Source organism: Actinocorallia herbida (genome assembly GCF_003751225.1).
Classification (GTDB): Bacteria; Actinomycetota; Actinomycetes; order Streptosporangiales; family Streptosporangiaceae; genus Actinocorallia; species Actinocorallia herbida.
The window spans coordinates 3,232,239-3,685,032 of record NZ_RJKE01000001.1 but is presented as its reverse complement, the minus strand read 5'-3'; the positions used below and the strand labels follow the sequence as shown (position 1 = coordinate 3,685,032).

Here is a 452,794-nt window from a genome sequence, read left to right as displayed (position 1 = left end):
GCCAGAGGACGGCGCCGACGTAGTCGGCCGGGGTGCCGTCGATGGGGAGCGGGGTGTTGCGGCTGAGCCAGGCGCGGCTGCGCTCGTTCTCGAAGAGATCCTCGGTGATCTCGCTGCGGAAGAAGCCGGGGGCGACGGTGTTGACGCGGACCCGGTGGCGGGCCCACTGGACGGCGAGTTCCGACGTCAGACCGGAGAGGCCGAGTTTGCTCGCCGCGTAGGAGGCCTGCGGGATGCCCGGGATGCCGACCCGCCCGCTGATCGAGGAGATGTGCACGATCGCGCCGCCGCCCGCGTCGCGCATGTGCGGGAAGACGTCCTGGGCCAGCCGGAACGGGGCGACCAGGTTCAGGTCGAGGGTGCGGCGGATGCCGTCCAGGGATTCGTCCTCGGCCTTGTCCGGGCTGAGCAGCGCGCCCGCGGCGTTCACCAGGATCGTCGGCGGGCCGAGCCCTTCGGCGACGGCCGGGACGACCCCGGCGACCTGGTCGGCGTCGCCCAGGTCGGCGCCGACGGCGAGCCCGCCGATCTGCTCGGCGAGCTTGCCGAGCCTGTCTCGGCGGCGCGCGACGACCGCGACCCGGGCCCCCGCCGAGGCGAGCCCCCGCGCGATCCCCTCGCCCAGGCCGGACGACGCCCCGGTGACGATCGCGACCCGCCCGTCGAGCCGAAAGGCCCGCAGGGCGTCCGGCGGCGATTCCGGTGAAGACTCCGACACGAGCGCGACCTCCTGGACGATGACCCGGACAATTTCAGCTAAACGATGACGGTCCGCACGCCCTCGGCCCGTGCGACGAGTTCGATGCCGTGCGCGATGTCGGCGAGCCCGATCCTGGTCGACACCATCGACCCGAGGTCGAGCCGCCCGGACTCGGCGAGCGCGATGAACCGGGGGAAGTCGCGCAGGATCTGCGCCCCGCCGAGCACCGACCCGGCGAGCCGCTTCCCGGAGAACACCGCCTGCACGGCCGGCAGCGTGAGCGCCGACCCGACCGGTGGCATCCCGACCAGGGTCACCGTCCCGTGCCCTCGCGCCATGGCGAACGCCTGGACCATCAGCTCGGTCCGTCCGACGGCCTCGAACGTGTAGTCCGCGCCCCGCCCCGACGTCAGCTCCCGGACCTGTACGACGGGATCACCCGCACCCGGATCCACCGCATGGGTGGCCCCGGCGGCGAGGGCCGCCGCACGGCGTCCCGGCACCGGGTCTACCGCGATGATCACCGCGGCCCCCGCGATCCGCGCGCCCTGCACCACCGACTGCCCGACGCCGCCGCAGCCGATGACCGCGACGCTCGCCCCCGGCGTGACCGCCGCGGTGTTGAGCACCGCGCCTAGTCCCGTGGTGACACCGCAGCCGAGCAGCGCGAGCTCCTCGTCGGCGAGGTCGGTGCGGACCGGCACCACGGACGCCTCGTGCACGACCATGGCCTCGGCGAACGTGCCGCAGCCGCAGACCGCGGCGGCCCGGCCGCCGCCCGGCAGGGTGAACCGCTCGGCCGCCTTCACCAGCGGGTTCAGCTCGCACTGGTTGGAGATGCCGTTGACGCAGTTCCAGCAGGTGCCGCAGGCGGGCGCGACCGAGGCCAGCACCCGGTCGCCCGGCTTCACCCGGCGCACCTCCGCGCCGACCTCCTCGACGGTTCCGCAGCCCTCGTGGCCGAGCGCGATCGGCAGTGGCAGCGCCGAAAGACCTTCGAGCACATTGAGGTCGGTGTGACAGATGCCGCTGGCGGCGATCCGCACGAGCACGTCGCGCGGCCCGACCGCCGGGACGGGCAGCTCCTCCAGCACGGGCGGTTCACCGGCTTCATAGGCGATCGCGACCTTCATGCCCTCACCCCGCCGCCGTGGCGCGGTCGCGCAGCCCCAGCAGGCCCGCGGTGTTGCCGCGCAGCACCCGCCGCGCGACGTCCGGCGGACACGCTTCGAGCCTCGGCACGTAGTCGCGTGGCTCCCGCAGCCCCTCGGGATGCGGATAGTCCGAGCCGAACAGGACGTGGTCCGGGCCGAGCGCCTCAAGGAGGTCGTGCACGTCGTCCTCGGGGAACGGGCAGACCCACAGGTGTTCGGTGAGATCCCGGCTCGGCCTGTCGGGGAGCGATCCGCCGATCATGGGCCCGCGCCGGCCGAGCGCGGCGGCCTTGTCGACGGTCTTGCACAGGGCGCGCAGCCAGCTCGACCCGTTCTCGATCGACAGGATCCTGACCTTCGGGTGCCTGCCGAAGAGATTGTGCAGGGCGAGCGCGGTGAGGGTGTCGACGAGCGGTCGCTCGGTGTTGCACAGCGCCCATTGCAGCGGCGACTGCCGGTGCGAGGGGTTGTCGGCGGCCTCCCCCCACATCGTCCCGTAGAAGTGCTGGTAGCCGCTGTTGGAGACATGGAAGACGACGGGCACGCCGGCCTCGGCGACGGTGTCCCAGAACGGGTCGAAGACCGGGTCCGCGGGTGAGCGGCCCCCGGTCGGCCCCGGACAGAGGTGGACGAGCCGGGCGCCGGCCGCCAGGACCCTGTGCAGTTCCCGCATCGCCTCGCCGGGATCGAGGAGGGAGAGCATCGGGACGGCGAAGATCCTGCCGTCGTCGCCGTAGCCCCAGTCGTCCTCCAGCCAGCGGTTGAAGGCGCGGAGGCTGGCATAGGTGAGGGCGACATCGTCGCGCATGTCGTTCTCGACGGCGACGCCCATCGTGGGCAGCAGGATCGTCGCCTCGACGCCCTGGGAATCCATGAGCGCGAGGCGGGCCCCGCGCTCGGTGAACTCCGGATGGTCCTTGGCGTTGATGACCTCGCGGTGGGTGAAGCCTTCGGCCACCTCTCCCGCGAACAACCCGGCCAGCGCGCCCGGCGCGGAGGCGTGATCGCCCGGCATGACGCTCATGAAGGTGCGGCGGTCGCGCAGGAAGATCCGGCCGAGCCCGTCCGTGCCGCGTGCGACCCGCACCGTCTCGTCCCGGTACTTCGCCTCGATGTGCCGGGTGAAGCAGTCGTCGGGCTCGTAGTAGTGGCCGTCTGCGTCGATCAGTCGGTAGTCCATCGCCGCGCTCCCAGTGAACCCGCGTAAGTAAGTGAACGCCCAGTTATTTATCCTCCCCGCCGCGCGGGAGGCTGTCAAGCCGGATGATCAGGCGTCGCCGAGGGTGCCCAGCAGTGCGTGGGTGTCCTGCTGGAAAACCCGGATCTCCCGGACGCGGCCCCCTTCGACGGTGAACAGCTCGACCACGTCGACGGTCCGGGCACGGCCCGTCTCCTTGGCCGTCCACGTCTGGGTGGTCACCTGGACCGCCTGCTCCGGGCCGCATCCGAGCACCCGGGGATCGGCGATGTCCCGGTCCCAGTGCCGCGCGAACAGCGCGCCCATCGCCGCCATCCCCTCCCGGCCCCGGTGCACACCGCCGTGCGGAAGGGACGCGGGCTGCTCGATCCGGAACTCCGGATGCAGCAGCGCGAACGCCCCCTCGACGTCGCCGGCCGTGAAGCGCTTCCCCATCTCGGCCACCACGTCGGCCGCCTCTGTGCTCACGTGTCCTCCTCGAGTTGCCGGGCGGTCCCGGCGGTCAGCAGTGCCGTGATGTCGGGTTCGGGGAGGCCGATCTCGGCCAGGACCTCGGCGGTGTGCTCGCCGACGCGCGGAAGGCTCAGCCGGACGGCGGCGGAGGGCGGTGCCTCGGAGGGGCCGTAGCGGAGGAGCGGACCTATCTGTTCGAATCCGCCCCAATCGGCCGTCTGATAGGTCACCGCACGTCCGGTCTGTCGGTTCACCGGATCGTCGAGGATCGCGCCGCGGAAGCCGTCCCGGTCGAGGGATTCGACCGGTTCCGCGGGCACGCCGAGGGCGCGCAGCCGGGCCGTCCACACGGCGGCGGACGCGCTCGCGAACGCGGCTTCAAGGATCGCCTCCGCCTTACGGGCCGCCTCGTCGGAGGCTCCTCCGCGCAGCGGCGCGTAGGAGGGCAGTCCGCCGACGGACTCTCCGAGCCGTGCCCAGACCTCGGGGCCGGGGACGACGACGGCCAGCCACGCCCCGTCGCCGCACTCGTAGATGCGGTAGCCGGGCCCGTATCCGGTCTGCGTCCCGTCGAGGGACGGACCGAGCACGAGCTCGCCGTCGCGCAGGTGGACGCCGCTGTGCGCGAGCATCCCCGCGCCGAGCAGGCTCGTCACGACGCGGCGGCCCCTGCCGTCGGCGGCGCGGCCGACCAGCCCGGCCAGGATGCCGCCCGCCGCGACCCAGCCGCCCGCCATGTCCACGGGGATCCAGGTCGCCGCGATCGGGTCGTTGCCCGCCCCGCCGATCGCCGTCTCGAACCCGGTGACCGCCTGCATGAGCGCGTCGTTGCCCGGGAACCTGGCGCGCGGTCCCACGTCGCCGAAAGCGCTCGCGTGGCAGTAGACCGCGCCCGGGTTGATCCGGGCGACGGTGTCCGCGCCGATCCCGAGCCGCTCCGCGACCCCCACCCGGAAGTTGTGCACGACGACGTCGGCCCACTCCAGCAGCCGTTCGACCGCGGGCCGGGCCTCGGCCGCCCCGATGTCGAGCGCCACGCTCCGCTTCCCCCGCTGGCAGGCGGCGACCGCGTAGGCGGCGGCCCGCATCGCCTCGCCTCCGGGCGGCTCGACCTTGACGACGTCGGCCCCCAGATCGGCGAGCACCTCGGCGGCGAGGGGCCCCGCCACGAAGGCCGAGAAGTCGGCGACCCGCAGTCCCGCGAGCAGGCCGGGGCCCTCGACCGCACTCGGCGGAGGCGAAATGGCTTCGGCGAGCGGAGAGACCGAGACCGGTGAGCCCGGCAGGACGTAGCGGTGGCCGTCCTCATCGCGGGTGAGGGCGAGGCCGATCTCGGCGAGGTGCGGTTCGGCCAGGACCTCGCCGGGGGCGAGGACCGGCTCACAGGCCACGCCCGCGCGGCGCAGGGCCTCGATCCACTCCGCGCGCGGGCGGCGGGAGAAGAGGGAGGACCAGCGCTGGGCGCGGACGCCCAGACGGCCGGTCATCTGGTCGGTGTAGTAGCCCTCCTCGCTGGGCTCGTCGCCCAGGACGTCGAGGAGGGACGCGTACATGCCCTTGCCGCCGAACCAGACCTGGATCAGTTCGCCGTCGGCGCAGCGGTAGAGGAAGTTCGGGAAGGTCGAGCCCTTCTCCCAGTAGGACTCGACCTCGGGGGGCGCGGCCTGCGAACGGCCGATCATGCAGCCGAGGGTGGCGAGCATGCCGTCGTACAGGGAGGTCTCGGCCCAGCCGCCCTCGCCGGTCAGCGCGCGGCGGCGCAGCAGTCCGAGCACCGAGACGCTCAGCAGGGAGGCGGTGCCGACGCCGGACGCCCTGACGTCGACGAACACCGGGCCGGAGCGGTGCCCGGCCAACTGGGTGCAGAGACCGGCAGACGCCTCCACGAGCAACCCGTAGTCGGCGGTCTCGCCCTTGCCCGTGCGGCTCGGACGGCACCGCGCGTACACGAGGGAAGGATCGGCCTCCGCGAGGTCGCGGTAACCGAGTCCCCGCCGTTCGACCACCTCCTCCGGCCCGTACACGAGCGCGACATCGGCCTCTCGCAGCAGCGCGAAGGCCGTCCCCGGGTCGTCGGTGGCGACGATCCGCTTGTCGCGGTGCCAGGCACGGCCCCATGGCACGTCCGCGTCGAGCGGGACGGGCACGGCGCCGACGATCCTGGTGACGTCCGCGCCGAGATCGGCGAGCAGCAGGCCGGGCACGCCCCCGGCGAGGCCGAGGCCGAGGTCGCTCACCCCGACGGCGAGTTCGACGACGCGCAGCCCCGCGCAGGGCGCCGCGCTCACGCCGACGCTCCGGGCACGGCGGCGGCCGGGACGGACAGCCGCGGCAGCACTTCCTCGGCGGCGAGCCGCACGATCCCCAGGGTGTCCTCCTTGGCCGCGGGCGAGATCACGATGTGCCGTGCCCCCGCGTCCACGTACGCCTGGACGCGCGCGGCGACCTCCTCGGGAGTCCCGGAAGGGGCTATGCGATCGAGCAGTTCCGGAGGCTTGTCGCCGTACGCGGACCCGAGGAACCCCGCCACGTCCGCGCGGGCCCGCTCCCGGTCGGCGCGCACCGAGCAGTACAGGTAGACCGTCCACTCGAATCCCGTGAGGTCACGGCCCACGGCGTCCGCCTCGTCCCTGATCGTCTGAACGGACCTGGCATAGGCCTCGGGCGACACCAGATAGGGCATCCACCCGTCGCCGCGCCGCGCGGCCCGCCGCATCGCGGGCTCCTTCCGGCCGGACACCACGAGGGGCGGGCCTCCCGGCCGCATCCCCGGGCCGGCACCGTGCCGGACCGGGCGGAGGTCGACGTCGTCGAAGGCGAAGAACCTGCCTCCGTGACTCACCGGGCCGCCTCGCCAGAGCTTGCGCAGCACGTCGATCGCCTCGTCGGCGCGCGCGCCGCGCTCCTTCACCGGGACGCCCATCGCGGCGAACTCCTGCGGGAACTCCCCGCCGATGCCCACCCCCGCGACGACCCGGCCACCGGACCTGCTGTCGAGGTCGGCGAGTTGCTTGGCCGCCAGGACCGGGTGGTAGAGCGGCAGCATCAGCACCGCCGTGCCCACTCTCACCCGTTCCGTCCAGGCGGTCATCAGGGCGAGCCTCGTGATGGCCTCGCCGGTGGCGCTCGGCGGCAGCACATGCCCGCCCTGCCAGACCGACGCGATGGGCAGCCGCTCCACGGCGGCCAGCCAGTCGCGGTCGGGTTCGGGAATCGCCGCCGCCCCGAGGACGACGCGGTCGTCTGCCACTGCTCCTCCCCTCGAACACCGCCGGAGGGACGGCGTTCGATCGGAAGATAGCAAATGCTCACTTTTTTATGTAGACAGTGGGGGCGGGCGAAAACGCCCCCGGAAGCACCTCGGAAGGAGACTGCTGAGTGGACGCCACAGTCGGGATCCCCCCGGCCGTCAGCGAGGAGACCGAGCCGTTCTGGACCGCCGCGAAGGAGGGCAGACTGCTGGTCGAGCAGTGTCCCGCGTGCGGTGCGGAGTCGTTCCCGCCGCGCGGGATCTGCCGGTCCTGCCACGCCAGGCCGACCCGGTTCGCCGAGGTCACCGGGCGGGGCGTCGTCTACAGCCTCACCGTCAACCACCAGCGGTGGATGCCGGATCTCGAGGTGCCTTACACCGTCGTCCTGGTGGAGTTCCCGGGACGGCCGGGTGTGCGCGTGACCGGGCGGCTGCGCGGCTGCCCGCCCGAGGACGCCGCCATCGGCATGGAGGTCGAGATCGGGTTCGAACCCGGTCCCGGCGGCTTCGCCATCCCCAGCTTCGTCGCCGCGCGCTAGGCGGCCCGTCCCCTTGGAGGGCCCCCGTGGGCACCGACTTCTTCGAACGCCGAGCCGTCATCTCCGGCGTCGGCCAGTCCGCCATCGGCCGCCGCCTCGACCGGTCGGGGTTCCAGCTCACCCTTGACGCGATCCTCGCGGCGGTCGAGGACGCGGGCCTGACCGTCGCCGACGTGGACGGGCTCGCCATGTTCCCGGGAGGCGGCGCCGCCAACCTGCCCGGATACGCCAACGGCAACCTCTACGAGGTCCAGGACGCGCTCGGCATCACGACCACCTGGCGGCAGGGCATCAACGAGGGGATGGCGCTGCCGTTCTACGGACCGGCGATGGCCGTGGCCACAGGGCAGGCCCGCCACGTCGTCGTATGGCGGACGGTCAAGGAGGGCAGCGCCGCGCGCAACGCAGGCGGACGCCCTGCTTACGGCTCCACCAAGCCCGTCGCAGAAGGCCCCTTGGCATGGCTGCTCCCGGTGGGGATGCTTTCGCCTGTCTGCCAGGTCGCCCCCTACGCGGCGCGTTACATGCACGAGTACAAGGCGACCAGGGAACAGCTCGCGTGGATCCCGGTGACGCAGCGGGCCCATGCCGCGCTCAATCCCGACGCCGTCTACCGCGGCCCGCTCAGCGTCGAGGACTACCTCGGCTCCCGGATGATCTCCACACCGATGTGCCTCTACGACTGCGACGTGCCCGCCGACGGAGCCACCGCGATCGTCGTCTCCGCCGCCGAGACCGTGCCCGACCTGCGGTCTCCCGTCCGGATCGAGGCGGCGGCCGGAGTCGTCGAGGGCAGGCCGTCGTGGGAGCAGTGGGAGGACATGGGCCGGGTCGGGCACGGGGCCGCGCGAGCGATGTGGGCCCGTACCGACCTCTCCCCCGGTGACGTGGACGTGGCGCAGCTCTACGACGGCTTCACCATCGAGGTCGTCTGGTGGCTGGAGGCCCTGGGGTTCTGCCGGGTGGGCGAGGCCGCGGCGTTCGTCGAGGGCGGCGCGCGCATCTCGCTCGACGGGGAACTGCCGCTCAACACCTGGGGCGGCCAGCTCTCGGGCGGCCGCCTGCACGCCGCGTTCGGCCACACCGCCGAGGCCGTGCGGCAGATCCGCGGCGAGGCGGGCGACCGGCAGGTACGCGGCGCGGAGGTCGCCGCGATCGGCAACGTCGGAGGGTTCGAGGCGGGCGCGGCACTGCTCGCCCGCTGGTAGCAGACATCTCGTATCACGACACAAGGAGAACGACAGTGGTGGAGCGTCCTGGACGGGTCGAAGGCAAAGTCGCGATCGTGACGGGGGCGGGCTCGACGCCCGGACCCGGCATCGGGACGGGGAAGGCCACGGCCGTCGTCCTCGCCCGGGAAGGGGCACGGGTCCTGCTCGTGGACCTGTATCCCGAGAGAGCCGAGGACACGCTGCGGCTCATCGAGAAGGAGGGCGGCGAGGCCTCGGTGTTCGCCGCCGACGTCACGCGGGCCGTCGACTGCGAGGAGATGGTCGCGACCGCCGTCGAGCGGTACGGGACCGTCGACATCCTGGTCAACAACATCGGCCGCGCCGCGCTCGGCACCGTCGTCGACACCTCCGAGGAGGACTGGGACCGGGCGATGGACATCAACCTGCGCACCGCGTTCCTGGCCTCGAAGTACGCGGTGCCGGTGATGGCCGGGCAGGGGTCGGGCTCGATCGTCAACGTCGCGTCGATCTCGGCGCTGCGCGGCGACGGCACCGCGGCCTATTCCGCGGCCAAGGGCGGCATGATCGCGCTGACCGTCGACATGGCCTACGCGCACGGCCGCCAGGGCATCAGGGTCAACGCGGTCGCCCCCGGCCACATCACGACACCGATGGTGATGTCGGTTTCGACTCCCGGGTCGCGCGCGGAGTTCATGAACACCATGCGCAGCGAGGCCGGCCTGCTCGGCACCCCCGGCGACGGCTGGGACGTCGCCTTCGCCGCGGCGTTCCTGGCCGGCGACGAAGCGCGCTGGATCACCGGCGTCACGCTGCCCGTGGAGTCGGGCGTGCTCAGCGTGACGCCGCTGATGATGGCGCCGCATCTCCGCGGCGTTCCCGCGCCGACCGATTGAGCGGTTGCGTGCCGAGGCCCCGCCCGCCTAATGTAAGTGAGTACCCACTCTCAAAGCGGAGGAGTTCACGCGCAATGGCTGACCAGGACGCGGCGGCGACCGCTCTCCGTGAGACCGCTCTGTGCGAGCGCTACGCGGTGGCCGACGTCGACTCCCACATCATCGAGCCCGCCGACCTGTGGACGTCGCGGATCTCCACCGCCAAGTGGGGAGACCTCGTACCGCACGTCCGCTTCCACGAACGCCGCCAGGAGGACGTCTGGTACATCGGCGACCGCAAGCTCTACGGCGTCGGCGCGTTCGCGCAGGCGGGCTGGGCCGAGTTCCCGCCCTCGCACCCCAAACGGCTGTCCGAGGCGCTGCCCGCCGCGATCGACGCCAAGGAACGCCTCGCCTACAACGACCGGGTGGGCGTCCACTACCAGGTGCTCTATCCGAACATCGTGGGCTTCCACAGCCACAGGTTCCTCAACCAGATGCCACGCGAGCTCGCCACCCTGTGCGTCCAGGCGTACAACGACTGGGTCGCGGAGTTCGCCTCGGCCGACCCGAGCCGGCTCATCCCCATGATGATGCTGCCGTTCTGGGACATCGACGAGTCCGTCGCGGAGATGCGCCGGGCGCACGAGATGGGCCACAAGGGCGTCCTGTTCGCGGCGCGCTACGACAAGGTCGGCCTCCCCCGCCTCATGGACGACTACTGGGAGCCCGTGCTCGGCCAGGCCCAGGAGATGGGCCTGTCGATGAACTTCCACGTCGGCTTCCTGGCCTCGGACGAGGATCTGAAGGGCGCCGTCGACCAGTCCAAGAAGATCGACTTCACCCGGGAGAGCTCCCTGGTCCTGCTCGGCAACGCCCAGAACATCGCCGAGGTCGTGCTCAGCGGCGTCTGCCACCGCTACCCCGACCTCAAGTTCGTCTCGGTCGAGAACGGCGCGGGCTGGCTGCCGTTCTTCTCCGAGACGATGGACTGGCAGTGGCTCAACGTCGGCGCCCACAAGGAGTACCCCGACCGCCTCCTGCCGAGCGAGTACATGAAGCGCCAGATCTACGGCATGTTCTGGTTCGAGCGCCAGTCCGTCCGCTCGGTCATCGACCAGCTCGGCGACAACCTCATGTTCGAGACCGACTTCCCGCACGCCACGAGCCTCTCCCCCGGCCCCGCGTCGGAGTCCCCCAGCCCCCGCGACGTCATGGAACTCGCCCTCACCGGCCTCCCCGAGGAGACCATCGGCAAGGTGCTCCAGCACACCGCCACGGAGCTGTACAATCTGGACCCGCCGGTCCGATAGCGCACTTCACCGATGGCCTAAGGCCGGTTCTGCAAACCAGAACCGGCCTTTCGCGCTGCCGGGAAACCGAGAGATCACCGCCGTAACCTTGCCGAAATTCGAGTGGCCTCCCGCCCTGCTGACCAGCGCACCAGCACACAAGGACCCTGCGGCATCGGCCCTGTCGAAAACTTCATCCACGGCCCGGATCAAGCCCGAACCGATCCACGTCGACCATTTCCACCGGTCCCGATCAGCCGCATTCACCGCACACGTTCAAAGACTCATCCGACCAGCCGCTTCAATTCGCGCGACTGGGTGGAATTCGACGATCGAACCCCTTCGAACCCGTCCTCATTCATGACGGTGAGCACCGGCGAAAAGGCGGATGGCCTGTTCCGAGTCGGTACGCGCGGCGAGGCCGCACAGCCGGAGCGGCTGTGCGGCCGTTGTACTGTCGATCCGGCGGATCAGACCGCGCGATCAGACCGCGCTGATGGTCGGGACGGGGCTGCTCGTGACGTTGAAGGTGCCGCTCAGGGTGGCCACGTCACCCTTCTTGATGGCACCGAAGCAGCCGATGCTCGCGCTGGCGATCGTGATGTTGCTGGAGCCGCTCGCAGTGATGACGCCGGCGCTGTAGCTGCCGTTGATCACACCGGTCTGGGAGTTGGCGCCGCCGGGGCCGTCGACCTGGACGACGCACAGGCCGCCCAGAGCGGTCCCCTTGACGGAGACGCCCCTGATCTGGCCCGGCGTGACGCCGCCGGAGGTCGGACCGGTGGCGTAGAGCTCCCACGCGCCGCCGGGCGTGTTCGGGGTCAGGGTGAAGCTGAGGGCGGGAGAGGTGCTGGCGCAGCCGCTCGTCGAGATGGACAGGCCGCTGACGACCGGGTCGGTCGGGCCGCCGGAGGCGTTCAGGGTGCCGCTGGCGGACCCGGAGGTGCAGTTGGCCGTGATGCCGGCGGTGACGTCCTGGAAGCTGATGTTGGTGGAGGAGGCGGTGACCGCGGAGGCGCCCGTCGCCGTCCACGAGGTGATGCCGTACGGCGCCGACGGGGGGAAGGTCCCGACCGCCATGGCGGGGTTGCTGACGAGGAGGGCTATGGCGCCCGCGCCGGCGGCGGAGATCGCGATCTTGCGCAGCATGGGGGGTGGCCTTTCATTCGGGGTGGAATGGTGAGCGACCAATTACAGAATGAATAACTGGCAGCTCATCAGGGGTAAACCGGTCACTCGTGGATGAGCTTAGGTACGGGATTCTGACTCGACAAGAGCTCGACGGATGCCAGACCACCACCCTTTGGAAGTCTGTCAACGGATGAGTAATACCCGCTCCCGTTTCATATCGCCAGTGACGATCCAGGACCCGATGCCTATTCGTGAGAAAGAGTTGACGAATCCGATCGACCGCACGGTTATCCTCCTTTCCAACGGGTACGTAGACATCCCCCAGGCCGACTCCAGTGCAGTTTCGGTAAGACCGAAATCCCTTTCTCCCCGACAGGCGGCGAACACCGCGCCGCCGGGCGAGATCGGTGGACGGCCGCCGACCCCGGCCGGGAGAGAAAGGACGGAGCGTGCGGCGAGAGCACGAGAATCCGCCGTCTCCGCAGCTCGCGGAGGCCTTGCGGGCAGGGCTGCCCGGACTCGCGAAAGAGATCTATGCCGAGATCGACGCGTCCGTCCCCGACTACGCGATCGCCGATCCCAGCCCGCCCGCGATAGCGGTCGTCGTGAACGAGGCGCTCGCGGTCTTCGTGGCCCGCGTCGCCGATCCGGCGGTTCCCCTGGACAGGCTCACCGAGCTGCTCCGAGCACTCGGCCGCAAGGAGTCGGACGGCGGGCGGAGCCTGGACTCCCTGCACACCGCGTTCCGCGTCGCCTTCCGCACGTCCTGGCACCGCATCGCCGAGGTGTGCACCCGGCACCGGTACTCCGGTGACGTGCTGGCCGAGCTCGCCGAGCACCACATGGCGTACATGGACGAGCTCATCGGCCCGGTCGTCCAGGGATACCTGGAGGCGGACCCCAAACCGCAGGAGGAGCGGGCGCAGCTCCGGCGGCGCCTGCTGCACCGGCTGGCCGAAGGGGGCGGGCGGTCCGGCGGTGTCGCCGAGCTGGCCGACCGGGCCGGCTGGCCCCTGCCCGCCGCGGCCACGCCCGTCGCCGTGCCGCCCGGCGCGGTCTGGCCGCGCGCCGCGGTGACCGCGGACGTGCTCCTCGATCTCGACGGCAGCGATCCGTGCCTGCTGTTCCCCGGCCCCTTCGACGGCGACCGGCGGACGACGCTGGAATCGGCCCTGCCCGGTATCCCGCTGTCGGTCGGGCTGACGGTGCCGCTGGAACAGATACCGGACTCGCTGCGGTGGGCCCGCCGGGTGTCGGCGCTCGCGGAGAACGGGGTGATCGGCGGAGCGCCCGTGCTGCTCAGCGAGGACCACCTGCTCGACCTCTGGCTGACCGCCGACCCCGCCCTGCTGGACGAGATCGTCGCGCGGTCACTGGGCGGACTCATGAACCTGCCCGCGGCCAAGGGCGCCGCGCTCACCGAGACGCTGCGGGTGTGGCTGGAGAGCTGGAGCACCGCGGCGGACGTGGGGCGGCGGCTGCACCTCCACCCACAGACGGTGCGCTACCGGCTGCACCAGATCAGGGAGCGGATCGGCGACCAGATGGACGATCCGGAGGCGCGGTTCAGGCTGGAGGCGGCGCTGCGCGCCCTGCGGCTGCGCGACCGCGGACGCGCCGCGTCCGGCCCGGGCGGGCGGCTGGTCTCCTGACCGTCGCCCTCACGGGCATTGCCGAGACGGGATCCGTCATCTAACGTCAACGTGGCGCGAATCACAGTGACGTAGTGGGCTTTCCTGGACGATTGGCGCGCAGAGCATGTACTCCGAGCTTCTCCCGAGCCTGACCAAGCTCGTCCCCGGACTCGTCGGCGAGATCGTCGACAGCGTCCGCGCCGCCATCCCCGACTACGACCGGCCGCAGGGCAGCCCCTACAACGAGGTGATCCGTTCCGGGGTGGAGCGCAACGTCCTCGGCTTCGTCGCGGGGCTCGCCGACCCGGCGCAGCCGCACGACCGCCGCAACGAGCTCTGCCGCAAGCTCGGCGCGTTCGAGGCGATGGAGGGGCGCCCGCTGGCGGTGCTCCAGTCCGCGTACCGGATCGGGGCACAGCTCGCCTGGTCCCGGATCCGGGACGTGCTGTCCGGGCAGGAGCTGTCGGCGGCGGCGGTGTCCGCGCTCGCCGCCTCCCTGTTCCGGTACATGGACGACGCGGCCGAGCTGTCCCGCGAGGGCTACGACCAGGTCAAGGGAGCCGAGCACGAGAAGCGGGAGGCGGCGCGGCGGCTCCTGCTGCGCGACCTGGTGCGCGGCCCGGACACGGACTGCGCCGCCGTTGCAACGCTCCACCCGGCCGCCGACTGGGCGGCCCCGGACCAGGTGACCCTGGTCGCCCTCCCGACGGGCGCGCCCGTCGTGCGCCCGTTGCTCGATCCCGACCTGCTGCTCGACCTTCACGACCCCGAGCCTTACCTGCTGGTGCCCGGCCCGCTGACGGAGCCGCGCAGAACGATGCTGGAGTCGGCGCTGGCCGACTCCCGGGCCGCGGTCGGCCTCACCGTGCCGCTCGCGCGTGCCGCGGACTCCCTGCGCTGGGCCAGGCAGGTGCTCGCGCTGGTCGCCGACGGCGTCCTCGACGACGGCACGCTGACCCTGTGCGAGGACCACCTGGTGAGCACGTGGCTGCTGGCGGACGGCCCGCTGATGGACCAGATCGCCCAGCGGCGGCTCGCCTTCCTGACGGGGGTGGAGGAGCGGCGGCGCCCATGGCTCACCGACACCCTCCGGGCCTGGCTGCGCACCCGCGGCCCGGCCGCCCGGATGAGCGACGACCTCGGCCTGCACGTGCAGACCGTCCGCTACCGGATGCGGGTCCTGGAAGGGATCCTGCGGGAGGACCTCACCGAGCCCGACAACCGCTTCGCGACCGAGACCGCCCTGCGCGCCCTCTGGCTGCGCGGCCGCGCCGGAGGACCGGGCGGCCCGTCCCCCGCCGGCCCGTGACCGCCCGGCGGCCGCGCGCCGGCCCCTGAAAGGGGCGGACCGGCAGGTTACGGTGGCGGTGCCCTCGGCGAGGGTCGCCTCCGCGCGGCAAGCCGGTCCCCGCCGTCCGGTCCTCGGGACGGCGGGGAGCGCGATCGTGCGGGGTGCTAGACGCGGGCGGGCAGGGACTCGAAGCCGCGGACGGTGGAGGTGGGGGCGAGCTTGGCGCCGGTCTCGATCTCCCAGGTGGGGTAGCGCTTGAGGATCTCCTCCAGCGCGATCTTGCCCTCGAGGCGGGCCAGGGCGGCGCCGAGGCAGAAGTGGGTGCCCCGGCCGAAGGTGAGCTGGGGGCCCACCGTGCGGTGGATGTCGAAGGCGTCGCCGTCGGTGTGGCGGTTCCCGTCGCGGTTGGCGGCGGCGACGAGGAACATCATGACGCTGCCCTCGGGAACGGTCCTGCCGTGCACCTCGACGTCGCGGGTGACGTACCGGGCCATGTGGTGGGCCGGAGGCTCGAAGCGGAGCAGTTCCTCGATCGCGTTCGGGATGAGCGCGTGGTTCGCGGCGAGTTCGGCGCGCTGGGCCGGATGGTCGGCGAGGACCTTGCCCGCCCAGCCGATGAGCCGGTTGGTGGTCTCGTTGCCCGCGCCAGCCACGATCGTCACGTAGGTGAGGATCTCCTCGCGGGTGAGCCTCCGGCGGGTGCCCGTCTCGTCCTCGAACTCGGCCTGGAGCAGGTCGGTCATGATGTCGTCGGACGGGTGGTCCGCCCGCCAGTCGATGTAGGCGCCGAACGCCTCGCCCGCGAGGAAATCGAGGTCGAGCTCCATCGGCTTGCCCTCCTCGGTGCGCAGGGAGTCGTCGACCTGGTCGCGGATGGCCTCCTGGTCGGCCTCGGGGATCCCCAGCAGCATGCCGATCGTCTGCATCGGCATCCGCGCGCCGAGGTCCGCGACGAAGTCGAACCTGCCCGTCCCGGCCGTCCGGTCGATGCTGCGGGCGCAGAAGTCGCGGATCTTCGGCTCCAGCGCGAGCACCTTGCGCGGGGTGAAGATGCCGGACAGCAGCCTGCGGTGGACGGTGTGGAGGGGCGGGTCCTCGAAGATGATCACGCCGGGCGGGAACTCGATGTTCGCCTTGATGAGCTCGAGGATCGCGCCGCGGCCGGAGATGAACGTCGCCGGGTCGCCCAGGCCCGCCTCGACGTCCTCGTACCGGCTGACGGCGTAGAAGTCGTGCTTGTCGTTGTAGTAGAGCGGCGCCTCTTCCCGCAGCCTCCGATAGACCGGATAGGGGTCGGCGTCGATCTCGACGTCGTAGGGGTCGTAGTACACGTCCGTCATTAGGCTCTCCTCACGGGGTGGCGGTAAGGCTAGGAGCGCAGGAGCCGGCCTGGAGCGACGCCGGGGAGGTCGACTCCCCCTGCGCGGACCGCGGTGCCGTTGACCCACAGGTGCGCCACGCCGGTGCTGCGCACGACGAGGCGGTCGGTGCCGCCCGGCTGGTCGTGCACCCGCTCCACGGGCGTGGTGCCGATCGTCGCGGGGTCGAAGGCGACGAGATCGGCGTGGAACCCCTCCTGGACCAGACCGCGCTCGCGGATGCGGAACGCGCGGTGGGGGTGGCCGGTGAGCCGCCAGACCGCGGTCTCCAGCGAGATCGCGCCGCGCTCGCGCACCCAGTGGCCGAGCAGGTGGGTGGAGTAGCAGGCGTCGCAGAGCTGGGTGGCGTGCGCGCCCGCGTCGGACAGGCCCAGCAGGGTCCGGTCGTCGGCGAGCAGTCGGCCGACCTCCTCGTCGCCGTCGTTGTCGAGGACGATCCGGAACCGCGTGGCCATGCCGTCGGAGAGCGCGAGGTCCAGCATCAGGTCGAACGGGGTCGTGCCGCGCTCCTCGGCGAGCCGGTCGAGCGGGACGCCCACCGCGTCGGCGTGCGCGTTCGTCTCCTCGACGCTGGTCTTCGGCCAGCGGTGCGCCCACGCCTTGAGGGTGTTCTCGCGGGCGCGATCGCGCCACGACCCGTCGCGGTAGAGGCCCTCCCGCTCGGCGCGGGGAAGGGCGAGGACGTCCTTCCACTCGTCGATCTCCGCGAGCGGCGTCGGGTCGGCCATGCCGATCTGCATGACGATCGGGCGGCAGGCGATCTGCGGGTAGACCTCGCCGGGCAGGGCCGCGCCCCGTTCGACCGTGCGCAGCGCGGCGCCCGGTTTGTCGGCGCGGGCCACCAGCGCGGTCCAGGTGACGGGGATGCCGTAGCGGGTGGCCATGTCGGAGAACTGGTCGACGAACAGGCCGGGGCCTATCGACACCTGAAGGACGCCCTTGCCGAGTTCGCCCAGCACCGCGGCGAGCGCGTGGACCTCGTCGGTCTCGGCGAAGCGGCTCGGCACGGGGCGGCCGAAGGCGCCCTGGTGGGCGGGCTGGCGCGAGGTGGAGAACCCGAGGGCGCCCGCCTCCAGCGCCTCGCGGACGACCTCGCGCATGGCGTCGAGTTCCGCGGGCGTCGCGGCCCGCTCCTCGCCGCCGGTGACGAACAGGCGCAGCGGCGTGTGCCCGAGGAACGCGCCGACGTTGAGGCGTTTGGGCCGCGCGTCGATCGCGGTGAGGTACTCGGGGAAGGTCTCGAAGCACCAGTCGATCCCGGCCTCCAGGGCCTCCATCGACATGCCCTCGACGTTCTCCAGCGTGCGCACGATGACGTCGCGGTGCTCCGGTCGGGTCGGCGCGACCCCGAAGCCGCAATTGCCCATGACGACGCTGGTGACCCCGTGCCAGCTCGACGGGGTCAGGTCGGGATCCCACAGGATCTGGGCGTCGTAGTGCGTGTGCACGTCGATGAAGCCGGGGGCGAGCGTGAGGCCGCCGAGGTCGACGGTCTCGGCGGCGTCGTCCGGGCTCAGGACGCCCGGGTCGCGCACGGCGACGACGCGTCCTCCCTCCACCCCGACGTCGGCGAGGCGCGCGGGGGCGCCCGTGCCGTCGATGAGTGAGGCACCGCGCAGCAGCAGATCCATGAACACCTCGCGAGGTCGGCACCGGCGGTCCGGGCTCCGCGCACTGACGCGGCCGGACCGTGACGAGCGATCGAGGCGAGCATTCGGGCTAACAAGTGAATGCTCACATACTTAGGTTAGGATAGCGGGCGTTCACTCCGGAGACTAGGCTCCGGGTTCCGATTACGGGAGGGCCCTCGTGGACGACCGGCTGATGTACCGGAGAGAGTTCTTCATCGGCGGCGCCTGGACCCGGCCGGCGGGCGACGCCAGGCTCCGCGTCGTCTCACCGTCCACCGAGGAAGCGGTCGGCGAGGTGCCGTCCGCCACCGGCGCGGACGTGGAGCACGCGGTCGCCGCCGCGCGCGGGGCGTTCGACGCGGGCCCATGGCCGCGCATGTCGCCCGAGGAGCGCGCCGACATCCTGGCGAAGGCCGCGGTCCTCCTGCGCGAGCGGGAACCGGATATCGCGGGCGTCACCGTCGACGAGATGGGCTGCGCGGTGAGCCAGGCGCGGCGGGCGCAGACCGGGTTGGTCGCGCCGCTCTTCGACTACTACGCCGACCTCGTCCGGACCCACCCGTTCGACCGAGAGGTGCGCGCCGGGGACCGGGCGGGGCTGGTCACCCATGAACCCGTCGGCGTCGCCTCGCTCATCGTGCCGTGGAACGCGCCCGTCACGCTCGCGGCGTGGAAGGCGGCCCCGGCGCTCGCCGCGGGATGCAGCGTCGTCCTCAAGCCGCCGCCGGAAGCGCCGCTGAGCGGCTACCTCCTCGCCGAGGCGCTGGCCGAGGCGGGCGTGCCGGACGGCGTCTTCAACCTGGTGCCGGGCGGGAGGGACGTCGGCGAGCTGCTGGTGCGCCACCCCGGCACGGACAAAGTGGCCTTCACCGGGTCGACGGCGGCGGGCAAGCGCATCATGAGCCTGTGCGGCGAGCAGGTGAAACGGGTGTCGCTGGAACTCGGCGGCAAGTCGGCCGCGGTCGTGCTCGACGACGCCGACCTGGGCTCGGTCGTGCCCGCGATCGTCTCCGGCGCGATGCATCTGTCGGGCCAGGTGTGCGGAGCGCACACGCGGATCCTGCTCCCCCGCGCCCGGTACGCCGAGGCCGTCGAGGCCGCCGCCGCCGCGGCGTCGGCGGTGCCCGTCGGCGATCCGCACGACCCGGCGACGGTCGTCGGCCCGCTCGTCGCCGAACGCCAGCGTGTCCGGGTCGAGCGGTACATCGCGATCGCCGTGGAGGCCGGCGCCCGGATCGCCGCGGGCGGCGGACGCCCCGCCGACCTACCGCGCGGCTGGTACGTCGAGCCGACGGTCCTCGCCGACGTCGCCAACACCATGCGCGTCGCCCGTGAGGAGATCTTCGGCCCCGTCGTCTGCCTCATTCCTTACGACACCGAAGACGAAGCCGTCGCCATGGCCAACGACTCCCCGTACGGCCTGTCCGGCGCCGTCTGGTCCGCCGACCCCCACCGCGCCTTGCGGACCGCCCGCCGCCTCCACACCGGCGGCGTGGCTCTCAACGGCGTCTACCCGCCCTACCCCCACGTCCCCTTCGGCGGCTTCAAGGAGTCCGGCCTGGGCCGTGAACTGGGCCCCGAGGGCCTGAACAGCTTCCTCGAGTCCCGCGCGATCGGCCTGCCGCCGGAACTCCGCACCTGAGCCGCGCCCCGGACCGCCCGCGACGCCGAGAACGCCACCACGCCGGACCCCGACCGCGTCGGCTCCCCTCACCGCCGGTCGGAGCCGCCCCCTGTCCTTGGACGGGCGCGGCTCCGCTCGAGTGTCCGGCGGGGTCAGCGCGCGAGGAGTTCGCGGAGGTGGTGGGCGACCTCCTTGGGAGCCTCTTCCGCCATGAAGTGGCCGGCGGTGGTGGTGCGGTGGACCAGGTCGTCGGTCCAGGGACGCCACAGGGCCACGGCGTCGTAGCCGAGGGCGGCGCCCCAGTCCTGCTGGACGACGGTCACGGGCATGCGGAGACGGGCGCCGCGGGCGCGGTCGGCGGTGTCGTGGACGACGTCGACGCCCGCGGAGGCGCGGTAGTCGGCGACGATCGAGGGGATCGCCTCGCGGCAGGCGGCGAGGTAGGCGGCGCGGAACTCGGCGGGGATCGCGGACGGGTCCTTCACCCAGTCGTCGAGGAAGGCGGCGAAGAACGCGTCGGGCACCGCGGCGATCATCTTCTCGGGCAGGCCGGGCGGCTGGGCCATGAGGTACAGGTGCCAGCCGACGGCCGCCGACACGCCGTGCATGACGTCCCACATGTCGAGCGTCGGCAGGACGTCCAGGCAGGCCAGGTGGGTGATCGTGGCGGGGTGGTCCAGGCCCGCCCGGAAGGCGACGAGGGCGCCTCGGTCGTGTCCGGCCAGCGCGAAGCGGTCGTGGCCCAGCGCGCGGGCGAGCGCGACGACGTCGGCGGCCATCGTGCGCTTGGAGTAGGTGTCCTGGCCGTTCTCGACGGGCTTGTCGCTGGCGCCATAGCCCCGCAGATCGGGGCAGATCACAGTGAAGTCAGCGGCGAGGTCGGCCGCGACGTGCCGCCACATCAGGTGGGTCTGCGGAAAGCCGTGCAGGAGCACGACGGCCGGGCCGGAACCCCCGACCGCGGCGTTGAGCGACACGCCGTCGGCGACGGGGACACGGTGGTAGGTGAAGTCCTGGATGACCGGTGACATGGTCTTCTCTCCTCGGAAGGCTCGGTGACGACCTGATGCCCTCAGGCTGCCGGGCGCCGATCAGCATCCGATCAGCGCTAGCGTGGGGTGTGCGGGGAACGGGGGGCGGGATGGGCGTTTTCCTAGGGGTTCTTGGACCTGTCGAGGCCTGGGACGGGGCGGGCGAGGTGATCTCCCTGAAGGGCCCGAGGCACCGGGAGGTGCTGGCCCGGCTCGTCGCCGCCCGGGGGCGCGTCGTGCCCGTGGATCTGCTGGCCGCCGACCTGTGGGAGGACCCGCCGGAGGGGGCGGTCGGCTCGATCCGCACCTTTGTGGGGGCGCTGCGCCGCGCCCTGGAGCCGGACCGGCCGCCCAGGACACCGCCCGCCTTGATCGTCACCGTCGGGACCGGGTACGCGCTGCGGGCCGACCCGGACGCCGTCGACGCCTGGCGGTTCGCCGGTGCCGTCGAGTCGGATGAGCCGCCCGCCCGCCTGCTCCCGGTGCTCGACACGGCCCTCGCGTTGTGGCGCGGACCGGCCTACGCCGATTTCCCCGAGGCGCCGTGGGCGCTGCCGGAGCGGTCCCGGCTGACCGAGATGCGGCTGCGCGCGGTGGAACGGCGGGCCGAGGCGCTGCTCACGCTCGGCCGTGCGGCCGAGGCGGTCCCCGATCTCGACGCGCACGCCCACGCGCACCCGTGGCGGGAGGAGGCGTGGCGGCTCCTCGCCCTCGCGCTCTACCGGACGGGACGCCAGGCCGACGCCCTCTCCGTGCTGCGCGCCGCCCGGACCGCGCTCGCCGAACAACTGGGCCTCGACCCCGGCCCGGGGCTGCGCGAGTTGGAGTCCGACATCCTCCGGCAGGAGGACAGGCTGGCCCGGCCCGACGCGGCGGCCCGGGTCTGGGCGAGCGCGACGGCGGCCCACGACCGCGCCGCGCCGGACGCCCGCCTGCGCCTCGAGGCCACGGTCGGGCTCATGCGCGGCCTCGCGGTGACCGGGGGCGGCGGCCTCCTCGCGGCCCGCGAGCACCGGGCGGCGGCGATCGAGGCCGCCGAGGAGATGGGCGACCCCGACCTCGCCGCGCGCGTCATCGGCGCCTACGACGTCCCGGCGAACTGGACCCGTGCCGACGATCCCGCGCAGGACTCCCGGGTGGTCGCGGCGGCCGAGCGCACCCTGGCCCGGCTCCCCGCCGGCACCCCGCCCGGCGCGCGGGCCCGGCTGCTCGCGACGATCGCGCTGGAGTCGCGCGGCACCGCCTCCCCCCGCGCCCGTGCCGCGGCCGAGGAGGCCGAGCGGATCGCCCGTTCGCTCGACGATCCGGCGCTGCTGGCCTTCGCCCTGAACGGCGTCTACATGCAGACGTTCGCGCGCACCGGCCTGTCCGGGGAACGGGACGCCGTCGGCGCCGAGATCGTCGCCCTGTCCGAACGCCATGACCTGCCCACCTACGAGGTGCTGGGCCACCTCATCAGGCTCCAGTCGGCCTGTGCCGTCGCCGACCTCCCGCGCGCCGACGCCCACGCCGCGCGCCTCGACCTGCTGGCCGCCCGCCACGACCGGCCGCTCACGGCGGTCTTCACCACCTGGTACCGCGCACTCCGCCTCGCCGAAGACGACACCGTGCCGTTCGCGGCCAAGGAAGCCGCTTACGTCGCCGCCGGGACCGCCCTGGAGACGGCCGGCATGCCCGGCCTCACCCAGGGGCTGCTCCCCCTCGCCCTCCTCTGCCTCCGCCTGCGCCACGGCCGCGCGCCCGGCCCGGACGACGACGCCTACGGCCCTTACGTCCCTTGGACCCGGCCCGTCCTGCTGTTGGCCGAAGGCCGCCCCGCACAGGCCGCCGAGGCCCTGCGCGGGGCCCCCGACCCTCCGCACGACCTGCTGGCCGAGGCCCTGTGGACCCTCCTCGCACACGCCGCGGTGTCCCTCGAGGACCGATCCGCCCAGCGCCGTGCCCGTGCCGCGCTGCTCCCGGCCGCCGCCGAACTGGCCGGAGCGGCGAGTGGCCTGCTCACCCTCGGCCCGGTCTCCGGGGTCCTCACGAACCTGGCGAACTCCCTCGGCACCTGATGCCCTCCGGCACGGCACGCGCCCGGAGGCGGGCGCCGCATGCGGGCGACGGGTCGTGCCGCGGCCCGTCCGAACCGTGCACGGGCGGGGCCCGCGGTCAGGGGAGGGTGAACAGGGTGTCGGTGCGGTCGTGCTGGAAGGCCGCCGAGCGGAACAGGTCCAGCGCGTCCAGGTCGGTCACCTCGACCGCAGTCGTGATCGCCTGCGCCCCCTGCCGCCACAGCCACGTGAGGGAGAGCCGGAGCAGGTCGTCCCGGTGGGTCCGGGTCGACGCCGTGAGCTCGCGGATCGTGCCGAGCGGGCCGTGCTCGCCGTCCTGGGACATCCCGACCGAGACCCGGCCGCGCACCCCGCCGTCCGGGCCGGTGACGACCAGCGCGGTCGGCTCCCCCGGTCCGCGGTCCAGCGCCGTCCAGGCCGACGGCGCGTCGGACGGATCCGGCTCCGACTCCCGGACGGTGACGCCCGGCGCCGCCGAGGCGAGCGCGAGCGGCGAACCCGCGTGGTCGAGCCGGGAGGGCAGCACGAGCCGGTGCCGTTCCCCGGTCGGCGCGACGCCGAAGCGGCGGGCGAGGCGGAGCGCCGCGGGGTGGGTCCCGTACGCGCAGGCCAGGACGGAGCCGAGGTCAGTGCCGAACCCGCGCGCGCCGGACAGGCCGGCGCCCAGCGTCTCGGCCACCGCGGTCGCCACGCCCATCGACCGGTACTCCGGCGCGACGACGAGGTCGGCCACGCCGAGCGAAGGCCGTGTCTCGGCGATCACCAGCACCGCCGCGAGCCCGGGTTCCGGCGAGGCCGCCACACCGCCCCGGCGCAACCGGGTGAACACCTCGACCGTGGTGGTCCGCGCCGCCGCGGCGCCGGCCGGCGCGGCGAACCCCATCTCCGCGTCGGCCCGGCGCGCCCGCGCCAGCAGCGAGCGCACCGCGGCGTCCGGCGGACGCGGGGACCGGCGCAGCTCGACCGGTCCCGCGCCGCCGGACAGGACCTCCGGCCCGTTCACTCCGCGGACCCTCCGTGCACCAGCCGTCGGATCTCGCGCCGGAACAGGTGGCTGGCGAGCTCGTTGCGGCCGAGGAGCATCGGCCCGGTGTCCTGGTTGAACATGGCGTTCTGGGAACCGGCGAGGATCGGGAAGTCCTCGTCGTGGATGATCGAGATCATGATGTGCCAGTTCTTCTCCCAACGCGCGCGCCACGCGTCCTCGTCCAGCCCGGTCTCCGCCTGAGTCGGCGCCATGATGCGCATCTCCATCGTCGACCTGCCCGGATCCGCGCCGTGCGGGCGGAAGGTCAGCAGTTCGACGTGCGTGGCGTGCTTGAGCAGCATGCTGTTCGGGGCGATGAAGCAGCTCTCGATGACGTGCTTGTCCATCGGAGCGTCCCCGGGGCTCTCGCCGAGGAACCTGTCGATGCTCTTGCGGGCCGCCAGGAACCAGAAGTGCCGTCCGAAGTCCTTGAGCGCGACGGCGTTGGTGTGCAGCACCTTGCCCGCCGTGTTCGGATGGGCGTACTTGACGTGGTAGTTGTCGAGGAAGCCGTCCTGCATGATCTTCCAGTTGGTCGGCCGGTCGAACGTGTGCGGGGTGACGCTCACCAGGTCCTCGATCCGGTAGCCCGCGAGGAGCGCGTCGGTCTCCGGCCCGAGCCACGCGGCGACGTCGATCTCGGCGCGCGCGTCGTCGATCAGCCAGACGAAACCGTGCCGCTCCTCCACGGGCAGCCGGACGAGCCCGAACTCGGCCCGGTCGAATTCGCCGAAGGTGCCGTCGAGGGTGACCGTCCGCAGGGATCCGTCGGGGTCGTAGGACCACCGGTGGTACGGGCAGGAGAAGAGCCGGCAGCGGCCGGAGGACTCCTCCACCAGCTGCGCGCCCCGGTGGCGGCAGGCGTTGACGAAGGCGCGCAGGCCCCCGTCCCGCTGTCGGACGATGATGACGTTGTTGCGCGGCAGCTGCACGGACACGAAGTCGAACGGCTCGGCGACCTCCGAACCGTGCGCGACGATGAACGGCACCGCCCCGAAGATCCTGTCGCGTTCCAGCTCGGCGAGGGCGGGGTCGCGGTAGTCGGCCGGGCTGAACCGCTCGATCGCCGCGAAGCCGTCGGTCGTCTCGTCCCGCAGGTGGCCGAGCAGCCGGTGCACGGCGTCGCCGCGCAGCTCGGCGGCGACCGGCAGGTCGTTGTCCACGCTCATGGGTGATTCCTCCTTATCCCTGGCCGTGCGGGTGCGGCGTGCGGCCGATCCGCTCGTGCCGTTCGGGGATGTCGGCGCCGGCCGCGCGCAGCGGGCGCTTGTCGATCTTCATGCTGGACGTCCGCGGCAGAGGCTCCTCGCGGAAGACGACGTACCGGGGCACCTTGTAGGCGGCCAGCTTGACCTTGCAGTGCTCGATGACGTCCTGGACGGTCAGCCCCTTCGCGGTCAGCAGGAGCGCGGGGGTCTCGCCGAACTCCGGGTCGGCCACGCCGATGACGGCGGCCTCCAGGACCTGGGGCAGCTCCAGGACCGCCCGTTCGATCTCGGCGGCGTAGATCGTCATGCCGCCGGACTTGATGAGGTCCTTGGTCCGGCCCACGATCCGCAGGGTGCCGTCCTCGTCCCGGACCCCGATGTCCCCGGTGCGCAGCCGGCCGCCGCCGAAGACGGCCTCGGTGAGCGCGTCGTCCCGCCAGTAGCCCGCGGCGACGCCGGGTCCGGAGATCCAGATCTCGCCGGGCGTCCCGGGAGGGCACGGCGTGCCGTCGACGTCGACGATCCGGACCTCGGTCAGCACGCCGCCGAGGCCCACCGATTCCGGCTTGCGCATCGCCAGCTCGGCCGTCGGGAAGGTCACCATCGACAGTGATTCGGTGAGGCCGTAGGCCTGCCGCAGGCCCACGCCCTTCTTCGCCCAGGCTTCGACCAGCGTCGGCGTGACCGGGTTCCCGCCCGTGAACACGACCGCGAGGGACGTCAGGTCGGCGTCGGCGAACCGCGGGAGTGCCGCCATCTGCTCGAAGAAGATCGTGGTGGCGGCGATGCACGTCACCTCGTGCTCCTCGATGAGCCCGAGCGCGTCGTCCGGGTTCCAGACCGGCATCATGACGACGCGGCCGCCGAGCACCAGCGGGGCGAGGAAGCCGTTGAGCAGGCCCGCCGCGAACGACATCGCGCTGATGTTGAGCGTGGTCGCCCGCATCAGCTCCGGTGCCTGGAGCGTCCACTCGAAGAACGCGCCGAGCAGGGACTCGTGGGTGTAGACGACCGCCTTGGGCAGGCCGGTGGAGCCCGAGGTGGGGATGACGCAGACGGGCGCCGAGGGGTCCGCGGCGAGCCCGGGGAGGTCGAACGCGGCGGGGGCGCCGTCCGCGAAGGACTCCATGGGAAGGCGCACCGATGCCTCCGCGGCCCGCTCGGCGGTCTCGCGGTGCGCCGCGCCGACGACGAGGACGGCCGGGGTGAGCTCGCGCAGCACGTCGGCGAGCTCGCTCGCGGGGTACCGCTCGTTCAGCGGGCAGAGGATCGCGCCGACGCGGATCGCGCCGAGCGCGGTCACCGCCCAGTCGAGGGACATGCCGCCGAGCAGGGCGACGCGGTCGCCGGGCTTGACGCCTTCAGCGAGCAGCCTGGCCGCGGCCCGGTCCGTCTCGCGCAGGAGCGCGGACCAGGTGAGCGCGTCTGCGCGGCAGCGCAGCGCGACGGCGTCGGGCGTGCGGACGCGCCAGGCGTCCAGGGCTCTCAGCACGGTGGTTTGACGCATTGCGCTCCTGTCAGAGGGGTGGAAAGACGGGTCACAGTGCAGCTGGGAATGCGGCGTCGGCCCTGGTCACAGAGGTCCCGGGCGGCGCCTGGCGCTAAACTTAATGGCTTTAAATAACGGGGTCAATGGTCCCGTCCCGGAGGAAACGAGAACGGGCCGGCCTCAGCCCTGGGCGGCGGCACCCTGGAGGAAGACCCGGACCGACTCGGCGAACAGCCGCTCGGGGGTCCGCCACCGGTTGGCCAGGACCGCCGCGACGAGCCTCGGCTCACGGACCGGATCGGCGTGCGCGAAGATCGCGCCCCGGGTCGGCTCGGGCCGCATCGCCTGGGTGAGCGCCGCCCCCAGGGTGAGGTTCTCCATGCCGTCGAGGATGAGCGCGTGCCGTTCCGCGGGCACGCCGGCCTCCGCCAGAACCTCGATCGCCTCGTCGTAGTGGGCCGTCAGGAGGTCGCGCGGGACGAACTCCAGCAGCAGCGGCGCCGCGTGGGGGTGCCGCAGCACGGCCCGGCGCAGATCGACGCACAGCGCCACGAGCCACTCGATCCAGTCGCCCGGCGCGCCGGGGCGCGGCGCCGGGATCTCCAGCACGACGCTCCGCGCCACCTCGGACATGATCTCGGCCCGGTCGGCGAAGTGGTGATAAAGGGCCGGCGCCTTCACCTCGAACTCCCTGGCCAGCCGCGGCAGACTGCACGCCGCGAGCCCCTCGGCGTCGATGATCTCCAGCGCCTTCGCGATCACACGATCCCGCTGGAGCAACGGATGACTGGGGCGCGGCACCCGCCCATTATCCCCTGCCCCATGCCCCTCGGACTCCAAGGACGAGCCGCAGCACCCGAACGGCCTCGGCGGCGCCCGGCGCGTCCACCGAGCCCCTCAGGCCGGGCGCAGGAATACCACCGACCCGCCGCGCCCGGACCGGCGGACGCGTCCTCCAGCGGACCCCAAAGGGCGCCGCAGCCAGAACTCCCGTCCGAATACCGCCCGAACCCGATGTGAAGGCCGGCCGACGTTCGCCGGACCTTGATCATCCGAAAGCGCCCCGCCCGGGGCGCTCGCCGGCGCCTAGCGCCCGAGGGCGGCCGCGCCCGCGCCGTCGGGGCCGAGCACGGCGGGCGCGGTGAGCACCAGGCTCCGCTCACCGTCCGGCTTCGTCGGCGCCCCGGCCGAGGTCGCCGAGACGAACAGGGCACCGAACGCCAGGGGCACTCCGAAGAGCACTCCCCACGCCACGGTACGAACCTCCCGAATCATTCCGTAACTAGACATATACTAATAGTAACCGCCCGGCGCCTCGGGGGCCAGACGACCCAGCACGCGCAGGCCCTTCCGACCGCCGGGCGGCCCCGGCCGACAGCGGCGCCCGTGGCGGCGAGTCTCTTCGCCTCTCTTCGGACGGCCTCTCCTGCCGACAGCGAGAGTTCCTCGATGGGGCTCGTGCGGTGTTCGGGGTCAGGCGGGGGTGGGGTCGTCGAGGAGGGCGGGGCGGATCTGTTTGCGGGAGGCGATGCCGAGTTTGACGAAGACCTTGCGGAGGTGCCATTCGACGGTGTGGGGGCTGATGAAGAGCTGGGCGCCTATTTCGAGATTGGTGAGGCCCTCGCCTGCCATGCGGGCTATGCGGGATTCCTGGGTGGTGAGGGAGGGGCCGCCGTCGGTGGGGCGTTTGCGAATGGTCTCGCCGGTGGCGCCGAGTTCGCGGCGGGCACGTTCGGCGAAGGCCGCGGCGCCCATCCGGGTGCACATCTCGTAGGCGGTGCCGAGGTGTTCGCGGGCGTCGACGCGGCGGTTCTCACGGCGCAGCCACTCGCCGTAGAGCAGGTGGGTGCGGGCGAGCAGGACCTTGACGTCGGTCCGGCCCAGCCGGTCGATCGCCTCACGGTAGAGGGCCTCGGCGGTGTCGCCGTCGCTCACCTGGGCGCGGGCGGCCGCCGAGGTGCCGAGGGCCCAGTCGGTGCCGCTCGCCCGGGCCCGCGCGTCGAGTCGGCGTGCCGCGTCGGCCGCGCGGGCGGGCCGTCCGCTTCGGACCGCGGCCTCGACGTACTCGACCAGCGACCACGTGGACAGCCCGTACTCCTCGGGGTGCTCGCAGCCCCGTTCGGCGGCGGCGTACGCCTCCTCGTAGCGGCCGAGTCCGTTGTAGAGCACGGCGCTCGCCCATTGGGTGGCGCTCAGCACCTTGCCCTCGCCCTGCAGGAGCAGGTCGCGGGTGACCACGTCGATCGCCTGCCGGGTCTCGGCCTCCCTGCCCTTCCACGGTTCGAGCACCAGGGCGCCGTAGCGGGCGAAGAAGCGGCTGCCGGTCACCTCGCCGATCGTCATCGACTCGGCGACCAGGGTCTCGGCGAAGGCGAGTTCCCCCGCGAAGACCCGGTTCGACAGGAGCAGCAGGAGGGCCGACGGCAGCACCGCGAGCGTGCCGGTCTCCCTGGCCAGGTCGACGAGCCGGGTCGAGAGCGCCGCGTAGCCGTCGAAGTCGAAGAGGTCGTGGGCCATGCGGCAGGCGAGCGGGAGCCAACCGAGGCCCTCTTCGCGGGAGACGCCCTCGGCCCGGAACGCGTCGACCGCCTGCCGCAGCAGAGGCACGCTCGCTTCGTAGCCCTCGGTGCTCCGCACGGCCAGCCCGTCGAGGAGCAGCTCGTTGCGTCCCGGCTCGGGCCCTGACGGCGCGGCGAGCGCCGCCGCCGCGACGTCCGCCACCTGGACGCCGCCGCTGGGCAGGCGTCCGGCGGTGAGGGCCGCGTGCAGGGCGTCCCGGTAGGTCTCGCGGGCCAGCCCGGGGTCCAGCCGCTCCAGCCGCTTGCCGGTCTTGAGCAGCAGGGGCAGGGCGGCGCTGGCACTCCGGGAGGCGAACACGATCTGGCCGCGCAGCAGGTTCGACTGGGCGAGCCGCCGTTCGTCGAGGGGGCCGAGCTCGGCGGAGTCCAGCAGTTCGAGCGCGGCGTCGTACCCTCCGGCCCGGTGTTTGGCGCGGGCCGCCGCCAGTGTGCGGACGCCGCGGCGCGCGGGGTCCGGGGTCAGCTCGGCGGCCCGCTCCAGGAAGGCGGCGGCCGCCGCGACGCCGCCGCGCGCCTGCGCCCGCTCGGCCGAGCGTTCCAGTTCCGCGGCCACCGACTCGTCGGGGCCGGCCGTGGCGTTGGCGAGGTGCCAGGCCCGGCGTTCCGGATCGGACGCGGGGTCCGTCGCGTCGGCGAGCGCGCGGTGCACGCTCTGCCGGTCCTCCGGCGCGGCCACACGGTACGCCGCCGAGCGCACGAGCGGGTGCCGGAACCGCACCCGGGTGCCGATGCTGATCAGCCCCGCCGCCTCGGCGGGCGCGGCGGCCGCCGCGTCGATCCCCAGCAGCTCGGCCGCCCGGGTCAGCAGGGTCACGTCGCCGACGGGTTCGGCCGCGGCGATCAGGAGGAGCCGCCGGGTCCCGGCGGGCAGCGCCTCGACCCGGCGCAGGAAGCTCTGCTCGATCTGGGTGATCAGCGGCCGGGCGTCGGGGCGGGCGAACCCTCCCGCGAGCTCCGCGGCGGTCAGTCCCCGGGGCAGTTCGAGGAGGGCCAGCGGGTTGCCGTGGGTCTCGGCGACGATCCGGTCCCTGACCCGACCGTCGAGCCGTCCGGGGGTCACGGAGTTCAGCAGGGCGCGGGCGTCGGCGTCGCCGAGCCGGCCGACCTCGAGCTGAGGCACCCCCGCGAGCTCGTGCTGGAGGCCGGGCTCGCGCACCGCGAGCACCAGCCCGATCGGCTCGGCGAGCAGGCGCCGCGCGACGAAGGCGAGGGCCTGCGCGGAGACCTGGTCGAGCCACTGGGCGTCGTCGACGAGGCAGAGCAGCGGCTCCTTCTCGGCGACGTCCGCGAGCAGGCTGAGCACCGCGAGGCCGACGAGGAAGCGGTCCGGCGGGGTTCCCGCGCTCAGGCCGAACGCCGTCTCCAGCGCGTCGCGCTGCGGGCCGGGCAGCCGGCCGATGTGGTCGAGGAAGGGGGCGCAGAGCTGGTGGAGGCCGCCGAAGGCGAGCTCCATCTCGGACTCGACGCCCGCGACCCGGGCGATCCGGCAGCCGGACGCGCTGCCGCGCACGTAGTCCAGCAGGACCGACTTGCCGATGCCCGCCTCGCCGCGGACGACCAGGACCGCGCTGCGGCCCTCCTGCACCGTGGCCACGAGCCGGTCGAGCCGTTCGCACTCGAGCTGCCGCCCGCGCAGCGGGCCTCTGGCACTTCCGCCGACCATCGGCGTGACCTCCGGTGACTCTGTGCCTATTGACGTGTGACCTCCGAATTATAGGGTTTCCGCACCCACGCGGCGTCGCGGCGCCGATCACCTCCACCGGTCGAGGAAGCCCCGGCACCAGGGCCCGCCTAGGGGGAGACCAGGGTACGGACCACGGGGTTCCCAGGGCGCGGCACCGGGGTCCGCCGGGAGACGGTGGGGGTGACGGCATCGCGGGGATGCCGCCCTTGAACGGAGCCGGGGCCCCCATGAACCTTTTGGAGTCGGAGAGAGACGACGCGGTACGGATCGGCGACCCGGAGGCGGCGGCCTCGGTGTTCACCTCCGTGCGGCCTCGGCTCCTGGCCATCGCCCATCGGCTCCTCAAGGACGCGGGCGAGGCCGAGGACGTCGTCCAGGAGACCTGGCTGCGGTGGGGGCGCGCCGACCACGCGGCGGTCGTCAGCCCGCCCGCGTTCCTCGCCAAGACCACGGTCCGGCTCGCGATCAACGCCTCCCTGGCTCCCCGGAGGAGGCGCGAGACGCCCGCGAGCGCCTGGCTCCCCGCGACGCTGGACCTGGGCCTCGGCCCCGAGAGCGCGGTCGAGCGGCACGCGGAGATCGACGACGCGCTCCGGCTGCTCGCGGAGCGGCTGACGCCCGCGGAACGCGCGGTGTACCTGCTCCGCCAGGCGTTCGCCTACCCCTACGAGCGGATCTCCGTGGTCCTCGGCCTGCGGGAGGACCACGCCAGGCAGCTCTCGCGCCGGGCCGGCGGCCACCTCGCCACCGGACGGCGACGGCCGGTCGACGCCGCCGCGCACCGCCGCCTCGTCCAGTCCTTCCTCGCCGCGGCGCAGACCGGTGATCTCGCCTCGCTGGAGGATCTTCTCGCCGCCGATCTCGCCCGCTGACCTGGGCCGGCGTGACGTGTCTCAGACGGATTTCGGCCAAGGTCTTGTAAGTAGACACTTATGCCAGTTCACTGGAAGCCACCCCGTGAACGAGGAGCGAGCCATGGCGATGCGCACCGAAGTCCCGCCTGCGGCCCCGGAACAGCCGGACATCCGGACGTTCGGGCCCGGATCCGTCCTCTGGGAGGAGTTCGGGCTGTGGACGTCGGCGTTCGCCGGCCAGAGCGCGTTCCTCCTCCAGGTGATGCACCCGTCGATCGGCACCGTGGTGGACCAGCTGTCGAGCTTCCGGCGCGATCCCGTCGGACGGGCCAGGCGCAGCTTCGCGTCGGTGCAGACCTGGATCTACGGCGGCGAGACCGCGATCGAGGAGGGCCGGCGCCTCCGCGAGATGCACAAGGACCTCAAGGCCGTCGACGAGCAGGGCACCACCCATCACGCCCTGTCCGGCGAGCCCTGGGCCTGGGTCCACCTCACCGGCTTCCAGGCGGCGGCCTCCGCGGCCCGGTACTTCGACCCCGGCAAGTGGACCGACGACTACGCCGACCAGGTCTACACCGAGTTCCTCGACCTCGGCCGGATCCTCCGCGTCCCCGAGCGGCTGCTTCCGCCGACCGTCGAGGACTACTGGACGTACTTCGACCACATGGTCGAGAACGTCCTCGTGGACCACCCGGTGGCCCACGACGTCCTGGACATGATGGACAAGGTCCCCCCGTCCGTCCCGCGCTCGCTCCGGCCTGTCCTGGCCCCCCTGCATCGCGGCGTCGGATCCCTGGGCCGTCTCGTCGCCACCGGCACCCTCCCGCCCGCCGCCCGCGACAAGCTGGGCCTCACGTGGACCAGGTCCGACGATCTCGCCCTCAAGGCGGTCGGCCGGGCCATCTCCCGGACCACCCCCCTGCTCCCCGAACGCGTTCGTTACATGCCGATCGCCTACCAGGCCCGGGAGGCCGCCCGGGCCAACGCCAGGCTGGCCAGGACCCTGGCCACCCGCCCCCTGTAGAACGGCCCGAGCCTCCGACGGCTTGTCGGGAGCCGTCGGAGGCCCGCGCGCCAGGTCAGGCGATGCCCGCGCGGGCCGCGGCGAGGGCCGCCGCGGCGGCGCGGTCGGCGGCCGCGTCGTCGAGGGCGGCGCCGGTGTTGAGGAGCGCGTAGTACAGGGGCGCCGAGACGTTGGCGATGACGCGATGGGCGTCGAGCCCCTCGGGGAGCTCGCCGCGCCCGACGGCGTCGGTGACGCAGCCTGCCCATTCGGAGATGCGCACCGCGTAGAAGCGGTGCAGGGCACGGGCCGCCTGCTCGTCGCACAGGGAGGCGGCGATGAGGGCCTTGAAGAGGCGGCCCTGCCGCGGGTCGGTGAGCGTCTTCACGACGAGCCGGGCGTTGGCGCGCAGGTCGTCGTCCACGCTGCCGGTGCGGGCGCGCGGCAGTGACTGCTCGGCCATGTCGTCCAGGAGGTCGGCGGCCAGCGCGCCCGCGGTGCCCCACCTGCGGTAGACGGTCGTCTTGCCGACCCCGGCGATCCGGGCGATCTCGGCGAGGTCGAGGGCGTCGAAGCCCTTCTCGGCCAGCACGTCCCCGGCCGCCTGGAAGACGGCTTCGCGGACTCGGGCGGTACGCCCCCCTGGACGCACGGTGCCTGGCTGCGGGGTCGCCTCCATGAACGGTCTCCTTACCTTCGCGGACCAACTATAGGAACTCTGGTTCCCTTAACGGCCTAACGGTGCTACGGTCCCCATTGTAAACGGAACTTCGGTACCGATTGTGGATCGCCCTCCCGTCTGCCTGAAAGGAACCTACCGACATGACCACCGCCCAGACCGCGCCGAGCGCCGGCGCCGCGACACGGCCCGCGCCGCAGCGGCTCACCGGCCGTCTCAAGGTCACCCTCGCCGTCCTCCTCGCCGCCCAGTTCATGCTGGCCGTCGACTTCTCCATCCTCAACGTGGCGCTGCCCGCGATCGGCGACGACCTCGGCTTCACCCTGTCCCACCTCCAGTGGATCGCCACCGCGTTCGCCCTGTCCGCCGCAGGGTTCACCCTCTTCTTCGGCCGCATCGGCGACCTCATCGGCCGCAAGCGGATCTTCCTCGGCAGCCTCGGCCTCCTCGGCGTCGCCTCCCTCGTCGGCGGCCTGGCCACGGACCCGACCGTGCTGATCATCGCCCGCGTCGCCCAGGGCCTCGCGACGGCCGCCGCCACCCCGGCCGGGCTGGCACTGCTCACCACCGCGTTTCCCGAAGGGCCGCTGCGGCGCAAGGCGCTCGGTCTCAACGGCGCGCTGATGTCCGCCGGGTTCACCACCGGGGCCGTCCTCGGCGGCGTCCTCACCGACCTGCTGTCCTGGCGGTGGGCGTTCTTCATCAATGTGCCCGTCGCGCTCGCCGTGCTGCTCGCCGCGCCGAGCGTCATCGCCGAATCCCGGCCTGAGCGGCGGCCCCGGGTCGACGTGCCCGGCGCCCTCAGCGTCACCCTCGGCCTGCTCGGCGTCGTCTACGGCCTGACCCTCGCGGGGGAACGCGGCTGGACCGACCCCGCCGCGCTCGGCGCCCTCGCCGTCGGCGCGGTCCTGCTCGCGGTGTTCGTCCTGGTCGAGCGCCGGGCCGCCGAACCCCTCGTGCCGCTGAACGTGCTGCGCAAGCGGACCGTGGCCTGGGGCAACGTGCTCGGGGTGCTCGCCTTCGTCACCGAGACCTCCCTGGTCTACCTGCTCACCCTCTACATGCAGAAGACGCTGGGCTTCTCGGCCCTGACCGCGGGCGTCTCCTTCGGTGTCCTCGGCCTCGGCACCGTCCTGGGCGGGCTGCTCGCGCCGAAGGCCGTCGGCCGCACCTCCACCCGGACCGTCCTGGTCTGGGGCGGACTGCTCCAGGCCGTCTTCACCGCGGTCCTGCTCCTGCTCGGCGACTCCCCCGCCGCGATGTGGCTGGTGCTGCCCGCGACGTTCCTCGGCGGCGTCGGCAACATGCTGGTGATCGTCGGGTTCATGCTCACCGCCACCACCGGGCTGCCCGACCGGGAGCAGGGCCTGGCGACGGGACTGGCCAGCATGTCCCAGCAGATCGGGATCACCCTGGGCACCCCGGTCATGTCCGCGGTCGTCACCGCGGCGAGCGCGGGGGCCGTCACCGCGGGGGCCGTCCACCACGGCGTCACCGTCGCGATCGGGGTCAACGCGGCCCTGGTGCTCCTCGGCGTCGTGATCGCCGCGGTGTTCCTGCGGCCCCGCTCCTGAGGCATCGCACGGCGGGCGGCCGCCCGGCCGCCCGCCCGACCCCGGAAAGGAGACCGAAGATGACCGCCTCATCCCTCGTCAGCGTTCCCGGGCCCGCCGGGGGCCCTGCCGTCCCCGTCCTCGCGCACGTGCCGGCGGACCCGCGCGGCTGGATCGTGTGGGCCCACGGCGGGAGCTGGCGGTTCGGCTCGGCGGTCGAGTGGCGGCGGGCCACCACTCGGCTCGCCGCGGCGTCCGGCTGGGCCGTGCTCAGCGCCGACTACCGGCTCGCGCCGCGGCACCGCCACCCGCGCGCGCTCCAGGACGTCCTGGCCGTCCTGACCTGGGCGGCCGATCGGGCGGCGGGGCTGCCGGTCGCGGTCGGCGGCGACAGCGCGGGCGGCACCCTCGCCGCGTGCGCCGCGCTCGCGGTGCGGGACCGGGGCGGCGCCCTGGCCGCGCAGTTCCTCGCCTACCCCCCGGTCGATCCGGAATGCTCGGCTCCGTCCTTCCAGGCCGACCCGCGACGGTTCCCCGATCCGGCGGCACTGCGGGAGGCGTGGCGGGCCTGGCGCGGAGACGGCGCCCCGGTCCACGACACCGACGGGACCCGCCTGCACTCGACGCCGCTGGACGCCTGCTCCCTCGCCGGTACCGCGCCCGCCGTCCTGGCCGTCGGCACGGACGACCCGGTGCGCGACGACGTCGAGAAGTACGCGCGCCGGCTCCGCGGCGACGGGGTCCCGGTCCGGCTGCTGCGGGTGGCCGGGGCCGAACACGGCGACGTCCTGCGCACCGGCAGCCGCGTCCTCGACACCCTCGCCGACGCGCTCCGCTTCCCCGTCCCGACCTCCTGAAAGGACCCCGTCATGACCTCGTCCACCCTTCGCCCGCCCGCCCCGCTCGAAGCACTCCTCCGGCACTTCGCCGACCTGCGCGACGGCACCCACGCAGGGCAGCGCAGCCGCGCAGGCAAGGAGGCGGCCTTCCGCGCCGCCGCAACCCTGCTCGACGCCCCCGCCCGCACCGTCCTCACCGAGGTCGACACCCACCTGCTCCGCGCCACCGGCGCCATCGAGGCGACCGGCGTGCGCCGCGATCCCCACGGCGGGCTCCTCGCCGCCTGGCACCTCACCTGGCCGGAACAGCGCGCCGCGGACCTCTCGCCGATCACCCTCACCGCGCACTACGGCGCGGGCTTCCACCACCCCCACCTGCACGGCGCCACCCTCGGCGAATGGCCGCTCAACGTCGCCACCCCCGCCCAGGCCGCCGAACTCCTCCCGACCCTCCGCGCCATCGCCACCGCCGACCTCCACAACCTGGTCTTCCAACGCGACTGGCGCATCGTGCCGGCCCTGCACGAAGCCTGAGCGCCGCTCGGCACCGCCGGCCGGGCCGCCGAGCCCCTCCCCGCGCTTGCGCGGCCTCGACGCCGACCGGCACGGCCCAGATCGTCCCCGCCTATCCCCCGAACGCCCACAGAAAAGGAGCCCGACATGTCCGTTCCGCTGCGCCTGTCCGTCCTCGACCAATCGCCGCTCACCGGGGACGCCGGACCCGCCGACGCGCTGGCCCGCTCCCTCGACCTCGCCCGCCAGGCCGACTCCCTCGGCTTCCACCGGGTCTGGTTCGCCGGACACCACCGATCCGGTTCGTTCGCCGGGACGTCGCCGGAGACGATGGCGGCGCCGGCGCTGGAGCGCACCTCCCGGATCCGCGCCGGGTCGGGTCGGGTCGGGTCGGGTCGGGTCGGGTCGGGCGGGATCCTCCTCCCCCGCCATCGGCCCGACAAGGTCGCCGAGACGATGGGGATCCTCGCGTTCGTCCATCCCGGAAGGGTCGACGTCGGCATCGGACGGGGCGGCGGTCCCGCGGCCGACTTCGACCGGAAGGTCTCCGACCTGCGCGGGCTGCTGCTCGACGCCGCCGCGGGCTCGGCCGACCCCGGCGAGCCCGCCGCGCACCTGTGGCTGCTGGGGGCGGGTGGATCCAGCGCGCCGCTCGCGGGAAGCCTCGGCGCGGGGTACGCGTTCGGCCACTTCTTCGCGCCCTCCCGCGGCAGGGCGGTCCTCGCCGGATATCGGGCGCACCTGCCGTCGGGCGCGGCGCGGGGCGGCCCGCTGCTCGCCGTCCGCGCGGTCGCCGCGGCCGACCCGGAGCGCGCCGCCGCGCTCGCCCGCGCGATGCTGCTCTGGCGGGCGCGCAAGGATCTGGGCACCGATGCCCCGGTCCCTTCCCTCGCGGCCCTGGACCGGCACGTGTGAACCGCCGACGAACGCCGCCTGGCCGCGCTCCGCTCCCCCGCAGTCCTGCACGGCACACCGGAGAGCCTCCACGAGCGGCTCACCGCCCTCGCCGAGGCCCACGGGGTCCGGGAGGCCATGGTCAACACGCTGACCGCAGACCCGGCCGACCGCACGACGTCCTACGCGCTCCCGGCCGACCGCTTCGGTCTCCGTCCCGCGGCCCCGCGTGCCGCCTGACCACGGCGGGGGCCGCGGGACGGGGTCAGTGGGAGCCCGCCAGATGGGAGACGAGGTGGGTGATGACCTCTCGGGCGTCGGGTTCGATGCCGTGCAGGAAGGTGGACTTGCGGCGGCGGAGGACCGGGAGGGCCAGGGCGTAGAGGCCGGGGGGTTCGAGGACTCCGCCTGTGTGGTGGAGGGCGCCCTTGGGGTCGAGGACGGGGACGTCCAGCCAGGGGTAGTCGGGGCGGAAGCCGGTGGCCCAGATGACGGAGCGGATCTCGCCGGAGCGCAGGTCGAGGCGGAGGCGGGACGGGGCGGGAAGCTCGGTGGGGGCGAAGCGTTCGGGCGGGGGCGCCTCGACGCCGGTCGAAGCGGCCCAGGCGTCGAAGGTGTCGAGGAGCCGGGCCATCTTGAGGTCGGCGAGGGAGCAGACGTTGCGGAGGCCGCCGGAGAAGAGGGCGTGGCCGTCGCGGATCGCGGCCAGGCGGCCGACGACCTCGACGCCCAGCGCGGTGAGCGCGTTGAGGTCGAGGGTGGCCCGTTCCGGGGTGCCGACGAGCTGCGGCGAGGGGAGGCGACGGGCGCGGGCGAGATCGTCGAGTTCGTCGTGGCGCTCGTCCCACACGCCGGAGGCGTCCATCCACCAGAGCACGTCGCGGCCGCGGTAGGTGCGCGGCAGCCTTACGTGCTCGCCGGTCGAAAGCGTCACGGGCCTGCCCGAACGCGCCACCTCCGCGGCCAATTGCACGCCCGTAGCCGACCCGCCGACCACCAGGACGCCGCCGTCGGGCAGCCCATCGGGGTCGCGGTAGTCGAACGGCGTGTACTGCGCGACGGCCTCCGGCACTCCCTCGGCGAGGCCGGGCACCACCGGACGGTTGCAGGCGCCGGTCGCGATGACGACGGCCCGGCACCGGAGCGGGCCCCGGCTCGTCGCCACCGCGTAGCCGTCGTCCGCGCGCCGGACCGACGTGACGGCCGTGCCGGTCCGGACCGGGGCGCCGGAGACCTTGGCGAAGCGCTCGACGAGGTCGGCGGTCTCTCCCGCGGTCAGGTAACCGTCCGGGTCGGGGCCGTCGTAAGGCAGGCCGGGCAGTCCGCTCAGCCGGTTGGGGGTGAGCAGCCGCAGTGACTCCCAGCGCTCCGACCGCCAGGAGTTCGCCACCTCACCGCGTTCGAGGACGACGTGGTCGACCGAGGCCGCGGTGAGGAAGTGGCTCGCGGCGAGGCCGGCGTGGCCCGCGCCGATGACGACGACGGTGACGTGCTCGATGGCCCTGCTCCTCAGGCGACGCTGACGGTGACGTCGGTCGGGTTGGTGAGCGCGTCGAACACCGCGGAGCGCTTCTGCGACTGGGCGACGAGCGCCTCGATCTCCTGCGGGGTGGCGTCGGCGTCGATGTGGAAGGTGACCTTGATGTCGTTGTAGCCGTTGCGAACGTCGGTGTCTCCGAGGATGCCGCGGATGTCGTGGTTGCCCTCGACGGACGCCTCGACCGAGCGGAGCTGGATGCCGCGGTTCTGCGCGACGGACGCGACGCCCGCGGTGAGGCAGCTCGCGAGGCCGACGAGGAGGTACTCGATCGGGGTGACGCCGTTGTCCTCGGCCGCGAAGACCGCGGGGTGGTCGGCGTCGAAGACCGTCTCGTTCTTGTGGCTCTGCTCCTGGCCGAGGCCGTAGAAGTTCTGGATGCGGGTGGTGCTGTGCACGCCGTTCTGCCAGGTGGACGTGGCCTTCCAGGTGAACTGGGCGGCTTCGGGCGCGTCCTTGAGCGCCTCCCGCGCGTCCAGCAGCGCCTGCACGTTCACTCCGTTGGAGATCGTGGTCATATCGCGCAATGCCCCTTTTGTCCTGTTTTTCGGTATTCCCTACCGGCTTACTTGACAATACACGGGGTGCGGCGGGCAACATAGCCCCTATGACGGACCCGGCACCCACCCGCAAGGCCGGATCGGTCGGCACCGTCACCACCCGGCACCTGGACCTCCCCGGGCCGCTTCCGCTCGACTGCGGCCGGGAGCTGCGCGGAGTGCGCGTCGCCTACGAGACCTATGGCGTGCTCGCGCCGGAACGCGACAACGTCGTCCTCGTCTGCCACGCCCTCAGCGGCGACGCCCACGCGGCAGGGTTCGCCGCGACCCCGCCCGCCGCGAGCACCCGTGACGGGTTCGCGGCCGAAGACCGCGACGGCGGCGCCGGCAAGGGGCTCGGCTGGTGGGACGGCATGATCGGGCCCGGCAAGGCGTTCGACACCGACCGGTACTTCGTCGTCGCGACGAACCTGCTCGGCGGCTGTGGCGGCACGACGGGGCCGTCGTCGCTCGATCCGGAGACCGGCGCACCGTACGGGCCGGACTTTCCCGTCGTGACCGTCGCCGACATGGTGCGCGCCGAGCGGGCGTTCCTCGCCGCACTCGGGATCGAGCGGCTCGCGGCGGTCGCGGGCGGCTCACTCGGCGGGATGCGCGCGCTGGAGTGGGCGATCGCCTACCCTGACCAGGTGGCCGCGATCGTCGTCATCGCCAGCACGCACGCGCTCCACCCCCAGGGCGTCGCCTGGAACGCGATCGCGCGGGAGGCGATCATGCGGGACCCGGCCTGGCAGGGCGGTCGCTACCAGGGCACAGGGCACAGACCGGACGCGGGCATGGGCGTCGCGCGGATGGTCGGCCACATCACCTACCTGTCGGCCCCCGCGCTGGACGCGAAGTTCGGGCGGCGGCTCCAGTTCGCCGACGACATCCGGCACACGCTCACCGAGCCGGAGTACGAGGTCGAGAACTACCTCCGGCACCAGGCCGAGGCGTTCGTGCGACGCTTCGACGCCAACAGCTACCTGTACATCTCGCGCGCGCTCACCTATTTCGACCTCGCGCGGCAGCACGGCGGCTCGCTCGCGGCGGCGTTCGCGGACCTCACCGCGCGGACCCTGCTGATCTCGTTCAGCTCCGACTGGCTCTACCCGCCCGCCGCGTCGGCCGAGATAGCCGAGGCGCTGAGCGCGCTGGGCAAGCCGGTGGAATCGCATGTGATCGACGCACCCTATGGGCATGACTGCTTCCTGCTGGAGGAAGCCCGGCAGACCCCCCTGATCCGCCGCTTCCTCGACCGGACCCCGACGAAAGAGACCGCATGACCGACACACCCCGCGCCGAGGAAGCCCGCGAGTTCGGGTTCGAGACGCGGCAGCTGCACGCCGGGCAGCGGCCCGACCCGAACACGGGCGCCCGCGCCGTGCCGATCTTCCAGACGACGAGCTACGTCTTCGAGGATCCGGAGTCGGCGGCCGCGTACTTCAACCTCCAGGAGTACGGGAACACCTACTCGCGCATCATGAACCCGACGGTCGCGGTGTTCGAGGAGCGGGTGGCGAACCTCGAAGGCGGGGTCGGGGCCGTCGCGTTCGCCAGCGGGATCGCGGCCCAGGCCGCCGCGCTGTTCACGCTGCTGGAGCCCGGGGACCACGTGGTGTCGTCCTCGGCGCTCTACGGCGGGACGGTGAACCAGCTCAAGCACCTGCTGCGCAAGCTGAGCGTCGAGCTGACGTGGGTCGACCCCGACGACCCGGACGCGTGGCGCAAGGCGGTCCGGCCGAACACCAAGGCGTTCTACGGGGAGACGATCGGGAACCCGTCGGGGAACGTGCTGGACGTCGCGGCCCTCGCGGAGGTGGCGCACGAGCACGGGGTTCCCCTGATCGTGGACAACACGTTCGCGACGCCTTACCTGTGTCGTCCGATCGAGTGGGGCGCGGACATCGTCGTCCATTCCGCCACCAAGTTCCTCGGCGGGCACGGGACGAGCATCGGCGGCATCGTGGTGGAGTCGGGTGAGTTCGACTGGTCCAACGGCCGCTTCCCGGTGATCGCCGACCCGTCGCCCGCCTACCACGGGCTGAAATTCCACGAGACGTTCGGTACCTACGGGTACCTCATGAAGCTCCGCGCCGAGACCCTCCGCGACCTCGGCGCGGCCCTCTCGCCCTTCAACGCGTTCCTGTTCCTCCAGGGCCTGGAGACGCTGTCGCTGCGGATGGACCGGCACGTGGCGAACGCCCTGGCCGTCGCGGAGTTCCTCGAAGGGCACCCGCTCGCCTCCAACGTGACGCATCCGGGCCTGCCTTCGAGCAGGTACCGGCCGCTCGTAGACAAGTACCTGCCTCTCGGGGCTGGCGCGGTGTTCTCCTTCGACTGCGCGGGCGGCCGGGAAGGCGGGCAGGACCTCATCCGGGGCGTCTCCCTCTGGTCCCACCTGGCCAACGTCGGCGACGCCAAAAGCCTGATCATCCATCCCGCGAGCACCACCCACCGCCAGCTCGGCGACGCCGAACTGCGCGCGGCAGGGGTCGGGCCCGGCACGGTCCGCCTCTCCGTCGGCACCGAATCCGTCGCCGACCTGATCTGGGACCTGGAACAGGGCTTCGCCCACGCCGCCGCCACGTCCGCCGAAGGGAAGGCGCAGCCGAGATGACCGACCTGACCCGCTACCAGGACCCGAAGACCATCCAGCGCGTCCTGCACACGGCCCGCACCATCGCCGTCGTCGGCCTCTCCGGCAACGAACTCCGCGCCAGCCATTTCGTCGGCTACTACCTCAAACGCCACGGCTACCGCGTCATCCCCGTGAACCCCCGCGAACCAGAGATCCTGGGCGAGCAGTCCTACCCCACCCTCCGCGACATCCCCGTCCCCGTCGACGTCGTCAACGTCTTCCGCGCCCCCGACGCCCTCCCCGCCATCGCCGAGGACACCGTCTCCATCGGCGCAGGCACCCTCTGGTGCCAGTTCGGCGTGATCAACGAAGCCGCCGCCCACCTGGCCGAAGACTCCGGCACCACCGTCATCATGGACCTCTGCCTCAAAATCGAGCACGCCCGCTACCTCGGCCGCATGCACTGGCTCGGTTTCAACACCCACCGCATCACCTCGATCCGCACCGGTCTCCAGTAGCCGGGAACATCGCCGAGGTGGAGCAGCGCGACGGCCGCGCCGCACTTCTCCGCTGCGCCGGTCACCGTCGTTCTCACGGCCCGGCGCCGCCGCCCCTTCCGCGGGCGGCGGCGCCGGGGAGCGGGGCGGGGTCAGTCTCCCTGGCCGCCGCGGCCGAAGGCGGCGAGGTCGGGGACCGGGTCCGTGGCGTTGACGAGCCAGTCACCGAGGATGCGGGCCTTGTAGACGCGGGGGTTGTGGGAGGCCAGGGTGCGGGCGTTGCGCCAGTGCCGGTCGAGCAGGAGCCTCTCGGAGACTCCGGAGGCGCCGAGGGCGTCGAAGACCGTGGTGGTCACCTGGAGTGCCGCCTCGATGATCGCGAGCTGGGCCTGGGCGGTGGCGACCTCGGCCCGCAGCACGCGGTCCTTGCGCGCGTCGGCGTCGCCCGCGGCGTGTGCCGCGGCGACGTGGTCGAGGGTGCGCGAGGATCTGCTGAGGGCGGCCTCGGCGGCGAACACGTGCACCGACACCTGCCCGACGACCTGGAGCAGCTGCGCGTCGGCGGCGGGCACCGGATCGAGCGCCTGCGGGTAGTTGCGACCGCGTGCCCTCAGCGCGGCGATCCCGTCGCGCTGGGCCGCGCGGGCGATGCCGACCAGGACCGACAGCATGGCGGTCTGGTAGAAGTGCCCCTGGTAGGCGAACCGCTCCCCGGCCGGGAAGACGTCGCCGTGTTCGGCCGGGACGTCGGTGTACTCGGCGGTGCCGCTCGCGGTCGCGCGCTGGCCGAAGCCCGTCCAGTCGTCGACGAGGCGGACGCCCGGGTCGGTGCGCCGGACGAGCGCGGTCAGCACGGTGTCGCCGTCGCCCTTGCCGAGCACGTCCAGCCAGTCGGCGTACAGGCTGCCCGTGGCGTAGAACTTGGCGCCGCTGACGAGCCAGCGGTCGCCGTCCGCGCGGACCGTGGTCTTGAGGTCGGCGAAGGTCCCGTTGTTCGCCTCGGTCCACCCGCCGCCGACGAACTCGCCGTCCAGGAACCGCCGGATCCACCGGTCGTTCGTCTCCGACGGCACGGCGTTCAGCCGGTCCTCGACGAACGCGAGGTGGTTCCGCCAGATGTGGGAGACGTTCGGGTCGGCCTCGGCCAGCGCGGCGAGCAGCGCGAACGTCTGCTCCAGCGAGGCGCCGAAGCCACCGAACTCGACGGGGATCCGCACCCGCCCGAAACCCGCCTCCTTGAGCCAGTCGACCTGTTCGTACGGGAGGATCCGTTCCTTCTCACGGGCGACGTTGCCCGCCGCGACGCGGTCGAACACCGGCTGGAACAAGGTGGCGAGCTCGTCGTCGGTGGCCGTGGCCGGGCGGAGGTAGGTCGTGTCGGCGGAGGCGTCGACGATGGTCATGGTCAGCCCTTCGTGCTGTCGGCGGTGAGGAGGGAGGGGGCGGCCGAAGGCAGCCCGGCGAAGGCGCCCCGGTAGCGCGCTCCGGGATGGTCGGCGGGGAGCAGCGGCGACGCGCCGAACAGGGACTCGCGCAGCGTCCGGCCCGGCACCTTGTCCCGGACTCGTCCGCGCTCGGCGAGGACGGGGGTCACGTGCTCGCCGAACGCCCGGTAGTCCTCGATCGCGACGGCGCCCGCGATGTTGAAGCCGTCCAGCCCCGATTCCGCGGCGAGCTCCTCCAGCCGGTCGGCGACGGTCGTGCCGCTCCCGACGATGGGCGCCCCGTAGCCTCCGACCGACTCCGCGGAGCCGAAGAGCTTCCGGAGGGTCCACGACCGGTCCGGCGCGTCCTTCGTGACGCTCGCGAGGATCGACCGGTTGCTGTCGGTCTCCAGGTACTCCAGGGGCGTGTCCAGGTCGTACTGCCCCCAGTCGATCCCGGTGATGGCCGAGAAGTGCGCGATCGCGCCCTCGACGCTCCGGTAGCGCTGGTAGTCGCGCAGCTTGGCCTCGGCCGCGGCGTCGGTCGCGTCCGCGATGACGGTCGCGAGCCCGAGGAACCGAATCGCGCCGGGGTCCCTGCCCTCCAGCCGCGCGAGCCGCCTGATGTCCTCGATGTTCCGGCGCAGCACCGGCGGCTCGACCCCCGCGACGAAGACCACCTCGGCGTTGCGGGCCGCGAAGGCGCGTCCCCGAGGGGAGGAGCCCGCCTGGAAGAGGACGGGCGTGCGCTGGGCCGACGGCTCGGACAGATGCGCGCTCGGCACGGAGAAGTACTCGCCCGCGTGGCCGATCGCGTGCACCTTCGCGGGATCGGCGTAGACCCCCCGTGCCCGGTCCTTGACGACCGCGCCGTCGTCCCACGAGCCCTCCCAGAGCTTGTAGACGACGTCGAGGAACTCCTGGCCGAGCTCGTAGCGCTGGTCGTGCGGGAGCTGCCGCGCCAGGCCGAGGTTGCGCGCGGCGCTGTCGAGCTGGGAGGTGACGATGTTCCAGCCGATCCGCCCCCGGGTGAGGTGGTCGAGCGTGCTGAACTTCCGGGCGAGCAGGTACGGGTGCTCGTAGGTCGTCGAGACCGTGACGCCGACGCCCAGGGTGCGGGTGGTCGCGGCGATCGCCGATACGACCAGCAGCGGGTCGTCCAGCGGGGTCTGGACGGCGTCGATGAGCGAACGGTCGGCCGAGCGCTCGTAGATGTCGAGCTGGCCGAGCGCGTCGGCGAGGAACAGGGCGTCGAAGCCGCTCCCCTCCAGCACCCGGCCGAGCTCGACCCAGTACTCGACGTCGGTGTACTCGCGTGCCGTCTCGGCGTGCCGCCGCCACAGGCCGAACGCGAGGTGGCCCGCGGTGTTCATCTCGACGGCGTTGAGGATCAGCGGGGTGGTCATGAGGTCTCCTTGGCTGCGAACGCGCCGACACCGACGGGCAGGACCGCGTCGAGCAGGGTGCGGGTGGCCGGATGGCGTTCGGGATGGAAGAGGTCGTCGGCCGGGAACGTCTCGACCAGCGAGCCGCCGCGCATGACGCCGACGCGGTCGCAGACGAACTCGATGATCGCGAGGTTGTGGCCGATGAACAGGTAGGTGAGGTCGAGTTCGTCCTTGAGGTCCAGGAGCAGGTTCAGGACGGTCGCCTGGGTCGAGACGTCGAGGGCGGAGGTGGGCTCGTCGAGGATCAGCAGGTCGGGTTCGAGGGCGATGGCCCGCGCGATGCCGACCCGCTGGCGCTGGCCACCGGAGAACTCGCGGGGGTAGCGGTCGGCGTATCCGGCGCTCAGGCCGACCAGGTCGAGTGCCCTGCCCGTCAGATCCTCGGCCGCCTTGCGGTTCGCGGCCTTGCCGAGCCGCAGGAGCGGCCGGGCGATCTGGTCGCCGACCTTGAGGCGGGGGTTGAGCGCGGTGGCCGCGTCCTGGAACACGTACTGGAAGCGGCGGCGCAGGTCACGCCTGCCCTCGGCGTCCGCGGCGGCGACGTCGGCGCCGTCGAACACGACCGATCCGGCCGTCAGCGGGATGAGCGCGCCCGCGAGCCGGGCGAGGGTGGACTTGCCCGAGCCGGACTCGCCGATGAGGCCGAAGGTCTCCCCGCGCCGCAGGCTCAAGGACACGCCGTCGACGGCCCGCACCGCCGACCTGTGCCGGCCGGTGCCGAGACCGCCGAGCACGAACTCCTTGGACACGTCGCGGAGTTCGAGGATCGGCCGGTCCTCCCTCCGCGCGGGGGTCTCCGGCGGCGGCGTCGCGCGCCGCTGCGTCAGGTGGACGCGCTGCGTGCGGGGCTCGCCGCCGAGCAGCCGGCGCGCCCCGCCCGGGTGGAGCCCGCGCTGCCCGATCTCGGGCACCGCGTCGATCAGCGTGCGCGTGTAGGCGTGCGACGGCGCGCGCAGCACCCGGTCGGTCTCCCCCGTCTCGACGATGACGCCCTCGCGCATCACCGCGACCCGCGTGCTGGTGTGCGCGACGACCCCGAAGTCATGCGTGATGAGCAGGACCGCGGTCTCCGTCTCGCCGGACAGGTCGAGCAGCAGGTCGAGGATCTGCTTCTGCACCGTGGCGTCGAGCGCGGTGGTCGGCTCGTCGGCGATGAGCACGGCGGGCTTCGACAGCCCGGCGAGCGCGATCATGACGCGCTGCCGCATGCCCCCGCTCAGCTCGTGCGGATACGCCTTGAGCACGCGGTCCGGGTCGTCGATCCGCACGCGTTCCAGCCACTCCCGCGCGACGCCCGTCGCCGCCCTGCGGGAGACGCCGAGGTGGAGCCGGGCGGTGTCGCCGAGCTGGCTGCCGATCGTGAACGACGGATCGAGCGAGGTGACCGGATTCTGGAAGATCATCCCGATGCCGGAGCCCCGGTGGACGTTGAGGCGCCGCTCGGGAAGGCCGACCAGGTCGTCGCCGCGGAAACGGATCGCCCCGGACGTCACGCGCGCCTCGCGCGGCAGCAGGCCGAGGATCGCCGCGGCCGTCACGCTCTTGCCCGATCCGGACTCGCCGACGAGCGCCAGCACCTCGCCGGGCCGGAGTTCGAGGTCGACGCCCCGGACCGCGTGGACCACGGCGCCGGGCAGCGTGAAGTCGACGCCGAGTCCGGCGACGCTGAGGATGGGTGTCGTCATGTCTGTCGCCTTCACGGGTTGAGGACGTCGCGCAGTCCGTCGCCGAGCCAGTTGAAGGCCAGGGCGACGAGCAGGATGGCGGCGGCGGGGAAGGTGGCGACGCCCGGGTTGCCCGTCACCAGGACCTTCGCGCCTTCGGAGATCATGCGGCCCCAGTCCGGGTCGGGCGGCTGGATGCCCAGGCCGAGCGCGCTGAGGCTCGCGGTGAACACGATGTTCACCCCGACGAGGCTGGTCCCGTAGATCACCACGGAGGAGACGAGGTTGGGCAGCACCTCGGTCCACACGACGGCGGACTCGGACGCGCCGAGGGAGCGGGCCGCCTCGACGTAGTCCTTCTCCCGCTCGACCTTCGCCTCGGCGAAGACGATGCGGGTGACGTAGGGCAGCGCGGCGAAGACGACCGTGCCGATCAGCACCCACGAGCCCGGCCGGAGCACCGCGGCGAGCGAGAGCGCCACGAGGATCACCGGGAACGCGAACATGAGGTCGACGACCCGCATCAGCACGCCGGAGACCCGCCGTCCCGCGAAGGCGGCGAACAGCCCGAGCGCGGTTCCCGCGACCAGGGCGACTGCCACGGCGGCGGTCGACACCATGAGGGCGCTCCGCCCGCCGTGGACGACCCGGCTGAGCACGTCCCTGCCCTGGTCGTCGGTCCCCAGCAGATGCCCGGCCGACCCGATCGGCGCGAGCACGTTCTCCGCGTCGCCCGCGTTCGGGTCGTGCGGGGCCAACCACGGGGCGAGCACCGAGACCAGCACGACGAGCGCGAGCACCAAGAGCCCGAGCACGGCCTCCCGGTTGCGGGCGAACCGTGCGAGGGCCGAGCGGCGCAGCCGCGGCGGGGTCTTGCGGACCTGGTCGTCCGCGAGGATCGCCGTCATGCGCCACCGTGCCTGAGCCGCGGGTTCAGCAGGTCCAGCGCGATGTCGGTGACCAGGTTGACGAGCACGAACGTCACCGCGACCAGCAGGATGCCCGACTGGATGACGGGGTAGTCCGACCCGGCTATCGCGTTGAGCAGGACGCTCCCGATCCCCGGCCAGGAGAAGATCGTCTCGACGAAGACCACCCCGGTGATCACCGAGCCGACCGTGAGGCCCGTGGTGTTGACGATCGGCGGCAGCACGTTGCGGCCGATGTGCCTGCCGACGATCGCGGCCCGGCCGAAGCCCTGGGAGCGGTAGGTGCGGATGTAGTCCGACTGCTCGCTCTCGATCACCGCCGCCCGGACGAACCTGGCGATGATGAGCATCGACACCAGCGACGCCGCGAAGGCCGGAGCGATCAGGTGCAGCAGCAGGTCGCCGAACCCGCCCTCGCCGCGCAGGTCGTGCATGCCGCCCGCGGGCAGCCACTGCCACCGGACCGCGGTGAGCCAGATGATGATCAGTCCGAACCAGTAGATCGGCAGGTTGCTCCCGATCTGCACGAACAGCATGGCGATCCGGTCGGTCGGCCTGCCGTGCCGCAGGCCGGAGGCGAACCCGATCGCCACGCCGAGCACGACGGTCAGCAGCGTGGCGGCAGCCCCCAGGATGAGGGTGTTGCGGAACGCCGGGTAGACGAGTTCGGACACGGGGCTCCGCACGCTGAGCGAGATGCCGCCGCCGTCGGTGACCATGTCCCCGAGCCAGCCCGCGTACTGCTGCCAGGCGGGCCGATCCAGGCCGTAGGCCTGCCGGATCTGCTCGATCTGCTCCGGCGACATCTTCTGGCTGAGCGCGCCCTTGACCGGGTCGGCGGGGCCGGCCTTGGAGATGAAGAACACCAGCAGGCTGATGATGAAGAGCATCGGGACCAGGCCCGTCAGCCGCCACAGGATTCGACGTGCCATGGTCAGTCCGCCACCCACACGCGGGACAGGTCGTAGTGGTCCTGCTGCGGCCACACGAACCCGCCGACGCGCGGGGAGACCGCGTAGTACCGGTTGAACGACAGGACCGGGATGACCGTCGCGTCCTTCGCCCAGGTCTGGGCGGCCTCCTGCCACAGGTCCTTCGCCTTGGCGGGGTCGCTGTTGTGCGCGGCCGCCTCGATCGCCTTGAGGGTGTCGCCACTGGTGTCGGAGTACTTGTCTCCGCCGGGCACCGCGACGTTGTAGTTGTGCGCGATCTGGACCCAGTTCGGGGCGACGTAGCCCCATTCGCCGAGGATCAGTCCGTCGGTCGGGGTGAGGTTCGCCGCGCGCGTCCCGAAGGTGATCCACTCGAAGGACTCGATCTGGGCGTCGACGCCGACGTTCTTGAGGCCCTGCTGGATGAACTCGGCGGTGGGCTGGCCGGTGGTGTCGCTGAGGATCGTGAACTTGATCTCGCCCGGCTCGTACCCGGCCTCGGCGATCAGCTTCTTCGCCGCCTCGGGGTCGTAGGGGTAGTCGACGGCCGCCGGGTCGTACGCCTCGTTTCCCTGGTTGATGATCGAGGTCGCCGCCTTGGCGTGGCCCTTGTAGATCTTCTCGGCGAGCTGCGCCCGGTCGATCGCGTGGATGATCGCCTGCCGGACGCGCCTGTCCTGGAGGTAGGTGTTCTTGAAGTTGTACTTGTAGTAGATGATCTGCGGGACGCCCTCGTTCTTCGGCACGTCGAAGCCGGCCTGCTCCAGCGTCTGCACGGAGTCCGGTGGGACCCGGCTGATGAAGTCGACCTCGCCGCTGCGCAAGGCGGCGACGCGGCTCTGGTCGTCGCCGATCGGCTTGAAGATCACCTTGTCCAGGTGGGGACGCGGACCCCAGTAGTCCGGGTTGCGCACGAGCGTGGTGTGGTCGCCGCGGACCCGCTCCTGGAACGTGAACGGGCCGGTGCCGACCGGGTCGAGGGCGAGGCCGTCCTGGCCGTTCTTCTTCAGCGCCTCCGGGCTGAAAATGCCCGACGCCGCGTTGCCGCTGTTGGGGATCTGGCGGAGGAAGTCGAGGAACGGGTGCTCGAAGGTGTACCTCACCGTGAACGCGTCGACGACCTCGAACTTCGCCAGGTCGGCGTAGACCAGCGACATGGTGGCGGCGCTGACCTTGTCGTAGTACTCGAACTCCGGGTCGGTGAACCGGCGCACGTTGAACCGGACCGCCTCGGCGTCGAACGGGGTGCCGTCGGAGAACTTCACACCCTGGCGGAGCTTGAAGGTGTAGGTCGTGGCGTCGTCGGACACCTCCCAGGACGTCGCCAGCTTGGGGATGATCTTCGGCACGCCCGTGGGCGAGGTCAGGTCCTCGTCCACGAGGGTCTCGTAGATGTTGCGGTCGATCCGCCACGTCTCCCAGGAGTACTGGCGGTTCGGGTCGAACTGCGTCACCTCCTGGTACTGGCCGACGATGAGGGTGCCGCCGTCGCGGGGCTGCGATCCCGCGGTCGTGGTGCCGCTCGTGCCGCCGCCGCAGGCGGCGACGAGTGCCGAGGCGGCGAGTCCGGCGGTCCAGCCGAGGAAGGCGCGTCTGCTCGTGGTCATGCGGGTTCCGCTCTTTCGTGGAAGGGGGTCTGCGGGACGTTCTGGGGCGCGGGCCTCACTCCGGACGGGGCGCGGAGGAGGTGGCGCGGCGGAAAGCGGTGCCGGGGTGATCGGCGGGGAGGGTCGGGCCGGTGCCGAACAGCGCGTCGCGGATCGGGCGGGGCGTGCCGCGCTCGCGGACGCGGCCGCGCTTCGCGAGTTCCGGGATCAGGTGCGCGGCGAGGTCGTCGAAGCTGCCCGGGGTGATGAGGTAGACGAAGTTGAAGCCGTCGACGCCGGTCGCCCCGGCGTACGCCTCGAGCTGGTCGGCGACGGTCGCCGGGCCGCCCACCAGGACCTCGCCGCCGAATCCGCTGAGTCCGTCGACGTGGTCGCGCAGGGTCAGCCGCTTGCGCTCGGCCGGGTCGGCGACGGCGGCGAGCACCGAGCGGCTGGCGTCGGTCTCGAACTCCTCGATCGGCCGGTCGAGATCGTGCGCGGACCAGTCGACGCCGCTCAGCGCCGACAGCAGGACGAGCCCGCCTCGGGTGTCGCGGAACCGCCGCAGGTCGGCGGCCTTGGCCGCGGCGGCCCGGTCCGTCTCGGCCACGACGACGGTCACCGAGGTGATGAACTTGAGGTGCTCCGGCCTGCGCCCGTGGCCGACGGCCCTGCGCCGGACATCGTCGATGTTCCGGCGCAGCGTCTCCGGACGGGGATCGGCGACGAAGACGAGTTCGGCGTTGCGGGCGGCGAACTCGCGGCCCGCGGTCGAGGTCCCGGCCTGGAGCAGCAGCGGCGAGCGCTGCGGCGACGGCTCGACCAGGTGCGCGCCGGGCACCGAGAAGTACCGTCCGGAGTGCTCGATGCCGTGCACCTTGTCCGGATCGGTGAAGATTCCGCGCACCGGGTCGCGGAGCACCGCGCCGTCCTCCCAGGAGCCTTCCCACAGCTTGAAGGCGACCTCGAGGAACTCCTGGGCGATGGCGTAGCGCTCGTCGTGCCCGATCTGCCGGTCGCGGGCGATGATGTTGCGCGCCGCGCTGTCCAGCAGGGACGTGACGATGTTCCAGCCGATCCGGCCGCCCGTCAGATGATCGAGCGTGCTGAACTTGCGGGCCAGCAGGTACGGGTACTCGTAGGTCGTGGAGACCGTGACGCCGAAGCCGAGGTGCTCGGTCGCGGCGGCCATCGCCGAGACCGCCAGGAGCGGATCGGTCACCGGCGTCTGAACGGCGCGGGCCAGCGCCTCGCGGGCGCTGCCTCCGTACACGTCGAGCTGCCCGACGGCGTCGGCGATGAACAGCAGGTCGAAGCCGCCCGCGTCGAGGCGGCGGGCGAGGTCGACCCAGTAGGACAGCTCCGGGTAGCGGGCGGTCCGGTCGTCCGGATGCCGCCAGAGGCCCGCGTTGCCGTGCGACGCGGTCGACATGGTGAACGCGGAGAGGATCAGGGGGTCGGGCCGGGGCATTCTGGGCCTTTCAGGGGGCGGTTCCGGCGAAGAGGCCGGCCGGGGACCGCGTCGGCCGGCGGTCGTGCCGCGCCGTCGTGCGCGGTGCGGCGCCGGCTGTTGCGGGCACGCTGAAGAGGACCGCTCGTCCCGGCGAGGGCGCGGGTGCGGCGGGCTTGTCCGTGGGGCTCAGCGAGGCGATGGGCGGACGGAGTCTTGGATACGCGGTCTCAGATTCGGACGTCTCAGCCTGGACACAGCGCGCTCGCCACGCGGCACAGGTCCACGTGGTAGCGGCTGGTCAGGGACTCCTTTACTCGCACAAATGGAGCATAAGCACCCGACCGTAAAGAAGTCAACTAAACAGGTAGGAATTACATACTGGTCGCCTGCGGCGGTGTGGCGCACTCCGTGTGGAGGGCCGGGCTTGGTTAAGATCGGACTATTCCCATCAAACTGATGTGAAATATCGGCCGGAGGCTGCCTTGCTGCGTCGTTTGACCGTTCTGCCCGTTCTTGCGGTGCTCGTCGCCGCGGCGGCCTGTGCCCCGGCCGACGACACGACCGCGGCGGCGCCGTCCGCGTCCGGCACCGCCGCGTGTGCGAAGGAGAGCTTGCCGCTCAAGACGGCGGGCACGCTCACCATCGGCACCGACAAGCCCGCGTACGAGCCGTGGTTCTCCGACGACGACCCGACGAACGGCAAGGGGTTCGAGTCGGCCGTCGCGTACGCGGTCGCCGAGAAGCTCGGGTTCGCCGAGACCGAGGTCAAGTGGGAGACGGTCGGGTTCGACTCCTCCTACGCGCCGGGCCCCAAGACGTTCGACTTCGACATCAATCAGGTGTCCATCAGCGAGGCGCGGGCCAAGGCCGTGACGTTCAGCGCCGGGTACTACGACGTCGCCCAGGCCGTCGTCGGGCTGGAGGACGGGAAGTTCGCCTCCGCCACCGGTGTCGCGGCGCTCAAGGACGCGAAGATCGGCGTCCAGGTCGGCACGACGTCGCTGACCGCGGTCCAGGACCAGATCAAGCCCGGTACGCAGCCGCAGGTGTTCAACAACCAGATCGACGCGGTGAACGCGCTGAAGAACAAGCAGGTCGACGCGATCGTGGTGGACCTGCCGACCGCGTTCTACGTCACCGCGGCCCAGATCGAGGGCTCCAAGATCATCGGCCAGCTCCCGGCAGCGGGCGGCACGCCCGAGCGGTTCGGGCTCGTGCTGGAGAAGGGCAGCGCCCTGGTCGGCTGCCTCGACCAGGCGCTCGGCGAGCTCAGGTCGTCCGGCGACCTCGCGAAGATCCAGGACCAGTGGCTCGCCGCGGCGGCGGGCGCACCGGTCCTCCGGTGAGCACGGCGACGACCTGGGCGAAGAGCGACCGGCAGCGCGAGCGCGAACGGCTCCGGCGACGGGACGCGCGGCGGTCGGGCGCGGTCGCCACCGCCTCGACCGTCGGGGTGTTCGGCCTGGCCGTCTGGGCCCTGGTGTCCTCGCCGGGGTGGCCGCGGGTCCGGGAGACGTTCTTCTCCTGGTCGGAGTTCGCCGGCTCGTTCGGCGATGTGCTGAGCGGTTTCTGGGTGAACGTCCAGATCTTTCTGATCGCCGAGCCGATCATCCTGGTCGTCGGGCTCGCGGTGGCGCTGGCCCGGGGCGTCCGGACTCCCGCGTTCTTCCCGCTCCGGGCCCTCGCCGTCGCCTACACCGACGTGTTCCGCGGCATCCCGACGATCCTGCTGGTCTACCTCGTCGGCTTCGGCGTCCCGGCGCTCAACCTGTCCGGCGCGCCTTCCAGTCCGCTGGCCCTCGGCGTCATCGCGCTCGTGCTCTCGTACGGCGCCTACGTGGCCGAGGTGTTCCGGGCCGGGATCGCGTCGGTCCACCCGAGCCAGCTCGCCGCGGCGCGCTCGCTCGGGCTCAGCCGGCCGCAGGCGCTGCGGTACGTGGTGCTGCCGCAGGCCATCCGGACCGTGGTACCGCCGCTGCTCAACGACTTCGCCTCGCTCCAGAAGGACACCGCGCTCGTCGCCGTCCTCGGCGTGATCGAGGCGCTGCGGCAGGCGCAGATCCACTCGGCGCTGACCTTCAACTACACGCCCTACCTCGCCGCGGCGCTACTGTTCGTCCTGCTCACCGTGCCGCTCGCCCGCTTCACCGACTGGCTCGCCGCCCGCGCCGAGCGCCGTCGCGCCCCCGGAGACCGCTGATGCCCCTGCTCACCATCGACGGACTGTGGAAGTGCTACGGGGGCGATCCCGTCCTGCGCGGCATCGACCTCGCCGTCGAGCCGCACGAGGTCGTCTGCCTGATCGGCGCGTCCGGCTCGGGCAAGTCGACGCTCCTGCGCTGCGTCAACCTCCTGGAGACCGTCGACGACGGCGTGATCCTCCTCGACGGCACCGACATCACCGCGGTGAACGCCGACGAGGACGCGGTCCGCCGGAGGATCGGCATGGTCTTCCAGTCCTTCAACCTGTTCCCCCACATGACGGTCCTGGAGAACATCACCCTCGCCCCCGTCAAGGTCCACAAGCAGCCCCGCAAGGCGGCCGTCGAAGAGGCCCGCGCCCTCTTGGCCCGCTTCGGCCTGGCCGACAAGGCGGCCGACTACCCCGACCGCCTCTCCGGCGGCCAGCAGCAGCGCGTGGCCGTCATCCGCGCCCTCGCCTGCCACCCCGACCTCCTCCTCCTGGACGAGGTCACCTCCGCCCTCGACCCCGCCCTCGTCACCGAGGTCCTCGCCCTCATCCGCGACCTCAAGCACCAGGGCATGACCATGGTCATCGCCACCCACGAGATGTCCTTCGCCCGCTCCATCGCCGACACCGTCTGCTTCCTCTCCGACGGCATCCTCCTGGAACAGGGCCCCCCGGACCGGCTCTTCACCGCGCCCGAGCAGCCGGAGACCCGCGCCTTCCTGCACCGCGCCCTTTCCGACGGCGTCCTCTGACGGGACGGACGGCTCAGAGTGAGGCCCCCGCCTCCGCCTCGGGGTGCGCGGCGCCGTCGAGGTCCACCGGGGTGAGGGGCTGCGTGGCGGGGCCGTGGAGTACCGACCCGTCGTGGGCGAAGCGGGATCCGTGGCAGGGGCAGTCCCAGGTCTGCTCGGCGTCGTTGTAGGCGACGAGGCAGCCTTGGTGGGGGCACACGGCGGAGACCGCGTAGGGATGGCCGGCCTGGTCGCGGGAGACCGCCACGGGGTGGCGGCCGAAGTGGGTGATTCGGCCTTCGCCGGGGCTGAGCGGGTCGGGGCCTTCGGTGGGGTGGAAGGCGGCGGGGTAGTCGAGGGCGTAGTGCTTGGCGGTGTGCAGGGCCAGGCCGACGAGGGCGGGGGCCGAGCGGCGGATCGTGGGCCGGCCGGGGTCGAACAGGTCGGCGAAGGGGGTTTCTGCGCCGGTGATGAGGTCGGTGAGCAGGTGGGCGGCGACGGTCCCGTTCGTCATGCCCCAGAAGCCGAAGCCCGCGGCGACCCAGAGGCGGTCGGCGAACGGGTGGTAGCGGCCGATGTAAGGGAGGCCGTCGAGGGTGGTGTTGTCCTGTGAGGCCCACTGGTAGGGGAACTCCTGGACGCCGAAGGTCTCCTCCCCCCAGGCGGCCAGGGCGTCGAACCTGCCCTGGACATGGTCGTCCTCGCCGGGCGGGTAGCTTTCGCCCCCGACCAGGAGCATCGCCCCGCCGTCCCGGGCCGGCGTCGCCCGGATGGTGTGCCCGCTGTCGGCGGAGATGTACATTCCGGGCGGTTCGTCGGCGGTGGCGAGGGGCGCGGCCATCAGGAGGGTGCGGCGCGGCTCCAGGCGGGCGAAGTAGAGGCCCCGGTCGAACGCCGGGGAGTGGGTCGTGACGACCACGTCACGGGCCCGGATCTCCCCCGCGGTCGTGCGGACCGTCGTGCCGGACAGCCCGGTGGCCCGCACCCCCTCGTGGATCGTGCCGCCCGCGGCGACGAGCCGGTCGGCCAGCGCGTGCAGCCAGCGGCGGGGGTGGAACTGCCCCTGTCCGCCGAACCGCACCGCGCCCTCGACGGCGAACGGCAGCCCGGTCGCGGTGACGTACTCGGCGGGCAGGCCCAGTGAGGCGGCCGCGTCGGCCTCTTCCCGCAGCTTCTCGGCGGAGGAGGCGGTCTCGGCGTAGACGTAGGCGTCGCGCCGCCGGAAGTCGCAGCCTGCCGCCCACTCCTCGACGCGCTCGGCGATCCACTCCACCGCGCCCTGCTGCGCCCGCGCGTACAGCTCGGCCTTCTCGGCGCCGAACCGCCGGATGAGGTCCGCGTAGATCACGTTGTGCTGCGCGGTGACCTTGGCGGTCGTGTGCCCGCTGACTCCTTCCGCGACCCGGGCCGCCTCCAGCACCGTCACCGAGCGGCCCGCCCGCGCCAGCAGATAGCCCGCCGTCAGCCCCGCGATCCCGGCCCCGAGCACGACGACGTCCGCCTTCGCGGGCGGACCGCCCTCCGCCCCGCCCCACGCGGGCTCGCTCTCCACCCAGTAGGACCGCTTGGGCACGCCCGTGCCGACCATGTTCGCCCCCGGATCTCGGCAACCTTCTCAGGTTCCGTTCCCGCGATCGGCCCGGAGACGCGTCTCCCGCCGCTCTTTCCGTGCGGGTGCGGCCGCAGCGCCCCCAGGCGGACCTGCGGTGATGCGCCACGACCCGGCACCGCGACCGAACCGGGTCGATATGCCATCCCGATTTGAGTTGACGTGTCACCCCGAATCGGCGCATCATGGCCGGTAGATCGTCCCCGGCCCGTCCGCGTTCAGGGGCGGCCCCGGGCTCAATTTCCGACTTTTCCTATCGATTGGAAAGACAATGCGGGTGCTCCCCGGCGGTCCGGTGCCCGCGCCGGCCTGGCCGGCGCCGGTCGGCGCGGCGGCGCTGCGCCCGGCGTGGTTCGCCGGGGCAGACCCGCTCGCGGTCAAGGTCGCGAAGTACGACCTGTTCTGGACCGAAGGTGCACGGCGTCGCGTTCACCGCCGACCCCGGTCTCGGCCGGCTGCGCAACGCCTGGCTTTCCTGACCGTCCCCGAGCGTCCGGAGGACCCATGAAGTTCCTGCTGCTGCCGCATGTGCCCAGCCAGGACAAATCTGACGAAATCCAACTGCTCGAGCTCGTGGAGAACGCCGTCCTGGCCGAGGAGCTGGGCTTCGACGGCTACGGCGTCGGCGAGCGGCACGACCGGCCCGCCGTGTCGTCCTCGCCGCCCGTGCTCCTCGCGCACATCGCGGCCCGGACGTCGGCGATCCGGCTGTTCACCGCGGTCACCACCCTCGGGATGCTCGATCCGCTGCGCGCGTTCGAGGACTACTCGACGCTGGACAACCTGTCCGGCGGCCGGCTCGACCTCATGATCGGCAAGGGCGGATACCCCCGGACGTCCCGGTTGTTCGACGTCACCGCCGACGACCAGTGGGCGCTCCTCCAGGAGAACTACGCGCTGTTCCGGCGCCTGTGGGAGAGCGGCGACGTCACCTGGAAAGGCGAGCTCGGCAGGTCGCTGGACGGGGCGGAGGCGCTGCCGCGGCCGCTCCAGCGGCGGCTGCGGGTCTGGCACGGCAGTGCGACGAGTCCGGAATCGGCGGACTTCGCAGCCCGGTGCGGCGACCCGATCTTCTCCTCCAACGGACGGGGCAGGCCCGAACCGTACGCCGAGCTGATCCGCCACTACCGGGACCGATGGGACCACTACGGACACGATCCCGCGGACGCCCTCGTCGGCATCGGCACCTCCGGATACTTCGGTGCGAAGACGTCCCAGGAGGCCGTCGCGAAGTACCGTGCGGTGTTCGAGGCCAGGCTCGCCGTCAACAGGAGGTACGACGGCGGCTCGATCCGGTACTCCGACGTCGATGAGTGGGTCGAGCAGAGTTCGGTGCTCGTCGGCAGCCCGCAGCAGATCATCGACAAGGTGCACGCCCAGCACGCGTTGTTCGGGCACGAGGCGCTGCACGTCCACGTCGACGCCGAGATCCTCGGCGCCGCCGAGCACCGCGCCACGCTCGAGCTGTTCTTCAGCGAGATCGCCCCGGTGCTGCGCCGGGAACTGCCGAGCCGCCCGCTGGCGGCGGGCCGGTAGCGGCGTGGCACGCCGCCTGCTGGGCCCTGGCCGACCAGTACACCGCCGCGCTGACCGGGCTGCTGCCCGGCGACCTGGGCCGTTCGGTGCAACAGCGCCGCCCCGTCGCGGCGCTGCTCGCCGAGGCCCTGCCGCCGACCGTGGCGCTCGCCGCGACCGCGCTGGCCCTCGGCGTCCTGCTGGGGGCGGCGCTGGCGCTGGGCGCGACCCCGGCCCGAGGCCGCCGGCCGCGCGAGGCGCTGCTCGCCCTGCCTCCGCTGGGTGTGGCGCTGCCGTCCGTCTGGGTGGGGCTGCTGCTGATCCGGCAGTCCTCCTTCCGATGGCCGCTGTTCCCCGCCGCGGGCGGCGACGGGCCGGGCGGCCCGGTACTGCCGGCGATCACCTTGGCCGTGCCGGTCGCCGCGCTCGTCGCCCAGCTGCTGGCGCGGGGCCTCGGCGAGGGCATGGCCGCCGGGTACGCCCGCACCGCGCGGGCCAAGGGACTCGGCCTCCGCGCGGTCGTCCTCCGGCACGGGCTGCGCCACGCGGTCCTGCCGACGCTGCGATGACGGGCGTCGTGGTCGGCGGGCCGCTGTCGGGGTCCGTCGTGGGGGCGACCGTCTTCTCCCGGCAGGGCCTCGGCCGGCTCGCGACCTCGGCGGTCGCCCAGCAGGACCTCGCGGTCCAGGGGATGGTCCTGCTCGGCGCCGCGGTGTACGCCCTGTCCGGCCTGCTCGTCGACCTGGAGGCGCCGCTGCCGGCCCCGCGGATCGCCGCCGCCCGACGCGGCCCCTCCCGTCCGACTGCGGCCGCCTTCCCCGACCCCGACTTGTAGGCTGCCCCCATGCACGACGCCCCCGGCGCATGGCTCAGCGCGGAGGAGGAACGCGCCTGGCGCACGTTCTTCGAGACCCAGATCCTCTTCTGGCGGAGGATGGCGCGCGAGCTCCAGCAGGACACCGGCCTGTCCGAGCCCGACTTCGCCCTCCTCGCCGCGCTCCTGGAGGCCCCGGGCGGATCGCTCCGCCCGTACGAGCTCAGCGAGGTCACCGACTTCGAGAAGAGCAGGCTGCACCACCACCTCACGCGGATGGTCGGCCGCGGCCTCATCACCCGTTCGGCCGATCCCGGCAACTCCCGGGCCGCGATCATCACCCTCACCCCCGAGGGACGCGCCGCGATCACCGCGGCGTTCCCGCATCGCGCCGCCCACATCCGCCGCTGGCTCCTGGAACCCCTCTCCCCCGCCCAGCGCGCGGCCCTCACCGAGATCTCCGACCGCATGGGCGGCCCCCTCCGCGGCGACCCCCAGGCCTCCTGACGGCGGGCCCGGCGTCAGCGGGGCCCGGCCAGGCCCCGATCGGTGGCGCGGCGGCGCCACGTGCCGGGGGTCTCGCCGTAGGCCTGGCGGAAGCGGCGGGTGAAGTACGGAGCGTTCGGGAAGCCCCAGGCGCGGGCGATGGCCTCGATGGTGCGGTGCGCGTGCTCGGGGGCGGCGAGGGCGCGGCGGACCTCGTCCAGCCGGCGCCGGATGATCCACTGTTCGAGGCTGAGGCCGCCGTCCTCGCACAGGCGGTAGAGGCTGCGCAGGGAGATGTTGTGGACGTGCGCGATGCGCCGCGCGGTGAGGTCGGGGTCGGCCAGGTTGGCCCGGGCATAGGCGAGGACACGGGTCAGGAGGGTCTCTTCCGCGACCCCCCGGCGGATCCGGTCGGGGGCCACCGAGGCGACGAGCGCGCGGGTCAGGTCCAGGACGGCCTGGCCGACGGACTCGGCGCCGGGCAGTTCCGCGAGCCGGTCCGCGTCGCGGTGCAGGTCCCGCAGATGCCCGAGGAGCAGCCCGGCGACGGGGCTGCCCGCGGCCGTCGGGATGGCCTCCCGGACGAGGTGTTCGGGCAGCCCTAGCCGGTCGGTGTCGGCCATGAACGCCACGGAGAGACCGGTTCCGGTGGAGCGGTACTCGTAGCCGCCCTGCCGGTGGACGAGGGCGAGCCCGGCGGGGCCGAACCGCCGCTGCCCGCCGCTCCACGCGTACCAGGCCTCGCCCTGCGGCTGGGTGATCACCGAGACGGTGTCGAGGGAGTCGGCGCGCGCCTGGCGGGCGGTGCGGACCATGCGCATGCCGTTCCCGTGCGTCGCGAACAGCGTGATCGGGCCGAAGCGCCACGTCTCGAGACGGATCCGCACGGCATCCTCGGGCGCCTCGATCTCGGTCGTGGAGCTCCCGCTCTCCCCCGCGGCAGCGAGGAGGTAGGCCTCCCTGCGTCGCCCGATCGGCACCTCGTCGGTGTCTATGATCAGCATGAAACCCCCGGACCGCCCCTTTCCAGGGCCATGTTCCGATGGCGCCCACCGCACGCGAATCCCCAACAACGTGTAGTCATGGGATGATCAGCGGTGTTTGCGGGCGGAGGGGCGGAGAGAGCATGCTGCTGACCGGACGTGCCGACGAGCGCCGCGCGCTGGAAGCGCTGGTCGAGCGCGCCAGGAACGGGCTCGCCGGTGTCGCGGTGCTGCTCGGTGAGGCGGGCATCGGCAAGACGGTCCTGCTGGACGACGCGGCCTCCGCCGAGGACGTCCGGGTGCTGCGGGTCACCGGGGTCGAGGCCGAGGCGCGCTTCCCCTACGCCGCACTGCACCGGCTGCTCGTGCCGGTGTTCTCCGACGCCGAATCCCTGCCGCCAAGGCTGCGGACCGCCCTGTTCGTCGCCATCGGCCTCGCCGAGGGGCCCGCCGATCCCGTCGCGGTCGGCCTCGCGGTGCTGTCGCTGCTCGACCGCATGGCGGACCGGGCACCGGTGCTCGCCTGCGTGGACGACGCCCAGTGGGTGGACATCGACTCGCTCGCCACGCTCGCGTTCGTCGCCCGGCGCGTGCACGCGGAACGGATCGTGCTGCTGTTCGCGAGCCGCGCGGAGGTTCCGGAGCTGGCCGGACTGCCGGTCACCGAGATCGCCGGACTGCCCGAGGCCGACGCGCTCGCCCTGCTCGGCGAGGTCGTCGCGGACCCCGTCGATCCCCAGGTCGCGACCCGGATCGTCGCGGCGACCGGCGGCAATCCGCTGGCCCTCACCGACCTCGGCCGGGAACTGTCCGCGGCCCAGCTGGCGGGGGGCCTGCTGACGCCCGACCCGCTTCCCATCGGCGGCCGCCTGGAACGCCACTACCGCGCGCAGGTCGACGCGCTGCCCGAGGCGTCCCGCGTCTGGCTGCTGCTCGCCGCGGCCGAGCCGTCCGGCGACCTCGGGTACGTCACCGCGGCCGCGACCGGGCTCGGCCTCGGCCCGGACGCCTCCGGACCCGCCGAAAGCGCCCGGCTGATCGACCTGCGCGACGGGCTCCGGTTCCGGCATCCGCTGGTCAGGTCGGCCGTGTACGGAGGGGCGACGAGCGTGGAACGCCGGGCCGCGCACACCGCGCTCGCCGGGGCCACCGACCGGCCCGACGACGCCGACCGGCTCGCCTGGCACCGGGCCGCCTCCGTCACCGGGCCCGACGAGGACGTCGCGGCCGGCCTCGAACGCTCCGCCGAGGCCGCCGCGCGGCGCGGCGGTGTCGCCGCGAGCGCCGCGTTCCTCGCCCGCGCGGCGGACGTGACCCCGGCCGGGCCGCGGCGCGCCCGGCGGCTGCTCGTCGCGGCCGAGTCCGCGCTGGTGGCGGGCACCCCCATCCGGGTCGAGACGCTGCTCGACGCGGTGGCGCCGACCGATCTGTCGCCCGTCGACCTGGCCCGGGTGGGCGCGGTGCGCGGCGCCGCCCGGCACGCGCGCGGGCTGGAGAACGCCTTCGCCGAGCGGGCCCGCCTCGAACTCGCCGCCGCGCGGGCCTACCGGACCGAGGAGCCGGAGCGGGCCCGTGACGCCCTGCTCGAAGCGTTCGAGAGCCTCACCTCGGCCGACCATCTGATGGCCGGGACGACCCCGAGGGAACTGGCGGCCGAAGCGCTCGGCCTGCTCGCCGAGACCGGCGTGCGCGGACCCGCCGACGTACTGCTCGAGGGGTTCGCCCGGTTCCTCACCGACGGGATCGAGCGGGCCGTCCCGTTCCTGCGGCGGGTCGGGGACGTGCTCCTGGACCCCGCGACGCCCGACGCGCTCGTCAGGTCCCGGTACACCTGCGGCGTGACGATCCACAACATGCTGTGGGAGGAGCGGATCCAGTCCGCGATCATCCGGCGGGCGATCGAGGCGAGCCGGGCCGCGGGGGCGCTGTGGGAGCTCAACTCCGCCCTGTTCTGCGAGCTCATGCACGAGACGAACCTCGGGGACCTCGCGAACGCCGACGCCGTGCGGCTGGAGAGCCACCAGGTCAGGGCCTCCATCCAGGCGACCGACGAGATGTGGGACCTCTACCTCGTACCCGAGCTGCTCGGCTGGCACGCCGACCTGCCCGACCTGGACCAGACCCTGGGCACCTCCCTGGCCTCCGCCACGTGGCTCGGCTCGGGGGCGATGGTGAGCAGTGCCCGGATCGGGACGGCCGTGCTGGCGCTGGGCCGCGGCGACCACGAGACCGCCTACACCGAGACCGCGGGCGTCATCGCCGACGACACCACCGGCATGCACACCCGGGTGCTTCCGCTGCTCGTGGAATCCGCGGTCCGCACGGGCCGGACCGAAGAGGCCGAGCGGGCCTTCGCGACCCAGGAGTCCCGCGCGAAGGCGGCCGGCAGCACGTGGGGTCTGGGCCTGCTGGCGCGCTCCCGGGCCCTGCTCACCCCCGATGACGCGGCGGAGGAGCACTACCGGGAGGCGCTCTCCGTGCTCGCCGGCACCCGGGCCGTCTCCGACCTCGCCCGCACCCACCTGCTGTACGGGCAGTGGCTGCGCCGTCGGCTGCGGCGCAGGGACGCCCGCGAGCACCTGAGCGCCGCGGTCGGGCTGTTCGAGGGCATGCGGGCGACCGCCTTCGCCGCGCGCGCCGCGCACGAGCTCGCCTCGACGGGCGGAAGGCGGACCGCACCGCGCGGCACGGGCGCGGCGTACCTGCTCACCCCGCAGGAGCTCGCGATCGCCGGCCTCGCCGCGGGCGGCGCCACCAACGCCGAGATCGGCGCGCGCCTGTTCCTCACCGCCCACACCGTCGCCTACCACCTGCGCAAGGTGTTCCAGAAGCTCGGCGTCTCCTCCCGGCGCAGGCTGGCCGAGTCCCTGGCCTCCCACGACTCCGAATCCTGACGGCACCGGCCGCGCGGCCCCGTCAGACGGTCACGGTGTGGGGGCTGCCGAGCGGCAGCCAGGTGTAGGGCCGGGCGAGGGCGGAGGGCGCTCCGTCGAGGGTGTCGGCGATCGTGTCGTGCCCTTCGCTGAAGTGCTGCCAGCCCTCGTAGTGGACGGGCAGGACGGTGGTGGGGGCGAGCCCGTCGAGGAGGGAGAGGGCGTCGGCGGCGGCCATCGTGTAGCGCAGCGGGCCGGTCTGCGGGAAGCGCACGGCGCCGAGGTGCAGGAGCACGGTCCCGGGCTGGAGGGCGCGGGCGGCGGTGCGCAGCGAGCCGTGGTTCACCGTGTCGCCGGTGATCCAGAGGGGACCGTTGGCCTGGCCGGGCCAGGTGAGGGCGAAGCCGATGACGTCGCCGCTGATGGGGCGGCTGAGCGGCGGACCGTGCCGGGCGGGCGTGGCGGTGACGGTGATGGCCGGCCGCCCCGGGACGGTCAGCTCGTGGGTGTCGCCGGGACGCAGCCCGATCGCGCCGCCGCCCAGCCGCCGGGCCCCCGACGCCGTGGTCAGGACGGTTCCGGCCGAGGGCAGCAGGGCGCGGCCCGCGTCGTCGAGGTTGTCGGCGTGGTGGTCGTGGGTGAGCAGGACCGCGTCGAGCGGCGGCAGGTCGGCGACGGCCAGGGCGGGGCCGGTCAGTTTCCGGGACGAGGTGCCCCAGCCGAACCGGTAGGTCCGGCCGGGCGGGTCGAAGGTCGGGTCGGTGAGCAGCCGTACTCCCGCGACCTCGATGAGGACGGTCGGGCCGCCGATATGGGTGAACTTGACGTCGGTCATCTCGCGCTCCGGGGGTTCAGGTGGGGTCGGTCGCCCAGGCGAGGGCGAAGTCGGCGACCTCGCGCCAGCCGTCCTGGACGGGCATGAGGTGCGAGCGGCCGGGAAAGGTGACGTGCTCGGTGACGGTACCGGGGGCCGTGTAGCGCCGGGCGTCGGCGGCATGGGCCTCCGGGGGCGTCAGCCCGTCCGTGCCGCCGGACAGGAACAGCAGCGGAGCCCGGCGCGGATTGCGGAAGTCGACGTCCTCGGCGGGCGCCGAGTTGAGGACGACCCCGCAGGCGCCGAAGCCGCGGTCCAGGAGGATCTGGACGAACGCCCCGCCCTCGGCGTGCCCGATGAGGATCGGCGCGGTGTCGAGGCCGCGCAGGAACCGCACGAACCCATCGAGGTCGAGGCCGGGGTGGGCGGGGGCGAGAGCCCGGAAGCCCTGCGCCTTGTAGTACGCGATCCAGCGCTCCCAGCCGAGGGGCGTCAACTGGGAGCCGTGGACGAGGACGATCGTGTCCGGGGCTGGGCCGGCGTGCATCGAGTGCTCCATCGGGTCGCGGCGGAGGGGGCGCGACGCGGGGCGCCGGGCGGGCCGCCCGGCGCCCGCGCGGTCAGGACGCGAGGAAGGCGAGCAGGTCGGTGGTGAACTCCCGCTCGAACGCGCCGACCAGGCCGTGCGGGGCGCCGGGGTAGACCTTCAGCTCGGCGTTCGGCACGATCTCGGCGGACCTCGACCCGGCGGCGACGATCGGCACGATCTGGTCGTCGTCGCCGTGTGCGATGAACGTGGGAACGTCGAACTTCTTGAGGTCGTCGTGGAAGTCCGATTCGGAGAAGGCGCGGATGCAGTCGAGGGCGCCCTTGATCCCGACCTGCATCGACTGGGCCCAGAAGGCGCGGGAGACTCCATCGGAGACCTCCGCGCCTTCTCGGTTGAACCCGTAGAAGGGGAAGGACAGGTCGTAGTAGAACTGCGACCGGTCGGCGGCGACCCCGGCGCGGATCGCGTCGAACGCCTCGATGGGCAGGCCGAGCGGGTTGGCGTCGGTCTTGAGCATCAGCGGGGGCACGGCTCCGAGCAGGACCACCTTGGCCACGCGCCCGGTGCCGTGCCTGCCGATGTAGCGGGTCACCTCGCCGCCGCCGGTCGAGTGGCCGACCAGGACGACCTCGCGCAGGTCGAGCGTCTCGATCAGCGTCGCTAGGTCGTCGGCGTAGGTGTCGATGTCATTGCCCTGCCAGGGCTGGGCGGAGCGGCCGTGGCCGCGCCGGTCGTGCGCGATCGCCCGGTACCCGGCCGACGCGACGGCGTGCGCCTGCGGATCCCACGCGTCGGCGTTCAGCGGCCAGCCGTGGCTGAACACGACGGGCTGACCCGTGCCCCAGTCCTTGTAGAAGATCTCGGTCCCGTCCTGAGTGGTGACGAACGGCATGGCGCTGGTCCTTTCTAGAGCGGCGGCCGCGGTGGTGCGGTGCCCGTGGTGCTCGAAACTAGATCGGGCGGCTGCGGGTGCCATCGGTCAGCTGACTGCACCTGCGGCGCTCAGGTGGCGTCGGTGACGGTGGCCAGGGCGTCCCGGAGCGCGGCCCGCGAGGTGATGCCGAGTTTGGGGAAGATCCGGTAGAGATGCGCCGAGACGGTGCGGGGCGAGAGATAGAGGCGTTCACCGATCTCCTTGTTCGTCAGGCCGGAGGCGGCGAGTTCGGCGACCTCGAGCTGCTGCGCCGTCAGGCCCGGCACTCCCGTCGCCGCGGCGGCGGGCGCCGGGCGGTGCTGGCGCGGCGCCACCGTGACGCCCGCGGCGCGCAGCTCCTGCTCGGCGCGCTGCTGCCAGGCCGTCGCGCCGATGCGGGCGAAGATGTCGGCCGCGCGGCGCAGCTCGGGTCGGGCGTCGCCGGGCTGGTGGTTGCGGCGGTGGTGCTCGCCGAACGCCAGCCGCACCCGGGCGTGGTCGAACGGCCACCGCTCGATCTGCGGCAGGGACAGCGCGGTTCTGAAGTGCGCGACGGCCTCGTCAGGTCCGTCGGCGGTCATCGCGTGCGCGGCGGCCAGATGGAGCCGCAGCCTCGCCGTGCGTTTCCCGGCACCGGCGTCTTCGGCCGCGCGCAGATGGGCCTTCGCCTCCGCGACGCGCCCCGTGTGCACGGCGGCGTCGACCAGGTCGAGGACGAGCCAGGGCGCGTAGGCGACGTCTCCGGGGAAGTCGCCAGGCGGGGTGACCTGGACGCAGTAGTGGTAGGCGGTCTCGTAGTCGGACGCGGACAGGGCCGCGAGGGCGAGGTTGCGGGCCGAGAGCGTAAGGTGCAGCCCGGCCTCACGGGGTCCGGCCCAGCGCTCGACCGTCCGGCTGTACTCGCGGGCCGTCTCCTCATCGCCCCGGCCCGCGGCGATCCAGCCCAGGGCGAGCCGCAGGTCGTGCGCGAGGAGTTCGAGGCCGTGCCTGATGGACAGGTCGAGGCCGCTGGTCGCGGCGGTCTCGGCCTCGTCCCACTGCCCGGCGAGGAACCGCTCGTGCGCGGCGAACCAGTAGCCGCTCGCGGCGTGCGTCACCGCGCCCCGCCCGCTCTCCTGGTCGATCAGGGCGTGCAGGTGCGCGCGGTGCTCGTGCAGCGTGTCCAGCCAGGTCGCGGCCCGGCACAGCTCGGCGACGTGCCCGGGCGGCGCCTGGTCGGACAGGGTCGCGAAGGCCCGGCGCAGCCGCTCGGCCTGCCCGGCGACGGGCGGGAGCACCGGGCGCAGGGCTTCGCTGGTGATCCGGACGAGATCGCCGTCATCCGGCTCCCGGGTGGCGAGGAACCTTTCCAGGTCGGCCCAGCAGTCGGGATCCTCCAGATAGGAGGCGGTGGTGACACGGGTGAGGAGGGCGCGGTCCAGGGCGCTTCCCCCGTCGTCGGGGAGACGGCCCAGGATCGTTCGGGCGGCGACCAGATCGCCGTCGCGCAGCAGGAGGATCCGGGCTCGGGTCGTCTGCCCCTGCAGCACATGTCCGGGATCGCTGCCGGTCTGCTTGGCCCGGTCGAGCAGACCGGCTGCGAGGTCCATCTGGCCGGATTCGCCCGCGTATTCGGCGGCGAGCTGGAGCCGTCGGGCGGTGTCGGCGGGATCGGGGGTCAGGTCGGCGGCCTTGCCGAGCGCCGCGACGGCGAGGCCGGAGCCGCCGCGGACGCCGATCGCGCGGGCGGCCGCCTCGATCTCGGCGGCGACCGTCTCGTCCGGCTCGACCGCGGCGGCGGCGAGATGCCAGATCCGCCGCTCGGGATCGGTCCGGTAGCGGTCGGCCAGCCGTGTGTGCGCGGTGCGCAGTTCGTCGGGCGAGGCGGTTCCGGTGATCGCCGAGCGGACCAGCGGGTGCCGGAAGCGGATGCCCGACGGGGTCGAGTCGCGGGTGACCAGGCCGAGCCGCTCGATCTCCAGGACGTCGGCGGCGGTCAGCGCGACGGGCCGCGCCGTGTTCTCCAGGCCGTCGCCGTCCAGCGCGGTGACGAGCAGGGCGGCGCGGACCTCGTCCGGCAGGGTGAGGGCGCGACCCGCGAAACCCTCCTCGAGACGGGTGCGGACCGAGGTCCCGGAAGGGAGCATCTCCATCGGGGTCGCGGCGTCCGTGCCGAGCGCGGCCGGCAGCTCCGCGAGCGCGAGGGGGTTGCCCGCCGCGTCGTCGAGCACCCGGCCCCGGACGGCGGGAGGCAGTCCGGGATGCAGGAGATCGAGCAGTTCCCCGGCCTCGGTGTCGGGCAGCGGCCCGACCTCGATCGTGTTGATGCCCGGTGTGACGCGCTCGCTCGCCGTCAGCGGCCTGCGCGCGAAGATGGCGCGCAGGTCCCAGCGAGACAGCCTCAGCAGGATGAACATCATCACCTCGCGGGTCGGTACATCGACCCAGTGCGCGTCCTCGACCGCGATCAGGACCGGCCCGTCCTCGGCCATCGCGGCCACGGCGGCCAGCGACGCCACCGAGATCGCCAGCCGGTCCGGGGCGGGCCCGTCGGCCAGGCCGAGCACCCGCCGCAGCACGTCCTGGTGGAACGGCTCGATCCGGTCGACGTACTCCATGATCGGCGCGAACAGCTGGTGCAGCCCGGCGAACGCGAGCTGCGCCTCGCTCTCGAACCCGCTCCCGCCGATCACCCGCATGCCCTGGCGCCGCGCGTAGGCGATGCCCTCGTTCAGCAGGACCGTCTTGCCCACCCCCGGGTCGCCGTGCAGCACCACGTTCGGCTGCGCCCCGGGCGCCCGGTCGATCGCACGCCGCAGCTGCGCCAGCTCACGCGCGCGGCCGACGATCAGCTGGTCGCTCATGTCTTCCTCCGTTGCAGTCATCTGACCGATGGCCGCCCCGCGCCGGATCACGGTGCCGATCCCCACGGGGCGGCCGCCCCCATGACACGAAATCGTCGCCCGCGCGTCCCTCGCGTTCTGCGCTCTGCGTGCCGGACCCTGCTCTCTGCGCGCCACATCGACCGGCGGTGCCGCCGCGCCGACCTCGGGCGATGCCGCGCGCGGCGCGGAGAACTAGGATCGGGGGGTGGAGATCACGATTCATACGACCGCGCTGCCCCATGTCGACCCGGACGCCTCGCTGGCGTTCTACCGTGACGCGCTCGGGTTCGAGGTGCGCAGCGACGTCGGGCAGGGCACGATGCGGTGGATCACGGTAGGGCCCGCCGGGCAGCCCGGGACGTCGATCCTGCTGGCGCCGCCCGCGGCCGACCCGGGGATCACCGAGGACGAGCGGCGCACCATCGCGGAGATGATGGCGAAGGGGACCTACGGGTGGCTCCTGCTGGCCACCCCGGATCTCGACGGGACCTTCGAGAAGGTGCAGTCTTATGACGTCGAGGTCGTCCAGGAGCCGACCGCGCAGCCCTACGGGGTGCGCGACTGCGCCTTCCGCGACCCGGCGGGCAACCTGATCCGGATCCAAGAGGTCAGCTGAAGGAGGCCGGCTCATGTGCCATCCCGGGTGGTCGCGGGCGCTGATCGCGGCGCAGCGGCTCAAGGACTTCGCGCGGCTGCGCCGGGTCCGCGACACGATCGACCGGGAGTACGCGCGGCCCCTGGACCTCGTGGAGCTCGCGCGCGCGGCGGGTATGCCCGCCGGGAGCCTGAGCCGAGAGTTCCGGGTCGCCTACGGGGTGGACCCCTACGGCTATCTGATGCGCCGTCGCGTGGCGCACGCGGCGGCGCTGCTGCGGCACTCCGAGCACAGCGCCGCCGAGGTCTGCTTCGCCGTCGGCTGCACCTCGCCGGCCCTGTTCGACGCCCTGTTCACCGAGCTCGTCGGCATGACGCCCGCGGCCTTCCGGCGCGCGGAGCGCGGACCGGTCAGGAATCGAGAAGCACCGGAAGGGGTGCCGAATCTAGCGTTGTCCGCATGAACTCCATCGCATCCGTGATCCTCGAAGTGGCCGACGTCGAGGCCGCCGACCGCTTCTACACCGCCTTCGGCGTGGCCGACCTGGTCGAACTGCGCGCCTCGGACGCGCCGACGTCCGGTTTCCGCGGCTTCTCCCTCTCCCTCACGGTGTCCCAGCCCGCGAACGCCGACGCGTTCCTCGACGCCGCGATCGCGGCCGGGGCCACCGTGCTGAAGCCCGCCGCGAAGTCCTTCTGGGGCTACGGCGGCGTCGTCCAGGCCCCCGACGGGACCGTCTGGAAGGTCGCCTCGTCGGCGAAGAAGAACACCGCCCCGGCCGCCCGCGAGTTCGACGACTTCGTCCTCCTGCTGGGTGTGGCCGACATGGTCGCGACCAAGCGCTTCTACACCGAGCGCGGCCTCACCGTCGCCAAGAGCTTCGGCCGCAAGTACGCCGAGTTCGCCACCGACTCCGGCGCCGTCAAGCTCGCCCTCTACGGCCGCCGCGCCCTCGCCAAGGACGTCGGCCTCCCCGACGACGGCACCGGCTCCCACCACCTGGTCCTCACCGGCCCCGCCGCCCCCACCAGCGACCCCGACGGCTTCGCCTGGGAGACCGCCTCCCTGACCTCCGCCCCCTAGCCCTCCCCTGTGCCCTCCCGGGCGGCCTCACAGCCGACCGGGAGGGGGCGCGTGCACAGCACGGAGACCTGGCCTGAGCAGCAGCGCGCCCCGTGCGGAACCGCCTTCGCCGCCCACGCCGAGGCCCTGCGCCCGCTCCTCGGCCTCCTCGACCCCGAGAGCGGAAGCGCGTTGTTCGCGTGGACGGCCGCGGGCCGAGGTCGCGACGGCGGGGCCGTGGCCGTGTCGTGGCGGCCCCGCCATCGGGTCGGGGGTCAGGGGGCGGAGATGTCCGCGGTGCGGACCGAGCCGTCGAGGCGGCTGACGCCGGGGACGGAGCAGCCGTAGGAGAGGGAGACGATGCCGGTGTCGGGGACCGCGGTCAGGTCGAGCCGGCCGCCTTTCATGAGGCCGTCGGCGATGGTCCCGTCGCTCAGGGAGAGTGCGCCGGTCTTGCCCTTCCAGGTCGCGGCGGAGAAGGTGGAGCGCTCACCCGTGTTCCAGGTGATGTCCCCGCGGCCGGTGCCGTCCTTGACGTAGACGTCGGCGTGCGTGATGTCGCAGGCCGCTTGGCCGGTCGCCTTGAGCGACATCCGGCCACTGGTGATCTTCGGGTGCTTCACGGACTCGCAGGCGTCCAGGTCGAACGTGCCCGTGAACGTGGTGTCGCGCTCCCCTGCCAGCACCACCGACTGGATCGCCGGACTGGCCGACATCCGGTACGTGCCGGTGCACGAGACGTCGCCCAGGCGCAGCCGCGCCCCCTCCCCTTCACCCGGCGCGGCGAGGACGGGCCCGCCCAGGACGGCGACGAGCGGCACGGCCGACAGCAGTCCGCCCCAGCGGCGTGAACGCGAAGACATCGAGCGGTTCTCCTTCATCTCGACTGATGGGAGTCCATGACTAACGCCGCCCGCGACCGTGCCGGAGTCCTTCGGGAATCCCCGGAGCCCCCCTTGCCCGAGACTTGAACGGCTCCCGCGCCGACCCGTCCCGCGCGTCCGAGCCGACGCCTTTACGCAGTAAGGTTCAGCCTCGCCCTCGCCCGCCCCCGGACGGGTGGTGGTGCGGGTGTGACGGGGGCGGAGGACGGGGAGGACGAGGGGGAATCGGACGATCACCGGGGGTGATGCCGGCCGGGTCGGAGCAACGGGGGTGGCGGGATGACTGCGCCGGAGGCGGAGCGGCGGCCCAGGGAGCCGTCGGTCATCCATGCGGTGATCCCGCTGGTGACGCTCGTCGTGCTGATCGCGGGGTCGCTCGCGCTGTTCGGACTCGACGCGCTGGACGGGCCGATCCAGGTGGCACTCGTGCTGTGCGCGCTCGTCGCGATGCTCGTGGCGCTGCGCCTCGGGCACTCGTGGCACGACGTCGAGGCGAGCGGGCAGCGGGCCCTGTCGTCCATCACCAGCGCCATCTTCATCCTGCTGGCGGTCGGCGCGCTCATCGGCACCTGGAACATGTCGGGGACCATCCCGACGCTCGTCCACTACGGCATCCAGGCGCTGTCCGCGAGCTGGTACTACGCGGCGTCCACCCTCATCTGCGGCATCGTCGCCATGTCCATCGGCTCGTCCTGGACGACGGCGGGGACGGTCGGCGTCGGGCTCGTCGGCATCGCGTCCATCCTCGGGGTCTCCTCGGCCATCACGGCCGGCGCGGTGATCTCGGGCGCCTACCTGGGCGACAAGTCCTCACCGCTGTCCGAGACGACCGTCCTCACCGCGCAGATGGTCAAGGCCGACGTCTACGAGCACATCAAGCGGCAGCTCTGGACGTCGATCCCCGCGTTCCTCATCGGATTCGTCCTGTTCCTCCTGATCGGCTTCGTGTGGGGCCCGGCGCCGACGCACAGCGCCGCCGAGACGACCACCGACCTCGACACGCTCGACGGCATCTTCTGGATCAGCCCGCTGAACCTGCTGCCGCTGGTCCTGCTCGTCGTGCTGTCCGTGCGCAAGACCCCGCCGACGCTGGCCCTCATGGCCGCCGCGCTGTTCGCCGGGGTCCTCGGCCTGTTCACCCAGTTCGACGTGGTCAGGGCGTTCGTCGCCGATCCCGGCCTCGGCCCCGTCGCGACCGGGATCAAGGGCGTCTGGCAGTCGATGGCCACCGGGTTCGAGATGAACTCGGGCGTCGCCGACGTCGACCGGCTGCTGACCCGCGGCGGCATGGACAGCATGCTGCCGACCGTCTGGCTCATCATCGGCGCGGTCACCTTCGGCACCCTGCTCGAGGAGTTCGGCCTGATCAACGTCCTCATCGACCCGATGGTCCGCGCCGCAAAGGGCACCGGCCGCCTCTTCCTGACGGTCTTCGCCTGCGCCTTCGGCCTCAACATCGTCGCCGGAGACCAGTACATCGCCCTGGTCCTGCCCACCCGCGTCTTCCGCGCCGAGTTCGCCCGCCGCGGCCTCGCCCGCACCAACCTGTCCCGCCTCGCCGCCGACAGCGGCACCGTCACCTCCCCCCTGGTCCCCTGGAACTCCTGCGGCGCCTTCATGAGCGCGGTCCTGGGCGTGTCGACCCTCTCCTATCTCCCCTTCTGCTTCTTCAACATCTTCAGCCCGATCCTCAGCGTCCTCTACGGCTTCACCGGCTTCAGAATCGAACGCGTCCCACCCGTCACCGACCCCGACACCCCACCCGCCTGACCCCGGCCGCGCCGGTTCCGGCAGGAGCGTCAGCTCGTCGGGAGCCGGGCTTCAGCCTTGCGCGGCCCGGCGGCCGGGCCACGGCATCGCCGCCAGGGAGGTGCCGTGCCCTGGAGTGGCATGGCACGAAGTCGGGCGTCGGCCGCCTTGACGGCGCCTTCCGGGCGCGGGACGAACCTGGGTATGCGGGGCGAGTGCCGGTCCGCCTCGCCTGCCGTCCGGAGACGGCGGGGGCAGAACGGTGGGGAGATCTTGGCCCTATGCTGGTGCGGCCCCCTGCCAGACGACGTCCGGAGTTGTCATCACCAGCCGTTTCCTCCGACCGGAGCGCGTCGGAATCCTGTGTTTCGCCGTTGGTACGGCGGTGGTCTATGCGGTCCTCGCCCTGGTGCGGTTCGAGACGGGGCGGACCCGGTCGTGGGATCTGGTGATCTTCGATCAGGCGGTGCGGGCGTACAGCGGGTTCGGGGCGCCCATCACGCCGATCAAGGGGGTGCGGGCAGGGTACGGGATCGACTACAACCTGCTGGCCGATCACGTGTCCCCGATCATCGCGGCGCTCGGCCCGCTCTACTGGATCCATGACGGGCCGGAGACGCTCCTCGTCGCGCAGGGGCTGCTGCTGGCCTTCGCCGTCATCCCGCTCTGGGTCGTCGCGCGCCGGATCCTCGGCACCGTCGGCGCGTGGTGCGCGGCCGTCGCCTACTCGATCGCCTGGCCCGTCGCCGAGGCGCTGTGGGTCGACTTCCACGAGACGGCCTTCGCGCCGCTCCTCTACTTCTGGATGTTCGAGCGGTGGCAGGCGGGCCGACGCCTCCAGGCGCTGGCGCTGTGCCTGCCGATCCTGCTCATCAAGGAGGACGCGGGCCTCCTCGTCGCCGGGTTCGGGCTCTACCTCCTCACCCGGCGCGGCGACCGCAGATGGGCGGCGGCCTTCATCGTCCCGGGCCTCGGCTGGGCGGTCTTCGCCTCCCGGGTCGTCGTCCCCCATTTCGGCGGAAATCCCGACTACTACTGGGGCTACGGAGGGCTCGCCGACTCCTTCTCCGGCCTGGCGCTGCGGGCCGTCACCCACCCGTGGGACATCGCCGCGACCCTCGTCACCCCGTCCACGAAGGTCTGGACGATCCTGCTCCTGCTGCTCCCGTTCCTGCTCGTCCCGCTGCGCTCACCGCACCTCCTGGCCGCCCTCCCGCTGCTGGCCGAGCGCATGCTGTCGGACCGCTGGCCGAACTGGTGGAGCACGGACTTCCACTACAACGTCTTCATCCTCGCACCGCTCTTCCTCGCCGCGATCGACGGCGCGAGCAGACTCCCCGCCCTGCGCGCCGAACGCTGGTGGCCGCCCGCCCTCGTCGCGGCCTCCCTGGCCTTCCTGCCCACCACCCCCTTCGCCCACCTGGTCTCCCCGTCCTTCTACCGGACGCCCCCGCACACGACCGCCGCGAAGCAGGCCGCCGCGCGGATCCCCGACGGCGCCACCGTCGACGCCGTCAGCTCCGTGGGCCCCTTCCTCTCTTCCCGCGCCCGCGTCCTCCTCTGGGACGGCGCCCCCCACTACGCCCCCTGGGCCATCATCGACACGAGCCGCCTCCAAACCCCCTTCCCCACCCTCCCCGACCAGCGGAAGGCCGCCGCCGACCTTCTCTCCCGGTGCACCCCCGTCTGGCAGCAGGACGGCTACCAGGTCCTCACCTGCCGCACCCCGCCGCCCGCCCCCAAGTGACCGACGGTTCCGCCCGGACGGCATCGGCGACATCGAGGGCAGCGAAGAGCCGTCCGTGCGGCCCCGGGCGTCAGCGGCTGAGGAGGCCCAGGTCAAGGGCCTTGACGACGGCATGGGTGCGGTCGGCGACGTCGAGTTCGACGAAGACCCTCAGGAGGTGGGACTTGACGGTGGCCTCGCCGATGGTGAGGCGCTGGGCGATTCCGGGGTGGACAGACCGTCCGCCACGGCCCGGAGGACGTCGATCTCGCGGGGGTGAGGGAGACCGGCGGCCGCCGGATGCGGGCGACGAGGCGCTCGGCGACGCGGGGCGCCAGGACGGTGCTGGTCGGGTCGGCGGACAGCAGCGCGACGACACCGGGGTCCTCGCTCCGCAGCCGCTCCACGCCCTTGCTGATGGACGGGCCGCCGGTCTCCTCGATCCGCAGCCCGGGGTGGGCGGCCCGGGCCTCGGCGGTCTGCGCGAGAAGGGGCGCAACGTGCTTCCTGCCCTCCGGCTCCGGCCCCTTGAGCGTGACGTCCGCTCGCAGGGCCGTCCCGTCCTTCGACGCTACGGGTTCCCCCACCGCCTCGACCTCCGGCGGCGGCGTCCTCCGCGCGACGTCCCGAACCGCCGCGTCGGCGGCGGTCGCGTCAAGGACGGTCCCTCCCGGCGCGGTGATCAGCACCCGCTCGGCCGCCCGCTGTTGGAGCCCGCCTTCCGCGGCCATCGCTTCGGCCCGCCCGGCCCCGCCGATCCGGAAGTCCTCGGCCGTGGCAGGACGGCCGCCCACCCCTATGCCGACGGCAAGGCGCACCGAGCCGAACAGCGCCCAGCCGACGATCGCCTTCCACGGGTTCCCGGCACTCCACCGGACCACCCTGAACACCTGGATCGTCATGCCCCCATGCTGGTTTCGGCGGGGTCCGGCCCGACACGTGCGACCGACGGAACCGCCGGTCCACCGACCGGTGGACCTGTCGGGCGCCGGGTCTTTCCGGGTCGGGCGCGGCGCTACGCGATGGGGTCGGTGGGGGTGCGGTGTTCGACGAGGACGACGTCGCGCCAGCGGCCGTGGTGGTGGCCCAGGCGTTCGCGGGTGCCTACGACGCGGAAGCCCGCGTGTTCGTGGAGGGTGAGGCTCGCGGTGTTCTCCGGGAAGATGCCGGATTGGACGGTCCAGATTCCGGCGGCTCCGGTGGACGCCAAGAGGGCGTTCAGGAGGGCCCGGCCTACTCCTCGGCCGCGGGCGTCGGGGCTGACGTAGACGGAGTGCTCGACCACTCCGGCGTAGGCGCAGCGGTCTGAGACGGGGCTGACGGCGGCCCAGCCCAGGACGCGGTCGTCGGGGGCGAGGGCGACGAGGCGGTGTTCGGGGAGCCTGGCGGCGTCGAACTCCGGCCAGGTGGGGGCGGCGGTCTCGAAGGTGGCGTCGCCCTCTTCGATGCCCACCTGATAGATGGCCAGGACTTCGGGGGCGTGCCCGCGGAGCATCGGGGCGATCCGGGGGACGCCGAGCCCGGTGAGCAGGGCGCGGACGCGGCGTTCTATCTCGTCGCGGATCGGCCGGACCGCCTCGACGCCCTGGCCTGCCGGGTCGTCCAGGGTCCAGTCGAGGTAGGTCTTGCCGGGGAAGACCGGGCAGGTGTCTCCGCAGCCCATGGTGACGCACACGTCGGAGGCCTGGACGGCGTCGTGGGTGAGGATCTTCGGGGACTCGGAAGAGAGGTCGATGCCCTTCTCGGCCATCGCCTCGACCACCGCCGGGTCGACGGTCGCGGCGGGCGCGGACCCCGCAGAGCGGACCTCGACGGCACCGCCGGACAGCCGCGCCAGGAACGCCGCCGCCATCTGGGAGCGACCCGCGTTGTGGACGCAGACGAACAGGACGCTGGGCCTACCGGACACCGGCGAGGCTCCCTTCGGGTCTGGTGAAGCGGCCCCGCCGGGCGAGGGCCACGTAGACGAGGCCGACCAGGACGGGCACCTCGATGAGCGGCCCGACGACGCCGGCGAGCGCCTGCCCGGAGGTGACCCCGAACGTGCCGATCGCGACGGCGATGGCGAGCTCGAAGTTGTTGCCCGCGGCGGTGAAGGCGAGCGTCGCGGTCCGGTCGTAAGGCAGGCCGAGCGCTTTGCCGAGCGCGAAAGTGCCGAACCACAGGACGGCGAAGTAGACCAGCAGAGGCAGGGCTATCCGGGCGACGTCCAGCGGCCGCGCAGTGATCGTGTCGCCTTGCAGGGCGAACAGGACCACGATGGTGAACAGCAGGCCGTACAACGCCCACGGGCCGATCCTCGGCAGGAACCGCGTCTCGTAGGCTTCCCGGCCGAGCCTCTTCTCGCCGAGCCGGCGGGTGAGGAAGCCCGCGACGAGCGGGATGCCGAGGAAGACCAGGACGTTCGCGGCGATCTTCCATGGCGAGATGTCGAGGGATTCGCCTTCGCCCAGGCCGAGCCGGCCGGGCAGCAGGTCGAGGTAGAACCAGCCGAGCAGCCCGAACGCGAGCACCTGGAACACCGAGTTCAGCGCGACGAGGACGGCGGCGGCCTCGCGGTCCCCGCAGGCCAGGTCGTTCCAGATGATCACCATGGCGATGCACCGGGCCAGCCCGACGATGATGAGTCCGGTCCGGTACTCGGGCTGGTCGGGCAGGAACAGCCAGGCGAGCGCGAACATGACGGCCGGGCCGACGAGCCAGTTCACCACGAGCGACGACACCATGAGCCGCCGGTCGCCGGTGACGGCGTCGAGCCGGTCGTAACGGACCTTCGCGAGCACCGGGTACATCATCACCAGCAGGCCGAAGGCGATCGGCAGGGAGATCCCGCCGATCTCGACCGCGGCCAGGACGTCGCCCAGGCCCGGGACCATCCGGCCGAGGCCGAGCCCGGCGGCCATCGCCGCGAGGATCCAGACCGCGAGGTACCGGTCGGTGAACGACAGCCGGACCGGGACCGCGGTCACGCCTCGGCCCCGGAGCGTCCGCCGGGCCGGGTGAGGATCGCGGCGAGCCGGTCGGTCGTCTCGGCGATGAGCCGGTAGTACACCCAGGTACCGCGCCGCTCCCCCTCGATCAGCCCCGCCTCGCGCAGCAGCTTCAGATGGTGCGAGATCGTCGGCTGGGACAGGTCGAAGGCCGGGGTCAGGTCGCAGACGCACACCTCGCCGCCCGCCCGGGAGGCGATCATCGACAGCAGTTGCAGCCGCACCGGATCGCCCAGCGCCTTGAACACCCGCGCGAGCTCCCCGGCCTCGTCGGCGGCCAGCGGGGCCGTCAGCAGGGCCGGGCCGCACCCGTCCGCGCCGTCCTGCCCGAGGACGTGCAGCTCTTGTTTCGGCATTCTTCTATATTGACGGACTTCGATTCACCGTGCAACTGAATAGACAGATATCGATACAAGCTCTTGTGGAGACCGTCATGTCCCGCCCCGTGCGCGCGCCTGGGCGCGTGCGAACCGCGCCATCGCGCCACCGGTGGCATGCGGCGTCGGCGCCGCGCCCGAGCGGGCGGCCGACCTGGACTCGCCCGCCGCCGGCGGAGCTCCGAAGTCGGCACGCTGCCGGTGTCGGCATCGACCTGCCTCAGGAGCCATGAGTCCTGGCGGGAGGGAGTGCTCAGGGTGATGGTGGGGTGGTTGGGCGGGGTGGGGTCGGCCTGGCCTGCGCGGTCGCGATGGGGGCCGCGCAGGCCAGGGCGAGGACGGCGAGGGCGAGGAGCATGGTCGGGTAGGTGAGCCAGGGGGTCAGGGTGGCCAGGAGCAGGGGGAGGAGGAATCCGGAGTAGGTGAGGGAGTAGTAGACGCCGGTGAGGCCGGCCAGTTCGTCGGGGGCGGCCATCCGTTGGACTTCCAGGAGTCCGGAGACCACGGCGATGCCGTAGGCACAACCCAGGAGCGGCGCGACCAGGAAGGCGGGCCAGGGGTTCTCGGTGACGGCCACCGGGACGGCGAGGATCATGCCCGCGACGACGAGGAGCATGGAGACGACGCTGGCGCGCGCGGTGGAGATGTCGTCCAATCTGCGGGCGAGCGGCTGGATCAGGACGCCCGCGGCGAGGGTGAGCACGGTCAGCGCGGTCGCCAGGAGGAGGCCGTGGCCGCCGGTGCGGGCTTCGACGAGCTGTGGCAGGACCACATAGGCGATGGAGACCGTGCCGAAGACCCAGGGTGCGAGGGGCAGCACCACACGCAGGAATCTGCGGCGGCCGGGACGCGGAGACGGCCGAACAGAGAGGGTGGGCCGTCGTCACGGGCGCGGGTCTCGACGGCGTGTGCGGCCACCGCGGCCAGGACCGGCAGGGTGAGCACGACGTGCACGGCGTAGGGCAGGACGCGTGGCCAGGGCGCCCATTGGGCGAGGAGCCCGGCGACGCCCGGACCGGTCGCGAGGCCGACGGTCATCGCCATGGCGGCACGGCGTGCTCCGGCGTCCGGTGAGGCCCCGGCCGAGAGCTCCTTGACCCAGGTGGTGCCCACGGCCATCGCGATGCCGATGCCGAGCCCGGACAGCAGCCTTCCCGCCGCAACGAACACCGGCCCGTACGGCCCCAGCGCGATCAGCGCGCTGCCCAGCACGGCCGCCGCTCCCCCGGCGAGCATCACCGGCTTCCGTCCGAGCATGTCGGACAGCGCCGACGCGATCAGCAGGCCGGGCACGAGTCCCGCCACGTAGGCGGCGAGCAGCGCGTCGACGCCGACCGCCGAGTAGCCGTGCTCCCGGTAGACCGCGAGCAGCGGGGTGAACTCGTTGCCGCCCCAGCCGACCATCGCCATCAGCGCGGCGACCACGACCCATTCCCCGCCGAATCCGGCGGTCTCCGGACGCGGCGCGGGCGCCGGGCCGGTGCGCAGCGCGCTCATGCCAGCCACTGCGCCGCGGCGCCGTGCGTGGCCATCAGGTGGGCGCGCAGCGCGACCTCGAATCCCGGGACGTCGTGGGCGCCGATGTGCCGGGCGAGGGTCTCGTGCTCGTCGGCGAGCGTGTGCATGCGGCCGGGATCCGGCATGATCGCCCAGACGTTCATCCGGCGCTGCCGGTCGGCGAGCGTGGCGTAGAAACGCTCGGCGAGCCCGTTCCCCGCGGCGGTCACGATCTCACGGTGCAGCCGCGCGTCGAGTTCGGCGAACCCGGCGACGTCCCGGCCGTCGGCCGTACGCCGCTGCTCGGCGACGAGCTCCGCCAGGAGCCGGAGCAGCGGTGCGGTGTCGTCCTGCCGTGCGGCCATCCGGCGCACCGCGGCGACCTCCAGCGCGGCGCGCGACTCCAGCACGTCGGCGGCCTCGGTGAGCGGCACCGGCGTCACCACCGCGCCCCGCTTGGGGATGAGTTCCAGCAGATCCTCGCTCTGCAACCGCACGAACGCCTCCCGCACGGGTGTACGGCTCACGTCCATCCGCACCGCGACGTCCCCCTCGGAGATCAGCCGGCCTGGCGGCATCCGCCCCGAGAGGATCAGCTCCTTGGTCTCGCGGTACACGCGCTCGGCTGCGGAATCGACGCTCATGTCGCCAAGCATACATCCTTGCATCCATGGTGAGACACAAGCAGACGGCAGCAGGGGATCATGGCTCGGCGGCGGTGCCCGAATCTCCCCGGCCGGGTCCTCCCGGTCGGTCGATCGGCCGGGTCACCAGGAGGCGAGGGCCTTCATCTCGCCGGGGGTCAGCGCTCGGCGGTAGACGGCGGCCTTGTCGAGCGCGCCCGGCCAGAATCCGCCTTCGAGACGGGCCCACAGATGCGCGCCCAGACGCAGGGGCTCGGCCGATCCCCAGGTGGCCGTGTGCCGGGCGGAATCCTGCAGTTCGCCGTCGACGTAGAGGCTGATCCGCCTGGTGGCGGGATCGTGCACGCCCGCGATGAAGTACCAGCGGCCCGGCTTGGGCGCGACGGCCGAGGCCGCGGTGTCCACCGGCGGCTCCATCCGGTCCGCGCGGGGCATGATGAACTGCCAGCCGTCGGCGCCCCAGGCGGCCTTGTACTGGAGAAGGAAGGCCGAGGTGTTCTCACCGGGGATGCTGGCGAGCGTGACGTCGCGCCGCTCGGTTCTCCCGAATCCGGAGAAACGGGCCCAGACGGCGACGGTGAAGGGCTTCGCGGGGTCCAGGGCGGGGATCCGCGCCGAGGCGACGCCGGAGAGGCCGTCCAAGGTGAGGACCCCGTCGTGTGCGGCGTCGTCCTTCAGCGTCGCGTTGCCCAGCAGCTCGGGCGCGGGGGCGTCGGTCGCGCTGAACTGCCACCAGGCCGCCGGGCCGGCGACGGGCGGCGGCGCGCTCGCCGCGGTGGTCGCCGGAGCGGTGGCGGGCGCCGCCGAGGGCACGGCGGGCGCCGAACCCGTGGCCGCCTCCGGTGACCGAGAGGTCTGCGGATCCGATGCGTCGGGGCGGAGCGCCACGGCGAGGGCGGCGACCGCGGCGAGGGTCACGGCGCCCGCGATGAGCGCCCGCCGCCCGCGCCCCGTGGGCTCGGGCGGCACCGCCCGGGGGCCGGGGATCGTGGTGGCGGCGGCCTGGTCTTCGGCCGCCCTCGCCATGGCCGCGGCGTCGGGCCAGCGGTCGGCGGGAGCCTTCGCCAGCGCGCGCTCGATCAGGGAGACCGCGGCCGTGGAGACGCCCGGGGGAAGCGGCGGCGGCTCTTCCGTGAGGTGCTTGGAGATGACGGCCATCGGCGTCGAGCCGTCGAAGGGAGGATGTCCGGTGAGGCATTCATAGGCGACGACGCCGAGGGCGTAGACGTCCGTGGCGGGCGTGATGGGACCGCCGTCGGCCTGCTCCGGCGCAAGATAGGACGGGGTGCCGACGAGCACGCCCGACTGGGTGAGCTTGGGGCCGCCCTGGGCCAGCGCGATCCCGAAGTCGACGAGGATGACGGTCCCGTCGGGGTTGAGCATGATGTTGGCGGGCTTCACGTCCCGGTGGACGATGCCTTCGGCGTGCACGGTGCTCAGGGCCCGGGCCATCGCGCCGACGAGGCCGAGGGTCTCCGGTTCGGTGAGCGGGCCGTCGGCGAGTCTCGTGGCGAGGGTCAGCCCGGCCACGTGGTCCATGACCATGAAGACCGTGCCGTCGCCCGAGGTCCCGAAATCGAGGATCCGGACCACGTCGGGGGATCGGACGGCGGCCAGGGTGCGGGCCTCGCGCAGGAAGCGGTCGGCGGCCCTTGGCGTCTCGACCTGCAACGTCTTCACCGCCACACGGCGGCCCAGGAGGGTGTCCAGGCCCAGCCAGACGGCCCCCATGCCGCCCCGTCCGAGCACGGAGTCCAGGCGGTACCGGTCGTTGAGAACCTGGCCGACGGCCACGCTTGCCTCCGCACCTTGGAAATCCCCGAAGGGCATGATCTCAGACGGAGGCCGCCGATCAGGTCAAGAGCGCGAAGGCTCCCCGTTTCGGCCGTCTGATGCCGCCTTGTGCCAGGCCGAGCGGCGGAGCAGGCGCAGCCCCGTTCAGCCCGACGATGACGGTGCGGCCCTCGTGCCCGAGGACACCGAGCGGAAGGGGGAGGTCACCGACATGGTCCCAGAGGACGGGGACGCCGATGGCGGTTCCGGCGATGGCGAGGTCGGCCGCGACGACGCGCCGGGCCCGCCGGGACAGGGCGATGACCGTCGGCAGCGTGGCCAGGTCGTCGCGGATGATGACGGCGTCGGCGTCGGCGTCGAGGGCGAGGGCGAGGTCGGCTCCGCGGCGGTGCCGGTGCCCCGCCCGCCGACGCGCGCCGACGCGACCGGCCGGTACCGCGCGGGAGTTCGGCCCCGCGATGCCGTCGACGCCCCGCCCGGCGAAGCGCTCTGATGGCGGAGGTCAGCGGCCGCGTAGGAGTCTGGACTTGCGGGGGGTGTAGGGCGGGCGGATGAGGGCGGCCAGGTCGGGGCCGCGGAGTTTGCGGAGGACGGCACGTTCGTGGCTGAAGGTGCGGACGGTGTGTTCGCCGTGGTAGGCGCCGGTGCCGCTGGGGCCCACGCCGCCGAAGGGGAGGGCGGGGACGCCGAGCTGGACCATGACGGCGCCGAAGGCGATGCCGCCGGAGGAGGTGCCGGTGAGGAGCGCTTCGCGGACTTCGGCGCGGTTCGTGAAGCCGTACAGGGCGAGGGGTTTCGGGCGGGCGTTGATGAACGCGACGGCCGCGCGGTGGTCGGGCACCGTGACGATCGGGAGGATCGGGCCGAAGATCTCCTCCCGCATGACGGGTGAGTCCGCTGGCACGTCGAGCAGGACGGTCGGGGCGACATAGCGCGCGGCGACGTCCGCGGTACCGCCGACGACGGCGCGGCCGGAGTCCAGCAGGTCGGCGAGCCGCTGGGCGTGCCGTTCGTTCACGATCCTGCCGAAATCCGGGGACTCGCGGGGATCACTCCCGTAATACTCCGCGACCGCCTCGCCGACCGCCGCCGCCAGAGCGGGCGCGAGCTCCGGGGTGGTCAGGACATAGTCGGGCGCGACGCAGGTCTGCCCGCAATTGGTGTACTTCCCCCACGCGATCGTCCGGGCCGCCCGTTCCAGGGGGTACGAGTCGTCCACCCAGACCGGCGATTTGCCGCCGAGTTCGAGGGTCACCGGGGTCAGGTGCCGGGCCGCGGCGGTCATCACGATCGCGCCGACGGTGCCGTTGCCGGTGTAGAAGATGTGGTCGAAGGGATGCTCCAGGAGCCGGGTCGTCTCCGCCACCCCGCCCTCGACGACCTGGACGGCCTCCGCGTCGAGGTACTTCGGGACGAGTTCGGCGATCAGCCGCGACGACTCCGGCGTCAGCTCGCTCGGTTTGAGGACGACGGCGTCGCCCGCCGCGAGCGCCCCGATCAGGGGCATGAGCAGCAGGTGGACGGGATAGTTCCACGGCCCGATGATGAGGACCGTGCCCAGCGGCTCGCGCCGGATCGACGCGCGGCTCGGCCCGAGGGCCCACGAGGTGCGCACACGCCGCTCCCCCGTCCATTTGCGCAGGTTCCGCAGGGTGTGCCGCGCCTCCATGTCGACGGCCTGGACCTCGGTGAAGTACGCCTCGACACCGCTCTTGCCGAGGTCGGCGTGCAGCGCCGCCTCGATCCGCGCCGACTCCTCCTTGAGCATCCGGAGCAGCCCCTCGAGCTGGGCGCGCCGCCACTCGAGCGGCCTGGTCCGCCCGTCGGAGAACGCCGCCTTGGCCGCCGCGACCTTCGCACCGGACGTCTCGACGGACGCCCGCGCCACTTCCACATCGGACATGTGATCTCCCCACCTCGGGCTCCCACCTCAGACCGCGTGGACCCGGACGTCAAGACCCAAAGGCCCGCCCGGCCGCCCGAACACGCGGATTCCGGCGGCCGGAGCCGAGCGTCAGAGGCCGCCGGTGCTGAGAAGGAGGTTCGGGGTGGGCGAGGTGTTGCCGCTGATCACGCCGGAGGTGGCGTGGGCGAGCAGCCAGGTGCGGATGGTCGAGTAGGAGGTGTCTCCGTACGTCGCCTTGTAGAGGGCCGCCACCCCTGCGGCCAGGGGGGCCGCGAAGGAGGTTCCGCTCGCCGCGGCGTGGCCGCCGCCGATCGTAGGCAGGTCGACGGCTACGCCGGGGGCATAGAGGTCCACGCAGGAGCCCCAGTTGGAGAAGGACGCCCTGGCGTCGGTCGCGTCGGAGGCCGCGACGGCGAAGGCGCCCGCGGCGTCGGCGGGCGGCGCCTGGCAGGCGTCGATGTTGTCGTTGCCGGCGGAAGCGGTGACGAAGACCCCGGAATCAGCGAGGCCGTTGGCGACCAGGCGCAGGTAGGAGCCCATCAGGTAGGCCATCGCGGGCGACCAGTTGGTGGAGATGTTGGCGACGGCGGGCTTCTGGTGGTGCGCGGCGACCCAGTCCAGCGCGCCGGTGTACTGGCCGAGGGTGAAGTCGTCGTTGCAGTCGCTGAAGCGGACGGAGAAGAGGTTCACGGCCTTGGCGACGCCGTATTGAGCGCCGCCCAGGGCGCCGGCGACCCTGGTGCCGTGGCCGTCGCAGTCCTGGCCGTTGTAGCCGTCGCCCACGTTGTCGTAGGCGACCGAGGCCCGTCCGCCGAAGTCGGGGTGGGCGGTGTCGATGCCCGTGTCGATCACGTAGGCGTTGACGCCCGCGCCGGTGGAGGCCGTGGTGAAAGAGCCGTCGAGCGGGAGCACGGCCTGGTCGATCCGGTCGAGCGCCCAGCCGGGATTCGGCTGCACGCCCGCCGAGGACGCGCCCGACATGCCCGACACGACCGCGTCCTCGACGATGTGCAGCACCCGTGCGTCGCGGCGCAGCCGGTCGAGTTGCCGGGCCGAGAGCGGCGCGGCGAACCCGTTGAGCGCGGCGCTCCATCGGGACGTCGTGCGGGTGACGCGGGCGCGCGCGAGGACCGAGTCCGGCGAGGCGCCGTCGGCGAGCGCGACGAGGTACTCGCCTGTGCGGGCGGCTTCGGCCGGTGCGTGCCGCACCTCGATCCTGGGCGCGGGTTCGGCGGACGCGGGGCCGGCGGTGGCGGCGATGAGCGCGAGCGCGAGCACGGGCAGTACAAAACGGGGCTTTCGCACCAGAATCCTCTCAGGGGTGGGCCGGAAACCGGCATGAGGACCAGCGCCGCGAGCGTCGCAGACGCCACGCGCGCCCGTCAAGTAGCCAAATACGTCTATTTGAAGACCGCAGATGCCGGAAGCTCCATCGCCGCGAGGCGCGCCGGATCACGGACCGACCCGCTCGCCCGCCGTTCACCCGGCCGACACGCCCGGCGTTGAGACTGCCACCATGGACCGCATGGACACAACGGACGACATGGACACGACCGGGTACGCGCGCTCCCTCCTGATGGCGGTCACCGTGCACCGGACCGCGGGGCTCGAGGTCCTGCGGTCCGCCGACGGCCGCGGCGAGGTGGCCGTGCCGGGCCCCGGGCCGCTGGCGAACGTCATCGACTCGATGCACTCCAGCGGCCTCATCACCCTGATCGACGCCGCGGGCCTCGCCGCGATCCTCTCGGTCGCGCGGACGCCCGCCGAGACCGAAGGGGTCCTCGCGCTGGGCCGCTCGGCCTCGCTGGAGTTCCTGGCCCCCGCCCGCGGCCGCCTCACCGCGGTCACCGAACTCGGCCCCGTCGAGCGCGCCGCGGTCCGCAGCGTCCTGTCCGGCACCGGACCGCGCACCCGGCTCACCACCTCCGCCGACATCACCGACGCCGAAGGCAAGGTCGTCTGCCGCGGTTCGTTCACCTGGTCGCTGCGCCGCAGCTGAGCGCGGCCGCTCAGCCGTCGAGCAGCATCCGGGCGGCGGTCGCGGCGCCGTCGGCACGGACCTCGGCGGCGACCTCCGCCGCCCGTTCCGCGGTCTCGGGGGCGAGGGCGATCTTGAGCGCGGCCGACAGGGACTCGAATGTCGGGACCGGGCCGTCGTGGTGCGCGCCGATGCCGAGGGCCGCGACGCGGGCGGCGAAGTGCGGCTGGTCGCCGAGCTGGGGGACCAGGACCTGGGGCGCGCCCGCGAACGCCGCCGTGGTCGTGGTGCCCGCGCCCCCGTGGTGGACCGCCGCGGCGACACGGCGGAACAGCGCCTGGTGGTTGGCCTCGCCGACGACGAAGCAGTCTTCGGCGCCGTCGACCGCGGCCAGATCGGCCCAGCCCCGGGCAAGGACCGCGCGACGGCCCTGCGCCCGAACCGCGGCGACGACCACCTGCGCGAGGCCCTGCGACGACCGCATCGCCGAACTCCCGAATCCCACATAGACCGGTGGATCCCCCGCGTCCAGGAACGCCTCGAGCCCCTCCGGAAGCCGACGTTCGTCCGGCACGATCCACGCGCCCGTCTGCACGACGGCACGGTCCGCGGACTCCGGCCAAGGGTCCAGGATCGGATCCGAGGCGAGCCACGGACGCCCGGTGAACCCGAGATCCCGGACGCTCTCCACCGGCGGCAGCCCGTGCGCCGCCCGATGGGTGTTCAGCCCCGCGCGGAAGAGCGCGTTCGCCGCCCTGTCGTCGAACTCCCACAGCGCCCGGTCGTCGGTGAGGTCTGCGGGCAGCGGATGCAGCGGCCGCTCCATCGGCCGGTGATGCGGCGACGGCAGGCTGATCGACTGGTAGCTCGCGTATACGTACCGGACACCCAGCAGTTCCGCGACGGAGGCCGCCCCCGCCACGGAAGGCAGGAGCCCCGTCCCCAGCACCACGTCGCACCCCTCGGCCTCCCCCGCGACGAGGTCCAGCTGCTCCGCGATCAGCGCCTCCCCCCGCCGCGGCACGTCCGCGGGCGACGGCGCGACGGTTCCCGTCATCAGCGCCCGGACCGAGAACCCGACCGGCGTGAACCGCACCCCGACCTCGGCCGACCGCGCCGCGAACTCCTCATCCGGCGGCGCGCAGACCCGCACCTCCGCCCCGGCCTTCCGCAGCACCGCGGCCAGCCCCACCAGCGGCTCCACTCCCCCGCGCGAGTCATAACCCGACAGCAGAACCCGCATGACAGGCCCCCATTCCTCGTTCGTCCTCCGCTCGGCCCCGCGATTCTGGCCCACCCCCGGGGCCTTGTGGCAAGCCCCCGTACCCGCTATACGTTGAGAGTGGAGAGGAGCGGACGCTCCCCCCGCCTCGCCGGGCCGTTCCCCCGCCCGCGCCCCTTCGGGAATCTCCGGTCCCTCACAACGAGCCGACGCGAACGCGCGCCGTCGAGAGCCGCTCGGGCCGTGCGCCCCCATCGGTTTCTTCCCGGGGCGGCGGCACCCGGTTCGAGCACCGCCCTGGGATAGCGGAAAGGTCACCCGATGTTTGCACGGGCGCGGCGCGGGGCCGACCGCGAGGTGCTCGCCGCGATGGAGCCGTTCAACGCGATCGTCGCCCTGCTCATCGGCCACGGGCAGCGGCGCGGTGTGTTCGGGCAACCACCTCGACCCCGGCATGCTGTCGCGGGTCCTGGAGAGCACGGCGAAGAGCCTTCCCTGGGACCTTGCACCGAACAGGGCGTCCGGGGGGTCTTCGTTCGGCTTCGCCTGCGGCCCGGGTCCGGTGGGCGCTCCCGTGCTCAGGGGGACGGGAAGGCGGCGGCGAGGGGGTGGCCCGCGTCGTCGGTCGGGAGGATCTGGCTGGTGAACTTGGAGACGAAGGCCTGGAAGGTGCCGTCGGGGTGGGCGGTGAGGACCGCGCCGTCCTGCCAGGTGCCGTTCTCGGACCACCACTGGCTGCCCCGGGGGTCGCCCTGGTTCTGGTGGATGTTGTGGACGCCGAGGCCCTCGTCGAAAGGCTCGCCGAAGACCAGGGTGCGGGCGCCGATCATGAGGACGGATTCCAGGGCCACGGACGCCTCCAGGTGGGAGCCGGTGCTCCACGGGTGCGCGAAGGCCGGGTGCCGGTGCAGGTCGACGGCCCCGCCGCTCAGCGAGCGGAGCACGCGGTGGAATCCGCCGGGGAGGCCCGCGACGCCGGGAAGCGCGTCGAACGGGATCGTCAGGGTCTTCCATTGCACGCCGGTCGTCGACTGGTGGCTGTCCACGTCCACGGCTCCGCGGTAGGTGCCCGCGGGCGCGGTCAGGGACAGCTTCACGTGGTACCAATGGCCCTGGTCGTCGGGCCGGTCGCGTTCGTGCGCGGTGAGCACGCCCGCCAGAACGCCGTAATCCGCGAATGCCACAACCCTCTCCTACCCCGCGCGCGGTCCGGTGACTCCACTTCCGAAGGTCAGCGGGTCTTCGCGGCGCGCAGAAAACGGACGACGTCGGCCCTCTCGGCGGCCAGGGCCTCCCCGGGCACGGTCACCGAGCCGAACAGGGCGAGTTCGATCTCGCCGGCCTTCGCGGACCAGGTCCCGACGGCCTGGCCGTCGGCGAGCACCGTCGCGCGGATCTGCCCGCCGCCCGGCCAGACCCGGTGCGCGTCCTCCGGGCGGACGGCGGCCTGGCGGGATCGGTAGCCGACGAGGTACCCGTCATAGGCGGGGAGCAGCCTTACGTCCGGCGAAGTCCCACCGGGGACGTCGAGTTCGGCGACGCGGTCGGCGGGCATGAGGCAGTCGTCGTCGAGGACCCGGCAGGGGAACGCCTCGCCGGAGGCCGCGAGGGCCTGCCAGGCCCGTCGGACGGGCGCGGCGGGCAGCCCCGACCAGGTGCCGAAGTCCCGGAGCGACGCCGGGGCGTGGCCGCGCAGGTAGCGCCGGGCCAGCTCCCCGACCGCGGCGTCCCCCTCGAACCAGCGGTCGCCGGGCGACGCCCCGGGCTCGGTCAGGAGGAACGCGGGCGCGCCGTCGCGATCCGGGCCGAAACGGATCCGGCCGCCGAGCGCGGCGCGCCGGATCAGATGGAACGGCGCCTGGCCGGAGGTGTCGACGCCCAGCCCGCCCAGCACCTCGGTCAGTTCGGCCCGAGTCGCCGTGCCCCGTGCGCCGAGGGTCCCCTCCATGGCGCGCTCGGCCCTCTCACAGAGCGGCTCGTCCAGGCCGAGTTCCCGGAGGCGACGGGCGCCCGCCTTGCGGAAGACGGGACCCAGCAGGGCGGTCAGCCATCGGTGGTCCGCCCCCGGCACGAGGTGCAGGGTACCGCGCATGAACCAGCCCCGGACGAGTTCGCGGCGCGCCACCGCCTCCTCGACGTCCGCCGCGGACAGGTCCTTGCCTCGCGCCCGCAGCCCCAGCGCCGCCGCTCCGGCGTCCTGCGCCTGGAGCGCGAAGACCCGCGCGACGATCCCGGCCGGGCCGTCCAGCCGAACGCCGCCGCCCACCGCCTGAGACCCCGCGCGGACGCGCCCCGCGTGCTCCCGGTCCAGCACTCGCATGATCCCCGCTTTCCCGACGCCCCACGGGCACCTGCCGTCCCGCCGCACCACCCTCGCACGGCGGAGGCCCTCTGCGGATGCGAGCGGCTCTCCCGGTTCCGGCCGCCATCCGCGCGGTGAGGAGGTGGATCCGAGGTGGATACGGCACGGACATCGGGGGGAAACAGGGCGGGGTTATTTCTGTCGCTTGACAGAAATGACGAGACGGGAGCCGCCGCCATGACCGCAACAGCGCCACCGCCGCCCGCCCCGGCCGGCGGGAAGGACGACGCCGCAGCCCTCGCAGGGTTCGGATACCGCCAGGAACTGCACCGCAGCATGGGGCGCTATGCCTCGTTCGCGGCGGGTTTCTCCTTCATCTCCGTCCTCACGACGGTCTTCCAGTTCTTCGCCTTCGGATACGCCTTCGGCGGCGGCGCGTTCTTCTGGACGTGGCCCGCCGTCCTCATCGGCCAGCTGCTCGTGGCCGCGTGCTTCGCCGAACTCGCCGCGCGCTACCCGCTCTCCGGAGCCATCTACCAGTGGTCGACCCGGCTGAGCAGCGAGGTCTTCGGCTGGTTCGCCGGCTGGATCATGGTGATCGGCCAGATGGTCGTGGTCGCCGCCGCCGCGCTCGCCCTCCAGGTGGTGCTGCCCGCGATCTGGAGCGGCTTCCAGCTCGTCGGCGGGGACCCCGCGCCGACGACCGCGACCGGGGCCGCGAACGCCGCGATCCTCGCCGTCGTCCTGCTCGTGCTCACCACGATCGTGAACGTGCTGGACAACCGGGTCCTGTCGACGGTCAACCGGATCGGCGTCACCGCGGAGATCATCGGCGCGGTGCTCATCATCGTCCTGCTGCTCACCCACTCCGAGCGGGGCGGGGGCGTCACCCTGCACACCGGCGGCGAGGGCGGCGCGCTCGGCGCGCTGCTGGTCGGCTCGTTCGCCGCGGCCTACGTGCTGATCGGCTTCGACAGCGCGGGCGAGATGAGCGAGGAGACCCGCAACCCGCGCCGGACCGCGCCGCGCACGATCCTCATCGCGCTGATCGCGGCGGGCGTCCTCGCGACCCTGATGGTGTTCGGCGGCCTGCTCGCCGCGCCCAGCCTGGACGACGGGCGCCTGGCCACCGAGGGCCTGTCCTACGTGCTGACCAGCAGCCTCGGCTCGGGCGTCGGCAAGGCGCTGCTCGTCGACGTGGCCGTGGCCGTCACCGTCGCGACCCTGGCGATCCAGACCTCGGCGACCCGGATGCTGTTCTCCATGGCCCGCGACGGCGTCCTCCCGGCCTCCGGCCCGCTGGCCAGGGTCTCCCCGCGGACCGGCATGCCCGCCGCGCCCGCGATCGTCGTCGGCGTGGTCGCGGCGGGGCTCTGCCTGCTCAACCTCGCCTCACCCGAGGCGTTCCTGGCCATCGGAACCACCTGTATCGCCATGCTGTACCTGGCGTACGCGATGGTCACCGGGCCGATGCTGGTGCGCAGGCTGCGCGGCGCGTGGGGCACCGAGACCGGGACCGACGAGACGGGCCGGCCACTGTTCTCCCTCGGCCGGTGGGGGCTCCCCATCAACGTCCTCGCCCTGGTCTACGGGCTGTTCATGACCGTCAACCTGGCGTGGCCGCGGGCCGCCGTGTACGACCCGGCGGGCGGGCACTGGTACTTCCAGTGGTTCACCGTGCTCTTCGTCGGCGCGACCGTCGTGATCGGGGCCGTGTACCGGACGCTGCGCCGCCGCGCCGTCGTCCCGGCCGCGGCCGTCGCCGACTAGGACCAGGCAGGGACCCGGAACCCCGTGCGGGCGTTCCGGGTCCTTCGCCGTTCCGGGTCCTCAGCCCTGGGCGAGCTTCGCCGCCCGGGCGCGGACCTCGGCGAGGTCCTCCTCGCGCGCCCCGGCCACCCTGAGGGCGGCATCGGCCGTGGCGGCGGCGAAGGCCTCGACGGGGCGGTCGGGGTCCGAGCGGTGGATGAGGATGACGCCCTCGATCAGCCCGAAGACGAGGTCGGTGCGGACCGCGACCTCGCCCGCGTCGAGCGCCGTGCAGCAGGCGGCGTCGGCGAGCAGCCGCCCGTACGCCTCCTTGAGCTCCCGGCGCATCCGGGCGAACCCGGCGAACCGCTCGGTGCGCACCTCGGGCAGCAGGTAGAGCGCGCCCAGGTTGTGCGGGCCGCCGCAGAGCAGCACCACATCGGAGCGGCACAGCTGCCACAGCCGGGCCTCGGCGGACCCTTCGGCGGCGAGCAGACCGCGGGCGAGGTCGAGCGACGGCCTGACCGTGCCCTCCAGCAGCACCGCGAGCAGATCCTCCTTGCCGCCGAAGTAGTGGTACATCGACGCCTGGCGCATCCCGGAGCGCTCGGCGACGGCCCGCGTGGACGTCGCGGCGTACCCCTGCACGGTGAACAGCTCGGCGGCGGCGGCCAGCAGTTCCTCCCGCGCGGACAGCCCGCTGTCGGGACGCCGCTCCGCGCGGGGCCTGCCCACCCGTCTGCCCGTGGTGCTCATGGCCCGATCGTGCCACATCGCCGCAGGGCGGGAGCCGGACGGCGATGCCGGTGAGGATCCAGCAATATCACCGTAACGAGGGAGCAATCGCCCGGAAGCTCCGCCCACCTAGTTTCTGTCGTGCGACAGAAATTGGCTTTGAGGAGGTCGAGCGATGGAGACGGCGACGACGTTCGGCGCACGGGACCACGCCCGTGCGCAGGAAGGGGCGCAGGCCGAGGCCATGCCGGTGGTCCCCGCCACCGCATGGCCCGACCCGCCCCGGGAGGCCGGTCCCCTGGTCTGGGCGGAGACCGTGGCGGGCGGCAACTACACGCACAGGGCCCTCGCCAGGGGCACCGAGCTGCGGCTCACCGACCTGCGCGGCGACGCCTGCGCGCATCTGCTCCTGTTCGTCGCCGACCGGCCGTGGGAGCGGCTGAACGTCGCCGACACCGTCAAGGTGCAGTGGAACGCCTACCTCGGCGAAGGCAAGCTGCTGCTCTCCGACCAGGGCCGGGTGCTCGCCTCCGTCGTGGCCGACTCCTCGGGCCGCCATGACGCGCTGTGCGGCACCTCCACGCTCGTCCGCAACACGGCGAGGTACGGCGACGGGACTCCGCAGTCCGCGAGCCCGGCCGGCCGCGAGCTGTTCAAGCTCGCCGCGCTCAAGAACGGGCTCGAGCCGCGCGACCTGCCACCGTCCCTGTCGTTCTTCCAGGGCGTGCGGGTCGGCGAGGACGGCGCGTTGGAGTTCACCGGATCCGCGGGCGCGGGGGCGTCGCTCACGCTGCGCGCCGAGCAGGATCTGACCGTCCTCATCGCCAACGTCCCGCACCCGGCCGATCCTCGCCCGGAGTACACCAGCACGCCGCTCGAAGTGCTCGCCTGGAAGGGCCGCGCCACCGCGCCCGGCGACCCGCTCTGGGAGGCGAGTCCCGAAGGCCGCCGCGCCTTCCTCAACACCGCGGACTTCCACACCGCCCGGGGGCTCGCATGACCGTTCCGACCGAGACCACCTCGACAGTTCCGGCCCGCGCCGCCTGGTCCGCGATCGTCCCGGCCGGGAACCTGCTCACCATCACCGACCTGCACGGCAACCAGGCCGTCGACTTCCTCGTCTACGACGCCCGGGACACCACCGTCCGGTACAGCGCGCCCGACACGATCCACGGCCAGGGCGGCATCTTCCTGACGACGGGTTCGGTGCTCCTGTCCAACGAGCACACGCCGCTGATGACGGTCGTCGCGGACACCTGCGGGCGGCACGACACCGTCGGCGGGGCCTGCTCCAAGGAGTCCAACACCCTCCGGTACGGGCACCACACCTGGTCGCAGCACGCCTGCGTCGACAACTTCCTCGCCGAGGGCGCCAAGTACGGGCTCGGCAAGCGCGACCTCGTGTCGAACATCAACTGGTACATGAACGTGCCCGTCGAGGCCGACGGGACGCTCGGGATCGTGGACGGCATCTCCTCCCCCGGGCTCCAGGTCGTCCTGCGCGCGGAGACCGACGTGCTCGTCCTGGTCTCCAACTGCCCGCAGATCAACAACCCGTGCAACGGCTTCGACCCGACTCCCGTCGAGATGACGATCACCGACGGGGCCACGGCATGAGCTTCGACACCCTGCTCGTCGCCAACCGGGGCGAGATCGCCGCCCGGATCATCCGCACCGCACGGCGTCTGGGAATCCGCACGGTCGCGGTGTTCTCCGACCCGGACCGGGACGCCGAGCACGTCAGGCTGGCGGACGAGGCGGTGCGGCTGGGGCCGGCGCCCGCCAAGGAGTCGTACCTGGACGTGGAGCTGGTGCTCAAGGCGGCGGCCGAGACCGGCGCCGGGGCGATCCACCCGGGATACGGATTCCTGTCGGAGGACGCGGAGTTCGCCCGGCGCTGTGCCGAGGCCGGGATCGTGTTCGTCGGGCCCACCCCGGACCAGCTCGAGCTGTTCGGGGCCAAGCACACCGCGCGGGCCGCGGCCGAGGCCGCGGGGGTGCCGCTCGCGCCCGGGACGGGGCTTCTGGCCGATCTGCCGGAGGCGCTGGAGGCCGCCGGGCGGATCGGATATCCCGTGATGCTCAAGGCGACCGGGGGCGGCGGCGGGATCGGGATGAGCGCCTGCCGCGGCGCGGCGGAGCTGGCCGACGCGTGGGAGCGGGTGCAGCGGGTCGCCGCGGCGTCGTTCTCCTCGGCCGGCGTCTTCCTCGAACGGCTCGTGGAGCAGGCCCGGCACGTCGAGGTGCAGGTGTTCGGCGACGGGGCGGGGCGGGTCGTCACGTTCGGGGACCGGGACTGCTCGCTTCAGCGGCGGAACCAGAAGGTCGTGGAGGAGGCGCCCGCACCGGGGCTGCCCGCGCACGTGCGGGCGGAGCTCGCGGAGGCGGCGCGGAGCCTTTGCGCGTCGGTCGGGTACCGGTCCGCCGGAACCGTCGAGTTCGTCTACGACGCGGCGCGGGAAGAGGCCTACTTCCTCGAGGTCAACACCCGGCTCCAGGTCGAGCACCCGGTGACCGAGGAGATCTACGGGGTCGACCTCGTGGAGTGGATGCTGCGGCTCGCGCAGGGCGACACCGGGGTCGTCCGGGAGCCGGGGGCTGCGCGGGGGCATGCCGTTGAGGCCCGCGTATACGCCGAGGACCCTTCGCGCGACCACCGGCCCAGTGCGGGCCGGCTGACGCGCGTGGCGTTCCCCGTCGGCGTCCGCGTCGACTCCTGGGTGCGGACGGGGACCGAGGTGACGACCTCCTACGATCCGATGCTCGCCAAGGTCATCGCGCACGGCGCGTCCCGGGAGGAGGCCCTCGCCGGGCTCGACGCGGCGCTCGCGGCGAGCCGGGTCGACGGCATCGAGACCAACCTCGGGCTCGTGCGCGCCGCGCTCGCCCACCCGGACGTCAAGGCCGCCTCCCACTCGACGGCGACGCTGGCCGAGGTCGCCGATCCGACCCCGCGCGTCGAGGTCGTCTCCGGCGGGACCCTCACGACCGTGCAGGACTGGCCGGGACGGACCGGGTACTGGCAGGTCGGCGTGCCGCCCTGCGGTCCGATGGACGATCTGTCGTTCCGGCTCGGCAACCGCGCGCTGGGCAACCCTGAGGGGGTGCCCGGCCTGGAGTGCACCCTTCAGGGGCCGTCCTTGCGCTTCACCCAAGCGACGACCGTGTGCGTGACGGGGGCTCCCGCGCCCGTCAGCGTCGACGGGTCGCCGGTGCCGCAGTGGGCGCCGGTCACCGTTCCGGCGGGAGCGACGCTCCGGATCGACGCGCCCGAAGAGCACGGACTGCGGACGTACGTCCTGTTCGCGGGCGGCGGGCTGGACGTGCCCGAGTTCCTGGGCAGCGCCTCGACCTTCACGCTCGGCCGGTTCGGTGGGCACGGCGGGCGGGCGCTGAGGACCGGCGACGTGCTGCGCGGCGGGACCGCCGACGACGCCGGGGCCTGCGTACCGGAAGCCGACCGGCCCGTCTTCGGGCGGGAGTGGGAGCTCGGCGCGGTCGAGGGGCCGCACGCCGCGCCCGAGTTCTTCACCGAGGACGACATCCGCGACTTCTACGCCGCGGACTGGAAGGTCCACTTCAACTCCGCGCGGACCGGGGTCCGGCTCGTCGGGCCCAAGCCCCGGTGGGCGCGCAAGGACGGCGGCGAGGCGGGGCTGCACCCGTCGAACATCCACGACACGCCTTACTCGGTCGGCGCCGTGGACTACACGGGCGACATGCCCGTGCTGCTCGGACCGGACGGGCCATCACTCGGCGGGTTCGTGTGCCCGGCGACGATCGCGTCGGGGCAGCGCTGGAAACTCGGGCAGCTCCGGCCCGGGGACACGCTGCGGTTCGTGCCGCTCACGGCGGCCGCCGCCGGCGCGCTGCGCCGGACGCCCCAGGCCCGGCCCGTCGCCGACCGGGCGGCGATCGCCGACGGCGGGGTGCTGGACCGTCGCGGCGACGTCACCTACCGGCGCAGCGGCGACGACAACCTCCTCGTGGAGTTCGGGGAGATGGAACTCGACCTCGCGCTGCGGATGCGGGTGCACGCGCTCCAAGAGGCGGTCGTCGCGGCGGGGATCGACGGCGTGCTCGACCTGACGCCCGGGATCCGCTCCCTCCAGATCAAGTTCGATCCGGACGCCGTCGCACCGGAGGCGCTGCTCGATCTGGCGCGGGAGATCGAGGCGGGGCTGCCGCCGAGCGATCAGCTCGTGGTGCCGTCGCGGACGGTCCACCTGCCATTGTCGTGGGACGACCCGGCGACGCGCGAGGCCATCGCGCGGTACATGGCCGGGGTGCGGGACGACGCGCCGTGGTGCCCGTGGAACATCGAGTTCATCCGGCGCGTCAACGGGCTGGAGTCCGTCGACGACGTGTTCCGGACGGTCTTCGACGCCGAATACCTCGTGCTCGGGCTCGGGGACGTCTACCTGGGCGCGCCCGTCGCGACCCCCCTGGACCCGCGGCACCGGCTCGTCACCACCAAGTACAACCCGGCACGCACCTGGACGGCGGAGAACTCCGTAGGCATCGGCGGCGCCTACCTGTGCGTTTACGGGATGGAAGGACCCGGTGGATACCAGTTCGTCGGGCGGACCACGCAGGTGTGGTCGAGCTGGCAGCCGGAGGGCGACCCCTGGCTGCTGCGGTTCTTCGACCGGATCAAATGGTACGAGGTCGGGCCCGAGGAGCTGCTGGAACTGCGCGCCGACATGGCGGCGGGCCGGTTCACCCCGCACATCGAGGAAGGCGTCTTCGCGCTCGCCGACCACGAGCGGTTCCTCGCCGGCAACGCCGGGTCCATCGCGGAGTTCCGGGCGCGGCAGGCCGCCGCGTTCGGCGCCGAGCGCGACGCGTGGGAGGCCGCGGGCGAGTTCGCCCGTGCCGAGGCCGCCTCCGCGCCGCCCCCGCCTCCCGCCGAGATCACCGTCCCCGAGGGCGGGCACCTGGTCGAGGCCGAGTTCGCCGCGTCGGTCTGGCAGGTCGCGGTCTCGCCCGGCGCCACCGTCAAGGCGGGCGACCCGCTCCTCGTGCTTGAGGCCATGAAGATGGAGGCCCCCGTCCACTCCCCCTGCGACGGCGTCGTCACCGAGGTCCTCGCCGCCCCCGGCGGCCAGGTCGAGGCGGGCACCCCCCTGATCGTCCTCGGCCCGCCCGTCTGAGCACCCCGCCCGCGATGGCGGCACATCCCAGCCGGGCGGGCCGCCCGCCCCGTCAGCGGGCGGCCCGCCCGGCCCGCACCACCGAAAGGGTCCATCGATGACCGAACGCATCCTCGCGCGCGTCCGCGCCGCCTACGACCGCATCGCCAAGGTCGACCGCCCGGAGATCTGGATAGACCTGCGCCCGCAGGCCGACGTGGAGGCCGAGGCGCTGGCGCTCGACCCCTCGCTCCCGCTGGCCGGGCGGCTCCTGGCGGTCAAGGGGAACATCGACGTGGGCGGGCTCCCGACCACGGCGGGCTGCCCGTCGTACGCCTACCTCCCCGACCGTGACGCCCCGGTCGTCGCCCGCCTCCGCGCGGCCGGCGCGCTCGTCATCGGCACCACGAACCTCGACCAGTTCGCGACGGGCCTCGTCGGCACCCGCTCGCCTTACGGCGCGGTCCGGAACTCCGTCGACCCGTCGCGCATCAGCGGCGGTTCCAGCTCCGGATCCGCGGTCGCCGTCGCGCTCGGCATCGCCGACCTCGCCCTCGGCACCGACACCGCGGGGTCCGGCCGCGTCCCGGCCGCCTTCAACGGCATCGTCGGGCTCAAGCCGACGCGCGGACTCGTCCCCACCGAAGGGGTCGTCCCGGCCTGCGCGAGCCTCGACTGCGTGACCGTCTTCGCCCGCACCCTCCCCGAGGCCGAACAGGCCCTCACCCACATGGTCGTCTCCGCGGGCGCGGCACCGGTCCGTGCCCCTGGCCCGTGGCGCGTCGCCGTCCCCGACCTCGCCCAGCTCGGCGAACTCGACGCCGGATGGACCGACGCCTTCCAGCGCGCGGCGGCCCGGCTGGAGGAATCCGGAGCGATCCTCCAGCCCATCGACCTCGTCCCCTTCACCGAGGCCGCCGCGATGCTCTACGAGGGCGCCTTCGTCGCCGAGCGCTACACCGCCGTCGGTGCCTTCATCGACGCCCAGGCCGAGAAGGGCGGCGACGGCCTGGATCCGACCGTCACCGGCATCGTCCAGCGCTCCCGCGACGTCCCGGCCCACCGCCTCTACAGCGACCGGGAACGCCTGGCGACCCTGCGCTCGCGCGCCATGGCGGCCCTCGCCGACGCCGACGCCCTGCTCCTCCCCACCGCGCCCGGCCACCCCACCCTCGCCGACGTCGCCGCCGACCCGCTCGGCGCCAACGCCCGCCTGGGCAGGTTCACCAACTCCACGAACCTCTTCGGCCTGGCCGCGGTGGCGGTCCCGGCGGGCGACGTCTCGGGCCTTCCCTTCGGCGTCATGCTGATCGGCCCCGCCCACACCGACGACCGGCTGGCCCGCGTCGCCGCCCTTCTCACCCCCTCCGCCCGGATCGCCGTAGTCGGCGCCCACCTGACCGGCCAGCCCTTGAACGGCCAGCTCCTCGCCCTGGGCGCCCGCTTCTCCCGGTCCGTCAGAACCGCCCCCGCCTACCGCCTCTACGCCCTGGCGACCGAGCCGCCCAAGCCCGGCCTGGTCCGGGTCCCCGAAGACGGCTCCGCCATCGAAGCCGAAGTGTGGGCCCTGCCTCCGGAGGGCCTGGGCGCCTTCCTGGCCGCCCTCCCCCGTCCCATGGCCCTCGGCAGCGTGGAACTCGCCGACGGCACGTCGGTCCCGGGCTTCCTCTGCGAGCCCTCCGCGCTCACCGACGCCGCCGACATCACCTCGTTCGGCGGCTGGCGCCCCTACCTGGCCTCACTGGTGTGACCCCGCCCGACCGGCCTGTCCGCGGGCCGGTCGGGACATCAAGATCCCCCCAAGAGGAATCTTTCTGGCATTCCCGGCAATAGGAAGAGGTAGCCACCGCCTGCCCCCGGAGCCGCCCCCGTGACCCGAGAACTCCCCGACGAGAAGGTCAACGAGACCCCGGCGGAACGCGCCGACCGCAATTTCGTGGAATTCCTCCAGGGCATCCGCGTCGCCGTCACCGGCGTCCAGGTCCTCTTCGCCTTCCTGCTGACCGTCCCCTTCTCCGCCGGCTTCAAGGACGTCTCCACAGGCGAACGCACCCTTTTCTACCTCGCCCTCGTCTCCGCCGCCCTGGCCTCCCTCTTCTTCATCGCCCCCGTGGCCCAGCACCGCATCCTCTTCCGCCAGGGCCTCAAAGAGGACCTGGTCCGCCGCGCCAACCTCTACGGCCTCATCGGCACCGCCGCCCTGGCCCTCTCCATGACCTCCGCCACCTGGCTCGTCACCGCCCACCTCTTCGAAGGCCCGCTCCCCTCCCTGACGGCTGCGGGCATCGTCCTCCTCGCCGGCTGGCTCTGGTTCGTCGAACCCGCCCTCCACCGCACCAACAACAACTGAGAAGACCGGCCCGCGACCTTCACCTTCGACGCCCCGGCGGGCGAAGCCGCAGCCGACGACCCCGAAACCGCCGACGAGCGAGTCCGGGACCAGGCCGAAGCCGCCCGGGGCGGGTCAGGCCGTGCTCCCGCCACCTCTTCGAGACCGCCAAAACGAACCCCTTGCCCCGCACGACCCGATCCTAGGAACCCCCCGCCGACATTCCGTGCCCTCCGCGGGCCGCTCGCCAGGGCGGGCGGCCCGCTCCACTCGAACTCAGTTCGGAGACGGGGCCGCTCCGGCGTCCATGGCCCGCAGCAGCGGTGTGCCGAAGGAGCGATCGCGGTCCGCGGCCTGCTCCGGCGGTCCGGCGGGCGCGGGACCCCCGTCGAGGACCTCGACGGCCGACGGCGTCCCCGCGCCCCAGGAATCCGGCCCCTCTGACGGGCGCCCGGCATCGGTGATGGTGATGTTCACGTGCATGGGGTTCTCCTAGTTCAGGACGGCGTACCGCGCCTCGAAGTCCGTCGGCGCGGACCCTAGGTTCTTGACGGTGAACCAGTAGGTCACCGACGTCGCCGACGCGCGCTCCACGTCGACCTCCCACTCGATCTGCGGGCCACCGGGCTGCGGGGTGGTCGGCATGAAGTTCCAGGTGACGTGCCAATCCTGGGGCCAGCTGTGGGTGAACCACTGGCCGGTCTGCCCGGGGCCGAGGGCCCCGGTGAACTGCGTGCCCACGCGCATGCTCTTCTCCCTTCACCAGCCGAGGACGTCGAAACGCGCCTCGAAGTCCACCGGCGCTCCGGTCTTGTTGGTCACGTCGATCCAGTAGGCCGCGAACCTGTCACTCGACCGCTCGGTCCTGACCCGCCACGTCAGCTGCGGCGCGCCCGGCTGCGGGCTCGTCGGCACGACCGTCCACACGACGTGCCAGTGCGCGGGCCAGCTGTGCGTGAACCAGCGGGCGGTCTGTCCGGCCGCGAGGGTGCCGTGGAACTGCACCCCGCCCCACTGCTGGGTCCGCAACGCCATCGGGATGAGGGCGCGCAGGTCCGGACGGTTGCCGATGCGCTGGGAGGCGGGCCGTCCTGGCGCGTCCTGCTGCGGCGCGCCCGTCGCGCGCAGTATCTCCCTGGCGCGCGCGGGGGACAGCGGAACCCGCCCCGCGGCCTTGAGGACACCCTGCACGCACGCCAGCGACCCGGTGACCATCGGCGACGCGCTCGACGTCCCACTGAAGCGGTCGGTGTACCAGAAGTCCGGGTTCATACCGCCCTGAAGATCCCCGTACCCGGTGGTGGTCACCTCCCGGCCCCACCCTTGGGCGTCCAGGCAGGCCCCGTGGTTGGAGAAGTCGAGCCGGGACCGGTCGGGTCCCCAGTCGCGGCCGTGGGTTCCGGGCGGCGGCGCGCCCGCGCCGACGAGCACCGCACCCGCGTCCAGCCCGTCACGCCGGAACGGATTCCGCCACCATGCGGGGAACCCCGCCGCCGGGGCGTCGTAGACCGTGTCGTCGAGGTTCTCGGCGCCGTTGCCGGCCGCCTCCACAACGATCACGCCCTTGTTCACGGCGTACCGGATCGCCAGATAGTCGTCGGGCCACCACTCGACCGCGATGAAGCCCTGCTGGCCTGAGCCCGTCGCGCGCGGCCCCGGCCGATGGATCTCCAGCAGCAGGATGTCCCCCGGAGACAGCCGGTCCGCCGCGGACTTGATCGCCGTCGCGGTCGGCTCGGAGAACGAGGACGCGCTGATCACCGCGTCCGGGGAGATTCCCGTGATCCCCATCGTGTTGGCGTCGCCGCTGATCTCGCCGAGGACCGCCGTGCCGTGGTTGCTGTCGCTGCTGTTCGTCCCGGCGATCACCCCGCCCTGGTTCTGCACCAGGTCCTCATGGCTGAAGCGCCAGCCCCACTCGCAGTCGATGATCCGCACCCCGGTGCCCCTGCCGCCCGGCCGCGTCCACGCGAAAGCCGCGTCCACTCCGGCCGGCGCCGCACCGAGGTAGCCCTGGTGCGACGTGAAGTCGGGTGTCACCGCGGGGGCCTCGCCGACGACCGGGAGCATCTCGTTGATCGCCTCGGTCGTCCGCTCGTCCTCCATGACGCGGGCCAGTTCGCTCCGCGGTTTGACGTAGGCGGCCTCTACGACCTCCAGCCGCATCAGCCGGTCGGCCAGTTCCGCGAAGCGGGACTCCGGCGCGTCCACGTGGTAGCAGCGCGCCATCCGGTCGAGGTTCTCGGTGGCGACGTCCACCTCACCGTTCGGGCTCGCCTCGGCCGACCGGCCACGCAGGCGTTCGGCGTCGGCCCCGAAGAGCGGGGTCATCACGACGTCCGGCGACGACGCCAGCTCGTGCAGGCCCTGGACGTTCTCCCCTCTCGGGGAGAACGCCTCCCGCGGGGTTATCCGCACATCCGAATCGGCTTTCGTCACACAGATCAGTTCGGCGCTTCCATAAGTCGTCCGTTCCGCGTGGCCTTCGTTTCCCTGCCCGGCCATTGACCTTTCCGCCATCGTGGCCCCCCGCTCGCTGTCACGGCGCGCTCGCCTGCGGTTTCACATATGCCGATGCCACATCTGCCTGGTCGAGCAGCCTTTCCACGACGGCGTCCGCGTCGGCCCTCTCGCTGAGGACGGCGTGGTACCACGTCGCCATCTCGGGGTCGGCCACGCCCGGGTACAGCGGCTCCAGCGCGACACCCAGGTTCTCGACCAGCCCTCGGACCGCTGATCCGGCCCTCATCCGGACGATGATCTCCGGAGGTCTCACGGGGTGTCCGGCATGCTCGCTCACCTCCATTCGGAAACCATGCCGAATGGTTGATACCCGAACGAGGGCACCCGCATATGAGAGGATCACAAAAATGCACGACGCCGCGCGGGCCGTCCCCCTGTCGATCAGGGGAGGGCCCGCGCGCGGACCGGTCAGACCGGGTCGGTGAGGGCGGGGGCGGCCACGGGGTCGAGGGCGGTGACCTTGACGCCGGTGGGCGTGGCGATCAGGAGGTGGCGGTCCGGGACGGTGACCCAGTGGGGCTCGTAGTCGTGGGGTTCGCTGGCCACGATGACGCCCTCGGGAGCCTCGCGGTAGCAGAGGGTCTCGCCCCAGGTGGTGGCGACGACCACGGAGCCGTCGGTCGCCAGGAGGTTGAGGCAGGCGTTGGAGTCGTTCGCGGCGATGTCGCGGACCAGGTCGGGGACCGCCGCCACCAGGGCCGTGCCCGCGTCCAGGCGCTGCCAGAGGAGCTGGGCCAGGAAGGCGGCGTCGCAGGTGGATTCCGGGACGTAGGACGGGTCGTGGAGGTGGGTGGCGAGGGCGACGTTCAGGTGGCCGTTCAAGGAGAGGAGCGCCTTGCCGTTGGTGAAGGGCGCGGTGGCGGCCTCCTCGATCGGCATGCCGGGGCTCGCGCCGCGCGCCGCGCCCACGACGCAGGTGCCGCGGACCTCGGCGGCGAAGGCCGGGAAGTCCGGGTCCGCCTCGAACGGGCCGGTGCGCCGGTAGGTGACGGCATGGCCGTCGGCGGCGAACCAGCCGATGCCGAAGCCGTCGCGGTTGATCAGGTCGATGTGCTGCCAGCGGGGCCTATCGGCCTGCCGGGGCAGCCCGTAGGCCGGCTTGAGGACGAGGTCCTCGACCGTGCGTTCGACTCCCAGCCAGACGAAATGACGGCACAATGCGGCCTCCCCCGAGACGTTGACGACTGCTTCCACACGCAGGATAGACCGCTAAATCCCATGCTTCTGTAGCCACAGCTCGAGCAGCGCGAGCTGCCACAACGCGTTCGCCCCGAGCGTGGTGCGGTGCTCGGTCGGCGCGGCCAGAAGCCGGGTGACATAGTCCTCATCGAACAGGCCGCGCGCCTTGGCGGCCGGGTCGGTCAGCGCCTCCCTGGCGAGATCCAGATAGGGACCGGAAAGGTGGCGGATCGCCGGGACGGGGAAGGAGCCCTTGGTCCGGTCGATCACCGCGTCCGGGACGACGCCCCGGGCCGCCCGCTTCACCACGCCCTTGCCGCCTTGGGCGAGTTTGAGAGCGGGCGGGCAGGCTCCGGCCAGTTCGACGACCTCGTGATCGAGGAACGGCGTGCGGGCCTCGAGCCCGAAGGCCATGGTCATGTTGTCGACGCGCTTCACGGGGTCTTCGACCAGCATGACCGTGCTGTCCAGCCGCAGGGCCGCGTCGACGGCCTCGGTGGCGCCCGGCTCGGCGAAACGGGCCCGCACGAAGGCGGTGCTGTGATCCTCGCCCAGGTACCGGGGGCTCAGCTGGCCGGCGAGATCGGCGTGCGGCCGGTCGAAGAAGACCTTGGCGTAGTCCTCGGCGGCCCGCCCTCGCGGGGTTCCGGCGAGCGGCGGATACCAGTCGTATCCGGCGAAGATCTCGTCCGCGCCCTGCCCGGACTGGACGACCTTGACGTGCTTCGACACCTCCTGCGACAGCAGGTAGAAGGCCACGCAGTCGTGGCTGACCATGGGCTCGCTCATCGCCCCGACGGCACCGTGCAGGGCGCCGAGCAGGCGGTCGTCGCCGATGTGGATCCGGTGGTGGTCGGTGCCGAACTCGCGGGCCACGAGATCGGAGTACTCGAACTCGTCGCCCGATTCCCCTCCCGCGGCCTGGAAGCCGATGCTGAAGGTGGCGAGCCCGTGCTGGCCCGCCTCGGCGAGCAGCGCGACGATCAGACTGGAGTCGATCCCACCGGAGAGGAGCACCCCGACGGGCACGTCGGCGACCATCCGGCGCGCCACGGCGGTCCGCAGGGACTCCAGGACGGCCCCGGGCCATTCCTCCTCGGGGAGGTCCACATGCCGGGTGAAGGAGGGCCGCCAGTAGACGTGGTCCTCGAACGAGCCGTCCGGCTGGACCGTCCGGACCGTCGCGGCGGGCAGCTTCTCGACCCCGGCCAGGATCGTCCGGGGCGCGGGGACGACCGAGTGGAACGTCATGTAGTGGTGCAGAGCCACAAGATCGAGGGAGGTGTCCACTCCCCCGCCCGCCAGCAGCGCCGGAAGGGTGGAGGCGAACCTCAGGCGGTCCGGCGACCGAGTGAGGTAAAGGGGTTTGATCCCGAGCCTGTCGCGGCCGAGGATCACCACGCCCGTGTCGCGCTCGCGCAGGGCGAAGGCGAACATGCCCTTCAGATGGGAGACGAAGTCGCGCCCCCACCGGTGGTAGCCCTTGAGCAGGACCTCGGTATCGGAGGTGGAGAAGAACCGGTAGCCGTCGGCCTGGAGCTCATCGCGCAGTTCCTTGTAGTTGTAGACGCAGCCGTTGAAGACGCCGGAGAGGCCGAGCTCGCTGTCGATCATCGGCTGGGCGGCCCGGTCGGACAGGTCGATGATCTTGAGCCGCCGATGTCCGAGCGCGAACCCGCCGGACGCCCAGACGCCGGAGCCGTCCGGACCGCGGGACTCCAGGCAGGTGTTCATCCGCGCCACGGCGTCCACGTCGGCGGGGTTGCCGTCGAATCGGATTTCACCACAAAAGCCACACATTTTACTTTTTGTCCTTTCGTCCTCAGGAGAGAAGCCAGGTGTCCTTCGAGCCGCCGCCGCGCGAGGAGTTGACGATCCGGCTGCCCGCCTCCGCGACCCGCGTCAAGGCGAGCGGCACCACCTCGGTCTCGGCGCCCATGCACACGAAGGCCCGCAGATCGACGGCCCGGGGTTCCAGCCGCCCGCCCGCGAAGGTCGGGTGGGTCGAGAGCTCGATCGTCTCCTGCGCGATCCAGGCCGCGGGATCCGCGGTGATCAGGGCCCGGACCTCGGCCAGCTCGGCGGGCGACGCGTCGGGGCCGATCACGACGCCCCTGCCGCCGTACCCGTCGACGGGCTTGACGACGAGTTCGGCGAGCCGGTCCAGCACCTCGGCGAGCCGGTCGGGCTCCCGGCACAGGAAGGTCGGCACGTTGTCCAGGATCGGCGTCTCGTCCAGGTAATAGGAGATGAAGTCGGGAACGTAGCTGTACAGGGCCTTGTCGTCGGCGAGTCCGTTGCCGGGCGCGTTGGCGAGGGTCAGCGTCCCCTCGGCGAGCGCGTCCCGGAGGCCGGGGACCGCCGCGAACAGGTCGGCCTCCTCGATCCGCCGGTACAGCACCTCGACGGGGACGTCGCCCGCGAAGACCCGGTGCCGCGCGTCCACCCGCAGGTCGCCCGGGACGACCAGCGGCACACCGAGCTCGGAGGCCAGCAGCCGGTGCTCGTAGAACGCCGCGTCCGCCGGGCCCTCGCTCACCAGCGCGAGCGCCCGCGACTGGTGCGTCAGCGCCTCCCGCAGAACGGCCACCGCCCGGCGCGGCGAGGACGTCGGCGCCGCCCTGACGAGTTCGGGCAGCACCCGCGCCGCGAGCCACCGGTTCGCCATCGCGTACCCGATGCCCGACGGGACCCGCAGGTTGTCCTCCAGCACGTACCAGCGGCCCGCGCTGGTACGGACGAGATCGGTGCCGGTCACCGCGCACCGGACCACCCCGGGCACGACCAGCCGCCCTTCCGGCCGCATCCCGGGCGAAGAGTCGATCAGTGCGGCGGACACCACGCCGTCCTTGACGATCTCACGATCGCCGTAGGCGTCGTCGAGGAAGGCCTCGAGGGCTCTGGCGCGCTGGGCGAGCCCGGTGGAGACCGCGCCCCAGTCCTGGCCCGCGACGATCCGGGGGAACAGGTCGAAGGGGAACAGCCGGTCTTCGGCGTCGCCGGTGCGGAAGAACATGCCGAGCCCGCGCTGGACCTCGTCGCGGCGGTCCTCCCGTGCGGCGACGCCCTCGGGACCGAGCCGGTCGAACGCGGTCAGGACGAGGCCATAGGGGCGGCGGGCCGTCCGGTCGAACACGATCGCCTCGTCGGCGGAGCTGTCGTAGCCCCGCAGCATCTCCATCACCCGGGTGCGCGGCTTCTCCGGCCCGCTCTCGGTGTGCATGCGCGTCTCGGCGACGAGCAGGTCGACGACCTCCTCCAGCCCGCCGGCCGCGAACGCGGCGCGCTGCCTGGCCGCCGAGCTGCCCCGCTCCAGCGACGCGTGGGCGAGCTCCGCGACCAGGTCCCAGTCCCCGTTCTCCTCCAGGACGGGCCTGAGCCGGTCCAGGAGCCGGTGCACGACCAGCGCCGCGGCGAACGGCCGCCCGCCGACCGGATCGACGAGTTCGCCTTCGAGTCCCTCGCGGGCGGCCCGCCAGGTCTGCGCGCGGACCAGCTCCGACCGCGACCGGATCGGCGGCCGCCCCTCCTCGAGATCCTGGAGCGCGGCGACGACCAGGGCCCGGAACAGCCCGGCGAGCAGGGTCACGTCCTCGACACGGGGGCACGAGTCCGGGATGCGCAGCTCGAGCGTCGGAAGGTGGGAGGACGGCCTCAGGTCGTAGTAGATCATCCCCGGATCGGTGATGACGCCCGTCCGGATGAGGTCGGCGATCAGGTCGTCGTACTCCTGCGCGCTCTCCACCCGCGGCGGCGGCCCCGTCGTCGGCCAGCGCGACCACAGCAGCGTCCGGGCGCTGGCGTAGCCGGAGTCCTCCCCCAGCCAGAACGGCGACGACGCCGACAGCGCCAGCAGCACCGGCGTCCACGGCGCGACCCGGTGCGCGACCCGCACCGCGAGGTCACGGTCCGGCACCTCGACGTGCACCTGCGTCCCGCAGATCAGCTGCTCGCGCGCGAGCAGCTGGTACTCCTCCAGCATGTTCTCGTAGCGCGGGTCGGGCGTGACGTCGAGCGCCTCCATGTCGACGATCGGGACGGTTCCCGCCGCCACCGCGCCCAGCCCGGCCCCTTCGGCCTGCTCCACGACCCCGCGCCGCAGCGCCGCGAGATCCTCCGCGAGGTCCGCGAGCGATACGAACGGCCTGGAGTTCGTCTCCACCACCGACCGCTGCAGCTCGGTGGAGAACCGCTCGGCCTGCAACCTCTCCAGCACCGCGTCCGCGCGCGGCACGAGCCGCCGCGTCCGCAGGTCCACCAGGTGGAACTCCTCCTCTACTCCGACGGCGACGGATTCCGGTCTCTCCTGCATCTCTCTCAACACCCAAAGTCGATATGCCGGACAAATGCCCACCAACTCCCCAACTCACGCCCCGAATCGCGTCAAGTGACCAAGCCCATACCCTTCGCACCGGCACAGGCGCGGCCTCGGGCACCCCCGCCGGGCAATGAGAACGGAACCCGTACGGTGACCCCTCGGCCACGACGGCGGGCCGTAGTGTGCGGGCATGGCGGTGACGAGCAGCGAGCAGAGGGCGCGGGACGAGACGCGCCTGGCGATCCTCAAGGCGATCAAAGGCCGGGCGGAGTACATCTCCCGCAAGCAGGCCGAATCGAGCACGGCCCAGCTCCGCGACCTCGCGGAGGCGTACGCCGTCATCACGGGCACGGCACAGGACCACGCCTAGCGCGGTCGCCCTCTGCGAACACGGGCCGCTCACCTGGGCACGCCCCGGTCCCTCACGGAGGGACACCACGCGGTCCGGCGCGCCCGTGGACGCTCCGGCCGGCGGCCGGCGGCCGACGACGCATTCTCGGGAAGCGCCGGCACCGGTGCGCGGGGCCCTCATCGGCGGGCGCCGGGCCGTCGAGGGTCCTCGGGCGGCCCGGCGCGGGTGGCGCCTCGCCTAGGGAGCGGGGGTCAGCTGCCAGTGGGTGGTGTCGGACTGGTGGCGCCAGAACCGGGCGAAGCGGCCGTTCGCGGCGAGGAGGGAGTCGACGGTGCCTTCCTCGATGACGCGACCGTCGTCGAGGAACAGGACGCGGTCGGCGTGGCGAATGCCGGACAGGCGGTGGGCGACGACCAGGCGGGTGCGGGCCTCGGGATCGGCGGTGAGCGCCTGGACGACGGCGGTCTCGTTCTCGGTGTCCAGGGCGCTGGTGGCCTCGTCGACCAGGAGGAGCGGAGCGGGCTTGAGGAGGGCCCGCGCGATGCCGACGCGCTGGCGCTCCCCTCCGGACAGGGCGGCTCCCGCCTCGCCGGCCGGGGTGTCGAGCCCGTCGGGGAGGCGCGCGACGAGGTCGTCGACGCGGGCGAGGGTGAGGGCGCGGGTGAACGCCCCTTCCTCCGCGTAGGGGTGGCCGCTGAGGACGTTCTCCAGGATCGAGCCGTCGAACAGGTACGGGTGCTGGAACACCACGCTCGCCAGCGACAGGCGGGTGTCGGCGTCGAAGGTCGCGAGGTCGATCCCGTCGACGAGCACGCGCCCGCGTTCCGGCTCGTACAGGCCGGCGGCGAGGCCCAGGATCGTGCTCTTCCCCGATCCCGACGGGCCGACGATCGCCGTCAGCCGGCCCGCCTCCAGGGTGAGGTTCAGGCCGTCCAGGACGGGTTCCTCGTCCGGACCGTGGCGGAACACCACGTCCTGGAACTCGATCCGGGGCGCGGTGGTCGCCCGCGCGGCGGCCGTGCCCTCGGGGATGACGGGCGCGTCGAGCACCGCGCGGATCCGGCGGAGCGTCCCGCGCACGCTCTCGATCGCCGGGGCGAGCTCGCCGAGCACGGTGAAGGGCTCCAGGTAGCGGGCGACGACGACGATGAGCGCGATGGCCTCGGGCACGTCGAGGTCGCCCCGCACGGCGAGGACCGCGGCGGTGCCCGCCAGCAGGATGAGCGCGAGCTGGGCCGCGAGCCCGAACAGGAGCCGGCCGGGCACCTGGAGGAGCAGCAGCCGCACGGTCGCGCCGTGCTGGGCGGCGAGCGCGGCCCCGGTGTGGCTGCGGGCCGGCTCCACCCGGCGGGCCGCGCGCAGGGCCTCCTGGGTCCGGGCGAACTCGAAGATCCGCTCGGTGAGCGCGCCGTTGGCCTCCGCCGCCGCACGGTCGGCGCGGCGGCCGATCGCGCCCGCTCCCCAGAAGGCGCCCAGCACGATCGGGACGCCGGCCAGCGCGGCGAGCCCGAGCTGCCACGACACCGGCAGCAGCGCCAGCGCGATCGCCACCGGCAGCAGGGTCGCGCCGACGAGCGGCGTGAGCAGGTTGACGACGAGACCGACGAGTTCCGGTCCGGTGGCGGCGATCGCCTGCCGGGCGTTCGCGGTGTTCGCCACGGTGAACCAGGTCAGGCGGACCCGGGTGAGCCGGTCCGCGACGTCCTTCTGGGTGCGGTCCAGCAGCGCGAAGCCGAGGTCGAAGCCGATCCGCGCCACGATCACGTCGGTCGTCCAGCCCGCGACGGTGACCGCGGTGAGCGCGCCCAACCACGGCCACGCGGCGCCGGGGTCGTCGCCGAACAGGGCCCCGACCAGGGGCACGAGCAGGACCGCCGCGGCGGCGCGCAGCGCCACGCTCACCACGGTCAGGACCGTGTGGACCACCGCGCGGCCGCGTCGGTCCCCGGGAAGGAGCCCCACCAGGGTGCGGATCATCGGACGCTCTCCTCGGTCCTCGAAGTGCCGTGTCCGCCCGCCCGCCACAGGCGGCGGTACCTGCCGTCGGCGACGAGCAGCGCGGTGTGCGGGCCCGCTTCCACGACGCGGCCGTGGTCGAGCACGACGATGCGGTCGACGCCGGTGATGGTGTGCAGGCGGTGCGCGATGACGAGCACGGTCCTGCCCCGGGTGAGCCGGGTCAGCGCCCGCTGCACGAGGTACTCCGACTCCGGGTCGGCGAACGCGGTCGCCTCGTCCAGGACGAGCACGGGGGTGTCGGCGAGGATCGCGCGGGCGATCGTGAGGCGCTGGCGTTCGCCGCCGGACAGCTGCGCGTCCGGGCCGAGCACCGTGTCGTAGCCCTGCGGCAGGCGGAGGATCCGCTCGTGGACGTGCGCGTCGCGGGCGGCCCGCTCGATCCGGGCCCGGTCGGCGTCGGGCACGGCGAGGGCGATGTTCTCCCGGACCGTGCCGTGCACGAGCTGCGGGTCCTGGAGGACGAACCCGACCCGGGTGTACAGCTCGTCGGAGGTGAGGCCGCGGAGGTCCCCGCCGCCGACGCGGATCGCGCCGGAGCCGACGTCGTGGAAGCGCGCGAGCAGAGCCGCGAGGGTCGACTTGCCCGACCCGGACGGCCCGACGAGCGCGGTCACCGTGCCCGGCTCCAGCGTCAGCGAGACGTCGTGGATCACCGGGACCCCGGGCTGGTAGCCGAAGGTCACCCGGTCGAATTCGACGAGGCCCGCGACGGCCTCCCCCGGCGCGTCCGGGACGTCGCGCACGGCGAGTTCCGGCTCGTCGAGCGCGACCTGGACGCGCCGCGCGGCGAGCAGCCCGTCGCGCAGGCCGCCGAGCCCGTACCCGACGCCCAGCAGGCGGGCGCCGAACGTGGTGCCCAGCAGCAGGAACGGCAGGAGGTCCACCGGGTCCATCCGGCCGCCGACGACCAGCGGGGTGCCGATCACGGCGATGAGCCACAGGAACGTCCCCTGCCGCGTGGCCAGGTCCATGACCGTCTTCTTGCCGATGAACGGGCGCCGCCAGTCGTTCAGGAAGCCGATGTAGCCGTCGAGGCTCCGGCGGTACCCCTCGGCGGCGGCGCCGAAGACCCGGATCACCGGCTGGCCCCGCAGGTACTCGGCGGCCTCGCCGTTCATGCGCTCCGCCCACCGCTGCGCCTGGGCGATCTTCGCGCCGGACTGCGCCGTCATCACCGCCATGGTGACGATGTAGACCAGCACCGGGATGAGGAGCGCGAGCGCGATCCGCCAGTCCACCCAGAACAGGTAGGCCAGGACCGCGATCGGGGCGACGGCCGCCGCGACGGCGTCGGGGACGGCGTGGGTGATCAGGTAGTGCAGCGCGAGGGTGTCGTCCTGCACGAGCTGCTTGACCGCGCCCGAACCGCGCGCGGTGAACCAGCCGAGCGGCAGCCGGGCGAGCTTGCCGAGCAGCCGCTCGCGCAGTCCGCGCGCGAACCGCGCGTCCACCCCGTGCAGCCACAGCAGGAGCAGCGCGCCCAGTGCGGTGCCCGCGCCGAGCAGGGCCGGCGCCGTGACGCCGACGGCCCGCAGCGCGTCCGGTCCCGCACCGTCCAGCAGGCGTCGCGAGAGCTCCACGAGCAGGACGAACGGGGCGAGCTGGACCAGGGTGACGAGCGCTTGGAGCAGTCCGGCGAGCATGAGGGTCGGCCTCAGCGGGGCGATCAGGCGGCCCGCCGCCTGCGCCTTCCACGCGCCGCGCACGGGCTCCCCGGACGGCGCCTCGGCCGGAGCCCCCTCGGCGGAGGACGGGACCTCGGCCCTTGCCTGCTCAGGTACGGCGGCGGACGTCTCGGGCGTCGGCCGCTCGGCGCTCCTGTCGCGGCGCAGCGTGCTCAGCGCGCTGCCCCGCATCCAGTAGCCCTGCGCGTGCACCTCGGACTTGGGGAACCCGAACTCCTTGCGCAGCCGGTTCCGGACCTGCTTGATGGAGCCCAGCTCGGCCGCGGCCCACGCGTACCAGTTCGACCAGTCGCGCGCTTCCAGCGCCTCGCTCAGGGACGCCGTGTCCCCGCGCGGCACCCAGCGCACCCGCGCGCGCGGATGCGCGGTGACCGGGATCAGCCTGTCGTCCTCGTCGTGCCACTCCAGGACGACCTCGACGGGCGTCTTGGCGGGGATCACGCCGAGGATGCCGTTGATGGCGGGAATGGACGCCGCGTCCCCGATCAGGAGGTATCCGGCGGGCACCTCGTCGGCGACGGTGAACTTCTTGGAGCCGAACGCGCTCACCGGGACCGTCGTGCCCGGCCCCGCCGCCTGCGCCCAGACCGTCGCGGGGCCGGGCGGATCGTGCAGGACGAAGTCGACGGCGAAGTCACCGGTGTCGCGGTCCCACTCCGTGAGGGTGAAGCCGCGCTGGAACTCGGTGTCCGAGCCCTCCGGGTCGGGGAACCAGAACCGCAGGTAGGCCGCCGGTCCGGGGTCCAGGTCGGCGAGCAGGCCGGGCGCGTTCATCCGGACGCGCAGGAACTTCGGCGCGAGCAGGAAGGACTCGACCACCGTGACCTCGTGGTCCTGTGAGCCGAGGCCGCGCATGAGCGCGCCCTGGAATCCGCGGGACATCAGCCGCCCTCCCCGCCGCCGGAGAGGTCCGCGACGATCTCGTGCACGGGGCGGCCGGGCCTGGCCACCGAGACCAGGCCCCGGATCGACGCCGCGAGCAGCAGCCGCACGAAGTCCGGTGTCGACATCCGGGGCAGGTCCGCGTGCGCGGGGCCCAGCCGGTCGTCGGCGAGCAGGCGCTCCGTGGCGGTGCGCTGTTCCCTGGCGTACTCCTCGCCCTGCCGGGCCGCGGTGTCGCTCTCCTCCGACGCCGCGAGGCTGATCGCCAGGGAGGCCACCGCGCCGCTCAGCACCACCGCGACATCGGGCGTGTACCCGCGGCGGCCCAGCGCCTCGACCTCCGCCGTGAGCAGCCGCATGCCCTCCTCGCCGCGCGGGAACAGCACCTGGAGGTAGGCCGCGAGGCCCGGATGCGCCAGCGCGTACTCCCGTAGCCGGAGCGCTAACGACAGCAGGTGCCGTTCGGGGCCCTCGGCCGGGTCGTCGGGCAGGTCGAGTCCGGCGAGCAGGCTCTCGCCGACGAGGCGCTCCAGCTCCCACCGGCTCTCCACATGCCGGTACAGCGCCGCGGCGGACACGTCGAGTCCGTTCGCGACGGCCTTCACGCTGAGCCGCCGCAGGCCCAGCTCACGCCCCACCCGCACGATCTCCTGGACCGTGACGACCCGGGCCCTTCCCCCATGCCGCACCACCGGCAGCCTCCCTTTCCCATCCCGCGCACTCCGTTCCGATCATCCGCCCAGAGCTAAGTTACCCCCTATAACTTAGGAGCCCCCAACTCCTCGGATCAACCCCTTTCCACCGCTGCGAGCCTTGCCACGCCGGGCTTCCCGCGGTCCACCGCCGCGTGGCGGGCGAGGTGCGCCGCCCTCCTCCGGGAACGCGAAAGCGCCCGGGCGCTCCGGCATCGGGCCGGGAGCGCCGCGGGCGCGTGGGCCGCTCGCGCGTCAGGCGCGGGCGGCGGAGGTCAGTTGGAGGCGGACCACCAGCTGGCGGAGCCGTCGTAGCGACCGGTGATGGTGGCCCACGGCTTGTAGGTGCGGCCGTCGCCGGTGTAGTAGAACTTGCCCTTCACGCGGGCGGTGACCGAACTCCACGAACCGGTGTGGACGAGCTTCTTCTTGGACCACCCGCGCCAGCGGTAGACGTTCTTGTTGCGGGTGTAGCTGCGGTACTTGGCCTTCGCCGACACCACTTCGGCGCCGTCGTAGCACCAGTTCAGGCGCTCCTTGACCCAGAAGTACCAGTACCCCTTCTTGCCCTTGCGGTAGCCGGCCTGCCGCTCGACCCATCGGCAGGGCGCCTTCTTGATGGCGGCGGCCTCCGCCGCGCTGTAGGGGGTGCCCTCACGCGCGGCCTGGGCGATCAGCTCGCTCCCCGAGACCGTGCCCTGCCGCACCACGACGGCCTCTACGCCGGGGCCCCCCGGGGAGGCCAGCGCGGGGGAGGCCGTCAAGGCGAGCCCCGCGGCGACACCTACGGACAGCGCCGACCTGCCGGCAAATCGTTTCATGGACTGCTCGCCACCTCACTGCTCTGTTGCAACGGACCAAACAAGCAGGAGTCACCTTAATTACTAAGAAACAGTCCTTGCAGTACTTGGCCGAAATCGGCGACTTGTCCGATGCAACGAACCAACGGGCGAAGGTGTCGGGGAACACATCAAGATCGTGCGCTGGACCGCGAGAGAGGCGCGAGCGGGCTCGCGCCTCTCCGGAGGTCAGGCCGGGTACGGGCTCTTGGCCTTCGCGTCGAGCAGCGCCCGCGCCCACCAGGTGAGCTGCACGAGCAGGGTCTCAGCGGCGGCGTCGCAGGCCTTCGGGTCCTTCGGCCAGGTGCCCGCCTCGTCCCAATGGCCCCACGCGTCATGGAAGCTGACGGTATCGCGGACGGTCACCGCGTGCAGTTCGGCGAAGACCCCGCGCAGGTGCTCGGTCGCGCGCAGCCCTCCGGACAGCCCCCCGTAGGAGACGATGCCGACCGGCTTGCCGAACCACTGCCTCCGGTGCCAGTCGATGGCGTTCTTGAGGACCGCGGGGTAGCTGTGGTTGTACTCGGGCGTGATGACGACGAAGGCGTCGGCCTCCTCGAACCGCCTGGCCAGCGGCTCGCTGACCGCCCGCACCCCGGGCGGCGGCTCCTCCCCGTACGCGGGCCACACCAGCGGCAGGTCGACCTCCGCCAGATCGACGACGTCCACGTCGAACCCGCCGAACTCCGCGGCCCGCCGCGCGAACCACGCGGCCACCGTCCCGCCCAGCCTTCCGCCGCGCACGCTCCCCACGACGACCACCAGCCGTAGCTTCTTCTCGGTCACGAGCAACCTCCTTCGGATTACCGCGACCGTAGAACCTCAACCTTCATCAAGGTCAAGCCGAGGCCGAACGGAGGAGGCGGAAGGAGACCGGGTCTCCTTCCGCCTCCTCCGGACGTGCCCGGATCGTCCGTTAGGACGGGCCGTACACGACGAGGACGTTGCCGTCGGGGTCGCGCAGAACCGCGCGCCGTTCGTGGCCGCCTTCGGTGACCTCGCCCACCGGTGCTCCCGCGGCGCGCAAGGCGGCGGCGGTGCCCGCGACATCGGAGACCTTCAGGCCCAGCGCCGGAAGGCCCGCCACGGGCTGCTCGGAGAGGGCGGCCAGGGCGATGGTGCTCCCCCCCCGGCCGTCGAGTGCGGCGTACCGGTCGCCGTCCTGGAACTTCACCGTGAGCCCCAGGACGTCTCGGTAGAAGGCGAGCGCGGCCTCCAGGTCGGCGACGGGGAGCAGGACATGGCCGAGCCGCATGCCATCGGTCATCGGGGCGACTCCTTGAAGTGGGGCATGACCTCACGGGCGAACCGCTCGACGATACCGTGGGACACCTCGGGCGGGCAGCCGAGCCATTGGACGCGGAAGACGAAGTGGTCGAAGCCCGCGGCGGCGAAGTCGCGGATCTTGGCGGTGATCTCCTCGGGGGTGCCGAAGAACAGCGCCTTGTCGCAGAGCTCCTGCCACATCGTCTCGAAGTAGTCCATGCCGTATTCGACGTAGGAGGAATAGGACCGGCGCGCGTACTCCCCCGCCAGTGCGAACGCTTCCTCCCGGGAGTCGGCGAGGCACAGGTCCCGCTGGATCGGCCGGGTGAGCGACGCTCCGGCGGGACCGCTCTCCTGCCGGTGCGTCTCCAGGTTGCCGACCGCCCAGTTCCGCTTGACGTTGGAGGGCGCCAGCCACGAGTAGCCGTGCCGGGCCGCCTTCCGGATGCCGAGCGGCCCGTTCGCGCCGACCCAGATCTCCGGCCGGGGCCGCCCATGAGGCAGCACGCTGCACCGGACTCCGTCGAGCTGGAAGTGCGCGCCCTCGTGGTGGACCGGCTCACCCGTCCAAAGCTTCTCCATCACCTCCAGTGCCTCGAACATCCGCGACGAGCGGCGCTTCAGGTCGAGGCCGAAGGCGGCGAACTCGTCCTCGCGGTAGCCCGCGCCGACCCCGAGGACGAACCGTCCGCCGGACATCTGGTCGAGCGTGGCGACCTCCTCGGCCCAGTGCACCGGGTGGCCGAGCGGGAGGATGAGGATGCCCGTGCCGAGGGCCATGTCCCCACTGTGCTCGACGATCCGGCTGAGCACCGGCAGCGGCTGCGGGGTCGCCAGGTTCGACAGGTAGTGGTGGACGCCGAAGACCGAGTCGTATCCGGCGTCCCGCACATGCTGCACGAGCTCGACGAGTTCGCCGATCCGCGCCCGGACGTCCTCGCCCTTGGCGTACTGGTGGTCGAGGAGGATCCCGAAGCGCAAAGGTCAGCCCTGCCCGCCGTCGCGGGAGCGGCGCTCGCTCAGCCGGAAGTAGGGCGCGACCATGTTGTCCCGGTCGGCCAGCGCCTTGGCGATGCCCTTCTCACGGCGCTGCTTGAGGAAGTTCCAGTCCCCGTCCTCGAAGGAGACGTTGGTCGCCCAGCCGTGGCCGACCCAGCCCGTCATCGCGCCGAGACCCTTGCCGCGCGCCTCCATGACGACCTGCATCATGGCCTTGCCCATCATCAAGGAGTCCAGCGGGGTGACCGCGATCGCCTCGGCGTAGTCGTCCACCCACTGCTGGAGTTCCTCGTGCGGCACGACCTTGGTGACCAGGCCGGCCTGCTCGCCCTCCTCGGCGCCGAGCGGGCGCATGGTGAGCATGAGGTCCTTCATCTTGGTGAGGCCCAGCTTCTCGATCCAGTGGTACATGTCCTGGGGGGCCGGACCAAGGTAGCGGAAGGCCGGGTGGGTGAACCGCGCGTCGGGGGTGGCGATGACGATGTCGCACGACAGCGCGATCTGGAAGTGCCCGCCGTAGCAGTAGCCCTGGACCTGGCAGATCGTCGCCTTGAGCGACTCGACGATCGGGCGGGTGAAGCCCGAGGTGAGGACGTTGCGGTCGGGCAGGATGCGCTGGCGCTGGGCGGGGCGGCGACGCGAGGCCTTGTCGGTGCCGCTGCGGTAGCCGATGTAATGGCCGAGCTCCGCGGCGTCGGCGCCGGTGCCGAAGTGCCGCCCCTCCCCCTTGAAGATGATCACCTTCACGCGGTCGTCGGTCTCGGCCTCGCGCACCAGGTCGCCGACGCGCTCGAAGGCGGCGACGGGGATGGCGTTCAGGGTCTCGGGCCGGTCGAAGGTGATGGTGGCGACCGCCCGCTCGGGGTCGACGTCGTACCTGACGTACTTCTCCAGCAGCTCCTCGTCGAGGATCATGTTGTCGGCGTCCCACTGCTGGGACAGCAGCTCAGCTTCGGTCTTCTTCATCTCTCAGCCCTTCTTCATACCGTCCGGTCGGAATGTACGAGGTGTCATGGGTCACTGTCAAGGGGCCACGAGGTGGCGCCCGCCCTCAGGCGAAGGCGGGCATCACCTCGCGGGCGAACAGCTCGAGCGAGCGCCTGGCGTCCTCCACCGGCATCCCCAGCCACATCGGCCGGAAGATCAGGTGGTCGAACCCGAGCGCCTCGTACTCGCGGATGCGCTCGATGAGCAGCTCCGGCGATCCCAGCAGCAGCGTGTGCCGCACCAGCTCGTCGAACCTGTCGCGCTGCCAGCTCAGCGCGGGGTACTCCGCGTAGGAGTAGTACTCGCGGCGGGCGTGCGGCAGCGCCTCGGCCACGGCCCGCTCGGTGGTCGGGGCGCAGTACAGCTCGACCCCGATCGGCCGGTCCACGGGTGTCCTGCCGTACTCCGCCAGCGCCGCGTCGTACACCGCGGTGTGCTCGGCGAGGTACCGCGGATTGGGCGAGTTCCCCGGCGCGTACCAGCCGTCGCCCAACCGGGCCGCGCGGCGCACCGCCTTCTTGCCGCCCGCGCCGATGTAGATCGGCGGGCCCCCCTTCTGGAGCGGCGGGACCCCGCAGCGGGCGCCCTTGAGCGTCGTGAACTCGCCCTCGAAGTCGAGGGTCTCACCCGACCACAGCGCCTTGATCAGCCGGACGCCCTCGTCGAGCCTGCGGAACCTGCCGTCCATGTCCACGCCGAGCGCCTGGAACTCGTGCTCCCGGTAGCCCGCCGCCACGCCGAGGGACACCCGGCCGCCGGAGAGCTGGTCGAGGGTGGCGAACTCCTCGGCGACGTGCACCGGGTGGAACAGCGGCAGGAGCAGGATGCCGCTGCCGATCCGCATCTCGCCGCTGCACTCGATGAGCCGCGCCATCATCGAGATCGGCTGCGGGGTGGCGAGGTTGGACAGGAAGTGGTTGATCGTCCAGACCGAGTGGTAGCCCAGGTCCGCGGCGTGCTCGACGAGGCCGGTCAGCTCCCGCAACCGGGTGCGCAGGTCGTCCTCGAACGGGTACTGGTGCGGGGCCATGATGCCGAACTTCACCGGGCCGCCCCTTCCGTGACGGGCGCCGCGGCGCCGCCGGTCCGGCTCACCTTGCCGGTGGCGCTGCGCGGGATCGCCGCGACGAACACCACCTCGCGCGGCGCCTTGAAGTGCGCGAGGCGCTCCCGGGACAGGGCCACCAGGGCCGCGGCGAGCGCGTCGTCGGCGACCGCCGGGTCCGCGGCCCGCACCACCTCGGCGCGGGGGATCTCGCCGAGCCGCTCGTCCGGCACGCCGATCACCCGGAGGTCGGTGACGAGCGGGTGCGCGCGCAGCTCCTCCTCGATCTCCTCGGGCCAGACCTGGAACCCGCCGCACTTGATCATGTCGCGCTTGCGGCCGACGAGGAACAGCACCCCGTCGGGGTCGACGTAGCCGATGTCGCCGGAATGGACCCAGCCGTCGCGCACCAGCTCGGAGGTCGCCTCGGCGTCGTCCACGTAGCCCTTGGCCATGGTGCTGCGCACGACGATCTCGCCGGGCTCGCCCGGGGGCAGGGCGGCACCGTCGTCGTCGCGGAGTTCGAGTTCCACACCGGGGTAGACGCGCCCCGCCGAACCCGGCTTCCACCGCCCGGCGCGCATGTCCGCCGACGTCCAGCCCGCCACGTGCCCCGTCTCCGTCGAGCCGTAGTTCATGACGATGGGGACGCCGTACCGCTCCTCGAACCTGCGCCGCAGGTGCGGGCCGAGCGCCTGGCCCGCGATGAGGACGGAGCGCACCGTCGACAGGTCCAGCGCCTCCTCGGCGTGAACGAGGTCGAACAGCATCGTCGGCAGCAGGAAGAGGTTGTCGAAGCGGTGCTCGGCGAGGAGGCGCCGCAGCGTCTCGACGCGGAAGCGGTCCCACAGCACGGCCGAGCGCCCCACCCGGAAGGCGAAGAGCAGGGAGTGCTGGCCGCCGCTGTGGAAGAGCGGCAGCGCGATGAGGTTCGGCGCGACGCCCTCGGCGACCGGCGGGTAGGGGCCCTCGCGTCCGGTGGAGACGCGGGCGAGGCGCGCCAGGGACTCCTGGACCCCGCCGTGGGTCACGCTGACCGCCTTGGGGCTGCCGGTCGTGCCGCCGGTGAACAGGATGCACGCCTCGTCCCCGGCGGCGACCTCCACCGCGGAGACGGTCTCGGGCGCGCCGGCGCCGAGCGCGGTCCGGCCGGGCGCGAGCGCCCCGTCGACGACGAGGGCGGCGGTGCCGGTCCTGGCCACGGCCTCGTCGAGGGCGACCAGGTCGTGGTCGTCGGCGATGAGGAGCCGGGGCCGGGTCTTGCCCAGGGACTCGGCGAGCTCCGCGCCGTTGTAGAGGCCGCTGATCGTCACCGGTACGGCGCCGAGCTTCCAGGCCGCGTAGAGCACCCGGACGATGTCGGGGCCGTTCCGGGTGTAGATGGCCACCCGGTCGCCCCGGCCGACGCCGTGCCCGGCGAGGGCCCGCGCGACCGCGCCGGCCTCACCGTCCAGCTCGGCGAACGTCCAGGTTCGACCGTCCTCGTGGGTCAGCGCCGTGCGGGCGCCGGCCTCCGCCGCGCGGAGTTCCAGGTCGCGAGCGAGGTTCACTTCAGACTCCTTCTGTTCTCGTCTCGTCGCTCAGCCGACGTGCGGGAGGACTTCCTCGCCGAACCTGCGGATCTGCGCCATGGCCTGGTCGTGCGGCATGCCCATGAACTGGAGCCGGAGCGACAGGTGGGTGATGCCGTGCACGCGCTCCAGGCCGCGGATCCGCTCGACGACGCGGGCGGGGTCGCCGACCAGGCAGTCCTCGGCGATGTAGCGGTCCACATCGATGCCCTGAGCGGTGTCCCAGGACTTGTAGCCCGAGTACTGCCGTTCCAGGTGCGGCCTGACGAGCGCGACCGCTCCCTCCGTCGTCGGGGCGACGCAGGCCTCGCGGCTCATCGGGTAGGCGCGGTCCAGGGAGTGCCCGTGGGCGCGGAGTTCGTCGCGGTAGAGGGCGAGCCGCTCCGCGATGGCCTCCTCGCCGCCCTCGGGACCCATGAGCCATGGTGCGTCGAGGCGTGCCGCGCGCTTGATCGCGGGGTCGGCGAAGGCGCCGATCCACAGCGGAGGGCCGCCGGCCTGGACGGGTCGCAGCGCCAGGTGGGCGTTCTCGACCTTGCCCCAGCTGCCTTCCGCGGTGACCTTCTCCCCCGCCCACAGCGCGCGGAGCAACGGGACGTACTCACGCAGCCGCCGGATCCTGTCGCCCCACTCGACGCCGAACGCCGCGCACTCGCGCTTGCGGTATCCCGCGCCGAGCCCGACGGTGATCCGGCCGCCGCTCAGCACGTCGAGCGTGGCGAGCTCCTCGGCCAGCGCGATCGGGTTGTGCAGCGGCGCGAGGAGGACGCCGAAGCCGATCCGCACCCGCTCGGTGGCGTGGGCGAGGTAGCCCGCGAGCTGGAGCGGCTGGAGGAAGGCCGAGTGGGCGAGGTAGTGGTGGCCGAGGTAGACGGTGTCGAAGCCGAGCCTGTCGGCCAGGACCGCCTGCTCGGTGATCGCGGCGAGCCCCGCGGACGGGTCTGTGTCCGGGTCGAACTGGGCGCTGAGGAAGATTCCGACGCGCATCAGACGGCCGCTCCGGCCGGGGCCGCGTTCTCCGTGGCCGTCTCGCCGGGCGCTCCGGCGGCGCGGAACTGCGGGATCACCTCGGCGGCGAAGGTCTCCATGGAGCGCAGGGCCTCCTCGCGGCGCAGCGACGGAATGCGCATCCAGGATATGTAGTGGTTGATACCGAGCTGGTCGCGCAGTTCGGCGACGGTCTCGGCGACCCGCTGCGGGGAGCCGAAGTTGCCACCGTGGGTGAGGGTCTGCTCCAGGGTGAGCAGCTTGATGTTCGCGGCGACCTTCTCGTAGTAGCCGCGCTCGGCCTCCAGCGCCTCCTCGGAGCCGGGGATCACCTTGCCGACGGACCGGTAGTAGTCCAGCGCGGCCGCGGCGGCCTCGCGCAGGCCCTCCTCGCCGTGCCCGGCCCACACCTGCTGCATGAAGGGCAGGTCGTGGCGGGACGGATCGTGGCCGCCCGCGAGGCTCGCGTCGCGGTAGGCCTCGAAGTTGCGCTTCATCAGGGTCAGCGGGGTGAAGTTCGGCGAGGTGATGATCGGCTCGCCCACCGCGCCGCGCTGCCGGAAGTTCTCGGGCGAGACGGTCCCCTGGAGGATCTGGGGTCCGCCCGGCGTGAGCGGCCGGGGGTAGGTGGTGATGTTCTCGTAGTGGAAGATCTCGCCGTGGTAGGAGAAGTTCTCCGTGGTGAGTGCCAGGCGCAGCACGTCGAGGGTCTCCTCGTAGCGCTTGCGGGACTGGTCCAGGGGGATGCCGAAGCCGCCGAACTCCTTCGGCTGGTAGCCGCGCCCGACCCCGATGACGAGCCTGCCGCCGCTCATGACGTCGAGGGCCGCGACGTCCTCGGCGAGGCGCAGCGGGTCGTGGAACGGCAGGACGAGCACGGCGGTGCCGATGGTGATGCGCTTGGTGCGCTCGGCGACGGCCATGCCGAACTGGAGCGGGCTGCCGAGGATGCCGTACTTGGAGAAGTGGTGCTCGGCGAGCCACACCGAGTCGAATCCGAGCTCGTCGGCGATCTGGATCTCCTCGAGCGTGTCGCGCAGGACCTGCTGGTCGGACACGCCGTCGCTCACCGGGAACAGGTTCATGATCCCGAACTTCATTTGCACTCCTTATTAATTCCGACCGGACGGTATGTTAGGTGCCCGACCGGGTCGACGGCAAGGCCGTCCCGGTCGGGCGCGGGCGTCAGCCGCCCAAGCGGATGCGGCCCAGCGCGCGCCGGTGCCACGAGGGGGCGCCGAACCAGGGCTCGGTGGCCAGGGCGCGGCGCAGGTAGAGCTGCGGGTCGGCCTCGTGGGTGATGCCCATGCCGCCGTGCACCTGGATCGCCCGCTCGGCCGCGAACACCGCGGCCTCGCCGGCGCGGGCCTTGGCGGCGTGCGCGTGGGCCGCGGCGTCCGCCTCGCCCTCCTGCACCGCCCACGCGGCGTAGAGGGTGAGGTCCCAGGCGGCCTTGAGCCCCACGAAGGCCTCGACGAGCTGGAACGCCACACCCTGGAACGCGCCGATGGGCCGGCCGAACTGCCTGCGCTCGCGGGCATAGGCCGCGCCCAGCTCGATCGCGCCCCGCGCCACCCCGCACAGGTCGGCGGCGACGAGGACCGCGCCGCGCAGCAGCCCGTCCCCCGCAGGGCCGACGGCCAGCGGCTCGGTGTCCAGAGAGACCGCGCCGTAGGGGCGGCTCGGGTCGAGCGACGCACGGACCAGCACACCTTCGGCGGGGACGAGGGCGGTGCGCCCCGGCAGGGAGACCACGAGCGCGTCGGCGCCCTCGGGAAAGGCGACGAGGGTCTTCGCACCGCGCACCCTGCCGTCGACGAGGTCGGTGGCCGGGTCCGCGAACCCGTCGCGGCCCGGCTCGTCGACCGCGGGCGACCAGCGCGCCCCGCCTTCGACGGCCGCGGAGACGTCGATCCCCGCCGCGAGGCCGAGTTGGACGGCCGCGGCCTGCGCGACGAAACGGGTGGGCACGAGCCTCCGGCCGAGCGCCTCCACGGCGACGGCGAGGTCGACCAGGCCCGACCCCACGCCGCCGGCCTCTTCGGGCACCCCGACGAGGCCGTAGTCCTCCATCAGGACGCTCTCGAACGAAGGCTCACGCCAGCCCTGCTCGTGCCCGGCGCGGGCGAGGACCGGCCCCTGCTCCCCGAGGGCGAGCAGGGTGCGCTCGAGATCGAGCTGTTCAGGGGTGAAGATCGCGGGCATCCTGCGCTCCTTGGTGTCTCAACGCGAACGGGGAAGGCCGAGCACGCGCTCGGCGAGGATGGACTTCTGCACCTCGTCGGTGCCGCCCTCGATGGTGTGCGCGCGGGCCCGCAGGTAGTGGTGCAGCCGGACCGCCGCGCCCGGGCCGTCGACGAGCACGCCCTCGGCGCCCTGGAGGCGCACCGCGAACCGGTTGGTGGCCTGCACGACCCCCGCCCACAGCAGCTTCATCACCGACGTCTCCGGCCCCGGCGCGGCCCCCGCCTGCATCTCCGACATCATCCGCAGCGAGCCGATGCGCACCGCCTCGGCGTCGGCGTCGAGCGCCCCGACGGCCTCGCACACGCCGGGGTCGGCGGCGAGCCCTCGCTCGGCGGCGACCACCGCGAGCCGGTCGACGGCCTGGCGCGCCCACACCCACAGGTTGAGCGCCATGCTCGCCCGCTCGTAGGCGAGGGTGGTGAGCGCGACCTTCCAGCCGCCGCCGACGGGCCCGAGGACGTCCCCGTCGGCCACGAACACGTCGTCGAGGAACATCTGGTTGAACTCGGTGTCGCCGTTGAGCATGACCAGCGGCCGGACCTTGATGTCGCGCATGTCGGCGAGGAAGTAGGTGATCCCCTCGTGCTTGGGCGCGGCGGGGTCGGTGCGGGCCAGCAGCATGCACCGGGTGGCGTTGTGGGCGTTGGACGTCCACACCTTCTCGCCGCTGATCAGCCAGCCTCCGTCGACCTTGCGGGCCGCGGTGCGCAGGCTCGCCAGGTCCGAGCCGGAGCCGGGCTCGCTGAAGCCCTGGCACCAGTACTCGCGGCTGTCGAGGATCGCGGGCAGGTACCGGGCCTTCTGCGCCGCGGTGCCGTGCGCGAGGATCGTCGGCCCCGCGAGCATCGAGCCGACGCCGTTCAGAGCGTACGGGGCGCCCCGTTTCTCGGCCTCCTCGTTGAAGATCGCCTGGGCGAGGGGGTCGAGGCCGCGGCCGCCGAACTCCACGGGCCAGGACAGGCCGGTCCACCCGCCGTCGGACAGCCGCTGCTGCCAGACGCGCGACCAGTGCTCGCGCTCCTCCTGGCCCAGGCCGTCCTGCTGCGGGACGTCGGCCAGCGCCGCGTCCAGCCAGCCGCCCACCTTCGCGCGGAACGCCGTGTCCTCGGCGCTGTCTCGGAAATCCACAGTCTCAACTCCTGCTTCACGCGGAGGCGCCGTCGGCGGCGACCGCCACGGCGTCCTCGGAAAGACGGGCCTTGTAGAGCTTGCCGTTGGGGTCGCGCGGCAGCCCGGTGACGAGGTGAAGGCGGGCCGGGCACTTGACCCGCGCCAGCTTCCCGGCGCAGTGCGCGGCGATCGACGCGCGCAGCTCCGCGCCGTCCAGCGGGCCGGGCACCGCCTCGACGAACGCGACGGGGACCTCCCCGAGGTCGGGGTCCGCGGCGGCGACCACGCCGGCGTCGGCCACCTGCGGGTGGGTGAGCAGCGCCGCCTCGATCTCGGCGGGGTAGACGTTCACCCCGCCGACGATGATGAGGTCGCTGGAGCGGCCGGTGAGGAACAGGTAGCCGTCGGCGTCGACGTAGCCGAGGTCGCCGACGGTGAGGAGGCCGTCCCTGCGGGCGTGCCGGGTCTTCTCGGGGTCGTTGTGGTACTCGACCACGTCGGCGCCCTGCCGCATGTACACGGTGCCTTCGACGCCCGAGGGCACCTCGTTGCCTTCGGGGTCGAAGATCTTCAGCGTGGAGATCGACGCGGGCCGTCCGACGGTCCCGGGTCGGGCCAGCCACTCGTGCGGGCGGGCGATGGTGGTGCCGACCTCGGTGGAGCCGTAGTACTCGTAGAGGACGGGCCCGAACCAGGCGAGCATGCGCTCCTTCACGGGCCGGGGACAGGGCGCCGCGCCGTGCAGCACGGCTCGCAGCGAGCCCACGTCGGCCGCCTCCCGCACCGCCTCGGGCAGGCGCAGCAGCCTGTGGAACTGGGTCGGGACCATGTGGGTGCCGGTCACGCCGTGCCGGGCGACGGTCTCCAGGAACATCTCCGCGGTCCAGCCGTCCATGAGGACGAGGCGGCCGCCCAGGTGCAGCGTGCCCGCCGCGGGGGTGAGGTTCGCCGAGTGGTAGAGCGGCGCGGACACGAGCCAGACCGCGCACGCGTCGGCCATCCCGTACTCGTCGAACAGCCACTTGTAGGTGCGGGCGCCCGCGTCGGCGTCGGCCTCGGGCAACGGGCGCTTGACGCCCTTGGGCCGCCCGGTCGTACCGGAGGTGTAGAGCATGAGGGAGCCTGCGGGACGCTCGGCGGGGAGGTCCGCGCGCCGCCCGTCGGTGAGGTCGGTGAAGGGGCGCGCGGCGGGGTGCGCGCCGTCGACGAACAGGGGCACCCGGCCCGCGACCGCCGCCGCCGTCTGGCCGGCTGACTTCTGGGAGCAGACGACGACGGCGGCCGCGCAGTCGTCGACGATGTAGGCGATCTCCTCGGCGGTCAGGTGGTAGTTGATGTTGACCAGGTACACGCCGCTCTGCATGGCCGCCAGATAGAGCGTCAGCATCCGGATGGAGTTGCTCATGACGCAGGCGACGGTGTCGCCGCGGTGCAGGCCCGCGACATCGCGCAGGCCGTGGGTCAGCCGGTTCACCTCGGCGCCCAGCTCACCGTAGGTGAGGCTCGCGCCCCAGGCGTCGACGATCGCGGGACGGTCAGGCTCGGCCTCGGCCCACCAGCGGAACCCGATGCGCTCCTCGCTCACCCGTTCCTCCTCAAATTAATGCCGACCGTTCGGTATCTTTTGACGGACCCAGATTATGCGAGGTGCCGTGGACATGTCCATACCGCTCATCACCGAACAAAGCGCTGCTTTCGCTCGCGGCTCGGTTCCCCCGGCCCGTCAGGTCGCCGACGGCGTCTGGAGCATCCCCGTCCCGCTCACGGGCAGCCCGCTCGTCTCCATGTTCATGTACCTCGTCGAGACGCCGGGCGGCCTCGTCCTGGTCGACGCGGGGTTCGACGCCGAGGACGCCTGGCAGGCGCTTCTCGCCGGGCTGCGCGCGGCGGGCGCGGCCCCCTCGGAGGTCGCCGCGACGGTGCTCACCCACAACCACCCCGACCACATCGGCCTCGCCGACAGGCTGCGCGCGGAAGGCGGCGCCGCCGTGGCGATCCACCCGCTCGACTGCTTCGCCACCCAGCGCGCCGTCCGCGGCGGCTTCCTCGACCAGCTCGAACGGACCCTGCTGCGGGCGGGCGTGCCGGACGCCGACCGCGCGCCGATGCTCCGCTCGGCCCGGCGGCTGGCCGCCCACAGCGAGTCCCTGGTCCCCGATCTGCTGCTGACCGAAGGAGACGCGGTCGGCGGCACGCTGCAGGTGCTGCACACCCCCGGGCACACCTACGGCCACATCTCCCTGCGCGACCACCGCCGCGGGCTGCTGTTCACCGGCGACCTGCTGATGCCGACCGGCGAGCCCCAGCTCGCGCCCGCCTCCCTGCCCGCCGACGACCCCGGCGCCGACCTCGCCGCCTCCCTCGACCGGATCGCCGGCCTGCGTGCGGACCTGGTCCTCCCGGGCCACCAGTACCCGATCGCCGACCACGCCCGAAGGGCCCGCGCGGTGCTCACCGCGCACCGTGCGCGCCTCGCGGAGGTCACCGGGGCCGCCGCCCGCGCCGGGACCGCCTGGGAGATCGCCGCGCTGCTCTCCTGGCCCCGGCCGTGGCCGGACATGGGGACGACCGCGAAGCGCTTCGCGGTCGTCCAGACGCTCGGGCTCCTGCGCGCCCTTCAGCGCGGCGGGGTGGTGCCGGCCTCCACCCAGACGGGCTCGAGCTGAGCCAGGCCCGTCCGCAGCTCCCGCTTGAGGATCTTGCCGGACGGGTTGCTCGGCAGCTCGTCCACCAGGTAGAGGGCCTTGGGCACCTTGAACCGCCCCAGGCGGGAGTTGCAGTGCGCGAGCAGGGCCCAGGGGTCGAGGCCCGGCTCGGCCACCAGCACGGCCGCCGGGACCTCCACCCAGGTCGGGTGGGCGATGCCGACGACGGCGGCCTGGTGCACGCCGGGGTGGTCGCAGAGCACCGCCTCGATCTCCGGCCCCGCGACGTTCTCGCCGCCGCTGCGGATCATGTCCTTGAGCCGGTCCACCACGTAGAGGTAACCGTCCTCGTCGAACCTGCCGACGTCGCCGGTGTGGAACCAGCCGTCCCGGAACGCCCTCGCGTCGGCCTCGGGGTCGTCGAGATAGCCGGGGCAGACCTTCGCGCCCCGGACGACGATCTCGCCTTCGGTCCCGGGCGGGACTTCGGCCCCGTCCTCGCCGACCACCCGCACGTCGACCCCGTGCACGGGACGGCCGACCGACCCCTGCTTGCTCAGCATGTGCGCGGTGTCCAGGTAGGTGACGCCGTTGCAGGTCTCGGTCATGCCGTAGCCCTCGACGAGCGACGCGTTGGGGAACAGCTCGAGGGTGTCGCGGAAGAGCGCGGGCGTGACCTGGCTGAAGATCATCCATCGGACGGACCCGGTGTCCCCGACCGCGTCGGGCCCGAGCCGCCGGATCAGCTGGAGCATGGTCGCGACCATCACCATGCCGGTGATCCGCTCGGTCTCGATCGCCGCGAGGATCGAACGGGCGTCGAACCTGCGCATCAGCACCATCGTCGCCCCGACGTACCAGGTGGCGTAGCCGGGGATGTCCAGGCCGCCCACGTGGTAAAGCGGGGCGAAGTTGAGCACCCGGTCCCGATGGGTGAGGGCGAGTTCCACCACCTGGGCGTTCATGTTGGCGTTGACGTTGCCGTGGGTGAGCCGCACGCCCTTCGGCCGGCTCGTCGTGCCCGAGGTGAACAGGATGCGCTGGAGGTCGTCGTCGGAAAGGTGCGCGTCGGGCACCTCCGCGCCCCGGTGCGCCGCGATGAGCGCGCCGACCCCGGTCCAGCCCTCCCCCATCGCGTCGAGGCCGAGCAGGACGCGCAGGCGCGGAAGGCGGTCGGCGAGCGCGCGGGCCGTCTCGGCGAACTCGGTCTCCGCCGCGAGCCCCACCGCGCCGGACCGTGCCAGGACGTCGGCGATCTCCTCGGGGTGCAGGCGGTGGTTCAGCGGCACCATGACCGCGCCGGTCTTGGCCAGCGCGAGCCCGAGGATCAGGTATTCGGGCAGGTTCATCGCCAGCACGGCCACCCGGTCGCCCCGCCCGACGCCGCGGGCGAGCAGGCCCGCGGCGAGCGCGTTGACGTCCTGGTGGAGCTCGGCGTACGTCCAGCGGCGGTCCTCGAAGACGAGGGCGTCCTTGTCGGCGAACCTATGCCGCGCCCAGTCGAGGATCCTGCTGAGATTTGCGGTCACGGCGGCTCAGCCCTCCTCGGTGAGCAGGCGCTTGAGCACCTTGCCCGAGTCGTTGCGCGGCAGTGCGGAGACCAGGGCGAAGTGCTTGGGGACCTTGAAGCGCGCCAGGTGCGCCTCGCAGTGCGCGCGCAGCGCCGCCTCGTCCACCGCCGAGCCCTCGCGCGGCAGCACGAACGCCTTGGGGACCTCGTCCCACTTCTCGTCGGGCACCCCGATGACGGCCACCTCGGCCACCTCGGGATGCGCGGCGAGGACCCGCTCGATCTCCGCCGCCGCGACGTTCTCGCCGCCCGACTTGATCATGTTGGCCCGCCGGTCGACGAACCACAGATAACCCTCGGCGTCGAGCGAGGCGAGGTCACCGGTGCGGAACCAGCCGTCCCGCCAGGCCGCGGCCGTCGCCTCCGGATCGCGCCAGTACCCGGGCGACACCTTGCGGCCCCGCACCAGCAGTTCGCCGATCTCGCCCGGCGGCAGCGCGGCGCCGTCCGGCCCGGCGACCCGCAGCTCGACGTAAGGCAAGGGGGTGCCTTGGGAGCCGAGTTTGGTCCAGGTGTGGGCGGCGTCCATGTAGCAGGCGCCGTTGCACAGCTCCGTCATGCCGAACGTGTCGATCAGCCTGACGTGCGGCAACGCCGCGTGGACCGCGCGGCGCACGCCCTCCGGCACCCCGGCGAAGACGATGAACCTCAGCGCCGACAGGTCGTGGTCGGCGAGGTCGGGCATCTTCAGGATGTCGTGGACGATCTGGGCGGCCAGCACCAGTCCGGTCACCCGCTCGCGCGCCGCGAGGCGCACGATGTCCTCGCCGCGGTAGCTCCGCGCGATCACCATCGTGCCCCCGGCCCGAAGGGTCGCCAGGCCCGGCGCCTCGAGGCCGCTGACGTGGAACAGCGGGGCGGACACCATCGTCCGGTCCGCGTCGGTGAGGCCGAGTTCCAGGATCTGGCCGACCTGGTTGGCGTCGATGTTCCCGTGGGTGTGCGTCACGCCCTTCGGCCGGGACGTGGTGCCCGAGGTGTACAGGACGCGTTGGACCCCGTCCTCGGAGGTCTCCGCGTCGGGGATCGCGGGGTCTCCCCCGGCCTCGCGCAGCAGCGCGGGCAGCGACAGCCAGCCCTCCGGCGTCGTGCCCTCCTCGTGCACGACACCCCTGCCGCAGCCCTCGGCCTTCTCGTGGAACTCCAGGTCCGCCAGGACCAGCGCGACCCCGGCGTGCCCGCACACGTACCGCAGCTCCTCGGCGTGCAGCCGCCAGTTGAGCGGCAGCGACACCGCGCCGATCCGGTCGAGCGCGATCAACTCGAGCACGAAGGTCGCGTGGTTGCGCGCGAGGATCGCCACGACGTCGCCGGGGGCGGCCCCGGCCCGCCGCAGGGCGGCCGCATGGGCGTCGGCGGCCCGGTCCAGCTCCGCGTACGTCCAGGAGCGCCCGTCGTCGACGAGCGCGACGGCGGCGGCACGGCGCAGGGCCTGCCTGCGCACCACTCCGCTCGGCCCGATCACGCCGGTCCCTCGGCCGCGGCCGCGCGGTAGGCGAGGATCTCCTCGCGGGTCGGCAGCGCCACGAACTCCAGGAGGTTCCCGTCCGGGTCGTAGGCGGCGAACGCCCGGATATGGCCGTAGTTCTCCAGCAGCACCCGGTTCGGCCGGGAGACGCACTCGGCGCCGAGGTCGGCCAGCCTGTCGTGCAGGTCCTCCAGTTCGTCGGCGGGCACCTGGAAGCTGAGCAGGAACACGCCGGGACGGCGGTGGTCCACCGGCCGCGCGGGCAGCTTCTCCCCCTCCCACTCGATCAGTTCGAGCTGGCCGAGCCGCGACGGGCCCTGGAGGTACTGGACCCTGCCGCGCGTCCCGTCGGGCAGCCGCAGGGAGGCCGTCATCTCCGGCCCGCCCACTTCGGCGCGCAGCGTCCTTCGGTAGCCGAGGCCCTTCTCGTAGAAGGCGGCGGCCCGCTCCAGGTCCGCCACCGACACCGCGACGTGGTGGACTTCGCTCACCGGCATGGATTCAACCTTTCGATCTTGTCTTGGACGTTCAGGCTTCGCCGAGCAGGGCGCGGCGGATGAGGGCGACCTCGCCCGTCCCGTCCTCGGGCACCACGTAGGAGTCCAGGTCGAGAACCTCGTCCAGCGCGGCCTCGACGGCCTCGGGCGTCGCCGGGTCCGCGCCCAGGTAGGCGCCCGGGGTCGTGCCGACGAAGATCCGTGCGACGCGCCCGCCCCCGGCGGACAGGATGTGGTGGGTGAGCGCGCACCGCTCGCTCACCAGGTAGGCGGCGACGGGCGCGATGTGCGCCGGGTCGAAGCGGTCGGCGAGATCACCGAGGAGGCCCTCGGTCATCCGGGTCGCCGCCGTCGGGGACAGCGCGTTCACCTGGATGCCGTGCCGCGCGCCCTCCACGGCGAGGACGTTCATCAGCCCGACGAGCCCCGCCTTGGCCGCCGCGTAGTTGGCCTGGCCGAAGGTCCCGAACAGGCCGGACGCCGACGTGGTGAGCAGCACCCGCCCGTAGTTCTGCGCCCGCATGACCGGCCAGGCCGGGCGCAGCACGTGGAACGCGCCGTCCAGATGGACCGCCATGACGTCGGCGACGTCGGCTTCGGCCATCTTGGCGAAGGAGGCGTCGCGCAGGATGCCCGCGTTGTGCAGCACGACGTCGAGCCGTCCGAAGGCCGCCAGCGCGGCCGCCACGACCGAGGCGCCGCCCTCCGCGGTGGCGATGCTCGCGGTCGCCGCGACCGCCGACCCGCCTGCCTTCTCGATCTCGGCGACGACCTCCTCGGCGCCTCCGACATCGGCGACCACGACCGACGCGCCGCGCGCGGCCAGCAGCAGGGCGTGGGCCCGGCCGATGCCGCCGCCCGCGCCGGTGACGACGGCGACCCGTCCGGTGAAGTCGATCTCGTTCACGGTGCCTCGTTTCCGATGACTGCGGTGAAGGCGACGCAGGAGCCGGGCTGGCCGCCGAGGTTCTGGGCGACGGCGAGCCTCGCACCGGGGACCTGCCGGTCCCCGGCCGCGCCGCGCAGTTGCAGGAAGCACTCATAGAACATGCGCAGGCCCGTCGCGCCGACGGGGTGCCCGAACGACTTCAATCCCCCGTCCGGATTGACGGCGACCGCCCCGTCCCGGTCGAAGGATCCGGCCACGATGTCGGCCCAGGCCCTGCCGCGCTCGGCGAAGCCCAGGTCCTCCATGAGCACGAGTTCGGTCGGGGTGAAGCAGTCGTGCACCTCGGCCACGTCGATCTGCTCGCGCGGACGGGTCACCCCTGCCTGCGCGTAGGCCTCCGCCGTGGCCTGGACGACCTCGGGAAAGGTGGTGAAGTCGTAGCCGTCGGTGCTGAGCCCGTCGCCGTTCCCCGCGACGAAGCCCATGCCCTTCAAGAACACCGGTCGGTCGGTATAGCGATGGGCGTCCTCCGCCCGGACGATCAGCGCGGCCGCCGCGCCGTCGGCGACGCCGGAGCAGTCCATGACGCTGAGGCTCCCGGCGATCCGGGGCGACCGCTCGACCGCCTCCTTCGAGACGGCCTTGCGGAACTGGGCCTTGGGGTTGAGCGCCCCGTTGGCGTGGTTCCTGACGGCGATGTGCGTGAGGGCGTCGCGCAACTCCCGCTCGGTGAGGCCGTAGCGCGCACGGTAGGCGGGGGCCAGGAGGGAGAAGCCGCCGGGCGCGGTCCACTCCACATCGGTGCCGTCCGACGGCGGCCAGGTCGCGGTGAGGCCGGAGAACGACGAGTCCTTCAGCTTCTCCACGCCGGTCGCCATCACCACGTCGTAGGCGCCGGAAGCGACGGCATAGGCCGCGTTGCGGAACGCCTCCGAGCCCGTCGCACAGTAGTTCTCCACCCGGGTGACGGGCTTGCCGCGCAGGCCGAGCGGCTTGGCCAGGGTCTGGCCGCTCATCCCCGACCCCTGGGTGCCGACCCAGAACGCCTCGACGTCGTCGAGGGCCAGGCCCGGCACGCCGTCCATGCACTCGGTGACGGCGTCGACGAGCAGGTCGTCGGCCGACTTGTCCCAGTGTTCGCGGAAGGGCGTGCAGCCCATGGCCACGATGGCGACCCTGTCGCCGAGTCCCTTAGCCATGACGCACCTTCTCCATCGGCCGTGCCTTCCAGAAATAGTTGTGGACGCCCTGTGTGGAGGAGATCCTCCGGAACACCGGCCGGAGGACGTCGCCGACCGCCAGTCCCCCTTCGGGCACGTCGGCGACGTGCACGCTACGCCTACCGCCGCCTTCGACGTCGACGACGGCCTGGACCGTCGGCCCGTCCGGTCCTACCGCCAGGAGGTCCTCGGTGAGGCTGACGACGGTGCAGGGCAGGTCCCGCAGGGGCTCGGGCCGCAGGGCGTCGTGAGCGCCGCAGCCCGCGCAGACCCGGCCGGGCGGGGCGGTGACCGCCGCGCACTTCGTGCAGCGGACCGCGACGAGGGCGTTCTTCCACGCGCGGCGGCGTTCCATCGGCGGTGCGGCGGGCGGCGCCGGGTCCGGCCGGTTCGGGCCCTGCACGGTGAACAGGCCGCGCCAGCGCAGGTACCGGTCGTAGGTCAGCGGGACGCGCCCGGTGAGCTGGTCGCGGACGCGCGGGCCGCACCGGGCCGCCTCCAGCCCCTCCCCCACCGCGAAGACGAACGCGTCCGCGCCGTCCGCGGCGTTGACCGCGAGAACGGTCTCGCCGGGACGGGCCCGGTCGAGGGCGTCGGCCAGCAGCAGGCCGAGGTGCGCCGCGCCGGTGTACCCGGTCAGGCCCTCCACCTCGGCGTCGGCTCCGCCGCCGAGCGCGGCCCGCGCGGCCGCCGCGGCCCTCGGGTTGGCGCAGGCGACGACGACATGGTCGGCCCTCCCCAGGCCCGCGTCCGCCAGCGCGCGTGCGGCGGCGTCGAGCGCGCGGTCGCGCAGGATGCCCGCGGTGAAGCGCTCGTCCCAGACCGTCGGATGCGGCGCGCCGGGCGCCCGCCACCTGTCGAGCAGTTCCACCGTGCCGGACGCGGCGGCCAGCAGCCGGATCGGGCCGTCCGGTCCCGCCGCGAACGCCGCGGCGGCGTCACCTTGGGCGAGTTCGCCGGGCGCGCCCGGAGCGTCGGTCCGCCGGTCGGCCAGGACGGCGAGGCCGCCCGCCGCCAGAGCGGTGCGCAGCGCGCCGGCCCCGGCCCGCAGGCCGGTGAGGTCCAGAGCCGCGACGCTCGCCGGCAGCGCCAGCGCCGCGTGGACCGTCGCCGCCGACGACTTGTCCAGGTACGGCGGCTCACTCGTCGCCAGGTGCAGGACCGGGACGTCCCGGGCCGCGCCGTCGAGGCGGCGGCCCGCCTCCACGCCGAGCGTCACGGCGTCCTCGTCATGGGCCGCGACGGAGCGGGCCCGGCGTCCGCCGGATCCCGCCTCCGCCCGGAAATCGGTCGTGGACAGCGCGTATCCCGGCAGGTACACGGCATACGCGGTGATCGTCGCTCCCGCCATGGTCAGTGCCCTTCCTTGTCTGTGGTGGTCGGGGGCTGCCCGGTCGGGGGGTGCGGAGCACCGTCCAGCGGGTGGCGGCATCTGACGCCTTCGTCGTCCGCGCCCGTCCAGCCGACGTCGTCGGCGCACGCGGCGGAGGCGGCGGCGCAGCGGTCGGCGAACCGGCAGCCCTGGAACGCCGTGGTGACCCGCGGGGCCGCACCCGGGATGCCGACGAGCGGCCCTTCGGTGTGCCGGCTCGGCACCGAGGCGAGCAGCCCCGCGGTGAACGGGTGCCGCGGCGACTCCAGCACCCGCGCGGTCGGCCCGGCCTCGACGATCTGACCTCCGTACATGACGGCGATCCTGTCGCAGAGGTCGGAGGCCAGGAGCAGATCGTGGGTCACGAACACCAGGCCGACGCCCGTGTCGCGCACGAGGTCGCGGAACAGGGCGACCACCTCGGCCTGCGTGGTGACGTCCAGGGCCGTGGTGCACTCGTCGGCCAGCACCAGTTCGGGGTCGGTGATCACCGCGAGGGCGATGGCGACGCGCTGGCGCAGCCCGCCCGAGAGCTGGTGCGGGTAGCTGCCGAGCACCCGGTCGGGTTCGGTGATGCCCATCCGGCCCAGGACCGCCGCCGACTTCTCCGCGGCCTGCGCCGCGGTGAGGCCGGGCCGGTGCCTGGCCAGCACCTCACGAAGCTGGTAGCCGATCTTGAACAGGGGGTCGAGAGAGCGGGCGGCGTCCTGGAACACGGTGCCGACGCGTGCGCCGCGCACGCTCGCCGTCACGTCGTGTCCGGGCGCGAGGACCCTGTCGCCGCCGAGGCGCACCTCGCCCGCGGCGACCGCCACATTGCCCTCCAGCATCCCGATCAGGGTGCGCACGAGCGTGGACTTGCCGCAGCCGGACTCCCCGACGATCCCGACGATCTCGCCGTTCCCGACGCGCAGGTCGGCACCGTCGACGAGCAGCAGGTCGGCGGCCGCGGTCTCGGCCTCGACGCGCAGCCCTCCCACTTCGAGCACCGCGGTCATCGGTGCCCTCCCTTCCTCGGGTCGTAGTGGCTGAGCAGGGCGTCGCCCAGCAGGTTCACCAGGAGCACCACCACGGTGATGGCGACGCCCGGCAGCGCCGCGACCCACCACGCCTGGGTGATCAGCGACTGGCCGGAGGCGAGGATCGCGCCCCAGCTGATGCTGGGCGCGACCACGCCGAGGCCGAGGAAGCTGAGCGCGCTCTCGACGAGGACCGCGGTGCCGACCTGGAGCGTCGCCAGGGCCACGACGGTCCCGGCGAGGTTCGGCAGCAGGTGCCGCAGCACGATCCGGGTCTCCGAGGCCCCGGCGGCGCGCAGGGCGGGCACGAACTGCCGCTCGCGCAGCACCATCGCCGAGGCGCGGACGACCCGGGCGCAGGGGGCCCAGCCCGTGAGGGCGAGCACCATGAGCAGCACGCCGAGTGAGCTTCCGCGGTTGGAGATCACGGAGAGGGCGATGAGGATGAACGGCAGCGCCAGCTGGGCGTCGATCAGCCGCGACAGGACGGTGTCGGTGAGACCGCGCCGGTAGCCCGCGAGCAGGCCGACCAGGGTGCCGGGAACGATCGCGACGACCGCGCCGAGCAGACCGATCATCAGGGTGAGCCGGCCGCCGTGCACGAGCCGCGCCAGCAGGTCGTGGCCGAGCTTGTCGGTGCCGAGCGGATGGTCCCAGGCGCCTCCGGCGAACACCGGGGGGCGCAGCGCCGCCGCCAGGTCCTGCCGGTCGGGGTCGGGCAGCAGGCCGGTGGCCGGCAGGATGAGCACGGCGAGCGCGATGAGCAGCAGCGGCGCGGCCACGAGCACGACGCCGCGCCTGCCGTGCACGCCCGGCCTGCGCCGGGCGGTGCCGATCGGGGCGGTCTTCGCCTTGCGGACGGGCTGTTCCGTCGGGGTGGTGAGGGTCATGGCGGCTACCTCAGACGTGGGTCGACGACCGCGTAGAGCAGGTCGGCGATGAGGTTGATGACGACGAAGCTGACCGCCCCGACCACGACGATCGCCTGGACCAGCGGGAAGTCGCGGAACTGGATCGCCTGGAGAGCCAGCGAGCCGAGGCCCGGCCAGGAGTACACGTACTCGACCGCGACGGCGCCGGACAGCAGCATGCCGGTCTGCAGGGCCACGACGGTGAGGACGGGCGGGGAGGCGTTGCGCAGCGCGTGCACGAAGACCACGCGCCATCCGGTGAGGCCGCGCGCCCGCACCGCGGCGATGTACGGCTCGCGCAGCACCTCGGCCATCGCCGAGCGGGTGAGCCTGGCGATGTGCGCCATCGGGTACATCGCCATGGTCAGCGCGGGCAGCACGAGGTTGCGCCAGCCGCCCGCCTGCCCGGCGGGCAGCAGCCCGAACCGCACCGCGAAGACGGCGACCAGCATCATGCCGAGCCAGAAGACCGGCACCGACTGGCCGAGGACGGCGAGGGCGGAGGCCGTCCGGTCCCACAGGCCGCCCTCGCGGGTCGCCGCGAGGACGCCCAGCGGCACGCCCGCGAGGATGGCGAGCACCATCCCCGCGCCGAGCAGCTGGAAGGTGAAGGGCAGCCGGTCGAAGATCATGCCGAGGTTCGGCTGGTAGAACTGGAGTGAGTCGCCGAGGTCGCCGACGGCGGTGCTCGCCAGGTAGTCGAGGTACTGCACGATCAGGGGCCGGTCGAGCCCGAGCGTGGCGCGCAGCGCGTCGGCCTGCTCCCGGGTCGCGAACGGCCCGAGGATGTTGGTGACGGGGTCGCCCGACAGGCGGCCGAGCAGGAACGCTCCCGTCAGCGCCAGGTAGAGGGTGACCAGGACCGCGCCGAGCTTCCCGGCGATGAACCGGATCATGTGGGGCTCCCGGTGTTCTGGGGTTCGCGGGCGGCGTGCGCCGCGCGCAGCCGCCGGCCGGGGACCGCGGCGACGAGCCTGCGCGTGTAGTCGTGGACCGGGTCCTCCAGCACGCGCGCGGCCGGGCCCTCCTCGACCACCCGGCCGTGCAGCATGACGTAGACGCGATCGCAGATCCGGCGGACGACGGACAGGTCGTGGCTGACGAACAGCACGGACACCCCCGTCGTCTCGCGCAGCCGCAGCAGGAGGCCGAGGACCTCGGCCTGCACCGAGACGTCGAGGCCGGAGGTGGGTTCGTCGGCCACCAGCAGGCGGGGGCGCAGGAGCAGCGCGCGGGCGATGCACACCCGCTGGGCCTGGCCGCCGCTGAGCTGGTGCGGAAGCCTGCCGAGGAGGTCCGGCGCGAGCCGCACCTGGGCCATCAGCTCCTCGTCGCTCACCCAGGAGGTGCGCTCGGGCTGGAGCCCGCGCAGTTCGCGCAGGCCCGAGCGCACCGACTGGCGCGGGTCGAGCGAGCCGTGCGGATCCTGGAAGATCACCTGCACCTCCGGGCGCAGGCGCCGCAGTTCCGCGGGCCGAAGGGCGGCGAGGTCGCGGCCGAGCACCCGGATCTCCCCCGCGGTGCGCGGCCCGAGTCCGGCGACGGCCATCCCCAGCGTGGTCTTGCCCGATCCCGACTCGCCGACGACGCCCACGATCTCGCCGCCCTCGACGCGCAGCGACACCCCGTCCACCGCCGTGTGCCGGGTGCGGGCCCCGGTGCGGTAGCGCACGGTCAGCCCGTCGACCTCGACGACCGGGGCCTCCTCCGCGGTCGTGATGGGGAAGTCGTCGCCCTTCATCACCGCATCTCCGCCCGGTCGAACAGGACGGCGTTCAGCGCGTTGTACTCGATGCCCGTGACGCCGGAGGTCGCGTAGCTGAAGGTCTGCTTGTACAGGGGCAGGTAGCAGTGCTCGTCCACGACGGCCTTGGTGTTCAGCTCGTCGTACAGCGGCTGCGCCGCGGCCGGGTCGGCCTTCTCCAGCGCCGCGGCGGCGAGCTCGTCGAACTCCGGCGACGCGCAGTTGGCGGTGATGGAGTCGGAGGTGAGGAAGCCGTGCGCGAAGTAGTCGGGCGCCGCGACGTTCGGGACCCCGGCGAACAGGTAGAGGCCGGAGATCTTGCGGGTGACGACCTCGGTGGTGAGGCTGCCGTAGTCGACCGGGTTGTACTCGACCGTGAACCCCGCCTCCTCGAGCTGCCCGCCGACGGCCTGGGCGACCTCGTCGATGTAGGTGTACTTCTTGGCCGGGTAGGTCAGCGGAATGGTGACCTTGCCGTTCAGGAGGCTCTTGGCGCGTTCGGGATCGGCCTTCACCGAGGCGGTCGGCTGCTCGTCGGGCTTGACGTTGAGCAGACCGGCGTCGGCGGTGGCCTGGCCCTCGAAGATGCTCGCCACGATCGCGTCCCGGTCGACGGCGAGGGCCGCGGCCTCGCGCACCTTCGGGTCGTCGAACGGCGCTTTGTCGGACTGGAGGAAGCCGACGATCTTCATCGCGGACTTCACGCGCTGCACGTCGAGGCCCGCGTCCTCGGCCTCCTTGGCCTGGGCGGGCGGCAGGTCGAACACCACGTCGGCGGCCTTGCTGCGCAGCAGGGCGAGGCGCTGGGCGGCGTCGGGCGACCAGGTGAAGGTGACTCCCGGCAGCGCGGTCTTCGCGCCCCAGTAGGCGTCGTTGGCCGTCACCGAGATGCTGCGGCCCGGCTGCTGCTCCTTCCACACGAAGGCGCCGGTGCCGACCGGGTGGGCGGTGAAGCCCGCCGTGCCCTGCTCCGCGTAGTACTTCGGCGGCATCAGGAAGATGTTGGTGAGCAGGTTCGGGATGTTGTACTGCGGGGTGCCCGTCTTGACCTCGACGGTGTCGGCGTCGCGCGCCTCCACCGACTCCACGTTGCCCAGATAGGACTTGAGGATCGCCTTCTCGCCGTCCCGGTTGAGCAGGATCGAGCCCGCGACGGCCGCGGCGTCGGCCTTCTCGCCGTTGCTGAACTCGACGCCGGGGCGGACCTCGAACGTCCAGGTGGTGTCGTTCTCGCGGGCCCAGTCGGTGATGATGCCGTCCTTGGCGGGCTCCAGGTCGTCGCCGGTGCCGATGAGCGGCTCGACGATGGTGCCCCAGACGTACTGGTCGGACCTGGCGCCGACGACCGGGTCCAGGGTCGCGGGCTGCGAGTTCAGGACGACGCGCAGGACGCCGCCGGCCGAACCGGCGCCGGACGTCGCCGTGTCGCCGCCGCAGGCGGTGGCGGCCAGTGCCAGGGCCGTCCCGACCGCGGCCGCGACGCCTCCGCGCCGGAAGCTGCTGTGTCTCATCAGGGATTTCCTCTCTCTCGCCCGATGTGGTGTCCGTCACTCCACCCCCGGGCTTCGAAAAGATACCGACCGGACGGAATTATGGTCAAGGGGTGGTTTGTCGGATTTCACAACCGTGCCCCAGGACACGACGGGCCCGACCCGACCGGTCGGCGAAGGCGAAAAGGGCATGCGAAAGGACCGCGCGGCGCAGGGCGGACACGGCGGTCGGAAGAGTCCGACCCCTCCGCGCGCGGACGCGCGGAGGGCCGGAAAGGTGTTGCGGGGGCTCTCCCCCGGATCAGATGATCTCGGTCTCCGGAGCCGTGGCGTCCTCCGCGAGCGCGCCGCCCCCCGGAATCGTGCCGTCGTCGACGATCGAGATGCCGCTCAGGACCATCGAGCTGAAGTGGCGCGCGATGTCCTCGGTGCCGAACGTGCCGCCCGGGTTGTACCACTGGTAGGCCCAGGCGCACATGCCCACGAGCCCGAAGGTGGTGATCTTCGGATCGAGGTCACTGCGGAAGTGGCCCTGCTCGATGCCGTCGCGGATGACCCCGTTGAAGGCCGCCTCCACCTGGTCGCGCTTGGCGGCGACCTCGGTGAACCGCGGCCCCGCGAGGTGCCGGCGCTCCTGGTAGAAGATCGTGACGTGCGGGTGGAACTCCGCGATGCTCGTCAGGCTGACCCGGATCAGCTCCCTGACCCGCACCCGCGGGTCGTCGGAGGCCGCCATGATCTCGGTGATCGCGTTGAGCTGGGCCTCGATGTAGGCGTTCTGGATCTCCCAGAGCAGCTCTTCCTTGGTGGCGAAGTGGTGGTAGAAGGCGCCCTTGGTGAGGTGCGCCCGGTCCACGATCTCGCGGATGGAGGTGCCGTCGAACCCCTGCGCCTGGAAGAGCGCGAGCGCGCTGTCCATGATGGACATGCGGGTCGCCTCAGGGTCGTAGCCATCCGGCCAGCGGCGGCGTCGCGCGGCTGTCGTCTCTGCCATGCTCTTCACCTCTGGTCACCGTTGGTAGGCAGGATGGCGGACATCATACCGACCGAACGGTAGGAATGGCGGAACTCTCAGGAATTCCGTGGCGCCGTTCACTCCAGATACCGGAAGACGACCTCGGCGACGCACACCGGGCGCGGCGCGTCCTCGGCCGTCACCGTCACCGTCGCGACGGCCTGGACCCCGCCCGGCACCTGCTCCGCCGAGGTCAGGGCGGCGGTGGCGCGGATCCGCGAACCCACCCGCAGCGGGGCCGGGAACCTGACCCGGTTCATCCCGTAGTTGATCCCGAGGCTCGCCCCCTCGACCACGAGGATCTCCGCGAGCAGCACGGGGATCAGCGACAGCGTCAGATGGCCGTGCGCGATCGTCCCGCCGAACGGGCCCTTCGCCGCCCGTTCCGCATCCACGTGAATCCACTGGTGGTCGCCCGTGGCCCTGGCGAAGAGGTCGACGTCCTCCTGGGTGACCTCGCGCCAGTCCGAGGTGCCGAGGCCGGCGCCCGCGAGACCGGCGAGACCGCCGACCGTGACCGTCGTGGAGGTGCGCTGGGTCGTGCTCATTCCGTGTCTCCCTTTGGGTGCTGTACGGGCTCGGCGCCCTGCGCGGACGGGAGCACCGCGAACGTGCCGCGGTGAAAGGCCAGCGCCCCCGAGTCCGCGGCGCCGTTCTCGACGTGGTCCACGTCCACGATGAGGATGAGATGGTCCCCGCTGGGGACCCTGCGGCTGACCGTCCCGGCCAGGCGCGCCGCCGTGCCCGCCAGCAGCGGCTCGCCGCCCGGGCCCGGCGTCCAGGCCACGTCCGCGAGCCGCTCGGCCCCGGTCAGCCCGGAGGTCGCCAGCCGCTTGGCCAGCGCCTCCTGGTCGGCGGCGAGGACGTGCACGGCGAGCCGTGCCGCCCGGGACACCACCGGATAGCTGGAGGTGGTGACGCCGACGCAGACGAGCACCTGCGCCGGATCGAGCGACACCGAGGTGAAGGAGTTCACCGCCAGCGCCGCGATCGTGTCGGCAGGGTCCGCCGCGGTCACCGCGGTGACGCCCGTGGCGAACTGGCCGCAGGCCCGCCGGAACTCGGCGGCCCCCACGAGGTCGGTCGTCCTCATCACGTGTTCCCTTCCGGCCGCCGCGCGGCCATCGCCTCTCGCACGCTGAACGCGGCGTCCATCGCGGCGGCCGCGACCGCGGCCTCGACCGAGACCGAGGTCGCCCGCCGGTAGGACACCAGTGCCCTGCCCGTGCCCGACGCCGGATGCCCCGCGACGACACCGGCGAGCCGAGCGGTCTCGGCCTCCAGCGCCTCGGGGGCGACGACCCGCGACACCAGCCCGAGCTCGCGCGCCCGGTCCGCGCCGACGGGCTCGCCCGTCAGCACGAGGTCGAGCGCGGCCTTGGGGGGCAGCGCCCGCGCGAGGTCCACGAGCACGCCCGCGGGCGCGATCCCGTGCCCCACCTCGGGCAGCGCGAACCGCGCGTCGGCCGCGGCGACCGCGAGGTGCAGGTGGGCGAGCAGCCCGAGCCCGAACCCGGCCGTCATCCCCTTCACCTCGGCGACGGTCACCGCGGGAACCCGCCACAGCCGGTCCAGGGCGGCGTGGACCCCCCTCAGTTCCGCCGCGAGGTCCTCCGCCGAGGCCCGAGCGAGGTCGGGAAAGGCCGAGGTGTCCCATCCGGCGCAGAAGTGCCTCCCGGCCGGCCTGACCACGACGACCGCGCACTCCGGATCGGCCGCCGCCTCCTCGACGGCGCCGACCAGCGCCTCCAGCGTCGCCGTGTCCATGGCGTTCCCGCGTTCCGCGCGGTCGACCACGACCACGGCCACCGCCCCGCGCCTCTCGATCCGTACCGTCTCCAGCTTCATGGCGCAGATAATACCAACCGACCGGTATGAAAAGAAGCCCCGAGGGTTCCGCACCCGGCGTCGGGACGCGATGCCGCCCGCCGGGAGCCGTCGATCATGGAACACTGGGACGGTCGGCGCGATCCAGGACTCCCCCGGTGCGTTCCGCGGTCGCACGACCCGATGACGATCGGCGACCGGCGCCAGACGGCAGGGCCGCGGTAAGAAGCACCGAGCCTTCCGGGGCCCTCCACGCGCTCGCCTCTCGAAGGAGTTCATATTGAGCATCGACATCCCGGACGGCCTCCGGCAGCCGGCGGCGGCATGATGGGCGGGCGGCATGTGGTCGTCATCGAGGCGGGGCTCACCGGGTCCGCGACCGCTTGGCGGCTCGCCCGGCACGGGATCCGGGTGACGCTCCTGGAGCGCGACGCACCCGCGAGCGTGCTGGGCAGTTCACACGGATCTGCGCGCATCTTCCGTTACGCCTATCCTGATCCGCTCTATGCGGATCTCGTGCGACGGGCCCGGACCGACTGGGCCGAGCTGGAGGAGGCCTCGGGGGTACCGCTGTTCACCGCGCACGGCGCGGTGGATCATGGGTCGCTACGCGACACGCCGCGGCTGGCCGAGGTGCTGACGTCGTTGGGGGTGCGCAGCGAACTGCTCCCGCCCGAGGAGGCGCGGCGGCGGTGGCCGCACATGGTGTTCGGCACGCCGGTCCTGTGGCAGCCGGACGCGGGCGTCGTCGACGCGCAGACCGCGGCGGAGGCCATGACTCGGCTCGCCGCGGAGTCCGGTGCCGAGGTCCGGACCGGTACGGAGGCCGGCGCGGTCCGCCGCACCCGATCGGGGTTCGCGGTGGACGTGGGCCCGTCCGGCGCGGCGCCCTCCGTCGGCGACACGCTGCACGCGACCGACGTGGTGGTGGCCGCGGGCGGCTGGCTGCCCCGGCTGCTTCCGGCGCTGCCGCTTCCCGCGGCGTTCCGGGCGAGCCTTCCGCCGTTCACGGTCCGCAAGGAGCAGGTCTTCCACTTCCGGTGGCGCGACCCCGCGGCGGCATGGCCAACGTTCATCCATGATGAGTCGGGGACGCTCGTCTACGGGCTGCCCGGCGGCCGCGACGCGGGCTTCGCCGGGCAGAAGGTCGCCGTGTTCGACGGCGGGCCCGTCCTGTCCTCCGCCGCCGACCCGGACCGCACCATCGACCCTTCGAACCGCGCCCGGGTCACCGCCTACGTCCAGGAATTCCTCCCCGGCCTCCACCCCGAACCCTACGCCGAAGCCGCCTGCCTCTTCACCAGCACCCCCACCGAGGACTTCGTCATCGACACCGCCGACCACCTCACCCTCCTCGCCGCCTGCTCCGGCCACGCCGCCAAATTCGCCCCACTCCTCGGCCGCCTCACCGCCGACCACGTCCTCGGCATCGACCCCACCCCACCCCGCTTCCGGCCCTTCACCGCTTGAGCCCGGATACTCCGGGCGGCCTGTGCGGCGAACACCGAAGGTGCCGCGCGCAGGCACGGCACCTTGGGCGGGGCCCGGAACGGGGTCAGGCTCCCGTCCGCCAGACGCCCTGGAACTGAGGCCAGGCATTGGCGTCGAAGGCCAGGCCGCCGACGGACTTGCTGCGGCCCAGCACCGCGGACTGGGTGTAGAGGGGGATGACGAGGGCGAGCTCGACGGCGCGTTTCTGGACCTTGCCGTAGAGGTCGTCGCGCACCGCCTTGTCGAGGGTGGTGCGGCCCTTGTCCGTCCACTCGGTGAGCTGGGCGTCCTTGAGGAACGTGGTGTTCGCGCCGCCCTTGGCCGGTTCGCTCGCACCGTTGAACAGCAGCCACAGCACGTCCGGTTCGAAGCGGGCCCAGCTGTAGTCCGTGGCGTCGGCCTTGCCGCCGTAGACCGCGGCGATGTGGCTCGCGACGTCGAGCTTCTCGCGGACGACCTCGACCCCGATCTTCTTCAGATCGGCCTGGAACGCCTGGGCGAGGATGTCCCGCTGCTCACGCACGTACTGGGCGGGCAGCGCCGGCCACTCGACGACGAGGCGCTCGCCGTTCTTGGTCCGGTAGCCCTCGGCGTCACGCTGGGTCCAGCCCGCCTCGTCCAGGAGCCTGCCCGCGGCCTCGGGGTCGTAGGGCCAGGTGTTCTCCAGCGACTTGTCGTAGGTCGGCGTGACCGGAGACAGTGGGCTCCAAGCGCGCTTGAACCTGCCGAAGTGGAGGTTCTTGACGTCGGTGTCGATGTCGATGCCCTGCTGGAGTGCCTTGCGGACCTTCAGGTCGTCGAAGGGCGGGCGTGAGGTGTTGAGGTAGAGGTTGTAGTTGCTGCCCGGGTAGTCGCGGGTCTCCAGGGCGAGCGCGGCGTTGCCGCTGACCCCCGCTGCGTCGGCGGGCGGCACCGCGGCGGCGACGTGCACCTGCCCGCTGGTGAGCGCGCCGACCCGGACCGAGGCCTCCGGCAGGAAGCGGACGGTCAGCTTGTCCAGGTAGGGGGCGCCGGTGTTCGCCGCGCCCTTGGGGGCCCAGGCGTAGGCCTCGTTGCGGGTGAACGTCGCGCTCTGGCCCTTGGTGTAGGAACTGAAGACGAACGGCCCGGTGCTCACGCCGACGGTCCCGCCCGCGCTGAGATGCTCCCCGTTCTCCTTGATCGTCTTCGGCGAGTAGAAGCCGAGGTAGGCGGTGCTGGCCGCCTGGAGGAAGGGCGCGAAGGGCGCCGAGAACGAGACCTTCGCGGTGCTCGCGTCGACGACCTCGGTACCGGTGTACGGGCCCAGGAGACTCGCGGCCAGCTGGGACTTGGTCTTCGGATCATGGATCCGATCGAAGTTGACCTTGACGGCCTCGGCGTCGAACGGCGTCCCGTCGGTGAACTTCACATCCTTGCGCAGCTTGAACGTGTACGTCTTCAAGTCGTCGGACACCTCCCACGACTCCGCCAACCAAGGCTGGAACTCGCCTTCGGCGTCCAGGGAGACCAGGGAGTCGAACACGTTCCGCAGGATGGACGCGGTGATGTCCTGCTGGCTGACGTGCACGTCGAAGGAGAGCGGCTCGGTGTCCACCGCGTAGATCACCTCTCCGCCCTTGACGGGGGCGCTGGTCTCGGCGGCTCCTCCGGTGTCTTCTCCCGACGCGCAGGCGCTCAGCGTGAGCGCGAGGAGGACGGCCAGAACGGAGGCGGGTCTGGAGAGATTCATGCGTGACGGCTCCAGGGGAACGGGGGCTAGGTTCCCTGTTGTTCCGACAGGAAAAGCAGGGATGCGGCGAGGCTATTTCGCCCTCCTCCCGCGGCGACACCCCAGCACGCCCCCTACCTTCGACCCGCCAGATGGACGGGTCGGCCACCCCTACCCCCCTACCTCCGCACGCGGGGCCACCCCCCTACTCGACCGACCGGGGACACCGGAACCGAAAGGGGATCGGGAAATAATCGGGCGGCGCTCGGAACGGCGCGGAAAAAGCCATGCACGGAATGGTCGTCGCCATGGCGAAAGTACATTCTACATAAAACCGGTAGGAAATGTCAAGAGATGGCGATGTCCTCGCTCCACCGCAGCTCAAGCAGCAGAGAAGGGCCCGCGCGACCGGGCCATAGCGCCTTGACCAATGCGAATGACGAAGCCTATTCTTTGCCTTTCCAACCGTCCGAAGGATACGGGGGCGAACCATTCCCGCCTCTCGGGAACGGGGCCGAGAACGTGCAGATGGTGGAGCGCGAGACCCAGCTCGCCGATCTCCTCCGGCTTCTGGAGGACTGCGCCGGGGGCACCGGCGGGACCGCGCTGATCACCGGGCCGCTCGGCGCGGGCAAGTCGGTCCTGCTGCGGACCTTCGCGGGACGGGCCCGCGCGTCGGGCGCGCTGGTCCTCGACGCCGAAGGGCTCCTTTTGGAGCGCGACATACCGCTCGGCGTGCTGCGCCAGCTGTTCCAGGACGCGCCGCTCGCCGACGCGGAACGCGCCGCCGTCGACGGGCTGCTGACCTCCGCCGAACTGTGCCGGCCGAGCGCGTTGGACATCGCCCCGGAACTGCGGCTGCCGACTCTGGCCAACCGGCGCCTGTGGACCGTGCTGCGCGCGATCGCCGAACGCGTCCCGGTCGTCATCGCCGTCGACGATCTGCACCACGCCGACGACGCCTCCCTGCACTCGCTGAGCCACTTCTGCGAGCGGGCCGCCACGGCGCGGATCCTCGTGGTCGCGGCGACGGCCAAGACGCGCGCGGCGGCCGACCGGCGGCACGGCGTGTGGCTCACCGACCTGCTGCGCCAGCCGCAGTTCCACCAGGTGCGGGTCGCGCTCCTGTCGGAGGAGGGCGTCACGGCGATGGCGGCCCGCCGCCTCGGCCCGGCGACCGCGCGGCGCCTTACCGGCCCGTGGACCCGGCTCACCGGAGGCAACCCGCTGCTCGTGCTCGCGCTCCTGGCGGACGCGCCGGCCGTCGGTGAGGAGTACGGCAGATCCGTCGTCGCGTGCGTCAGGAGGGGCGGGCGGGACCTGCTGACGTTGGCGCGGGCGCTCGCGGTGCTGGGCGACGGCCCCGCCCGGCACCTCCTGCGGGAGCTGCTCGACCTGCCGGAGGAGAACGTCGTGGCGCTGCTGGAGACGGCGCGCGCGGCGGGCGTCCTGGACGCGTCGCGATTCCGGCACCCGTCTGCCGCCCCGGCCCTGCTCGCCGACATGCCGACCGCGGAACGTGCCGCGCTGCACCGCAAGGCCGCGGATCTGCTGCACCGCGACGGGGCCTCTCCGGAGAGGGTCGCCCGTCATCTCGTCGCCGCGGGCCACGCCGCCGAGGACTGGGCCTTCGACATCCTGTACGCCGCGGCCGCCGAGGCCCTGCGCGCCGACGACCCGGAGTTCTCCGGCGTCTGCCTCGACCTCGCCGAACGGGCGGGCGTCCAGGAACCGGAACGCCTGCGGACCGCGCTGCTGCGCGCCCGCGTGGAGTTCCGCGCGAACCCCCTGGCCGCGTTCCGGCGCCTGACGCCGTTCGTCGACCGTCGATCGGTCGGCCCGGAAGGCGCGGACCTGATCCCGCCGCTCCTGTGGCACGGCAGGACGGACGATGCGGCGCGGATCCTCGACGCGCTCGGCGACCGTGTCCCCGACGAGCGGGCCGTCACCGCGCTCCAGACCGCGTGGGAGATGGCGTGGTCGGGGCATTCCCCGGCCTTCCGGAAGCCGACGCGGACGTTCGAGGACTCCGCGGCGGGGCGTGCGCTCGTGGACAGGGCCCCCAGCGCCGGGCCGCTCGCCGAGGTGCTGCGCGACGGGCCCACGGAGGGCGCCGCCGGGAGCGCGGAGACCGTGCTCCAGTCCCTGTCCCTGGACGACGACACCTTCTGGGCGCTCCACTCGGCCCTGCTCGCCCTGGTTTACGCCGGGCGCACCCGCCGCGCGGCGGACTGGTGCGACGCACTGTCGCGGGAGGCGGTGGCCCGGCGCGCGCCGACCTGGCAGGCTCTGCTGGCCGCGGTGCGGGCGGAGATCGCGTTGCGGGACGGGGAACCGTCGCAGGCCCGTGCGCACGCGCGCGATGCGCTGTCGCTCGTCTCCTGGCGCGGCTGGGGGGTGGCGATCGGCCTACCGGTGTCCTGCCTGGTCCTCGCCTCCGTTGCCCTGGGCGTCGGCGAGAGGGTTCCGGAAGAACGGGGCGGCCTGCCCGAGGCGGTGTTCGGGACCCGCTACGGCGCGCAGTACCTGTACGCGGTCGGCCTGCGGCACCTGGCCGAGGACCGGGCGGAGGCGGCGCTGCGCGGTCTCACCGAGGCGGGCCGCCTGCTCGCCGCCTCGGGCGCCGACGTCCCGTCGTTCGTGCCGTGGCGGTCGGGTGCGGTGGCGGCGCTGCTGCGCCTCGGCAGGCCTGACGAGGCCCGCGCCCTCGCGGCCGAGCAGCGCGCCCGGCCTGGGGCGACCCGGAAACGCGGGCCCGGCTTGCCCCTCCTCGGCTCGCGGCCCGCCCCACGCGGACGGACCGACCTGTGGGAGGAGGCGGCCGCGCTGCTGGATCCCGACGGCCGACGGGCCAGGACCACCCGTTCACCGGACGTCCCCGGCATCGCCCTCCGACGCCCCGGGCCCTCCCCGGTGGCCGCCCGCAGGACGGGCCGCCCGATCACGGAGGTCCGGGTGCCCTTGGCCTCCGGACGCGTCGCCGTCGCGTCCGCCCCTGGTGCCCGCCCCGACGTCGGCGCGCTCAGCTCCGCCGAACTGCGCGTCGCCCGGCTCGCCGCCGAGGGCCGCACCAACCGGGAGATCTCCCGGACCCTGTTCGTCACCCTCAGCACCGTCGAACAGCACCTCACCCGGGTCTACCGCAAACTGGACATCCCCGGCCGCGCCGACCTCACCACCGCCTTCCCCCCCCGACGCCCCGTCCGTGCCGGTCCCGCCGCCGCGCCCGGCCGCCGCCGAACAGAGCACCGGCGCGGGCCACGCCGGGCCGAGCCCTACGCCACCGCCCCGCGGAGCACGGACCGCAGGCCGACGCGATCTGCGGTGACGATCGTCGGCACGGAGCTACCGGATGAACGGCTGTAACGATGGGTGCTGCGGGACCACTTCCTGGTGACGGTGAAGCGCGGTGAAGGACGGGGGAAGGCGTGAACGAGGAGGAAGGGCTCGCGGCGGCGCACCATGAGGCCGGACCGGCGATGCCGCGCGGAGTGGCGGGCCCGCCGGCCTGGCCGGAGGACATCGTGTGTCGGCTCCCCCCGGGCGAGCCGCCCGGGTCGGGCGGCGTGCGGCGGCGGGCGGCGGGCGGGGATGAGCGGGTGGGGTGGTGGGCCCGAGTGCGGGGTGCGGTGAAGCGGGCCGCTCGTGGCCTGCGGGGCGAACCGGAGCGGGGCTTCTCAGGGGACGGGGGGCAGGGCCAGGTGGTCGCGGAGGGTGGTGGTCGTGTATTCGGTGCGGAAGACTCCCGCCTTCTGGAGGAGCGGCACGACGCCGCGGGTGATCGCGGTGAGGTCTTCGGGGACCGTGCCGGGGCGGAGGCGGAAACCGGTGAGGCCCGCTTCGTGCCAGGCGAGCAGGAGCTCGGTGAGGTCGGCGGGGGTGCCGGTGAAGATCAGGGCGTCGGATTCGCTCGGGGCGCCGGAGTCGGCATCCAGGCGTTCCCGGCGCGCCGCGGCGGCGCCGGGCGTCTCGTCGAGATAGACGAGCAGGTCGGCGAAGACATGCAGGAGGTCGTCGGCGCGGCCCGCCTCGGCCTGGAGGGCGCGGACCTCGCTGAGCGTGGCGCGCGCTTCGGCGGCGTCGTGCGGGGTGACGAACAGGACGTCGGCGACCTCGGCGCCCAGCCGGTAGGGGATGGTCAGGTGGCCGAGCGCGACCACCGGCGGCAGCCCTTGGAGCGGCCGTGGGGACGCCGCCTGCCCGCGCACCCGGTAGCGGGCGCCGGCATGGTCGACCGGCTCGCCGGACCACAGCGCCCGAACCGCCCGGACATGCTCGGCGGCCTCGCCGAACGTGCGGTCCATCATCGCCACGAAGCCCGGCTCGTAGAGGTCGGCGACCGGGAGGTCGTAGGCGCCCGGGTCGTCCAGGCCGAACAGGTCGAGGTCGGCGCGGCGGGCGGTGGGCCGCACCCGGATCCCGGCGCGACCCGCGCTGAGGTGGTCGAGCGTCGCCGCGGCGGAGGCGGTGTGCGCGGGCTGGGTGAGGGTGAGGGCCGCCCCCGTGACCAGGCCGACGCGCCGGGTCCGGACCGCGGCGGCGGCCGCGAGCAGCGCGGGATCCGGACGGCCGGTGGGCGGGCCGCCCGGAGTGAAGACATCGTCGAAGGTGACGAAGTCGAGCAGGCCGTGCTCGGCCTCGACCACCAGGTCCGTCCAGTGGCCGGCCCGGAGGTACGCCGGGTCCGCAGCGGCGCGGAGGGCGGGGTGCCACCCGCCGGGTTCGAGCGCCAGGGCAAGGTGCAGACCTTCTCGCCGGGTCATGTCGTGTTCTCCTTCCGTGAGGACGGCGGGTGCCGTCGATGCGGCGGGCGCGGGAGCGCGCCGCGCCGTGGCCGCCCGGTGCGCGCGGAGTCGTCGGCTCCGGCACCGGGGCGGACGTCATGCCCCGGACAGCTCGGTGAGGACGCGTCGGGCCAGGGCGTCGGCGTTGCGGAACGCGATCCCGTTGGCTCGCGGCGGGCTGTACCCGACAGGGACGAAGGCGCCGCCGACCCCGTAGCCGAGCGCGAACCGGCGAGGGTGCACCCTGCCGGCCGCGTCCACGAGCCGGTTGCCCCGGGAGGCGACCCGGTCGAGCGGGATCGTCCCGTCGGCGCCGTCCAGCGTCTCCTCGCGGATCTCGCCGCGATCGCGCAGCGCGCGCAGCAGCGGATCCTTCGTGTGCCGGAGCGTCGGTCCCGGCAGCCGCGCCTCGACCAGCGCGGCGGCCTCCACGCTGAGGCCCGGGATCGCACCGGCGACCGCGCGGAACCTCCCGCCCCCGGCGGTGATCCGGCTCCGGCCGCCGAGCGGGCGCACCACGCCCGCGTCGGTGAGCGCGGCGAGCTCCCGCAGCCTCCGCGGCGGCGGCCCGCTGGCGCGGTAGCTGAACACGCGCTGCGCCCACACACCGAGCTCGACGGCCTCGGTCCGCGCCGAAAGCAACCCGTCGGCCTGCGCGCGGCCGAGCGCGAGGAACACCGTGAGCATGCCCTGCACCAGGGCGAGATCGGGGCTGCGGGCCGGGTCCGCGCTGCGCCGGACGTCGGCGTCGATGTGGTCGAGCAGGCGGCGGCGCAGCGCGGCGAGGTCGGCGAACTCCTCGGCGCCGAGCGGGTCGAGCAGCGTGGGCAGGTCGAACCGGTCCGACGGATCGGGCACCGCCTCGGCCGTCAGCGCGTCGAGATCGGCGCCTTCCGCGGTGGCGAGGCGGTCCTGGAACTCCGGCCACGGCAGCGCGACCCGGTCTGGGTGGCCGAGGAAGAGCTCGTGGTAGTGGTGCCAGGCGAGTTCCCTCGCGACGACCGGCGCCAGGTCGTCGTCCAGGGAGAGCGGGCCGCGGTCCGCGTGGAGCGCCGCCACGGCCTCGGGCGTCAGGTACCGCGGTCCCTCCGGGCGGGGTCCCTTCAGCGTGATCGTGGGCTTCGCGCGGTACGGCACGCCGCGTCGGGAGGTCGCCCAAAGGACGGGCTCCCGGCCGGACGGCCGGTAGACCAGACCGTCGGGCGTCTCGGCGTAGGTGCCGCCGCGGCCTTCGGTGACCAGCACCGCGAGGTCCATGAAGCTGAGGCCCATGCCCCGGACGAGCACCGGCTCGCCCGCGCCGAGCAGGCCGAGGTCGATGTCGGCCGCGTAGTGCGGCGGAAGGTAGGTCAGGCCGTGCGCGGCGGCGTAGGCGGCGAGCTTCGCCTCCTCGCCTCCGGGTTCGGCGTCCAGGTGGCCTTGGGCCAGGACCACGAGGTCCACGGTCAGCGGCGTGGCCCGCCCCTCCAGCCGGAGGCGCTGCCGCCCGTCGGCCTCGGTCAGGTCCACCGCCCGCGCCGCGTGCTCCCGCACGACGACGCCGGGCGGGGCGGTCTCGACGAAACGCCGGTAGCACCAGCCGAGGTACTCGCTCTGCACGGGCCGTGCGACGAACGTCTTCTCCGTCACCTCCGCGTCCGTCCCTTCGGCGGCCCATTCGGCGAGCGACGGTCCCGCCCGCACCGGCCCCTCCATGACCACCGTCTCGTCGGTGAACATCGAGACGCCCGCCGCCGTCGAGTTCATCCACAGCAGGGCCGACTGCGCGCCGCGCCACACCCTGCCCCCGCCCGGCGGGTAGGGATCCACCATGTGGATCGTGATCGGCCTTCCCGCCGCGAGTTCCGGCGCGTTCGCGCAGATCCGCTCCAGCACCAGCACCCCGGCGGGGCCCGCCCCGACGATCGCGATCTCCACCGTGTCCCCCACCCCGTCTCCCGGACGGCCCGGTCCGTCCTCGCCGCGCCGCCCGGTCGTGCCGGGCGGCACCCGAACACCGGCGACCCTAGGAACCCGCGGGCCCGCCGGACTACCCGTATCCGCCCCCTATTCGCCGCCGCGGTAGGGGTCACCGCATCTATGGTAAGCAGGTCGGAAAAGTCTAGTTAGAAGGGAAGCGTGGAAGTGGCTGACGCATTCCATCGGCGGCTGCACCGGATCACCCCGGCGTCGCTGTCCGGGCACACGGCGCAGACCGGCGGCATGCAGCGGCTGGAGGCCATCTCCGGCACGACGGTCGGATCGGACCGGCTGTGGATGGGCCAGACCCTCGTGGCGCCCGCGACGTCCTCCGGCGACCACCATCACGGCGCGTCCGAGACCGGCATCTACGTCGTCAGCGGCCACCCGGAGTTCGTCTTCCACCATGAGACCGAGGGCGAAATCCGGCTGCGCACCTCCCCCGGCGACTACGTCTACGTCCCCCCTTGGGTCCCCCACCGCGAAGAGAACCCCGACCCCGACGACCCGGCCGTCGTCGTCATCGCCCGCACCACCCAGGAGGCCATCGTCATCAACGTCGCCGACCTCACCTGGACCGGTCCCACCACCTTGGGCGAACCCATCTGATCCCGGCACGACCGCCGTCCGGCCGAGCGGCCGCACCCGGCTCACCACCAGGCCGTGCGGGCTCCGCACTTGCCCGGAACATGCCGATCCCGTACGCCGCCGCACCCTGCACGCGGTGGAACCGCTCGGCGACGCGATCGGCGCGGCCGGGCTGTCCAGGTCTGGACGGGTGAGGGCGGGGCGGCCTCGGGCCTGCGGCGTTGTGCGGGGGCACGGGTGTGCGGCGATCGGGAGGAGGGCGGGCTGCGGGGCGCGTGGGCTCTCGGGCGGCGCGGGAGGGCGGGTGACGTGCTCGATAGGGGGAGACGGCGGCCCGGCGCCTGGGGGCGGGGCCGCCACCCGCCCGCTACACGAAGGTGAGGTTCTCGGCCTGCGGGCCCTTGGAGCCCTGGACCATGTCGTACGACACCTGCTGGTTCTCGTCCAGCGTGCGGTAGCCACTGCTCTGGATGGCGGAGAAGTGCACGAACACGTCCGCACCGCCCTCGTCCGGCGCGATGAAGCCGAAGCCCTTTTCCGCGTTGAACCACTTCACTGTGCCTGTGGGCATCAGATGAGTCCCCTCGTCCCCCTGTTTCGGCGCCGGTCTCCCGGCACCGGCCGCCGCCCGTGAGGCCCGGCGCCCTCACCTTGCCACCTCGGCGAGCGCCCGTCCGCCATTTCCGAGCGCCACGCCGCGTCGGATCGGGGAAACGCCCGGGCGCCGCGCCCGGCGGTCCGCTCCCCCCGCCGGGCGGACCTCACCCATGTGAACGCCGGTCTCGTCCCGCACCCCCGCGCCCCACCCGGCCCAACGACATCTCCAACCGCAACGCCCCCTTGAACCCCAGGTCACAAGGTTCCCCCGCACGAGCGGGTGTCCCACCTTCGGCGGACGCGGTGCCACCTCGCTCCGGTTCTCCCCGCACGGGCGGGGTGTTCTGTCCGGGTCGGCCTTGTTGTTGTCCGTGTAGCCGTGTTCCCCCGCCGGCGGGGTTAGGGGGTGGGGACTTTGGCGGCGGTGAAGGTGGTGGGGCGGCGGAGGTGGAAGCCCAGGGATCGGTAGAGGTGGATGGCGGGGGTGTTGGTGGCCAGGGCGTGGAGGAAGGGGAGTTCGTCGCGGGCGCGGATCTGGGTGGCGAGGGTGTGGATGAGGCGGGTGGCGAGGCCTTGGGCACGGTGGGCGGGGTCGGTGCAGACCGCGCTGATCTCGGTCCAGCCGGGTGGGTGGAGGCGTTCGCCGGCCATGGCGATGAGGCGGCCGTTGTGGCGGATGCCCAGGTAGGAGCCCATGGTGATGGTGCGGGGGCGGAAGGGGCCGGGGTTGGTGCGGGCGACCAGGGCGAGCATCTCGGGGACGTCGGCCGGGGTGAGGCGGACGGCTTCGGGGTCGGGGACGGCGGCCACGGATTCGCCGGTCATCTGGACTCCGGCGAGGTCCATGGTGAGTTCCCAGCCTTCGGGGGCGGCGGACCCGCCGACGAGGGGGACCAGGCCGCCGGGACCGGCGAGGGCCGCGGCGTCGGCCCAGTCGGCGTCGGTGGCGGGGTCGGGGAGGCTGAGGAAAGGCGCGACGTCCACGGGGTAGCGGACGACGCCGCCGCGCCACTCGGCGAAGTGGGCGTGCGGCCCGGTCAGGGCGGCGCGGATCGGGTCGTCGAGGGGATGCGGGTCTGCGGTCATGGCCACCACCTGTCGAAGATCGATCTTTACTCTACCTATATAGTAGGAATATGCCGCTGCTCGCCGACTCCGTCCGTGTCACCGAGGAGGGCGTCACGATTCTGGACCGTCGCGTGTTCCCTCTGCGACACCGCTGGGTGCTGTGCCGAACGGTCGAGGAGGTCGCGGTCGCCGTCGAGGAGATGGTGACGCAGAGCTCAGGGCCGAAGTTCGCGGCGACGGCCGGCATGGTGCTCGCCGCGCGGGACGCGGCCCGGCTGGGCCCGGGGGCGGCCGGCGAGGCGCTGCGCGAGGCCGGACGGCGGCTCGTCGCGACCCGGCCGACCAACAACGGGATCCGCGACGCGATCGCGGCGGTCCTCGCGGTGGTGGACGACCGTCCGGGCGAGGAACTGCTCCCGGTCGTCGAGGCCGCGGCCGCCGCCGACGACCGGCGCTACCGGGACCGCAGCGCCGCGCTCGGCGAGCACGCCGCGCGGCTGCTGCCGGACGGCGCGAAGGTGCTCACCCATTGCTGGGGCGACTTCTACCTGATGGGCGCGGTCGAGGCCGCGCAGAAGGCGGGCAAGCGACTCGAGTTCGTCTGCACCGAGACCCGGCCCTACCTCCAAGGCGCCCGGCTGACGGCGGCGACCCTGGTCGAGTACGGGTACGAGCCGACCGTCATCGCCGACGGGATGGTGCCCGCCGCGCTCGCCGCGGGCCTCGCCGACGTCACGCTCACCGCAGCCGACCGGATAACGCTCGACGGCCATGTCGTCAACAAGGTCGGCACCCTCGCCGTGGCCCTCGCCGCCCGGGAGTTCGGCGTGCCCTACTACGCGCTCGTCCACGCCCCCGACCCTCACGCGCCCGGCCTCGCCGACGTCGCGATGGAGGACAGGGACGGGGCCGAGGTGCTGCACGTCCTCGGGCACCGGACCGCCGCCGAAGGCACCCGGGGCTTCTATCCGGCGTTCGACGCGACGCCGCCCCGGCTGGTGACCCGGATCGTCACCGAGCGCGGCGTCTTCGCCCCCGACCGGCTGGCCGACCATTTCCGGGAGGACGCGTGAGCTGGATCGTCCTGGACATCGAGGGCACGACGAGCGCGACGGAGGCCGTCCACCGCGACCTCTACGCGTACGCTCGACCCCGCCTCGCCCGATACCTCACGGAACGTTCAGAAACTCCCGAAGTGCGGGCCGTGCGAGCGGCCATCGAGGACGACGATCCCCTCGCGGTCCTGCACGACTGGATGGACCGGGACGTCAAGGCGACGCCGCTCAAGACGCTCCAGGGCCTCATCTGGGCCGACGGGTTCGCGGCCGGCGAGCTGACGTCGCACTTCTTCCCCGATGTCCCCGGCGCGCTCGCCCGCTGGCGACGGGAGGGCGCACGCCTCGCCGTCTTCTCCTCCGGCTCGGTCGCGAGCCAGCGGCCCTGGTTCGGGCACAGCGCCTTCGGCGACCTCGGCACCGGGATCGACCGGTACTTCGACACCGTCACCGCGGGCCCGAAGCGGGAGGAATCCTCCTATCGCCGCATCGCCGACGCGCTGGACGACCCCTCTCCCCTGTTCCTGTCGGACGTGCCCGCCGAGCTGGACGCCGCCCGCGCCGCGGGATGGCGGACGGCCGGGGTGGCCCGTCCCGGCGAACCGCAGGAGCACGCCGATTTCGGGGCGCACCCGGTCCTCGCGGAGTTCGCGCCCGGGGCCCTGCCCGACCGGTACGCGGTCGGCGCGGCCCTGGCCGTCGAGTCGGCGCGGCTGGCCGGGCTCGGCTGGATGCGCGGCACCTCGGGCAACCTGTCACGGGTCCTGACCCGCGACCCGTTCCGCCTCGCGGTCACCGCGAGCGGGCTCGACAAGGCCGACCTCACCGCCGACGACCTCGCCGTGGTCGACGCGACGGGCCGGGCGACCGGGCCGGGACCGAGGCCGTCCGCGGAGGCGGGCCTGCACGCCCGCATCGCGGAGGTGACCGGCGCGGACTCCGTGGTCCACGTCCACCAGCTCTCCGCCGTCCGCGCCGCCCGCCGCCATCCGGACGGCGTCGTCCTGCACGACCTGGAGATGCTCAAGGGCCTCGGCCGGGCCGCCCACGGCGACCGGGTCGTGGTCCCCGTCCTGGCGAACGGCCAGGACATGGCCGAAGTCGGCGACCGCTTCGCCGCGGCCCACGACCCGGCCGTCCCCGCCGTCGTCCTCGCCGCCCACGGCCTCTACACCTGGGGCCCCACCCCCGCCGCCGCCCGCCACATCGCCGAGCTCCTCGACTGGATGTTCACCTACACCCTCACCGACTGACGCCCCGGGGCCCGCCGACGCCCGGCCCCATCGAAGAGCCCACCCGCACAAGAGCATCCGGGCAGAGCACCCCACACGAACCGGGTGAACCCCGACGTTCCACAAAGAGCCGCCCGAGCCCGGCGCGCCGCCGCCCAGGCGACCTCCGGCATCTCCGGGTCAGCCACGTGCCAACGTCCTCCCGCCGCACACCCTCCTGCGCCGTCCCCTTCTCCGTGCTTCCAAAGCGAGAGGCCGCGCACCGCCCGAAGAGGGCATCCGGCCCGCCTCTCGGCCGTCCGCGGGGAGGAGGACCTCGGGCCCTCCGCACATGCTCACCGAACGCCACGTCGTCCACCCGCCCGACCAGGGCGTCCGACCCGTCTCGCGAACAATCCACGAGGAGGATCCGGGTCTCGGATCCGCCGCAGGCGCCCACAGAGCAGAACGTCGCGCACCCGCTCGAACAAGGATCCGGCCTGCCTCACGGTGGCCCGCAAGGAGGGATCCGGACCGCGGGCCTCCGCACGTGCTCACGGAGTGAGGGTGTCGCCCGCGCGGTCGAAGAGGGTGTTCAGTGGGGTCGTGCGGCCATCGGTGAGGAGGATCCGGGCGGCGTGGAGGGCTTGGCGGGAGGCGAGTTCGCGGCGGTAGGGGGTGAGGGATTCCAGGTCGGAGACCTTGGCGAAGCCGATGACGCGGCGGGCGGCCTTGGCGCCCGCGAAGACCGCGGCGTCGGTGCGGACCTTGGTGAGGAAGGACTCGAGGGTGTCGTCCTCGAAGACCCGGGGGTCCACCCGGTCCGGCCAGAGGGCGCGGAACTCGGTCTCGAAGGCCGTCCAGGAGAGGGCGGGGAGGGTGAGGAGCCAGGCGGCCTGGGTCGAGGCGTCCAGCACCATGGCGCGAACGGCGGCGAGGAGGAAGTTGCCCCACAGGGCGCCCAGGTCGAAGCCGACGGGGCCGTAGAAGGCGAACTCGGCGTCGAAGGCACGGGTCGAGCGGGGACGGTCGGGGGTGGCCGCTCGGACGAGGACCGAGCCGGTGTGGAGGTCACCGTGGATGAGGGACTCCGCGTGCGTCATGAAGGTGAGCTTCGCGCGGCCCACCGCCGCCCGTACGGCCGGATCGCCCGCGAAGTCCGCGACGTCCTTGACGTTCCCCGGCAGGACCCGGTTGCGCTCGTGCTCGACATACGGCTCGGTGAACACCAGATCCTCGGTGATCCCGCTCAGCTCAGGGTTGACGGCCCGGGCCAGCTCCCCCTTCCGGATCTGCGGATCCAGCCCGAAGACCGACGTACCGAACGCAACCTTCGCGACATACCGCCCGAGGTCCTCGGCCGTGCCCTCGAAGCGCAGCCCTTCGTTGAGCGCGCCGCGCCAGACCCGGTGGTCGGACAGGTCCTCGATGGCCAGCACATGCCGCGCCGGATCCTCGTCGTACAGCGCGGGCACGTACTCGGGCGCGAGCGCCCCGTGCGCGGCCAGCGCCCCGGCCTCGAAGCCGTTGCGGTCGGGCGTCACCGGCCACGTCGGATCGACCCGCACGTACGGAAGCGACTGCTTGAGGACGAGGCCGGGCCCAGCGGCCGCCGAGACGACGAAGACCAGGTTGAGGTTGCCGTCGCCGACCTCGCGGACCCGGGTGATCGCGGCGGGATCGACCCGGGCCGCGAGCCGGGGCCGCGACGCGATGTAGGCGGGGACGGAGGTGACGTCGAGGAGGTCATAGGTGCTCATCTGCGCCGTCCTGGGCTGAGGGTGAAGCTGATGACGAGGGAGACGACCAGCAGCGCGCCCTGCACGAAGGTCTGCGCGTAGTACGGGGCGTCGAGCATGGTCAGGCCGTTGACGACGACGCCGATGAACAGCGCGCCGACCGCCGTGCCGAGGATGTTGGGCCGGTTCGCGCCGAGCACCGCGAAGCCGACGAGCGCCGCGGCGACCGACTGGAGCAGGTAGGCGTCGCCCGCGCCGACGTCGCCGCGGCCGAGCCGGGCGGTCAGCAGGATGCCCGCGACGGCCGCGCACAGCCCCGACACCGCGTAGGCGAGCGCCCGGTGCCGGGCCACCCGGATCCCGGCGAGCCTGGCCGCCTCGGCGTTCCCGCCGATCGCGTACAGCGCGCGGCCCCAGCGGGTGTGCACGAGCAGGATGTGCCCGGCCCCTGCCAGCAGGACGAGCACGAGCACCGGGACGGGCACCGAGAGCACCCGTCCGGTGCCGAGCCGGCCGAATCCCTCGGTGAACCGGCCGGGCGCGGTCCCGTCTCCGACGGCCATGCCGGGCGCGATCGACTGCCCCGAGGTGAGGATCAGCGCGAGTCCCTGGAACAGGAACATGGTGCCGAGCGTCGCGATGAGGTCCGGGATCCGGGCCACCACGACCAGCAGCACGTTCACCGCCGCGACCAGCAGCCCGGCCGCGAGCCCGAACCCGACGGCGGTCGCGCCGGTCAGGTTCAGCCGGACCATCGCGAACGCCGTCACCATCACGGTGAACCCGACGTTGGCCCCGACCGAGAGATCGAACCCTCCCGCGGCCATCGACACCGTCACTCCGAAGGCGACGATCCCGACGATCGACACGGACTGCAGCACGATGAGGAGGTTGTCGTAGGTGGCGAAGGCGGGCCTGCCCAGCGAGAACACCACGGTGACCGCGGCGAGCACGACGAGCAGCCCGTACCGGTAGCCGAGCGCGGCGAGCCGGCCGTTCCCCCCGGTCAGGGCGTGTGCGGTCATTCCTTTTCTCCTTCCGCCGCGCCCGCCAGCAGCGCGGCGAGCCTTTCCGGCGCGGCCTCGGCGGCGGGCAGTTCCCCCGCGACGCCCCCGTCGCGCAGCACCACGATCCGGTCGGCGAGCTGGAGCACCTCGTGCGGATCGGCCGAGGCGACGAGCACGCCGACCGTGGCCGCCCCGGCCCTGACCCGTCGGGCGATCTCGGCGCGCGCCCCCACGTCGACGCCCCGGAAGGGCTCGTCGAGCAGCAGCAGCCGGGACGCCCCGTCGAACCAGCGGCCGACGAGCGCCTTCTGCTGGTTGCCGCCCGAGAGCGTCGCGAAATCGGCGGCGGGGTCGGCCGGGGTGACGCCGAAGGCGGCGATCGTCCGCACCGCGGCCCTGGCCTCGGCCGCCCCGGAGAGCACCCCGAACCTGGCGGCCCGTCTCGGCAGCCCGACATGCGCGCGCACCGACCAGCCCGGCACGACGGCCTGCGCCTCCCGCTCCTCGGCGACCAGCGCCACCCCGGCGTCGACGGCGGCCGCCGGATCACGCGGCAGATGGCCGCGCCCGTCCAGCGTGAGCACCCCGGACAGCAGCGGCCGCGCGCCGAACAGCTGCTCCAGCAGCTCGGTCTTGCCCGCCCCGACGAGCCCGGTGACGCCGACGACCTCACCCTCCCGGACCGTCAGATCGAACGGCGTCCCCTCGGGCAGCGCCCGGATCCCGGTCGCCTCCAGCACGGGCCCGCCGACCACCGGCGCCTCCCGCGCGGCGGGCGCGAAGCGTGCGCCGAGCATCGCCGAGACGAGCACGGCGGGATCGAACGGGGCGGGGAACACCGCCCCGATCTCCCCGTCCCGCAGCACGACGGCCCGGTCGCAGAGCGCGCCGACCTCGGCGAGCCGGTGCGTCACGTAGAGCACCGCGACGCCGTCGGCGGCGAGCCCGCGCACGAGGTCGAGCAGCGCGTCGGCCTCCGCGCGGGCGAGGCTCGAGGTGGGCTCGTCGAGGATAAGCAGCCGCGGTCGGCGGTGCAGCGCCCGCGCGATGACGAGATGCTGCCGCGGACCGGGCGGCAGGGACTCGGCGGGCGCGTCGAGCGGCGCGTCGAACCCCGCCGCCTCCGCGATCCGCCGAGCCCGCGCGCGCGTGCCGCGCCCGGTGACGAACCGGCCGCCCGTCGCGAGCCCGTCGAGCGTGAGGTTCTCCGCGACCGACGCCCCGGGCACGATCCCCGCGTCGATGTCCTGGTGCACGGTCTGGATCCCGGCGGCCTTGGCGGCGAGTGGATCGCGCAGGACGACCCGGGCCCCGGCCACCCGGATCTCGCCCCCGGTGGGCGCGACCGCCCCCGAGAGGATCTTGATCAGGGTGGACTTGCCCGCGCCGTTCGTCCCGACCAGCCCGACGATCTCGCCCGCCGCGAGCTCGAGGCCCACGTCGTGCAGGACGGTCGTGCCGCCGTACCGCTTGGTCAGTCCGGAGACCGCGACGACGGGGCTCACTTCCAGGGCACCCGGGCGAGGTCGGGGGTGGCGAGCTCGGGGAACGACTCGGTCAGCTGCTGGACATTGGTGATCTTCCGCTCCACGAGCCTGTCCCGGGTGAGCAGCGTCGGCGGCACCACGACGGACTTCGGCAGGTCACGGCCGGCGATGCGGAGCGCCGCGGCCCGGACCGCGACCCGTCCGACGTTGGCCGGGTCGGTCGCCGAGGTCGCCACCCACGGGCTGTCCGGGGCGGTGATGACGCCGATGTCGGCGGTGGAGATGTCGGCCCCGTAGACCTTCACCTTGCCCTGGAGGCCGAGTTCGTTGATCGCGAGCGTCGCGCCCTTGGCGAACTCGTCGTAGGGGGCGAAGACCGAGGTCGTCTCCGGGTGCGCCTGGAGCGCGGCCTTGGCCTGGTCGGCGACGGCCGCGGCGGTCGAGCCGTTGACCACGCCGATCTGCGCGGTCTGGGTGACGCCCGGGTTGTCCTTCTTGAACTGGGTCCAGGTCTCGTTCCGGCGATCGAGCGGCTCGAATCCCGCGACGTAGACGTACAGCACCTCGGCGGTGCCGCCCGTGTCCTGCTTGAGCGCGCCGAGCGCCTGGCCGGCGATCTCGTGGTCGTCCTGGTCGAGGGTGGTGACCTCGCTGTCGCCGGGGTCCACGTCGAACGCCACGACCGGGATCTTCGCGTCGACCGCCTTCTTCACGGCGGGCTGGATCGTCTCGGCGAAGCCGTGGTCGACGATGATCGCGTCGGCCTTCTTGGCGACCGCCTGCTCCAGGTTGAGCGCGTGCTTGTCGTTGTCGCCCCCCGCGCTGGAGACGTCGAGCTCGATGTTCAGCGCCTTGGCCTCGTCCTCTGCGCCCGCGACGAGCTGCTGGAAGTAGTCGCCGGACGACAGCTGGCTCACCAGTGCGACGCGCAGGCCCCCGTCGGCGAACGCGGCGGGCGCCGTCTCGGTGGGGGCGGGCGCCGCGGAGGTCGCGGCCGGGGAGGCGGCGGGGGCTTCGGATCCGCCCTGTGAGCAGGCCGCCGCGGAGGCGGCGAGCAGGCTCAGGGCGACGGCCATGCGTATCTTCATGAGTCTTCCAGGGGGGATTGTTTATTTTTCCTACTGATTTACCATGGATATCCCGCGAAGCAAAGGAAAGACGATGACGTACCTGACGGTCTACACCGACGGCGACACCCCGGTGGAGGTGTTCGCGACCGACGACGCGGCGGAGATCGCCGCGGCCCTCAAGCCCCTCGACGTCGTGCTCCGGCACTGGCCCGTGGTCGAGGCGGACGGGGACGTCCTGGCGGCCTACCGCGAGCGGGTCGCCGCCCTGACCGAAGAGGAGGGGTTCGTCCAGGTCGACGTCGTCGCGCTCGGCCCCGACGCCGACCCGGAGACCGCCCGCGCCGCGCGCGCGAAGTTCCTCTCCGAGCACACCCACGACGACGACGAGGTCCGCTTCTTCGCCTCCGGATCCGGCATCTTCTACCTGCACGTCGGCGACCGGGTCCACGCGGTGCTGTGCGAGGCGGGCGACCTCCTCACGGTCCCCCGCGCCACCACCCACTGGTTCGACATGGGCACCGCCCCCGACTTCGCCGCGATCCGGTTCTTCCATGACGACGACGGCTGGGTCGGGAACTTCACCGGAGACCCCATCGCGTCCCGCATCCCCGACTACGACACGATCGCCGCGGACCGGAAGCGGTAGCCCCGCCTCCCGGTCAACGCGGACGGGAAGCGTCCTCATCGGCCCCTAGAGTCGGCCGAGGCGGACGGCTCCGCCGGGAACGGGATGGGGAAGAGTGACGGAACTGCGGGATTTCTCCTGGTCCGAGGTGTGCGCTCGGCGGCTGGAAAGGCACGGGCTCGCCGCGCCGCTGAAGGACGCGCGGCCCGCCGACGTCGCGGGGGCGATGGCGGGTGTGCACGCGCAGGTGATGTCGGCGGCCGAGGTCGGGATCGGGATGCGGCTCGGGACCGGGACGCGGCAGGACGTGCGGGACGCGCTGTGGAAGGAGCGCAGCCTCGTGAAGACGTACGGGCTGCGCGGAACGGTGCACCTCGTGCCCGCGCGGGACCTCGCGCTGTGGGTCGGGGCGCTTTCCGCGCTTCCCCTCATCCAGCCAAGGCATCGGCCGGACACCGGGCTCACGCCGGGACAGACCGAGGAGGTCGTCGCGGCGATCCGCGAGGCGCTGGCCGACACGGAACTGACCGTGGACGAGCTCACCGATGAGGTCGTCGCGCGGACGGGTCCGTGGGCGGGCGACCTGGTGATGGAGGCGTTCCAGGGCAAGTGGCCGCGGTGGCGGCAGGCGATGCATCTCGCGGGGATGCGCGGCGCGCTCTGCTTCGCGCCCGACCGGGGACGCAAGGCGGCCTTCACCGATCCGCGGCGGTCAGTGCCGGGGTTCGTGCCCGCCGCGCCGGAGGAGGCGCTGCCGTGGCTCGTCCGAAGCCACCTGCACGCCTACGGCCCCTCCACGCCCCAGCGGTTCGCGCACTGGACGAACGTGCCGCCGGCCTGGGCGAAGGAGCTGTTCGCCTCGCTCGGCGACGCGCTCGAGCCGGTCCTGGTCGAGGGCGAGGCCGCGTGGGTCGCCGCCGGGGACCTCGCCGTCCCCGAGACGGCTCCTCATGGCGTCCGCCTCCTGCCGTACTTCGACGGCTACGCCTACCGTGTCGGCAACCAGCCCCCGGCGCTGCTGTACCCCGGAGAGGCGGCCGACCGGGCGCGGCGCGGCAACTTCCAGCTCCTCCTCGTCGACGGCACCGTCGCGGGCCGCTGGCACCAGCGCAGGTCCGGCCGGAAGCTCGCCGTCACCGTCGAGTCCTTCACCGGGCTCTCCCCAGCCCGGCTCGACGACCTCGGCCGGCAGACGGCCCGGCTCGGCGAGATCCTGGAGGCCGTCCCGACCCTCACCCTCGGCCCCGTCACCACGGGCGGCCACGCCTGACGCGCGGACGGGACATGCGGCCGGGTCTGTGAGACGATCGGCATCCGATATTACCTATATAAAAGGTAGGTTCGGTATGCATCTGGACCGGGTGTCCCGCAGGCAGGTGCTGGCCGGGGTGACGGGAGGGCTGCTCGCGGCCGGGCCGCCCGCGCGGGCGGAGGCTGCGGCCCGGGGGCCGAACATCCTGTGGCTGGTGAGCGAGGACAACAACCCCTATATCGGCGCCTACGGCGACCCGCTGGCGCGCACGCCCACCCTGGACCGCCTCGCCGCCGAGGGGATCCGCTACGAGAACTCCTTCTCCAGCGCCCCGGTGTGCGCGCCCTCGCGGTTCGCGATCCTGACCGGCCTTCCGCCGGAGACCTGCGGCCCGGCCGAGCACATGCGGGCCGAGGGGAACATCCCCGGCTTCCTCCGCGGATTCCCCGAATACCTGAGGGAGTCCGGCTACTTCTGTACGAACAACAACAAGACCGACTACAACGCGCCGTTCGACCCCGCGAAGGTCTGGGACGCGTCGGGCCTGCTCGCGCACTGGCGGAACCGGCCGAAGGACGCTCCCTTCTTCTCGGTGTTCAACTACATGACCACGCACGAGAGCGCGCTGTTCCTGGGCGGCGCCGGGCGGACGAGGCCCGAGGACGTCAGGGTTCCGGCCTACCTGCCCGACACGCCGGCGATCCGCGCCGACCGCGCCCGCTACTACGACCTCATGGCGCAGCTCGACGGGCAGGTCGCCGATCGCCTCGACGAACTGGCGAAGGACGGGCTCGCGGAGGACACGGTCGTCTTCTACTACTCCGACAACGGCGGTGCCCTGCCGCGCAGCAAACGGCACTGCTACGACAGCGGACTCCGCACGGCGCTGATCGTCCGGTTCCCCGAGAAATGGGCACATCTGGCGCCCGCCGCGCCGGGGTCGGTCGTCACCGCGCCCGTCACGTCGCTGGACTTCGCCCCGACCGTTCTCGCCCTGGCCGGGCTGCCCGCGCCCGACCACATGCGCGGCTCCTCACTGACGGGCGGGCCCCGGCCGTCCTATGCCTTCGGCGTGCGGAATCGGATGGACGAGCGGTACGACATGGTGCGCACCGTCCGGGATGAGCGGTACCGCTACATCCGCAATTACAGCCCGCACCGCCCCTACGGCCAGCACCAGGCGTTCGCCTGGCAGCAGAAGGGCTACCAGGACTGGGAGCAGGCGCATCTCGACGGCGTCCTCGACCCCGTCCAAAACAGGTACTGGCGGCCCAAGCCCGCCGAAGAGCTCTACGACCTGCGGGTGGATCCCGACGAGGTCGACGACCTGGCGAACGAGCCGGGCCACCGTGCCGTCCTCCACCGGCTGAGCGCGGCCCTCGACCGGCGGCTCCTCGACGTCAACGACAACGGGTTCATCCCCGAAGGCTCACCCCTGGAGGGGTACGAGCAGAGCCGCGCGACCGGCGCCTACCCGCTCCGCCGCGTCCTGGACCTCGCCGGAGCCGCCATCCGGCGCGAACCCGGCAACCTGCCCCGCCTCGTCCAGGATCTCGCGGACGCCAACGAGGTCGTCCGGTACTGGGCGGCCTCCGGGCTGCTCATGCTCGGTGACGCCGCCTCCCCCGCCGCCGACGCGCTGGCCCTGTGCCTGTCCGACGACCCGTCCCCGCAGGTCCGGATCGTCGCCGCCGAAGCCTTGGCCCGCCTCGGCCGCACCGGAGACGCCGTCCCCCACTTGGCCGACACCCTCGACGAGCACCCCGACACGAAGGTCCGGCTCCAGGCGCTCAACGCCCTCACCTACATCGGCGACGCGGCGGAACCGGCCCTTCCCTCCATCACCCGCGCCACCCTGTCCACCGACGAGCACCTGCGCAACGCCGCCCGCCACCTCTGGCTCGTCCTGCACGGCCTCTACCGCCCCACCGCGCAGCCCATGCCGATCTGACCGTCAGCGCCCGAGCGCGTCGGCGAGAAGATCGACCCAAGCCGGGCCAGGGGTGTCGCCGACGGGTTTCGCCATGCGGGGACAGCGCGCCCGTGGAGATCTTTAATCCGAAGTATTGACATAATAGACACGGCTGGCATGATCTATCCATGACCAGACCTCCCGACGCGCTCCAGCGGCTCCGCAGGGTCCACGAGGACCTCGTGCTCGGCACGCTCCGCGCGACGGGGCCGCTGAGCCGTGCCGACATCGTCGAGCGCACGGGGCTGTCGCGCACCACCCTGTTCGCGATCATCGCCGACCTGGTCAGGCGCGGCGCCGTCACCGAGGCCGAGGCCCGGCCGTCGGGGGCGCGCGGGAGGCCGCCGACGCTCGTGGCGCTCGCCCCCGAGGCGGGCCAGCTGATCGGGCTCGACCTCGCCCGCCGGCGGGTCCATCTGGCCGTCGCCAACGTCGCGCACCAGGTCGTCGCGACCGGGACCGCCGACGTCTCCGAGCGGGCGGACGCGGCCGAGCGCGCCGAGACCGCGGTCCGCCTCATCCGGCGGGTGATCGGGGAGCGCGGGATCGGGCTCGGCTCGCTGGAGGCGATCGGGCTCGGGCTGCACGGCGTGGTCGACGAACCGGCCAGGCCCGCGGGCGAGGGTGCGAACCCCGCCGCGGAACGGCTCGCCGCCGAGTTCGGGGTGCGCGTCGCGGTCGACAACAACGCGCGGCTCGCCGCCCTGGCGGAGAGCACCTGGGGAGCCGCCAAGGCGGTCTCCGACCTGGTCTACGTGCGCTGGTCGACGGGCATCGGCGGCGGCTACGTCGTCGGCGGCCGACTGGTGCGCGGCGCCCACGGCGGGGCGGGCGAGCTGGGCCATGTGTCCCTCGACCCGGGCGGCCCGATCTGCCACTGCGGCGGCAGGGGCTGCCTGGAGGAGCGCGCCGGCGGCCAGGCGCTCCTCGAAGCGTGCGCGGCGCGGGGCGTCGCGGTCGCCGGCCTCGACGAACTGGTCGAGGCGGCCAGGGACCGCGTGCCCGAGGTCTGCGCGCTGATCACCGCCGCCGCCACCCGGATCGGCCGGGTCCTGGCCGGGACCGTCGTCCAGCTCGACCCCCGGCGGGTGGTGCTCGGCGGTGAGCTCGGCGCGCTGGGCAGCCTCGTGCTCGACCCGGTGCGCGCCGAGATCTCCCGGCTCGCGCTGCCGAACGCGGCGCACTCCCTGGACGTCGTCTCCGCCGACCTGGGCGGCAACGCCTCGGCCATGGGGGCGATCGCCCTGCTCCTCCAGGAGGACCCGGACATCCCCGACCACCTCCGCCCGGCCCCCTCCCCTGCCTGAACCCCGTAGCCGGAGTCTTGACCGGCCTCGACCGTCCCCATTAATGTCAATGCTCGGGAAAAAACATGATCGGAGTTCCGTTGGGCAGCCCCCGCAACATCCTGTTCCTGATGACCGACCAGCACCGGGTCGACACCCTCGGCTGCTACGGCGGCTCCGGCGCGTCCACCCCCGCGCTGGACGGCCTCGCGGCGGAGGGCGCCCGGTTCGACCGCTTCTACACGCCCACCGCCATCTGCACCCCGGCGCGCGCCTCGCTCTTCACCGGGCTGCACCCGTTCCGGCACGGCCTGCTGGTCAACCCGGAACGCAACGGCGGCGGCCGCGACGAGGTCGCCGAGGAGGACCCGGTCCTCTCCGTCCCGCTGCTGGCGGCCGGCTACAACGCCGGGCACGTCGGCAAATGGCACATCGGACGCGAACGCGGCCCCGAGTTCTACGCGATGGACGGCGAACACCTGCCCGGCGCGCTCAACCCCTTCCACCACCCGTCCTACGAGCGCTGGCTCAAGGAGCACGGGCACCCTCCGTTCGAGGTGCGCGATCCGGTGTACGGGCGCGCCGCCAACGCGTCAGGCCGCGGCCACCTCATCGCGGGACGGCTCGCCCAGCCCGCGGAGGCGACCGTCGAGGCGTTCCTCACCGACCAGGCCCTGGCCCTGCTGGAGCGCTACGCCGAGGACTTCCACTCCGGCGCCCGCCGCTTCATGCTGTCCTGCCACTGGTACGGCCCCCACCTGCCGTACCTGATCCCGGACGCCTACTACGACCTGCACGACCCCGACGAGGTCGAGTTGCCCGCGTCGATGGCCGAGACCTTCGCGGGCAAGCCCGACGTCCAGCGCCGCTACGCCGAGTACTGGTCGGCCGACAGCTTCGACGCCGCCGCGTGGCGCAAGCTCATCGCCGTCTACCGCGGCTACGTCAGCCTGATCGACGCGCAGGTCGGCCGGCTGCTCGACCGGCTGCGCGAGCTCGACCTCTGGGACGACACCGCGGTGGTCTTCACCGCCGACCACGGCGAGTTCACCGGCGCGCACCGGCTCAACGACAAGGGGCCGGCGATGTACGAGGACATCTACCGGATCCCCGGCATCGTCCGCGTGCCGGGCGCCGGGCCCCGCGTCGTCGACGACTTCGCGACCCTCATCGACCTCAACCCGACCCTCCTGGAGCTGGCCGGGCTCCCCCCGCAGCGGCCCTGCGACGGGACGAGCCTGCTGCCGCTGATCACCGGGTCCGGCGCGGGCGGCCGGGACCACGTGGTCGCCGAGTTCCACGGCCACCACTTCCCCTACTCCCAGCGGATGTTCCGCGACCGCCGCCACAAGCTCGTGTTCAACCCCGAGAGCGTGCACGAGCTGTACGACCTGGAGACCGACCCGCACGAGCTGCACAACGTCTACGACGCGCCCGCCTACTCCGGCGTCCGCCGCGACCTGACCGTCCGGCTGTACCGGGAGCTGGTCGAGCGCGGCGACCCCGCCTACACGTGGATGAGCTACATGGCGGACATCGGCACGGACCGGGCCCCGGACGTCGACGGCGTCGCCGACGAGGTGGCCTCGTGAAGAACGGAGTGAAGTCCCCTCCTTCGCCACCGCGCAAGCGCCGCGGCTGGCCCCTCACCGTCGCGTCCGGCGTCCTCGGGATGCTCGTCTGGGCGGGACTCGCCGCCAGCGGCATCGAGGGCTTCCCCGGCCCGGTCCCCGTGGCCGAGCGGGCGGTCGACCTGATCTCCGACGGCACCCTGTTCGGCGACCTGGCGGCGAGCCTGCGCCGGGTGTTCACCGGGTTCGTCCTCGGGGTCGGCCTCGCCGTGCCCGTCGGCTTCCTCATGGGCTGGTACCGCACCGCGCGCGGGCTGCTCGACCCGTGGCTCCAGTTCTTCCGCATGGTGCCGCCGCTGGCGATCATCCCGCTGGCCATCGTGCTCATGGGCATCGACGAGACCCCGAAGATCTTCGTCATCTTCCTCGCGGCGTTCCTGTCCTCGGTGGTCTCCACCTACCAGGGCGTGATCTCGGTGGATCCCACCCTGATCAACGCGGCCCGGGTGCTGGGCGCGACCGACCGGACCGTGTTCGCGAGCGTGGTCGTGCCCGCCTCCACCCCGTTCATCCTCGTCGGCATGCGGATCGGGCTCGGCGCCTCCTGGGCCACCGTCGTCGCCGCCGAGCTCATCGCCGCGCAGGCCGGACTCGGCTACCGGATGCAGCAGGCGCAGCTCTACTACGACCTCCCGACGATCTTCGTCCAGCTGATCGTCATCGGCCTCGCGGGCCTGCTCATGGACCGGGCGCTGCTGCTCGCCGAGCGCCGCCTCACCCACTGGCAGGAGCGCAGATGACCGGGACCTCGCCCAAGATCTCCTTCCGGGGCGTCCACCACGTCTTCGACGTCGCGGGGAACCCCTTCACCGCACTCGACGAGGTGGACCTCGACATCGCCGACGGCGAGTTCGTCACCGTCGTCGGACCGTCGGGGTGCGGCAAGAGCACGCTGATGAACGTCGCCGCGGGCCTGCTGGAGCCGTCCGGCGGGGAGGTCCTGGTGGACGGCGGGCGGGTGCGCGGACCGAGCCCCCAGCGCGGGGTGATCTTCCAGCAGTACGCGCTGTTCCCCTGGATGAGCGTGCGCGAGAACGTCGAGTTCGGGCTGAAGATCGCCCGCATGGGCAAGGCCGAGCGGCGCGCCCGCGCCGAACGCTTCATCGAGCTGGTCGGCCTCACCGACTTCGCCGACGCGCTCCCCAAGACCCTGTCCGGCGGGATGAAACAGCGTTGCGCGATCGCCCGTGCCTACGCCGTGGACCCCGCCGTCCTGCTCATGGACGAGCCGTTCGGCGCGCTCGACGCACTGACCCGGGTCAGGCTCCAGGACTCGCTCCTCGACGCCTGGACCCGTGAACGCCGCACCGTCCTCTTCATCACCCATGACGTGGACGAGGCGGTCTACCTGGCCAACCGGGTGATCGTCATGGCCGCACGACCCGGTCGCGTCCACCGGATCATCGACGTCGACCTGCCCTATCCCCGCACCGAGGAGATCCGCCTCTCCCCCGAGTTCGCCGAGATCCGCAACCAGGTCTGGCACTCCGTCCACCACCAGCCCTCCGCACCGGAAGCAGCCCCCCGATGAACCATCTCCTCCGCAAGGCGACGGCGCTCTGCGCCGCCGCTCTCCTCCTCCCCCTCGCCGCCTGCTCCTCCTCCGACGACGGCGACGCGTCGGCCACCAAGGTGAAGTTCGGCTACATCGCCGACTTCGCCGGTGCCGCGACCCTGGCCGTCGCCGACGAGCAGGGGCTCTGGAAGGGCCAGGGCCTCGAGCCGGAACTGAAGGTCTTCACCAACGGCCCGCTCCAGATCCAGGCGCTCGGCTCCGGCGACCTCGACTTCGGCTACATCGGCTCCGGCGCGGCCTGGCTGCCCGCCAGCGGCAAGGCGAAGATCATCGCGCCGAACATGCTGGGCATCGCCGACCGGGTCATCACCCGCCCCGGCACCGGCATCACGACCGTCGCCGATCTCAAGGGCAAGAAGATCGGCGTCCCCGAGGGCACCTCCGGCGATCTGATCCTCGAACTCGCGCTGCGGCAGGCCGGCCTCACCGCGAAGGACGTGGAGAAGGTGAACATGGACCCGAGCACCGTGGTGAGCGCCTTCGCCAGCAAGCAGATCGACGCCGCGGCCCTGTGGTACCCGCTCATCGACACGATCAAGAAGAACACGCCCGACCTCGTCGAGCTGGCCAAGAGCGACGACTTCTACCCCGCGCTGAGCTTCCCCAGCTCGTTCGTCGCGCGCAACGAGATCGTCGCGGACGACCCGGCGGCCGTCACCAAGGTCCTGAAGGTCGTCCAGACCGCCAACGACTGGATCGCGGCGCACCCGGCCGAGGCCGAGACCCTCACCGAGAAGTTCCTCAAGGCGCCGTCCGGCCAGCTCAAGGGGGCGTCCGCCGTCACGAAGATCCTCTCGACGGACGAACTGGTCGAGCTCACCGACGACGGCACCGTCGCGGGCTGGTTCAAGGGCCTCGCGGACATCTTCGTCGGCATGGGCAAGATCACCGAGTCCCCCGACCCGTCCACCTACTTCACCGCCGACCTCTACACCGGCGCCGCCGCCGGCTGACCCGCCCCCCGGCCACCACCCGCCCCCGGCCGGTGGTGGCCTCGGCGTTCACGGACCGGGCCGCGGTCAGGTCAGGGCGCGGACCACGCGGGCGGGGTTGCCCACGGCGACCACGTTCGGGGGATGTCCTCGGTGACGACGGCGCCCGCGCCGACGACGCCGTCGGCGCCGATCGTCACGCCGGCGAGCCACGCGTTCTCCTCGATCACGATCGGGGCGGCGGCCTCCGGCTCGGCGCGGCGCCGGACGGGATCGAGCGGATGCGTCGGCGTCGTCCCCGACACCCGCTCCCGGTCGACCGGATGGACCTCCCCGTAGTCACGCCCCGAGCTTGAAAGGCGCCCGCCGCACACGTTCGTCGCCGGGCGCCGGATCGGTCAGATGGTGAAGGCGAGCTCGTCGAGGACCCGCCGGGCCAGCTCCCGGTCGCCGGACAGATCGACGGCGGGGTCCGGGGCGGGGCGACCACCGCAGAGGCGGAGGAAGAGGGACGAGGTGAGGCGGAGGGCCGCCGTCGGGGGGTCGTCGGTGGCGGGCACCAGGTGGGCGCGGCCGTCGACCTTGACGGTCAGGGCGCGATGGACCGGGCCGACGAGGTCGACGAGGACCGTGCTGCCGTCGGGGGCGGCGGCGCGCTTGCCGACGATGAGGCCGAGGGCGTGGGACGCCTCTTCGAGGGCGGCTTCGGGGGCCGGGCCGGCCTCGTGGCCGGGGATGTCGAGGGCGGCGCGGATGTCCTGTTCGTGCATCCAGCAGTCGTAGACGCGGATCCGCATGAACCTGGCGTAGGTCGCCTGGCCCGCGGGGGTCCAGCTCGGTGCGGCGAACTCCTCCTCGGACATCGCCTCCAGCGCGGCCGTGCGCCGGACGGTGACGTCGCGGAACCTGGCGAGCATCGCGGCGGGCTCCTCGTAACGGAGCGCGGTGACCCACTGCTCGTTGAACGCGCCGATGTCGTTGCGGACATGGGGCAGCGCCCTGACGTCGACGCCGGTCTCCGGGGTCGGGTCCCCGGCGAGCATCGCCTCGGTGCCGATGAGGTGGGCGACGACGTCGGTCACCCGCCAGCCGGGAAGGCAGGTCGGGGCGGCCCACTGCTCGGCGGAGAGCCCGCCGAGCAGCGCGTCGAGCGCCGCCCACTCGCCGACGAGCGTGGCGGTCACCTGCTTCTTATCGGTTTCGCCGCTCACTGGGCACCTCCGGGAGACTCGGGGAACTCGATGACTTCGCCGCGATCGACGCTGATCCAGTCGCGGCCGGTGAGATAGGGCTGGAGCGCGTGGTGGATCCGCAGCTTCTCCGCGGTGCCCTTGGGCCGCTGGATCTCGTACAGGTCGGGGAACTCCAGCGTCCCGGTGACGACGTCCCAGAGCCGCACGGCGCGGACGCCGGCCGGCGGGTCGATCAGCACCGGGCCGAACAGGCACTGGCCGTCGGGGAAGAACAGCGTGGGCACGCCGTAGCCTCCGGCGTCGAGGACCCGGCGGTGGTCGGCCAGGACGTCGGCGTGCGTGGTCTCGTCGGCCAGGGCCTCGTCCAGGGTCGCGGCGCCGAAGCCGAGCCGGTCGAGCAGCCGCCGCGCGACGTCGGGGTCGTGCGGCTTGCCGCCGCGCTCGTGCAGTTCGGCGCCGATCAGGCCGTACCAGGCGTCGAGCGCCGCCATGTCGCGGCGCCGCAGCAGCGCGCCGATCCGCATCAGCGACCAGCCGTACGACCACGGCCGCTCCCACGGGTGCTTCTTGCCCTCGGCGCGGTTGACCTCTTCGAGGCTGAAGAACCGCCAGTTCAGCTCGACGCCGAGGGCATCACGGACCTCGCGCAGCCAGAGCGAGGTCGCGTAGGCGAAGGGGCACATCGGATCGATGTGGCAGTCCACGGCCGCGGTCATGCGTTCTCCCTCAGATGGGCGCCGATCACCTGGTGCAGGGCGCGGGGGATCTCGGCGGCGGCCGACCTGCCGGTCTTGGCCAGCAGGATCGCGCCCTGGGCCTGGGCGACGAGGATCCTGCCCAGCAGGCCGGGGTCGACGCCGTCGCGCAGCGCGCCCTGCTCGGCCGCCGCCCGGCACAGATCCGCGAGCCGCAGTTCCCACGCGGCGAACACCGCGGCGAGGTGGGCGCGCAGCTCGTCGTCCGTGGTCGCGAGTTCGGCGGCGAGGTTGCCGAACGGGCAGCCGACGACCTGTCCGAACCGCGCCTCGAACCCCGCCTGGATCTCGCCCACCGCGTCGGCCGCCGCGTGCAGCCGCGCGGCCGCCTCCGCCGCGTCGCCCCGCTGCGGTACCGCGCCCGCCGCGTCGAGCCTGGTCCAGAGCGCGGCGGCGTGCAGGTCGATGACCGCCTTGGCCAGGTCGGACTTGCCGGGAAAGAAGTGGTAGAAGCTGCCGCGCCGCACATCCGCGGCGGCGCACAGTTCCTCCACCCCCACCGTCTGGTAGCTGCGGGTCAGGAACAGCCGGGCGGCGTTCCGCACCAGCCGCTCCCGCGCGTCACTCGTCCTGGGCACCCGCCGAAGATAGCCGATAGTTGACCGGTCGATCAAGAACGTCGGGGCCGTCCGTTCCTCGGCACGGACGGCCCCGGCGCGCTAGACCGGCGTCGTGGCTTTTCGGCGGGAGGCGATGAGGCGCTGGAGGGCGATGAAGCCGAAGAGGAGGACGCCGATGGCTATGCGGGTCCACCAGGAGCTGAGGGTGCCTTCGAAGCTGAGGATGGTCTTGATGACGCCGAGGACGAGGACGCCGAGGACGCTGCCGATGGCGTAGCCGGAGCCGCCGGTGAGGACGGTGCCGCCGATGACCACCGCGGCGATGGCGTCGAGCTCCATGCCGAGGGCGTGGGTGGGGTCGCCGGAGAGGGTGTAAAGGGCGAACAGGACGCCGCCCAGGGCGGAGCAGAAACCACTGATCGCGTAGACCTGGATCTTGGTGCGGGCGGCGGGCAGGCCCATGAGGACCGCGGACTGCTCGCTGCCGCCGACCGCGTAGACGTTGCGTCCTGTCCTCGTCCACTGGAGGACGTACACCACGACGGCGACGGCGACGAGCGAGACCACCGCGCCCCAGGACAACCGGTTCTCTCCCGGGAGAGGGAGGGAGTTGAGCGCGACCGCGTCGAAGAAGCCGTCGTCGATCGAGATCTGGTTCTCGCTGAGGGTCAGGCAGATGCCCCGGGCGAGGAACATCCCGGCGAGGGTCGCGATGAACGGCTGCACCTGGAACGCGTGGATGACATAGCCCATTCCCGCCCCGAACAGCGTTCCGATCACCAGGACGCCCGCGATGACGAGCGGGGCCGGCAGCCCCAGCTTCATCGTGCCGATCGCGCAGAGCATGCCCGACAGGGCGACGACCGAGCCGACCGACAGGTCGATGCCGCCGGTCAGGATGACGAACGTCATGCCGAGCGCGACGACGATGAGGAACGCGTTGTCGATGAACAGGTCGAGGAAGACCTGCGCGCTCCCGAAGTTCTCGTACCGGACGGCCCCGATCGCGAACGCCAGCACGAACAGCCCGAGCGTGACGAGCACGGGAACGTGCCGCCGGCCGAGCGCGAAGGGCGCCGCGCGGCGGAGGACGAAGGCGGTCATGCGGCGACCTCCTGCTGGGGGTTGGTCGGGACGGGCGGTGCGGGACGTCGTCGCTTCTTCCGGGAGAAACGCGCACGGAAGGCGGGAGACTGGATGAGGCACACGATCGTGACGACCGCGGCGGAGAACACCAGCGTGGTCCGCGGCGGGATCCCCGCCGTGTAGATGGTGGTGTCGAGCGTCTGGATGATGAGCGCGCCGAGCACGGTCCCGGCGAGCGAGAAGCGCCCGCCGGTGAGCGCGGTGCCGCCGAGGACGACCGCGAGGATCGCGTCGAGTTCGATCCAGAGCCCCGCGTTGTTGCCGTCGGCCGACAGCGTGTTGGAGCTGATCATCAATCCGGCGACGCCCGCGCAGAGCCCGCAGAACACGTAGGCGAGAACGATCAGGCCGCGGGAGCGGATCCCGGTCAGCCGGGCCGCCTCGGCGTTGCCGCCGACCGCCTCGATGAGCAGCGCGAGCGCGGTCCGCCGGGTGAGGACCGCCGTGACGGCCAGGGCGACGGCCACCAGGATGATCGCGAAGGGCAGGCCGAGCCAGTAGCCGCCGCCGATCAGCTTGTAGCCCTGGTCGTTGATGGTGATGATCTGGCCGCCGGTGATGAGCTGCGCGATGCCGCGCCCGGCGACCATCAGGATGAGGGTCGCGATGATCGGCTGGATGCCGAGCCGCGTCACCAGCAGCCCGTTCCACAGCCCGAGCAGCACCGACACGCCGACCGCGGTCCCGATCGCGACGGGCAGGCCGTGCCCCTTGCTGATGAGGTCGCAGGCCAGGGCGCCGGAGATCGCGACGGTCGCGCCGACGGACAGGTCGATGCCGCCGGTCGCGATGACCATGGTCATGCCGATCGCGACGAGGATCAGCGGGGCGCCGAACAGCAGGATGTCGATGAGGCTGCCGTACAGGTGCCCCTGCTCGATCCGGATGTCCAGGAAACCCGGGGTGAAGACGATGTTGGCGAGCAGCATGACGACGAGGACCGTCACGGGCCAGAAGAGGGCGTGCCCGATCAGGCGTTTGGCCAGGGATGCGGTGTTCATGAGTCCGCGGCTCCGTTCGCGATGGTCCGCAGGATCCGTTCGGGGGTGAGGGTCCCGTCGTTGTCGAGTTCGGCGACGAGCCTGCGGTCGCGCAGCACCTCGACCTTGTGCGAGATCCGCAGTACCTCCTCGAGCTCGGCGGAGATGAACACCACGCCCATGCCGTCCCCGGCGAGGGAGACGACGAGCTTTTGGATCTCGGTCTTGGCGCCGATGTCGATGCCGCGGGTGGGCTCGTCGAGGATGAGGAGCTTGGGCCGGGTGATGAGCCAGCGCGCGAGCAGCACCTTCTGCTGGTTGCCGCCCGACAGGTTCCGCACCAGGGCGTCCGGGTGCGGCGGGTGGATGCGCAGGGTCTTGATGTACCGGTCGACCAGTTCGTCGCGTTTGCGCTGGCCGAGGGGGCGGGTCCAGCCGCGCGCGGCCTGGAGGGCGAGGACGATGTTCTCCGCGACGGTCAGATCCATCACCAGGCCGTCGCCCTTGCGGTCCTCCGGGCAGAACGCGACCCCCCGGTCGATGGCCGCCCGCGGGCTCTTCATCGCGACGGGCTCGCCGCCCGCCTGGATGTGCCCGGAGTCGGCGGTGTCCGCGCCGAAGATGAGCCTGGCCAGCTCGGAGCGGCCGGAGCCGAGGAGCCCGGCGATCCCGACCACCTCACCGGCGTGCAGGTCGAGGCGCACGGGGGCGATCGCGCCCGCGCGGCCGACCCCGTCGAGCCGGAAGAGCAGCTCGCCCTTGCCGGTATCCGGGGACGCCTCCTCCAGTTCCTCCAGCGCCGCGAGTTCCTGGCCGGTCATCTTGGCGACGAGGTCGAACCGGTCGAGCTCGTCGATCGGGTACTCCCCGACCAGGCGGCCGTTGCGCAGCACGGTGACCCGGTCGCACACCTCGTAGACCTGCTCCAGGAAGTGCGAGACGAACAGGATCGCCACGCCGTCCTCGCGCAGCCGCCGCATGACCGCGAACAGCTGCGCGACCTCGCCCCGGTCCAGGCTGGAGGTCGGCTCGTCGAGGATGAGCACCTTCGCCTGGAGGTCCACCGCGCGCACGATCGCGACGAGCTGCTGGACGGCCAGGGAGTAGGAGCCGAGCTGCGCGGTGACATCGAGGTCGAGGTCGAGACGGGCCAGCAGCTCTCTCGCCGAGCGATTGATCCGCGCCCAGTCGATCCGGCCGAACCGCCGGGGCTCGCGCCCGATGAAGATGTTCTCCGCCACCGACAGGTTCGGGCAGAGGTTCACCTCCTGGTAGACCGTGCTGATGCCGAGCCGCTGCGCCTGGAGCGGGCCCCGGACCCGGGTGGCGGCGCCGTCGATCACGACGGTTCCGGCGTCGGCCTCGTGGACGCCGGTCAGCACCTTGATCAGGGTGGACTTGCCCGCGCCGTTCTCCCCCATCAGCGCGTGGACCTCGCCGGGGAACAGCCGGAAGGCGACGTCGTCGAGGGCCTGGACTCCGGGAAATCCCTTGGAGACGCCGTTCATCTCCAAGACGGGAGCGGCTGCCATGGCCGTCCTCCTCGTTTCTCGTCGGGCGCCCGCCGGGACCGCGGTCGCGGTCCCGGCGGGCGCACGGGATGGGTCAGTACTTGCGGTTGGGGAGGGCCTCCTTGGCGGCGGCCTGGTCGAAGACGGTCTCGACGGTGATGATCCGCTTCTCCACGGTCTCGCCCGCGTCGACCTTCTTGGCGACCTCCATCAGCTGGTCGCCCAGCAGCGGGGAGCACTCGACGATGAAGTTGAACTTGCCGTCGGCCAGGGCCTGCATGCCGTCCTTGACCGCGTCGATGGTGACGATCTTGATGTCCTCACCGGGCTTGAGGCCGGCCTCCTCGATGGCCTGCAGGGCGCCGAGGCCCATGTCGTCGTTGTGCGCGAAGAGCACGTCGACGTCCTTGTTCGCCTTGAGCAGGGCCTGCATGACCTCCTTGCCCTTGGCGCGGGTGAAGTCGCCGGACTGCGACGCGACCACTTTGAGGTTCGGGTTCGCCGCGATCGTGTCCTCGAAGCCCTTCTTGCGGTCGATCGCCGGGGCGGAGCCGACCGTGCCCTCCAGCTGGATGATGTTCACCGGCTCCTTGGCGTCCTCGTACTCGTCGACCAGCCACTGGCCGGCCTTCTGGCCCTCCTCGACGAAGTCCGAGCCGAGGAACGTCACGTACAGGGACGGGTCGGAGTCGACCGCGCGGTCGGTGAGGACGACCGGGATGTCCGCGGCCTTGGCCTCCTTGAGCACGGCGTCCCAGCCGGTCACCACGACCGGGGAGAAGCCGATGACGTCGACCTTCTGCTTGATGAAGGACCGGATCGCCGCGATCTGGTTCTCCTGCTTCTGCTGGGCGTCGGAGAACTTCAGCTCCACGCCCGCGGACTTCGCCGACTCCTGGATGGACAGGGTGTTGGCCGTTCGCCAGCCGGACTCGGCGCCGACCTGGGAGAAGCCGAGGACGAGCGCGTCGGAGCCGGATCCGGTGTCGTCGGAGCCACCGCAGGCGGTCAGCGAGGTGAGCGCCAGCGAGGCGCCCGCGACCGCGAGGACAAGGCGCTTGAACATGGGATTCCTTCTTTCCGGGGGGATGATCGGCGGGTGCCGATCCGGGGTGGGGGTGAGAGGGGTGGGACCCGTCAGAACCCCTGGGCCAGGCGGTAGTAGGCCTGGTTCCAGCGGATCTCGCGGGTGAAGCGGCGCATTTCGGTGGCCGCGTCGATGGTCAGCAGCTCGACTCCGGCGATCTCGGCGAAGTCCTCGAGTTCGGCGGCGCCGAGCGCCGCGGTGTACACGGTGTGGTGCGGCGCGCCCGCGGTGATCCACGCCTCGGCCGAGGTCGCGAGGTCGGGCAGCGGCTTCCAGACCGCCCGCGCGACGGGCAGCTTCGGCAGCGGCGCGAGCGGCCGCACGACCTCGATCTCGTTGGCGACGAGCCGGAACCGGTCGCCCATGTCGGCGAGGCCGACGACGTGGGCGGGGCCCGGCTCGGCGTCGAAGACGAGCCGCACCGGATCCTCCCGGCCCCCGATGCCGAGAGGATGGATCTCCAGGGAGGGCCGGCCCGACGCGATCGTCGGGCAGACCTCCAGCATGTGCGCGCCCAGGATGACCTGCTCGTCCGGGGCGAGGTGGTAGGTGTAGTCCTCCATGAAGGAGGTGCCGCCCGGGAGTCCCGCGGCGGCGGTCTTGAGGGTGCGGAGCAGGGTGGCGGTCTTCCAGTCGCCCTCGCCGCCGAAGCCGTAGCCGTCGGCCATGAGCCGCTGGACGGCGAGGCCGGGGAGCTGGCGGAGGCCGCCGAGGTCCTCGAAGTTGGTGGTGAAGGCGCCGAAGCCGCCGTCGGTGAGGAAGGCCCTGAGACCGAGTTCGATCCGGGCGCCGTAGCGCAGGGACGCGTGCCGTTCGCCGCCCTTGCGGAGTTCGGGGACGACGTCGTAGGCGTCCTCGTACTCGGCGGCCAGCGCGTCGATGTCGGCGTCTGGGACCTGGTCGACCACGTCCACCAGGTCGTTGACGCCGTAGGTGTTGACCGAGACGCCGAACCTGAGCTGGGCCTCGACCTTGTCGCCCTCCGTCACCGCGACGTCCCGCATGTTGTCGCCGAACCGCGCCAGCCTGAGCGTGCGCAGTTCCGCGGCGCCCGTCGCGGCCCGCGCCCAGGCGGCGACGCGGACGGCCACCGACGGGTCCGACACGTGCCCGGCGACGGTCTTGCGGGCCACCCCGAGCCGCGTCTGGATGAACCCGAACTCGCGGTCGCCGTGCGCGGCCTGGTTGAGGTTCATGAAGTCCATGTCGATCGTCGCCCACGGCAGCGCGACGTTCGCCTGGGTGTGCAGGTGCAGCAGCGGCTTGGACAGCGCGTCCAGGCCGGCGATCCACATCTTGGCCGGGGAGAAGGTGTGCATCCACGCGATGAGGCCGACGCACGAGTCGTCGGCGTTGGCCTCCAGGCAGACCCGGCGGATCGCCGACGCGTCGGTCAGCACCGGGAGCCATTTCACGCGGACGGGCAGCCCCTCGGCCAGCCGGTCGGAGATCTCCCGGGACTGCTCGGCGACCTGCCGGAGCGTGTCCTCGCCGTAGAGTCCCTGGCTGCCGGTCAGGAACCACACTTCACGCATCGGGAACTCCTTCGGGGGGCGGCCGGTCACTGGCCGTAGACGTTCTGGTAGCGGTCGTAGAGGGAGTCGATCTCGGACTGGGGGATCGGCAGCGGCGCGCCGAGCTGCCGGGAGATGTGCACGGTCCTGGCGACGTCCTCGCACATCACCGCCGCCTTCACCGCGGAGCGGGCCGAAGCACCGATCGTGAAGACCCCGTGGTTGCGCATCAGCACCGCGGGGCTCCGGCTGCCTTCGAGGGTGTCCACCACGCCCTTGCCGATGTCCTCGCCGCCGATGAGGGCGAACGGGCCGACCGGGATCTCCCCGCCGAACTCGTCGGCCATCGCCGTCAGGACGCAGGGGATCGCCTCGTCGCGCGCCGCCCAGGCCGTCGCGTAGGTGGAATGGGTGTGCACCACTCCCCCGACGTCCGGGCGGTGCCGGTAGACGTAGGCGTGCGCGAACACGTCGCTCGACGGCTTCAAGCCCGGCCCGACGGGGTTTCCGTCCGGGTCGCAGAGCACCATCGACTCCGGGGTGAGCCGGTCGTAGGGGACGCCGCTCGGCTTGATGAGGAAGTGGCCGTCGTCCGTCCGGGCGGAGACGTTGCCCGCCGTCCAGACGACGAGCGCCGAGTCGACCAGCAGCCGGTGGAGGTCCACCAGCGCGCTGCGCAGCTGGGCGTGATCTGTCGCGTTCAAGGGAACCTCGAAGTGTTAGCGTTAACATTTCAGGGCCGGAAGGGCCACCCGAGGGTGGTCCGGGAATGGTCTAGTGGCGGGCGCCGGTGCTTTCGCGGACGACGAGTTCCGGTTCGACGACGCCTCTTCGGCGGGGTGCGTCGGCGGCGGACCCGCCGATGCGGTCGAGCATCATCGCGAGGGCACGGCTGCCCACTTCGCCGAAATTCTGGCGGACCGTGGTGAGGGGCGGGGAGAAGTAGGGGGCCTCGGGAACATCGTCGAAGCCGACGACGCTCACCTCCCCCGGAACCCGGCGGCCCGCCTCGCGCAGCGCGCGCAGCAGGCCGAGGGCCATGGAGTCGTTCGCGGCGAAGACCGCGGTCAGGTCGGGGACGTCGGCGATCTGGCGGCCCAGCCGGTAGCCGGAGTGCGCCGACCAGTCGCCGAACAGGACGTCGGGGATCTCGCGTCCCTCGGCTTCCAGGGTCTCGCGCCAGCCGACGAAGCGGGCGTGCGCGTCGACCCAGTCGGACGGGCCCGCGAGATGCCAGACCGTCTCGTGGCCGAGGCTCAGCAGATGCCGGGTGGCGCGGGCCGCCCCGGCGTACTGGTCGACCGAGACGAGCGGGCACGGCAGTTCGTCGGCCGCGCCCACCACCACGATCGGCAGCTCGGGGGGCAGATCGCGCAGCCCCTCGGCGGCCGACTCGTGCGGCGCGACGATGATGATGCCGTCGACGTTCTGGCCGCGGAGCCGGTCCACGCCCTCGCCGATGGTGCGGCGGTTGAGCGCGCTGAGGCTGACGATGCTGATGAGGTAGTCGTGCTCGCGGGCCGCGCGCTCGATCCCGTAGAGGGTCGAGGCGGGGCCGTAGAGGGTGGTGTCGAAGCTGACGACGCCGAGCATGCCGGAGCGTCCGGTCGCGAGGACCCGCGCCGCGGCGTTCGGACGGTAGTCGAGTTCCTGCACGGCGGCGAGGACGCGGGCCCGGGTCGCGGGCCGCACCTTCTCCGGCGTGTTGAGGACGCGGGAGACGGTCATGGCCGAGACGCCGGCGCGCTCCGCGACGTCCTCCATCACCACCGGACGACGGACGCCGCCGGAACGCTTCGCCTCTTCCATCTCGCCTCCCTTCGCGGGTCGGTGTGGCGTGTGTCACGAATGTTTGCGATAACCGGACGTCGTGTCAATACCTCGCCGCTGGCCGGTTTCTGCTGCGTGACCATTGACGCATTTCGGTGATACCGCTAACAATCTTGCCCCGACCCCCGGCGACGAGGAGCCTTCAGGTGAACGAGCGGGTAGTGATCGGCGTCGACTACGGAACACTCTCCGGACGCGCGGTCGTGGTGTCGGTGGAGACCGGCGCGGAGCTGGGCACGGCCGTGTTCGACTACCCCCACGGGGTCGTCGAGCAGCGGCTGCCGTCCGGTGTTCCGCTCGGCGACTCGTGGGCGCTCCAGGTGCCCGAGGACTGGCGGCGGGTGCTGCGCGAGACGGTCCCCGCGGCGCTGCGGGACGCGGGAGTTCGGCCGGATCAGGTCATCGGGATCGGCACGGACTTCACCGCGTGCACGGTCCTGCCCGCGCTCGCGGACGGCACGCCGCTCTGCGAGCTCGACGACCTGGCCGACCGGCCGCACGCGTACCCGAAGCTGTGGAAGCACCACGCCGCGCAGGGCCAGGCCGACCGGGTCAACGCGCTCGCCGCCGAGCGCGGCGAACCCTGGCTCGCCCGCTACGGCGGGAAGATCTCCAGCGAGTGGCAGTTCGCGAAGGCGCTCCAGGTGTTCGAGGAGGATCCCGACGCGTTCGCCCGCGCCGATCGCTGGATCGAGGCCGCGGACTGGATCATCTGGCAGCTCACCGGGCACGAGAGCCGCAACCTCTGCGCGGCGGGCTACAAGGGCGTCTACCAGGACGGATACCCGTCGGCGGAGTATCTGGACGCGCTGGCGCCGGGCTTCTCGGCGCTGCTGGGCAAGCTCGACCATCCGCTGAGCCGGGCGGGCGAGCGGGCGGGCGGGCTGAGCGCCGAGGGGGCCGCGCTGACCGGGCTGCCGGAGGGGATCGCGGTCGCGATCGGCAACGTCGACGCGCACGTCACGGCGGCCGCGGCGCGCGCGGTCGATCCCGGCCAGATGCTCATGGTCATGGGCACGAGCACCTGCCACGTCATGAACTCCGCGGTGCTCGGCGAGGTGCCGGGCATGTGCGGGGTCGTGCGGGACGGGATCGTGCCCGGCCTGTGGGGGTACGAGGCGGGCCAGTCGGGTGTCGGCGACATCTTCGCCTGGTATCTGAGCTGCGGCCTCCCACCCGGGTACGTCGAGGAGGCGCGGGAGCGCGGGCTGTCCGGGCACGAGCTGCTCACCGAGAAGGCGGCGGCCCAGGCCGTCGGCGCGCACGGGCTCGTCGCGCTCGACTGGCACAACGGGAACCGCTCGATCCTCGTCGACCACGATCTGTCGGGCGTGCTCATCGGCACCACGCTCGCGACCCGTCCCGAGGACGTCTACCGCGCGCTGTTGGAGGCCACCGCGTTCGGCACCCGCACCATCATCGACGCGTTCGAGCGGGCCGGGGTCCCGGTGACCGAACTCGTCGTCGCGGGCGGCCTGCTGCGCAGCCCGTTCCTCATGCAGCTCTACGCCGACATCACCTGCCGTCCCCTCTCCACCCTGGACTCACCCCAGGGCCCGGCCCTCGGCTCGGCCATCCACGCCGCCGTCGCCGCGGGCGCCCACCCCGACCTCCGCACGGCGTCCACCGCGATGGGCAAGATCCGGCGGAACGCCTATCTCCCCGACCCGGCCCGCGCCGACGCCTACGACCCGCTCTACGCCCTCTACACCGAGCTCCACGACCACTTCGGGCCCCCGAACGGGCCCCTTCACCGGCTCCGCGCGATCCGCAACGCCGCGCGCTGACACGAGGTTCCGCGCCCGTCTCTCCGACGGGCGCGGAACCTCCGCGTCAGGGGGTCAGACCCGCGACGCGCAGGTCGGCCAGGGCGTGGAAGGTGGCGGAGACGCGCCGGGTCGAGGAGATGAGGCGCAGCTCGGGGAACCTGGTGAAGAGGCGGGGCAGGGTCTCGACGGCCTCCATCCGGGCGAGGCCCTGGCCGAGGCAGTAGTGCGCGCCGGAGCCGAAGGCCAGGTGCGGGAGCGGGTCGCGGGTGAGGTCGAGCGGGAGTCCGGCCCGGTTCGCCTCGCGCAGCAGGAGCTGGACGGCCTGGCCCGCCTCGACGCGGTGGCCGCCGAGCTCGTGGTCGCGGGTGGCGACGCGCACGGCGCGCGCGATCGGGGCCTCGACCCGCAGGAACTCCTCGACGGCCCGGGCCGGGTCGGCGAGCAGGTGCGGGATCTGCGCCGGGTCGCTCAGCAGGGCGAGGGCCGCGTTCGCGATGAGGTGGGCCGTCGTCTCGTGTCCGGCGGCGAGCAGGAGGACGCAGGTGCCCGCGATCTCGGCCGGATCGAGCCCGTCCGGGACGGCGAGCATCGCGCTGATGAAGTCGTCGCCGGGCCTGCCCCGCCGCTCGGCGAGCAGCGGGGTGAGGAACATGACGAGATCGGTCGCCGCCGCCGAGGACGCGACGATCGCCTCGCCGTCGGCGTCGATCTCCAGCATCCGGACGAGCTCGGGCGTCAGCTCCAGGAGCAGTTCCGCGCCGTCCGCGCCGACGTCGAGCAGTTCGGCGATCACCGCGACCGGGATGAGATAGGCGACGTCGCGCAGCAGGTCGGCCTCGTCGTCGAGGCCGGTGAGGGCCGCGTCGACGATCTGGGCGATCCGCGGCCGGAGCGGCTCCAGCGCGCGCGGGGTGAACGCGGGGCCGAGCAGCCGCCGCATCCGGGTGTGGTCGGGCGGGTCGGTGAACAGGAGGTTCCCCGGCGGCAGCTCGGCCATCTCGGGCGGGGCGCCGGGCAGGCGGCGCGGGTCGCTGCTCCAGCCCTGGCCGCGCAGCACCGCGGCCGCCTCTGCATGACCCGAGACGAGCCAGGTGCCCGTCGCCGCGTCCCAGCGGACCGCCTCGCGCGTCGCCGCTTCAGCCGACACCGACGCCTCCCCAGAACGGCTTGTCGAGTTCGCCGAGCGCGGTGCCGGGCGGCGCGTCGCGGTCCCACTCCCGGCGGATCAGCTCCCATTCCCCCTCGGCGCGCAGTCCTCCCAGCACCGCGGCCATGCCGAGCTGGATCCGGGTCAGCATGGTCATGCCGGGATCGGCGTTCCAGCGGCGCAGGTACTCCGAGTACGGGCCGGTGAGGCTGAACTCGGTGGCCGCGGTGCGGCTCGTGTTCTCGGGGGTGAACCTGTAGGGCTGCGGCTCCGTCCAGGCCGCGAGGCTGCTCCGCCACCAGCCGAGCACGACTTCGGGGGACGGCGCGTCGGCGGGGTCGAAGAACCCCTCGGCGAGGTGCAGGTCCATCATCGCGCGGGCGTCGCCGGCCACCGCGGCCTCGGAGACGGCGACCAGGAACCCGACCCGGTGGGCGCTGAACCGCTTGACGCAGCCGAAGTCCAGGAACGTCACGGTGCCGTCGGGGTGGAAGAGGAAGTTGCCCGGGTGCGGATCGGCGTGGAACAGATGGAACCGTCGGATGTTGCCGAGGGTGAACCGGAAGATCGCCTCGCCCCAGCGGTCCCGCAGCTCCTGCGGTGCGTCGACGGCCTGCCGGTAGCGCAGCCCCTCGGCGTACTCCATGGTGAGGACGCGCCGCGTCGAGAGCTCCGGCAGCACCCCGGGGATGCGCACGAACGGGTGGCCCCGGTACCGGTCGCCGAACTCCCGCTGGTTCTGCGCCTCGTTGAGGTAGTCGATCTCCTCGCCGATCCGGTCGGCGATCTCGGCGGCCGCCGCCCGGACGTCCAGGCGGGTGAGCCCGGAGACCATGCCGCGGCCGATCTGGAAGAACGTGGCGAGCAGTTCGGTGTTGGCCAGGTCGGCGCGGATCGCCTGCTCGACGCCCGGATACTGCACCTTGACGGCCACCTGCCGGCCGTCGCGGGTGACCGCCCGGTGGACCTGCCCGATCGACGCGGCGGCGATCGGCGCGGGGTCGAAACTCGCGAACAGCTCACCGGGCGGGGCGCCCAGCTCCGACTCGACCATCTCCGCGGCCATCTCGAACGGCATGGGCGGGGCGTCATCCTGAAGGCGTGCCAGCGCGCGCTGGTAGACCGAGAGATTTTCGTCGTCCACGGCGAAGCCGACGAACGACATGATCTGCCCCGCCTTCATCAGGACGCCCTTGGCACGGCCGAGCCGTTCGGCGTACCGCTCGGCGGCCTTCTCGTGGAACTCCCGCTTGCGGGCCTTGCCGCGCAACGCGGCGACCACCGACTCGGCGGCGGTCCGGCCCGCGAGCCCGACCAGCGGGGCGGTGCGCGCGATCCGTCCGCCGGACGGCCTTCCCTGATCTTTCCGTTCAGCCATCCCGGCCCCCAGAAAGTAGCTTCTTTGGCCTCCTCAGTGTTTACTTAGGACCATGACGACGTCAACCCGTGACCGCATCATCGACGCCGCGATGGAGCTCTTCGGGCGGAACGGATACAAGGGCACGAGCATCACGCAGATCGAGAGCGCCGCGGGCCTGACGCCGGGCGCGGGCGGCATCTACCACCACTTCCGCAGCAAGGAGGCGGTCCTCTCCGCGGGCATCGAACGCCACCTCGACCGTGTCTCCGCGCTCCGCGACATCCGGCACGTCTTCGCCGGCGTCGGCGACCTCCGCACCGAACTCACCCTCACCGCCCGCTACGCGCTCACCGAGCTCGACCACGAAGCCGAACTGCTCCGCGTCGTCGCGTCCGAGGCGAGATCCCGCCCCGAACTCGTGGGCGACGCCGTTCACCAGCTCATCGGCTCCACCTTCGAGGCGTTCTCCTCCTGGCTCCGCGACTCCGCCGACGTCCCCGCCGACCGCGCGGACGCCATCGCGTCCGTCGGCCTGGGCGCGCTCCTGTCCTCCCGTCTCCTCCGCGCCCTGCTGTCGACCGACCCCTTCCCCATCGACGACGACGCCCTCGTCACCACCTGGGTCGACATGATGCACGGCGTCCTCACCCGGAGCGCCCGGTCCGGCCCCGCATGACAAGGTGACGGGTTCGGCGCGCGGGCCGGGAATATTCCGTGGATCGCGGGATGCTGCACCGCGTGTGGCAGAGGTCGCGGGGATCACACGGGTCGAGGCGGGGCCGATGGCGGAGTGGGAGATGTCGCGGCTGTGCCGGGTGCGGGTGGGCGGCGGCGGGGTGCTCGGGGATCCCGGGGCGCGGTGGTCGCTGGTGCTGGGCGGGGCGGTCGTGGTGGAGACGGCGCGGGGAACCGAGCGGCTCGAGGTCGGCGACGCGGTGCTCGTCGATCCGCGGACCGCGCACCGGATCATCGGGATCGAGGAGTCGGATCTCGTCGTGTCGGATCTGCGGCTGGTCGTCGCGGCGCGGCGGATGCCCAGCCCGCTGGTGGTGCGGGACTTCGGCGAGCGGCACAACGGGGTGGCGGCGCTCGTCGGGATCTGCCAGGTCGACGAGCAGAGGGCGTCGCTGTTCGCGGCGAGCTACGGGAACCTCATCGGGGCGGCGATGACCACCTCCTGGCTGGAGGACTCGGAGCCCGGGAGCGGCGGGGAGGCCGACGCGGTGGTCGCGGCCGTGGTGGCCGCGGTCGCCGCGCGGCCCGGTGCGGACTGGAGCGTCGAGCGGATGGCGCAGGTGGCGCACCTGTCGCGGTCCGCGCTCGGGGAGCGGTTCCGGCGGGCGGTGGGGCGGAGCCCCGTCGAGGTGCTGCGGGAGGTGCGGATGCGGGAGGCGCGCCGGTTGCTCGGCGACGCCTCCCGTCAGGTGGAACAGGTGGCGTTCGCGGTCGGGTACGGGTCGGCCGCGGCGTTCAGCCGGGCGTTCTCCGCGCACCACGGGCTGGCGCCGCAGGCGTGGCGGGACTCCTCACCCGCGCGGGACGCGGAGCAGCGCGAAGAGCAGGCCCGACGCGACGGCGGCGACGGCGCCGAGCACGAGCGCGGCCGTGACGCCGTGCGCGTCGAGGAGCACGCCTCCTGACGCCGAGCCCAGCGTGATCGCCACCTGGAAGGCGGTCACCTGGAGCGCGATCGCGGACTCGGTGCGCTCCGGCTCGACCCTGGTCACCCACAGCTGGGTGGCGACCGGGACCGCGTTGAACGCGACGCCCCACAGCACGACCGCCACCGCCAGGAACGGCACCGCGGTCGCCGTCAGGGTGAGCAGGAGGCTCGCGCCGAGCAGCAGCGGGGCCGCCGCGACGACCACGCGCAGCCGTCCGGCGAACCTGCCCGCCGCGAGGTTGCCGGCCATGCCGCCGACGCCCCAGGCCAGCAGCAGCCAGGTGGTGCTGCCGGGATCGACCTTCTCGATGACGATCCTGATGTAGGGGTAGGCGGCGAAGTTGCCGAACGCGACGAGGACCACGCCGAGCGCTCCCGTCATCAGCCGCCGGTTGGCGACGGCCCGCCGCAGCATGGCGAACCCTGCGGACGGGTGCGCGGGCACCGACGGCAGCGTCACCGCGAGGGCGATCGCGCTCAGCGCGCTGACGACGGTCGCCCCTGCGAACACCGCACGCCATCCGACCGCGTCACCGGCCAGCGACGCGAGGGGGACCCCCGCGATCGTCGCGAGCGTGACGCCCAGGGCGATCGACGTAGAGACGAAATGGTCGCGCCCCGGCACGGCATGGGTGCCCGCGCCGAACGCGAACGACCAGTACCCGGCGATCGCGATCCCGAGCACGAGCCGCCCCAGCAGCAGCACCCCGAACCCGGGCGCGACCGCCACCGCCAGGTTCGCGACGACCGCCGCCACGAGCAGCCCGACCAGCACCGTCCGCCGGTCCGTCCGCGGCAGCAGCACCGCGATGCTCGGCGCGGTGACCGCCCCCGCGATCGCCGTCGCCGCCACCGCGAGCCCCGCCGTCCCCTCGCTGACCCCGAGATCGGCGGCCATCGCGGGCAGCACGCTCGCAGGCAGGAACTCGCTCGCCACCAGCGCCCCGATCCCCGCCGCGAGCGCGACGATCGGCGGCCAGGCCGTGCGTTCCGCGGCGGAAGAGGCGACGGGTGCGGAGGGAGCCGAAGAGGGCCGTGTCGTCATGCGTGCATCCTCTCCGGCCGCGCCCCCGCGCGGTTGATCGCATGACGCCCCCACTTGATCGCACGACCGGTGCGGCCGAGGGCGCGCGCCGGACCCGGGCTCAGCGGTGGGTCAGGATGCGGACGCGGTCGTCGGAAGCGGCGTCCTCCTCCTCGTATTCGAGGTCGTGGGGGATGCCGCCGGCGGTGCAGCGGGTGTGGAGGGACTCGAAGAGGGGGTGGGCGCGGTCGAAGTCGAGGCGGGCGGTGCCGGAGAGGAGGGTGAGGGGGGTGGACGAGCCCAGGGCCTCGTGGGCGTAGAGCTCGATCGCCGCGTCGTCGTGGTGGATCTCCCAGCCGAACAGGCGGGTTCGGACGCGCAGGTCCAGGTCGAGCCAGGTGCTGAGGATCTCCGCGACCGTCTCGGCGTCCGCGGTGTCCAGGCTTGCGGTGAAGGCGACGGTCATGTCGAGGATCGTACGGCGGAGGTCAGGTGCGGGCGTAGTCGCCGGGGGTCATGCCGAAGGCGTGCTTGAAGGCCTGGATGAAGGCGCTCGGGCCGCTGTAGCCGCAGGCCGCGGCGACGGACGTGACCGGGGCGCCCGAGGCGAGCAGGGTGAAGGAGTGGTGCAGGCGGAGCTGGGCGCGCCATTGGGGGAAGCTCATCCCCGTCTCGGCGCGGAACAGGCGACTGAGGGTGCGTTCGGACGCGCCGACGACGGATCCGAACCGGGCGAGGGTCCGGTCGTCGGCGGGGTCGGCGGTGAGGATCGCGGCGATCCCGCGCAGCCGCGGATCGGACGGCGAGGGCAGCCAGACGCGCACCGCCTCGACCCTCCGGAGCTGGTCGAGCAGCACCCGTTCGAGGTTGTGCCGCTGCTCGCCGGTGAAGTCCTCGTCGCCGGTGAGGGCGGCCAGGACCTCCCGGAGCAGGGGCGTGACGGCCAGCACGGTGGGCCGGTCCAGCCGCAGCGGGTTGATCGAGGGGTCGAAGACCAGGCACTGCATCTCGGTGCGGCCGTGCGCCTCGTGCGCGTGCGCGACGCCCGCGGGAACCCATACCGCCCGGTGCGACGGCACCACCCACACGCCCGACGGGGTGGAGATCCGCAGCACCCCGTGCCGGGGCGAGATGAGCTGGTGGTCGGCGTGGTCGTGCCAGTCGACCCGGTCGCGGTGCGCCAGCGGCACCCGTTTCGGCAGCACGTCGCCCTGATGGCTGATCATCGACATAGGTCGGCAGAATATCGCTATCCCGCTGACGGGGTCCTCCGGAAGGCTCGGCTGAGCGAATCCAAGGAGGTCGGCAGTGACACAGATTTCGGTGGACGCCCGGGCCGCGCAAGGCGCGTCCCCGTGGCGGAGAATGCGGCTCTGGGCGGCCGCCCACGCCGTCGACGACCTGTACCAGGGGCTGGTCCCGGCCTGCGTGCCGTACTTCGTGCTCGACCGGCACTACAGCTACGTCGCCGCCTCGGGGCTCACCCTGGCGGCGGCCCTGGGCAGCTCGATCCCGCAGCCGTTCATCGGCCTCGCCGTGGACAGGTTCCGGCTGCGCTGGATGGCGGGCGCCGGCGTCGCGGCGGCCGGACTCGGGCTCGGGCTCTCCGGGCTCGTCCAGTCCTACGCGGCGGTGTGGACGCTCATCCTGGTCTCCGGGCTCGGCGTCGCCATGTTCCACCCGGCGGCGGGCAAGGCCGCGCGCGAGGCGGCCGGGGACAGCGCGACCGCGATGAGCATCTTCGCGGCGGGCGGCAGCGTCGGGTTCTTCCTGGCGCCGGTCCTGGCCACGCCCCTGCTCATCTCGATGGGCGTCGGGGCGACCGTCGTGTTCATCCCGCCCGCGGTGCTCATCGCGTTCCTGCTGATCCGGCGGCGGCCCGACGTCGCCGCGGCCCGGTCCGCCCTCCGGACGGGCACCGACCGATGGCCCCCGTTCCTGGTCCTCACCGCGGTCGAGATCGTCAGGTCCGTGGTGTTCTTCGGGGTCCTCACCTTCATCGAGCTGTACTGGATCAGGCACCTGGGCGCGGGCCGCGGCGTCGCGGGCGCCGCCCTCGCCGTCTTCCTGGTCGGCGGGGTCGCGGGCACCCTGCTCGGCGGCCGGATCGCCGACCGGATGGGCATGGTGCGGACCGTGCAGCTCGGCGGCGCGCTGGTCGTCCCGGCCCTCATCGCCCTGCGCGTCGCCCCCGGCCCCTACCTGCCGCTGGTGTTCGCGCTGCTCGCCGGCATCGCGCTCAACATCCCCTTCGCGGTCCTGGTCAAGCTCGGCCAGGACTACCTGCCGAGCCGCCCCGGCACCGCCGCAGGCGTGACCCTCGGCCTCGCCGTCAGCGTCGGCGGCCTCATCGCGCCCGCCCTCGGCGCGGCCGCCGAAGCCCGGGGTCCCCAGGGCGTCTTCACCATCCTCTGCGCGATCCCCCTCGCCGCCCTGGCCCTCGGCCTGCTCCTCCCCCCGCCCGCTGACCCGGAACCCGCCGACGCCTGACCCCGGCCGCCGGCCCGCGGGCACCGGAAGGCGCCCGCGGTCAGGCGGCGGGGACGGCGTGGAAGACCATGGAGCCGGAGTACGCGCCGGACGGGTCGGTGATCTCGTAGGTGACGGTGAAGGTGGTGACCGAGGTGGTGACGCCGGTCGCGCGGAGGGTCCAGGAGCGGTTTCCGGCGCGGGCGCGGAAGACGCCGGGTCCGTCCGGGGTGAAGGTCAGCGCGGCCGGGTCCAGGGCGAAGCCCGACAGGGCGAGGGCGCAGTCGGCCCCGGGGCAGGACGGCGCGAGCGTGACGGGCCGGTCCGCCTGGTAGATCCCGGCCTTCTGGTCGAGGTCGCGCTGGAGCGGATACGTGGCGTCGGGCGCTTCGGGGCGGAACGCCGCCTTCGTCGCGGGCCCGTCCAGCGCGAGCAGGTAGCGCGGGGCGAACTGCGCGGCGGTCGCGGGCACCGCCTTCGGCTCCCCCGGGGCCGCGGTGGAGAGCGGCGAGGGCGCCGGTGGTTCCGGCAGCGCGGGAAAGACCGCCCCCGCCGGGCAGCCCGGCTGGAAGTCCTCGCCTCCGCCGTGACGCGTCCATTCCGCCCGGGTCAGCGCGCGGCCCGCCGTCGCGCACACGGCGGCGACGAGGTCGGCGGGTTCCCCGGTCCGCCACACCCGCAGCGTCCCGTAGTCGGTGGCCGCCGCGACGAGTCCCGTGCCCTTCGGGAAGACGAGGTCGGAGACGAAGTTCTCGGCGCCCGTCAGCGGCTCGCCGACCGGGCGGTACACGCCGGTGTCCCACAGCCGCACGGTTCCATCGCGGCCGCCGGACGCCACGGTGTGCCCGTCGGCGGAGAAGGCGACGGTGCGGATGTCGTCGGTGTGCCCGGTCAGCGGCCGCCCGAGCGCCCTGCCGTCCGCGTCCCACAGCCGTACGGCGCGGTCGGACCCCCCGGTGGCGATCCGGCGGCCGTCGGGGCTGAACGCGAGCGCCTCGATCCTGCCATCGCCCGCCGAGGACGGCCGCCCGACCGGCCGTCCTCGCGCGAGGTTCCACACGCGCAGGAGATCGTCTCCCTCGATCGCGGCGAGGCGGGATCCGTCGGGGCTGAGCCGCAGGTACCCCATCGACCCGATGGACTCCGCCGGATCCACTTTGGGCACCAGGGCGCTCAGCAGGCGGCCGGTCTCGACCTCCCAGCGACGCACCCGGTAGCCCTGAACCGCCTCCGCGGCGAGAAGGGTGCGGCCGTCGGGGCTGAACCGCAGGTCGTGGACGCTCTCCGCGCCGTCGATCGTCAGCAGGACCTTGCCCGACCCGGGATCCCACAGCCGGATCGTGTCGTCGGAGGCGGTCGCGAGCCTCGCCCCGTCGGCGGTGAAGGCGATCGCGCGCGTCCACCCCTGCTGGCCGTCGAGCGCGGTGGTGCGCCCGGACGGCAGGTGCCAGGAGCGGAGCCGCCAGTCCCCGTTCCCCGGGGCGCCGGTCACCAGGTGGACGCCGTCGGAGCCGAGCGGCGCGCTGCGCTCCTGGAGCACCGAGTGCAGCGGCGCGGAGGCGCTCCAGACCCGCACCTTGCCGTCGTCGCCCGCGGTCGCGATCGAACCGCCGTCCCGGCTGAACGCGAGACCGCGGGCGCCCACGGGGATCGGCGCCACGACCGGCCGCCCGGACGCGTCCCGGACCGCGAGTGAGCCGTCCGCACAGGCCAGGGCGAACACCGTCCCCTTCGGCGCGAAGGCCGCGGCCAGGACCGACGAGCCCGTCGCGCAGCCCGTCCGGTCCGGCAGGGCGCGCCAGGTGGACGTCCGCCAGAGGCGCACCCGTCCCTTCGCCGAGGCCGCGAGGAAGAGCGATCCGTCGGGCGAGAACGCGACGTGCGCGCCGTCGAGCGGGGCCCGGATCTCACGGCGGGCCGTGGTGTCCCAGAGGCGGACCCGGTCCTCGCCTTCGACGGTCGCCAGCGTCCGGCCGTCCGGGCTGAACGCGCCGGTCCGCACCGGGACCCCGAGCCGTTCGCCGGACGGCCGCCGGGCGGCGACGTCCCAGATCCGGTCCCCGGCGAGGAGCAGGCGCCCGTCGGGGCTGAACACGACGGGCGCGGCGCCGGTCGCCAGGGTCGCGGTGCGCCGGCGCGAGGCGACGTCCCAGAGCTGGACGAGTCCGCGGGCGCCCGCCGTCGCGAGCGTCGCGCCGCCGTCGGCGAAGGCCAGCGCGGTCACGGCGTCCTCGTGCCCGAGGAGCGCGGGCCCCGCCTTCGCGTAGGTGCCGGCGTCCCAGAGCTGGACGGCGCTGTCGGTGCCCGCGCTCGCCAGATGGCGGCCATCGGGGCTGTACGCGACCGAGGTGACCGCGCCCAGATGCCGTTCGAGCGTCCGGCGGTGCGGCCCGGCCAGGATCTCGCGCAGGGCGTAGCGCGCCTCGGCCGTCGGCGCGGTGCGCCACGCGGCGGCGGCCAGCAGCGCCGACAGCACGGGATCCGCGGTCTCGGCGCTCCGCGCGGCGAGCTGCCGGGAGAGCCCGGCGGCGCGCACCTCGCCGGAGTCGCCGCCGATCCGCACGATGGCCAGGACCGCCGCGAGCAGCAGCGCGGCCATCGCGCCGAAGACACCACCGCGGATCCTGCGGCGGCGCCGCTCCCGTTCCCGCCGCGCGGCCTCGGCCGCGGCCGCCGCCTCCCTGGCCCGGACGGAGTCGCGGAGGAACACGCGTTCGTGCGCTCCCGCCTCCGGATAGCGGCCCGGATCTCCGTCCCAGCGCTCGACGGCGTCGAGCGCCTCCCGCAGGAGGGTGCCGGTGTAGAGGAAGGAGGCGTCGGGGCGCTCGGGCGCGTACCGCCGGGCGTCGGCGGCGAGTTCCGCGTGCCGCCGCCAGTCCGCGGCGTCGGCGGCCAGCCAGCCCGCCAGCTTCGGCCAGGCCGCGAGGAGCACCTGGTGGGCGGGGCCCGCCCCGAACCCGGTCAGCAGGACCAGGCGGCGGGCGGCGAAGGGCCGCAGCACGGCGCGGTCGACGTCGGTCAGGACGCTGTGCGGCGCCCAGCGCGGGGCCGCGCCCGCGGCGGTGATCCGGGTGATCTTGCGGAAGACGCGCTCGGCGGCCTCTCGATGGGCCTCGTCCAGCTCGGCGTAGGCCTCTTCCGCGCTCCGCTCGACCGCCTCCCCCACGCCGCCCGCGAGGTCGTAGGCCCTGAGGTCGATCTCGCCGTCGCGCCGGTGGTGCCAGGTCCGCAGCATCGCCTGGGACAGCAGCGGCAGCACCGTCGATCCGCCGCTCTCCCCGGCGGGGCCCAGCTCGTCGAGGATGTGCGCGACGAGCCCGCCGCCGATCCGGAGCCCGGCGGCCTGCGCCGGGCCCCGGATCGCGACGCGGAGGCCGGACCGGCTCAACGACGGGAGGATGAACTCGGCCTCCTGGAGCATCTCCCGGAGCAGGGGGTAGTCGTCGCAGCGCCCCTTCTGGTCGCTGCGCAGGCCGATGACCGCGACCACGGGCGGATCCGCGCCGGGCCGCGCCGTCACGCAGGCCTCCAGCGCGGCCACGAAGGCGCGCCGATCGTCCTCGGAGATCTCCGGGTGGAGGAACAGCTCCTCGAACTGGTCGATGACCAGGAGGAGGCGGAGCGGACCGACCGAGTCCGCCGTGGACCGGGTGACCCGGGTCTGGACGAGCGCCTGGCCCGCGAGCTGCCTCGCGTGCGCGGGATCGGCGGCCAGCTCCTCGGCGAAGCCGACGGCGTTGCCCGCGGCGGCGCCCGCCAGCGCCTGGGCGAGTGCCCGGAGGGGCGACTCCCCCGGCGTCATGACGACGCTCGGCCAGGCGGCCATCTCCGCGGCGCCGACCTCCGCGGCGTCCTCGCGCTCCCTCCCGGGAACCGCGCCCGGGTCGGCCAGCGCGTGCAGCAGCCCGGCGCGCAGGAACGACGACTTGCCCACGCCGGACGCGCCGGTGACGGCGAGGATGCCGGGACCGCCGAGCCTGCCGCGCAGTTTGCGGACGAGCGCCGCGGTCTGCGCGGCGCGCCCGAAGAACAGCGGGGCGTGGCCCTCGTGGAACATCGCCAGGCCGCGGTAGGGCGGCTCGGCGGTCCACCTTGCGGGAGCGGCGGACTCCCCGTGCCGTGCGGGCGCCCGGTCGGCGAGCACGAGGGCGTGGATCTCCTCGAGGGTGTCCTTGAGGTCCTGGAAGGCGACCGGCAGAGAGGCGGAGTTCTCGCTGAACCGCTCGGAGACGACCTCCTCGAGGTGCGTGCGCACGAGGTGCATCTGCTGCGGAACGTCCGCGAGCTCGCGCAGCAGCAGCGCGGCCCGGGTCTCGTCGCCGACCGCCTGGTCGAGCGACCGCTGGATCTCCGCCTCCGCCTCCTCCCTGGTGGCGTCCGGGCGGAGCTTCCGAACGGCGTTCATCAGGACCTCGGTGAGCACGTTCGCGCCGACCGAGGCGAGCACGGTGACGAGCGCGTCGGGGAACCCGGTGACGACGAGCCCCGCGGGGGCGAGCACCGTGGCGAAGGCGCCCGCCGCCATCCCGAACACGAGCCCGGGTGCGGCCCTGCGGCGGATCCCGGCGCCGGCCTCCGCCGTCCGGCGGCCGAGCCTGCCTCTCGCGTCGGGTTCGCCGGGCTCCTCGGGCGCGGGGTCCTGCGCGTCGGAGTGCGTCATGGGGTCAGCCGAGGAGGCCTTCGAGGCTGGGCGCGGTGTAGGGGCCGAACACGAAGCCCGGCGGGGCCGTGGCGGGCAGCCGGGCGTGGCCGCCGCGCACCCAGCCCGACGCGATGGGCTCGCCCATGCCGTCCTCCAGGCACAGCACGGTTCCGGTGGTGAGGGTGATCGTGCACGTCGCGGTGCGGGTCGCCGCCGAGAAGGAGCCGTTCTCGCACAGGGTCAGCCGCTCGTTGGAGCCGTCGACGACAAGGCTCGGATGCCGGTCCCGTACGGTGGCCGTCAGGTTGACGACCGTGCCGCGAGGGGCGGTGAAGCGGCATGAGACCTGGCCTTCGACGGGCTTCCCGCCGCGTTCGCGGAGGTCTCGGCAGAACTTCTGCCCCGGAATGTCGGACCCGATGCCGCCGCTCCACGCCGTCGAGAGGATGACGGTGAGCGGGACCTCGGCGGCGCCGGCCGCGGCGCCGGGGTTCGCCGAGACGACGAGGCGGACGTCGCCGCCGTCCGAGGTGCCGCAGGCCGCCGTCAGCAGGAGCGCGGCGAGGACGGCACAGGTCCTCATGCGGGCTCCTTGACGGTCTCGCCGCACTTGTCGAGGAGGCCGGTCTCGAAGGTGTCGCTGGTGACCGCGCAGATGGACTTCTCCGTCGCCTCCCCGTAGACCACACAGACAATCCCAACATTATGCCCGGCCCCGCTGTCACAGCCCTGGAAACTCATCGACATGAAGGGCAGCCCGCGATTCCCATAAGGGTCGTCCTTGGGATCGTCCACCGCGGCGCGCAGATAGTAGATCCGGCCCTCGGTGATCGGAATCTCGCAGAACTTCTCCTCCGCCCCGGCATTGGCGCACACGACCGATTGGTCGTCGAGGGTGCCGCCCGAGACCCGGGCATTCCAGCGGGTGCGGAGCGCGATCTTCAGTTTCCCGGTGGGCGCCGCTTCCGGGGGTCGCCGCGGCACCGGCCCGCAGGGCGCCCGGCCGAGGTCCGCGGGCGCGGTCGTGGTGACGCAGACCGAGGAGTCCCGGTCCGGCGTGATCGTGCAGGTGGGCGACCCCGGACCTTCCCCGCACCCCCAGTAGACGAGGGTGACGCCCTCGGGCAGTGGATCGCGCACGTCCGCGCGCACCTTCTTCGCGGTGTCGCTCCGGTCCAGGGAAAGGACCGACCGGCACGCACCGCCGTCGCAGTCTCCGGAATTCTCACCGGGCAGTTCGATGACCACCACACCCGTGTCGGACGCGAGGGCGAGCCGGACCTGATCGGCGCTCCGGAAGACCCCGTAAAGGGCCGCGGCGGCCACCAGCGCGAGAATGGCGAGAACCCCGCCGATGATCTGCCAAGGCACACGTCGCGACACCAGCGGCTCCCGGAATGCGTCCACCTTCCCGGCAAAAGGTACCCGCTCGCCCTCGTCCTGTACGAGCCTTTTCGGCAAGAGAGAACGCCGGGCCTTTTACGGCCCGTCCCCAGCCCGGGATAAATGCCCGCCCACAGCCGCCACCACGGAACTCGCGGAGATCATCCGGGAGCTCGGGTCAGGTAGGGCGGCGCGCCTGGTTCGTCTCGCGGAGAACGGCCCAGGCATCGGCCACGGGGCCGAGATGGCCGAGTTTGTCGGGGTTGAGGACGGCGCGGATGGCCTGGACGCGGCCGTCGAGGATGTCGAGGGTCCAGGTGTTGACGACCCTGCCGTCACGGTCGCGGAGGACCGCGCCCGGCTGGCCGTTGACCCGCTGCGGCCGCACCGAGCCGCCGATCCCGACGAACGGCGCGATGAGCCCGGCCAGGACGCGGGACACGTTCTCGGCGCCGAAGACGCCCGCGCCCCACTGCGGGGCCTTGCCGCCGCTGTCACCGACCATCTGGACGTCGGCGGCCAGCAGTTCCCGCAGCCCGGCGACGTCGCCCTCGTGCAGCGCGTCGAAGAACCGGGCGGCGAGTTCCTCGCGTTCCCGGAGGTCCGCCGCGAAACGGGCACGGCCCGCGTCCATGTGGCGGCGGGCCCGCACCCCGAGCTGACGGCACGCCGCCTCCGACCTGCCCACCGCCGACGCGATCTCCGGGAAGCCGAACCCGAACACCTCGCGCAGCACGAAGACCGCGCGCTCCAACGGGCTGAGCCGCTCCAGCAGCAGGAGGGCCGCCGTCGACACCGAGTCGGCGAGTTCGGCCGAACGCGCCGGATCGGCATAGGGGTCGGTGAGCAGCGGCTCCGGCAGCCAGGTCCCGGGGTACTCCTCGCGCCGGACGCGGGCCGAGCGCAGCACGTCGATCGAGATCCGGGTGACCACCGCCGACAGGAACGCCCTGGGCGACACGGGCCGGGTCGCCGAATCCGCGTAGCGCAGCCAGGTCTCCTGGACGGCGTCCTCGGCCTCGCTGACGCTGCTCAGGATCCGGTAGGCGATCGAGAACAGCAGCGGCCTGAGCTCCTCGAACTCCTCGTCCCGGGTCACGCCGATCCCCGCCCGTCCGCCTTGGTCGTCCACAGGGCCCCCTCGCCTTCCAGTTCCGCCGGTCCCACCTGAGACGAGACGGCCGGGCCGGATGTGACATCGCCACCCGACGGATCCTCGTGTCACAGGAGGGACCGCCCGTCTCGTCATCGGGGGGACGGATTCCTCAGCATCGGAGATCAGGCATGAACCAGAACATCATCGACGGGACGGTGGCCCTTGTCACCGGGGCGAACCGGGGCATCGGACGGGCCGCGGCCGAGGGGCTCGCCGCGCTCGGCATGACCGTCCTGCTCGGGGCGAGGGACGTGCGGCGCGGCGAGGAGGCCGCCGCGGCGATCCGGGCCGCGGGCGGCGACGCGCACGCGATCGCCCTGGACGTCACCGACCCGGCGTCCGTCGCGGAGGCCGCACGGCAGGTCGAGGAGCGCTTCGGCCGCCTCGACGTGCTGGTGAACAACGCGGGCGTCACCGGATCCGGCCGCGTCATGCCGCAGCACGCCCTCGACCAGGTGCCGAGCACCGTCGACCTGGACATGGTCCGTGCGGTGTTCGAGGTCAACGTGTTCGCCGTCATCGCGGTGACCAACGCGCTGCTCCCGCTGCTGCGTCGCTCCCCCTCCCCGCGCGTCGTGAACGTCAGCAGCACGGCGGGCTCCTTGGCCGTCAACGCCATCCCGGACGGCCCGCTCTCCGCCCTTCCCGCCTCCGCGGCCTATTCCCCCTCCAAGACCGCGGTGAACGCCCTGACCATCCAGTACGCCAACGAACTGCGCAAGGACGGCGTCCTGGTCAACGCGGCCGACCCCGGCTTCGTCGACACCGAGATCAACGACCACACCGGCTTCCTCACCCCGGCGCAGGGCGCCGCGATCATCGTCCGTCTCGCCACCCTGGGACCGGACGGCCCGACCGCCTCCTTCACCGGCCAGGACGGTCCCCTCCCCTGGTGAACCCCTGCCGGGGCCGCCGGTGCCGCGAGGCGCCGGCGGCCTCCGCCGAGGCACCGCATACCCGGAGTCCGGCGAGTAGCCTGCCGCGATGAGCGATGACAGGCGAAGGCAGGCGGCGCTCGCGACGGCCTGGGAGCGCTTCCCGGCCGTCGCCGAGAGGGTCGGGCGGGTGTACGGGCTGCGGGTCCCCCGCCATCTCGGCGTGTTCTGGGCCTTCTGGCGAAGTGCCGACGACGCCGAGCGGGCGGCGCTCGACGCGCTGGGCCTGAGCCTGATAGGCGTCACCGACTACTTCGGCGACCGCGGCCCCCGGCTGGTCGGCCGCGACGGGCTGGACGAGCGCCTCCACGGCAGGTTCCGGCAGGATCCCGCCGAGTTCGTGACGGTGCTCGCCGGGCACTCCGACGGCCTGCACTACGGCCTCTGGTACGACGACCCGGCCGAACTCCCCTCGTTCGTCGTGCACAACCACGCCCGCGACTCGGCTGAGACCTGGTCCGACGGCCGCCCGACCCTCCTGGCCGAGCTGCGCGACCTCGTCCACCGGGCCTCGCTGGACTACGGCGCCGACAGCGAGGACGCGCCCCTGGTCCGTCCGCTCCTCGCCGCCCTCGACTGGTTCGCCCCCGCCGAGCGGGACGCCCTGCAAGCCGATGGCGCACCTCGCCGGGCGTCCGCACTCCGCTCGTTCAGTGCGGTCTCCGTCTTCCCCGCCCTCCCCCCGGACAGCGGGGACCCGCTCCTCGCCGAATCGGCCGCCCGCCTGAAGGGCTTCCAGACCGGCGCCCCCGAGGCCGCGGAGTGGATCGCCCGCGCCGAACGCGAACTGGCCTCCGGCGCCCCCGCTCTGGCCCTCGCCGTCGGCTCCGAACTCCACTGGCTCGACCACGACGCCTATCGAGCCGAGTCCCGGGCTCTGCTGACCGCCGCCTATCGATCCCTGGGCCGCGACGCCCACGCCGACCTCATCGACCTCCACTCCGCCCACCGCGACCTGCGCTCCGTCGACGTCCTCGTCCTTCCCGCCCCCTGAGCCTCTCGCATGACGGCCGCCTCACCTGACCTGGGAGGCCGATCCGGCCGTGTCCTGCCGGCCCGCTCGACGGGAGCGCGGACGGCAGGACACGGCCGGGTCAGCGCCGGCGGAAGGGGATCGCGGTGGACAGGAGGAGCAGGCCGGGGACGAGCAGTGCCAGGCCGTGCAGGCGGAATTCGGGGTCGGCGACGTCGGGACCGAACATGAAGAGAAGGCCGAGGAGGGACAGCAGGACGCCGACCACCCCCGCGAGGATCCGGCCGACCGCCTCGCGGACGGGGACGCCGTGGTCCAGCGCCGCGAGGTCGCCCTGGTAGGGGGCCACGGGCATGACGGGCGGGGTCGGTCCCGGCAGGATCGTGACGCCGTAGACGTGGTCGCTCTTCTCCAGGTCGGTGGCGAAGTCGAGCAGCGGGCCGTCGGCCCAGTCCGCAAGGAACAGCGACTGCCTCTCTCCGCTCTCGAACGAGATCATGATCTGATGTGCCATAGACGAAGACTTCCCGTGATCGCCATGGAACTCTCCGAAACGACCCCGTCCAGATCTGGCCGATATGTCCTGGTTTGGGGTCCAGTACGCGTGGGTCACCCCTCCCCGGCCCGGCCTCACAGGTCGGGGAGGCCGGGCCGGGCGGGGTCAGGACGCGGGCTGCGCGGCGGTGATCTTGGACGGGTTCATCATCCACAGCACCTGGTCGATGCCCCGGTCGGAGGCGGTGACGGTGAGGACCGCGAACATGTGTCCGCCGGACGACAGCAGCGCGGACGTCCTGCCGTTGACCTCGGCGAACTCGACCTCGACCCCGTCCCAGAAGCGGCTCGCGAACGCCCGGTGGTACCTGGCCACGCGCAGCGCGCCCACCACGGGGATCCGCGAGGCGCGGACGATGCCTCCGCCGTCGGAGTAACTGATCACGTCGGCGGCGAGGATCTTCTCCAGCGCCTCCAGGTCCCCCGCCCGGGCGGCGGCGACGAACGCGGTGAGCAGCCTGCGCTGCTCGGCCGAGGACGCCTCGGTGCGGCGGCCGTCGACCACGTGCTTGCGCGCCCGGCTGACGAGCTGGCGCACCGCCGGCTCGGTGAGCTGGATGATCTGGGCGATCTGCCCGTACGGGTAGTCGAAGGCCTCCCGCAGCACGTAGGCCGCCCGTTCCTTGGGCGAAAGCCGCTCCAGCAGGATCAGGACCGCGAACTCCAGCGCCTCGCCCCGCTCTGCGCCCAGATGCGGATCCGCGCTGGTGTCGACGGGCTCCGGCAGCCACGGGCCCACATAGGTCTCGCGGCGCACCCGCGCCGACTGGACGACATTGATCGACAGCCGGGTCGCCACGGTCGTCAGGAAGGCCTCGGGGTTCTCCACCACGGCGCGGTCGCAGGTCTGCCAGCGCACCCACACGTCCTGGACCAGGTCCTCGGCCTCGGCGGCACTGCCCAGCATCCGGTAGGCGATCCCGAACAGCCGCGGCCGCACCTCCCCGAAGACCTCCGCGGCGTACTCGAGGTCATCCGGTCCGCCGTTCGGTCCCACGTCCGCCATCTTCATCGCCCTCGTCTCGTCTGTTCCCTGCGTTGCCGCCCGGCTCGGCGACGGGTGGGTCGTCCGCCGTCCGGGCCGGTGCCTGACTGAGACAAGGCCGGGCCCCCGGTTCGTGACACTTTCTGGAAAGATCCTAAAAAACCCTTCACCCGCGGGCTGCGGCAGGGCCGCCCGTCCGGCCGGGCGGAGGCGGGGAGTCCGGGCTGGATACGGTGGTCCCGTGAACTTCTGGTCCATCTATCAGCACGGATTCGCCCGGGTCGCCGCCTGCACCGGCCATGCCGCCATCGCCGATCCGCCCGCCAACGCCGAGGCCGTGCTGCGGCAGGGCCGCCGCTGCGCGCAGGACGGGGTCGCGGTCGCCGTCTTCCCCGAACTCTGTCTGACCGGCTACTCGATCGAGGACCTCCTGCTCCAGGACGTGGTGCTCGACGAGGTCGAGGCGGCGTTGGCGACCGTGGTCGCCGGATCCGCGGACCTGATGACGGTCCTCGTCGTCGGCGCCCCGCTCCGGCACCGCCACCGGATCTACAACTGCGCGGTGATCGTGCACCGCGGGCGGATCCTCGGCGTCTCCCCCAAGACCTTCCTCCCGAACTACCGGGAGTTCTACGAGCAGCGGCAGCTCGCCTCGGGCGTCGACGAGCGGGGCGGCACCATCCGGGTCGGCGGCGTGGACGTGCCGTTCGGCACCGACCTCCTCTTCGCGGCCGAGGACGTCCCCGGCCTCGTCCTGCACGCGGAGATCTGCGAGGACATGTGGGTGCCGGTCCCGCCCAGCGCCGAGGCGGCCCTGGCGGGCGCGACGATCCTCGCCAACCTCTCCGGCAGCCCCATCACCGTCGGCAGGGCCGAGGACCGGCGGCTGCTGTGCCGCTCGGCGTCCTCCCGCTGCGTCGCCGCCTACGTCTACGCGGCGGCCGGGCTCGGCGAGTCGACCACCGACCTGGCCTGGGACGGCCAGACCATGATCTACGAGAACGGCGCCCTGCTCGCGGAGACCGACAGGTTCCCGCTCGAGGACAGGTACGCCCTCGCCGACGTCGACCTCGACCTGCTCCGCCAGGAGCGCATGCGGACGGGCACCTTCGACGACAACCGCCGCGCCCACGCCGCGCGCACCGACGGGTTCCGCCGCGTCGGGTTCCGGCTCGACCCCCCGACCGACGACCTGGGGCTGATGCGCCGGGTCGAGCGGTTCCCGTTCGTGCCCGCGGACCCCGCCCGGCTCGCCCAGGACTGCTATGAGGCCTACAACATCCAGGTCGCGGCGCTCCAGCAGCGGCTCGCCGCGATCGGGAACCCGAAGATCGTCATCGGGGTCTCCGGCGGGCTCGACTCCACGCACGCCCTGATCGTCGCCGCGCGGGCGATGGACCGCGCCGGCCGGCCGCGCACCGACATCCTCGGCTTCACCCTGCCCGGCTTCGCGACCGGCGAGCACACCAAGGACAACGCGCACAAACTGATGCGCTCGCTCGGCATCACCGCCGCCGAGCTCGACATCACGCCGACCGCGCGCCTCATGCTCCAGGAGATGGGCCACCCGTTCGCCGAGGGCGAGCCGGTGTACGACATCACCTTCGAGAACGTGCAGGCCGGGCTGCGCACGGACTACCTGTTCCGGCTCGCCAACCAGCGCGGCGGCATCGTGCTCGGCACGGGTGACCTCTCGGAGCTGGCGCTCGGCTGGTGCACCTACGGCGTCGGCGACCAGATGAGCCACTACAACGTCAACTCCGGGGTGCCGAAAACGCTGATCCAGCACCTGATCCGCTGGGTCGTCAGCAGCGGCCAGTTCGGCGACGACACCGCGCAGACCCTCACCGCGATCCTCGACACCGAGATCAGCCCCGAGCTGGTGCCGGGCGAGGAACTCCAGTCGACGGAGTCGAAGATCGGCCCGTACGCGCTGCACGACTTCACGCTGTTCCACGTGCTGCGCTTCGGCTTCCGGCCCTCGAAGATCGCCTTCCTGGCCTGGCACGCCTGGCACGACGCCGACACCGGCGCCTGGCCCCCCGGCTTCCCCGAAGCCAAGCGCGTCTCCTACGACCTCACCGAGATCCACCACTGGCTCGAGGTCTTCTGCCGCCGCTTCTTCGCCTTCGCCCAGTTCAAGCGCTCGGCCATGCCCAACGGGCCGAAGGTCTCCGCGGGCGGTTCGCTGTCCCCGCGCGGCGACTGGCGCGCCCCGTCCGACTCCACCGCCAAGGCCTGGCTCCGCGACCTCGACCGCTGGAACCTCGCGGACATCGCGCGCTAGACCGCCGGCCGCCTTCCCGCCCCGTCACGGGGCGGGAAGGCGGCCCGCCAGGTCGTCAGGTCGTCAGGACAGACAGGTCGAGGCGTCCTCGACTCCGCTGAAGAAGGCGGTGCTCCGCTGGTCGGCCGTGCCGTGGGCGTCGGAGGCGTACCAGGGCGTCCCCGGCGCGTCGGCCACCGCGGCGAGCCCTTCCATGAGCTCCTCCAGATCGCCCTCTTCGATGAGCACGAAGTCGGGGTTGCCGAGAACGGCGCCGGCCAGGCAGTCCGCCTGCAGTTCGTAGGCGATGCTCGAGGGATAGGGAAGGTCGAGCTGGTACTGCACGTTGTGGCCGACCTCATGCGCGATCACCATGTAGACGAACGCGTCGCCGATCGCGTCGTACTGCTCTGACATCCAGTTCTCGTCGTAGAAGATCGCCTCTTCCGACGGGCAGTGAAAGGCGTTGTTGAGCGCCATTTCCGTGCCGTCGCAGTACGCCGGGTCGCCCGGCCCGTAAGGCGAGATCGGAGGTTCCTCGAAGGTGAATCCGATGGTCGGGAAATAGTAGTCCCAGTACGCCGTGGCGGCGTCGATCGCCCCTTCCACATCGGTCTCGAAATCCTCAGAAGGGGTCTCGGCGGGGACGTCCTCGTCGTCGGCCGGGACGTCCACCGGTGCGGTGTCCTCCTCGACCGGGTCGACGTCCTCGCCGTCGGCGCCTCCGATTCCGGTGTCCTCGGTCTCCTCCGCCGGCTCGCTCGGCTCACTCGTCGGAAGGGCGGAGGAGAGCGGCACGGACGTCTCCGAGACGTCGGGTGCCGCACCGGTCGACGCGGTGTTCTCCACTCCGCCGCATCCGCCGATCGCCAAGGCGAGACACAGAAGGAGCGCGCAGAATGTTCTTCCCCTCATCCCGAACCCCCTGGGCAGTCGCGGACCCGATTATCCGCACCACCCCGACCCTCCGCGCACCCCCATCTGAGGGAAATCACCCGAGCTGTATGGAGAAGACTCTCCGGTCAGTCCGATTCGCAGATTCCGAGCCCGTGCCGGAAATTCGCCGTGAAACAGGGGCGCGGATTCCGGCGATGGGACCGGGAAAGAACCCGATCACTCCTGGAGGGCGATCATGGCCGAGGCCGCGGACAGGGACATGCGCTTGCGCCAGGTCGCGGGACGCGTCGTCGCGCGGGCGGCGCCGCGGGAGAGCCATCTCTTCGACCTGCGGGCCGACGAGTTCTTCTCCCGCGAGAAGGTGCGGCTCGTTCCGCGCCGGCGGCGCACCCCCACCGGATTCGGCACGCCCGAGGTCGTCGAGGTCCTCACCCCGATCATCCTGGCGATCCTCGTCGGGGTCGCCCAGGACCAGGTGAAGGACGGGATCAACCGGGGCCTCACCTCGGTCTTCGCCAGGATCCGCCGATGGTGGCTGCTGCGGCGCGCGGTCCCGGCGGACCCCGAAGACGACCTCGGCCGAGTGGACGTGCAGGGCCTTTCCGAGCTCTGCCGCACGCTCGCGCTGCACCACGGCACCACCGAGGAGCAGGCCGACGCGATCGCCGAGGCCGTCCGCGCCGAATTGACGCCTCCGTGACGCCGGGCCCGGGTCCGAACACGACGTCGCGGTTCGCGCTGCTCGCGGTGACCGCCACCGTGACGGCCTACTTCCTGCACGGGCTCACCCTGACGGCGCTCTCGGCGGCCTTCGACCTGCCGTGGGGCGATCTCTCCGGCGGCTGCGTCGACGGGGTCCGCCACGAGGGGGTCCCACCCGGCGAGTTCGCCGCGGACTTCCGGGTCTGCCTGTACCGGGCGGGAGTCCTGAACGTCCTCGTGCGGCTCGGGCTGGTCGTGGTGACCTTCGGAGTGGCCGCGGCGCTGTACCTCCGGCATTCCCGGGCGCGGTGGCCGCTGACCTCGCTGGACGCGGTCGCCGCCACCGACGGGCAGGCCGTCGAACACGTCAGGGACGTTCTCGCCGAGCACGGCGACGTCGAGGCGACCGTCCTGTTCCGCCTGAACCAGACCGGTGCGGAAGGGCGGACCTACGGCCTGCCCGGCTCCTACCGGGTGGAGCTCTCCGACGCTCTGCTGGAGGGCGAGCCGGGATCGCCGGAACGCGATCTGAAGCGCCTGCGAGGGGTGCTGCGGCACGAGCTCGCCCACCTGCGCAACCGCGACGTCGGGGTCACCCAGCTCACGATCGCGTTGCGCCGGTCCGTGCTCGGCACCGCGGCCCTGCCCGCGCTCCTCGCCTGGACGACGCGGCCGCAGAGCCCGGCGATCCTCCTCGCGGTCGCGCTCTCCGCGGCTCTGCTGTGGCTCGAATACGCCGCGGTCCTGCGCGCCCGTGAGTACCACGCCGACGCCGCCGTCCAGGACCCGGACTTCGTCCAGGTGCTCCGGGACATGGAGAAGGCGCGGCCGAAGACCCCGATCCAGGTCCTCTTCGACTTCCATCCGCCGTGGCGCGAGCGCGCGAAGCGGCGCGAGTCCCCGGGGCTCCTGCTGCGCCCCGCCGCCTTCGACGGGTTCGCGGCGGGGATGCTCGTCGGCTTCTCCTATCTGCCGTTCGCGCAGGCCACGGGCGTCATCGGTCCCCGCGACACGGCGCTGACCGCTTGGCTGGCCGGGCTGCCGTTCGCGGTGCTCCTCTCCGGCATCGCGGGCGTCTCCCTGGCCCGCGCGATGTGGGGCGCGCGCTTCCAAGGCATGGCCGAGCCCCGGTCGCACACGATGGCGGCGGCCCTCGCCTGCGGCGTCCTGGCCGGCCAGTCGTTCCCGCTCACGGACACACCGCTCACGGCCTGGTCCGATGTGCTCCGCCATCACCCCGTCGTGGGCCTGTGCTGGGCCGTGGTCCTGTTCCTACTGCTCTGGGCGTTCTGCTCGTGGCAGGTCCTCCTGACCGAGGCGTGGATCGGCGCGGGACTCGTCCGGTGGAGCGCGGGCACCGCCTACCTGATCCTCAGCGGCGGCGCGGTCCTCGGGGTCTGGATCGGGTTCTGGTTCCACGGCCTCCAGCAGCTGCGCGCGCTCGACGACCCGTGGGAAGGGCTGGGCGTCAACGGGCTGCTGCTGATCATCGACACCCGCTTCGTCCTCGTGGTCCTGGCGGCGGCGCTCCTCCCGCTCGCGCCCCCTGCCGTCGTCCGGCTGCTCGGCCGCCGCCCGGCCTTCGGCCCCGTCGCCGCGCCGCGCGCCTGGACGATCGGCGTCGCGGCGGTCCTCGGGATCGGCGTCCACCTGGTCGCGGGGAACCCGTTGCACCGGGATCTCCGGGAGGAGATGACCGCCCTCGCCCCGCAGGTCGGCTCCGGGGCCGTCGGGGACGGCGCGGCCGTCCTGCCCCTCCTGCCGGTGGCGATCCTCGCCGCGGCCGTGACCGCCGCCGTCGCGGTGGCCGCCGCGTTCTCGGCGCGTGGGCACTGGCTGGCCCGGCACCGCTTCCCCGCCGCGGTCCTCGGCGCGATGGCGGGCGCCGCGGTCGCGGGCCCCCTGATGTTCGTGCATCTCCTCGCGTCCTTCTGCGGCTGGTCCGGCGCCTACACCTGCCTCCGGGCGGCCGACCCGCCGCTCAAGTCGCTCGCCGGGCTCTCCCTGTGGACCCTGGCCTTCGCCCTGCCCGCCGCGCTGGCGGTGGTCGCGCTGCTCCAGGCGGTGACGGCCAGGGCACGTCCGCGGCGAAGGCCGCCTTCCCGTCCGTCGGGCCGGGTCGGTGCGGCGGCGAAGGCCGTGCCCGCCGCACTCGCGTGGACCCTTGCCGCGATCTCGGTCGCCGCCGCGGCGCTCGCCACCGGCGCGGAGCAGGCGGGCCCGCCCTCCCGGACTCCCCCTGTCGGCCTTGAGGAGGTGCTCGCGGGCATCCGGCCCGGCGCGACCTCCCTGGCACGAGCCTGCCGCGACGTCGAGGCGGAGATCAACTCGGGAGGGGTGCACACGACGGTCACCGGCAGCCTCGGCCTCGTCTACGCCGGCTACACCGTCCGGTACGCCTCCACCGACGACCCCGTCGCCTCAGCGCTCGCCCGAGCCTCGGTCGCGGCCTTGCGCGAAGGCGACGTCCCGGAGTCCGGGGCCGTCATCCTGTCGATGCAGCGCTACTGCGCCATCGCGACCGCCGGGTGACCGACGTGGCGCGACCGGTGTCCGGGAGGCGGCCAGGGCAGGCGTCCCGGTTCGGTCGAGGCCCCGGTCAGGGGCTGCGGAGCCAGGGGTCGGCGTCGAAGGCCTCGTCGAAGAGGGCGAGGGCGTCGGCGCCGGAGACGCCGGTCTCCAGGACCCGTTCGAGCCAGACGCGGAACGCGGCGACGGCGCGGGCGACGAGCAGCCGGGTCGTGAGGCTCGGAGGGCCCGTCTCACCCCTGCGGGCGGTGAGGCGACGGGTCAGCTCCTGCTCCTGCTCGGGGAAATGGCCGAACGCCGACAGGCGCAGGGTGCGCGAGGTGGCGGTGATCCGCCGGTAGAGATCGAGCTGGGCACGGTGCGTGAGGACATAGCGGGCGATCTCGGTGAGGGCGGCCCGGAGCGCCGCGGCGTCGGAGGTCCCGTCGGGCACCGCGCCGAGCGCGTCGGTCAGCCGCTCGGCCATCTCCTGCACCGGCACGCCCAGCAGGTCCTCCTTGGAGGCGAAGTACCGGTGGAACGTGCGGCGGCCGATGTCGGCGGAGGCGCAGATGTCGGCCACCGTGACCTCGTCGAAGCCGTGCTCGCCGAAGAGCCGGAACGCGGCCTCGACGGTGGCCGCCCGGCTGTCCGCGCGCTTGCGTTCGCGCAACCCGTCGATGGGGCGCCTCCCTGAGGTCGGAGCGGATCGGTGTCCCCCCGTTTGTATCCCATTCCGGCTCATGGCACAGTATGCCATCTGGCACACTGTGCCTCGAAACTGGAAGGAACCACCATGGGAAAGCTCGACGGCAAGGTCGCCATCATCACCGGCGCGGGCTCGGGGATGGGCAGGGCGTCCGCGCTGCTCTTCGCACGCGAGGGCGCCAAGGTCGTCTGCGCCGACGTGAGCGGCCATGAGGAGTCGGCCGCCGCGGAGATCGGCGAGAACGCCGTGGCCGTACGGTGCGACGTCGCCAGGACCGACGACGTCAAGCGCATGATCGACACCGCCGTGCGCCGCTTCGGCAAGCTCGACGTGGTGTTCAACAACGCGGGCTTCAGCGGCCCGCACCAGCCGCTCGACGAGACCGACGACGACTTCATGGACAGCCTCTACGCCGTCAACCTGAAGGGTGTCTTCCTCGGCATCAAGTACGCGATCCCGGCCCTGCGCGCCAACGGCGGCGGCTCGATCGTCAACACCGCCTCGGCCATGGGCATCGTCGGCCGCAAGGGCCTGGCCGCCTACGGGGCCGCCAAGGGCGGCGTCGTCGCGCTCACCATGGCCGCCGCCCTCGACTACGCCGAGGACAACATCCGCGTGAACGCGATCTGCCCCGGCATGGTCTTCACCGGCCTCGCCGGCGCGAACCCCGACAACCGGGCGGCCGCCCCCGAGGTCGCGCTGCCCTTCCCGATGAAGCGCTTCGGCACCCCGGACGAGATCGCCTCCGCGGCCCTCTTCCTCGCGGGTGACGACTCCTCCTTCGTCACCGGCGTCGCCCTCCCCGTCGATGGCGGCTACCTCGCCGAGTGACCCTGGCCCACCCGTCCGGCCTACGGGCTCTCCGGTGGCGCGCGGTGACCGGCGCGCCCCGGAAGGCCCGGCTCGGTCACGTCATGGCGTTCTCCCGCCAGGCGGTGGCGCCGGCGTGCGCGGCGGCCCGGGTCTTCGCCCACTGGGCCTTGGCCATCTCGGTCGGCGGCCGGTCCGTCTCGTGCAGCCACTGGCGGGTCGCGGCGAAGACGTGCGCTCCGGCCAGGGCCGCGCCGCCCATGCAGATCAGGGCGCCGATCCCGATGAGCGCGGAACCGGCGATGAGCGGGGCCTTATCGAACGTGGGCAGGTGCGCACTCGACTGGGTGCAGGAAGACATGGCATGTCCTTCGACGTCGCTTGGTGCTCGTGACGGCTTCCGTGATCCCGTCCGCGCAGGTCAGACGCCATGGCACGGCCGGTTCGTGATCTTCCTGCCCCGCCACGCCGACCCGAACCCCCGGGGACGGGGACCGGGAGGGGCCGCGTTCAGCCGGAGCCGGGGAGCGACGCCGAGGGGCGGGCGAGGGCGGGGGCGAGCCAGCGGGTGAGGAGAGCACGGAGCCGGGCCTCATCGGGAGCCGGATCGCTCGGGTTCTGCAGGAACGAGGTCAACAGGCGCATGATCATCTCGGCGAGGCCGCCCAGGTCGTCCTCGGTGAGGCCCGCGGCGGCCCAGTCGACGGGGAAGCGGTGCAGCATGCGGGCGCCGTAGGCGATGGCGTCGCCGGTGGTGGCGCCCCGGCCGAAGGCGCCGGAGTCGCCGAGCTGGAGGAGCAGGCTCAGGTGCGGCTCGGTCGGAATGGTGCGGACGCAGAAGACCATGCCCTCGACCACCGCCTCGGCCGGGTCGGTGACGCCCCGGAGATGGGCGACGAGCTGGTCCACGAACGACTCGGCGCCCTGCGCCGCCACCTCGCCGACGATGTCGCTGATCCTGGCGAAGTGGCGGTAGACCGTCTGGCGGGTGACGCCGAGTTCGTTCGCCACGTCGGACAGCGTCGTCTTCGTGACGCCGTGCCGGTCGATGCACCGGGCCGTCGCGTCGATGATGCGCTGTCTGGCCTCGGCGTTCGACGCGGGTGGCCGGCCTCCCCAGCCGTGGTGCCCCATGATCCTAGGATCGCACAGGCTCCGGAGCGGGCCGCCTCCTCGTCGCCGGGAGCGCGGCGAGCAGGAACGCGGTCGCGGCGACGGCGCACAGCGCGGCGTACCAGAGGCTCCCGACCGGTGTGCCCTGCTCGGTGACGCCGTCGGTCGCCGCGAAGTACGCGGGCAGCGCGACGAGCCACAGGACGACATGGACACCGAGATACGCGGCGGGATAGATCCGAACGAACACCGGGGACGCCGCGGGCGCCACGGCGCCCGCGCGCACGGCACGCCAGGCGTCCACGAGCAGATAGAGCCCGACGATCCAGACGACGGCGAGCTCGACGCTCAGGATCGTCCGCTGGATCCCGAGCCGGTCCTCACCCCGGAAGGCCCCGGTCGGCGCGCTCACGATCATCATCGCCAGCGGAGTCACGGCACCGGCCACGACCGTCCGCCAGCCGACGCCCCAGCCGGAGAGCGACCCGTGCCCGTCCCGCACGCCGACGAGCCGGACGACGAGGTACGTCATCGCGCCGAAGGAGACCGACGCGAACAGGAGCATGCTGTTCATCGGCACGGAGTCCAGCGCCGGCTGGTTGATCATCGCGTTGTCGGGGTTCCACGCCCACCACTTCAGCTGCGGGCCGAGGTGGTCGAAGATCTCGTAGAAGACCTGGCAGGCGAACGCCACGGTCACCGAGCCGATGAACGGCCCGCGCCGCGCGAAGACCCCGAGCGCCCGGACGAGTTCGTAGGCGAGCTGCGACAGAGCGGGATAGAACGCCACGATGTAGAGCGGCAGCCTGTCGTACATGAACTGCACGCTGAACACGTTGTGCGAGAAGATGAACCCGACGTGCTCCTCGAGCCCGAACCAGCCGGGAAAGTACAGCGGCGGCTCGATCACCGCCAGGTACACGACCGAGGCGAACCACAGCGAGAGGTTGACGGGGTCGCCGTCACGCCGCCAGCGCCGCCACGCGTGCACGAGGGCGAAGACCGCACCCCCGATGATGAGCAGTTCGAGCACCGGCATGGTGCCGTTCTCCAGCCCGAGCGGGTTCCGGAAGTCCACCACGGGGTTCGCGTCGTGGCAGGAGAAGCCGAGTCCCTCGGCGACGCGCTCGGCCACCGCGTCACAGGTGTGGTCCATGGTGCTCCTCAGGCTTCGACGAGGTCGGTGCCCGTGCGGGCGGGGCCGGTGTATCCGGTGAAGTCGGTGCCGGGCGGGTCCCCCTGATCGTCGAAGCCGCCGGGGACGACCGTGCGGCCGAGCCGCTGCCGCACCTTGTAGCGGACGATCCCGAACCAGAACCGGGGATCGGTCGCCATCTCTCGAAGAGATTTGTCCAGGTTGAAGACGTGCGCGAAGGTCTGCTCGACGTAGGCGTCCTCCCGGCTCGCGGCGTTGATGGCGTTGAAGATCGGCCAGCTGAACCGCGCGGCGAGCTTCCGGCGCCAGGGGGCGGTGACCTCGGTCCCCGTCGCGAAGTCGTAGGCCTGGTCGCGGGCCATCGCGAGCATCCACGGGACGTCGAGCGACTTCTTCTGCTCCGCCAGGAACGCGCGGAAGAAGGCGATGTCGAAGGCGTCACGGGTCCGGAGCATCTCGCCGAGGATCAGGGCGGAGCGCGCGGCCGAGCTCATCCCCTGGGCGTAGAACGGGTTGAACGCGCAGATCGCGTCACCGACGCAGACCAGCCCGACCGGGGGCGCGTCGAGCAGGTCGAAGCGGCGCCACTTGTTGCCCGTCGAGCGGGTCAGGTGCACCTCGGACGTCGGCGTGCAGGCGCGGGTCGCCGCGCCGAAGGTCGCCGCCCGCACCCGGTCGGCCGCGGCCTCGAACGCGTCGGGCTTGCGCGGCATCTCGATGCCCCACGAGCCCATGCACACGATGGCGCGGCCGCCCTCGATCGGGAAGAAGTTGCTGAGGAACTCGTGCTCGTCGGGGTGCTCGCCGGTGTCCTGGGTCGGGGTGACGACCAGGTGCTTCCACCACCACGACGCCGGGGGCTCCTCCGGCAGGTCGTACCAGCGCGAGGTGTAGGTGACCTTGGCGTCGAGGGTCTTCTCCGGCGGCGCGGACCAGCCCGCCGCGGCGAGCCAGTCGATCACCGACGAGCCCCGGCCCAGCGCGTCGACGACGAGGTCGGCCGCCAGGTGCCGCACCCCCTCCTCGGTCTGGAACTCGACCCCCTCGACCCGCCCGTCCGCGGTCCCGCCCCCGCTCGACCGGAGCCCCGTGACCGTCACGCCCTCCCGGATCTCGATCGTCGGAAGCTCCCTGACCTTCTCCCGCAGCACCCGTTCGATGAGCACCCGGGAGCTGTACACCATCGTCATCGATCCGGACTTGCGCGGCGCCCAGCCGTCGTTCTCGCAGTACGCCGCGTCCATCGACGGCATCAGATGCATCCCGCCGGCACCGATCAGCGCCTCCTCGAAGCCCGGAAAGATCTCCCCGATCGCCCTGCGCCCCGAGTTGAGCAGAAAGTGCGGATGCTTGCTCTGCGGCACCCCCCGCCGATGCTCCGCGTCCTCCGGCAGCCGATCCCGCTCCAGCACCACGACCTGATCGAAGTGTCGCGCCAGCACCCCGGCGGCGCACAGTCCCGCCACACTCCCACCGAGCACCACAGCAGTCCGTCCGCGCATCCGACGCTCCATTCATACAGATTATGAGTGAATGTATGACGATGGCATGCAAGGGTCAACAGGTTCACGGTGCCGGAAATCAGCACAGCCGGAGCCGGCCGAACCGGCCTGACCGCTCGCCTCCGGAGACCGCCGTGCCGCGGACCGGCGGGCGATGGACGGGGGTCAGGCGCCCACGTGAATGCCGGGGCGGCGGGCGGGGTCGGGTTCCTGTTCGCGGATGATCTCGCGGGTGACGGGGGCGGTGTCGCCGCGGCCCAGGAGGAAGTAGCGGACCATGTGGACGAGGGGGCTGCCTTCGGCCCAGGCGAAGTAGCAGTGGGGGCGGACGCCGGTGGTGTCGCGGAGGGCGAGGAGGATCGCGGCGATGGCGTTGGGGGCGGCGGACGCGTCGGCGCGGAGGATCCGGTAGCCGTCGACCTCCACGCCGCGGACGACGAGGACGCCGCCGAAGTCCGACGGGTCGATGATGTCGATCTCGAGGAACAGGATGTCGGCGGTGCCGGGCACGGGGTTGTCGCCGCGCTGCTCGTGCTCCTTCTCCGCGTACTCGGCGGCGTCGCCGGTCTGGCGGCGGTTCGCGACGAGGTTGATGCGGCCGTCGTAGGCGAGGGTGTCGGTGAGGAACCGGCGGGCGGCAGGGTCGAACTCGATCCGGTCGGCGCGCAGCTCGGTGGTGCGCGCGACCCGGGAGACGAGCGAGACCGCGATGATCCCGGCGATGAACATGCCGGAGATCGCCAGGCCGTCGGGCTTGTCGACGACGTTGTGGACGAGCGCGTACAGCAGGACCGCGGTGAGCACAGAGAAGCCCGCGCCCACGAGGGGCTGCCTGCGCATCAGGGCCGAGACGGTGACGGCGAACGCCCCGGACACCATCATGGCGAGGATCCCCGTCGCGTACGCGCCCGCCTGGGCGTCGACGTCCGCGCCGAACGCGATCGTGAGGACCACGCTGATCAGCGTGTAGACGAGCACGACCGGACGTACCGCGCGGCCCCACTCCGGCGCCATGCCGTAGCCGGGCAGGTAGCGCGGCACGATGTTGACCAGCCCCGCCATCGCCGACGCTCCCGCGAACCAGAGGATCAGCACGGTGCTGAGGTCGTAGACGCTGCCGAAGGCGTCCCCCAGCCTCTCGTGCGCGAGCCACGCCAGGGCGCGCCCGTTCGCCGGGCCACCCGGACCGAAGGCGTCGGCGGGGATGAGGACCGTGGTGACGAGGCTCGCGGCGAGCAGGAACACGCTCATGAGGGCCGCCGCGCCGGTGAGGAGCCTGCGGGTGTTGGCGATCCGCGATTCGAGCCGCTGCCGGTCGTCGTCGCCCTCGGCCGCGATGAGCGGCATCATGCTGACGCCGGTCTCGAACCCCGACAGGCCCAGCACCAGCAGCGGGAAGGCGAGGAGCGCGGGCACGAGGTAGTCGCCGATGCCACCGCGCTGCTCGCCCAGCGCGCCCAGCGCGTCGGTCCACGCGGTCCAGGCCCCGGGGGTGCCGGCGAGCTCCGCCAGCCCGACGGCGATGACCACGGCGTTGAGCAGCAGGAACACCGCGACCAGGGGGATCGCGACGCTCACCGCCTCCTTGAACCCGAGGAGGAACACCCCGCCCAGAACGAGCAGCAGCACGACCGTCAGCGCGACCGCGTGGCCGTGCAGGAACTCCGGCGCGCGGGGGTTCTCCAGGACGTGCAGGGTGGCGTCGGCGGCCGACAGCGTGATCGTGATGATCCACGACGTGGCGACGAAGCCCAGCAGGACGAGCACGAAGATCTTTCCGCGCCAGAACGGCAGCAGCTCCTCCAGCATCGCCACCGAGCCCGCGCCGTGCGGGCTCTCCCGGGCGACCCGCCGGTACATCGGCAGCATCCCCAGCAGCGTCAGCGCGACGATGAGCAGGGTCGCGAGCGGCGACAGCGCCCCGGCCGCCGACACCGCGATCGCGGGCACATAGGCGAGGCTGGAGAAGTAGTCGACCCCCGTCAGGCACATCACCTTCCACCACGGGTGCTGGTCGGCCTGCTCCGCCGCCGCGGGCCCCACCGGCTGCACCCGGTGCGCGAGCAGCCACCGCGCCAGCGGCCGCTCCGGTTCCCCGTGCGGCCCTGGCGCGGCCACGACGGCGGGAACCGCATACTCCTCGGTCACCGTGACACCTCTCCGTCCCGCGCCGAGCGCACGACACACCGGCTCACCGTAGACACCCGGATGAACCGCCGCAATCATCGATTCCCACACAACAGCGACGGCACCGACCCGGCGAGCATCACGGCGACGGCCGGCGTCCCGCCCCGTCGGATCGCGGGCGGCCCGACGGGACGGGACACCGGGTTCAGAGCGGGCCGAGGAGGTCGTGCGGGTCGGCGTCGAGCTCCAGGGAGGCCAGCACGCCGAGGAGCTGCCGTTCCTCATAGCGGAAATGGGATTCCATGATCGCGGCGAGTCCCTCCAGGTGTCCCGACAGCTCGCCCGGCGGCGCCGCCGAGGAGATCGCGCGGTCGAACTGGCCGAGCAGCGTCGCGATCATCGCGTGGTCCTGCTTCAGCTTGGCGATCACCGGGCGGAGCGACGGATGGCGCTCGGCCAGCTCGGGGAAGAGCCCGACGTCCTCGCGCACATGGTGGCCGTCGAGGGCCGCACAGAATCCCTTGCAGTACAGCAGGAGGTCGGCACGCGCCGACGCGGTGTCCCCGGCTTCCAGGGATTCGCGCGTCACACGCAGTGCCTCCCGCAGCCGCTGATGCGCGGTCTGCAGTTCACGGTTCCAGGCCAGAAGCCTGTTCTTGTCGCCCTCACCCACGGGTGGGGAACGGGGAAAGGGTCATGATGACCGCCTTCCGGATCCGGCGCCTCCATGCCTGACGCGGTCCGCCACCGGCACGCGACGCTTCCCGCACTCTAGCGGAAGGCCGTCCTTCCCCTCCACCGGATCGCGGCCACCCGGATGAGCCGCCGGACGGATCGGCGTCAGCCGGGCCGGATAGGGGAGAGGGCGGAGGTGAGGGCCGCGGTGGCGGATTCGACGTCGGGGAGGGCGCCGAAGCCCAGGACCAGCCCGGGTGGGGCGGCTCGGGCGAACATCGACAGGGGGTAGATGGAGACGCCGTGTCGGGCCGCGGCGGACGCGGCCGCGGTGTCGTCGGTGCCAGGCGGGAGCCAGGCGCCCAGGTGGAGGCCCGCGGCGGAGGGGACGGGGACGAGGTGGGGTGGGAGGGCGGCCAGGAGACGGGTGCGGCGGTCGGCGTAGACGCGGTGCATTCTCCGGATGTGCCGGGCGAAGGAGCCTTCGGTGAGGAAAGCGGCGAGTGCCTTCTGTTCGGGCAGGGGGGTGTGCCAGTCCGCGGCGTACTTGGCGGCCCGGAGCGCGGTGCGCAGGCCGGACGGGGCGAGGAGGAAGCCGAGCCGGAGGGTCGGCAGCATCGTCTTGGAGAACGAGCCGACGTAGAGGACGCGGCCCGTGGTGTCGAGGGTGTGCAGGGGCTCCAGGGGGCGCCCCGCGAAGCGGAACTCGCTGTCGTAGTCGTCCTCGACGACGCAGGCGTCGTGCCGGTCGGCCCAGTCCAGGACCGCCGCCCGCCGCGCCGGGGCCATCGGCATGCCGAGCGGGAACTGGTGCGACGGGGTGAGGTAGACCAGCCGGGCGTCGCCGGGCAGCGCGTCGACGACCAGGCCGGCCGCGTCGACCGGGACGCCGACCACCCGCATGCCCGCCGCGACGAGCGCGTGCCGGACGGGCGGGTACCCCGGTTCCTCGACCGCGACCGTCGCGCCCTGCGGCAGCAGCACCCGGGCGATGAGGCCGATCGCCTGCTGGGCGCCCGCGGTGACGATGAGGTCGTCCGGGTCGGCCCGCACCGACCGGGAGGCCGCCAGCCGTGCCGCGATCGCCGCGCGCAGGCCCGGGTGCCCGGCCGGATCGCCGTACATGCCGCTGCCGACGGCCCCCGCACGCAGCTCGGCCGTCAGCAGCCGCCGCCACGTCGCCCAGGGGAACAGCGCGACGTCCGGATGGCCGGGCCGGAAGTCGTGGCGCAGCCCTTCGGCGAGCGCGACGGGCGCCCGCCGCCCCTCCCACACCGGGAGCGGGCGCAGCGCTCCAGCGGCGCGGGCCGGCGCGTGTCCGCCGAACCCTTCGGCGACGAACGTGCCGGAGCCGACGCGTGTGCGCAGGAACCCCTCGGCGGCCAGCCGCTCGTAGGCGGCGGCGACGGTGCCCCGGGCCACCCCGAGGTCGGCGGCGAGCCCGCGGGTCGCGGGCAACGCGGTGCCCGGCGGCAGCCGCCCGGCCAGGACGGCGTCCCTGATCTGGCGGTAGAGCCGGCCCGCGAGGTCGTCCCGCCCGTCCAACGCGAGGTGTACTTCCACTCGGCCAGCCTAAATCGGCCCATTGTGTTTCGCCTGGAATCGGCACTTCTGCCGGTCCATTCCGGCTTCTAGCCTCACGATCATGGACATAAGGGACCTGCACCGCCGCTCGCTCGACGACCTCCACGCCCACCTCGTCCGGGTGAGCCCCGCCGACCTCGCCCTCCCGACCCCGTGCGCGGGCTGGGACCTGCGCGCGCTCCTCGGCCACCTCGTCGCCGAGAACCGCGGCTTCGCCGGCGCCCCGACCTGGACCGACGCCGCCCTGGGCGCCGACCCGGCCGCGACCTTCCGGGCTACCGCCGACGCCGTCGTCGCGGCCTTCGCCGAGGCCGCCGCGCTCGACCGCAAGGTCCCGGTGAACGCCTTCGGCACCTTCAGCGGCGCGATCGCGCTGCGCATGCACTTCATCGACAACGCCGCCCACACCTGGGACGTCGCCCGCGCCCTCGGCCGCCCCTGGACCCCCTCTCCCGACCTCGCCGAAGCCGCCCTCACCACCGCCCTGGCCTTCCCCCTCCCCCGCGGCGAAGCCGAAGCCTTCGCCCCCGAGATCCACCTCCCCGCCGACGCCCCGCCCGCCCACCGCTTCCTGGCCTTCACCGGCCGCGACCCCCACTGGCGCCCCGCCCCCTGAGCCCTCCCCATGACCACCGCACGGCCTCCGCCCCGTCAGGACCCCACGACGAAGGGCGGTCCTCGCCCCGACGCGTCGTGACGCGCCAGGCGGACGGGACCTCCCACCCGGACGGTCCGGCCCACCCCGCTCAGCGGGCCGGGTAGCGCAGGATCCTGTCGTCGCCCTCGCGTACCTCGCCGCGGCCGTCGGTGTTGGACGTGGTCACCCACAGGGCTCCGTCGGGCGCGACGGCGACCGTGCGGAGGCGTCCGTAGCGGCCTTCCAGTTCGGCGCGCGGGGCGCCCGTCCCGCCGTCGTCGAGCGGCACCGTCCAGAGCCGTTCACCGCGCAGCGCCGCGACGTAGAGGGTGTTCCCGGCGATGGCCGCGCCCGAGGGGGACGCCTCCGCGGTCGACCAGGTCACGAGCGGATCGGTGAACCTGCCGCCGTCGGTGTCGCCCTTGCCCTCGACCTCCGGCCAGCCGTAGTTGCGGCCCGGCTCGATGAGGTTCACCTCGTCGTAGGTGTCCTGGCCGAACTCGGTGGCGAACAGCCTGCCCTGCCCGTCCCAGGCGAGCCCCTGGACGTTGCGGTGGCCGAGGCTGTACATCGGGGAGCCCGGTGTCGGGTTGCCCGGAGCGGGCTCGCCTTCCGGGGTCAGCCGGAGGATCTTCCCGTTGGGGCTCGCCGGGTCCTGTGCCGAACTCGACTCCCCCGCGTCGCCCGTCCCGGCGTAGAGCATGCCGTCCGGGCCGAACGCGATCCGGCCGCCGTCGTGGAAGGACGCCGACGCGATGCCGTCGAAGACGACCTGTGGCGTGCGGTCGTCCAGCCGGAACCGGACGATCCGGTTGTCGGACTCGGTCGTGAGGTAGGCGTACACGTACCCGTCGGCGGCGTACGACGGCGACACCGCCAGCCCGAGCAGACCGCCCTCCCCCTCGGCGTGGACCCCGGGAACCCGGTAGACCTCCCGTGCCGCCCCGCCGCCCGCGGGCACCTGCACCACCTTCCCGCTGTCCCGCTCGGCGACGAGCGCGTCCCCCGACGGCAGGAACGCCAGCCCCCACGGTGCCTTGATATCGCGGGACACCTCCTCGACGGCCCCGAGATCGGGCGCGCCGCCGGGCTCGCTGGTCCCGGTCACCGACGGGCCCGCCCCCGGCGTCCCGGCCGGGGCCGTGCCCGCCGGGCCGCCGGGCTCCGCACCACCGCAGGCCGCGAGCGCCATCACCAGCACGACGGCGCACAGACCGCCTTTCACGTTCCTTCTCATGCCCTTCGGCTCCTTCGAGATCATGCGCGCATCCGGGCAAGGCCATGGTGGAAGGCGTCCGCCACCCGGATCGCTCTCGGCACGTGGCCCACCACGGTTATGCCCAGGTCCCGGCGGCCGCCCCGTCCGGGGCGGTGCCGGTGTCCGCTCCCAGGGCCCTGCCCTGAGAGGTCGTCAGGAGGCGGCGGCGTACAGGACGTCGCGGAGGCCCGGCAGGGTCTCACGGGCGGAGTGCCAGACCAGGCGGAGGGCGAGCGGGGGGACGTCGAGGGGGAGGCGGACGAGGGAGCCCGCGGCGAGGGCGGAGGCGACGGCGAAGTCCGGAAGGAGCGCGATGCCGAGGCCCTGTTCGGCCCAGGCCCGCATGACGGACGGGCCGCCCGCCGGTACCCGTTCCGGTCCCGGGCCGAGCAGGAGGTCGGCGGCGAGGCGGAACGAGCAGGCCGGCGCGTTCACCAGGAGGCGTTCGCGCGCGAGGTCGTCCGGGGTCAGCCGGGGGTGTCCGGCCAGCGGATGGCCGGGGGCCGCGGCGAGCACGAGCGGGACGTCGTCCACGTCGACGAAGGCGACGGGATCGGGCGGCACCGGGAAGCCGAGGCCGCCCAGCGCCGTGCCGTTGTCGAGGATGAGCGCCGCCTCCAGCTCCCCGGAGGACACGTCGGCGAGCAACTCGGCGCGGTCGACCGAGGAGACCACCCGCACGCGCACGTCGGGGCGGCGGGCGGCCAGCCGCGCCAGGACGCCCGGCAGGCAGGCGGCCGCGAGGCTCTCCAACGCCCCCAGCCGCAGTACCGGACCGCTTCCGACCACGTCGGCGCGCGCCTGCTCGGCCTGGTCGAGCAGCCGCACCGCCCAAGGCAGCAATCGCTCCCCCGCCTCGGTCGGCCGCATGCCACGCGAGGTCCGCGCGAACAGCGCGACGCCCAGAGACTCCTCGAGTCCCCTGATCCGCGCCGACACGCTCGAGGGCGCGAGCTCCAGAGCGACCGCCGCGCCGTGCACCGTCCGATGCCGCACGACCGCCCGGAACACCCGCAGTTCGGTGAGGTCCATACCGCCGTCAGACTAACGCCGCACGCCCCGGCCCGGCGCCTCGCGTTCGGAGGATCCGAACGCCGCGTGCGGCCCGCGCGGTCGAGCCGGATGCCGGCGCGGACGCAGAGTGGCCGCCGTGAACATCTCTGTTTCCCGTCGTCGGCGGGTGGTGGCCCTGTGGGGCGTCTCGCTCGGCTATTTCCTGGTCCTGCTGGATCTGACGGTCCTGTCGGTCGCCGAACCCGATCTCGCGGCGTCGCTGGGCACGTCCGTGGCGGGGCTCCAGTGGGCCGCGGCCGCCTACACGGTGACGTTCGGGGCGCTGCTGCCCGCGGCCGGCGCGCTGGCCGACCGGTACGGCGCGCACCGGGTGTTCCGGGCGGGGATCGTGCTGTTCTCGGCGGGCTCGCTGGCATGCGCGGCGGCGCCGTCCCCCGAGGTCCTCGCGGTGCTGCGGGCGGTGACGGGCGCGGCGGCCGCCGCGTGCGTCCCCGCCTCCCTCGCGGTGATCGCCCGGTTGTACCCGGACGGCCGGGAGCGGGCCCGCGCGGTGGCGACCTGGGCCGCGGTGAGCGGCGCGGCGGTCGCCCTCGGCCCGGTGTGCGGCGGCCTGCTGGTCGACGCGGCGGGCTGGCGCGCGGTGTTCGTGGTGAACGCGCCCATCGCGGTGCTGGTGCTGGCGGCGACGGCGGGCCGCGCGGTCGCCGTGCCGGGGTCGGCGCGCCGGATCGACTGGCCGGTGCAGTTCGCGGCGTGCGCGGCGCTGGCGCTGCTGACGGACGCGCTGGTGCGGGCGGGCTCCGATCCCGGCGCGGCGGTGTGGCCGGGACTCGGCGCGCTGGTCGCGGCCGCGTTGTTCGCCGTGCGGGAGCGCGCGAGCCGGGCTCCGGTGGCGGACCGGGCGCTGCTCGCGTCGGCGGGCGCGCGGGCCGGGCTCGCCGCGGGCGCGGCGGTGGGCTTCGCGTTGAACGGGCTGCTGTTCGTGCTGCCGCTGCTGCTGCGCGACCGGGGCCTGTCCGCGGCGGCGACGGGCTGGGCGTTCCTGCCGCTGACCGTGCCGTTCGCGGTCAACCCGCCGGTGACGGGACGGCTGGTGGCCCGCTTCGGGCCGCGTCCGCCGATCCTCGCGGGTCTGAGCGCGCTGGCGTGCGGCGGGACGGTCCTGGCGATCTCCGCCGGGACCGGAGCGTCGTATCCGTGGCTCGCCGTCGGCCTCTTCTCCACCGGGTACGGGGTCTCGCTGGTGCTGCCCGCGCTGGCCACCGCGATCGTCCGGGCGGCGCCCGACGGCGCGGCGGGCTCGGCGGGCGGGCTGCTCAACGCGGTGCGCCAGATCGGCGCGACCGTCGGCGTCGCCGCGATGGGCTCGGTGACCACCGCGTTCGGCCCCGGCCGGGCGATCGCGCTCGCCGCACTCGCGTGCGGCGGAGGCGCGCTGTGGTTCGCCCGGCAGGGGCCGGCGGGTCAGGTGAAGTAGTGACCCTTGTCGAGGTCTTCGAGGAGGGTCGGGCCGGAGGGGCGCCACGGGAGGAGCGCGCGGGTGAGCTCGGAGGTGGCGGGGCTGTCAGTGGAGAGGCCGGCGCCCAGCCAGCCGAAGTGGGCCGGGGCGTCGGCCGGGGAGATCGAGACGGCCGGGACGCCCAGGTGGCGGGCGATGACCTCGGCGACGTCGCGCAGCGGGACGCCCTCTTCCGCGACGGCGTGGAGGACGGATCCGGCGGGGCCCTCCTCCAGGGCCAGGCGGAACAGGGTGGCGGCGTCGGCGCGGTGGACGGCGGGCCAGCGCTGGGAACCGTCGCCGACGTATCCGGCGACGCCCTTGGCGCGGGCGGCCGCGACGACCTGGGGGATGAAGCCGTAGTCGCCTTCGCCGTGGACGGTCGGCGGGAGCCGCAGCACCGAGGTGCGGACACCCCGGTCGGCGAGTGCCTCCACCCATTGGGCCGTGGCCTGGCGATCGCCCAGATCCCCCGCTTGATCGGCGTTGGTCCGCTCGGTGGCGACCCGGCCCGGCGCGAGCCCGAGCAGCCCTGCCGCGATGACGAACGGGCGGTCTGAGCCTTCCAGCGCTCCGCCGAGCGCCTCCGCGGCGGCGCGGTCGGCCGCGGCGGCCTCGGCGTAGCCGCCGGCGAAGGCGATGTCGTGCTTGAAGGCGAGGTGGACGACGCCGTCCGCCGCGGAAGCGGCCTCCCGCAGGACGACGAGATCGTCGAGGCTCCCTTCGACGACCTCGGCTCCCGCCGCGACCAGTGCGGCGGCCGATTCGGGCGAGCGGGCGAGGCCGGTGACCCGGTGGCCCGCCTCGATGAGCTCGGGAACGAGGACCGAGCCGATCCAGCCCGATGCCCCGGTGACGAGAACGCGCATGACAGAACTCCAGGAATAGGCGATGTCAGTGCCTGACATCATTCAGCGTAGACGATGTCAGGCACTGACATCAACTATGATCTGTCCATGGCGAGATGGGAGCCGAACGCGCGCGGCAGACTCGAACGGGCGGCCCTGGAGCTCTTCGGCGAGAACGGCTACGACCAGACGACGGTCGCCGAGATAGCCGAACGGGCCGGAGTGACGGAACGGACCTTCTTCCGGCATTTCGGCGACAAGCGCGAAGTCCTCTTCGACCCCTCGCACGCCCTGCAGAACCGCTTCGTCGAAGCGGTGACCGGAGCCCCCGAAGACACGCCGCCGATCGAGCTGGTCGTCCTCGCCCTGGAGAGCGCGGGCGCCTTCTTCGAGGACCGCCGCCCCCACGCCCTCCGTCGTCAGGCCGTCATCGACACCCACCCCGGCCTCCGCGAACGCGAGCTCATCAAACTCGACTCCCTGGCCACCGCCCTCGCCGCCGCGCTCCGCGACCGAGGCACCCCCGCCCCCGCCCTCACCGCCGAAGTGGCGGTCGCCGTCTTCCGCGTCGGCTTCGCCCACTGGATCTCCGCTCCCGACACCCCCGACGCCCCCGCCCTCACCGCCTTCCTCCACGCCTCCCTCACCGACCTCGGATCCCTCACCGCCCCCGCTTGAGGACCCCTCCTCCGGGCAGGGCGAACCGCCCCGCCCACCCGTTCGTCCGCGATCGCGAACGGGCCAGGCCGCGGAACATGGGCGCGGGCGGGGATGGACCATCAGGCACCGGGTCCGCCCGCTCGGCCGGCCCGGTGGCTCCGATCAGGTGAAGGTGCGGGCGTAGGCGTCGAGTTCGGACAGGAAGATGTCCTTGCCGCGGCGGGGCAGCCAGGCGGACTCGAAGGCGTTGCGTTCGAGCTGGACGAGGTCGGCGTGGGACAGGTCGAGTTCGTCGCGGACGAGCTGGAGGTTCTCCGCCACGTAGCCGAGGAAATAGGCCGGGTCGTCGGAGTTGACCGAGACGCGCAGGCCCTCGTCCAGCATCCGCCGGATCGCGGCGGACTTGGACCCGTCGGTGACGAACCGGTTGGAGACGGGGCAGACCGTCAGGCCGAGTCCGCGCCGTTTGACCTCGGCGACCAGGGCGGGATCCTCCAGGATGTTGACGCCGTGGTCGATCCGATCGACGCCGATCACCTCCAGGCACTGCCGGATGTGCTCGGTGGAGTTCTCCTGGTCCACGTCGCAGTGCATCGTCAGGAGATACCCCTCCTGCCGGGCCCGCGCGAAGACCTTCTCGAACTTCACCGGCGGGTTCCCCCGCTCGTCGGAGTCCAGCCCGACCCCGACGATCCACTCCTTGTACGGCAGCGACTCCAGCAGCGTCGCCATCGCGTACTCGGCGCTGAAGTCCCGCAGGACGCACATGATGAGCTGCGCCCGCACGTCCAACGTCCGCTCGGCCTCGAGAACCGCCCTGCGCAGCCCGCGGATCACGGTCTCGAAGGACACCCCCCGCGACGTGTGCGCCTGCGGATCGAAGAAGATCTCTGCGTACCGCACATTCTGCGACGCCGCCTTCTCCAGGTACGAGAAGGCCAGGTCATAGAAGTCCGGCTCGTGCTGGAGCACCCGCATGCTCTCGTAGTAGCCCACGAGGAACGACGACAGGCTGTCGAAGCTGTACGCCGCCCGCGCCTCCTCCACCGACGCGTACGGCAGCTCGATCTTGTTCCGCGCCGCCAGCGCGAGCTTCAGCTCCGGCTCCAGCGTTCCCTCGATGTGCAGATGCAGCTCGCACTTCGGCAACCCCACGATGAACTCGTCCACCGGACATCCCTTTCCCCGCTGCTCCCGCAGAACCGGTTCGGTCTCCCCGGTCCCGCGATCGACCTGCCCGAGTTCCCGCCGGCCGAACCGTGGCCGAGGGGTGCTTTCCGGCACGTCCGCGAGCACCCGGGACCGCCGCGGCCCGGCGTGCCCGGCGTGCCCGGCGTGCCCGGCAGGGTACCGACCGCTTGCTCGCTTCGGGATGGCGGCGTCGGTCTTTGACGGGAGGTGCGGGGTGGGTCACGGTGTGTGGCGGGACCGGGTGCGGGAGGGGGCAGGCCATGGGGTTCGGGGGCACCGGGGTGGGCGGGTGCTGGTTCAGGCGGCTGTACGTGCAGGTGCTGGTCGCGATCGTGGCCGGGGTGGTCGTGGGGTGGCGGTGGCCGGAGGCGGGACGGGCCATGGAGCCGGTCGGGACGACGTTCGTCGCGGCGATGAAGATGCTCATCGGGCCGCTGGTGTTCCTGACGGTCGTCGGGGGGATCGCCGGGGTCGCCGACCTCAGGAAGGTCGGCCTGACGGGGGTCAAGGCGCTCGCGTACTTCCAGGTGGGGACGCTCATCGCACTGGTCGCCGGGCTCGTCGCGGGCAATGTGCTCCGGCTGGGCGAGGGGGTGCACGCCGACCCGGCGGCACTCGCGACGAGCGCGACGGCGCAGCGGTACGTCGCCGGCGGGGAGTCCCGGAAGTGGTGGGAGTTCCTCACCGGGCTGGTGCCCGACAGCTTCTTCGGCGCGTTCGTCGAGGGGAACGTCCTCCAGGTCATCTTCCTCGCCGTGCTCTTCGGCGTCGGCCTCCAGGCCGTCGGGCCCGTCGGCGCCCCCCTCCTCGACGGGGTGCGGCGGCTGACCGAGGTCGTGTTCCAGGTCCTTGGCCTGGTCATGAAGGCGGCCCCGGTGGCCGCGTTCGCCGCGATGGCCTACGCGATCGGCGCGTTCGGGCTCGCCGCCCTCGCCGGCCTCGGCTCGCTGGTCGCGCTGTTCTACGCGACCTCGATCCTCTTCGTCGTCGTCGTCCTGGGCGGTGTGCTCGCGGCCTACGTCCGGCTGAACATCTTCCGGCTCATCCGCCACCTCAAGGAGGAGTACCTCCTCGTCCTCGGCACCTCCACGTCCGAGCCCGCGCTGCCCGGCCTCATGCGCAAGCTGACCGACCTGGGCGCGGACCGCGCGGTCGTGGGCCTCGTGGTCCCCACCGGCTACAGCTTCAACCTCGACGGCGCCGCGATCTACCTGTCCCTGGCCGCCCTCTACATCGCCCAGGCCACCGACACCCCGCTCGGCCTCGGTGACCAGATCGCGCTGCTCGCGGTGCTGCTGCTGACGTCCAAGGGCGCGGCGGGCGTCGCCGGCGCCGGTTTCCTCGCCCTCACCGCGACCCTCTCCGCCCTCGGCACGGTGCCGGCCGCCGGGATCATGCTGATCTTCGGTATCGACAAGTTCATGTCCGAATGCCGCGCCCTGGTGAACTTCTCCGGCAACGCCGTCGCCGCCCTGGTCATCGCCAAGTGGAGCGGGGCACTCGACTCGGCCAGGGCCCGTGCCGTCCTGGCGGAACGCCCGCCGTCGCCCTCCCCCGAAGCGTCCGGTGAAACCATCAAGGTGGGGGTGAAACCGGGGTGAAAGCGGGGTGAAGGCGGATCCGTACAGACTCTCCTCAGACGTCGGGATGGGCCCGGCGGCGAAAGGGGGCGCGCTGTGGCGGAAATCAGTGCCGTCAAGGCCGAGGGCCTGGTCAAGCGGTTCGGGGACGTCCGGGCCGTGGACGGGGTGGACCTCGAGGTACGGCAGGGGGAGATCTTCGGGGTCCTCGGGCCCAACGGGGCGGGGAAGACCACCACGCTCAAGATGCTCGCCACCCTGCTGCCGATCGACGGTGGGCACGCGGAGATCTTCGGGGTCGATGTCCGCAAGGAGCCGCACCGCGTCCGGCAGCTCGTCGGCCTCACCGGCCAGTACGCCTCGGTCGACGAGGATCTGACCGCGCTGGAGAACCTGCGGCTGTTCGGCCGGCTCCAGGGCCTGTCCGGCGGCCGGGCCAAGGCCGTCGCGGGCGACCTGCTCGAACGCTTCGGGCTTGAGGAAGCCGCCGACCGCGCCCTGAAGAAATTCAGCGGCGGTATGCGCCGCCGGCTCGACCTCGCGTCGAGCCTCATCACCCGCCCGCCGCTGATCTTCCTGGACGAGCCGACGACCGGCCTCGACCCGCGGACCCGCGGCCAGATGTGGGACACGATCCGCGACCTCGTCAACGACGGCTCCACGATCCTGCTCACCACCCAGTACCTCGACGAGGCCGACCAGCTCGCCGACCGCGTCGCGGTGATCGACCGGGGCCGCAAGGTCGCCGAGGACACCCCGGACGCGCTCAAGACCCAGGTCGGCGACTCGACGCTCCAGCTCGGCCTCGCCGAAGGCGCCGACACCGCGCTCGCCGCGGCCGTCGTCCGCAGGCTGCTGGCCGAGGAGCCGGTCCTGACGCCCGAGTCGGGCCGCATGAACGTGTCGCTCCCCGACCCGAACCGGGCCGCGGACGTCCTCATCGGCCTGCGTGAGGCGGGCCTGGCCATCTCCTCGGTGAGCGTCGCCAAGCCGACGCTGGACGAGGTCTTCCTTGCGCTGACCGGCCACGGCGCCGACGACGAGACCCAGAAGGAGACGGCCCGATGACGACGGCCACCGCCCCCGCCCCCACCGTTCCTCGGATCGACCCGGCGACCGTGCTCGCCCGGACCACGAGCCGCAACTCGCCGCTGGAGACCTGGTCCCAGATCCTGTCGATGGCGTGGCGCGCCACGATCAAGATGCGCCGCAACCCCGAGCAGTTCGCCGACGTCCTGATCCAGCCGCTGCTGTTCACCGCGATGTTCGCCTTCATCTTCGGCGGCGCGGTCTCCGGCAGCGTCTCGGACTACCTGCCCGTGCTGATCCCCGGCATCCTCGCCCAGACGTCGCTGACCGCCTGCATGGCGACGGGCGTACAGCTGCGCGAGGACATGGACAAGGGCGTCTTCGACCGCTTCAAGTCCCTGCCCATCGCGCGGATCGCCCCGCTGGCCGGGCCGATGATCGCCGACCTGATCCGCTACGGCGTCGCGTCGATCCTGACGCTCGCCACCGGCATCGCCATCGGCTACCGCCCCGGCGGCGGCGTCCTCGGCTGCGTCGGCGGCATCCTGCTGACCGTCGCGGCCGGCTGGTCGATGGCCTGGATCTTCACCTGGCTGGGCACCATCGCCCGGACGGCGCAGAGCGTCCAGGGCATCTCGATGATGATCCTGTTCCCGCTGACGTTCCTGTCGAACGCGTTCGTGCCCTCCTCCACGCTCCCCGGCTGGCTTGAGGCGTTCGTCAAGGTCAACCCGGTCTCGCACGTCGTCTCCGCGGTGCGCGACCTGCTCAACGAGGGCCGGGTGACGGCCCAGGTCGGCTGGGCGCTCGTCGGCTGCGTCGTGGTCGTCGCGATCTTCGCCCCGCTCGCGGTCCGGTCCTACTCCCGCAAGATGTGACTCAGAGCACCCGCTCCAGCACGGCGCGCGCCTCGTCCATCAGGTCGAGGCCGCGCCGTTCGCCGTATTCGGCCTCGATCCGCGCCAGGACGCCCGGGGCGATCCGCTCGGCGTGCCCGGACAGGACCGGCCACTGGAGCGTCGAGGCGAACCGGTTGTAGGCGAAGCGGTCGGCGAGGACGAGGAGCCGGATCGCGTCCTCGGCGGACATCGCCTTCTTCAGCAGGCCCCAGATGCCCAGCCCGGCGAACACCATGCCGGTCATCGGGATGTCCCGCGGGAGCTCCTCCTGCGTGAACATCATCGGGAGCTGCGCCCGCACCGTGGTGAAGATGTCCGCTCCGTCGTCGCCCTCCCCGTACTGCGCGAACGCCGAGAGCGCCACTGCGTCGCCGAGCATCATCCACGGGAACGTCTCGGTCCGCACGCCGGGCACCCGCATGTTCTTGAGCGCCGCGGCGGCCTCCCGGTACAGCTGGAGACCCTCGGCGTTGCGGCCGTCCGCGAAGGCCAGCTCCGCGCGGACGGTCGCGACCGTCAGGGCCTCGCCGTGGTGGCCGTGGCGGGCGAGTTCCGACAGCTCGTCGATCATCCGGACGGCCTCATCGCGGCGGCCCGCCTTGAGGGCCTTCCCGGCGAGGACCGCGCGGATCTGCAGGAGGTCGTCCACCGCGCCGAGCCGTTCCAGCACCGGAAGGGCCGCGGCCGCGTGCCGTGAGGCGGCCTCCCAGTCGCCGACGTGCTCGTACAGCCCGAAGAGATGGGTGTGCAGCAACGCGCGGTGCCACGGGCCGCCCTCCTCGCCGACGACGGCCAAGGCCGCCTCGCCCGCCTCGATCCCGCCGGGGACGTCGCCGGCGTTCTCCAGGCCGTGGCTCGCCCAGTGCAGGGTGATCGCGCGGATCAGCGGATCGGGGTCCCTCGTGAGCTCCTCGTCGACCCCCTCCGGCGCGGCGACCCAGGCCAGCAGCGAGACCACCAGAGCCCGGACGGCCGGGTCGGCGCCTTCGGTGCCGAGATCGGCGAGCATCCCCGTCAGCGTCTCGACGGTGTCGAGGGAGAGCACCAGCGTGTTGAACAGGGCGACGGCCACGGAGACCCGGGTCCGGTCCAGGAGCCGGTCGGGCGGTGTCCAGCCGGTCAGGGCGGCCACGACGGCGGGGGCGAGCACGATGGTGCGCGCGTGGTCGCCGCGGATGCCCCAGAATCCGCCCAACGCCGACAGCAGGACGACGGCGGACTCCGGGTCGGGGTCGGCGAGAGCCTCGCGCAGCACGTCGGAGAGGTTCGTCTCCTCGGCGCGGATGCGGTCCATCCCCTCGAACTGGCTCGGCGAGTAGAGCTTGAGGCTCTCCCGCGCGGCGTAGCCGACGGCCCACGCCCGCACCGCGGCGCGTGCCCCGGTGGCCTCCCCCGCCTCGTCCAGGCGCATCCGGCCGAACTCGCGGACCGTCTCCAGCATCCGGTACCGGACGCCTTCGGCGGTCTCCACGACCGTCAGCAGGGACTGGTCGACGAGTTCCGCGATGCCGGACAGGGCGTCGTCGCCGAGGACCTCTTCGGCGGCGTCGAGGGTGAAGCCGTCCTGGAAGGCCGACAGGCGGCGCAGCGCCCGGCGCTCCGGCTCGCCCAGCAGGCTCCAGGACCAGTCGATCACCGCGAGGAGCGTCTGGTGCCGGGAGGGGGCGCTGCGGTCGCCGCCGCGCAGCAGCGCGAACCTGTCGTCCAGACGGCGGGCGATCTCGGTGGGCGCCATCACCCTGACCTTGGCGGCGGCGAGTTCGATCGCGAGGGGCAGGCCGTCCAGGCGGTCGACGACGGCGCGCACATCGAGTTCGAGGAGGCGGACCCCGGGCCGCGCCGCGGTCGCCCGGTCGCGGAACAGCGCGACGGCGTCGCCGGTGCCGAGCTGCGGCAGCGGGTAGACGCGTTCGGCGGCGATCGCCAGGGGCGCCCGGGTGGTGGTGAGAACGCGCAGCTCCCGCGTGGTCGCGACGAGATGGGCGACGAGATCGGCGACCGCCTCGACGAGATGCTCGCAGTTGTCGAGCACCAGGAGGGTCGGCACCGTGTCGAGCTGCCCGGCGATCCGGGCGCGGACGTCGGCGCGCTGCTGCGGCGTGAGGGCGCGGCGCCCGGTCACCGAGTCGCGGACGCCGAGGGCCGAGCCGACCTCCCCGAGCAGGTCCTCGGGCGCGGTGACCCCGACCAGTTCGACGAAGTGCACGACCGGCTGCGGGGCGGCACGGGCGACGACGTGGGAGAGGCGGGTCTTGCCGAGCCCGCCCGGACCGAGGATCGACACCACCCGGGCCGTCGCGAGCAGGGCCCGGACCCGCCGGAGGTCGTCGTCGCGGCCGAGCAGCGGGTTCGTGTCGAAGCGGACGCCCGCGCGCACGGGGCTGTCGAGGCCCAGGATCTCCTGGTGGACGCGGCGCAGCTCCGGCCCTGCGTCGGCGCCCGTCCTGTCGCGCAGGCCCACCCGGTACGCCTCGAATCTTTCGAGGGCCGCGCCCGGGCCGCGCACCGCGGCCTCGCTGCGCAGCAGATCGGCGAGCAGCGCCTCGTCCTCGGGGTGGATCCGGGCCGCGGCTTCGAGCTGGACCAGCGCGGCCTCATGATCGCCGCTGCGGCTCCGGGCGCGGGCGAGCACGACGCGGGCCCCGGCGAGATCGTCTTCCGCGCGAGAGCGTACTTCGGCCAGGGGCCCCTCGCCTTCGGGCGCGAGTGTCCCGGCCCCCACCGCGAGGGCCTCCTCCGCCACCGCGACCGCCCCGGCCGGATCCTCGGCGAGCAGTGCCCGCGTGCGCGCGGCGAGCTTGCGCAGCAGCCCGGCATCGATCCGCTCGGCAGGCACCTCGAGCCGGTAGCCGCCGCCCTCGGTGACCAGCGTCTCCGCCCCCACGACCGCCCTGGTTCGCGACACCAGCACCTGGAGCGCCTTCAGCGGGTTGGCCGGTTCGTCCACGCCCCACACCTCGGCGACGAGGCGGTCCGCGTTCACCGCCCGCGCGTCGAGCGCGAGGGCCGCGAGCAGGGCCTGGGCCCGCTCCCCGACCACCGGCTGCCCGCGCCACCGCACACCGTCGAGCAGGCACAGGTCGATCGGCATGCCCCAAGTCTAGGGCTCCCCGGCCCCTCCTCCCCGCCCTCGCCTTCCTTCGAAGGCCACGGCCGGGCCTCCGGGGCCTCCGGGGCCGTCGGCCCCGGAGGCCCGGCCCCGGCCCCGTCAGCGGCGGCGGGCGGCGCGCACGAGCAGCAGGCCCGAGGCGAGGACCGCCGCCGACGTCAGGCCGTGGACACCGAGCGCGGTCGCCGTCGAACCGCGGTGCGCGAAGATCGTCAGCATGTCCCCGGCCGGGATCGTCGCGAACGCGAGCATCACCCAGCCGAGCGCCTCGCGCCGGCCCGCGGCCAGCAGCGCGAAGACGGTGAGGCCCGTGGCGAGGTCGCGCACGCCCTTGAGGTTCAGCCAGGCGGCGGCGTCGCCTTCCGGCCAGGCCGGGAGGCCGAAGCCCGGCGCGGTGCCCATCGGGTCGAGGAGGTAGGAGAGCCCGACATAGGTGATGCCGACGCCGGTGAGGGCGGCGAGCGCGGTGCCGGTGCGGGACGTCCGGACGTCCTCGCGGAGCCGTCGCATCCGGCGGGCGTGGTGGCGCGCTCCGTAGAGCCGCCACACCGCGCGGGCCGGCGCGGGCAGCCCGGCGAGGATCTCCGTGCGCTCCTGCGGGGTCGCGTCCTCCAGGACGACGCCGAGGAGCGTCAGGAGCTTGGTCTTGGGGGTGTGCTCGGCGAAGTGGTCGCCCTGGGCGTTCCATTCGGCCTCGGTGAGGTGGCGTTCGGCGAGCGGGAGCAGGTGCGCCTCCTCGTCGTCCAGGTGCTCGACCAGGACGGCGCGGTGCTCGGCGAGCGCGGCGGCCAGGGCGTCGCGGGCGGCGGCGTCGGCCGACCGCGTCCACGGCCCGACGAGGCCGCGCAGCCGTTCGATGGTGGCGGCCACCTTCGCGTGCTGGGCCTCCATCCGCAGCACGATGTCGGCGTCCAGGTCCACCCGGGACAGCAGAGTCGGCCAGATCAGCTCGTCCTCGCCGTGGTGGTGGTTGTGCAGGCCGACCAGGTAGTCGGAGAGGTGCGCGGCGATCGCGCCCGCGCGGCGGACGTCGCCGGGCCGGGTGGCGCCGACCAGCTCGGCCAGGACGCGGGACTCGCGGCGGAGGCCGCGGTGGATGACGACCATGGAGTGGGTGAAGGAGCGGGCGGCGGGGAGCGTGTCGGTGTTCATGTCCGTAAGGCTGCCCGGGCCGTCTTGGAGCCGACATGGAACCTCACTTGGAGGCCGCAGAGGCCGCCGCGGATATTACGATCATGGGCGATGGTAGGCATTCGGGTGTTCGGAGCGTTCGAGGCGGAGGTGTCGGGCGCTCGGGTGGCGCTGGGCGGGCCACGGCAGCGGGCCGTGCTCGCGCTGCTGGTCGCCGCGCGCGGTCAGGTCGTCTCGGTGGACCGCATGATCGAGGACCTGTGGCAGGGCGAGCCCCCCGCCCAGGCCGTCACGTCCCTGCAGGCCTATGTCTCCAACCTGCGCAGGCTGCTGGAGCCGGAGCGCCCGCCGCGCGCCCCCGCCCGGGTGCTCGTCTCCGTCGCGCCCGGGTACGCGCTGCGCCTCCCCGACGCCGCCGTGGACGCCTGGTGGTTCGACGCCCTCGCTCAGGATCCCGGGCGCCTCGCCGAAGCGCTGGCGCTGTGGCGCGGCCCGGCCTTCGCGGAGTTCGCCGACGAGCCGTGGGCCCAGGCCGAGATCGGCAGGCTCGCCGCGCTGCGCCTGGCCGTCCGCGAGCGGCACGTCGCCGCCCTCCTGCGCGCGGGCGACGCCGCGGGCGCGGTGCCCGAGGCCGAGCTCCTCACCGGCGACGATCCCCTGCGCGAGGAGGGCTGGCGCCTGCTGGCGCTGGCGCTGTGGAACGCGGGCCGCCAGGCCGACGCCCTCGCCGCCCTGCGCCGGGCCCGGACGACGCTCGCCGACGAACTCGGGCTCGATCCCGGCCCCGCGCTGGCGGACCTGGAAGGGGCGATCCTCCAGCAGCGCACCGGCCTTCCCGGGCCCGTCCCCTCGCCCACGCCCCCGCCTGCCCCCGACCGCGACCTGTTCCTCGGCCGCGACGACGAACTCGCCGCGCTGATCGGGCTCGCGGCCCAGGGCGGCCCGCGGGTCGCGCTCGTCACCGGCGAGGCCGGGCTGGGCAAGACCGCGCTGCTGACCCGGCTGGCCGACGTGCTGGAGCAGCGCGGCTGGTCCGTCGTGGCCGGCCGCTGCCCCGAAAGCGAGGGCGCTCCACCGGCCTGGGCCTGGACGGAGGCCCTGACCTCACTCGCCCGGCACGTCCCGGCCCCCGAGGCGATCGCGCCGCTGCTGCGGGACGCGTCCGCCGCGGTTCCCCTGGACAGCACGGCGGGCCGGTTCCGGCTCCACCGCGCCGTCTGGGCCTGGCTGAACGACACGGCCCGGCGGCGGCCGCTCGCCGTCCTGCTCGACGACCTGCACTGGGCGGACGCCGAGACGCTGACGCTGCTGGCCGCCGTCTCCGGCGACGCGCCCGTACTCCTGGTCGCCGCCTTCCGGGGCGACGAGATCGGCGCGCGCCTCACCGGCACGCTCGCCGTCCTCGCCCGCCGCTCCCCACTCCGGCTGGCGCTGCGCGGGCTGCCCGCGCAGGCGGTCGCCCGGATCATCACCGCCGAGTGCGGCGCCGGCGTGGACGCCGCGACGGTCGCGGCGCTCGCCGAACGCACCGGAGGCAACCCCTTCTATGTCCGGGAGAGCGCGCGGCTGCTCAGCAGCGAGGGCGCGCTCGTGGCGACCTCGGAGGTCCCGGAGGGCGTCCGCGACGTCCTGCGCCGCCGTCTCGCGCGCCTGCCGGAGGCGGCCGTGGCCGTGCTGCGCCTCGCCGCGCTCGCGGGCCGCGAAACCGAGGTGGACACGCTCATCCTGGCGGCCGACACCGACGAGGACGGGGTGCTCGACGCGCTCGACGCCGGGCTCGTCGCCGGGCTGCTCGCCGAACGGGCGACGGGCGGGATCCGGTTCACGCACGCGCTCGTCCAGGACACGATGGTCGCCGACCTCAGCGCGCCGCGCCGCGCCCGGATGCACGCCCGCCTGGGCGCCGCCCTGGAACGCCTCGCGCCCGGCGACGCGCCCGCGCTGGCCTACCACTTCCACCGCGCCGCCTCGGCCGCGACCGCCGCCAAGGCCGTCGCGTACGCCGTCCGGGCCGCCGACCTGGCCGAGGCCCGCTACGCGCACGAGACCGCGGTAGACCTGCTCACCCAGGCCCTCGCGTCATTCGAACGCCTGCCGAGCCGGGACGACGCCGACCGCGTCGACCTGCTGGGCCGGCTGCTGCGCGCCCAGGCCCGGGCGGGCGCCATCCAGGACGCCCGCGCCACCCGGGAGGTCGCGGTCGATCTCGCCGAGCGGGCCCTGCGCGACGACCTGCTGATCGCCGCCTTCACCGCGTGGACCGAACCCGCCCCCTGGCAGCTCCGCCCCTACGGCGTCGTCGACCACCGCCTCGTCGCCCTGCTGTCCCGCCTGCTGACGCGCCCCGGGCTCGCCCCGGACGTGCGGTGCCGCCTCCTCGACGCCTACGCCGCCGAGCTGTCGGGCACCGGCGACCCGCGAGGGCGGGCCGCCGCCCGGGAGGCGGTCGAGATCGCCCGCGGTGTGGGCGATCCGAAGCTGCGCGTGCTGACGCTCCTCACGCTCGGCCGTGAGCAGGACGACCGCACGGTCGGCGACCAGGCGGCGCACGCCGACGAGCTGCGCGCCCTCGGCGCCGAACACGACATGCCCGACGCGTTGTGGGCGGGCACGTACAACCTCGCGGGGGCCATCGTGCGGCACGGCCGCCCCGGGGAGGTGCGCGCCCTGGTCGCCGAGGCGGCGGAAGTGGCCCGCCGCTACCGGATGCCCGAGGCGTCCGCCGTCAACGAGATCGCGCAGGCCGCCCTCGCCCACGCCGGAGGCCGCCTGGACGACGCGGAACGCCACTACGCCGCGGCGACCGCCGCGATGGAGGCGCAGGGATCCCTGCACGCCGCCGGGTTCCGCCTGCTCGCGCGCGCGAGCCTCGCGGTGACGCGCGGCGGGCTCGCCGAGTTCGCCACCGAGGACGTGCCCCCCGCACTGGTCCCCGTGTTCGCCGACGTGCTCGCCGCCGCGCACGCCGCGGCGGGCCGACTCGACGAGGCGCGCCGGCTCCACGCGTCCGCCGCCCCGATCCAGCCGGACTACTTCTTCACGACGTTCTGCACCTTCCGCGCCATGACGGCCCTGGCCTTGAGCGACGTCCAGGAGGCCGCGCACCTGTACGAGGCGCTGCTCCCCCACCGGGACGACCCTCCCGCCGGCCTGGAAAGCCTTTCCCTCGCCCTCCCGCCCCCCGCCGCCACCCTCGCCGCCCTGGCCTCCCTCCTCGGCAAGGACCCCGCCCCCCACCTCCACCGCGCCACCGAGCTCACCGCCCTCTGGAAGTGACGTCCTCGGCCAGGAGCACCGCCTCCGCCGCATGAGGCCGACGGACTTCACCGTGATGGCGGGCGAACTTCCCCCGCACGGCCACAGGACGTCCGCCCGTCCCGCACCCGGGGACGGGCGGACACCGTTTCCATGGGCGGAGCCGCAGCGCGGCGGGTCAGGCGGAGAGGAGGTCGGTGAGGTCGCGGGCGGCGGTGCGGGCGGCGGTCTCGGCGGCGGCGGAGACTCCGCCGAGGCTGAAGTAGCCGTGGTTGAGGGTGGGCCAGCGGCGTTCGATGACGCGGACGCCGGAGGCGGTGAGGCGGCGGGCGTAGGCGGCGCCCTCGTCGCGCAGCGGGTCGAAGCCCGCGGTGTGGACGACGGCGGGCGCCGCGCCGGACAGGTCGGCGGCCCGCAGCGGGGAGGAGCGCCAGTCGGGGGCGGCCGGGTCCACGCCGTAGGCCCGGGTGAAGTCGGCCATCGCCGGGGTGGTCAGGCCGTACCCCTCCAGCGCCCGGGACGGGTAGAGGGCGTTCACCTCGTGGTCGGTGTAGCCGCCGAGCAGGTCGGTGACCGGGACGATGAGGAGCTGCGCGGCGAGCGGCGTCGCGGTGTCCCGGCAGGCCAGGGCCGCGGAGGCCGCGAGCTGGGCCCCCGCGCTGTCCCCCGCCACGACGACCCGGGCGGGATCGCCGCCCAGCTCCGCGAGGTGCGCGTGCGCCCACCGGGTCGCGGCGAGGGCGTCGTCGAACGCGGCGGGGAACACGTGCTCGGGCGCCAGCCGGTAGTCGACCGAGACGACGACCGCCGACGCCTCAACGCACAGCCGCCGGACGTGCTGGGCGTGCGTGTCGGTGCCTCCGGCGATCCAGCCGCCTCCGTGGAGGTACACGATCGTCGGGCAGGGCCCCTGGACGCCGGGCCGGAGGAGCCGGGCGGGCAGGGTGCCCGCCTCGGTGTCCAGGACGATCGCCGACTCCGCGGCGGGCACGGCCGGGGCCTCCAGGAGCGCGCGGGCGCGGTCGTTCACCGCGCGGGAGTGCGCCCGCACGCCGTCGATGCCGGTGTCGGCGGCCGTGGGGTCGGCGGCCCGCGCCGCCAGCCACGCCGCGATGTCCGGGTCGAACACGGGGGCCGTCACGAGGTCTCACCGAGCCTTTCCCGGATGCCCTGGAAGTGCAGCAGGATCGCCGCGCCGGCGCGGGCGGCGTCCCGGGCCGCGACCGCCTCGTAGATCTCGCGGTGGGCGGCGATGATGCCCGCCGGATCGCGGTCGGCCGGGGCGAGTTCGTGGCTCAGGTCGTGGTACACGTCCCAGAAGACCCGCAGGAGCTGGCTCATCAGCTGGTTGCCGAGGGGGGCGTAGAGCTGGTCGTGGAACGCCCGGTCGGCGGCGTCCCCCGCCTCGCCCTGCCCGGCGTGCCGCTCCAGTTCCTCCAGGCACTCCCTCAGAGCGGTGAGGTCCGCGTCGGAGACGACCGCGACGAGCTGCCCCATCAGCCCGGCCTCCAGCGCCTGGCGCAGGGCGATGATCTCGTAGATCTCCTGCCGGTCGCCGCGCAGCGACTTGCGGCCGCGGAACACCAGGGCGTCGGCGAACGGATCGAGCGAGCAGTCTCCGACATAGGTCCCGAAACCATGCCGGATCTCCACGATCCCCAGCGCCTGAAGCGCCTTCAGCGCCTCGCGGACCGAGTTGCGGCTGATACCGAGGTGGTCGACGAGTTCGGCCTCGGTGGGCATGGGGTCGCCGGTGGCGAGGTTGTTGGCCAGGATCCACTCTTTGATCTGTTCCTGGATGGCCCGTTGCGCCTCACGTGAGCGCTTGGCCGGGCTGTAGTGCGAAACCATCTCCACGATGTCCCCGAGGTATTTCATCTGTTCGACAAGGTCGGACGTCCTTCATCTGGCACCTTAGTGCCCGGGCGGAGGCCGGGCATGTCCGATGAATCGGACGGTCGAACCCGTCATCTCCCGGCCTCCGGGCGGCCGTCCTCGACCCCGCGGACGAAGTCCCGCGTGATCCGCACCGGATCGGTGATCGCGGTGCCGACGACGACCGCCAGCGCCCCCGTCCGCATCGCGGCGCCCGCCTCGTGCGGGGTGCGGTACCTGCCCTCGGCGATGACGGGCACGGAAGGCAGCGCCTGCACGAGCCGCGCGACGAGGTCGAGGTCGGGCTCTTCCGGAGGAGTCCCACCGGTCGTGTACCCCGACAGGGTCGTCCCGACCACGTCGGCTCCGGCCGCCGCGGCGTACAGGCCGTCCTCGAACGTCGCGACGTCGGCCATCACCAGCCGCCCCGCCTCGTGCACGGCCGAGACGGTGTCGCGCAGGGACCGCCCGTCGGGGCGGGGCCGCACGGTTCCGTCCACCGCGACGACGTCGGCGCCCGCGGCGACGACGGCGAGGGCGGCAGCGACGGTCGGCGTGATGAAGACGTCCGCGCCTGGGTCCTTGGTCAGCCCGACCACGGGGAGGTCCACGGCGGCGCGGACCGCGGCCACGTCGGCGACGCCGCCGACGCCGCCGCACCGGATCGCCGCTGCGCCGCCCTCGACGGCGGCGAGCGCCATCCGCACGATCGCGGAGGTGTCGCGGAACGGATGGCCGTGGCCGGCCTGGCAGGAGACGATCAGCCGTCCGGAGACGGCGGCGAGGAACGCGTCGCGGTTCACCGGGCCACCGCCTCGACGTCCCCGGCGAGCAGCGCCGCGCCGACGAGCGGCGCGTCCGTGCCCAGTTCCGCGGCCACGACCGGGACCGCGCGCAGGGGCGGCAGGACCTCGGCGCGCAACGCCTCGGCCAGTGGGTCGAGGAAGGCGGCCCCGATGCCGGCGACACCCCCGCCGATGACGACGAGGTCGGCGTCCATCGCGGACAGCACTCCGGCGAGCGTACGGCCGAGCAGGCGGGCGGCGCCGGTCACCGCGGCGCGCGCGTCGGGGTCACCGGCGCGCATCCGTTCGGCGACGGCCGTCAGCGGGAGGAGGTCGCCGCCGGTCCGCCGCCGGTAGGCGGCGGCGATGGCGGGACCGGACGCGACCGCCTCGAGGTGGTCGCGGCGACCGCAGCCGCAGGCCGTGTCACCGGCCTCGGGAACGAGTAGATGGGCGAGTTCCCCGGCCGTGCCGTGCGGGCCCCTGCGCGGCCTGCCGCCGAGGGTGAACGCGCCCCCGATCCCGGTCCCGACGGAGACGAACAGCGCCTCCTCGGCGGCGCGGGCGGCCCCGAGGACCGCCTCGCCGAGCGCCATCACCCGCACGTCGTTGTCGACGGCGACCGGCACGCCGAGCCGGTCGCCGAGCCCCGCGCGGACTTCGGTCCCGGCCCAGCCGGGCAGGGTGTCCGTCGCGGAGACGATGGTCCCCCCGCCGTCGACGACGCCGGGCACGCCGACGCCGGCGGCGCGGACCGGCAGGCCCGCCGCGACCTCCGCGGCGAGCCCGGCGACCGCGTCCAGGACCGCGCGGCCGCCGGTCCGCGGCGTCGGCCCGGCGCCGCGCGCCACGACCTGCCCGTCCTGGTCGACCACGCCGACGGCGATCTTCGTGCCGCCCACGTCGATCCCGAGGTTCACGGGGGTCACAGGAGCCCGGCCCCCTTGAGCAGGTCGGCCACGCGCGCGGTCTCCGCCGCGTCGAGCTGGATCTGCGGCGGCGCGGTGACGGGGTGGTCGATGACCCCGCGCAGGTGCAGGGCCGCCTTGAACGAGCCGAGCGCGGACGAGCCGCGCCCCATCCGGGCCGTTCCGCCGACGTCGACGATGTCGAACAGCCGGACCAGGCGCTCCTGCTCGGCCCGCGCCGCCGCCCAGTCCTGCTCACGGCAGAGCCGGAAGAGCCCGGTGTACCCGTGCGGGTCGACGTTGCCGAGGCCGGGGACGACGCCGTCCGCGCCCATGGCGAGCGCCGAGTCGACGGTCAGCTCGGAGCCGGTCAGCACGCTGAAGTCCGCGACCGCGGCGCCCGCCGCGTCGCGGGCGAGCAGCAGCCTGCGCAGCCCGCCCTCGTCGCCTGAGGAGTCCTTCACCCCGGCCAGGACGCCCTCGGCGGCGAGCCGCAGCAGCATCGCGGAGTCCAGCGCGGAGTGCACCGACACGGGCAGGTCGTAGGCGTAGACCGGGACCGCCGAGCGCTCGGCGAGGAACCGGAAATGCCGCTCGATCTCCACCGGGTGGGTGCGGGCGTAGAACGGCGCGGTGGCCACGACGCCGTCACAGCCCGCCTTCACCGCGTCGTCGATGTGCTCGGCGACCCGCAGCGTGGTCATGTCGATGGCGCCCGCGAGGACGGGGACCCGGCCCGCCGTCCGGGCGACCACGGTCTCCAGGACGCGGCGGCGGTGCCCGTCCGGCAGGTAGGCGACCTCGCTGGTAGAGCCGAGCGTGAACAGGCCGTCCACACCCGCGTCGATGAGGAAGTCGACGAGCCGTTCCAGCGAGGGGACGTCGATCTCCAGATCGGGGGTGAGCGGGGTGCAGACGGGCGGGATGACCCCGGTGAGACGGGTCCGGGTGGTCGTGGTCATGAGAGCTCCTGGGCGCGGGCGTCGGCCAGATCGGCCTCGCCGAGAACGGGATGGAAGCAGCGGTAGCGGTGCGCCGCGGCGGAGTGGTCGGCGGCGATCTCCGGCATCGCCTCGGCGCACCGGTCGTCGGCGCGCCAGCACCGGGTGCGGAACGGGCAGCCGCTCGGCGGGCGCACCGCCGAGGGGACGGGCCCGGTCAGCGGGATCGGCGTGATGGAGTGCAGCAGCGACGGGGTCGCCGACAGCAGCGCTCGGGTGTAGGGGTGCCGGGTGTCCTCGACGGACGCGGCCGGCGTCTCCTCCACGACCCTGCCGAGGTACATGGTGAGGATCCGGTCGGAGACCCGCCGGACGGTCTGGATGTCGTGCGAGATGTAGATCATCGCGAGGCCGAGCGTGCTCTTGAGATCGAGCAGCAGGTTGAGGATCTGCGCGCGCACCGACACGTCGAGGGCGGAGGTCGGCTCGTCGGCGATGAGGACGTCGGGGCCGAGGGCGAGCGCGCGGGCGATGGCGACGCGCTGCCGCTGCCCGCCGGACAGCTGGCTCGGCAGCACCCCTGCGGCCGAGGTCGGCAGGCCTACCAGGGACAGCAGTTCGGCGACCCGCGCGTCGCGCTCGGCGGGGGTGCCCCACCGGTGCACGTCCAGCGGGTCGCGGAGGATCTGCCGGACCGGCATCCGCCGGTTCATCGACGTGCTCGGGTCCTGGAAGACCATCCCGACGTGCCGGCCGATGCGGCGGCGGCGCTCACCCGCGCTCATCCGCCACAGGTCCTGCCCGCGGTGCCGGATCTCGCCGGACCGCGGCCGCTCCAGGCCGACGAGCACCTTGGCGAGCGTCGACTTGCCGCAGCCCGACTCGCCGACGATGCCCACGGTCTCGCCCTCGGCGACGGTCAGGCCGACCCCGGTCAGGGCGTGCACCCGCTCGGCGTTGAACGGGCCGCCGCCGCGCGTCCGGTAGACGACGTCGACGTCCTCGAGCTCGACCACCCGGGCGGAGCCCGCCTGGACGGGTACCTGCGTCATTTGGCCACCAGCTCTCGGTCGGCCCGCTCGGCGGGGTGATGACAGGCCACGAGGTGCCGTTCCGCGTCGCCGTCCAGGACGGGCCTGGTCGTCCGGCAGACGCCGGTGGCCATCGGGCAGCGGTCGGCGAACCGGCAGCCTGAGGGGAAGTCGGCGGGCGCGGGGACCGTGCCCATGATCTGGGTGAGCCGCGCGGCGCCCGACTCCAGGGACAGGACCGAGCCCAGGAGCCCGCGCGAGTAGTGGTGGGCGGGGTCGGCGAGGACGTCGGCCATGACGCCCTCCTCGACGATCCGGCCGCCGTACATGACCGCGACGCGGTCGCACACGTCGCTGACGAGCGCGATGTCGTGCGAGACCAGGATCAGCGCGAAGCCGAGTTCGGCGCGCAGCCGCAGCAGCAGCGCGATCACCTGGGCCTGGACCGTGACGTCCAGCGCGGTGGTCGGCTCGTCGGCGATGACCAGCTTCGGGTCGCGCGACAGCGCCATCGCGATGACGACCCGCTGCCGCTGCCCGCCGGACAGCTCGTGCGGGTAGGCGGCGAGGGTGCGCGCGGCGTCGAGCCCGACCAGCTCCATCAGCTCGGTCTCCGACCGGGTCCCGCCGCGGCGGACGAGCTGCTTCAGCTGGGCGCCGACCGTCATCGAGGGGTTGAGCGCCGACAGCGCGTCCTGGTAGATCATCGCCATCTGCCGGCCCAGGTAGCCGCGGCGCTCCCGCGCCGGGAGGGTCACGAGGTCCTTGCCGTCGAACTCGACCCGGCCGCCGATCCGCGCGCCCGCGGGCTGGAGGCCCATGAGGGTGAGCGCGGTCAGCGACTTGCCGCAGCCGGACTCGCCGACCAGTCCGAGCACCTCGCCCGGCCGGACGGCGAACGAGACGCCGTCGACGATGTCCACCCCTGCGTGCCGGTCGGCGAACCCGACGCGCAGGTCGCGCACCGTCAGCACCGGCTCCGCGGACGGCAGCGGGCGCGCCCGCTCGGCGAGCCTGGCCGCCGCGGCGGCCAGGCCGGGCAGCTCGGTGACCTCGCCCTTGCCGGGCGCGGCGGCCTCGAGCCGGTCGACGTCGCCCGGGGCGGCGGTCGCGGCGCGGGCGGCGGGGGCCGCCCAGGCGTCGAGGATTCCCTCGGACAGCAGGTTCAGCGACAGCACGGTGAGCAGGATGAGCAGGCCGGGGAAGAACGTCGCCCACCAGCCGTGGCTCGCCAGCAGGTACTGGCCGTAGGCGATGACGCTGCCCCAGGAGGACGGGCCCGCCTCGGGCTCCAGGCCGCCGCCGATGAACGACAGGGAGGCCTCGAACACGATCGCGTTGGCGACCATGACCGTCGCGAAGACGAGCACCGGGGCCGCGGTGTTCCGCACGACGTGCCGGGCGAGGATGTACGGCATCCGCGCGCCGATGACGCGCTCGGCCGCCACGTAGTCCTCCCGGCACTGCGCGACGACGTTGGCGCGGACGACCCGGGCGACCTGCGGGGTGAAGACGAACGCGATCGCGGCGATGAGGACGAGGAGGCTGTCCTTGCCGAACGCGACGACGAGGGTCGCGGCCAGCACGATCGTGGGGAACGCCATCACGACGTCGAGGACCCGCATGACGGTCTCGTCGACGGCCCTGCGGCTGCTGCCCGCGATCGCGCCGAGCACCGAGCCCGCCGCGAGCGCGAGGAACGTCGCGCCGAAGCCGATGACGAGGGAGCGGCGCGTGCCGGCGACGAGCCGGGAGTACACGTCGCGGCCGAGCCGGTCGACGCCGAACCAGAAGTCGCCGTTCGGGCCCGTCAGGGTGGGCGCCTGCCCGGGGGACGTCGGGTCGTGGGTGATCAGGAGCGGGGCGAAGATCCCGACCGCCACGATCAGCCCGACGAAGCCGAGGCCGACCTTCGAGGCCGTGGGAAGGCGCCGGAGCGCGCGGAGGATCACAGTGCTCCTCGCAGTCGGGGGTTGGCGATGAGGTAGAGGATGTCCACGACGAGGTTCACGACCACGAAGCCGAGGGCGATGGTGATGACCAGCCCGCGGGCCAGGCCGACGTCGTTCTGCTGGACGGCGCTCATGATCTGGGTGCCCATGCCGGGCAGCGAGAAGATCGCCTCGACGATGACGGTGCCGCCGATCAGGTAGCCGATCTGCACGCCGAGCACGGTGAGCGGGGTGACCAGCGCGTTGCGCAGGACGTTGCGGCCGACGACCACGACGGGCGGGAGGCCCGCGCCGATCGCGGTGCGGACGTAGTCGCGGTCGAGTTCCTCGACCATGGCGGTCCGCACGACCCGCGCCAGCGCGCACCCGACCGGGACGGCGAGGGAGATCGCGGGCAGCGCGAGGCTGAGGAACCAGTCGGACGGCGAGTCGGAGAAGGGTACGTACCTGCCGCTCGGGAAGGGTCCGCCGCCGATCTTGGACAGCCGCTGGATGAGCAGGATCGCCAGCCAGAACGTCGGGACGGCGATCCCGGCCATCGAGACGAGCCGGGTGACCTGGTCGGGCCAGCGGTCCCGGTAGAGGGCGCCGACCATGCCGAGCGTCAGCGCGACGACCAGCGCCCCGGCGACGCCCAGCACGGTCAGCTGGACGGTGACCGGCAGGGCGTCGCCGATGATCGAGCCGATCGAGGCGTTCAGCGAGAACGTGTGCCCGAGGTCGCCGTGGAAGAGCCCGCCGATGTACGACAGATAACGCGACCACAGCGGGTCGTCGAGGCCGTTGGCCGCGTTGAACGCCGCGATCTGGTCCGCACCGGCCTGGCTGCCCAGCACCGAGACCGCCGTGCTGTTCGGCGACAGCGCCATGACGAGGAAGACGAACAGGATGATGCCGAGCATCAGCGGGATCAGGGTCAGCGACCGGCGAAGGATCATGCCGAGGACGGCGGCCATCGACGGGCTCCAATCGGAAGGTGCGGGTCAGCCCTTGCGGGCGACGTCGAGGAAGTAGAGACCGGTCGTGGACGCGCCCTGGAAGCCCGTCAGGCCGTCGGGGTCGGAGGCCGTGATGACCTTGGTGTGGAAGACGGGGTACAGCGGCACCTCTTCGGCGATCACGTCGAGCGCCTTCTTCCAGGTGTCCTTCTGCTTCTGGTCGGTGGACTCGGCCGCCTCATCGAGGAGGTCCGCGCACTTCTTCGCGCCCGCGTCCGTCCACCGCGCCCGGGCGACGGGCCAGGTCTCGCCGTAGTAGAACCAGCGGAGCAGGAGGTCGGCGTCGGGGCCGAACACCGACGGGTCGCCCGAGGCGGCGAGCACCCGGAAGTCGTCGGAGGGCACGAGGGTGCCGTAGACCGCCGAGGACGGGTTGGTGTTGAGCGTGGCGGTGACGCCGATCTGCTTCCAGGCGTCGATGATCACCGGCGCGCTGTCCTTGACGAACCCGGTGTCGGTGGTGACCAGCTCGAACGACAGGTTCGGCACCCCGGCCTCGGCGAGGAGGGCCTTGGCCTTCTCCGGGTCGTGGCCGTAGCTCGTCGCGGCCTTCTGGTAGCCGGGGTTGCTCTCGTCCAGGTAGGAGGTGGCGGCCACGCCGTACCCCTGGAGCGCGGTGGCGATCACCTTGTCGGTGTCGATGGCGTAGTGCAGGGCCTGCCTGACGCGCTTGTCGTCGAACGGCGCGGCCGAGCAGTTGAACATGAGGAACAGCTGGTTGAACGCCTGCTTCTCGTCGACCTTGAACTCGTCGCCGAGCGTCCCGGCGTCGAGGTAGGGCACCGCCTCGATGGCCTGTGCCTGGCCGCTGCGCAGGTCGTTGAGCCGCGCGGTGTTGTCCGGGGAGGTGTGCAGCGTGATCTTGTCCGCCTTGGCGGGGCGGCTCCCCTTGTAGGCGGGGTTCGCCGCCATGACGACGCCGGAGGTCGCGTCGGCGCTGGTCAGGGTGAAGGGGCCGGAGCCGATCGGCGCGGTGTCGAAGGCCTTGGCGGCCGCGGCGTCGCCGGTCTTGGCCTTCGGGACGATCTTGATGACGGCGATGCGCTGGGCGAACAGGCTGAACGGGGCCTTCAGCTCGAACTCGACGGTCTTGGCGTCCTTCGCCTTCACCCGGTCGATGAAGCTGATGAAGCCGGCCATGAGGGCCTTGTTGGCCGGGTCGAGGGCGCGGGTGAACGACCACGCGACGTCCTCGGCGGTGACGGGCGAGCCGTCGGAGAACACGGCGCCTTCGCGCAGCGCCACCGTCCAGGTCAGGCCGTCCGCGCTCGCCTTCGGCTGGGCGGCGGCGAGCGCGAGGTAGGGCTCGCGGGTGACCGGGTCGAGGTCGATGAGCGCCTCGAAGATGTGCTGGTTGACCGCGGTCGCGACCGCGCTCGACGCGTTCATCGGGTCGAAGCCGCCGGAGAGCGTGAAGGCGAGGGTCGCCTCGATCTCGCGCGTCCCGCCGGCGGCGCCGCCGCCGTCGGCATCGGACCCGCACGCGCTCAGCCCGGCGGTGATCGCGGTCGCGGCGCCGAGCGCGCCGACGATCCGCAGGAAGCTCCTCCGGTCGAAACCGGCGGTCGGCGTGTCCGCGAAGGTATCTCTCATTCCAGACTCCCTGGGGGGTTGTGCCGCACATGATCCCTGGTCACACCAGACATCCCACGTCCTATGTCGCGGGCGGTGGGCTCACGCTAGAGGGGTTTCGGCGCAATCGTCAACCTTTCCGAACCCCCTTGACCAGAGGACATCCCACAAGCTACATAGGACGTTGGATGTCCTCCCTCCTAGCGAACACGGATCCCTTTCGACCCGGGAGCAAGCCCATGACCGACCACGCGACGAACTCGCACGACCCCGCGACCGCCGGTGCGACGGCGCGCGCCCACCGGGCCCGGGACGGTGTCCTATCGAACCGATCTGCCTAGCGTGGAGGGCCTGCGCAACCTCCACCTCCTCCTCGGTTACATCCGCGAAAGGCAGGAGCACAAGGACCGCTGGGTCACCGCGTTCGAGGAGTCGTCCGCCCCTTACGCCTTCATCTGGGGGCGTCGCGATCCCGTCAGCGGCGACCACATCCTCCAGCACCTCGCCGCCCGCTTGCCCAAGGCCGCGTTCACCCCCTTGGACGACGTGGGCCACTACCCGCAGGTCGAGGCGCCGGACGAGACCGCCACCGCCCTCACCGGCTTCCTCTCCCCCGATCCCGCCCCCCGTTACGGAACGTGAGGCTGCAATTCTCTTCCGGAAAGGCGACACCGGCCGTACCGGACCACTACAGATAATGACCGACCGATCGCCTTACGTTATGGACGAGTGATGCGGGTCGCCCTGTGGCACCAGTGGGGCCCGGGTGACCCGAGCCGGTTCCGACGAGCGGGAGGTCCCATGTCCGAGCAGGAGCAGATCGAGCAGGCGATCGCGAGCATCACCATCGGGAGCGGGGTGAACGCGCCGCTGGCGGAGGAGGTCGAGCCCGTCCCCTTCGATGAGGAATGGGATGATCTGCCCTTCGGGTTCGCCCGGGTCTACTACGGAGGGGACGACCGCGAGATCAAGCGGCCCGTGATCATCTCCGACGGGTTCGAGCTCAAGGCGACCGACCTGGACAAGCTGTACCGGGGGCTCAACGAGCCGGTCCCGTTCCTCACCCGGCTGCGCGAGCGCGGCAACACCGTCATCCTGCTCGGCTACCGGAACCGGACCGCCTCCCTGTTCGACAACGCCCAGGCCGCCGAGGAGGCGATCCGGCGCACCCACGCCGCCACCGGAGGCGCCGAGCCACTGACGGTCGGCGGGTTCAGCATGGGCGGGCTCATCACCCGCTACGCGCTCACCAAGCTGGACCACCAGGACGAGCCGCACAACACCAAGGTGTACTTCTCCTACGACACCCCGCACCGCGGCGGGGTGGTCCCCGTCGCGTTGCAGGCGTTCGCGCACTTCCTCGGCGTGCCCCTCCTCAACCCGCTGCTGCAGATGATCGACAGCCCCGCCGCGAAGCAGATGCTGTGGCGGTACTACGACCTCGCCACCGGGGAGTCCGCCACGGCCCACCCCGACCGCGACGCCTTCCTGGCGTCGCTGGAAGGGCTGGGCGGCTGGCCGCGCACTCCCGAGCTGCGCGTCGGCGTGGCCAACGGCGCCGCCGACGGCACCGGGGCCGCGGCGGAACCCGGGGACCTCGCCCTGCGCTTCACCGGGCCCACCTTCCCGAACACCTCGTTCTACAACCAGGCGCAAGGCCAGGACGTCGTCGCCGAGCTGCACCGGGCCTGGCCCTTCACCTCCGACAAGATCATCATCACTGAGGGCTTCCCCGAGGTCGACGGCGCCCCCGGCGGCACGCTGAGCACCTACCAGATCGTCGCCAACGCCCTGGGCTCGACCGAAGGGGTCCAGCTCAAGGTCCCGGACGTCTGCTTCGTGCCCACCGTCAGCGCCGTGGCCCTCCGCGACCTCGACGACCAGGACGAGCTCTACGCCCCCGTCGACCCCGAGGACCCCGACAGCGAGCTGGACGAGTACCTCTGCTCCTCCACCACCACCCCCCACACCGCGGTGACCGAGGAGCTCGTCGACTGGCTGCTGGCCAGGATCACCTGACGGCGTCGGGCGCCACCGGGACTCGTCCCCGGGCGGATCGCGCGGCGCGGGTCAGGCGTAAGGGTCCCGCGCCGCGTCGGGGAACTCGATGATGACGGGGTGGGCGCGCACTATCAGGAGGTGGGCGGCGACGAGGACCAGGTTGTAGGCGACGTGGACCGCGATCGCGACCGGAAGGCCGTGGTCGAAGGTGATGACGAACAGGGCCACGCCGAAGTACCACGACCAGATCCAGCCGAACCACCCCTGATAGGCGTGTCCATTGCGGAACCTCGCGTTACTGGAGAGAAGGGCCGCCCCGACCGTCCAGGAGTAGCCGGTGAGGATGTCGTGCGCCTGGTGCCAGGTCGCCCAGTCGGCCACCGGGATCAGCACGTCCTCGAACAGCCACCGGACGGGGTGGGCGCCGGCGAAACCGAGCACGAGGAAGTCCGCGAAGGCGGCGCCCGCGATCGCGGCGTAGAACAGCAGCCAGCGGTTGAAGACCTCTTCCAGGGTGCTCGTCACCAGGATCCGCCCGGGCGAGAGCACATGGACCACGGCGTTGGGCGGCAGGTTCGGCATGTTCCGCCGGATCGCGATGGCGCCGGGCATCCGCAGGAGGGACGACACGAGGCCCGCGAGCAGGACCGGCCAGGCCGAGACGACCGCGTCGCCGAACGCGGCGGTCTCGTCCGGCGGGAGGGTCCAGAAGGCGGTGAGCGTGAACGGGATGACGTCGGGCGCGAGCCATTCCAGGAGGAGCACGACGACGGTCGCCCCGCCGAGGCCGAACGGCATCAGCGAGCAGCCCATCGTGAAGCCGAGCATCTGCGTACCTGCCCGAGCAGCCATCCGGCAGCCCCTTCTCGTACGCATACAAAGCGGGCACCACCATCCTCAGGCGTCTCTCGGTGGCCGTCAACGACGCGAGAACCCCTGCGTCCGGCCGGACGCGGCCACCGCGGGCGCGTCGCACCCGCGGGACCGGTGGCGGCGCGCCCGTGTCATTCCACGGTGACGCTTTTGGCGAGGTTGCGCGGTTTGTCGATGTCATGGCCGAGTGCGAGAGCCGCGTGGTAGGCCAGCAGTTGCAGCGGGACGGACAGGAGGATCGGGTCGAGTTCCGGCTCGTTCTTCGGCACGAGGATGACGTCGTCGGCGAGCGCGGGTCCGGGAGCCGTGTGCGCGACGGCGAGAATGCGGCCGTGCCTGGCCCGGATCTCGCCCAGCGTGGTGAGGTTCTTGGCGAGGAGCTCGTCGTCGGGGACGATCGCGACGGTCGGGCGCTCAGGGCAGATCAGCGCGAGCGGACCGTGCTTCAGCTCGCTGCCCGGGTACGCCTCGGCGTGGATGTAGGAGATCTCCTTGAGCTTCTGCGCGCCTTCGCGGGCGACGGGATAGCCGCGCACCCGTCCGACGAAGAACGCGCTCCGATACTCGGCGAGCGCTCCGGCGACCTCCTTGATGCGGTCCTCCTGGGCGAGGATCCGCTCGATCTGCCCGGGCAGCGCCTTGAGCCCGTTCGCGATGCGGCGTCCCGCGTCCGGCGACAGGTCGCGGATGCGGCCGAGATAGAGGGCGAGCAGCGCGAAGGCCACGGTCATCGACGTGTACGCCTTGGTGGAGGCCACCGACTGCTCCGGTCCCGCGTGCAGGTAGATGCCGCCGTCGCACTGGCGGGCGATCGCGCTGCCCACCACGTTGACGAGGCCGAGCACCCTGCCGCCCTTGCGCTGCAGCTCCTGCACGGCGGTGAGGGTGTCATAGGTCTCGCCGGACTGGCTGACCGCCACGTAGAGCGTGTCGGGCGAGACGACCGGGTTACGGTAGCGGAACTCCGAGGCGGGCTCGGCGTCGGCCGGGATCCTGGTCAGCTCCTCGATGAGCTGGGCGCCGATCTGCCCCGCGTAGTACGCGGAACCGCAACCGATGATCTTCACCCGGCGGACGGCGCGGGCCTCGCGCGGATCGAGGTTGAGCCCGCCCAGGTGTGCGGTGTGGAAGCGCGTGTCGAGGCGGCCGGTGAGCGCGCGGGCCACGGCCGCGGGCTGCTCCCGGATCTCCTTGATCATGAAGTGGCGGTGCTCGCCGCGCTCGTAGGACTCCTCGTCGAGCCCGACCTCGCTGGGCAGCTTGGTCGTCGCCCGCTTCTCGAGGGTGAAGGTACGGAACCCGCCGGGTTCCAGGACCGCGAGCTCCCCGTCGTCGAGATGGACGACCTGGCGGGCGTGCCCGGCCAGGGCGGCCACATCGGACGCGGCGAACATCTCCCGCTCGCCGATGCCCAGCACCACGGGGCTGCCGTTGCGGGCGAGCACGATCCGATCGGGCCGCGCCGCGTCGACGACCGCGATCCCGTAGGTGCCCACGACCTCCTGGAGCGCTTGGCGGACGGCTTCTTCCAGCTCGTCGGCCTGGGCGCGGGCGATGAGGTGGGCGAGCACCTCGCTGTCGGTCTCCGAGGCGAACACCGCGCCGTCTGCGGCCAGCTTGGCGCGCAGCTCGTCGGCGTTCTCGATGATCCCGTTGTGCACCACCGCGACGGTGCCCGCCACATGCGGGTGCGCGTTGGCGTCGCTCGGCTCCCCGTGCGTCGCCCACCTGGTGTGCCCGATGCCGGGCGAACCCTTGAACCTCGCGGGCAGGTCGGCGAGGCACTGCCCGACCCGTCCCTTGGCCTTGCGGACCCTCAGCTCGCCGTTCCTGCCCACGACGGCCACGCCGGCCGAGTCGTACCCCCGGTACTCCAGCCGCTGGAGCCCGCCGACCAGCAGCGGCACCGCGTCCCTGCTCCCGATGTACGCGACGATCCCGCACATGCGCCCGCCCCTCTCACCCGTAGACGATCCGCCGGATCTGCCGCAGCGACAGCTCCGGCGGAAGTACCAGGCGCACCGGCAGCTCCGCCGCCACCAGCTCGAAGATCTGCTCGTTCCGCAGCCCCTGCTCGCGCAGCTCCACATGCCGCCGCCGGACGAACTCCTCCACCGGCTCCCCGAAGTAGAACAGCACCTCGTCCACGACCCGGGCCGCCTCCCCCTCCCCGAGCCCGCTCGTCCGACGGAGATGAGCGATCAGATCCTCATGCGCCACCCCGCGATCCTCCCCCACCTCCCGCGAGAACCCCGCTCCCTGCCCGATCCCGGGCAGAAATTCGCCACCCGCGCCCCTCCACCGCCATCTCTCGCGCACACACGCCCGCTCGAGCCCTCTCCACCGCACGGCCCGCCCGCACCTCACCCAACCCAGCCCAGCCCAGCCCCACAGCCCCGGATCAGCCGACGACCCACCCGAAGACCGAGCCCACCGAACGGCACCCGCAGCACCATGACCCAACCGAAGATCGACACGGGCGACCCGACCGCGCCCACGGGAGCGGTCAGAGGTCGACCCGATCGGAGAAGGAGAACACGTGGAATGCACGCGAGGCCGGGGCCTCGGCCTCAGCGCTCGCGGCCCGCCGCACGGAACCGGGTCGAGAGGCCGCGGTACCCCGCTCGGCAGGCGTTGCCGTACTCGCCCGCGGGTCGCGGTGGTGCGGCCCCTGCCTACCGGGTGTGGCGCGCACCCGCCCACGGTAGGCAGGGGCAGAACGGGGCCCGGGGCCCCTGCCTCGGCAGGGGTGCGCCGGCGCCGTGGGCGAGGTCAGGCGTCGGGTGGGGCGGGGAGTGCGTCGGACGGGTCGCGCAGGGCGAGGGCAGCGTGCTCGGGGAGGGCCGTGCGGGCCATGATGCGGCGGCGGGCTCGGACATCGGCGCCGGTGCGGGGGCGGTACTTCGGCTCGCGGCCGCAGCCGCAGGGCTCGAAGCCCTCGTAGCGCAGGCCCGCGGCGAGCACCGCGGCGACCGCGGACCAGCGGCGGTCGTCGCCCTTGCGGGGCGCGGCGAAGTCGTGCCCGGCGCAGGCCATGGGCCTGCGGCAGCGCGTGCACAGCTCGCCTTCCGCGCTCCACGACCGCTTGCAGCTCCACCGGCAGTCGACGCACACGTAGTGCAGCTTGTAGACGTGCTCCGCGTAAGTGCACATCCCCCCACGCTAGCGCGCGCCCGCACCACCGCACCGAGCATTTCCCGGCGCCGCCACAACCGTTCGACAGGTACGACCTGCCCGCGCCCGTCAGGTACGGGCGACACCACCACGACCCCTGCCGGGGAACGGCCACGCGCGCCGGCGGCGGACGGGCCCGGCTGCGCCCTCGGCCTGGCCGTGCCGGCATGCGCCGCGTGCGCCCCGTGGCCCGCCCGAGCGAAACCGCGGCGCGGCCCGGAACCCGGGCAGAGCTCGCACCCGGCCCGTCAGGGAGCCGGGGACGCCGTGCCTGGCCCAGGGTGCTCCGCGGCCCGCTCCATGCGGACGGTGCCGTCCGGGTTCGGGGTCAGGGCGTCGTCGGCGCAGGCCGGGCCGTCATACCGGGCGATGAACGCGCCGTCCGGGTCGGACAGGACGAGCCGGGCGCCCATGCGTTCTCTCCCCAACGGGATGTACCCCCGACCGGGGGGAACGGGCTAGCCGAGGAAGTCCGCGACGCGTTCGGCGAACTCGTCGGGGGTGATGACCGGGATGCCCAGGTCGGTGGCCTTGGTGAGTTTGGAGCCCGCCTTCTCCCCCGCGACGACGAGGGCGGTCTTCTTGGAGACCGAGGAGGAGGCCTTGCCGCCCGCGCGTTCGATGAGCTCGTTCATCTCGTTGCGGGACAGGCTCTCCAGCGGGCCCGTCATGCCGCCGGTGACGACGACGGACATGCCGGCGAGCGGCAGGCCGGAGGCTTCTGGCACGGTCTCCTCCTCCGCAGACGGCGGTGTCGCGCCCGGCTCGGTCATGTTGACGCCGAAGGACGCGAGCTTGTCGATGAGGGGGGCGATCTCGGTGAGTTCGGCGACGAGGACGACCGCCTTCTCCGGCCCGATGCCCTCGACCTTCTGGACGGAGTCGACGTCGGCGGCGCGGATGAGGTCCATCGTGGCGAAGTACCGGGCGATCCGGCGGGACATGGACCGGCCCGTGCCCCGCACGCCCAGGGCCGCGAAGACCCGGCTGAGCGGACGGGATTTCGCTGCTTCGATCGCGGCAAGGAGGTTGTCGGTCGAGGTGTCGCCCATGCGCTCCAGGCCGATGAGCTGCTCGCGGGTGAGGGCGAAGAGATCGGCGAAGTCGGCGATCAGCTCCGCCTCGACGAGCTGGACGACCCGCGTCTGCCCGAGCCCCTCGATGTCGAGCTGGTCGCGGCCGACCGCGTAGGAGATGGAGGCGACGGTGTTGCAGGCGCGCCCGAGCTCGCACCGCCACCGCTCCTGGCTCCGGTCGATCGCGCCGCCGCAGCGCGGGCACGTCTCGGGGAACGCGATCGGCTGCTCCTCCCCCGTCCGCGCCTGCACCAGGGGCGCCTCGACGCGCGGGATGACGTCCCCGGCCCGCTTCACACTGACCGTGTCGCCGATCATCAGATCCCGCCGGGTGATATCGGCTGGATTGTGCAGCGTCGCATAGGTGACGGTGACGCCGTCGATCTCGACCGGGTCCAGCACGGCCCGGGGCGCGATGATCCCCGTCCGGCCGACGGCCCATTCGACGCCGCGCAGGACCGTCGTCCGGGTGTCGGCGGGCAGTTTGTAGGCGATCGCCCACCTTGGCGCCCGCGAGGAGAGCCCCGCCTTCTCCTGGTCCTCGGCGCCGTCGGCCTTGATGACGATGCCGTCGATGCCGAACGCCAGCTCCGCGCGGGCCGCCGCGATCTCCGCGATCCGGGCGGTGACGCCTTCGAGATCGCCGTACCCGAGCGGGCCCGGCAGCGCGGCGGCACTGGTCTGCACGCCGAGCCTCGCCACGTACTCCATGACCCCGGTGTGCGGCAGCGCCAGGAGCCCTTCGGGGCCCGCCTCCGCCAGGGGCAGCGCGCCGTAGCCGAAGAACGTGAACTCCACCTTGTACGGCCTGTCCTTGGCGCGCAGGCTTCCGGCGGCGGCCGAGCGCGGATTGGCGAACGGCGTGCCCCCGTGCGCCATGCGCAGCGTGTTCGCGGTCTCGAACTGCGCCGTCGTGAACAGCACCTCACCGCGGACCTCGACCGTGACGGGCTCGGCCAGCTCCGCGGGCAGCCCCACGATCTGCCCGATCCCATGGGAGACGTCCTCCCCCGCGAGCCCGTCGCCCCGCGTCACGAGCTGGACGAGCCGCCCTTCCCGGTACCGTGCCGAGATCGCCAGCCCGTCCAGCTTCGCCTCGACGGCCCAGCCCGCCACCGGCCCGCCGAGCCGCCGCTCCAGCCCCTCGGCCCACTTGAGAAGCTCCTCGCCCGAGAACACGTTGTCGAGCGACAGCATCGGCCGCGTATGCGGCACATCCCCCGTAACGGCCCCTCCGGCGACCTTCCCCGTCGGCGAATCAGCCCGCACCTGCTCTGGATGCTCCGCCTCCCACGCCGCGATCGCCCGCACCAACTGGTCGTACGTGTCATCGTCCACGGTGGACGATCCATCGCCGTAGTAGGCGGCGGACGAGGACACGGCAAGCTCGACGGCCGCGGTGTAGGCGGCCTCATCGACGATGGCGGTCGGCGCAACGTTGCTCATGCCTCCATCCTCCCGCCCTGGTCTGACATTTCCCGGCCGAGGACGACGCGCCTCGCATCGAACGCCCAACGCCTCCTACACCCGTCGAGGGTCCCCGCTGGTCATTCGTCGTGACCGGCGAAGGCGCTGCGCAAAGGTCCCCCATGCTCTGCGACGTCGTCGCTTTTCGGTCAACCGATAAACGGTGGCGGCGATCCGAGCACCCGGCCCCGCAGGGCGGTGGCCTGTGGCTACCAGGCGTTCTTCATCCAGGTGACGCCGTCGTGCTCGGTCCTGCCCATGGGCGCCGCCGCGGTCTGCGTCTCGCTGTTCCTGCTCGGCGGGACGCTGCGCCGGCGGATCGGCGGCGCGCTCGCCGCGCTGACGCTGATGGCCGCGGGCAACCTCCCGCGGCTGGTCGCGGTGATCCGGGTGGGCGGCGCCGCCGGCGTTCCGACCATGGTCGCCTTCCACGACTGGGTGGGGACCGTCTTCTCCTACGTTCTGCTGTTCACCACCGTCGTCTTCCTCATCGCCACCCGGCTTCCCGGCAGAAAGGCCCGCCGATGACCTCCCCCCTTTCCGGCCTGCGGGTCCTGGTCACCGGCTGCGGAGGGCCGGCCGGGATCGCGGTGCTCGCCGAACTGACCCGGCTGGGCTGCCTTCCCGTCGCCGCCGACCGCGACCCGCTGGCGGCCGGGCTGCACCAGGGCCACCCGTCGGTCGTGCTGCCGTCCGCCGACGACCCTGACCTCCCCGGGCGGCTGCTCGAGGCGGCGCGCGGCTGCGACGCGGTGCTCGTCACCGTGGCCGAGGAACTGCTGGCCGTCGCGGGCCTGGAGGAGGCGTTCGCCGCGCAGGGCACGGCGGCCTGGTTCCCCGCGCGCGAGACCGTCGCGACCTGCCTCGACAAGCTCGCCTTCGCCGCCCGCCTCGACGCGTTCGCCGTGCCCGCGCCCGTCACCGGTGACGGCTCCGCCGCGGGCGTGCCCGGCCCCTGGGTGCTCAAGCCGCGCTTCGGCCGCGGCTCCCGCGACCTTGGGCAAGTCCCTCTCCTTGACGACGGCCTGCAACGTCCAGGGCTTCCTCTCCCCCGACCCCGAAACCCCCGCCCACGTCGTCGAAGTCAATCCCCGCCTGTCCGGCGGACTCCCCATCTCCCTGGTCGCCGCCCCCACCTACCTCCAGGACCTCCTCCTCTTCACCCTAGGCCGGACCCCGCCCCCGCCCCCACCGAGAACCTGACCACCGTCCGCTGGTTCACCCAGACCCTCACCGCCCGATGACGACGTCCCCCGGCCGGAGCGCTCTCCGGCCGGGAAAGGCGGGACATCTGTGATGTGCCCCGCTGATTCCGGACAGCTCTATTTGCGGTCAATTCACGCTGAGAGCTGGGAGTTCAGGTACTCAGTGTGAACCTGGGCCGGGCTCTTGTTGCCGAGTGCTGAATGCCGTCGCCGGGGATTATACCAGAGCTCGATGTATTTGATGATGTCCCGGCGTGCGTGTTCTCGAGTGGGATATTCCGTCCGATGGACGCGCTCGTTCTTCAGTGCGGCGAAGAAGGATTCCGCGAGTGCGTTATCCCAGCAGACTCCGGTCCGCCCGGTCGATTGCCGTAGCCGGAGGCGCCGCAGGGTCTCGGCGAACTGCCTGGACATGTAATTGCTTCCGCGGTCGCTGTGAAATATCGCGCTTTCGGCCAGCCGGTGGTTTCGGGCCGCCATGCCGATCGCCTTCTCGATCAGCGGGGTCTTGTAGTCCTCGCCGATCGCCCAGCCGATGACGGCTCTGGAATAGCAGTCGATCACCGTCGCCAGATAGATCCAGCCCTCCCATGTTTCGACGTAGGTGATGTCGCCGACGAGTTTTTCGCCGGGGGCGGACGCGGTGAAGTCGCGCTGCACGAGGTCGGGCACGTGGTGGGCCTGGCCGTCCTGCTCGGTCAGCCCGACGCGCCATGGCCTGGGCTGGCAGGGCTCCAGCCCCAGCTCCCGCATGACCGAGCGGACGAGCTCCGGCCCGGCGGGCACGCCCTGTTCCACCAGATCGGTGTGGATCCGCCGATACCCGTACGTCCCATCGGAAACGTCGAAGAAGTGCCTCACCCACGCCTTCAGCTCATCGCGGCGCCGCGCGGTCGCCGACTCCGGCCGGCTTCTCCATTCGTAGAATCCCGAGCGCGAGACACCCAGCCATGCGCACATCTGAACGATTGCCGGCGATCTATCGCCGATGACGACCGAAGGGTTGGCGTACTCCGCGTCGATGAACTCGTACTTCGAGGTCACCGCTGCTCCCGAGCGAAGTACAACGCCGCTTTTTTTACGAACTCGAGCTCCATCTTGAGTTCCTGGATCTCGCGTTCCTGCTCCTTCAGGCGCACCCGCTCATCGAGCGTCAAAGGAGCCTCTTCCCCGGCATGCTCACGCCGGTACGCACTCACCCAATTCGCCAGAGTCCCGGCATTGATGCCGAGCTCCTTCGCGACCTGTGCGATCGGACGGGAAGAATCCACCACCAACCTGGCGGCTTCCTGCCGATATTCAGGAGAGTAATTCCTCTTCGAACGAGCCAAATCACTTACCTTTCCGGACTACCCCATTCTAGTGGGGCCACTGTCCGGAACCTTCGGGGCGGCTCACTGCCTCATGCGGGCGGGATGGTGAGGCGTCTAGGGTGGCGCGGGAGTTCGGCGGCGACGGGGGTGCTCGGTGGGGCTTCGGACGTTTTTCGGGACGTTGGGGGCGCGGGCTCCGCAGGTCGAGACCGTGCTGGACCGGGTGGTGGGGCGGCCGGGTGAGCGGCTCACCGCGACGGTGACGGTTCAGGGCGGCGGAGCGGCGGTGCGGGTCGAGGGGCTGGCGATGGAGCTGGTGACCCGGGTGGAGGGGCTGGAGGAGGGCGGGACCGAACTCGCCTGGCGGCAGCCGGGGGTGGTGTCGGCGTTCTCTCTTCCCACGTTCACGCTGTCCCCCGGGGAGACGGTCGTGCGGGAGGTGGATTGCGTACTGCCATGGGAGATGCCGCTGACGCATGTCGGAGGGCGGCGGCTGCGCGGGGCGCGGGCCGCCCTCCGCACCACGATGAAGATCGACGCGGCGATCGACCGGGGGGACTTCGACGAGATCGCCGTGCACGCGCTGCCCGCCCAGGACGCGTTCCTCCAGGCGCTGACGGACCTGGGGTTCCGGCTCGGCGACGCCGAGGTCAAGCACGGACGCCTCAGGGGAGGCACCGCGCAGACCCTCCCCTATCGGCAGGAGATCGAGGCCCACTTCCCCGCCTCCTACAACCGGCGGCACGACGACCGGCTGGAGATCGTCTTCCTCGCCCGCGCCGACTCGCTCGATCTCACCACCGGCATCTACGGCCCCTACACCTTCGACCACGCCGACCTCGACGTCGAAGCCGCCACCGCGTGGCTCGTCGCCCACCTGCACGCCAACTGGCGGCGCTGACCGGATGTCCCGGCCGTCCACGGGGCGCCGTTTCCTGACCCCTCGAACGCGGAAGGCCGGAGCCCCCCGCGGATGGAGGGATCCGGCCGGGGCCGCGGGCGCGGTGGTCAGGCGTCGACGGGAACCGGGGCCGGTGCCACCGGCCGGGCGTCGGGAGCCGGGGTGCGGCGGGCCGCCGGAATCGCGACCGTGATGGCCGCGGCGACGAGGGCGACGCCGGCGCCGACCATGAGGCCGACCCGGAAGCCCTCCTCGGAGGTGAGGCTGTAGCCGCCGAGGCTGATCGTCATCTGGGAGAGGACGACGCCGATGGCGGCGGAGCCCACCGAGGTGCCGAGAGACCGCATGAGGGTGTTGAAGGCGTTGGCGGACGCGGTCTCCGAGAGCGGGACCGAGCTCATGATGAGCGCGGGCATCGCGCCGTAGGCCAGGCCGACACCGCTGTTGATGATCATGATCGCGATCATGAGGCCCCAGGCGTGGCCCATCAGCGCGAGGGACGCGCCGTAGCCCGCGGCGAGCACGAGGATGCCGCTGAGCAGGGTGAACTTCGGACCGCGCCGGTTGGTGAGCTTGCCGCCGAACGGGGACACCAGCATCATCATGATGCCGCCGGGCGCCATCCACAGGCCCGCCGCCAGCATGGACTGGCCGAGGCCGTAACCGGTCTCCTTCGGGAACTGGAGCAGCTGCGGCACGATCAGCATCGAGGCGTACATGCCGAAGCCGACGAAGATCGAGGCGAGGTTGGTCAGCAGGACCCGCGGGCGGGCCGTGGTGCGCAGGTCGACGAGCGGCTGCCGGGTGCGGATCTCCCACCAGCCCCAGCCGAGCAGCACCACGAGGGCGGTGGCGAACAGGGCGAGCGTGACGGCCGAGGACCAGCCCCAGTCGGCGCCCTTGGAGACCGCGAGCAGCAGGGACACCAGGCCGACGCCGAGGGCGATCGCGCCGGGCGCGTCGAACCGCTCGCCCTTGGCCGCGGCCGGGACGTTCGGGATCGTCAGGAAGATCAGCACCGCGATGCCGAGGGCCAGGACCGCGGACGCCCAGAACAGCACCCGCCAGTTGGCGTACTCGGCGACCGCCGCGGCGATCGGCAGTCCGAGCCCGCCGCCGATGCCCATGGAGGCGCTGACCAGCGCGATGGACGAGCTGAGCTTCTCCTTCTCGACGACGTCGCGCAGCAGGGCGATGCCGAGCGGCACCATCCCCATGCCCATGCCCTGGAGGCCACGTCCGACGATCATCGGCACCACCGACGACGCCAGCGCGCACACCACCGAGCCCGCGATCAGCGGCACCGAGCAGGCCAGCAGCATGCGGCGCTTGCCGAGCAGGTCGCCGAGGCGGCCGGTGACCGGCACGCAGACGGCGCCGACCAGCAGGGTGACCGTGATGACCCAGGTGGCGTTCGAGGCCGTGGTGTGCAGGATCTTCGGCAGTTCCGCGATGAGCGGGGTGACCAGCGTCTGCATGATCGCGGCCGTGGTGCCCGCCAGGGCCAGCGTGGCAACCACGCCTCCTGACCGAGCCGACGGCTGGGGGGTGTTCATGGCAATCCCTAGAAATCGTGCCCACGGCTCCGCCGGCGCGGGATTCCGTGTGGCGCTTCGTTGGACGATCCGGCTGGATCCGGGTCCGGGCCGGCCGCGAGGGCGACCGGCCTTTGCATCATGCAATGCATATGTATCATGCACATGACAACGAAGGTCATCTTGGGAAAACGCTGAGAGTGTGGGTCTTGTCACAGGCGCCGTCGACGCCGGTTTCCCTCAGTGCCGGGGGGCTGAGCTGGCCCGGATGGTGAGACGCGGAGGGAGGAGCGTGGCGTCGGACACCGGTACGCCCTTGAGTTTGGACATGAGCAGGGTGACGGCTCGGGCGCCCAGTTCGTCGGCGGGGATCGCGATGGACGTGATCGGGAGGGGGGCCTGCGCGGCGATCTCGTCGGGGCAGAGGGCGACGACGGAGAGATCCTCCGGGACCCGGAGGCCGAGCTCCCGGAAGGCCGCGACGAGGGGGGCCACGACCGGTTCGTTGTGCACGACCACCGCGGTGAGCTCGGGGTGCAGGGCGAGAAGGCGCTCCGCCATCGCGCGTGCCGCCTCGGGGGTCGCCTCGCAAGGGTGGACCGCGCTGGCGACGCCATAGGCGGCGGCGGACTCTGCGAAGCCTTCCGCGACGCGCTGGGCGAAGCCCGTCTCACGTTCGTAGACCTCGGGCGGGGAGCCGACCAGGTCGACGCACCGGTGCCCGAGCTCGGCGAGATGCCGGACGCTCAGCGCGCCCGCCGCCCGGAAGTCGAGGTCGACGCAGGTCAGGCCGTCGGGCTCGGCCGGGAACCCGAGCAGGACCGAAGGCCGGTTCAGCTCGCGCAGCAGCGGGATCCGCTCGTCGCGCAACTGCACGTCCATGACGATCAGCGCGTCGGCCAGGGCGCTCCCGGCGACCCGGCGCAGCCCGTCGGCGCCCTCCTCCTGGGTCAGGAGGAGGACGTCGTGCTCGTGCGCGCGGGCCGCGGTGACGACGGCGGCCGCGAACTGCATGACGACGGGGACGTGGATGCCGGGCCGCAGCGGCAGCATCAGCGCCAGGACGTTCGACCTGTTGCTGGCCAGGGCCCGCGCCCCGGCGTGCGGGCGGTAGCCGAGCGCCTCGATGCTCTCCTGCACCCGTTGCCGGGTGTCCTCGGAGATGGTGCGCTTGCCGCTGAGCACGTACGACACCGTGCTGGGCGCGACACCCGCGTGCCGCGCCACATCACTGATCTTGACCAAGTCCCGTCCTCATTCCGTCATCGGCACCCTAGGGCGTCAGAGGTGTCCGGCGGAGATGACCCGGCGGTACCAGTGCGCGCTGTCCTTCCACGTCCTGCGCTGCGTCGCGTAGTCGACGTGGATGATGCCGAATCGCTTGGCATAACCGAAGGCCCACTCGAAATTGTCCAGCAGCGACCACACGAAGTAGCCCCGGACGTCGGCGCCCGCGGCCCTGGCGTCCAGGACGGCCTGGAGGTGGTCGCGCAGGTAGGCCACCCGGCGTTCGTCGGAGACGGGTTCGGGATAGGCCGCCCCGTTCTCCGTGATGAGCAGGGGCAGGTCCGGGTACTCGCGGGTGAGCCGGGCCAGGAGGTCGGTCAGCCCCGAGGGGTCCACCGGCCAGCCCATGTCGGTCACGGGTGCGTCCGGGTCCCCGCCCGAAAGGTGGTTCGGCGCGTAGTAGTTGACGCCGAGGTAGTCCAGCGGGGCGTGCGCGGTGGCCTCGTCGCCGTCGCGGACGAACGACCAGTCCGTCACGGCCGCGGTGTCCGCGATGAGGTCGGCCGGGTAGGCGCCTTCGAGCATCGGGCCGAAGAAGATCCGGTTGCCGAGGGCGTCGGCCCGGCGCACCTCCTCCGGGTCGCCCCGGAACACGTGCGGGTTGAGGGTCACCCCCACCCGTCCCGGGAGGACCCCCGCGGCGAGGCCGTGCGCGAGGTTGAGGTGGTGGGCCGCGGCCAGGGCGTCGGCCTGGGACCTCCGGCCCGGCGCGTGGTCACCGGTCTCATAGCCCAGGAAGGCCGAGCACCAGGGCTCGTTCAGGGTGATCCAGTCGGAGACCCGGTCCCCCAGCGCCCCGGCGACCACCGCGGCGTATCCGGCGAACCGGTACGCGGTCTCCCGGTCGGTCCAGCCGCCGCGCGCTTCGAGCCGCTGCGGCAGGTCCCAGTGGTAGAGCGTGGCGTACGGGGTGATGCCCTGCTCCAGCAGCGCGTCGACCAGCCGGGAGTAGAAGTCGAGGCCGCGCGGCTCGACCCGGCCGCCCGGCGTGACGCGCGGCCAGGAGAGCGAGAACCGGTAGGCGGTGACGCCGAGATCGGCGAGGTGTTTCACGTCCTCGGGGAAGCGGCGGTAGTGGTCGCAGGCGACCGCGCCGGTGTCCCCGTTGAGAACGTGCGGGAAGGCGTCCCAGATCGACGGTTCCCGGCCGTCGGCGTCGAGCGCGCCCTCGATCTGGAACGCGGCGGTGGCCGCGCCCCAGACGAAGTCGTCAGGGAAGACCCCGGTCACGGCAGCACCGCCCCGGGACGGGCCAGCAGGGGCAGGCTCATCACGTCGTGGTTCTCGGTCACCCAGCGCGGCCCCGTCACCTTGGCGCCGGACAGGACGTGGGTCCACTCCCCCTCCGGGACGTAGTAGGTGACATCGCCCGAAGCGGTGAACACCGGGGCGACGAGCAGGTCGGCGCCGAGCATGTACTGCCGCTCGAGATGCGCGCAGGTGGGGTCGTCGGGGAACTCCAGGACCATCGCCCGCATCATCGGCAGCCCCTCCTCATGCGCCTCGCGGGCGACCTCGCGCAGGTACGGCATCAGCCGCTCCTTCAACCGCGTGAAGTGCCGCAGGACGTCCACGGCCTCCTCGTCGAACGCCCACGGGACCCGGTAGGACTGGCTGCCGTGCAGGCGGCTGTGCGACGACAGCAGGCCGAACGCCGTCCAGCGCTTGAACAGTTCGGGGTCGGGCGTGCCCTCGAAGCCGCCGATGTCGTGGCTCCAGTAGCCGAACCCGGACATGCCGAGCGACAGGCCGCCGCGCAGGTTCTCGGCCATCGCCGAGAACGTCGACTCGCAGTCGCCGCCCCAGTGCACGGGGAACTTCTGGCCCCCGGCCGTCGCGGACCTGGCGAACACGATCGCCTCGCCCTCGCCGCGCCGCTCGCGCAGCAGGTCGAAGACCGCCTCGTTGTAGAGCTGGGCGTAGTAGTTGTGCATCCGCTCGGGGTCGGAGCCGTCGTACCAGGCGACGTCCAGGGGGATGCGCTCGCCGAAGTCGGTCTTGAAGCAGTCGACGCCCATGTCGAGCAGCGCGGCGAGCTTCTCGCGGTACCAGTCGCGGGCGCCCGGGTTCGTGAAGTCGACGATCGCGAGGCCGGGCTGCCAGTGGTCCCACTGCCAAACGGAGCCGTCGGGGCGCTTCAGCAGGTAGCCGCGAGCCTTGCCCTCCTCGAAGAGCGGGGACGCCTGCGCGATGTAGGGGTTGATCCAGAGGCAGATCTTGAGGCCCCGGTCCTTCAGCCGCTTGAGCATCCCGGCCGGGTCGGGGAAGGTGCGGGAGTCCCAGGTGAAGTCACACCACTGGAACTCCTTCATCCAGAAGCAGTCGAAGTGGAAGACCGAGAGCGGGATGTCGCGTTCGGCCATGCCGTCGATGAACGAGGTGACGGTGTCCTCGTCATAGGACGTGGTGAACGAGGTGGAGAGCCAGAGGCCGAACGACCAGTCCGGGAGCCGCGGCGGCCGGCCCGTCAGCGCGGTGTACTTGCGCAGGACGTCCTTCGGGGTCGGCCCGTAGATGACGTAGTACTCCAGCGACTCGCCCTGCACCGAGAACTGGAGCCGCGAGACGTTCTCCGAGGCGACCTCGAAGGAGACGTGCCCGGGATGGGCGACGAAGATCCCGTACCCGTCGTCGGTCAGGACGAAGGGGACGTTCTTGTAGGCCTGCTCGCTGGCGGTGCCGCCGTCGGCGTTCCACACGTCGACGGTCTGGCCGTTCTTCACCAGCGGCCCGAACCGCTCGCCGAGGCCGTAGACATGGGCGCCCACCGAGAGGTCGAGCTGCTCGCGTAGGAACGTTCCTTCGGGGCTCGTCAGGTAGGCGGTGGACTTGGCCGACGTGGAAGTCAGCACCTTTCCTCCGGCGACGGCCTCCATCCGCCAGGCGGCGTCGCCCCGCTTGAACCGGACGGTCAGCGCGCCGGAGGTGAGCGAGGCGTACTCGTCGCCGAGCTCGCCCGACGTCTCCGGCGGCGCGGTGTCCAGCGGGAAGTGCGGGCCGCGGTCGCCGCCCCCGGCGAAGTGCGTGATCTTCACGCCCACCACGTCGGGCGCGGGCGCGGTGCACTCGAAGGTGAGCATCGGCCCCTTGAGGAGGTCGCCCCGGTGCCTGACGTGGACGACCGGCGCCCGGAGCGTCAGCGCGCCCGGACCGGCCGAGGCGTCGAGGATCTCGGCGGGGTAGGCCGCGGACACGCCTTCGCGCATGAGCCAGTACCCGTCGGTGAACTTCACTTGATGGCCCCCACTGTGATGCCGCGCGTCAGCGTCCGCTGGAAGAGCAGGAAGAAGACGATCGCGGGGAGGACGCCGAGGAGCGACGCGGCGCTCTGCATCGTGGCGTCCATGTACTTGTCGCCCGCCGTGGTCGCCAGCGCGACCGGGACGGTCTGGTTGTCGTTCGAGATGAGGAAGACCAGCGGCAGGAAGAACTCGTTCCACGTCCAGATGAAGAAGAAGATCATCAGCACGGTGAGCGTCGGGCGGCTGATCGGCACCACGACCCGCCAGAGGATCCGCCAGCGGCCCGCCCCGTCGAGCTCCGCCGCCTCCAGCAGCGAGCGCGGGAACGTGCCGAACACCGCGGACAGGAGGTACGTCCCGAAAGCAGCCTGGATGACCGTCATGATGATGATCACCGAGAGCCGCGTGTCGTACAGTCCGAGCCACTTCGCGCCGTAGTACAGCGGATAGACCAGCTGCTCCTGCGGCAGCGTGTTGGCCAGCAGGAACACCGCGAGGATCCAGGTGCTGCCCTTCACCCTGCCGATCCCGAACGCGTAGGCGTTCAGCACCGACAGGACGACCGCGAGGAACGCGACGGTCCCGGCGATGAGCGCGCTGTTCCAGAGCTTGCGGCCGAAGTCCACCCGCTCCCAGAACGTCCGGAGCGCGTCGAGGTGGATCGACTCCGGCAGCGCCAGCGGGCCGCCCGAGGAGTACTCGGCGGGGGTCTTCACCGCGTTGATCAGCACGATCGCGAACGGCACGAGCATGACGACGGCCAGCACGATGAGCGCGGTGAGGACCGCGTGCCTGCGCAGGGCGATCACGACGTCTCCTCCCCTCGTCGCTGGGCGCGCAGGAACAGGAACGTCACCGCGACGATGACGAGCGTCAGCACCGTCGCGATCGCCGAGCCGTATCCGACCTGCGTCTTCTGGAAGAAGTTCTGATACGAGAAGTAGGACGGGACGTTCGTCGCCCCGCCGGGGCCGCCCCGGGTCAGCACGTAGATCGGGCCGAACACCTTGAGCGCGGCGATCGTGCACGTCAGCAGCACGACGTAGATCTCGGGCCGGATCTGCGGGACCGTGATGTGCCGGAACCTGCGCCACCAGCCCGCGCCGTCGATCTCCGCCGCCTCGTACAGCGACGGGTCGACCCGCTGGAGCCCGGACATGAAGATGACGACCGGGTAGCCGATCTGGAGCCAGACCAGGATGCCGCCGACGCTCGGGAGCGCGAGGCTCTCGTCGCCCAGCCAGTCCTGGCCGGGCAGGCCGATCGCTTCGAGCACGGCGTTCAGCGCGCCGCCCGTCGGCTTCAGGATCCAGGTCCACACGACGCCGGCGACGGCGACCGGGAGCACCTGCGGGAGGTAGAACGCCGCGCGCAGGCCGCTCGCCGTCCGGGCGCCGTAGCGCTTGCCGACGAAGTCGAACAGGACCGAGGCGAGGACCAGGCCGAGGAACGTCGGGATGACGGCCATCGCCAGGATCAGCACCAGGTTGTGCTCGAAGGACTGCCAGAACCGCTCGTCCTGGAACAACCTCTGGTAGTTCTCCAGCCCGATCCAGGTCGGGGCGCCGATCCCCTGCCAGCGGGTGAAGCCGAGCACGACGCTCGCCACGAACGGGGCGCCGATGACGACGGTGAACAGCACCCCGCTGGGGACGAGGTACAGCCAGTAGGACACGGTGCGCGAGGGGCGCACGGGCGGCGGCGCGTCCTTGGAGACGGCCACCGCCCGCTCGCCCTTGCGGATCTCAGTCGCCAAGACCCTGGTCCTGGAGGTTCTCGTCGTACGGTCCCGCGATCGCGTCGAGGAAGGCGTTCGGGGCCGCGCTGCCGTTGATCAGCTTCTGCGTGTTCTGCACGAGCACGTCGTAGTAGCCGGGCGCGGGCCAGTCCGGGTAGAACGCGAGGCTGTCGGCGGAGTTCACCTTGCCGAACAGCTCGATCAGCTCCTTGGACTTCGGGTCGCTGATCGCGGCGGGGTCCGCCGCGACGGGGACGCCGCCGGAGTTGCCGAGGAGGTTCTGGATCTCCTTGCTCATCGTGATGTCGATGAAGTCATAGGCCAGGTCCTTGGCCTTGGACTTCTCCGGCACCACCCAGAGGTTGCCGCTCGATCCCGCGTGCAGGGTGTTGCCGGGGAACAGGAACGAGCCCCATTCGAAGTTCTTGACGTCGGTCTGGAACCGGCCCCACCACCAGCTGCCCGACACCAGGATCGGGAAGTCGCCCTTCATGAAGGAGACGCCCATGTCCTCGGCCTTGGTCCCGGCGGAGTTCTTCGCGATGTAGCCCTTGGACACCCAATCCGCGAAGGTCGTCGCGGCGTACGTCCAGGCGGGGTCCTTGAAGTCGTTCTTGCCCTTGTAGAGCTGGTACCTGTCGACCCAGGCGCGGTCGGCCTTGCTCAGGGCGAGCTGGTAGAGGTACTGCTGCGCCGGATACTCCGCGCCCGCGTTGGCCAGGGGGGTGACGCCCTCGGCAACGAACTCGTCCATCACCTTGGTGAAGTCGTCGAGGGTCGTGGGGACCTCGAGGTCGTACTTCTTGAAGAGATCCTTGTTGTAGTAGACCGAGACGAACTCCCCGTAGTTGGGGATGCCGTACCAGTTGCCCTCGCCCATGATGCCGCGGTCGTCGTACTTGGCCGTCGTCTGGAGGGACGGGCTGAGCAGCTTGTCCCAGCCGCGCTTCACCACCTCGTCGGACATGTCCGTCAGCAGGCCCTGCTTGGCGATCAGGCCCGCGGTCGCGTTGCCCTTGTTGTACTCGAGGATGTCCGGCGCCTCGTTGGAGTTCAGCGCCATCGCGCCGCTCTGGTTGATCTGCTCGAAGGACTTCTCCTCGAACTTCACCTTGACGCCCGGGTGAGTCTCCTCGAACTTCGCGATGGCGGCCGACCAGGCCTTGCCCATCGCGCCGTCCGCGCTCTCGTAGTGCCACAGCCGCAGCTCTTTGGCCCCGGACGGACCGTTCTCGTCGCTCCCGCCGCCGCACGCGGCGAGCGCCATCATGCCGACCGCGAGGGCGGCCAGCCCACGCAGGACGGGGATCCTGCTCTTCTTCTGCATCGGGTCCTCCAGGGGTGGGTAGCGCCCCCGACGTCTTCTGTCGAAGCGCTTCGATTCGAAGCGCTTCGACAGAAGGTAGACCAACGTGAGCCACGACACAAGGGGTGATTTGGGAGCGCTCCCAAATCACCCGCGCCTAGGTATGGTGCAGATTGAGAAGCACCACGCCCCCGGCGACCACGACGGCGGCCGCGACACGGCGGGGGCCCATCCGCTCCCCGAAGAACAGCACCCCGATGACCGCGCCCCAGATGACCCCGGTCTCGCGCAGCGCCGCGATCTCGGCCAGCGCCCCGCGCGTCTGCGCCCAGATGACGATCCCGTAGGCGAGCATGGAGATGACCCCGCCCGTCGCCGACATGGCCCAGACCTCGCAGGGCGCGTCCAGCACCCGGCGGCCCCTCAGCGCGACCACCCCAGCGACGACGAGGGTCCCTTCGACCAGGAAAAGCCACGCCGTGTACCCCACCGCCCCATCGGCCACCCGCACCCCCAGCCCGTCCACGACGGTGTAGGCGGCGATCGACAGCCCCGTCGCCAGCGCCGCCCCGAGTGCCCGCCACGACGGCGCGGCACGCTGCCCGACCAGCGCCAGGACGCCCAGCCCCCCGCACACGGCGGCGAGTCCGACCAGCCGGGTACCGCTCAGCCGTTCCCCGAGCAGCGTGGCGATCAGCGCGACCACGAGCGGTGCGCTTCCCCGCGCCACCGGGTACACCTGGCTGAAGTCGCCGAGCGTGTAGCTGCGCGCCAGCAGCAGCGTGTAGACGACATGGATCACCACGGACGCGAGCAGGTACGGCCACGCGGCGGCGGCGGGCAGGCCCGTCAGGGCCAGTGGCAGGCCGACCACCGCCGAGGCCAGACCGATGATGGCGAAAGCCGTGTACCTGTCCGGAACCGCCTTGGCCAGGGCGTTCCACACGGCGTGCAGGAACCCGGCGAGGAGCACGGCGAGCGCAGTGACCACGGTGCGAACTACACTCCGTCGAAGACCGATTCAAAAGTCATCTCACCGGCAGATCCACGGGCGATACCCTCACTCGGGTGGAAACGGGAGCAGGGCGCGGGGACTCGCTGCCCGGGTTGGACGAGGTCGCTTGGGGATCCGTGCACCACGCGTACGGCACGGCCGAGGACGTGCCGGGGCAGCTCCGGGCGTTGGCCTCGGCCGAGGTGGACGAGCGGCGGAACGCCTACCGTCGGCTGTACGGGAACGTGTATCACCAGGGCACCCGGTGGGAGGCCAGCCCGTACGTCGTGCCGTTCCTCGGGTGGCTTCTCGATGACCCGGGGACGCCCGAGCGCGGCTCCGTCATCGAGCTCCTGCGGGCCGTCGCGCTCGGTGACGCCGACGACTCCGGCCTCCCGTTCGACCCGGTCCTGGAGTTCGCGCGGGCCGACCGGCTCACCCCGGACCGGGCTCGCGCCGCCGTCCTCTGCCTCTACGAGTACGACGACGCGCCCGAGTGCGACGAGGACGACATGAACGACTCGGCCGTCGCCTGGGCCCGCGACTGCCACCGCGCCGCCGCCGCGCTCCAGCCCCGGCTCATCGCCTGGACCCGCGACCCCGACCCCGTCGTGGCCGCGACCGCGGCCGAGCTCCTCGCCTGGCTGCCCGCCACTTCCGAGTCCGTCGCCGCCCTCCTCGCCGTCCCAGAAGGCCGCGACCTCCCCCGGGCCAGCGCCAACCTCGCTCTCGCGCACCTCCCCGCCACCGGCCCCGCCGTCCCACGGCTCCTCATCACCCTCCTCGATGCCCCGCACCCGGCCGTCCGCCTCACCGCCGCCGTGGCCCTCGCCTACCGCGCCGCCACTCCGTTCCCCGACAAGGCCCTCACCCTCCTCGTCGAAGCCCCCTCCCACCCCATCCCCTCGGCCGTGTTCCCCCTCCCATGGACCCGTCCCCTGATGGGCTTCGCAGCCCTCGCCCTCCAGCGCCTGGGCCTCCCCCGCTGACGTTTCCGGGGGACGCCCCACCGGATTGAACTGTTGCCCGTTGAGTGTTCAGGGGTGTCCGAGAGTGTTCGTAAGGCTGTCTCGTTGCGTGGTTCTTGCCCGTGGTGTGCGGGGATTGCGGCCCGGAGGTGCTGGTCGTGGTGTCTTTGGTCGTGGTGTGGCCGTTGCTTCCGGCGGCACGGCAGGGAATGCGTGTTGCCGGATTCGCCGGACGTGGCCCCGGCACCGGGAGTAGGTTCTCGCCCGGTCACATTCGGTGGCATCGGCCGGGTCGGAGGGGGTTCGTATGCTGCTGGTACGCCTGTGCCGACTGAGGTGGGGGACGACCGCGCGTGGCTGAGTCGAAGTCGCTCCGGTCGATGGCCGCGCCGTTTCTGGTTGCGGAGGCTTGTGGTGTGTCGGTGCGGACCCGCCTGAAAGACCTCACCGCGGCCGACGAGGAGGTGCTGCGGCTGGTGGGCGCGCATCTGGGATCCCTCGCATCCCGGGACCTCAAGGCGCGCTGCGGTGACGGCCTGGGTCACAGCGCTCGCCGGTGGGCGGAGCGCAAACGGGAGCTGACCGCGGGATCGTCATCGAGGTGGGCGGGTGCGATCACAAAAGCCTCCCATGATCAGTGGGCGCTGGCCCGCCGCTCCCAGACCTCCCACATCACGACCCTCGACGCCGCCATCACCACGATCAACGGTCGGCTCGCCCTGCCGGTCGGGCAGAAAGGCGCCCAGGGGGTGCCGGGAGGGTACCGGTCAGCAGCGGAGTGGTTCGGCAAATCCCGTCGCCTCACGGTCCTGCGACAGCGCCGGGAGCAGGTCGTAGCGGACCGGGCCGAGGGCAGGGTGCGCATCGTGCGGGGCGGAAAGAGCCTGGCTCGTGGCCGGCATCAGCTGGAGGCGGCCGGGGTGAGTGAGCAGGAGTGGCGGGGTCGGTGGGAGGCGGCCCGCTGGTTCCTGTCCGCCGACGGTGAGACCGGCAAGCGGTACGGCAACGAAACCCTGCGGATCACCCCCGATGGGCAGGTGTCGATCAAACTGCCCACCCCGCTGGCCGGTCTCGCCACCGCCCCCCACGGCCGCTACGTGCTGGCCGCCCGCATCTGCTTCCCGCACAGGGGTGAGGAGTGGGCGGATCGGGTGGAGGCGGACCGGGCGGTGGCCTACCGCATCCACCTGGACCCCGAACGGGGCCGCTGGTACGTGGACGCATCCTGGCAGCGGACGCCCGCGCGAGCGATCCCGCTGGAGGCCGCTCTGGCCTGCGGTGTGGTCGGGGTCGACACCAACGCCGACCACCTCGCCGCCTGGCACCTCAACGTTCACGGCGACCCGATCGGAAGACCACGCCGGTTCCCCTACGACCTGACGGGCACCGCCTCGCACCGCGACGCCCAACTCCGCCACGCCCTCACCCGACTCCTGCACTGGACCCGCCACCTCACCGACGCCAAAACCCGCGAGAAACACGGCAGGCGGCACCTGCGCCAGGTCGTCCACGGAATCCCGACGGGCCGCCTGAAAGCCGCCTGGTCTCGATGGCCGCCGAACACGCAATCGCCTTGGTGGCGGTCGACGCGGCCTACACCAGCCGGTGGGGAGCCCAGCACTGGCAGCAACCCACCAGCACAGCATCACACAAGACCAGCCGCCACGAGGCCGCAAGCCTCGTGATCGGACGGCGCGCCCAAGGCCATGGAGCCCGGCGACGGACGGCACCGCCCCCGCACCACCGGAGTGATGATGCCGGGCATCGGACCGCCCAGGCCCGACACCACGACCCCGGGTTCGAGGAACCCCGCCCGGCCCGGATCGGAGGGCGGACACGATCCGCCGCTCCACCGGGCGCGTGAAAGACGGGGACCAATCTGTCCAGCACCGTTCGGGACAGACACACTGACCCCGGGAGGGAACACTCCTGGACAGTGCTCAGGAACGGTATCCATGCGGTGGATGTGCGTCATACGGAATCTCCGTCTTCCGGTGGGGGCGGACGCGGCACATAGTGATGGCCATCACATCCCCGGATCATTCTGTGAGGCCACCCCGTGTCTCGGTCACCCTCGGCCCCCGCCCGTGCGGCGGGGCCGGTGCAGCTCGTGTTGTTGCTGGTCGGCAGTTGTATGCCGGTGCTCGGGGCGGTGCTGCTCTCACCGGTGCTGCCCCGGATGGAGGAGGAGTTCGCGGCGGTCGGCGGGGCGGAGGTGCTCGTGCCCGTCGTGCTGACGCTGCCCGCGCTGTTCATCGCGATCGGCGCGCCGTTCGCCGGGGTGATCGCCGACCGGTTCGACCGGAAGCGCCTGCTGGTCTGGGCGATGCTCGCGTACTCGGTGTGCGGCACGGCGCCGCTGTACCTCGACTCGCTGTACGCGATCCTCGCGAGCCGGGCGCTGGTCGGGGTGTGCGAGGCGGCGATCATGACCTGCTGCACGACGCTCATCGCGGACTACTGGTCGGGGCCACGACGGGTCAGGTACCTCGGGGTGCAGACGCTGGTCACCACCGTGTCGGCGACGCTGTTCTTCGCTCTCGGCGGGGCGCTCGGGGCGGGCGGCTGGCGAACGGTGTTCTGGCTGTACCTCGTGGCGGCGGTCGTGGCGGTGCCGATGGCGCGCTTCCTATGGCAGCCGGTGCGGCCCGAGCACGAGGCCGACGAGCCGGTCTCCGCCGGACGCCTCGCCGTCCCGGTCCTCGTGACGATCGTCGGCGGCCTCGTGTTCTACACCCTGATCGTGCAGCTCTCCTATGTCCTCGACGACGCGGGCGTCACCGACTCGGCCGCGATCGGCGGGATCACCGCGCTGATGTCGCTCGCCACGGCGATCGGGGCCGGCCTGTTCGCGAAGGCCACGCGGCTGGGGCTGCGGCCGTTGCTCGCGGGCGAGTTCGCGGTGGCGGGGGCCGGGCTCGTGCTGGTGGGGACGGCCGGGTCGGTGCCGGTGGTCGTCGCGGGCGCGGTGCTCACCGGGTTCGGGACGGGGCTGCTGCTGCCGACGCTGCTCACCTGGGCGGTGGACGGGCTGTCGTTCGCGCAGCGCGGGCGCGGCACCGGCGTCTGGACGTCGGCCCTGTTCCTCGGCGAGTTCCTGTCGCCGCTCGTCGTCGGCGGACTCGCCGCGGCGTCGGCCGGGCTGGGCGGCGCGCTCGGAATCGTCGGCGGCGCCTCGATCGTGCTCGCCCTGGTGGTCGCGGTGCTGCTCAAGCGCGGGTCCGGGCAGCACGCCGCGGCGTTCGGCCGGGCCGCGGCCTGACCTTTCGGTGCGGGTCCGCGAAGGGCCCGCACCCCCCAAGCCATCCATGATGTGGATGAAACACATACCTGCAATCGATTTCCCAAATCACGTGACGGCGGCCACAGTGGAACCGCAATCACGGAAGGAAACCTCATGACCGTTCAGGAGTCACCCGCCGCGCCGTTCGCGGTCGGCACGTTCGCGACGGCCGACGGCCGGGAGTTCGCCGGGCTCGTCGCCGGCGACCGGGTCGTGGACCTCACCGGGTCCGGCCTGCCCGAGACCACCCGCGGCCTCCTCGCCGACTGGGCCGCCGCGCTCCCCCGGCTCACCGCGCTCGCCGCGGCCGACGGTCCCCGCCTCGACCTCGCCGATCTGCGCGTCCTCGCCCCGGTCGAGCCCCGGCAGGTCTTCCAGTCCGGCGCGAACTACCGCACGCACGTCATCGACCTCGCCGTCGCGCACCGCTCCGCCGGCGACCCGCGCACCGACGACGAGATCCGCGCCGACACCGCCGCGCTGATGGACCGCCGCGCCGCCGAGGACCTGCCGTACGTGTTCACCGGCCTGCCCAGCGCGATCACCGGCCCGTACGACGACATCGTGGTGCCCGACTGGGTCGCCAAGCCCGACTGGGAGCTCGAGCTCACCGCGGTCATCGGCAAGGAGGCCTACCGGGTCTCCGAGGCCGAGGCGCTGGAGCACGTCGCCGCCTACACGATCGCCAACGACCTGACCGCGCGCGAGGCGGTGTTCCGGCGTGACATGCCCGAGATCGGCACCGACTGGCAGCGGTCGAAGAACATCCCGGGCTTCACCCCGCTCGGCCCGTTCCTGGTGCCCTCGGCGTTCGTCGGCGACGTCACCGGCCTCACCGTCCGCCTGGACGTGAACGGGACGACGTACCAGGCCGAGTCCACCCGGGACATGATCTTCGGCATCGCCCGGCTCGTGTCGTACATCTCCCAGTCCGCCCGGCTCCTGCCCGGCGACCTCGTCCTCACCGGCAGCCCCGCCGGAAACGGGATGCACTGGGGCGTTCTCCTCCAGGACGGCGACGTCATGGAGGGCTCGATCACCGGTCTCGGCGCCCAGCGCAACCGGATCGTCCGGAAGGCCGGCTGATGCTCGACCGGACCGATCCCGAGGGCGAGATCGCCAAGGCCGCCGCGAAGTACTCCAACTGGGGCCGCTGGGGCGAGGACGACGTGCGCGGCACCGTCAACTTCCTCACCGAGGTCAAGCGGCGCGAGGCCGCCGCGCTGGTGCGGCGCGGCGTCAGCTTCTCCCTCGCCCAGTCGTTCGACATGAACGGGCCGCAGAAGGGCTGGCGACGGCGCACCAACCCGGTGCACACCATGCTCGACACCGGCACCGACGCGGCCCTGGGCAACCAGGGCTTCCCGCACGGGATCGGCGGCGCGGACGACGTCATCGCGATGCCGCTCCAGTGCTCCACCCAGTGGGACGGCCTCGGCCACATCTTCGACCACGGGAAGGCGTGGAACGGCCGCCCCGCGGAGCGGGTCGTGACCTCCGACGGCGACCTCGTCACCGGGATCGAGACCCTGGCCGCGCCCGTCGTCGGACGCGGCGTGCTGCTGGACGTCGGCCGCGTGATCGGCGCCGACGGGGAGCTGCCCGACGGCTTCGCCATCACCGAGGCGCACCTGACCGCCACCGCCGAGGCCCACGGCGTCGCGATCGGCTCCGGCGACCTCGTGTGCGTCCGCACCGGCCAGCTCGCGCGGGTCCGCCGCGACGGCTGGGGCGAGTACGCCGGCGGCCCCGCCCCCGGCCTGTCCTTCACCACCGCCGGCTGGCTGCACCGCACCGAGATCGCCGCGATCGCCACCGACACCTGGGGCTTCGAAGTCCGCCCCAACGAGTTCGACGACGCCTTCCAGCCGCTGCACCAGGTCGCCATCCCCAACATGGGCCTGCTGATCGGCGAGATGTGGGACTTCGAGGAGCTGGCCGCCGACTGCGCGGCCGACGGCTCGTACGAGTTCCTCCTGGCCGCCCCGCCGCTGCCGATCACCGGCGCGGTCGGCTCCCCCGTGAACCCCCTCGCACTCAAGTGAAATGAGCGACCACCCCACATGAGCGACCACCCCATCAGCACAGTCCTCATCGTCGGCGGCGGCGTGGCCGGGTCGGCCCTCGCCGTCCTGCTGGCGCGCGGCGGCGTCACCGTCGAGATCGCCGAGATCAGCGCCGACGTGTCCGCGCTCGGCTCCGGCATCACCCTCCAGGGCAACGCCCTGCGCCAGCTCCGCGCCCTCGGCGTGTGGGACGCGGTGCGGGCCGGGGGCTTCCCCTTCGACGACCTGGGCATCGCCGCGCCCGACGGCACCATCGTCGCCGAGTTCCCCGACGCCAGGACCGGCGGCCCCGACCTGCCCGCCACCCTCGGGATGAACCGCCCCGAGCTCGCCGAGATCCTGCATGCGGCGGTCCGCGAGGCCGGCGTGAACATCCGCTTCGGCACCACCGTGGACGCTCTCACCGACACCGGTGAAGGCGTGGACGTCGTCTTCCGGGACGGCTCCACCGGCTCCTACGACCTCGTCGCCGGCGCCGACGGCATCCGCTCCCACGTCCGGGACCTCATCGGCGTCGAGGCGCGGCCCGAACCCGTCGGGATGGGCATCTGGCGCGTGCACACGCGGCGGCCTGAGGGCGTCACCCGGACGGACCTCGCGTACGGCGGCCCCTGCTACATCGCGGGCTACTGCCCGACGAGCCCGACCGAGATGTACGCCTACCTGGTCGAGAAGGCCCGTCCGAAGGACGAGGTCGCCGGGCTCGACCCGATCGCGGAGATGCGGCGGCTCGCCGAGGGCTACGGAGGCGCCTGGACGGAGATCCGCGCGGGGCTCGTCGAGGGCGCCCGCGTCAACTACACCTGGTTCGAGGCACTGCTCGTCGACGGGCCGTGGCACCGCGGCCGGGTCGTGCTCATCGGCGACGCGGCGCACGCCTGCCCGCCCACCATCGCGCAGGGCGCGGCGATGTGCCTGGAGGACGCGGCGGTCCTCGCCGAGCTGATCCTCGCCGGGCAGCCCCTCGACGGCTACACCGACCGGCGGCTGCCGCGCGTGCGGGCCGTCGTGGAGGCGTCCGTGCAGATCTGCGCGTGGCAGCTGGCCGGCGAGCAGGGCGACGTGCCCGGCACCATGGCCCGTACCTCCGCGCTGCTGACGGAACTCCCGTGACCGTCGTGGACGTGCACGCGCACGTCATCCTCCCGGAGATCGAGGCGGCGGTCGCGGACCTGCCCGGCCTTGCCGAGCACCGCGCGCTCGACGCCCGCCGTAACGGGGCCCCGTCCTTGGCGGTCTCCGGCCCGATGGTCGGCTCGCGCATCCCCAAGCTGACCCAGGTGCCGGTACGGCTCGCCGACATGGACGGGCAGGGCGTCGACGTCCAGATCGTCAGCCCCTCGCCGTCGCACTACCACTACTGGACGGACGAGGCGGCGGCCCGGACCGTCTGGGAACTCGCGGACGCGGGGACCGCCGCGCACTGCGCGCAGGCACCCGACCGCCTGTACGGGCTCGGGCTGGTGCCGCTCCAGCACCCCGCGCTCATGGCCGAGGCGCTGGACCACGCGCTGTCCGCCGGGCTGAAGGGCGTCGAGATCTCCTCGCACGCCCCCGGCGTCGAGCTCTCCGACGAGCGTCTCGAACCCTTCTGGGCGCACGCCGCCGCGACCGGGGCCGTCGTCTTCGTGCACCCCTTCGGCTGCACCCTGGACGAGCGGCTCGACCGGTACTACCTGTCGAACATCGTCGGGCAGCCGGTGGAGAACGCGGTCGCGCTCTCGCATCTGATCTTCGCCGGGGTCCTCGACCGGCATCCCGCGCTGAAGATCGTCGCGGCGCACGGCGGCGGCTACCTGCCGACGTACCTGGGCCGCGCCGACCACGGCTGGCGGGTGCGGCCCGAGGCGCGGACCTGCGCCGAGCCGCCGAGCGCCTACCTGCGCCGGATCTGGTGCGACTCGCTCGTCCACGACGCGGGCGTGCTGCGCGCCCTCGTCGCCGCCGTCGGCGCCGACCGGGTCGTGCTCGGCTCGGACTACCCCTTCGACATGGGCGTCGAAGACCCACTGGACCGGCTCGACGCGGCGGGACTCACCGCCGCCGAGCGCGCGGCCGTCGCGGGAGGCACCGCGGCCCGTCTTTTCGGAATCAAGGAAGTGGCGCTGTGACCCGTCTCATCACCCATCTGCGGCACGTCGACCTCGCCGTGCCCGACTTCGCCGAGCAGCGCGACTTCTACGCCGGGGTCTGGGGCCTCGAAGAGGTCGCGACGGACACCGGCCTGTCGTTCCTGGCCGCCGTCGGCTCGCCCGAGCAGTACGTCGTGCGGATCCGCGAGGCCGCCGAGAAGAGGCTCGACCTCGTCGCGTTCGGCGCGGAGACGCCTGCCGACGTGGACGCGCTCGCCGCGCGGATGCGCGCCGCCGACGTGCGGATCGTCCGCGAGCCGGGCACGCTGGACACGCCCGGCGGCGGCTACGGCTTCCGTTTCTTCGACCTCGACGGGCGGACCATCGAGATCTCCGCCGACGTCGCCGTGCGGGCGCACCGGAAGCTCGAGGAGAAGGAGTCGGTGCCGGTCCGGCTTTCGCACGTCGTCCTCAACTCCCCCGACCTCGCCGCGACCCGCGCCTGGTACGAGCGGCACCTGGACTTCGCGCTGTCGGACACGCTGTCCAGCCCGTACATGGGCGACGTCATGCACTTCATGCGCTGCAACCCGCAGCACCACAGCCTCGCGATCGCCAAGGGCCCGCACGCGTCGCTGCACCATCTGTCGTTCGAGCTGCGCGGGGTCGACGAGTACATGCGCGGCAGCGGCCGGATCATCCGGTCGGGCGCGAAGAAGGTATGGGGGCCGGGCCGCCACCTCGCGGGAGACAACACCTTCACCTACTTCCTGGACCCGCACGGCAACACCGTCGAGTACACGACGGAGCTGGAGCGGCTGGACGAGGACACCTGGCACCCGTCGGTCTACGACTTCTCCCAGCCGGAGGTCACCGACCAGTGGGGGACGGCGAACCCGATGAACGAGCTCGTCGCCAAGGAATCGTTCAACGACGTCGACCGCGGCGTGTTCGTCGCTCCCCCCGTCTGATGCGGTACCTCACGTATGTCCACGATGGCGGTACCCGGTGCGGTGTCGCGGTGGACGAGACGGTGTACGCGCTCGATGCCCCCGCCTTGCGGGACTTCCTCGGCTGGGCTCCTTCCGAGCGGGACGCAGCGGTCTCCCGCGCGCTGCGCGGGCCCGGCGTCCCCCTTCCGGAGGTCCGGCTCCTCCCACCCTTGGAGCCGCCGACGATCCGGGACTTCGTGGCCTTCGAGGAGCACGTCGAGGGGGTGCGCAAGAGCGTCGACGGCGTCTCGGGAGTGCCGGACCGCTGGTACGAGGCCCCCACGTTCTACTTCACGAACCCGCACTCGCTGGTCGCGACCGGCGACGACGTCCCGATGGCCCCCGGCAGCGCGGTCCTCGACTTCGAACTCGAGGTCGCGGTCGTCATCGGCAAGGCGGGCCGCGACCTGACCCCCGAGCAGGCCCACGACCACATCTTCGGCTACACCCTCTTCAACGACTGGTCCGCCCGCGACCTCCAGTCGCTGGAGATGAAGGTCGGCCTCGGCCCCTGCAAGGGCAAGGACTTCGCTTCCACGCTCGGCCCCTGGATCGTCCCCGCAGCCGACCTGGACCCCTACCGGGACTCCGACGGCTTCCTCGGCCTCGCCCTCACCGCGGAGGTCAACGGCAAGGTCATCGGCCGTGACCTCCTGTCCAACATGGCCTGGCCCTTCGAAGACCTCATCGCCTACGCCTCCCGAGGCGCCGAACTCCGCCCCGGCGACGTCCTCGCCTCCGGCACCTGCGGCAACGGCGGCTGCCTCGCCGAACTCTGGGGCCGCACCGGCACCCCCGACCCCCCGCCCCTGACCCCAGGCGACAGGATCACCCTCACCGCCGAGGCCCTCGGCACCCTCACCAACCACATCGTCCCAGGAGCAGAGCCCGTCCCGATTCCCCGAGCCCGCCCCCGAACCCGAACCCGCCCCTGACCGAGTGACCGCCGCCGCCCCCGGCGGCGGTCACTCCTTTCCGCCCTGCAGGGCGGGAAAGGGGGGTCAGTTGATGTGCCGACCCACCTCGATGAGGGTGTCGCGGAGCCAGCGGTGGGCGGGGTCGGAGTGGTGGACGGGGTGGAACCAGAGGGCTTCGAGGACGGGGACGGCCTCGTAGGGGCAGGGGTGGACGGCGCAGACGGTGAACGCGGCGAGTTTGCTTGCCAGACGTTCCTGGATGAGGGCGATACGGCCGGTGCCGGCGACGAGGAAGGGGAGGGACTGGAAGTTCTCCACGACCATCTCGACGCGGGGTTTCACGCCGAGGAGGTTGAGCTGGCGGGCCGCCGAGGCGCTGGCCGTCGGGCCCCGGAAGGTCGCGACCCACGGGAGGGTGCCGAGGTGGTCCATGGTCAGGCCGTCGGCGAGGGCGGGGTTGTGCGGGTCGGCGAGGACCACCCAGCGGTCGGCGTAGACGTCGACGGAGGGGTAGCCGGAGATGAAGCCGTGCGGCATGACGACGCCGTCCGTCGAGCGGAGCGTCGTGTCGACGTCGTCGATGCGCGGGACGTTGATCTGGAGGAACCGCATCCGGACGTGCGGGGCCCGCTCTCCGAGGATCCGCATCAGCTCCTCGCCCATCACGCTGACGGCGTAGTCCGAGGTGACGATGGTGAACTCGCGGTCGCTGGTCGCCGGATCGAACGAGGGGCGCGCCGAGAACACCCGCTCGACCACGTTGACGGCGTGCATCGTCGAGTCGATGAGGGCGGCGGCCAGCGGCGTCAGCTCGTAGACGTTGCCGACCCGGATCAAGAGCTCGTCCCCGAAGTGCCGCCGCAGCCTGGCCAGGTTCGCGCTCATCGCGGGCTGGCTGAGCCCCAGCCTGCGCCCCGCCCGGGTGACGTTCCGCTCCTCCAGCAGCGCGTGCAGCGCCATCAGCAGGTTGAGGTCGAGACTTTCCAGCTGCACCGGCGCCCTTCCATAAACCAGATCGATACTCAATCATGAGACCATCAGTCTCTCAGATCATCGAGAGCGCGTCCACGCCGCGGGGTCAGGGATGGCGGGGGGTGACCAGGCCGGATTCGTACGCCAGGACGACGAGCTGGGCGCGGTCGCGGGCGTGGAGTTTGGTCATGGCCCGGCTGACGTGGGTCTTCGCGGTGGCGGGGCTGATGACCATGTGGGCGGCGATCTCGTCGTTGGACAGGCCGCGGGCCACCAGGGCGGTCACCTCCCGTTCGCGGTTGGTGAGGACGTCGAGGGCGGCGGGGGCGGTCTCGGGGCGGCGGGCCACGTACTCGCCGATGAGGCGGCGGGTGATGGCCGGGGAGAGCAGGGCGTCGCCGCGGGCCGCGACCCGGACGCCCTAGAGCAGATCGGCGGGCTCGGTGTCCTTGACCATGAAGCCGCAGGCCCCGGCGCGCAGCGCGTTGAAGACGTGCTCGTCGAGGCCGTAGTTGGTGAGGATCACGACGTGGACGCCGCGCAGCAGGGGGTCGGCGGCGATCAGCCGGGTCGCCTCGATGCCGTCCATCACCGGCATCTGGATGTCGAGGAGGACGACGTCGGGCCGGTGCGCGCGGGCGAGCGCGACGCCCTGCTCACCGTTCGCGGCCTCGGCCACCACCTCCAGGTCGTCCTCGATCTCCAGCAGGGCCCGGAAGCCGCCGCGGATGAGCGCCTGGTCGTCCACGAGGAGCACCCGGATCACGCGGGCCCGCCCAGGGCCAGCTCGGCGCGGACGGTGAAGCCGCCCTCGGACCGGGGCTCGGCCCGCAGCCTGCCGCCGAGCGCCGCGACGCGCTCGCGCATGCCGAGCAGGCCGGTGCCGGGGACGGGCGGGGCGTCCGGGTCGGCCTTGCCGTCGTCGTCTATCTGGACGACCAGGGTCCCGTCCGCGTAGGAGATGCGGACGTCCGCGGTCGCCTCCCCGGCGTGCCGGGAGATGTTGGTGAGCGCCTCCTGGACGATCCGGTAGGCGGCCCGGTCCACCTCGGCGGGGAGTTCCCGCCGGGTGCCGGTGACCGTCACGGTGACGGGCAGGCCGGCCGAGCGGGCCCGCCCGACCAGGTCGTCGAGCCGGTCGAGGCCGCTGGCCCTGCCGTCGCCGTCGGGGTGGCCGGGCGCGCGCAGCACCTCAAGGGTCGCGCGCAGTTCGCGCATGGCGTCGCCGCCGGCCTCCTGGATGGCCAGCAGCGCGGGCGGCGCCTCCTCCCCGCGCCGCCGCGCCAGGTGCACCGCCACTCCCGCCTGGACCGTGATGACCGAGATGCTGTGGGTGAGGGAGTCGTGCAGTTCCCTGGCGATGCGCAGCCGCTCCTCGCCCGCGCGGCGCAGGGCCGCCTCCTCGCGCGTGCGCTCGGCCTCGGCGGCGCGCTGCTCGGCCTCCTCCAGGTACGCCTGCCGGTGCCGGGCGACCGTCGCCGCCACGCCGCACGCGACGAACCAGCCGAGCAGCAGGACGGTGCTCGGAAGGTTCCGGAAGGTGCCGTCGGCGTCGGGCAGCTGCACGGAGAGGTCGGCGCTCAGGAAGACGGCGCTCGCCGACACCGCGGCCAGGCGATGGCCCGCGCCGGACGCGCCGAACACCGCGACCATCACCGGGAACGCCGCGGGCGGGCCGGGCTGAAGCCGCACCTCGACCACGAGCATGCAGGCCGTGGCGACGAGCAGCGCCGCCAGGGGCGCCCGCCGCCAGACGACGAGCGCGAGCGAGCCCACGACGGCCGCCGCGCAGTCCAGCGCGTCCGCGCCCGGCGTGACGGCCACGACGACCGCCAGCAGGACCGCCATCGCGACGGCGAGGAGGCAGTCCTGGACGAGCGGTCTCCTCCGGTCCATGAACCCCATGTGCGTAGGTTAGGACGCGTTTCGCCGGAGATCATCCTCCGGCCGTCGGAGGAAACGGCTACTCCCCGGGGAGTACACGGGCCGGTTCTGCTTCCCCGGCGTCAGACGGAGGAGTCTCCCCGTGCAGGACGACCGCGCACCCGTCCGAAACCCACGATGTCCGGCATGTACAGAACTCAAAACGAGCACGGGTTCCGCGGCTCCTCGACCGCCCGTCCCGGGCTGACCCTCGCCGCGGTCGCCATCGTGCAGTTCATGGTGTCCCTCGACCTGTCCGTCGTGAACGTCGGGCTCCCCGAGATCGCCGCCGGGCTCGGTTTCGGCGCCGTCGGCCTGACCTGGGTGATCCACGCCTACGCGCTCACCTTCGGCGGGCTGCTCCTCCTGGGCGGCAAGGCCGCCGACCGGTACGGCCGTAAGCGGGTCCTGGTGTTCGGGCTCGGCCTGTTCGGGCTCGCCTCGCTGCTCGGCGGGCTCGCCCAGGAGCCCGGCCACCTCGTCGCCGCCCGCGCCGTCCAGGGGATCGGGGCCGCGGCGCTGGCCCCGGCCGCGCTGGCGCTGCTGGCCACGACGTTCCCCGAGGGCAGGGCACGGGTCCGGGCCTTCGGCGTGTGGAGCGCGACGAACGCCGCGGGGGCCGCCTTCGGCGTCCTGATCGGCGGGCTGCTCACCGAGTACGCGGGCTGGCGCTGGGTGATGTTCGTGAACGTGCCGATGGCCGTCGCCGCTCTCGCCATGGCCTGGCGGGGCGTCGCCGCGGACCGGTCCGGCGCGCGCGGCGGCCGGCCGGACGTCCTCGGCGCGGTGCTGGCCACGGCGGGCATGACCCTGCTGGTGTTCGGCATCGTCCGCACGGACCGGTACGCGTGGACGTCGCCGGAGACGCTGACGACGCTCGCGGCCGCCGTCGTGCTGCTCGCCGTCTTCGTCCTGGTCGAGCGGACCACCCGGCGCGAACCGCTCGTCCGGCTCGGCCTGTTCGCCCACCGCTCGGTCCTCGGCGCGAGTCTCTACACCCTGCTGGTCGGCTCGACCATGTCCTCTTCCTTCTACTTCGCATCCCTCTACCTGCAACAGGTTCTCGGGCACGGACCCGCCCTGACCGGCGTCGAGTTCCTGCCGATGGCGCTCAGCACCGTCGCGGGCTCCGTGCTGGCCGTCGAACTCGGTTACCGGGTCGCACCGCGCACGCTGCTGGTCGGCGGTGGGCTGCTGAGCGCGGCCGGGCTCGCCTGGTTCGGCCTGCTCAGCCCGGACGGCGCGTTCACCACCGACGTCCTGGGGCCGTCGATCACCGTCGGCATCGCCTTCGGCCTGTGCCTCGGGCCGCTCATCTCCATCGGCACCGCGGGCGTCGCGTCCCACGAGAGCGGCACCGCCTCGGCCCTGCTCAACAGCGCGCGCCAGCTCGGCGCCGCGCTCGGCCTCGCCGCCCTCGGCACCGCCGCCGCCGACCGCACCGGGCCTGCCGCCACCCCCGAGACCCTCGCCGACGGCTACGGGCTCGGCCTGACCCTCGGCGCGGCCCTCCTCCTCGCCGCGGTCCTCGTCGCCCTCATCGTCCTGCGCCACCCCGGCACCCCGCAGGCCGACCGGCCCGAGGCCGTCCCGACGGACGCCCCGGCATGACGAGCCGGGCGGCGCGTGCCCGGCCTGGAGCGCCGGGCACGGGCCGCCCTCGGGCGGATCAGCGCGCGGGGGCGCCGGTCGGGGGGAACGCGGTCTTCATGCCGGGCCTCGGCGTGGGGAACTGATCCCCGCCCCGTCGTCGGGACCCGCTCCGCGCGGCTGCGGTGACGGGCCCGCGCCCGTCACCGCAGCCCGCGGTAGGCCAGGGCGAAGGAGGTCGCCGCCCCGATGCCGGTCAGACAGCGCACGTGGTTGGCGGCCGTCCACCGGGACAGGTAGGCGGCCCAGTAGTCGGCGGTGGCGGGGGCGACGGGGTCCAGGCCGGCGAGCCGGTCGTTGTACGGCACGTGGTAGCAGATCGTGAGGATCACCGGTACGAGGGCGAGCCCGGCTCCCACGATCGCCGGCGCGGCCCCCGGCGCCGACGGGTCGCGCAGCGCGGAGACCCCGGCGGCGACGCCCGTCGCGGCGGTCCCGAACAGCACGAGCATGAACAGCGGGTGCGGCGCGGCCCGGTTGACCGCCTGCATCGCGGCCACGCCCTGGACGGTCGGCAGCGTGCCTAGCGCGCGCATGACGAAGGTGGAGAAGGCGAAGAAGACACCGGCGCCGACCCCGGCGCCGACGGCGGAGACGAGCAGCAGAGCGCGGATCATGGGACTCTCCTTGAGGGGGCGCGACGTTCTGGTACCTCCATCCCACCGGCCGGGCGCCCGGGTCGCCATGGTCCGGAGGCGCAGCGGCATACGTGTGCGGATCACGCGCTACCGTCCTGGCATGGACGCTCTCGCCGCCCTGCTGAACGCCCAGCGCGCCCGCGGCGCGTTCCTGCTGCGCTCGCTCATGGACCCGCCGTGGTCGATGCTGATCGAGGACGGCGCGCCGTTGACCGTCGTGGTCCTCGCCCGCGGCACCGCCTGGCTCACGCCCGCGTCCGGTGCGCCGGTGGAGCTGACACCGGGCGCGGTCGCGCTGGCCCGGGGCCCCTCCCCGTACACCGTGGCGGACGCTCCGGGCACCCCCGCGCAGATCTCCATCGGCCCCGGACAGGTCTGCGCCTCCCTGGACGGAACCCGGCTCGAGGAGCGGATGTCCCAGGGCGTGCGGACCTGGGGGAACAGCCCCGACGGCCGGACGGTCATGCTCACCGGCACCTACGAGACGGCCGCGGAGACCGCCCGGGACCTCCTCGACGCGCTGCCGCCGCTCCTGGTGCTCCCCGCCGACACCGCCCGGGAGCCCCTGATCACCGCGCTCACCGCGGAGATCACCACCGACGCGCCGGGCCAGTCCGCCGTCCTGGACCGCCTCCTCGACCTGCTCACCGTCACCCTGCTGCGTGCCTGGCTCACCCGTCCCGACGGCGACCCGCCCGGCTGGTACCGCGCGCAGTCCGACCCGCTCGTGGGCCGGGCGCTGCGCCTGCTCGAGCACAATCCCGCGCACCCGTGGACGGTCGACGCCCTGGCCGCCGGCCTGTCGGTCTCCCGCTCCACGCTGACCCGCCGCTTCACCGCGCTCGTGGGCGCGTCCCCCATGGCCCATCTGACCCGGCACCGCCTGAACCTGGCCGCCGACCTCCTCGCCGACCCGTCCCTCACCCTCGACGCCATCGCCCGGCGGGTCGGCTACGGCACGGCTTTCGCGCTCAGCACCGCCTTCAAACGCGTCCGCGGGCTGACCCCGGCCGAGCACCGCGCGGCCGTCGGCGCGGCCTAGAGCAGGGCGCGCATGCGGTTGATCTCGGCCTGCTGGGTGGTGTTGACGTCCTTGGCCAGCTGGAGGGCGACGGTGTCGGTGCCCCCGGCGAGGACCGTGTCGGCCATGGTGAGGGCGCCCTCGTGGTGCTTGATCATGAGGGTGAGGTAGCGGCGGTCGAACTCGGTGGCGCGGGCCGCCTTGAGCGCGGCCAGCTCGCCGGGGGTGATCATCCCGGGCATGGCGTGGTGGTCGTGGTCGGTGGCGGGGAGCTTCTTGTGGCGGCGGAGCCAGTCGCGCATGAGGGTGATCTCGCCGGTCTGGGCGGCGCTGATCCGGGACGCCAGGGACTTCACGCGAGGGTCCGCGGCGCGGCCGGGGGCGAGCTCGGACATCTCGATCGCCTGGCCGTGGTGGACGATCATCATGCGCATGAAGGTCACGTCGGCCTCCGCGGGCGCGGGGTCGGCGGTCGGGCCCGCGGTGACCGTCGCGTTCGGCTCGCCGGGACGGCCCGGGGCCAGCATCGTCGCGGTGGGACCCGGGACCGGGTCCTCGCCACCACCGCACCCGGTGAGCAGCGCGGCCGTCAAGCCCGCGACGGCAAGGGCACCGGCACCGCGTTTCGGCACACCCATTCGACGCACTCCCTTCCGTCCCTCTGAGACGCGAAGGTAACAACCTGCGGCGCCAAGACGACATATCTGGTCATATCAACATCATCACAAGGGTGTTCGGACTTATCTCCATAACGGAATCCGGGCGATACTCACGGCGATCGATCAGTGTCCGCAAAGGAGCTCCCGTATGGCCTCCAGAGTCCTGCACAGACCGACCTTCTCCCTCGTGACCGCCCTGCTCGCCGCGCTCGCCCTCGTCCTCGGCGGCGCCCCCGCGTCCGCCGACCCGGTCATCCCGGGCGTCGACGAGGCCGTGTCGAGCCCCGACCTCAAGCACCTCGCGAACCTCCCCAAGCAGGGGGCGTTCGCCTCGCCCACCGCCTACAACTCCGACCTCGCCTTCAAGGGCGACCTGGCCTTCGCCGGCAACTACAACGGCTTCACGGTGTACGACATCGACAAGGCCGCCGCGCCGACGATCGTCAGCCAGGTCCTCTGCCCCGGATCGCAGAACGACATCTCCGTCACCGGGAACCTGCTGTTCCTATCGACCGACTCCTCCCGCAGCGACGACTCGTGCCAGAGCGTCGCCAAGCCCGTCACCGACCCGACGGCCTGGGAGGGCATCAAGATCTTCGACATCAGCGATCCGGCGAACCCGCGGTACGTCAAGTCGGTCGAGACCAAGTGCGGGTCCCACACCCACACCCTCGTGCCGTCCAAGAGCAGGAAGACCGTCTACCTGTACGTCTCGTCCTACCTGACGAGCGCGGCGAGCGTCGGCGCGGACTGCACGTACCCGCACGACAAGATCTCCGTGATCAAGGTGCCGGTCAAGGACCCGACGGCGGCGGCGCTGGTCGCCGAACCCGTCCTGTTCAGCGACGGCGGCAACCCCGGCGACGGCCTCGCCTACCCCGAGACCACCTACGCGACCACCGGCTGCCACGACCTGACCGTCTACCCGGACAAGGACCTGATGGCCGGCGCCTGCATGGGCGACGGCGCGCTGTTCGACATCTCCGACCGGGAGTATCCGCGGCTCATCACCGCGGTCCGCGACGACGTGAACTTCTCGTTCTGGCACTCGGCGACGTTCAACAACAAGGCCGACAAGGTCGTCTTCACCGACGAACTGGGCGGCGGCGGCACGGCCACCTGCAACGAGACGATCGGATCGTCCAAGGGCGCCGACGCCATCTACGACATCGTCGGCAAGGGCGACAGGCGCAAGCTCGTCTTCCGCAGCTACTTCAAGATCCCGCGCGCCAACGCCGACACCGAGAACTGCGTCGCGCACAACGGCAACCTGATCCCGGTCAAGGGCCGCGACATCATGGTCCAGGCCTGGTACCAGGGCGGCATCTCCGTCTGGGACTTCACGAACTCCCGCAAGCCGAAGGAGCTCGCCTACTTCGAACGCGGCCCCCTGTCGGCGACCTCCCTCGTCCTCGGCGGCTCCTGGTCCGCCTACTACTACAACGGCCACATCTTCTCCAACGACATCCAGAAGGGCTTCGACGTCCTGGACGTCACCGATCCCCTCACCAAGCACGCCGACCGCTACGAGTACCGGCAGCTGAACCCGCAGACCCAGTACGACCTGTTCTAGCCCGGCGCACCGGGGCGGAGCGGCCCGCCGGCCGCTCCGCCCCCTCGACCCTGGCGTGGACGGCCTCCGTGTGCGACCGTCGGGCTGGTTCGTCGAGGAGAAGAGGCATCCATGGCACACCCCTACCTGGAGGGCCCGCACGCCCCGGTATCCGAGGAGCTGACGCTCACCGACCTGAAGGTCACCGGCGTTTTGCCGGAGAGCCTCAACGGGCGGTACCTGCGCAACGGGCCGAACCCGATCGGGGAAGTGGACCCCGACGTCTACCACTGGTTCGGTGGCGACGCGATGGTGCACGGGATCAGGCTGCGGGAGGGGCGGGCCGAGTGGTACCGCAACCGGTGGGTGCGCGGCCCCGCCGCGGCCCGGAAGCTGGGCGAGGGCGCGCGGCCCTCGTCAGGGCCCGCCGGAATGGACCTGGTGGCGCCGAACACCAACGTCCTCGCGCACGCGGGACGGACGCTGGCGCTCACCGAGGGCGGCATCGCCAACATGGAACTCGGCTACGAGCTCGACACCGTCGGGGCCTGCGACTTCGGCGGGACCATCACCGGCGGCTACACCGCGCACCCCAAGCGGGATCCGGCCACGGGCGAACTGCACGCGGTGTCGTACTCGTTCGCGCGCGGCAGCGAGGTCCAGTACTCGGTGATCGGGACGGACGGACGGGCGCGCCGGACCGTCGACATCGAGGTCGGCGGCAGCACGATGATGCACGACTTCTCCCTCACCGAGAACTTCGTCGTGATCTACGATCTGCCCGTCACGTTCGACCTCGACCGGGTCATGCCGCCCAAGCGCGTCCGGGCGCCGGTGCCGCTGTCGGACGAGGCGAGGCTGGTCGCGGGCGCGGCGCTCGGCGGGATCACGGTCCCCGACCCCGTCGCCGCCGCGGCGAAGACGGCCAAGGCGGCGGCGATGCCCTACAGCTGGAAACACGGCTACCGGGCCCGTGTCGGCATCATGCCCCGCGAAGGCGGCAACGCCGACGTCCGCTGGTTCGACATCGACGCCTGCTACGTCATGCACCCCCTGAACGCCTACGAGGACGGCGACGCGGTCGTCCTCGACGTCGCCCGCATGCCGAAGATCTTCGACAACGACGACGCCTCGATCGGCGAGGTCACCACCACCCTCGAACGCTGGACCGCCGACCTGCGCACCGGGCGCCTCACCCGCGCGCTCCTCGACGACCGCTCCCAGGACTTCCCCCGTGTCGACGAACGCTTCCTCGGCCGCCGCCACCGCTACGGCTACACCGTCCAGATCGCCTCCGGCCCCGCCCCCGTCAGCCACACCCTCATCAAGCACGACCTCGCCGCGGCCACCGCCCGGACCCGCTCCTTCGGCCCCGGCACCGCCATCGGCGAGTTCGTCTTCGAGCCCGCCGCCCCCGACTCCCCCGAAGGCCACGGCCACCTCATGGGCCTCGTCTCCCACCTGGCCGAAGGCAGCACCGACCTCGCCGTCCTCGACGCCGAGACCCTCGACACCGTCGCCGCGGTCCACCTCCCCGTCCGCGTCCCCACCGGCTTCCACGGCAACTGGCTCCCGGACTGACCGGGTGCGGTGCCCGGTTCATGCGGGGTTCGCCGAGCGTTCATGATCGTGATCTTGAGGGGGGTGCGGTGGCGATCTAGCTTGATCGTTCATGCGCACCTCCCCCCTTGCCGTGCTGCTCGTCCTTGTGGCGATGGTGTCGGCGGCGCTGACGGCGGCCTTGCCCGCCAGTGCCAACACGTTCGGCTTCTACGCCTGGCACCCGACCTGGTGCTGTCCCAAGACCGACAACCGCGACGTCTACTGGAACGGGTCGACGCTCACCAGCGCCATGATCACCGGGGCCGACTACGGCATGGCCAACCTGGACTACCAGACCGACCTGAGGATCGGCGGCTACGACAGCCCCGCCGGCACCCACACCGACATCGTCATGTTCGACGCCTACTACACCGACTACTGGGGCAAGGACTGGGACGGCTCCAGCACCGGCGTCAACATCACGGCGTCCACCAAGTGCGTCCGGGTGCTCGCCCAGGTGGGCGGCGAATATCTGTGCGACCGGGCGGAGATCCGCTTCGACCTCGCCGACATGACGACCGTGGCCAAGCGGCAGCACACCGCCTGCCACGAGGTCGGGCACGCCATCGGCCTCGGCCACACCGGCCTGACCTCCTGCATGAAGCAGGCGTCGAGCACGAAGGTCTACAGCAGCCACGACCGCGGCCACGTGAACGGAGCGTGGTGACCATGACCAGGCGTCTTCTCCTCGCGTTCGCCCTGATCGCCGCGGTCACCGTCGGCGCGCTGACGGGCCAGGCCCTCACCTCCGGCGCGCCCGACCGCCCGTTCTGGGCGAAGATCCGCTACGGCGCCGGCGTCAACGACGGCGACTACCTGTTCGACTCCGTCGCCGACATCACCCCTGGCGCCGCCGACTCCGGCGCGTTCAAGGCCGCCGAGGCGCTCATCCAGGGCACGATCGAGGACATCGAGCCCGGCATCGCCTTCGCCTCCGACGACGCCGAGAGCACCGTCACCGTCGTGCCCTACGACAGCGAGGACGCCGCCATGCGGTACGCGTCCCTGGTCGTCCGGGTGGACGCGGTCCTGGCGGGTGAACTCGGCCGGGGCTACACCGACGGCAGGATCCGGCTCCAGATCGAGCACCCCGCCACCGTGACGCTCGCCGAACTGAAGGACTCGATCGGCACCGCGGGCACCGGGCTCATGTACGTGCACAACCTCGCCGAACGACAGGCGCTCGTCGGGCGGCCCATCACCGACCCGACCCTGCTGGCCTACGCCGGGACGGTCCACGTGCCGATCGGTGAGGGCCTGTTCGTCGCGGAGTCCGTGGGCAGCCCGGTGATCGCCCCGCTGATGGACCCCGCGCGCGCCGGCGACCTGCTCGGCTACGCCGCGGTCCCCGAGGACGAGGTGGGCGTCATCGACGAGCCCGCGACCACGGCCACCTGCGACGACGACGGCATCTGCCCCACCCCCACCAAGACGACCAAGCCCACCGATTGGGCCACCTCCGTCCCCCTCACCGAGGACGAGGAGCCGACCGCCCCGTCCCCCACCGCGGCCCCCGTCACCGAGCCGACCGACGCGCCCACCCTCGCCGACCTCCGCGCGACCCTGCTCGCCGCGGCCTGCGCCGAAGGCACCGCCACCGACCCCACCGCCTGCTGACCGCCACCATGATCGTCGGCCGCCTCGACCAGGCGGACCGAGGCCGTGGCGCCCGCCCCATCGGAACGGAGCGGGCGCCACGATCGTCGTCGACCCGCCTCGACCAGGCGGACCGGCGCGGCGCGGCGCCCACCCCTCTCTGCAGGGGCGGGCGCCGCGGTCTTCGTCAGCCCGCCTCGGCCGTGTGGGCGAGGAGCGCTTCGGCCGGGACCGCGTCCGGGAGGACCGGCGGGGTCGTGCGGCCCGGGCGGCGGCGGAGGACCCGGGCGAGGATGCGCGGGGCGAACAGGCTCTGCGGCGGCTTCACCAGGTTGCTGACCTGGAGGAAGGCGTTGCCGACGACGGGGTCGACCTGCGCGGCGACGTGGATGCGCGCGACGTAGGCGTTGAGGAGCTTCACCTTCGGGGTGCGGGCGCCCTCGATGTGCGGGAAGCGCAGGTCGGCGCCGACCGCCATGTCCCACGGGACGTCGATGACCTTCGCCGCGGCGGGGAAGAACCGGCGGGCGAGCCCGGCCGTCCCGCCGCGCAGCGCGTCGCGGAGCGCGACGGCCTCGCACGCCGCGATCGTCATGCCCTGCCCGTAGGACGGGTTGAACTGGCACAGCGCGTCACCGATCACGGCATAGCCATCGGGAAACGCACGCATCCGCTCATACCGGCGGCGGACGCTCGTCGGGATCCGCATCAGCCGCGGCGGGCCGAGCGGCTCCAGCCGGGACGCCAGCCGGTGGATCTCGGGCACGGGCAGCCGCGCGGCGAACCCGGTGAACTCCGCGGGATCGGTCGACGGGATGTCGGCGCCCATGCCGAGCACCGTGATGAGCCAGCGGTCTCCCTCGGCACGGATCGCGAACCCGCCGAGCGGCGAGGCCGTCGAGTGCGCGCACAGGATCGCGGTCACCTCGGCGTCCCCGGGGTGGCCGCGGAACTCACGGGTCACGTAGACGAGCCCGGAGTCGACCCGTTCCTCGGCGGGCGGCTCGTACCCGAGCTCCCGCAGCCAGACCGCTCCCCTGTTACCGCGCCCCGACGCGTTGACCACGAGGTCGGCCTCGATCTCCGCCTCCGCACCGCCCCCGACCGGTACGACCCTGACCCCGCCGACCCCGCGGGCCCCGAGCAGCAGCCCGGTCACCTCGTGCCGCGCGCGGATCTCCACGTTCGGCAGCGCCGCGACCCGGACCCGCAGCCGGTTCTCCAGCATCGGCCTGCCGACGGCGAGAGCCTGCAGATCCGACGGCGCCGGCCGCATCCGCAGGCCGTCGTTGTACCAGACGCAGTCGTTCTGCGCGTCGCACAGCACCGCCCCGTCCTTCACCAGCCCGTCGGTGAACCCGGGGAAGAACTCCTCGAGGATCTCCCGCCCCTTCGCCAGCAGCCCGTGCGTGTGATGCCCCTGCGGCACCCCCTTACGGGGCACGTCCCGCCCGCTGAACCCGTCCCGGTCCAGCACCGTCACCTTCGCGAACCCGTCACTGAGCACCCGCGCGGCCAGCAGCCCCGCGATGCTCCCCCCGATCACGACCGCGTGCTCCCCGCACCGCCCGCTCACATTCCCCGCCATCTCTCCCCTTCTCCTTCGACGCCCTTCCGGCGCCACCCACACGCGCGGTCCCGCACTCCGCGGCCCGCCGCCCCCGATCCGACGCCCAAAGCATCCGATACGCGACTTGTGACTTACTTGCTCGGAACTTGGTTCACGCCACAGATCGCCCGCCCCCGGCCAGAACCAACCACCCCGACCAGGAGTCCCCGCACCCCCGCACCCCGCCCCGACAGCCCTCTCCCACGCCGCACCCGCCACCGCCTCCACGACATCACCACGACACACGCATTCGGACTACCGCTTAAGAAGAAATCATCAACCAGATAGACCAATATCCCAGAAAAGCGATAATTCAGGTAAACCCATCCGGCCATTCACGCGTCCGCTAGACTCCTCCGAAATATCCGACAAAGCCCCGAAAAGCATCAGGGCCGGCGCCGAGCGGTCAAGTGGCACATGCTCCGCCTGCATCACGCACACCGCCTCCAGGAATTGCACATCCACATACCCGTCGATTTCGCATGCCCATTTTCGGCGACGCATCGCATCCCCCTAGCAGAGGACGGACCATGCCCCACGTTCGAGAACACCTGCGCAACGGACGCCGCGTTCGCGCGCACCACCGCCGAGGGCCCTCCTCATCGGCCGCATTCTGGATCATTCTTCTCGTCGTCCTGTTGGCGCTCGCCGCAAAGGGCGCGTGACCCGACGATCCCGCCGGGCGCCCGACGACCCGGGCGCCCGTCCCCTTCGATCGAGAAAGGAACGGCGATGACCCCCTGGGCGAATCGGCGCGGGCAAAGCAGCCGAGGCGGGCACGGTGATCGTCCTCGCCTACAGCCCCATCGGGCAGCGCACGGCGGGGCCAGGAAGCACCGCCGGATGCCCCCTCCGGGAGGCTCCGAAGCGGCCGTGCCTCTCGGACCGCAGAGCCGGCCGTACGACAGCGCCATGCTCTGCGTCTCGATCCTCGGAGTCGTTCTCACCGCGATCACCATCCGGGCCGACTGAACGAGGGTGGCACGGCGGTCGGCCCAGGCCGAGACCGCAGCGGTGAGCACCGGGGTCAGGCAGGTCTTCGCCGGGGCGGTCCGGGTGCGTGGGCGGGCCTCAGGTGGGCGGGTCGGCGGCGTCCGGGGTCGGATCGGCCTCCTCGGTGTGGAGGGACTCGACGTCGCGGCGGAGGCTCGGCGGAATGAGGTCGAGGAGCTGGTCGGGGCGCAGGGGGAGGTCGAGGAGGCTGAGCTTGATCCTGCTGCGGCCGGCGTGTTCGGCCGTGGAGAGGCGGACGACGTCGGCGGCCTCCGGGCGGGACCCGATGGTCAGGGGAGCGCCGTGGCCGAGTTCGCCGGAGGGGACGCCGTCGACGTCGACCACGACGGGGGTGCCGTCCGCCGCCACGGTGAAGCGGATCCGGTCCTGTGCGCCGAGCACCACGGGGCGGCTGATGCCGGACATGGGCGCGACCGGGGTGATGACGACGGCGTCGCACGAGGGCGAGAGGACCGGGCCGCCCGCCGCGTAGTTGTAGGCGGTGGAGCCGGTCGGGGTCGAGACGACCACCGCGTCGCCCCGGTAGTAGCCGTACCGGAGGCCGTTGACCGCGAGGTCGAGCGAGACGGCCCCTCCACGGCCCGGCCTGCCGAGCACCACGTCGTTGAATCCGAACCGGGTCGAGATCGCCGCGTCGTCCGGCCCGACCTCCAGGCAGGCGTGCCGCTCGATCGTGAAATCGCCCTCGGTGAGCCGCGCCAGCGCCGAGGGCAGCCCGGCCGGGGTCACCTCGACCAGGAACCCGAGGTCGCCGTGGTTGACGCCCAGCACCGGCACCGGCCGGTCGATCAGCAGCCGCATCGCGCCGAGCATCGTCCCGTCTCCGCCCAGCGCGACGACGGCGTCCACTCCCGCCACGAAGTCCGCGTCCGAGACGACCCCGACCCCCTCCGGCACCCGCCCCCGATCGCCCTCCCGCACCAGCACCCGCACCGCGTTCGCGCGCGCGAACGCCATGATGGTCTCGACCGACCCGCCCACCTGCCGCGTCGGATGCAGCACCAACCCGACCGCGCTCCCCCCGGAACCCATGACCGCACCCTAGCCACCGACGGTGACAGAATCGTCACGCCTCTCGGGCGGCGGGTCGGACCGGGGTCAGCCGAGCCCCTCGAGCTGGTGCCGGGAGGTGACGCCGAGCTTGGTGAACACCTTGCGCAGGTGGTACTCGACGGTCCGGGGGCTCACGTACAGGCGCGCGGCGATCTCCTTGTTGGTGAGGCCGGTCCGGACGAGCCGGGCGACCTGCGCCTCCTGCGGGGTGAGCTCGTCGGTGGTCTCGACGGTACGCTTTCGCGCGGTCTCGCCCGTCGCGAGGAGTTCGCGCTCGGCCCTGTCGGCGAAGGCCCGCATACCGATCTCGGTGAACATCTCGAACGCGGTCCGCAGCTGCTCGCGGGCGTCGACGCGGCGGCGTTCGCGGCGCAGCCACTCGCCGTAGAGCAGGTGGGCGCGGGCGAGGTCGGGACGCATCCGGGTCCGGCCGAGCCGCTCGATCGCCTCCCGGTAGAGGCGGTCTGCCTCCTCGCCCTCGGAGAGCAGCGCCCGGCAGCGGGACTCCAGCCCGAGCCCCCACTCCGCGCCGCTCGCCTGAGCGGCGCGGGAGAGCCGTGCCAGCCACTCGGCGGCCAGGTCCCGGTCGCCGGTGCGCACGGCCGCCTCGATCAGTTCGAGCGGCGCCCAGGGGACGCCCCCCGCGTCGGGCAGCGCCCCGCGCGGGACGGCGTCCAGGGCCTTCTCGTACTCGCCGAGGCTGTTGTAGAGGACGGACCTGGCCCACCTGCAGACCTCGACGGTCCGGATCACGCCGCGGGCCGTCGCGTCCTTCTCGATCGTGTCCGCGAGGTGCTCGCTCTCGTTCCGGTCCCCCCGCCACACCGCGAGGCCGAGGTCGCCGCGCAGCTGCGTCGGGACCCCGACGGTGGTCCGGTTCCCGGCGGCCGCCGCGTACGCGCGCGCCTCCTCGTCAAGCGCCGCGGCCTCCGCCAGGTCGCCTTCGAACAGGGCCTGCATCAGCGCGTTGGTGAGCCCGGCGGGCAGCATGGCGTGCGCGCCGGAGGCGCGGACCAGGCGCAGGCAGAGCTCGGCCAGCTCGTGGCAGGCGTCGTCGTCCCAGAGGAGAAGGGCGGCGAAGTTGACGGCCCACAGGAACCTGAGCCGGGCGGCGCGGTCGACGGTCTCGTCCAGGCCCGCGGCGATGACGCGCCGCCAGAGCGGCGCGGCCTCCGCCATGCCCCGCGTGTAGAACACCGACGCGTCGAGGCAGAGGTCGGTGATGCGGGGGTCGTCGGGCGCGGGCGGCGCCTGCGCCAGGGCGGCCTCGGCGATCCGCCTGATCTCGCCCCAGTCCGGCAGGACGACGTTGGCCGTGGCGACGGCCTGGAGGTAGATGTCACGGGACACCGCGGCGTCGAGCGGAGCGAGCCTGCGGGCGGCGTCCAGCAGCAGCGCGGGCGCGACGGTGGTCTCGCCGGCCGACATGGCGATCTCGATGCGCAGGGTCTCGGCCTGGCCGGCGCGCAGCTCGTCCACGGCGCCGGCCTCGGCCGTCGCCACCAGCGAGAGCGCGGCCTCGGGCGCGCCGGAGAGGTACTTGGCTCGGGCCGCCTCGAAGGCCCGCTCCGCCCGGCGGTGGGCGTCGGGGGTGAGCCCGACCGCCCGCTCCAGGAAGGCCGCGGCGGCGACCAGGCCACCACGGGCCAGCGCGCGCTCGGCCGAGCGCTCCAGCTCGGCGGCGATGTCCTCGTCGGGGCGGGTGGCGCCGTGGGCGCGGTGCCAGGCCCGCCGGTCCGGGTCGGTGGCGGCGTCGGTCGCCTCCGCCAGCGCCCGGTGGGCCTGCCTGCGCTCGCGCACGGTGGCCCCGCTGTAGACGGCAGAGCGGACCAGAGGGTGCCGGAAGCGCACCCGCTCACCGAAGTCGACGAGTTCGTCGGCGTCGTCCACCACCGTGCCGGCGACGTCGAGCGTCGCGGCCGCGCGCCAGAGCAGGGCCGGGTCGCCGAGCGGCTCGGCGGCGGCGAGCAGCAGCACGGTCCTGGCGTCGGCCGGGAGGCCGCCCAGCCGGCGCTGGAAGCCGTCCTCCAGCCGGCCCGCCAGCGACTGCCCGGTCGGCGCGGCCGGATATCCGCCGAGCGAGGCGGTGCGGGGCAGCTCCAGCAGCGCGAGCGGGTTCCCGCGCGCCTCGAAGAGGATGCGGTCGCGCACCCGCTCGTCCAGCGGGCCGGGGACGACCCGGCGGACGAGCATCCGCGCGGCGCCGTCGGGCAGGCCGCCCACCTCCAGCGTCGGCAGGCCCGGCAGGACCTCGGCCGCCCCGGAGTCGCGGACGGCGAAGAGGCACACCACGCGCTCGGCCAGGAGGCGGCGGGCGACGAACGCGAGGACGTGCGAGGAGGCGCGGTCCAGCCACTGTGCGTCGTCGACGACGCACAGCAGGGGGCCCTCGTCGGCGGCCTGCGCAAGGAGGTTGAGCACGGCGAGGCCGATGAGGAACTGGTCGGGGGCCGGGCCGGAACGCATCCCGAACGCCGTGCCGAGCGCGTCGTGCTGCGGCTCCGGCAGGGCGTCGAGGAGGTGCAGCAGCGGCATGCAGAGCTGGTGGAGGGCCGCGAAGGGCAGTTCCATCTCGGCCTGGACGCCGGTGGCGGTCACCACCCTGAACTCCGCGGCCGTCGTGACCACGTGCTCCAGCAGCGCCGACTTGCCGACGCCCGCCTCACCGCGCAGAACGAGGACCCGGCTCTCTCCGCCGCGAGCCCCCCGCAGCAGGTCCTCCAGAGCCGCGCACTCCTCGCCCCGGCCCAGGAGCGGCCCCCCGCCCGAGCGGAACCCATCAGACATGCCAGACACCCCTGCCACACACCGCAACGCCGGTCACACCGGGACGAACGTTCATCTGATGCAATATCTCACCCTCCAGCCCCGGGCGCATCCCGGGCCCGGCACCACCCTGCGGGTCGGCAGTGGCCGGGTTGCTAAAATAGTGATGAATCACGCAGTCTGGCTGATATCGCTCGAAAGAGCGGCCTCGGATCCCGGGCAGGCAGGTGGTGCCCACCATGTGGATCTCCCAGGCGGAGAAGTGCCGGAACTCCCGTGCCGGCCGCAGGGCCGGAGCGGCCTTCTGCGCCGTCGTCCTGACCGCGGGCTGCGTCGATTCCAGGGCTGCCGCGATCCCGCACCCGAACGGCCCGGACAGGGCGGTTCCGGGGAATTCGACGCCCCGGCCCCCGGCACTGAAGACCATTGATCCCGCCGCGTTCCAGGCCGTCGTGGACACCGCGGCCAAGGCGCTCCGCGTGCCCGGGGCCGTCGTCCTGGTGCGCACCCCGCAGGGGGCCTTCACCGCCGCGACCGGCACCACCGAACGAGGCAAGAGCACGCCGCCGACGGCGGACACCGCGTTCCGGATCGCCTCGAACACCAAGACCCTGACATCGGCGCTGGTCCTGCTCCTCGCCCAGGACGGCGCGCTCCGCCTCGACGACCGGGTGTCGGCGTGGGTGCCGGAGACGCCGAACGGGCGGAACATCACGATCGAGCAGCTGCTCACCATGCGCAGCGGCCTCTACAACTACACGGACGCCCCCGCGCTGGCGAAGTCCCTGGACGCCCATCCGAAAAGGCCCCGCACCCCGCAGGAAATGCTGGACCTCGCTTTCCGGCACCCGCCGGAGTTCCCGCCCGGCACGTCCTACGGCTACTCCAACACCAACTACGTGCTGCTGGGGCTGATCGCCGAGAAGGCCGGGGGACGCCCCCTGGCCCGGCAGTTCGAGGACCGGCTGCTCCGCCCGCTCGGCCTCCGGCGCACGTCGCTGCCCGCCCCCACCGACACCTCGCTCCCGGCCCCCTACTCCCACGGCTACATGTACGGCGGCACCTCCTATGCCCTGGTCGACCAGCAGTACCCCGCCGCCCTGCGCGCCGCGGCCGAGGCCGGGACGCTCCAGCCCACCGACTACACCCACCAGAACCCGTCCTACGCGACCGCCGCCGGCGGCGCCGTCTCCACGGCCGCCGACCTCGCCACCTGGATCCGGGCACTGACCACGGGAAAGGTGCTGAATCCCGACTCCCAGCGCCGCTGGATCGGCGGCCTCCGCCCGGAGGACCCCGCCGCCCCCGACGGGCAGAAATACGGCTACGGCATCGCCTACCAGCGGTTCGGTCCCCAGGCCGCGATGCATTACCACGGCGGTGAGCTCCCGGGCTTCAACTCCTTCATCGGCCACGACACGGCCAACGACGTCACCCTGGTCGTCTGGACGAACCTGACCGTGTCCCTGGACGGCAAGGCCACGGCCATCGCCCTGCTCCCCACCGTCCTTGACGAGATCTACACCGGCCTCTCCCTGGCCCCGACCCCCTCTCCGACTCCGACCAGCTGAGATGCGGTGAAACCCGGTGATCCGGGGCACGACCACCTCAGGGGAGCCGACGACGACCGGGGGGCGGGAATGGACGGGGCCACGGGGAGCACGACGGGCTGCGCGATCATCGGCGGGGGGCCGGCCGGGATGGTGCTCGGGCTGCTGCTGGCCAGGGCGGGCGTGCGGGTCACCGTGCTGGAGAAGCACGGGGACTTCCTGCGGGACTTCCGGGGCGACACCGTCCACCCCAGCACCATGCGGCTGCTGGACGAGCTCGGCCTGGGCGAACGGTTCGCGGCGCTCCCGCACAGCAAGGTCCGCCAGGCGGCGTTCCCGCTGAGCGACGGCAGGCGGCTCGTCCTGTCCGACTTCAGCAAGCTGCGGATGGCCCACCCGTACATCGCGATGGTCCCCCAATGGGATCTTCTGGATCTGCTCGCCGACGCCGCCCGGGAGGAGCCCACCTTCTCGCTGCGCATGAACACCGAGGCCACCGGGCTCGTCCACGAGGACGGCCGGGTCGCCGGCGTCCGCTACCAGGGTCCGGACGGGCCCGGCGAGCTGCGCGCCGAGCTCACCGTCGCGTGCGACGGCCGCTGGTCCCTCGCGCGGCGGGAGGCGGGCCTCACCGTCCGCGAGTACCCCGTCCCCATCGACGCCTGGTGGTTCCGTATCCCGACCACGGGCGAGACCCTGCCCGCCCTCACCCCCCGCACCGCCCCCGGCCGGACCCTCATCCCGATCCCCCGCGAGGGCTACCTCCAGATCGCCTACCTCGGCCTCAAGGGCACCGACGCCGACCTGCGCACCCGCGGCATCGAGGCCTTCCGCCGCGACATCTCCACGCTGCTGCCCGGCGCCGAAGTCGACGCGCTCACCTCCATGGACGACGTCAAGCACCTCGACGTCCGGGTGAACCGCCTGCACCGCTGGCACATCCCCGGCCTCCTGTGCATCGGCGACGCGGCGCACGCCATGTCCCCCGTCGGCGGCGTCGGCATCAACCTCGCCGTCCAGGACGCCGTCGCCGCGGCCACGCGTCTCGCCCGCCCCCTCCGCCGGCACCGGCTCACCGATCGCGACCTCGCCTCCGTCCAGCGCCGCCGCCTCGCCCCCACCATCGCCGTCCAGGCGCTCCAGCGCCTCCTCCACCGCCGCCTCATCACCCCGATCCTCACCGGCCAGGCGGCCGCCCCACCCGCCGGGCTCCTCGCCGTCGTGGCCCGTTTCCCGGCCCTCTCCGTCGTCCCCGCCTACCTCGTAGGCGTAGGTCTCCTCCCCGAACACGCCCCCACCTGGGCCCGCCGCCCTTCCCGCCCTCGACCCCCGGCGAAGCACCCGGCAGACCGCTGACCGGGTCCGCGCAGGCCCTGCGGGATCCCGCCCGGCCGGCGGGGCGCTCGCACCGGGCGGTCGGGCCGGTACGCTGCGGTGATGTTGGACCTGCACAAGTTGCATCAGTTCGCGGTGCTGGTGCGCACGGGGAGTTACGGGCGGGCGGCGGAGGAGCTGCATCTGTCGCAGTCGGCGCTGACGCGGAACATCCAGGCGCTGGAGAAGCAGTACGGGGTGACGCTGATCGAGCGGGAGCGCGGGCGGAAGGGGCTTCAGCTCACGGACGCCGGGCAGCGCATCCTGGGGCGGACGCAGGAGCTGCTGCGGCGGGCCGCGGAGGTCGAGCGGGAGCTCGGGCAGGGGGAGCGGGACGCCGCGGAGCGGATCGCGGTCGGGATGGGGCCGATGCTGGCGTCGGTGCTGCTGCCGGGGATGCTCGGCTCGCTCATCTCGGTCGCCGGACGGCCGTCGGCGGTGAGCGTGGTCACCGAGTCGCCCGCCGAGATGACGCGGCTGCTCCTGCACGGCGACCTCGACTTCTATGTCGGCCAGGAGCCCGCGGGGGGCGTCTCCCCGCGCGTCCGCCAGGAGCTGTTCGGCACCGCCTCGGCCCGCCTGTGGGTCAGGCCCGCGCACCCGCTCGCCGGACGCGAACACGTCGACCTCGACGACATCGCGGGCTACCTCGTCGCGGCCGGCGAGGCGTGGAACCGCAGCATCGTGCCGACCCTCGACGACGAGCGCCTGTACGACCTCCTCACCGCCCGCCTCCAGATCGACAACTACGGCCTGCTCGTGGACATCGTCTCCGAGTCCGACGCCCTCATGGTCTCCACCTTCGGCGACCGCACCGGCCGCCTGGTCCAGCTCCCGGTGGACGTCCCCACCCAGCCCGCCCCCGTCTACTTCTTCTCCCTGAAGGGCCTCGACCTCTCCCCCTTCGCCGCCCGGATGAAGACCGAGCTCAAGCGAAGCTACGTCTCCATCACCGGCTGAGCCCGGGAACGCGAGACGCGCAGGGGCCCCGGGCGAGGGGTGTTGAACTGTTGCCCGTTGAGTGTTCAGGAGTGTTCGGAAGCGTCCACAAGGTCGTGTGCGTGGTGTCGGTGGTGCTGGTCGTCGTGTCGCCGGGTCGGGGTGTGGCCGCTGGTTCCGGCGGCATGGCGTGGATTGTGTGTTGTCCGATTCCCCGGACATGGCCCCGGCGCTGGGAGTAGGTTCTCGATCGGTCACGTTCGGTGACTTCGGCCAGGTGAAGGGGGTCGTCTGCTGTGGGTGTGTCGATGCCGCTGCGGTCGATGGCCGCGCCGTTTCTGGTTGCGGAGGCTTGTGGTGTGTCGGTGCGGACCCGCCTGAAAGACCTCACCGCGGCCGACGAGGAGGTGCTGCGCCGGGCGCACATCTGGGATCCCTCGCATCCCGGGACCTCAAGGTCCGCTGCGGTGACGGGCTTGGCCACAGCGCACAGCGGTGGGCGGAGCGTCATCGGATAGCGCCTCGCACCGTGATGCGCAACTCCGCCACGCCCTCACCCGGCTTCTGCACTGGGCGCGGGTGCTCAAAGTCGCGGCAATCGCCATCGAGGATCTCGACTTCGGTGACGTCAAAACCCGCGAGAGGCACGGCAGACGGCGTCTGCGCCGGGTCGTTCACGGGATCCCGACGGGCCGGTTGAAGGCCCGCCTGGTGTCGATGGCCGCCGAACACGCGATCGCGTTGGTGGCGGTCGACGCGGCCTACACCAGCCGGTGGGGAGCGCGGTATTGGCAGCAGGCCACCAGCACGCGCAAGATCAAGACCAGCCGACATGAGGCAGCGAGCCTCGTGATCGGACGGCGCGCCCAAGGCCATGGGGCCCGGCGACGGACGGCACCGCCCCCGCACCACCGGAGTGATGATGCGGGGCATCGGACCGCCCAGGCCCGACACCACGACCCCGGGTGTGAGGAACCCCGCCCGGCCCGGATCGGAGGGCGGACACGGTCCGCTGCTCCACCGGGTGTGTGAAAGCAGGGGGGCAAGTCTGTCCAGCACCGTTCGGGACAGACACACTGACCCCGGGGGGACACCCCGGGACAGTGCTCAGGAACGGTCCCTGCGCGTCGTCCTTCGCAGGTGGAGCGGACCCGTCAGTCGGAGGACGGGCGGGGGGCGGCCTCGGGGTTGCCGATGGCCTGGATCTGGGTGTACTCCTCGATGCCCCAGTGCCCGTTCTCGACGCCGAAGCCACTGGCCTTGTGGCCGCCGTAGGGCAGGTCGGGGCGGGCGCCGAACGAGTGCTGGTTCACCGTGACGACGCCGGCCTCCAGCCGGGTCGCGACGCGGGTCGCCAGTTCGGTGTCGGCGCCCCAGACCGAGGCGTCCAGGCCGTACGGGGAGTTGTTGGCGCGGGCCACCGCGTCGTCCACGGTCTGGTAGGAGACGACGGGGAGCACCGGGCCGAACTGCTCCTCGTCGACGATGGCCAGGCCGTCGTCGACGTGGTCGAGGATCGTCGGAGGGAGGAAGAAGCCGGGCCGGTCCAGGGGCGCCCCGCCGGAGGCCGCGCGGGCGCCGTTCGCCAGGGCGTCGGACAGCAGGGAGGTGACCCGCTCGAACTGCGGCCGGGTGGAGACCGGGCCGAGCTGGACGCCCTCGTCCCACGGCTCGCCGATCTTCACGGACCGTGCAATGTCCGCGAGGGCTTCGACGAGTTCGGCCTGCCTGCTCTCGTGCACGTACACGCGCTTGACGGCACCGCAGATCTGGCCGTTGTTCATGAACGCCGCCCAGAAGACCCCGGGCGCGACCGTCGCGATGTCCGCGTCGGGCAGCACCAGGGCCGCGTCGTTGCCGCCGAGCTCGAGGGTGAACCTCTTCAGGTCGGCCGCGGCGGCCTGGGCCACCTTCCGGCCGGTCGCCGTGGAGCCGGTGAAGCTGACCTTGCGCGGCACCGGGTGCCCGGTGAGCGCGGCGCCCAGCGGGTCGGGCCCGGCGACGACGTTGATCACCCCGGCCGGGGCCGCGCCGGCGACGCGCTCGGCGAGCAGCAGCGTCGACAGCGGGGTGAACGGCGACGGCTTGAGCACGATGGTGTTGCCCGCGCGCAGCGCCGGCGCCACCGGCCAGGCGAACTGGATGAGCGGCGTGTTCCACGGCTTGATCGCCGCGACGACGCCGAGGGGCCGCCGGAAGACCGTCGCGCGGTAGCCGTCCTGGACGATCTCCTCGGGCGCCAGCTCGAAGTCCGCGTAGTAGCGGAACCACGCGGCGGCCGCCTTGATCTCCCACTGGGAGTCGGTGAACGGCTTGCCGTTCTCCAGCGAGAGGACGTGCGCGACCTCGTCGACGGCGGCCTCGGTCGCGTCGGCGACGGCGTGCAGCGCCTTGCGGCGGGCCGCGGCGTCGGCGGCCCAGGCGGGGAACGCCCGCTGCGCGGCGTCGAAGGCCGCGTCCACGTGCGCCGCGGTGGCGGCGGGCGCCTGGGCGAACACCTCGCCGGTGCTCGGGTTGACGACGTCGAAGGTCTGCTCACCGGAGACCTGTGCGCCGCCGATGGTGAAACGGTAGGGGTGGGTCATGCTTCTTGATCCTTAGAGCAGGTTGCCGGCGTCGACGGGCAGGGCCACGCCGGTGATGTAGCGGGCCTCGTCGGAGGCCAGGAACAGCAGCGCGTTGGTGATGTCGATGTCCTCGATGAGGTCGCCGGGCATCGGGTTGAGCGTGGCGGCGGCGACCAGGAAGTCCTCCTTGGTGGGCTGCTCCAGGTCGGGGCGGAAGATGTCGTAGGTCGGCTGGTTGAAGGTCATGTCGCTGGCCAGCGTCGTCGGGTGGACGCTGTTGACCCGGATCCGATGCGGCGCGAGCTCCAGCGCGAGCGCCTTCATGAGGCCGACGACGCCGTGCTTGGCCGTCGCGTAGTGCACGGTGTTCTCCGCGACCGACAGGCCCATCACCGAGCTGGTGAGCACCATCGAGCCCGCGCCCGCGGCCTTGAGGTGCGGGATGGCGATCTTGCAGGTGTTCCAGACGCCGGTCAGGTTGACGTCGATCATGTCGAGCCAGGTCTGCTGCTCCAGCACGTCGGCCTTCACGAAGCCGCTGACGATGCCCGCGTTGGCGCTGACGAAGTCGAGCCTGCCGAGGGCCGCGACGCCCTCGTCGAGGGCCTTCCTGAGGCCGTCGATGTCACGGACGTCCGCCTTCACCGCGTGGATCCGGCGGCCCGTGGCCTCGACGAGGCGGACGGTCTCCTTCAGGTCCTCCTCGGTCGCCAGCGGGTACGGCACCGACGCGATGTCCTCACAGAGGTCGACCGCGATGATGTCGGCGCCCTCCTCGGCGAACCGCACCGCGTGGCTGCGGCCCTGCCCGCGGGCCGCCCCGGTGATGAAAGCGACCTTGCCCTCCATGCGTCCGGCCATGATCAGTTCTCCTCGTCGTCGTGTCTCGCCGGCGGTCGGGGTGCCGTCCGGCGACCTCAGTCAAGAGGCGCGCGTCACAGTGCGTCCAATAGATATTTGACACTTGAAACATGAGCGTAATGCATATTTAACGGGTCTTCCCAAGTAGCCTGGCGATCATTCGGCCATCTAATGAGTTTGATACATAAGTAACTCTTAACAGATGTATTGGACGTATTGGGTGATGCCTGTCCAGACTGTGGCCCACGTCATGGCCGCGGCCCGGATCGGGACCCGCGGCACCACCCCGCACGTCATGAAGGAGCCCGCCGTGAGCAGGGATTGGAAGGCTCTCGACAACAACATCCTCAACGCCGCCTGGTACACCACCCCCGCCTATCACGACGCGTTCAAAGCGCTGCGCGACGAGGACCCGGTGCACTGGGCCGAGGACGAGAGCTTCGGCCGGAACTACTGGGTGCTGAGCAGGCACGAGGACGTCAAGAACTACCTGCTGGACCACGGGAGGTTCAGCTCCCGCTGGGACACCCGGGTGCCGCGCAGCCCGAAGCGCCGCACCCCGGAGGAGCAGCACGCCCAGGGCTGGGACATCAATGTCGCCACGATCGACCCGCCGCTGCACACCGCCTACCGCAGGCCGATCAACAAGCACTTCAGCGTGCCCGCGATCAAGAAGCTGGGCCACGACGTCACCGCGATCGTCGACGAGATCATCGCCGACGCCGCGCCGCGCGGCCAGGTCGACCTCGTGGAGGACCTCTGCGCCGAACTGCCCGTGCGCGTCATCCTGAGGATGCTCGGCGTCCCCAAGGAGGACTGGCCGATGCTGCGCGAGGCTTCCTGGCAGTGGCTGGCCGCCGCCGACCCGCGCTGGACGATCGACGGCGACCCGGTCAAGACCTCGCTGCACGGCCAGAAGCGCCTCATCGACTACTGCACCGACCTGGCTCTGGACCGGCGGAAGAACCCCAAGGACGACTTCGCCACGATCGTCGGCAACCTCGAGATGGACGGCGACCCGCTCAGCATCCATGAGATGCGCGTCTGGTTCGTGACCCTCATCGGCGGCGGCCTGGAGACCACCCGCAACGCCGCGGCGGTCGCCCTGTGGCTGTTCATGGCGAACCCCGACCAGCGCGAGCTGCTGATGAACGACCCCGATCTGGTGAACCCCATGATCGAGGAGGCGCTGCGCTGGACGACCCCGGCCAAGAACCGGCTGCGCATCGCGAACGAGGACCTCGACCTGCACGGCCGGCGGATCCGCGCGGGCGACTGGGTGATCGGGCTGCTCGCCTCGGCCAACAAGGACGAGACGGTCTTTCCCGACCCGCACCGGTTCGACATCACCCGCACCCCCAACGACCACCTGGCGCTCGGCACCGGCATCCACCTGTGCCTGGGCCGCGGCCTCGCCCGGCTGGAGCTGGCCACCCTGATCCCGCGGGTGCTGAAGGCCTTCCCCGACCTGCACCGGACCGAAGCCGGCGAGCCCGACTGGATCGCCGACACCAGCGTCACCGGCTTCACCCGGATGCCCGTGGCCTTCACCCCCACCGACGACCCCGCCCGCCTTCTCGGGCGCGCCTGACCGGAGCAGCAGCATGCCCATCATCCGTTTCACGTCCGAAGACCGCGTCCACGAGGTCGACGCCCGCGAGGGCGAGTCGCTCATGCAGGCGGCGGTCCGCACCGGTGTCCCCGGGATCATCGGCGAGTGCGGCGGCGAACTGTCCTGCGCGACCTGCCATGTCGCCCTCGCCGACGGCTGGGCCGCGAAGTGCCCCGAGCCGTCCGCCGACGAGCGGGACCTGCTCGACGCCGTCGACGGCGTCCGGCCGGAGAGCCGCCTCGGCTGCCAGATCAGGATGAGCGCCGCACTCGACGGACTCGAAGCCGAGGTCGTTCCCGAATGACCGGAACACCCCGGTACTACGAGGTGCTCATCGTCGGCGCGGGGCAGGCCGGGGCCCAGGTCGCCGCCGAACTCGTCACGGCGGGGCATCCCGGGCCCATCGGACTGCTCGGCGCCGAGGACGTGCCGCCCTATCAGCGGCCGCCGCTGTCCAAGGGCTTCCTCGCCGGAACCGAGGAGTTCGCCGACCTTCTCCTGCGGCCCGCGGACTTCTGGGACGCGCGGGGCCTCGACCTGCGGCTCGGCTGCGAGGTCGTCGGCGTCGACGCCGCGGCCCGGACCGTGACCACCGCCGACGGCGAGCTGATCGGCTACGGCGCCCTGGTGTGGGCGGCGGGCGGCTCCCCGCGGGCGCTCCCGGTGCCGGGCGCGGACCTGCCGGGCGTCCACTTCGTGCGGACGCTGCGCGACGCCGAGGCGCTCAAGGCCGCGCTGCCCACGACCCGGAACGCGGGCGCCCCGGCGAAGCCGGGCTCCCAAAGCGCCCGCATTCCGGGCCCAGCGAACACGACCCGGAACGTGGGCGCCCCGGCGAAGCCGGGCTCCCAAAGCGCCCACGTTCCGGACCCAGCGAACACAGCCCGGAACGCGGTCGTCATCGGCGGTGGGTTCGTCGGGCTCGAGGCCGCGGCGGCGTTCGTCAAGGCGGGCCTCACCGTGACCGTCGTCGAGGCGGCCGACCGGGTGCTCGGCCGGGTCACGTGCGGCCCGGTGTCGGCGCACTGCACGGCGGTGCACCGCGCGCACGGGGTCACCGTGCTCACCGGGACCGGGGTGCGCGAGATCGCGGGAGCCGGCGGGCGCGTCTCCGGGGTCGTGCTCGGCGACGGCCGGGTGCTGCCCGCCGATCTCGTGGTCGTCGGGATCGGCCTGGTGCCCGCCGTGGGTCCGCTGCGCGCGGCGGGAGCCGCCGGAGCCGACGGTGTGGACGTGGACGGGGAGGGCCGTACGAGCCTGCCCGGCGTATACGCGGCGGGCGACTGCGCCGCGACGTCCAACGCCTACACGGGCGGCCGCCGGATGCGCCTGGAATCGGTGCAGAACGCCGTCGAGCAGGGCCGGGCCGTCGCCCGGGCGATCCTCGGCGTCCCGCAGCCACCGACGCCGCCCGTGCCGTGGTTCTGGTCGAACCAGTACGACGTCAGGTTCAAGACCATGGGCGTGCCCGTGGCCTATGACACCGCGGTCGTCCGGGGCGAGCCCGCGTCCGGCCGGTTCAGCGTGGTCTACCTGCGCGACGGGGAGGTGGCGGCGGTCGACACGATCGACAACGTCCGCGACTACGCCCAGGCCAAGGCCCTCATCGGCGTCCGGGCCGACGCGGCGGACCTCGCCGACCCTTCCGTCCCGCTCAAGGAGCTCGCCCGCCGGGAGACCGTCCATGAGCACTGACGGATACACCCTGACCTGGGGTGTCAAGCGGAGCTTCCGGGAGTACGTCGCCGAGGTCGACGACGGCTCGGAGACCTTCGGCAACGGGGCGCGGCGCACCGCGTCGGGCGAGTTCGCCTTCCCCCTCGCCGACGCCGCGGACTTCGATCCGGCGACGGGTCTCGGCACCCTCCGCTTCGCGGGGAGCGTCGTGTTCCGCGCCTACTCCGGCGTCCTCCTGGTCCGCGTCCGCGATCCCTGGGTCGTCCTCGGCGAGACCGGCGGCTGCCTGACGATCATGCATCCGGCCTATCGAGAGGCCACCGGCGTGCGCGCCGAGATCGCCGTCTTCGACCCGCCCGTGCGCGCCGCGGGCGGCCGCCGGCTGGCGCCGACGCTGACCTATGACGGGGTCCGCGCCTTCGGCGACGTCTACGGCGTCGGGGCTCCCCTCGACCCGGCGCTCCTCACCGGCGTGTTCGCCGTCGCCCCCGTCTGACCCCACCACCCCGAACGAAAGGACAGCCATGTCCGCAACAGCACACGCCGTCGTCTACAAGGGCCCGGAGACCTTCTCCCTGGAGACCCTGCCGCTGCCCGCCCTCGGATCCGGAGACCTGCTCATCGAGGTCCTCCTGTGCGGCGTCGACGGCTCGGAACTGCACATGTACCGAGGCGAGTTCCCCTGGCTGAACGAGGTCGCGCCCGTCATCTTCGGCGACGAGATCCTCGGCCGGGTCTCGGCGATCGGCGACGCGGCGAGTGAGAAGCGCGGCCTCAAGGTCGGCGACCGGGTCGTCGTGGAGTCCCGCTGGCCGTGCGACGGCTGCCGGACCTGCGCCGCCGGGCAGTACTACCTGTGCGAGACCCGCGGCAACGTCTTCCTCGGTTACGGCACCATGCCGAGCGGAGAGCCGCCGCACCTGTGGGGCGGGTACGCCACCCACACCTTCGTGCCCGAGTCCGCCCTGGTCTACAAGGTCCCGGACGCGCTGCCGGACACCACCGCGCTCATCGCCTGCTCGCCGCTGGCCAACGGGCTGCGCTGGGCCGGCCTGGCCGGGGCCGCGCCGGGCGCGCACGTCGCGGTGATCGGCCCCGGCACCCAGGGCCTGGCCTGCGCGCTGGCCGCGCGGTGCCTCGGCGCGAAGGTCACCGTCATCGGGCTGGCCTCCGACGCCGAGCGGCTGGAGATGGCGGCCTCCTTCGGCGCCGACGCGACGCTCGCGATCGAGCCGGGCGAGGACCTCGCGACGACCGTCGCACGGGTGGCCGCCTCCTCCGGACCCGTCGACGGGGTCATCGAGACCGCGGGCGCGGGCTCGGCGAAGGAGCTCGCGGTGCGGCTGCTGCGGCCGCTCGGCGTCATGGTCAACGTCTCGGTGCCGTCGCCCGCCGCGCAGCCGGTCGACTGGATGGCCCTGATGCAGAAGGAGATCACGATCGTCAACCCGCTGTCGCACCCGCACACGGTCGAGCGGGCGTTCACCGTCGCGGCCGGGCTGCTGGCGGACGGGACCGACATCGGCTCCTGGATCACGCACACCTTCCCCCTCGAAGAGGCCGCCGAGGCGATCGCCTTGGCCTCCTACCAGCGGGCCGAACGCCCCGTGAAGGTCGCGCTCAAGCCCGCCTCCTGACCGCTCCCCCCTCCAGAAAGCAGAAGTGAGATGTCCAAGAACCGCGCGCGCTCGACCTTCGACGCCGTCACCGCCGAAGGCCGTCGGCCCGTGGGCGGGTTCGTCATGTCGAGCGACCCGAACACCACGCTGATCTACGGCGCGGCGGGCTGCGACTTCGTCGTGATCGACCGCGAACACGGCATCATCGACCTCGCGTCCCTCATCGGGCACCTGCGGTCCGCCGAAGCCGGGGGGATCGTGCCGATCGTCCGGGTCCTGGAGAACAACCCGGCGCTCATCCAGCAGGCGCTCGACTCGGGCGCCCAGGGCGTCCTGGTCCCGAAGGTCGGCACCGCCGACCAGGCCCGGCGCGCCGTCGCCGCGAGCCGCTACCAGGCGGGCGGCCGCGGCATGTGCCCCGTCGTCGCGGGCACCGGCTTCAGCGGCGAGGACTGGGCGACCTTCAGCAAGGAGACGAACGACAACGTCATCCTGATGCCGCTCATCGAGACCTGGCAGGGCGTCGAGAACATCGCCGAGATCGCCGCCGTCGAAGGCGTCGACCACATCTTCTTCGGCCTCGCCGACCTCTCGCAGGACCTCGGCATCGACATGCTCGCCGACGCCGACCGGCTCATCGAGATCTGGCGCCACGTCGCCTCGGTCGCCCATGCCGCGGGCGTCCGCATCGGCGCCCCCCTCGGCTACGGCTTCGACCCCGAAGCCGACTTCGGCACCCTCGACGCCGACCTCAGCAGCCTCCGCACCGCCACCGCCCGCTCCCTCGCCGCCTTCCGCGACGCCGAAGCGCCCCTCCCCCGCTGACCGCGCCGTCGTCCCCGCCGGCGTGCACCGGCGGGGACGACGGCACACGGCGCGATCGCCCACGCGGATCACGGCACCGTGTCCGCGGCGCCCCTCACCGCCGACGTCCGTGCGGCGGGGAGGGGCGTCGGTCGTCCCGGGTCAGTTGAAGCAGTGCTGCTTCTTGTGGACCAGGCCCATCTCGTAGACCTTGTTGTCGGGGCCGAAGAGGAAGAGGTACTCGGCGGTCTTGTTGCCGGGGGCGGGGGCGGAGTAGACGTTGGGGCCCTGCGTGAGCTTGGGGTAGGCCTTCTTGACGGCGGACTTGGTGGAGCCCAGTCCGATGCCCTTGGGGGTCTTCATGGACTTGGCGGCGAAGATGGCGATGACGCCGTACTTGTTGGAGAGGTAACCGCTGGCGGCCTTCGGCTTCTTCTTGAAGACGAACGTGGTGCAGCCGGAGCCCGCGTTGCCGGTCAGCTTGATAAGGCCGGTTTTGAGCGCTTTAGCCTTGGTCTGACCGATTTTGAGCTTGCCGTAGCCGTACGAGGTGAGCTTGGGCGCGGCGGCGGCGGAGGCGGCCGGCGCGGGCAGGGCGAAGAAGAGACAGGACGCGATCAGCACTGCGACGGTTTTGCGCACGAAGGCACCTTTCTGGAAGTTTCCCGGCGATCAAGCTCTCGACGCTGCGAAGAATAGACCGCTCGCGGACCCTTGCCCTGGTTCATGCGAGAAGTAGTGGGTCCGGGCGGGAAATCTTGATCGCCGACGCCCTATTCGGTGTGTAGATTCTCAGAGGGAGATGGATTGCCAGGGAGGGCTGATGGCCGGTGGGGGTCCGTTTCCGGTGGGCGAGCTGGCCCGGGCCGTGCGGGCGGAGGTCGAGGCGGTACTGCGGGCGGAGGCGAAGAACGAAGGGGTCGTCCTGCGCGAAGGGCGGCGGGTCGGGGGCGGTGGGGCGAAGCACGACTACCTGTTCGGGACCACGATGGAGCGGAGCCCCTTCCCGAGGGCGGAGGTGCTGGTCAGAGGTCCGGGCGCACAGAAATGGGTGGCCGGTGAGGCGGTCTGGACGCCCGGGCGGAAGGTCAAGCTGACGACCGAGGCGGCCTTCGGGCAGCAGGTCGCGGAAGTACGGGTCAAAGAGGACGAGACGTCAGGGCTCCTCCTTCTGGAGGGGAAGCTCAAGCGGATCGGCGCCGGCGACAAGGTGGTCGATGTCGCGACCGCGAGCTGGATGGTAGGCCGTGGCCATCCCTCGGTGGGGAGGGCGAGCGACACCGAGCGCCTAGTGCGCGGCTATCGCGGGCTCCGGTTGAACGCCCATCAGCGGCAGGCGATCGAGCAGGCGCTGGGCAGCCAGTCGACGTTCGTGTGGGGCCCTCCGGGCACCGGGAAGACCGAAGTCGTCAGCCTCATCGTCGAGGGGTGCCACCGGCAGGGGCACAGGGTGCTGTTCGTCGCGCCCACGAACGTCGCGGTCGACCAGGCACTCGAACGCGTCTGCGAGCGCCTGGCCGGGGAGGACGGCTTCGGTGACGGCCTGGTGCAGCGATCCGGCACCGTGGCCGTCGCGTCCCTGGAGGCCCGCTTCGGCGACGCCGTCATCCCCGACCGGATAGCCGAGCGCCTCGCCGCGCGGCTGAACCAGGAGCGGTCGGCCGTCGCCGCGACGCTCGCCGACGCGCAGCGCACGGTCGGCCTCCACACACGCGCCGCCCACCTCTCCGAGCGCTATCAGCGGCTCCGGTCCACCGCCGACGGTCTCGCCCAAGAGGAGGTCGAGGCCGGGCGGCACCTCACCGGGTTCCAGGCCCGGTCCCGGCGGGCGCGGGCCGAAGCGGCCGAGATCGGGGTCCCCGGCGGTCTCTTCGCCCAGCGCAAGCAGCGCCGGCTCGACGAACTGCGCCAGGAGATCGCCTCCTGCGAGGCGGCCCAGGCTCAGCTCACCCACCGGGTCGAGCGGAACCGACGGGCCGGTCTGACGGCACGGGAGGAACTCGCGGCCGTGGAGCCGCAGCTCCAGGAGGCGCTCGGGCAGGTGGCCGGGCAGCCCCCGCTCGCCGCGCTCGAAGAGGCCGTCACCCGCCTGAGCGAGGAGCAGAAGCGGATAGACGGCGAGCTGAGCAAGATCGGCGACGTGGTGCGCGGCCGCTGCAGGGTGATGGGGACGACGGTGGCCAGGGCCGTCCAGTCACGCAGGCTCCTCGACACCGTCGACGTCGTCGTCATCGACGAGGCGGGCATGGTCGACCTCCCCTCGGCCTGGTACCTGTCCGGCCTCGCGGGCAAGCGCGTCGTGGTCTCCGGCGACTTCCGGCAACTCCCCGCCGTCACCAGGGGCTCCGGCGACCGTCAGGCGAGCGCCGAGGAGCAGGCCCACTCGCGCGAGTGGATGGACCGGGACGTCTTCCACGCGGCGGGGCTGGTCGACGAGGGCGGGACCGTCCGGCGCGACGCCCGCCTCGTGTCCCTGGTCGAGCAGTACCGGATGCGTCCGGCGATCTGCGCCCTCGTCAACACCGTCGCCTACCCCGACGCGCCGCTGACGACAGGCCGCGACGACACCAGCCGGCTCCCCGCGTCGCCGCTCATCGAAAGCCCCCTCGTCCTGGTCGACACGAGCGAGCAGCGCGAGTCGCTGTCGCCCGATCCCCGGTGGGGCTCGCGGACCAGCAATCCCGTGCACGAGGCGGTGATCCACGAACTGATCCGCGGGCTCCAGGCCGACACCGTGCTGCCCGCCTTCCGCAGCGCCGACGAGGGCGTCCCGACCGAGCGGCTGGCCGTGATCGCGCCCTACCGCGACCAGGTGGGCGCGCTCCAGAAGAGCATCTCCCAGCGCTTCGGCACCGCCTTCGACGGGCTGGTCGACACCGTCCACCGGTTCCAGGGCAGCCAGCGGCCCGTGGTCATCATCGACACCGTGGCGGGGGCCGGGGACAAGCCCGGGTTCTTCTACGAAGGGTCGGGCCTGTCCTCGCACACGTGCCGTCTGCTGAACGTCGCGCTCAGCCGGGCGCAGGACCACGTCATCGTGGTCGCCGACGTCGAGTTCCTCAGCCGGACGCTCCCCCCGGGCAGCGAGACCCGGCGGATGCTCGACTACCTCCTGGACCACGCCCAGCGGCTGCCGGTCGGCGACCTCGTCCCCGTCCGGATGGCGTCGGACCTGCGGGACCTCAGCGCGGACGAACTCGTGCGGCCCGCGTTCTTCCCCAAGGACGAGGTGCGGCGAGCGGTCGAATGGGACATCGAGCGCGCGGCGGTCTCCCTCGACATCTACTGCCCGTTCCTTGACGACCAGGCCGTCTCCTACTGGATCGGGCGGCTCCGGCCGCGGATCGCCGCCGGGGTCCGCGTCGTCGTGCACACCAGGGCGCACAAGCCGAACGAGAAGGGCGGCAGGCTCTCCGTGCGGCTGCGGGAGGCGGGCTGCGAGGTGAACGCCAGGCCCCACATGCACGAGAAGGTGATGATCGTCGACGCGGAGGTGCTCTGGCACGGCTCCCTCAACCTGCTCGCCAACGGCGGTCCGACCGACCTGATGATGCGCGTCACCAGCCGGGCGGCCTGCGCCCGGGTCAAGCAGATCATGGTCCGCGCCCGCTCGGAGCGATCCGCGACCGCCGCTCCGGCGGCCTCCCCGACGCGCCGGGAGCAGCCGCGCCCCGCACCGCGGGAGGCCGCCGCGCCCGCCGGCGGCGCCGCACTCCCTGCGCGCCCGCAGGGAGTGCGGGCCAACAGGTTCGGGGGGCCGTGCGCCCGATGTTCGGCGGACGTCCCGGCGCAGGCCGGCGAGCTCCTCAGGGAAGGCGGCGCGTGGCTCGTCCGGTGCGCGCCCTGTTCCGCCGCGCACCGGCGCGGCACTCGGTGAAGGGCGTTCCGGCACGTAGCTGAGCTCCGGCATGGGGGCTGGCGTGCGGCGTTCTTCGCGGTGGACCTAATCTTTGTTCCGTGAGAGCATGAGCCGTCCCCGGTCCAGTCAGGTAGGAGAGTTTCCATGGGCAGTTTCACGGCGGATCCGTTCGATGTCGTGGTGGTCGGGGGCGGGAGCGGGGGGTACGCGACGGCGCTGCGGGCGGCGCAGCTCGGGCTCGAGGTCGCGCTCATCGAGAAGGGCGAACTCGGAGGGACGTGCCTGCACCAGGGGTGCATTCCGACCAAGGCGCTGCTGCACGTCGCGGAGGTCGCCGACCAGGCGCGGGAGGGCGCGGCGATCGGTGTCAGGGGGACGGTCGACGGGATCGACATGGCGGCGGTGCGGGGTTTCAGAGAGGCGACCGTGGGTCGGCTGCACAAGGGGCTGCAAGGGCTGGTCGGGGGCGCCCGGCGGATCACGCGGGTCGCGGGGGAAGGGCGGCTCGTCGACGGGCGGACGGTCGAGGTCGGCGGGGTCCGGTACACGGGGGCGAACCTCGTGCTGGCGACGGGGTCGGTCGCGCGGACCCTGCCCGGGGTGGAGATCGGGGGGCGGGTCCTGACGAGCGCGGAGGCCCTGGAGCTGGACGAGGTGCCCGGCCGCGTCGTCATCATCGGCGGAAGCGTCATCGGGGTGGAGTTCGCGAGCCTGTGGCGCTCGTTCGGGGCCGAGGTGACGGTGGTCGAGGCGGCCGCGAGGCTGGTGCCCGCGGAGGATCCGGCGATCTCGCAGCAGCTCGGCCGGGCGTTCCGGCGGCGCAGGATCGCGGTCCGGACCGGGGTCTCGGTCACCGCGGTCGAGCAGCGCGAGGACGGGGCGGCCGTGGTCCTGGGCAACGGCGAGAAGCTGGAGGCCGACCACGTCCTCGTGGCCGTCGGACGCGCCCCCTTCACCGACGGACTCGGGCTCGCGGAAGCGGGAATCGACACCGACCAGGGCTGGGTGAGGACCGACCGGTCGCTCGCCACGGGCGTCCCGGGCGTCTACGCGGTCGGCGACCTCGTCCGCGGACCCCAGCTCGCCCACCGCGGCTTCGCGCACGGCATCTTCGTGGCCGAGCGGATCGCGGGACTCGATCCCGAGCCCGTCGACGACCTGGGCGTCCCCCGCGTCACCTACGGCGATCCCGAGATCGTCAGCGTCGGGCTCACCGAACCGCAGGCCGTCGAGGAGTTCGGCGCGGCGGAGACCGCCGAGTACGACCTCGGCGGGAACGGGCGCAGCCAGATCCTGCGCGCCGCCGGAATGGTGAAGCTCGTCCGGCGGCCCGGCGGCGCGATCGTCGGCGTGCACATGATCGGCGCCCGGCTCGGCGAGCAGTCCGGCGAGGCCGCGCTGATCGTCAAGGCGGGACTGACCCCGGAGTACCTGAGCGGGCTCCTCCACGCCCATCCCACCCAGAACGAGGCGCTCGGCGAGGCGGCGCTCGCCCTCGCGGGCAAGCCGTTGCACGGCCACGCCTGACCCCCCGACGAGAAAGACAGGAAGCCATGACCACGACCGCCCCCTTCACCCCCTCCCCGCTGCGCGGGACGACGACCCGGCTGTCCCGGTTGCGCAAGATCATCGCGACCCGGATGATGGCGTCTCTTCAGACGTCGGCCCAGCTCACCACCGTGGTCGAGGTCGATGTCACGGGCATCGCCGAACTCCGTGCCGCCCACAAGGACGCGTTCCTCGCCAGGGAGGGCGTGAAGCTGTCCTTCCTCCCCTTCTTCGCCAAGGCCGTCGTGGAGGGCCTGCGCGTCCATCCGGTGATCAACGCGGCGCTCGACATCGAGGCGGGCAAGGTGACCTACCCCGACGGGGAGCACCTGGGCATCGCCGTGGACACCGACAAGGGCCTCTTCGTGCCCGTCCTCCGGGACGCGGGTGCGCGGTCCATCGCGGAACTGGCCCGCGGCATCGACGACGTCGCCGCCCGCACCCGCGCAGGCACGATCTCCGCCGACGAGCTGTCCGGCGGCACCTTCACCATCACCAACACCGGCAGCCGGGGCGCCCTGTTCGACACCCCCATCATCAACCAGCCGCAGTCGGCGATCCTCGGCACCGGCGCGGTCGTGCGCCGCCCCGCCGGCGTCCGGGACGCCGACGGCGCCGAGTCCATCGCGCTGCGCTCGATGGTCTACCTCGCGCTCACCTACGACCACCGGATCATCGACGGCGCCGACGCGGCCCGCTTCCTCACCTGGGTCAAGGAACGCCTCGAAGAGGCCGACTTCACCGCCGACCTCACGGCCTGACGACAGCGGAAAGCCGGGGGAGGAAGTCCTCCCCCGGCTCTGCGCGTGCGGTTCCGCTAGGAGCCCGAGGCCATCGCGTGCCGGGCCGAGATGTACCCGTACACCATCGAGTACGCGATGCTCGCGCCCGCGCCCAGATAGTGCCGCCCGGTCACCGTCGCGGTGCCGTTGCCGGTCGCGTACAGGCCCGGGATGGGCGCGCCGTCCTCGCGCAGGACCCGCCCGTGCTCGTCGCCGACCAGGCCGCCGCAGGTGCCGACGTCCGCGGGGAACAGCTCGAACGCGTAGTACGGCCCCTCGGTGAGCGGCCCGACGGACGGGTTGATCCGGTATCCGGGGTCGCCGAGGCAGTCGTTGTAGGCCGACCTGCCCCGCCCGTAGTCCGGGTCCTCGCCCTTCTCCGCGTAGGAGTTCCAGCGCTTGACCTGCGCCGTCAGCCCCGCCGCGTCGATGCCGCAGATCCCGGCCAGGTCCTCCAGCGTGTCCGCCTTCTTGACCAGGCCCTTCGCCAGCCACTCGGCGGGGATCTTCCCGACGTTCAGGGAGCGCCGGTGCGCGTACCGCCTCCGGTAGCCCTCGTCGAAGACCACCCACGCCGGGACCGCCCGCGCGGTCTTGTCGCGCGCGAACATCGCCTTGCCGACCTCGACGTAGGAGTTGCTCTCGTTGACGAACCGGCTCCCCGACGCGTCCACGATGATGGCTCCGGGGCGGTTCCGCGCCGCGTTCAGCGTGTTCACGCCGAGGAGCGGCGACGGTCCGGGCAGCCACCAGGCCTCGTCCAGCAGGTCGGTCGCGGCGCCCAGCCTCAGCGCCGCCTCGATGGCGTCGCCGGTGTCGCCCGGGTTGGCGAACGACCACTCCCCCGTGACCTTCTGGTCGCCGCTGTACCGCTCGCGCAGCGCCTTGTTGTGCGCGAACCCGCCCGCGGCCACCACGACGCCGCGCCGGGCCTCGATCAGCAGCCGCGCGCCGTCCTTGACGACCTCGACCCCGGTGACCCGGCCGTCCTCCACGACGAACTCGGTGAACGCCGCACCCGTCCACAGCTCGACGTCGCGGTCCGCGGCGGCCTTGACCATCTGGGCGACCAGGGCGGTGCCGTTGGTGAGGAGCCTGCGCCCGGTGACCTTCGCGATCGTGGTGCGGGCCTGCACCCGCGCCGCGATGAGGAACGAGCGCAGTGACCGGTTGAAGTACTGCACGTCGCGCAGCTCGTTCGTCTTCACGACGAGCCCGATCCCGGCGGCCATGCCCGGCTGCACCTTGGCCAGCCACGGGCCGAGCTGCTTGCCGTCATAGGGCGGCGGCTCCATCGACCGGCCCTCGGCGCTGCCGCCGGGCTGGTCGGAGTAGTAGTCGCTGTAGCCGGGGCAGCGCACGAGCCGCACACCGAGCCCCGTCAGGAACCGGGTCATGGCCGCGCCCTCGGTGATGAAGGCCCTGCGCCGCTCGACGGTCGAGGCGGGGCCGACGTCGCCGACGGTCGCCTCGAAGTACTGCATGCCCGCTTCGTCGGAGTCCGGCACCCCCTCGTCCTGCATGAGGGGGTTGTTCGGAATCCAGACGACACCGCCGGACATCGCGGTGGACCCGCCGAGGAGATCGCGTTTCTCCAGGACGAGTGCGGTGCCCCCGGCGTCGCGCGCGGCGAGCGCCGCCACCAGGCCGCCGCCGCCGCTGCCGACGGAGACGACGTCGTACGAGTGATCCCAGTGCGTGCTCATGTCTCGATGTAGCCGATCTCGGTTCCCACCGGGTAGGTCTCCTCCGGCTCGGCCGTACCGTGCCGGAGCACGCCGGAGGCGGCGGCCTCGACGTCGACGTCCGTCTTGTCCGTCGCGACCGAGTAGATGTTGTCGCCCTCCTGCACGGTCGCTCCGTCGGGCACCAGCCACTCGACGAACACGGCTTCCTCGACGCTCATCGCGACCTTCGGAATGGCCACCGACACTCGTTCAGACACGTACCGCTCCCATGGTCTTGCGGGCCGCGGCGACGATGTCCCCGGTGCTGAGCGTCACGGCGGCCTCGGACGCGCGGGAGGGGATGGGGGTGAACTTGGCGCCGACCCGCTGGACGGGCTCGGCGAGTTCGTGGAAGAGCTTCGCGGAGATCTGGGCGGCCACCTCGGCGCCCGGCCCCGCCACCGTGGTCGCGGAGTGCGCGACGACGGCTCGGCGGGTCTTCGCGACGGAGGCCAGCACGGTCTCCATGTCGAGCGGCAGCAGGGTCCGGAGGTCCACGACCTCGGCCTCGATGCCGTCCGCGGCGAGGATCTTCGCGGCTTCCAGGGACTGGCTCATCGCCAGTCCGTAGCTGATGATCGTGACGTCCCGGCCGGCCCGCTTCACGTCGGCCTTGCCGATCGGGATCCGGATCCCGTCGCCCTCCGGGACCGGGCCCTTGAGCGCGTACAGGCGCGAGGCCTCCATGAACAGGACGGGGTCCGGGTCGAAGATCGACGACAGGAGCAGGCCCTTGGCGTCGGCCGGGGTGCTCGGGTAGACGACCTTGATCCCCGGCACGTGCATGAACCACGCCTCCAGGGACTGGGAGTGTGTGCCGCCCGAGCCCGTCCCGGCGAAGACCGAGGTCCGCACGGTGATCGGGCAGGTGGTCCGGCCGCCGGACATGTACCGCAGCTTCGCCGCGTGGTTCACGATCTGGTCCATCGCGATGCCGATGAAGTCCATGATCATGATCTCGGCGACCGGGAGGTAGCCCTCCATGCTCGCGCCGACCGCCGCGCCGAGGATCGCGGCCTCGGAGATCGGCGTGTTCATGACGCGGTCCGTGCCGTAGGCGGTGGCGAGGCCGCGGGTGACCGCGTTGACGCCGGCGGCGGGGTCGGCGAGGTCCTCGCCGAGGAGGAACACCCGCGGGTCGGTGCGCAGGGCCTCGTCGAGAGCCTGGTTGATGGCCTCGCGGATGCTCAGTTTCTGCTCAGTCATGGGTGACCACCAATCCGTCGGCGTAGACGTCGAGCTGGATCTCGGCGAGGTCGGGCGCGGGCGCGGCGAGGACCGTCCGCACGGCCTCCTCGACGGCCTGCTCGGCCGCCGCCTTGATCGCGTCGAGTTCTGCCCGGGTGAAGCCGGAGTCGAGCAGCGTGACAGGGAAGGTGACCATCGGGTCGTACTCGCGCATCTCCGCCAGCTGCTCGGCCGGGATGTACTTGGCCGAGTCGCCCGCGTAGTGGCCCTCGAACCTGAAGGTGACCGCCTCGACCAGGGTCGGCCCGCCGCCCGCGCGCGCACGGTCGACCGCCTCCTTGATGACCCGGTAGGTCGCCACGGGGTCGTTGCCGTCCACCGTCACGCCGACCATGCCGACGCCGATCGCCCGGTCGGCGACGTGCTGGATCGCCATCGTCTCCTCGACCGGGGTCATCTCCGCGTAGAGGTTGTTCTGGCAGAGGAAGACCACGGGGAGCTTCCAGGTGGCGGCGAGGTTCACCCCCTCGTGGAACGATCCGGTGTTGGTGGCGCCGTCGCCGAAGGTCACCACGGTGACCCGGTCGCCGCCCTGCTTCTGCGCGGCGAGCGCCAGCCCGACGGCCACCGGCACGCCGGAGCCGACGATCCCGGTCGTCATCATGACGCCGTGGGCGGGGTCGGAGATGTGCATCGTGCCGCCCTTGCCCTTGGAGGCGCCGACGGACGTGCCCAGCACCTCGCCGATGATCTCGGTCAGCGGCACGCCCTTGGCGACGTGGTCGTGCAGGCCGCGGTAGGTGGTGACGAGGCGGTCGTCGGGGCGCAGGGCGAGGCCCAGCGCGGCGGGGATCGCCTCCTGGCCGCGCGAGGGCCAGGTCACGGTGGCGAACTCACCGCGCTTGATGCCGTTGAGCAGCCGCGTGTCGAGCGCCGCCGCCGTGCACATCGTCTCGTAGAGCGTCGTGAGCTGGTCCCTGCCCAGCCCGACCGCTCCGGTATCGGTCACTGTCATGTCATGTTCTTCCTGGTTCGGCCCGGGCTTCGGCGCCCGGGCTGGGGGGAGGCGGTCCGGCGGGGTCCGCGGTGTCTTCGCCGGTGCGGTCGGCGGGGCGGAATCCCTGCTTCTCCAGGACGAGTCCGTCCCCGACGCAGCGCAGCCTGCACCCCAGCCGAATCAAATGATTGCTCCGTAGCTGGGGGCTCATCTTCAGGCTGACGGCGTCGAGCTCGTCCTGCTCGGCCGGGAGCGCGCACAGTTCGCCGTCGAGGATCCGGGTGAAGCAGGACATGCAGTCGGCCTGCCCCCAGCACTGGGTGGGCCAGCCGTGGCCCTGACGCCAAGCCGCCTCGGCCACCGCCTCGCCGTCGAAGACCTCGAACTCGGTGCCCGAGGGCTGGATCCTGACCCACGGCATCGCGCGCCTCCTTCCGTCGTCCGGTGCCGCTCAGGAGCCGGCCGCGAGCCTGCGGTCGAGTTCCTGGTGCATGTTGGCGATGGTGGCCTCCCATTTCTCCGACAGCCGGATCTCCTTCAGCGACCGGTTCTTGATGCCGCGCTGCATCCGCTCGAGGTTGGCGAAGTCCTGGCGCGGGATCAGGCCCCAGTTGTCGGTGTCGTCCTTGTCGAAGCGGCCCGACAGCTCGAGCCGGCCGCGGTCCTCGCCCTCGGGGTAGGTGGTCAGCGACCACACCTCGAACCTGCACCAGTCGGGGTCGTCGTTGTACGGACGGACCCGGTAGGCGAGGCTGTTGGCGTACATCGGCAGCATCAGGTAGTTGGGGAACAGGTGGATGTCCCCACCCCACATCTTGAGCACCTCGGGCGTGCGGTCGGGCGCCGGGATCCCGGCCCCTTCCCAGAAGTCGTACAGCGCGTCGAAGGCCTTGGCGATGTACGCCGGGTCGCTGGTGTCCATGCCGCCCGCGACGCTCTCGAAGACCGTGATGTCGCGTTCCAGCGTCATCGCGTCCTGGCCGGACCAGTTGAGCCTGGCCGCCTGGAGGAAGTCCGGCTTGCCGCCGTAGCCCTCCTTGGCGTCGCCGCTCTGGAACCTGCCGTGGCCGTTGACGAACGGCGTGTAGACCGTGTTCTGCAGGTTGGTCTCGCTGTCGGCGCCGTCCTTGTAGGTGTAGAGCTGCGGGTGCGTCTGCTTGACGTGCCAGCCCTCGAAGAACGCCTCCTGAGCGAGCTTCCAGTTGCAGTTGAGGATGGTCTCCTTCCACCACTTGGCGCGCATCCGCTGGACGCCGTTGCGCTGCAGGATGTTCGCGGCGGGGAAGAGCGCTTCGAGCAGCGGCGGGGCGTCGAGGTCGAGGTTGACCCAGACGTGGCCGCCCCAGGTGTCGCACCGGGCCTCACGCAGCGCGATGTCCTCCGGGCGGACGGTCTCCGCGTCGAAGCCCTCCCGGCCGAACACGTGGGAGATCGAGCCGTCGATCTTCCAGCGCCAGCCGTGGAACGGGCACACGATCTGGCCGCCGGGGAAGCGGCCGCAGCCGCTGCCCAGCTCGGTCGCCCGGTGCCGGCAGGCGTTGTGCAGCGCCTTCACCGAGCCGTCCTGCTGGCGGACGATCAGCAGCGACTGGCCGACGATCTCGTACTCGACGAAGTCGCCGGGGTGCGGGATCTCCTCCTCGCGGGCGGCCATCTGCCAGACGTGAGGCCAGAGCTTCTCCTTCTCCAGCTCGAAGAACTCACGCGAGTGGTAGCGGTCGGCGGGGACCCGCAGCCAGCCGTTCATGGGGAAGGGGATCTTCGCGTTGACTTCGGGGCCGTTCGGACCCGGTGCCAGAGCCGACTCGATGTCCCGCGCGTGCCGCGGATCGGTCACCGTCATGTGCCGGCACTCCTCTCGTTCGGGGTGGATGACCAGGTGAGGGGGTCTATCCCGATGAGACCAAATATTTGCTCTCATTCGGGTGATCTCAACGTAGACCCAGATCACACCTGGGGACAAGGGTGCTTATGGCGCGACCGTTATTCGGCGGAAGATCCCGGCCGGGAGGTGCGCGCGACCGCCGCCTCCCCGCCCGCGAGCAGCGGGACGCGGTCGTCCAGGTCGATGATCGCGTGGGCGGGGCAGTCGAGGAGCGCCCGCCGGGCGGCCGCCTCGTCCTCGGGGGCGATGTCGTTGCCGCCCCTGAGCGTCGGGTAGCCCCAGTCGTCCATGTCGAAGAGGTCGGGGGCGTGCACGGCGCAGGCGCCGAACCCGTCGCAGACCGTCCTGTCCAGCTTGATCCTCATGTCTCCCCCTCCTTGTGCGCGACCACCGCGTAGGGGGCGTCGCCGAGCGCGGCGGCGGCCTCCGGGCAGGTGCCGCATGCTCCGTCGAGATGGCCGTCGACCTGCTTCGGGAACTCCCTGAGCAGGGACGCGGCGACGTTGGTGGCGCCGTCGAGGGTGCCGCAGGCGCCCCGGCCGCGCAGGTCGGTCGCCCAGTGGCGCAGCCGCTCGAGGTCGGCCGCCACGGCCCGGTGGTCCCGCAGCGCGTCGAGCACGGCGGCCATCGCCGAGGTGCCGTTGAAGCACGAGCCGCACTGGCCCGCGTTCTCCCGCGCGAAGTAGTCCATGACGGCCGCCGCGACGGCCACCGGGCAGCCCCGGTCGCCGATGACCGCGATGCCGCCGCAGCCCAGGCCGCTGCCCGCCTCGGCGAACGCGCCGTAGGCGAGCGGCAGGTCGAGGACGCGCTCGTTCATGACGCCGGCGAAGTAGCCGCCGACCAGCGCTCCCCGGACCCCTCCCGGGTCCTCCCCCAGCCAGCCGAGCACGTCGCGGAGCCCGGTGCCGAAGGGGATCTCGTAGAGTCCGTCGCGCGACGTTCCCGACAGGGTCATCAGGAACGTTCCGGGGGAATCGTCGGTCCCGAGCGCCCGGTAGGCGTCCGCGCCGAGCCGCTGGACGGCCGGGAGGTTCGCCAGGGTCTCGACATTGCTCACCAGGGTCGGCCGGCCGCCGACACCGGACTCGAACGGGCGCGGGGGCTTGTCCTGCGGCAGCGCGGGGCCGCCCTCGATGGACCGGACCGCGGCCGTCTCCTCCCCCGCGACGTAGGCGGGCTCGACGCGGTGGATCCGGATCGCGATCTCGTTCCACCCCTCGGCGGGGAAGGCGGCGAGGGCCTCGGCCAGGCTCTCCGCGCTCGCCGCGTCGGAGACGTAGAGGTAGACGTCCTGAGCCCCGACGAGCGCGGCCGCGAGGCGGACCCCGTCGAGGACGAGGTGGGGGCGGTGCCGCATCAGCCAGCGGTCCTTGACGGAGGCGGGTTCGCCCTCCTCCCCGTTGGCGACCAGCACGGGGGCCGCGACGCCCGCGCGCACGGCGCGGACCTTCCTGGCGAACGGGAAGGCCGCGCCGCCGCGGCCGCGCAGCCCCGCCCGTTCGACCGCCCCGAGCAGCGCCTCGGGGTCGCGCAGCGGCGCGTAGCCGCCGCGCGCGAGATACGCCTGGACGTCCTCGCGCCCGGCGGTCCCGAGCAGCCGGGGTTCGGCTCCCGGGTAGACCGCCGTCGCGATGCCGAGAGTCATGTCAGCTGTCGTCGTCATGCCGTCACGATGACCTTGTCGTCTTCCACCCGCACGGGGTAGGTGCGGATGCTCCATTCCGGTTTGACCGCGGTCGTCCCGGTCGCGAGCTCGAAACCCCACTGGTGCCAGGGGCAGTAGATGAACTCGCCCTCGCGGATCTCCTTCGCCCCGCCCGGACGGTCGGGGTCCGCGACGGTCTGGCCCTTGGTCCGGCCGACGCACAGCGGGCCGCCCTCGTGCGGGCAGTAGTTCGCGATCGCGTAGAACCTGCCGTTGACGTTGTAGACGCCCACGCCGTACCTGCCGATCGGGAAGACCCTGTGGTCCCCCGGCTCGATCTCGTCGACGGTGGCGACGATGTGCTCCCGGCCCCGGGCCAGCCGGGGCCGTGTTCCGTCGGTCATCAGTACGCCCTGACCTGCCCGGCGAGCGCGGGGAGACGGCTCGGCAGCCTGAACAGGTCGACGGCGTTCTGGTACATCACCGCGTCGCGCATCGGCTCGGGCAGGTGCTTGGCCAGCCAGCGCGGCTCGTCGAACGTCCAGTGCGGGTAGTCGGACGAGAACAGCATGATCTTGTCCGCCTCCATCCACTCCAGCGCGTTGGTGAGCTCCAGTTTGTCCTCGGGGTAGTCGAGGGGCTGGGTGGTGAACCAGATGTTGTCCTTGACGTACTGCGACGGCTTCTTGGACAGGCCGAGCTCGTTGCCGCGGGCCGCGTGGATCGCGTCCATCCGCCACATCAGCGGCAGGATCCAGGAGAAGGCGTGCTCGATGAAGACGATCTGGAGGGTCGGGAACCGCTCGAAGACGCCGTCGAAGACCAGGCTCATGATCTGGTTCGCGGCGAGCATCGAGTACGTGACCATGAAGTCGTGGTTGTAGGACATGAAGCCGACCGGGCTCATCGGCAGCAGGTTGTGCTTGCCGCGGCCGAGGTGGCAGGCGACGGGGATGCCGTGCTTGACCGCGGCGGCCCACACCGGGTCGTACTTCGGGTGACCCCAGGCCGGGCGCGGCTCGGCGTGGATCAGGACCTGCTTGTACTTCTCGTGCCCGGCCCACTTCTCGATCTCGCGGGCGGCGACGTCGGGCTCGGAGATGTTGGCGCAGATCGAGCCGAAGTAGCGGCCGTGCCAGTTGTTCTCGGGGTCGAGCCAGCACGCCTCCTGCCACAGGTTGGTCGCCGCGGCCATCGCGGAGACCTCCTCGTCGGTGTCGCCGATGCCGCCCGAGGTCGGGCCCAGCATGACGACGTCGGAGCCGGAGTCCAGCACGAGCTGGCGGAACGCCATGTGCGGGTCGGTGCAGGCGAACTCGCCGTCGCTGGGGAAGGAGTCGACGCGCATCGCCTTGGCGAAGTTGAAGTCGGGGGCGTCGTAGAAGATGCCGTTGTTGGCGCCCTCGGCCCGGAGCCGCTGCTCCTTGACGAACTTGGGGTCGAGGAACTGGTGCATCACGCCGCGGCGCGGGTACGGGTGGACGTCGCAGTCGACGACCCGCACGGGCGACATCTCACTGCTGCTCAGTTGGCGGATGTCCATCTGCGTCATGGTCTGCCCTCTCTTGTTGTGTTCTCGTGGGGGAACGCGGTCAGGCGGTCGCGGGAACGGGGAGCCGGTAGAGGTCGGCGGCGTTGCGCCACAGGACCTTCTCGCGCTGCTCGGCGGTCCAGCCGGACGGCAGGGACTCGACCGTCGCGAGCTGCCAGTCCGGATAGCTGGAGCCGAACATGAGCATGTCCTCCTTGCCGGTCATGCGGAGCCACTCCGCGGCGAAGGGGACGTCGCCGGGGGTGTCGAGCAGCCCGTTGACGAAGTGGACGCGCCCCGGCAGGTAGTCGCTGGGCATCTTGGGCGCCCAGGGCGTCTGCTCCAGGTGCGGCCGGCCGAAGGTGTCCATCCGCCAGATCATCGGCGTGAGCATGTCGGCCGAACCGTCGGCGAAGACGACCTTGAGGTCGGGGAACTCCTCGAACACGCCCTCGGCGATCATGTTCATCAGGTGGTAGACGAACGTCAGCGGCTGGAATCCGACGAGCTGCTGGTACGTGCGGGCCGGTCCCGAGGGCGTCGGCGGGTGGGTGATGCCCTGGCCCATCTCCCAGTGGATCGCGACCGGCAGGCCCGCGTCGCACGCGGCGCGCCACAGCGGCTTGTAGTGCGGGCGGCCGTACGGGGCCTGCGTCTGCATCGGCAGGCCGATCTGGACGACCCGGGGGTGCTCCTTCCAGCGCTGGATCTCCTTGACCGCGGAGTCCAGGTCGTTCGGGTTGACGCGGATCGTCCCGAAGTACCGGCCGCCATAGGTGTCGGAGTCCAGCCAGCGCTCGACCAGCATCCGATTCGCGGCCTCGAGGATCGCCGACTCCAGGTGCCAGTCCGGCAGCATGCCGACCGTCATCGGGTGCAGGATCGCGTAGTCGAAGCCGCGCTCGTCGAAGACGGCCCGCCCGGTCTGGTCGGGATCGGAGCCGGGGTGGGCGCCGTCCTCGGGCTTGGTGCCGGGCGCGTAGCGGTTGCCGAGCGGCGCGGTGAACGTGACGTCCGGGGTCGGGAAGCCCCGGCTGGCCCACGGCTCGCCGAGGTACTCGCGGAGGTCGGCGTCCGATCTGAAGAACGGGTGGACGCTGGCGTCGACCTTCGGGTGGCCCGCCGCAGTGGTCATGGCTGCCTCATTCATCTCGGTCATCTTCCTCAGTGGACCAAATTATTGCTCCGCCAGTATGGCTCAAGCGGGTCGCCACGGGAAGACCCCCGGACGGCCCGACACCGGTCACGGCGCGGCCCCCTCGGCGGGCTCCACGGGCTCGTCGATGAAGTCCAGGAAGGTCGGCACGGCCTTCAACCAGGGGTCGAAGATGCCGCCCTTGCCCGCGTCGCGCGCCTCCTGCGCGCGCTCCCAGGCGTCCTCCGGCCACGGCGGCTCGATCAGCCGCGAGCCCCGGATCAGCGCGTGCACCTCGAAGGACGTGCGCTTGGGGTGGTCGATGTCGGCCTCGCCGCCGCGCACGATGAGGGTCGGCACGTCGATGCCGCGGATCTCGTGGTCGGCCACGCCGGGGATCGCCTCGGTCGCCTTGGGGACGTACGCCTCGAACCACCGCCACATGACCCGCTCGAACTCCGCCGCGCCGAGGTCCCGCAGGCGTTGGAGGTTGCGCGGGTTGGCCCGCACGAGGTCGGACCAGCTGCCGGCCTTGCCCTTGAGGGCGAGGATGCCGTCGATGCCGCCGCGCCGGATCGTCCTGATCTCGTCGAGCACGTAGACGCTGGCGAGGCTCATCGAGCTGAACGCGCCGCCCACGATCGACCAGACCAGGAGCTTGCGGACCAGCTCCGGGTACTCGATCGCGAAGACGATCGAGTCACGGGCGCCGCCGGAGCCGCCGAGCACGACCACGGGCCCGAGGCCGAGCCGCGTGACGATGCCCGCCAGGGTCTCGGCCCGCATGTGCGACTCGGACCTGCCGTACAGCTGGACGTCGGACGCGCCGGTGTTCGGCCGGTCCCAGATCAGGACGCGTTTGCCGCGGTCGGCCAGCGCCTCGGCGAACGGGCGCACCCCGGGGTAGTCCTTGCTGAACCTGCCGCCGGGGGTGACGGTGAGGACCTCTCCGTCCTCGGGCCCGATCAGGTCGTAGACGACGATGCCGCCGTTGACCTCTATCTCTGCCATTCCTTCTCCTTGTCGTCGGGTACCGGGAAGTCGTCGGGTGTCAGGAAGCGAAGACCGGATCCTCGGACGGGCCCGCGGCGCGCGTCTCGATCAGCATGATCGCCGCGTGGAGCGAGGTGGCCGCCTCCGGGTCGTCGAGGTCCAGTTGGAGCAGGCGCTGGATCCGGGCCAGGCGCTCGTACAGCGTCGGGCGCGAGATGCCGAGTTCCTGGGCCGCGAGGGACTTGTTGCCGCGGAGGCCGAGGTAGGCGGCGAGCGTGCGGACGAGGCCGCCACCGTCCCGGGCGTCGCGGAGGAGCAGCGGGCCCAGGGTGCGTTCGGCGAACGCCTGGAGCCGCGGGTCGTCGCGCAGGGTGTAGAGCAGCCCTCGGAGCCGGATGTCCTGGATGCGGTGGCAGGAACGCGGCTTGCTGTGCGGCCCGCCCGCCCTGGCGGCGAGCACGACGTCGGCGGCCTCGCCGAACGCGGGACGCACACCGGGGAAGTCGGTCACCGCGCCCCCTGCCGCGATCGTCACCGGGGGCAGGCCGAGGTCGGCGCACCTCGCGTGGAGGCCGCGCGCGAACGCGTCGACGTGCTCGTCGGACTGATCGTCGCGGAGCAGCAGGAGGACGCCCCAGCGGTCCGCGACGAACGGGCCGTGCAGGGCGTGGAGGCGGGTGTCGGCCAGCGCGCCGCGCACCGGCTCGGTCAGGTCCGCGCCGGCGCCGAGCACCACGAGCGGGAGGTAGGTGCGGTCGCGGGTGGGGTGCCCGAGCGCCTCGGCGCGGGCGTGCACCGCCTCCGGCGAGCCGTGCCGCGCGGCGATGATGTCGGCGAGCACCGACCGGCGCGCGTTGGCGACGAGTTCGTCCTCGCCCTCGATCAGCAGCCGGATCGCCAGGGCGGCGGCGGCGCGCTCCAGGACCATGAGCTGTGCGGGACCGGGCGGGTGCGCGGTGAACAGGGTGAGCCTGCCCCAGCCGCGCCCGCGCGCCTGGACCGGAGCCGTGGCCGAGCAGCTCTCGGCGTCCGCCTCCGCGCCCACGGCGGGCGCGAGGGTGCGGGTGCGGCGGCGCCACCGGCCGAGCAGCAGTTCCGCGGAGCCGTCGCGGGCGTCCAGCGCGAGGAGGCGGTGCAGGCGGTCGGTGAACACGACCTGCCCCCCGGCCAGCTCCGCCGCCGCGCGCACCAGCTCCTCGGCGGGGGCCTCGGCGAGGGTCAGCGCGGTGAAGCGCTCGTGCGCGGCGGCGGTCCGCTGGAGCAGCTCGCGCTGGCCGTCGATGAGCGCGGAGTGGACCGCCTCGGTCAGCCTGACGAACGGGACCTCGCGCCGTAGCGCGACGAGCGGCAGGCCCCTGCGCTCGCAGGCGCGGACCATCACCGGCGGCACCTCCGCGTAGCGGCGGCCCAGCTCGATCACCAGCCCGGCGACGCGCTGGGCGACGAGCCCGTCGATGTAGGCCCTGATCTCGGCGCGCTCCTGGGGCAGCGCGATGCCCGTGGTGAGGATCAGCTCGCCGCCCTGGAGCAGGCCCTCGGTGTCGGCGAGTTCGAGCACGTGCACCCACCGGATGCTCCGGCCGAGCCCGTCGGCGCCCGCGAGGACCGCGGGCAGTCCCTCGCCCGTCAGGGGCAGCGCGAGGAAGTCGGCGATGGTGAGGGATCCGAGGCCGTCTGCCGGTCTCGTCCCCGTCCCCGACCGTCGCGGACCGCCGCCGCCGACGTCGGCGAGAACCGCCGCACCCTCGCGCACTTGGCGCTCCCTTCCACGTTCATCGAGCTCCGGATCTTCCGAGTATGGCCCCGGGACCTGGCACTCCGATAGAGGGCGGACCAAATAGTTGATCCGATCGGACGTTTGGTCGCGACCGACCGGATCGGGTGTCACCACGCGTCGCCGAGGGGGCATACTTGGTTCCGTGACTACGTCGTCTCGCTTGGTCGACGCCGCCGCATCCCCGGTCTCGCGCCAGCGGACCGACGAGATCCGCAGGGTGGCCGCGCGCCTTTTCGCCGTCTCCGGGTACTCGGCGACCACCATGACCGACATCGCCAACGCGGTGGGGATCCTGCCCGGCAGCCTCTACCACCATTTCGCGGCGAAAGAGGAGATCGCGGTCGAGATCCTCACGGAGCTGGACCAGGAGCTGAGCGCGCTGGCGGCGAAGACGTCGCGGCGGCTGACCTCGATCGACGGCGGGCCGGAGGAACGGCTCAGGTACGTCGCCCGCGAGGTGACGGAGCTGTCCATCCGCAGCCGCGCCGCCCTGCGCCTCTACTCCTACGAGGCGCCGAGCGTGGCGACCGAGCGCTTCCGCACCGCGCTCAAGCTCCAGGCGCCCGCGCTGGAGAAGGTGTGGAAGCGGGCCACCGAGGGCCTGGTCCCCGCGTCGGAGGCGCGCGCCCGCGATCTCGGGCTGCTGCGCTTCGCCCTGCACCACCTCACGCTCAACGCGGCGCTGAACGTGCCGTCCCAGGCCGACGCCGTGCACATCGCGCGGCAGACCTGCGACCTCCTGCTCGAAGGGCTGGTCACCGACTGCCCCGACGACCGGACCCTGGACGACTCCGCGGCGATGCATGCGGCCCGCGCGGCGATGGCCGAGTGGCCGGCCCTGCACGAGCCCACCGGGTCGGGCACCCGGGAGGACATCATCGCCGCGGCCCGCGCCGAGTTCGCCCGACGCGGCTACAGCGCCACCACCATCCGCGACGTGGCCGAGGCCGCGGAGGTGCGGATGGGCACGCTCTACCGCAGGGTGGACTCCAAGGAGGAGCTCCTCAAGGAGGTGCTCGGCGGCTACACCTCGAGCATGGACCTGGCGCTGCGCAGCGTCCTGACGACCGGTACCTCGGTCGCCGCCTCGGTCGACGCGTTCGCGCTGGTCTTCGTGCACGGAAAGCGCCGCTTCCGCCAGGAGTCGGACATCGTGAAGTTCAGCTCCCGCGGCCTCCGCGCCCCCAGCGCCCCCTTCCAGGAGTACTTCGAGCAGACCCAGAATCGCTTCCGCCTCCTGGAGCGGCTGCTCACCCAGGGCATCGCGGACCGGTCGGTCCGCCCCATCAGCGACCCGGGCCAGCTGGGCCCGCACGTCCGCGCCGTCGTCTGGCTCCCCTACCAGGACTTCGGCCGCACCAGCGCCCCCCGGACCCATGCCTTCCTCCGCGGCTCCCTCCTCCGCGGCTTCCTCACCCCCCGCCGCTGAGAGCGCCGCCCGGAAGAGGCCGCCCGGAGCCGAATGCGGCGGACACGGCGTCCGAGCGCGTCCATCCCGATCCGGCCGTCTTGAGCCGGAACGTTCCGGCGAGGTCGGGGGTTCGGGGGCGGGGTCAGGCGAAGCGGATGCGGACTTCGCAGTTGAGGGCGGCCTCCAGGGCGGTGTGGAGGCGGCTTTCGGGGACCCGGCGGCTTTCGGCGCGGGCGATGGTGACCGTCACCAGCTCGTCGTCGTCGGTGTAGCTGCGGGTGACGTCGGCGACGACGCCGAAGCGGTTCAGCACGCCGAGGGCGTCGTCGTCGGTGCCGCGGCTGATGTACGTGGTGACGCCGAGTTCGGCGGGGAGGCCGAAGGCGGACACGCACAGGTCCGCGTAGTCCTGGGCCGAGCGGCCCTGGTCGAGGTCTTCCGCGATGAACTCGATCTCGCGGCGGCGGTCGGCGAGGCGCGCGCCGGGGGCGGCGATGACCTCGAGGTCGAGGGCGGCGAGCCGCCCGATTCCCGCTTCGTACTCTGCTCGGGTCAGCGCGCCTTCGGCGTCGACGATCACCCGGATCACTGCGGTAGGCACTCCACGAACGTATCCCACTCCCGAATATGGAGCAAATAGTTGGTCACGGGCTAGGGTGTCGCCATGCTCATGGGAACACGGCCGCGCCCCGCCATCCTGCTCGGGCCCGCCTTCATCGCCGCGGTCGCGTACGTGGACCCCGGGAACGTCGCCACGAACGTCACCGCGGGCGCGAAGTACGGCTACACCCTCGTCTGGGTCGTCGTGCTCGCGAACGCGATGGCGGTCCTCGTCCAGTACCTCTCGGCCAAACTCGGCCTCGTCACCGGGCACTCCCTCGCGGGCGAACTGGGCCGCCGGCTCCCCCGGCCGGCCAGGATCCTCTACTGGCTCCAGGCCGAGGCCGTCGTCATCGCCACCGACCTCGCCGAGGTCGTCGGCGGCGCCATCGCGCTGTGGCTGCTCTTCGACCTTCCGCTCGTGCTCGGCGCGGTCCTGACGGCCGTGGTCTCCCTCGCCGTCCTGCGCGTCGGGGACAAACGCGGGCAGAGCGCGCTGGAGCGCGTGATCATGGGGTTCCTCGCGCTCATCGCGGTCGGGTTCGTCGCGGGGCTGTTCGTCGGGCCGCCCGATCCCGGAGAGCTCGCCCGCGGACTCGTCCCGACCTTCGCCGGGAACGAGAGCGTGCTGCTCGCGTCCGGCATCATCGGGGCCACCGTCATGCCGCACGTCATCTACCTCCATTCGAGCCTGACCGTCACCCGGCTGGACCGGCGCGGCGCGGGGCTCTCGATCCCGGCCCTCCTCGCGGCGACGCGGCTCGACGTGGTCGCGGCGCTGCTCGGCGCCGGAGTGCTCAACCTGTCACTGCTCGTCGTCGCGGCGGCGAACCTGCACGGTGCGCCGGGCACGGGCACGCTGCAGGGCGTCCACGAGGTGATCACCTCGGAGCTGGGCGCGGGCGTCGCGCTGCTGTTCGCGGTCTCGCTGCTGGGCTCCGGGCTCGCCTCGACGTCCGTCGGCAGCGCCGCCGGGGCCGAGGTGATGCGCGGGCTGCTGCACCGCCGCGTCCCGCTGCTCGCCCGGCGGATCGTGAGCGTGGTGCCCGCGGTCGTCGTGCTGGCGCTGGGCGCCGAGCCGAGCGCGACCCTCGTGCTCTCCCAGGTCGTGCTCTCGCTCGGCATCCCCTTCGCGCTCGTCCCGCTCGTCATGCTCACCAGCCGGCGGGACGTCATGGGGGAGCACGTCAACAAATGGGGCACGACGGTGGCCGCGAGCTGCGTCGCCGCGCTGGTGATCGCGCTGAACACGGTGCTGCTGTACCTCACCTTCCACGGCTGACGGCTTGACAACATGTTCCAGCGCCGTCCCTCCGGCTTGACACAGTGTCGGTTGTGCGCGGTGCCGGATCGCCCCAGCATGAGCCGCATGACCGAGCACATCACCGAGCACTGGCTGGACAACGCACCCTTCTCCGGCGGCTCGCCCCGGACCGCGGACGTCACCGACCCCGCCACCGGCGCCGTCTCCGGGAAGGTCAGGCTGGCGAGCGACGCCGACGCACGGGCCGTCATCGCCTCGGCGAAGCGCGCGGTGCCGGGCTGGGCCTCGACGTCCCTCGCCAAGCGCGCCAAGGTGCTCTTCCGCTTCCGCGACCTCCTCGACGAGCGCAAGGAGGAACTCGCCGCGATCATCACCGCCGAGCACGGCAAGGTCCTGGACGACGCGGTCGGCGAGGTCAGCCGCGGGCTCGAGGTCGTGGAGTTCGCGTGCGGGATCCCGCACCTGGTCAAGGGCGAGTTCTCCGAGCAGGTGTCGACGGGCGTCGACACCCACTCCAAGCGGCAGCCGCTCGGCGTCGTGGCCGTCATCAGCCCCTTCAACTTCCCCGCCATGGTGCCGATGTGGTTCTTCCCGATCGCGATCGCGACGGGCAACACCGTGGTGCTCAAGCCCAGCGAGAAGGATCCCGGCGCGTCGCTGTGGATCGCCCGGCTGTGGCAGGAGGCGGGGCTGCCCGACGGCGTCTTCAACGTGCTCCAGGGAGACAAGGAGGCGGTCGACGCGCTGCTCGACTCGCCCGACGTGCAGTCCGTGAGCTTCGTCGGCTCCACCCCGATCGCCCGGTACGTCAACGAGCGGGCTTCGGCCGCCGGGAAGCGCGTCCAGTCGCTCGGCGGCGCGAAGAACCACATGGTCGTGCTGCCGGACGCCGACCTCGGCCTCGTCGCCGACGCCGCCGTCAACGCGGCCTTCGGCTCGGCGGGCGAACGCTGCATGGCGGTCAGCGTGCTCGTCGCGGTGGGGCCGATCGCCGACGACGTCATAGCCGGGATCGTCGAGCGGGTCGGCACCCTGCGGGTGGGCGACGGCACCCTCGGCTGCGACATGGGCCCGCTCGTCACCCGCGAGCACCGCGACAAGGTCTCCGCGTACGTCGACGCGGGCGTGGCGGCCGGGGCGAAGCTGGTCATCGACGGCCGGGACCTGCGCGTCGCCGACCGGCCCGACGGCTTCTGGCTCGGCCCGACCCTCTTCGACCAGGTCACCACGGACATGACCGTCTACACCGACGAGATCTTCGGCCCGGTGCTCGGCGTCCTGCGCGTCGGCACCTACGAGGAGGCCATCTCCCTCGTCAACGCCAATCAGTACGGCAACGGCGCGGTGCTGTTCACCCGCGACGGCGGGGCGGCCCGGCGCTTCGAGTTCGAGGTGCACGCCGGGATGATCGGCATCAACGTGCCGGTTCCGGTCCCCACCGCCTACTACTCGTTCGGCGGCTGGAAGTCCTCCCTCTTCGGCGACACCCACGCGCACGGCATGGAGGGCGTCCGCTTCTTCACCCGCGCCAAGGTCGTCACCTCACGCTGGCCCGACCCGGCGACGAACCCGTCGACCGGCCTCGCCCTGGCCTTCCCGACCAACGACTGACAGGACGGCCGCGGCGCGCCGTGGCAGGATCGGCGCATGGTCTCGGAGCACTCTCTCGACCCGCTCGGCGACACCCACGTCGAACGCCTCGACCTCCCGGTCCGCGTCTTCAACAGGATCTGGCGCGCGCGGCTCTACACCGCGCGCGAGCTCGCAGCCTGCGAGCCCGCCGCGCTGCGCGCGCTGGGCCTGCGCGAAGAGGACCTCGACGGGATCCGCACGGCCCTGCTCCCCTATGGGGTCTCCGGACCCCTCACGAACCCGGACCGCGCCCACGGGCCCGGTAGCGGCCTGTCGAAGAACCCGGCTACGCCGGGAAACCCACCACCGGGCGGCACCCATGAACCCGAGGACGAACTCTTCAGGGACCCGGCTACGCCCGAGAGCCCACCACCGGACCCTGCTCACTAGGCCCGATGACGGCCCCTCGAGAACCCGGCTATGCCGGAGAGCCCACCACCGGGCGGCACCCATGAACCCGAGGACGAACTCTTCGGGAACCCGGCCACGCCGGGAGCCCGCCACCGGGCTGTGCCCAAGGGACCGATGACGGGCTCTTGGGAGGGACCGGCTTCGCCGGGGAGCCCGGCACCGGACCGGTGGCCTCGGGGGTCAGAGGGCGGCCAGGAGACGGGTTTCGAGGGCCGCCGGGGCGGGGGTGACGAGGGTGACCGTGCAACGGGCGTCGCCGAGGAGGGCGAGAAGCGCGGCGAACTGGGCCGGGGGCTCGTCGGCGAGCAGGTGCTCGGCGTCGGTGACGGTCAACGCGCGAGGGGTGAGGTCGCGGAGGGAGTCGTAGAGGGCGTCCCAGTTGCGGCCGAAGTACGGCGGAAGGGGCAGGGCCCGCGCGGCCTCGGTGAAGAAGGCCGCGCGGGTACAGCAGGCGCGTCCGTCGAGGGTCCCGGCCGCGGCGGGCGCGGCGGTGGTGACGGTGAGCCACGCGGGCAGCGGGCGGTCGGCGGACGTCATCGGCGGCCTACAGCTTGTAGAAGTCGGTGTAGTGATTGGGCGTGAACCAGGTGGCGCCGGTGCTGCGGTTGACCACGATGCGGTAGGCGTCGCGGGCGGCGCCCTGCGCGCGGCTGTACACGTCGTACTCATAGTAGGTCGCGTTGGTCGGGAGCTGGCCTTCGCGGTTGTAGTGCCGGCCGCCGGTGTAGTTGTACTTGCCGTCGGGCCAGGAGTACCAGCCCGCCGTGGTCGGGAAGCCCTTGGCGGACCAGTTCGCGCGGGCGGTGCGCGCGGCGGCGCAGGTGGACAGGGTGCAGGTGCTGTACACCGCCGCGTGCGCGGGGGTGACGGCCACGACGCCGCTCAGGGCGCTGGCCCCGGCGACGACGGCGGCGGACAGGGTGATCCGGATCGAGCGGGGACGGTGCTGGGTGGGCAACGCGGTCTCCTTCGAAGGGGGTCGGAACCCGGCCATCGTCACACGTATGACCGAACCATCACCGTCAGAGGAGTCAAGATTCTGTGAACTCTCCCGCACGTCCGTCGGACGCGGTGTGAGGGCCGTCATGCGCGCGGGGGCGGGCAGGGCGTGGACCTGGGGGGTTACCGCGGTGTGCCCAGGCGCCGCGGAAGTGCCCTCTTCCAGGGCGAACGGCCCGCGCGCGAGGCTCGAAGCCGAACCTGAGGAGAAATCATGATCTTGGTCACCGGTGTTTCCGGAGCGCTCGGCGGGCTCGTCCACGGCGGGCTCGCGCGGCTCGCGGACGTGACGGCGGTCTCGGGAAGCCGCTCGGACGCCGACCGGCGAGTGGACTTCGACGACCCCGCGACACTCCCCGCCGCGCTCTCCGGCGTCGACGTGCTGGTGTTCGTCTCCGCCGGATACGCCGAGGACGACGTGGTCTTCGACCGGCACGGGGCCCTCGTCGACGCGGCCGCGCGGGCCGGGGTCCGGCACGTCGTCTACACCAGCCTCGTCGGCGCGGCCGACCGCCTGAGCATCGCGCTCCCGCACCGCTGGACCGAGCGGAGGCTGGCCGAGGCCCCGTTCACCACGACGGTCCTGCGCAACGGCCTGTACGCGGAACTCGCCGTCGACTGGGCGACGTCCGCCGCCGAGACCGCCGCCGCGACGGGCGAGTACACCGCCCCGCTCGGCACCGGGCGCGTCTCCCTCGCTGCCCGCGAGGATCTTGCCGAGGTCGCCGTCCGGGTGGCCGCCGAGGCGTCACAGGACCTCGACGCGGGCGTCCCGGTCCGGCACGCGGGCCGCACCTACGAACTCGACGGGCCCGCGCCGATCGGGGGCGCCGACCTCGCCGAACTCCTCGCCGAGTCGGTGGCCCGCCCCGTCGCCTACCGCTCGCTGAGCACCGCCGACCTGCGCGCCTTCCTCACCGCCACCCCGCTGCTCCCCTACCAGGTGGGCCACACGGTCTCGATGTTCAACACCATCCGCTCCGGCCTCCTGGAGTCGACCGCCCCCGGCGACCTCGCCGCGCTCCTCGACCGCGCGCCGGTCTCCGCGCACGCCCTGGTCCGCGCCGCCCTGGCGGCCCGCTGACCCGACGTCCCGTGCGGCCCCGGCGTCAGCGCGCCAGGGCCTGCCGGGGCGCTTCGGCCGCGTCGAAGGCCGCGCGGGCGTCGGAGATCGCGGACTTGTGGGTGCGGGACCAGTCGGACAGCGCGGCGATCGCGGCGGCGAGGCTGAGCCCCATGTCCGTCAGCCGGTACTCGACCTGCGGCGGCACCGTCGCGTAGACGGTCCGGGTGGCGAGCCCATCGCGGACGAGGCGGCGGGTGGTGACCGTCAGCATCCGCGTGGAGATCCCCGTGACGGCCCTCTGCAGCTCCCGGAAGCGCCGCGGCTCCTGCGCCAGCGTCACGATGACCAGTACCGACCACCGATCCCCCAACCGGTCCAGCACATCCCGGATCCCGCAGTCCTCATGCCCGCACGCCTCGATCGTCATGGCATGCCCAACACCACGCCCCCGCCCTTCCTTCCCGGCCCTCGGGTCACTCGTAGCGAAGGCGGGAGGTGACGGCGCGGACGGCTTCCGCGTCGAGTTTGGTGACCTCGCGGTCCTGGGTGAGGAGGCCGTTCATCTCGTCCTGGACGTCACTGAGCTGGGTGTAGACGGTGGCGCTCAGGCCGTGCGGGATGGCCGGGATGATCTGTTGTTCGTGGAGGCGGACGAAGGCGCGGGTCAGGGCGTCGGGGGAGGTGTAGCGGCGGTAGCCGAAGAGACGGGCGCTGCTGCGGTGCCCTTCGACGGGCAGGCTGTAGCCGCCGTACTCGGTCAGGGCGAGCACCCGGGTGTCCCGGCGAGGGAGCCGGGCGCGGCGGGCGGGCACGCGGAAGCGGCGGAAGTAGACGTGCAGGCTGTGGAGGTCGCCGCCGCCCTGGTCGTGCCAGCCGCTGGCGTGGTCGACGGTCCGGGTCGGGTCGAGCGCGGCGAGGTCGGCGGCGATCCGGGCCGCGTCGAACTGGCCCCAGCCCTCGTTGAACGGCACCCAGACGGCGAGGCCGACCACGTTGCGCAGGTGCTCGACGGTGTCCCGCAGCTCCCGCTCGAACTCCGCGCGCCCCTCGGCGTCGGCACGGCCGAAACGGCGGAGCGCACGGGCCCCGCTGTCGCGCAACCGGACGAACGGGGCGACGGCCGGGACCGTCACGACCGCCGGCCGGTAGCCCTCACCGCCGTTGACCATGTCCTGCCAGACCAGCATGCCGAGCCGGTCGCAGTGGTGGTACCAGCGCAGCGGCTCGATCTTGGCGTGCTTGCGCAGCATGGTGAAGCCGAGGTCCTTCATGGCCTGGATGTCGCGCGCCATCGCCGCGTCGGACGGCGGCGTGTACAGGCCGCCCTCCCAGTAGCCCTGATCGAGCACCCCGGCGTGGAAGTACGGCCGCCCGTTGAGCAGCAGCCTGGGCAGCCCGGAAGCGTCCGGGCCGACCCCGAACGACCGCATCCCGAAGTAGGAGCGCACTCGGTCGTCGCCCAGGTGGACCTCGAGGTCGTACAGGAACGGATCCTCGGGCGTCCACGGCCGCACGTCCGCGACGGGCAGCCGCACCGGCTCCCCGGGCACGGCCTCCGCACCGGCGATGACGACCCCGTCGCGCAGCACGTCCACGCGGGCGGGAAGCCCTTCGGCCCGCTCCGCGCACACGGTGATCTCCACGCACCCCTCCGCCAGCTGCGGAACGATCACCAGATCCCGGACATGTGCCGTCGGTACGGACTCCGCCCAGACCGTCTGCCAGATGCCCGACTGCGGGGTGTACCAGATCCCGCCGTGCTTGCCGCGCTGCTTGCCCCGCGAGTGATGGGCGGCATCCGAGATGTCCCGGACCTTCACCACGAGGGTGTTCTCCCCCTGCGTCAGCGCCTCGGTGACGTCCAGCGCGAACGGCAGGTAACCCCCCACGTGGCCGCCCACCGCGACCCCGTTGAGCAGTACCTCGCAGCTCTGGTCCACCGCGCCGAAGTGCAGCAGCACCCGGTCCTTCAAGAAGCCCTCGGGTGGCTCCAGCGTGCGCCGGTACCAGAGCGCCTGGTCCGGCAGCAGCGTACGCCCGACGCCCGACAGTTCGGCCTCCGGCGAGTAGGGCACGACGATCTCGCCGTCGTACTCCACGGGCTCCGCGGCGTCCGCCGCGGTGATCGCGTAGTCCCACCTGCCGTTCAGGTTCAGATGGCCGTCGCGGGCCAGCTGCGGCCGCGGGTACTCGTCGAGCACGGGTTCTCCGTTCTTCACCGGACGCCCCGGATCCGCCAGACCAGCGCGGCTCCGGTCAGGGCGGCGAGCGCCGCGACGCCGAACATCAGGGGGTAGCCGCCGGGCGAGGTGACCAGCGGCGCGGCCACGACCGGGCCGAGCACGAAGCCGAGGGCGGTGGCCAGGCTGATCACGCCGAGGTCCTTGCCGCGATCGGCGCCGGCGGGCAGCAGCCGGGTCACCATCGCCTGGTCGACGGAGACGAAGACGCCGGTCCCCGCCCCCAGCAGCCCGGCCGCGACCAGGGCCGTCGTCCAGCTGTCGCCGACGGCGAGGGTCAGCGCGGCGAGCGCCATCACCGTTCCCCCGAGGAAGACCACGACCCGGGTCCTGCCGCTGCGGTCGGACCACCAGCCCGCGGCGAGGCCGGGCAGCACGCTGCTCAGCGAGAAGACCGTCACCATGATCAGCACGCCCTGCTGGTTGGTCGAGCCGGGAAAGAGCCGCTCGTACTGCACCGAATCCCTCAGGTAGTACAGGAGGTAGCCGATCCCCATCGAGAGCGCGAGGTTCACCAGGAACCTGCTGAGCCAGGCCCAGGCGAAGTCCGGATGCCGGCGCGGGCTGACCCAAAGCCCGGACCAGATCGAGGGGCGCGGGCCCGGGGGCGGCAGTGCGGGCTCGCGGTAGCGCAGCGGGAACGGCAGGGCGGCCACCAGCAGCAGCGCGCCCATCGCCAGATAGCCCGCGAACAGGTCCTGGACCGCGAAGGTCACCACGGCGCCGCCGATCAGCGGCCCGATCAGCACCGCCACGCCGGCCAGCGCGGACGCCCTTCCGCGCTGGCCGACCGGCACCTGGTCCGGCACCGCGGCGACCGCCGTGGCCTGCACCAGCGTGAACGCGAGCTGCGCCAGCGACCAGCCGAGGACGAGGCCGGCGATGGACTCCTGCCCGCCGAGGAACCCGAGGGAGGCCGCACCCAGCAGGGATCCGCCGACCACCCAGGGCCGCCGTCGGCCGAAGCGGGTGCGGGTGCGGTCCGACAGGGCTCCGGCCAGCGGGTTGGCTATCGCGGTGACGATCGCGCCGACCGCGAACACGAGGGCCAGCGAAGACTCCTTGTGCGCCGCGTCGATCCGCTCGACGTGCGAGGGCAGCAGGATCTGCGTCGACGCGTTCGAGGCCATGATCACCCCGAGCTGGACCAGGGCGAGCAGGGACATCCAGCGGAACGAGACGTCCGGGGGCCGGTCACCAGGCCCGTGGGTACGACCCGTGGGCGCGGTCTGCTCCGACACGGCGTCACCTGCCTTTACGAGAACATGAGGGGTCGCCACGTTAGAACATGACGGTTCGTCATGTTATGACTGTTCTGTGGAGAGTCAAGGGGTACGGCGCGCTCCGGTGCAGCGGCGCAGCCGGGAACGGGTCGAGCGCATCCTCGACGCCTGCGCGGAACTGCTGGACGAGGTCGGTTCCGAGGGCCTGACCGTCACCGAGGTCGCCCGCCGGGCCGGGGTCCCGTCCGGCACCGTCTACCAGTTCTTCGACGGCAGGCTCGGTCTGCTCCGGCAGCTCGCCCTGCGGCATCTGGAGATCCTGCTCGGCCGGCTGCGCGCCCGCGCCGCGGCGGAACCCGGGCTGACCTGGCCGCGCGCGGGCGAGATCGTCATCGACGAGACGGTGCGGATGCGCCGGGTGATCCCGGGCTTCACCGTCGTGGACTTCGGCGAGGCACGTCCCGGCGGAGAGAAGTACCTGCCCGAGGGCACCACCGAGGCCGGGGGCGACATCATGGCCGAGTCGCTCTACCGGTTCGCGGTCGAGGAGGCCGGCCTGCCCCCGCTCGCCGACCCCTACCGCGTCACCAGCCTCGCGATCCAGGCCGCCGCCGTCGGCATCGACCTGGCCTTCCGCACCTCCCGCGACGGCGACCCCGCCATGATCGAGCAGACCCGGCGCCTCCTCAGCGCCTACTTCGCCGACGCGGCCCGCCGCCTACCGCCCGGAGCCTGACCGCACGCCACCCGGCCGGGGCCGATCGGGACGGCGGCCGACGATCCGATCGCGGGCCGATCCGCCAGGCCGCGACGGCGCCGGCCGCGACCGCCGCCGAGCCCGTCGGGCGGGTCCCGGAGCGCCCGCCGCGGCGGCGGCCCCGGGCCGTCAGGCGATCGCGCGGGTGGCGTTCGTCGCGGTCGCGAGGAGGGCGTTGGCGTAGCGGGTGACCTCTTCGGGGGCGACGGGCTCGGCGGGGCCCCAGACGGTGAGGGTGAAGGCGACCGTGCCGTCGGGGGCGAAGACCGGGGCGCTGAGGGAGCGCAGTTCCACGTCGGCCGGGATGGGGTCGGCGGGGTTGTAGCCGTCGGTGACCCGGGCCATCGCCTCGCGCAGGGTCTCCGGGGAGACGTCGGGGGCGCGCTCGTGCAGGAGGGTGCTGATCCGCTCGAGGTCGCTCAGCTCCGAGTGGCCGAGCGCGATCGCGTAGCCCCGGCCGCGGACGGTGTCCGGCACCTCGCGCAAGCGCTCCAGCTGCTCCGGGGTCAGCTGCTCGCTGATCGTCGACAGCCAGCGCTCGCGGAGCGCGGCGTCGCCGTAGGCCGCGTAGCAGCTGCCCAGCGGCGCGGCGAAGGGCAGCCGCTGCCCGACCCGGGTCGGGCTCGCCGCGAGCTCGGTGCGGCCCGCGGAGGCGGCCAGCACGAGCTCGTCGCGGACCAGCGTGATCGCCGTGACCTCGGTGCCGAACAGGTCGGCGAGGCCCTCCATGTGCGGACGGGCGAGGTCGATCCGGCGGAGCTGGTCGAGAAGGTCGGCGTCGCCCGCGGCCAGCGAGTGCGGCATGAACGAGCCGTAGCCGCCCCGGTAGAACAGCAGCGGCTCGCCGTCGCCGAGATCCAGGTCGAGGACCCGGCCGATGACGATGTCGTGGTCTCCGGCGTCGTGGATCTGCTCGGTGACGCAGTCGATCCAGGCGACCGCGCCGTCGATGATCGGGTTGCCCTGGGGCGACGGCTGCCAGCCGATGTCGTGGAACTTGTCGGTCTTGCGGGTCGCGACGGCCCGGCAGACGTCCTCCTGCGCGGCGGCGAGGACGTTCACGCAGAACCGGTCGCCCGACTCGCGCAGCGACCGCCACGAGCTGGAGTTCTTGTCCGGCAGGAACGCCACGAGCGGCGGGTCGAGCGAGACCGAGGTGAACGAGCCGACCACCATGCCGACGGCGGTGCCCGCCGCGTCGAGCGCCGTCACCACGACGACGCCGGTGGGGTACTGGCCCAGCACCTGCCGGTAGCGGGCCGACTCGATGACCCCGGACCTCTGAACGGTCAGTGGCATGACGGGCTCCTCCCTGTAGCGATCGCTACAGAGCTTGCCACGCAAGACCCCACTGTGACAACCGTCTCCTCACTGAAAACCCGAACAGCGGGCCGAAAACCCGGTCACTCCCCCGCCATCGCCTGCTCGACGACGGCCACCACGATCGCCACGACGTCCTCCGGATCCAGGTCGTCGTGAATCTGCCGGGAGAAGAAGAACCCGTCGGTGGCGGCGAGCACGACCCGGGCGAGGTCCATCGCCAGCTCCGGCCGGCGGGCCCGGAGCGCGGTGTCGAAGTACGAGGTGAACCAGGCCGCGATGCTGCTGGTCACCTCGTCACGGGTGGCCAGGAAGTACTGGCGCGCCTCGGGCTCGACGTCCCGGGTCTCCAGCAGCAGCATCAGGCCGATCCGCACGAAGTCGGGCGAGTCGACCAGGGAGCGCACCGACCGCGAGAGGATCGCGCGCAGCCCCTCGGTCGGCGAGCGCTCGTCGCGCGGGTCACGCTCCCAGCGCGGCTGGCTGGAGATCCACTGCTCGAAGCTGTGCCGGACGACCTCGGCCATCAGGTGGTCCTTGTCCCGGAAGAACCAGTAGACCGAGCTGGCGGGCAGCCCGGACCGCTTGGTGACCTTCGAGATCGTGGTGGCCTCGTAGCCGCTCTCCGCGGCGATCTCCGCGGCCGCCCGGACGATGCGGATGCGCGACACCTCGCGGTCGGCGGACTGCGGTCCGGGCTTCTCCTTGGTGCTCACGCGGCCTCCTCCAGCCAGCTCACGGCCTGCGCGTGGACGCCCGCGGCGATCAGATCGACGAGCCGGTCGAGCTTCCAGCCCCGGTCGGAGCGGACGCCCAGGTAGAGCCCGTCCATGACGGACAGGTGGAACCGGGCCACCCGGCCCGCCACGTCGCGCCGCGCCGCGGGATCACCGCCCGGGAGGATCTGCTCCCACCACTGCTGGATCGCGAGCCTGGTCTCCTCGCGGACCTCCAGGTAGCGCAGCCGCGCGGCCGGGACGTGCTGCCGGTTCAGCAGGCCGAGCATGAGGCCGAGCCGCCAGAACTCGGGGCTCTCGACGATCGCGCGCGACGCCCGCTGGAGCCGGTCGCGCACCTCCTCGGCCGGGTCGGCGATGCCGACCCGGTCCCGCCAGGTCGGGGCGGTCTCCCGCCAGCGCCGGTAGCTGTACTCGAGGGTCTCCGCCAGCAGCTCGTCCTTGTTGCGGAAATGCCAGTAGACCGAGCTCGCGGGCAGCCCCGTGGCCTCGGTCACCAGAGCGATCGACGTGCCGTCGTACCCCCGCTCCGCGGCTATGGCGAGGGTCGCCTCCAGGATCCGCAGCCTCGATTCCTCGCCCTGCTGGTGGCGTCGCGTCGTCTTCCTCATCTGCCCATACTCCCGTGCCTCCCGAACCGACCGCCAGAAACTCGACCCCATCAGGGCTTGTGTCAGCGGTCACATTCTGGGTACCGTCACAGCCGCGTCCCTGTAGCGATCGCTCCAATCACTGTAGCGATCAATACGGACTCGCGTGCTTGGTTCCTGGCAACGCGCACCGCGTTGGTCAGCGAAACGGAGAAGGAAATATGCCCACCCCACGCAGCACCTCCCTTCGGCGGCTGATCGCCCCCGTCCTCGCCGTCACCACGGCACTCGCCCTCACCGCCTGCGGATCGGCCGACTCCGGCGTCAGCGAGGCGGACGCCAAGAGCCAGGCCGCCGACCTGGTGCAGATCCTCGGCATCGACGGCGACCTCGGCGCCGACGTCCAGTTCAAGCTCGGTGCGGCGCTCACCCTCTCGGGCGCGTCCGCCGCCAACGGCGCCTCGATGCAGAACGCCATCGAGCTCGCGATCGAGCAGATCAAGGCCGCAGGAGGCCCCGCCCTGCAGCTCAGCGTCAAGGACATCAAGGGCCCCGACCCCGTCGCGGCCAAGCAGGCCGCGTCGGAGCTCGCCGCCGAAGGCGTCCCCGCGAAGATCACCTCGATGGGCGACGGCCTCGGCTCGATGCTCGCCGACACCGACAAGGACAAGATCCTCAGCCTCGACGGCGTGGGCGGCGCCCAGGTCTTCACCCAGGGCACCGAGTACTTCTACGGCACCCGCGAGGTCGCCCCGTCCGACGCCGTCCCCGGGGCCCTGGAGTGGTTCAAGCAGGCCCACCCCGAAGGCAAGACCGTCGGCCTCGTCGGCGTCGACCTCGGCCCGCTCAACCAGGCCATCCAGGCCGACGTGAAGGCGAAGATCGAAGCCGCGGGCCTCACCTTCAACGGCCTGTGGGAGACGGTCGCGCCGACCTCGCAGGACTACGCGAGCGTGATCGCCAAGGTCGAGAAGAACGAGCCCGACCTCCTCTGGGTCGCCTTCGGCGGCGCCGCCCCCGGCGCGTTCGCCGCCCAGGCCAAGACCGCGGGCATCGGCAGCGAGCTCCTCGGCATCGAGTTCACCGACGAGGCGACCAAGGCCTCCAAGGGCGCGTTCGACAGCGACGGCTTCAAGTTCGCCATGGACTACTTCGACGCCGCCACCCCGGCCAACCCGCTGGCGAAGCTGTTCGTCGACGCCTACCGCAAGGCCTACGACGCCGAGCCCGACTTCTACGCGGCCAACGCCTACGAGGAGACCCTCATGGTGTGGGACCTGATCCGTCGCGTCACCGCCGCGGGCGGCGACGCGACCGACAGCGCCCAGCTCAAGGCCGCGCTGGAGAAGGACCCGAAGTTCGCCTCGGTCTACGGCGGTGACGACGCCACCGTCGGCGCCCTGGAGATCGACCTGAAGACGCACGGGGTCGCGCACCGTCCGATGGGCGTCTTCGAGTACAAGGCCGGCAAGGTCACCCCGCTGGCCACCTACGACGTCGGCGCGAAGGACTTCCGCCTCGCGGAATGACGCGCATCTGCAGTCCGGGGGACGGCCGTACGAGCCGTCCCCCATCCCTCGGTTCCGGAGGATCCATGCACGACCTGCTAGACGCCGACCTCTGGCAGCTGACCGCCAACGGCCTGACCCGGGGCGCGTTCTACGCCGCACTCGGCGCGGGCCTCGCGCTGGTCATCGGGGTCACCACGCGTTTCCACTTCGCCTACGCGCTCACCTACACCGTCGCCCCTTACGCCGCCTACTGGGTCATGGACGCGCTCGGCATGCCGTTCTGGCCCGCGGCCCTCACCGGGCTCGCCACGGCCGTCGTGGTGAGCGTCCTGCTCGAGCTCGGTGTCTATGAGCCCGTCGCCCGGCGCGCCGGAGACCGCTCGATGCTGGCCGTGCTGGTCACCTCGCTCGGCGTCAGCACCGCGGGCATCGCGCTGCTGCAACTGTGGCTGGGCACCAGCAGCCTGCCGTTCTACGGGCCCGACGTCGTCCTGCTCGACCTCGGCCCCGTGCGGATCTCGACGTTCGAGCTCGGCCTCGCCGGCACCGGGCTGGTGCTCGTGCTCGGCCTCGCCGCCTTCCTGGCGTTCACGCCGCTCGGCCGCTCGGTCAAGGCGGTCCGCAGCAACCCCGGGCTCGCGGGCGTGCTCGGGATCAGCGTGCGCCGGGTGAACCTCGCGTGCTTCGCGATCGCCGGGCTCGTCTCCGGCGCGTGCGCGCTCTGGTACGGCCTGCTCTACACCGTCCAGCCGACGATGGGCGACTCGACGGTCATCTACGGCTTCGTCGTCGCGTTCCTCGCCGGCACCCGCACCTCGCCGCTGCGCGCCCTGCCCGTCGGCATCGGGCTCGGGCTGCTGGAGCAGTGGGCGTCGATCTGGCTGTCGGTGCAGTGGGCGCAGACCGCGGTCTTCACCGTGCTCGCCGTCTACCTCGCGTTCCTCGCCGGGAAGGGCCGTATGCCCCGGCTCCGGCCCCTCCGACCCGCCTCGCTCCAGAAGGCCTGACGCCATGTGGATCAACTACCTCGACCAGGCGCTGCTCCTCGCGGCGCTCGCCGTCACCGTCAACCTGCTCGTCGGCTACGCCGGGCAGGTCTCCGTCGCGCATGCCGCCTTCGCGGGCATCGGCGGTTACACCATCTGCTTCCTCGCCGGGGTGCACGGCTGGCCCTACGCCGCGGCGCTCGGCGTCGCCATCGTCCTCGCGACGGCCTTCGGGGTCGTCGTCGGACTGATCGCGCTCGGCCTGCCCGAGGAGTTCCTCATCCTCATGACGCTGGCGTTCTCGCTGGCGGTCATCGGCATCTTCGCCACCTTCGACTCCCTCGGCGGCGTCATGGGCCTCACCGGCGTCGACGGGCTGAGCCTGTTCGGACTGGAGCTCGACGGGCCGCGCGACTGGCTGATCCCGTCGGCGCTCGTCCTCGTGCTGGTCTTCGCCGTCTGCTGGCGGCTCGGCGAGTCGCCCTACGGACGGGTGCTCAAGGGCGTCCGCGAGGACACCGTCGCCACCCGCGCGCTGGGCAAGAACACCTTCGGCTACAAGATCGGCGTCTTCGCGATCACCAGTGGTCTCGCGGGGCTCATCGGCGGCCTGTACTCGGGCTGGCTCGGCCAGGCGACCCCGTCGGCGTTCGGCTTCCCGCTGGCCATGGCGGTGTTCGCGATGGTGATCGTCGGCGGCAACGCCAACCTGCTCGGCTCGGTCGTCGCGGGCGTCGTGCTCACCATGATCGAGCCCGCGCTGCGCGAGGGGCTCGGCGTGCAGAGCTCGCAGGCGGCGCTGCTCCAGCTCGTCCTGTACGGGGTGCTGCTGGTGCTCGTCATGATCGTCCGGCCGCAGGGGCTGTTCGCCGAACGGTTCCGCCGGGTCGCGCCGCCCTCCCCCGGGGACAGGCCGCGCGCGGTCGTCGCGGACCGGGTCGCGCCGCCCGCGGCCTACGCGGACGCCGAGGTGGTGCTGCGGGCCGAGGGGCTGTCGAAGCGGTTCGGGGGCATCACCGCGGCCAAGGACATCAGCCTTGAACTGCGGCGCGGCACCATCACCGCGCTCGTCGGACCGAACGGGGCCGGGAAGACCACCGCGTTCAACCTGCTCACCGGCACCGTCGTCGCCGACACCGGGTCGGTGCTGCTGAACGGCGTGGAGCTCGTCGGCATGCGGCCTGACCGGATCGTCCGGGCCGGGCTGGTGCGCACCTTCCAGGACGTCCGGCTGCTCAACCGGCTGACGTGCCTGGAGAACGTCATGCTCGCCGTGCCGGACCAGGCCGGGGAGAGGATCGGCCGGCTGTGCACGCCCGGTGTCGGGCGCGCCGACCGCGAGGTGGCCGCCGAGGCGATGGAATGGCTCGACTTCGTCGGGCTCGCCGACCAGGCGGCCACTCCCGCCGACGCCCTGTCCTACGGGCAGTCGAAGCTCGTGTCCCTGGCTCGGGCGCTGGCCACCCGCGGCGACGTCCTGCTCCTGGACGAGCCCGCCTCCGGCGTCGACGCCACCTGGGTCGGCACCATGCTGGAGATGGTCGCCGCCGTCCGCGCCGAAGGCCGCACCGTCTGCCTCGTCGAGCACAACCTCGACGTCGTCCGCGAGCTCGCCGACCACACCTACTTCATGGAACTCGGCGAGATCACCGCGTCCGGCACCATCGCCGACCTGACCGGGTCCGCACGCCTGGCCGAGGCCTACTTCGGCGCCCAGTAAGGGGAGACACGATGACCACACCGAACGAAGCCCCGCCCTCCGCCGCACCGCTGCTCGACGTGCGGGGCCTGGCCGCGGGCTACGGCCGCAAGCAGGTCCTGCACGGGGTCGGCCTCCGCGTCGAGGCCGGCGAGATCGTCACCTTGATGGGCCACAACGGCGCCGGCAAGACCACCACCATCCGCACCGTCCTGGGCGCGCTGCGCCCCCGGTCCGGCACCATCCGCATCTCCGGTGCCGACACCACCCGCCATCCCGTCCGCAAGGTCGTCGCCGCGGGCGTCGCCCTGATCCCGTCCGAGAGGTTCGTCTTCCCCGACCTGTCGGTGCACGACAACCTGCTGCTCGGCGCGGCCAACGCCCCCTCCGGGTCCGACACCGCCGAACGCCTCGCCACCGTCCAGGACCTCTTCCCCATCCTGGAGGAGCGGTCGAAGCAGCCCGCGGGCGCCATGTCGGGCGGCCAGCAGCGCATGGTCAGCCTCGGCATGGCCCTGATGGCCCGCCCCCGCCTGCTCCTCCTGGACGAGCCGTCGCTGGGCCTGGCCCCGTCGGTGGTGGAGAGCATCTTCGCCCGGCTCCGCCACCTGGCCGACACCGAACGCCTCGGCATCCTCCTCCTGGAGCAGAACGTCAAACAGGCGCTCCAGATCGCCGACCGCGCCTACGTCATGCGCTCCGGCGAAGTCATCCTCGAGGAGACCGCCGAGAACATGCGCCACCGCCCCGACTTCTGGGACCTCTTCTGACCCGGACCGCGGACGCCCGCGCCGGGTCGCTCCCACCGGAGCGGGCCCGGCGCGGGAGTCAGCATTTTTCCACCTTTCCGAGACTTCCGGAAAAACCTACCTGAGTGATAGGAAAGGCGGATGGTACTGAGTCCCGGGCAGGGCTGGGCGCAGCTCGGCGAGCTCGGGCTGGCGCTGCTGCTGTCGGCGTCGATCGGGCTGGAGCGGGGGCTGCGCAACAAGAGCGCGGGCCTGCGCACCCACACGCTGGTCGGCGTCGGTTCCGCGCTGTTCATGCTGGTGTCGATCTACGGGTTCTCCGCGGTCTCGGACGAGAACGCGTCGCTCGACCCGTCCCGGGTGGCGTCGCAGATCGTGTCCGGGATCGGATTCATCGGCGGCGGCCTCATCTTCGTCCGGCGCGACGCCGTCCGCGGCCTGACCACCGCCGCCGTCGTCTGGGTGACGGCCGCTGTGGGAATGGCCTGCGGGGCGGGCCTTCCCGTGCTGGCCGTCGCGGTCACGGTCGGCCACTTCGTCATCGTCCTCGGCCTTGACCGGCTCACCCGCCGCCTGTCCCTCGGCACCCGGCCCGCCCACCGCGTCACCTTCACCTACGCCCCCGGCAACGGCGTCCTGCGCGACGTCCTCGTCAGTTGCAGCGACCTGGGCTACTCCGTCACCCAGACCGACGTGGACCGCTCCCCCGACCCCCACGCCCGGGTCACCGTGGCCCTCCTCGTCCAGGGCCGCCGCCCCCTCACCGACCTCGTCACCACCCTCACCGACCTGCCCGGCATCCTCTCCCTCACCACCGCCGACGAAGACGACTGACGTCCGTCGGCCGCGCCCACCAGAGGACCGCGTAGAGCAGGACGCAGCAGAACGCCGCCGACATCGCCCCCGCCACCGCGTGCGGGATCCGGGTGAAGAACGTCTTCGGCTCCCGGACGAACGCCCCGTGCAACGCCGCCGCGGTGGCGGAGGCCAGCACCAGCCCTCCCAGCGAGACCCGGACCCGGGTCGGCACGCCCGGCACGGGCGCGCCGGCCGGCGCGTGCTCCAGCCAGCGGGCCGACCAGAGACCCAGGACCACGAGCCCGAACACCCCCGACCCGGCCTGCGCCCACCGATAGAAGGGCATCCCGAGGACCGGCCGCTCCAGCAGGGGGAACTCGAGCACGACCTTCCCGTCCTCGTGCGTGAACGCATCCCACACCACGTGGGTCGCCGAACCGAGCGCCAAGGACACCAGCGTCCAGAACGCGTCGTCGATCCCCCGCATCCGGAAGCCCCGCATCGGCTTCCCGACCCGCGCACGGACCCACCGCGGCAGCAACGCGACCAGAGGCCGCTTGACCGCGTGGAACACGCCGAGCAGCACCACCCCGAACAGCAGGTCGACGGTGAGGATCGCCCGCGCCCGATGCGTCGCGGGGCGATCGCTGACCGGTGCGAACAACGGCACGTCCGGAGCCATCGCCCCGACCACCAGGGCGGACGGCACGAGCCGCCCCCGTCGCAACGGCAGGACCGCGGCCACATGGCTCACCGTGAAGGGCATCGGCCCAACCTATCCGGCGCTTCACCCGGGTTCATGGCGATCCGCGGGAATGATCGCGCACCGCGCCGGAGCTCGTCGGCGTCCTCCCGTGCCCGCGGTTCAGGACGCGGCGAGCAGGCGGTCGACCCAGCCCCGGCCCGCGGCGGCGTCGATGAGGAGGGCGCGGACCAACAGGGTCAGGGGGACGGCGAGAACGGCGCCGACGGGGCCGAGAACGTAGCTCCAAACGGCGAGGGACAGCAGGGTGAGGGTGACGGACAAGCGCGCGGCGTCGCCGACGATCTTCGGCTGGATGAGCGACTGGATGACGAAGTTCAGCACGCAGTACAGGGCGATGACCCAGAGCATGGTGCCGACCCCGGAGTCGAGGAGTGCCATGAGGGCGGGCGGGACGAGGCCGATGAAGAATCCGACGTTGGGGATGTAGTTGGTGATGAAGGACAGCAGCCCCCACAGGAGCGGGAGAGGGACGCCGAGCAGGGCCAGCGCGGTGGTGTCGGCGACCGCGACGACCAGGCCGAAGGCCGTGGTGACCACGAGGAAGCGGCAGGTGTCCGTCGCGTAGCCGCGCAGCGCGCCGACCATCGCGGGGCGCTCCCCGGCGAGGTCGGCGAGCGCGCGGCGCAGGCCGAGCGCGTCGAGGCTCATCGCGTAGAGCAGCATGACGACCAGCACCGCCCCCGCCAGTGCCCCGGCGAGCCCCGACAGGAACCCTTCGATGAGCGGGACGAGCTTGGCCGGGTCGAACGTCCCGGTGATCTCCGCCGCCTGCGATCCGCCGACGCCGTGCCGGTTCAGGAAGCCGGTGACCGACGCGCCCAGCGCGGCGAGCTGCTCCTCGTAGGCGGGCAGCTCGGTCGCCAGCCGCACCGCCGAGTAGGCGAGCGACCCGCCGATCAGCACGAGCACGGCGAGCGCGGCGGTGAGCGGCACGACGACGCAGACGAGAGCCGGGGCGTTCCGTTCGGCGAGAAGCCGGCGCAACGGCGCCACGGCGAGGGTCAGGACGAGGGCGACGAAGGCGGGTCCGGCGATCCCCGCCGCGGCCTTCAACCCGGCGAGGACGATGACGGCGGCGGCCCCGCCCAGCAGAAGCGCCAGCGCGGGGGGCAGGGGCGGCGTCCGCCGGCCGGTCACGACCTCCATGCCCACCTCCGATCGTGCTCGGTACAGATCCCCCGGATCGAGCGCCGGGTAATCGCGCTTGGCCGACTCATGGCCGGGACCAGACGGAGTGCGGAGTCCTCCGATCGTCGCCGAACCGGGTTCGGGGGTGGATAGGATCTTGGAATCGTCCGAGTTGTGGAGGATGTGTGGCTGGACCGTCACCGCTTCTGTCGGCGGATCCGACGAGTGTGGGGCCGTATCTTCTGCAGGGCAGGCTCGGGGCCGGGGGGCAGGGGACCGTTTTCCTCGGGTGCGCCGAGGGCGGTCGGCGTGCCGCGGTCAAGCTCCTGCACGCCCATCTGATCGCCAACGAGGTCGCGCGCACACGTTTCCTCGATGAGGTGGAGCTCGCCAAACGGGTCGCGCCCTTCTGCACCGCCCAGGTGCTCGACAGCGGGGTCCTGGACGGGCAGCCCTACATCGTCAGCGAGTTCGTGGACGGACCGTCGTTGCAGCTCTCGGTGCACACCGACGGAGTGCGCGGCGGGGCGGCCCTTGAGCGACTGGCCCTCAACACGGTGACGGCGCTCGCCGCGATCCACGGCGCCGGGGTGGTCCACCGCGACTTCAAGCCGGGCAACGTGATCCTCGGCCCTGACGGACCCGTGGTGATCGACTTCGGGATCGCCCGCGCCCTGGACCTCAGCCAGTCGCTCACCGGCAGCCAGACCGTGGGCACCCCCGGATACACCGCCCCCGAGTACTTCCGCGGGGACGAGGCGGGTCCGGCGGGCGACCTGTTCGCCTGGGGCGCGACCATGGCCTACGCCGCCACGGGGAAGCCCGCCTTCGGCGGCACGACGATCTCCGGCGTCATGTACGCGGTCCTCCACGGCGAACCGGACCTGGACGGCCTGGACGGCCGGCTCAAAGCGATCGTCCGGTCCTGCCTCGACAAGGACCCCGCCGGGCGCCCCACCGCCGTCGACGTCGGCGAGCTCCTCCGCGCTCTTCCCGCGCCCGCCTGGGTCACCGGCGACGGCCCCGCCCCCGAACCCGGCGCCGACGAGCGGGCACGGCCCGGCGCACTCGCGTCCCTGGGCGGGCGAGGCCGCCGCGTCCGGCTCGCCGCCGCGGCCCTGACCGCGCTGGCACTCGCCGGAATCGGCTACTTCGCCGTCCCCGCCCTCCGGACGCAGGAGCCCGCCGACCCGCCGCGGACCGCCCTCGACGCGGCCGTCGAGCCCACGAGCCCCACGGGCTCCGCGGCGGCGCAGGCCGTCGTGACGCCTCCGCCCACGAAGACGCCCCGCCCGTCCAAGACCCCGAAGAGCCAGGGCGGCGCCCCGGCTCCGGACAACACACCGAAACCGGGCGGCGGCACCGGCGCCACCACGCCGTCCCCCTCGAAGCCGTCGTCCTCCGCGAGCCCGAAGCCCTCGCCGTCGCCGTCCTCGAACCCGAGAACGCTCGGCACCGTCGCCACACAGGACATGGCCCGGTACTGCTCGTCCCACGGCTACCCGGTGTACTTCTACCTCAACGGCTCCCTCACCTGTCAGGGCAACGGCTCGAAGGCGATCCCCCTCACGACGGTGTGCCGCTGGCTCTTCCCCGCCGAACCGAACGTCCGGGCGAACGGCACCACCTGTCTCTCCTACCCGTAGCCCGCCCTTCGCATAACGGCTATTTTCTGGAGATCTTCCAACATTTAAGATCCCGTGGACGCGAGTTCCCCGTCGTCTCATCCGCCGAGAGGAACCTTCCCACCCATGAAGAACCTGGCATCGGCCGCATCGACCCTGACCGTGGCCGTCCTCATCCTCGACGGCGTCGCCACCGGCGCGCTCGCCGCCCCTCGACTCCCCCAGGACCTCCGCGCCGCGCGCATCCCCTTCACCGCGGCCACCGTCACGGCCAACGACGACGGCTCGTTCACCGTCTCCTGGAAGGCCCCCGGGGTGAAGCGCGTGGCCGTCAAGGCGGTCGGCAGGACAGTGGCCCGCGGCGACGGCGCCGCGACCGTCACCGTGCGGGGCCTGCCCGCCGCCGACCGCCGGTGGTTCTCCCTCGTCCCCGACCACGGCGGCTCGCTGCACCTCGCCGACCGCCTCGTGCGGCTCTCCGGCACCGTCAACTTCCGCGACGCCGGCGGCTACCGGACCAAGAACGGCAAGTGGGTGCGCATGGGCAAGGTCTACCGGACCGACGCGCTCAACAAGCTCACCACCGCAGACCAGGCGAAACTGAAGCGCCTCGGCATCGAACTCGCCTACGACCTGCGCACCGGCTTCGAGCGCGCCCTCGGCCGTGACAAGCTGCCCTCCGGCATCCGCCTCGTGATCGCTGACGTGTCCGGCGGCGGCTCCGGCTACACCCTGCCGACGAGCGAGCAGGCCGCCGAGCAGATGATGATCGACGGTGAGCGGGCCATGGTCGCCTCCGACAGCGGCCGAGCCGCCTACACCAGCGTCTTCGACGGCCTGGCCGGCACCGGCTCCCACGCCGTCCTCTTCCACTGCACCGCGGGCAAGGACCGCACCGGCTGGGCCGCCGCCGCGCTGCTCACCGCGCTCGGCGTCCCCCGCGCCACGATCATGCGCGACTACCTCGCCAGCAACGACTACCGCGCCGCCGCCAACGCCTCGACCCTCGACGCCCTTCCCCCGTTCCTGGCGAAGGTCTACAAGCCCCTCCTGGACGTCCGCCCCGCCTATCTCAACGCCGGCTTCGACCAGGTCAAAGAGACCTTCGGCACCTTCCCCGCCTACGAGAAGGACGGCCTCGGCCTCACCGCCGCCGAACTGAAGCACCTCAAGGCCGCCCTCCTGGTCGGCTGACCGCCCGAGGGGCCTGCGCCCTCGTCGTCGAAGGCCGCCGTCGGCAGCGGTGCTCGCGCCGTGGCCACCGTCGGTGGGCGGTGGCCACAGGGCGATCGGTCTCTCCCGGTCGGGGAGATTCCCCGCACAGCCGTCGCTTCCGGCTCCCGCGCAGGGACAGTGGCGCGCATGGTGAGCGCGCAGCACCGTCCATCCCGCGCCCCCTCCCCCAAGTCCCCGCGGCCCGCTCCTCTCCGTCCTCCCGGCTCCAGCGCTTCCTCGACCGCGCCCGACCCGGCCCCCGGGGCAGGGCGCCCCGGGGCCCGGGTCGTGCGGAGGTTCTCAGTGGAAGGTGTGGGTCATCTCGCCCAGGCCCTCGACCCAGGTGCGGAGGGTTTCGCCCGGCTGGAGGAAGCGCTGGGGGGTCATGCCCAGGCCCACGCCGTCGGGGGTGCCGGTGAAGATGACGTCGCCGGGGTGAAGGGTGATGACTTCGGTGAGTTCGGCGATGGTCTTCGGGATGGAGAAGATCAGTTTTGAGGTGCGGCCGTCCTGGACGGTCTCGCCGTCGATGGAGCAGCCGAGGGCCAGGTCGTCCTTGTCGGGGACGTCGTCCAGGGTGGTGAGCCAGGGGCCGATGGGGGCGAAGCCCGGGTAGGACTTGGCGAAGCCGAACTGGGGGGCCTGGCCCACGAACTGGAGGATGCGTTCGGAGAGGTCCTGGCCGACGGTCAGGCCCGCGACATAGGACCAGGCGTCGGATTCGGGGACCTTGTGGGCCTTCTTGCCGATGACCGCGACGACCTCGACCTCCCAGTCGGTGTGGCCGCCCTCGGGGAGGGCGATGTCGCCGTAGGGACCCGTGATCGACGAGGCGAACTTGGTGAAGACCGGCGGAAGGTCCTTCGGCGGTTCGAAGCCCGTCTCCGCGGCGTGGTCGGCGTAGTTCAGGCCGATGGCGACGACCTGGGAAGGGGTCGGCGAAGGCGAGCCGAGCCGGGCCTTGTCGAGGTCCACGTCCGCGACGGGGTCTGCGGTCGCGGCCCAGGCCGTGAACTCGGCCCAGCGGTCGTAGACGCCCTGGATCCGGGGGCTGAACAGGCCGCGGGAGGCCGTGGCGATGTCCGCGGCCTTGTCGTCCGAGAGGACCAGGACGGCGCGGCCCGCGTGATTGGCGATGCGCATGGTGCGGGTTCCTTTAGATGCGTCCGTCGACGAGGGCCAGGAGGAGCGTCTCGAACTTCTCGGGGTGCTCGATCTGGGTCCAGTGGCCGCACTGGGCGAGGACGTAGAGGTCGGCGTTGGGGAGGTTGTCGGCGAAGTACCGGCTCGCGTCGACCGGGATGATGCGGTCGTCGCGGCCGTGCACGCACAGCACCTCGTGGGTGACGGTCGCCAGTTCCTCGGGGGTGAAGAAGCGGCGCGCGCCCTGCGGGTCGAAGGACGCCTCGTGGGAGCGGCGGACGTCCTCGCGGGTCACGTAGGACATCCGCTCCTTGACGACCCGGTCGACGGTGCCGCGCAGCGGTTCGAGGTCGTACACGAACTCCGTGAGGAGGCCTTCCAGCGACGCGGCGGAAGGATCGGCGTAGAACTCGCGCAGGTGGGTGAGACCCGGGCTGACCGGCATCCCCGGCGCTCCCCCGCTGCCCATGAGCAGGATCTTCCCGACCAGCTCGGGACGGGCCAGCGTCATCAGGAGCGCGAGCTGCCCGCCCATCGAGTTGCCGACCAGGTGGACCTTGGTCAGGCCCAGCGCGTCGACCAGCGCCAGCAGCGCCTCGGCGCGCAGTTCGTTGAACGGGCCCATGCCGCGCGGGGCGTCGAGCGGGTGGGCGGAGTCGCCGAACCCGATCTGGTCGGGCGCGAGGCACCAGAACCGGTGCCCGAGGTCGGCGATGACCCGTTCCCAGTTCGACAGCCCGGTCGCGCCGGGGCCCGAGCCGTGCAGGAACAGCACGGCCTCGGAGTTCCGCTCGCCGCTCTCGTGCAGGCGGAACGTCAGCGACTCGCCGCGGACGGAGACCGTGACGTCGCCGGAGGTGATCAGGGCGCTCACAGGTGCACCGCCTCGAGCTTCTCGGCGCCGAGATGGCGCCCGGCCCAGGCCTTGGCCAGCGGGTCGTCGAACAGGAAGGCGTGGCTGCTCGCGCTGATCGCGTCCTGGAACCTGGTCTGGAGCGGGTGGTCGACGAAGGCCGCGCGGCCCGAGGAGACCCGCATCAGCTCCTGGACGGCGTCGGTGGCGCCGTTCGCCGCGCGGGCGACGTCCCAGCGCCAGAAGGCGCGCTGCTCCAGGGAGGGGATCTCGTGCCGGGAGGCGGCCTCCATCAGCTCGTCCGCCGCGCGCTTGACCTTGAGCACCGCCGCGTCGAGCTGCCAGGCGGCCTCGGCGAGGTGGTTCTGCACGAGGTGCTCCTCGCGGAGGAGCTGGCCGTAGTTGGTGCGGCGGGCGCGGGTCTCGGCGACCCACTGGTCGTAGAAGCCGAGCGACGCGCCGACGGCCCCGGCCGCGATGATCAGGTTGAAGGTGACCGCCCAGGGCGTCCGGTAGAGGGGGCCGTCGTTGAGCTCCTGGCCGGGCAGCGGGGTGCCGAGGCCGTGCGTGTAGAGGACGTGCGACTGGCCGCGGTGCTCGGGCACGAAGACGCCGTCGACGACGATGTCGTTCGACCCGGTCCCGCGCAGGCCCGCGACGTTCCAGGTCTCCTCGATCCGGTAGTCCGCGCGGTCGAGGATCACCGAGGTGAAGTCGGGGTACTCGACGCCGTTCACCTCGCGGCGTCCGGCGATGCCGCCGAGGATGACGCCGTCACAGATGCCGGATCCGGAGGAGAAGCTCCAGCGGCCGGAGACCTGGTAGCCGCCGGGGACCTTCTCGATCCTGCCGGTCGGGGTGTAGGAGGAGGCGATCTTGCGCGCCGGGTCCTCGCCCCAGATCTCGGTCTGCGTCTCCTCGGGGAAGAGGGCGATCTGCCACGGGTGCACGCCGACCACCGACGCCACCCAGCCGGCGGAGGCCGAGCTGCGGCCGATCTCGATGACGGTCTCGGCGTACTCGGTGAGGTGGACCTCGCCGCCGCCCCAGCGGGCGGGCTGGAGGGCGCGGAGCACCCCGATCGAGTCGAGCGCCGCGACCGCCTCGTCGGTGAGGCGGCCCTGGGCCGCGCCTTCGGCGTCGGCCGCGGCGAGGGTCGGCGCCGCCGCCCTCGCCTTGTCGATCATGCTCATGTGTCGGTTCCCCCTCTAGCGGCCGCTCGGGACGAAGTCCCGGACGATCGCCTGGAATCGCGCGGCCTGCTCGATCTGGGTCCAGTGGCCGCACTTGTTCATGACGTACAGGTCCGCCTGCGGCAGGTTCTCCGCCAGGTAGTAGCTGCACTCGATCGGCACGATGACGTCCTGGCGGCCGTGCACGACCAGGGTCGGCAGGTCGATCTCGGCGAGTTCCTCCGGCGCGAAGGTGAGCATCTCCGGGGCGAACATGGCCCGGTGGCCCTCCTCGATCCACGGCCGCCGCACGATCGGCATCCGCTCGGCCGCGACCTCCTCGACCTTGTCCCCGAAGGCCGACTTGTCGTGGACGAACTGGATGAGCAGATCGGCCATCGCCTCGACGGTCGGGTCGTCGAAGTAGGTGATCAGCTTGATCAGGCCGGGGGCCGGGGCGAGGCCGGGCATGCCGCCGGAGCCCATGAGGATGATCCGGTCGACGAGCTCGGGCCGCAGCTGGGCGATGCGCAGCGAGTACATGCCGCCCATCGAGTTGCCGACGAGCACGACCTTCTCCAGCCCGAGCGCGTCGACCAGCTCCAGCAGCGCCTCGATGCGGACCTCGGCCTGGGCGGCGAAGCCCTGCGGCTGCGGGTCCGGGTAGGAGGAGTCACCGAACCCGAGGATGTCGGGCGCGACGCAGTGGTACGTGTCGCCGAGGCCGAGCAGGACCTCGCGCCAGTTGGACGCGGCGGTGACGCCGGGGCCCGAGCCGTGCAGGAACAGCAGGGCGGGCTGTCCGGGCGTGCCGGTCTCGTTCACCCGGAGGTGGCGGCCGCCCTTGATCGCGATGTCCGAGACGCGCAGTTCGGCGGTCACTGGGCCGCCTCCGTTCCTTCGAGCTCGCGGAAGATCCCGGGAGGGCCGTCGATGTAGGCCTGGGAGCGGTGGTGGCCCCAGATGGACGGGAGGTCGTGCGACCCGGCGACCCAGGTGAGGTCGTCGACGGCGATGCCGCCATGGCCGTACTCGATCTGGAGCGACGACGGCGTCTGCACGTAGATCGAGGTCATCAGGTCGTTGGTGTGCCGGCCCAGGGACAGGAGGATCTCCCGGTCGGCGTCCTCGGTGAACAGGTCGATGGCGGTGCCCAGGTCGTCGAAGGACTCGACCTCCAGCATCAGGTGGTTGATGCCGGTCATGCCGGGGATCTCCGCGACGGCCAGGGAGTGGTGGCGGCCGTTGCAGTGGTAGAAGCGCAGGTTGAAGATGTCGCTCTTGACCCGGTCGGAGAGGCGGAAGCCGAGGGTCGCGGCGTAGAAGTCGTCGGCCGCCTGGAGGTCGGGGACGATCAGCACGACGTGCCCGAGGCCCAGGTCGCCGGTGACGAACCTGCCGCGCATCGGACGTCCGGGGAAGAACGAGTTGGGGGTCGAGTGCTGGCCCCAGACGAGTTCGTGGCGATTGCCGAACGGGTCGGTGAACCAGTACAGCTCGGCGACCTGGCGCTCCTTGAGCACCTCCGCGTCGCCCTCGTGCAGCTCGACGCCCTTGGCCCGCAGCTCCGCGACGTAGGACCGCAGCGCGGTCTCGTTGTTGCAGGCCCAGCCGACGTAGCGGAGCTCGTCCTCCGCGGCCGGGTGCACGGCGATGCGGTAGCCCGCGTCGTCGACCTTGACGCGGACCGCGCCGTCGGACCCGTCCTCGGCGAGGACGGCGCCGAGCAGGCGGGTGGCGTACTGACGCCACTCCTCGGCCTTCGGGGACGCGATTCCCAGGTAAGCGAGTTGCGAAATCACAGCATGACCTCCGGAGCGGACGAACCGAGAAGCGCGGCGCCGTAGTACTGGCCGCAGCCGTCGGAGACGAGGAAGGCGTGGCCGAGCTCGGCGACCACGTCCTGGTAGAGGCGGTGCAGGGGGTGGTCCACGAAGACCGTCCGGCCCGAGGCGACCCGCATCAGCTTGTTGATCGAGAAGCCGACCTCCTGGCAGCCCTTGGTGATGTTCCAGCGCATCCGGGCGCGCTCCTGGCGCTCGAGATGGACGCCGGCCTCGGCCGCCTGGGTGATCGTGTCGATCGCGTTGTACATCTTGGCGACGGCGGCGTCGTGGATCCACTCGGCCTCGGCCAGGTGCATCTGCATGAGCGCGTCGTCGGCGTAGGTGCCGCCCCAGTTGGCCTTGCGGACACTGGTCTCGGCGGTCCAGTCGTCGAGGAAGCGGCGGCCGAGGCCGAGCATCGGCGCGACGAGCACCAGGTTGAACATGACGGCCCAGGGCAGCTTGTAGAGGCTGCCGGGGTTGGTCAGCATGCCCGGCGCGGGGCGCTCGGGGTTGTACTCGTACAGCGGGCTGGACAGGAAGCGGCGCTCGGGGATGAGGACGTCCGCGACGACGATGTCCTTGCTGCCCGTGCCGCGCGAGCCGCGCACGTGCCAGGTGTCCTCGATGACGTACTCGTCGCGGAAGAGCAGCGCGGACCCGTAGTTCGGCACCTCGACGCCCGGCGCGACCTCGACCTTCCCGGCGAATCCGCCGAGGATGACGCCCTGGGCGTGGTCGCTGCCGGAGGAGAACGACCAGCGGCCGGAGACCTTGTAGCCGCCGGGGACGGGCTCGATCTTGCCGGTCGGGGCGTAGGAGGAGGAGGCGTTCCAGTCCGGGTTCCCCTCCCAGATCTCGGCCTGGGTCTCCTCGGGGAAGAGCGAGAGCTGCCACGGGTGGGACCCCATGACGCCCGCGACCCAGCCCGCCGACGGGGCGACGCGGCCCAGTTCGTAGACGGACGTGAGGTGTTCGCGGAGCGAGAGCTCGGCGCCGCCCCAGCGCTCGGGCAGCAGACCGCGCATCAGGCCGGTCTCCTGCATGTGCTTGAACGTCCGGTCGGTCAGCGAGCGCTGCTCGGCCGAAAGCTCCTCCTCGGCGCGGAACTCGGGTTCGAGCCGGCGAATCTCGTCCAAGACGGTCATCGGCGTCAGTCCTTCGGGGGTGAGACGAAAGGCGAAGTAAAGGTGACGTGAATCTCTGTAGCAGTCACTACACGGAACAGTAGAGCGATCGCTCCAGGGAGTGCAAGAGGTCTTCCGAAATTTCTGTGACTGCGACCACAAGCCCTCTGATCAGCACCCTTGCACTTGCCAACCACCGGTGACTGGTGTCACAGTTCACTCCTGTAGCGATCGCTACATGGAGGAGCCCCTAGATGGAAAAGCCTGGAGTGTCCGTGTCGCACACCCACCCCTGGGACCCGAGCCTCACCGCGTCGTTGACGGGCGTCGGGCCCGGCCCGAGCGCCCACGACAAGCGCCTCTCGCTGCGCGCCGCGCTGGCCGGCGCCGCCGCGCGTCCGGGGCTGCCGATCGAGCCGCTGGTGCTGCCCGGCGCGACCGACGCCCTGGGCGCCCGGCTGATCGAGCAGGCCGGATTCGCCGCCGTCTACGCCACGGGCGCCGGTCTCGCCAACGCCGTCTACGGCCTGCCGGACCTCGGGCTGATCTCCCAGACCGAGGTGGTCGACCACGCCGGGCGGCTGTCCGAGGCGACCGGGATCCCGCTGATCTGCGACGCCGACACCGGCTACGGCGGCCCCCTCTCGGCGATGCGCACGGTCCGGCTGCTGGAGCGCGCCGGGGTGGCCGGACTCCAGCTGGAGGACCAGGAGATGCCCAAGCGGTGCGGCCATTTCGACGCGCACACGCTGATCCCGTCCGGGCACATGGAGACGAAGATCGCCGCCGCCTGCGACGCGCGCGCCGATGACGCGCTGGTGATCATCGCGCGCACCGACGCGAGGTCCGCCTACGGGATCGACGAGGCGATCGAGCGCGGCCGGGCCTATGTCGCGGCCGGAGCCGACGCGCTGTTCATCGAGGCGCCCCGGACCGTCGAGGAACTCGCCCTGGTGGGCCGCGAGCTGGCCGGGACTCCCCTGATCGTCAACGTGGTCGAGGGCGGCAAGACGCCCCAGCTCGAGCTCAAGGAGTACGCCGAGCTCGGCTTCGGAGTCGTCCTGTTCGCCAACTACCTGATGCGCTCGATGCACCTGGCCGGACGCGAGGCGCTGGCGCACCTGCGCGAGCACGGCGAGACCGCCTCGCGCGCCGACCGGATGGCGAGCTGGCAGGAGCGGCAGAGCCTGTTCAACCTGCCCGCGTTCAGCGCCGCCGAGACGGCGCTCGACCAGGAGCTCGGGAGGGTCGAGTGAGCGAGATCCCCGGGCTGCCCGTCGACACCGAGCTGCCGGAACGGGTCGGTGTGCTGGTGCTCGGCGCGGGTCTCGCGGGCTGCGCCGCGCTGCTGGCCGCCGCCGAGGCGGGGCAGTACGCCCTGCTGCTGGAGAAGACCGATGAGATCGGCGGCTCCACGGTGAAATCGGCGGGCCTGTCGGCGTTCGCCGGGACCGACGAGCAGGCCGAGCAGGGCATCGCCGACTCCGTCGAGCTGCTCCGCAAGGACCTCCTCGAGGTGGGCAAGGAGCGCAACGATCCCGCGCTCGTCGAGCTGTACTGCGCGCACCAGCTGGAGACCTACCGCTGGTTGAAGGCGCACGGCGTCGTCTACGGCGAGATCCACGCGGCGTCGGGCCAGTCGGCCCCGCGCAGCCACCCGACCGACACGACCCGCATGCTGGTCCAGCTGCTCAGGGCGGCCGGGGAGCTCGGCGCGCGGATCGTGTTCGACGCGCCGGCCGAGCGGCTGCTGCACGACGGGGCACGGGTCACCGGCGTCCGGCTCGCCGACGGCCGCGAGGTGCTCGCCGACGCGGTGGTGCTCGGCACCGGCGGTTTCTCGATGAACCCCGACCTGCTCGCGACGTTCGCGCCGCAGATGGCGCACGCGCTGCGCCAGGGCGGCACGGGCAACCAGGGCGACGGCCTGAAGATGGCGATGGCGCTCGGCGCCGGGCTCCGCGACACCCCGTACATCAAGGGCACCTACGGGCATTTCCACACCGAGCACCCCGACGAGGACGGCACAGGCATCCTCGCCGTCTACAAGGGCGCGATCGCGGTCAACCGGGAGGGCCGCAGGTTCGTCGACGAGTCGCGGAACTACAAGGAGATCGGCGACGCCGCGCTCGTCCAGCCCGGAGTGACCACCTGGCAGGTCTTCGACGCGCGGACCATGGCCCTGTCGAACGATGAGGTGCCGATCTACGAGTTCGCGGGCCGGGAGCGGGCCGGGATGCTCCTCAAGGCCGACACGATCGCCGGGCTGGAAGCCGCGATCGGGCTGCCGGAGGGCTCGTTGCAAGAGACCGTCGCGGAGTACAACGCGGCGCTCGCCGGAGGCGGGGACGACCCGCACGGCCGGGCGCACCTGTCCGGCGGGGTCGGACGGCCGACGCCCATCGATCAGGGCCCGTTCTACGCCCACCCGTCCGGCACCGTCGTGCTCGCCACCTACTGCGGTCTCACCGTCGACACCCGGATGCGGGTCCTCGACTGGTGGGGCGAGCCGATCGAGCGGCTGTACGCGGCGGGCGAGATCACCGGCGGATTCCACGGGGCCGGCTACATGACCGGCACGTCCATCGGAAAGTCCGGCGTCTTCGGACGGATCGCCGGAATCCACGCGGCAGCAGAGGAGAGTGACCTCGAATGGTGACCGGAACCGACCTGTTCGACCTGTCGGGGAAGGTGGCGCTGGTCGTCGGCGCGGCGGCCGGCGGGCTCGGTGAGCGCGCCGCGAAGGCGCTGGCCGCGGCGGGCGCGATCGTCGCCGTCGCGGACCTCGCCGACCGAAGGGACGCGCTCACGACGACGGCTCGGGCTACCTGGACCGGCGGGCACCAGGCCGTCGAGAACCAGGCGAGCGCGCACCGGGTCGACGTGACCGACGAGCGATCGGTCGCCGCGCTCTTCGAGAACGTGGTCGCCGCGCACGGCAGGCTCGACATCGTCGTCAACGCGGCCGGCGTCATGCTCCGCAAGGCCTATGACGAGACCACGCTCGAGGAGTTCGAGCGGGTCGTCCGGGTGAATCTGACCGGGACCTGGCTGGTCGGCCGCGAGGCGGGCAAGACCCTCACCCGGCAGGGGGGCGGCGGCCGGATCGTCAACCTCACCACGGTCTATGCCGAGCGGGTGGGGCCCCTCCCGGAATCGGCGTACTACTCCTCCAAGGCCGGGGTCGTGAACGTGACCCGGGCGCTCGCCGGGGAGCTCGGACCGCACGGGATCACCGTCAACTGCCTGGCCCCCGGCGTCTTCTACCCGACCGAGATGACGGCCCCGCTCGGCGCCCAGCCCGACCGGCTCCGCTGGTTCGGCGAGCGCACGATGCTCGGCCGCCTCGGCGACCCCGAGACCGACTTCGCAGGACCGCTGCTCCTGCTCGCGAGCCCCGCCTCGGCGTACATGACCGGCCAGGTCGTCTACGTCGACGGCGGCTGGTCCGCCTGGTAACCCCACCCCTTCCGCGTCAACTCTGAGGACATCGCGATGACCGCCACGACGGCTCCCACCAAGAAGGCCCTGCTCATGCTCGACTACCAGGTCGCGCTGTGCGAGGAGGGCCCGTACCTCCGCATGCCCCCGCTCGCCGCGCAGATCGCCGAGCGCGGCGTGCTCGCCACCGCGGAGAAGGTGCTGACCTCCGCCCGCGCCGCGGGCGTGTTCGTCGTCCATGTGCGGCTGGCCTTCGACCCGTCGTACCGGCTGCGAACGAACCGGCTGCCGCGGTTCGACCCCTACGAGCAGAACAGGGCGATGCTCGCGGACTCCCCCGAGGCCCAGATCGTCAAGGCGCTCGCGCCGATCTCGGGCGAGCCGGTGATCGACAAGGGCTGCGTCGACCCGTTCGTCGGCACCCCGCTGCGCGAGGTCCTGGCCGCCGAAGGCGTCACCGAGGTGGTGCTCGGCGGCGTCGCGACCAACCTCGTCGTCGAGTCGGCCGCCCGGCACGCCTCGGACTCCGGTCTCCAGGTGACCGTGGTGGAGGACATGTGCGCCTCCTTCCGCGCCGACTTCCACGCGTTCTCCGTCGAGAACATGCTGCCGCTGTTCGGCGCCGTCATCGGCTCCGCCGAGCTCAAGTTCTGAGGGAGACCGCACTCATGACCCAGCAGATCCACAGCTATGACGTGGTCGTGGTCGGCGGCGGCGTCGCCGGCCTGTCGGCCGCGGTCGCGGCGTCCGAGAAGGGCGCGCGCGTCGCGATCCTGGAGCGCTCGACCGAGGCGGAGACCGGCGGCAACACCCGGCACACCGAGGCGTTCCTGCGGATGCAGTCGGTCGACGAGGTCGCCGACGGCTTCGCGGACGTCCTCGTCGACGACTTCATGGGCCACCCGGACCCGTCGCTCGTCCACGACGCGGCGCTCCCGCCGCACCGGCGCGGCCCCCTCTACCGGGCGACCCACACCATCGACCCGGACTACGTGTCGACGCTCGCCGAGGAGGCGCCGCGGGCCCTCGCCTGGATGAGCGGCCACGGGGTGCGCTTCGACTTCGTGCCGACCCCGTTCCTCACCCAGTCGACGACCCGGATGGCGCCGGTCGGCGGCGGTCTCGCCATCATCGAGACCATGGGCAAGGCGGCCCGCGGGCTAGGCGTGGAGTTCCACTTCGAGACCACCGCCCGGCGGCTCACCTTCGGCGACCAGGGCATCGACGGCGTCTTCGCGCACACGCCGAACGGCCCCGCGGTCTTCCAGGGCGCCGTGGTGCTCGCGAGCGGCGGCTACCAGGGCAACTTCGAGCTGATGGCCCGCTACCACGGCGAGCGGGCGCTGACCTGCCGTCCGGTCGCCAGGGGCGGCAACTTCAACAAGGGCGAGGGCCTGGAGATGGCGCTCGCGCTCGGCGCCGCCACCGCCGGCAACTTCGCGCTCTTCCACGCCGAACCCGTCGACCCGCGCAGCGGCGAGGCCGAGGCCGCGATCTTCTGCTTCCCGTACGGCGTGCTGGTCAACGCCGAGGGGCGGCGGTTCGTCGACGAGGCGCGCGGTACCGTCGACGCCTGGTACGAGCGGACCACCCGCGCGATCCAGGACCAGACCGACGGGATCGCCTGGGTGGTCCTCGACCAGCGGGGCCTCGCGGTGCCGAACCTGACGGCGGGCATCCGCACCGATATCGCGCCGGTCACCGCGGCGACGGTCGGGGAACTCGCGGCGAAGCTGGGGCTCCCGGTCGCGGTGGTGGAGGAGACGATCGCGGCCTACAACGCGGCATGCCCCGATCCGTCCGGATTCGACCACGCGCGGACCGACGGGCTCGCGACCGACGGGCTGGTCCCGCCGAAGTCGAACTGGAGCCTGCCCATCGCGGAAGGCCCGTTCGCGGCCTACCCGATCATGGCGGCGAACGTCTTCACCTTCGGCGGTCTCAAGACCACGCCGGACGCCGAGGTCGTCGACCGGGACGGCGACCCGATGACCGGGCTGTACGCGGCCGGTGAGCTGACCGGGTTGTACTACTCGAACTACACGGGCTCCACCTCGGTGCTGCGCGGTGCGACGTTCGGCCGGATCGCCGGGGCGAACGCCGCGGCGGCCGCGGCGAAGGAGGCGTGAGCATGCGCGTCTGGCACCAGTCCTTCACCGTCCTGGACGACGTCCCGCACTACCGCGACGCCCTCGCCCGGCACCTGCGGGCGCAGGCCGCGCCCGGCACCGAGATCGACTTTCACGGGATGAAGCCGGGCACCTACCCGTCGGACTATCCCGGCACCCACATCGGCTACGCCTACCTCGCGGGGCTGCACCGCGAGCAGTTCGTGCACGCGGCGCTGCGGGCGCAGGACGAGGGGTACGACGCCTTCCTGATCGCCACGATCCCGGACACCGCCTACGAGGAGGTCCGCACGGTCGTGGACATCCCGGTCGTCGCGTTCGGGCAGACCTCGGTGCTGATGGCCGGGGCGCTGGGCGACCGGATCGGGATCGTCAACTTCATCGCCGCACTGGAGCCGCAGCTCCGCCGCAACCTGCGCAACTACCGGCTCGACGCGCTGGTCGGCCCGATCGTCCAGGTCGAGGCCGAGTTCCACGACGTCATGGGCGCCTACGCCGACCCGCAGCCGCTGATCGAGGCGTTCACCCGGGCCGCGCGACGGGCCATCGCGGACGGCGCGAACGTGATCGTCCCCGGCGAGGGGCCGCTCAACGTGTTCCTCGCCGACCAGGGCGTCTCCCGGGTGGACGACGTGCCGGTGCTGGACTCGCTCGGCACCTGCGTCCGCGTCGCGGAACTGCGGGCGGCGCAGTACCGGGCGACGGGACTGAAGCCGTCGCGCGTCGGGTTCTACGGCGCGCAGCCCGCCCGGCCGCTGATCGACGCCGCGCGGCGCTTCTACGGCACCGACGGGGCGCTCGGATGAGCGGGTGGGACTCCGAGGTCGACGTCGCCGTCGTCGGCGGCGGGGCGTGCGGGGTGATGTCGGCCCTGCGCGCGGCCCGGAATCCGGACCTCGTCATCGCCGTCTTCGAGAAGTCCACCCGCGAAGGCTGCAACGCCGCCATCTCCTCGGGCTCCCTCGCCGCCGGAGGCACCCGCTTCCAGGCGGCGGCGGGCATCGAGGACTCGCCGCAGCGGCACGCCGAAGACATCATCGCGGCCAGCGGCGACGAGGAATGGCGCCCCGTCGTCGAGGCCCTGTGCGCGGCGGCCCCCGAGTTCGTCGAGTGGATCGCCGACACCGGCTACCCGATGGAGATAGGCACGGACATGCCGCGCGCAGGCATGTCCGTGCCGCGGCTGCACACCGACGTGGGACGGCTGGGCGGCGTCAGGCTCATGCGCCATCTGCGCACCCTGCTCGACGCGTGCGACAACGTCGCGTTCGTCGACGAGGCCCCCGTCGTCGACCTCGTGGTCGAGGACGGCGAGGTGGCGGGCGTCGTCGTCCAGCAGAACGGCACGACGCAGCGGGTGCGCGCGAACGCCGTCGTGCTGGCCTCCGACGGCTTCGCGGGCTCCCCGGCCCTGGTCAAGGAGCACCTGTCCCATCTGGGCGCGCCGTTCTACGGCGGCGTCTCCACCGCGACCGGCGACGCCCTGGCCTGGGTGCTCCCGCTCGGCGCCCGGCTCCGCAACATGGGCGCCGGCCTGCGCTCGGGCCTGGTGGTGGTCGACCACGGCACCCGGGTCTCCCCCGCCCTCCCCTTCAACGGCGCGGTCCTGGTCAACCTGGACGGCGAGCGCTTCGTCGAGGAGGACACCAAGGGCTACTCGTCCATGGCGGGCGTCCTCCAGCGCCAACCCGGCGAACGGGCGGCCATGATCTGGGACGCCACCGCCATGGAGGCCACCCGCGAGTCCGAGATGATGCGCGAATGCCTGGCCGCGGGCGCCATCCGCGACCGGGCGGCCCTCGCCGACGTGGCCGCCGACCTGGGCCGCACGGTCGAGGAGACCGAGCGGCTCCTGGCCCCGCTGCCCGGCCGCCGCGCGCTCACCGCCCCGTACCACCTGGCCTGGGTGACCCACGGCCTCCTCGCCACCCAGGGCGGCCTCGTCATCGACCCGTCCGGGCGCGTCCTCGACGCCTCAGGTACCCCGATCCCCCGTCTGTTCGCGGGCGGAGGCACCGCCTGCGGCCTCGCGGGCGCCCACTCCGACGGCTACATGTCGGGCAACGGCCTTCTGTCCGCCTTCGGCATGGCCTGGATCATCGGCAACGCCCTGTCCCGGACCGCCTGACCCCGCGCGGCGGGGCCGCCTCGGCCCCGCCGCGACCCGCGTGACCAGTGGAACGCCGGTTTCCGGTCAAGATCGCGGACCCGGCGTTGCGGCGCGGCGGCGGGCGGGCATCCTCACCCGGTCACCGCTTCGCCGGACACCGGGAGAGCAACCATGGCAGCGACGCCGTCTCCGCAGATGGCCAAGTGGGTCTACTTCCAGAGCGTCCTGCAGGACGACGACCCCGTCCTGGTGGAAGGGGGCGCCAGCTACGTGGGCATGGCCTGGTACACCGTGCCGTCCTCGTCGCTGACGGACGTCATGGCGCAGCCGCAGACGCCGTTCCAGGAGTTCACGGGCAGGCAGGCCGACGCGTACGCACTCCTCCTCACCAAGCTTCAGATCACCACGCCGAGCGCCGGTCCCGGCTATCAGTACACACCCGCGATCTGCAGCACCGCCCAGGACAGCCGCTACCGGCCGTGCTCGGCGGCCGGACAGGTCGGTCTCGTCCAGACCTGACCCGGCGTCGGCGACCTGACGGTCGGCCCCTCGGATTCAAGGAGCGGGAGCATGGCGGGCTTCGGGTGGAAGCTGCACGAGGACGGGAGGCACCTCGCGCCGGGCGAGGTCGTGAAGCCGGACGAGCGGCTCACCTGGGGGCGCACGGTCGGGCTGGGCGCGCAGCATGTGGTCTCCATGATCGGGGCCTGCTTCGTCGCGCCCATCCTGATGGGGCTGAACGCCAACCTCGCCGTCATGGCTTCCGGGGTGGCGACCATCGTCTTCCTGCTCATCACCCGCGGCCGGATCCCCAGCTATCTCGGCAGCAGCCTGTCGTTCGTCGGCGTGGCGGCCGTCATCTCGGCCCAGGGCGGGAACGCGGCGACCCTCACCGGCGCGCTGCTGGTCGTCGGCGCGGTCCTCATCCTGTGCGGGGCGGTCATCCGCGCACTGGGCGCCCGTGTCATCCACGCCGTCCTGCCGCCGGTGGTCACCGGCGCGGTCGTCATGCTCATCGGGTTCAACCTCGCGCCCGTCACCGCGGGCACCTACTGGCCCCAGGACCAGTGGACGGCGCTCCTCACCATGCTCTTCACCGGCTTCGCCCTAGTCGTGCCGCGCGGCTTCTGGTCCCGGATCGCGATCTTCCTCGGCCTGACCTTCGGCTACCTGGTCTCCTGGGTCCTCGACCGCGTCCTCGGCAGGATCCACTCCCCCGCGGGCGGCACGGAAGCGGTCGACCACTGGCGGCTCGACCTCTCCCCGGTGGAGAAGGCCGACTGGATCGGGCTTCCCGCCCTCCACGCCCCGAGCTTCTCCCTCTCCGCGGCGCTCGTCGCCCTGCCCGTCGTGGTCGCGCTCATCGCCGAGAACGCCGGGCACGTCAAGGCCGTCGGCGAGATGACCGGAGACCCGCTGGACGACGAACTGGGCACCGCGATCCTGGCCGACGGCGCCGCCACCGTGCTGTCCACCTCCGTCGGCGGCCCCGCCACGACCACCTACGCCGAGAACATCGGCGTCATGGCGGCCACCCGCGTCTACTCGACCGCCGCCTACTGGTGCGCCGCGGGCTTCGCGATCCTGTTCGGCCTCTGCCCCAAGTTCGGCACCGTCGTCGCCGCCGTCCCCGGCGGGGTCCTCGGCGGCATCACCGTCATCCTCTACGGCATGATCGGCCTGCTGGGCGCCCAGATCTGGATCCGCGCCCGCGTCGACCTGGCCAACCCCCTCCACCTCGTGCCGGTGGCCGCGGGACTCATCATCGGCATCGGCGACGTCAGCCTGAAGTTCACCGACAACTTCCAGCTCAGCGGCATCGCCCTCGGCACGCTGATCGTCGTCATCGGCTACCACGCCCTCCGGGCCCTGGCCCCGGCCCACATGAGGACCGCGCCGCCGTTCCCCGAACCCACCGCCCCGGAATGAGCCGCTACGGCCGGGGCCGCGTCGCGGGGAGAGCGTGGGCCCGGGTGGTCTCCGGGGCGTGCCCGTGACGGGCCGGGTGGTGGTCTCGGGGCGTTCGGGTGGAAAGGGGCTCGAAGGTGGGGGCGGGAGGGCAGGATGGGGTCTTTCGGATCGGGATCGCGAGGACGGGGGTTCATGTGGGAGGGGTGAAAGGGGTTCGGCTGGTGGGGCTGCCCGTGCGGGCGATCGAGGCGTTGTCCGCCGGGGAGCTCGCGGTCGCCGGCGAGGTGGCCGGGCTGGCGCTCGGGGGGTATTTCGTGACAGGGGAGGCACGTGCGCTCTGGGCGCTGCGGCTGCGGCAGATCGCGGCGGATCCCCGCGCCGCGCACTGGATCGCGCGGGCGGCGACGACGGGCGACACCGCGACCGTGGTCGGCTTCGCCGGGTTCCATGGCCCACCGGATCCGGCGGGCACGGCCGAGATCTCCTACTCGGTGGATCCGCTGCACCGTCGGCAGGGATTCGCCAGGGCGATGCTCGGCGAACTCCTGCGCTGGGCCGCCGCCGAACCCGGTGTCACCACGGTCAGGGCCGCCATCAGCCCGGACAACGCGGGTTCGCTGGCGACCATCGCCGGGGCCGGATTCCACCAGGTCGGCCGGCAATGGGACGAAGAGGACGGCCTTGAACTCCTCTTCGAACGGCCCGCCCGCCCGTCCACCGGATCCCCCTGACCTTCGACGCGCACGCCGGCGCACCGGGTTCCGCCCACATTTCTCCAGGTGAGCAGGGACGGGAGACGGGGGTGTAGGTGGTTTCGCTGATGTGGCGGGGTGGAGGGAGAGGGAGGATTCTTGGTGGTTGGGCCACCGCGGGTCTTGGGGTGGCCCGTGGGGAGGAAGCATGGAGTTCCTGGTCTTGGGGCCGCTTCGGGCCGGAGGGCCGGGGGGTGGGACGGTCGGGGCGCCCAAGGTGACGGCACTGCTCGCGGTGCTGCTGGTCCGGGCAGGTGAGACCGTCTCGTTCGATGAGCTCATCGACGAGTTGTGGCCGGAGGGCCCTCCGCGGCGGGCGCGGGCGGCGCTGCACGTCTACGTCTCGCAGTTGCGGCGCAGGGTGCTGCCGCCGGAGGGGGCGCGGATCGTGACGGGGGCCCGGGGATACGCGCTCGTGGGTGCGGTGACCGACGCGGCGAGACTGGAGCGGCTGCGAGGGGAGGCGGTGGCGGCGAGCATCGCCGATCCCGTGCTCGCGCTCGACCGGTTCAGCGCGGCCGCCGCCCTGTTCCGCGGACCTGTGCTGGCGGGGGTTCCGTACGGACCGGTGGCGGGGGCGTTCGCGCGCTGGGCCGAGGAGTGCAGGCTGGAGTGCCTGGAGGGCATCGCCTCCTGTGCGCTGCGCGCGGGCCGACATCGGGAGCTGGTCGGCGATCTGACGCGATGGGTCGAAGAGCATCCGCTCAACGAGACGCTGCGCGAGCAGCTCATGCTCGCGCTGCACCGGTCGGGGCGGCGGGCCGAGGCGCTGGCGGCGTTCCACCAGGCGGAGAGAGTGCTGCGGACCGAGCTGGGGATCGGCCCTCGCGCCGCGATGCTGCGGCTCCGGTCGCAGATCGCCGACGAGGCGGCACTCCCCGTCGCGGGCTGAACCCGAATCCGGCGCCCGAGTATCCTGAGGTCTCCTCAGGTTAGTGCCCGGGAGGGTAGGCTGAGGCCGCCTCAGATAACCGCGGAGACGTTTCCACCGCACGAGGCGACCCCCATGGGGGAAGACAAGCGGCCGGCCCATGACGTAAATTCTACTAAATCTACTGTTTTAGTTGGATTAATGCGCGGGTCAGTGAGTGGAGGGGCCATGACGGTCGAGGTGTTCTACGGCGGGTCGGGCACCGTCCGGGTCGGCCTTCTCGACCGGCTCCATGCGCTCACCTCGGCCCCTGGTGAGGAGGGACGTCTCATCGCCGTCGTCGGCGAGCCGGGATCCGGGAAGACGCGTCTGCTCGCGGCACTGGTACGCGAGCGCCGGTGGAGCGCCCTTCCCGCCGCCTTTCACCGGTGCGCCGGAGAAGGCGCGGACCAGCCGTCGCCGGCCGACCTGGCACGGCGCCCCTCCTCCGCGCCTACCACGATCGCCGCCTCAGCCCCGCGCCCCGAACCCGTCAGGCCCCTTGTGGTGCTGGAGGACGCGCATCTCGCCGGAGCGGCGACCGTGCGCGACCTCGTCGCGCACGCGCATGCCGCGCCCGCCCCGCCGGTGGACGTGGTGCTGGCGCTGCGCCCCGGGCAGGCGGCCCCCGAACTCGCCGAGGCGATCGCGCTCACCGAGGCGTTCGGCCGGACCGTGCGCATCGAGCTGCCGCCCCTCACCGACGAGCAGATGACGGCGCTCGCGCCTGTCCCGTTCGAACTGCGCAGACGCAGCGGCGGCAACCCCTTCCGACTTCTGGCGCTCCAGGCACTGGAGCGGGCGGCCGGAACCGGGGACGCCGCGGAGGTCGCCCCTTTCGAGTTCGCGGTGCTGCACGAGACCCGCGGTCTCGGCGGGCACGAGCGCGCCGTGCTGCACGCCGCGGCCGTCCTGCGCGACGGCTTCGACGTCGCACTGCTCGCCGAGGTCGCCGAGGTCGGCCAAGGCGTGGCGGCCGCCGCGGCCCGCGGGCTCGTGCGGCGCGGACTCCTGCGCGTCGAGGAGCCGGTCGAGACGCTGTTCGCCATCCGCGACGAGGTCTTCGGCACCCTTCTGCGCCGCACGATCGACCCGGTCCGGGCGGAGCGGGCGCACCGCAGGGCGGTCGGGCTGCTGTCGGCGCGCGCCCAGGACGGGCGGAGGCTCGGCTTCCACCTCGCCAGCCTGCCCCCGCGCACCGGGGAACCCGCCAGGATCCTCTCGGCAGCCGAAGAACTGATGGACGAAGACCTCGCCGAGGCCGTCTACTGCCTGACGCCCGTGCTGGCCGAGACCGCGGCCGGCGATCCGCTCGGGGCGCGGGCGCGCCTGGCGCTGAGCACCGCCTTCGGGCGGCTCGGCCGGCTGGCGGAGAGCCGCGACCTCCTGTTCGCCGTGCACGAGGCGTGCCTTGCGCGGCCGGACGCCGACGCGGAGGCGCTGGCCGCGGCCGTCGCGTTCGTGTCCGGCGCCGAGGCGGTGCTGAGCCAGGACGTCCAGACGCTCGACCTGCTCCAGGAGTACGCGGGCAGGCCGGAGCTGCGCGGCGGCCCGGTCGGCCCGCTCCTGCTGTTCGCGCTCGGGTTCCGCAGCGCGATGGTCGGCGGTCCCCCCGACGCGGCCGGGGTCGCCGAAGGGCTGGCGGCGTGCGGCGCGACCTCCCCGCTACGCGCGGGGCTGCTCGCGCTGTCGGCCCTCGCCGCGCTCGCCGACGGCAGGACCTCGGCGGCGGCGGAGCAGGCCGGGGAGGCCGGAAGGCTCCTCGACCGTCTTCCCGAACATCAGGCGGCGCGATATCTGGAGACGGTCTGCGCCTACGCGCTGGCCACCCTCTACCTGGGCCGCCACGGCGAGGCGCAAAGGCAGCTCCGCCGGGCCATCGCGGTAGCGCGGCGCAGGGAGCGCACGCACCTGCTCCCGACGCTGCTGGTGCTGACGAGCGAGGCGGAGCGGCATCTCGGCCTGCTCTCCGCCGCGCGTGACGCCGCCGACGCCGCGGTCATCGAGTCTCCGGCGGGCAACACGCTGCGGCAGGCTCAGGCGCTCGCGCTCAAGGCCGCGGCGGAGGTGTGGGCGCAGCCGGCGGGCAGCGGCCGGGCGCGGGCGCTCGCCGAGCAGGCGCTGGCCCGCAAGACGCCGCTGCGCGTGAACGCCAACGGCAGCGCCGCGCTCGCGGTGTTCGCGCTCGCGCAGGCCGCGTGGCTCGACGGCGATCCCGGGCACTGCGTGGCGCTGCTGCTCGACGAGGGCCGCGGCCCGGGGCTGTCCGGGGTGCCGTCGGGGCAGCGGACCGCGGTGTGGGAGCTGCTGTGCGCGGCGGGCATGGATGCGGGGCTCGCGCTGGAGCCCTGGGTGGCCGCGTGCGTCCGGCACGCCGCCGAAGCTCCGCTGCCGCACCACCGCGGCCATGCCGCTCTGGCGCAGGGGCACCTGTGCCGGGTCCGCGGCTCCCTCGCGGAGGCCGAGCGCCGCTACCTCGAGGCCGCCGCCGCGTTCGCGTCGGCCGGGATGGCCGTCGCGCAGTCCCGCGCCCTCGGCCATAGGGCCGCCGTCCTCGCCGGGCTCGGCCGTGCCGGGGACGCCGCACAGGCGGTCGACCTCGCGCTGGCCATCGCGCGGCGGGTGGGCGCGGAGAGGCTGACGGCCTGGCTGCGCGCCCGGATCGGCGGGCCGGAGGACGGGGACCCGGTCACCGCCTGGGAGTCCTACGGGCGCCTCACCGGGCGGGAGCGCGAGGTGGCGCTGCTGCTCTGCGCTGGACTCAGCCGCCGTGAGATCGCCGCGCGCCTGACCATCAGCCCGCGGACCGTGGACGTCCACCTCACCCGGGTGTACCGCAAGGCCGGGGTGCGCTCCCGGATGCAGCTCGCGCTGGCGTTGCGCGATGCCGGGCGCGCCCCTCACCCGGACCGGTCCAGCCTCGGGACCGCGGCGAGCAACTCCCGCGTGTAGGGGTGCGCGGGTTCGTCGAGCACCCGGTCCGCCGGGCCGGACTCCACGACGGCGCCGTCCTTCATGACCGCGACGTCGTCGGCGAGCCGCCGTACGACCCCCAGATCATGGGAGATCAGGACGAACGCTACGGATCGGCGGGCGCGGATCTCGGCGAACACGTCGAGGACGCGGGCCTGGACCGAGGCGTCGAGCGCCGAGACCGGCTCGTCGCAGACGATCACGTCGGGGTCGCAGGCGAGGGCACGGGCGATGGCCAGGCGCTGGGCCTGCCCTCCGGACAGCTCGCTGCCCTTGCGGCCCAGGACGTCGGCGGGCAGCCCGACGCCGTCCAGGAGGGCCGCGCAGCGGTCGGGCCGCTCGTCCGCCGGAACGCCGCCCGCGCGCAGCGGTTCCACCAGCAGCCGGCCCGCGGTACGCCTGGGATCGAAGGACCCGAGCGGGTACTGGTAGACCATCTGGACGCGACGGCGGGCGGCACGCCGTGCCCGGCCGCGCAGCGCCTCCCACGGCCTCCCGTCGAGCCGGACGGCGCCGGAGTCCGGACGGGCGAGGCCGGCGAGGATCCGCCCCACCGTCGTCTTGCCGGAGCCCGACTCGCCGACGAGCCCGAGGACCCGGCCCTCGCGCACATCGAGGGACACCCCGGAGACGGCGGTCAGCACGCCTCGGCCGGGGACCGGGAACCGCTTCACCAGGTTCTCTCCCCGCAGGACGGTCCGGGCGGGGCCGATCGCGGGTTCGGCTCGCGGTCCGGAGGCCGCCCCGACCAGGCTCCGGGTGTAGGCGTGCGCGGGTTCGTCGAGAACGCGCCGGGCGGGCCCGTTCTCGACGAACCCGCCTTCGCGCATGACGTGCACGTGGTCGGCGATCTCGGCGACCACCCCGAGGTCGTGCGTGATGAGCAGGACCGCGGTGCCCGTGTCGGCGAGCGCCCGCAGCAGCGTGAGCACCTGGCGGCGCACCGTGGCGTCGAGGGCGGTGGTGGGCTCGTCGGCGATGAGCAGGTCGGGCCGGGCGGCCAGCGCCGAGGCGAGCAGTGCCCGCTGGCGCAGGCCGCCGGACAGCTCGTGCGGGTACTGCCGCGCGCGCGTGCCGGGCGAGGGCACGCCGACCGCCTTGAGCAGCCGCGCCACTTCGGCGGGAATCCCCGCGGGAGGAACCGTCCGGTGCTCGCGCAGCGGCTCGGCGATCTCGGCGCCGACCCGCCGGAGCGGATCGAGCGAGCCGAGCGCGTCCTGGAGGACGAAGCCGATACGGCGCCCGCGCACCGCCCGCCAGCCGCGCGCGTCGAGCCCGCGCAGGTCGCGCCCGGCGAAGGAGAGTGCGGCGGCGTTCACCTCGGCCCGGTCCCCGGCGAGGCCGACGAGACTGCGGGCGGTGACGCTCTTGCCCGACCCCGACTCCCCCACCATCGCGACGATCCTGCCGCGTCCGACGGTGAAGGAGACCCCGCGGACCGCCTCGACGGGCCCGGGAAACCGCACCGTCAGGTCCCGGACGTCCAGGAGCGGTTCGGTCATGGCCGCCTCCCGGAGACCCGTCGCTGGAGTTCCTGCCCGACCGCGGTGACGGCCAGGACGGAGAGCGTGAGGGCGATGCCGGGGAACGCGGCGGGCCACCAGGCGACGGACAGGGTGCGCCTGCTGGTGGCGAGCATCGCGCCCCATTCCGCGGTCGGCGGCTGCGGGCCGAGCCCGACGAAGCCGAGGGACGACCCGGCGACGATCATCGCGCCGAGCGAGACCGTGGCCAGGGCGAGGACCGGCCCGAGCGCGTTCGGCACCACATGCTGGAGCGTCACCCGCGCTCGGCTCCAGCCGAACCCGTGCGCCGCCTCGACGAAGGGGGCCGCGCGCAGCCGGAGCACCTCCGCCCGCACGACCCTGGCGAAGCCGGGCAGACAGACCAGGGCGAGTCCGACCATGGCCGGAAAGGTGCCCGGGCCCATCGCGGCGACGACAAGGAACACCAGCAGTAGCCAGGGCACCGAGAGCAGTACCTCGAGCGCACGGCCGAGCACCTGGTCGGCCCACCTGCCGAGCTGGGCGGAGCCGACCCCGATGGCCGTCCCGGCGGCCAGCGCGAGGAGGACCGACCCGGCGCCGATGAGCAGGGAAGGGCGTGCCCCGTAGACGATGCGGGCCCACAGGTCGCGGCCGTTCTCGTCGGTGCCGAGCCAGTGGCCCGCGCCCGGCGGCGCGAAGGTTCCGGACAGGTCCGCGGCGTCGGGGTCGGCGCCGGTGAACAGGCCGGGCATCGCGGCCATGGCGGCGAGGACGACGAGCCCTCCCACGGCGAGCCACAACCCGGGCCTGGCCGCCCTCATGGGGCCTCCTGCCTGGTGCGCGGGTCGGCGAGCCAGGTCAGCACGTCGACGAGCACGCTGAACAGCACGAACACCAGCGCCGACAGCAGCACGACGGCGACGACGACCGGCAGGTCCTTGTTCTGCACGGAGGACAGCACGAGCCTGCCGACGCCCTGCCGGGAGAAGACGATCTCGATGATCACCGCGCCGCCGAGCAGGGTGCCGCCGACCCAGCCGAGCACCCCGGCCGCGGGCAGCAGGGCGTGCCGGAGCACGTGCCGGACGTGCACGGCGGTCTCGCCGATGCCGCGGGTCCGCGCGGTGAGCACGAACGGCTCCTCCAGCGCGCGCAGCATGCCCTCCCGCAGCACGCCCGTGACGAGCGCGACGGGCCCCGCGGCGAGCGCGAGCGTCGGCAGGACCAGTCCGCTCGGCGCCGAGGAGCCGACCGCGGGGAACAGCGGCAGCGTGAAGGAGAACGCGGTGAGCAGCACGAGCCCGAGCCAGAACGGCGGCACCGCGACGAGCAGCGCCTCCACGGCGGCGAAGGCGCCGCGCACGAGGCGGCCCGCCCGCGCGCTCACGACCGCGAGCAGGAGCGACGCCCCGATCGTGACCGCGATGGTCGTGCCGAGCAGCGCGAAGGTGTGCGGGACCTGGGCGGCGAGGACCTCGGTGACGGGCCTGCGCAGCACGTGGGAGTCGCCGAAGTCGCCGCGGGCGAGCCGCCCCAGGTAGGCGAGGTACTGGGTGCCGAGTCCGTCGTCGAGCCGGTAGTCGGCGATGAGCCTGGCCCGGATCTCCGGCGAGACCGTCGAGCGGGCGAGGAGCACGTCGGCGGTGCCGCCCGGCATCGCCCGCAGCAGCACGAAGGTCGCGGTGGCGGCGCCCCACAGGACCGCCGCCGCGCCGCCCGCCCGCAGCAGCACCGGGCGGACGATCCCGGCCGCGGCCCCGGCGGGGGCGCCGTTCCCCGCCGGGGCGGTCTTCAGGACTCCAGCCATATCGCGGTGAGGTCGGGGGTGCCGTCGATGGAGAAGGAGACGCCCTGGACGCCCGTCCGGACCGCGAGGGACGACTGCGGCGAGTAGATCGGCAGGACCGCGGCGTCCTCGGTGATCCGCTGCTGGATCCGCTGGTAGACCTCGAGCCGTTCGGCCGGGTCGGTGGCGCGCAGCGCCAGGGTGAAGTCGGCTTCGACGTCGGCGTCGTCGTATCTCGCCATGTTGTTGCTGATGCCGCGCTCGGGCGTCGGGATGTTCGCCGCGCCGAACAGCACCCGCAGGACGTCGGGGCCGGGTGCGGAGAAGCTCGTGTCGATGAGCTCGTAGTCCCCCGCCAGGAGGCGTTCGACGAACGTGCCGCCGTCGAGGTTCTCCTCGACGAGTTCGATGCCGAGGTCCTTGGCGGCGGCCTGGACCTGCACCGCGAGGGTCTCGACCGAAGGCTCCGACCACAGGTGCCGCAGCTTGAGGCGGACCCCGTCCTTGGTCCGGTATCCCTGGGCGTCGCGGCCGGTCCAGCCCGCCTCGTCCAGGAGGCGCGCGGCGGCGGCGGGATCATGGGCGTAGGAGGGCCCGACGGACGGGTCGAAGCCGGGCGTCGTCTTGGACAGGACCCCTTCTGCGCCGCTGTAGACGCCGAAGAAGACGTTCTGGACGATCCGGTCCCAGTCGACCCCGGCGCGCAGCGCCTTGCGGACCCGCACGTCGCTGAGCGGTCCCTCGGCGGTGTTGGGCCAGTAGCTGTAGTTGGCGCCCGGATACAGCACCGAGTGCACCTGGAAGGCCGCGTCGCCCTTGAGCGCGCGGACCTCGGTCGGCGGCAGCGCCGTCACCGCGTCCACCTGGCCGCTGGTGAGGGCGCCCGCGCGGGCCGGGTCGTCGGGCACGATCCTGACCTCGACGCCGTCGAGCCGGGCCGGTCCCCGGTACGCGGCGTCCTCCGGCGCCCAGGCGTAGGCGGGGTTCCTGGTGTAGGTGATGCCCTGCTGCGGGACGAACCCGCCCTCGCTCCGGAACGGCCCGGAGCCGACGATCTTTGCGCAGAGGTCCGACGGGGCGCCCTTGAGCGTCGCCGGGGAGTGGATGCCGAGGTTGGGTGACGCGAGGGCGGCGAGGAAGCCCGAGTCGGGTTCCCGCAGGGTGACCGCGACGGTCCGGGCATCCACCGCCTCGGCCTTGGCATAGGCGCTGATGAGGCTCGCGGCCAGGAGGGACTTCGTCTCCGGATCGACCACGTGGTCGAGGTTGGCGACGACCGCGGCGGCGTCGAACGTCGTGCCGTCGGTGAAGGTGACGCCGTCGCGGAGGGTGAAGGTGTACTTCAGCCCGTCGTCCGCGACCGTCCATGCGGTGGCGAGCCAGGGGTGCAGGCCGCCCTGGACGTCCTGGTGGACCAGGGAGTCCAGGATCGGGCGAGCGAGCAGCCTGCCCGACTGGGTGGGGGTCTGGTGCGGGTCGAGGCACTCCGGCTCCTTCTCCAGCGCCAGGGTGAGCACGCCTCCGTCGCGGGGCTGCCCGCCGCCCGTCCCGGTCTCCTTCGGGCCACCGGAGCAGCCCGTCACCAGTGCCAGTGCCGCCGCGGCGCCCGCCGCCGTTCTCCACCGTCTGCTCGTCCGCATCGCCGTTCCTCGTGTCGCCCGTCGTTCCCGCCCACGGTGGAGCCGGCCGCTGAAGAAGCGCTGAACGCGCTGGTCAGAGGGACGCGTTGAGTTCGGCGAGGAGTTCGTAGGACCGGATGCGGGCGGTGTGGTCGGGGACCTGGGTGAGGGCGAACAGTTCGTCGGGGCGGGTGCGGGAGACCAGGTCGGACAGGCGAGGGGCCAGTGCGGTGGGCGAGCCGATGAACTGGGGGTCGACGCGCTGCCGGGCGAACTCCTCCTCGGCCGGGGTGAAGCGGTGGGCGGCGGCCTCGGCCTCGGTCGGCAGGAGGGTGTCGGGATCGGTGGTGCGCATGCGGATCTGGCCGAGGACGAAGGCGCGGGCCAGCCGGTGCGCCCGGGCGTCGTCATCGGCGGCGACCACGATCGCCGCGACGCCCGCGTAGGGTTCGGCGAGATCGGCCGACGGGGCGAACGCCGCGCGGTAGGCGGCGAGCGCCTCGTCCTCGCCGCCGGGCACGATCGCGTGCGCGTACACGTAGGGAAGTCCGAGCCTTCCGGCGGTGACGGCGCTCGACGCGCTGGAGCCGACGAGCCATAGGCGCGGGGGCGTCTCCGGTTCGGGCACGGCCCGCAGCCCGTCGTCTCCGCCGGCGAGGTAGGCGCGCAGTTCGGCGATCTGCGCGGGAAAGGCGGAGCGGCGGGGATCTCCGAGCCGGGCCGCGGCGCGGGGCGCTCCCCCGGTGGCTCTGCCGAGGCCGAGGTCGACCCGTCCGGGGTGGAGGGAGGCGAGCACGCCGAACTGCTCGGCGACGGCGTAGGGCGCGTGGTTGGGCAGCAGCACCGCGCCGGAGCCGACGGTCAGCGTCGAGGTCGACGCGAGGATCTGCGCGGCCAGGACGGCAGGGGCCGACGTGGCCAGCGCGGGGGTCGCGTGGTGCTCGGCGACCCAGTACCTGCGGTAGCCGAACCCTTCGACGGCCTTGGCCAACTCGACGCTGCGCCACAGGGCCGCGCCATTGGTGTCGCCCCGCCACACCGGGACCGTGTCGTGCACCGATACGAACACCGGGAATCCTCCATCCTGAGGCAACCTCATCTTCCCCGGCATAGAAGTCGAGGTATCCTCAGGATGTCAAGCGGATCGGTGCCCTGAATGCCCGAAGGGCACCTCTCGAGAGAGGTGCCCTTCAGACTTGTCGTTCATGGGTGGGCTGTTACGAAGCGATCAGGGACGTGGCCTCCGGTGGTCACCAGCCGCCGTAGCCTCCGCCACCACCGTAGCCTCCGTCGCCGCCCCAGCCACCGTAGCCGCCATCGCCGCCCCAGTCGCCGTGGCCGCCCCAGTCACCGTGGCCGCCGCCCCAGTCTCCGTGCCAGCCTCCGTTGTCGTAGTTTCCGTGATCACCGTGGTATCCGTCGCCCGGTCCGTCTCCGGCCGAAGCTCCTGACGCCGCCGCGAGCACTGCCCCGGCCGCGACGGCTCCTGCCGCGAGCATCCGGCGCACGGTCGTGGAAGACATCATTTTCGGTTCCTCCTCATCATGGATGAGCGATCCGGAAACTCCACCCTCGCACACGGACGTGAACCGGCCATGGAGACGGGTGTGAACGAGCAATACGGATGTCGGGTGCCGCCCATGACGTCCCCCGTGCGGAATCCGCGTGTCCCGCACCGCGCTCATCCCACGGCCAACTGCGGGGTGATCCACCTCCTCGCATTCACCGGACCGCCAAAACGTCGGCTTCATCGGGTTTGGACTCCACTTCGATCAAGGCCTCCGGGCATAGCCTGAAAAGGACGGCTTGACATGCCCGACGTGGAGGGGGCAGGCATGAAAGGCGGAGGTCAGATAGCGCTCTCTGTGCTCTTCGGCTACCTGCTGGGACGCAGTCACAAGGCCAGGACCGCGGCGATGCTCGCCCTGATGGTCGCGGCGGGGCGCTCCTCGGGGGACATCGCCGAGATGCTGCGCCGCGCCGGATTCGACAAGGTCCTCACCGACCTGCGCGGGCAGCTCGCCGAGACGGGCAAGGGGATCGCGGAGAAGGCCGGCACGGCGGGCACGGGTTCGCTCAGCGAACTCGCGGACTCCCTGCTGGGTTCCCGCGACTCCGGCTCCGCGGACCGCGAGGAGTCCGACAAGGCTGCGCAGTCCGACAGGGCGGAGCAATCCGGCAAGGCCCGCCGGCCGTCCGGCGCGCGGCACCGCGACGAGGACCGGGACGAGTATGAGCAGGGCTACGACGACGAGTACGAGGACTACGCCGAGAGCGAGGAGTACCCGGACGAGGAGGAGCCGGCCCGCGGCGCGCCTTCTCGGGCGGCGGAGGTCGGGCGGCGGGACGCCCGCAGAGCCGCGGCCTCGCGCAAGACGACGGCGGCCCGGTGACGGGCGCGGCGAGGGGGAGGCCGACATGGCCGAGGACAGGCACGCGCGGGGCGAGCGGACGGCCGACGCGGCCGGACGTCTCCTGACGGGACTCGCGGACAAGGCGCTGAGAGCGGCGGCCGACAAGGTCTCGCACAAGATCGACGAGACGGCGCACGGCCTGATGGACAAGGCGGGCCGGGAGGACGGTGGCGGCCCGGGGGTCCAGGCCGCGATGTCCGGGCTCGGCGCCCTCAGCGACGGCAAGGGGCCGATACGCGCCGCGCTCAGCGCGGGCATGGCGGGCCTCACCGCGAAGCTCAAGGGCGGCGGCGGGAAGAAGAAGCTGAAGCTGACCGCGATCGTCGAGACGATAGATGTGGGCGTGCCCGTCCGGCTCGCCTACGACCAGTGGACGCGGTTCGAGGACTTCCCCACCTTCATGAAGAAGGTCGAGCACGCCGAGCAGCCCGAGGACGGGGAGGTGCGCTGGAAGGCCCAGGTCTTCTGGTCGCACCGCGAGTGGGAGTCCACGATCGTCGAGCAGGTCCCCGACAGCCACATCATCTGGCGCTCCAAGGGGGCCAAGGGCCACGCGGACGGCGCGGTGTCGTTCACCGGCCTCGGCCCGAACCTCACCCGGATCTGCCTGGTCATGGAGTACCACCCGCAGGGCCTCTTCGAGCGCACCGGCAACCTGTGGCGGGCCCAGGGCAGGCGGGCGAGGCTGGAGCTCAAGCACTTCGCGCGGCACGTCATGGTGCACGCCCTGGCGGACCCCGACGAGGTCGAGGGCTGGCGCGGCGAGATCCGCGACGGCGAGGTCGTCCGAACCGGCGAGGAGGCCGCCGAGGAGGAGCAGGAGCGCGCCGCCCGTGAGGAGCGCGGCGAACGCCCGCGGCGCGGGCACGAGGAGCAGCACGAGGAGCACAGGGCGCGCCCGCGGCGGGCGCCCGAGGAGCACGAGACCGCCGAGGAGCACGAGGAGCACTTCGCGCGCCCCCGGCGGGCCACGGAGCAGGAGATGGTCGAAGAGCACGAGGAGCACAAGGCCCGCCCTCGGCGGGCACCCGCCGCGGACGAGGAGTTCGCGGAGCACGAACGGCGTCGGCGCCCGCCCGACCACGCGGAGCACGAACCGGCCGAGGAACGCGAGGAGCGCGAACCGCGCCGGATCCGGCGCAGGCCGCCCGCCGAGTCGGCACGGCAGCCCGCGCGCAGGCGCCCCGCCGACGCCGAGGACCGGTCGGCGCGGACGAAGCAGCCGACGCCCCGGACGGGAAGGTGAGCCGCGTGCACGCGGCTCGGCCACGGAGGTGAGCATCCATGACGGTTTCGTCCTACCGGGGGGCGCCTTCCCCCGTCGAGCGGGCACCGGGCGGCGGCCTCGCCGACGTGGTCGCGCTGATCCTCGACAAGGGCCTGGTCATCGACGCGTTCGTGCGGGTGTCGCTGGTCGGCATCGAACTGATCACCATCGACGCCCGGGTGGTCGTGGCGAGCGTGGACACCTTCCTGCGGTTCGCCGAGGCGACGAACCGGCTGAACCTCTACGAGGAGGGCAAAGGCGGGGAGGGGCTTCCCGAACTCGTCCAGGACGTCACCGAGGGCGGGACGCGCAAGGTCGCGCAGAGCAAGGCGCACGGGGTCATCGAGGCGGCGAAGGAGGCCGTCTCGGACCTGGCGCCGGACGACGAGGACGACCGGGAGGCCGAGTACGCCGAGATGGACGAGGAGCGCGCGCCCGCGGAGGCGGGGGCACGCCGCCGTGAGAGGAGGCGAGAACGATGACCGCATCGGCCAATGGAGCGCGACCGGCCGGAGAAGGGCCGCCCGTGGAGGAGACCGCCTGCTACGTCTTCGGCATCGTGCCCGCCGGAACGCGGCTGCCCGACGATCTCCTCGGCCTGGACGGCGAGCCCGTACGGCTCGTCGAGCGCGGCGGCGTCGCGGCGATCGTCGGCGGGATCGCCCCGCGCGGTCCGCTGGGCGCCCGGGACGAACTGCTCGCCCATGAGGACGTGGTCGCCGCGGCGGCCGAAGCCGAGGTGATCCTTCCGTTCCGTTTCGGCGCGGTCGTCACGGCGGACGACGCGGTGGCCCAGGAGCTGCTCGCACCCCACCACGCGTGGTTCGCCGACGTCCTGTCGGACCTGCGCGGACGGCGCGAGTTCGTCGTCACGGGCGACTACCGGGAGGAGGCCGTGCTGCGCGAGATCATGACGGAGCGGCCCGAGGTCGCGGACCTGCGCGCGGAGATCGGGGACCTGCCCGTCGAGGCTTCGTACGGCGAGCGCATCCAGCTCGGCGAGGCCGTCGTGCGGGCCTTGGACGACAAGCGCGCCGTCGACACGGACACCCTCCTGGCGGCCTTGGAGCCGCACACGGTGGCCGCGGCGCTGCGCGACCCCTCGGGCGAGGCCGCCGCGGCCAACGTCGCGTTCCTCGTCGCCGACGACGACCGGCCCTCCTTCGAGGACGCCGTGGACGCGCTCGGCGAACGCTGGGCGGACCGGGTCTCGCTGCGGCTGCTCGGCCCCCTGGCCCCCTATGACTTCGTACCGATCCTGGAGGAGGTGTGAGCGATGGGTCTGGTCACCGGGCTGGTCACCCTCCCGCTCGCCCCGGTGCGCGGCGTCGTCTGGCTCGCCGAGTGCCTCCGCGACGAGGCGGAACGACAGCTCTACGACCCGGCCGAGATCCGCAGGGAACTCGCCGAGGTCGCCCGCGCCCGGGAGGCGGATGAACTCACCGAAGCCGAGGCGGACGCACTGGAGCAGGCGCTCCTGGACCGGCTGACCGGCCGGAGGCCGATGACCTGAGCCCGCGGAGGCCGAGATGAGCGAACCCGTGACCCGAAGCGAACTGTCCGCCTACGCACGGCCTTCGGCTCCGTCCCCTTACCGGCGCGGGGGCGGCGAGCCCGCGAACCTCGCCGACATCCTGGAACGGGTGCTGGACAAGGGCATCGTCATCGCCGGGGACATTCAGGTCAACCTGCTGGACATCGAACTGCTCACCGTGAAGCTGCGCCTGGTCGTCGCGTCGGTCGACCGGGCGAAGGAGATGGGCATCGACTGGTGGGAGCACGATCCGACGCTCTCCTCGGGGGCCAGGTCGTCGATGGACGAGGAGAACCGGCGGCTGCGCGACAGGATCGCCGAACTGGAGGCCGACCGGGTCGCCGAACTGGAGGCCGGGGCGGAGTCTTACGAAGAGGACGACTACTCCGTGGAGGACGCGGAGGAGACCGAGGAGGACCGTCGTGGCTGAGCCCGGAGGACCGGGGCCCGGCACGCCGGAGACCGGCTGGTACGTCTACGGCGTGGGCCGCGGGCTGTCCCCCGACGCCGTCACCGAGGTGCGGGGCGTCGGCGGCGCACCCGTCGGGCTGGTCGACGAGGGCGGGATCACCGCGGTCGTCAGCCCGGTCGGCCTCGCGGAGTTCGGGGAGGACCCGCTGCGCCGCAACCTGGAGAGCCTGGACTGGCTGGAGTCCACCGCGCGCGCCCACCACGGCGTCATCGACGCGCTCGCCGCGTCCGCCGCCCTGGTCCCCCTGGGCCTCGCCACCGTCTACCGTTCCGCGGAGCGGGTGCGCGCGGCGCTGCGGGAGCGCGGCCCGGAGTTCGCCGAGGCGCTCGACCGGGTCGGCGGCCGGACCGAGTGGGGCGTCAAGGTCTACGCCGACCCGCCCGAGCACGCAGCGCCCGCGACGGGATCCGGGGAGGCGGGAGCGCGCCCCGGCACGTCGTATCTGCGGCGGCGGCAGGCGGAGCGGCACGCCGAACGCGACGAGCGCGTCGCCGCGCTGCGCGCCGCCGAGGAGATCGACGCTGCGCTGCGCGACACGGCGGTGGACGGCAGACGGCACCGCGCCCAGGACCCGGGGCTGTCCGGCGAACGCGGCTGGATGGTACTCAACGCCGCCTACCTCGTGGACGACTCCGGCGGGGCGCGGTTCCGGGACTCGGTCGCCGCCGAGGCGGCGCGCCATCCGCGGCTGCGGGTACGGATCACCGGCCCGTGGGCCCCCTACTCGTTCGCCGTCGCCGCGCGGGAGGGGCCATGACCGTCAGCCGGGCCCTGGAGCCGCAGCGCGACGGCTACGTGCGCGGCGAACCCGTGGCCTTGGTCGATCTGCTCGACCGGCTCTTGGCGGGCGGCGTCGTCATCGCCGGGGACGTCGTGATCTCGATCGCGGACGTGGACCTCGTGCACATCTCTCTGCGCGCGGTGATCGCCTCGGTCCGTCCGGAGATCGCGCGGATCGCCGGGGAGCCGGTGGAGGACGCGCCGCCGTGAACCGCCCCCAGCGGAGCGGAGAGGAGGGCGGTGCCGGACGCCGTGCGGTACAGGGGCGGAGGCTCGCGCACCGCCTGGAGACCGATCCCGAGGCCGTCCAACGTGATCTGGTCCGCCTCGTCCTCACCCTGGTCGAGCTGATCCGCCAGCTCATGGAGCGGCAGGCGCTGCGCCGGGTCGACGCGGGCGACCTGCCGGAGGAGAAGGTCGAGGAACTCGGCCTGGCCCTGATGCGGCTGGAGGAGGCGATGACCGAACTGGAGGAGCGCTTCCACCTGGACCGCGCCGACCTCAACCTCGATCTCGGCCCGCTCGGCACCCTGCTTCCGCCCGAGGACCGGTTAGAGCACGCCCGCACCGAGCACGGCGAACATTCCCGCGTGGCCCGCGCCCCAGGCCAGCCAGAACGCGCCGAAGCTCCGGCGCACCGCCCACACGAGCGCGCCGACGGCGGCGAGCGCCGACGGGACGACCACGCCCGCGAGCACGGGTGCGACGAAGGGCAGGCCGAAGAACAGCAGAAGTACATGGACGAGCACCGCGCAGAGGACACCTGCGACTAGCCGCGTATGACCGTCTTCCACGCGTTCCTCCGCCCGCTGCACCTCTGCCCGGCGCCGAGCGTACCGCTCCCCGCGCCACCCTTTCGGACGCGCCCCGGACCATATGGAAGTCATATTCTCGAATATGAGAATGGGCCTAGCCGATCCAGGGAGATCCGGCTAGCGTCGCGGGCATGCGCCAGGGACTGTGTGTGCCGAATCTCGGGGAGTTCGCCGACGCGCGACGGGTCGCGGAGCTGGCGAGGCGTGCCGAGGACGCGGGGTGGGACGGCCTCTTCGTCTGGGACCACGTGGTCTTCCCGTTCGCCCCACTCGAGGTGGGCGACCCGTGGACGGCGCTGACGCTGGCCGCCGCCGCGACCGACCGGATCCTGCTCGGGCCGCTGGTCACCGCGGTCGCGCGGCGCAGACCGGGCACGCTCGCCCGGCAGACCACCTCGCTGGACCGGCTGTCCGGGGGACGGCTCGTGTTCGGGGCGGGCCTGGGGTTCACCCTCGACGCCGAGTACGGGACCTGGGGCGAATCGAGCGAGCCGCGCGAGGTGGCCCGCAGGCTCGACGAGGGGCTCGATCTGCTCGCGGCGCTGTGGTCGGGCGACGAGGTCGACCGCACGGGCGAGTTCCTGACCGCGCGGAAGGTGAGGTTCCTGCCCACCCCGGTGCAGCGGCCCCGGCCGCCGGTGTGGATCGGGTGCGACTGGCCGCACCGCAGGCCGCTGCGGCGGGCCGCGCGCTGGGACGGCGTCGCGCCGATGATGACCGATCCCGCGACCGGGACGTGGAACGCGACGCCGGAGGCGGTGGCGGAGCTCGTGGCGGCCGTGACCGCGCTGCGCGCGGCGCCGGAAGAGCCCTTCGACGTGGTCATCACGGGCCGGACTCCGGCCGACGATCCGGCGCGGGCGATCGCGGAGGTCAAGGCCATCGAGGCCGCGGGGGCCACCTGGTGGCTTGAGGGGTTCCGCCCGGGTCCCGGGGAGTACGCGGCGGCGATCGCCCGGATCGGAGCGGGACCCGCCCGGTGACGGGCTCCCCAAGAGCCCGACACCGGGCGCATGAACACAGCCCGGTGACGGGCTCCCCGGCGAAGCCGGGACCCCCAAGAGCCCGACACACCGGGCCCCTGAGCGGTGACCGGCCCGGACGCCTTGCGGGAGCGGCCGGGCCCGGGGCGTCAGGTGGAGGGCTTCTCCAGGGCCAGGCGGGGCAGGCGCGCGGCGAGGGGGCGGGGCAGCCACCAGGCGCGGGCGCCGAAGAGCTGGAGCGCGGCCGGGACGATGAGGCAGCGGATGACCAGGGCGTCGAGGAGGATCGCGGTGGCGAGGCCCAGGCCGAACTGCTGGAGCATCCGGTCGGGGCTCAGGAGGAACGCGCCGAAGACGACGATCATGATGGCGGCCGCCGCGGTGATGACGCGGCCGGTCGCGGCGAGGCCCGCCCGGACGGCGAGGGCGTGGTCGCCCGTCCGCTCCCATTCCTCATGGACTCGGGAAACGAGGAAGACCTCGTAGTCCATCGAGAGCCCGAACACGATCGCGAAGATCATGACCGGGACGAACGCCTCGACCGGGCCGGGCTGCGCGCCGAGCAGGCCGTGCTGGAAGACCAGGACGATGACGCCCAGCGCCGCCGACACCGACAGCAGGTTCAGCGCCGCGGCCTTCAGCGGGATCAGCAGCGACCGGAAGACCAGCATCAGCAGCAGCGCCGACAGCCCGACCACGACCGCGACGAACAGCGGCATCCGGTCGGCGACCGCGCCGGCGAAGTCGCGGGCGGCGGCGGTGGGCCCGCCGACCAGGTACCCGGCCCCGGTCTCCGCGCCCAGTGCGGGCAGGACGTCGTCGCGGAGGGCGTCGACGAGTTCGGCGGTCTCCGCGTCCTGCGGCGCGGTCTCGGGGAAGGCGAGGACCGTCGAGACCGACCCGTCGCCGGACGGCAGCGCGGGCGTGGTCGCGGCGATCCCGTCGGTCCCGGCGAGCACGGTCCTGAGCCGTTCCGCGGCCGCCGCGTCCCCTTCGACGACCACGGCGAGCGGCCCGGCGAATCCGGGGCCGAACCCCTCGGCCATGAGGTCGTAGGCCTGCCGGGAGGTCGTCGCCGGGGCCCTGGTGCCCTCGTCGGCGAAGCCGAGCCGCAGGTCCAGCGCGGGCGCCGAGAGGGCGGCGAGCGCGGCGACCGCAACGACGAGGATCGGGCCGGGCCGCTTCTGCACGGCGCCCGCGAACGCATACCAGCGCGCTCCCTCCCGCTTGCCCTTGGCCGTGGCCTTGGCGTGCCTGCGCAGGACCTGCCCGCGGACCCGCTCGCCGAAGAACGCCAGCAGCGCGGGCAGCAGGGTCAGCGACGCCGCCATCGTCACCAGGACGGTCAGCGCGACGGCCAGGGCCACCCCCTGCAGGGACCCGAGCCCGAGCACGACGAGGCCGAGCATCGCGATGATGACGGTGCAGCCCGCGAAGAACACGGTGCGCCCCGCCGCGTCGAGGGCCGCGCGGATCGCGTCGGGGGCCTCGCGTCCTTCGGTCAGCTCCTGCCGGAACCTGGCGAAGATGAGCAGCGCGTAGTCGACGCCCACGCCGAGGCCCACCAGCATCATGACCGGCGGCGTGAAGTCGGCGACGGTGAAGGCGTGCGAGGCCAGCGTGATGAGCCCGACCGCGCCGCCGACCGCGAAGACCGCGATGACGAGCGGCACGGCGGCGGCCGCCAGCGAGCCGAACAGCAGCACCAGGATCACCAGCGCGGCGAGCAGGCCCGCGCCCTCGGCCGCGCCGCCTTCGGCCTCCTCGGCCCCGGCGACGGCCTCGCCGCCCAGCTCGACCCGCAGGTCACCGGTCGCGGCGGCGTGCGCGGTGTCGATGATCTCGCGCACGTCCTCCTTCGGCACGTGGGTGGCCTGCGCGTCGAGCGTCACCGTCGCGTAGCCGATGGTGCCGTCCCGGGAAGACGTCAGCTCGCCCACCGCGGCGACGTGCGGCAGCGCGCGGACCCCGGTGAGCAGCGGCGCGACCGCCGCTTCCGCGACTCCCGACGGGTCCTGGAAGACGATCTGCACGGCCGCGCCCGCCTGGGCCGCGCCGTGCTCCTCCATCAGTTCCAGGGCCGCCTGGGAGTCGGTGCCGGGGAGTGAGTGGTCGTTCTGCCAGGCGCCGCCCGCGGCCTGGGCGCCCACGGTGACGGCGGCGACGGTCACGAGCCAGAGCAGGAGGGCCGGCCAACGGCGGCGCTGCGCCCAGCCGCCGAGCCGGGCGAAGAAGCCGCCGGGGGTCAGGTGTTCGGTTTCCATGCCCGCAGCCTCCGGGCCCGGCACCGCCCGCCGCGTCGGCCCCCGGGCGGCTTCGGCCCTACTCCCCGGGTCGCGGCGGCCCCGCCAGGCGTACTCCCGGGGATGTCGGTCAGCCGCCCAGCCAGCCCGGCCGGACGAGCCCGCACTCGTACGCCAGGACGACGAGCTGGGCCCGGTCCCGCACGCCGAGCTTGGTCATGATCCGGCTGACATGGGTCTTGGCGGTCGCCGGGCTGAGCACGAGCCGGGCGGCGATCTCGTCGTTCGACAGTCCTCCGGCGACCAGAGCCATCACCTCGCGCTCCCGGTCGGTGAGCGCGTTCAGCCGGACGCCGGGGACGGGCGGCGCGGCCCTGCCCGCGAACTCGGCGATGAGCCTGCGCGTGACGCCCGGCGTGATGAGCGCGTCCCCCCGGTGCGCCACCCGGACGGCCTGGATCAGCTCGTCGGGATCGGTGTCCTTGAGCAGGAAGCCCGTCGCCCCGGCCCGCAGCGCCCCGTACACGTAGTCGTCGAGGTCGAAGGTGGTGAGGATGACGATCCGCACGTCCGAGAGGCGCGGGTCGGCGGTGATCCGGCGCGACGCCTCGAGCCCGTCGGTCCCGGGCATCCGGACGTCCATGAGCACGACGTCGGGCCGCAGGTCACGGCACACGGCGACGGCGGTGTCCCCGTCGCCGGCCTCCCCCACGACCGTCAGGTCGTCCTCGTCCTCCAGGATCGAGCGGAACCCGGCCCGCACGAGGCGCTGGTCGTCGGCGAGCAGGATCCTGATCATCGGGAGGCTCCGTTCCGGTAGGGCAGCCGGGCGCGGACGGCGAACCCGCCGCGCTCGTCGGGTCCGGCGTGCAGGTCACCGCCGAGGGCGTGGGCGCGCTCGCGCATCCCGCGGATGCCGCTGCCGGACGGGCCCGCGGGCCCGCCGCGGCCGTCGTCGCGGACCTCCACGGTGACGGCGTCCGGCGCGCGCCCGATCCGGATCTCGACCCGGCGGGCGCCGGCGTGCCGGGCCACGTTCGTCAGGGACTCCTGGACGATCCGGTACGCGGCGAGCCCGATCTCGGTCGGCGGCTCGCCCGACCCGTCGATCTCCGCGGTCACCTCGAGCCCGGCGACCCGCGCGGCCTGGACGAGGTCGTCGATCCTGGCGAGCCCCGGCGCGGGGGCCGTCGGCGCCGCCTCTCCCTCCTCGCGCAGCATCCCGAGCATCGCCCGCAGCTCGCGCAGCGCCTCCCCGCTGGCCTCCCGGACCGCCCCGAGCGCCTCCTCGGCCTGTGCGGTGCCGCCGTCGGGGTGCCGGGCGAGCCTGCGCAGCGCCGCCGTGGACTGCACGTTGATCAGCGACAGGTGGTGGCCGACGACATCGTGCAGCTCCCGCGCGATCCGCAACCGCTCCTCGGTCGCCGCGAGCCGCTCCCGTTCCAGCCCGTAGGCGTGCCGGCTGTGCCGGAGCCAGCCGATCGCGACGACGGCGATGAACCAGCCCGCCATCATGAACAGCGCCACGTTGTTGAAGTCGCCGCTGCCCTGGTGGGTCCCGGCGGCGGTGAGCAGGAGCGTCACGCACGTCAGGGAGACCGCCCAGTCCAGATGGCCTTCGGCCGCGACCCAGAACAGCGCGACGGCCAGGGCGAGGATCATCGGCCCGTCCGCGGTGCTGGTCAGATAGAACGCCATGGTCACCGCGAGGACGAACGCGGCGACCGTGACGGGCCTGGTCCGGACGAGGCCCAGGGCCGCGCATCCGGCGGCCATCAGCGCCCAGTCGAGCACGGTGACGGGCCAGCTGTCGCGGACCTCGTTGCTCAACGTCCAGAGGGTGCCCGTGGCGAGGACGACGAACACCGCGGCGGCGACGAGCCAGTCGTTCCGTCGCCCTCGGGGCAGCCTCTCGAGCATCCCCCCAGCCTAGGAAGTCCGGGGCGCCGATGTCTCCTCCGGACGGAGCGGGCCGCCTACGTCCCCGGAGGTACGCGGGACCGGTGGCCGTGCGACCCGGGGAGTACACCGATCCGACGCCTTTACGCAGTAAGGTCGAACCGGGCCTACCCGGCCGCGGCCCCGTCCGTCGGACGCGGGATGTAGAAGGCCGCCGCCGAGTTCGCCAGGGCGATGATCGAGCAGGTGCCGATCGGCCCCAGCCGGTCGTAGACCGTGACGGATCCGGTGGCGACGCCGTCCACGCTGAGGTGGGACACCGCCTGGAGGCCGATGTCGGGGCCCTCGGGCAGGCGGCTCAGGGTGAGCGTGTAGTCGGCGTTGATGTACTGGAGGCCCGCGGTGCCCCAGCCGGTGAGGGGGCTCGCGACGTCGCCCGCGAGCGCGGCCCGCACGAACGGGGTGAGCTCGACGCCCTCGACCAGGGCGCGGTTCTCCCGCAGCCACGCGCCCTTGCGCGCGCCCCCCTCCCAGACGGACATGCGGTTGCCCGCGTCGAACTCGCCGTGCCCGAACGGCCACATGAGCAGCTCGTGCCGGCTCTCGGGCACCTCGGCGGGCGGCAGCGGGGCGCCGATCGGGTCGGCGGCCTGCCAGACCTCGCCGGGCGGCTGCTCGGACCGGCGCAGCAGCACGAGGCTCGCCCTCGCCGTGACGTGCCCGACCTGGACGAGTTCGGCGTCGGCGATCCGGATCCGGCGGCCCTCCCGGACCGAGGTCGTCCGGACGGTGAAGGGCGCCATCCCCGTCGGGCGCAGCAGGTCGACGGTGAGCCGCGCGGGCTGGAACGCCGGGTCGCCGTGCCGATCCTCCAGGCGGTGCGCCAGGATGCCGCCGACCGTGCGGCCGTTCATCATGTCGGCGCCCCACGGGCCGATCGCGTGGCGGCCGGGGAAGAAGGTGTCGCCTTCGAGGGCGAAGAACGCCTCGATCCCGTCGCCGGGAGCCGGCGTGGTGGTCTCTGTGTGCTGCGTCAAAAGGGTGATCACAATCTGTGCGGCTCGATCTTCAGTGCCGCCCCGGCGGGAAACCGAACGGCGTTATGCTCATCATGAGGCCCCGTCCTTCCCGCGGAGAACGCGGCTCCCCCTGAAGCGAATCCCACCCTCGAGGAGCGAGACCCGCGATGTCGATGCACGAGATCGAGGACGCGGTCGCGGACTCCATCCGGCTGCTGGATGCCGCCCATTCCGCGGGCGACCCGCGCGTGCGGTCCTGGATCGCGGCGCTCTACCGCCACCACGACTCCTGGGACACCTCCTTCACCCGCTTCCGGCTCATGGACGTCCTGCTCAGGCACGGCTTCGCCTACCGCTTTCCGCTCGACGCCCATCCCGAGCACGCCGCGCGCCGGGAGTTCTTCGCCGGGATCACCGAGTTCACCGGGCTGCGGGAGTTCGACGAGGACGCCGAGGACTTCGCCGGATACGACTCCTGGCTCGAGGACGGCTACGTCGACCCGCCCCACCTGTACTGCGAGGCGGGCACCGACCTGTGGCGGCGCATGGTCGAGTGCGGGGCGCTGACCGGCGCCGACGCCGTGCCGCCCGTCCGGCTGCCGCTGATCGAGGCGGTCGCCGAGGTCGCCGCCGCCGCGGAGGCCGAGGGCGACGTCTCCCTGATCGCCTTCTGGTACTCCCTCGGGGCCCAGGCCCTCCTCGAGGGATCCCCGTGGTGGCACTGCCTTCCCGACGAGCTGGCAGAGGTCCCTCCCGTCCGCGACCTGCGCGCCGTCGTCCGCCGCACCCGCGCGCTGGACGACGCACCGGATACCGGCCTTCGCCCGGAACCCCTCGACCCCGAGGATCCCGAAGATCCAGAGACCTGGTGGTTCGCCGGGTTCTGAGCGGCCGCCGCGTCAGTGGTCGCGCAGGAGGCGGCCCGCGTGCGGGAGGCGGTCGCCGATGCCGTGCGCGCGCAGCGCGTGCCAGAGCGTCGCGGTGTTGATGGGGATGACGGGCTTGCCCAGCTCCTCCTCCAGGGTGCCCGCGAGCTCCACGAACGACAGGTTCGTGCCGACCTGGACGATCGCCTCGACGTCCGGGCCGTCGATCTCCGCGACCATCTCGCGCAGCCGGTCCTCGGGGACCCGGGCGATGTCCATCGCGGTCGCGCAGCGCAGCCCGGTGATCGCCTCCACCCGGAACCCCGCCTCGGTGAAGAACCGGCCCACCTCGACGTCGGCGACCGGCTGGTACGGGGAGAAGACCGCGATCCGCCGCGCGCCGATCTCCTCCAGCGCCGCCTTGCACGCGGACGCCCCGGTCGTGACGGGCAGGCCGGTCCGGTCGCGCAGCCGCCGCTCGAACGCGGCGTTCCCCGCGACCCCGCCCCAGAACGTCTCGGCCGACATGCCCATCACCATCCGGTCGGGCTCGGCGGTGAGCGCGTCGCGCACGGCGACGTCGATGGACGCGCGGATCTGGCCGAGCAGCGCCTGGAAGGCGTGGTCGTCGCCCATGACCGGATCCGGGATGTACATCGACCCGGCCCGGAACGCCACCCCGGGCACCGCGGCCCTCCAGTAGTCGTGCTCGACCACGGTGTTCGTGCTCGGCACGATCACGCCGAAGACGGCGCGGGGCCCCACGGAGTTCGTCATGCGCTTTCCTCCCGGCGTTCGGCCGGCCCGCGCGAGCCGACCCCACAGCATAAGCACGTTTCCACTACAGGAACAGAGTTTCCTCAACGGACACACTAGCCCGCGAAGGCTTCCGGGCCCGGTTCGGGGGCGGAGGCACCGGGGTCGTGTGCGGCGGCCCCGCGTTGCCCGCACGCCCTTGCCCGAGGGGAGGCGGCACCGGGACAAAGGGAGCCGGGAGGCCGCCCGGCGCGCTGGTCGGCCGGCGTCCCCGTCCCGTTCCTCAAGCCTTGAGAGGCGGTCCCACCCCATGTACGAACGCATCTCCCCCGACCGGGCCCTGCGCAGGGTCGTCGTGCTGCTCGCCGTGCTCATCACCGCGGTCGCGGGCACGGCGGCCTTCGCCGTCCGCGCGTCGGCGGCCACCGGGTTCCACGAGGTGGCGGACTTCGGCGCCGACCCCGGCGACCTGCGCATGTTCGCTTACGTCCCGCCGTCCCTGCCCGCGCACGCGCCCGTCGTCGTGCTGTTCCACGGCTGCGGCGGCCAGGCGCAGAACCTCGACGTCAACACGGGCTGGCGCAAGTACGCCGACGCGTTCGGCTTCGCCCTCGTCATGCCCGAGCAGAGGCCCGAGAACGTCGGTACCGGCGGGCTGATCCCGCACAAGTGCTTCAGCGCCTGGAACCAGGCCGACCGGACCCGCGCGGGCCAGGGCGAGGCCGCCTCGGTCGTCACGATGGTCCGGCACCTGGCGGCCGAGCACGACGCCGACCTCGGCCGCGTGTTCGTCACCGGGTACTCCGGCGGCGGCGCCGCGACCAACGTGATGCTCGCGGCCTACCCCGACTTCTTCAAGGCCGGCGCGGTGTTCTTCGGCATGGCCTACGGCTGCGCCGACACCGAGAGCGCCTACTTCACGACCCCGCCGCTCGGCCAGTGCTCCGGGCCGCTCAACTTCACCACGGCGAGCGCGTGGGGCGCGCGGGCCCGCGGCGCCTACCCGGGCTACACCGGCCCGCGGCCGAAGGTACAGCTCTGGCACGGCGCCGACGACCCGGTGATCTCGCCGCGCTCCCTGGACTACCAGCGCGACCAGTGGACCGACGTGTTCGGGATCAGCCGGATCGCCACGTCCACCACCACGCCCGTCTCCGGCGTCACCAAGCGCGTCTACGGCGGCGGCCAGGTGGAGACCTACACGGTGGGCGGCATGGGCCACGAGGCCCCGGTGAACCCCGGCTCCGGCCTCGCGAACTGCGGACAGCCCGGTACCGGCCACGCCGCCATCTGCGGCCCGTACCACGCCTCGGTGTTCTTCGGTCTCGCCTGACCCCCGGCGCGGCGGTGGCGCCCCGCCACCGCCGCGGCCGGTCAGGGCGGCGGCGCGGCGTTGGTGGTGATGTGGTCGGTGCCGGTCCACCCGTTGCGGCCGTAGGCGTAGACGCGGTCGCTGCCCGGAAGCGCGATCACGCGGTAGTCGGCCTCGGGCACCCCGACGGCCGTCCACTCGAGCCGGTTGGCGCTGAGACGGAGCAGCCGTCCCTTGTGCTCAGGCGTGTAGTTGCTCCCGCCGTTCGGCACGTACCGGGTGACGCGCTCGACCGCCCAGATCCGGCCGGCGTCGTCGACGATCACCTGCTTCACCGGGTAGACCGTATCGGCGTGGTAGGTCCACGTCCCGTCCTTGTACCGCCAGATCAGATCCGGGCCGTTCGTCTCCTCCAGCCGCATCCACAGGCCGTCGGACTCCGAGATCGCGGTCGCGGCGTCCACCGTCCGGCCGCCCTCGAACGCGACGGTCCGCCAGGACGCGCCGTCCCAGGTGTGCAGGCCGCTCGGGTCCACGTACCAGGCGCCGTCCGGACCGGTGATCCGCGCCGACTGCGGCCACTGGCCCTGCGCCTCGGTCCAGACGGCGCCGTCCCACCGCCACAGGCCGCCGTCGCTCGTCGTCGCCAGGGCGCTGTCCGCGGCGAAGGAGTGGACCTGCCGGACGGTCGCGTCGAGCGTCCCGGTGATCGTCCAGTCGGCGCCGTTCCAGCGCGCGATGCGGTTCCCCTCGGCGAACCACACCCCTCCGGCGTTCGCCGTCAGGATGCCCCCGCCTCCGTTGAGCAGGGGCGTGGGCGGGGCCACCTTGGTCCAGGACGTGCCGTCCCAGCGGGCGAGGTACGTGGACCACTGGGAGATGCTGATGCTGACCAGGGACGAGCCCTGAATCCACGCCTCGTCCGGCCCCACGGCGTCGACGTCGGAGAGCCAGTTCCCCAGCAGGGACGTCAGGCCGGGAAGGGAGTGGGTCTGCCAGGTGGAACCGCCGGTCCAGTGGGAGACCGCCGGGAAGAGCGCGACCTGCCTCTGGGTGATCTGCCACACGTCGTGCGGACCGGCCGCCTCGAAGTCGCCGATCGAGCTCATCGGGGTGAAGTACACATGGCGCCACGTGTCCTCGGGGCCCGCGTGGGCGGCCGTCGGCACCGCCACGATCGACGCCATGGCCGCGGCCAGGGTGATGCTGCGCATTCTCATGCGGCACAGGATCCACGGGCCGCCCCCGCCCGTTCATCGGCCGGTGAGACGAACCTCCCGCGACCCGTGGTGCTTTCCCCCTGACACCTCGCGCCGCTCTGTACAGCGGGAATCAGACGCGGCTGGCCCGTCGGTCGAGGGCGGCGATGGCGTGCTCGGCCCAGCGGACGTTCTCGCGTTCGAAGGACAGGCCGCGCAGGAGGCTGAGGTACGGGCCGACGCGGTCGGACTGGTCGAGGAACTCCTCCTCGGTGCGGCCGTCGAGGAGGCGCACGCGGAGGCGGTCATAGCGGGCGGCCTTGGCCTCGGCCCACTGCCTGCGCTCGTCGATCGCGGCGCGTACCGCGGCGGGGTCTCCCGCGTCGACGGCCTGGACCTGGACCATCAGCTCCTCGCGCATCGCGCCGGGGCGGGGGGCCGCGGCGGTGAAGGCGTGCAGCGCGGCGCGGCCCTGCGCGGTGAGGGAGAACAGCCGCTTGTTGGGGCGGCGGTCCTGCTGGACGACCCGGGCGCACAGGAGCCCGTCGGACTCCATCCGCTCGAGTTCGCGGTAGAGCTGCTGCGGCGTCGCCATCCAGAAGTTGGCGAACGAGGCGTCGAACTCCTTGGCCAGGTCGTAGCCGGAGGCCTCGCCCTCCAGGAGCGCGGCCATGATCGCGTTGCGCAGTGCCATGCTCGGATCATACCCACAACGGTTACTACTCAACTTGTTCAGTATTCAACGCTGGACATATCCGAGCAGGAGTGCCTAGGCTCGAAGGTGAGGGGACCACGCGTCCTACGACGATCGAGGAGCAGCCATGACCACTTTCCGCGCCGCCGTCGAGGCCCGCGACCTGGACGCCCTCGCGGCGCTGCTGGCCGACGACGTGGTCTTCACCAGCCCCGTCGCGTTCCACCCCTACGAGGGCAAGGCGATGACCCTCGCGATCCTGCGCGGCGTCATGCGCGTCTTCGAGGACTTCCGCTACCTGCGCGAGATCGGCGACGACGCGGGCCCCGACCACGCCCTGGTCTTCGAGGCCGCCGTCGACGGCAAGGTCATCCAGGGCTGCGACTTCCTCCATTTCAACGCCGAGGGGAAGATCGACGACCTCACCGTCATGGTCCGGCCGCTGTCCGGGGCCAACGCCCTCGCCGAGGCGATGGGCGCCCAGTTCGACCGCATCCGGCAGGACGCCCTCGCGGGTTAGAGCGTCCGCGACCCGGGCCGTACGCACCGGGCCCTGGTGGCAGGCTCTTGGAGAGCCCGCCACCGGGCCGGCCGGTCAGGGCAGGTCGCGCTTGATCACCTTGCCGGTGGCGGTCCGCGGAAGCGCGTCGAGGAACACCACGTCGCGCGGGACCTTCGCCCGCGAGAGGTGGGCGGCGACGTGTGCCTTGACCCCTTCGGCGTCGAGTTCCCCGGACGTCACGACGTAAGCGCGCAGCCTCCGGCCGAAGTCCTCGTCCGGCACCCCCACGACCGCCGCCTCGGCGACGTCCGGGTGCCGCTCCAGGAGCTCCTCCACCTCGGCCGGGTGCACGTTCTCGCCGCCGGACACGACCATGTCGTCGGCCCGTCCGGTGACGTGCAGGCGGCCCGCGTCGTCGAGGAAGCCCAGGTCGCCGAGGGCCAGGCCGGACCCTTCGTCGGTCTCTCCCCCGCCCGACGTGTAGCCCTCGAACCGGGTCGGGCTGGTGACGTGCAGCCTGCCGATCGTCCCGGACGGGACGGGCGCGCCCTCGGCGTCGAGGACGCGCACCCGGGTCCCGGGCGGCGGGGTGCCCGCGCAGCCCGGCGCGGCGGCGAGGTCGGCGGGGGTCGCGATCGCGACGCACGACGCCTCGGTCGAGCCGTAGAAGTTGTAGAGCACCGGGCCGAGGGCGGCCAGCGCGCGGCGGCTCAGCTCCGGGCCGAGCGGGCCGCCCCCGCTCACCGCGATCCGCAGCGCGCCCAGATCGGCCTCGGCGAGACCCGGTTCGGCGAGCAGCCGGCCGAGCATCGTCGGGACCCCGACGAAGGCCGCGCAGCGCTCCGCGGCGAGCACGCCGAGCACGCGTCCGGCGCTGAACCTGCGGTGCAGCACGAGCGGGCAGCCGAGCGAGAGCGCGAGCGACGCGGTCGTCAGGCCCCATCCGTGAAAGAGCGGCGGCCCGACGAACACCGGCTCGCCGCCCCGGAACGGGATCCGGCTGAGGACGCCGCCGGGCAGGGCCAGCGGGTCGGGCGGCGCGGAGGAGCGCCGCGCGCCCTTGGGCCTGCCGGTCGTCCCGCTGCTCAGGATCACCAGCGTGCTGGGCTCGGCGGGCGCGGGCGGGGTCGTGCCGGGCTCGCGGCCCAGCCGGGCGAGGTCGCTGTCCTCGCCGTCGGCGGTGAAGGTCCCGTGCACCAGTTCCAGGCCGTCGAGGCGGGCGGCGAACTCGGTGTCGTGGGCGAGCGCGGTGAGGCCCTGGGCCGCGGTGATCGCGGCGAGTTCCGGTCCCGCGGAGTCGGTGTTCAGCAGCACGACGCGGGCGCCCAGCCGGGCCGCCGCCGTGAGCGCGATGAGGAACCCTCGGTGGTTGCGGCACAGGACGCCGACCCGGTCCTCCAGGCCGATCCCCCGGCGCGCCCAGGCCGTCGCCACGCCGTTCGCCGCCTCGTCCAGCGCGCGGTAGGTCAGTGTGCCGAAGTCGTCGACCACGGCGGTGCGGTCGCCGAAACGCGCGGCGCCCACGGCCGCCGCCGCGCCGAGCGCCCCGTACGCGCGCAGCGCACGCGCGACCTTGCGCGCGGTGCCGGGGCCCATCGGGGCGAGCAGGCCGGCGCGGGCGCTCGCACGGGCCCACGCCAGCCGGTCGAGGACCGCGGTCACGAAGACGCGTCCGGCGTGGTGAAGGCGAACGGCATCCGCTTGATGCCGTTGAGGAAGTAGGAGGCGAGGAACTCGGGCTCGCCGTCCATCCGGACGTCGGGCAGCCGGGTCAGCAGCTCGCGGAGCAGCACGGTCATCTCGCGCTTGGCCAGATGAGTGCCCATGCAGTAGTGCGGGCCGGGCGCGCCGAAGGCGACGTGCGGGTTGGGCGAACGGGTGATGTCGAAGACATCGGGGTCGGTGAAGACCGTCTCGTCCCGGTTCGCCGACGGGTAGACCATGACGACGATGTCGCCCTTCTTCAGCCGCACGCCGTGCAGCTCGGTGTCCCGGGTGACGTTGCGGCGGAACTGGATGACCGGCGGCGAGTAGCGCAGCACCTCGTCGATGGTCCCGCCGATCCTGCCCTCGAAGTCCTCGAGCAGCAGCGCGCGCTGCCCGGGGTGCTCGGTGAGCAGCCGCAGCGTGTGCGCGATCGCGTTGCGGGTCGTCTCGTTGCCCGCCGCGACGAGCAGCACGAAGAACGAGCCGATCTCCTGCGACGTCAGGGACTCGCCTTCGGCGTTGGGCGTGACGAGCTTGGTGATGAGGTCCTCGCCGCCCGAGCCGACCCGCTCCCTGCCTAGGCGGCGGACGAGCCGGAACAGGTCGCTGCCCGCCTTGACGATGCGGTACGCGCCGCGCAGCGTGTCCGCGACGCCCGGCGGCTTGTCCAGGTCGTCGGACTTCATCCCGTTGTACTCGGGGTCGGTGTAGCCGAGGATCGTGTTCGTGTGCCGCAGGATCATGTCCTGGTAGGAGTCCGGGATGCCCATGAGGTCGCAGATGATCTCGATCGGCAGCCGGGCCGCGACCTGGGCGACGAAGTCGCGCGGCCCCTCGGCGATGACGTCGTCGACGATCCGGACGGCGCGGCGGACCAGGTCGTCGTCCAGCCGCTCCAGCATGCGGGGGCTGAACGCGCGGGAGACGACGCGCCGGATGCGGGCGTGCTCCGGATCGTCCATGTTGATCATCGAGCCGTAGAAGCGGCTCGCCCACAGCGGCATCTCCATGAGGGTGTTGGAGGCCGGCTCGCTGCTGAACAGCTCGGCGTTGCGGCTCGCGGTGAGCACATCGGCGTACCGGGAGACGACATAGAAGCCGGGGGCGGACTTGGTGAACGGGATCTTCACCAGGGGCACGAAGGGCATGGCCGCCATCTGGCGCATCTTCGCGAAGGCCTGCATCCGGAAAGACTCGGGCTTCGTCCAGAACGTCATTCCCGTGAGTTCGAACTCACGCAGTTCCGGGGGCACGGCAGGAGCGGACACGGTTCACCTCGTCAGCGCTGAGACATCCGCATGAATATGTCTCACTCCCGGACCGGCGTCAATGTGACCCAGCGCACACCCGGCCCCGTGCGTTCACGCGGGGCCGGGATGCGCCGTCACGTCAGTCGGCGTGCAGGGCGGTGCGCAGGTCCTCCAGTGGGTCGCGCCGGGCCGCGCCCGGGGTCCGGAGGCCGACCGACAGCAGGGTGCCGTTCCAGCTCGACGGGGTGGTGTAGCGCTCGGAGACGGGCAGGCCGATGTCGTCGCCGAGACGGAGGTTGGCGCCGCCGTGCTGGAGCGCCAGCGGGAGCATGCCGGGGAAGCTCAGGCGGTCGACGATCTCGCCGTCCTGGAAGAGGTGGAAGGCCGCCCCGTCCGCGGCGAGGGTGTGCGCGACACCGACGGAGTGGCGGCCCGCCGTCAGGGGGCGGTCGGCGGTCAGTTCCAGGATGCCGTCCGACTTGGCGAAGGCGAACGCCAGCCTTCCCTCGGTGACGAACAGGGCATAGCCTCCGAACCAGTCCCCCAGCGCGAAGATCACGCCGTCCGGGGCGTCGGTGGCCTCGACCTCCGCGGTGAAGCGGAACCCGCCGAACAGCATCGGCAGGGACTCGTCGCAGACCGGTGCGGCGCCCGGCTTGAACGTCCGGTCGTCGCCCGCGGGCCAGGCCGGGCCGATGAGCGCCTCGAAGCGGCCGGTGAGGCCGTCGAACATCGGCAGGACGTGGTTGGCCTCGGCCTCGCGGTCCCACAGCGCGCGCAACTCCGCGACGACCTCCGGGTGCTCGGCGGACACGTCGGCCGACTCCGAGAAGTCGGTGGACAGGTCGAACAGCGCCCAGTGGTCGTCCTCGAACCTCCGGCTGCCGGTGACGAGCCGCTCCTCGTCCAGGATCCCCTGCGAGATGTGGTCCGTCGTCGTCTTCCATCTCCCGTGGATGAGCGACCGGGAGCCCAGCATCTCGAAGTACTGGGTGTCGCGCGCCGACGGGGACCCGGCGTCGGCGAAGGAGTCGCGGAAGCTCGCGCCGTCGACCCGCTGCTGCTCGATCCCGTCGACGGTCTCGGGCGCGGTGATCCCGATCGCCTCGAGCAGGGTCGGGAACAGATCGTTGACGTGCACGATCGGGCTCCGCACCGCGCCGCCCGCCTCGATCCCCTTCGGCCAGTGCACGACGAGGGGCGTCCGGGTGCCGCCGAGCCAGGTGTAGCGCTTCCACAGCCGGAACGGGGTGTTGCCCGCCCACGCCCAGCCCCAGGAGTAGTGGTTGTAGGTGCGGGGGCCGCCCCAGTCCTCGTAGTGCGCCAGGTTCTCCTCCAGCGACTCGGCGACGTGCGCGGAGAACCTGTGCTCGTTGACGCTGCCGTCCACGCCGCCCTCGGCGCTCGCCCCGTTGTCGGAGAACAGGACGACGATGGTGTCGTCGAGTTCCCCGGTCTCCTCCAAGTGGTCCAGGAGGCGGCCGATCTGGGCGTCGGTGTGCGTGAGGAAGCCCGCGAAGACCTCCTGCTGGCGCGCGTACATGCGGCGCTGGTCGCCACTGAGGTCCTCCCACGCCGGCACCCACTCGGGGCGCTCGGTGAGGACGGTGTCCGCCGGGACGACGCCGGACTCGACCTGGCGCTGGAAGACCTGCTCGCGCCACGCCTCCCAGCCCTGGTCGAACCTCCCCCGGTACGGCGCCACCCACTCGGGCGTCACGTGATGCGGGGAGTGCATCGCGCCGAGGGCGTAGTAGAGGAAGAACGGCTTGCCGGGGGCCGCGTGGCGGTGGTCGTCGAGGTAGCCGATGGCACGGTCGGTGAGGTCCTCGGTGAGGTGGTAGCCCTCCTCCGGGGTCTTCGGGGGGTCGATGTAGTGGTTGTCCTCGACGAGGTTCGGCGCGTAATGATTGGCGTCGCCGTGCAGGAAGCCGTAGTAGCGCTCGAAGCCGACGCCCAGAGGCCAGTGCGTGAACGGGCCCGCGGCCGAGCGCTCGAAGCGCGGGGTGAGGTGCCACTTGCCGACGGCGAGGGTGGAATAGCCGTTGTCGCGCAGGATCCGCGGCAGCGTCGCGGCGGAGCGCGGGATGCGGGTCGTGTAGCCGTGGTGCTCGAGCGGGATGTCGGCGAGGAAGCCGAAGCCGACGGCGTGGTGGTTGCGCCCGGTCAGGAAGGACGCCCTCGACGGAGAGCACAGGGCCGTCACGTGGAAGCGGTTGTAGCGCAGGCCGCCCTGAGCGAGGCGGTCCATGTTCGGGGTCGCGATGTCGGAGCCGAAGCAGCCGAGCTGGGCGAAGCCGGTGTCGTCCAGGACGATGGCGACGATGTTGGGCGCGGCCTTCGGGGGGTGTGCGGCGCGGCGGAAGATCGGTTCGGTGGTCATGGTGCGCGGTGCTCCTGGCAGGGTCGGGGAGGTCGGTTCACGGGGGCGGGTTCCCCGGGCGCGAGGCGGCGGATGAGGAAGCCGAACGCGGTGGCGATGATCATGATCGCGAAGCCGTAGATGCTCGCGGGGACGGCGATCGCGAAGTCGTCGGAGATGCCTAGGGCGAGGGACAGGGAGACCGCCGCGTTGTGGAAGCCGATCTCCATTCCCGCGGCGATGGAGACGCGGCGTCCGGCGCGGGTGATCCGGCCCGCGGCGTACCCGATCGTCAGGCTCACGAGGGCGAAGACCAAGACGGCCGGGGACACCGAGGTCAGATTGTCGGCGAGGTCCGAGCCGTTCGTCAGGAGCCCGGCGAGAACGAACAGACCGAGGCCGAGCACGGAGATGATCCGGAACAGGCGTTCGGCGCGTGCGGCGAGTTCGGGCCTCCGAGTCCGGACGGACATGCCGATCGCGATCGGGACGAGTACGGCGGCGAAGATCGTGGCGATCTCCCGGCCGTGCAGGCCGATGCCGTCCTCGTCGGGCAGGAAGTGGTCGAGCGACAGGTTGGTGATGATCGTCAGGGTGAAGACCGAGAGGACCGAGTTGACCGCGGTGAGCGTCAGATTGAACGCGACGTCGCTGCCGAACAGGTGCGAGTACAGCCCGGCGAGCGGGCCGCCGGGGGCGGCGGCGACCAGCATCATGCCGACCGCGGCGACGGGCGGCAGGGCGAACAGGGTGACGATGCCGAAGCAGGCGATCGGCAGGATGAGCAACTGGCAGACGAGCGCCACGGCGATCGTCGGGCGGTGGTGGCGCACCCGGCGGAAGTCGTCGACGGTCAGCGCGAGGCCGAGGCCCAGCATCAGGACCGCGATGATGAGCATCATGGCCGCGCTCACGCGCGGCCTCGGGAAATCAGGGACATGCGGCTCTCCTCACCATGGTGCCCACGAGATTAAGACAGGTTGTCTTAATTTGCCAGGGCCACAGATACTATGCAGAGCCGGTAGGGAAAGGCGAGAATGCGGGCGAGCGAGAAGATCCTGGGCGCGGCCGAACGGCTGTTCGCCGAACGCGGCTTCGAGGTGTCCCTGCGGGAGATCGCGGCGGCCGCCGGCCAGCGCAACAACTCGGCGGTGCAGTACCACTTCGGCGACAAGACCGGGCTGGTCGACGCGCTGTACGAGTACCGGATGGCGCCGCTCAACGCGCGGCGGCAGGAGCTCATCGCCGAGCTGCGCGGCTCGGGGCGGGAGGCCGACCTGCCGTCACTGGTCGAGGCGTTCCTCGGCCCCCTCGCCGAACACGTCCTGGCGAACCGCGGCGAGAGCTGGTACCTGCGCTTCACCAGCCGCTACGTGCTGTCCGGCGGCTACCGCCTCTGGCCGTTCTCCAAGGAGCACTACCCCGGCATGACCGAGCTGCTGCCGCTGCTGTTCGCCCGGGTGCCCGGCCTCACCGAGGAGCGGCTGCGCGTGATGTTCCTGCACATGGTGGCGGTCCTCGCCGACATCGAGCAGCGGTTCGCCGAACCCGGGTTCGACGACGCGCGGGCCGAGGCCGCCGCGGCCGACCTGCGCAGGACCTGCCTCGCCGTGCTGACGGCCCCGTGAGCGGTCAGGCGGAGTGGTCCGGCGTGCGCAGGAGGCCCTCCTGGGTGACGGAGGCGGCGAGCTCCCCGGCGGGGGTGAAGATCCGGGCGTGGGCGAGGCCCCTGCCGCCGGCCGTCGTCGGGGAGCCCTGGTCGAACAGCAGCCAGGAGTCGGCGCGGAAGGTCCGGTGGAACCAGACCGCGTGGTCGAGTGAGACCAGGGCGACCCCGCTGTTCGGACCGGGGAGGTGGCCGTGGGAGAGGGCGGTCGCGGACAGCAGCGTGAGGTCGCTCGCGTAGGTGAGGATCGCCAGATGCAGGGCGGGGTCCTCAGGAAGGGCGCCGGCCGCGCGCAGCCACATGCGGGAGCGCCCGGTGGCCCCGTCGCCTTCGGCCGGCGGGTCCATCCGGATCTCGAACGGGTCCCAGATCTGGTACCCGGTCGAAGGGATCTCGTCCATCCACCGGGGATGCGCCCCGTGCAGCGCCTCGGGGTCGCCGAGCGGGACGTCCAACGGCAGCGAGTGGTCCGGCCCGGGCCCGTCCGCCGCGAACGACACCGACGTCATGAAGATCGTCTTGCCGTGCTGCCGCGCGACCACCCGGCGCGTCGCGAACGACCGCCCGTCCCGCACCCGCTCGACGAGATAGAGGATCGACTGCCCCGGGTCCCCCGCCCGCACGAAGTAGGCGTGCAGCGAGTGCGGCAGCTTCCCCTCCCCCACCGTCCGCGCCGCCGCGACGAGCGCCTGCGCCGCGACCTGGCCCCCGAACGCCCGGGGCGCCGCGCTCTCCGGCGACCTCCCCCGGAACACGTCGTCGTCGATCCGCTCGAGATCGAGCAGATCAAGCAGGGTCCCCAACGCGTCACTCATGGCAGCACCCTACTCACCTGCCAGAACCCCGTTCGGCAGAGCCCTTCCTCCCGACCCGCCCCGATCACCCGGCGGCCACCCGGCCGAGTCCAGAACCCGCGCCGGAGCGGCGGGGTTGCGGTGCGGACCGGACGGGCATGATCTTGGGGAGGGCGCCCTCCGAACCCACCCCCTTTCCTTCGCGGCCGGTCTGCCGGGAACGCCGGTGTCCGCACGCGCTCGCGGAGGCCTCACCCCCTGGAGGCGACCATGCCGTTCACCCTTTCCTGGGTCATCTGGATCCTCGCGTTCGTGCTGCTCGAAGGGGCGGCGCTGGCGCGACGAGCGCCCGGCGACACCCTTTCCGAGCACGTCTGGCGCTGGTTCCGGGTCAAGGACCCCCGGCCCACCGCGCTGACCTGGGTGCTGCGCGCCGTACTGCTCACCGGGTGCGTCTGGCTGACCGGCCACCTGGCCTTCGGCCTGTAGCGGACTCGTCGTCGCCTCGGCGACGCCGGACTGCTCGACGCCGCCGTCCCGCTTCCCGCTCGGCCCGAGCGGCTCACCCCTGGCGCGGGCGGCCGTCTCGTCGCCTCCTACGCCTGATCCCTCCCGTGGGCGGGGCCTCGGGCCCGCCCACGGGGTCGTCTGCGGCGGCTCACACGGCCGGCCCGGCCGAGTCGGGGTGGATCCAGCCGGAGCGGTCGTATTCGGACATGGCCTGTTCGGCGAAGTCGATGAGGTCGCGGTTCCAGCCGCGGCCCTCGTGGTTGAACAGGACGCCGATGCGGACCTGCTCGTGGTTGCCCTGGTAGTTGAGCTCGTAGAGCTCGTGGCGGCCGCCGAACTCGGTGCCCACGGCGTCCCAGAGCATCTTGAGCGTCTTGACGCGTTCCTCGGCGTCGACCCCTCCGGAGCCGCGTACGTAGCGGTCGAGGTAGGGGCGCAGCTCCGGGTTGTCGAAGTCGCGGGCGTGCGACGGGAGATAGATGAGCGCCGAGCCGAGGTCCTTGAGGATCACCTCGCGGACGCGCGGATAGGCGACGGTGCTGATCCAGCGGTAGGCGTCGACCGCGCGCGGGTCGGGGTTGACGCTGCCGCCCACCCAGGGTTCGGGGTTGCGGACCATCGACTCCGTCAGCGACCAGACCATCGAGCGCAGCGCGAGGACCTCGCCCAGCCGGGTCTGGACGCCGCGGAAGTCCTTGGTGCCGGTGAGGGCGAGGGACTTCAGGAGCAGGCCGGACAGGAAGTCGAGCTTCACCGCCATCCGGGTCGCGGCCTGGAGGGTGAGGCGGGCGTTGAAGCCGGAGAAGCGCAGGAAGCCGTTGAACTTGTCGAGGTCGCCGTAGAGGAAGACGTTCTCCCACGGCACGAGCACCTTGTCGAGGACGAGGATCGCGTCGTTCTCGTCGAACCGGCTGGTCAGCGGGTAGTCGAACGGCGATCCGGTGAGGTGGGCGGTGCGCGCGTAGGACGCGCGGCCGATGAGCTTGAGGCCCGGGGCGTTGGTCGGGACCGCGGCGATGATCCCGAACCGCTTGTCCTGGACGGGTGCGCCGCCGTGGCCGATGAACGTCATCTGGGTCGTCGCCGAACCCGTCGCCACGACCTTCGCGCCCGAGAGGACGAGCCCGTTGTCGGTCTCCTTCTCGACGTGGACGAACACGTCGGAGACCTCGTCGACGGGCCTGCCCCGGTCGACCGGCGGGTTGATGAGCGCGTGGTTCCAGTAGAGGGCCTTCTCCTGGGACTCCTTGTACCAGCGCCGTGCGTTGGCGTCGTACGGGGCGTAGAAGGCGTCGTTCACTCCGAGGGTGCTGAGGAAGGCCGCCTTGTAGTCGGGGGTACGGCCCATCCAGCCGTAGGTGAGGCGGGCCCACTTCTCGATGGCGTCGCGGGCGGTGACGAGGTCCTCGGAGGAGCGGGGCGTCCGGAAGAAGGGGTGCGTGTAGCCGCCGTTGCCGGTGTCGGTGGGCACCGTCGGGACCGTCCCGTCGTGCAGACCGTCGTACAGGCGCGCGATCGACCGGACCGAGGCGCTGAACGCCGGGTGGGTGGTGACGTCGTCGACGCGCTCCCCGTAGATCCACACCTCCCGGCCGTCCCGCAGGCTCTCGATGTACTCCGCCCCGTTCTGCGGACGCGCCGTCTTCGCCGCGACGTCGGCGGTCGCCTCAAGGGAGTCGGTCATCTGTGCTTCCTCTTTTCGCACGCGCTGACATGCCCACCAGATCCGTACAAACCGGCCCGAAACCATGGTTCGGGTCGGCCTGTACGGGAAGACATGCCCATTCCGCTCGCCTTCGAGCACTCACCGCCGAGGAATCGGAAGACGGGGGCGGAAGACGGGGGGAGGCCGGGCGGCGACGCGTCCGTCAGCGCGCGGGCAGCGGCTCCGCTCCGGCCTGCGCCCCGGCGGAGACCGCGCCGTCCTCGCGGGGCCTGCCCGGTATGCAGGAGGCGATCGCCACGGTGAGGAGCGAGGCTCCGGCGCAGACGGCGAGGACCAGCCTGAGCCCGTCGAAGGCGGGGAAGACGGCGGACCCGACGGCCACCGTCATGCCCGCCAGGACGGCGCCCGCGACGGCGCTGGAGACCGAGGTCCCCACGGCCCGCATGAGCGTGTTCAGGCTGTTGGCGGCGGCGGTCTCGGAGACCGGCACCGCGCCCATGATGAGCGCCGGCATCGAGCCGTACCCGAAGCCGATGCCCGCGCCGATGACGCAGGAGGCGAGGATGAGCTGCCACAGGTGATCCGACATCAGCAGCACGAGCCCGTACCCGCAGGCGACGACGAAGGCGCCCAGCATCAGCGTCGCCTTCGGCCCCCGCGCCCGGGAGATGCGGGCCGACAGCGGGGCCATCGCCATCATCACCAGGCCCTGCGGGGCCATGACGAGGCCGACCGAGAGCATGGACTGGCCGAGGCCGTACCCGGTGGCCTCGGGGAGCTGGAGGATCTGCGGCAGGACCAGGGCGATCCCGAACATGGCGAACCCGAAGACCACGGACGCGGTGTTCGTCAGCAGGACCTGGGGACGGGCGGAGGTGCGCAGGTCCACCAGCGGGCCGCGGACGCGCAGCTCGAACGGGATCCACGCGGCGAGCACGGCGACCGCCGCGGCGCCGAGCCCGAGCGTGGCCGGGCTGGTCCAGCCGAAATCGGTGCCCTTGGAGACGACCAGCAGCAGGCAGACCAGGACGACCGAGAGGCCGAGCGCGCCGACGAGGTCGAAGCGCCCGCCGCTGCGCACCCGCGACTCGGGGATGAACACGAGGACGAGCGCGATCGCGAGCGCGCCGAGCGCCGCCGCGATCCAGAACAGCACGTGCCAGTGCGCGTGGTCGGCGATGAGCGCCGCGGTGGGCAGGCCGAGGGCGCTGCCGACGCCCAGGGACGAGCTCATCGTGGCGGTGGCCGAGCCGAGCCTTTCCGGCGGCAGCTCGTCGCGCATGATGCTGATGCCGAGCGGGATGACGCCGCCCGCGAGGCCCTGGAGCGTCCGTCCGACGAGCATCGGCGCCAGGGAGTCCGAGAGGGCGACGACGACGGCCCCCGCGACGAGGATCCCGAGGCTGAGGACCAGCATCCGCCGCTTGCCGTACATGTCGCCGAGGCGGCCGATGACCGGCGTGACGACGGCCGCGGCGAGCAGGGTCGCGGTGACGGTCCAGGCGGTGTCCGCGGTGGAGGCGTGCAGCAGGCCGGGCAGCCGGGGCACGAGCGGGATGACGAGGGTCTGCATGAGCGAGACGGTGATGCCGGCGAAGGCGAGGATCGCGACGTAGACGCCGGGATGGCGCGTCGGGATCTCCGCCCTCGCTTCGAGAGGCTCCGCTGGGGCCTGGGACATGGGGGGTTCTCCGTCCGACGGATGTCGCGGGTAGGGCACGGGCCCTGCGTCACGAGCGAGTTAAACCAGGTGATTGATCGGATTAAATCACGTGATTGACTTGACGGAGCCGCAGAATGCCCGGAGGGTGGCGGTCTGACAGGTGAAGAACCCGAGGATGGCAAGCGATGTCTGCTGGAACGGTGACAGGCGGAACCCGGCCCGAGCGCGGCGGCGCGACCCGGGAGCTGATCCTGCGCACCGCCGAACGGCTGTTCGCCGAGCACGGCGTGTACACGGTGTCGAACCGGCAGATCAGCGAGGCGGCCGGGCAGGGGAACAGCGCGGCCGTCGGCTACCACTTCGGCACGAAGACCGACCTCGTCCGCGCCATCGCGCGCAGCCACGCCGAGGACGTCGAACGGCATCGCGCGGTGCTGGTCGCCGAGGCGTTCGGCTCGGCCGAGACGCGGGACTGGGTGCGCGGCCTCGTCGTCCCCATCACCGCGCATCTCGCGGAACTCGGCAGCCCGACCTGGTGGGCGCGCTTCGGCGCGCAGGTGTCGACCGACCCGGCACTGCACAGGATCGCCGTCGAGGAGTCGCTCGATTCGCCGTCGCTAAGGCTGCTGCTGGAGGGGATGAACCGCTGCCTGCCCGACATCCCGCCGGAGGCGCGGATGCGGCGCTGGGCGATGGGGCGCCACCTGACGGTGCACCTGTGCGCCGAGCGCGAAAGGGAGATGGCCGAAGGGGCGACGGACCCTTCGGGCTGGGACGACCTCGCCGCGGACCTCGTCGACGCGATCGTCGGCATCTGGCACGCGCCGGTGAGCCGCCGCCCGTCCTGAGCCGGAGGGGTCCGGCCGGACGGGCGGGGCGGTGCCGCCAGAGGACCGCTGAAGGGTCGTCAGAAGGCGGTGATGATCGCGGCGTTGGAGTCGGCCGCCGCGTGGCGCAGCTTCGCGGCCTCCTGGTACTCCGGCGAGTCGTACCAGGCGCGAGCCGCTTCCTCGGACTCGAACTCCAGCACGACGGTCTGGGTGCCGTGCCACTCGCCTTCGAGGTTGCGGGGCGAGGAGTCCACGGCGAGCACCTTGACGCCCTTGGTCATCGTGGCGATGGCGGCCTTGCTGTAGGCCGCCATGCCCTCGGCGTCCTTGATGTCCTCGGTGAAGATGACGAGAACCTTCGACATGGCAGAGCTCCTAACTCAGAATGATCGCCCGCTCGGGGCAGCGGGCCGCGGCCGTGGAGACCGACTCCTCCTGCGAGGCGGACACCTCGGCCACGAGGGCGACAGCGTATCCATCGTCGGAAATGTCGAACACGTCAGGGCTGATGGTGCAGCAGATGCCGTGGCCGCGGCAGTTGTCCTCGTCGATCCGGACCTTCATCAGGCGCCCTCCTCCGCCAGGTCGAACTCCAGGCCGAGGAAGGCGAGGCCGCGCAGGATGTACGTCGGGAGGTACATGAAGCGCCGGTCGCCGGCCGGGCCGTGGGCCTGCTCGGACAGGCGGATGTCGGTCGTCTTGGCGAGGATGCGCTCGATGCAGGTGCGCGCCTCGGCCCGCGCGAGCGGCGCGCCGGGGCAGGTGTGGATGCCGCGGCCGAACGCCATGTGGTGACGGGCGTTCTTGCGCTCCAGGTCGAAGGTGTTCGGGTCCTCGAAGTGCCGCGGGTCGCGGTTGGCGGCGCCGTTCAGGATCATCGCCATCGTCCCGGCCTTCAGCTCGATCCCGCCGACCTCGGTGGTCTTGCGGGCGAGCCGGAAGTCGCCCTTGATCGGGCTCTCCGTGCGCAGGGTCTCCTCGATGAAGTTCGGGATCAGCGACGCGTCGGCCCGCAGCCTGGCCTGGAGGTCCGGGTTCTCGGCGATGATGAGCAGCGCGGAGCTGAGCAGCCGGACCGTGGTCTCCTGGCCCGCCGAGAAGACGTTCGCGGCGATCCGGACGACGTCCATGACCTCAGGGGTCGAGCCGTCGGGGAACGTCGCGGTGGCCATGCCGGTGAGGACGTCCTGGCGGGGGTTCGCGCGGCGGTCGTTGATGTAGTCGGTGAACCGCAGGTACAGGAACTCCATCGGGGAGTGCGACAGCTCGGACTTGATCTGGCCGAGGGTCGACTGCGCCTGCGGACGCCGCTGGAGCGCCTCGACGAACTCGATCCGGTCCTCGTCGGGGACGCCGAGGAGGTCGGCGATGACGTGGAGGCTGAACTGGGCGGCGAACTGGCTGATGAACTCACCGGAGCCCTTGGCGAGGAACTCGTCGAGGAGCCTGTCGGCCACCCCGGTCATCTCGTCCTCGTTCTCCTTGAGGCGCTTGGGGGTGATCAGCTTCATCATCAGCGCGCGGTGCTTGGTGTGCTCCGGCGGGTCGAGCACCGGGAGCTGGTCGTTCATCGGGAGCTTGTCGCGGTGCTCGGCGATGAGGTCGCTGACGTCGTCGCCTTCCAGCGGCACGGGGAAGCCGGGGAACGGGCCCGTCACCGAGATGCAGGACGACCAGGCGTCGGCGTCCTGGGCCACCTGGGCCGCCTCGTCGTAGCCGGTCACGAGCATGACGCCGTGGTGGGGCTCGCGCCGGACCGGGGACTCGCTGCGCAGCGCGTCGAAGTACGGGTACGGATCGCCCACGAAACTCTCGTCGCTGAAGAAGTCCTTGCTGTCGTACTCGTGCAGTTCGGTCATGAAGCTCCTCCTGCGGGGGCGGGACGCACCGAGTGCGGAGGCGTCACCTGGGGGCCTTGGGGGGCGAAGATCCCGGTCTCACTTGCGAGAACGATGTTCTTCAACAATGGGAATCAGCGTTCCACGGCGCGGCGTGGCCGTCAATCCCACCGGAGAACACCTCACCACATCAGGTGGGGCGCGTTGGTGATCTTCGCGTTATCCACAGGAAGAAGATCATCGGCGAGCACGGCCGGTGACCTGCGGCATACGCTGAGGCCCGGAGCGGATCACCGCTCCGGGCCTCGGTAGAGAAAGGGGACGAGATGTCAGGAAACGCGCCGGACGAGGGCCGCGAGCGCCTGACCGCCGCCGATGCACATGGTGACGACGCCCAGCTCGAGATCGCGGCGGACCAGGTCCTTCGCGACGCGCAGGGTGAGGATGCCGCCGGTCGCCCCGACGGGGTGACCGAGCGCGATCGCACCGCCGTAAGGGTTGGTCTTCGCCGGGTCGAGACCCGCGTCCCGGATCACCGCGACGGCCTGGGAGGCGAACGCCTCGTTCAGCTCGATCACGTCGACGTCGGCAGGGGTGAGCCCGGTCTGCTTGAACAGCTTGGCCAGCGCGGGCACCGGCGCGTAGCCCATCAGCTCGGGCTCGATCGCGGCGGTCGCCACCGACTCGATCACCGCGAGGCCGGTCAGCCCGCGCTCGGCGGCGGCGGTCTCACGGGCCAGCACCACGACGCCCGCGCCGTCGTTGATGCCGGAGGCGTTGCCCGCGGTCACCGTGCCGTCCTTGACGAACGCCGGGCGCAGCTTCGCCAGGGTCTCCACGGTCGTGCCGGGGCGCGGGTGCTCGTCGGTGTCCACGGTGACGGGCTTGCGGCCGCCGGTGGAGACCGCGGTGATCTCCTCGGCGAAGGCCGCGCGAGCCTGCTCGGTCGCGGCGCGGCGCTGGGACTCGGCGGCGAACGCGTCCTGCTCCGCGCGCCCGATGCCGTACTTCGTGGCGACGTTCTCGGCGGTGACGCCCATGTGGATGCCGTGGAACGGGTCGGTCAGCATGCCGACGGTGCCGTCGACCAGGGTGCGGTCGCCGAGCTTGTAGCCCGAGCGCGCGCCGAAGTCGTAGAACGGCATCCGCGACATGTTCTCGTCACCGCCCGCGAGGGCGAAGTCGACGCCGCCGTCCCAGCGCATCTGCATCGCGGCCGACCACACGGCCTGGAGGCCCGAACCGCACAGGCGGTTCACGGTGTAGGCGGGCGTCGAGACGGGCAGCCCCGCGGCCAGCGCGACCCGGCGCGCGTTGTAGGCGTCGGGGCCGACCTGGCCGATGCAGCCCATGACGACCTCGCCGATGTCCTCGGCGCCGACGCCCGCGCGGGCGAGGGCGGCCCTGGCCGCGGCGGCGCCGAGCTCATGGGCGGGCACGTCCTTGAACGCGCCGCCGAAGCCGCCGACGGGCGTGCGCGCGCCGTCCAGGATGACGATCCGCTCGGGGGTGCTCATACGGGCTCCTTGGGTCTTTGGAGGGGTGGGGAGACTCGCGGCCGTTACTTGAGGAGCTGGCGGGCCATGACCATGCGCTGGATCTGGTTGGTGCCCTCGTAGATCTGGGTGATCTTGGCGTCGCGCATCATCCGCTCGGCCGGGAAGTCGGAGGTGTAGCCGTAGCCGCCGAGCAGCTGGACGGCGTCGGTCGTGATCTCCATCGCGGCGTCGGAGGCGGCGCACTTTGCGGCGCTGGAGAAGAAGGTGAGATCCTTGATCTGGGCGCCGTGCATGGCGGCCTCGGACTTGGCGGCGGCGGCGTAGGTGAGCTGCCGGGCGGCCTCCAGCTTCATCGCCATGTCGGCGAGCATGAACTGGACGCCCTGGAACTCGCCGATCGCCTTGCCGAACTGCTTGCGCTCCTTGACGTACCCGATCGCGTAGTCGAGCGCGCCCTGGGCGATGCCGAGGGCCTGGGCGGCGATGGTGATCCGGGTGTGGTCGAGCGTGGCGAGGGCGGTCTTGAATCCGGTGCCGGGCTCACCGATCATGCGCCACGCGGGGATCCGGACGTCCTCCATGATCACCTGACGGGTCGGGGAGCCCTTGATGCCGAGCTTCTTCTCCTTTGGGCCGAAGGAGACGCCCGCGTCGGCCTTCTCGACGACGAAGGCGGAGATGCCGCGAGCGCCGATGCCGGGCTCGGTGACCGCCATGACGGTGTAGAAGTCGGCGACGCCCGCGTTGGAGATCCACATCTTGACGCCGTTGAGCACGTAGTCGTCACCGTCGCGGACGGCCCGGGTCTTCATGCCCGCGGCGTCGGAGCCGGCCTCGGGCTCGGAGAGGGCGTAGGCGAACAGGGACTCGCCGCTCGCCACCTTCGGCAGGTAGGTGGACTTGATCTGCTCGGACGCCGAGAGCAGCAGCGGCACGGTGCCGAGCTTGTTCACGGCGGGGATGAGCGAGGAGGAGGCGCACGCGCGGGCGACCTCCTCGATCACGATCACCGCGGCGAGCGCGTCGGCGCCCTCGCCGCCGTACTGCTCGGGGACGTGGACGGCGTGGAACCCCGCCTCGACGAGGTCCTTGTAGACGTCCCAGGGGAACTCGCCGCTCTCGTCGGTCTCGGCGGCGCGCGGGGCGATCTTCTCGTCGGCGAGGGCCCTGATGGCCTCGCGCAGCATCTCGTGCTCTTCGGACACGTTGTACAGCCCGCCGACTTCGCTCATCGCATTCTCCTCAAGGGGTGTCACTATGTGACATAGACTAAGGCACTCAGTGCCATGCGACTAGACCCAGGGGAACCGGACCGGCCGACCGTGGGCCCCGACCGTGCGCCGGGGCCGGTGTTACGGTGGATCGCCCGGCTCGGGGGCGGGAGGAAGTGCGATGTCCGGAAGGCGCGACGCGCGGCGCGAACTGATGTCCGCGGCGATCAGCCTGTCCCTGGCCCACGGCTTCGAGGCCACCACCGTCGATGAGATCGCGGCGGCCGCCGGGGTGGCCCGGCGTACTTTCTTCCGGCACTTCCGGGCCAAGGAGGACGCGGTCCTCCCCGACCACGACGCCTGCCTGGAACGGGTCCGCGCCTTCCTCGACGCGGCCTCCCCACTGGATCCGCCGCTCCAGGTCGTCGCGCGGGCCGCCGAACTCGTGCTGGACATGTACGCCGCGGACCCGGAGACCGCGGTCCGGCGGTACGAGGTGATCCGCCGCGTCCCGGCCCTGCGCGAGTGGGAGATCGCCGCGACCAGCCGCTACCAGCGCGCCTTCGTGACCTACCTGAACGCCCGCCGCCCGGCCGCCGACCTCGACGGCTTCCGTCTCCACCACGAGGTCGCCGCCTCCGCCGTCGCCGCCACGCACAACCACGTCCTGCGCACCTGGCTCCGCGCCACCGCCCCCGGCGACGTCCGTCCCCTCTTCACCGCGGCCATCACCGAAGTCCTCACCGCCCTCACCCCCTGGCTCGACTCCGGCACCGCAGCCCCCGCCGCCACCCCGGCCGACGACATCATGATCATCCTCGCCCCCCGCACCACCCCCCTCTGGAAGCTCGCCGAATCCATCCGGGCCGCCGCGGACCCCGCCCCCTGACGACCCCCGCACCGTCCGCGTGACACCCGCGTCCCGCACCTGTTCAGCGACGCGACGACCCGCCTCCTCGCTCGATGTCGCCCGTGCGGCGGATCATGGCGTGCGACCCATGGCGCCCCTGTCCCGTGCCCGTTGACGCCGGCCCGTCGGATTCCTTGTCCGGCCAGGCCTCAGGGCCGGACCTCGCCGCTCTCCGGCACCCGCGAGAGCGGCCTACGGACGCCCTGACGGGTGGCGATCGGGGCGTGGCGCTCAAGATCCCTCACGTGAGGGATGCCAGGTGGGGGCGGGGTGCGTAAGCATGAGTGAAAGCAGTGGTCAGGGCTGGTTTTCAGGACCACGGCTGGTTTTCAGGACCACGGGTGGTTTTCGGGACCACGGGTGGAGCGGTGATGGGGGAGGTCGGGATGGGCGGAGGAATCGCGTATAGTCCTAGTTGGAGTAGGACTATACGTTCTGTGAAGCGGAGGGCACGTGCTGATCTCGATCGATCCGGCGGAGGAGACTCCGCTGTTCGAGCAGATCGCGGCGTCGGTGCGGTCCGGGATCATGGACGGGTCGATCAGCGCCGGAGACCGGATGCCGACGGCGAAGGTGCTCTGCGCCTCGCTCGGGGTCAATCGGAACACCGTGCTGCACGCCTACCAGATGCTCCGCGACGAGGGGCTGCTCGAGCTGCGGCGGGGCCGCGGCGCGACGATCACCGAGCGGGCGGGCACGCTCGCCCGGCTGTCCGACGCGGTGCGCGGCCTCGTGGACGAGGCCCGTGCCCTCGGCGTCTCAGCCGACACCCTCGCCCGATTGATCAGGGAGTCCTACCCGCGCGACCTCGCGGACTCACCGATGGCCGCGACGGTCCCCGTCCCCGCACCAGGTCGCGTATCGCGTCACACCGAAGGAGAATCCCGATGACCGCCTCCCCGCCGCCCACCGCGCGCTTCCTCGCCGTAGCAGCGGGGCTGCCCGCCCTCTTCACCGTCATCGCGGTGGTCGCCCAGCTGATCCTGCTGCCGCGGCTGCCCGATCCCGCCGCCACCCATTGGGGCTTCAACGGCCTGCCGGACTCCTTCGGCCCCCGCTGGATCGGTCCGCTCCTCGCCGGTCTGCTCGGTGCGGGCCTCCCCGCCCTGGTCGTCGCCAATGCGCTGCCCGGGCTGCGCCGGGGAGACGGCGGCGGGGCGTACCGCCTGTCCGGCGCGCTCGCCCCCGCGATCTCCCTGTTCATCTGCGTGCTGATGATCCTGACCACCGTGGCGCAGCTCGACCTGGCCACCGCCCGCGAGTCCAGGCTCGCGCCGGCCTGGGTGCTCGTGCCGTTCGCGGCCGCCCTCGCCGTCGGGGTCGCCTCCTGGTTCGCCCTCCCCCGCGAGGCCGGCTCGGCGCCCGGATCCACGGTGTCGCCGCGCCCGCTCACGTCCAGCGAACGCGTGGTCTGGACGGGCCGGGCGACGCTCTCGCCGATCGGACTCGTGCTCATCGGGCTCCTCGTCGCCGGCTCCTGGGCAACCGTCTTCCTCACCGCGCCGGAGCAGACCTGGATGGCCGTGGGCGTGGCCGTGCTCGTCCTCGTCGCCACTCTCACGACGATGACGTTCCGCGTCCGGGTCGACGGCAGGGGCCTGTCCGTCGTGTCGGTCTTCGGCCTGCCCCGCTTCCGGGTGCCACTCGCCGACATCGCCTCGGTCGAGGTGGTGCCGGTCCGACCACTCGGCCAGTTCGGGGGCTGGGGCCTCCGCCGCATCCCGGGCGCCTTCGGCGTCGTCCTGCGCACCGGCGACGCCCTCCAGATCACTCGCCGCTCAGGCCCCCGCTTCCTCGTCACCGTCGCCGACGCCCCCACCGCCGCCTCCCTCCTCCAGGGCCTCGCCACCCGAGCCGCCCGAACCCCCTGACCCGCCCCGCCACCAGCCCAAGAGCTCCCACCGGGGCGGCCCCCGCACCGCCGGAGAACCACCCGCCCAGGGGCAACAGCACCCGGGACTCCGGCCCCTGCGCCTGCGCCGTCCCGCCAGGCAAGACACCCGCCCAGTCGGAAGCCTCCCGAGGACCTGACCGCCTCCCCCACAACCGGGTGGACACCTGCAACACGCCCGTCCGCGCCCAGGCGGCGGCGCACAGACGGCAGCGCGCAGGCGGCGACCCACAGGCAGCAGCACACAGGCAGCAGCGCACGACCATTTCCATGTCGCCGGTGTGAACGTCGCCCTCATGGAGGCCGACCCCGACGATCCCCGCCTCGTCCTGCTGGAATCGGCGAGCCGCTCCCGCTCCCAGGAGGCCGCGCCGCGCGCCCTCCGGCTCGCCCTGCGCACGGCCCGCGACGACAGGTGGCGGGGCGCAGAAGGCGGGGCGCAGAAGGCGGGGCGCAACTCGCCCCCAGGGGGCGATCCCGTTATCGGAGCGCGCCTGGGTGGTACCGCCCACCCGCGGGCCCCGCGCTCCGCGCAGCGCCGCGCCGGAATCCAGAGGGCGGGCCCGACCTATGCGGGCAGTGCATGCCGAGCCGGGGCGTTGAGGTGGACGGTGGTCTCCGTCCTGTTGGAGACCGCGCCGGGCGTGGCGACGACGGGGGCCGCGCGCCCGGGACGGTCGGGCTACACGGTGGCGGCGCATGGGCGGCGGATGCCGCAGGTCCCCGAGAACCACACGCTCGACCACTTCCGGGAGTGGACGGACGGATCGCGCGCCAACGTCGGCGTCGACAGGCCCGATGGCGCCGCGGCGCGACGAGGCGCGGCCGGGGCCGCCGCCGGGGGCCGTCCTCGGCGAGCGAGTGCGTGGCGGCACGGCCGGCCGGGCGTGCTCGGGCGGCGGGCGGGGTCAGGGCCGCGCCCGAGACAGCGACGAGGCGGTGGCCCGCCGAGGGCGGTGGAGATGACGGGTGCGGTCCGGGGCTACCAGCGGTGGTGGACCGAGGGGCGGATCCTGCGGTCGTAGAGGGCGGCGATCTCGGTGAGGGTGCCGGGTGAGAGGGCCGGTAGGGCCGCGGCGGAAGCGTTGGCCCGTGCCTGGTCGGGGGTGCGGGCGCCGGGGATGACCGTGCTCACGCCGGGCTGCTGGATGATCCAGCGGAGGGCGGTCTGGGCCGGGGTCGCGCCGGAGGGGGCGAGCGCGGCGAACTCCTGGGCGGCGTCCACGCCGGTGTCGTAGTCGACGCCGGAGAAGGTCTCGCCGACGTCGAAGGCCTCGCCGTGGCGGTTGAAGTTCCGGTGGTCGGCGGGGGCGAACGCGGTGTCGTGGCGGTAGCGGCCGGACAGGAGGCCGGAGGCGAGCGGCACCCGGGCGATGATGCCCACCCCGGCGGCCTCGGCCGCGGGCAGGACCTGCTCCAGCGGCTTGCGGCGGAACGCGTTCAGAATGATCTGGACCGTCGCGGTGCCCGGCCGTGCGATGGCCGTCAGCGCCTCGGCGCAGGTCTCCACGCTGACACCGTAGGCGGCGATCCGCTCTTCGGCCACGAGCGTGTCAAGGGCGTCGAACACGGCGTCCGAGGAGTACACGGCGGTCGGCGGGCAGTGCAGCTGCACGAGATCGAGCCTGTCGACGCCGAGGTTGGCGCGCGACCTGTCCGTCCACTCCCGGAAGTGGTCGAGCGTGTAGTTCTCGGGGACCTGCGGCATCCGCCGTCCCATCTTGGTGGCGACGAACACCCCGGGATCGTCGCGCAGGAACCTGCCGACGACGCGCTCGCTGCGCCCGTCCCCGTAGACGTCGGCGGTGTCGAGGAATGTGACGCCCGATGCCACGGCCGCCTCAAGGACGGCGAGCGCGTCTTTCTCCTCGACCTCGCCCCAGTCCGCGCCGAGCTGCCACGTGCCGAGCCCCACCACCGAGACCCGACGATTCAGCCGTCCGATGAGCCGTTCTTCCATCCCCCGAGTATCCCACCGCCCCTGACCCGGCATGATGCGGCCCGAACTGAGAGCTGGGACTCGGGTTCCGAGGAGGACGTGCCGGAACGCGAAAAGCCGGGCCCCGCGTGAACGCGGGACCCGGCTTCGTTGACCTACGTCAGGCTTCTTTGACTTACGTCAGATGCCGACGATGTTCTCGGCCTGCGGGCCCTTGGGGCCCTGCGTGATGTCGAAGGACACCTTCTGGCCCTCCTGGAGCTCACGGTAGCCCTGAGCGGCGATGTTGGAGTAGTGGGCGAAGACGTCGGAGCCTCCGCCGTCCTGCTCGATGAAGCCGAAGCCCTTCTCCGCGTTGAACCACTTCACAGTACCGGTAGCCATATTTTCTCCTTAGGTGAGAGGCAGTGCCGGGAACCGCACCTTGCGATCCCCGCGTCGCCGCGATGAATCCCATCCGGAGATGACCGGTCGAAAACAAAACACGCAACCGCGTAGTATCAGCAGGTGCACAGAGTTCATGGGTACCACAACTGCAACTGGTCTAACTCTACCACGCCCCCGCCATCAGGTCGCAACTGATCGCGCACGCGACGGTCGCCTCCCCGCCGTCCCGCCGGCCGGGCCTTCCCGCCCCTCACCGACCGGACGCCACGGGAACGGAGCCCGGAGCGGGCCCTTCGCCAGGCGCTCGCGCAGCCCTCCCCGCCAGGCAAGGCGCGGAATTCAGCGATTCTTCAAACAACCGGCCAATCACATGATCCTCAGCAATGTGGTCGGATATTTATCTTTACCACCACAATCATCTGATTTTACCGAGATTTGGCTTTAGGATCGGGGCCTTCTGTCGCTCGGTCCCCCGGAACCCCCTTTATCCCGCCTCTGTTCCTTGGCCGTGCCAGTTCTCCGCGATCGCCGCCACCAAGACGATGCTCGCCGAGCCGCCCCGGACGACGAGCCACCACCGCGACCTCCCCACCAGGAACTTCAACCGCACCGGCCTCCGGGTCCACCACGGCTCCAGGGGCATCGTCCGGCTCGTCCAGGACTTCGCCGACTGATCCGGACACCCCGATCTGAGATGTTCCGGATAGGTCCTGCCGAATCTAAGATCGTGATCCGGAGCCGAACACGACGAGTTCCGCCGACGAACTGAAGATCCTGAGCGGCACGGACAGGCGCACCGTCCAGGCGCTCAACGACCTGCACGGCGGTACGCCGCCCGCCGCACCGGCGGACGGCGACAGCGCGCTCTCCCCCGCCGTGACCGCGCTTCGGTTCGACCGCGACGACCGGATGCTGTGCCGAGCCGGGAGTCAGGGTGCGTCGTGGAGGCCCGTGTCGGCGGGGCCGAGGACGAAACGAGTGAAGCGGACTCGTAGGCCGCCGCGTGACGGTGAGCAGCAGAACGGGCCCGCGGTGGCCGCCGCGTCGGGGGCGAGATGAGCCAGGCGGACCATGCGCCAAGGGCCGTCGGCGGCTCGGGCGCGGACGGTCAGGGCGTCGCCCGACCGGCTGACGCGCACGGTGACGGGCAGGCCGGCCCACTCGGGTACGGCGGCGAGCGACCAGTCCGAGGTGCCGTGGGTGACGACGGCGCCGAGATGCGGGGTGCCGTCGGTGGCTTCCACGCCTGCCTTCACCCAGGTCTCGGCGTCGACCCTGACCAGTACTCCCGCCTGGTCGTAGAGCGCGGTGAGGGCGGCCTCGAAGGTGACTTCGACGGCCGTTCCCGCTGGGAATCCGGCAAGGAGCGCGTGCCCGTCGTCACGGACGAACCCGTAGCCCGTGTGCCGCCAGAAGTCGCTGCCGTGCGCGGTGGTGACGACCAGGGAGGCCCCGTCAGGCTCCGCCGAGGGAGGCGGGTTCAGCCAGCCGGCCTCGCCCCACGGCACGATTGCTCCGGCGTCCATCGGCACCCCGTTCGTCAGCCGTTTCGTCGGCACCGTCCTATGCCCGGCGGGAGAGCCGCGTCAAACGGGAGGTCAGCCGCGCCGTAGGCCGGAGCGGACGAGGATCCAGAGGAGGTAGGGGGCGCCGACGACGCCGGTGACGACGCCTGCGGGGAGGGGGACGTCCGGGATGGCGAACTGGGCGACCAGGTCGGAGGCCAGGAGGACGGCGGCGCCGATGAGCGCGGAGGGGAGCAGGGCGACCGATCCGGTGGCGGTGAGGCGGCGGGCGATCGGGGCGCTGACCAGGGCGACGAACGGAACGGGGCCGACGACGGCGACGGCGGCCGCGGCGAGTGCCGCGGCGAGGCCGAGCATCAGGGTGCGGGTGCGGCCGACCTTGACGCCGAGGGCGGCGGCCGGGTCGTCGCCGAGTTCCAGGACGGTGAGCCGCCGGCCGAAGGCGAGGGACGCGGGCAGCAGCGCGGCGGCGCAGACCGCCAGGGTGAGCGCGGTGTCCCAGCCTGACCGGCCGAGGCTGCCGTTGATCCAGACCAGGGCCTCCTGGGCGTCGCGGATGTCGCTGCGGGTGAAGACGTAGGACACGACGCTGGCGCACACGGCGGAAACGCCGATGCCGACGATGACGAGCTGGTGCGCGGCGCGCCGCCAGGACAGCAGATAGACGACGGCGGTCGCCGCGACGGTCCCGGCCAGGACGATCCCGGAGAGGGCGAGCCCGCTGATGCCGAGGAGGATGAGGCCGATGACGCCCGCGGCGCTGGCGCTGTTGGTGACGCCGATGATGTCGGGGCTGGCCAGCGGGTTGCGCAGGATCGACTGGAGCACGGCGCCGGACAGGCCGAGGCACGCCCCGGCGAGGAGCGCGGTGACCATGCGCGGCATGCGCAGTTCCAGGATGACGAACCGGGTCATCGCGTCGGCGCGGCCGATGAGCGCGGAGAAGACCTCCGGGGGGCTGACGGACGCCTTGCCGATCGTGAGTCCGAGCACCGCGAGCGCGGCGATCACCACGGCGAGCGCGCCGGCGACCCGGGCCTCGCGCAGCCGTGCCCGCCGGAACTGGCGGCCCACCGGGGAGGGGGATACGGTCATCGGCGTCCTTTCCCGCGCATCCGGATGAGGGCGACGAGCAGCGGCGCGCCGACGGCGGCGACCACGACGCCGACCTGGAGTTCGCCCGGCCGGACGACGACCCTGCCGAGCACGTCGCAGCCGATGAGCAGCGTCGGCCCCGCGAGCGCCGCGTACGGGATGCTCCAGCGGTGGTCGGGGCCCGCCATACGGACCGCGAAGTGGGCGACCATGAGGCCGACGAAGGAGATGGGGCCGGCGGCCGCGGTGGCCGAGCCGCACAGCAGGACCACCGAGATCGCGGCGAAGGCGCGGACGAGCCCTACCTTCTGGCCGAGACCGCGTGCCACCTCCTCGCCCATGGCGAGCCCGTTGAGGCCCCGGCTCACCGCGAAGGCGAGGACGAGCCCTGCGGCGATGCCGGGCAGCGTCTGCCAGAAGATCGTGAAATCCCGCGCGGAGAGCGCGCCGACCTGCCAGAAGCGCATCTCGTCGAGAGCGGCGCGGTCGGTGAGCAGGATCCCGGTGACCAGCGAGGTGAGCGCGGCGGTGACCGCCGCCCCCGCGAGCACCATCGTGACGGGGGTGGCCCCGCCGCGCCCGGCGGCGCTCGCCACCCCGTAGACGACGACGGTCACCACGGCGGCGCCGAGGAAGGCGAACCAGAGGTATCCGGAGCCCTGCACGCCGAACACGCCGAGCGCGAGCACGACGAACAGGGAGGCGCCCGCGTTGACCCCGAGGAGTCCCGGGTCGGCCAGCGGATTTCGGGTCAGGCCCTGCATGACGACTCCGGCGACGGCGAGGCCGAGGCCGACCGTGATGCCGACGAGCGTGCGGGGGAGCCGCTTCTCTACGACGATCAGATGGTGCGGGTTCGCCGGGTCGTAATGCGTGAGCGCCTGCCACACCGTGCGAAATGGCAGCGCGTTGGCGCCGACGGCGAGGCTGAGCACGCACGCCGCGACCAGGGCCGCGACGAGCACGAGCAGACCGGCGGCCAGGGGCCCGAGCCGGCGGCGCCGCAGCGCCGGTCCGGCCGGGGCGCCCTGCGCCGGCGGTTCGGTCGTGCCCCGGGTGACGGGAAGGTCGGACACGGAGAGCTCTTCCGGTTACTCGGGTTTCCGGTCGCCCGGACCTACTCGGCGGCCTTCGCGGCGACCTCGGCGAGCTGCGGGACGTACTGGTCGAGCATCCACGGGATGGACAGCACGGTCGGCGCGCTGGTCGCCATGACGAACGACTCGCCGACGATCGGCGCGAAGCGGCCTTCCTTGATGGCGGGGAGCGCGGCGATGACCGGGTCGGCGACGAACTTGTCGACGTCGGCCTGGCTCGCGAAGTACATCACCAGGAGGTCGGTCTCGATCTTCGAGACGTTCTCGTAGCTCAGCTGGTAGAAGAAGTCGCCCTCGGTCGGCTTGGCGTCGAGGTCCTTGACGCTCGCGGCCGGGGTCAGGCCGAGGTCGACCAGCATGCCGACCCGCGGGTCGTTCTCGCGATAGACGTTGAGCAGGTCCGCCTCGTTGGCCGCCGCGTAGAAGAACGTCTTGTCCTTCAGCCCGGGGTTCTCGTCCGCGAGCGCCTTGACGGACGCCTGGGTCTGCGCGAGCAGGTCGGCGGCCTCTCCGCTCCTGCCGAGGGCCTTGCCGACGATCTCGATCTGGTCCTGCCACGCCAGCGACCAGGGCTTCTCCGGGTAGGCGACGACCGGGGCGACCTTGCTGAGCTTGTCGAAGTCGTCCTGGGTGATGCCGGAGTACGGGGCGAGGATGACGTCGGGCTCGGCCTCGACGATCTCCTCGAAGGGCACGTCGGTGCCCTCGGGCAGCAGGGCCGGGGGCGTCCCGCCCAGCTCCTTGATCTTGTCGGCGTCCCAGGGGAGGAAGCCGTCGGCGTCGCCGCCGTAGGTGTTCTTCGGCATCGCGACCGGCACGACGCCGAGGGCCAGCGCGGCGTCCTGGCTGGACCAGCCGAGGGTGACGACCCGCTCGGGCGCCGCGGGGATGACGGCGTCGCCGAGGGCGCTGGTGATGGTGACCGGGAACGCGTCGGCGGCGGCCGCGGACGCGCTCGTCTCGGTCTCCGGCTCGGCCGAGGAGCACCCGGAAAGCGCGAGGGCGGTCACGGTGACCAAAGCGGCGAGTGCGGCCCGGGGCGACCGAACGACGGTGAGCAAGGTGGCACTCCAAACAGATGAAACAGGTGTTAAGTGAGGCTTACCTTACCTGGATCTTTTTCTGGGTCTTTACCCAGGTGCCCCTCACCTCGGAGCGTTCCGGTGAGCGTGACCGCGTCCGCGCGAGGAAGGCGCGACCGGCGTGCGTCCGCGGAACGCCGTGCCCGCCCTCCGCGCGGACGGTCCGTCCGCGACTTCGGAGCGTGATCCGTCGTCGGCTCCAGGCCGATGCGAGCGCGCGCTTCGACCGCCGACAAGCCTTGTTCCGTAAGGCTCATCGGCGGTCGAGCGCGGGTCAGGGCGCGTTCGCCTCGATCGGCGCGGGGTGCCCGGCCGTCAGGCGGCCTGTGCTGCCGAGCCGGTGCAGGACCGCCGTCGTGGTGGCGCCGACGGCGGCCAGCGCGAGCCAGGGCAGGGCCGGCGCGCCGAGGCGGCGGGCCAGGTCCAGGGCCGCCCCCGCGCCCAGGTTGCCCAGGGCTATCCCGACACCGGCGATGGTGTTGTAGAGGCCGTAGTGGGTGGCGACGAGCCGGTCGCCGGACAGCGTCACGATGACGTCCATCTCGAACGGGAAGGTGATCATCGTCGCGCACGCGATGAGCACGCCCGTCGCCAGCAGGGGCGCCGCCGCGACCGCGAACCCGGCGAGCGAGGGCCGGGCCGGGACCGCGGCGCCGGTGAGCGCGGGCAGCAGGAAGGCCGCCGACAGCAGCGCGTTCCCCCGGACCAGCGCCCGGCCCGGGCTCCACCGCCGGGCGCACCACGCGGTGAGGCGGGTCTGCGCGAGCACGGTGAGCAGCCCGCCCGCGGCGAACATGGCGGTGACGGCCACAGCAGCCCGGCCCCCGCCCGGATCCAGCGCGCGCAGGGCGAGCGGGAGTGCCAGGTAGGTCTGGAAGGACAAGAGATAGGTGCCGCACATCGCGGCGGAGAAGGCGAGGAAGCGGCGGTCGCCGAGCACCTGCCTCCACGTGGTGCGGACGGGCAGCCGGCCCGACGGGGTCGGCGGCCGGTGCGGCAGCGCGGTCAGCTGCGCGACGGTCAGCACGGCGAAGACCGCGGCCGCGGTCAGGCACGTCGTCCGGAACCCCACCGCCGTCAGGGCGAGCCCGACGACGGGCCCGGCGAGGATCCCCGCCTGGTAGAAGGCGTTGAAGGCGGCGAAGGCCTCGACCCTCCGCGCCCCCGCCTCCGCGGCGAGGTAGGCGCGGACCGCGGGGTTGAACAGGGCGCCCGCGAGCCCTGTGGCGGCGGCGCCGAGCACGAGGCCCGGCAGCGTGTCGACCAGGCCCAGGAGGGCGAAGCCGCCGGTCCGCAGCAGGCAGCCCGCCACGATCAGCGGCTTCGGGCCGAACCGGTCGGCGAGGGTCCCGCCGACCAGGAACATGCCCTGCTGGCTGAGGTTGCGCACGCCCAGGACGATGCCGACGAGCGCGCCGGTCAGGCCCAGGCCCTCGGACAGGTGGTCGGCGAGGAAGGGCATCAGCAGGTAGAAGCCGAGGTTGATGCCGAACTGGTTGACCATCAGCAGCCGGGCCGATCGGCTGAAGGACCGCTTCGCCTGACGGGTCATCGGGGCTCGTCCTCCGCGCTCGGGGCCGGCGCCGGGTCGGTGACGGCGCGGCAGCGCGTCCAGCGGATCGCCTCGCGCTCGCTCGGATGGTCCATGACGTCCGGGTGCTCGGCGGGCGGCGAGCCGAGCAGGCCGTGGGACGCGCAGTACGCGTCGTCGTAGATGGTGCCCGCGTAGCGCGCGGGGCCGTCGGGGAAGACCGCGGCGATGCGCGTCTCGGCGGGCAGCGTTCGCGCGAGCCAGCCGGCGACCAGGGCGACCGCGCCGACGCTCCACCCGCCCGTCGCGTAGTGGTGGGCGGCGAGCGCGCGGCAGGCCCAGACCGCCTCGGCGGGCGCCACCCAGTGCACCTCGCTGAACAGGTCGTAGGCGACGTTGCGCGGATAGATGCTGGAACCGAGGCCGCGCATGAGCCTGCTGCGGGCGGGCTGGCCGAAGATCGTGGAGCCGACGGTGTCGACGCCGACGAGCCGGGCCGAGGGGAAGCGGTCGCGCACCGCCGCGAACACCCCCGCCGAATGCCCTCCGGTGCCGACCGAGCACACCAGGACGTCGACCCGGCCGAGCTGGGCGAGGAGTTCCAGGCCGAGGCCGGTGTACCCGGCGGCGGCGTCGGGGTTGTTGTACTGGTCCGGCCACCAGGCGCCGGGTTCGGCGGCCATCAGCCGTTGGACGGTCCTGCGCCGCGCCTCCTGCCAGCCGCCCACCGGGTCGGGGGTGTCGACCATCACCACGCGGACGCCGTGCGCGGCGAGCAGCCCCGCCATCATGGGCTCCAGCCCCGGGTCGGTCACCATGGTGACCGGATGCCCGTGCACGATCCCCGCGAGGGCGAGGCCCATCCCGAAGGTCCCGGACGTGGACTCGACGATCGGCGCGCCCGGCGCGAGGTCGCCGCGGGCGCGGGCCGCGGCGACCATCGCCAGTGCGGCCCGGTCCTTGATCCCGCCCGGATTACCGCCTTCGAGCTTCGCCCAGAAGCCTCGGTCCGCGCCGGAGAACGGCTCGCTCACCCACAGCACCGGCGTGTCGCCGACGAGTTCGAGGGGCGAGCGACAGGCCCGTCCCGCGGTCAGGAGACCACCGGTGGGGATGGACGCGGCGGGACGGGCGGGGTCGGGAAGCGGGAGGGCGGAAGAGGTGAAGACCGACATGAAGGCACCCCAAAGGAAGGCGTGGCAGAAGGCTGACGGGCGCGGGCTCGTCCGCGGGAACGCGGGCGGCGGCGCCATGGCCGACGGAAGGCCGGCGATGCGGGAAGCGGGACGCGAGGCGCGTCGAGGTCCGGTGAGCGCGTCGGCTCAGCGGGCGCGGACGGCTGCTAGGTCAGCCTTGTGCACAGCAGGACCAGGTGATCCGCGCCGGTGCGGAACACCACCCGGTCTTCGAGGGTCCTCCGGGCGGGCGATGGGCCCGGCTCGGCCGGCAGCGGGCAGCGCGCCGACGCCGTGGGAGACGGCGACTGCTCGGCCGCGGCCAGGGCGACGGGCGACTCCGCGGCGCAGCTCTCGCCGTGGTGGTGGTGCCCGGTCTGGCACTCCGCGATGGTCGCGGTGGCGGCGGCGGACCGGGCGACCGCGGCTCCGGGCGCCGGCAGATGGGACGCGGCGTGGGCGCCGCTCCCGGTGACCTGCCCCAGCAGCATCGCGCACACCAGGACGAGGAGGAGCGAAACGCACGATGAGGCGACATTGCGCCAAGTCACCATCCGATCACTCATGGTCATAGCCTAGCGGACGTGCCGCGGCGGCCCGAAGGGCGCCCTCTCGCGACGGGACCGGGAGCACGCACCGGCGCCCCGGCGGAGCGCCGAGCAAGTCGTTCGATCTACGTTCGCAACACCCCACCCCGGCTCGCACCGCACCGATATGGTCTTTGAGGCTCAGACCGGACCGGACCCGGCGGCCATGCGCACCCGTGCTCCCGCAGGCTCCCCCGCGGCCAAGATTGACGTATTCCATACCGGAAAAGTATGGTTTAGGGCCTAGGCGATTCTTCGCTTTTGCAGCACTCTGTGTATGGCCGACGCGCCGGGATCTCGCCCTGCGGAAAAGATGAGGTGACCTCTTGGGTGCGGAAGTACAGCTGGGACGGCGCGGGTTCCTGACAGGAGCCGCCGCCGCCGTGGCCGCCGCCGGGAGCACGGCGTGCGCGCCCTCGGCGACCGTACCCCCCGTCCAGGCGGTGCAGGAGGTCGCGGAGGTCCACGAGGCCGGGGCGCAGCCCGTGGACTCCCGGCCGAACATCCTCGTGATCGTCACCGACGACCAGCCCAAGTACCTCGCGGAGGCGCTGCCCAAGACCCGGCGCTGGCTGGTCGACCAGGGTGTGGAGTTCACCAGCGCGCACGCGACGACCCCGCTGTGCTGCCCGTCCCGGTCGTCCATCTTCTCCGGCCGCTACGCCCACAACCACGGGGTCCGCGACAACTACCTCAAGCTGAACCTCGACCAGAACACCACCTTCCAGCGGCATCTCAAGGACGCCGGGTACCGCAACGGCATGTTCGGCAAGTACCTGAACGAATGGCGGATCAAGATGCCGCCGGAGCACTTCGAGGACTTCGCGGTGCTCAGCCCCGTCGGGTACGTCGACGGCAGGTTCAACCGCAACGGGGAGATCGCCAAGCTCCCCGGGTACACCACGCACCACATCCGCGACTTCGCCCTCGAGTTCGTCCGGCAGGGCACCCGTGACCCGAGGCCCTGGTGCGCCTACGTCGCCCCGTACGGCTCGCACGCGCCCTTCACCCCCGAGGAGCAGTACGCGGACGCGCCCGTTTCCGCGTGGCAGGGGCGGCCGTCCGTCGCCGAGACCGACAAGAGCGACAAACCCCCGTACCTCCGCGACGCCCACACCTCCCTGTCCCGGGGCCGGACCGTCCGTCGTGAGCAGGCCCGCACCCTCATGTCGGTGGACGACACCGTCGGCGCCCTGCACGACGAACTGAAAGCCACCGGGCAGCTCGACAACACCCTCGTCATCTTCATCGGCGACAACGGCTATCTGTGGGGCGACCACGGCTGGGGACGGAAGTCGGTGCCCTACCGTCCCGCCTACGAGGTCCCCTTCTTCCTGTCGTGGCCCGCGGGCGGCCTCGCGTCCGGCACGAAGGACGACAGGATCGTCGCCAACATCGACGTCTCGGCGACCGTCCTGGACGCCGCGGGCGTCACCCCGAGCACGCCCCAGGACGGCAGGTCCGTCCTCGGCCCGGACGAGCGCGACCACCTCCTCCTGGAGTTCTGGCGGCAGGGCGGCGACCGCCGCCCGCCCCACTCGTGGGCCTCCTACGTGAGCAAGACCGAGCAGTACACCGAGTACTACGCGCTGCAGACCGGCCCCGCGGGCGTCCCCGTCGGCAGCGGCCGCGTGGTCTTCCGCGAGTACTACGACCTCGCCGATGACCCGTACCAGCTCGTCAACAAGCTGTACGGCGCCTCCCCCCAGGACGAGCAGTCCTGGGGCATCCCCGGCCTCGTCTCCCGCCTGGCCGCCGACCGCCTCTCCTGAGCCCGCCCCGCACCGGCCGCCATCCCGGCACCCCGGCACCCCGGCACCCCGAGCACCCATGACCTCCCCCGCCCGGCAATCGCCGCGTTCGGCACCCGTCGGCGGTGCCGGTAAGAGGTGCCGGACGGCACCGGCGCATTCCTGTCGACGGTGCCCCGATCGTGTTGGGGGCGCCGGTGAGAGCCCGCCCGCCCCGGTCTGCGCTGCGGGCCGGGGCGGCCCGCGGCCGCCGACTGCGGCAGGGCGCGGGTGGGGTGGGTGGGGTGGGTGGGGTGGGGTGGCCTTGTCGGGGGTGGTCGTCGGTGGGGCGGCCGGTCAGGGGCGGGCGTCGGTGTAGACCTTGCCCGGCTTGGTGGTCCCGAGGAGTTCGGAGACGGTGACGAGGGTGTAGCCCTTGGCCTCGGCGGCCTTGAGGACGCGCGGGACGGCGGCGACGGTCGTCGGGTGGATGTCGTGCATGAGGATGATGGCGCCGCGGTGGAACCCGGCGATGACGCGCCGGGTGACGACCGCGGTGTCGCGGTCGCGCCAGTCGACCGGGTCGACGTCCCAGAGGATCTGCGCGACCTTGAGCCTGCGCGCCTGCGCCGCGACCCGTGGGTTCGTCGCGCCGTAGGGCGGACGCAGCAGCACGGGCCGCTCCCCGGTCTGGGTCCGGATCGTCCGCAGCGTACGGTCGATCTCGCGATGGATCCGGGAGTCCGACAGCTTCGTCAGCTCCAGATGGTTCTCGGTGTGCACCCCGATCTGGTGCCCGTCGGCGTGCGCCAGCGCGAGCACCCCTTCCCGTGTCCTGGCCCGCGGCCCGACCACGAAGAACGTCACCCGCACCTCGGCCTTCCGCAGTACCCGCAGCAGATCCCGCGTGTACGGCCCCGGCCCGTCATCGAACGTCAACGCCAGGCACTTCCGCTTACGGCAGTCGACCTTCTCCGCCCCCGCTCCATCGCCCGCCGCCCGGTCCTCCGGCCCCACCGCCTCGACCTCTCCCGCATCGCTCTCCACCGCTTCGGCGGGCGCCACCGGCCCCGGTCCCGCGTCGCTCACCTCCGGCGAAGGGGCCACCGGTGCCGTCCCTCCGGCGGCTCCGCCTTCCGCATCCCGCCCCGGGGCCGGCGACCCCATCGACGGAGAAGGCACCGCCCGGACTCCGTCCCCCGCGGGAGAGGAGAGCCCCCACAAGACCGCGGCCCCCGCGACGACCGCCCCCACAGCCTTGCCCCGCATCAGTCCCCCGCTCCTCGCGACCACCCTCAGGCTAAACACCCGAACGCCCGCTAACCACCCACGAACACCTGACTTCATCGACGACGCTCCCGGGCCGCGCCTCCGTTGTGCCGCGCTGCCGGAGGAGTCCGAGGCGACCGCCGAACAGGGACACCCTGAGGCGTTGCCCGCCCCGCGATCCGCGAGGTCAACCCACGGCCGCCATGGGGCGGAACTTCCTGAGGGCGATCCGGGTGATGAGGTAGGCGGAGACGGCGCCTGGGGCACAGTGGACGAAGAGGACGCCGGGGAGAGTGGGGCCGCCCCAATCCGCCTGGTAGGTGGTCGGGTCGCCCATGTCGATGACGAAGGGCTCGGCGAAGGCACGGCCCACGAGATGCAGACCGATGACCAGGGCCAGGGCCATCACGACCTTGCGCACGGCGGCACTCCCTTCACTGCTCGGCTCCCTCTCGATCGGGAACTCGTCCCATGGTCGTGCGGCGGCGCACCACCCGTCATCACTCGCACGAGTGATCTGATCGCGCTGCGAGTCCTCGTCAAGACGGAGAACCAACGGTGCCGCCTCCCCCTCCGTCCGGTGACGTCCGTAGCCCATCCGGCAATTCCTCATATCCCTGGACACGAACTAGGACCCCTAGTTATGTTCTAGGGAGTCTAGGAATGGGTGGTGCCGATGGCGCGCGCCGGATTGACGGCCGAGCGGGTGACGCTGGCCGGGGCGGAACTCGCCGACGACGTCGGGCTCGAGCATGTGACGATGTCGGCGTTGGCGCGCCGGCTCGGAGTGAAGGACGCGAGCCTGTACGCGCACGTGCGCGGGCTGGAGGACCTGCGCGGCCGGATCGCGCTGCTCGCGGCGGACGAGAAGACGATCCGGATCGCCGAGGCCATGGCCGGGCGGTCCGGGCGGGACGCCCTCCTGGCGTACGCGAACGCCTACCGGAGCTACGCCCACGACCATCCGGGGCGCTACACCGCGACCCAGATCCCCGTGGGGATCGACCCCGAGGTGGCCGCCAAGGCGCCGGGGCCGCGCCGTGCGGTCGAGCTGACCTACGGGATGCTGCGCGCCTACACGCTCGCAGAGCCCGACCTGACCGACGCCGTCCGCCTCGTGCGCAGCACCCTGCACGGCTTCACCGCCCTGGAGGCCGCCGGAGGGTTCGCGCACTCGCGCTCGCCCGAAGACTCGTGGGCGCGCTGCCTCGACGCCCTGCACACCCTCCTGGAGCACTGGCCCTCGCCCGCCGAAGGAGACCCGTCATGACGGATCGCGTCACCGGACGCCTCGACGTGGACGGAGCCGTCCTGCGCTACGAGGTACGCGGAGAAGGCCCGCTTCTCCTCCTCATCCCCGGCGGGGCAGGCGACGCCGCCTCCTACGACGGCATCGCCGGCGCCCTGGCCGCCGAGCACGGGGTCGCGTCCTACGACCCGCGCGGGAACGTCCCGTAGTCCGCCGGCCGCGCGGGCGGCCACCGGACTTCCCCTCCGCGCCCCGTGACGGAGCCCGTGCCCTGCCGCCCTGTTTCCACATGGTGATCCGGGACCATGAGCGGGCATCCCGAGATCGTGCCCTTCCCCCGCCGACAGAGGCGCCCCCAGGCGAAAGCAGCTGCTTACGGGTCGGCCATCTGTCCAGAAAACGCCATCACTAGTGTCGAGTGACCGATTTATCGGCGAGTACTGAGGACGGGGAGGCCACGATGAAGAGCACGATGATGGACGTGCCGCTGAGCATTGCGACGATCCTGCGGCACGGGCGGCGGTGGCACGCACGGCGGAAGGTCGTGACGATGACCGGGCCGGGGTCGTGGCGGGAGTCCACGTTCGCGGAGGTCGCCGGGCGGGCCGCGCAGCTCGCCCACGGGCTCGAGGCCCTCGGGGTCACCGGGGACCAGCGGGTCGGCACGTTCATGTGGAACAACCAGGAGCATCTGGAGGCCTACCTCGCGGTCCCGGCGATGGGCGCGGTGCTCCAGACGGCGAACATAAGGCTGTTCCCCGACCAGCTCGTCTACACGATCACCAAGGCCGAGGACCGGGTGCTGATCGTGGACGAGTCCCTGGCCGGGACGCTGGCGCCCCTGTGGGACGAGCTCCCGACCGTCCACACCGTGATCGTGAACGGCACCATCGACCCCGCCCACTTCGAAGGGTCCGGCAAGAAGGTCCTCACCTATGCCGAGCTCCTCGAAGGCAGACCGACGGAGCGCGCCTGGGTCGAGGTCGACGAGCGCGACGCCGCCACCATGTGCTTCACCACCGGGACGACCGGTAATCCCAAGGGCGTCGCCTACTCCCACCGGTCGATCGCGATCCACTCGATGTCGCAGGGCACCTACAACGCGGTGAACATCGGCTTCGACGACCGCAACCTGATCGTCGTCCCCATGTTCCACGCCAACGCCTGGGGATACCCCTACACCTGCTGGTGGTTCGGCGCGGACATCGTCCTGCTCGACAGGTTCCTCAACGCCCCCAACATCGTCCGCGCCGTCGAAGAACAGAAGGTCACCTTCGCCAACGGCGTCCCGACCGTCTGGAACGACGTCCTCACCGTCGTGCGCGCCGAGCCCGGCCACGACCTGAGCGCCCTGCGCGCGGTGATCATCGGCGGCGCCGCGGTCTCCCGCGCCCTCGTGGAGGGCTTCGAGGAGGTCGGCGTCTCGATCGTGCAGGGCTGGGGGATGACCGAGACGTCCCCGCTCGTCACCGTCGCCAAGACGCCGCGCGGCACCGACCCGGAGACCGCGATGTCCCGGCGGCTGTCGCAGGGCCGGGTGTCGCCCGGCGTCGAGGTCCGCATCGCCGACCCCGAGACGCTGGAGATCCTGCCCGCCGACGGCGCCACGATCGGTGAGTTCGAACTGCGCGGCCCGTGGATCACCGGCCGCTACCTCGGCGACGACGACGGCGACAAGTTCCACGACGGCTGGCTCCGCACCGGCGACATCGGCACCCTCGACGACGAAGGCCACGTCCGCATCACCGACCGGGCGAAGGACGTCATCAAGTCCGGCGGCGAGTGGGTCTCCTCGGTCGAACTCGAGAACGCCATCGCCGCCCACCCCGACGTCACCATGGCCACCGTCATCGGCGTCCCCGACCCCAAGTGGGACGAACGACCCTGTGCCATCGTCGTCACCCGCGAAGGCGCCGACCTGGACGGCGAGACACTCCGCACCTGGCTCACCGGCAAGGTCGCCCGCTGGTGGATCCCCGAATACTGGTCCTTCGTCCCCGAGATCCCCCTCACCAGCGTCGGCAAACTCGACAAGAAGGCGCTCCGCCAACGCCGGACCGACGGCGCCCTCCCCATCGTCCACCTCACCACCCCCCTCCCCAAGCCCCCCGAATCCTGACGCCCCGCTGGGCGCGGGCGGGTCCGGTGGGACGCGAGTTCGGTTGAACTATCAATCGTTCGCACGATGCCGTCCGGCGTCGGCCTGCGGAAAATGGGTCGCACACCGAACGGGAGGCACGGACATGGAACTCATCACGAACACGGACAAGGTGCTCGGCTCGGACGCGCCGGACGGCGCGGTCGTCTCGGACTCCGCGCTGCTGCGGATCACCGCCTTCGCGGGCCGGTCGGGACTCCGGTTCTTCGGCGACATCGACTCCTGCACCATCGGAGAGGTCGCGGAGGCCGTCGACGCCGCGGTGCGCCACGGGAACCGCGAGATCTACCTCGACCTCGCGACCGTGGACTTCTGCGGCCTCGAGGGGCTGCGGCTGTTCGCCGAGGCGGCGCGGCGCCTCGGCGAAGAGGGCCGCGAACTCGTGCTCTGCTCGGTCGCGCCCCACCTGGTGCGGGTGCTCCGGCTCGTCGGCTGGGACAAGGTGCCCGGTCTGTTCATCGTGGCGCGGCACCCTTCCTCGTCCGCGCCCCGCTGGGACCGGGCGGCCGGAGACCGTCCCGTCGCGCCCCTCGGCCGGGCCCGGGACACCTCCGTCGGCGGCGTCCTGCGGACCGCCTGAGCGTGCGCCACCGAGCGTCAGGAGCCGGCGAGTTCCGCCACCACCTCGGCCGCCGGGACGGCTCGGGCACCGCGCCAGGAGGTCCCGGCCCAGAGGTGCAGGGCGTCGGCGTCGCCCTGGGCTGCGGCGGCCTTGCGGAGCGGGGACGTCAGATGGTGGACCTGCGGGTAGGCCGCGGGCGCCAGCGCCGAGTAGGCGTCGAGGAAGCGGTTGGCCAGGCCGCGGGCGGGCCGCCCGGTGAACGCCCGGGTCATCGCGGTGCGGTCGTACGCCGGGTCGGTGAGGGCGCGCCGATGGGTGGCGCCGGTGCCGCTCTCCGGGCACAGGAGGAAGGCGGTCCCGGCCATCGCCGCGTCGGCTCCGGCGGCGAGCGCGCGGGCGACGTCCCGGCCCGTGGCGAGGCCGCCCGCGGCGACGAGCGGTAGCCGCACCGCCGCGCGGACCTCGCGCAGCAGCCGGTCCAGCGGGACCCCCTCCAGCGGGCCGTTCGCGAAGGAGCCCCGGTGCCCTCCCGCCTCGGCCCCCTGCACGCACAGCGCGTCGACGCCCTCGACCTGCCGCGCCTCCTCCGCCGACGTGACCGTCGCGAGGACCAGGACCCCGCGCTCCCGCAGCAGCCGGACCGCCTCGGGATCCGGACGGCCGAACGTGAAGCCGACGACCGCGGGCGGATCGGCGAGCAGCGCCTCGATCTTCGCCGGGTAGTCGTCGTCTCCCCCGGCGGGCGTCCCCAGGCCCACGCCGAGCCTGCGCGCCTCCGGCTCGACCACGGCCCCGTAGGCCGACACGGCCTCCGCGTCGGCGGCGTCGGCCGTCGGCAGGAACACGTTCACGCCGAACGCGCCCGAGGTGAGCCGCCGTGTGCGCGCGATCTCCTCCCGCATCGCCGCCGCGGACCTGTAGCCGGCGGCGAGGAAGCCCAGACCGCCCGCCCCGCACACGGCGGCGACGAGTTCGGGCGTGGCCGCCCCGCCCGCCATCGGCGCCTGCGCGATCCGCAGCCGACTCGGCCACTGTGCCCCGCCCGTCATCCGATCCCCTTCCCACGCGTTCCGCTCCCGCCGACCGGCCAAGGCAGGTGGCGAGGACTACACGGCTGTACACCGGCCGCTCCTCGACCGCGCCGCCGCACCGCGGACCCCACGATCTCACTCATTCATGTCATGCCCTGCGGGGTCCTCCCGGGCCACCGTGGTGGGATGCCGCCCGGACGGTCCGGACGGCGCCGGAGCGGAGGGCCCATGCCGGACGTGAGAGCGGCGCGGAGCACGGGAGCCGCGCCCGTCGTGCCGCTCCCCGGGTTCCCGCCGTACGGACCGACGTCGCCGGGCCGCGCGCCGACCGCGTCGCACGCCGCCCGCGCCGGGAAGGGGACCGCCCGATGACACCTCCCCTCGATTGGAGTGCCATGAACGACCAAAGCATCCTCGAGCGCGTCCACGAGGTCCTCGCCGAGGAGCACGCGCTGCGCAGCGCCCCGCAGGGCGGGACCGTGCACCGCCTGCGCGCGCTGGAGCTCGAGCTCGACCAGTGCTGGGACCTCCTGCGCCGGCGGCGCGCCCTCCGCGAGTTCGGCGCGGACCCCTCCGCCGCGCAGGTCCGCCCCGCCTCCCAGGTGAAGGACTACGTCCAGTGAGCCTTTCGCCGCTTCCCATCGACCTCCCCTACGCGAAGGACTCCGCCATGAACGACCTGCCCTTGCCGCTGCCCCCCGCCGACCGGAAGACCGCGGGCCAGGCCCTCCAGGACTCGCTGGTCGACCTCCTCGACCTCTCCTCGAACGCCAAGCAGGCCCACTGGAACCTGCGCGGGCCCGGCTTCCGCTCGCTCCACCTGCACCTCGACGAGATCGTGGAGACCACCCGCGCGTTCGCCGACGACGTCGCCGAACGCGCCTCCGCCCTCGGGGTCTCGCCCGACGGCCGTCCCGTCACCGTGGCCGCGCGCGGCCCGCGCCCGTTCCCCCCGGGGCCGATCACGGTCGCCGAGGCGCTCGAGGTCTTCGCGACCCTCTACGGCGCGCTCATCCCCCGCATGCGCGGCCGCATCTCCGACACCGGGACCGCCGACCCCGTCACCCAGGACCTGCTCATCTCCGTCACCGCGGCGCTGGAGAAGCAGTACTGGATGCTCCGCGCCGAGGACCCCGCCTACGACGGCGCCTGACGGCCCGGACGCGCGGCGGGCCAGGCCACCGGACCCCGCCGCCGTCCGCCCCGGCGAAACCCGCACACGATCACAGAACCGGAGTCGGGCAACGGTTCTTGGGGGAATTTTCCTCCGTGTCGCCCTGGCTCGGCGTTTTCCGGCCGCTTTCCGGGGCCATGATCTTGGGAAACGGCCAGGGACGGGGAGCGCGGCATGTCGATTGGGCTGAATACCGGGGATTCGGCATGGGTGCTCGTGAGCTTCGCGATGGTGCTGCTCATGACGCCGGGGCTCGCGCTGTTCTACGGCGGAATGGTCCGGTCGAAGAACCTGATCAGCGTTCTTTACATGAGCTTCGTGTCGATCGCCGTGGTGACCGTCGTCTGGTTCCTCTACGGCTACGGCCTCGCCTTCGGCAAGGACGCCGGCGGGCTGGGCCTCATCGGCTGGGGAGACTGGGAGTTCTTCAAGACCACCCCGTCGGTGCTCCAGGGCGTCATCCCGCTCTACGTCTACTCCCTGTTCCAGCTGGTCTTCGCGATCATCACGCTGGCCCTGATCAGCGGCTCGGTCGCCAACCGGGTGCGGCTCGGGCCCTGGATGGTCTTCGGGGTCATCTGGGTGACGCTGGTCTACCTGCCGATCGCCCACTGGGTCTTCTCCAAGGGCGGCTGGATCAACAAGTGGGGCGTGCTGGACTTCGCGGGCGGCCTGGTCGTCGAGCTCAACTCGGGCATCGCCGGGCTGGCGCTGGCGCTGGTGCTCGGGCCGAGCCTGCGGTTCCGCCGCGAGGGTCCGCCCCAGCCGAAGAACGTCACCCTCGTCATGACCGGCATGGGCCTGCTGTGGTTCGGCTGGTTCGGCTTCAACGGCGGTTCCGCGCTGACCGACGGCGCCCTGGCGGCCAACGCCGTGGTGAACACGATGATGTGCGGCTGCGTCGCGATGCTCGTCTGGATGATGCTGGAGCGGTGGCGGTTCGGGCGGTTCTCCCGCCTGGGCGGCACCACCGGCGCGCTCGCCGGCCTGGTGGCCATCACGCCCGCCTGCGGGTACGTCAACCTGTTCGGCGCGACGGTCATCGGCATCGTGGTGGCCCTCGTCTGCACCTGGGCCGTGGAGGTCAAGACGTCCGTGGGCTACGACGACACCCTCGACGTGGTGGGCATCCACGGGGCGGGCGGCATCGTCGGCGTGGTCCTGCTCGGGCTCTTCGCCACCGGCAAGTACGGGAGCCCCACCGCCGGGCTGTTCTACGGCGGCTCCATCTCCCTGCTGGGCAAGCAGATCGTCGCGATCATCGCCGTCGGCTGCTACACGTTCGTCCTCACCTACCTCATCGGCGTGATCGTGGACAAGCTGTGCGCGCTGCGCCCGAGCGCCCGCGAGGAGGCCGAGGGCCTCGACACCGAGCTGCGCATCGGATGAGCGCCGGAGCGCCGCCGTGACCGGTGCCGCCGGCGAGGACGGGCCGCTTCCCGCGCTGTTCGTCCTGCTCGCGTTCACGACCGGCATGGTCGACGCGACGAGCTTCCTCGATCTCGGCAGCGTCTTCGTCGCCGCGATGACCGGGAACATCATCATCCTCGGTCTGGGCATCGCGGGCTTCGGCACGCCGCTGTCCGCCGCCCTCTCCCTGCTGTCCTTCGCGGCCGGGGCGATCTGCGCCGGCCGGGCCGCCCGGTCCCGGCTGCGGCCGCTGCACCGGGGGCGGCGGCTCGCGGCGGGCACCGCGGTCCAGGCCGCCCTGGTCTGCGGCGCCGTCGTCGTCGGCACCCGCTACGGGTTCGCCGACGAACTGCCGAGACGCGCCGTGATCATGATGCTCGCCTTCTCCCTCGGCTGGGAGTACGCGATCGTGCGCGCCCTACGGGTGCGCGACCTCAACACGACGGTCGTCACCACCACGCTCACCTCGCTGTTCGCCGAGTCCGTCGCACCGGTCAGGCAGAGCCGCAGGCTCGTCTCGATCTGCGCGCTGTTGGCCGGGGCCTTCGCCTCCGGCGCACTGCGCCGCGCGGTGCACCCGACGGCTCCGCTCTGGGCCGCCGTCCTCGTCCTCGCCGCCTGCGCCGTGACCGCCTTCGTCGCGGCGGGGCGCCCCGGGGCCGAACGCTGGCGGTGAGGAGCCGGAACGCGTCACCGCGGCAGGATCGAGCGCACCACGCCGATCTCCGCGACCACGTCGCGGAGCACCCCCTGGGCGGGCGGCCCCTCCCCGGCCCGCGGCGGCCGGCCCGCGCGGACGTCCGCCGCGCTCTCCCGCAGCTCCGCCGCGATCGTCCGGACCTCGGCGGGCGACGGCGGCGTGTGCCCGCTCTCCACCCGCACCGCGGCGGCGGTGACCGCGTCGACGAGACGGCCGAGCGCCAGCACGACGGGCCGCCACCCGGCCCCCGCGCGGCTGGCCGGGGGCGGTTCTGCCAGCATCCGGTCGATCCGCGCGCGGAAGACGTTCAGGGAGCGGTGGATCCTCCGCCGGTCCCGTGACCTCGCGGCGTCCGGGGCGGTGAAGGCCTCTTCCAGGTAGGCCGCGATCTCCTGGAGCGCGTCGGCGGCCCGCTCACGCGGACGGACGCGCCAGCTCCGCGGCCACAGCGCGTACCCGAAGACGAGGACGATCAGGCAGCCGAGCAGGGTGTCGGCGAGCCGCGCCAGCACGAGCTCCTCGGGAGGCAGGGAGGAGACCGTGTCCAGCAGGTACAGCATGACCGGGGTGACCGTCACCGCGCGCATGGCGTAGGACCTGCCCTTGAGCAGCGGAATGAGCCCGCCGAAGAACGCGGCGAGCGGGACCGCGGCCCAGCCGCGCGGGACGACGACGAGGAGCAGCAGCGTGGGCACCGCGGCGACCACCGTGCCGAGCGCGCGCAGCAGCGCCCGGACGAAGACCGAGCCGAGATCGGGCTTCAGGACGATCGCCACGGTCAGCGGAATCCAGAAGGAGTGGGTCGCGGAGATCCAGAGGGAGTGCGGAGCGCCCTGGAACTCCACGATCGCCGAGGCGATCCCGATGCACAGGGCGAGCCGGAAGCCGTACCTCCAGGACGAGGCGGAGTAGAGGGCCGTGCGCACGGCCTCTCCGGCCCGCTCCGGCAGCGGCCGGGGCATGCCGACCGCGTCGGGCCCGTCCCAGAAGTCGCCGCGCAGCACCCGCAGGGCGTCGCCGACGGGCCGGGCGAAGGTGGGGTCGCCCTCGAACGGCGGGATGGCGGCGTCCCTGTGCCCGGACCTGACGGCGTCGGCCAGCAGGCGCACGGCCTCGGCTAGGCCGGGCGGCGCGGGGCTCCGGGACCGGACGAGCACGGTGACCGCCTCCATCAGCGGCGAAGCGGCGTTCAGCAGGGCGATCAGCCACCGCGTCTCGGAGTCGCGCCTTCCGGCGACCGGGATCTGGTAGCGCAGCAGCGTGTCCTCCGCGGCGTCCACCGCCTCGCTGACGGCCGCCTCCGCACCGCCGGGACGCACCGGGGAGGCGACGAGATCGGCGATCCCGGCGTACACCGCGGCGACGGACCGGCGCCCCGGGTCGGCCTCCGCGCCCGGCACCCGCCAGCTCAGCACCACGAGCAGCGAATACAGGCACCCACCGGTGAGCTGAAGCAGGGGCGGCGTCCACCAGGACTCCGACGACGGCAGGCCGGTCCCGGTGACGTCGAGGAACAGCAGGCTCATCGCCGCCGTCGAGACGATCTTCCCGATCGGGCTGATCAGCCCGCAGACCAGCGCCACGAGGGTCGTCACGGCCACGGTCCCCCAGCCGTGCCCGTGCGTGAGCTGTCCGATGACCAGGCCCAGCGCGCCGGCCAGTTGGGCCGCGAGGATGCCGAGCAGGCGCGCGCGGCGGGACCCCGTGTCCGCGCGGACGGCCGCCAGCACCATCCCGGACGCCAGGAACAATCCAGCCACGGGGTCTCCCGTGCCCGTCGAGACGGCCGCCGCCACGCCGAGGCCGATCGCCGCGCAGACCGCCTCCGACCAGGCCGGCGGCGCGTCGGACCAGGCGACCGCCCGGCTCAGCCAGCCCCGGGTATCGGTGCGGGAACCGCCCGTCGCCATGTCCCCGCCCCCTCCTCCGCCGCGGCCGAGCCGTCAGACCCACCGGAAGAGGGCGTGCAGAAGGGTGAAGGCGAGGAGCCCCAGCCCCAGCGAGGCGACGACGTTGACCGCGCCCCTGAGGAACCTGCCGTCCTGGAAGAGGTGGACGGTGTCGAGCTCGAACGTGCTGAACGTCGTCAGCGCACCGCAGAAGCCCGTGCCGAGCAAAGCCTCGGAGTCCGTGCCGACGCTCGCGCCGTGCAGCGCCCCGAGGATGCCCGCGCCCAGGACGTTGACCGTCAGCGTCCCCCAGGGGAACGCCTTGCCCGCCCGCTTCTTGACGGCCGTGTCGAGCACATAGCGCAGTACGGCTCCGAAGGCCCCGCCCATGAGGATCAGCAGCGCGATCACCGGGCACCCCCTCCCCCGGTGCGGCGGTGCGGCACCCGGGCGCCCGCCCAGAGGCCCACCACGATGGCGATCCAGCCGCCGAGCACGCTGGCCGCCGCGTAGCCCAGGCCGAGTTCCCAGCCCGTCGTGCGGTCGAGCGCGTGGATCCCGTCGATGAGGTGGGAGAACGTGGTGAAGCCGCCGAGGTAACCGGTCACCAGCAGCGGCCGGACGAAGGCGTGCGGGCTCCCTTTGAGCAGGTAGGACGTGAGGACGCCCATGAAGAGGCAGCCGAGGAGGTTCACCAGCAGGGTCCCCCACGGGAAGCCCTCCTGCGCCCCCGGCATCGCCTCGGTGATGAGCCAGCGGGCCAGTGCCCCGATCGCCCCGCCGATCGCGACGTCGAGCAGGGCCGCGCCCGGTGCGCCCAGGCGCCGCACCATCGGGCTTCCCGTCCGGTCCAGGGCCGAAGCCTCGGCACGCTGCCTGCGCCCCAGGTGTTCACCCGCTTCTGCCACGGTGCTGCTCCTCCTCGTCCTCGTCGGCGCGGCCGCGTCACTGCTTGCGCAGGTCCGGCGCGGGCACGCCAAGCAGCAGCCTGCGGACGGCGTCCCAGGCCAGCGTGAAGGCGGCGAGCACCTCGGGCGACCGGTCGCCGAGCATGCGCGCCCAGGCCCCCCGGTCCCCCGGAAGCACACCGGCCCCCGCGCGCAGCCCGGTGGCGGCGAGTGCCTCGTGCAGGACGTCGGCGACCTCCTGCGCGGGACGGAGCCGTGTCACGACGTACAGCGAGGACAGGACCCCGAAGTCCGCCATCACCGCGGGTCCGGTGACCCGCCGCTCCGCGGGCACCAGCCGGACGGGGTCGGCGAAGATCAGCCGGCCGTCGGGATCGCGGACCTCGATGTCGCCGCAGTACGCGGTGTACGCGTGCCGCTCGCCCCGGGCGAGCCGCCCGGCCAGCAGCGTCTCGCCCAGCACCACGGTGGCGTCCTCCGCCGCGGTGACGCCGATCCGCTGGTAGTAGCAGGAGCCGGCGAACGGGATCGTCGGGTCGGGCAGGTACTCCAGGTAGCCGCCGGGCCCCACCGTCAGGTCGACCAGCTGGGTCGCGTAGTCCTGTTCCATCCGGTAGAGACGGGTCGCCCCCTGCGTGGTCAGGTGCACCGACGCCCCGGCGCCGCACGACACGTCGACGCGGTAGCGGTCGCCCTGGAGCACACCGCCGCCGGACATCATGAGCATGACGTACGGAAGGTCCGGCCGCGCCGGGTCGTAGTAGAGCGGCCGGGTGATGTGCAGGGGCGCCTTCTGGAAGTGCCCGGTCAGTTCCGTCCGGCCGCCGATCCGCTCGAACGCGAGCTCGAGGACGCCCACCTTGCCCGGGCTGCCGACCGGGAGCATGTCCGGGTCGCACGCGTGCCGCCGCACCGGCTCGGGCACCCAGCGCGGCTGGTAGCGCTCCGGCGCGAGCCGGTCGGCCACCGCCGGACCGCCCGCCGCCGCTACGCCGGAGCGGTACACGCCGCGCCCGCCCGCGTCTCGATGAGGTCGGCGACCTCGGCGACCCCGGTGCCGAGGAGGCAGTCGGTCAGGATGACCGGCCCGTCGCCGCGCACCGCCCGCGCGTCGCGTTCCATGACCCCCAGGTCGGTCCGCACGTACTGCGCGATGTCGATCTTGTTGATGACGAGCAGGTCGGAGTCCGTCGTCCCCGGTCCGCGTTTGCGCGGCATCTTCTCGCCCTCGGCGGTGTCCAGGACGAAGATGTACATGTCCGCCAGCACAGGGCTGAAGGTGAGGGTCAGGTTGTCGCCGCCGCTCTCGAAGAGCAGCAGGTCGATGTCGGCGAAGCGGTCGAGCAGGTCGGCCGCCGCCGCGAGGTTCATCGTCGGGTCGTCCCGGACCGCCGTGTGCGGGCAGGCGCCCGTCTCCACGCCGACGATCCGCTCGGGGTCGAGCACCCCGGCCAGGGTGCGCCGGACGTGTTCGGCGTCCTCCTGCGTGTAGATGTCGTTGGTGATCACCCCGACGTGGCGCCCTCTGTCCTGGAGCATCGGGACCAGGGCCTCGATCAGGGCGGTCTTGCCCGATCCGACGGGCCCGCCGATCCCCACCTTGAAGACGTTCTCCAGTTCCATGTCTCTCCTTCTGCGTCGAATCGCCGATCAGGTGACGAACAGCCGGGCCGTGGCCCGTTCATGGGCGGCGGCGACGGTGTCGGCGATGGGCACCGAGCCGTGCACGTCCCCGGGGTCCTCCGCCGCGAGCGCCATCCGGGCGACCGCCTCCAGGTCCGGCCGCACCTCGCACAGCAGCGCCTGCGCCCTGCGGAAGTCGGTGCGGGCCAGCCGGACCGCCGCGGCGGCCCAGCTCGCGGCGAAGGCGTACAGGTCCCCTGCGACGGCCCGCTCGACCGAAACGCCGAGGCCCGCGTAGAGCGCGCCGACGACCACCGCGTGGGTGCCCGGCGTCGCCCGGTCCGCCACGAGTCCCGCGAGCCTGGCGGCCTCGGGGATCGGGAAGGCGGACGCCGCGGTGTCGAGCACCTGGCGGCCCGTGCGGACGGACGCCGTGCGCTGCTCGCGGCTGAGCTTGATCGCGTGCAGCCGGTGGTCGACCTCGGCCAGCCGGTCCCAGTCGCCCGCGCGGACCGCGCGGTGGGCCAGGACCAGCGCCGTGGCGTCCCCCGGGCCGACGGAGTGGTAGAGCAGATCCGTCAGCAGCGCGCCCAGGTCGTCCGGGCCCACCAGCTTGAGCTGGGCGTACCCTTCGAGCCCGTGCGAAAGGGTGTACATCCCGCTCGGGAAGCCGGAGTCCGTCAGCTGGAACTGGGCGAGCAGCGGGCCGAGGTCCTCGATGGCGGCGCTCATGCCAGGAAGAACAGCCGGTTCAACGGCAGCTTCTTGGCGGGCTCGATGTGCGCGGGCTCGCCGTCCACGGTCACCTTGTAGGTCTCCGGATCGACGCGGATGTCGGCGAGCGTCGAGTTGCGGAGCATGTGCCGCTTGTCGACGGTCCGGCACTGGCGCACCGGCCGGATCAGCCGGTTCAGGCCGAGCCGTTCCGGCACGCCCTCCTCGATCGCCGCCCCCGACATGAAGGTGACGCACGTGCTCGACAGCGCCTTGCCGAACGAGCCGTACATGGGCCGGAAGTAGATCGGCTGGGGCGTGGGCAGCGACGCGTTCGGGTCGCCCATCGGCGCCCAGCTGATCAGCCCGCCCTTGACGACCATCGACGGCTTCGCGGCGAAGGAGTGCACCGGCCACAGGATGATGTCGGCGAGCTTCCCGTCCTCCAGGGAGCCGATCGTGTCGGCCATCCCCGAGGCGCGGGCCGGGTTGATGGTGAGCTTGGCGATGTAGCGCAGGACCCTGAAGTTGTCGTTGCGGCCGGAGTCCTCCGGCAGAGGGCCCCGCTTGTCCTTGTTGTGGTGGGCGACCTGGAAGGCGCGGGTGAACGACTCGCCCACCCGGCCCATGGCCTGCGAGTCCGACCCGATGATGCTGATGACGCCCAGGTCGTGCAGCACCGTCTCGGCCGAGATGGTCTCGGCGCGGACCCGGCTCTCGGCGAACGCCACGTCCTCGGGCACGTCGTAGCTGAGGTGGTGGCAGACCATCGTCATGTCGAGCAGTTCGTCGATCGAGTTCGCCGTGTAGGGCAGCGTCGGGTTGGTGGAGGCCGGCAGGACGTTCGGCTCGCCCGTCACCCGGAGGATGTCCGGGGCGTGCCCGCCGCCCGCGCCTTCGGAGTGGTAGGTGTGGATGGCCCGCCCGTTGATCGCGTTGATCGTGTCCTCGACGAAGCCCGCCTCGTTCAGGGTGTCGGTGTGGATCGTGATCTGGATGTCCAGTTCGTCGGCGACCGACAGCGCGCAGTCGATGACCGCGGGCGTGCTGCCCCAGTCCTCGTGCACCTTCAAGCCGCACGCCCCGGCCCGGATCTGCTCCTCCAGCGACGTCGGCAGGCTGCTGTTGCCCTTGCCGAGCACCCCGATGTTGATCGGGATGTCCTCATAGGCCTGGAGGATGCGGGCGATGTTCCACCCGCCCGGCGTCGTGGTGCAGCCGCGGCTGCCGTCGGCCGGTCCCGTGCCGCCGCCGACCAGGGTGGTGATCCCGTTGCTCAGCGCGTGCTGCGCCTGCTGCGGCGAGATGTAGTGGACGTGGGTGTCGATGCCGCCCGGCGTCGCGATGAGGTTCTCCCCGGAGATCACCTCGGTGGACGCGCTGATGATCAGCCGGCGGTCGACGCCGTTCTGGGTGTGCGGGTTGCCGGACTTGCCGATCCCGGCGATCTTCCCGTCCTTGATGCCGATGTCGCCCTTGATGACGCCGAGCACCGGGTCGATGATCACCGCGTTGGTGATCACCGTGTCGAGGGCGACGGACCGGCCGGAGGCCGGATCGGCCGACATGCCGTCGCGGGCGGTCTTGCCTCCGCCGTACTGGGCCTCGTCGCCGTAGTGCCCCTCGGTGTAGTCCTTCTCCACCTCGACGATCAGGTTGGTGTCCGCGAGGTGGATCCTGTCGCCCACGGTGGGGCCGTACATCGACGCGTACTGCTGACGGCTCATGCTCGTCATGGCGGCTCAGCCCTTCTTCCCGGATTTCGACTTCTTCGCCGGCTTCCCGGCCGAACCGTCGGCGGCCGTGCCCGGCTCGTCGAGGTAGCCGCGCTCGCGCATCCGCTTCAGCGCCTCGCGGTGCGCCTCGTGCGACCTGACACTGCCGTTCAGGAGGCCCCCGAATCCCACGAGCCGCAGCCCGCCGCCGTACTCGACGAGGGTGACCTGCTTGGTGTCCCCCGCCTCGAACCGGACCGCGGTGCCCGCCGGGATGTCCAGGCGTTTGCCGAACGCCTTGTCCCGGTCGAAGCTCAGCGCGCGGTTCACCTCGAAGAAGTGGAAGTGCGAGCCGATCTGGACCGCGCGGTCGCCGGTGTTGTGGACGGTGAGGGTCACCCGCGGCTGGCCCGCGTTCAGTTCGATGTTCCCCTCGCCGTAGAGGTAGACGTCATCCGACATGGGCTTGCGCCTCCTTCGGGCACGCCGCGGCGGGTACCGTCAGGTCCCGGCGGCGGTCGTCGTGGTGGTGGTCGTGGTCATGGTCATGGTCGTGAGTGTGGGAATGCCGTGCCGCGGCGGCGAGGCCGTCGTCGCCGTGCCGGGTCCAGCGGTGCTCCGCCTCGGCGGCACGGGCGCGGACCAGCGCGGCGAGGGCGGCGGCGCCCAGGAGCGGGTCCGCCGTCAGCGCGTCCGGTCTGACGGGCGCCGGCACGAAGGAGGCGGGCACCAGGACGACGTCGGCGGCGCCCAGCCTCGTGCAGCGGTCGATCGCCTCGGACACGTCCGGGTCGCCGCCGGTGAGCGCGACCTCGACCCAGGGCGCCGAGGTGTACTGGCGGACGAGCCGGGCCACCCTGAACAGCTCGGCGTCCTGCTCCGGTCCGCCGGCGGGCGCGACCAGCAGCACGGCCCGGCGCGGCGGAGCCCCGCGCAGCGCGCGCACGACCGCGCTCCTGAGCCAGCCGACCAGATGCCCGGTCGTGCCCAGGGGCGGGGCGAGCAGCAGGTCGCCCGGCGCCCGGTCCCGCGCGGCCCAGCGCAGGGTCTGGGCGGCGGCGACCGGCAGGTCAGGGTCCCGGCCCAGCGTCATCGGCACCACCACGGTCCGCGAGTGGCCGCGGACCCCGGCGGCGAGATCGCGTCCCGCCACGCGGACCTCGGGTCCGTCGCGGCCGGGCGGCGGCGGCAGGCACCGGCCGTCCGCGCTCTCCGGCCCGGCGGCCAGCAGGATCGCGCGGCCTCCGGGACTCACTTGCCGCCCACCGGGTCATGGCAGGAGACGAGCTTCGTCCCGTCGTCGAAGACCGCCTCGATCTGCATCAGCTTGAGCATGCCGCGCACCCCGGGCAGGACGTCGTCCGGTCCGAGCAGCTGCTTGCCGAGTTCCATGCACTCGGCCACGGTCCTGCCGTCCCGGGCCGCCTCCACGATCGCGGAGCTGATCAGCGCCACGGTCTCGGCGTAGTTCAGTTTCAGGCCGCGGTCTTTTCGCCGCTGCGCCATCTGCGCCGCGGTGAAGATGAGCAGCTTGTCCATCTCCCTCGGAGTGAGGTTCATCAGGGATCCTTTCTGGTCACCGACGGGCGCGGGTCACGCGCGCTCGATCCTGGAGAGCATCGGGACGGCGGCGAGGAACACCCAGGTAACGAGCACGAACGGCCAGGTGAGGGTGTGTCCGCCGACCACCTCGAACAGGTTGCCGATCCCGGCGGTCAGGCCCGCCGCGGCCACCGCGCCGAGCACGGCGTAGCCCGCGCTCATGGGCGTGGCGAGGACGAAGGTGCTGAAGAGGGCGACCCCGGTCAGCACCGAGTTGTAGCCGTAGAGACCGGCGCCCAGGTCGGCGGCCTGCGCGCCCAGCACCCAGCCGGTGAGCAGGCCGATGACACTGGACACGAGGGCGACCAGCCCCGTCCGCCAGCCCGCGATGAGCAGGCCGACGAGGAAGATCACCCCGACGTACCACTGGTCCTGGAAGAACACCTGGCCGACACCGCTGAGCGAGCCCTGCCAGAAGTCGGTCCAGCTCAGCGCGGTCCCCGGCGCTGACGCGGACGGCGGCGCCGTGCCCGCGTGCCGGTCCCAGACCCGGGTGAACGACGGCCCGCCGATCACCATGACGGAGGTGATCACGCAGAAGGGGGCCGTGAAGGTCGGCAGGTCATAGGGCTTCAGCAGCACGTTGAGCGCCGCGGTGAGCACGCTCCCCGCGATCGCCCCGAAGACGACGAGGAGGACGGTCATCCAGCGGACGTCGAGGTACAGCACGAGGCTGATCCCGATCAGCGTGCCGCAGAATCCCTCCAGGCCGAGCGCCACCCGGTCGTGCCACGAGACGCCCAGGACGTGCGCGGTGAGCGTGGCGACGACCGTGCCCAGCAGGCCGAAGACGCCGAACTGCCAGCCTCCGACGAAGAGCGCGACGAGGAACACCAGGCCGGTCCAGGGATTGGCCTGGAAGTCGACCTGCGCGACGCCCTTGGGAATCGTCAGCAGGTAGTCGAGGCCGCGCCGCCCGCTGGCGGGCGGCACCGGTCCGGAAGGCACAGCCGCGGATGACACAGGTCTCGCTCCTTCTCAGCCCGGGCGGCCGGCTCGGGTCGCTGTCGCCCCCGGGTCCACGGCGCGGACCCGCCTCGAAGCTGGTTTCCGCGATTTCGCCGAGCGAAAGACCGAAATCCACCACGGATCGGCCAATTCCGCGATAAACCTTGTGACCACCCGAATCACCGGGCCGACCGAAGGCCCTCCGCACCGGGGAGGACACGGGCGAGGAGCCGTTCTTAACCCGCGGGTAACATATGGCGAGCCATGCGTTAACCAAGGGAAACCACGATGGCGGACGTGGAGTCAAAGCCGCGTTTTCTCCAGGGGGCGTTCCCGTTCGTCGGGAAGGGGTTCGAGACGGCCGTGCCGATCTCGCCGGCGCTGCGGTACACGGTGCCGCCCGGGGCCGTCGCGCAGCCCGTCTACCTGCGGGCGGGCAACAGCAGCGGGGAACTGGCCTGCGTCGTGCTGATGCGGGACGGGCTGCCCATGCGGTACTTCCCGGTCGGGGCCAAGGACGCGACGCACGTGTCGCTCCGGATCGTCGAGGACCTCGAGGCCGGCACCGTTCTCGAGCTGTGCCTCCAGGCGCCCGACGGCGTGGCCGGGACCGTGGTCGTGGACCTCGGCCTGGTCGAGGTGTGATGCCCCGGCTCGTCGTGATCGGCAACGGGATGGCCGGGATCCGGACCGTTGAGGAGATCCTGGCGCGCGACGGGGAGGGGTTCGAGATCACCGTGGTCGGCGACGAGCCGCACGGGAACTACGACCGGCTCGCGCTCTCCCGCGTCCTGTCCGGGGCCGCCGAGGAATCCGACATCCTGCTCAACGGGCTCCCCTGGTACGCCGAGCACGGGATCACCCTGCTGTCAGGGGTGCGCGCGAAGCGGATCGACAGATTCGCCCACCGCGTGCGGCTCGACGGGAGGGAGCCCCTGCGCTACGACAAACTGGTCATCGCGACCGGCGGTGTCCCCTTCATCCCCGACATCGCCGGGATGCGGGTCGCGGACCGCGGATTCCACCAGGGCGTCTTCACCCTCCGCACCCTCGACGACACCCGCAACATGATCAGGTACGCGCGCGGGCACCAGCGCGCGGTGGTGATCGGCGGCGGACCGCTCGGGCTCGAGGCGGCGCGCGGCCTCCAGAACCACGGACTCGACATCACCGTCGTGCACGGGGCGACCCATCTGATGGACCAGCAGCTCGGGGCGCGCGCCGGGCTCGTGCTCAAGCACCGGATCGCCGGGCTCGGGATCGGCGTGGAACTGGGCGCCCGCCCCGTCGCGGTGCTCGGGCGGCGGCGGGTGATGGCGGTGCGCCTCGCCGACGGCCGCGACCTGCCCTGTGACATGGTCGTGGTGGCGGCCGGGGTCCGGCCCGACTCGGCGATGGCCCGCGCCAGCGGCCTGGTCGTCCAGCGCGGGGTGGTGGTGGACGACAGGATGCGGGCGGCGGGCGAGCGGGACATCTACGCGGTCGGCGCGTGCGCCGAGCACCGGGGACAGGTGTACGGCGCGCTCGCGGCGCTGTGGGAGCAGGCGGGGGTGCTCGCCGACCACATCACCGGCGCCGCCTCGGCCGCCTACCACGGGTCCCGGATCGTGACCCGGGTGTCGGCCGCCGGGGTCGACGTCGTCGCGATGGGCGTGGCCGAACCCGAATGGCCCGAGGACGAGTACGTCGTCACCTCGTCCCCGCGGCTCGGCGTGCACCGGAGCGTCGTGGTCCGGGACGGCCGGCTCATCGGCGCGACCCTCGTCGGCGACATCCGCGGGGCCGCGGCCCTGGTCGAGGCCTTCGACCAGGGCCTTCCGCTGCCGGAAGACCGCGCGGACCTCCTGTTCGACGCCCCGGCCGCGCCGGACGCCGTCAGCGACGTCCCGAAAGCTCCCCGCTGAGTACTTCCTGCTGATCCGATCCATCCCCGATGGGCTTGCCCCGGTTGCCGAAGAACAGCATGGCCGTCAGGGAGCCGAGGATGACGCCGATCGCGAGGTTGTGCGTGGCCACGACGACCGCGACGGTGAGCAGCATGACCGTCAGCTCCGCCGCCGGCATCCGCCGGGGCCGCGTGAGCGCGATCGAGTGCCAGTCGAACGTCGCGACCGACACCATGACCATGATCGCGACGAGCGCGGCCATCGGGATGTCGGAGACGACGGGTCCGAAGACGATGCACAGGACCATGAGGAAGGCCCCGGCGAGGAAGGTCGACAGCCGGGTCCGCGCGCCCGAGACCTTCACATTGATCATGGTCTGCCCGATCATCGCGCAGCCGCCCATGCCGCCGAAGAACCCCGTGACGACGTTGGCGACGCCCTGGCCGATCGACTCGCGCCTCTTGCTGGAGCGGGTGCCGGTGATCTCGTCGACGAACTGGGCGGTCATCAGCGACTCCATCAGCCCGACGAGCGCCATCGCCAGCGCGTACGGGGCGATGATCGCGAGGGTGCCGAGCGTGAACGGCACATCCGGCAGGCCCGGGAGGGGAAGCGACGAGGGCAGGTCTCCCCGGTCGCCGACGGTCGGCACCGCGATGCCCGCGCCCACGGTGATCGCGGTGAGGACGACGATCGACACCAGCGGCGCGGGGACCACCTTGGTGATCTTCGGGAAGAGGACCATCAGGACGAGCCCGCCGAGGACCAGCGGATAGACGGCCCAGGGCACGTCCCGCACTTCGGGCAGCTGGGCGAGGAAGATCAGGATGGCCAGCGCGTTGACGAACCCGACCATCACCGCGCGCGGCACGAACCGCATCAGCTTCGCCACGCCCAGCGCGCCGAGCACGATCTGGAACACCCCGGCGAGGATGACCGCCGCGACCAGGAAGCCGAGGCCGTGCTCCCGGTTGAGCGGCGCGATGACCAGCGCCACCGCGCCCGTCGCCGCCGAGATCATCGCCCGGCGGCCGCCGACGACCGAGATCACCACGGCCATGGTGACCGACGCGAACAGCCCGATCGCCGGATCGACCCCGGCGATGACGGAGAACGAGATCGCCTCGGGGATCAGCGCGAGCGCGACGACGAGCCCGGCGAGCACCTCGGTCCGCCAGACGCGGGGATCCGACAGCCATACGGGCTTGAGTCCGCGCAGGCGCACGGCGGGAGACAGCGAAGAGGACAAAGGAGAAGAGAACCTGTCGTGCTCGGGCACACCGGTACAGGGCGCCGGATGGGCAGAGGCGGGGTGGGACGTCCGACCCGACCTGGGCCTGCGCCGCGGGAACTCTACCCTAACGTTAGGGTAGAGATGAGCGGCGGGCCTCCCATCCGGGGCGCCGAGACGGCCGGGGAAGGGACGGGCATGGACGGCGGGCACATGCAGATCGGCGAGGTCGCCGCGCGCACCGAACTGTCCCTGCGCACGATCCGGCACTACGAGGAGGCCGGGCTCGTCGTGCCATCGGCGCGCTCGCAGGGCGGGTTCCGGCTCTACACCGAGCGCGACGTGGACCGGCTGATGGTGATCCGCCGGATGAAGCCCCTCGGGTTCTCGCTGGATCAGATGCGCGACCTCCTGGAGGCGACCGACCGGCTCGACACCGCCGGGGGACCCGCCCCCGAGGAGCACGCCGCGCTTCTGGAACGGGTGCGCGGCTACGAGGAGGCCGCGACGCGGCGGGTCGCGGACCTGCGCGTCCAGCTGGCCCGCGCGGAGGAGTTCGCCGCGACGCTCCGCGCCCGCCTCGACCGGGCGCCAGGCCAATAGACGCTCTTGTTTTTTTGAGAATCGCCGGGATACCGTCGGCGGTGTGAGCGGATACCTGCGCACTCCCGGCCTGGCGAAGCGGATCGCGATCACGGCGGGGGCCGTGGCCCTCTTCCGGGTCGGCCAGCACCTGCCGGTGCCCGGTACGGACGTCGCCGCGATCGGCGAGGCGGCCGACGCCGCCGTCCGCGCCGACCCGTTCGCGGGGCTCGTCGACCTGCTCACCGGCGGCGGCCTGCTCCGGCTCTCCTTCCTCGGGCTCGGGGTGCTCCCCTACGTCGCCGCGACCTTCGTCGTCGGGCTCCTCGTGCACACGTGGCCGCGCCTGCGGGCCCTTTCCGCCGCCGGCACGGACGGCGCGAAGGTCCTGCTGCGCTGCACCTGGCTGCTGTCCGTCGCGTTCGGCGCGCCGATGGGAACGGCGGCGGTGCTCGCGGCGGCGCGCGGCGACGACGGCGTCCTCACAGGCCCGCACGGACGGGCCGTCCTCTTCGTCGTGATCGGCATGACGGCCGGGACCATGGTCACCGCGTGGCTGATCCGGCTCGTCTCCCTGCGCGGGCTCGGCGAAGGGGTGGGCGTCCTGTTCCTCGCCCAACTCACCGCGGTCTTCCCCCGGCTCCTGTGGGACGTCCGGGACGCGGCGGGCACCGGGACCTTCGCCGCGGCGACGGCGGCCGTCGTGGTCTCCGGGACCCTCGTGCTCGCCGCGGTCATCGGCCTCGGCCAGGCCGAGCGGCGGATCCCGATCCAGTTCGCCCGGAGGATGGTCGGCGTACGGCGGCGCGGCCCCGCCCCGACATACCTCCCTTTCCGGGTCAACTCCGGGGAGCTCTTCCCGGTGTTCCTGGCGCTGCTCCTGCTGCACGTCCCGGCCGTGGTGGCCCGCCTGATCCCCGGCGGCGGCGTCCCGGACGGCGTCTGGACGCGCCCCGACCAGGGCGACCCGCGCTTCCTCGCCGCCCTCTTCGTCCTCGCCGCGCTCCTCGCGCCGACCGGTTCCGGGGACCGGATCGACGTTCACGCCACCGTCGCCCGGCTCCAGCGCGAGGGCGGCTTCGTCCCCGGGATCCGCCCAGGCCCGAACACCTACGACTACCTCGCCTACGTCCGGCGCCGGATCCGGGCCGTCGCCGCGCCCGCCCTCGGCCTCTGCGCCCTCCTGCCGCCGGCGTCGCTCCTGCTCGCGGGCGTTCCCGGCCGGGCGCCCCTCGCCGGCACCGCGGTCCTCGTCCTCGTCGGCGCGGGCCTCGCCGTGTCCCGCCGCGTCGTCCGCCAGGCCGAGTTCGCCTACCAGGCGCACAAGTACCTGCCCTACCTTCCGACCCCTCCGCGCGACCCCGAGCGACGCTGACGCGCCGGGAGCCGCGCACGGCGTGGCCGGCGCGCGGTCAGAGGGCGGCGGGGTAGCGGCCGGGGCGGTGGTTCATCACGAGGACGAGGTTCAGGACGACGACGCCCGCGGCGGACAGCAGGACCGTGCGGGGCGGGGAGGCCAGGGCGGAGAGGGCGATGACGAGGGCGTCGAGGGCCAGGAGGACATGGCCGACGCGCCAGCCGAGGCGGTCCTGGCAGACGAGGGCGACGACGTTGAAGCCGCCGAGGCTCGCGTGGTGACGAAGGACGATGAGGATGCCGATCCCGGAGATCAGGCTGCCGCCGAGGACCGCGTAGAGGGGGTCGATGTGCGCGGCCTCGATGTACCTCGAGTGGAGCGGGGCGAAGGCGGAGAGCAGCACGACGGACGCGATCGAGGCCGCCACGAACCGCCCTCCCTTCCGGCTCCAGGCGAGCACGACGAACGGCACATTCACCGCGGCGTAGATGACCCCGAACGGCAGCGGCAGCACCTTCGCGAGCAGCAGGACGAGTCCGGCGGTGCCGCCGGTGACGGCCCCGGACGCGTCGATCAGGTAGAGCCCGAAAGAGGCGACGAGCGTGCCGACGGCGATGCCGACGACGTTCTCCAGGAGGCTGTGCCGGACGACGGCGCTCCGGGCATCGAGGGCCGCGGCGGTCATCGTGCGGCTCCTCGCGGGGCGGCGGGCAGGCGAGGGCCCGGAGAACAAGATTGCGACATGTCAGGACATCGTAGATATTCTCGAGGGCTGCGCAACCGAGGCCCATCCTCCTGAACACACTGACGCTGAATCCGTCGTTCACCTGTCAGAATGTTCAGATGGACAGCCTCGACGCCAAGATCCTCCTCGCACTCGACGACGATCCGGACGCCACGGTCCTCGCCCTCGCCGCACGGCTCGGCATCGCCCGCAACACCCTGACGTCCCGCCTCCAGCGGATGCGGCAGTCCGGCGCC

405 protein-coding genes and 4 pseudogenes (2 of these 409 only partly in view) are annotated in these 452,794 nt (G+C 72.6%); 162 read left to right on the top strand and 247 right to left on the bottom strand.

The window, feature by feature from the left end:
- The 6 genes from EDD29_RS17100 to EDD29_RS17075 form a co-directional block, all read right to left on the bottom strand.
- Nucleotides 1-718 carry the 5' portion of an SDR family NAD(P)-dependent oxidoreductase gene (locus EDD29_RS17100; protein WP_211359761.1) on the bottom strand. 71 nt of this gene lie to the left of the window's left edge, so the window shows 718 of its 789 coding nt (coding positions 1-718); its start codon is at nt 716-718; the stop codon falls past the left edge of the window.
- Between the two features lie 38 nt (nt 719-756).
- Complete coding sequence (locus EDD29_RS17095; RefSeq protein WP_123665361.1) at nt 757-1,833, bottom strand: Zn-dependent alcohol dehydrogenase; 1,077 nt, start codon at nt 1,831-1,833, stop codon at nt 757-759.
- Between the two features lie 4 nt (nt 1,834-1,837).
- On the bottom strand, nt 1,838-3,034 hold the full coding sequence (locus EDD29_RS17090; protein ID WP_123665360.1) for an amidohydrolase family protein: 1,197 nt from the start codon (nt 3,032-3,034) through the stop codon (nt 1,838-1,840).
- 87 nt (nt 3,035-3,121) lie between these two features.
- Nucleotides 3,122-3,520: a nuclear transport factor 2 family protein gene (locus EDD29_RS17085; RefSeq protein WP_211359760.1), complete on the bottom strand. Its 399-nt coding sequence runs from the start codon at nt 3,518-3,520 to the stop codon at nt 3,122-3,124.
- Nucleotides 3,517-5,793, bottom strand: a complete 2,277-nt coding sequence (locus EDD29_RS17080; RefSeq protein WP_123665359.1) for a CaiB/BaiF CoA-transferase family protein — start codon at nt 5,791-5,793, stop codon at nt 3,517-3,519. Before EDD29_RS17080 ends, EDD29_RS17085 begins: the two co-directional genes overlap by 4 nt.
- Nucleotides 5,790-6,755: an LLM class flavin-dependent oxidoreductase gene (locus tag EDD29_RS17075; RefSeq protein ID WP_123665358.1), complete on the bottom strand. Its 966-nt coding sequence runs from the start codon at nt 6,753-6,755 to the stop codon at nt 5,790-5,792. The genes EDD29_RS17080 and EDD29_RS17075 overlap by 4 nt, the downstream gene beginning before the upstream one ends.
- Nucleotides 6,756-6,883: 128 nt before the next feature.
- Here EDD29_RS17075 and EDD29_RS17070 point away from each other — a divergent pair, with 128 nt between their 5' ends.
- The 4 genes from EDD29_RS17070 (at nt 6,884) to EDD29_RS17055 (ending at nt 10,672) form a co-directional block, all read left to right on the top strand.
- Nucleotides 6,884-7,294: a Zn-ribbon domain-containing OB-fold protein gene (locus EDD29_RS17070; protein ID WP_123665357.1), complete on the top strand. Its 411-nt coding sequence runs from the start codon at nt 6,884-6,886 to the stop codon at nt 7,292-7,294.
- A gap of 26 nt (nt 7,295-7,320) precedes the next feature.
- Nucleotides 7,321-8,502 carry a thiolase C-terminal domain-containing protein gene (locus tag EDD29_RS17065; RefSeq protein WP_123665356.1) on the top strand — a complete coding sequence of 394 codons (1,182 nt, stop codon included), beginning with the start codon at nt 7,321-7,323 and terminating at the stop codon, nt 8,500-8,502.
- A 35-nt stretch (nt 8,503-8,537) separates the two neighbouring features.
- The gene (locus EDD29_RS17060; RefSeq protein WP_123665355.1) at nt 8,538-9,380 is read left to right on the top strand and encodes an SDR family NAD(P)-dependent oxidoreductase; all 843 of its coding nucleotides are present in this window, start codon (nt 8,538-8,540) and stop codon (nt 9,378-9,380) included.
- 74 nt (nt 9,381-9,454) lie between these two features.
- Complete coding sequence (locus EDD29_RS17055; RefSeq protein ID WP_123665354.1) at nt 9,455-10,672, top strand: amidohydrolase family protein; 1,218 nt, start codon at nt 9,455-9,457, stop codon at nt 10,670-10,672.
- A 462-nt stretch (nt 10,673-11,134) separates the two neighbouring features.
- On the opposite strand, the gene EDD29_RS17050 is transcribed toward EDD29_RS17055, so the two are convergent.
- Nucleotides 11,135-11,800, bottom strand: coding sequence for a hypothetical protein (locus EDD29_RS17050; RefSeq protein WP_123665353.1), 666 nt, complete (start codon nt 11,798-11,800; stop codon nt 11,135-11,137).
- Nucleotides 11,801-12,231: 431 nt separating this feature from the next.
- On the opposite strand from EDD29_RS17050, the gene EDD29_RS17045 reads away from it, so the two are divergent.
- Together EDD29_RS17045 and EDD29_RS17040 are read left to right on the top strand one after the other, a co-directional pair.
- Nucleotides 12,232-13,434, top strand: coding sequence for a PucR-like N-terminal domain-containing protein (locus tag EDD29_RS17045; RefSeq protein ID WP_123665352.1), 1,203 nt, complete (start codon nt 12,232-12,234; stop codon nt 13,432-13,434).
- A 106-nt stretch (nt 13,435-13,540) separates the two neighbouring features.
- Entirely contained in the window at nt 13,541-14,725 is a 1,185-nt protein-coding gene (locus tag EDD29_RS17040) for a PucR-like N-terminal domain-containing protein (RefSeq protein WP_123665351.1), read from the top strand.
- A gap of 146 nt (nt 14,726-14,871) precedes the next feature.
- Here EDD29_RS17040 and EDD29_RS17035 read toward each other — a convergent pair whose 3' ends face one another.
- Complete coding sequence (locus EDD29_RS17035) at nt 14,872-16,047, bottom strand: cytochrome P450 (protein ID WP_123665350.1); 1,176 nt, start codon at nt 16,045-16,047, stop codon at nt 14,872-14,874.
- A gap of 29 nt (nt 16,048-16,076) precedes the next feature.
- Nucleotides 16,077-17,717, bottom strand: coding sequence for an N-acyl-D-amino-acid deacylase family protein (locus tag EDD29_RS17030; RefSeq protein ID WP_123670530.1), 1,641 nt, complete (start codon nt 17,715-17,717; stop codon nt 16,077-16,079).
- Nucleotides 17,718-17,895: 178 nt separating this feature from the next.
- Between EDD29_RS17030 and EDD29_RS17025 the strand changes: the two genes are divergently transcribed.
- Complete coding sequence (locus tag EDD29_RS17025) at nt 17,896-19,359, top strand: aldehyde dehydrogenase (protein WP_123665349.1); 1,464 nt, start codon at nt 17,896-17,898, stop codon at nt 19,357-19,359.
- Between the two features lie 134 nt (nt 19,360-19,493).
- Here the strand turns inward: EDD29_RS17025 and EDD29_RS17020 are convergent, their stop codons facing one another.
- The gene (locus EDD29_RS17020) at nt 19,494-20,372 is read right to left on the bottom strand and encodes an alpha/beta fold hydrolase (RefSeq protein ID WP_123665348.1); all 879 of its coding nucleotides are present in this window, start codon (nt 20,370-20,372) and stop codon (nt 19,494-19,496) included.
- Between the two features lie 110 nt (nt 20,373-20,482).
- Between EDD29_RS17020 and EDD29_RS17015 the strand changes: the two genes are divergently transcribed.
- Nucleotides 20,483-22,429 (top strand): AfsR/SARP family transcriptional regulator, encoded by a 1,947-nt coding sequence (locus EDD29_RS17015; protein ID WP_123665347.1) that lies wholly within the window; start codon nt 20,483-20,485, stop codon nt 22,427-22,429.
- Between the two features lie 97 nt (nt 22,430-22,526).
- On the opposite strand, the gene EDD29_RS17010 is transcribed toward EDD29_RS17015, so the two are convergent.
- From EDD29_RS17010 to EDD29_RS16990, 6 genes are all read right to left on the bottom strand, one after another.
- Complete coding sequence (locus EDD29_RS17010; protein ID WP_123665346.1) at nt 22,527-23,432, bottom strand: GNAT family N-acetyltransferase; 906 nt, start codon at nt 23,430-23,432, stop codon at nt 22,527-22,529.
- Entirely contained in the window at nt 23,429-24,625 is a 1,197-nt protein-coding gene (locus EDD29_RS17005) for an aromatic ring-hydroxylating oxygenase subunit alpha (RefSeq protein ID WP_123665345.1), read from the bottom strand. Before EDD29_RS17005 ends, EDD29_RS17010 begins: the two co-directional genes overlap by 4 nt.
- Nucleotides 24,626-24,638: 13 nt before the next feature.
- Nucleotides 24,639-26,171 carry a class I adenylate-forming enzyme family protein gene (locus tag EDD29_RS17000; RefSeq protein WP_123665344.1) on the bottom strand — a complete coding sequence of 511 codons (1,533 nt, stop codon included), beginning with the start codon at nt 26,169-26,171 and terminating at the stop codon, nt 24,639-24,641.
- 162 nt (nt 26,172-26,333) lie between these two features.
- Entirely contained in the window at nt 26,334-26,954 is a 621-nt protein-coding gene (locus EDD29_RS16995) for a TetR/AcrR family transcriptional regulator (protein WP_170201443.1), read from the bottom strand.
- 285 nt (nt 26,955-27,239) lie between these two features.
- Nucleotides 27,240-27,407, bottom strand: a complete 168-nt coding sequence (locus EDD29_RS45490) for a hypothetical protein (RefSeq protein WP_170201442.1) — start codon at nt 27,405-27,407, stop codon at nt 27,240-27,242.
- A 219-nt stretch (nt 27,408-27,626) separates the two neighbouring features.
- Nucleotides 27,627-30,395, bottom strand: coding sequence for a helix-turn-helix transcriptional regulator (locus tag EDD29_RS16990; protein WP_123665342.1), 2,769 nt, complete (start codon nt 30,393-30,395; stop codon nt 27,627-27,629).
- A gap of 248 nt (nt 30,396-30,643) precedes the next feature.
- Between EDD29_RS16990 and EDD29_RS16985 the strand changes: the two genes are divergently transcribed.
- Both EDD29_RS16985 and EDD29_RS16980 read left to right on the top strand, forming a co-directional pair.
- Complete coding sequence (locus tag EDD29_RS16985; protein ID WP_123665341.1) at nt 30,644-31,288, top strand: sigma factor; 645 nt, start codon at nt 30,644-30,646, stop codon at nt 31,286-31,288.
- 103 nt (nt 31,289-31,391) lie between these two features.
- Nucleotides 31,392-32,294 carry an oxygenase MpaB family protein gene (locus tag EDD29_RS16980; protein WP_211359759.1) on the top strand — a complete coding sequence of 301 codons (903 nt, stop codon included), beginning with the start codon at nt 31,392-31,394 and terminating at the stop codon, nt 32,292-32,294.
- 55 nt (nt 32,295-32,349) lie between these two features.
- On the opposite strand, the gene EDD29_RS16975 is transcribed toward EDD29_RS16980, so the two are convergent.
- The gene (locus EDD29_RS16975; protein WP_123665340.1) at nt 32,350-32,952 is read right to left on the bottom strand and encodes a TetR/AcrR family transcriptional regulator; all 603 of its coding nucleotides are present in this window, start codon (nt 32,950-32,952) and stop codon (nt 32,350-32,352) included.
- A 143-nt stretch (nt 32,953-33,095) separates the two neighbouring features.
- Between EDD29_RS16975 and EDD29_RS16970 the strand changes: the two genes are divergently transcribed.
- The 4 genes from EDD29_RS16970 to EDD29_RS16955 all read left to right on the top strand — a co-directional run bounded on the left by EDD29_RS16970 (nt 33,096) and on the right by EDD29_RS16955 (nt 36,772).
- Nucleotides 33,096-34,526, top strand: coding sequence for an MFS transporter (locus EDD29_RS16970; RefSeq protein ID WP_123665339.1), 1,431 nt, complete (start codon nt 33,096-33,098; stop codon nt 34,524-34,526).
- A 59-nt stretch (nt 34,527-34,585) separates the two neighbouring features.
- Nucleotides 34,586-35,362, top strand: a complete 777-nt coding sequence (locus tag EDD29_RS16965) for an alpha/beta hydrolase (RefSeq protein ID WP_123665338.1) — start codon at nt 34,586-34,588, stop codon at nt 35,360-35,362.
- A 12-nt stretch (nt 35,363-35,374) separates the two neighbouring features.
- Nucleotides 35,375-35,878 carry a hypothetical protein gene (locus tag EDD29_RS16960; protein ID WP_123665337.1) on the top strand — a complete coding sequence of 168 codons (504 nt, stop codon included), beginning with the start codon at nt 35,375-35,377 and terminating at the stop codon, nt 35,876-35,878.
- A 126-nt stretch (nt 35,879-36,004) separates the two neighbouring features.
- The gene (locus EDD29_RS16955) at nt 36,005-36,772 is read left to right on the top strand and encodes an MsnO8 family LLM class oxidoreductase (protein WP_211359758.1); all 768 of its coding nucleotides are present in this window, start codon (nt 36,005-36,007) and stop codon (nt 36,770-36,772) included.
- A gap of 244 nt (nt 36,773-37,016) precedes the next feature.
- On the opposite strand, the pseudogene EDD29_RS16950 reads toward EDD29_RS16955, so the two are convergent.
- Nucleotides 37,017-38,363 (bottom strand): annotated as a pseudogene (locus EDD29_RS16950) (flavin-containing monooxygenase); the annotation flags it as partial.
- The gene (locus EDD29_RS16945; RefSeq protein ID WP_123665336.1) at nt 38,261-38,806 is read right to left on the bottom strand and encodes an OsmC family protein; all 546 of its coding nucleotides are present in this window, start codon (nt 38,804-38,806) and stop codon (nt 38,261-38,263) included. The pseudogene EDD29_RS16950 and the gene EDD29_RS16945, both read right to left, overlap by 103 nt.
- Nucleotides 38,807-38,895: 89 nt before the next feature.
- Here EDD29_RS16945 and metX point away from each other — a divergent pair, with 89 nt between their 5' ends.
- The 3 genes from metX to EDD29_RS16930 are packed head-to-tail and all read left to right on the top strand — an operon-like array spanning nt 38,896 to nt 41,926.
- A complete protein-coding gene (metX, locus tag EDD29_RS16940) occupies nt 38,896-40,113 on the top strand; it encodes a homoserine O-acetyltransferase MetX (protein WP_123665335.1) in 1,218 nt (405 codons plus the stop codon).
- Nucleotides 40,110-41,447, top strand: coding sequence for an O-acetylhomoserine aminocarboxypropyltransferase/cysteine synthase family protein (locus EDD29_RS16935; RefSeq protein ID WP_123665334.1), 1,338 nt, complete (start codon nt 40,110-40,112; stop codon nt 41,445-41,447). The genes metX and EDD29_RS16935 overlap by 4 nt, the downstream gene beginning before the upstream one ends.
- The gene (locus EDD29_RS16930) at nt 41,444-41,926 is read left to right on the top strand and encodes a CoA-binding protein (protein WP_123665333.1); all 483 of its coding nucleotides are present in this window, start codon (nt 41,444-41,446) and stop codon (nt 41,924-41,926) included. The genes EDD29_RS16935 and EDD29_RS16930 overlap by 4 nt, the downstream gene beginning before the upstream one ends.
- Before the next feature lie 131 nt (nt 41,927-42,057).
- Here the strand turns inward: EDD29_RS16930 and EDD29_RS16925 are convergent, their stop codons facing one another.
- From EDD29_RS16925 to EDD29_RS48095, 8 genes are all read right to left on the bottom strand, one after another.
- The gene (locus tag EDD29_RS16925; protein WP_123665332.1) at nt 42,058-43,308 is read right to left on the bottom strand and encodes an acyl-CoA dehydrogenase family protein; all 1,251 of its coding nucleotides are present in this window, start codon (nt 43,306-43,308) and stop codon (nt 42,058-42,060) included.
- Nucleotides 43,309-43,310: 2 nt separating this feature from the next.
- A complete protein-coding gene (locus EDD29_RS16920) occupies nt 43,311-44,735 on the bottom strand; it encodes an NtaA/DmoA family FMN-dependent monooxygenase (RefSeq protein WP_123665331.1) in 1,425 nt (474 codons plus the stop codon).
- Nucleotides 44,732-46,462, bottom strand: coding sequence for a dipeptide ABC transporter ATP-binding protein (locus tag EDD29_RS16915; protein WP_123665330.1), 1,731 nt, complete (start codon nt 46,460-46,462; stop codon nt 44,732-44,734). The genes EDD29_RS16920 and EDD29_RS16915 overlap by 4 nt, the downstream gene beginning before the upstream one ends.
- Nucleotides 46,463-46,473: 11 nt before the next feature.
- Nucleotides 46,474-47,349, bottom strand: a complete 876-nt coding sequence (locus EDD29_RS16910) for an ABC transporter permease (RefSeq protein WP_123665329.1) — start codon at nt 47,347-47,349, stop codon at nt 46,474-46,476.
- Nucleotides 47,346-48,302 (bottom strand): ABC transporter permease, encoded by a 957-nt coding sequence (locus EDD29_RS16905; protein ID WP_123665328.1) that lies wholly within the window; start codon nt 48,300-48,302, stop codon nt 47,346-47,348. The genes EDD29_RS16910 and EDD29_RS16905 overlap by 4 nt, the downstream gene beginning before the upstream one ends.
- Nucleotides 48,303-48,304: 2 nt before the next feature.
- Nucleotides 48,305-49,909, bottom strand: a complete 1,605-nt coding sequence (locus EDD29_RS16900) for an ABC transporter substrate-binding protein (RefSeq protein WP_123665327.1) — start codon at nt 49,907-49,909, stop codon at nt 48,305-48,307.
- A gap of 55 nt (nt 49,910-49,964) precedes the next feature.
- Complete coding sequence (locus EDD29_RS16895) at nt 49,965-51,359, bottom strand: LLM class flavin-dependent oxidoreductase (RefSeq protein ID WP_211359757.1); 1,395 nt, start codon at nt 51,357-51,359, stop codon at nt 49,965-49,967.
- 224 nt (nt 51,360-51,583) lie between these two features.
- Entirely contained in the window at nt 51,584-51,661 is a 78-nt protein-coding gene (locus EDD29_RS48095; RefSeq protein ID WP_425455012.1) for a putative leader peptide, read from the bottom strand.
- Between the two features lie 162 nt (nt 51,662-51,823).
- Here EDD29_RS48095 and EDD29_RS16890 point away from each other — a divergent pair, with 162 nt between their 5' ends.
- From EDD29_RS16890 to EDD29_RS16880, 3 genes are read left to right on the top strand one after another with little or no spacing between them, the layout of a single operon-like run.
- Nucleotides 51,824-52,687, top strand: coding sequence for an ABC transporter substrate-binding protein (locus EDD29_RS16890; protein ID WP_123665326.1), 864 nt, complete (start codon nt 51,824-51,826; stop codon nt 52,685-52,687).
- Nucleotides 52,684-53,541, top strand: a complete 858-nt coding sequence (locus tag EDD29_RS16885; RefSeq protein ID WP_123670526.1) for an amino acid ABC transporter permease — start codon at nt 52,684-52,686, stop codon at nt 53,539-53,541. Before EDD29_RS16890 ends, EDD29_RS16885 begins: the two co-directional genes overlap by 4 nt.
- Nucleotides 53,541-54,284: an amino acid ABC transporter ATP-binding protein gene (locus EDD29_RS16880; protein ID WP_123665325.1), complete on the top strand. Its 744-nt coding sequence runs from the start codon at nt 53,541-53,543 to the stop codon at nt 54,282-54,284. The genes EDD29_RS16885 and EDD29_RS16880 overlap by 1 nt, the downstream gene beginning before the upstream one ends.
- A 13-nt stretch (nt 54,285-54,297) precedes the next feature.
- Here EDD29_RS16880 and EDD29_RS16875 read toward each other — a convergent pair whose 3' ends face one another.
- On the bottom strand, nt 54,298-55,851 hold the full coding sequence (locus EDD29_RS16875; RefSeq protein ID WP_123665324.1) for an FAD-dependent oxidoreductase: 1,554 nt from the start codon (nt 55,849-55,851) through the stop codon (nt 54,298-54,300).
- A 525-nt stretch (nt 55,852-56,376) separates the two neighbouring features.
- Between EDD29_RS16875 and EDD29_RS16865 the strand changes: the two genes are divergently transcribed.
- From EDD29_RS16865 to EDD29_RS16850, 4 genes are all read left to right on the top strand, one after another.
- Complete coding sequence (locus EDD29_RS16865) at nt 56,377-57,408, top strand: LLM class flavin-dependent oxidoreductase (protein WP_123665322.1); 1,032 nt, start codon at nt 56,377-56,379, stop codon at nt 57,406-57,408.
- A gap of 86 nt (nt 57,409-57,494) precedes the next feature.
- The gene (locus EDD29_RS45485; protein ID WP_170201441.1) at nt 57,495-57,956 is read left to right on the top strand and encodes an ABC transporter permease subunit; all 462 of its coding nucleotides are present in this window, start codon (nt 57,495-57,497) and stop codon (nt 57,954-57,956) included.
- Nucleotides 57,953-58,222 carry an ABC transporter permease family protein gene (locus tag EDD29_RS16855; RefSeq protein ID WP_123665320.1) on the top strand — a complete coding sequence of 90 codons (270 nt, stop codon included), beginning with the start codon at nt 57,953-57,955 and terminating at the stop codon, nt 58,220-58,222. The genes EDD29_RS45485 and EDD29_RS16855 overlap by 4 nt, the downstream gene beginning before the upstream one ends.
- Nucleotides 58,223-58,231: 9 nt before the next feature.
- Complete coding sequence (locus tag EDD29_RS16850) at nt 58,232-58,708, top strand: MarR family winged helix-turn-helix transcriptional regulator (protein ID WP_123665319.1); 477 nt, start codon at nt 58,232-58,234, stop codon at nt 58,706-58,708.
- A 14-nt stretch (nt 58,709-58,722) separates the two neighbouring features.
- Here EDD29_RS16850 and EDD29_RS16845 read toward each other — a convergent pair whose 3' ends face one another.
- Complete coding sequence (locus EDD29_RS16845; protein WP_123665318.1) at nt 58,723-59,691, bottom strand: helix-turn-helix domain-containing protein; 969 nt, start codon at nt 59,689-59,691, stop codon at nt 58,723-58,725.
- A gap of 122 nt (nt 59,692-59,813) precedes the next feature.
- Between EDD29_RS16845 and EDD29_RS16840 the strand changes: the two genes are divergently transcribed.
- On the top strand, nt 59,814-62,564 hold the full coding sequence (locus tag EDD29_RS16840; RefSeq protein ID WP_123665317.1) for a helix-turn-helix transcriptional regulator: 2,751 nt from the start codon (nt 59,814-59,816) through the stop codon (nt 62,562-62,564).
- Nucleotides 62,565-62,586: 22 nt separating this feature from the next.
- On the opposite strand, the gene EDD29_RS16835 is transcribed toward EDD29_RS16840, so the two are convergent.
- From EDD29_RS16835 to EDD29_RS16820, 4 genes are all read right to left on the bottom strand, one after another.
- Nucleotides 62,587-63,378, bottom strand: a complete 792-nt coding sequence (locus EDD29_RS16835) for an MBL fold metallo-hydrolase (protein ID WP_123665316.1) — start codon at nt 63,376-63,378, stop codon at nt 62,587-62,589.
- 16 nt (nt 63,379-63,394) lie between these two features.
- Nucleotides 63,395-63,904: an alpha/beta hydrolase gene (locus EDD29_RS16830; RefSeq protein WP_123665315.1), complete on the bottom strand. Its 510-nt coding sequence runs from the start codon at nt 63,902-63,904 to the stop codon at nt 63,395-63,397.
- Between the two features lie 73 nt (nt 63,905-63,977).
- Nucleotides 63,978-64,799, bottom strand: a complete 822-nt coding sequence (locus EDD29_RS16825; RefSeq protein WP_123665314.1) for an alpha/beta fold hydrolase — start codon at nt 64,797-64,799, stop codon at nt 63,978-63,980.
- A gap of 110 nt (nt 64,800-64,909) precedes the next feature.
- The gene (locus tag EDD29_RS16820) at nt 64,910-67,663 is read right to left on the bottom strand and encodes an AAA family ATPase (protein ID WP_170201440.1); all 2,754 of its coding nucleotides are present in this window, start codon (nt 67,661-67,663) and stop codon (nt 64,910-64,912) included.
- 226 nt (nt 67,664-67,889) lie between these two features.
- Between EDD29_RS16820 and EDD29_RS16815 the strand changes: the two genes are divergently transcribed.
- The 3 genes from EDD29_RS16815 to EDD29_RS16805 are packed head-to-tail and all read left to right on the top strand — an operon-like array spanning nt 67,890 to nt 69,362.
- Nucleotides 67,890-68,300: a VOC family protein gene (locus EDD29_RS16815; RefSeq protein ID WP_123665312.1), complete on the top strand. Its 411-nt coding sequence runs from the start codon at nt 67,890-67,892 to the stop codon at nt 68,298-68,300.
- 13 nt (nt 68,301-68,313) lie between these two features.
- Nucleotides 68,314-68,742, top strand: a complete 429-nt coding sequence (locus EDD29_RS16810) for a helix-turn-helix transcriptional regulator (RefSeq protein ID WP_123665311.1) — start codon at nt 68,314-68,316, stop codon at nt 68,740-68,742.
- On the top strand, nt 68,739-69,362 hold the full coding sequence (locus EDD29_RS16805; RefSeq protein ID WP_123665310.1) for a VOC family protein: 624 nt from the start codon (nt 68,739-68,741) through the stop codon (nt 69,360-69,362). Before EDD29_RS16810 ends, EDD29_RS16805 begins: the two co-directional genes overlap by 4 nt.
- A gap of 254 nt (nt 69,363-69,616) precedes the next feature.
- On the opposite strand, the gene EDD29_RS16800 is transcribed toward EDD29_RS16805, so the two are convergent.
- On the bottom strand, nt 69,617-70,204 hold the full coding sequence (locus tag EDD29_RS16800) for a hypothetical protein (protein WP_148085985.1): 588 nt from the start codon (nt 70,202-70,204) through the stop codon (nt 69,617-69,619).
- Between the two features lie 300 nt (nt 70,205-70,504).
- On the opposite strand from EDD29_RS16800, the gene nhaC reads away from it, so the two are divergent.
- Complete coding sequence (gene nhaC / locus EDD29_RS16795) at nt 70,505-71,995, top strand: Na+/H+ antiporter NhaC (RefSeq protein WP_123665308.1); 1,491 nt, start codon at nt 70,505-70,507, stop codon at nt 71,993-71,995.
- 364 nt (nt 71,996-72,359) lie between these two features.
- The gene (locus EDD29_RS16790; protein ID WP_170201439.1) at nt 72,360-73,721 is read left to right on the top strand and encodes a DUF2079 domain-containing protein; all 1,362 of its coding nucleotides are present in this window, start codon (nt 72,360-72,362) and stop codon (nt 73,719-73,721) included.
- A gap of 92 nt (nt 73,722-73,813) precedes the next feature.
- Here the strand turns inward: EDD29_RS16790 and EDD29_RS46330 are convergent, their stop codons facing one another.
- From EDD29_RS46330 to EDD29_RS16750, 9 genes and pseudogenes are all read right to left on the bottom strand, one after another.
- Complete coding sequence (locus EDD29_RS46330) at nt 73,814-74,602, bottom strand: MMPL family transporter (protein WP_211359756.1); 789 nt, start codon at nt 74,600-74,602, stop codon at nt 73,814-73,816.
- Between the two features lie 113 nt (nt 74,603-74,715).
- Complete coding sequence (locus tag EDD29_RS46325) at nt 74,716-75,195, bottom strand: GNAT family N-acetyltransferase (protein WP_211360288.1); 480 nt, start codon at nt 75,193-75,195, stop codon at nt 74,716-74,718.
- Between the two features lie 21 nt (nt 75,196-75,216).
- Nucleotides 75,217-75,609, bottom strand: a pseudogene (locus EDD29_RS46320) (arsenate reductase ArsC); the annotation flags it as partial.
- Nucleotides 75,599-76,669 (bottom strand): ACR3 family arsenite efflux transporter, encoded by a 1,071-nt coding sequence (arsB, locus tag EDD29_RS16770; protein WP_281280898.1) that lies wholly within the window; start codon nt 76,667-76,669, stop codon nt 75,599-75,601. The gene arsB and the pseudogene EDD29_RS46320, both read right to left, overlap by 11 nt.
- Nucleotides 76,666-77,046, bottom strand: a complete 381-nt coding sequence (locus tag EDD29_RS16765; RefSeq protein WP_123665305.1) for an ArsR/SmtB family transcription factor — start codon at nt 77,044-77,046, stop codon at nt 76,666-76,668. Before EDD29_RS16765 ends, arsB begins: the two co-directional genes overlap by 4 nt.
- Before the next feature lie 274 nt (nt 77,047-77,320).
- Nucleotides 77,321-77,839 carry a hypothetical protein gene (locus EDD29_RS46315; protein WP_211359755.1) on the bottom strand — a complete coding sequence of 173 codons (519 nt, stop codon included), beginning with the start codon at nt 77,837-77,839 and terminating at the stop codon, nt 77,321-77,323.
- Nucleotides 77,773-78,564: an MFS transporter gene (locus tag EDD29_RS46310; protein WP_211359754.1), complete on the bottom strand. Its 792-nt coding sequence runs from the start codon at nt 78,562-78,564 to the stop codon at nt 77,773-77,775. Before EDD29_RS46310 ends, EDD29_RS46315 begins: the two co-directional genes overlap by 67 nt.
- The gene (locus EDD29_RS16755; protein ID WP_123665304.1) at nt 78,561-79,208 is read right to left on the bottom strand and encodes a GntR family transcriptional regulator; all 648 of its coding nucleotides are present in this window, start codon (nt 79,206-79,208) and stop codon (nt 78,561-78,563) included. Before EDD29_RS16755 ends, EDD29_RS46310 begins: the two co-directional genes overlap by 4 nt.
- Nucleotides 79,209-79,331: 123 nt before the next feature.
- Complete coding sequence (locus EDD29_RS16750; RefSeq protein ID WP_170201438.1) at nt 79,332-81,002, bottom strand: protein kinase domain-containing protein; 1,671 nt, start codon at nt 81,000-81,002, stop codon at nt 79,332-79,334.
- Between the two features lie 172 nt (nt 81,003-81,174).
- Here EDD29_RS16750 and EDD29_RS47720 point away from each other — a divergent pair, with 172 nt between their 5' ends.
- Nucleotides 81,175-81,495, top strand: a complete 321-nt coding sequence (locus EDD29_RS47720; protein WP_170201437.1) for a hypothetical protein — start codon at nt 81,175-81,177, stop codon at nt 81,493-81,495.
- Nucleotides 81,496-81,504: 9 nt separating this feature from the next.
- On the opposite strand, the gene EDD29_RS16740 is transcribed toward EDD29_RS47720, so the two are convergent.
- Together EDD29_RS16740 and EDD29_RS16735 are read right to left on the bottom strand one after the other, a co-directional pair.
- On the bottom strand, nt 81,505-82,905 hold the full coding sequence (locus EDD29_RS16740) for an aldehyde dehydrogenase family protein (protein ID WP_123665302.1): 1,401 nt from the start codon (nt 82,903-82,905) through the stop codon (nt 81,505-81,507).
- Nucleotides 82,906-83,016: 111 nt separating this feature from the next.
- Nucleotides 83,017-84,213: a S8 family peptidase gene (locus EDD29_RS16735; protein WP_123665301.1), complete on the bottom strand. Its 1,197-nt coding sequence runs from the start codon at nt 84,211-84,213 to the stop codon at nt 83,017-83,019.
- Nucleotides 84,214-84,433: 220 nt separating this feature from the next.
- Here EDD29_RS16735 and EDD29_RS16730 point away from each other — a divergent pair, with 220 nt between their 5' ends.
- Nucleotides 84,434-84,907 (top strand): PaaI family thioesterase, encoded by a 474-nt coding sequence (locus EDD29_RS16730; RefSeq protein ID WP_211359753.1) that lies wholly within the window; start codon nt 84,434-84,436, stop codon nt 84,905-84,907.
- Nucleotides 84,908-84,917: 10 nt separating this feature from the next.
- Here the strand turns inward: EDD29_RS16730 and EDD29_RS16725 are convergent, their stop codons facing one another.
- From EDD29_RS16725 to EDD29_RS16715, 3 genes are all read right to left on the bottom strand, one after another.
- Complete coding sequence (locus EDD29_RS16725; RefSeq protein ID WP_123665300.1) at nt 84,918-86,129, bottom strand: glycosyltransferase; 1,212 nt, start codon at nt 86,127-86,129, stop codon at nt 84,918-84,920.
- A gap of 557 nt (nt 86,130-86,686) precedes the next feature.
- A complete protein-coding gene (locus EDD29_RS16720) occupies nt 86,687-87,292 on the bottom strand; it encodes a DUF2278 family protein (protein WP_123665299.1) in 606 nt (201 codons plus the stop codon).
- A 47-nt stretch (nt 87,293-87,339) separates the two neighbouring features.
- Complete coding sequence (locus EDD29_RS16715) at nt 87,340-88,428, bottom strand: winged helix DNA-binding domain-containing protein (protein ID WP_123665298.1); 1,089 nt, start codon at nt 88,426-88,428, stop codon at nt 87,340-87,342.
- A 219-nt stretch (nt 88,429-88,647) separates the two neighbouring features.
- Between EDD29_RS16715 and EDD29_RS16710 the strand changes: the two genes are divergently transcribed.
- Entirely contained in the window at nt 88,648-90,180 is a 1,533-nt protein-coding gene (locus EDD29_RS16710) for an amino acid permease (RefSeq protein WP_123665297.1), read from the top strand.
- A gap of 60 nt (nt 90,181-90,240) precedes the next feature.
- Here the strand turns inward: EDD29_RS16710 and EDD29_RS16705 are convergent, their stop codons facing one another.
- Nucleotides 90,241-90,915, bottom strand: coding sequence for a TetR/AcrR family transcriptional regulator (locus EDD29_RS16705; RefSeq protein WP_123665296.1), 675 nt, complete (start codon nt 90,913-90,915; stop codon nt 90,241-90,243).
- 154 nt (nt 90,916-91,069) lie between these two features.
- Here EDD29_RS16705 and EDD29_RS16700 point away from each other — a divergent pair, with 154 nt between their 5' ends.
- The 5 genes from EDD29_RS16700 to EDD29_RS16680 all read left to right on the top strand — a co-directional run bounded on the left by EDD29_RS16700 (nt 91,070) and on the right by EDD29_RS16680 (nt 98,376).
- The gene (locus EDD29_RS16700; protein WP_123665295.1) at nt 91,070-91,894 is read left to right on the top strand and encodes an urea amidolyase associated protein UAAP1; all 825 of its coding nucleotides are present in this window, start codon (nt 91,070-91,072) and stop codon (nt 91,892-91,894) included.
- Nucleotides 91,891-92,511, top strand: a complete 621-nt coding sequence (locus EDD29_RS16695; RefSeq protein WP_123665294.1) for an urea amidolyase associated protein UAAP2 — start codon at nt 91,891-91,893, stop codon at nt 92,509-92,511. Before EDD29_RS16700 ends, EDD29_RS16695 begins: the two co-directional genes overlap by 4 nt.
- Entirely contained in the window at nt 92,508-96,047 is a 3,540-nt protein-coding gene (gene uca, locus EDD29_RS16690) for an urea carboxylase (protein WP_123665293.1), read from the top strand. The genes EDD29_RS16695 and uca overlap by 4 nt, the downstream gene beginning before the upstream one ends.
- A gap of 97 nt (nt 96,048-96,144) precedes the next feature.
- On the top strand, nt 96,145-97,776 hold the full coding sequence (locus EDD29_RS16685; protein WP_123665292.1) for an allophanate hydrolase: 1,632 nt from the start codon (nt 96,145-96,147) through the stop codon (nt 97,774-97,776).
- Between the two features lie 120 nt (nt 97,777-97,896).
- Nucleotides 97,897-98,376, top strand: a complete 480-nt coding sequence (locus tag EDD29_RS16680) for a DUF6328 family protein (protein WP_123665291.1) — start codon at nt 97,897-97,899, stop codon at nt 98,374-98,376.
- 255 nt (nt 98,377-98,631) lie between these two features.
- Here the strand turns inward: EDD29_RS16680 and EDD29_RS16675 are convergent, their stop codons facing one another.
- The 7 genes from EDD29_RS16675 to EDD29_RS16645 form a co-directional block, all read right to left on the bottom strand.
- The gene (locus tag EDD29_RS16675) at nt 98,632-98,838 is read right to left on the bottom strand and encodes a hypothetical protein (protein WP_123665290.1); all 207 of its coding nucleotides are present in this window, start codon (nt 98,836-98,838) and stop codon (nt 98,632-98,634) included.
- A gap of 9 nt (nt 98,839-98,847) precedes the next feature.
- Nucleotides 98,848-99,102: a hypothetical protein gene (locus EDD29_RS16670; protein ID WP_123665289.1), complete on the bottom strand. Its 255-nt coding sequence runs from the start codon at nt 99,100-99,102 to the stop codon at nt 98,848-98,850.
- Between the two features lie 12 nt (nt 99,103-99,114).
- Nucleotides 99,115-100,773, bottom strand: a complete 1,659-nt coding sequence (locus EDD29_RS16665) for a S8 family peptidase (RefSeq protein ID WP_246052812.1) — start codon at nt 100,771-100,773, stop codon at nt 99,115-99,117.
- Nucleotides 100,774-100,894: 121 nt separating this feature from the next.
- Nucleotides 100,895-101,161: a hypothetical protein gene (locus EDD29_RS16660; protein ID WP_123665288.1), complete on the bottom strand. Its 267-nt coding sequence runs from the start codon at nt 101,159-101,161 to the stop codon at nt 100,895-100,897.
- 125 nt (nt 101,162-101,286) lie between these two features.
- Nucleotides 101,287-102,072 (bottom strand): class II glutamine amidotransferase domain-containing protein, encoded by a 786-nt coding sequence (locus EDD29_RS16655; RefSeq protein ID WP_211359752.1) that lies wholly within the window; start codon nt 102,070-102,072, stop codon nt 101,287-101,289.
- Nucleotides 102,073-102,087: 15 nt separating this feature from the next.
- Nucleotides 102,088-103,857, bottom strand: a complete 1,770-nt coding sequence (locus EDD29_RS16650; RefSeq protein ID WP_123665286.1) for an N-acetylglutaminylglutamine amidotransferase — start codon at nt 103,855-103,857, stop codon at nt 102,088-102,090.
- 22 nt (nt 103,858-103,879) lie between these two features.
- Nucleotides 103,880-106,369 carry a carboxylate--amine ligase/circularly permuted type 2 ATP-grasp protein gene (locus EDD29_RS16645; protein WP_123665285.1) on the bottom strand — a complete coding sequence of 830 codons (2,490 nt, stop codon included), beginning with the start codon at nt 106,367-106,369 and terminating at the stop codon, nt 103,880-103,882.
- A 196-nt stretch (nt 106,370-106,565) separates the two neighbouring features.
- Here EDD29_RS16645 and EDD29_RS16640 point away from each other — a divergent pair, with 196 nt between their 5' ends.
- Nucleotides 106,566-106,745 (top strand): hypothetical protein, encoded by a 180-nt coding sequence (locus EDD29_RS16640; RefSeq protein ID WP_123665284.1) that lies wholly within the window; start codon nt 106,566-106,568, stop codon nt 106,743-106,745.
- Between the two features lie 219 nt (nt 106,746-106,964).
- On the opposite strand, the gene EDD29_RS16635 is transcribed toward EDD29_RS16640, so the two are convergent.
- From EDD29_RS16635 to EDD29_RS16565, 15 genes are all read right to left on the bottom strand, one after another.
- Nucleotides 106,965-108,704, bottom strand: coding sequence for an ABC transporter ATP-binding protein (locus EDD29_RS16635; protein ID WP_123665283.1), 1,740 nt, complete (start codon nt 108,702-108,704; stop codon nt 106,965-106,967).
- Entirely contained in the window at nt 108,701-111,313 is a 2,613-nt protein-coding gene (locus tag EDD29_RS16630; protein WP_123665282.1) for an ABC transporter ATP-binding protein/permease, read from the bottom strand. Before EDD29_RS16630 ends, EDD29_RS16635 begins: the two co-directional genes overlap by 4 nt.
- A complete protein-coding gene (locus tag EDD29_RS16625; RefSeq protein ID WP_246052808.1) occupies nt 111,313-112,005 on the bottom strand; it encodes a TetR/AcrR family transcriptional regulator in 693 nt (230 codons plus the stop codon). The genes EDD29_RS16630 and EDD29_RS16625 overlap by 1 nt, the downstream gene beginning before the upstream one ends.
- 275 nt (nt 112,006-112,280) lie before the next feature.
- Entirely contained in the window at nt 112,281-112,826 is a 546-nt protein-coding gene (locus EDD29_RS16620) for a hypothetical protein (protein WP_148085984.1), read from the bottom strand.
- Nucleotides 112,827-113,033: 207 nt separating this feature from the next.
- Nucleotides 113,034-113,630, bottom strand: coding sequence for an NADPH-dependent FMN reductase (locus EDD29_RS16615; protein WP_123665279.1), 597 nt, complete (start codon nt 113,628-113,630; stop codon nt 113,034-113,036).
- Between the two features lie 130 nt (nt 113,631-113,760).
- A complete protein-coding gene (locus EDD29_RS16610) occupies nt 113,761-114,111 on the bottom strand; it encodes a VOC family protein (protein ID WP_123665278.1) in 351 nt (116 codons plus the stop codon).
- On the bottom strand, nt 114,108-115,091 hold the full coding sequence (locus tag EDD29_RS16605; RefSeq protein WP_123665277.1) for an LLM class flavin-dependent oxidoreductase: 984 nt from the start codon (nt 115,089-115,091) through the stop codon (nt 114,108-114,110). The genes EDD29_RS16610 and EDD29_RS16605 overlap by 4 nt, the downstream gene beginning before the upstream one ends.
- Before the next feature lie 3 nt (nt 115,092-115,094).
- On the bottom strand, nt 115,095-116,075 hold the full coding sequence (locus tag EDD29_RS16600) for an enoyl-CoA hydratase/isomerase family protein (protein WP_123665276.1): 981 nt from the start codon (nt 116,073-116,075) through the stop codon (nt 115,095-115,097).
- 85 nt (nt 116,076-116,160) lie between these two features.
- Nucleotides 116,161-117,141, bottom strand: coding sequence for an LLM class flavin-dependent oxidoreductase (locus tag EDD29_RS16595; RefSeq protein ID WP_123665275.1), 981 nt, complete (start codon nt 117,139-117,141; stop codon nt 116,161-116,163).
- A complete protein-coding gene (locus EDD29_RS16590) occupies nt 117,138-118,691 on the bottom strand; it encodes a class I adenylate-forming enzyme family protein (protein ID WP_123665274.1) in 1,554 nt (517 codons plus the stop codon). Before EDD29_RS16590 ends, EDD29_RS16595 begins: the two co-directional genes overlap by 4 nt.
- A 30-nt stretch (nt 118,692-118,721) precedes the next feature.
- Nucleotides 118,722-119,699, bottom strand: coding sequence for an LLM class flavin-dependent oxidoreductase (locus EDD29_RS16585; RefSeq protein ID WP_123665273.1), 978 nt, complete (start codon nt 119,697-119,699; stop codon nt 118,722-118,724).
- Nucleotides 119,699-120,799, bottom strand: a complete 1,101-nt coding sequence (locus tag EDD29_RS16580; protein WP_123665272.1) for an LLM class flavin-dependent oxidoreductase — start codon at nt 120,797-120,799, stop codon at nt 119,699-119,701. The genes EDD29_RS16585 and EDD29_RS16580 overlap by 1 nt, the downstream gene beginning before the upstream one ends.
- An 85-nt stretch (nt 120,800-120,884) precedes the next feature.
- Complete coding sequence (locus tag EDD29_RS16575; RefSeq protein WP_123665271.1) at nt 120,885-121,904, bottom strand: acyl-CoA dehydrogenase family protein; 1,020 nt, start codon at nt 121,902-121,904, stop codon at nt 120,885-120,887.
- Nucleotides 121,905-121,922: 18 nt separating this feature from the next.
- Nucleotides 121,923-123,074 (bottom strand): acyl-CoA dehydrogenase family protein, encoded by a 1,152-nt coding sequence (locus EDD29_RS16570; protein ID WP_123665270.1) that lies wholly within the window; start codon nt 123,072-123,074, stop codon nt 121,923-121,925.
- A 16-nt stretch (nt 123,075-123,090) separates the two neighbouring features.
- Nucleotides 123,091-124,641, bottom strand: coding sequence for an AMP-binding protein (locus EDD29_RS16565; RefSeq protein ID WP_123665269.1), 1,551 nt, complete (start codon nt 124,639-124,641; stop codon nt 123,091-123,093).
- Nucleotides 124,642-124,714: 73 nt separating this feature from the next.
- Between EDD29_RS16565 and EDD29_RS16560 the strand changes: the two genes are divergently transcribed.
- The gene (locus tag EDD29_RS16560) at nt 124,715-125,722 is read left to right on the top strand and encodes an MBL fold metallo-hydrolase (protein WP_170201436.1); all 1,008 of its coding nucleotides are present in this window, start codon (nt 124,715-124,717) and stop codon (nt 125,720-125,722) included.
- On the opposite strand, the gene EDD29_RS16555 is transcribed toward EDD29_RS16560, so the two are convergent.
- The 15 genes from EDD29_RS16555 to EDD29_RS16485 form a co-directional block, all read right to left on the bottom strand.
- Nucleotides 125,674-127,230, bottom strand: coding sequence for a class I adenylate-forming enzyme family protein (locus EDD29_RS16555; protein ID WP_123665267.1), 1,557 nt, complete (start codon nt 127,228-127,230; stop codon nt 125,674-125,676). The two genes, EDD29_RS16560 and EDD29_RS16555, sit on opposite strands and share 49 nt — an antisense overlap.
- Nucleotides 127,231-127,236: 6 nt before the next feature.
- Nucleotides 127,237-128,736 (bottom strand): class I adenylate-forming enzyme family protein, encoded by a 1,500-nt coding sequence (locus EDD29_RS16550; RefSeq protein ID WP_170201435.1) that lies wholly within the window; start codon nt 128,734-128,736, stop codon nt 127,237-127,239.
- The gene (locus tag EDD29_RS16545; RefSeq protein ID WP_123665265.1) at nt 128,733-129,236 is read right to left on the bottom strand and encodes a VOC family protein; all 504 of its coding nucleotides are present in this window, start codon (nt 129,234-129,236) and stop codon (nt 128,733-128,735) included. Before EDD29_RS16545 ends, EDD29_RS16550 begins: the two co-directional genes overlap by 4 nt.
- 31 nt (nt 129,237-129,267) lie before the next feature.
- Nucleotides 129,268-130,143, bottom strand: coding sequence for an SDR family NAD(P)-dependent oxidoreductase (locus EDD29_RS16540; protein WP_123665264.1), 876 nt, complete (start codon nt 130,141-130,143; stop codon nt 129,268-129,270).
- Nucleotides 130,140-131,324, bottom strand: coding sequence for an acetyl-CoA acetyltransferase (locus EDD29_RS16535; RefSeq protein ID WP_123665263.1), 1,185 nt, complete (start codon nt 131,322-131,324; stop codon nt 130,140-130,142). The genes EDD29_RS16540 and EDD29_RS16535 overlap by 4 nt, the downstream gene beginning before the upstream one ends.
- Nucleotides 131,317-132,696, bottom strand: a complete 1,380-nt coding sequence (locus EDD29_RS45475) for a hydroxymethylglutaryl-CoA synthase (RefSeq protein WP_170201434.1) — start codon at nt 132,694-132,696, stop codon at nt 131,317-131,319. The genes EDD29_RS16535 and EDD29_RS45475 overlap by 8 nt, the downstream gene beginning before the upstream one ends.
- Before the next feature lie 2 nt (nt 132,697-132,698).
- Nucleotides 132,699-133,715, bottom strand: coding sequence for an ABC transporter ATP-binding protein (locus EDD29_RS16525; RefSeq protein ID WP_123665262.1), 1,017 nt, complete (start codon nt 133,713-133,715; stop codon nt 132,699-132,701).
- Nucleotides 133,712-134,626, bottom strand: a complete 915-nt coding sequence (locus tag EDD29_RS16520) for an ABC transporter permease (protein WP_123665261.1) — start codon at nt 134,624-134,626, stop codon at nt 133,712-133,714. Before EDD29_RS16520 ends, EDD29_RS16525 begins: the two co-directional genes overlap by 4 nt.
- 5 nt (nt 134,627-134,631) lie before the next feature.
- Nucleotides 134,632-135,543, bottom strand: a complete 912-nt coding sequence (locus EDD29_RS16515; RefSeq protein WP_123665260.1) for an ABC transporter permease — start codon at nt 135,541-135,543, stop codon at nt 134,632-134,634.
- The gene (locus EDD29_RS16510; protein ID WP_123665259.1) at nt 135,540-136,388 is read right to left on the bottom strand and encodes an ABC transporter ATP-binding protein; all 849 of its coding nucleotides are present in this window, start codon (nt 136,386-136,388) and stop codon (nt 135,540-135,542) included. Before EDD29_RS16510 ends, EDD29_RS16515 begins: the two co-directional genes overlap by 4 nt.
- Entirely contained in the window at nt 136,388-137,902 is a 1,515-nt protein-coding gene (locus EDD29_RS16505) for an ABC transporter substrate-binding protein (RefSeq protein ID WP_123665258.1), read from the bottom strand. Before EDD29_RS16505 ends, EDD29_RS16510 begins: the two co-directional genes overlap by 1 nt.
- 280 nt (nt 137,903-138,182) lie before the next feature.
- Nucleotides 138,183-138,875 (bottom strand): TetR/AcrR family transcriptional regulator, encoded by a 693-nt coding sequence (locus EDD29_RS16500; RefSeq protein WP_148085983.1) that lies wholly within the window; start codon nt 138,873-138,875, stop codon nt 138,183-138,185.
- Between the two features lie 98 nt (nt 138,876-138,973).
- Entirely contained in the window at nt 138,974-139,444 is a 471-nt protein-coding gene (locus tag EDD29_RS16495; protein ID WP_123665256.1) for a MaoC family dehydratase, read from the bottom strand.
- Complete coding sequence (locus tag EDD29_RS16490; protein WP_123665255.1) at nt 139,441-139,989, bottom strand: flavin reductase family protein; 549 nt, start codon at nt 139,987-139,989, stop codon at nt 139,441-139,443. Before EDD29_RS16490 ends, EDD29_RS16495 begins: the two co-directional genes overlap by 4 nt.
- Nucleotides 139,989-140,744 carry an enoyl-CoA hydratase/isomerase family protein gene (locus EDD29_RS16485; protein WP_170201433.1) on the bottom strand — a complete coding sequence of 252 codons (756 nt, stop codon included), beginning with the start codon at nt 140,742-140,744 and terminating at the stop codon, nt 139,989-139,991. The genes EDD29_RS16490 and EDD29_RS16485 overlap by 1 nt, the downstream gene beginning before the upstream one ends.
- A gap of 303 nt (nt 140,745-141,047) precedes the next feature.
- On the opposite strand from EDD29_RS16485, the gene EDD29_RS16480 reads away from it, so the two are divergent.
- The gene (locus tag EDD29_RS16480; RefSeq protein WP_123665253.1) at nt 141,048-142,193 is read left to right on the top strand and encodes an FAD-dependent oxidoreductase; all 1,146 of its coding nucleotides are present in this window, start codon (nt 141,048-141,050) and stop codon (nt 142,191-142,193) included.
- Between the two features lie 85 nt (nt 142,194-142,278).
- Here the strand turns inward: EDD29_RS16480 and EDD29_RS16475 are convergent, their stop codons facing one another.
- Nucleotides 142,279-143,925, bottom strand: coding sequence for an ABC transporter substrate-binding protein (locus EDD29_RS16475; protein WP_123665252.1), 1,647 nt, complete (start codon nt 143,923-143,925; stop codon nt 142,279-142,281).
- A gap of 507 nt (nt 143,926-144,432) precedes the next feature.
- On the opposite strand from EDD29_RS16475, the gene EDD29_RS16470 reads away from it, so the two are divergent.
- Complete coding sequence (locus EDD29_RS16470; RefSeq protein ID WP_170201432.1) at nt 144,433-147,270, top strand: AAA family ATPase; 2,838 nt, start codon at nt 144,433-144,435, stop codon at nt 147,268-147,270.
- Between the two features lie 311 nt (nt 147,271-147,581).
- Here the strand turns inward: EDD29_RS16470 and EDD29_RS16465 are convergent, their stop codons facing one another.
- Nucleotides 147,582-148,667 (bottom strand): LLM class flavin-dependent oxidoreductase, encoded by a 1,086-nt coding sequence (locus EDD29_RS16465; protein WP_123665250.1) that lies wholly within the window; start codon nt 148,665-148,667, stop codon nt 147,582-147,584.
- Nucleotides 148,668-148,784: 117 nt separating this feature from the next.
- Nucleotides 148,785-150,617 (bottom strand): FAD/NAD(P)-binding protein, encoded by a 1,833-nt coding sequence (locus EDD29_RS16460; RefSeq protein ID WP_211359750.1) that lies wholly within the window; start codon nt 150,615-150,617, stop codon nt 148,785-148,787.
- A 195-nt stretch (nt 150,618-150,812) separates the two neighbouring features.
- Here EDD29_RS16460 and EDD29_RS16455 point away from each other — a divergent pair, with 195 nt between their 5' ends.
- Nucleotides 150,813-151,256 carry a cupin domain-containing protein gene (locus EDD29_RS16455; protein WP_246052807.1) on the top strand — a complete coding sequence of 148 codons (444 nt, stop codon included), beginning with the start codon at nt 150,813-150,815 and terminating at the stop codon, nt 151,254-151,256.
- A 346-nt stretch (nt 151,257-151,602) separates the two neighbouring features.
- Here the strand turns inward: EDD29_RS16455 and EDD29_RS16450 are convergent, their stop codons facing one another.
- Together EDD29_RS16450 and EDD29_RS47715 are read right to left on the bottom strand one after the other, a co-directional pair.
- Nucleotides 151,603-151,806: a cold-shock protein gene (locus EDD29_RS16450; protein ID WP_123665249.1), complete on the bottom strand. Its 204-nt coding sequence runs from the start codon at nt 151,804-151,806 to the stop codon at nt 151,603-151,605.
- 425 nt (nt 151,807-152,231) lie between these two features.
- The gene (locus EDD29_RS47715) at nt 152,232-152,918 is read right to left on the bottom strand and encodes a GNAT family N-acetyltransferase (protein ID WP_123665248.1); all 687 of its coding nucleotides are present in this window, start codon (nt 152,916-152,918) and stop codon (nt 152,232-152,234) included.
- A gap of 50 nt (nt 152,919-152,968) precedes the next feature.
- Here EDD29_RS47715 and EDD29_RS16440 point away from each other — a divergent pair, with 50 nt between their 5' ends.
- Nucleotides 152,969-153,973: a translation initiation factor eIF-2B alpha/beta/delta subunit family protein gene (locus tag EDD29_RS16440; RefSeq protein WP_123665247.1), complete on the top strand. Its 1,005-nt coding sequence runs from the start codon at nt 152,969-152,971 to the stop codon at nt 153,971-153,973.
- A complete protein-coding gene (gene mtnC, locus EDD29_RS46305) occupies nt 153,970-155,208 on the top strand; it encodes an acireductone synthase (protein WP_211359749.1) in 1,239 nt (412 codons plus the stop codon). The genes EDD29_RS16440 and mtnC overlap by 4 nt, the downstream gene beginning before the upstream one ends.
- A 512-nt stretch (nt 155,209-155,720) precedes the next feature.
- Here the strand turns inward: mtnC and mtnK are convergent.
- Genes mtnK through EDD29_RS16410 form a run of 4 tightly spaced genes read right to left on the bottom strand, consistent with a single transcriptional unit; the run spans nt 155,721 to nt 160,487 of the window.
- Nucleotides 155,721-156,926, bottom strand: a complete 1,206-nt coding sequence (gene mtnK, locus EDD29_RS16425) for an S-methyl-5-thioribose kinase (RefSeq protein WP_123665246.1) — start codon at nt 156,924-156,926, stop codon at nt 155,721-155,723.
- Nucleotides 156,923-157,930 carry an ABC transporter permease gene (locus EDD29_RS16420; protein ID WP_123665245.1) on the bottom strand — a complete coding sequence of 336 codons (1,008 nt, stop codon included), beginning with the start codon at nt 157,928-157,930 and terminating at the stop codon, nt 156,923-156,925. Before EDD29_RS16420 ends, mtnK begins: the two co-directional genes overlap by 4 nt.
- Entirely contained in the window at nt 157,927-159,417 is a 1,491-nt protein-coding gene (locus EDD29_RS16415; RefSeq protein ID WP_123665244.1) for a sugar ABC transporter ATP-binding protein, read from the bottom strand. The genes EDD29_RS16420 and EDD29_RS16415 overlap by 4 nt, the downstream gene beginning before the upstream one ends.
- On the bottom strand, nt 159,414-160,487 hold the full coding sequence (locus tag EDD29_RS16410) for a substrate-binding domain-containing protein (RefSeq protein WP_148085982.1): 1,074 nt from the start codon (nt 160,485-160,487) through the stop codon (nt 159,414-159,416). Before EDD29_RS16410 ends, EDD29_RS16415 begins: the two co-directional genes overlap by 4 nt.
- 73 nt (nt 160,488-160,560) lie before the next feature.
- On the opposite strand from EDD29_RS16410, the gene EDD29_RS16405 reads away from it, so the two are divergent.
- The 8 genes from EDD29_RS16405 (at nt 160,561) to EDD29_RS16370 (ending at nt 169,764) form a co-directional block, all read left to right on the top strand.
- Nucleotides 160,561-161,115, top strand: coding sequence for a 1,2-dihydroxy-3-keto-5-methylthiopentene dioxygenase (locus tag EDD29_RS16405; RefSeq protein ID WP_123665242.1), 555 nt, complete (start codon nt 160,561-160,563; stop codon nt 161,113-161,115).
- A 94-nt stretch (nt 161,116-161,209) separates the two neighbouring features.
- Nucleotides 161,210-162,364, top strand: coding sequence for a winged helix DNA-binding domain-containing protein (locus tag EDD29_RS16400; protein WP_246052806.1), 1,155 nt, complete (start codon nt 161,210-161,212; stop codon nt 162,362-162,364).
- 76 nt (nt 162,365-162,440) lie between these two features.
- Nucleotides 162,441-164,297: a sulfatase-like hydrolase/transferase gene (locus EDD29_RS16395; protein ID WP_123665241.1), complete on the top strand. Its 1,857-nt coding sequence runs from the start codon at nt 162,441-162,443 to the stop codon at nt 164,295-164,297.
- A gap of 149 nt (nt 164,298-164,446) precedes the next feature.
- Nucleotides 164,447-165,625 carry an ROK family transcriptional regulator gene (locus tag EDD29_RS16390; protein WP_123665240.1) on the top strand — a complete coding sequence of 393 codons (1,179 nt, stop codon included), beginning with the start codon at nt 164,447-164,449 and terminating at the stop codon, nt 165,623-165,625.
- Between the two features lie 65 nt (nt 165,626-165,690).
- Nucleotides 165,691-167,196, top strand: a complete 1,506-nt coding sequence (locus EDD29_RS16385; protein ID WP_123665239.1) for a sulfatase family protein — start codon at nt 165,691-165,693, stop codon at nt 167,194-167,196.
- The gene (locus tag EDD29_RS16380; RefSeq protein ID WP_246052805.1) at nt 167,193-167,975 is read left to right on the top strand and encodes an ABC transporter permease; all 783 of its coding nucleotides are present in this window, start codon (nt 167,193-167,195) and stop codon (nt 167,973-167,975) included. The genes EDD29_RS16385 and EDD29_RS16380 overlap by 4 nt, the downstream gene beginning before the upstream one ends.
- Nucleotides 167,972-168,766 (top strand): ABC transporter ATP-binding protein, encoded by a 795-nt coding sequence (locus tag EDD29_RS16375; RefSeq protein WP_123665238.1) that lies wholly within the window; start codon nt 167,972-167,974, stop codon nt 168,764-168,766. Before EDD29_RS16380 ends, EDD29_RS16375 begins: the two co-directional genes overlap by 4 nt.
- The gene (locus EDD29_RS16370; RefSeq protein ID WP_123665237.1) at nt 168,763-169,764 is read left to right on the top strand and encodes an aliphatic sulfonate ABC transporter substrate-binding protein; all 1,002 of its coding nucleotides are present in this window, start codon (nt 168,763-168,765) and stop codon (nt 169,762-169,764) included. Before EDD29_RS16375 ends, EDD29_RS16370 begins: the two co-directional genes overlap by 4 nt.
- 66 nt (nt 169,765-169,830) lie before the next feature.
- On the opposite strand, the pseudogene EDD29_RS47710 reads toward EDD29_RS16370, so the two are convergent.
- From EDD29_RS47710 to EDD29_RS16315, 11 genes and pseudogenes are all read right to left on the bottom strand, one after another.
- Nucleotides 169,831-170,036 (bottom strand): annotated as a pseudogene (locus EDD29_RS47710) (LbetaH domain-containing protein); the annotation flags it as partial.
- 105 nt (nt 170,037-170,141) lie between these two features.
- Nucleotides 170,142-170,954, bottom strand: a complete 813-nt coding sequence (locus EDD29_RS16360) for a maleylpyruvate isomerase family mycothiol-dependent enzyme (RefSeq protein ID WP_211359748.1) — start codon at nt 170,952-170,954, stop codon at nt 170,142-170,144.
- Complete coding sequence (locus EDD29_RS16355; protein WP_123665236.1) at nt 170,951-171,652, bottom strand: DsbA family oxidoreductase; 702 nt, start codon at nt 171,650-171,652, stop codon at nt 170,951-170,953. The genes EDD29_RS16360 and EDD29_RS16355 overlap by 4 nt, the downstream gene beginning before the upstream one ends.
- Nucleotides 171,649-172,269, bottom strand: a complete 621-nt coding sequence (locus EDD29_RS16350; RefSeq protein WP_123665235.1) for a TetR/AcrR family transcriptional regulator — start codon at nt 172,267-172,269, stop codon at nt 171,649-171,651. Before EDD29_RS16350 ends, EDD29_RS16355 begins: the two co-directional genes overlap by 4 nt.
- Before the next feature lie 81 nt (nt 172,270-172,350).
- Nucleotides 172,351-173,355 carry a galactofuranose ABC transporter, permease protein YjfF gene (gene yjfF, locus EDD29_RS16345; RefSeq protein ID WP_123665234.1) on the bottom strand — a complete coding sequence of 335 codons (1,005 nt, stop codon included), beginning with the start codon at nt 173,353-173,355 and terminating at the stop codon, nt 172,351-172,353.
- The gene (locus EDD29_RS16340; protein ID WP_123665233.1) at nt 173,352-174,398 is read right to left on the bottom strand and encodes an ABC transporter permease; all 1,047 of its coding nucleotides are present in this window, start codon (nt 174,396-174,398) and stop codon (nt 173,352-173,354) included. Before EDD29_RS16340 ends, yjfF begins: the two co-directional genes overlap by 4 nt.
- On the bottom strand, nt 174,395-175,909 hold the full coding sequence (locus tag EDD29_RS16335) for a sugar ABC transporter ATP-binding protein (protein ID WP_123665232.1): 1,515 nt from the start codon (nt 175,907-175,909) through the stop codon (nt 174,395-174,397). Before EDD29_RS16335 ends, EDD29_RS16340 begins: the two co-directional genes overlap by 4 nt.
- A 73-nt stretch (nt 175,910-175,982) precedes the next feature.
- Nucleotides 175,983-176,954: an ABC transporter substrate-binding protein gene (locus EDD29_RS16330; RefSeq protein ID WP_123665231.1), complete on the bottom strand. Its 972-nt coding sequence runs from the start codon at nt 176,952-176,954 to the stop codon at nt 175,983-175,985.
- A gap of 71 nt (nt 176,955-177,025) precedes the next feature.
- Nucleotides 177,026-178,510 carry an L-arabinose isomerase gene (gene araA / locus EDD29_RS16325; RefSeq protein WP_123665230.1) on the bottom strand — a complete coding sequence of 495 codons (1,485 nt, stop codon included), beginning with the start codon at nt 178,508-178,510 and terminating at the stop codon, nt 177,026-177,028.
- Between the two features lie 26 nt (nt 178,511-178,536).
- Nucleotides 178,537-179,169: an L-ribulose-5-phosphate 4-epimerase gene (locus EDD29_RS16320; protein ID WP_246053412.1), complete on the bottom strand. Its 633-nt coding sequence runs from the start codon at nt 179,167-179,169 to the stop codon at nt 178,537-178,539.
- Nucleotides 179,170-179,263: 94 nt separating this feature from the next.
- The gene (locus EDD29_RS16315; RefSeq protein ID WP_123665228.1) at nt 179,264-180,298 is read right to left on the bottom strand and encodes a LacI family DNA-binding transcriptional regulator; all 1,035 of its coding nucleotides are present in this window, start codon (nt 180,296-180,298) and stop codon (nt 179,264-179,266) included.
- Between the two features lie 167 nt (nt 180,299-180,465).
- On the opposite strand from EDD29_RS16315, the gene araB reads away from it, so the two are divergent.
- On the top strand, nt 180,466-182,106 hold the full coding sequence (araB, locus tag EDD29_RS16310; protein WP_123665227.1) for a ribulokinase: 1,641 nt from the start codon (nt 180,466-180,468) through the stop codon (nt 182,104-182,106).
- Nucleotides 182,107-182,152: 46 nt separating this feature from the next.
- Here the strand turns inward: araB and EDD29_RS16305 are convergent, their stop codons facing one another.
- Both EDD29_RS16305 and EDD29_RS16300 read right to left on the bottom strand, forming a co-directional pair.
- Complete coding sequence (locus EDD29_RS16305; protein WP_123665226.1) at nt 182,153-183,235, bottom strand: cytochrome P450 family protein; 1,083 nt, start codon at nt 183,233-183,235, stop codon at nt 182,153-182,155.
- A complete protein-coding gene (locus tag EDD29_RS16300) occupies nt 183,225-184,613 on the bottom strand; it encodes an ABC1 kinase family protein (RefSeq protein WP_123665225.1) in 1,389 nt (462 codons plus the stop codon). The genes EDD29_RS16305 and EDD29_RS16300 overlap by 11 nt, the downstream gene beginning before the upstream one ends.
- A 52-nt stretch (nt 184,614-184,665) precedes the next feature.
- Here EDD29_RS16300 and EDD29_RS16295 point away from each other — a divergent pair, with 52 nt between their 5' ends.
- A complete protein-coding gene (locus EDD29_RS16295) occupies nt 184,666-185,271 on the top strand; it encodes a TetR/AcrR family transcriptional regulator (RefSeq protein ID WP_123665224.1) in 606 nt (201 codons plus the stop codon).
- Between the two features lie 106 nt (nt 185,272-185,377).
- Nucleotides 185,378-186,235 (top strand): helix-turn-helix transcriptional regulator, encoded by an 858-nt coding sequence (locus tag EDD29_RS16290; RefSeq protein ID WP_148085981.1) that lies wholly within the window; start codon nt 185,378-185,380, stop codon nt 186,233-186,235.
- On the opposite strand, the gene EDD29_RS16285 is transcribed toward EDD29_RS16290, so the two are convergent.
- From EDD29_RS16285 to EDD29_RS16275, 3 genes are all read right to left on the bottom strand, one after another.
- Complete coding sequence (locus EDD29_RS16285; RefSeq protein ID WP_123665222.1) at nt 186,122-187,303, bottom strand: MFS transporter; 1,182 nt, start codon at nt 187,301-187,303, stop codon at nt 186,122-186,124. The genes EDD29_RS16290 and EDD29_RS16285 overlap by 114 nt on opposite strands.
- Nucleotides 187,304-187,403: 100 nt before the next feature.
- A complete protein-coding gene (locus tag EDD29_RS16280; protein WP_123665221.1) occupies nt 187,404-187,748 on the bottom strand; it encodes a hypothetical protein in 345 nt (114 codons plus the stop codon).
- A 22-nt stretch (nt 187,749-187,770) separates the two neighbouring features.
- Nucleotides 187,771-188,514, bottom strand: a complete 744-nt coding sequence (locus tag EDD29_RS16275) for an AraC family transcriptional regulator (RefSeq protein WP_123665220.1) — start codon at nt 188,512-188,514, stop codon at nt 187,771-187,773.
- Between the two features lie 76 nt (nt 188,515-188,590).
- Between EDD29_RS16275 and EDD29_RS16270 the strand changes: the two genes are divergently transcribed.
- On the top strand, nt 188,591-189,772 hold the full coding sequence (locus tag EDD29_RS16270) for an MFS transporter (protein WP_246052804.1): 1,182 nt from the start codon (nt 188,591-188,593) through the stop codon (nt 189,770-189,772).
- Between the two features lie 40 nt (nt 189,773-189,812).
- On the opposite strand, the gene EDD29_RS16265 is transcribed toward EDD29_RS16270, so the two are convergent.
- From EDD29_RS16265 to EDD29_RS16250, 4 genes are all read right to left on the bottom strand, one after another.
- On the bottom strand, nt 189,813-194,411 hold the full coding sequence (locus EDD29_RS16265) for a WD40 repeat domain-containing protein (RefSeq protein WP_123665218.1): 4,599 nt from the start codon (nt 194,409-194,411) through the stop codon (nt 189,813-189,815).
- Between the two features lie 4 nt (nt 194,412-194,415).
- A complete protein-coding gene (locus EDD29_RS16260; protein WP_123665217.1) occupies nt 194,416-194,976 on the bottom strand; it encodes a hypothetical protein in 561 nt (186 codons plus the stop codon).
- The gene (locus EDD29_RS16255; protein ID WP_148085980.1) at nt 194,973-195,776 is read right to left on the bottom strand and encodes a hypothetical protein; all 804 of its coding nucleotides are present in this window, start codon (nt 195,774-195,776) and stop codon (nt 194,973-194,975) included. Before EDD29_RS16255 ends, EDD29_RS16260 begins: the two co-directional genes overlap by 4 nt.
- Nucleotides 195,777-195,954: 178 nt before the next feature.
- Nucleotides 195,955-196,875, bottom strand: coding sequence for an RNA polymerase sigma-70 factor (locus EDD29_RS16250; RefSeq protein WP_123670516.1), 921 nt, complete (start codon nt 196,873-196,875; stop codon nt 195,955-195,957).
- A gap of 185 nt (nt 196,876-197,060) precedes the next feature.
- Here EDD29_RS16250 and EDD29_RS16245 point away from each other — a divergent pair, with 185 nt between their 5' ends.
- Together EDD29_RS16245 and EDD29_RS16240 are read left to right on the top strand one after the other, a co-directional pair.
- Nucleotides 197,061-197,828 (top strand): SDR family NAD(P)-dependent oxidoreductase, encoded by a 768-nt coding sequence (locus EDD29_RS16245; RefSeq protein WP_123665215.1) that lies wholly within the window; start codon nt 197,061-197,063, stop codon nt 197,826-197,828.
- Nucleotides 197,829-197,916: 88 nt separating this feature from the next.
- Nucleotides 197,917-198,861 (top strand): ADP-ribosylation family protein, encoded by a 945-nt coding sequence (locus EDD29_RS16240; protein WP_123665214.1) that lies wholly within the window; start codon nt 197,917-197,919, stop codon nt 198,859-198,861.
- Nucleotides 198,862-198,961: 100 nt separating this feature from the next.
- Here EDD29_RS16240 and EDD29_RS16235 read toward each other — a convergent pair whose 3' ends face one another.
- Both EDD29_RS16235 and EDD29_RS16230 read right to left on the bottom strand, forming a co-directional pair.
- Nucleotides 198,962-199,354 carry a hypothetical protein gene (locus EDD29_RS16235; protein WP_123665213.1) on the bottom strand — a complete coding sequence of 131 codons (393 nt, stop codon included), beginning with the start codon at nt 199,352-199,354 and terminating at the stop codon, nt 198,962-198,964.
- 147 nt (nt 199,355-199,501) lie between these two features.
- Complete coding sequence (locus EDD29_RS16230) at nt 199,502-200,401, bottom strand: RNA polymerase sigma-70 factor (protein WP_123670515.1); 900 nt, start codon at nt 200,399-200,401, stop codon at nt 199,502-199,504.
- Nucleotides 200,402-200,621: 220 nt separating this feature from the next.
- Here EDD29_RS16230 and EDD29_RS16225 point away from each other — a divergent pair, with 220 nt between their 5' ends.
- Nucleotides 200,622-202,667 carry an NAD(+) synthase gene (locus EDD29_RS16225; protein WP_123665212.1) on the top strand — a complete coding sequence of 682 codons (2,046 nt, stop codon included), beginning with the start codon at nt 200,622-200,624 and terminating at the stop codon, nt 202,665-202,667.
- A gap of 63 nt (nt 202,668-202,730) precedes the next feature.
- On the opposite strand, the gene EDD29_RS16220 is transcribed toward EDD29_RS16225, so the two are convergent.
- Nucleotides 202,731-203,495, bottom strand: a complete 765-nt coding sequence (locus EDD29_RS16220; RefSeq protein ID WP_170201431.1) for a neutral zinc metallopeptidase — start codon at nt 203,493-203,495, stop codon at nt 202,731-202,733.
- A 283-nt stretch (nt 203,496-203,778) separates the two neighbouring features.
- On the opposite strand from EDD29_RS16220, the gene EDD29_RS45470 reads away from it, so the two are divergent.
- Both EDD29_RS45470 and EDD29_RS47705 read left to right on the top strand, forming a co-directional pair.
- The gene (locus tag EDD29_RS45470; RefSeq protein WP_170201430.1) at nt 203,779-204,243 is read left to right on the top strand and encodes a hypothetical protein; all 465 of its coding nucleotides are present in this window, start codon (nt 203,779-203,781) and stop codon (nt 204,241-204,243) included.
- Entirely contained in the window at nt 204,240-206,777 is a 2,538-nt protein-coding gene (locus EDD29_RS47705; protein ID WP_170201429.1) for a M48 family metalloprotease, read from the top strand. The genes EDD29_RS45470 and EDD29_RS47705 overlap by 4 nt, the downstream gene beginning before the upstream one ends.
- 67 nt (nt 206,778-206,844) lie before the next feature.
- Here the strand turns inward: EDD29_RS47705 and EDD29_RS16210 are convergent, their stop codons facing one another.
- Complete coding sequence (locus EDD29_RS16210) at nt 206,845-207,426, bottom strand: TetR family transcriptional regulator (RefSeq protein ID WP_211359747.1); 582 nt, start codon at nt 207,424-207,426, stop codon at nt 206,845-206,847.
- 123 nt (nt 207,427-207,549) lie between these two features.
- On the opposite strand from EDD29_RS16210, the gene EDD29_RS16205 reads away from it, so the two are divergent.
- Nucleotides 207,550-208,293, top strand: coding sequence for an SDR family NAD(P)-dependent oxidoreductase (locus tag EDD29_RS16205; protein ID WP_123665208.1), 744 nt, complete (start codon nt 207,550-207,552; stop codon nt 208,291-208,293).
- A gap of 76 nt (nt 208,294-208,369) precedes the next feature.
- Here EDD29_RS16205 and EDD29_RS16200 read toward each other — a convergent pair whose 3' ends face one another.
- From EDD29_RS16200 to pdxR, 7 genes are all read right to left on the bottom strand, one after another.
- Nucleotides 208,370-208,633, bottom strand: a complete 264-nt coding sequence (locus EDD29_RS16200) for a hypothetical protein (protein WP_123665207.1) — start codon at nt 208,631-208,633, stop codon at nt 208,370-208,372.
- A gap of 149 nt (nt 208,634-208,782) precedes the next feature.
- Entirely contained in the window at nt 208,783-209,406 is a 624-nt protein-coding gene (locus EDD29_RS16195; RefSeq protein ID WP_123665206.1) for a TetR/AcrR family transcriptional regulator, read from the bottom strand.
- 4 nt (nt 209,407-209,410) lie between these two features.
- Complete coding sequence (locus EDD29_RS16190) at nt 209,411-210,541, bottom strand: hypothetical protein (protein ID WP_123665205.1); 1,131 nt, start codon at nt 210,539-210,541, stop codon at nt 209,411-209,413.
- A gap of 8 nt (nt 210,542-210,549) precedes the next feature.
- Nucleotides 210,550-212,043 carry an FAD-dependent oxidoreductase gene (locus EDD29_RS16185; RefSeq protein WP_123665204.1) on the bottom strand — a complete coding sequence of 498 codons (1,494 nt, stop codon included), beginning with the start codon at nt 212,041-212,043 and terminating at the stop codon, nt 210,550-210,552.
- A gap of 165 nt (nt 212,044-212,208) precedes the next feature.
- Nucleotides 212,209-214,191, bottom strand: a complete 1,983-nt coding sequence (locus EDD29_RS16180; protein ID WP_170201428.1) for an APC family permease — start codon at nt 214,189-214,191, stop codon at nt 212,209-212,211.
- Nucleotides 214,192-214,375: 184 nt separating this feature from the next.
- A complete protein-coding gene (locus EDD29_RS16175; protein WP_123665203.1) occupies nt 214,376-214,843 on the bottom strand; it encodes a hemerythrin domain-containing protein in 468 nt (155 codons plus the stop codon).
- A gap of 167 nt (nt 214,844-215,010) precedes the next feature.
- A complete protein-coding gene (gene pdxR / locus EDD29_RS16170) occupies nt 215,011-216,408 on the bottom strand; it encodes a MocR-like pyridoxine biosynthesis transcription factor PdxR (protein ID WP_123665202.1) in 1,398 nt (465 codons plus the stop codon).
- An 82-nt stretch (nt 216,409-216,490) separates the two neighbouring features.
- Here pdxR and EDD29_RS16165 point away from each other — a divergent pair, with 82 nt between their 5' ends.
- Complete coding sequence (locus EDD29_RS16165; protein WP_123665201.1) at nt 216,491-217,045, top strand: TIGR03086 family metal-binding protein; 555 nt, start codon at nt 216,491-216,493, stop codon at nt 217,043-217,045.
- 130 nt (nt 217,046-217,175) lie between these two features.
- On the opposite strand, the gene EDD29_RS16160 is transcribed toward EDD29_RS16165, so the two are convergent.
- The gene (locus EDD29_RS16160; protein WP_246052802.1) at nt 217,176-218,303 is read right to left on the bottom strand and encodes a PQQ-dependent sugar dehydrogenase; all 1,128 of its coding nucleotides are present in this window, start codon (nt 218,301-218,303) and stop codon (nt 217,176-217,178) included.
- A 174-nt stretch (nt 218,304-218,477) separates the two neighbouring features.
- Nucleotides 218,478-219,356 carry a LysR family transcriptional regulator gene (locus EDD29_RS16155; RefSeq protein ID WP_123665200.1) on the bottom strand — a complete coding sequence of 293 codons (879 nt, stop codon included), beginning with the start codon at nt 219,354-219,356 and terminating at the stop codon, nt 218,478-218,480.
- Between the two features lie 118 nt (nt 219,357-219,474).
- Between EDD29_RS16155 and EDD29_RS16150 the strand changes: the two genes are divergently transcribed.
- Entirely contained in the window at nt 219,475-220,815 is a 1,341-nt protein-coding gene (locus EDD29_RS16150; RefSeq protein WP_246052801.1) for an MFS transporter, read from the top strand.
- On the opposite strand, the gene EDD29_RS16145 is transcribed toward EDD29_RS16150, so the two are convergent.
- Nucleotides 220,803-221,705: an SDR family oxidoreductase gene (locus tag EDD29_RS16145; RefSeq protein WP_123665199.1), complete on the bottom strand. Its 903-nt coding sequence runs from the start codon at nt 221,703-221,705 to the stop codon at nt 220,803-220,805. The two genes, EDD29_RS16150 and EDD29_RS16145, sit on opposite strands and share 13 nt — an antisense overlap.
- Nucleotides 221,706-221,792: 87 nt before the next feature.
- Here EDD29_RS16145 and EDD29_RS16140 point away from each other — a divergent pair, with 87 nt between their 5' ends.
- Complete coding sequence (locus EDD29_RS16140; RefSeq protein ID WP_123665198.1) at nt 221,793-222,362, top strand: TetR/AcrR family transcriptional regulator; 570 nt, start codon at nt 221,793-221,795, stop codon at nt 222,360-222,362.
- Between the two features lie 144 nt (nt 222,363-222,506).
- Here the strand turns inward: EDD29_RS16140 and add are convergent, their stop codons facing one another.
- A complete protein-coding gene (gene add, locus EDD29_RS16135) occupies nt 222,507-223,514 on the bottom strand; it encodes an adenosine deaminase (protein WP_123665197.1) in 1,008 nt (335 codons plus the stop codon).
- 281 nt (nt 223,515-223,795) lie between these two features.
- On the opposite strand from add, the gene dctA reads away from it, so the two are divergent.
- The 3 genes from dctA (at nt 223,796) to EDD29_RS16120 (ending at nt 227,022) form a co-directional block, all read left to right on the top strand.
- Nucleotides 223,796-225,136, top strand: a complete 1,341-nt coding sequence (gene dctA / locus EDD29_RS16130; RefSeq protein ID WP_123665196.1) for a C4-dicarboxylate transporter DctA — start codon at nt 223,796-223,798, stop codon at nt 225,134-225,136.
- A 75-nt stretch (nt 225,137-225,211) separates the two neighbouring features.
- On the top strand, nt 225,212-226,183 hold the full coding sequence (locus EDD29_RS16125; RefSeq protein WP_123665195.1) for an ATP-binding cassette domain-containing protein: 972 nt from the start codon (nt 225,212-225,214) through the stop codon (nt 226,181-226,183).
- Complete coding sequence (locus EDD29_RS16120; protein ID WP_123665194.1) at nt 226,180-227,022, top strand: ABC transporter permease; 843 nt, start codon at nt 226,180-226,182, stop codon at nt 227,020-227,022. Before EDD29_RS16125 ends, EDD29_RS16120 begins: the two co-directional genes overlap by 4 nt.
- 1 nt (nt 227,023) lies before the next feature.
- Here the strand turns inward: EDD29_RS16120 and EDD29_RS16115 are convergent, their stop codons facing one another.
- Nucleotides 227,024-230,134 carry an ATP-binding protein gene (locus EDD29_RS16115; protein WP_123665193.1) on the bottom strand — a complete coding sequence of 1,037 codons (3,111 nt, stop codon included), beginning with the start codon at nt 230,132-230,134 and terminating at the stop codon, nt 227,024-227,026.
- 117 nt (nt 230,135-230,251) lie between these two features.
- Nucleotides 230,252-231,304 (bottom strand): DUF4267 domain-containing protein, encoded by a 1,053-nt coding sequence (locus EDD29_RS16110; protein WP_246052800.1) that lies wholly within the window; start codon nt 231,302-231,304, stop codon nt 230,252-230,254.
- Nucleotides 231,305-231,394: 90 nt separating this feature from the next.
- Between EDD29_RS16110 and EDD29_RS16105 the strand changes: the two genes are divergently transcribed.
- Nucleotides 231,395-234,559 (top strand): ATP-binding protein, encoded by a 3,165-nt coding sequence (locus EDD29_RS16105; protein ID WP_123665192.1) that lies wholly within the window; start codon nt 231,395-231,397, stop codon nt 234,557-234,559.
- Nucleotides 234,560-234,716: 157 nt separating this feature from the next.
- Here the strand turns inward: EDD29_RS16105 and EDD29_RS16100 are convergent, their stop codons facing one another.
- From EDD29_RS16100 to EDD29_RS16060, 9 genes are all read right to left on the bottom strand, one after another.
- Nucleotides 234,717-235,679 (bottom strand): alpha/beta hydrolase, encoded by a 963-nt coding sequence (locus EDD29_RS16100; protein ID WP_123665191.1) that lies wholly within the window; start codon nt 235,677-235,679, stop codon nt 234,717-234,719.
- Nucleotides 235,676-236,416 (bottom strand): FadR/GntR family transcriptional regulator, encoded by a 741-nt coding sequence (locus EDD29_RS16095; protein WP_211359745.1) that lies wholly within the window; start codon nt 236,414-236,416, stop codon nt 235,676-235,678. Before EDD29_RS16095 ends, EDD29_RS16100 begins: the two co-directional genes overlap by 4 nt.
- An 89-nt stretch (nt 236,417-236,505) precedes the next feature.
- Nucleotides 236,506-237,216, bottom strand: a complete 711-nt coding sequence (locus EDD29_RS16090; protein ID WP_123665190.1) for an N-acetylmannosamine-6-phosphate 2-epimerase — start codon at nt 237,214-237,216, stop codon at nt 236,506-236,508.
- Nucleotides 237,213-238,127, bottom strand: coding sequence for an ROK family protein (locus tag EDD29_RS16085; RefSeq protein ID WP_211359744.1), 915 nt, complete (start codon nt 238,125-238,127; stop codon nt 237,213-237,215). The genes EDD29_RS16090 and EDD29_RS16085 overlap by 4 nt, the downstream gene beginning before the upstream one ends.
- Nucleotides 238,124-239,068 carry a dihydrodipicolinate synthase family protein gene (locus tag EDD29_RS16080; protein ID WP_123665189.1) on the bottom strand — a complete coding sequence of 315 codons (945 nt, stop codon included), beginning with the start codon at nt 239,066-239,068 and terminating at the stop codon, nt 238,124-238,126. The genes EDD29_RS16085 and EDD29_RS16080 overlap by 4 nt, the downstream gene beginning before the upstream one ends.
- Complete coding sequence (locus EDD29_RS16075) at nt 239,065-240,099, bottom strand: oligopeptide/dipeptide ABC transporter ATP-binding protein (protein WP_123665188.1); 1,035 nt, start codon at nt 240,097-240,099, stop codon at nt 239,065-239,067. The genes EDD29_RS16080 and EDD29_RS16075 overlap by 4 nt, the downstream gene beginning before the upstream one ends.
- Nucleotides 240,096-242,030, bottom strand: a complete 1,935-nt coding sequence (locus EDD29_RS16070; RefSeq protein WP_211359743.1) for a dipeptide/oligopeptide/nickel ABC transporter permease/ATP-binding protein — start codon at nt 242,028-242,030, stop codon at nt 240,096-240,098. Before EDD29_RS16070 ends, EDD29_RS16075 begins: the two co-directional genes overlap by 4 nt.
- On the bottom strand, nt 242,027-242,986 hold the full coding sequence (locus EDD29_RS16065) for an ABC transporter permease (RefSeq protein ID WP_123665187.1): 960 nt from the start codon (nt 242,984-242,986) through the stop codon (nt 242,027-242,029). The genes EDD29_RS16070 and EDD29_RS16065 overlap by 4 nt, the downstream gene beginning before the upstream one ends.
- Before the next feature lie 27 nt (nt 242,987-243,013).
- Nucleotides 243,014-244,621 (bottom strand): ABC transporter substrate-binding protein, encoded by a 1,608-nt coding sequence (locus tag EDD29_RS16060; protein ID WP_123665186.1) that lies wholly within the window; start codon nt 244,619-244,621, stop codon nt 243,014-243,016.
- Nucleotides 244,622-244,942: 321 nt separating this feature from the next.
- Between EDD29_RS16060 and EDD29_RS16055 the strand changes: the two genes are divergently transcribed.
- Both EDD29_RS16055 and EDD29_RS16050 read left to right on the top strand, forming a co-directional pair.
- A complete protein-coding gene (locus EDD29_RS16055; RefSeq protein ID WP_123665185.1) occupies nt 244,943-245,242 on the top strand; it encodes an alpha/beta fold hydrolase in 300 nt (99 codons plus the stop codon).
- A gap of 159 nt (nt 245,243-245,401) precedes the next feature.
- Entirely contained in the window at nt 245,402-246,619 is a 1,218-nt protein-coding gene (locus tag EDD29_RS16050) for an esterase/lipase family protein (RefSeq protein ID WP_123665184.1), read from the top strand.
- A 51-nt stretch (nt 246,620-246,670) separates the two neighbouring features.
- Here EDD29_RS16050 and EDD29_RS16045 read toward each other — a convergent pair whose 3' ends face one another.
- The 6 genes from EDD29_RS16045 to ligA form a co-directional block, all read right to left on the bottom strand.
- Complete coding sequence (locus tag EDD29_RS16045; protein ID WP_148085979.1) at nt 246,671-247,453, bottom strand: hypothetical protein; 783 nt, start codon at nt 247,451-247,453, stop codon at nt 246,671-246,673.
- A 152-nt stretch (nt 247,454-247,605) separates the two neighbouring features.
- Nucleotides 247,606-249,420 carry a glutamine--fructose-6-phosphate transaminase (isomerizing) gene (gene glmS / locus EDD29_RS16040; protein ID WP_123665182.1) on the bottom strand — a complete coding sequence of 605 codons (1,815 nt, stop codon included), beginning with the start codon at nt 249,418-249,420 and terminating at the stop codon, nt 247,606-247,608.
- Between the two features lie 13 nt (nt 249,421-249,433).
- The gene (locus tag EDD29_RS16035; protein ID WP_211359742.1) at nt 249,434-249,694 is read right to left on the bottom strand and encodes a hypothetical protein; all 261 of its coding nucleotides are present in this window, start codon (nt 249,692-249,694) and stop codon (nt 249,434-249,436) included.
- Nucleotides 249,695-250,246: 552 nt separating this feature from the next.
- Entirely contained in the window at nt 250,247-250,627 is a 381-nt protein-coding gene (locus EDD29_RS16030; RefSeq protein WP_211359741.1) for a hypothetical protein, read from the bottom strand.
- A gap of 269 nt (nt 250,628-250,896) precedes the next feature.
- Nucleotides 250,897-251,061 carry a hypothetical protein gene (locus EDD29_RS45465; protein ID WP_170201427.1) on the bottom strand — a complete coding sequence of 55 codons (165 nt, stop codon included), beginning with the start codon at nt 251,059-251,061 and terminating at the stop codon, nt 250,897-250,899.
- 45 nt (nt 251,062-251,106) lie between these two features.
- A complete protein-coding gene (gene ligA, locus EDD29_RS16025; RefSeq protein WP_123665181.1) occupies nt 251,107-253,170 on the bottom strand; it encodes an NAD-dependent DNA ligase LigA in 2,064 nt (687 codons plus the stop codon).
- Between the two features lie 219 nt (nt 253,171-253,389).
- Between ligA and EDD29_RS16020 the strand changes: the two genes are divergently transcribed.
- Together EDD29_RS16020 and EDD29_RS16015 are read left to right on the top strand one after the other, a co-directional pair.
- A complete protein-coding gene (locus EDD29_RS16020) occupies nt 253,390-253,719 on the top strand; it encodes a hypothetical protein (RefSeq protein WP_123665180.1) in 330 nt (109 codons plus the stop codon).
- Nucleotides 253,716-254,435 carry an ATP-grasp domain-containing protein gene (locus EDD29_RS16015; RefSeq protein WP_123665179.1) on the top strand — a complete coding sequence of 240 codons (720 nt, stop codon included), beginning with the start codon at nt 253,716-253,718 and terminating at the stop codon, nt 254,433-254,435. The genes EDD29_RS16020 and EDD29_RS16015 overlap by 4 nt, the downstream gene beginning before the upstream one ends.
- Before the next feature lie 93 nt (nt 254,436-254,528).
- Here the strand turns inward: EDD29_RS16015 and EDD29_RS16010 are convergent.
- Nucleotides 254,529-255,727, bottom strand: a protein-coding gene (locus EDD29_RS16010) for an IS3 family transposase (protein ID WP_123665178.1) whose coding sequence is annotated in 2 segments (ribosomal slippage) — nt 254,529-255,478 and nt 255,478-255,727 — 1,200 coding nt in all. Because the reading frame shifts where the segments join, the coding sequence is not laid out codon by codon here.
- Between the two features lie 136 nt (nt 255,728-255,863).
- Between EDD29_RS16010 and EDD29_RS16005 the strand changes: the two genes are divergently transcribed.
- A complete protein-coding gene (locus EDD29_RS16005; protein ID WP_123665177.1) occupies nt 255,864-256,610 on the top strand; it encodes a sporulation protein in 747 nt (248 codons plus the stop codon).
- 107 nt (nt 256,611-256,717) lie between these two features.
- Here the strand turns inward: EDD29_RS16005 and EDD29_RS16000 are convergent, their stop codons facing one another.
- The 8 genes from EDD29_RS16000 to EDD29_RS15965 form a co-directional block, all read right to left on the bottom strand.
- On the bottom strand, nt 256,718-258,130 hold the full coding sequence (locus EDD29_RS16000; protein ID WP_246052799.1) for an MFS transporter: 1,413 nt from the start codon (nt 258,128-258,130) through the stop codon (nt 256,718-256,720).
- 255 nt (nt 258,131-258,385) lie between these two features.
- Nucleotides 258,386-259,390 (bottom strand): LacI family DNA-binding transcriptional regulator, encoded by a 1,005-nt coding sequence (locus EDD29_RS15995; RefSeq protein WP_123665175.1) that lies wholly within the window; start codon nt 259,388-259,390, stop codon nt 258,386-258,388.
- Nucleotides 259,391-259,426: 36 nt separating this feature from the next.
- A complete protein-coding gene (locus EDD29_RS15990) occupies nt 259,427-260,662 on the bottom strand; it encodes a GH1 family beta-glucosidase (RefSeq protein WP_123665174.1) in 1,236 nt (411 codons plus the stop codon).
- The gene (gene yicI, locus EDD29_RS15985) at nt 260,659-262,665 is read right to left on the bottom strand and encodes an alpha-xylosidase (protein ID WP_123665173.1); all 2,007 of its coding nucleotides are present in this window, start codon (nt 262,663-262,665) and stop codon (nt 260,659-260,661) included. The genes EDD29_RS15990 and yicI overlap by 4 nt, the downstream gene beginning before the upstream one ends.
- Nucleotides 262,662-263,483, bottom strand: coding sequence for a carbohydrate ABC transporter permease (locus tag EDD29_RS15980; RefSeq protein ID WP_246052798.1), 822 nt, complete (start codon nt 263,481-263,483; stop codon nt 262,662-262,664). Before EDD29_RS15980 ends, yicI begins: the two co-directional genes overlap by 4 nt.
- Nucleotides 263,480-264,430 carry a carbohydrate ABC transporter permease gene (locus tag EDD29_RS15975; RefSeq protein ID WP_123665172.1) on the bottom strand — a complete coding sequence of 317 codons (951 nt, stop codon included), beginning with the start codon at nt 264,428-264,430 and terminating at the stop codon, nt 263,480-263,482. The genes EDD29_RS15980 and EDD29_RS15975 overlap by 4 nt, the downstream gene beginning before the upstream one ends.
- Nucleotides 264,420-265,739, bottom strand: coding sequence for an ABC transporter substrate-binding protein (locus EDD29_RS15970; protein WP_123665171.1), 1,320 nt, complete (start codon nt 265,737-265,739; stop codon nt 264,420-264,422). Before EDD29_RS15970 ends, EDD29_RS15975 begins: the two co-directional genes overlap by 11 nt.
- Before the next feature lie 136 nt (nt 265,740-265,875).
- Nucleotides 265,876-266,709 (bottom strand): DMT family transporter, encoded by an 834-nt coding sequence (locus EDD29_RS15965; protein ID WP_246052797.1) that lies wholly within the window; start codon nt 266,707-266,709, stop codon nt 265,876-265,878.
- A gap of 77 nt (nt 266,710-266,786) precedes the next feature.
- Here EDD29_RS15965 and EDD29_RS15960 point away from each other — a divergent pair, with 77 nt between their 5' ends.
- The 9 genes from EDD29_RS15960 (at nt 266,787) to EDD29_RS15920 (ending at nt 277,028) form a co-directional block, all read left to right on the top strand.
- Complete coding sequence (locus tag EDD29_RS15960) at nt 266,787-267,701, top strand: hypothetical protein (RefSeq protein ID WP_148085978.1); 915 nt, start codon at nt 266,787-266,789, stop codon at nt 267,699-267,701.
- Nucleotides 267,702-268,096: 395 nt separating this feature from the next.
- Entirely contained in the window at nt 268,097-269,365 is a 1,269-nt protein-coding gene (locus EDD29_RS15955; protein WP_211359740.1) for a hypothetical protein, read from the top strand.
- 425 nt (nt 269,366-269,790) lie between these two features.
- Nucleotides 269,791-270,942: an MFS transporter gene (locus tag EDD29_RS15950; protein ID WP_211359739.1), complete on the top strand. Its 1,152-nt coding sequence runs from the start codon at nt 269,791-269,793 to the stop codon at nt 270,940-270,942.
- Between the two features lie 135 nt (nt 270,943-271,077).
- Complete coding sequence (locus EDD29_RS15945) at nt 271,078-272,049, top strand: fumarylacetoacetate hydrolase family protein (protein WP_123665168.1); 972 nt, start codon at nt 271,078-271,080, stop codon at nt 272,047-272,049.
- Entirely contained in the window at nt 272,049-273,008 is a 960-nt protein-coding gene (locus tag EDD29_RS15940; protein WP_211359738.1) for a cyclase family protein, read from the top strand. Before EDD29_RS15945 ends, EDD29_RS15940 begins: the two co-directional genes overlap by 1 nt.
- Before the next feature lie 18 nt (nt 273,009-273,026).
- Nucleotides 273,027-274,142, top strand: coding sequence for an FAD-dependent monooxygenase (locus EDD29_RS15935; protein ID WP_123665166.1), 1,116 nt, complete (start codon nt 273,027-273,029; stop codon nt 274,140-274,142).
- The gene (locus tag EDD29_RS15930; RefSeq protein ID WP_123665165.1) at nt 274,139-275,140 is read left to right on the top strand and encodes an amidohydrolase family protein; all 1,002 of its coding nucleotides are present in this window, start codon (nt 274,139-274,141) and stop codon (nt 275,138-275,140) included. Before EDD29_RS15935 ends, EDD29_RS15930 begins: the two co-directional genes overlap by 4 nt.
- The gene (locus tag EDD29_RS15925; RefSeq protein WP_123665164.1) at nt 275,137-276,072 is read left to right on the top strand and encodes a VOC family protein; all 936 of its coding nucleotides are present in this window, start codon (nt 275,137-275,139) and stop codon (nt 276,070-276,072) included. Before EDD29_RS15930 ends, EDD29_RS15925 begins: the two co-directional genes overlap by 4 nt.
- 50 nt (nt 276,073-276,122) lie before the next feature.
- Entirely contained in the window at nt 276,123-277,028 is a 906-nt protein-coding gene (locus EDD29_RS15920; protein WP_246052796.1) for a fumarylacetoacetate hydrolase family protein, read from the top strand.
- A gap of 66 nt (nt 277,029-277,094) precedes the next feature.
- Here the strand turns inward: EDD29_RS15920 and EDD29_RS15915 are convergent, their stop codons facing one another.
- The 3 genes and pseudogenes from EDD29_RS15915 to EDD29_RS15905 all read right to left on the bottom strand — a co-directional run bounded on the left by EDD29_RS15915 (nt 277,095) and on the right by EDD29_RS15905 (nt 279,887).
- Nucleotides 277,095-278,003 carry a LysR family transcriptional regulator gene (locus tag EDD29_RS15915; protein ID WP_123665162.1) on the bottom strand — a complete coding sequence of 303 codons (909 nt, stop codon included), beginning with the start codon at nt 278,001-278,003 and terminating at the stop codon, nt 277,095-277,097.
- Nucleotides 278,004-278,088: 85 nt separating this feature from the next.
- Nucleotides 278,089-278,748 (bottom strand): annotated as a pseudogene (locus tag EDD29_RS15910) (response regulator).
- Nucleotides 278,745-279,887, bottom strand: a complete 1,143-nt coding sequence (locus EDD29_RS15905; RefSeq protein WP_123665161.1) for a sensor histidine kinase — start codon at nt 279,885-279,887, stop codon at nt 278,745-278,747. The pseudogene EDD29_RS15910 and the gene EDD29_RS15905 overlap by 4 nt, the downstream one beginning before the upstream one ends.
- A 165-nt stretch (nt 279,888-280,052) precedes the next feature.
- On the opposite strand from EDD29_RS15905, the gene EDD29_RS15900 reads away from it, so the two are divergent.
- Nucleotides 280,053-281,516, top strand: a complete 1,464-nt coding sequence (locus tag EDD29_RS15900) for an MFS transporter (RefSeq protein ID WP_123670503.1) — start codon at nt 280,053-280,055, stop codon at nt 281,514-281,516.
- A gap of 182 nt (nt 281,517-281,698) precedes the next feature.
- Here EDD29_RS15900 and EDD29_RS15895 read toward each other — a convergent pair whose 3' ends face one another.
- Nucleotides 281,699-282,172 (bottom strand): anthrone oxygenase family protein, encoded by a 474-nt coding sequence (locus EDD29_RS15895; RefSeq protein WP_123665160.1) that lies wholly within the window; start codon nt 282,170-282,172, stop codon nt 281,699-281,701.
- A 121-nt stretch (nt 282,173-282,293) separates the two neighbouring features.
- Between EDD29_RS15895 and EDD29_RS15890 the strand changes: the two genes are divergently transcribed.
- Nucleotides 282,294-283,235, top strand: a complete 942-nt coding sequence (locus EDD29_RS15890; protein WP_123665159.1) for an AraC family transcriptional regulator — start codon at nt 282,294-282,296, stop codon at nt 283,233-283,235.
- Here EDD29_RS15890 and EDD29_RS15885 read toward each other — a convergent pair.
- Nucleotides 283,232-283,852, bottom strand: a complete 621-nt coding sequence (locus EDD29_RS15885) for a DUF305 domain-containing protein (RefSeq protein WP_123665158.1) — start codon at nt 283,850-283,852, stop codon at nt 283,232-283,234. The two genes, EDD29_RS15890 and EDD29_RS15885, sit on opposite strands and share 4 nt — an antisense overlap.
- Nucleotides 283,853-284,021: 169 nt before the next feature.
- On the opposite strand from EDD29_RS15885, the gene EDD29_RS15880 reads away from it, so the two are divergent.
- The 4 genes from EDD29_RS15880 to EDD29_RS15865 all read left to right on the top strand — a co-directional run bounded on the left by EDD29_RS15880 (nt 284,022) and on the right by EDD29_RS15865 (nt 288,644).
- Nucleotides 284,022-285,446 carry an LVIVD repeat-containing protein gene (locus tag EDD29_RS15880; protein ID WP_123665157.1) on the top strand — a complete coding sequence of 475 codons (1,425 nt, stop codon included), beginning with the start codon at nt 284,022-284,024 and terminating at the stop codon, nt 285,444-285,446.
- 111 nt (nt 285,447-285,557) lie between these two features.
- Nucleotides 285,558-287,006, top strand: a complete 1,449-nt coding sequence (locus EDD29_RS15875) for a carotenoid oxygenase family protein (protein ID WP_123665156.1) — start codon at nt 285,558-285,560, stop codon at nt 287,004-287,006.
- A 91-nt stretch (nt 287,007-287,097) separates the two neighbouring features.
- Nucleotides 287,098-287,694, top strand: a complete 597-nt coding sequence (locus EDD29_RS15870; RefSeq protein WP_123665155.1) for a hypothetical protein — start codon at nt 287,098-287,100, stop codon at nt 287,692-287,694.
- A gap of 2 nt (nt 287,695-287,696) precedes the next feature.
- Nucleotides 287,697-288,644, top strand: a complete 948-nt coding sequence (locus EDD29_RS15865) for a hypothetical protein (protein WP_123665154.1) — start codon at nt 287,697-287,699, stop codon at nt 288,642-288,644.
- Nucleotides 288,645-288,810: 166 nt separating this feature from the next.
- Here EDD29_RS15865 and EDD29_RS15860 read toward each other — a convergent pair whose 3' ends face one another.
- From EDD29_RS15860 to EDD29_RS15850, 3 genes are all read right to left on the bottom strand, one after another.
- Nucleotides 288,811-290,211, bottom strand: a complete 1,401-nt coding sequence (locus EDD29_RS15860; protein WP_123665153.1) for an NAD(P)/FAD-dependent oxidoreductase — start codon at nt 290,209-290,211, stop codon at nt 288,811-288,813.
- A 1,092-nt stretch (nt 290,212-291,303) separates the two neighbouring features.
- Nucleotides 291,304-292,278, bottom strand: coding sequence for an NAD(+)/NADH kinase (locus EDD29_RS15855; protein ID WP_123665152.1), 975 nt, complete (start codon nt 292,276-292,278; stop codon nt 291,304-291,306).
- Nucleotides 292,279-292,344: 66 nt separating this feature from the next.
- Nucleotides 292,345-295,086, bottom strand: a complete 2,742-nt coding sequence (locus EDD29_RS15850) for an ATP-binding protein (RefSeq protein WP_123665151.1) — start codon at nt 295,084-295,086, stop codon at nt 292,345-292,347.
- Nucleotides 295,087-295,304: 218 nt separating this feature from the next.
- Between EDD29_RS15850 and EDD29_RS15845 the strand changes: the two genes are divergently transcribed.
- The 3 genes from EDD29_RS15845 to EDD29_RS15835 all read left to right on the top strand — a co-directional run bounded on the left by EDD29_RS15845 (nt 295,305) and on the right by EDD29_RS15835 (nt 298,949).
- Nucleotides 295,305-296,636 carry a serine hydrolase domain-containing protein gene (locus EDD29_RS15845; RefSeq protein ID WP_123665150.1) on the top strand — a complete coding sequence of 444 codons (1,332 nt, stop codon included), beginning with the start codon at nt 295,305-295,307 and terminating at the stop codon, nt 296,634-296,636.
- Between the two features lie 69 nt (nt 296,637-296,705).
- Entirely contained in the window at nt 296,706-297,971 is a 1,266-nt protein-coding gene (locus EDD29_RS15840) for an FAD-dependent oxidoreductase (RefSeq protein ID WP_123665149.1), read from the top strand.
- An 81-nt stretch (nt 297,972-298,052) separates the two neighbouring features.
- A complete protein-coding gene (locus EDD29_RS15835) occupies nt 298,053-298,949 on the top strand; it encodes a LysR family transcriptional regulator (protein WP_123665148.1) in 897 nt (298 codons plus the stop codon).
- A gap of 1,133 nt (nt 298,950-300,082) precedes the next feature.
- On the opposite strand, the gene EDD29_RS15825 is transcribed toward EDD29_RS15835, so the two are convergent.
- Together EDD29_RS15825 and EDD29_RS15820 are read right to left on the bottom strand one after the other, a co-directional pair.
- The gene (locus tag EDD29_RS15825; RefSeq protein WP_123665147.1) at nt 300,083-301,513 is read right to left on the bottom strand and encodes an aldehyde dehydrogenase family protein; all 1,431 of its coding nucleotides are present in this window, start codon (nt 301,511-301,513) and stop codon (nt 300,083-300,085) included.
- 12 nt (nt 301,514-301,525) lie between these two features.
- Entirely contained in the window at nt 301,526-302,356 is an 831-nt protein-coding gene (locus tag EDD29_RS15820; protein WP_123665146.1) for a mycofactocin-coupled SDR family oxidoreductase, read from the bottom strand.
- A gap of 223 nt (nt 302,357-302,579) precedes the next feature.
- On the opposite strand from EDD29_RS15820, the gene EDD29_RS47700 reads away from it, so the two are divergent.
- From EDD29_RS47700 to EDD29_RS15790, 6 genes are read left to right on the top strand one after another with little or no spacing between them, the layout of a single operon-like run.
- Nucleotides 302,580-303,947, top strand: coding sequence for a cytochrome P450 (locus tag EDD29_RS47700; RefSeq protein WP_148085977.1), 1,368 nt, complete (start codon nt 302,580-302,582; stop codon nt 303,945-303,947).
- 13 nt (nt 303,948-303,960) lie between these two features.
- Nucleotides 303,961-304,272, top strand: a complete 312-nt coding sequence (locus EDD29_RS15810; protein ID WP_123665144.1) for a 2Fe-2S iron-sulfur cluster-binding protein — start codon at nt 303,961-303,963, stop codon at nt 304,270-304,272.
- Entirely contained in the window at nt 304,269-305,663 is a 1,395-nt protein-coding gene (locus tag EDD29_RS15805; RefSeq protein WP_123665143.1) for an NAD(P)/FAD-dependent oxidoreductase, read from the top strand. Before EDD29_RS15810 ends, EDD29_RS15805 begins: the two co-directional genes overlap by 4 nt.
- A complete protein-coding gene (locus EDD29_RS15800; protein ID WP_123665142.1) occupies nt 305,653-306,141 on the top strand; it encodes an HtaA domain-containing protein in 489 nt (162 codons plus the stop codon). The genes EDD29_RS15805 and EDD29_RS15800 overlap by 11 nt, the downstream gene beginning before the upstream one ends.
- 28 nt (nt 306,142-306,169) lie before the next feature.
- Nucleotides 306,170-307,282: a zinc-dependent alcohol dehydrogenase gene (locus EDD29_RS15795; protein WP_170201425.1), complete on the top strand. Its 1,113-nt coding sequence runs from the start codon at nt 306,170-306,172 to the stop codon at nt 307,280-307,282.
- Between the two features lie 30 nt (nt 307,283-307,312).
- Complete coding sequence (locus EDD29_RS15790; RefSeq protein ID WP_123665140.1) at nt 307,313-308,089, top strand: HpcH/HpaI aldolase family protein; 777 nt, start codon at nt 307,313-307,315, stop codon at nt 308,087-308,089.
- Nucleotides 308,090-308,230: 141 nt separating this feature from the next.
- Here EDD29_RS15790 and EDD29_RS15785 read toward each other — a convergent pair whose 3' ends face one another.
- Nucleotides 308,231-308,710: a hypothetical protein gene (locus EDD29_RS15785; RefSeq protein ID WP_148085976.1), complete on the bottom strand. Its 480-nt coding sequence runs from the start codon at nt 308,708-308,710 to the stop codon at nt 308,231-308,233.
- Nucleotides 308,711-308,891: 181 nt separating this feature from the next.
- On the opposite strand from EDD29_RS15785, the gene EDD29_RS15780 reads away from it, so the two are divergent.
- The 3 genes from EDD29_RS15780 to EDD29_RS15770 all read left to right on the top strand — a co-directional run bounded on the left by EDD29_RS15780 (nt 308,892) and on the right by EDD29_RS15770 (nt 314,236).
- Entirely contained in the window at nt 308,892-311,945 is a 3,054-nt protein-coding gene (locus EDD29_RS15780) for an AAA domain-containing protein (RefSeq protein WP_170201424.1), read from the top strand.
- A gap of 126 nt (nt 311,946-312,071) precedes the next feature.
- A complete protein-coding gene (lpdA, locus tag EDD29_RS15775; protein ID WP_123665137.1) occupies nt 312,072-313,454 on the top strand; it encodes a dihydrolipoyl dehydrogenase in 1,383 nt (460 codons plus the stop codon).
- Nucleotides 313,455-313,480: 26 nt separating this feature from the next.
- The gene (locus EDD29_RS15770; RefSeq protein ID WP_123665136.1) at nt 313,481-314,236 is read left to right on the top strand and encodes a 2-oxo acid dehydrogenase subunit E2; all 756 of its coding nucleotides are present in this window, start codon (nt 313,481-313,483) and stop codon (nt 314,234-314,236) included.
- A 56-nt stretch (nt 314,237-314,292) separates the two neighbouring features.
- Here EDD29_RS15770 and EDD29_RS15765 read toward each other — a convergent pair whose 3' ends face one another.
- From EDD29_RS15765 to EDD29_RS15705, 13 genes are all read right to left on the bottom strand, one after another.
- Nucleotides 314,293-315,963, bottom strand: a complete 1,671-nt coding sequence (locus tag EDD29_RS15765) for an FAD-binding protein (RefSeq protein WP_123665135.1) — start codon at nt 315,961-315,963, stop codon at nt 314,293-314,295.
- Nucleotides 315,960-316,202, bottom strand: a complete 243-nt coding sequence (locus tag EDD29_RS15760) for a biotin/lipoyl-containing protein (RefSeq protein ID WP_123665134.1) — start codon at nt 316,200-316,202, stop codon at nt 315,960-315,962. The genes EDD29_RS15765 and EDD29_RS15760 overlap by 4 nt, the downstream gene beginning before the upstream one ends.
- Nucleotides 316,195-317,190, bottom strand: coding sequence for an alpha-ketoacid dehydrogenase subunit beta (locus EDD29_RS15755; protein ID WP_123665133.1), 996 nt, complete (start codon nt 317,188-317,190; stop codon nt 316,195-316,197). Before EDD29_RS15755 ends, EDD29_RS15760 begins: the two co-directional genes overlap by 8 nt.
- Entirely contained in the window at nt 317,183-318,187 is a 1,005-nt protein-coding gene (locus EDD29_RS15750) for a thiamine pyrophosphate-dependent dehydrogenase E1 component subunit alpha (protein WP_123665132.1), read from the bottom strand. Before EDD29_RS15750 ends, EDD29_RS15755 begins: the two co-directional genes overlap by 8 nt.
- Before the next feature lies 1 nt (nt 318,188).
- Complete coding sequence (locus EDD29_RS15745; protein ID WP_123665131.1) at nt 318,189-318,590, bottom strand: 2Fe-2S iron-sulfur cluster-binding protein; 402 nt, start codon at nt 318,588-318,590, stop codon at nt 318,189-318,191.
- A gap of 30 nt (nt 318,591-318,620) precedes the next feature.
- On the bottom strand, nt 318,621-320,012 hold the full coding sequence (locus EDD29_RS15740) for an aromatic ring-hydroxylating oxygenase subunit alpha (protein WP_123665130.1): 1,392 nt from the start codon (nt 320,010-320,012) through the stop codon (nt 318,621-318,623).
- Nucleotides 320,013-320,152: 140 nt separating this feature from the next.
- Nucleotides 320,153-320,419: a ferredoxin gene (locus EDD29_RS15735; protein ID WP_123665129.1), complete on the bottom strand. Its 267-nt coding sequence runs from the start codon at nt 320,417-320,419 to the stop codon at nt 320,153-320,155.
- A complete protein-coding gene (locus EDD29_RS15730; RefSeq protein ID WP_123665128.1) occupies nt 320,416-321,720 on the bottom strand; it encodes an NADH-ubiquinone oxidoreductase-F iron-sulfur binding region domain-containing protein in 1,305 nt (434 codons plus the stop codon). Before EDD29_RS15730 ends, EDD29_RS15735 begins: the two co-directional genes overlap by 4 nt.
- Nucleotides 321,717-322,106, bottom strand: a complete 390-nt coding sequence (locus tag EDD29_RS15725; protein WP_123665127.1) for a Rieske (2Fe-2S) protein — start codon at nt 322,104-322,106, stop codon at nt 321,717-321,719. The genes EDD29_RS15730 and EDD29_RS15725 overlap by 4 nt, the downstream gene beginning before the upstream one ends.
- Complete coding sequence (locus EDD29_RS15720) at nt 322,106-323,254, bottom strand: amidohydrolase family protein (protein WP_123665126.1); 1,149 nt, start codon at nt 323,252-323,254, stop codon at nt 322,106-322,108. Before EDD29_RS15720 ends, EDD29_RS15725 begins: the two co-directional genes overlap by 1 nt.
- A gap of 40 nt (nt 323,255-323,294) precedes the next feature.
- The gene (locus EDD29_RS15715; RefSeq protein ID WP_123665125.1) at nt 323,295-324,368 is read right to left on the bottom strand and encodes an amidohydrolase family protein; all 1,074 of its coding nucleotides are present in this window, start codon (nt 324,366-324,368) and stop codon (nt 323,295-323,297) included.
- A gap of 108 nt (nt 324,369-324,476) precedes the next feature.
- Nucleotides 324,477-325,379 (bottom strand): alpha/beta fold hydrolase, encoded by a 903-nt coding sequence (locus EDD29_RS15710; protein ID WP_123665124.1) that lies wholly within the window; start codon nt 325,377-325,379, stop codon nt 324,477-324,479.
- Nucleotides 325,380-325,419: 40 nt separating this feature from the next.
- Nucleotides 325,420-327,114, bottom strand: a complete 1,695-nt coding sequence (locus EDD29_RS15705; protein ID WP_170201423.1) for a PucR family transcriptional regulator — start codon at nt 327,112-327,114, stop codon at nt 325,420-325,422.
- 166 nt (nt 327,115-327,280) lie between these two features.
- Between EDD29_RS15705 and EDD29_RS15700 the strand changes: the two genes are divergently transcribed.
- Nucleotides 327,281-328,567 carry a TetR/AcrR family transcriptional regulator gene (locus EDD29_RS15700; RefSeq protein ID WP_170201422.1) on the top strand — a complete coding sequence of 429 codons (1,287 nt, stop codon included), beginning with the start codon at nt 327,281-327,283 and terminating at the stop codon, nt 328,565-328,567.
- Between the two features lie 124 nt (nt 328,568-328,691).
- On the opposite strand, the gene EDD29_RS15695 is transcribed toward EDD29_RS15700, so the two are convergent.
- A complete protein-coding gene (locus tag EDD29_RS15695; RefSeq protein WP_123665122.1) occupies nt 328,692-329,150 on the bottom strand; it encodes a hypothetical protein in 459 nt (152 codons plus the stop codon).
- Nucleotides 329,151-329,213: 63 nt separating this feature from the next.
- Between EDD29_RS15695 and EDD29_RS15690 the strand changes: the two genes are divergently transcribed.
- From EDD29_RS15690 to EDD29_RS15680, 3 genes are all read left to right on the top strand, one after another.
- Nucleotides 329,214-330,431, top strand: coding sequence for an Nramp family divalent metal transporter (locus tag EDD29_RS15690; RefSeq protein ID WP_123665121.1), 1,218 nt, complete (start codon nt 329,214-329,216; stop codon nt 330,429-330,431).
- A gap of 87 nt (nt 330,432-330,518) precedes the next feature.
- The gene (locus EDD29_RS15685) at nt 330,519-332,024 is read left to right on the top strand and encodes a CoA-acylating methylmalonate-semialdehyde dehydrogenase (RefSeq protein WP_123665120.1); all 1,506 of its coding nucleotides are present in this window, start codon (nt 330,519-330,521) and stop codon (nt 332,022-332,024) included.
- Nucleotides 332,025-332,060: 36 nt separating this feature from the next.
- Nucleotides 332,061-332,435 (top strand): hypothetical protein, encoded by a 375-nt coding sequence (locus tag EDD29_RS15680; protein ID WP_123665119.1) that lies wholly within the window; start codon nt 332,061-332,063, stop codon nt 332,433-332,435.
- A 201-nt stretch (nt 332,436-332,636) separates the two neighbouring features.
- Here the strand turns inward: EDD29_RS15680 and EDD29_RS15675 are convergent, their stop codons facing one another.
- Both EDD29_RS15675 and EDD29_RS15670 read right to left on the bottom strand, forming a co-directional pair.
- Nucleotides 332,637-332,993: a barstar family protein gene (locus EDD29_RS15675; RefSeq protein ID WP_123665118.1), complete on the bottom strand. Its 357-nt coding sequence runs from the start codon at nt 332,991-332,993 to the stop codon at nt 332,637-332,639.
- A 7-nt stretch (nt 332,994-333,000) separates the two neighbouring features.
- The gene (locus EDD29_RS15670; protein ID WP_211359737.1) at nt 333,001-333,414 is read right to left on the bottom strand and encodes a ribonuclease domain-containing protein; all 414 of its coding nucleotides are present in this window, start codon (nt 333,412-333,414) and stop codon (nt 333,001-333,003) included.
- Nucleotides 333,415-333,669: 255 nt separating this feature from the next.
- Between EDD29_RS15670 and EDD29_RS15665 the strand changes: the two genes are divergently transcribed.
- Nucleotides 333,670-334,539: an NmrA family NAD(P)-binding protein gene (locus EDD29_RS15665; protein WP_123665117.1), complete on the top strand. Its 870-nt coding sequence runs from the start codon at nt 333,670-333,672 to the stop codon at nt 334,537-334,539.
- A 25-nt stretch (nt 334,540-334,564) separates the two neighbouring features.
- On the opposite strand, the gene EDD29_RS15660 is transcribed toward EDD29_RS15665, so the two are convergent.
- Genes EDD29_RS15660 through EDD29_RS15650 form a run of 3 tightly spaced genes read right to left on the bottom strand, consistent with a single transcriptional unit; the run spans nt 334,565 to nt 338,002 of the window.
- Nucleotides 334,565-334,948, bottom strand: coding sequence for a winged helix-turn-helix transcriptional regulator (locus EDD29_RS15660; protein WP_123665116.1), 384 nt, complete (start codon nt 334,946-334,948; stop codon nt 334,565-334,567).
- 46 nt (nt 334,949-334,994) lie between these two features.
- Nucleotides 334,995-336,722 carry a glycoside hydrolase family 2 protein gene (locus EDD29_RS15655; protein WP_246052793.1) on the bottom strand — a complete coding sequence of 576 codons (1,728 nt, stop codon included), beginning with the start codon at nt 336,720-336,722 and terminating at the stop codon, nt 334,995-334,997.
- A 14-nt stretch (nt 336,723-336,736) separates the two neighbouring features.
- Nucleotides 336,737-338,002: an MFS transporter gene (locus tag EDD29_RS15650; protein ID WP_148085973.1), complete on the bottom strand. Its 1,266-nt coding sequence runs from the start codon at nt 338,000-338,002 to the stop codon at nt 336,737-336,739.
- A gap of 106 nt (nt 338,003-338,108) precedes the next feature.
- Here EDD29_RS15650 and EDD29_RS15645 point away from each other — a divergent pair, with 106 nt between their 5' ends.
- Nucleotides 338,109-338,720 (top strand): TetR/AcrR family transcriptional regulator, encoded by a 612-nt coding sequence (locus tag EDD29_RS15645; protein WP_170201421.1) that lies wholly within the window; start codon nt 338,109-338,111, stop codon nt 338,718-338,720.
- A 150-nt stretch (nt 338,721-338,870) separates the two neighbouring features.
- On the opposite strand, the gene EDD29_RS15640 is transcribed toward EDD29_RS15645, so the two are convergent.
- The 3 genes from EDD29_RS15640 to EDD29_RS15630 form a co-directional block, all read right to left on the bottom strand.
- A complete protein-coding gene (locus EDD29_RS15640; protein WP_123665113.1) occupies nt 338,871-340,040 on the bottom strand; it encodes a flavin reductase in 1,170 nt (389 codons plus the stop codon).
- 104 nt (nt 340,041-340,144) lie between these two features.
- Complete coding sequence (locus EDD29_RS15635) at nt 340,145-340,777, bottom strand: TetR/AcrR family transcriptional regulator (RefSeq protein WP_123665112.1); 633 nt, start codon at nt 340,775-340,777, stop codon at nt 340,145-340,147.
- Complete coding sequence (locus EDD29_RS15630; RefSeq protein WP_123665111.1) at nt 340,774-341,409, bottom strand: TetR/AcrR family transcriptional regulator; 636 nt, start codon at nt 341,407-341,409, stop codon at nt 340,774-340,776. Before EDD29_RS15630 ends, EDD29_RS15635 begins: the two co-directional genes overlap by 4 nt.
- A gap of 200 nt (nt 341,410-341,609) precedes the next feature.
- On the opposite strand from EDD29_RS15630, the gene EDD29_RS15625 reads away from it, so the two are divergent.
- From EDD29_RS15625 to EDD29_RS15605, 5 genes are all read left to right on the top strand, one after another.
- The gene (locus EDD29_RS15625; RefSeq protein WP_123665110.1) at nt 341,610-342,917 is read left to right on the top strand and encodes an ABC transporter substrate-binding protein; all 1,308 of its coding nucleotides are present in this window, start codon (nt 341,610-341,612) and stop codon (nt 342,915-342,917) included.
- A gap of 65 nt (nt 342,918-342,982) precedes the next feature.
- Nucleotides 342,983-343,906 (top strand): branched-chain amino acid ABC transporter permease, encoded by a 924-nt coding sequence (locus EDD29_RS15620; RefSeq protein WP_170201420.1) that lies wholly within the window; start codon nt 342,983-342,985, stop codon nt 343,904-343,906.
- A 4-nt stretch (nt 343,907-343,910) separates the two neighbouring features.
- Complete coding sequence (locus EDD29_RS15615) at nt 343,911-345,605, top strand: branched-chain amino acid ABC transporter ATP-binding protein/permease (protein WP_123665108.1); 1,695 nt, start codon at nt 343,911-343,913, stop codon at nt 345,603-345,605.
- Between the two features lie 11 nt (nt 345,606-345,616).
- Entirely contained in the window at nt 345,617-346,354 is a 738-nt protein-coding gene (locus EDD29_RS15610; protein ID WP_123665107.1) for an ABC transporter ATP-binding protein, read from the top strand.
- Between the two features lie 120 nt (nt 346,355-346,474).
- Nucleotides 346,475-347,167 (top strand): MgtC/SapB family protein, encoded by a 693-nt coding sequence (locus tag EDD29_RS15605; RefSeq protein WP_123665106.1) that lies wholly within the window; start codon nt 346,475-346,477, stop codon nt 347,165-347,167.
- Here the strand turns inward: EDD29_RS15605 and EDD29_RS15600 are convergent.
- Nucleotides 347,142-347,897 (bottom strand): DUF4184 family protein, encoded by a 756-nt coding sequence (locus tag EDD29_RS15600; RefSeq protein ID WP_123665105.1) that lies wholly within the window; start codon nt 347,895-347,897, stop codon nt 347,142-347,144. The two genes, EDD29_RS15605 and EDD29_RS15600, sit on opposite strands and share 26 nt — an antisense overlap.
- Nucleotides 347,898-347,996: 99 nt before the next feature.
- The gene (locus tag EDD29_RS15595) at nt 347,997-349,043 is read right to left on the bottom strand and encodes an AI-2E family transporter (RefSeq protein WP_123665104.1); all 1,047 of its coding nucleotides are present in this window, start codon (nt 349,041-349,043) and stop codon (nt 347,997-347,999) included.
- Nucleotides 349,044-349,252: 209 nt separating this feature from the next.
- On the opposite strand from EDD29_RS15595, the gene EDD29_RS15590 reads away from it, so the two are divergent.
- Nucleotides 349,253-350,671, top strand: a complete 1,419-nt coding sequence (locus EDD29_RS15590) for a serine/threonine-protein kinase (protein ID WP_170201419.1) — start codon at nt 349,253-349,255, stop codon at nt 350,669-350,671.
- 105 nt (nt 350,672-350,776) lie between these two features.
- On the top strand, nt 350,777-351,844 hold the full coding sequence (locus EDD29_RS15585; protein ID WP_123665102.1) for a tyrosine-protein phosphatase: 1,068 nt from the start codon (nt 350,777-350,779) through the stop codon (nt 351,842-351,844).
- Between the two features lie 321 nt (nt 351,845-352,165).
- On the opposite strand, the gene EDD29_RS15580 is transcribed toward EDD29_RS15585, so the two are convergent.
- Genes EDD29_RS15580 through EDD29_RS15555 form a run of 6 tightly spaced genes read right to left on the bottom strand, consistent with a single transcriptional unit; the run spans nt 352,166 to nt 358,007 of the window.
- Complete coding sequence (locus tag EDD29_RS15580) at nt 352,166-353,008, bottom strand: fumarylacetoacetate hydrolase family protein (protein ID WP_123665101.1); 843 nt, start codon at nt 353,006-353,008, stop codon at nt 352,166-352,168.
- A 13-nt stretch (nt 353,009-353,021) separates the two neighbouring features.
- Nucleotides 353,022-353,882, bottom strand: a complete 861-nt coding sequence (locus EDD29_RS15575; RefSeq protein ID WP_123665100.1) for an alpha/beta fold hydrolase — start codon at nt 353,880-353,882, stop codon at nt 353,022-353,024.
- Entirely contained in the window at nt 353,879-355,054 is a 1,176-nt protein-coding gene (locus tag EDD29_RS15570; RefSeq protein ID WP_123665099.1) for an acyl-CoA dehydrogenase family protein, read from the bottom strand. The genes EDD29_RS15575 and EDD29_RS15570 overlap by 4 nt, the downstream gene beginning before the upstream one ends.
- A gap of 15 nt (nt 355,055-355,069) precedes the next feature.
- Nucleotides 355,070-355,915, bottom strand: coding sequence for an alpha/beta fold hydrolase (locus tag EDD29_RS15565; protein ID WP_123665098.1), 846 nt, complete (start codon nt 355,913-355,915; stop codon nt 355,070-355,072).
- Entirely contained in the window at nt 355,912-356,835 is a 924-nt protein-coding gene (locus EDD29_RS15560; RefSeq protein ID WP_123665097.1) for a VOC family protein, read from the bottom strand. Before EDD29_RS15560 ends, EDD29_RS15565 begins: the two co-directional genes overlap by 4 nt.
- Nucleotides 356,832-358,007: an acyl-CoA dehydrogenase family protein gene (locus tag EDD29_RS15555; protein ID WP_123665096.1), complete on the bottom strand. Its 1,176-nt coding sequence runs from the start codon at nt 358,005-358,007 to the stop codon at nt 356,832-356,834. Before EDD29_RS15555 ends, EDD29_RS15560 begins: the two co-directional genes overlap by 4 nt.
- 233 nt (nt 358,008-358,240) lie before the next feature.
- Here EDD29_RS15555 and EDD29_RS15550 point away from each other — a divergent pair, with 233 nt between their 5' ends.
- The 12 genes from EDD29_RS15550 to EDD29_RS15495 all read left to right on the top strand — a co-directional run bounded on the left by EDD29_RS15550 (nt 358,241) and on the right by EDD29_RS15495 (nt 372,191).
- Nucleotides 358,241-359,242: an isocitrate lyase/PEP mutase family protein gene (locus EDD29_RS15550; RefSeq protein WP_123665095.1), complete on the top strand. Its 1,002-nt coding sequence runs from the start codon at nt 358,241-358,243 to the stop codon at nt 359,240-359,242.
- Nucleotides 359,239-360,645: an FAD-dependent oxidoreductase gene (locus EDD29_RS15545; protein ID WP_123665094.1), complete on the top strand. Its 1,407-nt coding sequence runs from the start codon at nt 359,239-359,241 to the stop codon at nt 360,643-360,645. Before EDD29_RS15550 ends, EDD29_RS15545 begins: the two co-directional genes overlap by 4 nt.
- Nucleotides 360,639-361,445, top strand: coding sequence for an SDR family NAD(P)-dependent oxidoreductase (locus EDD29_RS15540; RefSeq protein WP_123665093.1), 807 nt, complete (start codon nt 360,639-360,641; stop codon nt 361,443-361,445). The genes EDD29_RS15545 and EDD29_RS15540 overlap by 7 nt, the downstream gene beginning before the upstream one ends.
- A 36-nt stretch (nt 361,446-361,481) precedes the next feature.
- Nucleotides 361,482-362,081 (top strand): cysteine hydrolase family protein, encoded by a 600-nt coding sequence (locus tag EDD29_RS15535; protein ID WP_123665092.1) that lies wholly within the window; start codon nt 361,482-361,484, stop codon nt 362,079-362,081.
- Between the two features lie 14 nt (nt 362,082-362,095).
- Nucleotides 362,096-363,556, top strand: a complete 1,461-nt coding sequence (locus EDD29_RS15530) for an FAD-dependent oxidoreductase (RefSeq protein WP_123665091.1) — start codon at nt 362,096-362,098, stop codon at nt 363,554-363,556.
- A gap of 2 nt (nt 363,557-363,558) precedes the next feature.
- The gene (locus tag EDD29_RS15525) at nt 363,559-364,362 is read left to right on the top strand and encodes an aspartate/glutamate racemase family protein (protein ID WP_123665090.1); all 804 of its coding nucleotides are present in this window, start codon (nt 363,559-363,561) and stop codon (nt 364,360-364,362) included.
- Nucleotides 364,359-365,684: an FAD-dependent oxidoreductase gene (locus EDD29_RS15520; protein ID WP_123665089.1), complete on the top strand. Its 1,326-nt coding sequence runs from the start codon at nt 364,359-364,361 to the stop codon at nt 365,682-365,684. The genes EDD29_RS15525 and EDD29_RS15520 overlap by 4 nt, the downstream gene beginning before the upstream one ends.
- A gap of 153 nt (nt 365,685-365,837) precedes the next feature.
- Nucleotides 365,838-366,185 carry a hypothetical protein gene (locus tag EDD29_RS15515; RefSeq protein WP_148085972.1) on the top strand — a complete coding sequence of 116 codons (348 nt, stop codon included), beginning with the start codon at nt 365,838-365,840 and terminating at the stop codon, nt 366,183-366,185.
- Between the two features lie 51 nt (nt 366,186-366,236).
- Nucleotides 366,237-367,595 carry a uracil-xanthine permease family protein gene (locus tag EDD29_RS15510; protein ID WP_123665087.1) on the top strand — a complete coding sequence of 453 codons (1,359 nt, stop codon included), beginning with the start codon at nt 366,237-366,239 and terminating at the stop codon, nt 367,593-367,595.
- Nucleotides 367,596-367,798: 203 nt separating this feature from the next.
- Nucleotides 367,799-368,308, top strand: a complete 510-nt coding sequence (locus EDD29_RS15505) for a GNAT family N-acetyltransferase (protein ID WP_246052792.1) — start codon at nt 367,799-367,801, stop codon at nt 368,306-368,308.
- A gap of 169 nt (nt 368,309-368,477) precedes the next feature.
- Nucleotides 368,478-369,221, top strand: a complete 744-nt coding sequence (locus EDD29_RS15500; RefSeq protein WP_123665085.1) for an AfsR/SARP family transcriptional regulator — start codon at nt 368,478-368,480, stop codon at nt 369,219-369,221.
- Nucleotides 369,222-369,428: 207 nt separating this feature from the next.
- A complete protein-coding gene (locus EDD29_RS15495) occupies nt 369,429-372,191 on the top strand; it encodes a helix-turn-helix transcriptional regulator (RefSeq protein ID WP_123665084.1) in 2,763 nt (920 codons plus the stop codon).
- Here EDD29_RS15495 and EDD29_RS15490 read toward each other — a convergent pair.
- From EDD29_RS15490 to EDD29_RS15465, 6 genes are all read right to left on the bottom strand, one after another.
- Nucleotides 372,140-373,714 (bottom strand): dipeptide ABC transporter ATP-binding protein, encoded by a 1,575-nt coding sequence (locus EDD29_RS15490; protein ID WP_123665083.1) that lies wholly within the window; start codon nt 373,712-373,714, stop codon nt 372,140-372,142. The two genes, EDD29_RS15495 and EDD29_RS15490, sit on opposite strands and share 52 nt — an antisense overlap.
- Entirely contained in the window at nt 373,711-374,520 is an 810-nt protein-coding gene (locus tag EDD29_RS15485) for an ABC transporter permease (RefSeq protein ID WP_123665082.1), read from the bottom strand. The genes EDD29_RS15490 and EDD29_RS15485 overlap by 4 nt, the downstream gene beginning before the upstream one ends.
- Nucleotides 374,517-375,506 (bottom strand): ABC transporter permease, encoded by a 990-nt coding sequence (locus tag EDD29_RS15480; RefSeq protein WP_123665081.1) that lies wholly within the window; start codon nt 375,504-375,506, stop codon nt 374,517-374,519. Before EDD29_RS15480 ends, EDD29_RS15485 begins: the two co-directional genes overlap by 4 nt.
- Nucleotides 375,491-377,125, bottom strand: a complete 1,635-nt coding sequence (locus EDD29_RS15475) for an ABC transporter substrate-binding protein (protein ID WP_123665080.1) — start codon at nt 377,123-377,125, stop codon at nt 375,491-375,493. Before EDD29_RS15475 ends, EDD29_RS15480 begins: the two co-directional genes overlap by 16 nt.
- A 73-nt stretch (nt 377,126-377,198) precedes the next feature.
- Nucleotides 377,199-378,173 carry an MsnO8 family LLM class oxidoreductase gene (locus EDD29_RS15470; protein WP_246052790.1) on the bottom strand — a complete coding sequence of 325 codons (975 nt, stop codon included), beginning with the start codon at nt 378,171-378,173 and terminating at the stop codon, nt 377,199-377,201.
- Between the two features lie 181 nt (nt 378,174-378,354).
- Nucleotides 378,355-378,630 (bottom strand): hypothetical protein, encoded by a 276-nt coding sequence (locus EDD29_RS15465; protein WP_211359736.1) that lies wholly within the window; start codon nt 378,628-378,630, stop codon nt 378,355-378,357.
- Nucleotides 378,631-378,939: 309 nt separating this feature from the next.
- Here EDD29_RS15465 and EDD29_RS15460 point away from each other — a divergent pair, with 309 nt between their 5' ends.
- The 10 genes from EDD29_RS15460 to EDD29_RS15415 all read left to right on the top strand — a co-directional run bounded on the left by EDD29_RS15460 (nt 378,940) and on the right by EDD29_RS15415 (nt 385,369).
- Nucleotides 378,940-379,497, top strand: a complete 558-nt coding sequence (locus tag EDD29_RS15460; RefSeq protein WP_148085971.1) for a hypothetical protein — start codon at nt 378,940-378,942, stop codon at nt 379,495-379,497.
- 25 nt (nt 379,498-379,522) lie between these two features.
- Nucleotides 379,523-380,764, top strand: coding sequence for an SRPBCC family protein (locus EDD29_RS15455; protein ID WP_123665078.1), 1,242 nt, complete (start codon nt 379,523-379,525; stop codon nt 380,762-380,764).
- 38 nt (nt 380,765-380,802) lie between these two features.
- Nucleotides 380,803-381,267 carry a gas vesicle protein GvpJ gene (gvpJ, locus tag EDD29_RS15450; RefSeq protein ID WP_123665077.1) on the top strand — a complete coding sequence of 155 codons (465 nt, stop codon included), beginning with the start codon at nt 380,803-380,805 and terminating at the stop codon, nt 381,265-381,267.
- A 44-nt stretch (nt 381,268-381,311) separates the two neighbouring features.
- Nucleotides 381,312-382,058 carry a GvpL/GvpF family gas vesicle protein gene (locus tag EDD29_RS15445; protein WP_170201418.1) on the top strand — a complete coding sequence of 249 codons (747 nt, stop codon included), beginning with the start codon at nt 381,312-381,314 and terminating at the stop codon, nt 382,056-382,058.
- Nucleotides 382,059-382,061: 3 nt separating this feature from the next.
- Nucleotides 382,062-382,298 (top strand): gas vesicle protein GvpG, encoded by a 237-nt coding sequence (locus EDD29_RS15440; RefSeq protein ID WP_123665075.1) that lies wholly within the window; start codon nt 382,062-382,064, stop codon nt 382,296-382,298.
- Between the two features lie 16 nt (nt 382,299-382,314).
- Nucleotides 382,315-382,749: a gas vesicle protein gene (locus tag EDD29_RS15435; protein ID WP_123665074.1), complete on the top strand. Its 435-nt coding sequence runs from the start codon at nt 382,315-382,317 to the stop codon at nt 382,747-382,749.
- On the top strand, nt 382,742-383,548 hold the full coding sequence (locus EDD29_RS15430; RefSeq protein ID WP_123665073.1) for a GvpL/GvpF family gas vesicle protein: 807 nt from the start codon (nt 382,742-382,744) through the stop codon (nt 383,546-383,548). The genes EDD29_RS15435 and EDD29_RS15430 overlap by 8 nt, the downstream gene beginning before the upstream one ends.
- Nucleotides 383,545-383,781: a gas vesicle protein gene (locus tag EDD29_RS15425; protein WP_123665072.1), complete on the top strand. Its 237-nt coding sequence runs from the start codon at nt 383,545-383,547 to the stop codon at nt 383,779-383,781. The genes EDD29_RS15430 and EDD29_RS15425 overlap by 4 nt, the downstream gene beginning before the upstream one ends.
- Nucleotides 383,778-384,344 carry a gas vesicle protein K gene (locus EDD29_RS15420; RefSeq protein ID WP_123665071.1) on the top strand — a complete coding sequence of 189 codons (567 nt, stop codon included), beginning with the start codon at nt 383,778-383,780 and terminating at the stop codon, nt 384,342-384,344. Before EDD29_RS15425 ends, EDD29_RS15420 begins: the two co-directional genes overlap by 4 nt.
- Nucleotides 384,345-384,517: 173 nt before the next feature.
- Nucleotides 384,518-385,369: an LLM class flavin-dependent oxidoreductase gene (locus EDD29_RS15415; protein ID WP_123665070.1), complete on the top strand. Its 852-nt coding sequence runs from the start codon at nt 384,518-384,520 to the stop codon at nt 385,367-385,369.
- A 149-nt stretch (nt 385,370-385,518) separates the two neighbouring features.
- Here the strand turns inward: EDD29_RS15415 and EDD29_RS15410 are convergent, their stop codons facing one another.
- The 4 genes from EDD29_RS15410 to EDD29_RS15395 all read right to left on the bottom strand — a co-directional run bounded on the left by EDD29_RS15410 (nt 385,519) and on the right by EDD29_RS15395 (nt 390,548).
- Nucleotides 385,519-387,633, bottom strand: a complete 2,115-nt coding sequence (locus EDD29_RS15410; protein WP_123665069.1) for an MMPL family transporter — start codon at nt 387,631-387,633, stop codon at nt 385,519-385,521.
- A 109-nt stretch (nt 387,634-387,742) separates the two neighbouring features.
- Nucleotides 387,743-388,411, bottom strand: coding sequence for a response regulator (locus EDD29_RS15405; RefSeq protein ID WP_123665068.1), 669 nt, complete (start codon nt 388,409-388,411; stop codon nt 387,743-387,745).
- The gene (locus EDD29_RS15400) at nt 388,408-389,532 is read right to left on the bottom strand and encodes a sensor histidine kinase (protein WP_123665067.1); all 1,125 of its coding nucleotides are present in this window, start codon (nt 389,530-389,532) and stop codon (nt 388,408-388,410) included. Before EDD29_RS15400 ends, EDD29_RS15405 begins: the two co-directional genes overlap by 4 nt.
- Nucleotides 389,533-389,678: 146 nt before the next feature.
- Nucleotides 389,679-390,548, bottom strand: coding sequence for an acyl-CoA thioesterase domain-containing protein (locus EDD29_RS15395; RefSeq protein WP_246052789.1), 870 nt, complete (start codon nt 390,546-390,548; stop codon nt 389,679-389,681).
- Between the two features lie 149 nt (nt 390,549-390,697).
- Here EDD29_RS15395 and EDD29_RS15390 point away from each other — a divergent pair, with 149 nt between their 5' ends.
- On the top strand, nt 390,698-391,417 hold the full coding sequence (locus tag EDD29_RS15390) for a hypothetical protein (RefSeq protein ID WP_123665066.1): 720 nt from the start codon (nt 390,698-390,700) through the stop codon (nt 391,415-391,417).
- A 12-nt stretch (nt 391,418-391,429) separates the two neighbouring features.
- On the opposite strand, the gene EDD29_RS15385 is transcribed toward EDD29_RS15390, so the two are convergent.
- Nucleotides 391,430-392,173 carry a maleate cis-trans isomerase family protein gene (locus EDD29_RS15385; RefSeq protein WP_123665065.1) on the bottom strand — a complete coding sequence of 248 codons (744 nt, stop codon included), beginning with the start codon at nt 392,171-392,173 and terminating at the stop codon, nt 391,430-391,432.
- 289 nt (nt 392,174-392,462) lie between these two features.
- Here EDD29_RS15385 and EDD29_RS15380 point away from each other — a divergent pair, with 289 nt between their 5' ends.
- On the top strand, nt 392,463-393,485 hold the full coding sequence (locus tag EDD29_RS15380; protein ID WP_170201417.1) for an extracellular catalytic domain type 1 short-chain-length polyhydroxyalkanoate depolymerase: 1,023 nt from the start codon (nt 392,463-392,465) through the stop codon (nt 393,483-393,485).
- Nucleotides 393,486-393,526: 41 nt separating this feature from the next.
- On the opposite strand, the gene EDD29_RS15375 is transcribed toward EDD29_RS15380, so the two are convergent.
- Nucleotides 393,527-394,684, bottom strand: a complete 1,158-nt coding sequence (locus EDD29_RS15375) for a hypothetical protein (RefSeq protein WP_148085969.1) — start codon at nt 394,682-394,684, stop codon at nt 393,527-393,529.
- 112 nt (nt 394,685-394,796) lie between these two features.
- The gene (locus EDD29_RS15370; RefSeq protein ID WP_123665062.1) at nt 394,797-395,357 is read right to left on the bottom strand and encodes a PadR family transcriptional regulator; all 561 of its coding nucleotides are present in this window, start codon (nt 395,355-395,357) and stop codon (nt 394,797-394,799) included.
- 127 nt (nt 395,358-395,484) lie between these two features.
- On the opposite strand from EDD29_RS15370, the gene EDD29_RS15365 reads away from it, so the two are divergent.
- Nucleotides 395,485-395,877, top strand: a complete 393-nt coding sequence (locus EDD29_RS15365; RefSeq protein ID WP_123665061.1) for a nuclear transport factor 2 family protein — start codon at nt 395,485-395,487, stop codon at nt 395,875-395,877.
- 75 nt (nt 395,878-395,952) lie between these two features.
- Here the strand turns inward: EDD29_RS15365 and EDD29_RS15360 are convergent, their stop codons facing one another.
- The 4 genes from EDD29_RS15360 to EDD29_RS15345 all read right to left on the bottom strand — a co-directional run bounded on the left by EDD29_RS15360 (nt 395,953) and on the right by EDD29_RS15345 (nt 402,092).
- Nucleotides 395,953-397,521 (bottom strand): AMP-binding protein, encoded by a 1,569-nt coding sequence (locus EDD29_RS15360; protein ID WP_123665060.1) that lies wholly within the window; start codon nt 397,519-397,521, stop codon nt 395,953-395,955.
- Nucleotides 397,518-398,834, bottom strand: coding sequence for a cytochrome P450 (locus EDD29_RS15355; RefSeq protein WP_246052786.1), 1,317 nt, complete (start codon nt 398,832-398,834; stop codon nt 397,518-397,520). Before EDD29_RS15355 ends, EDD29_RS15360 begins: the two co-directional genes overlap by 4 nt.
- Nucleotides 398,835-398,955: 121 nt before the next feature.
- A complete protein-coding gene (locus EDD29_RS15350) occupies nt 398,956-401,199 on the bottom strand; it encodes an arylsulfatase (protein WP_123665059.1) in 2,244 nt (747 codons plus the stop codon).
- Complete coding sequence (locus EDD29_RS15345; protein WP_211359735.1) at nt 401,196-402,092, bottom strand: bile acid:sodium symporter family protein; 897 nt, start codon at nt 402,090-402,092, stop codon at nt 401,196-401,198. Before EDD29_RS15345 ends, EDD29_RS15350 begins: the two co-directional genes overlap by 4 nt.
- Nucleotides 402,093-402,215: 123 nt before the next feature.
- On the opposite strand from EDD29_RS15345, the gene EDD29_RS15340 reads away from it, so the two are divergent.
- Nucleotides 402,216-402,806: a TetR/AcrR family transcriptional regulator gene (locus EDD29_RS15340; RefSeq protein WP_123665058.1), complete on the top strand. Its 591-nt coding sequence runs from the start codon at nt 402,216-402,218 to the stop codon at nt 402,804-402,806.
- Between the two features lie 4 nt (nt 402,807-402,810).
- On the opposite strand, the gene EDD29_RS15335 is transcribed toward EDD29_RS15340, so the two are convergent.
- Nucleotides 402,811-403,659 carry an acyl-CoA thioesterase gene (locus tag EDD29_RS15335; protein ID WP_123665057.1) on the bottom strand — a complete coding sequence of 283 codons (849 nt, stop codon included), beginning with the start codon at nt 403,657-403,659 and terminating at the stop codon, nt 402,811-402,813.
- A 249-nt stretch (nt 403,660-403,908) separates the two neighbouring features.
- On the opposite strand from EDD29_RS15335, the gene EDD29_RS15330 reads away from it, so the two are divergent.
- Entirely contained in the window at nt 403,909-404,127 is a 219-nt protein-coding gene (locus EDD29_RS15330; RefSeq protein ID WP_123665056.1) for a hypothetical protein, read from the top strand.
- A 169-nt stretch (nt 404,128-404,296) separates the two neighbouring features.
- Here the strand turns inward: EDD29_RS15330 and EDD29_RS15325 are convergent, their stop codons facing one another.
- Nucleotides 404,297-405,832, bottom strand: a complete 1,536-nt coding sequence (locus EDD29_RS15325) for a 4-hydroxyphenylacetate 3-hydroxylase N-terminal domain-containing protein (RefSeq protein WP_123665055.1) — start codon at nt 405,830-405,832, stop codon at nt 404,297-404,299.
- A gap of 184 nt (nt 405,833-406,016) precedes the next feature.
- A complete protein-coding gene (locus EDD29_RS15320) occupies nt 406,017-407,495 on the bottom strand; it encodes an MFS transporter (RefSeq protein ID WP_123665054.1) in 1,479 nt (492 codons plus the stop codon).
- A 167-nt stretch (nt 407,496-407,662) separates the two neighbouring features.
- Between EDD29_RS15320 and EDD29_RS15315 the strand changes: the two genes are divergently transcribed.
- A complete protein-coding gene (locus EDD29_RS15315; RefSeq protein WP_123665053.1) occupies nt 407,663-408,325 on the top strand; it encodes a TetR/AcrR family transcriptional regulator in 663 nt (220 codons plus the stop codon).
- Nucleotides 408,326-408,384: 59 nt separating this feature from the next.
- On the opposite strand, the gene EDD29_RS15310 is transcribed toward EDD29_RS15315, so the two are convergent.
- From EDD29_RS15310 to EDD29_RS15290, 5 genes are all read right to left on the bottom strand, one after another.
- Complete coding sequence (locus tag EDD29_RS15310) at nt 408,385-408,672, bottom strand: DUF1330 domain-containing protein (protein WP_123665052.1); 288 nt, start codon at nt 408,670-408,672, stop codon at nt 408,385-408,387.
- A gap of 10 nt (nt 408,673-408,682) precedes the next feature.
- Entirely contained in the window at nt 408,683-408,871 is a 189-nt protein-coding gene (locus EDD29_RS15305) for a ferredoxin (protein ID WP_123665051.1), read from the bottom strand.
- The gene (locus EDD29_RS15300; protein ID WP_211359734.1) at nt 408,871-410,166 is read right to left on the bottom strand and encodes a cytochrome P450; all 1,296 of its coding nucleotides are present in this window, start codon (nt 410,164-410,166) and stop codon (nt 408,871-408,873) included. Before EDD29_RS15300 ends, EDD29_RS15305 begins: the two co-directional genes overlap by 1 nt.
- A gap of 308 nt (nt 410,167-410,474) precedes the next feature.
- Nucleotides 410,475-411,662, bottom strand: a complete 1,188-nt coding sequence (locus tag EDD29_RS15295; protein WP_123665050.1) for a thiolase family protein — start codon at nt 411,660-411,662, stop codon at nt 410,475-410,477.
- Nucleotides 411,663-411,706: 44 nt separating this feature from the next.
- Nucleotides 411,707-412,876: an acyl-CoA dehydrogenase family protein gene (locus tag EDD29_RS15290; protein ID WP_123665049.1), complete on the bottom strand. Its 1,170-nt coding sequence runs from the start codon at nt 412,874-412,876 to the stop codon at nt 411,707-411,709.
- Between the two features lie 160 nt (nt 412,877-413,036).
- On the opposite strand from EDD29_RS15290, the gene EDD29_RS15285 reads away from it, so the two are divergent.
- From EDD29_RS15285 to EDD29_RS15270, 4 genes are all read left to right on the top strand, one after another.
- Nucleotides 413,037-413,744, top strand: coding sequence for a TetR family transcriptional regulator (locus EDD29_RS15285; RefSeq protein WP_123665048.1), 708 nt, complete (start codon nt 413,037-413,039; stop codon nt 413,742-413,744).
- 474 nt (nt 413,745-414,218) lie between these two features.
- Nucleotides 414,219-414,656, top strand: a complete 438-nt coding sequence (locus EDD29_RS15280) for a GntR family transcriptional regulator (protein WP_123665047.1) — start codon at nt 414,219-414,221, stop codon at nt 414,654-414,656.
- The gene (locus EDD29_RS15275) at nt 414,653-415,636 is read left to right on the top strand and encodes a DUF1648 domain-containing protein (protein WP_123665046.1); all 984 of its coding nucleotides are present in this window, start codon (nt 414,653-414,655) and stop codon (nt 415,634-415,636) included. Before EDD29_RS15280 ends, EDD29_RS15275 begins: the two co-directional genes overlap by 4 nt.
- A gap of 301 nt (nt 415,637-415,937) precedes the next feature.
- Nucleotides 415,938-416,681, top strand: coding sequence for a hypothetical protein (locus EDD29_RS15270; protein ID WP_148085968.1), 744 nt, complete (start codon nt 415,938-415,940; stop codon nt 416,679-416,681).
- Here EDD29_RS15270 and EDD29_RS15265 read toward each other — a convergent pair.
- Both EDD29_RS15265 and EDD29_RS15260 read right to left on the bottom strand, forming a co-directional pair.
- The gene (locus EDD29_RS15265) at nt 416,639-417,616 is read right to left on the bottom strand and encodes an aldo/keto reductase (RefSeq protein WP_123665044.1); all 978 of its coding nucleotides are present in this window, start codon (nt 417,614-417,616) and stop codon (nt 416,639-416,641) included. The two genes, EDD29_RS15270 and EDD29_RS15265, sit on opposite strands and share 43 nt — an antisense overlap.
- 159 nt (nt 417,617-417,775) lie before the next feature.
- Nucleotides 417,776-417,979, bottom strand: coding sequence for a cold-shock protein (locus EDD29_RS15260; RefSeq protein WP_123665043.1), 204 nt, complete (start codon nt 417,977-417,979; stop codon nt 417,776-417,778).
- A gap of 545 nt (nt 417,980-418,524) precedes the next feature.
- On the opposite strand from EDD29_RS15260, the gene EDD29_RS47695 reads away from it, so the two are divergent.
- Complete coding sequence (locus EDD29_RS47695) at nt 418,525-418,656, top strand: hypothetical protein (RefSeq protein WP_281280893.1); 132 nt, start codon at nt 418,525-418,527, stop codon at nt 418,654-418,656.
- A 255-nt stretch (nt 418,657-418,911) separates the two neighbouring features.
- Here EDD29_RS47695 and EDD29_RS15255 read toward each other — a convergent pair whose 3' ends face one another.
- The 7 genes from EDD29_RS15255 to EDD29_RS15225 form a co-directional block, all read right to left on the bottom strand.
- Entirely contained in the window at nt 418,912-419,508 is a 597-nt protein-coding gene (locus EDD29_RS15255) for a DUF1349 domain-containing protein (RefSeq protein ID WP_123665042.1), read from the bottom strand.
- Between the two features lie 72 nt (nt 419,509-419,580).
- A complete protein-coding gene (locus tag EDD29_RS15250; RefSeq protein WP_123665041.1) occupies nt 419,581-420,603 on the bottom strand; it encodes a FecCD family ABC transporter permease in 1,023 nt (340 codons plus the stop codon).
- The gene (locus EDD29_RS15245; RefSeq protein ID WP_246052784.1) at nt 420,600-421,679 is read right to left on the bottom strand and encodes a FecCD family ABC transporter permease; all 1,080 of its coding nucleotides are present in this window, start codon (nt 421,677-421,679) and stop codon (nt 420,600-420,602) included. Before EDD29_RS15245 ends, EDD29_RS15250 begins: the two co-directional genes overlap by 4 nt.
- 41 nt (nt 421,680-421,720) lie before the next feature.
- Nucleotides 421,721-422,761: an iron-siderophore ABC transporter substrate-binding protein gene (locus EDD29_RS15240; protein ID WP_123665040.1), complete on the bottom strand. Its 1,041-nt coding sequence runs from the start codon at nt 422,759-422,761 to the stop codon at nt 421,721-421,723.
- A 295-nt stretch (nt 422,762-423,056) separates the two neighbouring features.
- On the bottom strand, nt 423,057-424,334 hold the full coding sequence (locus tag EDD29_RS15235; protein WP_123665039.1) for an MFS transporter: 1,278 nt from the start codon (nt 424,332-424,334) through the stop codon (nt 423,057-423,059).
- On the bottom strand, nt 424,331-425,488 hold the full coding sequence (locus EDD29_RS15230; RefSeq protein WP_123665038.1) for a PLP-dependent cysteine synthase family protein: 1,158 nt from the start codon (nt 425,486-425,488) through the stop codon (nt 424,331-424,333). The genes EDD29_RS15235 and EDD29_RS15230 overlap by 4 nt, the downstream gene beginning before the upstream one ends.
- Before the next feature lie 167 nt (nt 425,489-425,655).
- Entirely contained in the window at nt 425,656-426,054 is a 399-nt protein-coding gene (locus EDD29_RS15225; RefSeq protein WP_148085967.1) for a hypothetical protein, read from the bottom strand.
- Between the two features lie 347 nt (nt 426,055-426,401).
- Between EDD29_RS15225 and EDD29_RS15220 the strand changes: the two genes are divergently transcribed.
- Nucleotides 426,402-427,847, top strand: a complete 1,446-nt coding sequence (locus tag EDD29_RS15220; RefSeq protein WP_170201416.1) for a sulfatase family protein — start codon at nt 426,402-426,404, stop codon at nt 427,845-427,847.
- 315 nt (nt 427,848-428,162) lie between these two features.
- Here the strand turns inward: EDD29_RS15220 and EDD29_RS15215 are convergent, their stop codons facing one another.
- Together EDD29_RS15215 and EDD29_RS15210 are read right to left on the bottom strand one after the other, a co-directional pair.
- The gene (locus EDD29_RS15215; RefSeq protein ID WP_246052781.1) at nt 428,163-428,912 is read right to left on the bottom strand and encodes a polysaccharide deacetylase family protein; all 750 of its coding nucleotides are present in this window, start codon (nt 428,910-428,912) and stop codon (nt 428,163-428,165) included.
- Between the two features lie 349 nt (nt 428,913-429,261).
- Nucleotides 429,262-429,495 (bottom strand): hypothetical protein, encoded by a 234-nt coding sequence (locus EDD29_RS15210; protein ID WP_123670491.1) that lies wholly within the window; start codon nt 429,493-429,495, stop codon nt 429,262-429,264.
- Nucleotides 429,496-429,750: 255 nt separating this feature from the next.
- Here EDD29_RS15210 and EDD29_RS15205 point away from each other — a divergent pair, with 255 nt between their 5' ends.
- From EDD29_RS15205 to EDD29_RS15190, 4 genes are all read left to right on the top strand, one after another.
- Nucleotides 429,751-430,344 (top strand): TetR/AcrR family transcriptional regulator, encoded by a 594-nt coding sequence (locus EDD29_RS15205; protein ID WP_123665035.1) that lies wholly within the window; start codon nt 429,751-429,753, stop codon nt 430,342-430,344.
- Nucleotides 430,341-430,532, top strand: a complete 192-nt coding sequence (locus tag EDD29_RS15200; RefSeq protein WP_211359733.1) for an alpha/beta fold hydrolase — start codon at nt 430,341-430,343, stop codon at nt 430,530-430,532. Before EDD29_RS15205 ends, EDD29_RS15200 begins: the two co-directional genes overlap by 4 nt.
- Nucleotides 430,533-430,783: 251 nt before the next feature.
- Nucleotides 430,784-432,442 (top strand): long-chain fatty acid--CoA ligase, encoded by a 1,659-nt coding sequence (locus tag EDD29_RS15195; RefSeq protein ID WP_123665034.1) that lies wholly within the window; start codon nt 430,784-430,786, stop codon nt 432,440-432,442.
- A gap of 124 nt (nt 432,443-432,566) precedes the next feature.
- Nucleotides 432,567-433,061 (top strand): STAS domain-containing protein, encoded by a 495-nt coding sequence (locus EDD29_RS15190; protein WP_123665033.1) that lies wholly within the window; start codon nt 432,567-432,569, stop codon nt 433,059-433,061.
- A gap of 17 nt (nt 433,062-433,078) precedes the next feature.
- Here the strand turns inward: EDD29_RS15190 and EDD29_RS15185 are convergent, their stop codons facing one another.
- Nucleotides 433,079-434,092 (bottom strand): NAD(P)H-dependent flavin oxidoreductase, encoded by a 1,014-nt coding sequence (locus EDD29_RS15185; protein WP_211359732.1) that lies wholly within the window; start codon nt 434,090-434,092, stop codon nt 433,079-433,081.
- A 377-nt stretch (nt 434,093-434,469) separates the two neighbouring features.
- On the opposite strand from EDD29_RS15185, the gene EDD29_RS15180 reads away from it, so the two are divergent.
- From EDD29_RS15180 to EDD29_RS15165, 4 genes are all read left to right on the top strand, one after another.
- Entirely contained in the window at nt 434,470-434,697 is a 228-nt protein-coding gene (locus EDD29_RS15180) for a DUF2630 family protein (RefSeq protein ID WP_123665031.1), read from the top strand.
- Nucleotides 434,694-435,227: a Dps family protein gene (locus EDD29_RS15175; RefSeq protein ID WP_246052779.1), complete on the top strand. Its 534-nt coding sequence runs from the start codon at nt 434,694-434,696 to the stop codon at nt 435,225-435,227. Before EDD29_RS15180 ends, EDD29_RS15175 begins: the two co-directional genes overlap by 4 nt.
- A gap of 195 nt (nt 435,228-435,422) precedes the next feature.
- Nucleotides 435,423-436,637, top strand: a complete 1,215-nt coding sequence (locus tag EDD29_RS15170; protein ID WP_123665030.1) for an ammonium transporter — start codon at nt 435,423-435,425, stop codon at nt 436,635-436,637.
- Nucleotides 436,638-436,653: 16 nt separating this feature from the next.
- The gene (locus EDD29_RS15165) at nt 436,654-437,334 is read left to right on the top strand and encodes a YoaK family protein (RefSeq protein ID WP_123665029.1); all 681 of its coding nucleotides are present in this window, start codon (nt 436,654-436,656) and stop codon (nt 437,332-437,334) included.
- Between the two features lie 14 nt (nt 437,335-437,348).
- Here EDD29_RS15165 and EDD29_RS15160 read toward each other — a convergent pair whose 3' ends face one another.
- The 11 genes from EDD29_RS15160 to EDD29_RS15110 are packed head-to-tail and all read right to left on the bottom strand — an operon-like array spanning nt 437,349 to nt 446,772.
- The gene (locus tag EDD29_RS15160; RefSeq protein ID WP_123665028.1) at nt 437,349-439,268 is read right to left on the bottom strand and encodes an FUSC family protein; all 1,920 of its coding nucleotides are present in this window, start codon (nt 439,266-439,268) and stop codon (nt 437,349-437,351) included.
- Between the two features lie 33 nt (nt 439,269-439,301).
- Nucleotides 439,302-439,658, bottom strand: a complete 357-nt coding sequence (crcB, locus tag EDD29_RS15155; protein WP_123665027.1) for a fluoride efflux transporter CrcB — start codon at nt 439,656-439,658, stop codon at nt 439,302-439,304.
- On the bottom strand, nt 439,655-440,155 hold the full coding sequence (locus EDD29_RS15150; protein WP_211359731.1) for a FluC/FEX family fluoride channel: 501 nt from the start codon (nt 440,153-440,155) through the stop codon (nt 439,655-439,657). Before EDD29_RS15150 ends, crcB begins: the two co-directional genes overlap by 4 nt.
- A 37-nt stretch (nt 440,156-440,192) precedes the next feature.
- Complete coding sequence (locus EDD29_RS15145; RefSeq protein ID WP_246052777.1) at nt 440,193-441,122, bottom strand: urease accessory protein UreD; 930 nt, start codon at nt 441,120-441,122, stop codon at nt 440,193-440,195.
- A 20-nt stretch (nt 441,123-441,142) separates the two neighbouring features.
- Complete coding sequence (gene ureG, locus EDD29_RS15140; protein ID WP_123665025.1) at nt 441,143-441,778, bottom strand: urease accessory protein UreG; 636 nt, start codon at nt 441,776-441,778, stop codon at nt 441,143-441,145.
- A gap of 27 nt (nt 441,779-441,805) precedes the next feature.
- Complete coding sequence (locus EDD29_RS15135) at nt 441,806-442,510, bottom strand: urease accessory protein UreF (protein ID WP_123665024.1); 705 nt, start codon at nt 442,508-442,510, stop codon at nt 441,806-441,808.
- Nucleotides 442,507-444,228: an urease subunit alpha gene (gene ureC / locus EDD29_RS15130; protein WP_123665023.1), complete on the bottom strand. Its 1,722-nt coding sequence runs from the start codon at nt 444,226-444,228 to the stop codon at nt 442,507-442,509. The genes EDD29_RS15135 and ureC overlap by 4 nt, the downstream gene beginning before the upstream one ends.
- A 6-nt stretch (nt 444,229-444,234) precedes the next feature.
- Nucleotides 444,235-444,669, bottom strand: a complete 435-nt coding sequence (ureB, locus tag EDD29_RS47690; RefSeq protein ID WP_123665022.1) for an urease subunit beta — start codon at nt 444,667-444,669, stop codon at nt 444,235-444,237.
- Nucleotides 444,659-445,462 (bottom strand): sirohydrochlorin chelatase, encoded by an 804-nt coding sequence (locus tag EDD29_RS15120; RefSeq protein ID WP_123665021.1) that lies wholly within the window; start codon nt 445,460-445,462, stop codon nt 444,659-444,661. Before EDD29_RS15120 ends, ureB begins: the two co-directional genes overlap by 11 nt.
- Nucleotides 445,459-445,767, bottom strand: a complete 309-nt coding sequence (locus EDD29_RS15115) for an urease subunit gamma (RefSeq protein ID WP_123665020.1) — start codon at nt 445,765-445,767, stop codon at nt 445,459-445,461. Before EDD29_RS15115 ends, EDD29_RS15120 begins: the two co-directional genes overlap by 4 nt.
- Before the next feature lie 33 nt (nt 445,768-445,800).
- A complete protein-coding gene (locus EDD29_RS15110) occupies nt 445,801-446,772 on the bottom strand; it encodes an urea transporter (RefSeq protein WP_246052775.1) in 972 nt (323 codons plus the stop codon).
- Nucleotides 446,773-447,045: 273 nt separating this feature from the next.
- Here EDD29_RS15110 and EDD29_RS15105 point away from each other — a divergent pair, with 273 nt between their 5' ends.
- Both EDD29_RS15105 and EDD29_RS15100 read left to right on the top strand, forming a co-directional pair.
- A complete protein-coding gene (locus EDD29_RS15105) occupies nt 447,046-447,402 on the top strand; it encodes a molybdopterin oxidoreductase (protein ID WP_123665019.1) in 357 nt (118 codons plus the stop codon).
- Entirely contained in the window at nt 447,402-448,661 is a 1,260-nt protein-coding gene (locus tag EDD29_RS15100) for an NAD(P)/FAD-dependent oxidoreductase (RefSeq protein ID WP_123665018.1), read from the top strand. The genes EDD29_RS15105 and EDD29_RS15100 overlap by 1 nt, the downstream gene beginning before the upstream one ends.
- Here EDD29_RS15100 and EDD29_RS15095 read toward each other — a convergent pair.
- Nucleotides 448,633-449,868, bottom strand: a complete 1,236-nt coding sequence (locus tag EDD29_RS15095; RefSeq protein WP_211360273.1) for a SulP family inorganic anion transporter — start codon at nt 449,866-449,868, stop codon at nt 448,633-448,635. The genes EDD29_RS15100 and EDD29_RS15095 overlap by 29 nt on opposite strands.
- A gap of 204 nt (nt 449,869-450,072) precedes the next feature.
- On the opposite strand from EDD29_RS15095, the gene EDD29_RS15090 reads away from it, so the two are divergent.
- Together EDD29_RS15090 and EDD29_RS15085 are read left to right on the top strand one after the other, a co-directional pair.
- Nucleotides 450,073-450,477 carry a MerR family transcriptional regulator gene (locus tag EDD29_RS15090; RefSeq protein ID WP_123665017.1) on the top strand — a complete coding sequence of 135 codons (405 nt, stop codon included), beginning with the start codon at nt 450,073-450,075 and terminating at the stop codon, nt 450,475-450,477.
- Nucleotides 450,478-450,520: 43 nt separating this feature from the next.
- Entirely contained in the window at nt 450,521-451,831 is a 1,311-nt protein-coding gene (locus EDD29_RS15085; protein ID WP_123665016.1) for a hypothetical protein, read from the top strand.
- 37 nt (nt 451,832-451,868) lie between these two features.
- On the opposite strand, the gene EDD29_RS15080 is transcribed toward EDD29_RS15085, so the two are convergent.
- Nucleotides 451,869-452,498, bottom strand: coding sequence for a YitT family protein (locus EDD29_RS15080; RefSeq protein ID WP_123665015.1), 630 nt, complete (start codon nt 452,496-452,498; stop codon nt 451,869-451,871).
- A gap of 158 nt (nt 452,499-452,656) precedes the next feature.
- Here EDD29_RS15080 and EDD29_RS15075 point away from each other — a divergent pair, with 158 nt between their 5' ends.
- Nucleotides 452,657-452,794, top strand: the beginning of a protein-coding gene (locus tag EDD29_RS15075; RefSeq protein WP_123665014.1) for an Lrp/AsnC family transcriptional regulator. It continues 324 nt past the right edge of the window; only the first 138 of its 462 coding nucleotides appear in the window; its start codon is at nt 452,657-452,659; its stop codon lies beyond the right edge, outside the window.

Bases quoted from the DNA above. Each gene is read 5' to 3' on its own strand.
- EDD29_RS17095 (WP_123665361.1), bottom strand. From the start codon at position 1,833: ATGAAGGTCGCGATCGCCTATGAAGCCGGTGAACCGCCCGTGCTGGAG.
- EDD29_RS17090 (WP_123665360.1), bottom strand. From the start codon at position 3,034: ATGGACTACCGACTGATCGACGCAGACGGCCACTACTACGAGCCCGAC.
- EDD29_RS17055 (WP_123665354.1), top strand. From the start codon at position 9,455: ATGGCTGACCAGGACGCGGCGGCGACCGCTCTCCGTGAGACCGCTCTG.
- EDD29_RS17050 (WP_123665353.1), bottom strand. From the start codon at position 11,800: ATGCTGCGCAAGATCGCGATCTCCGCCGCCGGCGCGGGCGCCATAGCC.
- EDD29_RS17040 (WP_123665351.1), top strand. From the start codon at position 13,541: ATGTACTCCGAGCTTCTCCCGAGCCTGACCAAGCTCGTCCCCGGACTC.
- EDD29_RS17035 (WP_123665350.1), bottom strand. From the start codon at position 16,047: ATGACGGACGTGTACTACGACCCCTACGACGTCGAGATCGACGCCGAC.
- EDD29_RS17030 (WP_123670530.1), bottom strand. From the start codon at position 17,717: ATGGATCTGCTGCTGCGCGGTGCCTCACTCATCGACGGCACGGGCGCC.
- EDD29_RS17020 (WP_123665348.1), bottom strand. From the start codon at position 20,372: ATGTCACCGGTCATCCAGGACTTCACCTACCACCGTGTCCCCGTCGCC.
- EDD29_RS17015 (WP_123665347.1), top strand. From the start codon at position 20,483: ATGGGCGTTTTCCTAGGGGTTCTTGGACCTGTCGAGGCCTGGGACGGG.
- EDD29_RS17005 (WP_123665345.1), bottom strand. From the start codon at position 24,625: ATGAGCGTGGACAACGACCTGCCGGTCGCCGCCGAGCTGCGCGGCGAC.
- EDD29_RS17000 (WP_123665344.1), bottom strand. From the start codon at position 26,171: ATGCGTCAAACCACCGTGCTGAGAGCCCTGGACGCCTGGCGCGTCCGC.
- EDD29_RS16990 (WP_123665342.1), bottom strand. From the start codon at position 30,395: ATGGTCGGCGGAAGTGCCAGAGGCCCGCTGCGCGGGCGGCAGCTCGAG.
- EDD29_RS16985 (WP_123665341.1), top strand. From the start codon at position 30,644: ATGAACCTTTTGGAGTCGGAGAGAGACGACGCGGTACGGATCGGCGAC.
- EDD29_RS16980 (WP_211359759.1), top strand. From the start codon at position 31,392: ATGGCGATGCGCACCGAAGTCCCGCCTGCGGCCCCGGAACAGCCGGAC.
- EDD29_RS16975 (WP_123665340.1), bottom strand. From the start codon at position 32,952: ATGGAGGCGACCCCGCAGCCAGGCACCGTGCGTCCAGGGGGGCGTACC.
- EDD29_RS16970 (WP_123665339.1), top strand. From the start codon at position 33,096: ATGACCACCGCCCAGACCGCGCCGAGCGCCGGCGCCGCGACACGGCCC.
- EDD29_RS16965 (WP_123665338.1), top strand. From the start codon at position 34,586: ATGACCGCCTCATCCCTCGTCAGCGTTCCCGGGCCCGCCGGGGGCCCT.
- EDD29_RS16960 (WP_123665337.1), top strand. From the start codon at position 35,375: ATGACCTCGTCCACCCTTCGCCCGCCCGCCCCGCTCGAAGCACTCCTC.
- EDD29_RS16955 (WP_211359758.1), top strand. From the start codon at position 36,005: ATGTCCGTTCCGCTGCGCCTGTCCGTCCTCGACCAATCGCCGCTCACC.
- EDD29_RS16945 (WP_123665336.1), bottom strand. From the start codon at position 38,806: ATGACCACGATCTCCAACGGAGTGAACGTGCAGGCGCTGCTGGACGCG.
- metX (WP_123665335.1), top strand. From the start codon at position 38,896: ATGACGGACCCGGCACCCACCCGCAAGGCCGGATCGGTCGGCACCGTC.
- EDD29_RS16935 (WP_123665334.1), top strand. From the start codon at position 40,110: ATGACCGACACACCCCGCGCCGAGGAAGCCCGCGAGTTCGGGTTCGAG.
- EDD29_RS16930 (WP_123665333.1), top strand. From the start codon at position 41,444: ATGACCGACCTGACCCGCTACCAGGACCCGAAGACCATCCAGCGCGTC.
- EDD29_RS16925 (WP_123665332.1), bottom strand. From the start codon at position 43,308: ATGACCATCGTCGACGCCTCCGCCGACACGACCTACCTCCGCCCGGCC.
- EDD29_RS16920 (WP_123665331.1), bottom strand. From the start codon at position 44,735: ATGACCACCCCGCTGATCCTCAACGCCGTCGAGATGAACACCGCGGGC.
- EDD29_RS16915 (WP_123665330.1), bottom strand. From the start codon at position 46,462: ATGACGACACCCATCCTCAGCGTCGCCGGACTCGGCGTCGACTTCACG.
- EDD29_RS16910 (WP_123665329.1), bottom strand. From the start codon at position 47,349: ATGACGGCGATCCTCGCGGACGACCAGGTCCGCAAGACCCCGCCGCGG.
- EDD29_RS16905 (WP_123665328.1), bottom strand. From the start codon at position 48,302: ATGGCACGTCGAATCCTGTGGCGGCTGACGGGCCTGGTCCCGATGCTC.
- EDD29_RS16900 (WP_123665327.1), bottom strand. From the start codon at position 49,909: ATGACCACGAGCAGACGCGCCTTCCTCGGCTGGACCGCCGGACTCGCC.
- EDD29_RS16895 (WP_211359757.1), bottom strand. From the start codon at position 51,359: ATGCCCCGGCCCGACCCCCTGATCCTCTCCGCGTTCACCATGTCGACC.
- EDD29_RS16880 (WP_123665325.1), top strand. From the start codon at position 53,541: ATGCCCCTGCTCACCATCGACGGACTGTGGAAGTGCTACGGGGGCGAT.
- EDD29_RS16875 (WP_123665324.1), bottom strand. From the start codon at position 55,851: ATGGTCGGCACGGGCGTGCCCAAGCGGTCCTACTGGGTGGAGAGCGAG.
- EDD29_RS16865 (WP_123665322.1), top strand. From the start codon at position 56,377: ATGAAGTTCCTGCTGCTGCCGCATGTGCCCAGCCAGGACAAATCTGAC.
- EDD29_RS16855 (WP_123665320.1), top strand. From the start codon at position 57,953: ATGACGGGCGTCGTGGTCGGCGGGCCGCTGTCGGGGTCCGTCGTGGGG.
- EDD29_RS16850 (WP_123665319.1), top strand. From the start codon at position 58,232: ATGCACGACGCCCCCGGCGCATGGCTCAGCGCGGAGGAGGAACGCGCC.
- EDD29_RS16845 (WP_123665318.1), bottom strand. From the start codon at position 59,691: ATGCTGATCATAGACACCGACGAGGTGCCGATCGGGCGACGCAGGGAG.
- EDD29_RS16840 (WP_123665317.1), top strand. From the start codon at position 59,814: ATGCTGCTGACCGGACGTGCCGACGAGCGCCGCGCGCTGGAAGCGCTG.
- EDD29_RS16835 (WP_123665316.1), bottom strand. From the start codon at position 63,378: ATGACCGACGTCAAGTTCACCCATATCGGCGGCCCGACCGTCCTCATC.
- EDD29_RS16830 (WP_123665315.1), bottom strand. From the start codon at position 63,904: ATGCACGCCGGCCCAGCCCCGGACACGATCGTCCTCGTCCACGGCTCC.
- EDD29_RS16825 (WP_123665314.1), bottom strand. From the start codon at position 64,799: ATGCCGTTCGTCACCACTCAGGACGGGACCGAGATCTTCTACAAGGAC.
- EDD29_RS16820 (WP_170201440.1), bottom strand. From the start codon at position 67,663: ATGAGCGACCAGCTGATCGTCGGCCGCGCGCGTGAGCTGGCGCAGCTG.
- EDD29_RS16810 (WP_123665311.1), top strand. From the start codon at position 68,314: ATGTGCCATCCCGGGTGGTCGCGGGCGCTGATCGCGGCGCAGCGGCTC.
- EDD29_RS16805 (WP_123665310.1), top strand. From the start codon at position 68,739: ATGAACTCCATCGCATCCGTGATCCTCGAAGTGGCCGACGTCGAGGCC.
- EDD29_RS16800 (WP_148085985.1), bottom strand. From the start codon at position 70,204: ATGTCTTCGCGTTCACGCCGCTGGGGCGGACTGCTGTCGGCCGTGCCG.
- nhaC (WP_123665308.1), top strand. From the start codon at position 70,505: ATGACTGCGCCGGAGGCGGAGCGGCGGCCCAGGGAGCCGTCGGTCATC.
- EDD29_RS46330 (WP_211359756.1), bottom strand. From the start codon at position 74,602: ATGACGATCCAGGTGTTCAGGGTGGTCCGGTGGAGTGCCGGGAACCCG.
- EDD29_RS46325 (WP_211360288.1), bottom strand. From the start codon at position 75,195: ATGCTCCGCGGGCACGCCCCCGAAGTCCTGGCCATCTATCAGGTGGGC.
- EDD29_RS16765 (WP_123665305.1), bottom strand. From the start codon at position 77,046: ATGCCGAAACAAGAGCTGCACGTCCTCGGGCAGGACGGCGCGGACGGG.
- EDD29_RS46310 (WP_211359754.1), bottom strand. From the start codon at position 78,564: ATGAGCGCGCTGCGCACCGGCCCGGCGCCCGCGCCGCGTCCGGAGACC.
- EDD29_RS16755 (WP_123665304.1), bottom strand. From the start codon at position 79,208: ATGAGCGTCGATTCCGCAGCCGAGCGCGTGTACCGCGAGACCAAGGAG.
- EDD29_RS16740 (WP_123665302.1), bottom strand. From the start codon at position 82,905: ATGTCCGATGTGGAAGTGGCGCGGGCGTCCGTCGAGACGTCCGGTGCG.
- EDD29_RS16730 (WP_211359753.1), top strand. From the start codon at position 84,434: ATGGACACAACGGACGACATGGACACGACCGGGTACGCGCGCTCCCTC.
- EDD29_RS16725 (WP_123665300.1), bottom strand. From the start codon at position 86,129: ATGCGGGTTCTGCTGTCGGGTTATGACTCGCGCGGGGGAGTGGAGCCG.
- EDD29_RS16715 (WP_123665298.1), bottom strand. From the start codon at position 88,428: ATGCGAGTGCTGGACCGGGAGCACGCGGGGCGCGTCCGCGCGGGGTCT.
- EDD29_RS16710 (WP_123665297.1), top strand. From the start codon at position 88,648: ATGACCGCAACAGCGCCACCGCCGCCCGCCCCGGCCGGCGGGAAGGAC.
- EDD29_RS16705 (WP_123665296.1), bottom strand. From the start codon at position 90,915: ATGAGCACCACGGGCAGACGGGTGGGCAGGCCCCGCGCGGAGCGGCGT.
- EDD29_RS16700 (WP_123665295.1), top strand. From the start codon at position 91,070: ATGGAGACGGCGACGACGTTCGGCGCACGGGACCACGCCCGTGCGCAG.
- EDD29_RS16695 (WP_123665294.1), top strand. From the start codon at position 91,891: ATGACCGTTCCGACCGAGACCACCTCGACAGTTCCGGCCCGCGCCGCC.
- uca (WP_123665293.1), top strand. From the start codon at position 92,508: ATGAGCTTCGACACCCTGCTCGTCGCCAACCGGGGCGAGATCGCCGCC.
- EDD29_RS16685 (WP_123665292.1), top strand. From the start codon at position 96,145: ATGACCGAACGCATCCTCGCGCGCGTCCGCGCCGCCTACGACCGCATC.
- EDD29_RS16675 (WP_123665290.1), bottom strand. From the start codon at position 98,838: ATGCACGTGAACATCACCATCACCGATGCCGGGCGCCCGTCAGAGGGG.
- EDD29_RS16670 (WP_123665289.1), bottom strand. From the start codon at position 99,102: ATGCGCGTGGGCACGCAGTTCACCGGGGCCCTCGGCCCCGGGCAGACC.
- EDD29_RS16660 (WP_123665288.1), bottom strand. From the start codon at position 101,161: ATGGAGGTGAGCGAGCATGCCGGACACCCCGTGAGACCTCCGGAGATC.
- EDD29_RS16650 (WP_123665286.1), bottom strand. From the start codon at position 103,857: ATGTGTGGCTTTTGTGGTGAAATCCGATTCGACGGCAACCCCGCCGAC.
- EDD29_RS16645 (WP_123665285.1), bottom strand. From the start codon at position 106,369: ATGCAGGAGAGACCGGAATCCGTCGCCGTCGGAGTAGAGGAGGAGTTC.
- EDD29_RS16640 (WP_123665284.1), top strand. From the start codon at position 106,566: ATGGCGGTGACGAGCAGCGAGCAGAGGGCGCGGGACGAGACGCGCCTG.
- EDD29_RS16635 (WP_123665283.1), bottom strand. From the start codon at position 108,704: ATGATCCGCACCCTGGTGGGGCTCCTTCCCGGGGACCGACGCGGCCGC.
- EDD29_RS16630 (WP_123665282.1), bottom strand. From the start codon at position 111,313: ATGTCCCGCGGATTCCAGGGCGCGCTCATGCGCGGCCTCGGCTCACAG.
- EDD29_RS16620 (WP_148085984.1), bottom strand. From the start codon at position 112,826: ATGAAACGATTTGCCGGCAGGTCGGCGCTGTCCGTAGGTGTCGCCGCG.
- EDD29_RS16610 (WP_123665278.1), bottom strand. From the start codon at position 114,111: ATGACCGATGGCATGCGGCTCGGCCATGTCCTGCTCCCCGTCGCCGAC.
- EDD29_RS16600 (WP_123665276.1), bottom strand. From the start codon at position 116,075: ATGAAGAAGACCGAAGCTGAGCTGCTGTCCCAGCAGTGGGACGCCGAC.
- EDD29_RS16585 (WP_123665273.1), bottom strand. From the start codon at position 119,699: ATGCGCGTCGGAATCTTCCTCAGCGCCCAGTTCGACCCGGACACAGAC.
- EDD29_RS16580 (WP_123665272.1), bottom strand. From the start codon at position 120,799: ATGAAGTTCGGGATCATGAACCTGTTCCCGGTGAGCGACGGCGTGTCC.
- EDD29_RS16575 (WP_123665271.1), bottom strand. From the start codon at position 121,904: ATGCCCGCGATCTTCACCCCTGAACAGCTCGATCTCGAGCGCACCCTG.
- EDD29_RS16560 (WP_170201436.1), top strand. From the start codon at position 124,715: ATGTCCATACCGCTCATCACCGAACAAAGCGCTGCTTTCGCTCGCGGC.
- EDD29_RS16545 (WP_123665265.1), bottom strand. From the start codon at position 129,236: ATGCCGGTGAGCGAAGTCCACCACGTCGCGGTGTCGGTGGCGGACCTG.
- EDD29_RS16535 (WP_123665263.1), bottom strand. From the start codon at position 131,324: ATGGCTAAGGGACTCGGCGACAGGGTCGCCATCGTGGCCATGGGCTGC.
- EDD29_RS45475 (WP_170201434.1), bottom strand. From the start codon at position 132,696: ATGGCGGGAGCGACGATCACCGCGTATGCCGTGTACCTGCCGGGATAC.
- EDD29_RS16525 (WP_123665262.1), bottom strand. From the start codon at position 133,715: ATGACCGCGGTGCTCGAAGTGGGAGGGCTGCGCGTCGAGGCCGAGACC.
- EDD29_RS16520 (WP_123665261.1), bottom strand. From the start codon at position 134,626: ATGACCCTCACCACCCCGACGGAACAGCCCGTCCGCAAGGCGAAGACC.
- EDD29_RS16515 (WP_123665260.1), bottom strand. From the start codon at position 135,543: ATGATCCGGTTCATCGCCGGGAAGCTCGGCGCGGTCCTGGTCACCCTC.
- EDD29_RS16510 (WP_123665259.1), bottom strand. From the start codon at position 136,388: ATGAAGGGCGACGACTTCCCCATCACGACCGCGGAGGAGGCCCCGGTC.
- EDD29_RS16505 (WP_123665258.1), bottom strand. From the start codon at position 137,902: ATGAGACACAGCAGCTTCCGGCGCGGAGGCGTCGCGGCCGCGGTCGGG.
- EDD29_RS16500 (WP_148085983.1), bottom strand. From the start codon at position 138,875: ATGGCAGAGACGACAGCCGCGCGACGCCGCCGCTGGCCGGATGGCTAC.
- EDD29_RS16495 (WP_123665256.1), bottom strand. From the start codon at position 139,444: ATGAGCACGACCCAGCGCACCTCCACGACGGTCACGGTCGGCGGTCTC.
- EDD29_RS16490 (WP_123665255.1), bottom strand. From the start codon at position 139,989: ATGAGGACGACCGACCTCGTGGGGGCCGCCGAGTTCCGGCGGGCCTGC.
- EDD29_RS16485 (WP_170201433.1), bottom strand. From the start codon at position 140,744: ATGAAGCTGGAGACGGTACGGATCGAGAGGCGCGGGGCGGTGGCCGTG.
- EDD29_RS16480 (WP_123665253.1), top strand. From the start codon at position 141,048: ATGATGGGCGGGCGGCATGTGGTCGTCATCGAGGCGGGGCTCACCGGG.
- EDD29_RS16475 (WP_123665252.1), bottom strand. From the start codon at position 143,925: ATGAATCTCTCCAGACCCGCCTCCGTTCTGGCCGTCCTCCTCGCGCTC.
- EDD29_RS16470 (WP_170201432.1), top strand. From the start codon at position 144,433: ATGGTGGAGCGCGAGACCCAGCTCGCCGATCTCCTCCGGCTTCTGGAG.
- EDD29_RS16465 (WP_123665250.1), bottom strand. From the start codon at position 148,667: ATGACCCGGCGAGAAGGTCTGCACCTTGCCCTGGCGCTCGAACCCGGC.
- EDD29_RS16450 (WP_123665249.1), bottom strand. From the start codon at position 151,806: ATGCCCACAGGCACAGTGAAGTGGTTCAACGCGGAAAAGGGCTTCGGC.
- EDD29_RS47715 (WP_123665248.1), bottom strand. From the start codon at position 152,918: ATGACCGCAGACCCGCATCCCCTCGACGACCCGATCCGCGCCGCCCTG.
- EDD29_RS16440 (WP_123665247.1), top strand. From the start codon at position 152,969: ATGCCGCTGCTCGCCGACTCCGTCCGTGTCACCGAGGAGGGCGTCACG.
- mtnK (WP_123665246.1), bottom strand. From the start codon at position 156,926: ATGAGCACCTATGACCTCCTCGACGTCACCTCCGTCCCCGCCTACATC.
- EDD29_RS16420 (WP_123665245.1), bottom strand. From the start codon at position 157,930: ATGACCGCACACGCCCTGACCGGGGGGAACGGCCGGCTCGCCGCGCTC.
- EDD29_RS16410 (WP_148085982.1), bottom strand. From the start codon at position 160,487: ATGAAGATACGCATGGCCGTCGCCCTGAGCCTGCTCGCCGCCTCCGCG.
- EDD29_RS16405 (WP_123665242.1), top strand. From the start codon at position 160,561: ATGACGTACCTGACGGTCTACACCGACGGCGACACCCCGGTGGAGGTG.
- EDD29_RS16395 (WP_123665241.1), top strand. From the start codon at position 162,441: ATGCATCTGGACCGGGTGTCCCGCAGGCAGGTGCTGGCCGGGGTGACG.
- EDD29_RS16390 (WP_123665240.1), top strand. From the start codon at position 164,447: ATGACCAGACCTCCCGACGCGCTCCAGCGGCTCCGCAGGGTCCACGAG.
- EDD29_RS16385 (WP_123665239.1), top strand. From the start codon at position 165,691: ATGATCGGAGTTCCGTTGGGCAGCCCCCGCAACATCCTGTTCCTGATG.
- EDD29_RS16375 (WP_123665238.1), top strand. From the start codon at position 167,972: ATGACCGGGACCTCGCCCAAGATCTCCTTCCGGGGCGTCCACCACGTC.
- EDD29_RS16370 (WP_123665237.1), top strand. From the start codon at position 168,763: ATGAACCATCTCCTCCGCAAGGCGACGGCGCTCTGCGCCGCCGCTCTC.
- EDD29_RS16355 (WP_123665236.1), bottom strand. From the start codon at position 171,652: ATGACCGCGGCCGTGGACTGCCACATCGATCCGATGTGCCCCTTCGCC.
- yjfF (WP_123665234.1), bottom strand. From the start codon at position 173,355: ATGACCGCCTTCGTCCTCCGCCGCGCGGCGCCCTTCGCGCTCGGCCGG.
- EDD29_RS16340 (WP_123665233.1), bottom strand. From the start codon at position 174,398: ATGAACACCGCATCCCTGGCCAAACGCCTGATCGGGCACGCCCTCTTC.
- EDD29_RS16335 (WP_123665232.1), bottom strand. From the start codon at position 175,909: ATGGCAGCCGCTCCCGTCTTGGAGATGAACGGCGTCTCCAAGGGATTT.
- EDD29_RS16330 (WP_123665231.1), bottom strand. From the start codon at position 176,954: ATGTTCAAGCGCCTTGTCCTCGCGGTCGCGGGCGCCTCGCTGGCGCTC.
- araA (WP_123665230.1), bottom strand. From the start codon at position 178,510: ATGCGTGAAGTGTGGTTCCTGACCGGCAGCCAGGGACTCTACGGCGAG.
- EDD29_RS16315 (WP_123665228.1), bottom strand. From the start codon at position 180,298: ATGGAAGAGGCGAAGCGTTCCGGCGGCGTCCGTCGTCCGGTGGTGATG.
- EDD29_RS16300 (WP_123665225.1), bottom strand. From the start codon at position 184,613: ATGGCTGAACGGAAAGATCAGGGAAGGCCGTCCGGCGGACGGATCGCG.
- EDD29_RS16295 (WP_123665224.1), top strand. From the start codon at position 184,666: ATGACGACGTCAACCCGTGACCGCATCATCGACGCCGCGATGGAGCTC.
- EDD29_RS16290 (WP_148085981.1), top strand. From the start codon at position 185,378: ATGGCGGAGTGGGAGATGTCGCGGCTGTGCCGGGTGCGGGTGGGCGGC.
- EDD29_RS16285 (WP_123665222.1), bottom strand. From the start codon at position 187,303: ATGACGACACGGCCCTCTTCGGCTCCCTCCGCACCCGTCGCCTCTTCC.
- EDD29_RS16280 (WP_123665221.1), bottom strand. From the start codon at position 187,748: ATGACCGTCGCCTTCACCGCAAGCCTGGACACCGCGGACGCCGAGACG.
- EDD29_RS16275 (WP_123665220.1), bottom strand. From the start codon at position 188,514: ATGTCGATGATCAGCCATCAGGGCGACGTGCTGCCGAAACGGGTGCCG.
- EDD29_RS16265 (WP_123665218.1), bottom strand. From the start codon at position 194,411: ATGACGCACTCCGACGCGCAGGACCCCGCGCCCGAGGAGCCCGGCGAA.
- EDD29_RS16260 (WP_123665217.1), bottom strand. From the start codon at position 194,976: ATGAGGACCTGTGCCGTCCTCGCCGCGCTCCTGCTGACGGCGGCCTGC.
- EDD29_RS16245 (WP_123665215.1), top strand. From the start codon at position 197,061: ATGAACCAGAACATCATCGACGGGACGGTGGCCCTTGTCACCGGGGCG.
- EDD29_RS16240 (WP_123665214.1), top strand. From the start codon at position 197,917: ATGAGCGATGACAGGCGAAGGCAGGCGGCGCTCGCGACGGCCTGGGAG.
- EDD29_RS16235 (WP_123665213.1), bottom strand. From the start codon at position 199,354: ATGGCACATCAGATCATGATCTCGTTCGAGAGCGGAGAGAGGCAGTCG.
- EDD29_RS16230 (WP_123670515.1), bottom strand. From the start codon at position 200,401: ATGGCGGACGTGGGACCGAACGGCGGACCGGATGACCTCGAGTACGCC.
- EDD29_RS45470 (WP_170201430.1), top strand. From the start codon at position 203,779: ATGGCCGAGGCCGCGGACAGGGACATGCGCTTGCGCCAGGTCGCGGGA.
- EDD29_RS16205 (WP_123665208.1), top strand. From the start codon at position 207,550: ATGGGAAAGCTCGACGGCAAGGTCGCCATCATCACCGGCGCGGGCTCG.
- EDD29_RS16200 (WP_123665207.1), bottom strand. From the start codon at position 208,633: ATGTCTTCCTGCACCCAGTCGAGTGCGCACCTGCCCACGTTCGATAAG.
- EDD29_RS16195 (WP_123665206.1), bottom strand. From the start codon at position 209,406: ATGGGGCACCACGGCTGGGGAGGCCGGCCACCCGCGTCGAACGCCGAG.
- EDD29_RS16190 (WP_123665205.1), bottom strand. From the start codon at position 210,541: ATGGACCACACCTGTGACGCGGTGGCCGAGCGCGTCGCCGAGGGACTC.
- EDD29_RS16185 (WP_123665204.1), bottom strand. From the start codon at position 212,043: ATGCGCGGACGGACTGCTGTGGTGCTCGGTGGGAGTGTGGCGGGACTG.
- EDD29_RS16165 (WP_123665201.1), top strand. From the start codon at position 216,491: ATGGACATAAGGGACCTGCACCGCCGCTCGCTCGACGACCTCCACGCC.
- EDD29_RS16160 (WP_246052802.1), bottom strand. From the start codon at position 218,303: ATGAGAAGGAACGTGAAAGGCGGTCTGTGCGCCGTCGTGCTGGTGATG.
- EDD29_RS16155 (WP_123665200.1), bottom strand. From the start codon at position 219,356: ATGGACCTCACCGAACTGCGGGTGTTCCGGGCGGTCGTGCGGCATCGG.
- EDD29_RS16145 (WP_123665199.1), bottom strand. From the start codon at position 221,705: ATGCGCGTTCTCGTCACCGGGGCATCGGGCTGGATCGGCTCGGTCCTC.
- EDD29_RS16140 (WP_123665198.1), top strand. From the start codon at position 221,793: ATGGCGAGATGGGAGCCGAACGCGCGCGGCAGACTCGAACGGGCGGCC.
- dctA (WP_123665196.1), top strand. From the start codon at position 223,796: ATGGGGTTCGGGGGCACCGGGGTGGGCGGGTGCTGGTTCAGGCGGCTG.
- EDD29_RS16120 (WP_123665194.1), top strand. From the start codon at position 226,180: ATGACGACGGCCACCGCCCCCGCCCCCACCGTTCCTCGGATCGACCCG.
- EDD29_RS16115 (WP_123665193.1), bottom strand. From the start codon at position 230,134: ATGCCGATCGACCTGTGCCTGCTCGACGGTGTGCGGTGGCGCGGGCAG.
- EDD29_RS16110 (WP_246052800.1), bottom strand. From the start codon at position 231,304: ATGAACACCGACACGCTCCCCGCCGCCCGCTCCTTCACCCACTCCATG.
- EDD29_RS16105 (WP_123665192.1), top strand. From the start codon at position 231,395: ATGGTAGGCATTCGGGTGTTCGGAGCGTTCGAGGCGGAGGTGTCGGGC.
- EDD29_RS16095 (WP_211359745.1), bottom strand. From the start codon at position 236,416: ATGAAATACCTCGGGGACATCGTGGAGATGGTTTCGCACTACAGCCCG.
- EDD29_RS16080 (WP_123665189.1), bottom strand. From the start codon at position 239,068: ATGACCACGACCACCCGGACCCGTCTCACCGGGGTCATCCCGCCCGTC.
- EDD29_RS16075 (WP_123665188.1), bottom strand. From the start codon at position 240,099: ATGACGCAGGTACCCGTCCAGGCGGGCTCCGCCCGGGTGGTCGAGCTC.
- EDD29_RS16065 (WP_123665187.1), bottom strand. From the start codon at position 242,986: ATGGCCGCCGTCCTCGGCATGATCCTTCGCCGGTCGCTGACCCTGATC.
- EDD29_RS16060 (WP_123665186.1), bottom strand. From the start codon at position 244,621: ATGAGAGATACCTTCGCGGACACGCCGACCGCCGGTTTCGACCGGAGG.
- EDD29_RS16050 (WP_123665184.1), top strand. From the start codon at position 245,402: ATGTCCGAGCAGGAGCAGATCGAGCAGGCGATCGCGAGCATCACCATC.
- EDD29_RS16045 (WP_148085979.1), bottom strand. From the start codon at position 247,453: ATGGCTGCTCGGGCAGGTACGCAGATGCTCGGCTTCACGATGGGCTGC.
- glmS (WP_123665182.1), bottom strand. From the start codon at position 249,420: ATGTGCGGGATCGTCGCGTACATCGGGAGCAGGGACGCGGTGCCGCTG.
- EDD29_RS16030 (WP_211359741.1), bottom strand. From the start codon at position 250,627: ATGTGCACTTACGCGGAGCACGTCTACAAGCTGCACTACGTGTGCGTC.
- EDD29_RS45465 (WP_170201427.1), bottom strand. From the start codon at position 251,061: ATGGGCGCCCGGCTCGTCCTGTCCGACCCGGACGGCGCGTTCATCGCC.
- ligA (WP_123665181.1), bottom strand. From the start codon at position 253,170: ATGAGCAACGTTGCGCCGACCGCCATCGTCGATGAGGCCGCCTACACC.
- EDD29_RS16015 (WP_123665179.1), top strand. From the start codon at position 253,716: ATGACCTCCCCCCTTTCCGGCCTGCGGGTCCTGGTCACCGGCTGCGGA.
- EDD29_RS15970 (WP_123665171.1), bottom strand. From the start codon at position 265,739: ATGCAGAAGAAGAGCAGGATCCCCGTCCTGCGTGGGCTGGCCGCCCTC.
- EDD29_RS15945 (WP_123665168.1), top strand. From the start codon at position 271,078: ATGACCGTTCAGGAGTCACCCGCCGCGCCGTTCGCGGTCGGCACGTTC.
- EDD29_RS15940 (WP_211359738.1), top strand. From the start codon at position 272,049: ATGCTCGACCGGACCGATCCCGAGGGCGAGATCGCCAAGGCCGCCGCG.
- EDD29_RS15935 (WP_123665166.1), top strand. From the start codon at position 273,027: ATGAGCGACCACCCCATCAGCACAGTCCTCATCGTCGGCGGCGGCGTG.
- EDD29_RS15905 (WP_123665161.1), bottom strand. From the start codon at position 279,887: ATGGGGTTCATGGACCGGAGGAGACCGCTCGTCCAGGACTGCCTCCTC.
- EDD29_RS15900 (WP_123670503.1), top strand. From the start codon at position 280,053: ATGTACAGAACTCAAAACGAGCACGGGTTCCGCGGCTCCTCGACCGCC.
- EDD29_RS15895 (WP_123665160.1), bottom strand. From the start codon at position 282,172: ATGATCCGCGCTCTGCTGCTCGTCTCCGCCGTCGGCGCCGGGGTCGGC.
- EDD29_RS15890 (WP_123665159.1), top strand. From the start codon at position 282,294: ATGGACGCTCTCGCCGCCCTGCTGAACGCCCAGCGCGCCCGCGGCGCG.
- EDD29_RS15885 (WP_123665158.1), bottom strand. From the start codon at position 283,852: ATGGGTGTGCCGAAACGCGGTGCCGGTGCCCTTGCCGTCGCGGGCTTG.
- EDD29_RS15880 (WP_123665157.1), top strand. From the start codon at position 284,022: ATGGCCTCCAGAGTCCTGCACAGACCGACCTTCTCCCTCGTGACCGCC.
- EDD29_RS15875 (WP_123665156.1), top strand. From the start codon at position 285,558: ATGGCACACCCCTACCTGGAGGGCCCGCACGCCCCGGTATCCGAGGAG.
- EDD29_RS15870 (WP_123665155.1), top strand. From the start codon at position 287,098: ATGCGCACCTCCCCCCTTGCCGTGCTGCTCGTCCTTGTGGCGATGGTG.
- EDD29_RS15865 (WP_123665154.1), top strand. From the start codon at position 287,697: ATGACCAGGCGTCTTCTCCTCGCGTTCGCCCTGATCGCCGCGGTCACC.
- EDD29_RS15860 (WP_123665153.1), bottom strand. From the start codon at position 290,211: ATGGCGGGGAATGTGAGCGGGCGGTGCGGGGAGCACGCGGTCGTGATC.
- EDD29_RS15855 (WP_123665152.1), bottom strand. From the start codon at position 292,278: ATGGGTTCCGGGGGGAGCGCGGTCGGGTTGGTGCTGCATCCGACGCGG.
- EDD29_RS15850 (WP_123665151.1), bottom strand. From the start codon at position 295,086: ATGTCTGATGGGTTCCGCTCGGGCGGGGGGCCGCTCCTGGGCCGGGGC.
- EDD29_RS15845 (WP_123665150.1), top strand. From the start codon at position 295,305: ATGTGGATCTCCCAGGCGGAGAAGTGCCGGAACTCCCGTGCCGGCCGC.
- EDD29_RS15840 (WP_123665149.1), top strand. From the start codon at position 296,706: ATGGACGGGGCCACGGGGAGCACGACGGGCTGCGCGATCATCGGCGGG.
- EDD29_RS15835 (WP_123665148.1), top strand. From the start codon at position 298,053: ATGTTGGACCTGCACAAGTTGCATCAGTTCGCGGTGCTGGTGCGCACG.
- EDD29_RS15825 (WP_123665147.1), bottom strand. From the start codon at position 301,513: ATGACCCACCCCTACCGTTTCACCATCGGCGGCGCACAGGTCTCCGGT.
- EDD29_RS15820 (WP_123665146.1), bottom strand. From the start codon at position 302,356: ATGGCCGGACGCATGGAGGGCAAGGTCGCTTTCATCACCGGGGCGGCC.
- EDD29_RS47700 (WP_148085977.1), top strand. From the start codon at position 302,580: ATGCCTGTCCAGACTGTGGCCCACGTCATGGCCGCGGCCCGGATCGGG.
- EDD29_RS15810 (WP_123665144.1), top strand. From the start codon at position 303,961: ATGCCCATCATCCGTTTCACGTCCGAAGACCGCGTCCACGAGGTCGAC.
- EDD29_RS15805 (WP_123665143.1), top strand. From the start codon at position 304,269: ATGACCGGAACACCCCGGTACTACGAGGTGCTCATCGTCGGCGCGGGG.
- EDD29_RS15800 (WP_123665142.1), top strand. From the start codon at position 305,653: ATGAGCACTGACGGATACACCCTGACCTGGGGTGTCAAGCGGAGCTTC.
- EDD29_RS15795 (WP_170201425.1), top strand. From the start codon at position 306,170: ATGTCCGCAACAGCACACGCCGTCGTCTACAAGGGCCCGGAGACCTTC.
- EDD29_RS15790 (WP_123665140.1), top strand. From the start codon at position 307,313: ATGTCCAAGAACCGCGCGCGCTCGACCTTCGACGCCGTCACCGCCGAA.
- EDD29_RS15780 (WP_170201424.1), top strand. From the start codon at position 308,892: ATGGCCGGTGGGGGTCCGTTTCCGGTGGGCGAGCTGGCCCGGGCCGTG.
- lpdA (WP_123665137.1), top strand. From the start codon at position 312,072: ATGGGCAGTTTCACGGCGGATCCGTTCGATGTCGTGGTGGTCGGGGGC.
- EDD29_RS15770 (WP_123665136.1), top strand. From the start codon at position 313,481: ATGACCACGACCGCCCCCTTCACCCCCTCCCCGCTGCGCGGGACGACG.
- EDD29_RS15765 (WP_123665135.1), bottom strand. From the start codon at position 315,963: ATGAGCACGCACTGGGATCACTCGTACGACGTCGTCTCCGTCGGCAGC.
- EDD29_RS15755 (WP_123665133.1), bottom strand. From the start codon at position 317,190: ATGACTGAGCAGAAACTGAGCATCCGCGAGGCCATCAACCAGGCTCTC.
- EDD29_RS15750 (WP_123665132.1), bottom strand. From the start codon at position 318,187: ATGACAGTGACCGATACCGGAGCGGTCGGGCTGGGCAGGGACCAGCTC.
- EDD29_RS15745 (WP_123665131.1), bottom strand. From the start codon at position 318,590: ATGCCGTGGGTCAGGATCCAGCCCTCGGGCACCGAGTTCGAGGTCTTC.
- EDD29_RS15740 (WP_123665130.1), bottom strand. From the start codon at position 320,012: ATGACGGTGACCGATCCGCGGCACGCGCGGGACATCGAGTCGGCTCTG.
- EDD29_RS15735 (WP_123665129.1), bottom strand. From the start codon at position 320,419: ATGAGGATCAAGCTGGACAGGACGGTCTGCGACGGGTTCGGCGCCTGC.
- EDD29_RS15730 (WP_123665128.1), bottom strand. From the start codon at position 321,720: ATGACGACGACAGCTGACATGACTCTCGGCATCGCGACGGCGGTCTAC.
- EDD29_RS15725 (WP_123665127.1), bottom strand. From the start codon at position 322,106: ATGACCGACGGAACACGGCCCCGGCTGGCCCGGGGCCGGGAGCACATC.
- EDD29_RS15720 (WP_123665126.1), bottom strand. From the start codon at position 323,254: ATGACGCAGATGGACATCCGCCAACTGAGCAGCAGTGAGATGTCGCCC.
- EDD29_RS15715 (WP_123665125.1), bottom strand. From the start codon at position 324,368: ATGACCACTGCGGCGGGCCACCCGAAGGTCGACGCCAGCGTCCACCCG.
- EDD29_RS15710 (WP_123665124.1), bottom strand. From the start codon at position 325,379: ATGGCAGAGATAGAGGTCAACGGCGGCATCGTCGTCTACGACCTGATC.
- EDD29_RS15690 (WP_123665121.1), top strand. From the start codon at position 329,214: ATGCTCATGGGAACACGGCCGCGCCCCGCCATCCTGCTCGGGCCCGCC.
- EDD29_RS15685 (WP_123665120.1), top strand. From the start codon at position 330,519: ATGACCGAGCACATCACCGAGCACTGGCTGGACAACGCACCCTTCTCC.
- EDD29_RS15680 (WP_123665119.1), top strand. From the start codon at position 332,061: ATGGTCTCGGAGCACTCTCTCGACCCGCTCGGCGACACCCACGTCGAA.
- EDD29_RS15675 (WP_123665118.1), bottom strand. From the start codon at position 332,993: ATGACGTCCGCCGACCGCCCGCTGCCCGCGTGGCTCACCGTCACCACC.
- EDD29_RS15665 (WP_123665117.1), top strand. From the start codon at position 333,670: ATGATCTTGGTCACCGGTGTTTCCGGAGCGCTCGGCGGGCTCGTCCAC.
- EDD29_RS15660 (WP_123665116.1), bottom strand. From the start codon at position 334,948: ATGACGATCGAGGCGTGCGGGCATGAGGACTGCGGGATCCGGGATGTG.
- EDD29_RS15640 (WP_123665113.1), bottom strand. From the start codon at position 340,040: ATGCCACTGACCGTTCAGAGGTCCGGGGTCATCGAGTCGGCCCGCTAC.
- EDD29_RS15630 (WP_123665111.1), bottom strand. From the start codon at position 341,409: ATGAGGAAGACGACGCGACGCCACCAGCAGGGCGAGGAATCGAGGCTG.
- EDD29_RS15625 (WP_123665110.1), top strand. From the start codon at position 341,610: ATGCCCACCCCACGCAGCACCTCCCTTCGGCGGCTGATCGCCCCCGTC.
- EDD29_RS15620 (WP_170201420.1), top strand. From the start codon at position 342,983: ATGCACGACCTGCTAGACGCCGACCTCTGGCAGCTGACCGCCAACGGC.
- EDD29_RS15615 (WP_123665108.1), top strand. From the start codon at position 343,911: ATGTGGATCAACTACCTCGACCAGGCGCTGCTCCTCGCGGCGCTCGCC.
- EDD29_RS15610 (WP_123665107.1), top strand. From the start codon at position 345,617: ATGACCACACCGAACGAAGCCCCGCCCTCCGCCGCACCGCTGCTCGAC.
- EDD29_RS15605 (WP_123665106.1), top strand. From the start codon at position 346,475: ATGGTACTGAGTCCCGGGCAGGGCTGGGCGCAGCTCGGCGAGCTCGGG.
- EDD29_RS15600 (WP_123665105.1), bottom strand. From the start codon at position 347,897: ATGCCCTTCACGGTGAGCCATGTGGCCGCGGTCCTGCCGTTGCGACGG.
- EDD29_RS15595 (WP_123665104.1), bottom strand. From the start codon at position 349,043: ATGGAGGTCGTGACCGGCCGGCGGACGCCGCCCCTGCCCCCCGCGCTG.
- EDD29_RS15585 (WP_123665102.1), top strand. From the start codon at position 350,777: ATGAAGAACCTGGCATCGGCCGCATCGACCCTGACCGTGGCCGTCCTC.
- EDD29_RS15580 (WP_123665101.1), bottom strand. From the start codon at position 353,008: ATGCGCATCGCCAATCACGCGGGCCGCGCCGTCCTGGTCCTCTCGGAC.
- EDD29_RS15570 (WP_123665099.1), bottom strand. From the start codon at position 355,054: ATGAGCATGATCGACAAGGCGAGGGCGGCGGCGCCGACCCTCGCCGCG.
- EDD29_RS15555 (WP_123665096.1), bottom strand. From the start codon at position 358,007: ATGACCGTCTTGGACGAGATTCGCCGGCTCGAACCCGAGTTCCGCGCC.
- EDD29_RS15550 (WP_123665095.1), top strand. From the start codon at position 358,241: ATGGAAAAGCCTGGAGTGTCCGTGTCGCACACCCACCCCTGGGACCCG.
- EDD29_RS15540 (WP_123665093.1), top strand. From the start codon at position 360,639: ATGGTGACCGGAACCGACCTGTTCGACCTGTCGGGGAAGGTGGCGCTG.
- EDD29_RS15535 (WP_123665092.1), top strand. From the start codon at position 361,482: ATGACCGCCACGACGGCTCCCACCAAGAAGGCCCTGCTCATGCTCGAC.
- EDD29_RS15530 (WP_123665091.1), top strand. From the start codon at position 362,096: ATGACCCAGCAGATCCACAGCTATGACGTGGTCGTGGTCGGCGGCGGC.
- EDD29_RS15525 (WP_123665090.1), top strand. From the start codon at position 363,559: ATGCGCGTCTGGCACCAGTCCTTCACCGTCCTGGACGACGTCCCGCAC.
- EDD29_RS15520 (WP_123665089.1), top strand. From the start codon at position 364,359: ATGAGCGGGTGGGACTCCGAGGTCGACGTCGCCGTCGTCGGCGGCGGG.
- EDD29_RS15515 (WP_148085972.1), top strand. From the start codon at position 365,838: ATGGCAGCGACGCCGTCTCCGCAGATGGCCAAGTGGGTCTACTTCCAG.
- EDD29_RS15510 (WP_123665087.1), top strand. From the start codon at position 366,237: ATGGCGGGCTTCGGGTGGAAGCTGCACGAGGACGGGAGGCACCTCGCG.
- EDD29_RS15500 (WP_123665085.1), top strand. From the start codon at position 368,478: ATGGAGTTCCTGGTCTTGGGGCCGCTTCGGGCCGGAGGGCCGGGGGGT.
- EDD29_RS15495 (WP_123665084.1), top strand. From the start codon at position 369,429: ATGACGGTCGAGGTGTTCTACGGCGGGTCGGGCACCGTCCGGGTCGGC.
- EDD29_RS15490 (WP_123665083.1), bottom strand. From the start codon at position 373,714: ATGACCGAACCGCTCCTGGACGTCCGGGACCTGACGGTGCGGTTTCCC.
- EDD29_RS15485 (WP_123665082.1), bottom strand. From the start codon at position 374,520: ATGAGGGCGGCCAGGCCCGGGTTGTGGCTCGCCGTGGGAGGGCTCGTC.
- EDD29_RS15480 (WP_123665081.1), bottom strand. From the start codon at position 375,506: ATGGCTGGAGTCCTGAAGACCGCCCCGGCGGGGAACGGCGCCCCCGCC.
- EDD29_RS15475 (WP_123665080.1), bottom strand. From the start codon at position 377,125: ATGCGGACGAGCAGACGGTGGAGAACGGCGGCGGGCGCCGCGGCGGCA.
- EDD29_RS15465 (WP_211359736.1), bottom strand. From the start codon at position 378,630: ATGATGTCTTCCACGACCGTGCGCCGGATGCTCGCGGCAGGAGCCGTC.
- EDD29_RS15460 (WP_148085971.1), top strand. From the start codon at position 378,940: ATGAAAGGCGGAGGTCAGATAGCGCTCTCTGTGCTCTTCGGCTACCTG.
- EDD29_RS15455 (WP_123665078.1), top strand. From the start codon at position 379,523: ATGGCCGAGGACAGGCACGCGCGGGGCGAGCGGACGGCCGACGCGGCC.
- gvpJ (WP_123665077.1), top strand. From the start codon at position 380,803: ATGACGGTTTCGTCCTACCGGGGGGCGCCTTCCCCCGTCGAGCGGGCA.
- EDD29_RS15440 (WP_123665075.1), top strand. From the start codon at position 382,062: ATGGGTCTGGTCACCGGGCTGGTCACCCTCCCGCTCGCCCCGGTGCGC.
- EDD29_RS15435 (WP_123665074.1), top strand. From the start codon at position 382,315: ATGAGCGAACCCGTGACCCGAAGCGAACTGTCCGCCTACGCACGGCCT.
- EDD29_RS15425 (WP_123665072.1), top strand. From the start codon at position 383,545: ATGACCGTCAGCCGGGCCCTGGAGCCGCAGCGCGACGGCTACGTGCGC.
- EDD29_RS15415 (WP_123665070.1), top strand. From the start codon at position 384,518: ATGCGCCAGGGACTGTGTGTGCCGAATCTCGGGGAGTTCGCCGACGCG.
- EDD29_RS15410 (WP_123665069.1), bottom strand. From the start codon at position 387,633: ATGGAAACCGAACACCTGACCCCCGGCGGCTTCTTCGCCCGGCTCGGC.
- EDD29_RS15405 (WP_123665068.1), bottom strand. From the start codon at position 388,411: ATGATCAGGATCCTGCTCGCCGACGACCAGCGCCTCGTGCGGGCCGGG.
- EDD29_RS15400 (WP_123665067.1), bottom strand. From the start codon at position 389,532: ATGCTCGAGAGGCTGCCCCGAGGGCGACGGAACGACTGGCTCGTCGCC.
- EDD29_RS15390 (WP_123665066.1), top strand. From the start codon at position 390,698: ATGTCGATGCACGAGATCGAGGACGCGGTCGCGGACTCCATCCGGCTG.
- EDD29_RS15385 (WP_123665065.1), bottom strand. From the start codon at position 392,173: ATGACGAACTCCGTGGGGCCCCGCGCCGTCTTCGGCGTGATCGTGCCG.
- EDD29_RS15380 (WP_170201417.1), top strand. From the start codon at position 392,463: ATGTACGAACGCATCTCCCCCGACCGGGCCCTGCGCAGGGTCGTCGTG.
- EDD29_RS15375 (WP_148085969.1), bottom strand. From the start codon at position 394,684: ATGAGAATGCGCAGCATCACCCTGGCCGCGGCCATGGCGTCGATCGTG.
- EDD29_RS15370 (WP_123665062.1), bottom strand. From the start codon at position 395,357: ATGGCACTGCGCAACGCGATCATGGCCGCGCTCCTGGAGGGCGAGGCC.
- EDD29_RS15365 (WP_123665061.1), top strand. From the start codon at position 395,485: ATGACCACTTTCCGCGCCGCCGTCGAGGCCCGCGACCTGGACGCCCTC.
- EDD29_RS15350 (WP_123665059.1), bottom strand. From the start codon at position 401,199: ATGACCACCGAACCGATCTTCCGCCGCGCCGCACACCCCCCGAAGGCC.
- EDD29_RS15340 (WP_123665058.1), top strand. From the start codon at position 402,216: ATGCGGGCGAGCGAGAAGATCCTGGGCGCGGCCGAACGGCTGTTCGCC.
- EDD29_RS15335 (WP_123665057.1), bottom strand. From the start codon at position 403,659: ATGAGTGACGCGTTGGGGACCCTGCTTGATCTGCTCGATCTCGAGCGG.
- EDD29_RS15330 (WP_123665056.1), top strand. From the start codon at position 403,909: ATGCCGTTCACCCTTTCCTGGGTCATCTGGATCCTCGCGTTCGTGCTG.
- EDD29_RS15325 (WP_123665055.1), bottom strand. From the start codon at position 405,832: ATGACCGACTCCCTTGAGGCGACCGCCGACGTCGCGGCGAAGACGGCG.
- EDD29_RS15320 (WP_123665054.1), bottom strand. From the start codon at position 407,495: ATGTCCCAGGCCCCAGCGGAGCCTCTCGAAGCGAGGGCGGAGATCCCG.
- EDD29_RS15315 (WP_123665053.1), top strand. From the start codon at position 407,663: ATGTCTGCTGGAACGGTGACAGGCGGAACCCGGCCCGAGCGCGGCGGC.
- EDD29_RS15310 (WP_123665052.1), bottom strand. From the start codon at position 408,672: ATGTCGAAGGTTCTCGTCATCTTCACCGAGGACATCAAGGACGCCGAG.
- EDD29_RS15305 (WP_123665051.1), bottom strand. From the start codon at position 408,871: ATGAAGGTCCGGATCGACGAGGACAACTGCCGCGGCCACGGCATCTGC.
- EDD29_RS15300 (WP_211359734.1), bottom strand. From the start codon at position 410,166: ATGACCGAACTGCACGAGTACGACAGCAAGGACTTCTTCAGCGACGAG.
- EDD29_RS15295 (WP_123665050.1), bottom strand. From the start codon at position 411,662: ATGAGCACCCCCGAGCGGATCGTCATCCTGGACGGCGCGCGCACGCCC.
- EDD29_RS15290 (WP_123665049.1), bottom strand. From the start codon at position 412,876: ATGAGCGAAGTCGGCGGGCTGTACAACGTGTCCGAAGAGCACGAGATG.
- EDD29_RS15285 (WP_123665048.1), top strand. From the start codon at position 413,037: ATGTCCGGAAGGCGCGACGCGCGGCGCGAACTGATGTCCGCGGCGATC.
- EDD29_RS15275 (WP_123665046.1), top strand. From the start codon at position 414,653: ATGACCGCCTCCCCGCCGCCCACCGCGCGCTTCCTCGCCGTAGCAGCG.
- EDD29_RS15265 (WP_123665044.1), bottom strand. From the start codon at position 417,616: ATGGAAGAACGGCTCATCGGACGGCTGAATCGTCGGGTCTCGGTGGTG.
- EDD29_RS15260 (WP_123665043.1), bottom strand. From the start codon at position 417,979: ATGGCTACCGGTACTGTGAAGTGGTTCAACGCGGAGAAGGGCTTCGGC.
- EDD29_RS47695 (WP_281280893.1), top strand. From the start codon at position 418,525: ATGCTCGCCGAGCCGCCCCGGACGACGAGCCACCACCGCGACCTCCCC.
- EDD29_RS15255 (WP_123665042.1), bottom strand. From the start codon at position 419,508: ATGGACGCCGGAGCAATCGTGCCGTGGGGCGAGGCCGGCTGGCTGAAC.
- EDD29_RS15250 (WP_123665041.1), bottom strand. From the start codon at position 420,603: ATGACCGTATCCCCCTCCCCGGTGGGCCGCCAGTTCCGGCGGGCACGG.
- EDD29_RS15235 (WP_123665039.1), bottom strand. From the start codon at position 424,334: ATGACCCGTCAGGCGAAGCGGTCCTTCAGCCGATCGGCCCGGCTGCTG.
- EDD29_RS15230 (WP_123665038.1), bottom strand. From the start codon at position 425,488: ATGTCGGTCTTCACCTCTTCCGCCCTCCCGCTTCCCGACCCCGCCCGT.
- EDD29_RS15225 (WP_148085967.1), bottom strand. From the start codon at position 426,054: ATGAGTGATCGGATGGTGACTTGGCGCAATGTCGCCTCATCGTGCGTT.
- EDD29_RS15205 (WP_123665035.1), top strand. From the start codon at position 429,751: ATGGCGCGCGCCGGATTGACGGCCGAGCGGGTGACGCTGGCCGGGGCG.
- EDD29_RS15200 (WP_211359733.1), top strand. From the start codon at position 430,341: ATGACGGATCGCGTCACCGGACGCCTCGACGTGGACGGAGCCGTCCTG.
- EDD29_RS15195 (WP_123665034.1), top strand. From the start codon at position 430,784: ATGAAGAGCACGATGATGGACGTGCCGCTGAGCATTGCGACGATCCTG.
- EDD29_RS15190 (WP_123665033.1), top strand. From the start codon at position 432,567: ATGGAACTCATCACGAACACGGACAAGGTGCTCGGCTCGGACGCGCCG.
- EDD29_RS15185 (WP_211359732.1), bottom strand. From the start codon at position 434,092: ATGACGGGCGGGGCACAGTGGCCGAGTCGGCTGCGGATCGCGCAGGCG.
- EDD29_RS15180 (WP_123665031.1), top strand. From the start codon at position 434,470: ATGAACGACCAAAGCATCCTCGAGCGCGTCCACGAGGTCCTCGCCGAG.
- EDD29_RS15170 (WP_123665030.1), top strand. From the start codon at position 435,423: ATGTCGATTGGGCTGAATACCGGGGATTCGGCATGGGTGCTCGTGAGC.
- EDD29_RS15160 (WP_123665028.1), bottom strand. From the start codon at position 439,268: ATGGCGACGGGCGGTTCCCGCACCGATACCCGGGGCTGGCTGAGCCGG.
- ureG (WP_123665025.1), bottom strand. From the start codon at position 441,778: ATGGAACTGGAGAACGTCTTCAAGGTGGGGATCGGCGGGCCCGTCGGA.
- EDD29_RS15135 (WP_123665024.1), bottom strand. From the start codon at position 442,510: ATGAGCGCCGCCATCGAGGACCTCGGCCCGCTGCTCGCCCAGTTCCAG.
- ureC (WP_123665023.1), bottom strand. From the start codon at position 444,228: ATGACGAGCATGAGCCGTCAGCAGTACGCGTCGATGTACGGCCCCACC.
- ureB (WP_123665022.1), bottom strand. From the start codon at position 444,669: ATGTCGGATGACGTCTACCTCTACGGCGAGGGGAACATCGAACTGAAC.
- EDD29_RS15115 (WP_123665020.1), bottom strand. From the start codon at position 445,767: ATGAACCTCACTCCGAGGGAGATGGACAAGCTGCTCATCTTCACCGCG.
- EDD29_RS15105 (WP_123665019.1), top strand. From the start codon at position 447,046: ATGGCGGACGTGGAGTCAAAGCCGCGTTTTCTCCAGGGGGCGTTCCCG.
- EDD29_RS15100 (WP_123665018.1), top strand. From the start codon at position 447,402: ATGCCCCGGCTCGTCGTGATCGGCAACGGGATGGCCGGGATCCGGACC.
- EDD29_RS15090 (WP_123665017.1), top strand. From the start codon at position 450,073: ATGGACGGCGGGCACATGCAGATCGGCGAGGTCGCCGCGCGCACCGAA.
- EDD29_RS15080 (WP_123665015.1), bottom strand. From the start codon at position 452,498: ATGACCGCCGCGGCCCTCGATGCCCGGAGCGCCGTCGTCCGGCACAGC.